Raw genomic sequence first — 448,328 nt, forward strand, 5'->3', positions numbered from 1 at the left:
GCTACACGACGATCCAGAACTGGTCGAACAACGTCTACAACCTGGTCACCAAGCGCGCCACCTGTGAGGCGGGCGCGACGATGGAGTGGATCGACGGCAACATCGGCTCCAAGGTGACGATGAAGTACCCGGCCGTCTACCTGATGGGCGAGCACGCCAAGGGCGAGACGCTGTCGATCGCGTTCGCCGGCGAGGGCCAGCACCAGGACGCCGGTTCGAAGATGGTCCACAACGCGCCGTACACGTCGAGCTCGATCATCTCCAAGTCCGTCGCCCGCGGTGGCGGCCGGACGTCGTACCGGGGTCTGGTCGAGGTCGCGCCGGGCAGCCACCACAGCAAGTCCACGGTCCGTTGTGACGCGCTGCTGATCGACACGATCAGCCGCTCCGACACCTACCCGTACGTCGACGTCCGCGAGGACGACGTGGCGATGGGGCACGAGGCGACCGTGTCCAAGGTCAGCGACGACCAGCTCTTCTACCTGATGAGCCGGGGGATGGCCGAGGACGAGGCAATGGCGATGATCGTCCGCGGCTTCATCGAGCCGATCGCCCGCGAGCTCCCGATGGAGTACGCGCTGGAACTCAACCGGCTCATCGAGCTGCAGATGGAAGGGGCCGTCGGCTGATGCCAATGACTGACACAGCCACCGAAACGTTAATCTCCACCGGTAACCAGGGCCACTCTCACGGGCCAGGATCGCCGGTGCCGCTGCAGGCCCGCAGCGAGCGCACGACGTCGTACGACGTGGCCGACTTCCCGGTGCCCAACGGGCGCGAGGAAGAGTGGCGCTTCACCCCGATCAAGGCCCTGAAGGCCTTGTTCGCGGACGAGGCCGGCACCGAGACGGTCAAGATCGACGCGCACGGCCCCGACAGCGTCGTGATCGAGACCGTCAGCACTGACGCGGTCAAGGCGCTGACACCGCAGGACCGGATCGCGGCTGTCGCGTGGACCCAGGCCGGTCAGGCGCTGGCGGTGCGGATCCCGAACGACGCCGAGCTGACCGAGCCCGTGCACGTGAATGTCGCGGGCCTCGGCGGCCGTGGCTTCGGGCACCTGGTGATCGAGGCCGGCCGGCACAGCCGCGGCACCGTGATCGTCGACCACACCGGCGCCGGCGAGTACGCCGCGAACGTCGAGATCGTCGTCGGCGACGGCGCCGAGCTGCGGGTCGTGTCGATCCAGCAGGGCGACACCGAGTCGATCCACGTCGGTCAGCACGACGCCGTGATCGGCCGCGACGCGAAGCTCAACCACGTCGCCGTCACCCTCGGCGGCAAGATCGTGCGGCTCTCCACCAACGTCCGGTACGCCGGTCCGGGTGGCGACGCCGAACTCCTGGGCGTGTACTTCGCGGAGGCCGGTCAGCACCACGAGAACCGGCTCTTCGTCGACCACGAGGCGATCAACTGCAAGAGCAACGTGCTCTACAAGGGCGCGCTCGCCGGTGACCACGCCCGCTCGGTGTGGATCGGCGACGTGCTGATCCGGGCCGCGGCCGAGGGCACCAACACCTTCGAGCTGAACCGGAACCTGGTCCTGACCGACGGGGCGCGCGCCGACTCGGTGCCGAACCTGGAGATCGAGACCGGCGAGATCGAGGGCGCCGGGCACGCTTCGGCGACCGGCCGGTTCGACGACGAGCAGCTGTTCTACCTGCAGGCCCGCGGCATCCCGGAGGACGAGGCCCGCCGGCTGGTGGTGTCCGGGTTCTTCAACGACATCATCGGGCGGATCGGCGTACCGGAGGTGGCCGAGCGCCTGCACGAGGTGATCGAGGAGAAGCTGGCCCGGACGGCGGCGCTGCAAGAAGCGGCCAAGGCCTGATATGAGCGACACGTTCGAACGCGCCTGCGCGGTGGCCGATGTCCCCGATGAAGGGGTCATCGCCACCGAGGTCGGCGGCGTGGAGGTGGCCGTCGTCAAGAGCGAGGGCCAGTACTTCGCCGTCCGGGACGAGTGCTCGCACGCGCAGATCCAGCTGTCCGAGGGCGACGTCGGGCAGTGCGAGATCGAATGCTGGCTGCACGGCTCCCGGTTCGACCTGCGCACCGGCGCCCCGACCAGCCTCCCGGCGTACGACCCGGTGCCGGTCTATCCGGTCCGCGTCGACGGCGAGGACCTGCTGGTCGACGTCAAGAACCCCCTGAATCAAGCTTCCTAAGCAGACGGAGACAGAAGAAAACCCATGGCGACACTCGAGATCCGCGACCTGCACGTGTCGGTCGACACCGAGAACGGCCCGAAGGAGATCCTGCGCGGCGTCGATCTGACCATCGCCGGTGGTCAGACGCACGCGATCATGGGCCCGAACGGTTCCGGCAAGTCCACGCTGGCGTACTCGATCGCCGGCCACCCGAAGTACAACGTCACCAGCGGCACGGTGACGCTGGACGGCGAGAACGTGCTCGACATGACTGTCGACGAGCGCGCCCGGGCCGGCCTGTTCCTGGCCATGCAGTACCCGGTCGAGGTCCCCGGCGTGTCCGTGTCGAACTTCCTCCGGACCGCCAAGACCGCCATCGACGGCGAGGCGCCGAAGCTGCGGACCTGGGTCAAGGACGTCAACAAGGCGCTCGCCGACCTGGACATGGACGCCGACTTCGGCACCAGGAACGTGAACGAGGGCTTCTCCGGTGGTGAGAAGAAGCGGCACGAGATCGTCCAGCTGGAGCTGCTCGATCCGAAGATCGCGATCCTCGACGAGACCGACTCCGGCCTCGACATCGACGCGCTGAAGATCGTCTCCACCGGCGTCAACCGGTTCGCGGAGAAGGGCGACAAGGGCGTTCTGCTGATCACCCACTACACCCGGATCCTGCGCTACATCACGCCGGACTTCGTGCACGTGTTCGTCGACGGCAAGGTCGCCGAGGAAGGCGGCCCGGAGCTGGCCGACGAGCTCGAGGCCAACGGCTACGAGCGGTTCCTGAAGACCGGCGCCAAGGCATGACCGACGCCCGGACCTTCAGCAGTCCCTTGACTGGATCTTTCGAGAGTCCTCTGGACATGCAGTCGGTCCGGGCGGACTTCCCCATCCTGTCGCGCGTCCTGGCGAACGACTTCCCGCTGGTCTACCTCGACTCGGCGAACTCGTCGCAGAAGCCGGTCCAGGTGGTCAAGGCGATCGAGGATCACTACCTGATCCACAACGCCAACGTGGCTCGCGCGATGCACCAGCTCGGTGCCGAGGCGACCGAGGCGTACGAGGGCGGCCGCGACAAGGTGGCCGCGTTCATCGGCGCGACCAACCGCGACGAGATCGTCTTCACCAAGAACGCCTCCGAGGCGCTCAACCTGGCCGCCCACACGCTCGGCGCTTCGCTGAAGCCGGGCGACGAGGTGGTGATCTCCGAGATGGAGCACCACAGCAACATCGTCCCGTGGCAGCTCGCCTGTGAGCGGACCGGCGCGACGCTGCGCTGGTTCGGCGTCACCGACGAGGGCCGGCTCGACCTCAGCAACATCGAGGAGCTGATCAACGAGCGCACCAAGGTCGTCTCGCTGACCTGGGTCTCGAACGCGCTCGGCACGATCAACCCGATCACCGAGATCGCGGCCAAGGCACACGCTTTCGACGCCGTGATGGTCGTCGACGCTTCGCAGGCCGTGCCGCAGTTCCCGGTGGACGTGTCGACGCTCGGTGCCGACCTGCTGGCCTTCACCGGTCACAAGGTGGTCGGCCCGACCGGGATCGGCGTGCTCTGGGGCCGGTACGACCTGCTGGCGTCGCTACCGCCGTTCCTCGGTGGTGGCGAGATGATCGAGATCGTCCGGATGACCGGTTCGACGTACGCGCCGCCGCCGGCCCGGTTCGAAGCCGGTACGCCGCCGATCGCGCAGTCGGTCGGACTCGGTGCGGCGCTGGACTACCTGTCCGGGATCGGGATGGACAAGGTCGCGGCACACGAGCAGGCCATCACGGCGTACGCGCTGGACGGTCTGAAGACCGTGCCGGGGCTGAAGATCCTCGGGCCGACCGACAGCGTCGACCGCGGTGGAGCGATCAGCTTCGAGCTCGACGGCGTCCACCCGCACGACGTGTCGACGGTGCTGGACACTCGCGGCATCGCAGTACGGGCCGGACATCACTGCGCCCGGCCTGTGCACGAGCGGTTCGGAATGCAATCGTCGACCAGAGCGTCTTTCTACCTGTACACGACGCCGGAGGAGATCGACGCGCTCGTCGATGGCCTCGGATTCGTCCGGTCATTCTTCAAGGTGGACTGATATGCAGCTCGACAGCCTGTACCAAGAGATCATCCTGGACCACTACCGCAGCCCGCACCACGCGGGACTGTCGGACCCGTACGACGTGGAGGTGCACCACGTGAACCCGTCCTGCGGGGACGAGGTCACCCTCCGCGTCGAGCTCGACGGCGAGGTCGTCACCGGCGTGACGCACCAGAGCGTCGGCTGCTCGATCAGCCAGGCGGCGACGTCGGTGATGAGCGACCTGGTGATCGGCAAGCCGATCACCGAGGGCATGGCGACGTACGAGAAATTCCTGGAGCTGATGCAGGGCCGCGGGAATGTCGAACCCGACGAAGAAGTTCTGGAGGACGGCGTCGCCTTCGCGGGTGTCGCGCAGTTCCCGGCCCGGGTGAAGTGCGCGCTGCTGGGCTGGTCGGCCTGGCGCGACGCGACCGCCCAAGCACTCGCGAAGAAAGAAGGAGCACCCAATGTCTGACCAGACCGACGAGAAGATCGAGCTGCCCGAGGTCGACCTCGAGGCCGCCTCGAAGCCGGCCGGCTCGACAGTTGCCGTCGAGGACGTGACCGAGGCGCTCAAGGACGTCGTCGACCCCGAGCTGGGGATCAACGTCGTCGACCTGGGCCTGATCTACGGCGTGACCGTGGACGACACCAACACCGCGATCATCGACATGACGCTGACGTCCGCGGCCTGCCCGCTGACCGACGTGATCGAGGACCAGACCCGGATGTCGCTCGACGGTCTCGTCAACGACTTCCGGATCAACTGGGTCTGGATGCCGCCGTGGGGCCCCGAGAAGATCACCGACGACGGCCGCGACCAGCTCCGCGCTCTCGGCTTCAACGTCTGACACACCTTCGTACTGCGAAAGCCCGGGTCAGGTGGCCCGGGCTTTCGCATGCCCCGATGGACTAGCGTCACCGGGGTGACCCGAATCCTCTCCGTCGGCCCGGCCCGGCTGGAACGCTGGCTGGCCGGCTTCACCGAACGCCACGGCGCCACCTCGTACGACGTGACGCCGGAGCGGCTGATCGCGACGGCGGAGGATAGGGCTGTCGCCGAGGTCGACGTACCGTTCGGGCCGTTGGAGGAGCTGACTCCGGCCGGGCTCGTCGCGCACGTGCTGGCTGACAGGCGGCTCGGGTTGTTGCTCGTACGACGCGGTGGCTACGGGGCCGGTGTGTTTGCCGGGGGAGTGCTGGAGGCTTCGAAGGTCGGTTCGCGGCATGTGCAGGGGACGACCAAGGCGGGAGGGTGGTCGCAGCAGCGGTTCGCTCGTCGGCGGGACAATCAGGCTCGTGAGGCGTTCGCGGCGGCGACCGAGGTCGCAGTACGGATCCTGGCGCCGGCGAAGCTCGACGTGCTGGTGTGCGGGGGAGACCGCAAGGCGATCGACACGGTGCTGGAGGATCCGCGGTTGAAGGGACTCCTCCCGCTGGTCCGGCCGCCGTTCCTGGGGGTGGCCGATCCCAAGCAGAAGGTGCTCGAGCAGGCCGGAGCCGACGCCCGCGCGATCCGGATTCAGATCACCGAGCCGGATCCCTCCTGATGGGTGAACCCGGCCTAGCGATGTTTCAGCAGCATCGCGGGCGGATGTTCGGGATCGCGTACCGGATGCTCGGCTCCGTGACCGAGGCGGACGACGTACTCCAGGAAGCCTGGCTGCGCTGGCAGACCGTCGATCACGCAGGCGTGAAGGAACCGGCCGCGTTCCTCGCCAAGACCGTCACGAATCTCTGCCTGACCCACCTCACCACCGCCCGCGCCCGCCGCGAGACGTATGTCGGCGAGTGGCTGCCCGAGCCCGTCCTGACCGGACCGAACCTGCCCGAACTCAGCCCGCTGGACCTGGCCGAGCAAAGGGAATCGGTGTCGTTCGCCCTGCTCAAGGTCCTCGAACACCTCACTCCCGCCGAGCGTGCGGCCTACGTACTGCGCGAGGCCTTCGCCTACGGTCACCGCGAAGTCGGCGACTTGATCGGTACGACGGAAGCCAACGCCCGCCAGCTCCATTCACGAGCGCGCAAACACGTCGCGACGACCCAGCACGCTCGACCAGTCGACGTCGGCCAATGGCGTGCCCTCGTTGAACGCTTCCTCGCTGCTGCCCAGTTCGGTGACGTCGACCGGCTCGCGGACCTGCTGGCGGCGGATATCGTTTCCCGCGCGGATGGTGGCGGCAAGGTGCACGCCGCTCGCAACCCGGTATCCGGCCGGGACCGGGTCGCGCGCTACCTGATCGGCGTACTGCAACGGTTCGGCGCCGGGGTGGTGCCGACCTTCGGCGAGGCGAACGGCGAGCCGGTGATCGTTGCCGTCGACACCGATGGGATCCGCGCGGTCTGCTTCTTCGAGTTCGACGGCGACCTGCTGACCAGCATGGATCTCGCGATGAACCCGGACAAGCTCGTCCTGGCCGCGGCGCAACTGTCACGAATCGGCGGGCTGTCCAGTCAAGGCTGGTGAACCGAGAGGACACCACCTTGATGAAGACGATCCTCGTCACCGGCGGCACCAGCCCAGCCGGCCGGCCCACCGTCGCGAACCTCTGCTCGGCCGGTCACCCCGTCCGCGTCCTCAGCCGCAAACCGGGTAGCGAGCAGGCTGCTGCGAGCGCCACAGGAGACGCTCACCAACGAGTCGGCGACGACCGCAGTGGATTCCGGCTTCTCTCCGGCGATCTGACGACCGGCGAAGGCATCGCCGCGGCCGTCGAGGGCGTGGACATCGTGGTCCACCTCGCCACGAGCCGCGGCCACGCCGACATCCAGCAGGCGGAGCACCTGATCGACCACGCCCGCGCGGCCGGAGTCGGCCACCTGATCTATCTGTCGATCGTCGGCGTCGACCAGATTCCGATGCCGTACTACCGCGACAAACTCGCCGTCGAGCAGTTGATCACCGACTCACCGATCCCGCACACGATCCTGCGCGCCACCCAGTTCTACAACCTGGTCGACGAAATCCTGACCGCGCAACGCTTCCTCCCGGCCCTCCTGGCGCCCTCCATCCCATTGCAGCCGATCTCGGTCGACGATGTCGCCGAGCGTCTTGTCGAATTGGCCTCCGGCGCGCCGGCCGGACGGGTCGCCGACCTCGGCGGTCCCGAACGCCTTGCCGTCCCGGCCATGGCTCGCGCCTGGAAGCGCGCCCGGGGCTCCCGTCGCCCGATCCTCCCGATCCGGCTTCCAGGTAAGGCTTTCCGCGACTTCGCCACTGGTGCCGCGATGCCCGAGACCGTTCTGCCCAGCAACCGCTCCTTCGACGACTACCTCAGCCGGCGCTTCGGAGTACAGGCATGAAAACAATCATCCGTACTGCGCTGTTGGCACTCGCCGCGCTTCAGCTGACCCTCGGTGTCTGGACCTCGTTCTTCCCGCGGAGCTTCTACGAGGACGTGCCGACGGTCGACTGGACACCGCCGTACAGCGAGCACCTCTTCCGCGACTTCGGTGGCGTCACCCTCGGCACTGCGGTGATGCTGCTCGCCGCAGCGTACTGGCTGGACCGCCGGCTGGTGATTCTGGCGCTCGCCGCCTATCTGACCTTCTCCGTGCCGCACGCGATCTTCCACAGCGAACACCTGATGGAGGACTCACCGGGCCCGTCCGCAACTCTGTTGATCTTGGTGATCCTGTCCGTCCTGCTCCCGCTGCTGGTGATCTGGATCTCCTGGCGTGCGCTCGCGACCGACACCCCAGGGCCTCGGTGACTTGACGACTGTGACAGTACTACTGTCACAATGCGGGGTATGGGTCCACTGAGTGGGGTGAAGGTCGTCGAGCTGGCGGGGATCGGGCCGGCGCCGTTCGCGTGCATGATGCTGGCCGAGCTCGGCGCCGAAGTGCTGCGAATCGATCGGCCGGGCGGTGGGCTCGCGCTCGGCCCGCCGGAGCTGGAGTTGCTGAATCGCGGCCGGCGGAGTGTGGCACTCAATCTGAAGAACCCGGACGCGGTTCGCGCGGTACTCGAACTGATCGCGGGTGCCGACGTACTGGTGGAAGGGTTCCGGCCGGGAGTCGCTGAGCGGCTGGGGCTCGGGCCGGAGGAGTGTCAGGCGGTCAATCCGAAGCTCGTATACGCGCGGATGACCGGTTGGGGACAGGACGGTCCGCTCGCGCAGTCCGCCGGCCACGACATCGACTACCTCGGGTTGTCGGGCGCTCTGCACGCGATCGGCCGGGCCGGCGGGCCGCCGCAGGTGCCGGTGAATCTGCTCGGCGACTTCGCCGGGGGATCTCTGTACCTCGTGGTCGGTGTGCTCGCGGCGATCCTCGATGCCCGGGGGAGTGGGCGGGGTCAGGTGATCGACGCCGCGATCGTTGACGGTGCGGCTCATCTCACGACCGTTCTGCTGGGCGCGATGGCGAGTGGCAACTGGAAGCAGGAGCGCGGAACGAACCTGCTCGACACCGGCGCGCCGTTCTACGACGTGTATGAGACCTCGGACGGTGAGTACATGTCCGTCGGGGCGATCGAGCCGCAGTTCTACGACGAGCTGATCCGGCTGCTCGGGATCACGGTGCCGGATCGCTATGACCTGGCGAACTGGCCCGAGTTGCACAAGACACTCGTGGAGACCTTCGCTTTGCGGACCCAGGCCGAGTGGACCGAGGTGTTCGACGGTACGGATGCCTGCGTCTCGCCGGTACTGCCGCTGGCCGGTGACCACCCGCATCTCGTTGCCCGAGGCATCTTTGTGGAGAAGGACGGGGTACGGCAACCGGCCCCGGCACCGCGGTTCTCCCGTACTCCGACCTCCATCGGGCGCGCTCCGGCACGGCCTGGCGAGCACACTCGTGAGGCATTGACCGACTGGGGAGTGAGCTCGGTCGAGGAGCTGCTCGCGAGTGGAGCCGCCGTACAGGCCTGACCACCCGTCGACCGTAGTAGAAGCTGTACAGACAGGAGAATCGCCCGTGGAACGTCACCTCTTCGATGCCGATCATGATGCGTTCCGCGAGACCGCGCGCGCCTTCTGCGACAAGGAGATCCTGCCGCATCACGAGAGCTGGGAGGAGGCCGGCATCGTGCCGCGCGAGCTGTGGACCGCGGCCGGTACGGCGGGGCTGCTCGGGTTCATGGTGCCGGAGGAGTACGGCGGCGGTGGGGCTCGGGACTTCCGGTTCAACGCCGTCGTGATCGAGGAGATCACCAAGTCGCGGGCGAGTGGGCCGGGGTTCACGATCCACGTCGACATCGTCTCGTCGTACCTGCTGGACTACGCGAGCGACGAGCAGAAGGCGCGCTGGCTGCCCAAGTTCTGCAGCGGCGAGACGATCACGGCGATCGCGATGACTGAGCCCGGCGCCGGTAGTGATCTGCAAGGGATCGAGACCACCGCGATCCGCGACGGCGACGACTATGTGCTGAACGGGCAGAAGACCTTCATCTCCAACGGCATCCTCGCGGACCTGGTGATCGTGGTCGCGAAGACCGACCCGACGGCCGGCTACCAGGGCATCTCGCTGCTGGTGGTCGAGCGCGGGATGCCCGGCTTCGAGCGCGGCCGGAACCTGGACAAGATCGGCTTGAAGGCGCAGGACACCGCCGAGCTGTTCTTCGACGACGTCCGGGTGCCGGCCACGAACCTGCTGGGTGAGGAGGGCAAGGGCTTCATCTACCTGATGGAGAAGCTGCCCCAGGAGCGCCTCGCGATCGCCGTGGTGGCGGCAGCGGCCTGCGAGTCGATGATCGAGACCACCCTGCGGTACGTGAAGGATCGCAAGGCCTTCGGCCGGCCGATCGGGTCCTTCCAGAACAGCCGCTTCGTACTGGCCGAACTGGCCACCGAGACCCAGATCGCCCGCGTCTTCGTCGACCGCTGCATCGAGGAACTCAACGCCGGCACCCTCACCGTCTCCGACGCCGCGATGGCCAAGTGGTGGACCACCGAACTCCAGCAGAAGGTCGTCGACCGCTGCCTCCAACTCCACGGCGGCTACGGCTTCATGACCGAATACCCGATCGCCAAGGCCTACCTCGATACCCGAATCCAAACCATTTACGGCGGCACCACCGAAATCATGAAAGAAATCATCGGCCGCACCATGGGCATCTGAAGCAGCCGTGAAGTCAGGCAGCCGCACGCCTTACGTCCGAAGAACCGGAGGGACGTCACCTCCACTTCTTCGGACGTACGAACCTGTGGGATCGGAGGGACGGTGATCCCACAGGTTCGTGGTTGACTTTGCGCAGCAGGTTTTCAGCTGAGGGAGGTTCCCTGATGGGCATCGTGTCGCCGGGGTTCACCGGTCGTCGCCGGAGTGCGACGGAACTGCCGCCCGGTCAGTACCTGACTCATGAGTTTCCGGTGTTGTCGGCGGGGCCGACTCCGCATGTGCGGCCCGAGCACTGGGAGTTCACGATCTCCACCGAGACCGGCGAGGTGCATCGCTGGGACTGGGCTACGTTCACCTCGCTCCCGGCTGAGGAGATCACCCGCGACCTGCACTGCGTCACGCGCTGGTCGAAGCTCGGCACCGACTGGAAGGGCGTCTCGCTGGACACGCTCCTGGCCGACGTCGAGACCGGGGCCGACTTCGCGATGGCGAACAGCGACGGCGGCTACACGACCAACCTGCCGCTGGAGGACCTGCTCGACGGCCAGGCCTGGATCGCCTACGAGTACGACGGGGAGCCGCTGACCCCCGAGCACGGTGGGCCGGCCCCGGCTGCTGGTCCCACATCTTTACCTGTGGAAGAGCGCCAAATGGGTGCGCGGCCTGGTCCTGTCCGACACGGACGACCTGGGCTTCTGGGAGAGCGTCGGGTATCACGAGTACGGAGACCCATGGAAAGAACAGCGCTACGCCGGCGACTGACCTGGCAGGTCGGCACGGTCACCGAGGTCCGTGAGGAGTCGGCGACCGCCCGGACACTGGTCGTCGACGTCCCCGACTGGCCGGGCCACCTGGCCGGTCAGCACCTCGACGTACGGCTGACAGCGCCGGACGGCTACCGCGCCTCCCGGTCGTACTCGATCGCGTCCGCCTGGACCGGCGAGACGATCGAGCTGACCGTCGAGCAGGTCCCCGACGGTGAGGTTTCGCCGTACCTGGTCGAGGTCCTGAAGGTCGGCGATCCGCTCGAGGTCCGCGGCCCGGTCGGCGGCTGGTTCGTCTGGCAGCCCGGGCAACCCGGACCGATCCAGCTCATCGCCGGGGGATCGGGCGTGGTCCCACTGATGGCGATGCTCCGCGCCCACATCGGCAGCAGCGCCCCCGCCAAGTTCCTGTACTCCGTACGCGGGCCGACGTCGGTGATCTATGCGCACGACCTGAGGGAGGTCGCCACCTCGGAGAATGTCGAGATCACCTTCGCCTACACCCGGGAGGCGCCACCGGGGGAGCCGCGCGTCGGCAGGGTCGACGCCGACCTGCTCAATGCCGTCACATTCGCCCCCGGGGACGACCTCACGACGTACGTCTGCGGCCCGACCCCCTTCGTGGAGGCCGTGGCCGACCTGCTCGTGAGCGCCGGCCACGACCCGGCGCGAGTGAAAACCGAACGCTTCGGACCGACAGGAGGACCGCGATGACCGCGGAAGTTCCCACCTATTTGGATGGCAACGCGGCAGCCGGTGCCCTGCGCGAGGTCTTCGCAGTCGATATCACCGCCGCGATCGGCCAGTGCGACGGCTGCGGCCGGACCGGCGTCTTCGCCGAAGCCCGCGTCTACCTGGACGCGCCCGGAATGGTCGCCCGCTGCAGCGGCTGCGACGGCGTACTGCTCCGCGTGGTCAACACCCCCACCGACACCTACCTCGATCTCCGCGGCCTGACCTACCTGCGCCTCTCGAACACCCCGTAGGTAGATGCCACCAAGCGCTGCTGAGTTTCCGTCAGTTGCTTGTCGGCGCGCTTCGGTTCGTCGTCGGTGTGCAGTGGCCCGGCCTGGGCGGACTCGGCGGCGCGCGTCGTCGTATGCGCCGACCTGGCCGCTCGACGGCGACCACTGAGTTGGGACCTCGGACACCAACTGGGGAGCTGGGACATGACACGTGGTGTCCAAGGTCCCCACTTCGTGTCCGAGGTCCCCACAACTGCCTGGTCTGCGAGGCCGGGATCGGCTCCGGGGTGGCGGGATCCACCGGCAATCAGGCCCCGGGTCAGCCACGGGCGTGCGAGGGGGCCGTTCTTCAGCTAGTGCCCCGTGTCGGAAGTTCCGTTGCGCTACCGGCGCCCAGGCACGCACCTGACCACCGCTATCGCTAACGGAACATCCGACACGGGGCACTAGCGCCGCGGCGGTTTGGTGCGGGTGCGGCGGATGGTGTCGCGCTGGGTCTCGCTGACGGCTCGCTCGTACGCGAGCACCAAGCCCTGGATGGTGACCGGCTTGAACCGCTCGACGAGTTGCTGGATGTGCTCCGGCGGTCCGCCCGAGGCGCGGTAGTGCGGCCAGACCTTGGCCCGGAACACGTCGGTCAGCTCCTCGGCCAGGGCTCGCCCGTGATCGTGGAAGATCCGCGTGATGTCCAGTACGGCGTCGACCGGCAGATCGAGGTCGAGCAGCTCGACCCCGAGGCTGAGATGCGCGGTCGCCACCTGGAAGACGTCCTCGTCCGGCGTGGGCTCGACCACTCCCAGCGCGACCAGCATCTCGATGTCGTCGTCGGACAGCTCCCGCCCGGTACGCCGTACGAGTGCCGTCCGATCGAGCGTTTCGGGAAGGTCGCGCATCCACGGCGTCAGCAGCGTGCGATGCAGCGCGATGTCCTGCGGGGTCGCGTCGGCCGGGATCCGGTCCAGATACCCCTCGATCGCGGACAGCGTGAATCCGTGCGCCTGCAACTCCCGGACCAGATCGAGACGCGCGATGTGCTCTGGTCCGTAGTACCCGACCCGCCCCCGGCGTACGGGCGGCGGGATGAGACCGCGGCCGGCATAGAAACGGAGGGTGCGCACGGTCATGCCGACCCGGGCGGAGAGCTCATCGACGGTCAGCGTCGCCTCGTGCGGAGCGCCGGGTGATGGCTCGGCCGGGACGGGCGATAGGGGCCTTGAGACGGGCATGGCGCAGATCATAGTGGGCCCCCCTTGACCACTGTGACACCATCACTGTCACAATCGGGTTGACTCATTCCTCCGCCGTACGACGGGATCAGCATGACCGCAGCCAGTGAAGCCTTCCTGTACGACGCGATCCGGACACCACGAGGCCGGGGCAAGGCCACTGGCGCCCTGCACGAAGTCAAGCCGGTCCAGCTGGTCACCGGCCTGCTGACCGAGCTGCGCAGCCGCCATCCAGAGCTCGACCCGACCGTGATCGACGACGTCGTCCTCGGCGTGGTCACCCCGATCGGCGATCAGGGCATGGACATCGCCCGTACTGCGGTGCTCGCTGCGGGCTATCCCGAGACGACCGGCGGCGTCCAGCTCAGCCGCTTCTGCGCGTCCGGTCTGGAAGCGGTGAACCAGGCGGCGCAACGGATCCGTTCCGGCTGGGAGGACTTCATCCTCGCCGGCGGCGTCGAGTCCATGTCGCGGGTGCCGATGGGCTCCGACGGCGGAGCCTGGGCGATGGATCCGGAGACCGCTCTCCAGACGAACTTCATCCCGCAGGGCATCAGCGCGGATCTGATCGCCACCATCGACGGCTTCTCCCGCACAGACGTCGACGCGTACGCCGCCGAGTCGCACGCGCGGGCCGCGAAGGCCTGGGCCAACGGGTACTTCGCCCGCTCGGTCGTCCCCGTCGCGGACCGCAACGGACTGCCGATCCTGGATCACGATCAGCTGGTCCGGCCGGGGACCACCGTCGAGACGCTCGCGGGCCTGCCGTCCTCGTTCGCGGCGATCGGCGAGCACGGCGGCTTCGACTCCGTCGCGCTGGAGAAGTACGTCAAGGTCGAGCGGATCAACCATGTGCACCACGCCGGCAACTCGTCCGGCATCGTCGACGGTGCCGCGCTGGTTGCGGTTGGCAACGAGAAGGCCGGTGAGGCCCTCGGCCAGGCGCCGCGCGGGCGGGTGGTCGCGACGGCCGTCAGTGGCGCGGATCCGACCATCATGCTGACCGGACCGGCACCGGCCGCCCGGAAGGCGCTGGCGAAGGCCGGGCTCGAGGTCGGCGACATCGACCTGTTCGAGATGAACGAGGCCTTCGCCGCGGCGGTCATGCACTTCATGGCCGACCTCGGCGTACCGCACGAGAAGGTGAACGTGAACGGCGGCGCGATCGCGCTCGGCCACCCGCTCGGCGCCACCGGCGCCATGTTGATCGGCACCCTGCTGGACGAGCTGGAGCGCCGCGAGCTGCGCTACGGCCTGGCCACCCTGTGCGTCGGCGGCGGCATGGGTGTCGCGACCATCATCGAGAGGCTTGCGGCATGATCAAGTGGACCCAGGACGACGAGGGCCCTGGAAAATACACTGTCACCCTCACCATGGATGACCCGAACGCCTCGGCGAACACGATGAACGACTCTTACCTCGCCGCGATGGGCACGACCGTCGAGCGTCTGCAGGCGGAGCAGGACGCCATCAAGGGCGTCGTGATCACCAGCGCGAAGCAGACCTTCTTCGCCGGCGGCAATCTGCAGCTGCTGTCTCAGATCCAGCCCGAGAACGCGGCCGAGGTCTTCGCCACCCTCGAGGAGGTCAAGCGTCAACTGCGGGTGCTCGAGACCCTCGGCGTACCGGTCGTGGCCGCGATCAACGGGGCGGCGCTCGGCGGCGGGCTGGAGATCGCTCTCGCGTGTCACCACCGGATCGTTGCCGACGTCAACCGGATCGAGATCGGCGTTCCAGAGGTGACGCTCGGCCTGCTTCCCGGCGGTGGTGGCGTCACGCGCTCGGTCCGGATGCTCGGACTGCAGGACGCCCTGATGAAGGTGTTGCTGCAAGGCCAGCGGATGAAGCCCGCGCACGCCAAGTCGGTCGGCATCGTCGACGAGGTCGTGCCTGCCGCCGAGCTTCTCGCCACGGCGTACCAGTGGATCAAGGACTACGACGGCGACGCGAAGCAGCCGTGGGACCGGGACGGTTACAAGATCCCGGGCGGTACGCCGTCCTCGCCGAAGCTCGCCGCGTTCCTGCCGGCCTTCCCCGCGAACCTGCGCAAGCAGCTCAAGGGCGCCCCGTACCCGGCGCCGCGCGCGATCATGAGCGCGGCCGTCGAGGGCAGTCAGGTCGACTTCGCCACCGCGAGCCGGATCGAATCGCGGTACTTCGTCGAGCTGGCGACCGGGCAGATCGCGAAGAACATGATCAACGCGTTCTTCTTCGAGCTCCAGGCGATCAACGCCGGCGCATCGCGGCCGGCCGACATTCCGCAGTACAAGGCCCGGAAGGTCGGCGTACTCGGGGCCGGGATGATGGGCGCCGGGATCGCGTACGTCTGCGCGAAGGTCGGGATCGAGGTGGTCCTGAAGGATGTCTCGCTCGAGGCCGCCGAGAAGGGCAAGGCGTACTCCGAGAAGCTGCTCGCCAAGCAACTGCAGAAGGGCCGGACGACGGCCGGCAAGGTGGAGGAGTTCCTCAGCCTGATCACGCCGACCGTCGACCCGAACGACCTGGCCGGCTGCGACCTGGTGATCGAGGCGGTGTTCGAGAGCGAGGAGCTCAAGCAGAAGGTCTTCGCCGAGATCGCCGGTGTGGTCGAGCCCGACGCGCTGCTCTGCTCGAACACGTCCACGCTGCCGATCACCTCGCTCGCCGACGGGATCGACCGGCCGGACGACTTCGTCGGGATGCACTTCTTCTCGCCGGTCGACCGGATGCCGCTGGTCGAGCTGATCGTGGGGGAGAAGACCTCGGACCGGGCGCTGGCGCAGGCGTACGACGTGGTCCGGCAGATCAAGAAGACGCCGATCGTGGTGAACGACAGCCGCGGCTTCTTCACCTCGCGCGTGTTCGGCACGCTGGTGATGGAGGGCGCCGCGATGGTCGCCGAGGGCGTGAACCCGGTGACGATCGAGCGAGCCGCTACTCAGATGGGCTTCCCGGCGCCGCCGCTGGCGATGCTCGACGAGGTGACGCTGACGCTGCCGATGAAGATCCGCGACGCGGCCCGGGCTGCCGGTGACAATGCGGGCGCCTTCGGCGACCACCCCGGCATGGCCGTCGCCGACCGGCTGGTGACCGAGTTCGACCGGCGCGGGAAGGCGGCCGGGGCCGGGTTCTACGACTATCCCGCGGACGGGCCGAAGCACCTGTGGCCGGGACTGTGGGAGCACTTCGTCAAAGACGAGGTGGACCCGCCGCTGATCGACCTGCAGGAGCGGCTCGCGTTCGCGATGTCGCTGGAGACGGTGAAGTGCGTCGACGAAGGCGTACTGCGCTCGGTCGCCGACGCGAACATCGGCTCGATCTTCGGCATCGGGTTCCCGCCCTTGCACGGTGGCGCGCTGCAGTACATCAACGCGTACGCCGGTGGGCCGGCCGGATTCGTCGAGCGCTCCCGCGAGCTGGCCGCGGCGTACGGCGATCGTTTCAACCCGCCGGCGCTGCTGGTGAAGAAGGCCGAGGCGGGGGAGAAGTTCGACTGAGTTCAGGCTGGGCGGCGGCCGGGATCGGCATAGCTGCCCAGATAGGTGAGCACCGCGTTGAGCGAGTTGCGGAGTGGCTCGACCCGGCGCAGCGTCTGGCTGAGCAGCAGGCCGCCCTGGAGCGCGGCGAGGAGTGACTGGGCGAGGGCGTCGGGATCGGCGTCCTCGCGCAACTCTCCGCGCGCTCGCATCGCCTCCAGGCCACGCCGGAACAGCTCGAGCCACCGCTCGTACCCGGCGGCGAGGTCGGCGCGCGTGTCGGCGTCCGACTCGACGAGTTGACCGGCCAGCGAGCCGAAGTCACAGCCGCCCTGGAAATCCCGCGCGGTCTGCCGCTCGACGACCAGGTCTGCCCAGCGCCGCCAGGCAGCGTACGAATCGAGTTCGCCGAGCTCCGGCGTCTGGTGCAGGCGCTGCATCTTGTCCGCCTGCCAGGCGATGACGTCCTTGATCAGCGTCCGCTTGTCGCGGAAGTAGTGCGTCATCTGGGATCCGCTGACGCCGGCGGCCCTGCGCACATCCTCGATCTGGGTGCCGGCCACACCTTGCTTCAGCACCAGGTCGGCAGCCACCGCGAGAATCCTCGCGCGGGTCGCCCGCCCTTTGGCCGTGAGCTCTGCCATGGCGTCATGGTAACGCTGCAGTGGGATCGCAATCCCATAAAATTGTCATCAACTGCTCGGGATCGTTCGAATCTGACGATTGATGTCCATTTGTGGCGATTTCGGGAGGGTAGTCGGCGTTTCGGTCTTGCGGACGAGCCGCTTTTCCGTCAGGGTGAAGCCGCTTCTCCAACGATTAACCCAGCGGTAATGTCGCGGGGTACCGGATGGTCGACAGCTGCTGTTTCGAACTGTCACTGGTCGGCGCTGTTGCGATGTTTGGGTTAGTTGCAACGTGTCCGAAACCGGAGATGCTTAACTCCGTTAAGTAAATCTTCGGAACCGCTTGCGCCGCAGGGCCGCGGCGCCGCTTTCGGAGGTGTAATTCATGCCAGCTCACCTGCCGTCCGCCGGGATGTCCCGGCGCGACCTGCTCAAGCGCACCGGCGGCCTGGCCGCCCTGGCCGCCTTCACCGCTGCCTGTGGCGGCAATACCGGCCGGCCATCCGACTCCGGCGGCGGAAACAAGGTCAACCTCTCGCAGTGGTACCACCAGTACGGCGAGACCGGCACCAAGGAAGCCGCGCTGAAGTACGCCAAGGCGTACACCGACGCCAGCGTCAGCGTGCAGTGGACCCCGGGCGACTACGGCAGCAAGCTGTCCTCCGGCCTGCTGTCGAACAAGGGTCCGGACGTCTTCGAGAGCCAGCTCAACATCGGCATGGTCAAGAGCAACCAGGTGGTGCCGCTGGACGACATCATTGCCGAGGTCAAGGACGACTTCCAGCCGGGCGACCTCGCAACCAACACCGTCGACGGCAAGGTCTACGGCATCCGGATGATCGTCGATCCCCAGGTCATCTACTACCGCAAGAGCCTGCTGGACAAGGCCGGGATCAAGCCGCCGGAGACGATCGACGACCTGATCGCCGCGGCGAAGGAGCTGACCACCAACAAAGTGAAGGGCATCTTCGTCGGCAACGACGGCGGCCTCGCCCTCGGCGGACCGGCGCTCTGGTCGTCCGGCGGCAGCTACCTGACCGACGACCACAAGCCCGGGTTCACCGGTGAGCGGGCGGCGCAGGCCTTCTCCAAGCTGCACGAACTCTATGCGAGCAAGAGCGTGCTGCTCGGTTCCCCGACCGACTGGACCGACCCGGGAGCGATCAATCAGAACCTCTGTGCGATGCAGTGGATCGGCATGTGGGCGGTGCCGGGCATGCAGAAGGCTCTCGGCGACGACCTCGGCGTGATCGCCTTCCCCGCGCTGGACGCCCAGGGCAAGCCCGCGGTGTACTCCGGCGGCTGGACGCAGTTCGTCTCCGCGAAGAGCCCGAACGTCGACGCGGCGAAGAAGCTCGTCAAATGGCTGTGGATCGACAAGCAGGACTTCCAGGAGGACTGGTCGCTCAACTACGGCTTCCACATCCCGCCCCGCAAGAGCCTGGCAGCCAAGGCCGCCAAGCTGCAGAACGGCGTCGCGGCCGACACTGTGAAGCTCAACGCCGACTATGGCCACACCGACAACCCGGCGTGGACCCCGAAAATGGGCACCGCGTTCGGCGACATGCTCACCAACATCATCCGCAAGGGCGCCGACCCGGCCGGTGAGATCAGCAAGGCGGAGAAGACGGTCAACGCCGAGCTGAGCCGGCTGTTCGGATGAGCACGCGCACCGCGCCGGCCCCTGTTCCCAGGGCGCCGGCGCGGAAGGGCGCCCGGCGGCCCAAGGGGATCGCGGGCAACACGCTGTCGTTCTGGCTGTTCGTCGGGCCGTTCGTCGTCGGGCTGCTGGTCTTTTCCTACGTGCCGATCATCTGGAGCCTGATCCTCAGCTTCTTCGAGGCCTACAACACCGTCACACCGTCGAAGTTCGTCGGCGTGAGCAACTACGTGGACATGCTCACCGACCGGAATTTTTTGTCCAGCCTGGGCACCTTCACGCTGTTCGCGATCTTCATCGTGCCGCTGACGTTCGTGCTGTCGCTCGCGCTGGCGTTGCTGGTGAACCAGGTCAAGATCGCCCGCGCCTTCTTCCGCTCGGTGTTCTTCCTGCCGACGGCCTGCTCGTACGTCGTGGCGTCGCTGATCTGGCGGCTGTCGATCTTCAACGGCGTCCGGTTCGGGCTGGCGAACACGATCCTGGACTGGTTCGGCATCGACGGGATCGCCTGGCTGTCCACGGTCGACCCACCGTGGTACTGGATCCCGATCGTCTCGGTTCGGCTCTGGCTGCAGCTCGGCTTCTACATGATCCTGTTCATCGCCGGTCTGCAACGGATCTCGCCGACGCTGTACGAGGCGGCGTACGTGGACGGGGCCAAGCCTGGCTGGCAGACCTTCCGCTACATCACGTTGCCCCAACTGCGGGCCACCTCGGTCGCAGTACTGATCCTGAACCTGATCGCCGCCTACCAGGCGTTCGACGAGTTCTACAACCTGATCGGCAACGTGAACTTCGCCCGGCCGCCGCTGGTCTACCTGTACGGCATCTCGCTCGGAACGATCCAGGATCTCGGTCACGGCTCGGCCGGTGCGCTGATCCTGGCCGTGATCATCATGTTGGTCACCTTGTTGCAGAACAAGATCTTCGGCTTCGGAAAGGCGGGCGACTGATGGCCGCCATCGACCGTACGACGGGTGCCCCGCAACCGATCGGCTACTCCCGAACTCCGCTCGGGCTGGTGGCGCAGGTACTGCGGTGGATCGCGTTGCTGATCGCCGTGATCCTCTTCCTGCTGCCCTTCTATCTCGTACTGCGTAACGCGTTGTCCACCGAAGCGGATATCACCTCGCCGACGTGGACGTTGTTCCCCAAGGATCTGCAATGGGGGAATCTCAAGGAGCTCTTCAACGACACCCAGGTGCCGATGGCGAGAGCGCTTTACAACTCGGCGGTGGTCGGCGTACTCGGCACGGCGGGTCAGTTGCTGCTGGCATCAATGGCCGGCTACGGCCTGGCCCGCATTCCCTATCGGCATGCGGACAAGGTGTTCTACGCGATCGTGGCGACGCTGATGATCCCGGGTGCGGTGACGTTCATCCCGAGCTTCATCGTGGTGTCGTCGCTGGGTTGGGTCAGCACGCTGCGCGGACTCATCATCCCGACGTTGTTCAGCGGGTTCGCGGCGTTCCTGTTCCGGCAGTATTTCCTCAATTTCCCCAGGGAACTCGAGGAGGCGGCGCGGGTCGACGGCGCGGGACATTTCGGGACGTTCTGGCGAATCGTGGTGCCGAACTCGCTGCCGTTCTTCGCGGCGCTGGCGGCGATCACCTTCATCGGCAACTGGAACTCGTTCCTGTGGCCGCTGGTGATCGGACAGGATTCGTCGTCCTGGACGATCCAGGTGGCGATGTCCACCTTTGTGACGGCGCAGACGATCAATATCCATGAGTTGTTCATGGCGGTGGCTGTTTCGATCCTGCCACTGGTGCTGATCTTCGCGTTCCTGCAGCGGTATCTGATCCAGGGCGTCACGCAGTCCGGCATCAAGGACTGAAAAGACACCCTCGCTTCGCTCGGGGAGGGGAGAGGCGGGATGGACTGCGGCGGGAGCCTCTGACCGGCTCCCGCCGTACCTGCTGGTGCTACTCGGCGATCTGGTACGTCGGGGTGATGATCGCGCGGGCCAGCGTGTGGAAGGCGAGGTTGAAGCTGACCACGGCCGGGCTGGCGTCACCGTCGATGTCCAGCGCCTCGACGTCGATCGCGTGCACCACGTAGAAGTAGCGGTGCACCTGGTCGCCGGCGGGCGGGGCAGCGCCGCCGTACGCCTTGCTGCCGAAGTCCGTCCGGATGTGGAAGGCGCCGTTGTCGAGCCGCTCGGTCGTGCCCGCGCCGGTCGGCAGCTCGGTGACGGTGGCGGGCAGGCCTACGAGCACCCAGTGCCAGAAGCCGGACGGCGTCGGCGCGTCCGGGTCGAAGCAGGTGACGACGAAACCCTTGGTCTCGGCCGGGAAACCCTCCCAGCTGAGCTGCGGCGACTTGTTGCCACCGGCAAACGCGTGGTCGTCGCCGAGCGGCTCGCCGTCCGCGACGTCGGTGCTGGTGACGGTGAAGGAACCGGCCTTGGGAAGCAGGTCGTACGGGTCCGGTGTGACTGGCCGATCGAGCGACATCCGTGATCCTCCGGAGCTGTGGTGCGATGTGGTGTTTCCGACAGTACTGTCCACAGATCGGGGACAGTATTTCAAGGGATGGGGCCGGGGCGTGTTCGTGGAGATGGGAAGATCGTTCCTGGCCGCCTCCAGGCGGCCGCGCGCCGGGTGACTTCCGGTGCGGTGAAGCTAGCTGGAGGACTGCGGTGGAGGAGTTTCTGGCCGGGATCGGCCCGGCGGACGAGACGGCGATGCGGGCGGCGACCGAGCGTCAACTGCTGCTGACCAAGCCGGCCGGCTCCCTCGGCGTACTGGAGGAGCTCTCGATCCGGATCGCCGGGATGACCGGAGTCTGCCCGCCGGCGGTGCCGACGCCTGCCGTCGTCACCGTGTTCGCGGCCGACCACGGGGTCCATGCGCAGGGCGTGTCCCCGTGGCCGCAGGAAGTGACCGCCGCGATGCTGGCGAACTTCGCGGCCGGTGGCGCCGCGGTGAACGCGTTCGCGGCCAACAACCGGGTCGACGTGCGAGTGGTCGACGTCGGGGTCGCCTCGGACGTGGAGGGCCTGGACATCGTGCACGCGAAGGTGCGCGCCGGGACCCGCGATCTCTCGGTCGAGAAAGCGCTCTCTGAGGACGAGGTCCGGGCCGCCATCGGAATCGGCTTCGAGCTGGCCGGAAAGCTGGTCGGCGACGGCTATCGCTGCTTGCTGACCGGTGACATGGGCATCGCGAACACCACCGCGTCCGCCGCCCTGATCGCGACCTTCACCGGGGCGACGGCCGCCGATGTGACTGGTCGGGGGACGGGCATCGACGACGCCACGCTCGCTCACAAGACCGACATCGTCGCCACGGCGCTGGCGCTGCACGAAGTACCGGCTTCTGACCCGCTCGGAGCACTTGCTGCGTACGGCGGTCTGGAGCACGCCGCGCTCGCCGGCTACATCATGGGCGGAGCCGCCCACAAGGTGCCGGTGATCCTGGACGGCGTAATCGCGGGCGCCGCGGCGCTGGTCGCCCAGGCGTTCCACCCCGCAGCAGTCGAGTACTGCGTCGCCGGTCACCGCTCAGCCGAGCCCGGCCACGCGGTCGCCCTCAAAACCCTCGGACTCTCACCCCTCGTCGACCTGGACCTCCGCCTGGGCGAAGGCACCGGCGCAGTCCTGGCCTACCCCATCCTCACCTGCGCCGTCCGAGCCCTCGCCGAAATGGCCACGTTCGAATCCGCCGGCATAACCTCCGGCGAAGACGACGCTGCCGGTGGGGATGGGGTCGCGTGACTGAGCAGGCGCCGTACCTGTCCGGGTTGGTGTTGACCGGGCGGCGGGTGGTTGTGGTTGGTGGTGGGGGAGTTGCTCAGCGGCGACTGCCTCGGTTGCTGGAGACCGGGGCGCAGATCGATCTGATCTCGCCTGCGATCACGCCGACCATCGAGGGGCTGCTGACGAATCCGGATCTGCGGTGGGTTGAGCGCGGATATGCGCCGGGCGATCTCGAGGGTGCCTGGTACGTCGTGGTTGCGACGGACGATGCCGCGGTCAACGACCAGGTTTCGGCCGAGGCGGAGGAGCGGCGGATCTTCTGTGTCCGGTCCGACGACCGGGCTCGCGCTACGGCGTGGACCCCGGCGTCGGGACAGCACGATCACGTGACCATCGGCGTACTGGGCGGCGGCGATCACCGGCGCTCGGCCGCAGTACGGGACGCGATCCTGGAGGAGCTCCGGACCGGTGCGCTCGGGGCTCGTGACTCGCTGGACAAGAAGCCCGGCGTGTACCTGGTCGGCGGCGGTCCGGGCGATCCGGACCTGATCACCGTCCGCGGGCGCAGGCTGCTCGCTGAGGCGGACGTGGTGGTCGCGGACCGCCTGGCACCTCAGCCCCTGCTGGAAGAGTTGCACTCGGACGTCGAGCTGATCGACGCGGCCAAGCTTCCCCGCGGACGATCGGCCCAGCAGGAGGAGATCAACCGGATCCTGGTCGACCGCGCCCAGCAGGGCAAGGTCGTCGTACGTCTGAAGGGTGGCGACCCGTACGTCTTCGGCCGCGGCTTCGAAGAGGCGATCGCCTGCGCCGAGGCGGGTGTGCCCTGGACAGTGGTCCCGGGAATCACCAGCTCGATCTCCGTGCCCGCTGTATCGGGCATCCCGGTCACGCACCGCGGCGTGACCCACGAGTTCACCGTCGTCTCGGGACACATCCCACCCGGCCACCCAGACTCCCTGATCAACTGGCCGGCCCTGGCCCAGCTCCAAGGCACGCTAGTCCTGCTGATGGCGGTGGAAAACCTCCCCAAGATCACCGAAACCCTCATCCGCCACGGACGCTCCGCAGCAACTCCCGCCGCGGCAATCGCCGACGGCACCCTCCCCGGCCAACGCATGATCACCTCCGACCTCGCTGGAATCGCCACCGCCATGTCCACCGAAGGCATCGGCGCCCCCGCCATCGTTGTCATCGGCAACGTAGTGGAAATCGCAAAACTGGTCCGCCAATGACGCACGAGCAGGCGCTTGGCGCGGTGGTCCGCTAATGGCTGAGCTGGTGTCGGTGGACAATGCCGGTGACGGACGGCTGGCGGACTATGTGCAATTGCGGGAGGTGAATCTGCGCCGGTTGCTCGAGGAGGAGCACGGCCTGTTCATCGCCGAGGGCGACAAGGTGATCCGGCGGGCGGCCGAAGCGGGGTACGAGCCGCGATCGTTCCTGCTGGCACCTCGTTGGCTGGACTCGCTGTCCGACGTACTGGAGAAGTGGCCTTCGACCCCCGTGTACGTCGTCTCAGAGGAACTGGCCGAACAGGTCACCGGATTCCACGTGCACCGCGGCGCACTGGCGTCGTACCGGCGTCAAAGCGCCACCTCGCTGGAGACCTTGCTCGACGCGATGCCCGCGATTTCAAGGGTCGCGATCCTGGACGACATCGTCGATCACACGAACGTAGGCGCCGGATTCCGGGCGGCAGCAGCGATGGGCGTCGACGCAGTACTGGTGACGCCGACCTGCGCGGATCCGCTCTACCGGCGCTCGGTGAAGGTATCGATGGGAACAGTCTTCCAGGTGCCGTGGACACGACTCACCTCATGGCCCGGCGACCTGCAGGCGTTGCAGGATCGCGGATTCGTGGCTGCGGCGTTCGCGCTGACCGACGATTCAATCAGCCTCGACGAACTCGCAGCCGCGCGCCACGACCGGCTAGCGTTGATCTTCGGCACCGAAGGCCACGGCCTGAAGCAACACGTCCTCGATCGCTCAGACGTGACAGTCCGCATCCCGATGTCCGGCAACGTCGACTCCCTCAACGTCGCCTCCTCCGCAGCAGTAGCCTTCTACGCCACCCGCCCAACCACCCCCTGACGTCAACCACCCCACCCGGCTGCACCCTGAGGCCGGTGACTCGCGTGGTGCCGGAAGGGCGTCTTCGCCGGAAAAGCGCGCGCAGGGACGGTCGGGCTGTGGCACTCTCGGGAGGGTGATCGTCTCGGTCGGAGCCGATCCGGACGCCGGGGGAGGCGTGCACCATGCGTACGACGGAACGGCTACTGCTGAGGCCTTATCGCGAAGAGGACCAGCCGGCCTTCGCCGCGATGAACGCCGATCCCGAGGTGATGAAGTACCTCGGCGGCGAGCCGCTGACGCGCGAGCAGTCGGACGCCATCACCGAAGGCGCGAACCACCGATTTGTTGCTGACGGCATCGGATTCCTCGCCATCGAACGCCGCTCGGACGGCGCGTTCCTCGGCGCCTGCGGCCTGATGCGGCACGACGCCTGGTACCCCGACGATCTCGAGGTCGGCTGGCGCCTGGCCCGCGAATACTGGGGCCACGGCTACGCCACCGAAGCCGCGAACTCCTGGCTGGCCCACGCCTTCCTCGACCGCTCCGAGCCCCGCGTAATCTCCATCACCGACACCCCGAACCTGAACAGCATCGCGGTGATGAAACGCCTGGGAATGACCTTCGACCACGAAACAGAACTCGTCGAAGACAACACACCCTTCGACGCCACCGTCTACTCCATCACTCCCGAAGCCTGGTCAGCCCACCGCGCCTGAACCCGGCTTACTACATCAGTTCATGGTGCTGTCCGGGAGCGCGGGCCGCATCGGCGGGGCTGGGTGGTGTGGGTCGACTGGCGGGATGTTCGTCCGGTGGTGCTCAATAAGTCCGCTAGCCGACGAGAAACCCGTCAGTGGACCCAGCTGACCGGTGACGCGGCAGTCAGCTGACCGGCGGGGTGCTGGCGCGGAGTACGGGATAGGCCCGCACCGTCCTACGGTTGAGCGCGGTGTCGGTCGTCGTCGCGCGGTAGATCGCCTCCTGCGCGACCGCGTTGAGCGCGACATGGACGGTGGTCAGCTTCGGTACTACGTCGCGCAGCGTGCTGATGTCGTCGAAGCCCGCCACGCCGATGTCCTCGGGGATCCGGAGACCGCGCTCTCTCAACCCAGCAAGCGCTCCCAGCGCCATGTCGTCGGTGACCGCGAACACCAACTGCAGATCCCGTAGCTCCTCGTCGCCCAGACCCAGTACGCACTCACGAGCCCCGGCCCAGCTGAAGCCGGGATGGCGCACCCGCGATGCGGCGTCGGCGACGCCGGACTCGGCCAGTCCGGTGACGAAACCTTCGACCCGTTGCTGCATAGAGAGCAGGGGAGTGCCGCTGCCGAGCACGAGACAACGCTGATAGCCGAGGCCGGCCAACTCCCGGGCCAGCTGACGCGAGCCCTCGTGGTTGTCGAAGTCGACGGTCTCGAACGGCAGGTCCGAGCGGCTGATCAGCACTACCCGCCCGCCGGTCTCCTGATAGCGGTGCAGCTCGTCGATCAACTGCTGCTCGGACGGCGGGTCGACGTACCCGGTGCCGGCCAGGATGATCGCCCTCGGCTGCTGGCCGCGCAGCTCGCGGACGAGATCGAGCTCGCGGTCGGCCTGCCGCTCGGTGACGGCGATCGACACGTGCAGACCGAGCACCTCGGCCTGCTTCATGATCTCGGCGGCCATCGCGGAGAAGTACGGGTCGGAGATCAGGCTGATCACCAGCGCGATGGTTCTCGACATACCGCGGGCCATCGCCTGGGCGGGCAGGTTCGGGGTGTAACCCAGCTCGCGGGCCGCCTCGAGAACGCGCTCCCGGTAGCTCTCGGCGACCTTGCGGGCGCTCCCGTTCAGGACTCGGGAGGCGGTCGGCTGGGAGACCCCGGCCTGCCGCGCGACGTCGTCGAGCGTGACAGGCCGCCTTGGCCCGGCTTCGCTCGGCGTACCAGTCATTTCGGCAGCCTATCGGCCGGAAACCGCTGGACGGCCGTGATGGGATGACCAGCATGCAGAAAGTCGTACTGATCACCGGGATGCAGGCCGCCGGCAAGTCGACCATCGCCCCGCTGCTCGCGAGCCGCCTCGGCCCACCGGCTGCCACGGTGGACGGCGACGTCTACTTCAACGCGGTGGTCGCAGGCGCGGTCGGGATGACCCCGGATCCGTCGCCCGAGGCGCTTCGCCAGCTGCTACTCCGGTACGACGCGAGCGCGCTGGTGGCGCGCCACTACCTCGAGGCCGGCTTCGACTTCGTCTGCTCGGACATCATCCTCGGCGAGCACGTCGCCCGCTGGCTCGACGCGTTCGAAGGCATCGCCGAGCCGCACCTCGTCGTACTGACGCCTTCGGTCGACTCAATCATCGAACGCGAACTGGCCCGCGGCTCCAACTCCTACCGCGACTGGCAAGGCCCCGGCATGACCCTCGCCGACGCCGTCCGCTCACTCCAGACCGGCCTCTCCGACATCCCCCACCGAGGCCTCTGGCTAGACACCACCGGCCAAACCGCCGAGCAATCAGTAACCGAAATCCTCACCAACAACCTAAAGGCGGCCCGCTGGTGAGTCTCACCACCGGTGCGGTTGGCCAGATCAGGTGTTGTGGGCCTGGTCGGGTGCGTGGGCTTCGTCTTCCTGGTTGAGCATTGGGGAGACGGGCCAGTCGGAGGGGTAGTCGGGGGCGAGCTCCTCGGCCTCGGCGTACAGGCGTTTGCGGTACTTGCGGGAGAGGCGGTCGCCGAAGACCGTGCCCTGGGTGTGGTCGGTCTCGTGCTGGAGGCAACGAGCGAGCAGACCGTTGCCCTCGAAGATGACCGGGTTGTTGTTCTCGTCGACGCCGGTGACGCGGGCCCAGTCGGGGCGGGCGCACTTGGTGAAGGCGCCGGGGAGGGACAGACAGCCTTCCTCGCCCTCGTCGAGGTGGCGGTCGTCGCCCTCGGGCAGCTCGAGCTTCGGGTTGCAGACGACGCCCTGGTGCCGGTTGCCGTCCTTGTCCGGGCAGTCGAAGACGAACAGCTGCAGGTCGACGCCGACCTGGTTCGCGGCCAGCCCGACGCCTTCGGCGGCGTTCATGGTCGCGACCATGTCGGCGACCAGCTGGTGCAGTTCCTCGCCGAACTCGGTGACAGGCTTGTTCAGATGGTGCATCGGCTCTTCACCCCACCGGGTGATGGGCAGCACGGAACCGGGGGCTGGCAGCGTAGACATGCCGGAAATCTTATCCAGCCCGAGCCCGCCCGGCCGGAAGTGGGCACCTTGAACACCAACTCGGGGGTTCGGGCAGGCTATTTCATGTCCGAACCCCCCAGTTGGTGTTCAAGGTCCCGGTACGCCGGTACGCCGCGAGCCAGGCGTACCGGCGGACCCGGGCTCAGGCCTGGTTGACCTCGTCGCGCCAGGAGACCCAGTCGCGGAGCAGGCCGAGGTCGTAGTCGGGCCCGGAGACGCTGACGGTGAAGAGGCGGGTGCCGACGTCGAGTAGCGACTTGCCGATCTGGTCGGGCGTCTTGCCGCCGACGCCGGTCGAGCGCTCGATCTCGCCCGGGTCGCGGCCGATCGTCGCGCAGTGCCCGTCCAGTACGGCGTGCTTGTGCGCGATCGTCTCGGCGTCGCCGAAGCCGTGCCAGATGGTCGCGTGCTGCGCCACCAGCTTCAGCGTCTTCTTCTCGCCACCGCCACCGATCAGCACCGGGATGTCCCGCGTCGGCGCCGGGTTGAGCTTCGCCCAGCGCTGCTCGATCCGCGGCAGCGCCTCACCGAGCGCGTCGAGCCGGCCACCCGCGGTACCGAACTCGTAGCCGTACTCGTCGTAGTCGCGCTCGAACCAGCCGGAGCCGATGCCGAGGATCAGCCGGCCGTCGCTGATGTGGTCGACGGTGCGCGCCATGTCGGCGAGCAGGTCGGGGTTGCGGTAGGTGTTGCAGGTCACCAGCGCGCCGATCTCGACCCGCTCGGTCGCCTCGGCCCAGGCCGCGAGCATCGTCCAGCACTCGAAGTGCAGGCCGTCGGGCTCACCGGACAGCGGGTAGAAGTGGTCCCAGTTGAACGCCACGTCGACGCCGATCTCCTCGGCCGCCGCGACGGTACGCCGGATGTCGCCGTACGAGGCGTGCTGGGGCTGGACCTGGAGGCCGATCCGGACCGGGAAGGCGCTGTACGGACGGGGCGTGGAATCGGTCGATGTCATGACCTGAATCCTATACGCCGTTTCGGAGGATCCTCCGGTACGGTCACGATCCGGGCGGCCGGCCGCTGACCTGAATCGGATCGCCGCGAAGGTGCGGCGCGCGTAACGGATCTGCTCTACGGTCGATGTAGCTGTCGAGGGGGAGGGGCCTTCAGCATGCGCATCGAACAATCACGTCGGCGATCAAAAGGCCGGCGGTAGCCGTGCGAGTTCTGCCGGTACGGCCCTGGGCGGACAGGGCCAGGCTTGCTGTCTTCTTCAGCAGGCTTGCCATCAAGGAACATCTCCGTCCGCGCCTGCATGTCAAGCCGCTTGCGGCCGAGCTGTTCCTGACCGACAACTGCAACCTGAAGTGCGTCAGCTGCGCCTGCTGGCGGACGGTCACCCGCAAGGAGCTCGACGGCGCCGAGTGGCGGGACGTGATCGACCAGCTCGCCGCGATGGGCATCGTGAAGGCCAACTTCACCGGCGGCGAACCGCTGCTACGACGCGACGCCCCGGAGCTGATGGCCTACGCCTACAGCCGTGGCATCCGCAATCTGCACGTCAACACGAACGCGGTGCTGCTGGACGAGAGACGCCGTACCGCGGTGCTCGAAGCCGGCGTCCGCAGCTTCAACATCTCGGTCGACGGGCCCGACGCGGAGATCCACGAGCGGATCCGTGGCGTCGAGGGGTCGTTCGACAAGACCATCGGCCGGCTGACCGAGCTGGTGGAGCAGCGCACGCGGCTGAAGCTCCGGGTCCGGATGAACTTCACCGTGATGCGATCCAACATCGAGTCGCTGCCCGAGATGATGCGGCTGGCGCAACGGCTGAAGGTGCAGCTCTATCTCAACCTCGCGACCGACAAGACGTTCCTGTTCCGCGCCGGGCAGGTGACGCTGGAGACCCGGATCGGTACGGAGCAGATCAACTCCGTGCTGGCGGAGGTGGAGCAACTGCTGCGGACCGACGGCCGCTACCTGCCGCACTTCTCCGAGCTGTCCTACTTGCGCCGCCACTTCGACGACGACCTGCAGGCCGGCCTGCCGTGCGCCGAGTCGCAGCTCAAGCTGATGGTGCACTCGACTGGTGAGGTCGGCGGCTGCTGGGCTCACGATGCCCACGACAACGTTCGGGAGAAGACGATCGCCGAGATCATCGACGGCCAGCGTTACCGCGAGGACCACGACCGATTCTTCAAGAAGGAGTGCAAGGGCTGCGGCAGCAACTATGCGCTCAATCTCGCCTGGCGGCCGAGCAGTCACGTCGACAACCTGCTCTGGCACGCGGGGCTGCGAAGCCTCGCGCCGGCTGGTTCATGAGATCTTCGGTCTCCCTGTACGACGCGCTCGCGGCGACGTACGAGGATCACTTCGCGGCGCCGCACCGCAAGGCGTACGACGACCTGGCCTGGGAAGCGTGTTGCGAGGCCATCGGTACGTCGCCCGGCGTGGTGATCGACGTCGGTTGCGGGGTCGGCCGCTGGTCGCGCCGGTTCCTCGGCCAGGGGCATCGGGTGATCGGTATCGAGCCGGCGCCCCGGATGTCGGAGCGGGCCGCGTGTTTGCAGGACGAGAACTTCACCCTGCTCCGCGACCGGGTCGAGCAGGTCACGTTGCCGGCCGGCAACGTGGACGCGGTAGTTGCCATGGGCTCCTTGCAGTACACGGCCGATCCGGCCGCGACGATCGCCCACTGCGCGGCCTGGCTTCGGCCGGGCGGTGTGTTGTGCGTGCTGGTCGACTCGCTGTTCGGGCTCGTGGTCGAGCTCGTCCGCGCCGACAAGGGCGGTGAGGCGATGGAACGGCTCTACAGCCGGCGCGGTGTGTGGCGCATCGACGACCAGGAGGCCGATCTGCACCTTCTCGACGTGGCGAGGCTGGGCAGCGCGTTCGTCCAAGCAGGCTTGGAAGTGACCAGTACTTCGGGGTTGCTCGTCGGCGCGAGCCTCATCGGCCGCGATGACCTGGTGAGCGCGTTGAACGCCGACTACGACCGTCAGCTCGGTCAGGAACGCGTGATGGCCGACTTCCCGGAGCTCGCGGATCTCGGCAAGCAGTTGCTCGTTATCGGCCGCCGGACTGCGTGATCCCCAGTACTGCGCAGACCACCCGCTCCGCATCGGCCGGGTTCATCTCCGACGACATCGGCAGCGCGAGAACTTCCCGAGCCAATGTGTCGGTCACCGGTAGCTCGACGGCGGGTTCTGCGTGGCCCTGCCAGTCTTGGCTGTGCAACACGGGCGCGTAGTACGGCTTCGTGCCCACTCCTCTGCGGCCGAGCTCCTCTGCCAACCGGTCACGGTCGGGGAAGCGAGCCACCCAGTGGACCCAGGCGTGCTCATCGCCGGGCAGCACCTGCTGGGGGATCGCTGCCGGGATCAACTCGGCATAGGCTTCTGCCACTCTCCGGCGGCGTTCAACCAGAATGTCCAGGCGCTCGACCAGGTCGACCGCCGCGGCGGCATGCACCTCGCCGAGCATCGACGATCTCGTCCAGTCGACCGGCCGGATCAACCTCTCCAGGCGATCCGACGGGATGACGACGAAGCCGCCGGCTCCGGCTGCCGAGACCACCTTGGCGAAGCTCATCGAGAACGAGTGCGCATCCGCCTGGCTGCCGACCGGCCGACCGTTGGTGGTGCTGCCGAGGGCAGGGGCCGAGTCGGCCACCAGCTGAACGCCGTACCGGTCGCAGATCGTTCGAAGTGCTGGGTAGTCCGCAGGTGCGCCAAGGGTGTCGACGGCAACTACCAGGCTGACATCGCCGGGCCTCAAGGCCGTCTCCAGTGATTGTGGATCGAGGGTCCAGGTCAGTGGATCGACGTCGCAGAAGCGAAGTTTGTAGCCGAGCTGCGCAAGGGCTTCCCCAGTGGCGACGAAGGTGAAGGATGGCAGCACGGCGACTTGCCCGGGCGAAGCCGGACCGGCCACGGCCAGTACTGCGAGTCGCAGCGCCGCCGTACCGGATGCCGTTGCCAGCAAGGTGTGCTGGTCGGTCAGCTCCAGTCGCTCGCTCAGCAACTCCGCGAGCCGGGTGGTCAACGGGCCGCCACTCTTCAGTACGCCGGACTGCAGCGCCGAGGCGGAGCGGGCTGCCACGCGATCTGGCGCGAACGGCAGCGGCGGAATGACGACCGGAAGGGGCGGGCTGAACTGTGGCACCACCTCGCGACTGAGCTTGCGGACGAAGGATCGCAGCGTCGAGACGAGATGGTGATCCTCGACCACGTCGAGCATCCGGAGGAAGGTCTTGACGTCGAGGTCGCCGGTGCTGTCGTCGGCAGGTGAAGGCAGCACTTCCACCGGCAGGTCGAGATCCAGTTCTTCGAGCACGATCTTGGCCAGGTCGGTGAGTCGCAACTTGCCGGTGCCCGCGTTGATCAGGCCCGCGACATCTTCCCGCAGTACGGCGGTGGCCAGGTCGCTTGCGGCGACGAAGGTCCGCACGCTGTCGGTGACGCGGATCGGCAGGCCGACCAGGGCGCGACGGGTGATGCGGGCAACGACCCGGTCCTGTCCGTGGCCGAACAGATTGGCCGCCCGGAAGATCGTCAGCCGGTTGGCCGGAACCACCGAAGCGGCGAGCAACTCCTGCGCTCGCTTCGCCAGACCATAGACCCAACGGCCGGTCGGATCGGCTTCGGCGAGCTCACGGCAGAGCGGGGCCGCGAGCCATGGCGGGCAAGGGCTCTGGGCCAGCTGGATGGCCTTGTCGCACCAGTCGGTGAGGGCTGCATCGTCCAGTGGGAGCTCGCACTGCTCCGTCAAGGGAGCGGGTGCGCGGCCGTAGACCTCGGCGGAGGAGATCAGTGTGACGTCGCGATTCGCGAGCGCGGGCAGCAACCGGGCAGTGGCCAAGGCGTTGTCGAGCACGAGTTGCCACGGGTGGGCCGAGCGCGGATCGCTGTTGCCGGCCAGCAGAACGACCCGGCCTTCGGGAAGAACCGGTGGGTCGGTGAGCAGGTCCAGTTGATGGAACTCGCTGTCGTCCAGCGGAGGCCGTCTGTCGACGACGGCGATGTGGCGGCCCGTCGTACGGGCATGCTCGCGCACCGCGGACCCGACGAATCCCGATCCACCGACGAGCACCACCGAACGGCTCGTGGCCATGACGGCTCCCCCCTAGTGCCCCCCATCCGCGGCAGGCCCCCCGATGCCACGTTGCGGGAACTGTATCCCGCGCAGATCCCGATTACCATGACCGGATGACGCAGGGGGGCCGGCGGACATTGTTGGTGTCGAGCAGCGGGGGAGTGCTGCTCGACGTACTCGCGTTGCGCCCGTGGTGGCGCAAACACGAGGTGTCGTGGGTGTCGGTGGAGGCGCCGGATACGGCTGAGTTACTGGCCGCGTACGACGTTCGGTGGGAGCCAGAGCTTCGTCCGAGCCAGGTCGTCGAGCTGGTGCGGGCTGTGCTGCGCGCGCGAGCGGTGTTGCGTAGTACGGGAATCGAGCTGGTGGTGTCAGCTGGGAGTGGAGTCGCGGTGCCGTACTTCTTGGCCGCCCGCGTGGCCCGAGTGCCGGCCGTGTGGGTGGAGACGTTCAACGTGATCGGCAAGCCCGGGCTCGCGGCCCGGCTCTGCGCCACGCTGGCGAGCCAGGTGGTCGTCCAGCACCCTGAGTTGCTGGCCCGGCACCGTCGCGCCGTGAATGTCGGTGAACTCTATTGAGCCGCCTCAACGTCTTCGTCACGGTGGGGATGGGGCCGTGGCCTTTCGACCGGCTGATCGCTGCCTGTACGGCGTTGTGCGCCGATCATGACGTGTTCATCCAGACCGGTACGTCGACTGTGGTTCCGCCGTGCGAGCACGCTCCCTTCATCGGCTACGAGGAGACCGTACGGCGGCTTGCGTCGGCAGACGTGGTGATCACGCATGCAGGCAACACGGTGCGGCTGGTGCAACGGATGGGCAAGGTGCCGATCGCGATCGCGCGGGAGGCGGCGCGCGGTGAGATGCGCAACGACCACCAGGTCGAATACCTCGTCGCCGAGGAGCCGCGCGGGACGGTGGTCGCGTTGTGGGGAGCGCTCTCTGATCTTTCTGAGCGGGTCCGGGTGCACCCGGAGCGTTCGGTGCAGTTGCTGGCAGCAACCAAACCACTTGCTGACGTCAACGAAGCCGCGCTGGAAGACCTGATGGATGCGACCGTCGGTGTTGTTGCCTCGGACAACCCGTTCCGGAAGCATCCGACGGCTCGCTATGCCTGGGCTTTCGAGCAACTGCGATCACGGACGGGGCGGCACCTCGATCTCGGCATTGGCGACGGGACCTTCCTGTCAGCGCTGACGGACCGTACTGCGCTGCAGGTAGTCGGAGCCGACCCGCATCCGGGCTACCTCACCTCGATCGGTGCCGAGCGCCCCGGGCAGCGCCTGGTTCGAGTGGGGGAGGAGTTGCCCTTCGCGGATGAGTCTTTCGACTCGGTGACCATGCTCGACGTGATCGAGCACACCCGCAGCGATCAGGCCACGCTGTCCCAGGTTCGGCGGGTACTACGCCCTGGTGGGTTGCTCGTGCTGACGGTGCCGGCGCGGCACGTGTTCTCGTTCCTCGATCCGGACAACGCGAAACTGCGGCTGCCGAGGCTGCATCGCGCGGTGTACGCGGCCCGGTTCGGGCGAGAGGTCTACCGGCAGCGGTTCGAGGATTCGTCGGACGGGTTGCGTGGTGACATGGCCTGGGAGCGGTCGGAGCACACCAATTACCGGGCCGAGGATCTGCTGGAACTGCTTGGCCAGGCAGGGTTTCAGCCGCAGTCCAGGGACGGCGCCAATCTGTTCTGGCGATTCCTGCAGATTCCGGCGCTACTCGCTCCGCAACGAGCGCGGGCTCTCTTCGATGCTCCGCTGCGGGTCGACGGTTCGCTCTTCCGGTCGGCCAACCTGTTCCTGACCGCCATCCGGGTCTAGCGCCGTCCGGAACCAGGCGATCGTGCGGGCGATGCCTTCGTCGAAGCCGGTACGAGGTTCCCAACCATCGAGCACCTTGGTCGCCAGCGCGATGTCGGGTCGGCGCACCATCGGGTCGTCCTCGGGCCGTGGGATGTAGACGAGTTCCGACGACGAACCGACTAGGGCGCGGATCCTGGTGGCGATCTCGTGCACCGTCAGCTCGTCGGGGTTGCCCAGATTCATCGGACCCGGGTGGTCGGAGGCCGCGAACCGGCTGACTCCCTCGACCAGGTCGCCGACGTACTGCACGGATCGGGTCTGGCTGCCGTCGCCGGCGATGGTCAGCGGGACGCCCCGGATCGCCTGGGTGACGAAGGCCGGGATCGCGCGGCCGTCGCCCGGGCGCATCCGTTCGCCGTAGGTGTTGAAGATCCGGGCGATCCCGGTGTTCACGCCGTGCGCACGCCGGTACGCCATCGTCAGCGCCTCGGCGTACCGCTTCGCCTCGTCGTACACGCCGCGCGGTCCGACCGGATTGACGTGTCCCCAGTAGTCCTCGCGTTGCGGGTGCTCGCGGGGGTCGCCGTACGTCTCCGAACTCGACGCGAGGATGAAGCGTGCGCCCTTCTCCCGCGCCAGTCCGAGAGCGTGCAACGTCCCGATCGCGCCGACGGTGAGCGTCTCGATCGGCAACTGCAGATAGTCGACCGGACTGGCCGGCGAAGCGAAGTGCAGCACCAGGTCGACGGGTCCCGGCACGTGGATGTAGTCGACCAGATCACACCGCACCATCCGAAAGTCAGCCGATTCGAGCAGATGCTCCACATTGGCCGGGCTACCGGTGACGAAGTTGTCCAGACAGATGACTTGATAGCCGTCATCCAACAGCCGCTCACACAGATGCGACCCGAGAAACCCAGCCCCACCAGTCACCACAGCACGCCGCATCAGATCCCCCTCCGTCAGCGAGTCCCCCCGGACCCATGCCAGCCAGGGTAAACCCAGCCGATCAGCTGGTCCCGGCAACTTCTGCTGGTCCCCGCAACTTCTGCGCCCACCAGCGCATCGAGTCTGGTAGCCGCGATCTCCGCGGACTCGGCGAAGGGGCTTGTCATGCGTAGATATCGACCGTGGTTCGCCGCGGCAGTGGCCGCAGTACTAGTGCTGGTACCAGGCACCTCGTACGCCGCGCCGCCGGCGCCGGGCGGGCGCATCCTGTACCTCGCCCTCGATGACGCGGCGGGCGGAGGCGCCAAGATTCAGAGCGTGCGGCCGACCGGGCACGACGTGCGGGACACCGGCCGGACGGCGTTCTTCGGCGCGTCGCCCGACTACTCGCCCGATGGCAGCCGGATCGCCTACATCGACGGGTTCAGCTTCCGCACGATGGCGTCCGACGGCAGCGACGACCGGTGGCTGGTCGATGGGGGGTCCGGTCCCGCGTACCCGCGCTGGTCTCCCGATGGCCAGTCGATCGTCGGCGAGGTCGGCGGCGACATCTGGTCGGTCAGCAAGGACGGCTACGCAGGCGGCTGGTCCGATCTCACCGGGGCGCACGACAGCAACGATCTGGTCCCGTCCTGGGCGCCGAACGGACATCGGTTCTCGACGTCGACGTTCAACGATCTCCGGATCTACAGCGCGGACGGCGCGACCACGCTCAAGATCATCCCGCTGCCGGGCGCCTACCGGCAGGCCTGGAACCCGAAGCGCAACCAGCTCGCGGTCGAGGCCCTAGGTGACCTGTGGCTGGTCGACATCTCGTCCGGCGCGATCCGGCGGCTCACGAACACGCCGAACGTGCAGGAGCTGAGCCCGGTGTGGTCGCCGGACGGGCGCTGGCTGGCCTACGGCCGAGGGTCCGGCACGTACAACAACGATGTCCCCGGGCTCGGCGTCAAGCCGGTGATCTGGCTGATGGACAGCAACGGCGGGCACCGGCATTCGGTGGGTGTCGCTGGGATGCCGTCCAGTTGGCGGGCCGCGGGCTGACCCCTGGAGCGACGAAGGTTGATCCTGCGTGCCGGGCCGCCGGCGCGCGGGATCAAGGGGGTTCCGTGGACGAGCCGGATGAGGTTGCGGAGTTCGCGCGGTTGTTCAGCGGGTTCCTCGAGCGGATGCAGAACGCTCCGGCCGAGAACGCGCGGGAGAGTGTCAGAGAGCGGTTGCTGGCGCATCTCGGGGTGGATCCCGAAGAGCTTCCGGTGGTGGCGGCGACGTTCAGCTCCTTCGACCTGCCGAACGTCCAGCTCGCGGTGGAGGCGTGGTTCGACGACTTCGAGGTGATCGGCCTGGCCGGTTCCGATCGCAACCACTACTCGTTCTCGGAACTGCTGGAGGTCTCGGCCCACCGCCGGTACGGCATCGGCTCGGTGGATTATCAGCGAGTCTCGATCGCGGTCGACCAGGAGATGGATTGCGTCGCCTTCGGCTTCTACCTCGGCCGGCAAGGCGATGACCGGTACGTCGCGTTGCTGCGAGCTGCCAACCCGCAGTACGGACGTTCTGGGGTGCAGTTGGAGGTCATTGCTACCAGCAAGGAAGCCGGAGAGCGCTTCCTCGGGGAGCTGCCCGCTCTGATCCTTCAGCACAACGTGTTCCGGGGCCAGGTAGTGTCGTTCGAGGGGCACGAGTTCGGTGCCGGCGTTGGGCCGTTCAGGTTGCATGCGCGGCCAGGGATCTCCCGGGACGACGTGGTGCTCGCGGACGGTGTACTGGAACGCGTCGAGCGCGAGGTGATCGGCATCGCGGAACACCGCGAAGTACTGCTCGAAGCCGGCCAGCACCTGCGTCGCGGCGTGCTGCTGTACGGACCGCCAGGGACTGGAAAGACACACACCGTGCGGTACCTGCTGTCGCGGCTGCCCGAGTTCACGGTGGTGCTGCTGGCGGGCACGAGCATCGGGTACATCTCGGAGGCCTGTGGGCTGGCGCGAATGCTGCAGCCGGCCCTGGTGGTGCTGGAGGACTGCGACCTGGTAGCGGAGGCCCGGGATCACGGCCATGGGGGAGGGCCGCTGCTCTTCCAGGTGCTGAACGAGATGGACGGCCTGACCGAAGAGGCGGACGTCGCCTTCCTGCTCACCACCAACCGCGCCGACCTGCTGGAGCCGGCCTTGAGCCAGCGCCCCGGCCGGGTCGATCTCGCGGTGGAGATCCCGCTGCCCGACGCTCCCGGTCGTGCACGGCTGCTCTCGCTCTACGGGCCGGCCTTGGAGCTCGGTCCCGAGGTCGTCGACGAGGTGGTCGCGATGACCGAGGGCACCACGGCGTCGTTCGCCAAGGAGCTCGTACGCCGGGCAGTACTCCTGGGCGCCGAGAACAACTCCCGCCCCGGCGACGCCGAACTCCGCGCCGCCGCCGAGGATCTCCTCTCCGCCCGCGACACCCTGACCCGCCGCCTGCTAGGCGCCACCGACCCAGTCCCGTACTCCGTCCCACCAGAAGCCACTCCCGGCCTCGCCCCGAGGTCTTACTGACAACGCCCGGTGCTGGTCACCCGCTGCGAGTCGATCACTCGCACACATCGGGAGGCGGTGTCAGCGGAGTTCAACGCGGTCGGGAATTGTCGGAGTGGGCGGATAGGTTTCCGGTCATGGAGCTGCATTGACGACCCGACCCGCCCACCGAGGCAGGGGAAAAGGAGACGCTGGTCGCGTTCCTCGACTTCCAGCGCGCCACCCTCGGCTGGAAGTGCGACGGCCTGACCCCCGAGCAACTGGGCACCGCCGCGATCGCACCGTCGCCGATGACCTTGCACGGGCTGATCCGGCACGTCACCGAGGACGAGCTCGGCTGGTTCGTCGGCACCTTCACCGACAAGCCCGCCGGCTACCCGTACCACTCGCCCGAGACACCCGCGGCATCCTGGACAGACCTCGACCCAGCCAGGTACGCCGACGACCTCCGCCGCTACGACGCTGCGGTCGACCAGGCGCGCGCCGCGATCGCAGACCTGGACCCAGGCACCGTCGGTGAGGACGAAGGCCAGCGCTACTCGTTGCGCTGGGTGCTCACCCACATGATCGAGGAATACGCCCGCCACAACGGCCACGCCGACCTACTCCGCGAACGCCTGGACGGTGTCACCGGCGAGTAAGAAGCGCCCAGGGTGGTGGTCGGGCGGACACGGATCCAAAGGTCAGCACGTACGCCCCGCCTGCCATCACGTGGTGAACGTCATTCCCTGCCGCGCAGCGGGTCGCGACCGATGAAGCCGAGCAGGCGGGTCTGCACGTCGGCGTCGTCCGGCACCGGCACGGCAGGCCCGTACTGCCCCGAGGACCGCAGCAGCTCCTCGATCGGCGCCATCCCGGCGAGCAGGTCAGCGCAGGTCTGCGGGTCGAGCCGCTCGTCCTGGCCGGTGGCGCGGGCCAGGTCCCAGGTGTGCATGAACACGTCCGAGGTGTAGAACCGGTCAACCGCATCCGGCAGCGGCAGCTCGCCCACCATCGGATGCCGGAAGGGGGTGGCCGCCTCCGGCCCGTCGAGCAGCCGCTGCACCGCGTCGGCGTGTACCTGCCAGGCTGCGACCGGGTCTTCCTCCGGCGATGGGCCGTGGTCGAGCACCAGGCCGGTCGCGCTCTTCAGGAAGCCCGGGAACCACTCGACCAGGTGGCCGACCACATCCCGCGCGCGCCATCCGGTTACCGGAGCCGGCGCGTCCCAGTCGGACGCGTCCTGCACCCGGGCGGTGAATTCGGCGGCCACCGCGCGATGACGCTCGGCCGGGCTAGTGGGGAGAGTCATGCCTTTACTCCTTCGACGGTCCCGGCGATCTCACCGGAGGCGAGTAAAACGTCAAGCTTGGCGTAGCCCTGATCCATGCCGATCTCCATCCCGCTGCGCAGCCAGGCGTCCCGGCTCTCGAAGCTGTCGCACAGCGACTGGGTGCGCAGCCGGGTGCGGCCGTCGCCGAGGTCTTCGAATTCGAGCGTCTGCAGCGAGACTCCGTCCGGGTCGCCCTCCCAGGTGAAGGTCTGCACGATCCGGTCCGGCCGGACCTCGTGGAAGCAGCCGTAGAAGCCGAACTCCATCCCGTCCCGGGTGGAGACGTAGCGCCAACTGCCGCCGGTGCTGGCGTCCCAGCGGTCCACGGTGGTCGTCATCCCGTCCGGACCGACCCACCGGACGAACAGCTCCGGGTCGGTGTGGGCCCGAAGCAGCTGGGCCTGGGTGGCCGCGAAGTCCCGGGTGACGCGGATGATCGGGAGCGCCGGATCCGCCTCGATCACCGCCTTCTTCACTGTGTCGATCATGCTGTCTCCTCGCGCGTCGGGTCGTGCCCGGCCGCCTCGTCGTCCATCTCCGCCAGTACGGCGTCCAGCCGCTCGTACCGGGCCTCGGCCCGCTGCTGGTAGCGCTCGATCCACTTCGTCATCAGGTCGAAGACCTCCGCCTCGAGGTGCACCGGGCTGCGGTGGCTCTCCGCGGAGCGGCTGACCAGGCCGGCCTGTTCGAGCACCTTCAGGTGCTTCGAGATGGCCTGCACGCTCACCCGGTACGGCGCCGCCAACTGCCCCACGGTGGCGTCGCCGTCGGTCAGCCGCGCCACCAGGTCGCGCCTGGTCGGATCGGCCAGGGCCGCGAACACCTGCGTCAGCGGGTCACTCATCTCAGCCCCCGAACCTCAACTGCTTGGTTGACGATGACCCTAGGTCTCCAGGCGATGAGTGTCAACCGATTGGTTGACGATGGTGTGCGGCCTGACGGATCGGTGCTGGATGGTTACTGTCTGGGCATGAGCCCGAAGTCGCGTATCGCCCCGGTTCGCTGGAATCCGCCGCCTGTGCCGCCGGTAAGGCAGCCGCGAGCGCTTGATGTCGAGGTGGTGGCGTTGCCGGGCGAAGGTCCCGAGGACGTGCTGATCGACGAGGACGGCAGTGTGGTCACCGGGCTGCTGGACGGGCGGATCCTGCGGGTCAGCGCCGACGGCCGCACGATCACCACGCTGGCCGACACCGGCGGCAGGCCGCTCGGGCTCGAATGGCTGCCGGACGGCAAGATGCTGGTCTGCGATGCCGACCGCGGTCTGCTGACGCTCGACAAGGACAACCGTCTCGCGACGCTGCTCGATGAGGTCGACGGCCGGCCGATGAAGTTCTGCAACAACGCGGACGTCCTGCCCGACGGCACGATCTACTTCACCGACTCGTCCACGCGGTACGGCGTCGCCGAGTGGATGGCCGATCTGCTGGAGCACTCCGCTACCGGCAGCGTCTATCGCCTCACACCGGACGGCGAGCTGACCAGGCTCGCCACCGGGCGGCCGTTCCCGAACGGGGTCGCGCTGAGCGGCGACCGCAACACCTTGTTCTACGCCGAAACCGGGAGCTACGGCCTGTACAAGCTCGACCTGACCAACCCCGACGCCGAGCCCGTACTCGTCGCGTCGGTGCCGGGTCTGCCCGACAACATCGCCCGCGGTTCGGACGGTCTCATCTGGGTCGCGATCGGTTCGCCGCGCAACACCCTGCTCGATTTCCTGCTGCCGAAACAGCCGGTACTACGGAAGGTCGTCTGGGCTCTCCCCGAGGCGGTGAAGCCGAAGGCTGCCGACATCATCGAGATCCAGGCGTACGACGACGACGGCAACCTGGTCCACGACCTCCGCGGCAAGCATGCCGACTTCCACATGCCTACCGGCGTACGCGAGCGGGACGGAAAGGTCTGGCTCGGCAGCATCGGCACCACCACCCTCGCCACCTTCCCGACCCCACCCCGCTGACCCCTGGCACCACCCCTTGCGTCCGAAACATCGTGGGGCAGGACCCTCGCTTCTTCGGACGCAAAGTGTTAGCCGAGCTGCCAGGAACGTTTCGAGAGGCCGTACCAGAAGCCGTCCACGACGGTCTCCGCCGTACCGAGTGAGTTCTCCGCCGCACCCAGCGACACGAAGAGCGGGGCGAAGTGCTCGGTCCGCGGATGCGCGATCCCGGCCGCCGGGCCCTTGTGCAGGAAGTCGATCAGCGAGTCCAGGTCCTGCGCGGCCAGCGCCCGCTGCGCCCAGTCGTCGAACTCCACGGACCAACTCGGTGCGGGCCCGTCCGGCCGGCCGCTGAGGCTGATCGCGCTCAGGTTGTGAGTGGTGAACCCGCTGCCGACGATCAGCACGCCCTGGTCGCGCAGCGGTGCGAGCTTGCGCCCGATCTCGAACAGCGCGGTCGGATCGAGCGTCGGCATCGACACCTGCAACACCGGTATGTCGGCGTCGGGATACATCTCCTTCAGCGGCACGTAGGCCCCGTGGTCCAGCCCGCGCGAGGGGTCGTCGTACACGGGAGTGCCGGGGGACTGCAGCAATTTCCGCACCTGGTCGGCGAGTTCCGGCGCACCCGGGGCGGCGTACTGCACTTCGTAGTACCGGTCGGGGAAGCCCCAGAAGTCGTAGAGTAGCGGCACGGTTTCCGTCGCGGCGAGGGTCAGCGGGGCAGCCTCCCAGTGCGCGGACACGATCAGGATCGCGGTCGGCTTGGCGATCCCGGCCGAGACGGCGGCGAGTTCCTTGGTCCACACACGGTCGTCCGCCAGCGGTGGCGCGCCGTGGCTCAGATACAGCACCGGCGTCCGGCTGATCTCGACTGTCATGGCGGTCCTGCCTCTCGAAGAAGTCTTACCTTCCCCAATGTAGTTGAACCATCAATTTATTCCCAGCTCTCATCAAACCAGGTATGCCGTCCGGCTACTGTGCGAGGCATGCGATTCGGAATCACGATCCTGCCGGAGTACCGCTGGTCGGAGGCGGCGCCGAAATGGCGGCGCGCGGAGGAGCTCGGCTTCGACCACGCCTGGACCTACGACCACCTCACCTGGGGCGGCCTGCAGGACTCCCCGTGGTACGGCACCACACCAACTCTCACCGCGGCCGCGCTCGTCACGTCGACGATCAAGCTCGGCACTTTCGTCACCTCGCCGAACTTCCGGCACCCGTTGGCGCTCACCCGCGAGATCCTCGCGCTGGACGACATCTCCGCCGGCAGGTTCCTCTGCGGGATCGGCGCCGGCGGCGGCATCGACACGATCATCCTTGGCGGCGATGACCTGAGCCCGCGGCAGAAGGTCGACAGGCTGACCGAGTTCGTCGACCTGCTGGACACGCTGCTGACCACGGACGGCGTCGACTACAAAGGCGAGTACTTCGAGACGCGCAACGGCCGCACGCTGCCGGGCTGCGTCCAGCAACCCCGCGTCCCGTTCATCATGGCCGCCAACGGCCCACGTTCTCTTCGCCTGGCCGCCAAGTACGGCGCTGGCTGGGTCACCACCGGCCAGAAGCACGACGGGTACGAGTCCTGGTTCGCCGGGGTCGCCGAACTCTGCGGCCGGCTGGACGACGTCCTCGACGGGAAGTCGCTCGATCGCTACCTCTCGCTGGACAACGCCAGGTATGCCCTGAGCAGCGCGGCCGCCTTCGAGGATGCGGCCGGCCGGGCCGCCGAGCTGGGCTTCACCGACGTGATCACGCACTGGCCTCGCGCCGATGGCGTGTACGGCGGTACGGAGGATGTGCTCGAAGAGGTAGCCGCCGAGGTCATTCCCCGGCTGCGCGGGTAGAGCGCCGGACGTACAGCGGTACGACGTACCAGAAGAAGACGAACCAGGCGAGGACGATCGCGACGACGACGAAGGCGGCGGTCCGGGACAGTACGACGTCGATCGCGAGCAGGACGCCGCTGCTGATCGCCAGGATGAGGAAGAACAGGCCGCCCGCCGCCATCCGGCCGGCGATCGGAATCATCCGGTCCCGCATCTTCTTCTGGAACAGGATCCGGTGGAACGACACCGGCGCCAGGAACAGGCCGACCGCGAGCGCACTGGTGATCAAGGTGCCGGCGAAGACGTCGTGGGTGAACGCGTCCGCTTCCTGGAAGCGGTTGGTGAACGGGATGCTGAGCAGGAACGCGAACAGGATCTGGGTGCCGGTCTGGGCCAGCCGGAGCTCCTGCAGGAGTTCGTTCCACTGGCGGTCGAGCCGCTCGCCGGCGTCCTCGTCCTCGCGGAGGTAGTGGGCGTGGGGGTCGTCGGTCATCGGTCTCCTCGCGGTCGCTCCCGGAAATGTACCCCGGCCGAAACGCTGAAGAGGGCCACACACCAAATGGTGTGTGGCCCTCTCTTTTTCAGTTGTTCAGAAGGCTGATCCGAAGATCAGATCGGGCGGATGTTCTCCGCCTGCAGGCCCTTCTGGCCCTGGGTGATCTCGAACTCGACGCGCTGGTTCTCGTCCAGCGAGCGGAAGCCCGAGGTCTGGATGGCCGAGTAGTGCGCGAACACGTCCGCGCCACCGTCATCCGGGGTGATGAAGCCGAAGCCCTTGTCAGCGTTGAACCACTTGACAGTACCGACAGCCATTGTTGTCTATCTCCTTGATGGCTTGTAACAAGACGCGATCCACACCTCATGAACCGCGTGTCGCCGAAAGGCCCCAGACGACGAAACCGGCCGTACAGCACAGCAAAAGTCAGTGGGAGTCCAAAACTGCAACGCGATAACTGTAGCCGATCTCAGGCTCTGTGTGGGGGGTGATCGGGAACACGTGTCGCGGAAAGTCGCCGGCCGCCACGCTGCGTATCCACCTCGTGGCAGGGCGAGCGGGCAGCGGCGGACCTGGCGTGGCCCGGCCGGAAGACAACGAAACCCGCGCCGACCTGCTGTTTCTTCGCGCGTCCCGCTCCCGCAAGCGATTCCGTCGCGAGACAAGGAAGGACAACAGGCCCTGTACGCCGGGTAGTTGCCCGCCGGGCACGGTCAATTCTGTCGGCGTGTCGCGCGCGCCTGGACAACAGTTGGACGGCAGGCAAAAGTGGCCGTACGACGTGAGACGGAGGCTGGACTTGATCCTCAAAGTGGTACGCAGCGGCGGATTCGCCGGATTGGTCGCGCAGGGAGAGCTCGACACCGCGGCCGAACCGGACAGCGAACGGCTCGAGCAGGCAGTCCAGGCACTGGATCCGGGGCAGCTCGGATCCGGCCGCCCACAGCCCGACCGGTACGTCTACCGCCTCGAGCTGCGCGAGCACGCCGATGCCGAGCCGACGCAGCTCATCGTCGCCGAGCAGGACCTCGACCATGACACCGCCTGGCTGGTCGACCGCGTACTGCGCCGCGAGTAGCCCCCAGAACGAGCAAGGGAGCCCCGGTGAAGAACCGGGACTCCCCAAAGCTTTCAGTGCTGGTCGTGCTCAGTGCCAGTCGATCTCCGGAGCGCGGTAGAAGTTCACGCTCAGCTCGTCCCACCGCGAGCCCTGGGCGCCCAGGCGAACCTTGTAGGTGTTCCAGTCGTGCGAGGACGCCTGGGACCAGCCGAGCTCGGCAATGCCCGGCAGACGCGGGAAGGCCATGTACTCGAGCTTGTCGAGGTTATCCAGCGTCTCCGTCCAGATCGGCGCCTCGACGCCCGCCACCGCCTTCGCCGGCAGGTTCGGGACGAGTGTCGACGGGTTCCAGTCATACGCCGTCTTGACGTCGACCAGACCGGCCCAGTCCTGCCCGTACGGCGTACTGGCGTCGTACTTCATGTCCAGGTAAGCCCTGTTGGCCGGGGACATCACGACCGTGGCGCCCTGCGCTGCCGCCTTGCGGGCCAGCTCCTGCGAGCGCTCGTCGTCAGTACCCCAGTACTGCGCGATGCTGCCGGCCGGTAGCGGGGTGTCAGCGATCTCCTGCCAGCCCATCACTCGCTTGTGCTGCCTCGTGATGGATGACGCTGCCTTCGGCAGGAAGTTGACGTAGTCGGAGTGCGGCGTCGAGTGCGCCTCATCCCCACCGAGGTGCACGATGTCGCCGGGAGTCTGCTGCGAGACCTCACGGAACACATCGTCCAGGAACTTGTAGGTGACGTCCTTGGCGACACAGAGCGAGCTGAAGCCCACGTCGGTGCCGGTGTAGAGCGGCGGTGCCACTCCGTCGCAGTTCAGTTCCGCGTAAGACGCCAGAGCGGCGTTGGTGTGACCGGGGGTGTCGATCTCGGGGATCACCGTCATGTAGTGGTCCGCGGCGTACCGGACGATCTCGGCGAACTGCGCCTTCGTGTACGACCCGCCAGGCGTACCATCGACCTCCAGGCTGCCGCCGTACGTCGTGAGCCGCGGCCAGCTGTCGACCTGGATCCGCCAGCCCTGGTCGTCGGCGAGGTGCAGGTGGAGCTTGTTCAGCTTGTAGAGCGAGGAGAGGTCGATGTAGCGCTTCACCTCGGCCACTGAGAAGAAGTGCCGGGACACATCGAGCATCGTGCCGCGGTACGCGTACCGCGGGGAGTCGGCGATCGTGGTACCGGCAATTCGCCACGGACCGGCTTGCCGCGTGGTTGCGTCGGCCTTGGCCGGCAGGAGTTGGCGCAGGGTGGTGACGCCCCGGTAGAGGCCTTCGGGGGTCGCCGCAGTGATGCTGAGCCTCGACCGGTCGGCCGTCAGCTGGTAGCCCTCTGCTCCGAGCGAGGCCGGACCGTTGGTGGACAGCCGGATGTCCGCGAGACCGGGCAGTACCGGCAGCACAGGCAGTCGGTAGCCAGTGGAGCGCCGCAGCTGTGCGGTGAGCTGGTCGGCGACCTTCTTGGCCGCGCGGCTCTCCTTGGCGGACGAATCGACGCCGACGATGCTCCAGGGCTGCAGCGTGAAGCTCTGGTTCGGCAGCGCGCGCTGCGACGTGGGCTGTGGGATCAAGGCGGGCACCGCCTGATTCTGTGTCTGGGCTGCTGCCGGAGTGCTGACGGCGATCAGGGGAGTCGCTAGCAGGGCGGCCGTGAGGAGGCCGGCCAGCGAGACCCGACGGCTGGGGCGGAGAAGTCGGTCCATGACCGGAAGTGTTCGTCTGCTCACTCCGGGAGTCAAGATCTTTCAGCAAACTCCCTGCATTACTCGGGCGTACGGGTTCGGCTCAGGCGTACTTGCGCGCCATCGCCAGCGCCGGTGCGACGTACGCCGAACCGAACATGACCATGTGCGTCAGGAGCGGGTGGAGCCGGTGCAGGCCGACCCGGTCGGTCCAGCCGTCGGTCAGCGGGTGCGCTTCGTTGTAGGCCCGCAGTACGCGCTCCAGCTGAGGCATGCCGAACAGGCCGAGCATGGCGAGGTCTGTCTCCCGATGACCGCCGTGGGCCGCCGGATCGATCAGATAAACGCCGTCGGCCGACCAGAACACGTTGCCGGACCACAAGTCGCCGTGGATCCGCGACGGACGCTCCGACGGATCGTCGTACGCACCGGCCGTCAGCGTGCGGCACAACCGCTCGAACACCTCCAGCTGATGCCCGTCGATGGTGCCCTTGTCGTACGCCATTCGCAGGTACGGCTGGATCCGGTAGGTCGCGTAGAACTCGCCCCACGACTCCACCGGCTCCAGCGCGTGCGGCAGCTCGATCGTGCCGATGAAGCCGTCGGTGTCCCACCCATCAGGCGGTACGCCGAAGTGGCGTGCGCCGGCATCGTGGATGACCGCCAGGCGCCCGCCGAGTTCGTCGGCCGCCGCACCGGTCGGTGGTACGGGGAACAGCCTCGGTGTGGTCAGGCGGCCGGGGGAGACCTCGAGCGGTTCGACCACCGGCGCGCCACCGGGGACCGCCAGCCAGCGCAGGCCGGCGGCCTCGACTTCGAAGAACCCGGGCGGAGCGTCGTGTCGTTCCTTCACGAACGCGACGGGCGGGACGGTCATGACGGAACTCTGTCAGACCGGCGGCGGATTCGGTTGAGGTGACAGCGAGCTGCGGACTGACGTGTCAACGACCGGGGCGGTGCGGCGCGGAAGGATTTGGACACCGCGTGTCGAAAGGTGCGCGGGGGGTGGTCGACCTGTCATCGTAGGCGGCCGGGCCATCTGACCAGGACGGGCCTGGCCGCAGGGAACCGACTCTGATTCACGATGCTGGAGGACAGATGACGCAGGTGGCAGAGCAGCCGGGCAGTACTGCCGGGCGGCTCGGCTCGGTGGTGTTGGATTGCCCGGACCCACTCGAGCTCGCCCAGTTCTACTCAGCGCTTTTCGGTCTGGAGATCGATCAGCACGGTGACGGCGAATGGCGGAGCCTGACCGGCCCCGGCTCGTCGCTCGCCTTTCGGCGTTCTGAGGACTACGTACCCGCCACCTGGCCGGCTATCGACGCGCAACAACTCCACCTCGATCTGATCGTCGAGGACCTGGCCAGTGGTCACGCGACCGTCGTCGCTCTCGGCGCCGAGCCGCTCGACCCGGTCGATGCCCCGCCGGCGGAGAACGAGCGGGGCTGGCGGGTCTATGCGGACCCGGCCGGACACCCGTTCCGGATCTGCCTGGAATAGCAACATTCGCACCTCCGGCGCCGGTCGATCCTTCGGGAGCGGCCGGCGCTTTTGTCTGCCCATGGGTCTTCTCGGCATTGACAACACATTGTCGAAATGACAAGCTCTTGTCGTGACCGAGACCAAGCAGTCGATCGTCCATCTCGCCGTTTACGACACGCTCGCCGACTGGGAGACCGGCTTCGCGACCGCCCACCTCAACAAGCCGATGTGGCACAAGACGCCGGGCCGCTTCTCGGTGTCGACGGTCGGGCCGAGCCTGGAGCCGATCACCACGATGGGCGGGGTGCGCATCACGCCGGACGTCGTACTCGCCGAGCTGAAGCCGGCCGACAGTGCGATGTTGATCCTGCCGGGGAACGATCTGTTCGCGACCGAGGCGTTCGTGCCGTTCGCGGAGAAGGCTCGGGAGTTCCTGGATGCGGGTGTGCCGGTGGCTGCGATCTGTGGCGCGACCGGCGGCCTGGCGATGGCCGGTCTGCTCGATGATCGGGCGCACACCAGCAATGCCTCGGCGTTCCTGGACGGCCTTGGTTACAAGGGGGGAGCGCTCTATCGCGAGGAGCCGGCGGTGACCGATCGCGACTTGATCACCGCCGGGGCGTTCGCGCCGGTCGAGTTCGCGCGCGAGATCCTGGCGCGCCTCGACGTGATGGAGCCGCAGGTGCTCGCTTCCTGGTACAAGCTGTACGGCAAGCAGGACCCGGCCGGGTTCTACGAGCTGATGTCCGCCTGACCGAGGATCGACGACACGATGACGACGAAGCGTGACCAGGAACTGCTCAGCGCCGCCGCGTTGACGGCATTCAAGCTGAACGGGCAGTTCCTGGAGCTGGCCGAGCATCTCGCCCGCCCGTCCGGTCTGACCGTGGCCTGGTGGCAGGTGCTCGGCGCCGTCATCAATCAACCGCTGTCGGTGTCGGGTGTCGCCCGCGAGATGGGAATCACCCGCCAGGCCGTGCAGCGGACCGCCGACGTGCTGGTCGGCCGCGGCCTGGCCGAGTACCACGACAACCCGGCCCATCGCCGCGCCAAACTGGTGGCGCTCACGCCCGAGGGTCGCGTCGCGATGTCGGCGATCGGCCCCGACCACGCGAATCACGCACGCGAGCTCTCCGCAGTACTAGGCGCAGACCAGCTAGCCGACGCGGTAGCCGCCCTGACGAAGCTCTCCGAGGCCTTGGACGCGTTGGATTTGAGCGACTAAGCCTGAATTGGCCGAGGTCGTTGCGCTCAAGGCCGGCGCGGAGGTATTGGTCACGCGATCATCGAACAGGTCGGCGCCGACCTGACGAACTCAGCCCTCACCCAACCCGGGTCCCGACCGACAGGTATTGGCCGGTCCGTCGGATGGGAGCCACGCCCAGCAAGGCGGTATCCAGGGTGATCCGGGCGACCATTACCTGTCGGTCGGGACGCCGACCGCGCAACCAGCCCCTTCCGGAGCGAATCCGGCATCCGGCAGGCTCCGATGGGGTTGGGAACACCCAGGCAGGCAGTGGAAGGGCCGGGGCAGGCTCGATCCGGTGGTGGTCACGCTCAAATCCGCCGTCGCCGAGGTGGTCCGGGCGAGTTGCCCGGGCGTACTGCCTGGCTGGCGATACCCGACCCACCATTGGCGAATCCGGGTCGAACAGTTCCGGAACCAGACTCGGGGAACGTTCCCTTGACAGCGGGCAGATGACCGACGACTCTCTCAGAGAGCGCTCTCTCAGTCCTGCAGGAAGATGCCGCCCCGTCCTTCTCCTGATTGGTTCCGCTATGTCAAAATCCCCTCCGATGACGCTGCAGCGTTGGCTGATCCTGGTTTCAGCCGCGCTCCTGATCGCGACAGCCCTCGTGGTCGCGCCGGGCGGCAGAGCTCAGGCTGCCGTCACGCTGCTGTCGCAAGGTAAGCCCGCCACCAGTTCGACCACCGAGAACGCCGGTACCTCCGCCGCGGCCGCCGTCGACGGCAACACAGGCACCAGGTGGGCGAGCGCGTTCGCAGACCCGCAGTGGCTGCAGGTAGATCTCGGTGCGACCTCAGCCATCAGCCGCGTAGTACTGAACTGGGAAACGGCCTACGCGAAGTCGTTCCAGCTCCAGGTCTCCAACAGTGCGACCGGCCCCTGGACCTCGATCTACACAACCACCACCGGCACCGGCGGCACCCAGACTCTCGACGTCACCGGCAGCGGCCGCTACGTCCGGATGCTCGGCACCGAACGCGGCACCGGCTTCGGCTACTCGCTCTGGGAGTTCCAGGTGTACGGCGGTACCGACGGCGGTCCGACCGCCTGCAGCACCGCCAACGCCGCCCAGGGCAAGACAGCCACGGCATCGTCCACCGAGAACGGTGGCACTCCCGCCAGCGCGGCCGTCGACGGCAACCCCGGCACGCGCTGGTCCAGCGCCGCGGCCGATCCCCAGTGGATCCAGGTCGACCTAGGCTCGACCAAGACGATCTGCCAGGTCGTGCTCAGCTGGGAAACGGCGTACGGCAAGGCGTTCCAGGTCCAGGTCTCCGACAACGCGGCCGGCCCCTGGAACCCCATCTACACAACCACGACCGGCACCGGCGGTACCCAGACCCTCGATGTCACCGGCAGCGGCCGGTACCTGCGAGTCAACGGCACCCAGCGCGGTACGGCGTACGGCTACTCGCTCTGGGAGCTCGTCGTGCACACCACTGACGGCGGTAGCGGTCCGGTGATCCCGCCGACCGACCCGGTGAACCCTGACTTCGGCCCGAACGTCTCGGTGTTCACCCCGGCCACTCCGCAGGCGCAGATGCAGGCGAAGCTCGACCAGGTCGCGGCGCAGCAGCACACCAACCAGTTCGGCACAGAGCGGTACGCGCTGCTCTTCAAGCCCGGCACGTACGCCGCCGACGTCAACCTCGGCTTCAACACCCAGGTGGCGGGCCTCGGCCTCTCGCCCGACGACGTGAACATCAACGGCCACGTCCGGGTCGAGGCCGACTGGCTGCAGCAGGGTGACAACCCGAACAACAAACAGAACGCCACCCAGAACTTCTGGCGCTCGGCCGAGAACATGGCGGTCACTCCGCCGAACGGCCAGATCGAGCGCTGGGCGGTCGCCCAGGCCGCGCCGTACCGGCGGATGCACCTCAAGGGCGCTCCCGAGATCCAGCTCTGGAGTGGTGGTGACGGCTGGGCCAGCGGTGGCCTGTTCGCCGACACCAAGATCGACAACACCGTGGTCTCCGGCTCGCAGCAGCAGTGGATCTCCCGGAACTCCGAGTTCGGCAGCTGGACCGGATCGGTCTGGAACATGGTCTTCGTCGGTACGACGGGGGCCCCACCGCAGCACTTCCCGGACCCCGCGCACACGGTCGTCGGCACGACACCGGTGATCCGCGAGAAGCCGTTCCTGTACGTCGACAACGCGGGCAGCTACAACGTGTTCGTCCCGGCGTTGCGGCAGAACGCGTCCGGTACCAGCTGGTCGCACGGCCCAGCTGCCGGTACTTCGATCTCACTGAGCCAGTTCCTGGTCGCCAAGCCGGACACTCCGATCGCGACGATCAACGCGGCTCTTGACCAGGGCAAGCACCTGCTGTTCACGCCGGGTGTCTACCACCTGACCGACACGATCAAGGTGACCAAGCCGAACACCGTCGTCCTCGGACTCGGCCTGGCGACCCTGACCCCGGACACCGGCAAGACCGCGATCTCGGTCGCGGACGTCGACGGAGTCAAGCTCGGTGGACTGCTGATCGACGCCGGACCGGTCAACACCCCGGTCCTGGTCGAGATCGGCCAGGCCGGCTCGAACGCCAACCACGCGGCGAACCCGACCTCCTTGCACGATGTGTTCGTTCGCGTCGGCGGCGGCTCGCATCTCGGCAAGGCGACGGTCAGCCTGCAGGTCAACAGCAACAACGTGATCGGCGATCACATGTGGCTCTGGCGCGCCGACCACGGCGACCAGGTCGGCTGGGACGTGAACACCGCGGCGAACGGTCTGGTTGTCAACGGCAACGATGTGACCATGTACGGCCTGTTCGTCGAGCACTACCAACAGTTCGAGACGCTCTGGAACGGCAACGGCGGCAAGACCTACTTCTACCAGAACGAGATGCCGTACGACGTACCGAACCAAGCCGCTTGGACGAGCGGCGGCGGGATGCAGGGCTGGGCGGCGTACAAGGTCGCCGGCAACGTCACGAGCCATGAGGCCTGGGGCGTCGGCAGCTACTCGTTCTTCCAGACCAACCCGTCGATCGTGGCCAGCCACTCCTTCGAGGTCCCGGACACCCCAGGCGTCCGGTTCCACGACCTGGTCTCGGTCTCCCTCGGCGGAGTCGGCACCATCGCCAACGTCATCAACAACACCGGCGGCACAGCCAACGCCGCCACCCAGCAACGGTACGTGGTCAGCTACCCGTAACAGCTACTTGCGTCCGAAGACCCGAGGGCTAGGCCCCTCGGGTCTTCGGACGCAACGAATCAGGCAGTCGTCAGCGCTTTGCGGATGCGTTTGTCCGATACCGGGTACGGCGTACCGAGAGTCTGCGCGAACAAGCTGATCCGGAGTTCTTCGAGCATCCAGCGGACTTCGAGGAGCTCCGGACTCGCGTACTTGCCTGTGGGCACTGCCTTCAGGCGTTTGTCGTACTCCGCGGTCAGCGTCTGGACGATGGCCATCCCGGAGCGGTCGCGCATCGCGTTGGCGCCGATCTTGTCGAGACGTTGCTCGATCCCGCGCAGGTAGCGGGCCAGGTCGGGCAGGCGTCGGGCGCCGGCCTCGGTGATGAAGCCGCGATGCACGAGACCTTCGAGCTGACCCCGTACGTCGGACAGCGCCGCGAGCAGGGCCGGGCTGGATGACCGGGAGATCTGCTTGTCGACCGTGCGGGCATGGGCGAGCACTTGCTCGACCTGTTTGAGGATCGTGAGCACGGTGTCGGCGAGGTCCGAGCGGACGGCATCCCGCAGTACGGAGAAAGCGGTGAGGTTCCAGGCCGGGCCACCTGCCGCTGTCATCAACTGGTCGACCGCCGCGGAGATCGCGTCGTCGAGCAGGTCGCCGACGTTGCGGTGCGGGCCGGCCAGCAGTGTCATCTTCTGCTGGTTCGTCAGGTTGCGCTGGACGACGTCGATCACCGACGGCATCGTCAGCAGCAGAAGCCGGCGGGTGCCGGTCCACATGGCCGCGGTCTGGTCGCGTTCGGTCTCCTGGAGCCTGATCGCGACGGACTTGCCCTCGTCGACCAACGCCGGATAGCCGGCCACGGTCAGCCCGTTGCGGTGCTCCGAGAAGCTGCGCGGCAGGTCACCGAAGGTCCAGTCGGTCAGGGCGGAACGTTCCAGGCCACTGACAGCCTTCGACGCGACCTGCGAGATCGCCGCCTTGGTCTTCGGCTTCAGGCGCTCCTTGAGCAAGGCAAGATCCTTGCCTTCGGCCACTGTCTTGCCATGGTCGTCGACAACCCGGAACGTCATCCGCAGATGCTCGGGGACCCGGCTCCAGTCCCAGTGCTCCGACTCGATCTGAATGTCGCGCAGCGAGCGGAACTCGCGAGCCAGCGCATCCGTGAGCGGTCCTGACGACGGATCCAGGGCCGGCAGCACCTGGCGAGCGTGATCCGGCGCCGGCACGATGTTGCGCCGGATTGCCTTGGGCAACGACTTGATCAGTGTCGTGACGAGCTCCTCGCGGAACCCGGGAACGATCCACTCGAAACCGTCGGCCGTGACCTGGTTGAGCACCAGCAACGGGAGGTGCACGGTGACACCGTCGGCATCCGTGCCCGGCTCGAACGCGTAGGTGAGATCGAACGTCATCCCGTTCTGCGTCCAGGTGAGCGGGAAGTCGCGCTCCTCGATCTCCGCGCCGTCGCGGACGACCAGCGACCGCTCGAAGTCGAGCAGATCGGGATCGCGTTGCCGGGCCTTCTTCCACCAGGTGTCGAAGTGCCGCCCGGTGACGACGTCGGCACCGAGCCGCTCGTCGTAGAAGGCGAACAGGGTCTCGTCGTCGACCAGCAGGTCGCGCCGCCGGCTCCGCTCCTCGAGCTCCTCGACCTCTTCGATCAGCTTGCGGTTCTCGTGGAAGAACTTGTGGTGGGTGTCCCAGTCGCCCTCGACCAGCGCATGCCGGATGAACAGCTCGCGGGAGACCTCGGCATCGACCTTGCCGTAGTTGATCTTGCGCCGGGCAACGATCGGTACGCCGTACAGGGTGACCTTCTCGTAGGCCATCACCGCGCCGGCCTTGCGTTCCCAGTGCGGTTCGGAATAGCTGCTCTTGATCAGATGACCGGCCAGGTCCTCGGCCCACTCCGGCTCGATCTTCGCGTTCACCCGGGCCCACAGCCGCGAGGTCTCGACGAGTTCGGCCGCCATCACGAACTGCGGTGGCTTCTTGAACAGGCCCGAGCCGGGGAAGATCGCGAACTTGGCGCCGCGAGCCCCGAGGTACTGGTGCTGGTTGGCCGGGTCCTTCATCCCGAGGTGGGACAACAGACCGGCCATCAGCGAGATGTGCACGTTCTGCGGGTCGGCGGCCCCGCCCGAGTTCAGCGTGACGCCGATCTGCGAGGCGACCTGGCGGAGCTGAGCGAAGATGTCCTGCCACTCGCGGACCCGGAGGTAGTTCAGGTACTCGCTGCGACACATCCGGCGGAACTGGTTGCCGGAGAGCTCGTTCTGCTGCTTCTTCAGGTAGTTCCACAGGTTGAGGAAGCCGAGGAAGTCCGAGTTCGGGTCGCGGAACCGGGCGTGCTGCTGGGTCGCCTGGGCTTCCGCGTCGGTCGGCCGCTCGCGCGGGTCCTGGATCGACAGCGCGGAGGCGATCACCATCACTTCGCGGACACAGCCGTGCTTGTCGGCCTCGACGATCATCCGGGCCAGCCGCGGGTCGAGCGGGATCTGGGCGAGCTGCCGGCCGACCGGGGTGAGCCGGCGGTTGCGGTCCGACGTGCTCTTGCCGTCGATGGCGCCGAGCTCGGTGAGCAACTGCAGGCCGTCGGTGATGCTGCGCTTGTCCGGCTCGTCGATGAACGGGAACGCGGCGATGTCGCCGAGCCCGATCGCGGTCATCTGGAGAATGACCGAGGCGAGGTTGGTGCGCAGGATCTCCGGGTCGGTGAACTCGGGCCGGCTCTCGAAATGCTCCTCGGAGTACAGCCGGATGCAGATGCCGTCGCTGGTGCGGCCGCAGCGTCCCTTGCGCTGGTTCGCGCTGGCCTGGGAGACCGGCTCGATCGGCAGGTGCTGCACCTTCGTGCGATGGCTGTAGCGCGAGATCCGCGCAGTACCGGGGTCGATCACGTACTTGATGCCGGGCACGGTCAGCGAGGTCTCGGCGACGTTCGTGGCGAGCACGATGCGGCGGCTGGAGCCGTGCGAGGAGAAGACGCGATGCTGCTCGGCGTTCGAGAGTCGCGCGTAGAGCGGGAGGATCTCGGTGTTGCGCAGGTTGTGGTCCTGGAGTGCGTCCGCGGTGTCGCGGATCTCCCGTTCACCGCTGAGGAACACCAGGACGTCGCCGGGCGGCTCGTGGGCGAGCTCGTCGACGGCTTCGAGGATCGCCTGGGTCTGGTCGCGGTCCTTCGTGGCCGGGTCGTCCGGGTCGTTGATCGGGCGGTACCAGGTGTCGACCGGGTAGGTGCGGCCGGAGACCTCGACGATGGGCGCCGGTACGCCGTTGGCGTCCGCGAAGTGCTCGGCGAAGCGCTCGGGGTCGATCGTCGCCGAGGTGATGATGACCTTTAGGTCTGGGCGGCGGGGGAGCAGCTGGCGCAGATAGCCGAGGATGAAATCGATGTTGAGGCTGCGCTCGTGCGCCTCGTCGATGATGAGCGTGTCGTAGCGGCTCAGCTCGCGATCGCGTTGCAGCTCGGCGAGCAGGATGCCGTCGGTCATGAGCTTCACGAGAGAGCGCTCGCTGACCTTGTCGGTGAACCGCACGGCGTACCCGATGGTCTCGCCCAGCTCGGTGCCGAGCTCCTCGGCGATCCGCTCCGCGACCGTGCGCGCGGCGAGCCGGCGCGGCTGGGTGTGCCCGATCATGCCGTGTACGCCGCGACCGAGCTCAAGGCAGATCTTCGGGATCTGGGTGGTCTTGCCGGACCCGGTCTCACCGGCGATCACGACGACCTGGTGGTCCCGGATCGCCGCGGAGATATCGTCCTTGAGCTGACTGACCGGAAGCTCTTCGGGATACGTGATCTCCGGTACTGCGAGCCGCCGCCGCTCCACCTTCTGCTCGGCCTGCTCGATCGCAGTCGCAACCCCTTGCAAAGCCTGAGCGCGCTTATCTACTTCCTTGGTCCCACGAACCCGCTCAAGCCGCCGCCCAAGCTGCTCGCGATCACCGGTCATCACCCCCTCAAGCCGCTTCACGAGCTCAGCCAGCGACACCCCACCATCAGCGTCATTGACTACAGCGTCAGACGTAGGTGTGGGGGAGTTCGGGTTCTTGCCCTGGCGGCGGGGGCGCCGACGGCGGGGCGCCGGACCCTGCGCGGGGGCCGGGTCCGGTGTGGGGCTGGGAGCTGGGGAAGGACTCGGCGATTCGGTCCGGGCATCAGGCATGTCAGCACCCAGCTTAGGCGGCTCACCCCAGCGGCTCATGTGGTTTACCGGCTCAGCAGTTCCGTGCCCTCTGAATCGCCTCAGCAGTCGCGGTAGATGGCGGCTAGCTGGTCGCGGGTGAGTGACGGTTCGGTGAGGGGATGGGCGGCGGCGGTTTGGAGGCCGTCGAGGATCAGGCCCAGGTGCCGGCGCCACACGGTCGGGCTGGTCGTCGCGGTGGCCTCGATCGTGCGGGTGATCGACCAGGTGACCGGACTTCGGGCCGATCGACACCGCGTACTTCGGCCCGGTGGCCGTCGATCTCGCCGACGGGCCGAAGCCGATCACCGAGATCGACGCGGATGCCGCGCGCGGCTCGTTCGACACGCTTGTACTGCCCGGCCATCGAGATGGTCGGTGCTGTCCTCCTGGGCATGCTCGACCGTGGCACCGGCGCGATCCTCATCCCCGGCGGCCTGAGCGGCAAATACCCGATCCCGATGCTGGGTAAGCTCGCGCCGGCCTCGGCAGCGCTCAGGATGTACGTCCTGACTCTGCACGAGGCCTTGAAGGACCAGGGCCTACGCCGCAACGCTCACCATCGGCGGCCTGATCCAGCGCGGCGACATCCACACCGCGGTGCGCGACCACTTGAAAAGCTGGGCGCCGAAGCAGCCGCCGACCTCGACCCGGACCAGATCGCCGACACAGCCTGGGAGATGTACCTGGGCCGCACTGTTCCCGAGAGCGAGTTCAGCACCCGGCCCGTCCCTGCCTGACCGGCAGGGGAGCGAGTTCAGCACGCTGCCCGTGCCTGCCTGACCGACAGGGGAGCGAGGTCAGCACGCTGCCCGACCAAGGGCCGGGCTCGCTGCGCTGGTCAGTCGTCGCGGGAGGTTTGGACCTTGACCGCGAGGACCGGCACGGGCGCTTCGAGGAGAACCCGCTGGGCGGTGCTGCCGAGAATGAGCTTGCCGACCGGGCTGCGGCGGCGGAGGCCGAGGACGATCAGGCCGACCTCCTCTTCGGCGGCTGCCTTCAGCAGTTCGTTCGCGACGTCGCCGGTGCCGACGGCCTGCTGGATCGTCACCTCGACGCCCTGGTCCCGCAGCTTCGTCTCGGCTGCGGCCAGCTCTTCGGAATTGGCGTACCGGGCGTCGACGTACGCGTCACCGCGGCTGGTGTTGAGCAACAGGATGGAGGCGCCACGCAGTACGGCCTCTTTGCCCGCAGCATCCAATGCAGCCTCGCCTTCGGGCGTCGGCACGTACCCGACCAGGATCTTCATGGGGTCACTCTCCCATCAGTCGTCTTCGCCGAAGGTCAGCCGGTCCCGGGACGGCTCGGTGCCGCGGATCCTGGCGACGAGCTCGGGCATGTACGGCCCGAACAGCGCGAACGCCGGAACTGCTCTTCCATCTCAGGTACGGAGTGGTTCCCTTGCCCGAGATCGCAGCAGCATTCCACCAGGAAGTACTGAGGTTCCAGTGTGTGGACCAGCGAGTTATCGTCGATGGGGAGTGCGGGTGGTCGGTCCGTCCGGATTGTCCAAATGGTTGATCCGGGCAACTGGTTCTTCCGGCAGCGACGGTGGAGGGGCGGGACGGCGAGCATGGATGGGGACCTTCCGGGCGTACGGAGCGTGCATCGCGCGCTGGACCTGCTCGAACGGTTCGACGACGAGCACCCGCAGTGGACGCTCGCTGAGCTGACTGCGGCCAGCGGCTTACCAAAGACAACCGTGCTTCGCCTCGTGATGACGCTCGAGCAGCGCGGCTTGGTCGCGGCAACCGGACGGGGCCGCTACGCGATCGGCCCCGGCTTCCTGCGCTGGTCGCGGCTGAGCAGCGCAAGCATGGAGATCCCGCCCGCGGTCCGCGCGGCGATGGGCAAACTCGCCACCGACACCGGCGAGACCGTCAACCTCTACATCAGGGTCGGGCGGACGCGGGTCTGTCTCGCGCAGGCGCAGGGCACTCTGAGCGTCCGGCACACGATTCCAGTGGGAGCAGCACTGCCGCTCTGGAGCGGCGCCGCCTCGAAGGTGTTGCTCAGCGATCCGCCTTTGCTGGCCGCCGATCCGTCCGTCATCGACGACGTCGCCGGCGATTCGCCCTACGGCGCGGGGTTCGCGCAAAAGCTCCGAGCGGAAGCGGCCGCCACCGGGGACGGAGGCGTCGCGATCACCCACGGAGAGCGCGAACTGGGCGCATCCGGTGTCTCAGTCGCCGTACGCCGCGCAGACGGTCGCGTGGTCGCCGCAGTCGGAATCGGAGGACCGACGACCCGCTTCAACGATCAGCGACTACCTGCTTACGTCAGCGCCGTACGACTCTGCGCAGCCACCATCGTCGCAACAGGCTGGAGCGGCTTCAGCGCAGCCTGATCCAGCACAGCATCAGCCTGATCCGTCGCCGCCTGACCGTCGCCGCCTGACCGTCGCCGCCTGACCCATCGCCACCTGACTGAGGTCGGGGCTGTGCTCGCGGCAGGGTGCCCACCGATCGGGTTGCCGAGGTCGGGCCGCGCTGCGGGGTCAGTTCTCGCTGAGTTCGCGGCGGAGGACCTTTCCCGTGGCATTGCGGGGGAGGTCCTCCAGCAGCACCACCTTGCGCGGGGCCTTGTAGCGGGCGAGTTTCGAGCGCACGTACTCGATCAGTTCATCGGGAAGCGCATCCTTGGCCGCGTCTTGAGCCGGTACGACGTACGCGATCAGTCGCTGGCCGAAATGCTCGTCCGGGGCGCCGACCACCGCCGCGTCGACGACACCCGGGTGACTCATCAGGCAGTCCTCGACCTCGACCGGGTACACGTTCTCGCCGCCGGACACGATCATGTCGTCCTCGCGACCGTCGACGAAGAGCCTGCCCCTGTCGTCCAGATGGCCGAGGTCGCCCGTGCTCATCCGCCCATCGACCGTGGTCTTGCTGCTCCCGTCGGAGTAGCCGCCGAAGACCAGACCGCCGCCCGCGAAGATCCGCCCGGTCTCGCCGGTCGGCAGAACCTTGTCGTCGTCGCCGAGGATCCGCACCGAACTCCCGAGGCACGGTCGGCCGACCGTGCCGGGAGCGGCGATCAGCTCCGCGGAGGTCGCGATCGTGGCGATCCCGATCTCGCTGGATCCGTAGACGTCGGACAAGACCGGGCCGAATTGGGCGATGAATCGTTCTGCCAGCGCGGGACCGAGTGCGGAGGCGCCGGAGATCACCGCCCGGAGCGAGCTCAGATCGTGCTCGGCGATCGCGGCCGGACCGAGATCGAGCAGCCGTTGCAGCATCACCGGCACGGCGACGACGGATCCGGCGCGGTTCCGGTCGATGGAGGCCAGGACCTCGGCCGCGTCGTACCGGCGGGCCAGCACCAGCGGCGAGCCGAGGAACAGCGCCAGCATGGAGTTGAGCAGGCCGAGACCGTGGAACAGAGGCGGGCAGATCACCATCGGCTCGCCGGATCGGAGACCGATCCGGTCGAGCGTGCTCGCGGTGAGCCCGATCAGGCCGGCCGCGGTCGGCGCTCGTGGCGCGGCCTTCGGGGTGCCGGTCGTGCCCGAAGTCAGGATGGTGATGTGGCCGGGCTTGTCCGGTTTGGGTGGTTTCGGCGCCGATCCCGCGGCGAGCCCGTCGAGGCCGATCTCGCCGGTGCTGTCCTGCCAGGCGAGCACTCGAGGAATGTCGGAGTCGATCGCGAACTCTTCGTCGTGGATCAGCAGATCCGGGCGGTGCCGCTCGAGCACGGCCTTCACCTGCGGTGCGGCGAACTCGGTGTTGACGAACAGTACGTCCGCGCCGAGCCGGGAGGCGGCGAGAGTCGCCTCGAGGAACCCCCGGTGATTGCGGCACAGCACCGCGACCTTGCTTCCAGCAACAATCCCGTACTGCGCGTGCAACTCGGCCGCCACCTGCGAGCAGCGTTGGTCCAGCTCCCGATAACTCAGGCTGCCGCGCTCGTCGATCACAGCCGGATGGTCCGGATAGCGAATCGCCGCCACCGCACCGAGTGCCGCCATCGACTGCCCCCATTGCCGCAGCGCCCGCTCGATCGGCAGCAGCTGAGACGGCCGCACAGACCGCCAGATCCCCGACCTCGCGAGCCCGATCGAAACCCCTGCGGCCTCGGCCGCGCCGCGCACCAGCCAGTCCGGCGGCCGCATCGGCCCGATCGGCCGCGGCCTCACGACCAACCACCCCGGCGGGTCCGACCGGCGGCCACCGTGCTCGGTGTCGACCAACCACCCACTCCGGTGGCGACCACGCCTGGTGCCGCGCTCACGATTCGCCCTTTGGCTTGTTGGTGCGGCGGAAGTATTGCTCGAACAGCCGGTCCGTCGGCACCCGGAGGAGGTTGCCCAGAGCATCGGCTGGGCGGACGAACGGCGGCGTGATGTTGTGCGGCTTGTTGGCCACGGCGGCGCACACCTGATCAGCCGCCTGCTCGGGGCTCAGCCCAGGCATCCTGTTGAGCAGAGGAGTCGGCGAACTCATCCGCGTGTGCACCAGTCCCATGTAGACGGTCGAGGTCGTCACGCCGTCGTTGCGAATCTCCTGCGACACACACCGCAGCCACACATCGAACGCGCTCTTCGACGCCAGGTACGCCGACCAGCGCGCCATCGGCGGAGTCCGCACCCCTGCCGTCGACACATTGACGATGTGCCCGGATCTGCGTTCCCGCATCGAAGGCAGCAAGGCCAGCACCAGTTTGGTCGGTCCCAGGTAGTTCACCGCGTTCGTCCGCTCGATGTCGTGGAATCGCTGGTACGAGTCCGCGACCGACCGTCGGATCGACTTGCCCGCATTGCTGACCAGGACGTCGACCCACCCGTGATCCGCCAGCACCTTCGCGACCAACTGCTCGATCGACGCGGTGTCCGCGAGGTTCGCCGGGTAGGTCTCGGCCTTGCCTCCTGCCGCGCGGATCTCGTCGGCGACGACCTCCAGTTGATCCGCCGTCCGCGCGACCAGCAGAACGGTCGCCCCGGCGCGTGCCAGCCGCTTGGCCGTCGCCGCACCGATCCCGTACGACGAGCCGGTCACCATGACGACCTTGTCCCGGACAGCGGCAGCGAGCCGGTCGTCGGCGACACTGCTCCGCCCATTGGTCAGGGCGACAAGCAGGGGCCAGCCGAACGGACGCTTCGCAGTCACCATGCCCCCGACATTACCGGCTAGTAGCCAATCTGGGCAGAGCCAACTTCGAGCGGAGAAAACAGTGGGGGCAGCCTCAGTGAGCCTCCCGGGCGATGCGTCCGAGCCAGTCGCGAAACAGCACGCCCATCAGCTCAGGCTGCTCGATCTGCAGGTTGTGCCCGGCCAGATCCAGCACGGCGTACGTCGCCCGCGGGTAGTGGGGGAGCAGCGCGTACTGATCCGCGAACCCCACGATCGCGTCTTGCCGCCCGCACAGCACCAACGTCGGTCGCGTGTACGCGGGACCGCTCTCCGGCGCGACCGTCAACGCCCAGTTCTTCCGGATCCGCTCCATCGCCACGGTGTCGGCGGCATCCAGGCCCGGCACCACGTCCTCGCGGTACTGCCGAAGGACCTCGGCGGTCTGGATCACGGCGATCTCGGTGAAGTCCCCGACTTCCTCTGGGCTGAGCGACTCGATCAGGCCAGGCTCGACCTCCAGCACCACATGGTCCGGCACGGTCCGGTCCGCATTTTCGAGCGCCACTCCGATCGGACAGAGCAGGCTGAGTCCGAGCACTTGCGACGGCCGTTGCGCGACCAGGCCGCGCGCGAGGTACCCGCCGTACGACTCTCCGATCAGCACGAACGGCTCGTCGCCGATCTCGGTGTCGATGAACTCGAGCAGCGCGGCCATGATCCCGTCCGAGTTGTCGATCTCTCCGGCTGGGCTGGCGCCCATTCCCGGCAGATCCGGATAGAGCCGGCGGTACCCGGGCAGGTCGGCGAAGAACGGCTCGAGTGGTCCGGTCATCAGCCGGTGGTCGGGCGTCCAGCCGTGCAGTGCCAGGACTGGGGTGCCTTCGCCGTAGGCGACGTGGTGAAGCGTCATGGTCGTGCCTTTCCGCGCTCGGATCCAGCTGGTCCCGGGGTGCCGATCCAGCTGGCAGAAGTTCTAACAACTCACTCCGACATTTTCTGTCAGTGGCCTAGGCTCGACCTCATGTCCCAACGTTCACTGCATCTTCAGGCCCCCGACGCTACCGTTCTGCGGGCTCGATTGGACCGAGCGAAGCAGGCCGCGGCCGGTACCGGACTGCTGATCGCGCCCGGCTCGGATCTGCGCTACCTGATCGGCCAGGCCGGTGGCTCGTTCGAGCGCCTCACCACGCTCGTCATCCCGGCCGACGGCAACCCGGCGCTCGTAGTACCGAAGCTGGAGGCGCCAGGCTTCGGCGACGTACCGATGGACGATCTCGGGATCGACCTCATCACCTGGGTCGACGGCGATGATCCGTACGCCTTGGCGGCGGCGCGGCTGGGCGGTCCGGAGCGGATCGCGGTCAGCGACTTCACCCCGGCGTTGCACGTGCTCGCGCTCCGCGACGCGATGCCCGGCGTAGCCCAGGTGCTCGCCGGACCGATCGTGCGCGAGCTGCGGATGCGTAAGGACGCGGCGGAGATCGCGGCCTTGCGTGAGGCGGGTGCCGCGATCGACCGCGTCCATGCCCGTGTCGGCGAGTGGCTTCGCGCCGGCCGGACCGAGGCGGAGGTCGGCGCGGACATCGCCGCGGCGATCGTCGAGGAGGGGCACGAGCGGGCCGACTTCGTCATCGTCGGCAGCGGCCCGAACGGATCCAGCCCGCATCACGACGTGTCCGACCGCGTGATCGAGGCCGGCGACGTCGTGGTGGTGGACATCGGCGGACCGATCGCGGCCGGCTACAACTCGGATTCCACCCGGACGTACTCCGTCGGCGAGCCGCGCGATTCCGACGTACCGGCGACCTATGCGGTCCTGCAGGAGGCGCAGCAGGCGGCCGTCGACGCGGTGCGGCCGGGGGTGAGCGCGGAGTCGATCGACCGGGCGGCTCGTGAGGTGATCACGGCTGCCGGACTCGGCGAGCTGTTTATCCACAGGACCGGTCACGGGATCGGCCTCGACGTGCACGAAGAGCCGTACATTGTCAGTGGGAATGAGCTGATTCTTGAACCAGGCATGGCATTCAGCGTCGAACCGGGCATCTATCAGGAGGGCAGGTGGGGAGCGAGAATCGAAGACATCGTGGTGGTCACGGACACCGGCGTGGAGTCCTTCAACCAACGCCCCCACACCTTGATGGCGGTCTGACACCAAGCGCCCGTACTGCGGGTCGCCGGGTGCGGCACGTCTCACGGCTCAGCCGGCGCGGAAGGTCTTGCGGTAAGCGAGCGGTGAGACGCCGAGTTCGGTGCGAAGGTGGTGCCGCAGTGATGCCGCCGTACCGAGACCTGCCGACTCGGCTACGCGGTCGACCGAGAGGTCGGTCGTCTCCAGCAGGTGGCACGCGTGCCGGACACGTTGCTGCAGCAGCCAGGTGCCGGGGGACTGACCGGTCTCGGCCTTGAACCGTCGGCTGAACGTCCGGACGCTCATCCGCGCCTGCTCGGCCAACGTGCCGAGACTCAGTTCCTGGTCCAGCCGTTCGAGCGCCCAGGCCCGGGTCGGACCGGTTCCCTCGGTGCCCTCGTCAGGCATCACCCGCTCGATGTACTGCGACTGCCCGCCATCGCGCCACGGCGGTACGACGCAGTGTCGCGCGGATCGATTCGCGACCTCGCTGCCGAAGTCGCGCCGGACGAGATGCAGGCAGAGATCCACTCCGGCCGCCAGACCTGCCGAAGTAATGATGTCGCCGTCGTCGATGAACAGGAGGTCCTCGTTGAGCAACACCTTGGGATAGAGCGCACGGAACATGTCCGCACGCTGCCAGTGCGTGGTCGCCGGTCGACCGTCGAGCAACCCGGCCGCACCTAGTACGAAGGCGCCGGTGCAGATCGACGCGATCCGGGTGCCCGGGCGGATCAGCGCGAGCGCTTCAGCGACGTCGTCCGGCAGTGTGCCCTCGTTCCGCGGCTGAGGGATGTAGGTGCCGGGGATGATCACGGTGTCGGCCTCGGCCAGCGCTTCCATGCCGTAGTCGGGCACGAGCGAGAACCCGGCGGCGGAGCGGACGGGCGCAGTGGTCAGCCCACAGATGCGTACGTCGTACAGGGGTGTGCCGTCGGAGCGGGTGGCATTGCCGAAGACGGTCGGCGGAATCGTCAGGTCGAAGCCGACCACCGGCTCGAGGGCGAGCACGACGACCCGGTGCGGCTTGACGACATGGAGGCGACTGGAAGAGGCCATGGCCATATCTTGACACATGGTGGCATTCAGGCCACTGTTTCCCGGCCGGAATCTCCGTCATCCTCGGCTGGTGACAATGATCCTGGAGAAGAAGACTCCCCGGCTGCACCGCGCCTGGCCGGTCGCCGCCGTCGGTTTCATCACCCTGATCGGGGCGGCCGGCTTCCGTTCCGTGCCTGGCGTTCTGCTCGACCCGCTGCACGAGGAGTTCGGCTGGTCGCACGCCACGATCTCCACCGCGGTGTCGATCAACCTGATGCTCTACGGCCTGATCTCACCGTTCGCGGCCGCGCTGATGGACAAGCTCGGCCTGCGCCGGGTCGTCAGTGGAGCGCTGGTGCTGATCGCGCTGGGCAGCGGGCTGACCATCTTCATGACTTCGTCCTGGCAGCTCATGCTCTGCTGGGGATTCCTGGTCGGCGTCGGCACCGGCTCGATGTCGATGACGTTCGTGGCGACCATCACCGGGCGCTGGTTCGTGCAACGGCGCGGTCTTGTCACCGGGATCCTCACCGCGGCCGGAGCGACCGGGCAGCTGGTCTTCCTGCCGTTGATCGCCAGGCTCGCGACCTCGTACGGCTGGCGCGTTCCGGCGCTGGTTGCCGCCGCCGCCGCGCTCGCGGTCGTTCCGCTGGTGCTGCTGTTCCTGCGCGACTACCCGAGCGACGTCGGCCTGAGGGCGTACGGGGCACCGGAGGGAAGTACCGCCGGGCAGCGAGTCGAGACGACCGGTAGCAGCGCGATGCGAGCACTGACCGCGCTTCGTACGGCGATGCGTCGACCCGCGTTCTGGATGCTGGCAGGCGGCTTCGCGATCTGTGGCGCCTCGACGAACGGCTTGATCGGCACGCACTTCGTCACTGCCGCGCACGACCATGGCATGCCGGCGACCACCGCCGCGTCGTTGCTCGCACTGGTCGGCATCTTCGACGTCGGCGGCACTATCGTGTCGGGCTGGCTGACCGACCGCTGGGACCCGCGGTACCTGCTGATCGCCTACTACTCACTCCGAGGGCTGTCCCTGCTGGTACTGCCTTCGCTGCTCGGGCCGTCCGCGCAGCCGAGCATCTGGGTGTTCATCATCTTCTACGGCCTCGACTGGGTGGCGACCGTGCCGCCGACGGTGGCACTGTGCCGCGAGTGGTTCGGCGTGGACGGTCCGATCGTCTTCGGCTGGGTGTTCGCGTCCCACCAGATCGGCGCGGCGATCGCGGCGACCGGCGCGGGCGCGATCCGGGACGCGCAGGGCACCTACAACCTCGCTTGGTACTTGGCCGGTGGGTTGTGTGCGGCGGCCGCTCTGATGTCCGCGAGCATCGGCAGGCGTCTCTCGCCGGCCTAGGCGTCTCGGCTAGCCTCGACATTGGTTGAGGTCTAGGGAGAGGGCGCGCGTGGACATCGAGCCTGGTGAGCTGACGGTCGGCCAGTTGGCCGACCGTAGCGGGGTCGCGATCTCGGCACTGCATTTCTACGAACGGCAGAGCCTGATCGTCAGTCGCCGTACGTCCGGAAACCAGCGGCGCTACAAGCGGGACACGCTCCGCCGGGTCGCGCTGATCCGGATCGCCCAACGCGTCGGCATCCCGCTCGCCGAGGTCGCCGCGATCCTGGCGCTGCTTCCCGGCAACAGGACGCCGACCAGGCAGGACTGGGAGCGCATCTCCGAGTGCTGGCAGGCGGAGCTGGACAAACGCATCCTGCATCTCGAGCAGTTGCGCAACGACTTCAAGGGCTGCGTCGGCTGCGGCTGCCTCTCCCTCGACCGCTGCGCGCTCGCCAACCCGTACGACGTCCTCGCGGCGCAGGGACCCGGTCCGCAGCGTCTGGTCGACTCGTCCGGAGCTCCTTGCCATCCGGGATCGTGTTCCTGAACCTCCTTTGTCCACAGGCGTCGCCAGGCGGCGAGCGAACTGGGGGCGGAGGCGTCTAGGGTCGTCGGCATGGGTGAAATGCTGAAGTTGACGGACGAACGGGCGAGTACCGCAGCGGGTGTGATCCGCGCGATCGCCGGTGACGCCGCGCGGTTGCGGGAGGACCAGGAGACCGCCGTCGCGGCGCTGTGCGAGCCGAACGCGCGAGTCCTGGTCGTCCAGGCGACCGGGTGGGGGAAGTCCGCCGTCTACTGGGCAGCCACGGCGATCCGCCGATCCGAGGGTGCCGGACCGACGCTGGTGGTTTCGCCCTTGCTCTCGTTGATGCGCGACCAGGTTGCCGCCGCTGCTCGCGCCGGGCTCCGGGCCGCAACCCTGAACTCGTCGAACGTGGACGCGTGGTCGGGGATCGAGAACGATCTGCGCTCAGGCGCGATCGACGTACTGCTCGTCTCGCCTGAGCGGCTTGCCAACCCTGGCTTCGGCCGGCGGGTGCTCGACGGGCTCGCGGGACAGATCGGCCTGCTCGTGATCGATGAGGCGCACGCCGTTTCGGACTGGGGCCACGACTTCCGGCCGGACTACCGCCGGGTCTCCGACGTGCTGCAGAAGCTGAACCCTCAGACACCCGTGTTGGCCACGACGGCGACCGCGAACGCCCGGGTGACGGACGACGTCGCTCATCAACTGGGGGAGTCCACCCTCGTACTACGCGGGCCGCTGGCTCGGTCGAGTCTCCAGCTCGCGGTGGTGGATGCGTTGTCGCCGCTGGACCGCTTCGCCTGGGTCGTCGACCACCTGCCGAAGCTACCCGGCTCGGGCATCGTGTACACGCTCACGGTCTCTGCTGCGCAGCGCCTCGCGGCCGCGATCCAGGAGGTCCATGGCGCCGCGGTGCCGGTCGCGGCGTACACGGGCGGGTTGGAGGCGGCTGAGCGGGAGAACCTCGAAGACGCACTGCGGGGCAACAACCTGAAGGCGCTGGTGGCGACGTCGGCTCTCGGGATGGGGTACGACAAGCCGGACCTTGGATTCGTCGTCCACGTGGGCTCGCCGCCGTCGCCGGTCTCGTACTACCAGCAGGTCGGGCGCGCCGGGCGCGGGATCGACCACGCGGTGGTCGCGCTGCTGCCGTCGCCTGCCGATGCCGGTGTGTGGGACTACTTCGCCACCGCGACGATCCCGGTGCCGGAGCACGTGAACCGGTTGCTCCGTGGGCTCGAGGCCTACGGGCCGGACCAGCCGGCCACGGTTCCTGCCCTTGAGGCAGAGACCGGCCTGCGCCGCGGCCGGGTCGAGCTGATGCTGAAGCAGTTGGCCGTGGACGGCGCTGTCGAGCGAGTGGAACGGGGTTGGGTCCGTACGGCGGGCGACTGGACGTTCGACGCGGACCACTACGACGGCATCGTCGCCGTACGCCGTCGCGAGGCGGACATCATGCGCGCCTACACCCGCGGCGAACGTTGCCTGATGCAACTACTGCAGGAGTCTCTGGACGACCCGTCGGCCGAGCGGTGCGGACGATGTTCGGTCTGTCTCGGCCTGCTGCCGGATCCGCTCAGCGCGAAACCCGACCCTGAGACCGTCCAGGCGATCACCCGCTCGCTCCGCGGTGAGACGCACGTCCTGGAGCCGCGCAAGATGTGGCCCGGTGGTGCGTTCGGGGCGAAGGGCAAGATTCCGCCCGCTCTGATGGCCGAGCCCGGGCGCACCATCGTCTTCGCCGATGCGCCCGAGTGGCGTGAGGTGATCAGCTCGACCTTCAATTCGGGGACCGGTGGAGACCCGGCGGCGATGGATGCGCTGAAGGCCGGCTGTGTCGCGGCCTTGTCCCGGTGGCGCGACGCGTGGTCGCGCCGCCCGGAGGTCGTCGTCACCCTGCCGGCGGCCGGCTACCGGTGGCTGACCACCGAGATCGCCAACCACCTGGCCGAGATAGGCCGCCTCGAACGCGCCGAGATGACAGTCGACGCGTCAGCGTTCGCCGCCGACCTCTCCTCGGCCGAGGAAGCCCGCGTCTGGCGAGACGGCCTCAGCATCGACGGTCCGACGGCCCAGGCGATCGCCGAACGCTCGGTCCTCCTGGTCGTCGATGCCTCCTCATCCCAATGGCCGATAACCGTCGCCGCCGCAAAACTCCGTGAGTCCGGAGCCCATGCAGTACTCCCGCTCCTCATCCACAGAAAGCCCTAGCGACGCGGCGGCAATCCGCAGAAGGCCCCGGCTGCCGCGGCGAAGTCCCCGGGCTCCTCGGTCAGGTGTGCTGCCGAGGGGTTTCGGTGGTGAGGCCTTGGCGGCCGCCGGGTACTTCCAGGAATTTCAGTTGGCCTACGGCCGGGCTGCCGGGGTGGGTGACGAACCAGAGGAGGCGTTGGCGTCCGTCGTCGCTGGGCATCGCCAAGGTCAGGTGGTCGGGGGGAGGGACTCGGTGAAGGATTTCAGGTCGGAGAGCACGCGGGTCCAGCCGTCCTCGATCATCGGGCGGATGGCGCTGCCGGGGTCGAAGCCGCCGTGGATGACGGTGAGCTTGACCTGATCGCCGTCCGGTTCCAGGTCGAAGCTCACCCTCGACAACGGCTCGGCGGCGGTCTTGTCGCGCAGTTCGTCGTCCATCTCGACCGCCTTCGCGAACTCCTCCGTGATGTGGTGCCACGTGAAAGCGAGTCGCCGGTACGGCTCGTGCTCCAGCACGACCTGGCCCGGTCCGGCCATCGTCACGTCGCCCATCTTCCAGTTCATCGGCGAACCGACCTGCCAGTCGGTCTCGTGGTAGAGCCCCCAGTACCGCTTGGTGAACTCCGGATCCGTGAGTGCCTGCCAGAGCCGCTCGGGCGTGGTCTTGATGTAAGTGGTGTAGACGAAATCGTTGTCGCTCATCGTTTCCTTCTCCAAGCTTGTCTTGAGATCGGCGAACAGCTGCACGCGCCGCCGGTCGTACTGATTGATCCAGCGGTCGGCGATGGCGTTGATCGGTTCGGCGTTCAGGAAGTGCAACTTCTCCCGCCCGCGCCGGACCGTCGTGACGAGATTGGCCGCTTCGAGTGCGGCGAGATGCTTGCTGACCGACTGCCGAGCCATCTCCAGGCCGGCGCAGAGTTCGCGCAGCGTCTGCCCGTTCTGCTGGTTCAGGCTGTCGAGCAGCAGTCGGCGACTGGGATCAGCCAGCGCCCTGAACACCTCGTCCATCGCCACTCCACTCCGACATGCAGCCCACTAGCTGCCTTTACACAATAGGCAGCCTTATGGGTGCATGTCAAAGGCTGAAGCCGCCAAAGCTGTGCACGGGTAGCGCCCTCGCATGATCCGGTTTCGCTGCGGGCACCGGTCAGGACCTATGGAGAAGCCACTTGTCCTCGTCACCGGAGTCACCGGCTACATCGGTGGCCGCCTCGTCCCCGAACTTCTCGCCGCCGGCTACCGCGTCCGCGCGATGGCCCGCAATCCCCAGCGCCTTCGGGACCGGGATTGGTACGACGACGTGGAGGTGGCCGAGGCAGACGCCGGCAACCCGGAGCAACTCGCGACCGCGCTCGAAGGCGTCGAGGTCGCGTACTACCTGATCCACGCCCTCGGCACCGGCAGCCGCTTCGAGTCGCGAGATCGGCATACGGCCCTGACCTTCGGTACGGCGGCTCGCGAGGCCGGCGTCGGCCGGATTGTCTATCTCGGCGGGCTGTATCCGCAGGGCGAGGTGCTGTCGCCGCATCTGGATTCGCGTCGCGAGGTCGGCGAGATCCTGCTCGCCTCGGGCGTTCCGACGACCGTACTGCGAGCCGCCGTCATCATCGGTTCGGGATCGGCCTCGTTCGAGATGCTGCGGCACCTCACCGACCGGCTGCCGTTCATGCTCACGCCTCGCTGGCTGGGCACGCGGATCCAGCCGATCGCGGTACGGGATGTCCTGCACTACCTGGTCGGCAGCGCAACGATGCCGACGGAAGTCAGCCGCGGGTTCGACATCGGTGGTCCAGATGTCCTCACCTACCGAGAAATGATGCAGCGGTACGCCGCGGTTGCGGGTCTGCAACCCCGGCGAATCGTCACGCTGCCGTTGCTGACTCCGTCGCTGTCCAGCCACTGGGTCGGACTCGTCACGCCGGTCCCGAGCAGCATTGCCCGGCCGCTCGTGGACAGCCTGATCCATGAGGTGGTGTGCAAGGAACACGACATCGAGCAGTACGTCGCCGATCCCACGCCGGCGCCGGTGGGCTTCGATCGAGCGGTCAAGCTCGCACTCAAGCGCGTACAGGACCTGGACGTCACCACCAGCTGGGCCTCCGCGTCCACGGCCGGGGCGCCGAGTGACCCGCTGCCCGGCGACCCGGACTGGTCGGGCGGTTCGTTGTACGTAGACGAGCGAGAAGGCGCTGTCTCGACGACCCCCGAGCAACTCTGGTCGGTGATCGAAGGGATCGGTGGCGGCAACGGCTGGTACTCCTGGCGGCTCGGCTGGTGGGCCAGGGGAGTACTGGACCGGGTGTTCGGCGGTCCGGGGCTTCGCCGTGGCCGGCGGAATCCGCAGGACCTGTCTGTCGGCGATCCGCTCGACTGGTGGCGGGTCGAGGAGATCGAGGATATGAAGCTGCTCAGACTCCGCGCCGAGATGAGGCTGCCCGGCCTCGCCTGGCTCGAACTGATCGTGGACACCGACGATCACCAGAACACGATCTTCCGGCAGCGAGCGCTCTTCCATCCCCACGGCCTGCCCGGGCACCTCTACTGGTGGGCGATCAAACCGTTCCACGGCATTGTCTTCGGCGGGATGCAGCACAACATCGCCGAAGCCGCCGGCCGCAGCGGCCCGGTCCGATGGAAGCCGTCCCGCAAATCGTCTTGACGTGGACCGGACGATGGAACCGTGGACATCACCAGTCTGGGCTATCGCACCGACCTCGCCTTGCTCGAAGCAGCCGGCAGCGAGCTGACGGACCGAGGGACCTACGTCGTGGTGCGGACGCCTGCCAACCCGACGTTCTGGTGGGGCAATTTCCTGCTGTTCGGAACGCCGTTCACGTCGGAGAGCGTGGAACCGCGGCTCGAGCTCTTCCGGACCGAGTTCCCGACGGCGGAACATGTTGCCATCGGCATCGATAGTGTCGATGGGGCGGTCGGCGCCGAGGAGGGGCTGGCCGCGGCCGGCCTGGAGATCGACCGGAGCACGGTGATGACCGCCTCGCGGGTGCTGGAACCCAAGCGGCCGAATGAGTGGGCGGAGTACAGGTTCCTGACGAGCGATGACGACTGGGAGCAGTTGGTCGGGCTGACGCTGGCGGCCTCCAGCCTGGAGGAGATCGACGCCGGGTACGAGGAGTTCAACCGGCGCAGAGTGCTGGCTGCTCGCGAGTTGGTGGAGTCCGGCCGGGCGAAGTGGTTCGGCGCGTTCGAGGGCGAGCAACTGCAGGCCTCACTCGGACTCGCGCCGGACGGTCAGGGTGCCGCGCGGTTCCAGACTGTGCAGACGCACCCCGACGCTCGCGGCCTCGGTCTCGCGAGCACCTTGGTGCACCGGGCGTCGAGGTACGGGTTCGATGAATTGGGCGTCGAGACTCTGGTGATGGTCGCGGACCCGGAGTACCTCGCGATCCGGCTGTATCGGGCGCTCGGCTTCACCGACACCGAGACCCAGCTGCAGGTAGCCAAACCGCCCGCTTGACCCGCCCGGTGTGAAGCCCGGCCAGGGTGCGGCCCGTGGGGAACAGGGAACGGAAACGTACGGTAAGGATGGGTTGGGGGCTACCGTTGCCAGCTGCTCTCGTCTGGAGCTGGGGGCCTGCGGTGGCTAGGCCTGCGAGGAGTAGCGGAACGAAGATCTGGCGTTCAGCGAACACCTTGACGGGTACAACGGTACGCAGACGGCCCGGTCGTACCTGAATTTCGCGACGTCGACGTTCGCGGGCAAGGACATTTTGTCGGCGTCGCTGTCGTTGTGGCAGACGACGTCGCTGTCGTGTACGGCGTCCGCGATCGTGACCAGATCGTCGACGCCGGCCACACCCGACACGCGGTGGAGTAACAAGCCCGCGCTGGGCGCGGTGTACGGGTCGGTGTCGGCGGCGAAGGGTTTCTCCAGTGCGTGCCCGGGGGGCCCGGATCTCGGTCCCGATGACCGGGTTGGCGCAGGCTTGGTCGACCGCGACCTACCCGACCGGTGGGATGGCGTTGACGGCCGGGAACGAGGCGGACGCGAACTCGTGGAAGAAGTTCTATTCCACCGTCGCGATCGCCGACCCGTACGTGACGATGACGTGGAACCGTGCCCCGGCGGTACCGGCGGCGCCGACGTTCGTGTCGGCGGTGGCGTATGCGCCGCCGGGTGGTGCGAGTGCGTTGTATTCGCCGTACCTGAACCCGTGGATCTCGACCAAGGGCACCGATGCCGACGGCAACACGGTCAGGTACGTGACCGAGTTCCATGACTCGACCACGGTCACCGCGAGCACCTTGAAGGCGTCCTGTACGACGGGGACGTTCGCGTCGGGGTCGACTGCCGGGTGCCAGACGAACACGAACCTGGCGGACAACACCACGATCTATGCGCGGTCGAGGACGTTCGACGGCCGGTTGTACTCGCCCTGGTCGGGCTGGTCCACCATCCGGGTAGGCGCCACACCGACCTCGGCGCCGACGATCTCGTGCCCGTCGCCTTACGTGATCAACTCCTGGCAGGACAACCTGCCAGCTGCAGATGTGATGTGTACGGTCACGGCGACCGGCACCGGGTTCAACGCGCCTGGATATGTCCGGGTCTCTGTGGACGGCAAGCAGGTCGCGTCGAATATCCAGGGTGGTGCAGCTGGCCAGTGGAAGATCACGCCTTCCAGTGATCCGGCCGTAGCCAAATACACCGCGACCATTTCAATGCAGGCATCCGGGCTGCACCGGATCATCGCGACAGCGGAGACCCCCGCCGGGCGGATCTCGAGCAGCAGTTCCTACAGCTTCGGCTGGGGTGACTCCGGGATCACGTCACCGGCAGTGGACCCGCGGACCACGACCACGGACACGCTCAAGATCGAGGCGTCCGGGCCACCGAAGGGCCAATCGAGCGTCCCGACCGCGAAGGTCCGGTGGCGGATCTCCGGGTACGGCGGCAGCGCCTACGACACGGTCGGCTGGAACGAAGACCCGACCGTGCTCCCGGTCACCGACAACGGTGCTGGTGGGGTGGCGGTGTCGGCACTGTGGGACACCAACAACGCCAAGATCGACCAGTTCCTCGATTCCGACCCCAACACCGCCGGGGTGCAACCGACCACGCTGAACGACCGGGTCCCGGTCCTGCTCGACGTCCAGGTGTGTTTCACCTACGCGTCGTCGTCACAGTGCACGTGGTCGCAGAAGCCCGGCACCACGATCCAGCGTGTCCCGCATGCCTTCGGCAACGGATTCCCCACCGCTGACGCCGGCCCCGGCCAGGTCGCGTTGTGGACCGGCGAGTTCAACACCGACTCCACCGACATCTCCGTTCCCGGCTACACCGGCAGCCTGTCGATCTCACGGTCCCACTCCACCTACGCCGGACCCGCAAACACCGTGAACGGGGTGTTCGGGCCGGGGTGGGTCGCCCACTTCGACGGCGCCGACGCAGGCGCCGCAGGCATGGAGGTGGTCGACTCCACCCGCGTCGACGGCACCATCGCACTGGTTGACGGCGACGGCACCGCGCTGGTCTACGCAGCCCCCAACGGGCAACGCCGCACCACGGCCTCGTTCACGACCGGCACCTGGGTGCCGGCCGATGACGACACCGACCTCGACGGCTCCAAGCTCACCGTCACCGGCACGGGTGCCGCCACGACGATCTCCTACATCGAAGACGACGGGACCGTCACCACCTGGACCCCGACCACCGCACCAGTCGCCGGCGCAGCCACCCTGTTCCGCCCGGCCGGGATCGCGGAGCCTGGGATCGCCTCCAAGACCACCTACTCCTACGACGGGTCCGGGCGGGTGTCCCGGATCCTCGCTCCGGCACCGCCCGGCGTGACCTGTCCGGCCACCGGCACGCTCAACCCCGGCTGCCGTGCGCTGCGGTTCGACTACGGCACCACCGGCACGGCGACCGGCCGCCTCGTCACCGCGTGGCTGGACATCTACAACCCCGACAAGGTCGGTGGCGCAGGCATGGACTCCATCCAGGTCGCCACCTACACCTACGACAGCATTGGCCGGTTGGCCACGGTCACCGACCCGCGGTCGAACCTGGCCACGCAGTACGGCTACAACACCGCCAACCACCTCACCTCCATCACCCCGCCCGGCCAGGTCCCGTTCCAGCTGAACTACGTCACCGTCGACCAGCGCGAAAAGCTCGACACCGTCAAGCGTGACCGCCCGGCCGGCGACCCCGCCGGTGGCACCGCGACACTCGCGCAGTTCGTCTACAACGTTCCCCTGTCCGGGACCGGCCTGCCCGACCTGTCGGCCGGGTCGGTGGCCCGCTGGAACCAGAAAGCCACCCCCACCAACGGGTACGCGGTGTTTGGGCCGGATCATCCGCTGGCCGGTGCGCCAGACTCCGGGGATTGGCAGTACTCCGATCTGCAGTACACCGACGCGTCCGGCTACACGGTCAACACCGCCAAGTACGGTGCAGGTGACTGGCAGTACACATCAACCGACTACAACGACCAGGGCAACACGGTCCGCGAACTCGACGAACGCGCGCTGCGCGCGGTCATCGACGCCTCGATGCCCTCCGGCGCATCGGTCGATCAGCTCGCCACCCTCACCGTCTACAACAGCGACATCAAGAACGCCGCCGAGGACACGGTCGTCACCCCGGCCGGGACACTGGTCACCGACACCTACGGCCCGGCCCGGTTCGCGACGCTGAAAGACGGCACCGTGAAGTGGGTCCGGCCCCACACCCACACCACCTTCGACCGGGGCGCCCCGAACGCGGGCATCAACCCGGACACGACACTCCCGTACCGGCTGGCCACCACCGAAACGTCCTGGGCGCATGACCCCGGCACCGGCGGCGATCTCGACATGACCAGCCAGGCGCTGACCGACTACGGGCCACCCGTCACCGGTGACGCCGAGGGGTGGGCGCTCGGCCAGGCAGGCAAGACCATCACCGATGTCGACCTTAGCGGCGACGAAAGCACCGGCGACATCGTCAAGATCAGCCGCTACGACGCCGAAGGCCGCGTCATCGAAACCCGGCAGCCCGCCTCCAACGGCGCCGACGCCGGCACCACCAAAACCATCTACTACACGGCCGCCGCCAACACAGCAGTCCCGACCTGTGGCCTGAAGCCGCAATGGGCGGGCCTGGTCTGCCAGACCGGCCCGGCCGCGGTACCGACCTCGGCCGCGGGTGCGACGCCGTCGCTGCCGACCACGACCACGGGTGCCTTCACCTACCTGCTGGCACCGAAGACCGTCACCGAAACGTCCGGCACGGTCACCCGCACAAACACCACCACCTACCTCCTCGACGGCCGCACCGCGTCTACGAAGACCACCGTCGCCGGGCTGACCGGGTCGACCCCGAACACCGAGAAGGTCACGACCTACGACCCGGCCACCGGTCAGGCCACCGCCGTCACCGCGAAGAACGCCGACGGCACTACCGCCGGGACCATCACGACCGGCTACGACGGCTGGGGTCGTCAAACCACCTACCAGCCATCGGGTGAACAGGTCACCACGACCGTCTACGACGCCGCCGGCCGCACCAAGACCGTCACCGACGCCAACGGCTCCACCGCCTACACCTACGACGGCACCGACGCCGCCGGCAAAACCGAACACCGCGGACTCGCCACCAAGGTCGACGTCACCACCGCCGGCACCACCTGGACATCAACCGGCGCCTACGACGCCGACGGCTCCATGACCACCCAGAAACTCCCCGGCGGCATCACCCAACTCAACGACTACGACAACACCGGCGAACCCACCGGCCTGCGCTACACCGGCCAAACCACCACCCTCAACGACGACGGCACCACCACCGTCGACCCCAACGGCGGCTGGCTTTCCTGGTCCCTCGACAACGACGTCACCGGCCGCGTCACCCACGAATGGACCCCCGACGGCGCCGCCTTCACCGGCCCCACCGGCGACGCACCCGGCGACGCCATCCCCTACGACCGCGCCTACACCTACGACAACGCCAGACGATTGAGCCAAGTAAAGGATCGCACCGCCGCAGCGACCGGCACCGACATCACCGACCCCACCGCCACCCCATGCGTCACCCGCAGCTACGGCTTCGACCGCAACGACAACCGCCTCACCAAAGCCACTGCAAGCTCGGGTGCAGACGGTGCCTGCAGTACCAGCAGCCCGACCAATGTCACCCGCGCCTTTGACACCGCCGACCGACCAGTCACCGGCGCCAACGGCACCGGCACTTACGCATACGACGTCCTCGGCCGCACCACAAATCTGCCTGCCTCGGACACCCCAAACCCAGCGAACGGCGACATAGCCCTCGCCTACTACGACAACGACCTCGCAAAGACCATCACCCAGGGCACCACCAGCACCAGCTACACCCTCGACGCCCTCGACCGCCGCGCCACTGAGACAGTGGTAACGGCCTCCGGCTCAACCCAAACCGTCCGTCACTACTCCGACACTTCAGATAACCCCAGCTGGGCTACCAAAGGCAGCACCACCCAACTCTATGTCGAGATGGTCGGCGGGGACCTCTCGCTGACCGTCACGGGCGTAGGAAATGCCGACCTCACAATTAACAGTCCTCATGGAGATGTCGTCTCGACGGTTGTCTTGCCCTCGGCCGGTGCCACAGCGGCGGCGATCTCCGGCTGGAATCGCTACGATGAATACGGCAATGCTGATTCCGGCAACGCTAACCTCACGGGAGCCGTCGACTATGGCTGGCTCGGCAGCAAGCAGCGCGCCAATTCCACTTCCGGACTCATTTTGATGGGAGTTAGGCTGTACAATCCGACATCAGGGATTTTCAGCTCGCAAGATCCGGTCGCTGGTGGTAACGCCAACGCCTACAACTATCCTAGCGACCCGCTGAACCAATTCGACCTCGATGGTCAGTTCTGTGAGTGCGGTCCCAGAAGCGAGGTTGAGCCTCCCCCGACCCATCTGCAATTCGGTGGAACCAATGGTGGGAGGGAAGTCGTTGGACATGGAGGTGTGCATCCGCCGGCGCCGAGGCCGCCGAAAAGGAGACCTGGTGCATCCACGACGCACAAGAACAGCAATTCATATAAAGGTCCGACGATCGGCTATCGGATATTCTATCGCGTCGGCAGAGGGAAATGGAGGATCTGGAAATACGGCATCTCCTCCGTCGCTGATTCGCGTGATCCGCGTCCCTGGTCGCAGATTCGCGCCTGCCAAAGGATGATGCTTAGTGGTTGCACTGTCGGGAATATACTCCATTTCCGGACTCGTTACCGAGCTAGGCTTTGGGAGTATCATAAGATTAGCGCGTACTATCGCAGGTATGGTGAGTGTCCACCCGGCCAGAGGGTTAGTTGTAGGTAGGTCTGATGAATGACAATGGTTGGCTGCAAATTCATGCAGGTAGTGAGTATGAGGCAAATTGGGAGCGCTACTTCAGTCAGGCTGAGGAGGAACGAGTGACTGCGCTGGCCGAGGAGCTGGTACCCACGATCGAGCTGCTTGAGTCCGCTCAGTTGTGGCGCGCTGCTTCTGCGGAGAAGCGAATATGGTTAGTCCTGGTATTGCACAAGAAGGCAAGTCGAATCCTGCGTGGCGTATCGGCCGATAGTGGCGGACGGCCCTATGTGGAGACAGTGTTGCCGTGGGAAAACTATGCCGCTTCAGCTGACCAGGAACAGAAGGAATTCATTCTTGATCGCATGGATACCGTTTTTAGGGAACTGTTGAAAAAGAAAGACACTGTGCCAGATTAATACTTTCTCGAGATTCTCGACATTTCGAATCTGCCATACAGATTCAGCGGTTATCGTGGCTCCGGTGGCTATTCGGGAAGATAGCCGCCGAGCTCAAGCGGCCCGTTCGGTGAGGATGGACCCCACCTGCCGGATGGAGAGAAGTGGGCCGACGACTTCCAACACCTCAGCGTGAACTGGTGACCGGAGGAGGTCGTATGGCAGGTCGACGGCCAGACATACCATCGGGTGACACCTGACGACATTCCGGCAGGTGCCGACTGGGTCTTCGACCACGAGTTCTGTCTGCTGCTCAACCTTGGTCTGCGAGGGTTCGCGTACTTCAAGGCCCAAGCTAGTGTCGGTGGACTCATGACTGAATACAGCGCCGGGGTCTACAAACAGCGCAACAAAGGACGGGACCTTGGCAGTTAGCGACACGCGAGATGTGCGGACGTTTCGTCACAAGACGAACCGGGTCGCTGCACCGGTGCTCCAGGTCCTGATGGCGGGGCTGTGGGTTCTGAATGATCCATTGCTGCTGCGTGGGGCCTCGGCCGCGAGCCGAAGCCTTGACCACGCCCGAGGCGGTGGCAGTCCCCGCGATCATGGGGGCTCTGGGGGTCGGCGTGATGGCCTATGCCTGGTACTCGCGAGTAGCACCGACGATGAGGTGGTCATTCGCAATCCACTCAGGGACATCCGAATTCATGGCGGAGTGGACGACATCGATCTGAACTCTCGCCATGTGCGGATCAGAGCCGGAGAGAAGTGGCACCGCTGCTGGGGGGCTGAAACCCCACTCGCGATGCGCTATGGCAAAGACGGAGTTCGAGCAGCGCCAAACTGGCTGTTGCAATGGTGCTACACCGTCGGCCTGCTGATCGTCCGCCGGACGTGAGCTGGAGGAAGCCGACCACGGTGGAGGTTCTCGTGCTGCGGTTGTGGACAGGCCTCGTTGTTTTCTCCGAAATTCACGGAGTTGGTGGCGCCTCCTAAGCAGGGCGTGCCTTCCGGACCGTGGGGGAGCAAACGCGGCGCGGGGTTGATGCGCCTGTATGTGCCCTCGCCGTTCGCACAATTGGTCAATTGTGAGACTGCGAACCGGGCCGATCCGGGTCTGGTTCGCGCCTGCCAGGATTCGCAAAACACCTCTCAAAACTCCCTGGTTTTGAGGAACAGTTCTGCGACGATCTCCGGATGGATCTGACACCTGACGAAGGCGCGGCCGCGGTAGAGCGGCATCCGTGCCCGAACTGCGAGGTACCGCCCGGCAGCGCGTGCCGCACTCGCGGTGGCAAGACCGCCGCGAAGTACTACACGGCTCGGTTTGTCTTGGTGGCTGCGCTGCGTGAAGAGCTGGCTGTCCCGGTGCCGGCCAGCCGGCGGCCCGGTACGCCGTGGGTGCAGGGGCCGGAAGCCGCTTCGGCCGAGCCGGACAGCACCGGCGTACCGATCCGGATCGGCTACGCCCGCTGCTCGACAGCCCAGCAGGAGCTGCAGACCCAGCTCGACGCTCTGGAGCGGGCACACTGCACGCGGGTGTTCTCCGAGAAGATCAGCACCAGGATCAAGGTCCGGCCCGAACTGGAGAAGGCACTCGCGCTGGCCCACGACATCAAACAAGCCGCACCGGACCAGCCGGTGATCCTCACCGTGCACGAGATGAAGCGTCTGGCCCGTAACGCGGCCGAGTTGATGGTGCTGTCGGCTCAGCTGCAGGCCGGCGGAATCGGCCTCGAACTGCTCGCCGGGCCGTTGACCGGCGTGTACGACCCGAACGGCATGGGCTCCATGCTGTTCGCCGTGTGTGCGGTCGCCGCCCAGCTGGACCGCAACTACATCCGCGAGAAGACCCTCGAAGGACAACAGCTCGCCGCGAGCAAAGGCAACCACGGCGGCCGCCCGAAGGTCATCGACGACGACATGCTCGTGTTCGCCCGCGCGCTGCGCGACCGCGGCACCCCCATCGGGGAGATCGCCCAGAAGCTCACCATCGGCACCGGGAAGAGCGCCGGCCAGCAGCCCTCGGTCGCCTCGCTCTACCGGGCCCTGGCCGAAACGCACGGCACCCAAGCCACGTAGCTGGGACCGTTCGTCGCACGGCGCGCTCAAGAGTCTTCGTCGTCGCCGGCGGTGTCGGGATCTCGCAGTGGGCGGCGGCCGCCGCGCAGTTCGGGGAGGTGGAAGGAGTAGTGGCCGTGGACGTTGAGGTGTCGGCGGATGAACGGTGACAGCCGGGCGACGTCGTCTTCGAGGACCGGGTATCCCTGGGCTCGTAGGGTTTCCAGGGCGGTGTTGAGGTAGACGGTGTTCCACAGCGTGATGCAGTTCAGGACCAGTCCGAGCGCGCCGAGTTGGTCTTCCATTCCGGTGTGGTATTTCTGCCGCAGCGCGCCTTTCTGGCCGTGGAACGTGCCGGCCCAGATCGTGGCGGGTCTCTTGCAGGTTCCGCATCGCCTTGATGTCGCGCCGGTACGGTTCGTCGTCGATGTAGGACAGCACGTGCAGGGATTTGAAGATCCGCCCGTAGGCCGCGACCGCGGACCCGAGTGGGGTGGGGTGGCCGTCGCGGGACAGCACCCGCAGCGCGTCGTGGGCGGTGACGGTGCCGGTGTGGATCGAGGCCACCACGCGCAGGATGTCGGGCCAGTGACGCCGGACCGCGCCCAGGTCGACCTTGCCGCGGGATGCGGTGTTCAGCGGTCCGTAGTCCGCGGCCGGGTCGACGCGCCACAGTTTCTGGTCGGGCAGATCGGCCAACTGGGCCGGTAGGAGAACCCGAGCAGGTGCAGCAGCCCGAACACGACGTCGGTGTAGGAGGCGGTGTCGGTGACGATCACCTCCGGGCGCGGTCCGCCGTCTTGGCTGTAGATCACGTCGATGGTGTGCAGCGAGTCGCGTGGGGTGCCGGCCACGACTTTGCCGCCCAGGCCGAGGGCCTGGTCGTTGACCATGTTCAGCCACTGAGCGCCGCGCCGGCGCCCGAAGTACTTCGGGTTCGGGCGGGCGTGGATGGTGGGGATCGGGACCACGAACCGCATCCCGTCGATCGCCGCGACCAGGCCGCCACCCCAGGCCTGGGCCAGCTCGATCTGGGTCTGGGCCTCGATCAGCGGCGCGTTCGCGGCCGCGTAGGTCTCGGCGCGCAGATAGTTCTGATCGACGTGGGACAACCGGTCGCGGGTCAGCGCGGCGATCCCCGACGACGTCCCCGGCGGGTATCCGATGTTGAGGGCGTGCGCGGTCAAGACGGCGGCGATCGTGACGTGCAGGTCGGCCAGCCGGGTCCCGCCGCCGGACACCGCGGTGAACGCTTCGATGAATCGTGGGTGCCACGCCGCCACCTCCAACAACACCTCCGACAGATCCACCCTCGGTAGCATCGCGGCCAGCCGCTTGCGCAGGTCGATCAGACTCGGCGGGTCCGAGATTGCCTCGATGTGCTGCACATGCAACCGGCCCGCGTCGTCGACGGTGACGGCGGTGTTCACCACCAGCCGGCCACAGACCTCCCGGTACGACGTATCCAGTAACCGCACGTGCCCGGCCAGCAGCTGGCCCGGGTCCTCGGGCAGGCCTAGTGATTTCAGCGCGGCCGGTCTCGCTGCGTTCCACGCGGGCCCGTCGAGCAGCTGGGCTCGCGGGTCGCGCCACCTGGTCGACGTCTCCGCATACACGTCGCGGCGGCGCAGCGCCCGGTGGAACCGCTCCAGCACGCAAAACACCCAGGCCGCCTTGTCGACCACACCATCCGGCAGACCCGGCCGGTACACCAGCCGGCGCCACTCGCCACAGCAGCAGTTCGGCATCGATCAGCCGCGCCGGGATCTGCCCCCCGGCCAACGTGCGGGACCGGTAAGCAAGCACCTCCGGGAGGGTACGCATCGCGGCGAGCACCCGCTGACCGTCGGCGGTTGCACCGAGGTCCGCCCCCTGTTCGGCACTGACCAGAATCCGGCGGCCTGGCCGTCGGAGCGTGGACTGCGGATCGGCTGCCAGCGCCTCAACTCCCGCCTGATCGCCTACCGCCAGGCGCTGGGCCTAGACAGTGGGCTGGACGTCCATTCCTTCCGCAGGTCCTATGTCACCCACCTGATCGAGGACGGCTGGGATCCACGTTTCGTCCAGGAACAGGTCGGCCACGAGCACGCCTCGACGACTTCGATCTACACCTGTGTGTCCTCGGACTTCCGCACCCGCACCCTGCGCCGGCAGCTGGATGCCACTGTCGCCGCAGCCCTTGAGTCCCAAGCTGGGAAGGAAAAATGAAGCGCAAGGTCAGCTACACCTGGCGGCTGCGAGACGTGATGGCCGAGCATCGCGTGTTCACCGCGACCGAGCTGATGCCGCTGCTGCGTGAGCGCGGTGTCGACCTGTCCGCCTCCCAGATCCGTCGCCTCGTGTCCGGCACCCCCGAGCGGTTGTCGCTGCAGGTCCTGTCCGAGTTCTGCGACATCTTGTCTTGCACTCCTGCCGACCTGGTGGCCACCACCGCCGAGAACGCCGGCGTCCGCAAAACCGCCACCGGGGATCTCGCAGCCCCGGCCCCGGCCGTCGCGAAACTTCGTCCCCGCCCGGCCCGCATCCTGCCCGAACAGTGAGCCGCCCTTACTCCACCGACGAACAGTACGAACGTTGGCACATGGCGCAGTGCTGCCGCTGCGGCCGCCGCAGGAACAAGGCCGGCAGCTGGCCGGACGGATACGTCTGCCGGACCTGCTCGGACCGCGCGGTGCAGGCCCGAGGGGCCTGTCCCGGCTGCTGTCAGGACCGGGCACTTCCGGGCCGCCGATCCAGCGACGGCGCCGCGATCTGCACCACCTGTGCAGGATTCTCACAGTCCTTTGCCTGCACACGTTGCAGCTTCGAAGACAAACTGCATCGTGGCCGGCTCTGCACCCGCTGCACCCTTGCCGACCGGCTCGCCGAACTCCTCGACGACGGCACCGGCCGGATCCGCCCCGAACTCGTCCCATTGGCCGATTCCCTCCTCGCCATGGACAAACCTCGGTCCGGCCTGAGCTGGCTCACCCGGCGCGGGGCCGCTACTGAACTGCTGGGACGCCTGGGCCGCGGGGAGATCGAACTGACCCACGAGGCATTCCATACCCTCCAGCCATGGCGGGCGGCCGCCCACCTGCGGGAACTCCTGATGGCCTGCGGCGTGCTTCCTGCCATCGACAAGCAGATCTGCTCGCTCGAACGGTGGCTGGTCGACCATCTCGCCGACATCACCGACCCCGACCACGCCCAGGTCGTCCGCCGCTTCGCGACCTGGGAAGTCCTGCCGCGGCTCCGCACCCGTGCGGAGACCAAGCCGATCACTCCAGCCGGCCGGCGCCATGCCGGCGACCAGATCAAGCACGCCACGGCCTTCCTCCAATGGCTCTGCGAGCACGATCTCGTCCTGTCCACCTGCCGCCAGGTCGACATCGACACCTGGCACGTCGAGCACAACGAGCACAGCCGCAACACCGTCCGGGCCTTCCTGCAGTGGTGCACCGCCAGCAAACTCACCAGGCGCTTCCGGCTTCCCGCCGCGGTGATCCGCCAAGCAGCCCCGCTCCCGCAACACGAACGCGTGGACCTGCTCGGCCACCTCCTGACCGACCACAGCCTGCCGCTGCGGCCCCGGGTCGCTGCCGCCATCGTCTTGCTCTACGCACAACCACTCAGCCGGGTGGTCCGCCTCACCATCGACGACGTAATCCACGACGACGACCAGGTTCTCCTGCGCCTCGGACAACCACCGTCCCCGGTCCCCGGACCTGTCGCGACTCTTCTACTCGACTGGATCCAGAACCGGAACAACATGAACACCGCCACCAACCGTGACTCGCGCTGGTTGTTCCCCGGACGCCGCGCCGGGCAGCCGATGCACTCCGACACCCTCGCCGCACAGGTCAACGGCCTCGGCATCCCCACCGTCGCCGGCCGAGCCTCAGCCATCCGCCAGCACGTCCTCGAGATGCCCGCATCCGTCGTCGCCGACGCCCTCGGCTATCACCAAGTCACCACCGCCAAGCTGGCTACCCAGACCGCAGCAACCTGGAGCCGATACGCCGCCGGAGACCACCTACAGTCACCATCCGGCTGGACCCCACAACGAACTCACGACAGTTGAATACGCGAGCCCACCAGTATCGCGGGCCGGTGCGAGCCCGGCCGCCGTGAAAGAGTCGGGAGATGACTGAGAGCGTGGGTGCGCGTGGGGTTGCGCTGGTGACGGGTGGCAGCCGGGGGATCGGGGCCGGTGCGGCGGTTGCGCTGGCTGAGGACGGCTGGGATGTGGCGGTGAGCTACCGCACGCAGGCCGACGAAGCCGCCGAGGTTGTCGCGGCTTGTGAGGCGCTCGGGCGCCGGGCAGTCGCGGTTCAGGCTGACGTTGCCGAGGTCAACGACATCGAGCGTCTCTTCGAGACCGTGACCAACGAGCTGGGGCGGATCGGTGCCGTGATCAACAATGCCGGCATCGTGTCGCCTGCGGGCCGCGTCGCCGACTACGACCTGGCCAGGCTCGACCGGGTGTTCCGGATCAACACGATCGGCGCGTTCCTGGTCGCAGGCGCCGCCGTACGCCGGATGTCGACCGCGCGCGGCGGCAAGGGTGGCGTCATCGTCAACGTGTCGTCGCGAGGAGCGGTGCTCGGCTCCGCGAACGAGTACGTCGACTACGCGAGCAGCAAGGCAGCCGTGGACACGTTGACCATCGGCCTGGCGAACGAAGTCGCGAGCGAGGGGATCCGAGTGGTCGGGATCCGCCCCGGGCTGATCGAGACCGACATCCACGAAGAAGGCCGGCTGGAACGGATCGGTACGACGCCACCGCTGGGCCGGCCCGGAAAGGTCGAGGAGGTCGCGGCCCTGATCGCCTTCCTGGCCTCGGACCGCGCCTCCTACATGACCGGCTCGCTGGTAGACGTCGCCGGCGGCCGCTAACCCAGGCCGACCACCTTCAGCACGTTGGGCCAGGCCTCGAGAGCGGCGTGCAGCGTCGCGTCCTCGACCGTCGCCAAGGCCTCGGCGTAGGCGTCGGTGATCACGTCCGCGACGTGGACCGGCGTACCAAGGGCAGCTGACCGTACGGCGGCCTCCACCATCGCGACGCTGACCACGTTGGAATGCACCTCGGATTGCGGGACCGTCGATGCCCGCACCGCGTCGACGAACTCCACCAGCGAACCGGCGATCTGCTCGGGGTCATCCGCCAGTACAGCCGGCAACGCCTCACCGGAAGCGAGCTCCGCGACAGGCGCATTGTCGCCGTCCCAAGTCGCAGTACCGCCGGCAGCACTTGCTCGCCACCGACCGTTCCATGACGTCTCCAGCCCAGGCGCGCACCAGCTCCCGGTGAACGAGAATCGCGTCCCGTCGGCGAACCGGAAGATCGCGGACGCGGCCGCGTTGCCGTCGAACCAGCTCCAGTCCGGGTTGTACGACTCGCAATACACCGAGACCGGCTCGGAGCCGATCAGCTTGCGGGCCAGGTCGAACTGGTGGATCGCCATGTCGACGAGCAGCGGTTCGGCCATCCGCTCCCGGAAGCCACTGAAGTGCGGAGCCTTGAAGAACTCGCAGGACAGCGACCCGACCGCACCCAGTTCGGCCATCTGCCGCCCGAAGGCCGATCCGGCCCGGAAGTAGCGGCGGGACTGCGACACCATCAGCAACTTCCCGCTCACCTCCGATGCGGCGACCATCGCGAGGCACTCCCGGACAGTCTCGGCGAGCGGCTTCTCACAGAGAACGGGGAGCCCACGCAGCAAGGCATCCACGCTGACCTTCGGATGAGCGGCCGGCACGGTGACGTCGATGACCGCGTCCGCCGAGTCAGCCAACTCGTCGATCGAGGCGGCAACCGGCACGTCGCAGTACCCGTGCTCGTCGGCCGCGGCCCGAGCCGCGTCGACATCCAGATCGACCAGGCCGGCCAGGACGACGTCGGGGTTTTCGGAAATGGTCCGCAGCCAGGCCTGGCCCATGCCGCCGGCGCCTACCTGCAGGAGCCGCAAGGGTTCAGGCATCCGCCGGCTCCTCGATCGGCCCGCCGTACCCGTGCCCGTTGAAGAAGTCACCGGTCTCGTACCGCAGCAGCGTCGGCACCGCCCGCTCCGGACGGTCCGTCTTGGCCCACGCGACGCCGTTCGCGATCACCTTGCGGACGTCCTTGTGGTGGTATACCGGGAAGTCCTGATCGCCAGGGGAGAAGTAGAAGATCTTCCCGTGCCCGCGGTGGAACGTGCAGCCGGACCGGAACACCTCGCCGCCGGAGAACGACGAGACGAAGATCAGCTCGTCCGGCACCGGGATGTCGAAGAACTCGCCGTACATCTCCTGCTGCTCGATCACGATCGGATGTGGCACCCCTTGCGCGATCGGATGGGTCGGGTTGATCGTCCAGACCAGCTCGCGATCCCGTTCGCTGCGCCAGCGCAGGGTGCACGAGGTCCCCATCAACTTGCCGAAGATCTTCGACCAGTGGCCGGAGTGCAGTACGACCATGCCCATCCCGGCCAGCACGTGCTGGTAGACCCGGCCGACCACCTTGTCGTCCACTTCGCCATGCGCGGCGTGCCCCCACCACACCAGTACGTCGGTCGCCGCCAGCACCTCCTCGGTCAGGCCGTGCTCGGGTTCGTCGAGAGTCGTCGTGGCGACCGTCGCTTCGGCTCCGAGGTTGTCGCTGATCCCGGCGGCGATCGTGCTGTGCATGCCGTCGGGGTAGATCTCGGCGACGTGCGGCTCGACCTGCTCGTGCCGGTTCTCGCCCCAGACGAGTACGCGAATCGTCATATTCACAGTCCTTTGAAGTGGGTTACTTGACGGCTCCGCCGATGGCGCCGGCGGCGATGTACTTCTGCGCTGCGACCAGCAGCACGATGGCCGGGATCGCCGAGAGGACCGCGGTCGCCATCACCGCGTTCCAGTTCTGTACCTGGGTGCCGAGGTACTGATAGATCCCGAGCGTCACTGGCCGGACGCCGCCCTTGGTGGTCAAGGTCAGCGCGAACAGGAAGTCGCTCCAGGAGAACAGGAAGCTGAACAACCCCGCGGTGATCAGCGAGTTCTTGCTGATCGGCAGCACGATCGCGACGAACGCGCGGAACAGCCCGGCGCCGTCCACCCGCGCGGCCTCCACCAACGATGGCGGCACCGAGAGCATGAACGAGCGCAGGATCAGGATCGCGAACGGGATGGCGCTGCTGCAGTTGGCCACGATCAGCCCGGGGATCGAGTTCAGCAGCCCGACCTTTTCGTACGCCATGTAGAGCGCGTTGGCGATCACGATGCCCGGGATCATCTGCGAGATCAGGATCGCCAGCAAGCCGATCGAGACCCAACGGGACCGGAATTGCGAGAGCGCGTACGCGCACGGGGTGGCGATCGCCAGGCTGAGCACCACGGTTCCGGCCGCGATGATCATGCTGGTGACCAGGTTGCCGCCCTGTTCGCTGAGCGCCCGCCGGTAGCCGGCGAACGTCGGGTCGAGCGGCAGGAAGCCGGCGGTCAAGGTGTTCCCGGACGGCTGCAGTGAGGCGTTCACCATCCAGTACACCGGGAAGAGCATCACGCCCAGGATCAGTACGCCGATCACGGTGTAGGTCACCCGACGGGCTGTGGAGTCGGTGATCCGCTTGCTCATCCTCGTACTCCTACTCGTCGGCGGCACGACGGGTGCCGCGCAGATAGAGGACCGCGAACGCCAGCGAGATCGCGATCAGGATGTTGCTCAGCGCGGCGCCTTCGCCGAACTTGAAGTCGACGAACGACCGCTCGTACGACTGGGTCGCCAACGTCTGGGTCGCATTGGCCGGTCCACCGCCGGTCAGGCCGAGGATGATGTCCAGCACCTTGATCGTGTAGACGACCCCGAGCATCAGCAGCACACTCGCCACCGCGCGCAGGTTCGGCCAGGTGATGTACCAGAACGCGCGCCAACCCGTGGCGCCGTCCAGCTGCCCCGCCTCGTACAGCTCGTCCGGGATCTCACTCAGACCGGAGTACAGCAGCGTCACGTTGAACGGGATGCCGATCCAGATGTTCACGCCGATCACCACGATCAGGGCGACCGACGGCGAGTTCAGCCACGGCACCGGTTCGTTGATCAGGTGCAGCCCGGCCAGGGTGCGGTTCAGGATGCCGCTGTCCTGCTCGAGGATCGAGCGCCAGGTCGCACTCGACACGATCAACGGCAGCAGCCAGGGCAGCAGGAGCAGCGATCGCAGTACGCCGCTGAGCGGGAACTTCTTGTGGAAGAACAGCGCCAGCGCCAGCCCGATCGCGAACTGGAACGCGATCGAGCCGATGGTGAACAGTGCCGTGTTCGTCATCGCCTGCGAGAACAGCTGGTCCTTCACGACCGTGGTGTAGTTCTTCAGGCCGACCCAGGGTGCCTCGCCGGTGAAGAAGGTCCGCAGGCTGTAGTCCTGCAGGCTCATCAACAGGTTCTTCACGACCGGATAGCCGAACAGCGCGACCATCGCCAGGATTGCGGGCAGTACGAACAGCAGCTTGGTCAGATCCTCGCCGCGGTGGCGCCGACCGGTCGGCCTGCGAGCAGGCTTCCGGCCGGACGCCGCGGCGTCGTTGCGAGTCAACGTCGCATGAGCCATCCCGATCAGCCGCCGGCAGCCTGCTTGAAGGCGTCCTGGGCCGAGGACTTACCGGTCAGTGCCAGCGCGATCGCCTGATAGATCACCTTGGCCGCCTCCGGCCATTTGTCGCCGAGCTTGCCGGTCCGGGCCCGGGCGTTCACGACCTGCTCGGTGAAGGCCTTCATCGACGGGACTTCCTTGACGTACTGGTCGAGCAGCGCGGTCCGCGTCGGCACCGTGAACCGGGCCTTCGCCCAGGCCATCTCGTTCTCGTCCGAGGTCAGGCACTTCACGAAGTCGGCGGCCTTCTGCTGCTTGGCCTGGTCCTTGTTCAGCGGGACCGTCCAGGCTTCACCGCCCAGCGGCGCGGTCGGAGTCTGCCCGGCCTTGTTCACCGGGAACTGGACCACGTCCCACTTGACGTTCGGGCTCTTCTGCAACGCCGGGATCTGCCACGGACCGTTCACCATCATCGCGGCCTTGCCGGCCACGAACTGATCCTTGGCGTCGCCCTGCGTCCAGTTGATGACGCTCTTCGAGGCCGACCCTGACTGGACGAGATCCACCCACAGCTGCAGGGCCTCCGACACCTGCGGGGTGTTCAGATCGGTCTCGTCGCCACCGTTGGTCCACATCGCCGGCAAGAACTGCCAGGCACCTTCGTACGTCGCGTTCGCGTTGAACGCGATGCCGTAGCGGCCGGGTTGGGTCAGCTTCTTGGCGGCAGCCTTCAGCTCGTCCCAGGTCTTCGGCGGCTGGACACCGGCGTCGGCGAGCATCTGGGTGTTGTAGAACAACGCGATCGTGTTCACCACCGGGGCCAGCCCGTAGAGCTTCCCGTCGTACGACGTCGCGTCGACGATGCCCTTCGCGAATCCGTCGGCGCTGACGCCGAGATCGTTCAGAGGGGCCAGCGCGCCGGTCGCGGCGATCTGCTGTACGTCCGGGTTGTCGAGCATCAGTACGTCGGGCAGCGTCTTCGACGAGGCCTGCTGCAGCACTTTCTGGATCAAGGTGTCACCAGGCACCGTCTCCCGCTGGATCGTGATGCCGAGCTTGGTGGCGCAGGAGTCGAGGCCCTTCTGGACCAGTGCCTTGTCGGGGTCGTTGTTGTAGTAGTCCAGGATCGACAGACTCTTGACACTGTCGCCGGACGAGGTCGACGACGATCCGCCGTTGCCGCCGCAGGCTGCCAGCACGAGCGACAGCGTGGTCGCGCCCGCCAGCGCAGCGGTCATCCGCTTGCTGATCATGACATTGCGCTCCTTCAGGGGAGGTGGTCGGTGGCCACTCACAGCGTCCGAGCAAAGCGCTTAACCGCTGGCCGTCAAGGAGTGACATTCACTTGTTTACGAGGGAGTAAACCGCTTAACTGAGGTTGAGAAGGACTATGTTCCTTAGGTCACACAGCTGTCAAGAGTTCAGAGGGGGCCGATTCGATGGTGACGATGCGAGACGTGGCGCGTCAGGCAGGCGTGTCGATCGCCACCGTTTCCTTCCTGCTGAACGACACCAAGCCGGTGACGGCGGCGACCCGGGCGAGGATCGAGCAGGCCATGACGGAGCTCGGCTACCGCCGCAACGTCGTGGCCCGTGCGCTGGCCAGCCGGCGGACGCACATCATCGCGATGGCGTACCCGGCGCTCGATCACCGGTTCGGCTTCTCGGCCGCAGAGTTCTTCACGAGTGCGGCCGACGCGGCGCGCAAGCAGGACTACCACCTAGTGCTGTGGCCCGTCGGCAACGACGGCATGGAGCTTCGCGAACTGGTCGGGCAGGGACTGGTCGACGGCGTGGTGCTGATGGAGGTGCAGCTCGAAGATCCGCGGATCGGCATCCTGCAGAAGACCGAGACGCCGTTCGCGATGATCGGCCGGACCACCGAGCTCGCGGGGCTGTCGCACGTCGACATCGACTTCGATACCACCGTCGAGAGCGCGATCGGCCATCTCCACGGCCTGGGACACCGCAAACTCGTGCTGGTCTCCGGTGACCTCACCGACCCGCGCTTCCACAACTACGGGCCCTACGTCCGCACAGAGGCGGCGTACCGGCGGATCGCCGCGGAGTACGGCGTACAGGTCGTCGTGCTGGAGTGCGCGGACACGACCCGGGCCGGGCAGGAGGCCGCGGCGCGGCTGATGCGCGAGCACCCGGACACCACGGCCGTGCTGGTTCTGAACGAGTACGCCGGACTCGGGGTCGCCTCCGGCCTCAATCGGCTCGGGTACGACGTACCGGCGGAGATCTCGATTCTCGCGCTCCTGATGGCTCCCGAGACCGCGGCGTTGTCCGACCCCGAACTCACCATCATGCGAACACCCGGCCCCGAGCTGGGTCAGCTGGGCACCGAGGCCCTCATCCGCCAACTGGAAGGCGCCGACCCGCTCCCACCGCAACTGGTAGCTGCCGACCTCCTCCCCGGCGCCACCATAGCCCCACCCCGGCGCGGCAAGACGCATCCGAAGGCACGGGTGAAATCAGGGCGTTGACGAAGGAACTTGCGGCGTAGCGAGGCGGGTGGGCTGGGTGCGGCCGCGGACGGTGATCTCCTTGCCGGGTTGCCAATGCGCGGCTTCGGCGGGGGCGGCTTCGGTTACCGCGGTCATGGACGCGACCAGGCGGCCGGGGACCGTCTTCGCGATTTCGGTGAGGCGGGCCGCTTCGTTCACCGGGTCGCCTATGACGGTGTATTCGTAGCGGCGGACGTCGCCGACCGTACCTGCGACGACGATACCGGCGGTGACCCCGATGCCGGCCGTTGCCTCGGGCAACTCTTCACTGAGCCGGCGGGCCAGCGCACGGCCGGCTTGGAGAGCGCTCCCTGCCGCGTCTGGTAGTTCAGTAGGGGCGCCGAAGACAGCGAGTACGGCGTCGCCGGCGAACTTGTTGACGAACCCGCCGGCCGCGTCCACCTCGTCGACGACGAGAGCGAAGAAGCGGTTCAGCAGTTCGACCACCTCGCCGGGCGGCCGGGTCGCCGCTAGCTCGGTCGAGCCGGTCAGGTCGACGAACAGAACCGCGACGAAGCGTTCCTCGCCGCCGAGAGTGTCACTGGTCAGGGCCTCCCGCACCACCGACGGTCCGACGTACCGGCCGAAGAGATCGCGAAGTCGTTCCCGCTCGCGCAGGCCGGCTGCCATCCGGTTGAAGCCGGCTTGGAGCGAGCCGAGTTCGGTGCCGTCGAAGACCGGGATGCGGACGTCCAGATCGCCGCGTCCGATCAACGTCAACGCGTTCCGTACCGAACGGACGGGAGCGACGACGGAACGCGCGGAGAGCGTGGTCAGGATCAAGCCGCAGACCAGTACTACGGTGCCGAGGGCAAGGATGATCACCGAGAGCCGGGTCGCGGTGACGTCGCCTTCGATCAGCGCGAGTACGGCGGTCAGCATCAGCCCCACTACCGGGACACCCGATCCGACCGCCCAGAAGAACACCGTGCGCGCCTTCAGCCCAGCGGCCAGCAGCCGACGTGGGGGAGCCTCATCGGCAAGAGCGCGGGCTGCGATCGGGCGGAGGGCGAACTCGGTCAGCAGGTAGGAGGCGGCACAGGTGACGATGCCGCCGTCGAACGTCGTGACCAGAACGCGGAGAACGCTGTCTGGTTGCAGGACCAGCGTGAGCACGCTGAAGCCCACCGTCGCCAGCAACCAGAGGAACACCTCGATCATCGTCAGCCGGAGCGGGAGCTGAAGCGTCGCGATCTGCTCGCGGCGGGTGGCCGGGCGGTCTTCGAGGACCCACTTGGTGACCCGGAGCCCGAGCCGCGTGCTCCACCACGATCCGATGATCACCGCGACCACGAAGTACGCCGGGATCGCGATCGACCGGGCCACGACGAGCTCGTGGGTGCTGACCGGACCGGGCAGCACCCACACGGCGAGTACGACCACCACGAGGGCGCCGATGACGTTCGTGCCGATGGAGAAGACCGTCAGCAGTGACTGGGCCCGCAAGCGCAGCATCCGCGGACTCTGATCGGCGCGCCCCAGCAGCCACGAGCCGAACGGGCGCCGCTGCAACACCACCTCGGCATCACTCTCCGACAACACCCTCACAGTCTGCTACGCCCAGCACCCGTCCCCGCAACCGCCTCGCCCGGTCCGAGCCTGTTCCTGCGCGGGGGACGCAGTCTTGGACAGGTTTTGGCACGGAGATGACCATGGCCCTAATCGGCCGCGTCATCGGGCCTGTCCATGGGTAATGTCCTGCGAACGACATCTGCCTCAGGAGCCGCTGTGACGCACGACCGCCACTCCTACGCCGAACCGGCGTTGGTCCGCACCACCCACCTCGAGCTCGAGTTCGACCTGGACTTCGCCGCCAAGGTCCTCAGCGGTGCGGCCACCCACACGCTCGCCTGGAGTGGCCCCGGCGACCGATTGGTGCTGGATACGCGCGATCTGACCGTGCTGGCCGTCGAGGGTTCGACCGGCGACGGCTGGGAGCCGCTGGAGTACAGCGTCGCAGTCCCGGCCGCGGAGCTCGGTTCCGCCCTGACGATCCGGACGCAGTCCCAAGAGCGGATCCGGGTCAGCTATCGCACCGCGCCGACCGCGACCGGCCTGCAGTGGCTCGAGCCGTCGATGACCGCGGGCGGCGTGCTTCCGTACATGTTCAGCCAGTCCCAGGCGATCCACGCGCGCAGCTGGGTGCCAGTGCAGGACACTCCGAGCGTCCGGTTCAGCTACGCCGCGCACGTGACCGCGCCGCCGGAGTTGATGGTGCTGATGAGCGCCGACAACGGCACCGCTTCCCGGCGTACGGGCTCGTACGACGTGGTGATGCCCGAGCCCATCCCCTCCTACCTGTTGGCGATCGCGGCCGGTGACCTCGTCTTCGAGCCGACCGGCGAGCGGTCCGGTGTCTGGGCCGAGCCGGAGATGGCCAAGCTGGCCGCGGCCGAGTTCTCCGACACCGAGGAGATGATGCGCGTCACCGAGGCGCTGTTCGGCCCGTATCGCTGGGGGCGCTACGACATCCTCGTGCTGCCGCCCTCATTCCCGTACGGCGGGATGGAGAACCCGCGGATGACCTTCGCGACCCCGACCGTGGTGATCGGCGACAAGTCCCTCGTGACGGTCGTCGCACACGAACTGGCGCACAGCTGGTCCGGCAACCTGGTCACGCAGGACAGCTGGGACGACATCTGGCTGAACGAAGGCTTCACGTCGTACGTCGAGAACCGGATCGTCGAGGCCGTGTACGGCGCGGAGCTCGCGGTGATGGAGACCGCGATCAAGCAGCACGCGACCGTCCTGAAGCTCGATCCGCTGCCGCCGGCTGAGCAGGCCGTCGAGCTGCCCGGACTCAACCACAAGTCGGAGTACCACGGCACGACCTCGCTCGGGCCATTGAAGGGCTCGTGGTTCCTCGAATGGCTGGAGGCGCGGTTCTCGCGCGAGGTGTTCGACCCGTTCCTGCGCGGGTACTTCGACCGGTTCGCGTTCCGCAGCATCAACTCGGAGGATTTCGCCGCGCATCTCGAGGAGCACCTGCTCGACAAGCACCCCGGCGTGGTCACCGCCGACGAGGTCGCCGCCTGGATGGACGAGCCGGGTATTCCCGCCTTCGCCAAGCGCGCCGGCTCGGCACGATTCGCCGTGGTCGACCAGCTGCGCGAGAAGTGGCTGACCGCGGGCGACCTGCCGACCGGCGCGACGGGCTGGACCACCCACGAGTGGCTGCGCTTCCTCGATGCGGCGCCCGACGTGTGGACGGCCGACCAACTGCAGGACCTGGACCGCGAGTGCGGCCTGACCGGTACCGCGAACGGCGAGATCGCGCGCCGCTGGTACTCGATCGTCGCCGCCAGTTCCTACACCCCGGCGTACGACGAAATGGCGAGCTTCCTCACCCGAGTCGGCCGGATGAAGCTGGTGCTGCCCGTTTATCGCGCGTTGGTCGACAGCGGCACCGGGGCCGAGTTCGCAGCCAAGGTGTTCGAGTCAGCCCGCCCGGGCTACCACCCGATCACCATCGCGGCCGTCCAGAAGATCCTCGCGCCAGGCCGATTCGTGGCCTAACTGCCCCCGAGGTCGAGGGTGTAGCGGTGGGTGCGATGGGTTTCGCGGTAGCCGAGGACAGCGTTGACGCGTTGCATGGCCGTGTTGTTGTCGGCGGTGTCGGTGAGAAGGCCGGTGAGGTCGGGGAAGCCGGACCTCGTACTGCGGATGGATTCGGCCTTCATCCACAGGGCCAGACCGTGGCCGCGGTGCTTGGGAAGGACCGCCGTGCCGTAGTGCTGGGCGTCGCCCTTGCCGTCAGCCGGTACGACGAGTTCGGTGAAGCCGACGATCTGGCCGGTGGACTGCTCGATGGCGGCGACGGTCAGGAGGGATTCGCCTCGCCGTTCGACGACCTTGGCGATGTGGCGGACGCGGTTGACGTCCCAGATCTCCGCGCCGTACTCGATGTCGCCGACGGGCGCGTCGTCCATCGCCTTCCGCGCCTCGGCGTACGTCTCCACGAGCTCGTCGGAGACGACGCCCGACCACGATTCGAGGCGATATCCGGGCGGCTCGGTCGTCGGCAGCGAGACCTCGGTCAGCGCCAGCCGCGCGAAGATCAGGGTCAGTCCGACGGTGAAGCCCCGGTTCGCCAGGAAGTGATCGGCAGGCGAACCGGCGGTCGCATCCGCCAGCATGGTCCGTGCCTCGTGCTCTTTGCCGGCCGCCGCCGCGACGGCGAGCAGTTCCGACCCGATTCCGTGCCGGCGCTCGGCCGGGTGGACCGCGAGTTCGAGCTCGGCGAGGTGTGCGGAGGACGCTTTGCTGTTCAGCCGGAGGAACGCGGAGCCGATCGGGTTGCCGTCACCGTCGGACGCGAGCCACGCGATCCGGCGGCTGAACGGCCGATAGTCGGGATCGGTCAGTGGCGTGATTGAGATGGACAAGTTCGCAACGTAACCAGTCAGCGCATCCTGCTGCAACCGAATAGTGAGCGCGGTTTCGGATACGGTGCTGCGGAGACGAACGGCCAGAGGGGAGCCCGGGGTGGAGCAGTACGGGGGAGGACAGATGCGGACGATCGGTGGCGACCATCTGGCGCTGCGGGATCAGGTGCTGGCCGAATTGCGGCGCCGGATCGTGGACGGCGACTACGCGCAGGGTGAGCGGCTGACCGAGAACCGGCTGGCCGACGACTTCGGGGTGTCGCGGAATCCGGTCCGGGAAGCGCTGCGGGTGGTAGAGGCCGAAGGGTTCGTGCAGATCTTGCCGCGCCGGGGTGCGGTGGTGGCGACTCTCGACGAGACGGCGATCCGGGATCTGTTCGCAGTACGGGAACAGCTCGAGACGCTGGCGGCCGGGCTGGCCGCCGAACGGGCGACTGCTGAGGACGTCGAGCGGTTGCGGGCCCTGCTGGCCAAAGCGAGTGCCGCTACCGACGCGGAGGACTTCGACCAGGTCGCGGAGCTGAACAGCGCCTTCCACGTCGCCGTCATCGAGATCAGCGGCAATCGGTGGCTCGCCTCCTTGTCGTCGGCGATATACCACCACGTCCACTGGGTGTTCCGGGTCGGCGCAGCGAAGCGTGCACCGCATTCGTGGGTCGAGCACATCCGCTTGGTCGAATCCATCGCCGCCGGTGACCGCACCGCCGCCGTGGAGGCAGCCCGCCAACACGTAGAAGCTGCAGCCACAGCGGCCCTTGAGCCAGACCAGGCCAGCTAGCGTCCTACGGCGTAGCCCTGCATGCCGCGCGGGTTGGCGGCGCCTGCCAGTACGCCGTCCGGCTCGCGGCTGACCGCGCAGAGCCTGCCCAGGCTCCACGGATCGGCTTCCGTCACCGCGTGCCCACGGCGTACCAGCTCATCCAGTACTGCGGAGCCGATGCGCCCCTCGATCACCAGGCCTCCGGGCTCGCTGGCTCGGGGGTAGAACGACGACGGGAAGCCAGTCGTGTGCCACGCGGGCGCGTCGATGGCCTCCTGGAGGTCCTCACCACCGGCCAGATGGCGCAGCAGGAACAGCAGTTGCCACTGGTCCTGCTGGTCGCCACCGGGTGATCCGCAGGCGAGCACGGGCACACCGTCACGCAGTACGAGCGTCGGTGTCAGCGTCGTCCGAGGCCGCAGCCCCGGGGCGAGCGAGGACGCCAGCCCTTCCTCCAGCCAGAACATCTGCAGGCGACTACCCAGGCAGAATCCGAGCTCGGGGATCGTCGGCGAGGACTGCAGCCAGCCACCGCTCGGCGTCGCGGAGATGACGTTGCCCCACTGATCGATGACGTCGACATGGCAGGTGTCACCACGCGTCGCGCCGTCGGACGACACCGTTGGCTCACCGGTCGTCGGATCCAGCTCATAGTTGCCCACAGCAACCGATGGCAGGGTTGCGACTCTGCCATCGGGGTGGCCCGGTCGGAGATCTCTGGTAGCGCTCTCTCCGATCAGAGACGCTCTCTCGGCGGCGTACGCGGGGGAGAGGAGCGTCTTGAGTGGCACGTCCACGCCATCGCCGTACCAGGCCTCGCGGTCGGCGTACGACAACTTCATGACCTCGACGGTGGTGTGCACGGCGTCCGCGCTGTTTAAATCCAGGTCTGCTGGGTCGCCCAGCTCGGCCAGTACGGCGAGCGACTGCAGCAGGGCCGGTCCTTGTCCCCACGGTCCTGTCTTGGCGACTGTGTGCCCATGCCAGTCGAGCGTGGCCGGCTCCTCCCAGCTCGCCCGGTACGCCGCCATATCCGCGCCGGTGATGAGACCGGCATGGTCCGAACCGCTGGAGTCGCGATGCGGCAGCCGGGAGAACTTGTCGACCGCCTCGGCGACGAACCCTTCGCGCCACGTACGTCGAGCCCGCTCGACCTGGACCTCCCGGTCCGGCCCAGCGCCTTCGGCAGCGACCAGGAGCCGCTCTAGCGTGTCGGCGTACGCCGTGTTGCGGAAGAGCTTGTTGGCGCGAGGCGGCTGACCGTCCTGCAACCAGAGCGCCGCCGAAGTCGGCCAGTGCTCGGTGAACAACTCCTGCACCGTGGTGACAGTGCCGCCGACACGAGCCACCAGCGGATGACCGTTGCGCGCATAACCGATCGCCGGCTCGAGAACAGTGCGCAGCGGCAGACTGCCGTGGTCGCGCAGCAACAACAGCCACGCGTCGACAGCACCTGGCACTGTTGCTGCCAGCGGGCCGGAGCCGGGGATCAGCGACAGCCCGAGGGAGCGGTAGTGCTCGATCGTGGCGCCTGCAGGTGCGACGCCCTGTCCACAGAGCACTCGCGGTGTGGGGTCGGCAGCTGTGGCGATGATCGCGGGGACCTCCCCGCCCGGGCCGTTCAGGTGTGGTTCGACGACGTGCAGCACGAACCCGGCCGTTGCGGCGGCGTCGAAGGCATTGCCCCCGAGCTCCAGGATCCGCATCGCCGACTGCGACGCGAGCCAGTGCGTCGACGAGACCATCCCGAACGTGCCGCGCAAGGTGGGCCGGGTGGTGAAGGTCATGAAGCGACTCCTCTGCTGAGATCAGGTTGTTCGCGTACGTCGGGTCCGGTGCCGTCGTCGTTGACCAGATGGCAGGCGACCCGGTGTCCACCCTCTCCGATGACGCGGGACTCCGGTACCACCGTCCGGCATCTGTCCACCGCCACCGGGCAGCGGGTGTGGAACCGGCAGCCCGACGGCGGGTCTATCGCCGACGGCAGGTCGTCACCGAGCAGCACCGGGCCGGCGCCCTCGCTGTGCCGCCGGGTCCGGCACGGGAGCGGCTGACAACAACGCCTGCGTATAGGGATGAGCTGGTACGCCGAAGATCCGCTCGCGCGGGCCTTGCTCGACGAGCTGTCCCAGGTACATCACTGCGACCTCGTCTGCGAGGTACTCGACCGCTGAGAGATCGTGAGTGATGAACAGGCAGGCGAAGCCGAGATCCCGTTGCAGGTCGGCGAGCAGGTTGAGGACAGAGGCCTGCACTGAGACGTCCAGCGCGCTGGTTGGTTCGTCTGCGACCAGTAGCCGGGGTTCGGAGATCAGTGCGCGGGCGATGCTGACCCGCTGCCGCTGGCCGCCGGACAACTCGTGTGGCGCGCGCTGTGCGACTTCCGGGCGGAGACCGACCCGTCTGAGGGCTTCGGCGACGGCAGCGCGGCTGTTGGGGCGCCGCATCAGTCGTAGGGGCTCACTGACGATGTCGCCGACCGAGAAGCGCGGGTCGAGTGAGCCCGCGGGGTCCTGGAAGACGATCGACACGTTTCGCCGATGCGGGCGGAGTTGCCGCCGGCTGAGGTGGGTGATGTCGACGTCTGCGAGGCGGACCGTGCCGCCGGTCGGTTCGAGCAGGCGCACGATGCAGCGGCCGACAGTGGACTTCCCGGAACCGCTCTCGCCGACCAGAGCGACCACGGTCCCTTGCCGGATCTGTAGTGAAACCCCGTCGACCGCACGGACCGGCCCGAAGTGCATGACGAGGTCTTCGAGCTCCAGTGCATTCACACCGCGCTCCAGGTCACTCACTTCGTGCTCCAGTGCATTCACTTCGGGCTCCAGCGCGTTCATGAGGCCTCCACTGGGTTCCAGCACGCCACCTGGTGGGCGCCGGCGGTCAGCCGCGGCTGCGTCGTAGTACAGGTGTCTAGTGCGCGCGGGCAGCGGTCGGCGAAGGTGCAGGCGTCAGGCTGCGTGGCTAAGGACGGGACCAGGCCGGGGATCTCGCTCAGGCGGTGAGTACCCGCGTGTCTGCCTGCTGCGGGCGACGCTGCCAGGAGCCCTGCTGTGTAAGGGTGTTGTGGGCGGGCGAACAGGTCGTCCACGCCTGCTGTCTCGACTATGCGGCCCGCGTACATGACAGCGACCCGGTCTGCGAGGTCCGCGACTACGCCGAGGTCGTGGGTGATCAGGACGACGCTGGTACCGAGGCGCTCGCGCAGGTTCCGCAGTACGTCGAGGATGCCGGCCTGGATCGTCACGTCGAGTGCAGTGGTCGGCTCGTCCGCGATCAGGACCTTCGGATCGCACGCGACCGCCATGGCGATCATCACTCGTTGCCGCATGCCACCGGAGAGCTGGTGCGGGTAGTCGTCGACCCGGCGCTCGGCCGACGAGATGCCGACGAGCTTGAGCAGCTCTACGCAACGCGCGCGGGCCGCCGTACGGGACAGGCCGATGTGGACGCGCAGTACTTCGCTGATCTGGTAGCCGACGGTGAAGACCGGGTTCAGCGAGGTCATCGGCTCCTGGAAGATGTACGCGATCTCGCGGCCACGGATGGAGCGGAGAGTGCGCTTGTCCGCACCGACCAGCTCTGTGCCGTCCAGCTGGACAGAGCCGTCGACGGTTGCACTGCGGGGGAGTAGACCGGCCAGGCTCATCGCGGTGACGCTCTTGCCGCACCCTGACTCACCGACTACGGCCAGTACTTCGCCGTCGCGCACTTCGAGGTCGACCTGGTCCACTGCCGACACCGGTCCGTCCTCTGTCCGAAACGACACCGAGAGGCCGCGGACCCGTAGTACGGGCGTGGTGGTAATGACTGGGGTTGTCATCGGCGGCTCGCCTTCGGGTCGACGGCGTCGCGCAGGCTGTCGCCGACGATGTTGAACGCCAACGTGAGCAGCATGATCGCGAGGCCGGGCATCACCGCGGCCCAGGGTGCACGCGACGCGAACTGCTGCGCGTCGGAGAGCATCGTGCCGAGGCTTGGCGCGGGTGGCTGGATGCCGAGACCCAGGAACGAGAGCACGGCCTCGCCCAGGATCGCGGCCGGGAGCGCGACGGTGGCCTGCACGATGATCACCGAGGCGGCGTTGGGGAGGATGTGCCGGCCGAGGACCCAGAGGTCGCTGGCGCCCTCGACGATCGCGGCGGCGACGAAGTCGAGCGATTTGAGTCTCAGGGTTTCCGACCGGACGATCCGGATCACTCCCGGGATCTGCGCGATGCCGATCGCGATCGCCGCGTTGCCGAGGCTCGCCCCGCGGATCGCCGCCAGGCCGACTGCCAGGATCAGGAACGGGAAGGCGAGGACGAGATCGGTGAGCCGGGAGATGAGTGCGTCGATCGCGCGGAAGTAGCCGGCCATCAGACCGAGCGGTACGCCGATCACCAGCGAGGTCGCGACGGCCAGCAGTCCGACGTGCAGGGAGGCGCGGAGGCCGAACATGATCCGCGACAGGACATCGCGGCCCAGGTCATCGGTGCCGAGCAGGTAGCCGACCGTCCCGGGTGGCGCGAAGGCACGGTCGAGATGGGTCTGGGTCGGTTCGTGTGGGGCCAGCCAGTTGGCGAAGACGGCTGTGAGGATCGCGGTCGCGAGGACGATCAGCCCGGTGATGGCGAGCGGATTGCGCAGCATCCGGCGAAGAACCTTCCGCCGGCGCGACGGCGTACCGGCGGTTGTGACGGTGACATCGGCGACGGCCATCAGGACTCACCCCTGACCCGGATGCGGGGATCGATGACGGAGTACAGCAGGTCGACCAGCAGGTTGATCACGATGTACGCCGTCGCGGTGACCAGGACGACCGCCTGGATCACCGGGTAGTCGCGCTGGAAGACGGCATCGACGGTGAGCTTGCCGAATCCCGGCAGCGCGAAGATCCGCTCGGTCACGACGGCGCCTGAGATGAGTGCGCCGAGTTGGAGCCCGACGATCGTGATGACCACGATCAGGCTGTTGCGCAGTGCGTGGCGGCCGATCACTGCGCGCCGCGGCAGGCCTTTGGCTTCGGCTGTGCGGATGTAGTCGGCCGATAGTGCGTCCAGCATCGATGATCGTGTCTGGCGCATGATGACCGCGGCGAGGCCGGTGCCGAGGATGAGGGCCGGCAGTACCAGGTGGTGGAGGTTGCCGATCGGGTCACTGAAGAAGGGCACGAATCCTGACGCGGGGAACAGGCCGAGGGCGACCGAGAGGTAGAGGATCGCCATCAGGCCGAGCCAGAAGTTCGGGACGGACAGGCCGAGCAGCGCCAGCGCGTTGGCTGCCCACTCGGCTGGGCGTCCGCGCTGTACGGCGGCGACCACGCCGGTCCCGACACCGATCACGCCCGCGATGGCGATCGCCAGCAGGGACAGCTCCATCGTCACGGGGAGAGCGCTCTTCAGCATCGAGGAAACGCTCTCTCCCGTTCTGATCGAGACTCCGAGATCGCCCCGGGCAGCATGGCTGACGAACCGCCAGAACTGGACCAGCACGGAGTCGTCCAGGCCGTACTGCTCCCTGATCGCCCGGAGCGACTCGGGGTCGCGGTCCTCGCCTGCGAGCGCCAACGCCGGATCGCCGGGGAGCGCTCGCACCCCGAGGAACACGACGATCGTTGCCAGCAGCAACGTGACGAGCGACTGCCAGAGGCGGTGCAGGAGATAGCGCTTCATCGAGTCCTTCCTCCGGCCTTCATGAATTGCCGCTGCCAGGTGTTATCTGGCATTGCTATTTCGCGAAGCCGGCGAAGGCGGTCCGGATCACCCCGTCCGGGTAGGTCTGGACGCCGAGTACCTTCTTCGAGACGCCGGTCAGGTTGCGCTGCCGGTAGAGGTAGATCACCGGGTCGTCCTGCTGGAGCTTGCCGACCACCTGGCCGTAGAGCTGGACCCGCTGCGCCTTGTCCTTCGCCTGCCGGGCATCGGTGAGCAGCTTGTCGACGTCGGGGCTGCTGTAGCCGGCGACGTTCTGGCTCCCCGTCGTACCGACGAAGTTGTAGATGTTCGCGTCCGGGTCGACGCGGCCCGACCAGCCGAGCTGCAGCAGTTCGAAGTCGCCGCGATCCTGCTGGTCCAGCAACGAGGCGTACTCGACCGGCTTGATCACCAGGTCGAACCCACCCTCCTTCACCATCGCCTGCAACGCCTGCGCCAGTCGCAGGCTGTCCGGGTTGTTCGAGGTGATCATCGAGACCTTGTACGGCGTACTCACACCCGCTTGCTTGAGCAGGTCCTTCGCCTTGGCCGGGTCGTGCGCCGGGCAGACCTGAGCGGCATCGCTGGTGAACTCGCTCTTCGGCGAGATCGGCGAACATCCGACTGTGTTCAGCCCGTTGAAGATCGACTTCACCAGCGCGTCCCGGTCGATCGACGCCTCCAGCGCCTGCCGGACCCGCGGGTCCTTCGCGATCGGAGTGTCGAGCTGCTTCAGCGGATTGCCGACGCCGTTCGCGTTGGCGACGTTGATCGTCAGGCCCTGGTAGCCGAGCGACTGGGACTGCAGGACGGACATGTTGCTGTCCTTCTGCAGGGCCGGGGCGTCCTGGCTCGACAGCGAGTCGGCGACCTGTGCGTCGCCGGACTTGAGGTTGGCCGAGCGGATGCTGGAGTCGGTGATGATCCGGTACTCGATCGCGTCCAGGTGGACCTTGGCGGCGTCGTAGTACAGGGGATCCTTGACGACCTTGATCGAGTTCTGGGCGACCCGGCTGGCGAACTTGAATGGTCCGACGCAGACCGGTGCGGTCGAGAAGTTCGCGCCGAGCTTGCTGACAGCGGCGGGGCTCAGGATCATGCCGGCGCGGTCCGCGAGTGCGGCGGTGAGTGGGGCGAACGGCTTGGACAGTTTGATCACGACGGTTTTGGGATCTGGCGTCTCGACCGACCTGATCGGACCGAGCTCGCTCTTGCGCCCTGAGGCGGGGAGCGTGAGACCGCGCTCGATCGACACCTTCACGGCGGCGGAGTCGAGCGTGCCGCCGTCGGCGAACTTGGCGCCCTCGCGCAGCGGGATGGTGAGGCTCAGACCATCGGCCGCGATCGTCGGCAACGCGGTCGCCAACTGCGGCACGATCCTGGCGTCGGGCCCGAGGTCGTAGAGCTTCTCGCACATGGTGTGGAACACGTACCGCGAGTACAGGCTTCGCGAGAGCGTCGGATCGAGCTTGTCGGGATCCGCCGACAACGCGACGGTCAACGTCCCGCCATCCTTCACCTTGGCCGCATCCGCGGCATCACCAAACACGTCCTGCCCGGCAGAAGCACTCGACCCGCCCGGCTGATCCCCAGTGGACTCAACCGGCGAACACCCCGAAACCACCAACGCCACCCCAACCCCGGCCACCCCCACAACCCGCGCCAACCCAGAACCCTTCGCCAACCCACCCCGAAGAGCCGGGAGTTTGGGGACGGAGCCGTCCGAGGCCCGGCGAAGGCCCGCGAGCTTGGAGGCGGAGCCGTCCGAGGCCCGGCGAAGGCCCGGGAGTTTTGAGGCGGGGCCGTCCGAGGCCCGGCGAAGGCCCGGGAGTTTTGAGGCGGAGCTACTCCGCGCCCGGCGGAAAGCCGAGAGTTGGCGGAGGGGTCCGCCTCGAGCCTCGACGGGACCCGCGAGAAGCCAGGACAGCACGCCTGACCGCGGCTGGTCGGACTCGCCCACACCCACCTCCTCCCGCCCTTGGGCCGGACCGTCGGCGAGCGGGTGAGCCTCGGATGTGGCTTGAGTGGTGGAACTGGAACGGTCCAGTGGGCGCCGAGTTCGACGGAGCATTTCGTCCTCCCGGGAGAGCGGTTCCACCGACTGTTTCATGTATACAAGGCGCACGCGCAAGTGATTCGGCGAGTTTCACTGAACCTTTTCGCACCCCCCGCCGGATGAGCCTTGGAACGTTCAACCGAGGACCCACTCCAAGGTCGCCGGCGACTCAGTGACGACCTCCACCAGGCGACACTCCACGCACATGAAGGCGCAAGCGGCGCTGGAGCGGCTGAGTCCGCGCGAGTGCCCTAACACGCTCCGCTATCTCTGCATCACACACAGCAATCCACGGCGCGCGCCGACTTGCTGCGAGGAGTGATCGGCTTATCCCCGATGGTGCGTGTGATGGTCGGCTTATCCCGGATGCTGCGTGTGATAGCAACCGGACCGCCGGATGCTGCGTGTGACAGTCGGCCGGACCCCGGATGCTGCGCACTGACAACGAGGAGGCACCGGCCGCCCAGGTGCTCCGTACTCCGGTCCGCGCCCGCCGCCCACGGACCGGAGTACAGGTAGCTAGTTTCCCCAGAGGGCCGGGTACTCGATCACGCCCGCCGGCACCGGAGTGTCGTCGAGGGGCAGCACCATCAGGTTCGGCCCGTCCTCGAGGAACGAGACGTGGATGTCGAAGTCCGACGCCAACTTGAACCCGAACCGCGGGTAGTAGTCCGCATGCCCGAGCAGAATCACAAGATGCTCGCCGGCCGCCCGCGAGGCCGCAAGCCCGGCGCGGATCAGCGCACCACCCACGCCCTGGCCCTGATAGGCCGGCAACACCGCCAACGGCCCGAGCGACAGCACCGGCACCAACCCGATGTGCACCCGACTGAACAAAATGTGCCCAACGACGACCCCCTCGCCGTCGACAGCAACGAGCGACAACTGAGGAAGCCAGGCAGCAGGATCGCTCCGAACACCCTCGACGAGGTCGGGCTCCAAGGTCTTGCCGAACGCCAGTAGATTGACTTCACGAATGGCAGCGATATCGGCGGAAGTTTCACAACGCGTAATCCAGGACAACGGAAAACCCTTCAGTACAAGGGGATCCCAACCGACCAGCACAGCCGGATCAGGCCGGGCCCCGGGAGATGAGGACGACAGACGAAACCAGGGCGCCGCACAACACGGCCGCCACCATCGCGGTCATCAACTCATCTCCCTTCCCGACTCGAAGTCCTACGGCCACCCTAGTGACCCCAACCCCATCCCGCAGCCGAATTTTCCTCCTCCAAACCGTCAGTTCGTCGACACCGCCTACAAGCGGTCAGTTCGCTGGTACGGCCCGCAACCGTCAGTTCGTTGGTACGGGCTACAGAAGTCAGTTCGCTGGTGTGGGCTACAAGAAGTCAGTTCGCTGGTGTGGGCTACAAGCGGTCAGTTCGCTGGGATGGCGGATCGTCAGCTGTCTGGTGTGGCGAGGGCGGTTGTCGGGTCGCGATCGGCGGGGCCGGCTGGGAGCCAGGTGTTTTCGACGAGGGCGTATGGGTGCCATCGGCCGAGGCGATCCAGGCGGAGTTGACGGTCTGCCGCGGTGAGGCGGTTGCCGGAGACCTCGAAGGCGAGATCCAGATCCTCCCAGGCCGCAAGCAACTCGGTTCGAGCGCGGGCGAGCTCCGATGGATCCGGCGCCCACTCGTGCTCCAGCACATCGAGCCCCGGTGCGCCGCCATACGTCCAAGCCGAAACACCAACAGCAAGCTCCGCCGGACGCCCCAACGCAGTACCAAGCCGCTCGGCAAGCACCGGATAGTCGGCAGCAAGTCGTACGGCGTCCTGCCACTCGTCCAGCACCCACGGATCTGCCGACCCACTCAGGAGCGCCCTCAGCTGAGCCCGAGCCCGCCGAGCCGCATCAAGCACCAGCAACCCCAAGCTCGCCACCTCCATCCCAGCAGGCGCTTGAACTCCAGCAACGACCAACTCGTCCAACCCCACCGTCGACGGCACCTCCGGCACAGCCGGCAACTCGCCCTCCCCACCGCGACGCGGTCGCCCTGACTCACCAGCGGACTGCTCGCCCGAACCGCCTTCAAATTGTTCGGTCGTCCGAGCTGCAAATACCTCGCCGGCAGGTACGCCGGGGGAGGTTGGGGTTTCGAGCGCGGTGTGGGTCGTGCGTTGTTGTAGGTCGTTTAGTAGTTGGTCTTGGGAGCGGCCTCGGATCAGGAGGAGGACGAAGGGGTCCTGGTCTAGTAGCCAGCCGACCTGGTAGCAGAGGGCGGCGGCGTGTTGGCAGGGGAGCTCCCAACCGTCGCAGGTGCAGGTGGGGTCCAGGTCGCCGATGCCGGGTAGCAAGGGTACGGCTGCGTCGGCGGCGGCCTCGACCAGGTCGTGCGGCATCTCACCGTCCAGCAATGCGGCGATGTGCCCGGCGCGCGAACCCACCTCGTCCAGGAAGCGCCGCCACTCGTCCGGGCTCAGCCGATCGACCAGCACCACCGACTCGTACGTATCCTCCGGCGCCTGAACCATCGCCGCGATCCGTCCCGGGCTGACCGTGATCGTGCCGACCTGCCCAGAGTTCGCGAACCGGCGGCCCTTCTGCAACTGCCCGGAGTCGAGCGAAGTGTCCTCCAGCGCCTGGACCCACGACTGCCCCCACCACGACCGCGCCCTCGTACTGCCACGTCTCGCAGCAAACGCCGGGAACCCCCGCGCGACCTCACCACTCATCGCGCACCCCGCAACTCGGCCAGGGCGACCGAGTCGGCGTTCATCGCGCACCCCGCAACTCGGCCAGGGCGACCGAGTCGGCGTTCATCGCGCACCCCGCGGTTCGGCCGGGCTGCCGCGGCGGCGTTCATCGGGTGCCTCGGAGTTCGACCAGGTTGGCCAGGTCGGTGTCTGACAGCTCTGTCAGCGCTGCTTCGCCGGTGGTTAGTACTGCGTCGGCCAGTTCGCGTTTGCTGTTCAGCATTGCTGCGATTCGGTCCTCGATGGTGCCTTCGGCGATCAGCCGGTGGACCTGTACCGGTCTCGTCTGCCCGATCCGGTACGCGCGGTCCGTTGCCTGATCCTCGACCGCTGGGTTCCACCAGCGGTCGTAGTGGACGACGTGGTCCGCGCGGGTCAGGTTCAACCCCGTCCCCGCCGCCTTGAGTGACAACAGGAACACCGGCACCTCGCCGGCCTGGAACCGCTCGACCATCTCCTCGCGCTTCTTCACCGGCGTCCCACCGTGCAGGAGCTGAGTCGCGATCCCGCGATCGGCGAGGTGCCGCTCGAGCAGCCGCGCCATCGCGACGTACTGCGTGAACACCAGCACCGCACCGTCTTCGGCGATGATCGTGGCGAGCAGTTCGTCGAGTAGCTCGAGCTTGCCGGATCGCCCGGTCAGCCGTGCACCGTCGCCCTCCTTCAGATACTGCACCGGGTGGTTGCAGATCTGCTTCAACCCGGTCAAAAGCTTCACGATCAACCCACGCCGCGCCATCTGATCACTGGCCTGTACTGCCTCCAGCAACTCGCGCACGGTCGCCTCGTAGAGCACAGCCTGCTCCCGCGTCAGCGACACCGTCTGATCCGTCTCGGTCTTCGGCGGCAGTTCGGGTGCGATCCCCGGGTCGGACTTGCGTCGCCGGAGCAGGAACGGCCGGACGAGTTTCGCCAGCCGCTCGGCGACCTCCTCGTCCTTGTCCGCCTCGATCGGCGTCGCCCAGTGGCTGCGGAACGTCCCGAGCCGGCCGAGCAACCCGGGCGTCGTCCAGTCGAGGATCGCCCACAGCTCGGAGAGGTTGTTCTCCACCGGTGTTCCGGTCAGCGCGACCCGTGCCGCAGCCGGGATGGTCCGCAGCGCTTTCGCCGTACCGGAGGTCGGGTTCTTCACATGCTGCGCCTCGTCCGCGACGAGCAGCGCCCACCGACGTGCGCCCAGACGGACCGCGTCGCGGCGCAGAGTCCCGTACGTCGTAAGCACGAAACCCGAGTCGGCGTCATCGAGCGATCGCCCAGGCCCGTGGAAGCGGCGTACCGGCGTACCGGGGGCGAATCGTTGGACTTCGCGCTCCCAGTTGCCAAGCAGTGAGGCGGGGCAGACGACCAGGGTCGGGCCCGCGGTCTCGGCAGTCTCCTGCCGGTGAAGGTGGAGCGAGATAAGCATGATGGTCTTGCCGAGGCCCATGTCGTCGGCGAGGCAGCCGCCGAGTCCGAGCGAGGTCATCCGGACCAGCCATTGGAGTCCACGCAGTTGGTAGTCGCGCAGGGTCGCCTGCAACGCGGCAGGCGGCTCGACGACTCCGTCGACCCGGTCTGGATCGGCGATGCGCTCGCGGAGGTCCTCCAGCCAGCGGGTCGGGGTGATGCTGACCTGGCGGCCGTCGATCTCGGCCGTACCGGTCAGCGCGGCGCTCAACGCGTCGATGGCGGTGACCGGTTTGAGGATGCGTTCGCGGGCCTTGCGGGCCAGGTCGGGGTCGATCAGCATCCATTGGTCCCGCAGCCGGACGAGCGGACGGGTCGCCTCGGCGAGCTGGTCCATCTCGGCCTCGGTCAGCGGATCGTTGCCGACAGCAACTTGCCAGCTGAAGCCGAGCGTCGCGCCGCCGCCGAAGAAGCCGGGCATGTCGGACGGCGGACCGTCGGCGGAGGTGATCGTGGCACGGGCGGTGAGCGCGCGACTGAGGCTGCGCGGCCAATGCAGGTCGATGCCGGCGGAGGTCAGCCGCTGGGCGTTGCCCGCGAGCAGGTCGGCGACTTCCTCGTCGGAGAGTTCGATCCGGTCCGGGACAGGGGAGTCGAGGAGGCGGTTGAGCGGAGCCCAGACCCGAGCGGCACGCCGGATCGCGAGAGTCGCGTCGATCCTGGCTCGCGGTCCGAACCCAGGAACATCCATCGCCCACACGTCGGCGGCATCGCGCACCAGCGTCGGATCGTTGAGGCTGTGCAGCTGCACGTCGGCCCGGAACTCGTGCGACTCGGGCAACTCGATCCGCAACGAGATCCGTACGCCGGTGTCGAGTCCGGCGGACACCTCGTCGGCCCACGAACGCAATCGCGGCACCTGCTGTGGCGCCTTCGCCGCGAACAACGGTCCATGCGCCTTCGCCGCCGCAGGAGACCGAGGCATCCCATCCGCGACGGCGTCCAGGAACTCCCGCACCAACTCCTCAGCCACCGGCACCCGAACCCCATTCACCCCCGAACCTGAAGTAGAGGTTGAGACGCCACTCACCGAACCTGCCGTGGAGGTTGAGCTGTCGGTGAGGGGGAGGGCTCGGGCTTCGGCGGGCATGGATTCGGCCAGCTGCAGGATGCGATCGACGTCGGAGGCGTCCAGTGGACCTACTCGCCAGGCGTCGTTGCCGCCGGGGGAGACGCCCGGGAGCAGTCGACCGCGGGCCACCAGTTGAAGGGCGATCAACGATGCAGTACCCCAAAACGCCGCCGACGGGTGTGCATCCGCCGAAGTCCGGGCCCGACCAAGGACCGGTACGGCGTCGGCAACAGGCACCTCGATCACCGGCGTCGCCCGTACGCCGAGGCCTTCGTCGCCACGCATCACCAGGTCGAGCGTCGCCTGCTCGCCGACCCCGAGCGGAAGCTCTCCACCCACCGGATCCCAGAACGCGATCCGCCCGTCCCGTGGTGGATCCGCCGGCCGGAACACCACCGCCAACCCGGTCAGTGCCGCAGCTCCCGCCCCGTTCAGCGTCCCCGCCCGTCCCGCTACCGCCGCCGTACCCGCCAAGCCGACAAGTCCCCTCTAGTAGCAATCCAGCAGATCCGTTCGCCGGCGAACCAGCCGCCGACAACCTTGCTGGTCCGGCAACCGCCGGACCAGCAATTCAGCTGTCAGCGCGTCGCCACCGAGACCTCCGCGTCCGGTTGGTCGAACTGGGTCCGGTACAGCTCCTCGTACCGGCCCTCGTCCGCGAGCAGTTCGGAGTGCGTCCCGCGTTCGACGATCCGGCCGTCCTCGATCACGAGGATCTGGTCGGCCGCGCGGATCGTGGAGAGCCGGTGGGCGATCACCACGGCCGTCCTACCCGCCAGCGCCTCGGCCAGCGCGGCCTGCACGGCAGCCTCCGACGTCGAGTCGAGTGCCGCCGTTGCCTCGTCCAGAATCACCACCCGGGGTTGAGCCAGCAGCAGCCGTGCGATCGTCAACCGCTGCCGCTCACCACCGGACAGTCGGTACCCACGCTCACCCACGACGGTCTCGAGCTCATCCGGCAGCGACCGGATCAAGTCACCGAGACGAGCCCGGGTCAACGCGTCCCACAGCTCTTCCTCGGATGCTTCGGGGCGGGCGAGCAGTAAGTTCTCCCGAATGCTGTCGTGGAAGAGGTGCCCGTCCTGGGTCACCATCCCCAGCGTCTCCTTCAGCGAGGTCGCGGTCACGTCCCGGACGTCGACCCCGGCCAGCCGAACCGCGCCCGAGTCGACGTCGTACAGGCGGGGGATCAGTTGAGCGATCGTCGACTTCCCGGCCCCCGACGATCCGACGAGCGCGATCATCTGACCAGGCTCTGCCCGGAACGAGACGTCGTGCAGCACCTCGACCCCACCCCGGGTGTCGAGCTTCGCGACCTCCTCCAGCGAGGCCAGCGACACCTTGTCGGCAGACGGGTACGCGAAGCTGACGTTCGAGAACTCGACGGCAACCGGCCCTTGGGGCACCGTGCCGGCGTCCGGCTTGTCCTTGATCAGCGGCTCGAGGTCGAGCACCTCGAAGACCCGCTCGAAGCTGACCAGCGCGGTCATGACTTCCAGCCGCGCACTCGCCAGCGCGGTCAACGGCGAGTAGAGCCGGGTCAGCAGCAACGCCATCGACACAACGGCGCCCGCGTCGAGTTGATTGCGCAGTGCATAGAACCCACCGAGTCCGTAGACCACGGCCAACGCCAGTGCCGAGACCAAGGTCAGGGAGGTGACGAACACCCATTGCACCATCGCGGTCCGTACGCCGATGTCGCGCACTCGCCGGGCCCGGTCCGCGAACTCCGTAGACTCCCGCTCCGGCCGGCCGAACAGCTTCACCAAGGTCGCGCCGGGAGCGGAGAAGCGCTCGGTCATCTGCGTGCTCATCGTCGCGTTGTAGTTCGCCGCCTCGAGCCCGAGCGCGGCCAGCCGATTGCCGATCCGCCGGGCCGGGATCACGAAGATCGGCAGGATCACCAGCGCGAGCAAGGTGATCTGCCAGGACACCCGCAGCATCACGACCAGCGTCAGCACCAGCATCACCAAGTTGCTGACCACGCCGGAGAGCGTGCCGCTGAACGCTCGCTGAGCGCCGATGACGTCGTTGTTCAACCGCGACACCAGCGCGCCCGTCCGGGTCCGGGTGAAGAAGGCTATCGGCATCCGCTGGACGTGGTCGAACACGGCCGTCCGCAGATCCAGGATCAGTCCCTCGCCGATGCTCGCGGACAACCATCGGGTGACGAGCCCGAGGCTGGCCTCGCCCACGGCGATCACGGCGATCAGGATCGCGAGCCGCAGTACGGTGCTGAAGTCTTTGTGCCCGACGATCGCGTCGACGACATCGCCGGCCAGCACCGGGGTGGCGACCGCGAGCGCCGCGCCGCCGACGCTGAGCACGAGGAACGCGGTCAGCTTCCGCCGGTGCGGTTGGGCGAAGGCAAGGATCCTTCGCAGCGTCGCCCGCGAGAACGGGCGCTTCTCATCCTGCTTGTGCATCGCGTGGTACATCTGGTTCCACGCGGTCATTTCCATACTCACAGCGGCACTCCGGCGAATCGGTCGGCCTGGATGTCAAGGGTCTGCCGATGGTCCCGCAGGGCACCGACAGTTTCTGAAGGTAGAACCTCAACAATGCTCGAGGTCAAGCTCACACCCTTACTGAGTACGCTGTACGAAGTAGCCGGCCGAGTGTAGCCAATCCGGGAGAATCGCGCACATGAATCAGGAGTACAGCGGTTCCGGCGACCCGGAGAAGAGCCTGTACCTGCTCTGGGGACTGCAGTCGAGGCCGACCCGGGGCCCGAAGCCGGCGCTCACCGTCGAGCAGATCGTCGCCGCCGCGGTCCGGATCGCCGATGCTGAAGGACTGGCTGCAATGTCGATCCGCCGGGTCGCCGACGAGCTCGGCGTCGGCGCGATGACGCTGTACCGCTATGTCCCCGGCAAAGGGGAACTCCTCGACGTCATGCTCGACACCGTGTACGGCGAGCTGCCGCGCCGGAGCGTGAAGGGGGATTGGCGGCCCAAGCTCGACGAGGTCGCCCGGGAGAATCGCCAGCTCTACCTCAATCACCCCTGGCTGCTCCAGGTAGCGGTGAGCCGGCCGCCGCTCGGCCCGAACGTCATGGCGAAGTACGAGTACGAGCTGACCGCGATCGAGGGGATCGGGCTCAGCGACGTCGAGATGGATGCAGCGGTCGCCCTGATCAACGGTTACGTACACGGCGCGGTACGAAGTGCCGTCGAAGCGCGCCAGGTGATCCTCCGGTCTGGTATCACGGACAAGGAATGGTGGCTTGCACACGAACCGCTGCTCGACAAGATCGGCGATACCAAGAAGTTCCCGCTCGCGTCGAGGGTGGGGACGACGGTCGGCCAGGAGTTCGACGCGCCCTATGACTTCGAGCACGGCTTCGAGTTCGGGCTGGCCCGGGTCCTGGACGGGATCGCGACATTGCTGGGGAATCGGTAAAATGCAGTTGTGAGTGAGTACTCACTCAGTTACTCTCGATCGGGTGAGCCCAAGAGCGACCCCGCTACCACCTGACGAGCGCCGTGCCGCGCTGGTGGCAGCCACCCTGCCCTTGCTGGAGGAGTACGGCACCGATGTCAGCACCCGGCAGATCGCCGAGGCGGGCCGGTGTCGCCGAGGGCACGATCTTCCGGGCGTTCGGCAGCAAGGACGCCCTGATCGACGCCGCGATCAGGACCGCGTTCGAGGTCGACTCGCTGATCGACGGGCTGGCGGCGATCGACCGGTCGCTGCCGCTGGAGGAGCGGATGGTCGCTGCCGTCGACGTCGCGCAGAGCAGGTTGCGGAGCGTCTTCAAGCTCCTCCTGGCGATGCGGATGCACCGCCCGCCGGACTGGAAGTCCGACCCGGAGGAGGAGGCCCGCCGCAAGCTGGACGGCGAACGCGCGGACGAGGCCTTCATCGACGTGTTCCGCCAGGACGCCGACCAGCTGCGCTATTCGCCCGCCGAGGTCTGCCACCGGCTCCGGCTGATCACCTTCTCCGCCACTCACCCATTGATTTCGGACGGTCGGACCATGACCGCCCAGGAGATCGTCGACTTCGCACTCGACGGTGTCCGAATCCATCTCCCCGGGGGCAACTGATGCTGCTTCGCCTGTTGCGTACGCACCTGCGTCCGTACGCCGGCAATCTGTCCATGGTGGTCGTCCTGCAGTTGATCGGGACGATCGCCTCCCTCTACTTGCCCAGCCTGAACGCCGACATCATCGACAACGGTGTGGCCACGGGCGATACCGGCTACATCGTCGGCACCGGCGGCTGGATGCTCGGTGTCAGCCTGGTGCAGATCCTCTGCACGGTCACCGCCGTGTACTTCGGCGCCAAGACGGCCGCGTTGTTCGGGCGCGACGTGCGCGCCGCGGTCTTCCACCGGGTCGGCGAGTTCTCCGCGCGTGAGGTCAACCAGTTCGGTGCGCCGACGCTGATCTCACGCAGTACGAACGATGTCACCCAGGTGCAGATGCTGGTGGTGACCACCTGCACGATGCTGGTGGCCGCCCCGATCACGATGGTCGGCGGCATCTTCATGGCGGTTCGCGAGGACGCCGGCCTGTCCTGGCTGGTGGCCGTGGCCGTACCGTTGCTGGCGGCATCGATCGGTCTGATCGCCAGCCGGATGGTGCCGCAGTTCCGCAAGATGCAGGTGAACATCGACTCGGTCAACCGGGTCCTGCGCGAGCAGATCACCGGCATCCGCGTGGTTCGGGCGTTCGTCCGCGAGCCACACGAGGTGGAGCGGTTCGGCGAGGCCAACACCAACGTCACCAACACCGCTATCCGGGCCGGCCGGCTGATGGCGCTGGTGTTCCCGGTCGTGATGCTGATCCTGAACATGTCCACCGTGGCCGTGCTCTGGTTCGGCGCCTCCCGGGTGGAGAGCGGCGCGATGCAGGTCGGCGAACTGACCGCCTTCATCAGCTACCTGATCCAGATCCTGTTCTCGGTGATGATGGCGACCTTCGTGATGATCATGGTGCCGCGTGCCTCGGTCTGCGCCGACCGGATCAGCGAAGTACTGGGCACCGAGTCGTCGGTCCGCCCGCCGGTCACGCCGATCAAGAACTTCATCGGGCACGGCGAGCTGGTCTTCGAGAACGCGGAGTTCCAGTACCCCGGGGCAGCCGAGCCCGTACTGCGTGACATCAGCTTCACCGCGTCGCCAGGCCGGACCACGGCCATCATCGGCAGCACCGGCGCCGGTAAGACGACCCTGCTGTCGCTGGTGCCGCGCCTGTTCGACACGACCGGCGGCCGGGTCCTGGTCGACGGGATCGATGTCTGCGAGATCGAGCCGGAGGCGCTCTGGGAGCGGATCGGCCTGGTGCCGCAACGGCCGTACCTGTTCTCCGGGACAGTGGCCAGCAACCTGCGCTACGGCAACCCGGCGGCGACCGACGACGAACTGTGGGAAGCGCTGGAGATTGCCCAGGGCAAGAACTTCGTCGAGGCGATGCCGCAGGGGCTGGACTCGCCGATCTCGCAGGGCGGGACCAACGTGTCCGGTGGTCAGCGGCAGCGGCTCGCGATCGCCCGGGCGCTGGTCCGGAAGCCGGAGATCTACCTGTTCGACGACTCGTTCTCCGCGCTTGACCTGTCGACCGACGCTCGGTTGCGAGCCGCACTGGCTCCGGTCACCGCCGACGCGTGTGTGGTGATCGTGGCGCAGCGAGTGTCGACCATCATCGACGCCGACCAGATCGTCGTACTGGAAGACGGCGCTGTCGTTGGCAAGGGCAACCATGCCGAACTACTCCAGACCTGTCCTACGTACGTCGAGATCGTTGAGTCCCAGCGGTCCGCGGAGGAAGCAGCATGACCGACCAGAAGGTAGAAGAACCGGCGGCCGAGGACCAGCCCGCCGAGACGATCAAGTCCACCGAGCGACCGACCACCGGCCGCGCGTTCGGGCCGCCCGGCGGCATCCCGGGGGACAAGTCGATGAACTTCGGTCCGTCGGCGAAGCGGCTGCTCAAGCGGTTGCGGCCGCACCGGCTGCAGGTCGGCGGCGTCGTACTGCTGGCGGTCGGCAGCGTCTCGCTGGCGGTGCTGGGCCCGAAGATCCTCGGCCGGGCCACCGACATCATCTTCGCCGGCGCGATCGGCAAGAGGTTCCCGAAGGGCGTCACCAAGGAGCAGGTGATCGAGCAGACTCGCGCAGCCGGGAACGGCCGGCTGGCCGACCTGCTCGGCGGGATCGACCTGATCCCGGGCGTCGGCGTCGACTTCGATGCTCTGCGCAACGTGTTGATGCTGGTACTGGCGCTGTACGTCGGGTCGTTCTTCCTGTCCTGGATGCAGGGCTACATCCTGAACGGTGTCGTCCAGCGGACCGTGTTCGAGCTGCGGTCCGAGGTCGAGGAGAAGCTGAACCGGTTGCCCCTGAGCTACTTCGACGGCGCGCCACGCGGTGAATTGCTGAGCCGGGTCACCAATGACATCGACAACATCTCGACCAGCCTGCAGCAGACGCTGAGTCAGCTGCTCACGTCGCTGCTGACGGTGATCGGAGTGATCACGCTGATGTTCGTGGTCTCGCCGCTGCTGGCGCTGATCGCGCTGGTGACGATCCCGATCTCGATGGTGCTCACCGCGGCGATCGCGAAACGCTCACAGTCGCGGTTCGTGGCGCAGTGGCGGCATACCGGCGCGCTGAACGGCCAGATCGAGGAAGCCTTCACCGGCCACGAGCTGGTCAAGGTGTTCGGCCGGCAGAAGGAGATCGAGGCGAGCTTCGCACAGAAGAACGAGGAGCTGTACCAGGCTTCGTTCGGCGCGCAGTTCATCTCCGGGCTGATCATGCCGTCGATGATGTTCATCGGGAACCTGAACTACGTCGTGATCGCGGTGGTAGGCGGACTGCGGGTGGCGTCGGGCACGATGTCGCTGGGTGATGTACAGGCCTTCATCCAGTACTCGCGGCAGTTCACGCAGCCGCTGACACAGGTCGCTTCGATGGCGAACCTGCTGCAGTCCGGCGTGGCCTCGTCGGAGCGGGTGTTCGAAGTACTGGATGCCACCGAGCAGGTGCCGGACGATGCCGCGCCGCAGAAGATGACGGCTGCGCGTGGCCGGGTCGAGTTCGAGCACGTGTCGTTCTCGTACAACCCGGACAAGCCGCTGATCACCGACCTGAGCCTGATCGCCGAGCCCGCCCAGACCGTCGCGATCGTCGGTCCGACCGGGGCAGGCAAGACGACGCTGGTCAACCTGATCATGCGGTTCTACGAGCTCAACGGCGGCCGGATCACCCTCGACGGGATCGACATCACCGAGCTGACCCGGCACGACCTGCGATCCCGGATCGGGATGGTGCTGCAGGAGACCTGGCTGTTCGGCGGAACGATCCGGGACAACATCCTGTACGGCAACCTGAAGGCCACCGAGGAAGACATGCTCGCGGCCGCCAAGGCGACGTACGTGGATCGTTTCGTGCACAGCCTGCCGGCCGGGTACGACACGGTGATCGACGAGGAGGGCAGCAACGTCAGCGCGGGTGAGAAGCAGTTGCTCACCATCGCCCGTGCCTTCCTGGCCGACCCGCAACTGCTGATCCTGGACGAAGCGACCAGCTCGGTCGACACCCGGACCGAGGTGCTCGTCCAGCGAGCGATGGCCGCTCTCCGCTCCGACCGGACCAGCTTCGTGATCGCCCACCGCCTCTCCACGATCCGCGACGCCGACCTGATCCTGGTCATGGAAGACGGTTCGATCGTTGAACAAGGCAACCACCAGGAACTACTCGCAGTCGACGGCGCCTACGCCCGCCTCTACAACGCGCAGTTCAGCGCCGCAGTAGCCGACATAGACGAAGAAGCCGCCGCAATCCCAACCCCAGCAGCACCCGGCCCAGCCCGCCGCTAACCCCACCTCGAAAGGGGACGCCCATCTCGGGCGTCCCCTTCCCTGTGGACAACTTCGGCTTGGTCTCCGCTGGATATGAGTTACTGGGTGCCCACCACAACCAGGCGGAGGTACGCATGGGCGGCAGGCTGGACGACCGTGGTGCGCCGATGATTATTGATACGGATATCGGTGGGGATCCGGATGACACTGTTGCGGTGGTGGCTGCGGCGCGGAATGTGCCGGAGTTGAAGTTGGTGATCACGAGTGATGAGTACGGCGGGGAGCGGGCGCGGTTTGTTCGGTACTTGCTTGACTTGGTGGGGCGGCCGGATGTGAAGGTGGTCGAGGGGTCGGATCTTGGGAACACCCGGCTGTACTTCGTTGACGGGATGTTTCCGGCCGATGTGCCGAGGCAGGGTACGGATGTTGTCGCCGCGGTTGCGGAAGTGTGCGCGTCGACGGCTGGGCCGGTGCGGTGGGTGGGGATGGGGCCGTTGTCGAATCTGTCGGCTCTGCAGTCGGAGCGGCCTGAGTTGGTCGCGAAGATGGTTGTGACGCAGATGGGTGGGGCGATCGACTATCGGGATCCGTCGCGTGCTGAGCACAACTTCCGGGTTGATCCGGAGGCGGTGATCCGGATGCTGCCTGTGCTGGAGCTTTGGGGTCCCCGCTTTGTGGTCTCCGACGTCACGTTCACGCCGGCCATGGAGATCACCACCGACTCGCCGATCTACAAGAAGTGGGCCGAGCCGGATGCGCCGCCGTGGGCGAAGGTTCTCAAGACGCACAACGATCGCTGGATGGACCGCTATCCGGGCTCGATGCAACACGACGGGTTGACCCTCGCGGCCGCGACCCTTTGGCCGGGCATCCGGTTCGTCCAGGAGAAGGTCGTTCTCGACTCGATCGCGCGGATGAGTCGCAGCGACGACGGCATAGAGATCAGCATGTCGAACAGCGTGGACTACAGCGCGTTCATGTCGTGGCTACATGGCTGCCTTGCTTTCGACTAGCAGTTGATCCTCACACCGGCAGTGAGCGCAGTACCTGCCACCGTGAGGTACGAAGTCCTTCGTGTGCTGCGACCTGCCCGTGTCTCTGTTGTCCTCGATCACGGGTGGATCAGGAATTCTCCCTGTTCGAGCCGGCCAGTTTGTCCGCGATCGGTTTGGGGATTGGGAGGCCGCGGCGGAGGAGTTCTTTGACGAAGGCCCCTACTACGGGGTCGTCGGTGGTCGGGGTCAGTACGACGATGTCGCGGGTGAGTGGGGGATCGAGGCGGCGGATGGCGCCGGCGTACCCGGAGGTCAGGGCGGTGGTGGGGACGAGGGCGATGCCGAGGCCCGCGGCGGCCAGTTCGGCGGCGGTGGTGGTCTGGCGAGTTCGCATGACCGGCGTGAGGACGACGCCTTGGCCTGAGGCGAACTCGGTCAGCCAGGAGTCGAGGCCGTTGTCCGGGTGATAGCCAACAGTCCTGTACTGCGGGATGTCGGCGAAGGTCAACGAGTCTGCTCCGGCCAGGGGGTGGCTGGGGGTCATCGCGGCGACGATCTCCTCCGTGCCGATCAGGTCTGTCGTGGCCTGCCAATGGGTCGGGCGAGGGCTGATGGCTAGGTCGGCCTGACCGGAATCGACCAAGTCCGCCAGTGCGTCGGCGCTGGTGAGTTCGGTCAGGGTGATTTGGATACCGGGGCGGCGTCGGTGCCAGGTTCGTAGTACGGGGGCTAGGAGGGCGGCGGTCATGCTGACTGCGCAGGCGATGCGGAGGTGACCTTCGGCGCCTTGGGCAACGGATCGGCCGACGGTGAGGACTCGGTCGGCGGCTGCGAGGGCGGTGCGGGCATCTTCGGCGACGGCGCGGCCGGCGGTGGTCGGGCGGACGCCGCGGGGGAGACGTTCGAGGAGGGGAGTGCCGATCTCGCGCTCCAGGCCGGCTAGTTGGTGGGAGAGCGCGGGCTGGGAGAGGTGCAGGGTGGCGGCGGCCTTCGTGACCGAGCCGGTGTCGAGCACGGCGACCAGACACTCGAGGGCTCGCAGCGTTGTCATTCGCTCAGCTTATGGGAAGGCCCAGGAAGCTTCATGGCGCGACGGGAGTTCTGCGCTGGTGGTCGGCGTTGGAAGGAGGGCAAGCGTCGATCAAGGAGGAGACATGAGCGTGGAACTGCAGGGCAAGACGGTGGTCGTGGTCGGTGGCAGTTCGGGGATCGGGCGGCAGATCGCGACAGACGCTGCCGCAGCGGGAGCCCGAGTGATCCTGGCGGGCCGAAATCCTGAAAAGTTGGCTGCGTTCGGTGAGCCCGGGGCTGCTGGGAGAGCAGAGGGCCGCGGAGCCGCTGAGAGCGGACCAGGCGGGATCGCGGCTGTTGGGAGCGGTGGGGGCGGGATTGCGGGCGGCGCGATCGAGGTGGCGATGGTGGATCTTTCTGACGAGGGTTCGATCGCCGCGCTGGCAGAGCGGCTGGGGGCGGTCGATCACGTGGTGAGTGTGGCGAATGCTGGTGCCAACGGGCCGGTGACGGGGCTCGAGCGGGACGCCGTGGTGGGTGCGTTCGATGCGAAGGTGATCGGGCCGATTCTGCTCGCCAAGCACTTCGGGCCACGGTTCGCCGAGGGTGGGTCGATGTTGCTGTTCTCGGGGATTGTGGGCTGGAGGCCGTCGGCGGGGAAGACGGTGACGGCGGCAACGAACGGCGCTGTCAGCTTCTTGGCTTCGGCGCTCGCGGTCGAGTTGGCGCCGATCCGGGTGAACGCTCTCTCGCCGGGGATCATCGACTCCGGCGCCTGGGACAGCTTGGGCGAAGGCAAGCAGAAGCTCTTCGAAGCCACCGCCGCCAAGGTGCCGGCACGCCGGGTTGGCCAACTGTCCGACGTCTCGTCAGCAGCCCTACTCGCTCTCACCAACCCGTTCATCACCGGAGAAACCCTCCACGTAGACGGCGGCGCCCGCTTCGCCTGACCCGGCGGGCCAAGTAGGGGAGGGCGGGTCGGAAGGTGTGTGGCGGGACAGCCTCCCGCCGACCCGTGGTGCCTGCCTGCGGTTAGGGAAGGTGTAGGGCGAAGGTGGGCGGGCCGGGTGAACGGTGGTGGCAGCGCCGCGCCGCACGACGGTGGTCAGGCCGGGTGTGGGTCCGGCAGGGGGTCCGCCCTCCGTCGGAGATGGGTGGGCGTGCGGTGATGCGGGAGCCGACGCCGTACGGCGGTGGTGGGTCGGCCGGTTGTGGTGGTGGCAGCTCCAGGCCGGGGTGAGGGTGCTGCGGCAGCGGTTCGTCGTACGGCGTGGTCTGGGTCGGGCGGGCGTGCGGTGATGCGGGAGTTGTCGTCGTCTGGCGAAGGTGGAGCGAGCGTGCGGGAGCGGTCGCCGTAGGGCGGAGGTGGTGGAGCGGTTCGCCGTACGGCGGGGTGGCGGCGGTTAGCCGCGTGCCAGGCGGCGGAGGGCCAGCTCGGAGAGGAGGGCTGCGGCGTTGGGGAGGATTGAGTCGTCGAAGGTGGCCAAGGGGGAGTGGTTGTCGGCGGCTTTGTCCCAGTCGGGGGTGGCGCAGGCGCTGAGGTTTACGTAGGCGCCGGGGACCTCGTTGAGGACGAAGGACATGTCTTCGGCGCCGCAGCTGGGCTGGGGGCGCTCACGAAAGCGGTCTGCGCCGAAGAGGTCGGTTATCGTCTGGCGCGCGAATTCGTACTCGGCGTCGTTGTTCACGGTGACCGGGTAGCCGACGCGGTAGTCCACCTCCGCGGTGAGGCCGTGCGCGGCGGCGATGCCTTCGACGAGCCGTTCGGACGCGACCTTCACCTTGGCGCCGGTCTCCGGGGAGAAGCTGCGCACGGTCGCCTCGAAGAACGCGTCGTCCGGGATGATGTTCTCCTTGGTGCCGCCGGCGATCCGGCCGACCGTGAGGACAATCGGATCGAAGATGTCGAACTGGCGGGTCACCATCGTCTGCAGCGCCAGCACCATCTCGCAGGCGACCGGGATCGGGTCCTTGCCACGGTACGGCTTGGAGCCGTGGGTGCCCGCGCCGACGACGCGAACGCTCAGCTGGTCGGCGGCCGCCATGAACGATCCGGCCTTGCTGTTCCACATGCCGAGCGGATCGCCGGCGGACTGCACATGCAGGCAGTACGCTGCGTCGACCCGCCGTCCCGCCGCCTCCAGTAGACCCTCGCGGATCATGATCGGCGCGCCGCCCGTCGTCTCCTCGCCGGGCTGGAACATGAACACCACATCGCCGGCCAGCTGATCCCGCAACTCGTGCAGCACCTTCACCGCGCCGACCAGCCCCGCGACGTGCAGATCGTGGCCGCAGGCATGCATCATCCCGGGATGCTTCGACGCGTAAGGAACGTCGACCCGCTCGGTCACCGGCAACGCGTCCATGTCACCGCGCAGCAACACGACCGGTCCGGGCCCGCCACCGCCCCGCAGTACGGCGGTGACCGAGGACAGCTCCTTGCCGAGCGTGATCTCGAGGTCGAGGCCTTCCAAAGCCTCCAGGATCAGCGCCTGCGTCTTCGGCAGCTCGAGATCGTATTCGGGGACCTCGTGGAGCGCTCTCCGTAAAGTGATGATCTCGTCGGCGTAGCGCTGCGCGATCTCCAGCGTCGCGCTCATGCCTTGGGTCCGAGGTTCAGGGCGGACATCACGCGCTGGGCACTTCCGCCGAGCTCCAGCAGCTCGACCAGGTCGAGCCACTTCTCCGGATCCTTCACCTCCGAAGGCATGGTCGCGTCGAACGACCCGACCGGCGCGTCCTTGGCCACGGCGACGACCTTCGGCGCCACGTCCAGGTAGTCACTGGAGTCCAGGATCTTGCGCTTGACCGACGGCGACATCGGCGTCGACGGATCGGCCGCCGCGGCACGGATCTCGTCCAGACCCCCGTACGCCGTGATCAGCGACGAGGCGGTCTTCTCCCCGATGCCCTTGACGCCGGGCAGCCCGTCGGAGGCGTCACCGCGCAGAGTCGCGTAATCGGCGTACCGGTTGGCAGGGATCTCGTACTTCGCCAGCAGCGCCTTCTCGTCGTACACATCGGCGCGCCCGACACCCTTGGCGGCGGTGTAGATGATCCGGATCCCGCGCGAGTCGTCGATCAGCTGGAACAGGTCCCGGTCGCCGGTGACCACGTCGACCGGCATCTTGGCCTGGTGCGACAAGGTGCCGATGACGTCGTCGGCCTCGTGATCGGCCGCGCCGACGATGGGGATCCCGAGCGCGTCCAGACACGCGCGGATGTACGGCACCTGGATCTCCAGCCGGTCCGGAACGTCTTCGATCTGGGTCCCGCCGGACGCCACGAACTCGACCCGCTGCGCCTTGTACGACGGGATCAGCGCGACCCGCCAGGACGGTCGCCAGTTGTCGTCCCAGCAGGCGACGAGATGGGTCGGGCGGTGGTTCTCCACCAGTCGCGCGATGAAGTCGAGCAGCCCGCGGATCGCGTTGGTCGGCGTACCGTCGGCAGCCTTCATCGTGTCGGGCACGCCGAAGAACGCGCGGAAGTACAGCGATGCCGTGTCGAGCAGCATCAGCCGCTGTCCGGCGATACCAGTCGTGGTGGTGGTCGTCTCAGCCATGAGGCGATGCTTTCATGCCGGGGCGTCGCGGCAGTAGGGTCACACTCGTGGAGGACCTGGATCGCAAGATCGTCGAGCTGCTCGCGTCCGATGGGCGGATGAGCTTCACCGACCTGGGCAAGGCGACCGGCCTGTCCACTTCAGCGGTGCACCAGCGCGTGAAGCGGCTGGAGCAGCGCGGCATCATCCTGGGGTACGCGGCAACTATCGACCACACCGCGCTCGATCTGCCGCTCACCGCGCTGATCTCGATCCGCCCGATCGACCCCTCCCAGCCCGACGACTCGCCCGAACGCCTCCGCGAAGTTCCGGAGATCGAGTCCTGCTACTCGGTAGCGGGCGACTCCAGCTACGTCCTGATCGTCCGCGTCGCCACGCCGGCGGCCCTGGAGAACCTGCTGGCGATCATCCGGGCCCGCGCGAACGTCGCCACCACAACCACCATCGTCCTCAGCACCCCGTACGAACGCCGCCCACCCGCGCTCTGATCCTCTTCCGCGGTTCTGGGGCCTGGAGGGCTGGTGGCTGATTCGTCGAGTGCCGCGGCGTTGCTGCGACGCGCGGTTCGCGTGCCGTGGCGTTCGGATGGCTGGCGTTCGTCCGGGGTCTTGGACTCCTGATCGCCGGCGCCGGCCAGCACCAGATCGACGGCAAGCGAGATGCTCTGGTCGTACGCCGCCCCCAGCAAGCCAACGTCGTCGCGTTCGGCGGCCTTGCCTGGATCCTCCGGAAGCTGAGGCGCAAGGAGTAGCGAGCGGCTCAGGTGTCCTCGACGTGGCGCTGATATTCGTTGCCGGTGTCGAAGACGGTGTCCAGGTAGTCGTCGGGGGCCAGGTCGCTGGTGCGGATGAGGGAATAGACCTCGGTACCGGACAGGATCGTGCTGACGTCGTCGCCCAGGTAGAAGCACTGAGCGAGGCCGAGATACGCCCAGGTGGTGTCCTCGATGTACTCCGCGGCTTCGTCCTCGGCCAGTTCGATCGCGGTCTCGAAGTCGGACGCCTGCCAGAGCGTGATCCGCTCCTCGTACGGCGACTCGTCGTCCTTGGCATCGATCAACTGGAAGACGCAGCGAACGCTGTACCAGCCCATGGAAACCACCCCATCAGTTCCACCGACCCTAGCCCCAACCCGGCCGGCACGCGCGCCGATTCCCACGAGGGAATTGAGGGTCGCGTCACCTCGCCGGACGATTGCGGCCAAGCCGGCCACGCACTACGCATGGATTCCGAGGAGAGCGATGAAGAGCTACCACCTGTCCGCCACATCACCCGATGGACTGGAAGTCAGGAACCGTCCGACACCGGAGCCGGGCCGCGGGCAACTCCTGGTCCGGATGCGGGCGAACGCGCTCAGCCTGCGCGAACTGAAGGTCCTGGAAGGCAAGTACCCGTTGCCGATCACACCCGGCGTCGTGGCCGGCTGCGAAGGCGTCGGCGAGGTCGTCGCACTCGGGCCCGGCGTTTCCCGTGCCGCGGTAGGCGACCGCGTGGCAGCAACGGTGTTCCCGCAGTGGCTGGACGGACCATTCAGCTTCGAGTACGCCGCCCAGCTCGGCAGTTCGCTCGACGGAACGCTCACCGAGTACGCCGTGATCGACGAACTCGGCGTCGTCGCAATCCCCGCCCACCTGAGCTTCGAGGAAGCGGCCGCTCTTCCTCTTGTCGCCCTGACCGCGTGGAACGCAGTACTGGGCGGTCGCGGCGTGCTGCCGGGTGAAACCGTGCTCACGCTCGGATCGGGCGGTGTCTCGCTGTTCGCCCTGCAGTTCGCGAAGCTGGCAGGCGCGCGCGTGATCGCCACCTCGTCGAGCAAGCAGAAGGCGGAGCGACTTCGCGACCTCGGTGCGGACGAGGTGATCGATTACGGCCAGAACCCGGCCTGGTACGACGAAGTGCGGCAGCTCACCGGATCGCGAGGCGCCGACCATGTGATCGACGTCGCCGGCGTGCTGGACCAATCGGTGCGGGCCACTGCACTCGGCGGCGAAGTGACCCTGGTGGGCATCTCGCAGGGCCTCGACGCCGCAGCCGAACCGTTGTCAGCGGCAACCGTCTTCGGGGGCGGCGTCACCATCCGCCCGATCGCGGTCGGCAGTCGCGCCCAGTTCGTGGCGATGAACCGGGCGATCACCCAGGCCGGACTCCGGCCGGTGATCGATCGAGTCTTCGGCTTCGGCGAGGTCCCGGAAGCACTCGCCTATTACCGGCAGGGAGCGTTCTTCGGCAAGGTCGTGATCAGGCACGACAGCTGAAACCTCCCGCTGGTGTCGTGGTCCCCTGTGCGACGACACCAGCGGGAAAGCCTGGTCAGGTGATCTGGATGAGCTTCTGCGACTCAGCCGCGTTGCGCGACGCCGCTGCCTGGGCGGCGGCCTTGGCGATCGAATCGCCCGCGTGCTGCTTCCACCACTCCTGCCCCTCGGCAGGCAGGGTGTCGATCGGGTCGTAGTACTCGTAGGTGCGGTTCAACGCCTCCGGGTCCTGTTGCTCGATCCCGGTGCGGTAGTTCTTCTTCCAGTACGAGATGCCGCGTACCTCGTCGTACTCGGACAGCTGGTGCACCCAGCGCTTCCCGACGTACGGGACGTCGCAGACGATCCGCGGCGTCGCGAAGCCCGGCAGGTAGCCGAGGATCCCGTGCTGCAGGTGCTGCGCGTCCTTGACCGAAACCCGCCAGTGCTCGGAGAACGGGATCATGTCGCACATGTAGAAGTAGTACGGCGTGATGGTGGCGCCGTCGAGCAGTGCGAAGCACAGGTCGAGCAGCTGCGGCACCGAGTCGTTGACACCGCGCATGAGCACGCCCTGGTTGCGTACGTCGCGCAGGCCGGCCTCGAACATCGCCTTGGTCGCCTCAGCCACCAGGGGAGTCACCGACTGAGCTGCGTTCACGTGCGTGTGCATGGCGATCATCACGCCGCGCTGCCGGCCGAGCAGAGCGACCCGCTCGACACCGGCCCGTACGTCGTCCGACAGCCAGTGCTGCGGCATCCCCATCAGCGCCTTGGTGGCGAGCCGGATGTCGCGGATGTTCTCGATCTCCAGCAGGCTGGTCAGGAACGACTCCAGCCGCGGCCAGGGCATGTTCGCCACGTCGCCACCGGACACGACGACGTCCCGCACCCCCGGCGTACGCCGTAGGTAGTCGAGCATGTCGTCGAGTCGCTGCTGCGGCTTGATGGTGAACTTCAGCTTGTCGATCACCGGCGTCGAGTTGCCGACCAGGTCCATCCGGGTGCAGTGACCGCAGTACTGCGGGCAGGTCGGCAGGATCTCCGCCAGCACCTTTGTGGGGTAGCGGTGGGTCAGCCCCTCCGTGGCCCACATCTCGTGCTCATGCAGCGAGTCGCGGGTGGCGTGCGGGTGCGAGGCCCAGTCGGTACGCCGGTCAGTGAACATCGGCAGCATGTAGCGACGCACTGGGTCGGCGTAGAACGCTTCGGTGTAGTCGTCAGCACCCTCAGGGACGATCGTGTTCAGCATCTGCGGGGGCAGCAGCATCGACATCGTCGCGCGCTCGGCCTGGTCGCGCTCCAGGTCCTCGTAGACGCGCTCCTCGAGCAGGTGGCCCATCACGTCACGCAACTGCTTCACGTTCTTCACGCAGTGCGAGCGCTGCCACTGCACCGACCGCCACTCCTCGTCGGTGACGTCCTTGAACCCCGGCATCCGGGTCCAGTCGGGCTCGACGAGCTCGGCCCGGCGGTACGCGTACGGCTGCTCATTCGGCGTCTCACCAAGGGCAGCAGCGGCAAGCTCCGGGCTGATCAGATCGGTCACGAGTCCTCCTGGGGCTCACTACATCGTCGGTCTCATGTGAGGATAGCGACAGAACTTGCTGTAGATCCAATGGAACACCGCAAGATTTCCGCTATACAGCGATCAGAGTAGTATTTTGCGCGGCCGGACCGAAGTCCGGCCACCGCCACGCCCGAAGGAGGCCTTGTGCCGAACACCCCCGGTTCACCTGTCGGACTGCACCGCGTACTGGAGCCGGCGGGCGTGTTGCCGCAGGCCGCACTGAAGCTGGACAACTCGCCCGGGCTGTGGCCCGACGAGGTCCGGATCTCGGTCGAGCGGCTGAACCTGGACGCCGCGTCGTACCGGCAGCTCGCCGAGGCCCACCACGGCGACGGCGAGGCGGTGAAGCAGGCGGTGCTCGGGATCGTGGCCGAACGCGGCAAGATGCAGAACCCGGTGACCGGTTCCGGCGGGATGCTCGTCGGCGTGGTCGACGAGGCCGGCCCGGAGTCGCCTCTCGGCCTCGAGAAGGGCGACCGGGTCGCCACTTTGGTGTCGCTGACGCTGACGCCCTTGGAGATCACCGACGGCCTCGCCCGCTGGGATGGTCGGGGCGAGCAGGTCCCGGCCGAAGGGCATGCGATCCTCTTCGCCCGGTCGATCGTCGCGAAGCTCCCCGACGACCTCGTCCCCGAGCTCTCGCTGGCAGTGATGGACGTCTGTGGAGCCCCCGCGTTGACCGCGCGAGTGGTCGCTCAGTATGTCGACAAAGGAATAAAGCCTGTCGTGTCAGTAATTGGCGGCGCAGGTAAAAGCGGCTCGCTCTCGCTGGCCGCGGCTCGCCGCGCCGGAGCCTCGAAGACGATCGGCATCGTTCCGGTCGAAGCCGAGCGGACCCGCCTCGAAGCAGCCGGCATCCCCGACCAGGTAGCCCTGGCGGACGCCCGCGACCCGGTGGCATTGGCACAGGCAGTGGAGGCAGCCGGGGGACCGGCGGACATCACGGTCGTCTGCGTCGACGTACCGGGCTGTGAGCACGGCGCGGTACTGTCCACGGCCGCGGGCGGCACGGTGATCTTCTTCTCGATGGCCACGTCGTTCTCGGCCGCCGCGCTCGGCGCGGAAGGGCTCGCGGCCGACGTGACGATGCTGGTCGGCAACGGTTATGTGCCCGGTCACGCGGACTACGCGCTGGAGCTGCTCCGCTCCGAGCGGGGTGTCCGGGAGCTGTTCGAGGGCAGGCTCGCCGCGGAGGGGCAGGATTAGCCCTGTGCGCACACTTCTGACCAACGGTTCCGTCTACTCACCCGCCGACCCCCACGCCACCGCGATCGCCTTCGACGACGGCGTGGTCAGCTGGCTCGGCGACGACACCAGCGCCGCGGCCTACGCGACCGGCGCCGACGAGGTCGTCGACCTGCAGGGCAGGCTCGTCACGCCCGCGTTCGTCGACGCCCACGTCCACGCCGCGCAGGCCGGCGCGCTGCTGACCGGCCTCGACCTGGCCGGTACGACGAACCTCACCGAAGCCCTCGACCGGGTCGCGGCCTACGCTGCGAAGCTCGCCCCGGACGCGGTCGTCGACGGCTCCGGCTGGGACGAGACCAAATGGCCCGAGGGCCGCCCGCCGACGAACGCCGAGCTGGACCGCGCCGCAGACAACCGCCGCGTCTACCTCGCCAGGGTCGACGGTCACTCCGGCGTCGTCTCGTCCTCGCTGGCAACCGCAGTTCCGAACCTTGAAAGCCAATCCGGCTACGACGCCAACGGCCGGGTCGAACGCGACGCGAACCACGCCGTACGCGATGCACTGAGTGAGCTGGTCGGACCCGAGCAACGGCTCGCCGACGCACGCGCTGCCGTCAAGGCCATGGGTGAGCGCGGCATCGGCGCCTTCCACGAGATGGCCGCGCCGCACATCGGTCCGCTCTGGGAGCTCCCGCTGGTCCGCCAGGCCGCTGAGGAGGCAGGCCTCGCCGCGACCCTCTATTGGGGACAGCCGGGCGTCTTCGACAACGTCACGCAGTACGGGCTCGCGGGCCTGGCCGGAGACCTCAACGCGGACGGCGCCCTCGGCTCCCGTACTGCTGCGCTACGCGACCCGTACGCCGATCGCGCGGACCACCGCGGGCACGCGTACCTCACCGCCGAGGAGATCGCCGAGCACGTGATCGCGTGCACCGAGCGAAATCTCCAGGCCGGCTTCCACTGCATCGGCGACGCGGCCCTCGACAACATCGCCCGAGGCTTCGAACTGGCTGCCGAGAAGGTCGGAGTCCAGGCCCTCGTCGCGGCCCGGCACCGGCTGGAGCACGTGGAGATGGTGGACGACGCCGCGATCGCCACTCTGGCCCGCTGCGGCGTCGTCGCCAGCGTCCAGCCGATGTTCGATGCGCACTGGGGCGGCCCGGACGGCATGTACGCCGAGCGCGTGGGCGATCGCTGGAAGGGCATGAATCCGTTCGGCTCACTAGCCCGCGCCGGCGTAGTACTCGCTTTCGGCTCTGATGCACCGGTGACCGAGCTGGGCGGCTGGGAGGCAGTCCGCGCGGCCGCGTTCCACCACGACGTGGACCAGCGCATCACCGTCCGGGCTGCCTTCGCCGCCCACACCCGAGGCGGCTGGCGCGCTGCGGGGATCGACGACGCCGGAGTGCTCGCGACCGGAACGCCGGCGACCTACGCGATCTGGGAGAGCGACGCCGACCTCGTCGTCCAGACCCCGGATCAGCGGGTCGCCGCGTGGTCGACGGATCCGCGCGCCGGCGTACCGGTGCTGCCGGATCTGAGTGACGAGGCACCAGTGCCTGTTTGTCGGCGGACCGTGGTTGACGGCCGTCTCGTGTACGACGCAGAAGGATGGTCCTCGTGACCCGTGCAGCGAAGAAGCTCGACCTCGATCCGGTCACCGTCCGGAAGGCCCGCAGCCTGGCTCGCAAGGCCGGCAAGCCGATCGTCAACATCGCCAAGCAGCACACCACTGTCTCGGTGGAACGCGCCGTACTGCGGTTGGCCGGGCTCGCGGGCGCCGACAGCGAGGGCATCCCTTGGGTGAACCGGCTGGCCGACACCGTGCGCGCCGATGTCGGCCTGGAACACGGTCTCGCGTTGCCGGTGTGGGACGCGCTGGTCCGCGGCGAGGCCGAGGACCTGTCCGTCCTGGCGCAGAAGGCGGCGTCCGGATCGGTGACCTTCCGGCTGCCGGAGGGACGTGACGCGGTACGAGCCCGTACTGCGTCCCGCCGGGCCGCCGCCGCGGGAATGAAGAAGGTCGATGCCCGGCGCAAGGAACGCGACCGGTTGATCAAGCGGCACGGTGATCCCGAGCAGCGGCCGTGGATCTACCTGATCGTTGCCACCGGCGACATCTACGAGGACATCCCACAGGCGCAGGCGGCAGCCCGGGCCGGTGCGGACATCATCGCGGTGATCCGGTCGACCGGACAGTCGCTGCTGGACTATGTGCCCGAGGGCGCTACCCGCGAGGGCTTCGCCGGGACGTACGCGACCCAGGAGAACTTCCGGCTGATGCGGGCCGCGCTGGACGAGTCGTCGCGCGAGCTCGGCCGCTACATCAGGCTGACCAACTACGCGTCCGGACTGTGCATGCCGGAGATCGCGACGCTGGCCGGGCTGCAGCGGCTCGACATGATGCTGAACGACTCGATGTACGGGATCCTGTTCCGCGACATCAACCCGATCCGGACCTTCGTGGACCAGCGGTTCAGCCGCCAGATCCACGCCCGCGCGGGGATCATCATCAACACCGGCGAGGACAACTACCTGACCACCGCCGACGCGGTCGACGCCGCGCACACGGTGACGGTGTCGCAACTGCTGAACGAGTACTTCGCGAAGGAAGCGGGGCTGGAGGACTGGCAGCTCGGCCTCGGGCACGCGTTCGAGATCACGCCTGAGATCCCGGACTCGTTCCGGATGGAACTGGCGCACGCGATGCTGGCGCGGCAGCTGTTCCCGGACGCGCCGCTGAAGTGGATGCCGCCGACCCGGCACATGACCGGCGACGTCTTCCGCGGCTATCTGCTGGACGGCTTCTTCAACCTGGTCGGCGCGATGACCGGACAGGGCATCCTGCTCGTCGGGATGATGACCGAAGCGGTCGTGACGCCGTGGATCTCGGACCGCGACCTGGCCCTGCAGAACGTGCGCTACGTACTAGGTGCCGCCGGCAAGCTTCATGAGGACTTCCACCCGGCACCGGACGGCTTCATCGCGAACCGTGCCCGGCAGGTGCTGGGGGAGTCCATCGACCTGCTGGAGCGGATCGTCGACGACGGCCTGCTGAACGCGATCGGCGACGGCACCTTCGGGCTGATGAAGCGCCCGCAGGACGCCGGCCGCGGTCTCGAGGGCGTCGCCCGCCGTTCCTCGCAGTACTACAACCCGGCCATCGAACTGCTCGAAGACGTAGCGTCCGAACAACCGAGGGTCCCACCCCTCACCTCTTCGGACGCAAGGAAGGGAGTACGCCGGTGAGCATCATCAGGCCGTACGGCGACATGACCGGTGACGGCATGGTGCAGATGTCGTTCACGCTGCCGATCTCGCACGACAAGCGGGCCGAGGGCGCCGCCATCCAACTCGCCAACAAGATGGGCATGGACCCGGCGCTGGTCGTGCATGCCAAGCCGATGGGACCGGACTTCACCTTCTTCGTCGTCTACGGACCGGTGAACCACCTGGTCGACACGAGCAAGGTCGAGGTGATCGAGCGGGACTACCCGCTGCTGTCGCCCAAGGACGCCAACCTCGCCATCCGCAAGGGCCTGCGCCGCCGGCTGACTGTGGTCGGCGCGTGCATCGGCACCGACGCGCACACCGTCGGCATCGACGCGATCATGAACATCAAGGGGTTCGCGGGGGAGAAGGGCCTGGAGTACTACCGGGAGCTGAAGGTGGTCAACCTCGGCGCCCAGGTCGCGGTACCGGAGCTCGTGCGCCGGGCCAAGGCTGAGAAGGCTGACGCGATCCTCGTCTCGCAGGTGGTCACCCAGCGCGAAGCACACGTGCTGAACACCAAGGAGATGTCCGCGGCCTTCCGGGAGGCGTACGCCGAGGAGTCGCGTCCGGTATTGGTTGCCGGTGGCCCCCGTTTCACCGAGGCGATGGCCGGTGAGCTCGGTGTCGACCGGGTCTTCGGTCGCGGTACCACGCCGGGCGAGGTGGCCAGTTACCTTGTCGATGCCCTCGTCACCCGTCGCAAGCACGCACCCGTCCGGAGAACCGCATGACCGAGTCGATGTCCAAGGCAGCTATCGGCCTGGCCGTCACCCATCGCCGCTACATCCCGTACAGCCACGCGCACTACGCGGGCAACCTGGTCGACGGCGCGTACGTCCTCGGCCTGTTCGGCGATGTCGCGACCGAGGTGTGCATCCAGGCCGACGGAGATGAAGGATTGTTCGCTTCCTACTCCGACGTGCAGTTCCTGCAGCCGCTGCGGGCCCGGCGACGTGGTGGAGACGACGGCGACGATCACCCGGGTCGGCAATCGCAGCCGGGAGCTCTCGTTCGTCGCCAAGGTCGTCTGCCGGGGTCGCGCGGACCTGTCGGAGTCGGCCGCAGAGGTGCTCGCGGAGCCGCTCGAGATCACTCGCGCGACCGGCGTCGTTGTCGTACCGGCCCGTCAGGATTGAGTGACACTTTCGTTGCCCTGGGTAACGATAACATGGAGTGCCGAGATGACTCTGTAACGTAACCTCGGCTCCAGGGCGTCTGATTGCCCGGCATGGCAGGCGAAAGTGTTACAACGGCTTGAAGGAGCCTCCGCAGAGGTTGACACCGTCGCCGTGAGCGAGCATCGTTTTGGGAGTCGTCATATCCCGTTTGTCCAACGGTTCAACGAAGTTCGGCCACCGGATGATCCCGCGACGCTGACCAGGCCAGTGCCAGGCTTGAGTCGACGGGGGCTGAGATCGGCGGTGGTTAGCCCCCCGCGGGGCAGAGGTGGAAGAGGCTCGGCGCCCAGTAGACAACAGCCGGGTGGCCCGCATCCAGCGGCCAGCCGGTTGGTCCGAAGGCCGCCGAGCCTCTTCTCTCTGTCCCAAGCCAACCCGTTGCGTCCGAACAGACATGGGTCAGGACCCTCAGCTGTTCGGACGCAAGGGGTTTCCTTCTGCGGCGCCGGATGGTCTCGGATCCCGGCTCGTACAACTTCCGGCTACTGACCGGATACATCCGCGTGCCTCGCGCGTTGTACCGTCGTGCGACCGGTGTCCGCCGGGTCGGTGAGGCGAAGGGGTGCGCGCGTGGATCGGCTGAAGGCTTTGGGGCGGCTACTACCCAGGGTGATCGTGGCGGCGGCAGCCGGCTGCGGTCTCGGCCTGGTCTTCGAACCCCACGACCACCCGTGGCTCGCGGTGATCGCCGTCCCGCTCTTCCTGGCCGCCTTGAACGGCGTCTCGATGAAGGGCGGCTTCCTGGTCGGCTCCGCCTTCGGCATCGCCTACTACCTGGTGCTGGTGCCCTGGCTGAGCATCATCGGTGGCGATGCCGCGATCGCCCTGGCAGTCCTTGAGGGCCTCTTCTACGGCGTCTTCGGCGCACTGGCGAGCCAGACCCTCAAACACCGCCTCTGGATGCTCTGGATCCCCTGTCTCTGGGTGGCCACCGAGTTCGCGACCGGTTCTGTCCCGTTCGGCGGCTTCCCCTGGGGCCGCCTCGCCTGGGCGTTCTCGGATTCGGTGCTCGGCCGTCTCGCGGCGTACATCGGTATCTCGGGCCTCAGCTTCGTCGTGGCGCTGCTCGGCGTCCTCGTCTACGCGGTACTGCGACGCCGTAGCGCCTTCAGCCTGCGACTGGTGTCCTTGGTGGTCGGCGTCGCGATCGTCGGCCTGACCTCGCTGATCGCCCTCTCGACCGACGGGAACGGCAAGACCGTCACCGCCGCGATGGTGCAGGGCAACGTGCCGGGCAAGGGGCTGGAGTTCCTCGGTCGCGCCCGGACGGTGACCAAGAACCACATGAACGCGACGCTCGATCTGGAGAAGCAGGTCCTGGCCGGCTCACAGGTCAAACCCGATCTGGTGATCTGGCCGGAGAACTCCACCGACATCGACCCGTACAAGGACGTCGAGACCCGCCAGGACATCGAGACGGCCGTGCAGGCCGTCAAGGTGCCGATTCTCGTCGGCGCGGTGACCGAGGGGCCAGGCCCGAACGAGCGCCAGACCACCGGCATCGTGTGGGACCCGACGACCGGTCCCGGGCAGCGTTACGCGAAGCGCCACCCGGTGCCCTTCGGTGAGTACATCCCGTTCCGCGACCAGTTGCTGCCCTACATCAAGCGGCTGGAGATGATCGGGCGGCAGACCGCCCCCGGCGTCGGGCCCGGGATCATGCCGATCAACGGCATCACCTACGGCGATCTGATCTGCTTCGAACTGGCCTACGACAACGTGGTGGAGGACGTGGCCAAGGGCGGCGCGCAGATCCTCATCGTGCAGACCAACAACGCGACGTACGGCGGCACGGGGCAGCCCGAGCAGCAGTTCGCGATCACCCGGATGCGTGCGATCGAGACCGGCCGCACTGTGCTGATCGCGTCGACCAGCGGGATCTCCGGCGTGATCCGCCCCGACGGTACGGTCGAGCACAAGTCGGGTCAGTTCGTCTCCGACGTGTACGTCGCCTCGGTCCCGGTCCGCGACGGCCATACGCTGGCCACCACTCTCGGCGGCTGGCCGCAGTGGATCTTGTCCGGCCTGGGGATCATTGGAGCAGCGCTGGCCTTGCTGGCGCGCCGTAACCGCAAGCAAGCCGACCCGGGCACCCCGCCGGCCCCGGCCCCGGACCGCGAAAGCGTGCCTGTCTAAGTTGAGGAGAGGGCTGAGAGCCATGCCGTGGTTCATCGCTGTCGCACTACTGGTCGTACCGATCATCGAGATCTACGTGATCATCCAGGTCGGCCAGGTGATCGGCGGCTGGCCCACGGTCGGGCTGCTGCTGGTCGAGAGTGCCCTCGGCGCCTGGATCATCAAGCGGGAGGGCAGACGCGCCTGGAACGCCCTCCAAACGGCCCTGAAGACCGGACGGATGCCCGGCCGCGAACTGGCTGACGCCGCCCTCGTCCTGGTCGGCGGGACGCTCCTGCTGACGCCTGGGTTCGTGACGGACATCCTCGGGTTCTTCTTCGTCCTGCCGTTCACCCGGCCGCTGGCCCGCAAGGTGCTGTCCGGGTTCCTCGGCCGCCGGATCGTGGCCCAGCTCGGCGGCAACCCGATCACCGGCTTCATGCCGGGCACCTTCCGGCCGCCGACCGAGGCCCAGTACGAAGAAGGTCGCCGGCAGGCTTCGGACGACGTCATCCAGGGCGAGGTCATCGACCCGGACCGCCCCCAGGACAAACCGACCGGCTGATGCCGGTCACGGTGAACGTGTAGGTGCCTGAGCCTGCAGTCAGGCGCAGGGTCGAGCTGGAAGCCTGGCCGACGGTCAATCCGGTGACAGCGCCGGCCGGATGCCCGTTGGTCCACTGCGTGCGACTACCTTCGCGAACTGTCAAGCCGGGGCCGCCGAGCAGCGGCAGTTCGATTGCGGCCAGGGAGAGCGCGGGGACCCGGACGTGCAGAAGGGCCGTCCCCGCGGGATGCGGGGACGGCCCTTCATGCGTTGGATCAGGCGCTCTTCTTGCCGGTGGAACGGGCGCGGTGCAGGTGCGCCGGACCGATCACACCGGAGCGGAGCAGTGCGACCCGCTCGGCGAGCAGCTCCTCGAGCTCCGAGATGCTGCGCCGCTCGCGGAGCATGTCCCAGTGCGTGCGGGCCGGCTTCTCCTGCTTCGGCTCCGGCTTCTCACCGGTCGAGCGGGCGGCCTCGCTGCCGCAGTGCGGGCACTCCCAGATCGCGGGCACCTCGGCGTCGTGCGCCATCGTGACCTCGACCACATGGCCGCGCGGGCAGTCGTAAGTGATCATCTGGCGCGGCGCGAACTCGACGCCGCGGTCATCCTCGAAGCTGACCCCACCCAGCCCCGAACCACGCAGTACGCGATTAGACATGTCAAACCTCCGAGATTCGTCATCCGTGCCAACGGTCGGCCGACCCGGATCATTCCCATTTTGGCATGCCCGAGCCCCAGGTTCGCACCTGACAGCACCGTCATCACGCCCTGTCATCAGGTGTTCACAAATCACCCTGTGTCGCAGGCCACACCCATCATCCAGCCGATAGACGCCAAGTCGGCCTGGCAGGTTCACAGCCAGTTGCCAGGAACTGAGCAACGATTCCTCAGCTGACCGCTCCAGCGTCTGCGTCCATGGTCCTCCCTCGCCACAAACTCCGTGGCCTCAGCGTGCTCAACGTGGCCCTGGTGGCCATCGTGCTGGCAGTAGCGGGTCTGGGAGCCGCCATGATCGCGCTCCCACTCCTCAGGATCTGTCGTCGCACCGGTAGACCTCCGATGACTTATTGACTCTGACATTCGGAAAGCGCTATCTTCCGACGAAATGAGGCGCAAAAAGTACAAATCGCCTCTTCGTCGACAGGAGAAGATGGCATGTCAAGGTCACTGAGATGGTTCGCGGCAGGGGTTGCAGTAGTGGCCGTGGCCGGTTGTGGTGCGGGTGGCGCCAAGCCGGTGGCCCAGGATCCGAAGGCTCCGCTGGAGCTGTGGACCCGCACCACGCCGGGCGGTGACGGTGAGAAAGGGATGAAGAAACTGGCCTCGGCCTTCGAGGCGGCCACCGGCCAGAAGGTCGTGGTGACGGCGATCTTCGACGACTTCGAGACCAAGTTGTCCCAGCGTGCGGCCCAGAAGGACCTGCCGGACCTGGTGCTGAACGACTCCTCGCAGCTGGGCACGATGGTCTCCCAGGGCATCGTCCGCCCGGTCGACCTGGCTGCGGTCAAGGGCAGCGAGCAACTACTGGAGTCCGCCCTTGCCGTCGGCAAGTCCGGCGACGGCAAAATGTACGGCGTCCCGTACTCCGCCCAGGCGAGCGCGTTGCTGATCCGCAAGGACTGGCGCCAGAAGACCGGCCTGGCGGTGCCGAAGACCTGGGATGACCTGGTCACCCTGGGGAAGGCCTTCACCACGCAGGACCCGGACGGCAATGGGAAGGCCGACACCTACGGCCTTGCCGTCCCCGGCTCGACCAAACGCGGCTACGCCTCGTGGTATTTCTCGAACTTCCTCTGGGCCGGTGGCGGCGACTTCATCGCCAAGCAGCCGGACGGGAAGTACAAGCCCGCGATGTCGACACCGGAGTCGGTGGCCGCCACGAAGTGGTTCCGCGACCTGGCCTGCAGCAGCAAGGTCATCCAGCCAGGCGCCGCGACCATGGACACGCCGCCCACCAACGAGACGTTCGAGGCCGGCCGGACCGGCATGTACGTCGTCGGCCCGTACCTGCTGCCTCGTTTCGACGCCGGCCTCGGTAAAGACAAGTACGAGGTCGTGCCGGTACCGAAGGGTCCGAAGGACTCGACGGTGCTCGCAGAGGGCGGCAGCGTCTATCTGATGGCCGGGTCCGCCAACGAGGCCGGGCAGAACGCGTTCGCCTCCTTCATGATCTCGGCCGACGGCCAGAAGCTCGGTATGGAAGGTCAGAAGGCCTTCAACGTCCAGCTGCCGGTGAACAAGAGCGTCGACATCACCACGGTCCGCAAGGACCCGCGCTGGAAGGTGTACGCCGACGCGTACCGCGACAACGGGCGGTACGCCCCGTCGATCCCGAACTGGACCCCGGTACGGCAGGACACGGCCGACACGGTGAACGCGCTGATCGCCGACTGCGACCTCGACGTACAGGCTGAGTTGACCAAGCTCGACACCAAGCTCGCCGATGTCCTCAAGCAGCAAGGCGTCGGCGCCCAGTGAGCGTTCAGGAAGCGCCGCCGGTGCGGACACCGCCCAGGGCACCCTCGGCGCACCTCCGGGCCGGCACCCGGAAACGGCGCCGACGGGCCGGCAACTGGTGGGTGCCGTGGTTGTTCCTGGCACCGGCGCTGATCCTCTTCGCGTACTTCAAGTTCATCCCGATGGCGCGGGCACTGGTGATGTCCGCGCAGGATGTGAAGCCCTACCTCGGTAACACCTGGGTCGGCACCGCCAACTACAGCGAGATCCTGAGCTCGGAGAGTTTCCGGTCGGCGACCTGGAACACGATCGTGCTGGCGGTCGGGCAGACGTTCGGCTCGATGCTGCTCGGGTTCGGGCTCGCGCTGCTGGTGGAGGGGCAGACCCGCAAGCTGAGCTTCATCCGGTCGGCGGCGTTCCTGCCGGTCGTCGTCCCGATGGCCGTCGTCGCCGAGCTGTGGCGGATCATGTACCACCCGACCAGCGACGGCCTGCTCAACCAGGTGATCGGGCTGGCCGGCCCTCGGCCCCTCCGGCTTCATCAACGACCCGGACACCTCGCTCGCGTCGATCGCCGTCACCGGGATCTGGCGGGGCGCGCCGTACGACATGATGATCTTCCTGGCCGGGCTGGCCGGTATCGATCGAGGCCTGTACGAGGCGGCGACCGTGGACGGGGCCTCGACCAAACGACGCATCCTCCATGTCACGTTGCCCGGATTGCGGCCGGTGTTCGCCATCCTCTTCGTGCTCGCCGCGGTGCGCGCCTTCCGGAGCTTCACCGAGGTCTTCCTGCTCACCAACGGCGGCCCGAACGGCTCCACCGAGGTCGTGATGACCCTGATCTACAAGCTCGGACTGGAACAGAACCGGCTCGGTGTCGGCTCGGCGGGCGCAGTACTGCTCTTCGCCGCGACCCTCGTCCTGACTGTCTGCGTCCAACTGCTCCGGAGAAGGAGAGCCGCATGAGCGTCGCCACCGAGACCGCGCTGGGTCTCACCGAGCGCACCGGTACGGTCGCCAAGATCGTCAAGGCAGTGGTCTACACCGGCCTGTTCGTCGTGTTCGCCGGCCCGCTGCTGGCGCTCCTGGTGAGCTCGTTCAACCATGTGTCCGACCCGACCCAGCTGAGCGTGATCCCGAAGACTCCGACCCTCGACAACTTCCGGATCGCCTTCGACCACGGCGTACTGCGGTATCTGCTCAACTCGTTCTTCGTGGTCGGCTTCGGACTGCTGCTGCAGGTCGCTGTCTCGGTCCTGGCCGGATACGCGCTCGCCCGCAAGGTGTTCCCCCTGATGACCGTGGTGCTGGTCGCGATCCTCGCCACGATGATGCTGCCCGAGGAGATCCTCGCGCTGCCGCTGACCCTGGTGCTCGGCGATCTGCCGCTGCTGCACCTGAACCTGATGGGAACGCTCGCCGGCATGATCGTGCCGCTCGGCGCCTGGGCGTTCTCGATCCTGGTGATGACCGAGTTCATGAAGGACGTGCCGCGAGAGCTGGAGGAGGCAGCCCGGATCGACGGGGCGGGGGAGCTGCGAATCTTCGCCCAGATCATCCTGCCACTGTGCAAACCGGCTCTCGGCGTGATCGGCGTGTTCGGCTTCACGATGATCTGGGACCAGTACCTGCTGCCGTTGCTGGTGGCAACCAACTCCTCGAACTACACGCTGCCGCTGGCACTGCGGACGCTGCGAATCGACCCAGTGGTCACGCCGGGTGTGGTGATGGCCGCGTCCCTGCTCGCGCTGCTGCCGTCTGTCATCGTGTTCCTGCTCTTCCAACGATCCTTCGCCCGCGGCCTCACCGCCGGCGCTCTGAAGGGGTGACGGCCATGTCTGATCCGAAGACCTGGTTCCGCCACGACCGCTTCGGCATGTTCGTCCACTGGGGCCTGTACTCGCTGGCCGCCCGGCACGAATGGGTGAAGAACCGCGAGCAGCTCACCGACGCGCAGTACCAGCAGTACTTCGACAGGTTCTCCCCGGATCTGTACCGGCCGCGCGAGTGGGTCTGGGCGGCGCGATCCGCCGGCATGCGGTACGTCGTACTCACCACCAAGCACCACGACGGGTTCTGCCTGTGGGACACCGATCTGACCGACTACAAGGTCACCAACACGCCGTACGGGCGGGACCTGCTCGAGCCGTTCGTCGACGCCTGCCGGGCCGAGGGGCTGAAGGTCGGCTTCTACCATTCGCTGATCGACTGGCATCACCCGTCCTTCCCGATCGACGGTCTGCACCCGCAGCGCGACGACGAGGACGCCAAGGCCGCGCCGCGCGACATCACGAAGTACAGGCAGTACCTGCACGGACAGGTGCGCGAACTGCTGACCAGATTCGGCACCATCGACTACCTCTTCTTCGATTTCTCGTACGCCGGGCGCTCGCACACCTGGGGCGGCAAGGGGGCCGGGGAGTGGGGTGCGGAGGAGTTGCTCGCGATGGTTCGCGAGTTGCAGCCGGACATCCTCGTCAACGACCGCACCGGGATTCCCGGCGACTTCGTCACCCCGGAGCAATATCAACCGGCTGGTCCGATGACCGGGCCGGACGGGCCGATCACCTGGGAGGCCTGTCAGACCCTCAACGGCAGTTGGGGCTACGACCGGGACAACTTCGACTACAAGAGCCCGGACCTGCTCGTGCGGATGCTGATCGACGGCGTCGCCAAGGACGGCAACCTGCTACTCAACGTCGGCCCGACCGGCCGCGGTCTCATCGATCCCGTCGCGCAGGCCGGCCTGGAGGCGATCGGCGACTGGATGCGGCTGAATGAGCGGTCCATCTACGGGTGTGGTGCCTCCGAGCATCCGGCGCCCGCGGATTGCCGCTACACGCAGAACGGCGATCGGCTCTACCTGCACTTGTTCAGCTGGCCGTTCAAGCACGTGCACCTGCCCGGTCTGGCCGGCCGGGTGCAATACGCGCAATTGCTGTCGGACGCTTCCGAGATCCGCCTGCTGGAGCCCGACCCGGAGCGGGCCGCGGAGAACACCCAGCCAGGCGGGCAACCGGCCGGCACCCTCACCCTCGAACTCCCGGTACGCCGCCCGGACGTCGCCGTACCGGTCGTCGAACTGTTCCTCACCCCCACCGCCTGATCGGGAGCACACCATGGAACGTCGTACTTTTCTCGCCGCCGCAAGTGGCGTCGCCGCTGGTGCAGCGGGCCTCGCGACCGGCACGCCGCCCGCCACGGCCGCTCCGATCGCGGAGATCGGCGGCCTCGCCCCTGCCGCCGGCCGTCGCCCGTTCGTGCGCTCGCTCGATGAGCTGCGGCAGGCGATCGGCCGGGCGGTCCCTGGCACGGTGATCACGGTTGCCAACGGCACCTATGACGTACCTGCGGACGCACCGATCGCCCTGACCGGTGTCCGTGGCCGGCCCGGTCGGCCGATCGTCATCCAGGCGGAATCGCCCGGCGGCGTCGTACTGACCGGCGAGCAGAGTTTCGTGCTGACCGCTGCGTCGGACGTCACCCTCGGTGGGTTCGCCTTCCGTCAGCGGCAGACGCTGGACCTTCCGCCGGACTGCCAGCGGATCCGGCTGACGCGGAACGACTTCCAGCTGGCCGACATCGAGGGCGTGCACTGGGTGATGGTGCGCGCCGACTACACGACGCTCGACCACAACGACTTCCACGGCAAGTCCACGCTGGGCATCTACCTCGGCATCGAGGGAGCCGGGACCGACGGGATGGCGCAAGGCGTCCACATCACCCGCAACCACTTCCGGGACCACACCTTCCCCGGCTCGAACGGCGGGGAGCCGATCCGTCTCGGCGTCAGCCCGCGGGCGCTCACCACGGCCGGTGCCGTGGTCGAGTTCAACCTCTTCGAGCGGGCGAACGGCGATCCCGAGGCGATCTCGGTGAAGTCGTCGGGAAACTTCATCCGGCACAACACGATCCGCGACAGCGTCGGCGGGATCGTGCTCCGGCACGGCAACGGCACCCAGGTCGAGGGCAACTTCATCCTCTCCGGCGCGAACGGGATCAGGATCTACGGCAACGATCACCAGATTTTGAGCAACTACCTGGAGAAGGTGAGCGGCGTCGTACTGGGCAGCGGCAACGTCCGGGATCACTTCCCCGGCGAACCGCCGACCTCGCGAACCGGCAACGACGCGCCGGACCGGGTGCGGATCGCGCTGAACACGCTGCTGGACTGCAAGACCGCGATCAGCGGCGAGACCAACCGGACGCTGCCGCCGCTGGACTGCACGATCGCCGACAACCTGCTGGTCGCCGAGACCGGTCAACTGGTGAACATGCCGTTCCAGGACGGCATCAGCTGGTCCGGCAACCTCGTCTGGGGTCAGGCCGCGGATGGCAATGCGCCGACGGGCAGCTTCACTCGCGTCGACCCGCGGCTGACGGCAGGACAGGACGGCGTACGGCGACTGTCGGCCGGGAGCCCAGCGATCGACGCGGCCACTGGTTCCTATCCGGCAGGCAGCATCGATGTGGACGGGGATCGGCGCGGACGCCGGGTCGACGTCGGCGCGGACGAGTTCTCCCATCGCAGGCCCCGGTTCCACCCGTTGACGGCGGCCGAGGTCGGGATCCACGCCTCATGAAGACCGAGCCCGTCGACGTCGCTGTTCTCGGTGATGAGGAGATCGTCCGCACTCACCTTGATCGGCTCAGGCTGGACCTGGTCGTCGCCAGCCGGATCACTCATGTCCACCGCGAGTGGTACCGCCCACTGCAGCCCGATCCGTTTTCGCGGCTGTACCTGATCCTCGAAGGCGAAGGACGCCTGGTGGTGGGCGAGCAGGAGCTCTACCCGAAGCCGGGCGAGCTCTGCTACCTACCGGCTGACGTCCCGGTGTCGTACTCGACCATCAGCGACAACACATTCCGGAAGCACTGGCTGCACTTCTCCGCCCTGATCGGTGACCGGGACATCGGCGAGATGCTGACGCTGCCGTTCATCGTCCCGAGCCGGGCGCCCGCGGAAGCGGCCGCGTTGTTCGAGCAGGTCGGTGCCGCGGACCGCGACCCGCCGGGGCTGGCGACGCCGCTGCGGATCCGCTCCGCCCTGACCGCGTTGTTCGCGCACTACCTGGACAGCGCGCCGCCCGGTTCGATCCGGTTGTCGCCACAGCAGACCGGCGAGTCCGGCATCGTCCGGTACATCGAGGAAAACCTCGCCTCGCCGCTGACCGTGGAGGACCTGGCCGCCCAGTTCGGTTTCGACCTGAGTGCCTTCATCCGGCATTTCCGGACCGAGTTCGGGCTGTCGCCGAAGCAGTTCATCAAACGGGCCCGGATCGAGCGGGCGCAGCGTGAACTGGTGACCACCTCGCGGCCGATGGAGGAGATCGCGGCGGCCGTCGGCATGGACCAGTCCTATTTCTCGAAGGTGTTCCGCCAAGTCAGCTCGGTGACCCCGAGTGAGTACCGCAAGATGTACCGCCCCCGTAGCTAGTTCCCTACGTACTCAGGAGCTCTCATGGATCGTCGTTCCTTCCTCGCGGTCGGCACCCTCGGTGTCGGCGCGGTCGCCCTGCAACTGTCCGGAGCACGCTCCGCCGGCGCGGGGGTCTCGGCCATCGTCACCTCGTTGTCCCAACTCCAGTCGGCGATCAACAGCGCCGGCCCCGGCACGGTGATCACCCTGGCGAACGGCTCGTACGCCGTACCGTCGAGCTCGCCGATCACGATCAACGGCCGCAACGGCACCAGCGCGGCGCCGATCACGATCGTCGCCGAGTCCCGCGGTGGCGTCACTCTCACCGGCTCGCAGAGTTTCGTGCTCTCGAACTCGTCGTACATCACGATCAGCGGGTTCAACTTCCGGCAGAGCACGACGCTCGAGATCCCCACCACCTGCCCGCGGATCCGGCTGACCCGCAACGACTTCCAGTTCGCGACCGTCGCCGAGCACTGGGTGGTGGTTCGCGGCGACGACGTGAAGGTCGATCGCAACACCTTCCACGACAAGTCCACCAAGGGCGTCTACCTGGTGATCGACGGACCGGGCAGTACGACGATGGCCCTGCGCACGAACATCGCCCGGAACTACTTCCGCGATCACTCCTACAGCGGATCGAACGGTGGTGAGCCGATCCGCCTCGGCGTCAGCAGCCGGGCCCTGTCCGCGGCCGACGCGACCGTCGAGTACAACCTCTTCGAGCGGGTGAACGGCGACCCGGAAGCGATCTCGGTGAAGTCGTCGGGCAACACGATCCGGTTCAACACCATCCGGTCGTCGACCGGCGGGATCGTGCTGCGGCACGGCAACGAGAACCGGGTCGAAGGCAACTACCTGCTCTCGGGCGCGAACGGGATCAGGATCTACGGCAACGACCACCTGATCGTGAACAACTACGTGAGCGGCGCCGGGATCGTGCTCGGGAGCGGAACGGTCCGGGACCACTACGACGGGGAGCCGTCGAGCTCGCGGACCGGCAACGATGCGCCGGACCGGGTCACCATCGTGCTGAACACCCTGCGCAACAACAGCCAGGCGCTGGCCGGTGAGAGTCAGCGGACGCTGCCGCCGCTGGGCTGCAAGATCCAGGACAACCTGCTGGTCGGCGACAGCGGTTCGCTGGTCGACATGCCGTACCTGCAGGGGATCACGTGGTCCGGGAACATCCTGTGGGGTGGCGCGGCCAACGGGAACATCCCGTCGTCCGGCTTCACCCGGGCCGACCCGAAACTGCAGGCCGGCTCGGACGGCGTCTGCCGGCTCGGTTCCGGCAGCGCCGCCCTCAACGCGGCAAGCCAGAACCACTCCGGCCAGGTCACCGACGACCTGGATGGCCAGCCGCGGGTAGCCCCGTACGACGTAGGCGCCGACGAGTCGTCGACCCAGCCGACCACCAGGCACCCACTGAACCCCGCCGACGTCGGCCCCGGCGCCGCGTAGTACGAGGCAAGCCGTACGGACCGCCCACTGGTGACGAGCGGTCCGTCGGGTCAGACGAGGCTGGGCTGGGTGTTGCCGGCTTCGGTGATGCCGCGGCGCATGTCGACGCGGGCGAGCAGGACCAGGCCGACCACGAAGAAGATGCCGAGAGCAACGATTGCCGGGCGGTAGGAACCGGTGAGCTGATGGACCAGGCCGAAGACGAGGGTGCCGAGCCAGGAGGTACCCCGTTCGCCGGCCTGGTACAGGCTGAAGTACTCCGCCTCGCGGCCCTTCGGGATCAGCTGGCTGAACGCGGACCGCGACAGCGCCTGGGTGCCGCCGAGGACGATCCCGATCGCGGCGCCCATCGCCAGGAACGGCGCGATCTGGTGCGCGGGCAGCAGGAAGCCGGCGATCACGATCCCCATCCAGACCACCAGGCCGCCCATGATCGTGCGCTGGCTGCCGTACCGGCGGGCGAACCGGCCGAACGCGAGCGCGCCGAAGAACGCGATGAACTGGACCAGCAGGATCGTCATGATCAGGATCTGGGTCTCGAACCCGAGTTGCTTCTCGCCGTACGTCGAGGAGACCGAGATGACGGTCTGGATGCCGTCGTTGAAGAACAGATAGGCGACCAGGAAAAGCAGCGTCATCGGATACGTCCGGACGTGCCGCAGAGTGGCGAACAACTGGCCGAAGCTCTGCTTGACCAGGCTGCCACTGCCAACCTGGACGACGCTGACCGGCGGCCGGTCCTTCAGCCGCAGGTAGGGGATGAAGGTGAACAGCCCCCACCACAGTCCAGCGCTGAGCAGACTGAGCCGGACCGCGGTGCCCTTGCTCAGCCCGAGTGCGTCGTGCGCCGTGACGACGCCGAGGTTGATCGCCAGCAGGATGAATCCGCCGAGGTAGCCGAACGCCCAGGCGCGGGACGAGACGTCGTCACGGTCGTCGGGTCCGGCGATGTCGATCAGGATCGAGTCGTACACGACCAGCGACGACCCGAGACACAGATTGCCGAGGAACAACAGCAGCGCCCCGAGCTCCCAGCGGTCGCCGCTCACGAACACCATGCAGCAGGCGGCGAACGCACCGGCCCAGGCGAAGCCACACATCAGCAACCTCTTGCGAGGCGACCGGTCCGCGATCGCGCCGACGACCGGCAGGAAGAGCGCGGACATCAGGGTCGCCACGGTCACGACGTAGAAGGCCAGTGAGCCGGGCGAGATGCCGAGTCCGAGGACGTGCAGGTTGGTCTGGCAGGGGTCGTCCGTAGTACCGACTCGTCCGCAGGCGGCCTGTTCCGCGATCGACGTCAGGTACGGCGCGAACAGCACGGTGCCCACGGTGGTGACGTAGCCGGAGTTGGCCCAGTCGTAGAGGCTGAACCCCCAGTATTCGCGCTTGTCGACCGTAGCGGGGGCGGAGAGGATTCCCATGCGGAGGAGTGTGGCAGGTGTTCGGGCGATGCGGAGCTAGGACCACTCACCGCGTTCGATCAGTACTTCGCGGAGGAGGTCCGTGCGATCGGTGATCAGGCCGTCCACGCCGTGGTCCAGGAGGCGGCGCATGGCGGCGGGGTCGTCGACGGTCCAGACGTGGACCTGCTTGCCGAGGGCATGCGCACGCCGGAGCAGCCCGGGAGTCAGGACCTTGACGCGGCCGTAGTACTCGGGGATCTGCAGGCAGGCGCCGGGGGAGTCGAACCGGACCGGCGAGAACCGCAGCCGGGCGATCTCGTTCTGGCCGAAGCCGGTCGCGAGCCGCTCGCCGAGTTCGGCCCGGATCCGCCGCACCCGGCCCTGGGAGAAGGACGAGACGCAGACCCGGTCGATGGCGCCGGCAGCCCGCAGTACGGCGGCTGCGGGCAGTACTCCGTTGTCGGCCTTGATGTCGAGATTCAGCCTGGTCGCCGGGAAGCGTTCGAGCACCTCGGCGAGCAGCGGGATCGGCTCGTGGCCGTTGATCCGAGCCTGCTTCACCTCCGACCACGGCAGCTGCGAGATCACCCCGGTACGGTCCGTCACCCGGTCCAGCCGGTGGTCGTGGAACGCCACGACCACGCCGTCGCTGGTCGCGTGCAGGTCGGTCTCCAGGTAGCGGTAACCGAGTCCGACCGCCTGCTCGAAGGCGTGCATCGAGTTCTCGTAGCCTAGGTTGTCCGGATGCAGGGCGCCGCCGCGGTGGGCCATCGCGATCGGGCCGTCGTGGTCCAGGTAGGGATACACACCGGAAGTATCGCCGACTCCGGAGTCCGGACGCGCTGCCGGCCCGGGGCGCCGAACTCTTGTAGGCGCGTCGGCGGTAGCAGTACGTTCGGGGCAACAACCGCGCGCTTCGACGGCACTTATCCGGGTAGAGCGTCCCCCCGCGGAAGCCCGACGTGTACCGCGAGCGGCGGCACTATGCGGTCCCCGACCCTCTCCCGAGCCGGGGACCGCGTGCCGCGCCGCCCGCGACCCGACCGCCGGGCAGCAGGTTGGGTAGCGTTGGGCCAGTGACGGATATCAGCCCGCCCCGCCCGGATCTGTGGACCCTCGATCCGAGCGTCCTGCATCTCAACCACGGCTCGTACGGCGCGGTGCCGCGGCGTACCCAGGAAGTCCTGGCCGCCCTGCGCGCCGAGACCGACGCGAACCCGATGGCGTGGTTCCGCTCGGTCGCGGACCGGTTGACCGCCAGCCGGCTCGAGCTGGCCGCCTATCTGGAGACCGACCCGGCCGGGTTCGCGCTCGTCCCGAACGCGAGTGCGGGCGTCACGGCCGCACTCGCCACCGTCCCGATCGCGCCCGGCAGCCGGATCGTACTGACCAATCACGCGTACGGCGCGGTCAAGTTCGCGGCGGAGCGGTTCGCCCGGCAGCACCAGGCAGAGGTCGTCGTGGTCGACGTACCACTGGAATCCGACGACGACACGGTCGTCTCCCGCATCTCGGCGGCACTGAACGGCAGCACCGCCGTCCTCGTGGTCGACCAGATCAGCTCGGCGACGGCGATGGTCTTCCCGATCCGGCGCCTGGTCGAGGCCTGTGCGCCGGACGGCATCCCGGTCATCGTCGACGGTGCCCACGCGCCGGCGCTGCTCGACGCCCCGGCCGGCGACGGCGCTGATTTCTGGACCGGCAACTTCCACAAGTGGCCCTCGTCGCCACGCGCGACAGCCGGACTGGTGGTTGCCGAGAAGTGGCGCTCGGAGACGATGCCGCTGATCGTCTCGTGGTCCGAGTACGACGAGCGGCTGCCCGAGCGTTTCGACATGCAGGGCACCTTCGACTACGCGCCCTGGATCGCGGCACCCGAGTCGCTACGGGTGCTGAAAGAGCTCGACTGGCCGCGGCGGCGGATGCAGCTGTCGTCAATGCTCGACGAAGGCGCCCGGGTCATCGCGAAGGCGCTCGGCACCTCGGTGCCCGATGTCGTGAACCCGGCGCCGACGATGCGCCTGGTCGAGCTGCCGTTCCCCGGTGAGCGCACGCCTGACGCAGGCGAGGCGTTCAAGATCCGGGTGTCGCGCGAGCTCAAGGCCGAGATCACCTTGACCGGCTTCGACACCCGGATCTTCATCCGCCTCTCGGCGCACGCCTACAACAGCCTCGACGACTACAAGTTCCTCGCCGAACGCCTCCCTTCGGTGCTCTAGCCCTTGATCGCACCCGACGTCATACCGGCGACGATCTGGCGGTTGAAGAACAGGAACATCACCAGCGGCGGGATGGTGATCAGCAGGATGTTCATGAACAACAGGTTGTACTGCGTACTGAACTGACTCTGGAAGTTGTAGAGGGTCAGCTGCACGGTGGCGTTCTGGTCGCCGGGCAGGAAGTACAGCGGGTTGGTGAAGTCGTTGAAGACCGTCACGGACTGGACCACGATCACCGTGACGATGACGGATCGCAGCAGCGGGAAGATCACCCCGAAGAACAGCCGCAACGGCCCGGCCCCGTCGATGATCGCGGCCTCGTCGAGCTCGCGGGGGATCGTCGCGACGAACGCCCGGAAGAGCAGTACACAGAACGACAAGCCGAACGCGATCTCGATCAGGATCAGCCCGGGCATGGTCTTGAACAACCCGAACTTCTGCAGCACCCAGATCGTCGGTACCACGGCTGGCGGGATGATCAGGCCGGACAGCACCAGGAAGTTGATGAAGCCGTTCCAGCGGCTCTTGCGGCGCTGGAGAACGAACCCGGCCATCGCCGCCAGCACGACCATGCCGGCGACGCTGGCCACCGTCAGGATCGTGCTGTTGATGAACGCGATCACCAGCATGTAGTCCCGGGCCTGGACCACCTCGACGAAGTTCTGGACGATCCGCAACTGATGCGGCCAGGAGAAGTCGAGCGAGGCCGCCTGCTGGCGGTCCTTCACCGCCGTCAGCACGATGAACGCGAACGGGATGATGAAGACGATCACCGACGCGACGATCGCGGCGGCGCTCAGCAGGTACTTCCGCCCCGGCCTGTGATTGACGAGCTCGGCGGTGCTCACAGGTCCACCTCCTTGCGGTTGAGGAAGTACGACAGCGGCAGCACGATCGCGGTGACCGCGAGGAACAGCACCACGTTGCCGGCCGTCGACAGCCCGTAGAACCCGGCCTGGTACTGCTTGTAGATGACGGAGGCGATCACATCCGAGGTGAACCCGGGACCGCCCCGCGTCATCGCCCAGATCAGCTCGAACGACCGCAGCCCACCGATCAGCGACAGGATGATCACCGTGACCGTGGCCGGCCGGGACAGCGGCAGGACGATCCTGCGGAAGCTCTCCCACGAGCCGGCGCCGTCCACCCGGGCGGCCTCCAGATACTCCCGCGGGATCGACACGATTCCGGCGATGTAGATCAGGGTCGCCAGCCCGACGCCCTTCCAGATGTCCACCGCCGCGACCGACAGCAACGTGTACTTCGGATCGGTCAGCCACCCGGGTCCGTTGATCCCGAGCACCCCGAGCCCACTGTTGATCAGGCCGTGGTCGGGATTCATCAGCACGGTGAAGGTGATACCGACACCGATCGTGGAGACCAGGACCGGGAAGAAGACGACCGACCGGAGGTAGCCGCGGGCAACGATCTGCGAGGTCAGCAGCACCGCCAGCAATAATCCGAGGACCACCTTGGAGCCGGACGTCACGACGGCGAAGATCAGCGTGTTGGTGAACCCCTTGACCAGCTGAGGCTCGGAGAAGAACAGCTTGAAATTGTCCAGCCCGATGAACTTCGACTCGAACAGGCTCCACCGGGTCAGGCTGAAGTAGAGCGAGGCGAACGTCGGCACGACGAACAGGACGCCGTAGATGATCGCCGACGGCAGGTAGAACCAGTTCGAGTAGGGCGTGTAGACCTTCGGTTTGGACGCCCGCGCCGACGCGGGTGCGTCAGCGCGAGCGCGGATCGACGTAATGGCCACCGACCTCACCAACCAGCCAGACCGAGCTGCTGCGCCTGCTTCTTCACGTCGTCGTCGTACCGCGCGGCGCCGTCCTTGGCCTTGCGGATGCCGGAGCCCACCTCGACGGTGATCTGCTCCAGCGACGGGCCCTTGACCGGTGACACGAACTCCAGCGCCAGGCTGGACGAGCCGGGCTTGTCGAGGTAGGGCTGCATGTCCTTGAGCGACTGCGGTACGTCGGCCGGGAGCTCGCAGCCCTTGACGGCGTACGGGCCGGTCGGGGTTCCGGCGGTGGTCTGCGACTTGCACCCGTCCGGACTGGCGACGAAGGCCAGGAACTTCTTGGCCGCGTCCAGCTTGCCGCCGGTGGTGGACTTCGGGATGTAGTTGGCGCCCGGGGTCCACACGGTCAGGCCGTTCTTGCTCGCGTCGTCACCAGGCAACGCGAACAGACCGACGTTCTTCGCGGCGTCGGGGTAGGTGGCCACCATGTTGGTGACCACGCCGGACAGGATCGGGTACTGCGCACCCTTGCCCTGGGCAAGCATTCGCAGCCCGTCCGGCAGCTTGGCCGACGCGAAGTCCTTGTTCTCGTACCCGGCGTCGTGGACGGCCTCGGTGTGTTCGAAGCCCTTCAGCGCGGCCGGCGACGTCGCGTACTTGGCCTGGTTCTTCGTGTACTTGTCCGCGAACTCCGGCTCGGCCATCACGACGTTGTGGAAGTCGCCGAGGACGAACAGCTGCGAGGTCCAGGTCTCGCCGTAGGTCTGGATCACCGGCGCGATACCGGCCGCCTTGATCTTCGCGCTGTTGGCCATGAACTCGGCCCAGGTCTTCGGCGGTGTCAGCCCGAGCCGGGTGTAGATCGGGATGTTGTAGAGCACCGCGCCGCCCATGAAGCCGCCGACCGGTACGCCGTACACCTGCCCGTCGGCCGTCACGGTCTTCTTGAAGTTCTCGTCCAGGTCGCCGATGTAGGGCTGGTCGCCGAGCGGGACGAGGTTCTTCTGCGGCGCGATCGCCTGGAACAGCGACCCGGTGTTGTAGTTGAACACGTCCGGCATGTCGCCGGTGGCCAGCCGGGTCTTGATGATGTTGTCGCCCTCGGTCCCGGCCCGGCCGGGTCTCGGTCTTGACGGCGATGTCCGGGAACTTCGCGGTGAAGTCCTTGACGAGCTGGTCGGCTGTCTTGACGTCCTGGTCTTGATTGCCGATCAGGAAGCTGATGCTGACCTTGCCGTCGCCCCCGTCGTCACTGGAACCGAGACTGCCGGCGCTGCACGCGGTGAGAGCGAGCGCAGTGGTCGCGCCGATCAGGGCTAAAGCTGTCGAAGGTGGGCGGATCGTCATGATGACCTCCAGAGACGGTTACTGCGTGGCAAGCAAGGAGTCGAGGCGGGCCTGTAGTGCGTCCCCACCGGAGGAGTGCCACCCACCGGCGAACCGGACGAGGGTGGTCGCGGGTGCGTCGAGGTAGCGCTCCAGCCGGCCGGCGAGCTGGGCGTCGTCGACGACCACCCCGGCTTCCACCGCCGCCTCGGCGACGGCATTCCAGCTGCTCTCGTGGTCCAGCAGTTGCCGGATGGTGGCATCGGCGGGAAGGGTTGCCGCCTCGGCGTACGGATCGTCGACGGTCCACTCGTGGTCACCGTGCCGTACCCCGATCGGCTTGCCGCCGGACGGCAGGTGGACCGTGGCAGTCGCGCCGACCGGCACAGTCACCGACAACCGGAACGAGCCGTCCGAGCGTTCCCACGCCACGCTCGCCTCGCCGTACGGCGTGAGGTGGCGCGCGGCCGCACGAGTGAGCTGCGAAGCCGGCAGTGGGTGAACCACGATGCTGCGGTAGCCGGGCGAGCCGGGTGCGAGGCCGGCGACGCGGCGATGCATCCAGTCCGCGACAGCGCCGAGCGCGTAGTGGTTGAACGACGTCATCTCGCCCGGGTTGATGCTGCCGTCGGGCAACATGCTGTCGAAGCGTTCCCAGATGGTCGTCGCGCCCATGGTCACCGCGTAGAGCCAGGAGGGGCAACCGGTCTGCAGGAGCAGTCGGTATGCCAGGTCCGGCTCACCGGCATCGGTGAGCGCGTCAGCCATCAGCGGAGTACCGACGAAGCCTGTGCTGATCCGGAAGCCTGCGGTCCTCACCAGGTCCGCCATCCGAAGCCCTGCCCGACGGCGCTGCTCCGCTGTCGGCAACAGTGCCCACTGCAAGGCCATCGCGTACGTCGTGGGCGCATCGCTGAGCACGCGGCCGCCTTCAGTCGCGTACTCCGCTGCGAACGCGGCGCGGACCCGTCCCGCGAGGTCGCTGCACTCCTGAGCGCGGTCGGCATCGCCGGTCAGCTCGGCCGCGTCGGCGACGATCTGCGCGGACCTCGCCAGGTGGGCCGTGGCGAGCACGTCCGGATCGGCCTTGGCACGGAAGGGGTTGTCCGGCGGCGCGGTCGGGTCGAGCCAATCGCCGAACTGGAATCCGCCGGTCCACAGCAGGTCGGTGCCGGCCAGGTCGGTCATCCGATCCACCCACGCGCGCATGCTCGGCAGTTGGCGAGCGAGCAGGTCGAGGTCGCCGGTGCGCTGGTACAGCACCCAAGGCACGACCACAGCCGCGTCGCCCCATGCCGCCGTCGACGGCGAGGCGTCCCGCAGTACGTCGGGAATGACGTACGGCACCGAGCCGTCCTTGTGCTGCTCGGCGGCGAGGTCCGTCAGCCAGTTGCCGAGGAAGCCGGCACTGTCGAAGAGGAAGCTCGCGGTGGGGGAGAAGACCTGGATGTCACCGGTCCAGCCCAGCCGCTCGTCGCGCTGCGGACAGTCGGTCGGGACGTCGACGAAGTTGCCGCGCATCCCCCAGACGACGTTCTCGTGGAAACGGTCGAGGGTCTCGTCGGACGACTCGAACCAGCCGGTGCGCCGGAGGTCGGAGTTGATGACGACGGCAGTGATGTCTGCTGGCTGGAGGTCCGAGATGCCGGTGACCTCGGCGTACCGGAAGCCGTGGAAGGTCAGCTCCGCTTCGAGAGTGGCCTCGTCGGGGCCGGCCAGGACGTAGCTGTCGGTCGCCTTGGCGGAGCGGAGGGGCCGGACGCCGAGCTCGTCGTTCTCGAGCACCTCGGCGTGGCGTAGGACAACCTCGTCGCCCTGGTTCGCGCCGCGGACCTTCAGCCGGACTCGGCCGACGACGTTCTGGCCGAAGTCGACGAGGGTCTTGCCTGCGGGGGAGGTCCAGATCTTCAGTGCGGGTAGGACGTCCGTGACGCGGACGGGTGGTCCGTCGGGAGCCACGAGCAGCGTGAGATCGGCGTCCAGTACGTCGACAGGGGTCGACGTTGTCGGAGTACGGGTCAGGTCGACGCGCTGACCGTCGTACAGGTCGTCGGCGACGATCTGGCTCTCGCGGGCGGTCCAGGTGCCATCGGTGGCGAGGACGTGGACGGTGCCGTCAGCGGTGGTCACCTCGAGCTGGGCGAGGACAGCCAGCCGGTCGCCGTACACGGCGCTTTGGCCGTTGAAGCCGAGGCGGCCCGCGGTGCCAGCCGTTGCCTACAAGGAAGTCCAGCTCGTTGGTGCCCGGTCGGACCAGATCAGTGACGTCATGGGTCTGGTAGCGCAGGCGGAACTGATACGAGGTCCAGCCGGGGGCGAGTTGCTCGTCACCGACGCGTCGGCCGTTGAGCTCCGGCACGTAGACACCGTGCGCTGTGGCATAGAGCCGGGCCTGCACGATGTTGTCCGGCAGTTCGATGCTGCCGCTGAGGATCGGGGCGGGGGAGCCCACGGCGCCAATGTCGCGAGGGCTGACGAAGCGAGCGGTCCAGTCGTCGGGCTGGAGCAGTCCGGCCTCGACGACGGCCGGCTCACTCCAGTCGCTCCACTCGTCGCCGGTACCGCGGACCCGGATCCGGACCTCGGCCGACTCGCGGGAGGCGAGGGGGTGATCCGGCCACGGCACCAGCACCTGCTCGGGGGAGGTGATGGCGTGTTTCGACTGCGGTACGCCGGCGCGGGTGATCTCGATCTCGTAGCCGGACTGGGCGTAGTCGTCGTCGGCTGCCGGCACTTGCCACGACAGGCGTGGCGCGCCGGTACCGAGGCCGAGGACGGGGCCGTCGTCGGTGCGGTGGTCGAAGCGGAGGTTGACGGGTGCGGCCGTGCGAGGCATTTGCGCTCCCAACATGAAACGATTCAGTGAAAGGCTGTCAGTGGCGAAGTCGAAGGAATCACGGATTGGTGGCGGGAAGAATTCGCCTGCCCCCGATCATGCGACCGGTGCTGTCCCGCGCATAGTCCGCAGTGCACCCGACCTAGCACGAAATGCACCTTGACCCCTATCGTGCGGTGATGGAGGAACCGCCGGTCGAGAACAAAGGGACCCTCGTCCACCTGGTCGAGGGGGCGATGGCGTTCGCCGGTCGCTACCGGCACGAGGGCGACCATCCCGTGCACACGCACAGCTTCTTCGAGGTTGTCGTGGTGATCGGTGGACACGGAGTCCACAACTGCCTTGACGCGCGTCAGGAGCTCGGGACCGGCGACGTGTTGCTGGTGCGGCCCGGTGTGTGGCACGGCTATGAGGACTGTCGTGGTCTGGAGATCTACAACTGCGGCTTCTCCGTGGACCTACTGCATCGCGAGCTCGCCTGGACGCGGGAGGATCCGTTGCTGGGCCACCTGCTCTGGACCTTGCCCTACATGCCCGAGCGGCTTGCTTTTCGACTGGATCCGGCCGCGTTGGCGGAATGTCTCGGGCATCTCGACGGGCTGGAGGACCTCCGGTACCGGCCGGCGAACCTGCATCACGGCGACATCATCGGGTGGCTGTCGCTGTTCCTCAATCGGCTCGCCAGGGCAGCGGGTGACGGTCGCGACGGCACCGGCCAACTGCACCCCGCAGTACTGGATGCCATGCGGTTGATGGAGGCCAGGCCGGCGTACCGCTGGACGCTGACCGAGCTGGCCCTGGACCTGCACCTGGCTCCTGGCTATCTGGTCAGGATCTTCAAGGCAGCCACGGGTTTGCCGCCGATGGCCTACCTCTCCCGCTTTCGCGCGGAGCTTGCCGCCGACCGCCTGCTGCACACCGACGAACCGATCAACCGCATCGGCGAGTCGGTCGGCTGGCCCGATCAGAACTACTTCGCCCGCCGCTTCAAGTCCCATTACGGCCTGAGTGCGACGACCTATCGGGCCCGCTTCACCCGCGTCTGAATCAGCGCCTCGAGGCCGTCGAGGATGCGATCCAGGCCGAAGGAAAGGCCTTGGTTCTGGCCGCCTTCGAGGGTTGTCATCGCTGCGGCCAGGCCGGGGAATCGGTCGGCCTGGGTGCTGAGGATCTCGGTCAGCGCGGCGGTGATGTGGTCCTCGGTCACGCCGGTTGTTCCACCTGGCACGGTCAGCGACTGCTGGGCGATGGTCCGGATGTGCCCGGTGACGACCAGGACTGAATCCAGTTGCTCGCCGCCGGTGAGACCGGTGTTCTGCACGGCCTGTACGCCGCGGTCCATCCAGCTGAGTTCGTTCGGGCCGAGAACGCGGCGACCGACCGTCGATTGCAGCAGCCATGGGTGTTTCCCGAAGGTCGCGTAGAGGTCCATCGCCCAGACGGTCAGCGCTTCCCGCCACTCGGCGAGCGGATAGTCGGCCGGTGTCCCGATAGCGAGGTCGGTCATCACCGCGACGAGTTCGGCCTTGCCCGGCACGTACCGGTAGAGGGACATCTTCGTGAAGGAGAGTTCGCCGGCGACGCGTTGCATCGAGACGGCGTCCAGGCCTTCGGCATCGGCGATCTTGATCGCGGCCCGGGCGATCCCGTCCAGCGTCATCGCCGGCTTCGGGCCGCGGCTCGGCGGCTGGTGAGGCCCCCACAGCAGTTCGGTCATCTCGGCCTTCCCGGTTGCTCACGCGGTCGAACTGTGTCTACCATACACATTATTGTGTCCGGCGGACACAGTTTCGATTTCGGCTCAGGGAGAACCATGAAGAACAAGCGGATCCTGATCTCCGGCGCGAGTGTGGCCGGCCCGGCGCTGGCGCACTGGCTCGGCCGGTACGGCTACGAGGTGACCGTGGTCGAGCTGGCCCCGGCGCTGCGTCAGGGCGGCTACGCCGTGGACTTCCGCGGCAGCGTGAACCAGGTCGTGCTGGAGCGGATGGGCATACTCGACGAGCTCCGGGCCCGGCAGACCGGCGGTAGCGCGATGCGGTTCGTGGACGAGACCGGTCGCCAGTTGATGCGGTTGCCGGGGGAGTTCGCCGGGGGAGACCTCGAAGTACTGCGATCGGACCTCTCGCAGGTGCTCTACGACCACAGCCGCCAACGGGCGGAGTACGTGTTCGGTGACTCGATCGCATCGCTGGACGAGCATGCCGCTGGGGTGGACGTCACCTTCGAGAAGGGGGCAGCGCGCACGTTCGATCTGGTGATCGGCGCCGACGGCCTGCATTCCGTCGTACGGCGGCTCGCGTTCGGGCCGGAGCAGGACTACGTCCGCTATCTCGGCTACCACATCGCCGGGTGGGATGTGCCGAACGAGTACGGCGGGGAGCAGGACGGGTTGATGTACAACGTGCCCGGCAGGCTCGCCAGCGTCGGGCCGGATCGGCGGGATCCGTCCCGGGGCCGGGACGATGTTCATCTTCAAGTCGCCCGAGCTCCGCTACGAGCGGCGGGATCCCGAGCAGCAGAAGGCGATTCTGCGCGACGCCTATGCGGGTCTCGGCTGGCACATCCCGCAGTTGCTGGACGGGCTCGCCGACACGAAGGAGATGTACTTCGATTCGATCAGCCGCGTCGATGTGGACCGCTGGTCAACGGGCCGGATCGCGCTGCTCGGTGATGCGGGGTACGGCGCCACGGTGGGCGGCATGGGGACCAGCACCGCCATCGTCGCCGCCTACGTGCTGGCGGGTGAGTTGGCCGAGTCCGACGGCGACCACACTGCCGCGTTCCAGGCGTACGAGCGTGGGCTTCGCAAGCCGGTCCGCGCCTGCCAGTCCGGCGGCGACCGCACGGGGAAGTTTCTTGCTCCTGCGACCCGCTTCGGTGCGGCCTTTCGCAACCGGACGATGAACTCGCCGTTCCTGCTCAACCAGATGCTCAAGGTCGGCCAGAAGATCAGCAGTCAGCTGCCGATCCGCGACTACACCGTGCCGGTCGCCTCAGCCGAGTAGCGGGAGTTTGTGCAGGAACGACTCCCACGAGTCGGGCAGCCAGCCCGGCACGCCGAGGACGGCCAGGTAGAGCCAGATGGCGACGATGACGCACCCGAAGATGGCCACCGTGCCGAGCGCCTTCAGCCAGGCCGGCTGCCTACCGGTCCAGGCGGTGAACTGCTTGACCCAGTCCTTCACCTTGTACAGGACGCGCTGGGCCCACTCGAACTCGCTGGCCAGCACGGCAAGGCCCGCGATGAACAACGGAATGCCACCCGGCCCCGGCAACCAGCCGGTCAGCGGAGCCGCGATGATAAGCAGCCCACCGAGCACCCCGACGCCGATCCGGTAGAACAACAACTTCCGCGGATTCGCACGGATCTTCCGCCGCCACTCCCAGCGGTCGTCCTGGGCGTCCAGCGTGATGTTGTCGTCCGTGCGGTCCGGACGGGTCTGCTCGGCCACCCCTGAAGCCTACGTGGTCGGCGGATCAGACCAAGGAAGTTGCCTTCTACCCGGGTCAGGCGCTGGCGGGTTTGCCGAACTCCCAGTGCCAGGGCTCCTCGCGGCCGCCGCCCTTGTTCGCCCAGGCGGGGTGGACCCAGCCGTACGTCGCAGCGTTCGACAGCATCCACTGGTACTGCGCGGTGCCGAAGTGGTCGATGCCGCCGCACAGGTCGACGGCTACACCCCAACCGTGGTTCGACGTGCCGGGCAGCGCTGCCAGCGACGGCTTGCGGTCGTACAGGCTGACCTGTGAAGCGTAGGAGCGGTAGGAGTCGGTGATGCAGAGCGTCTTCCCGAAGCGGCTCTTGTAGGCGTTCACCATCGCCAGGTACGACGCGGCCGCGTCGCAGCGCAGCATGTGGCCAGAGCTGCCGCTGAGCCCGCACAGCTTGTCGGCGGGGATCGCGCCGTTGCTGTAGCCACCCCAGCCGGTGCTGGTGCTACCGGTCGCCAGGAACGGCATCGGGTTGACGGCGTCGCCGCCGAGGCGGACCTCGAAGTGCAGGTGCGGCCCGGTCGAGTTGCCTTCGGTGCCGACGGCACCTATCTGCTGTCCCGCGACGACCCGGGCGCCGTCGGCGACATCGATCCGGCTCAGGTGCGCGTACAGCGTCTCGAGCCCGTTGCCGTGGTCGATGCGGACCAGGTTGCCGGCCCAGGCCGGGTGCTCGATACGCACGGTGCCGGCGGTGACCGCGCGGACCGTCGTACCGACTGGAGCGACGAAGTCCTGGCCGGTGTGGTAACCGGACGACCAGAGCGGGCCGGGCTGGCCGAACGGCGTACCGATCTCGTATTCGCCCTCGCCGATCGGCCAGGTCCAGGCGCCGGTGCCGACGTCGTACGACGTGGCCGTGTTGCCGCAGCGGAACTGGTAGGCCTGCGAGGTGGATTCGGGCGGCCGCTGGGGGCTGGACGGCTGGCCGAGGGTCGGGCGCAAGGCGGCGAAGAGGTTGTCGGGGACGGTCGTCACGGTGACGGATCCCTTGGCCTCGTCGGCCGCGATCATCTCGTTGCCGTCGAGGGCGATGCCGATGTGGAAGAGCCCGATCGACTTACTGCCGATCAGCAGCAGGTCGCCCGGCTGGATCGATGCCGTCGGCACCTTCTGGTAGTTCGGGTAGACCTTGCTGATCAGGTTCGGCAGGTTCGCGTACGGCTGCCAGGCGACGCGGGCCGCGCCGAGGCAGCCGTACTTGACGGGGCCGGTGGCGCCCATGCTGTACGGCTTGCCGAGCAGGCTGAAGGCGGTGTTGACCGCGCGGATGGTCTCGGCGGACAGCACGCGCACAGTGCGGCCGGCGCTGACGACAGAAGCCGCGCCGGGGACCGTCCGGCCGGCGGCCACGTACGGCTTGAGACCGGCCGGGAGCTTGGCGGGGTTCCGGATCGTGCCTGCGGCCGGCGCGATCACCTTGGTCGCCGCCAGCTCGGTCAGGTAGGACTGCCACTTGGCGAAGGCCGCCGCGTTGCGGCTGTTCTGCAGCTGGTCGGTCTGCTGGCTGGCGCCGGCCATCTCGGCCATCTGGTTCTGCATGGCCAAGGTGGCGTCCTGGGCCTTGCTCTTGACCTCGAGGCCGAGCGTGCGAACTGTCTGAGCCGCAGTGTCGGCCGCTGCACGCTTCTTGACTGCATCGTCGGCAGCAGTACCGGCTGCGTTCTGTGCGGCAGTCGCCTTCTGGTACTGCGCGACCTGGGTGCTGCCGAGTTGCCGGATAGCTGCCTGGCGGTCTGCGAGTTCCTGCAGGTTCTCCGCGACGGGCGCCAGTGACCACAGCATCGACTCTGTGCCGATGACTGTGGGGATGCCGAGTTGGTAGGCCTGGACGGTGACCAGTCCGAGTTTGTGGCGCTCCACCTCCGACACGCTCTTCTTACCGGCGGCGTACTGCTCGGCCTGCTTGGCGGCGGCCTCGGTGGTCTGTGCTGCCTTCACCGCGTTCGTGTAGGCGATGGTGGTCTTGGCGAAGTCGGCCTGGATCGCGGCGGCCTCGGCCTGGAGTTGCTCGAGGGACCGCTTCACGTCGGTGACGGAGGCCGGTGGCGGGGGAGTGGGGTCGTCGGCGTACGCGGCGTAGGTGGGCAGCGCGACCACGGCCACCAGCGCGCCGATCGCGGCAAGCCGCAGTCGGCGGCTGATCCCCAGCATGCTGTTCCCCACCATCAGGCCCCATCGGTCGCTCTCCGGATGCGCCTCACGCGCGCACGGAACGAGAGCAGCCCCCGTGCGTGCCCCAGCGTAGGCGGGCCGGGGAGCATAAGGAAGGCCTGGTCACCGACAGTGACGATGAGGCAGGACGCACTGCCCGATGGTGACCGCCGTCACGCCCCGCGGAACAGGGCCCGGCCGGTGGCGCGGAGTACTGGTGCGACCGACTAGCATTTCCGTCATGGCTTCGCACTTTGACGTTGTTGTCCTCGGCGCCGGCCCCGGTGGGTACGTCGCGGCGATCCGCGCTGCCCAACTCGGGCTCAAGACCGCCATCATCGAGAAGAAGTACTGGGGCGGTGTCTGCCTGAACGTGGGCTGCATCCCGTCCAAGGCGCTGCTTCGTAACGCCGAACTGGCGCACATCTTCACGGCGGAGGCGAAGACCTTCGGCATCAGCGGCGAGGTCAGCTTCGACTTCCCGACCGCGGTGCAGCGCAGCCGGAAGGTGGCCGACGGCCGCGTCAAGGGCGTGCACTTCCTGATGAAGAAGAACAACATCACCGAGTACGACGGGTGGGGCTCGTTCGCCGACGCCAACACCCTCGAGGTGGCGCTGAACGACGGCAGCTCCGAGACCGTCACCTTCGACAACTGCATCATCGCCACCGGCGCGACCACCAAGCTGCTGCCGGGCACCCAGCTGAGCGACCGGGTCGTCACCTACGAGGAGCAGATCCTCACCGAGGAACTCCCCGGCAGCATCATCATCGCCGGTGCCGGCGCGATCGGCGTCGAGTTCGCCTACGTGCTGACCAACTACGGCGTCGACGTCACCATCGTCGAGTTCCTCGACCGGGTCGTCCCGCTGGAGGACGTCGAGGTCTCCAAGGAGCTGGCGAAGGCGTACAAGAAGCTCGGCGTGAAGGTGCTGACCGGCACCCGGGTCGACTCGATCGACGACTCCGGCGACAAGGTGAAGGTCACCGTCACCGGCAAGGACGGCAACCAGCAGACGCTGGAGGCCGACAAGGTGATGCAGGCGATCGGCTTCCAGCCCCGCGTCGACGGCTACGGGCTGGACAAGATCGGCGTCAAGCTGACCGAGCGCGGCGCGATCGACGTCGACGGGCTGCTGCGCACCAACGTGGCGAACATCTTCGCCATCGGTGACGTGAACGCGAAGCTGATGCTGGCCCACGCGGCCGAGGCGCAGGGCGTGATCGCGGCCGAGACCATCGCCGGGCACGAGACGATGGAACTCGACTACGTGATGATCCCGCGGGCTACCTTCTGCCAGCCGCAGATCGCCAGCTTCGGCTGGACCGAGGAGCAGGCGCGGCTCGAGGGCTTCGACGTCAAGGTCGCCAAGTTCCCGTTCACGGCGAACGGCAAGGCGCACGGCCTGGCCGACCCGAACGGCTTCGTCAAGGTGATCAGCGACGCGAAGTACGGCGAACTTCTCGGCGCCCACCTGATCGGCCCCGAGGTGACCGAGCTCCTCCCCGAGCTCACCCTGGCCCAGAAGTGGGACCTCACCACCAAGGAACTGGCCCGCAACGTGCACGCCCACCCGACGCTGTCGGAGGCCCTCCAGGAAGCCTTCCACGGCCTCGAAGGGCACATGATCAACTTCTAGTCGTTCCTGAAACGGCGGCAGACCCACTCGGTCTGCCGCCGTTTTGCTTTGTCAGGCCAGGAACGTAGTAAGCGTGGTGACGAACTGAGCCGGGTCGTCCAGCCAGGGGGAGTGGCCGGCGGCTGGTCGGACCACGAAGTGGGGGTTGGGGAAGAGGGCGGCGAGCGCGGCGACTGCGGTGGGTGGGGAGTTGAGGTCGTATTCGCCGGCGAGGAGTAGGACCGGCTGTTTGAAGGCGGCCAGTGCGGCGCGGGTTGCCGGCGGGTCGAAGGCGCCGTCGGCGATGAAGGCGGCAAAGGCGTCCAGGTTGCGGTGGCCGTCCTCGGCGGCGTGGTGCGCCTGGGCTGCTTCGTCCCAACGGCCGTAGTAGAAGGGCGCGATGGAGCCGGTCGTCGCCTCGCCGGACATGAGTGCCTTCAGGGCCGCGGACGCCTCCGGGTACCAAGGCTCGTCGCGGCGGAGCTCCGCGACCGCGGCCCGGTCGTCACCGCTGACGGTGATACCGGCGGCCATCGCGCTCGGCGTGATGAGCGCGAGCTTTCCGACGTGGTCGGCGTGCTGCTCCAGATACCGCTGCGCCAGGTTCGTCCCGCCCGAGTGCGCCAACAGCTCCACCTGGTCGAGCCTCAGGTGTTCGCGCAACGCTTCGACATCACCGACGAGCCGATCACACCGGTACGACGACGCGTCCTCCGGTACGCCGGACTGCCCGGTGCCCCGCAGATCGAACAGCACCAACTGCCGATGCGCGGACAGCCCGCCGAGATCGCCGAAGTACAAGGTGTCCTGCATCCCGCCAGGAATGCAGATCAGCGGAGGCCCTTCACCCACCAGGTTGTAGGCAAGTTCGGTCCCGTCCAACGCAGAAAAGGTAGGCACAGCCGCCCACCCTGCCAGCGTGCGTCGGTCTGCGGCAACCGGATTCAGGTGACGGTGAAGGTCCAGCGGCCGGAGCCGGCCGTGTAGGTGGATCCGGTCACTTGGTGGGCTGACCGTATCCGGTCACTCTCTACCTCAGGTTCAGGGTAGGAAGCGGTAGACCGTCAGCAGAGGTTGATCCGGGGTGTGAACGTGCAGCGCCAGGCCGGGCGGTGCCGCGAGATCGACGAGGCCGGCCGCGGCGGCCGGCTCGAACGGGAGCGGAGCGGTCGAACGGATGCCGGGGGCAACGAGTAGCGGGAAGCCGGCGAAGGTGGTGGCGACGCCGTTGTGGACGTGGCCGGCCAGCAGCGCCGTGATCGGCCTGTCGCGCAGTACGTCGGCAAAGGCTTCACCCGACTGCATGATCCACTGATCGAGCACGGGATGGTGCAGCTTGTTCGGCGGGTGGTGGAACGCGACGAACAGCGGGCCGTCCACCGGCTCGTCCAGTACGCCGGACAGCCACCCGAGCGACTCCTCGCTCAGCAGTCCGTGGTCCTCGCCTGGCACCGACGTGTCGAGCAGCACGAACCGCGCCCCGCCGACATCCCGCACCTGATGCACCGGATGCCCCGAGCCCGCCGACTCGACGTAGGTCGTCAGCCCGGTCCGCAACGGCGCACTGATGTCGTGGTTGCCCGGCAGAACGAGCACCGGTACGTCGAACGCCAGCTCGGCCGCGACCTCGGCGTACTCCGTCTCCAGTCCGTGGTCGGCCAGATCGCCGGTCGCGATCACCACATCTACCGGCCGCGAGAACTCCTTCAAATACGAGGTCACCCGGCGCAGGCGATCCCGGGCTTCCGGCGATCCGTCCAGGTGTGGGTCACTGAGGTGGGCGATCACGAACATCCGCGGGCCTCCAAGAACTAACGGTAGACCCGCACCATACCATTAGCCGAGGTCTCCCTCCCACCGATGGAAATGCCTTACGTCCGAAGAAGTGGAGGGACGTGTGCTCCACTTCTTCGGACGTAAGGCTTACCGGGTGGTGACGCGCCGTTGTGGGGCTTGGTTCGGGTGATCCGGTCTGCGAGATTGGCGGCATGGCTGAAGAGGTGGATGTCGTTGTGATCGGGCTCGGTGTCGGTGGCGAGGAGGCGGCCGGCCGATTGGCCGAGGCAGGGCTGAACGTCGTCGGAGTGGATCCGCGACTGGTCGGCGGCGAGTGCCCGTACTGGGGCTGCGTCCCCAGCAAGATGATGATCCGTGCCGCCAACCTGATCGCCGAGACCCGTCGCGTCGACGGAATGGCCGGCAAGGCGACCGTCGAGCCCGACTGGGCGCCCGTCGCGCAGCGCATCCGCAAGGAGGCGACCGACGACTGGAACGACCAGGTCGCGGTGGACCGCTTGGTGAAGAAGGGCGTCACCTTCCTCCGCGAGCGCGGCACGATCACCGGCCCGGGCCGGGTGACAGCCGGCGACCGTGAGTTCGAGGCATCCCGCGGCATCATCGTCGCGACCGGGACCGTCCCGTCGATCCCACCGATCGACGGTCTCGCCGGTACGCCGTACTGGACCAACCACGAGGCGATCGAGGCGGACACGCTGCCCCGCTCGATCATCGTGCTCGGCGGCGGCGCGATCGGCCTCGAACTGACCCAGGTGTTCGCGCGGTTCGGTGTCCAGGTGACGGTGGTCGAGGGATTCGACCGGGTGCTCCCGCTGGAGGAGCCGGAGTCGGGTGAGCTGGCCCAGGCAACGCTCGAGCGCGACGGGGTGACCTTCCGGACCGGCGTCCACGCCAAGCAGGTCCAGCACGACGGCGACACCTTCACGCTCAGCCTGGACGACGGCAGCACGGTCTCGGCCGAGAAGTTGCTGGTGGCAACCGGTCGCCGGGTGGACACCAAGGCACTCGGCCTGGACACGGTCGGGATCGACCCCGAAGCCCGGCAGATCACCGTCGACGAGCATGTCCGCGCGGCCGACGGCGTCTGGGCGGTCGGCGACGTGACGGGTGCGGGCGCGTTCACCCACACCGCGATGTACCAGGCGAACGTGGCCGTTTTCGACGTACTACGAGCCGAGGGCGCGCCGGTTGCCAGCTACCACGCGATGCCACGGGTGACCTTCACAGACCCGGAGATCGGCGCGGTCGGGATGACCGAGAAGCAGGCGCGCGACGCCGGCCTCGACGTGAGGACCGCGAGCAGCCAGATCCCGTCCTCGTCGCGCGGCTGGATCCACAAGGCCGGCAACGAGGGCTTCATCAAACTTGTCGTCGACAACGAACGCGGCGTCCTGGTCGGCGCGACGAGTGCCGGCCCGACCGGCGGCGAGGTGCTCGGTGCGCTCGCGGTAGCCGTCCACGCGGAAGTCCCGGTTCACTCTCTGCAACAGATGATCTACGCATACCCGACATTCCATCGTGCGATCGGAGACGCACTCAAAGCTCTTTAGTGCGGTCTGTTGCGATCGAGTCGCAACTAGAACGACAATGTCCGCATGCACGTACCTGACGGCTTCTTCGACGCGCCCACGTCCATCGCCACCGGCCTGATCGCCGCGGGAGCCGTCGGGTTCAGCCTGCAGCGGGCGAACCGGGAGATCCGCGAGACCGGTCCGGCGCTGGCCGGCCTGACCGCGGCGTTCGTGTTCGCCGTGCAGATGGTGAACTTCCCGGTCGGTGCTGGCACGAGCGGTCACCTCCTCGGTGGCGCGCTCGCGGCCGCGCTGGTCGGTCCCTGGACCGCCGTACTGGTGATGTCGACCGTCCTGCTCGTGCAGGGCCTGCTCTTCGCCGACGGCGGCCTGACCGCGCTCGGCACGAACATCACCCTGATGGGCCTGATCACCGTTGTCGTCGGCTACTTCGTCACCCGCGCCCTGCTGAAGGCACTACCGAAACGCGTCGGCAGCGTGGTCCCGGCGACCACGGTCGGTGCCCTGATCTCGGTGCCGGTCGCGGCCCTCGCGTTCACCGGTCTCTACGCGATCGGCGGCGCGGTCGAGATCCCCCTCGGCAAACTCGCCACCGCGATGGTCGGCTGGCACCTCCTGGTCGGCCTCGGCGAGGCGGTGATCACGGCTGCCGTGCTCAGCGCGGTCGTCGCGACCCGGCCCGACCTCGTCTACGCCGCTCGCCATCTGCAGCCGGACCTGGTCCTGGTCGATGCCGATGGCAACAGCTCGACGGTCTCCCCGGACCGCCCGATCCCGGCCAAGCCGGCCGGCCGGAGCCTCGGCATCGGGATCGCCACCACCTTCGTGGTCGCCGGGGTGATCAGCCTGTTCGCCAGCGCGCATCCGGACGGCCTGGCGTTCGTCGGCGCGAAGCTCGGGTTCGAAGGCGCCGCGAAGAACTCGGCCGTCGCGGGCAGCCCGCTCGCGAACTACGGCGTCAGCGGGATCGGCAACAGCCAGGTCTCCGGCGCGCTCGCCGGCATCATCGGCGTACTCGTCACGATCACCCTCGGCCTGCTGATCGCCAAGCTGGCCTCGCTGCGATCGGCGCGCGCCGACAAGGCCGCTTGATGCCGCCCGCGGCCCGGCTGTGAGCGGTTCGGCCGGAGACGGCCTGCTGGTCGCGGTGGACAGCCGGATCCACCGGCTGCCGGCGCAGGTGAAGATCGTCGCGCTCTTCGTTTTCGTCCTGGCCGTGGTCTCCACCCCGGCCGCCGCCTTCTGGGCTTTCGCCCTGTACGCCGGAATGCTGCTCGGCTGCGTCATACTCGCCAGATTGCCGGCCTTGGTGGTGCTCAAGCGCCTGGCGGTCGAGACGCCGTTCGTGTTCTTCGCCCTTCTGCTGCCCTTCGTGGCGACCGGGCCGCGAGTCGAAGTACTCGGTGTCTCGTTGTCGCAATCCGGCGTGCTCGGGTCCTGGAACGTCCTCGCGAAGGGCACCCTCGGCGTGGTCGCCGCCATCGTGCTGTCCGCCTCGACCAGCCCGCGGGCTCTGCTCGCCGGACTCGAACGACTCAAGCTGCCGTCGACACTGATCGCGATCCTGTCGTTCATGGTCCGCTACCTCAGCGTCGTCTCGGACGACCTGCACCGGATGCGAATCGCGCGCGAATCGCGCGGCTACCAAGGCGGCCGGGCCGGACACCTCAAAGCAGTGGCCGGGGGAGTAGGCGCCCTCTTCGTCCGCAGCTTCGAGCGCGGTGAGCGGGTCCACCTGGCGATGCAGTCCCGCGGCTACACCGGCCGGATGCCGCTGCTCTCCCACTCGGGCGCCGCGCAGGCCCAGTGGCTGGAAGGCCTCGCGATCTCCCTGGCCGCTGTCGTCATCGCCGTCACGGCTAGGGTTGTCGGCTTGTGACCGGTCCCTCGATCCACGTCGAACGCCTCGTCTTCGCCTATCCCGACGGCAGGCAGGCGCTGTTCGGCGTCGACTTCACCATCCAGCGCGGCGAGCGCGTCGCCCTGCTCGGCCCGAACGGCGCAGGCAAGACCACCCTGGTGTTGCATCTGAACGGCATCCTCGGCGCAGTCGCCGGTGGGACCGGCAGCGGCCGGATCCAGGTCGGCGGCTCGGACCTGCACCGCGAACACCTTCCCGAGGTACGCCGGAAGGTCGGTCTCGTCTTCCAGGATCCCGATGACCAGCTGTTCATGCCGACCGTCCGCGACGACGTCGCCTTCGGACCCGCGAACCTGGGCCTGCGCGGCGCCGAACTCGACGAACGCGTCCACGAGGCGCTGGTCCAGGTCGGGATGCAGGACCACGCCGACCTCGCTCCGCACCACCTCTCCTACGGGCAGCGCCGCCGCGTCGCGGTGGCGACGGTGCTTGCAATGCGCCCCGAAGTACTGGTTCTCGACGAGCCGTCGAGCAATCTCGATCCGGCCAGCCGCCGCGAGCTGGCCGACATCCTCAACGGGCTCGACGTGACCTTGCTGATGATCACCCATGACCTGCCGTACGCGTTGCAGCTGTGCGAGCGCAGCCTGCTGATGGACGCCGGCCGGATCGTTGCCGACGGCGCCACTCGCGACCTGCTCGGTGACGCGGACCTGATGACGGCCCACCGGCTCGAGCTTCCCTACGGCTTCGACCCGCTCTCGGTCCCGGGACCGGAGAAGTAGGTCCGGAGAATCAGAACAACGCCACCTACCTGATGCGGCAATTGGTAGTGAATTTCTTACTGAGGTCTTGTTTGTTACTCGCTGGTCGGGGATGGTGACTCACAGTTCACCCCTGCACCCCTCCCAGTGCAAAAGGCGGTCCGCCCATGAAACTCATCGCCGGCTTCGTCAGCGCGGCAGTCGTCGCCACCGCGCTCCTCAGCCCCACCATCGCGCAAGCAGCCGCTCCGGAGTACGTCGCACTCGGCGACTCCTACGCCTCCGGCGTCGGCACCCGCGTCTACACCTCCGAGAGCGGCTCGTGCCAGCGCTCCACCAAGGCCTACCCCTACCTCGACGCTGCCCGGATCGGCGCGCACCTGACCGACGTCGCCTGCTCCGGGGCCCGCGTCGCCGACGTCACGGCCAACCAGCTCGGCCCACTGACCAGCGGGGTCAGGTTCGTCACCGTTCAGGTCGGCGGCAACGATGCCGGTTTCTCGTCGGTGATCACCGAGTGCGCGAAGCCGTCTTGGCTGAGTAACTGCGACGGTGCGATCAACACCGCGCAAGCGACCATCAACAACACGATCCCGGCCCGGCTGAACGGCCTCTACGCGAGTGTCCGGAGCCGGGCGACGACCGCGAAGGTGATCGTGGTCGGCTACCCGCGGCTGTTCAACGGCACCGACTGCAATGCCGGCACCTTCTTCAGCGGTGCGGAGATGACCCGGCTGAACCAGACCGCCGACCTGCTCAACTCGAAGATCTCGGCCGCGGCGGGCGCGGCCGGATTCCCCTTCGTCAACCCGACCTCGGCCTTCATCGGGCACGCGGTCTGCGGCAGCCCGGAGTGGATCAACGGCCTGTCCAACCCGATCAGCGAGTCGTACCACCCGAACACGACCGGCCATCAGGGCCTGGCCAACCTGGTCCAGCCACAACTGAGCTGAAACGGCTCGACCTGCGCGGCGCCGCTGTTCGTGATGTGATGCAGGGGTGCCGCACAGGCCGGCCCGTCGGCTGTCTACCGGGGCCAGTTCGTCCGGTGTCCGAGGCCGGCCCCGGAGGGGTGGCCGACGTCGGGCCCCGGACAGCCGCGAACTTCTCCGACGAGCCGCCGGCCTGGCACGGCAACTCGGGCGGCTGGGACTTCTCCGACCCGATCCCCGGCCAGTGGTGGCTCGACAACGACGCTGTTTATACCTGCTCCAAGTAACACCATTTCCCGAAGCCCCGGCGATCTGGTTCGCCGGGGCTTCGGCTTGTGCGGGGTTGATCGTATATTCCTGTCCAGGTATATATAGATCCATGACCGAGACTCTGACGACCGAAAACGGCCGGACCGTACTCCGGATGGAACGCCGGCTGACTCATCCGCAGGAGAAGGTCTGGCGTGCCCTGACCTCACCGGCCGAGCTCGCCGGCTGGTTCCCGGCCGCGGTCGAGGTGGACCTGCGGCTCGACGGGGCGATCTCATTCACCTTCCCGGACGGCGTCGGCGACTTCCAGGAGGATCCGGACAACAACGGCGTCGTGAGCGCCTTCGAGCCGCCGCGACTGCTCGAATACACGTGGGGCGGGGAGCTCTTGCGCTGGGAGCTGAGCCCGACCGATGACGGCTGCCTGCTCACGCTGACCGCCACGTACGACGATCGCCCGGGCTCGGCGAGCTACACCGCGGGCTGGATCATCTGCCTGGACGCGCTGGAGAAGGTGCTGGGTGGTTCCGCCGTCCCGGCCAAGGACTACGCCGAACTCCACGAGCATTTCATCAAGGTCTACGGCCTGGACCAGGGCGTCGTCGCCGACGACGGGTCGCTCCACTTCGAACGCCAGTTGGTCCGCCCCAAGGAAGACGTCTGGCCGGTGCTGGCCGCAGGCTTCGTTGCCAAGGGCATCGAACCGGGGGAGACCGTCGAGCACGAGATGACCTTGAGCTACCCGTGGCAACACGGCCTGGTCACAGTGGCGCTCCGCGACGGGAACGGCGGGGCCCGTCTGACCCTGACCCAGACGGGTCCCGCGGCGGAGTACCTGGAGGCTTGGCGCGAGCTGATCGAGCGGTTAGCTGCCGACGAGCTCTGACGCGACGTACTGGCGGAGGTGCTCGGCGGTCAGGGAGGCGCTGCTCTCGACCAGATCGGCGGGGATGCCGGTGAAGGTGATCCGGCCGCCGTCGTGGCCGGCGCCCGGACCGACGTCGATCAGCCAGTCGGCATGCGCCATCACCGCTTGGTGGTGCTCGATCACGATGACGGTGTTGCCGTCGTCGACCAGCTTGTCGAGCATCGCCAGCAGTTGGTCGACATCAGCGAGATGGAGCCCCGTGGTGGGCTCGTCGAGGATGTAAACCGACCCGCTCTTGCCCATGTTGATGGCCAGCTTCAGTCGTTGGCGTTCACCACCCGACAGCGTCGTCAGTGGCTGCCCGAGACCGACGTAGCCGAGCCCGACCGTCGACAGCCGGTCCAGGATCGCCCGCGCAGGTCCCTTGCCGAAGAACTCCCGCGCCTCGATCACCGACAGACCCAGTACTTCGCTGATGTTCTTCCCGCGCAGCCGGTAGGCCAGCACCTCCGGGGTGAACCGCTCGCCGTCGCAGTCCTCGCAGACCGACGCCACCTCGGCCATCATCGCCAGATCCGTGTACACGAGCCCAAGCCCCTTGCAGCCCGGACACGCTCCGACGGAGTTCGCGCTGAACAACCCCGGCTTCACCTTGTTCACCTTGGCGAACTCCGCCCGGATCGGATCCAGCAGTCCCGTGTACGTCGCGGGGTTGCTGCGCCGCGAACCCCGGATCGGTTCCTGGCCGGCCACGATCACCCCATCACGCCCAGCCAGTGAACCGTGGATCAGTGAACTCTTCCCCGAGCCGGCGACACCCGTCACCACGGTCAGTACGCCGAGCGGCACCTCCACGCTCACGTTCCGCAGGTTGTGCAGCGTTGCGTTTTCGATCTTGAGCGACCCGACCGGCTGCCGGACATCGTCGCGAACGTCGACCCGGTGATCGAGGTAGCGCCCGGTCAAGGTGCCGGACTTCTTCAGCCCCTTCAGATCACCCGCGTAGCAAAGCCGCCCACCGGCCAGACCGGCGCCGGGACCGAGATCGACGACGTAGTCCGCGATCCTGATCGTCTCCGGCTTGTGCTCGACGACGAGCACGGTGTTGCCCTTGTCGCGCAGTTGCAGCAGCAGGTCGTTCATCCGCTGGATGTCGTGCGGATGCAGCCCGACCGTCGGTTCGTCGAAGACATAGGTGACATCGGTCAGGCTCGAGCCGAGATGCCGGACCAGCTTCACCCGCTGCGCCTCACCGCCGGACAATGTCGACGACTCACGATCGAGACTGAGGTAGCCCAGCCCGATCTGGACCATCGAGTCGAGGGTGTCCCGCAGGCCTTCCAGCATCGGCCCGACCGCTGGATTGGTGATGCCCCGGACGAACTCGGCCAGGTCGCTGATCTGCATCGACGAGCACCGGGTGAGGTCGTGCCCGTCGATGGTCACCGCCCGGGCGGCCTTGTTCAGCCGTGCTCCGCCGCAGTCCGGGCACCGGACGAGCTTCACCGCGCGATCGGCGAAGGCCCGGGTGTGGCTCTGCATCGACTCGCGATCCTTCGCGAGCAGTTGCCGCTTCACCTTGCTGACCAGGCCTTCGAAGGTGAGGTTGCTCTTGCCCACCTTCACCTTCATCGGCGGCTGGTAGAGGAACTGCTCCCACTGCTCGGCGGGGTAGTCCCTGAGCGGCAGGTCCGGGTCGAACAGCCCGGAGTTGGCCATCACCTGCCAGTACCAGGTGCCGACGGCGTACCCGGGCACCTTGACCGCGCCCTGATTCAGCGTCAGCCCGCGATCGACGAACTCGGTCAGGTCGATCTCGGTGGCCTTGCCGAGTCCCTCGCAGGCCGGGCACATCCCTTCGGCCCGGTTGAAGCTGAAGGCGGACGGCGGCCCGGCGGACGGCGTACCGATCCGGCTGAACAGGACCCTCAGCATCGTGTGCGCGTCGGTCGCGGTACCGACCGTGGAGCGGGCGTTGGCGCCGATCCGTTCCTGGTCGACGATGATCGCGGCGCTCAGGTTGCGGAGCGAGTCGACGTCCGGCCGGGAGAGACTGGGCATGAAGTTCTGGACGAACGCGGTGTAGGTCTCGTTGATCATCCGCTGCGACTCGGCGGCGATCGTGTCGAAGACGAGAGAGGACTTGCCGGATCCCGAGACGCCGGTGAAGACGGTCAACCGGCGCTTGGGGATGTCGACGGAGACCCCGCTCAGGTTGTTCTCGCGGGCTCCCCGGACCTCGATGACGTCATGGCTGTCGGCAGCTGGCTGGTCGATGAGATTCGCAACAGGCATACATTCAATTCTTACATTGAGCCACCAGTGGAAGCTTTGCCGCAAAGTCCTACCGTGACGGCGGGTCCGAACCTTCAACAGCCGGGGCAACCTTCAGTTGCACTTCGGCCAGCAGGTCCTGGAGCCGGCCGGCCAGCAACTCGCGATCGGTGGGGGAGAGCGAGGCGACCAGCTCGGACTCGCGGGTGAGCACCTGGTCGACAGTTCGCTCGATCAGATCATGGCCGGTCTTGGTCAGCGACACGATCACCGCGCGCGAGCCGTCGGCCTCCGTACGCCGGGAGACCAGCCCGGCCTGCTCGGCGCGTCCGACTCGCTGCGAGACTGCGCCGGCCGTGACGAGCGTGCAGCGGGTCAGCTCGCGGGTGCTCAGCTCGTACGGCGGTCCGCTGCGGCGCAGGACGCTCAGTAGGTCAAGAGTGGCGGGATCGATGCCCAGGTCGGTGAGCAGCCGGCGCCTGTCGTCGGCGAACAGCTTGGCCAGTCGCCACAGGGGAGTGACGATCTCGATCGAGTCGGTCGGGGTGCCGGGACGCTCCCGTTCCCAGGCTCGCGCGATCTCGGCGGCAGGGTAGGGGCTCGGCGCATCCAGCGGATAGCTGTCCTGGGGCTTGTTCACCGGCATGGTTCGAATGATACGTTTAGGTCTAAACGTTTAGACCTAAACGAAGGAGGCCGGCGTGTCGAGGACGATCGTGGTGACCGGGGGAGCGACAGGGATCGGGCGTGCCGTGGCCGAGCGGTTCGTGGCCGACGGGGACGAGGTGGTGATCACCGGCCGGCGCCTCGCAGTACTGGAGAAGGCTGCAGCCGACCTGGGTGTTCGGGCGGTGGTTTGCGATGGGACGGATCCGGCGCAGGTGGAGCGGTTGCTCGCCGAGCTGCCGCCGCGGATCGACGTACTGGTCAACAATGCCGGCGGCAACACGGACTTTGCCCAGCCCGACGCGGCCGGCGAGCTCGGCCGGCTCAAGGCGAACTGGCTGGCGAACCTCGAAGCGAACCTGCTCACCGCGGTCCTCACGACGACCGCGCTCGCGCCGCGGATCGCCGACGGGGGAGCCGTCATCCACCTCGGCTCGATCGCCGCCGCCAGGGGAGCGGGCTCGTACGGCGCTTCGAAGGCGGCCCTGGCGACCTGGAATCTCGATGTCGCCGCTCAGCTCGGTCCGCGTGGCATCACCTCGAACGTGGTCGCACCCGGCTTCACCGCGGAGACCGAATTCTTCCAGGGGCAACTGCCCGACAGCCGCCGGCAAACGTTGCTTCAGGCAACTTTGACGAAGCGCGAAGGACGGGTCGCCGACATCGCAGAAACGATCTATTTCCTGGCCTCACCCGCCGCCCACCACCTCACCGCCCAGGTCCTCCACGTCAACGGAGGAGCCCTCACAACCCGCTGATTGCACGTCCTCCCGCCCCCCCACCCACCGCCTCCCTTCCCTCGCCTTCGCCCCCCACCCACCGCCTTCCTTCCCTCGCCTTCGCCCCCCACCCACCGCCTTCCTTCCCTCGCCTTCACCCCCACCCACCGCCTTCCTTCCCTCGCTTTCCTTCCCTTTTTCTCTTCGTCGGTGAGAATGGGCGCATGCGAGCCACCGTCAAGGATGTCGCCAAGCTGGCCGGGGTGTCCCCGAAGACGGTCTCGAACGTCATCAACGGGGTGGTCTTCGTCCGCCCCGAGACCCGCGCCCGCGTCGAACAGGCGGTCAGCGAGCTCGACTACGTCCCGAACATGAGCGCCCGCGGCCTGCGCAACGGCCGCTCCGGGATGATCGGCCTGGCGCTGCCCGACCTGCTCCGCCCGTACTCCGCGGAGATCACCCACCTCGTCGTGGAACTCGCCCACAAGCGCGGCTGGGGAGTCCAGATCGAGCAGACGGCGGCCGAGCCGGAACGTGAGTTCGAGCTGCTCTCGAAGGCCCGCGCGCACCTGGTCGACGGGCTGATCCTCAACCCGATCAACCTGGACGACAGTGCCGTGATGACCGCGGGCCCGCTGCCGCCCGTCGTACTGATCGGTGATGTCGATCAGGATGTCGTCAGTCAGGTCGCGATCGACAACGTCGGTGCCGCCCGCGACATGGTCCGGCATCTGCTGGAGCGCGGCTGCCGGCGCATCGCTGCCGTCGGTACGCCGGAGTCGCCCAGCGGTTCGAGTGGCGCCGGGACTCTCGGCGGATTGGCCGGCGTCACCGGCACCGCGGCCGCACGGCTCCGCACCACCGGGTATCACGAGGCGCTGGCCGAGGCCGGGATCGCACCGGATCCGGAGCTCGAGATCGCTTTGGACCGCTGGAGTCCGGATGGCGCCAACCTCGTGGTCAGCCGGTTCCTGGCCGAGCACGAGGCGCCGGACGCGTTCTTCTGCTTCACCGACTCGGTCGCGGTCGGGACGTTGTCGGCGCTGTGGGCCGCGGGAGTCGCCGTACCGGACACCTGCCTGGTCGGCGGATTCGACAACATCCTGGAGAGCCAGTACACCGTGCCGCCGCTGACGACGGTGGACTTCGACCGGCGCGAGTTCATCCAGTCGGCGCTGGATCTGCTCGGGGAGCGGATGGCCGACAAGGACGCCGTACCGCGCCGCATCCTCATCCCGCACCGCGTCATCGCCCGCGCCAGCACCGGCCTGCCGAGCTGACCCGAGCCTCGCACTACCCCACAAAATCCAACAAAAACCAAGATGCTAGGGCTTGTCTGCGGATTCTAACGATGTAATGATCGGTCCCGCCCTGCGAAGGAGAGGCCCCATGGCATCGTTCGACCGTCAGTTCTCCCGGCGCCGGCTCCTGTCCGGAGCCGCCGCACTGGCCGGTGGCGGCCTGCTACTCGGTTGCGCACCAGGCGCCGGCCGCTCGGCCGCCGAGATCAACTACTGGCATCTGATGACCGGCGGCGACGGCATCGTCATGTCGGGTCTCGTCGACGCCGTCAACGCGACGAACCCCGGCTTCCACGCCACCCAGACCGTGCTCGCCTGGGGAGCGCCGTACTACACGAAGCTCGCGATGGCATCCGCCGGCGGTCGCGCACCGGACGTCGCGATCATGCACGCGTCCCGGCTCGCGGGCTACGCGCCCGGCGGTCTGCTCGAGCCCTGGGATCTCGATGAGCTCGCCGCGGTCGGCGTGACCGAGAAGGACATCCCGCCGCTGGTCTGGCAGAAGGGTCAGTACGACGGCAAGCTCTACGCCCTCGCGCTCGACACCCACCCGTTCGTTCTCTACTACAACACCGACCACGCGGCGAAGGCCGGTGTGACGGAGGCGATCCAGACGATGGACTCGCCGGAGGAGTTCGTCGACGTCGCGCGCAAACTGCAGCTGGTGACCGGCAAACACGGTCTGTCCTACGGCTACCTCGGCGACGGCTCCCAGATGTGGCGGCTTTTCTACACCTTCTACCGCCAACTCGGCGCCGAGATGACTCTGGTTCCGGGCAAGCCTGCTCAGGTCGACGAGGCCGCCGCGGTGAAGGTACTGACCTTCGTCCAGTCGTTGCTCGACGACACGATCGCCACCCGCAGCGGCGACGGCGGTACGGCGACCAGCGAGTTCCTGCACGGTGAGAGCGGGATGTTCTTCGGTGGAGTCTGGGAACTCCCGAGCATCAAGGCCGCCAAACTGAAGTTCGACGTCCGCCCGATCCCGACGCTCTTCGGGACCGAGGCCGCGTACGCCGATTCGCACACCTTCGTGCTGCCGCGGCAGTCCAAGGTGGATCCCGACCGACGCCGTCACGTCTACCGGCTGGTGGCGGAGATCCTCAAACGCTCGGTGAGCTGGGCCGAGGGCGGTGGCCACATCCCGGCGTACCAGCCGGTGATCCGGAGCGCGGAGTACCAGGCCCTGAAACCGCAGTCGAACTACGCGGGCATCCCGGCGTACGTGAACTACGACCCGGATGTCTGGTTCGCCGGCGCCGGGAGCGATTTCCAGAACTACTTCGCGGAGAACGTGCAGAACGTGTACCTCGGCAGCGGCGACCCGGCCGCGGGGTTCGACGGATTCGTGAAGCGGCTGAACGTCCTGCTCGACCGGCCGCAACCGGTCTGATCCCGACCCCCTGGAAGGAGACCGCCTGATGTCGACCACTCTCGAAAGTCCCGTCACCAGCACGCCGGTCGAAGCTGCCGGCAAGCAGTCGGCCAGGCGCGGCGAGAGCCTCACCGGTTGGGCCTTCGCGGCGCCGTTCGCGGTGCTGTTCGTGCTCTTCCTGGTGGTGCCTGCCGGCTACGGCCTGTATCTGAGCTTCACCGGCGAGACGCTGACCGGCGCCAACAGCCGGTTGATCGGTTTCGCCAACTACGCCGAAGCCCTCGGCGATCCGGACATGTGGCACTCGCTAGGCAACACGGCATGGTTCACCCTGCTGAGCACGGTGCCGCTGGTGGTGCTGTCGCTCGCCTTCGCCCTGCTGGTGAACCTGGGACTGCCGGGCCGCTGGCTGTGGCGGCTGTCCTTCTTCATGCCGTACCTGCTCGCCTCCACGGTCGTGGTGCTGTTCTGGACCTGGATGTACAACCCGAAGCTCGGGCTGATCAACGGCATCCTGCGCGAGTTCGGGATCGCGCCGGTGGCCTGGCTGCAGGATCCGAAGGTGGCGATGTTCTCGGTGGTGCTGACCACCTTGTGGTGGACGATCGGGTTCAACTTCCTGCTCTACCTGGCGGCGCTGCAGAACATCCCCGAGCAACAGTTCGAGGCGGCCGCGATCGACGGTGCCGGCAAGTGGCGGCAGCTCTTCTCGATCGTGATCCCGCAGCTGGCTCCGACCACCGCGCTGATCCTGACGCTGCAGGTGCTCGCCTCGCTGAAGGTGTTCGACCAGATCTACATGCTGACCAACGGCGGCCCGGGCCGGCTCGACCCGGTCGATCGTGGAGTACATCTACGAGTCCGGTTTCACCGGCTACCGGTTCGGCTTCTCGTCGGCGATCTCTTACCTGTTCTTCGCCATCATCGTGCTGGTGTCGCTGGCGCAGTACAAACTTCTCAACCGCCGGAGTGGCCGATGAGCAGCTACACGTTGTCGCGTGGGATCAAGCAGAGGCACAAGCCGGGGGAGAACCCGTGGAGTGTGTCCCGGATGGTGGCGCTGCTGGTCCTGGCCGTGCTGGCCGTGAGCTGGCTGGTGCCGTTCGTCTGGGCAGTGGTCACCTCGCTGAAGAGTGAGGCCGACGCGGGCGCGTCGTCGATCAGCCTGTCGCCACCGGACGGGTTCAGCTTCGAGGCCTACCGCAAGGTGCTGTCGGCGGGTGACATCCCGGCCTGGGCCTGGAACAGCCTGATCACCTCGGTCGCGATCACCCTCATCACGGTGGCCACCTCGGCCTTGGCCGGTTATGCCTTCTCCCGGATGAATTTCCGCGGCCGGCGCTGGCTGTACGCCGCCATCATCGCGGCCATCATCATTCCGCCGCAGCTGCTGATCGTGCCGCTGTTCCGGCAGATGCTCGCCTTCAACCTGGTCGACACTTATTGGGGAATTATTCTTCCGCAAGCGTTTGCGCCCGCGATGGTGTTGATTTTGAAGCGCTTCTTCGATCAGATTCCGGTCGAGTTGGAAGATGCCGCCCGCGTCGACGGCGCAAATCGGTTGCGCGTGTTCTGGTCGATCGTGTTGCCATTGTCACGCCCGATACTTGCCGCGGTAGCGATCTTCGTCTTCATCGGTGCGTGGAACAACTTCCTCTGGCCATTCATCGTGACCACCGACGCGGACCTGATGACGCTGCCGGTCGGCCTGCAGACGGTGAAGAGCGCCTACGGGTTGCAGTACGCGCAGAACATGGCGTCCGCGATCCTGGCCGCGCTGCCGCTGGTGATCGTTTTCCTCTTTTTCCAAAGGCAAATCATCAAGGGAATTGCGACCACCGGTTTCGGTGGTCAGTAGTTCCTGGACGGGGGTTCCGCCTACCGGGATTCCAGTCACGATCCCTTGAAATCACCGTCACCGTGAGCGAGGCTTCTCCGATCACCTTTGCATCGTGAGGAGCACGGGTGTGTGGCAACGTCACCTAATGCCCGGGGGAACGAAAAGGGGGAACAGTGTCAGCGATGAAGCAGCTCGCCGAGCAGTGCCGTGGTGTGAGGAGTCACGGTACGGCGAAACTCGGCAGGGCTTCGATCCAACCCGCGGTCTGTACCGGCATCCACGAGGTGATCTCGTCGACTCCGACCGGACAATCGCGCCGAGTAGCGGTGCTGAGGCTGAGCAACGGCCTTACCACCACACTGCGTCTGGCCGAGGGTGCTCCGGCGCCTGAGTCCGGCGCAACCGTATTCGTCCAGGGTGGCCGTGGGATGGGCGATCAGCCCGCCTCAGGTGGGGTCACCCTCGCATCGGGCCTGACCAGCTGAGACAGCTGAATCAGTGGCTCGCCGGTCTCAGGTCAGCGCCGAGCTGAGACCGGCAAGCCTCTGGAACAGTTATTCCTCGTCGGGCACTTCCCTAATCTCGATCGGGGAGTACGGCGCCTCGGGCAGCCTGGCCGCCACCTCGGTCGCCCGGTCAAGGCTGCACTCGAGCAGGTAGTAGCCGGCCAGCACCTCTTTCGACTCCGTGAACGGCCCGTCGGTCACGGTCGGTACACCGTCGTGGAGCTGCACGACCCGCGCGTTCCGCGCGGTCAGCCCCTGCGCCGCGATGAACTCACCGGCTGCCTTGGTCTCCTCCGTCAGCACCCGGTGCCGGTCCATCACGGCATCCATCCCGTCCGCCTTCAGCGCGGCCCAGGTGTCGTCGTTGCCGTAGATCAACAGCATGTACTTCATCGGGTCTCCTTCGTCGGCTCGTACCCGCGACGTCGGAACGGACCGCGTCACTTCGACATGATCGCCTCTCGCCAGATCAGTTTGGCCACGTTCGGCTTCACCGCGGTGGTGATGACAGCCATCGCCCGCCGGACGAAGGTGTCGCCGGTCAACTGCGCGAGCATCGCGGCGGCCAGATCCTCCCGCGCGGTGAACAGTCCGTCCGCCTGGTCTTCTTGTACTTCGTACCGCGTCGGTGCCTGGTTGCTGAACAGCCCCGACGGTCGCGCGATGGTCCAGTCGAGACCGCTGTCGCGGACCAACTGTTCCATCCGCCTCATGTCGTCGTGAGTGGTCCTGACCATCACCCGGTTCACCAGCGGGTCGATGACGTTGTTGAAGAAGAAGGCGTTACTCGGTCGCCAGCCGGGTTCGAGGATCACCGAACTCACGACCATCAGCCGCTTCACGCCGTACTCGTGCATGGCGTCGATGATGTTGCGCGCGGAGGTGGAGTAGAGGCTGACAGGCTGCCGGGACGGTTTGCCCCCGACCACCGAGAAGACGGCGTCGCTGCCTGCCACCGCGGTACGAACTGCTTCCGGATCAGCCACATCCGCCTGTACTACGGTCAGCCCGGCACGCGGCTGGACCTTCTCGGGCCGACGAACTGCGGCAACCACCTGGTGGCCGGCGGCCAGAGCCTGCTCGACCAGTTCACGGCCGGTCGAACCGGCCGCGCCGAAGACGACGATGCGCATCTCACTCCCTCGCTGTCCCCGGACGATCCGGTGACGTGCTTGACAATGCCCGGGGAAGCCGACGATATTCAACGCTGATGAATAAATCTCGTGGACGGCCCAGAGGCAACCCGGACACCAAGGCGCGGATCGCCGAGGTGGCCTACGACCTGTTCCTGGAACACGGCTATCGCGGTACGACGGTCCGCCGGGTCGCGGCCGCCGCGGACGTGGACTCCGCGCTGATCAGCTATCACTTCGGGTCCAAGCAGGGCTTGTTCGGTGAGGCGATGCAGTTCCGCTGCGGCAAGTCGCCCGCGATGGCACTGGCGATGCAGGGCGACCAGGGCCGGGTTCGCCGACCGGCTGCTCGACGCGGTGCTCGAGATGTGGGCCGGCACCGAGCCGCTGGCCGAGCTGACCAGGATGGCGCCGCAGGACGTCGACGTACTGGAGGTGCTGCAGGAGTTCCTCGAACGGGAGATCCTCGGCCGGATTGCTGAACTTCTCCGCGGCCCCGATGCGACCGACCGAGCCACCGCTGCCGTCGCCGTGATCGGCGGCCTGATCTTCACCCGCTACCTGAACCCGCTCCGCCCGACCGCCGCGCTCACCGACGCCGACGTGCGCCGAATCCTTGGTCCGGCTCTGCGGGCCGCCCTCAACCCGGTGCGTCCACGCCGGCTGGTTACCGCCTGACAAAACTTCTCGGTGAGGTACCTCTCCGCCTTCCTTCCCTTTGGTTGACCTAGAGCTGGGTCTAGCTCGTAGGGTCGTGGGCATGACGACTGCACAGGAGAAGCTCGGGTCGGGGTTCGGCTACCGGAGTACTGCGGATGAGGTCCTCAAGGGGATCGATCTGAGCGGGAAGCTCGCGGTGGTGACGGGCGGATATTCGGGACTTGGTCTGGCGACGACCAAGGCGCTGGTGAAGGCCGGCGCGCACGTCGTCGTGCCGGCTCGTCGGCCCGAGACCGCGGCGGAAGCGCTCTCTGACGTCAGTAACGTCGAGGTGGACACGCTGGACCTGGCTGACCTGGAGAGCGTTCTCTCGTTCTCCGAGCGGTTTCTCGCCTCCGGCCGGAGCATCGACCTGGTGATCGACAACGCCGCGATCATGGCCTGCCCGGAGACCCGGGTCGGGCCGGGCTGGGAGGCTCAGTTCGCGACGAACCACCTCGGTCACTTCGCGCTCGTCAACCAACTCTGGCCGGCGATCGCTGCCGACGGCGGCGCCCGGGTCGTCGCGGTCTCGTCGACGGGTCACCGCCGGTCGGACATCCGCTGGGACGACCTGCAGTTCGAGCAGGGGTACGAGAAGTGGGCGGCCTACGGCCAGGCGAAGACGGCCAACGTGCTGTTCGCCGTACAGCTGGATGCCTTGGGCAAGGATTCCGGCGTACGGGCGTTCGCGCTGCACCCGGGCGGCATCATGACTCCGCTGCAGCGGCACCTCCCGCGCGAGGAGATGGTCGCGGGCCGGCTGGATCGACGAGAAGACCGGCGAGTTCAACGAGGCATTCAAGACACCCGAGCAGGGAGCCTCGACTCAGGTATGGGCGGCGACGTCGCCTCAGCTGGACGGCCTCGGTGGAGTTTTCTGCGAGGACTGCGACATCGCCGCGGTGTCGACCGACGACGCGCCTGGCGTTCGCCCGTACGCGATCGACCGCGACTCCGCTGCCCGGCTGTGGACCGTCTCGGCCGAGCTCACCGGCGTGAACGCTTTCGGCTGAACCTCCGCCAGCCCGCCTCAGGCCTCTACCGTCGCGGTAGGGTGCTGGTCGCTTGGTTGACCGAAAGGGCTGCAGTGTCACTTCTCGATTCTGACGTCATCGTCACGACCCTTCGCGCCGCCGGTTGCGTGTTCGCCGAGGACGAGGCGGAGTTGCTGATCTCCAGCGCTCGCGACGATGCCGAGCTGGCCCGGATGGTGGAGCAGCGGGTTGCCGGTCTGCCGATCGAGCATGTGGTCGGCTGGGCGGAGTTCCACGGCCTGCGGATCGAGGTGGACCCTGGCGTGTTCGTGCCCCGGCGACGTACGGAAGCACTTGCTGCCGAAGCGATCCGGCTGCTGCCGACCGGGCGCGCCGTAGTACTGGATCTTTGCTGCGGTTCCGGCGCGTTGGGAGTTGCGGTCGCTTCTGCCGGACCTGTCGAGTTGTACGCCGCTGACGTGGAGCCGGCCGCGGTCGCGTGTGCGCGGCGGAACGTGGGACGAGTCGGCGGACACGTGTACGAAGGGGATCTGTTCGATCCGTTGCCTTCGGCATTGAAAGCCCGGGTCGATCTACTGCTCGCGAATGTCCCGTACGTGCCGAGTGACGAGATCCGGCTGCTGCCTGCGGAGGCACGGTTGTACGAACCGCTGGTCACCCTGGACGGCGGATCGGACGGCCTCGGAGTCCTGCGCCGGGTCAGCGCCGAAGCACGGACCTGGCTGACTCCCGGAGGCCACGTACTGGTCGAAACCACCGAGGACCAGTCGACCACGGCCGCCGCGATCTTGGAGGGCGACGGCCTCGCCGCGCGGATGATCACTGACGAGGACTACGCCGCGACCGTGGTCATCGGCACAGCCCCCTGACGGGACTACGTTGGCTTGATGGATACCGAGATCAGGCCGGCGTCGATCGATGATCTGGATGGCGTGGTCGCCTCGACCGCGGCGCTGTTCGCCGAGGACGCCGGGCAACGCGACCCGCTCCGCAATCGCGACTGGCCATCGGAGTACGGCGAGCAATGGTGCCGGAAGTTGCGGTCCGATCCGACGGCACTCGTACTAGTAGCCGTTGGTCACCCTGGACGGCGGATCGGACGGCCTCGGAGTCCTGCGCCGGGTCAGCGCCGAAGCACGGACCTGGCTGACTCCCGGAGGCCACGTACTGGTCGAAACCACCGAGGACCAGTCGACCACGGCCGCCGCGATCTTGGAGGGCGACGGCCTCGCCGCGCGGATGATCACTGACGAGGACTACGCCGCGACCGTGGTCATCGGCACAGCCCCCTGACGGGACTACGTTGGCTTGATGGATACCGAGATCAGGCCGGCGTCGATCGATGATCTGGATGGCGTGGTCGCCTCGACCGCGGCGCTGTTCGCCGAGGACGCCGGGCAACGCGACCCGCTCCGCAATCGCGACTGGCCATCGGAGTACGGCGAGCAATGGTGCCGGAAGTTGCGGTCCGATCCGACGGCACTCGTACTAGCAGCCGTCGGACCAGGCGGGGTCAGGGGCCATCTGGTCGGGATGTTGTACGACCCGTCGGACATGTGGACAGTCGTCCGGGCGGAACTGGTCAGCATGTACGTCCGCCCCGAACTCCGCGGTCATGGAGTCGGCGGCGGCCTGGTCGACACCTTCGTGGAGTGGGCTCGTGCCCGCGGTGCGGCGAGCCTGCAGGTGACGGCGTACGCCACCAACGCCGCCGCACTTGCGCTGTACCAAAGCCGAGGCTTCGCCCCGAAGTCGATCACCCTGACAGCAGAAGTCGGCGCCACAGCCTCTGCCTGATCGGGCAAAATGGGTTGGCTGCGGCGGACGCCGTTAAGGCGTATTCGGCGAAGGATCAGTGACTTACCGGGCGGCGGGCATGGAGGTCGCCGCCCGGTAAGCCGGTTCGTCAGACCCGGCGGAGTACGTGGAGCAGGTACTCGCGGCGGTTCAGTGGGTCGTGGTCGGTTCGGGGGCGGGTCGGGATCCTGCCGGTGACCGGGTGATAGCGGTCGAAGGCTGATTCCAGGACGCCCTCGCCGCGGGTCAGGGCGGGGAGTTGTTGCTCGAGTTTGTAGACCGCCGCTGCTGGGAGCTCGCCTTCGAGAGTTGAGGTCGCTGCGGCGAGCGCCGGCACTTGCGGGATCGCCCGCAACCGCGCGAGTGCCGCCAGGACAGAGCGGGTGGTGTCGGTCGGGATCTCCAGCTGGAAACGGTGCATCGGTTCGAGCACCGTCGTACCTGCTTGTTGTATTGCTTTCATCAAGACCAGCGGGGTCAGGTTCCGGAAGTCGCCCGCGGTACTGGACATGCTCTTGTCGAACACACCATGCGAGTGGCTCTGGCGGGCCGAATACCCCGAATGCGTCATCACCACTGTGCAGTCAGGGATCTGCCAGCCGTGGATGCTCTGCTGCAAGGTCTCCCGGATGGTCTCCTCGACCGCCTTGATGAACGCGTACGGCATCGATCCGAGCTCCACCTCGAGCCGGAAGATCACCCCGGTGTTGACCGGAGCCGGCTCCACCCGCAGACCAACAGTGGCCAGGAACGGATTCGGGTCGACCTTGTTGAACTCGACCGCCGCACCGGGCCAGTTGAGCCGCTCGATGCAGATCGTCGTCGACTCCCGGAAGGTGACCTCGATCCCGAACTCACCGGCCAGGGTGGTCTGGATGACCTCCTTCTGCACCTCGCCGTACAGCGATACGAACGTCTCGTGCCGCAGGTCGTCCTGCCGCAGGTTGATCAGCGGATCCTGCTCGGCCAGCTGGGAGAGCGCGACCTGCAGGTTCCCCTTGTCGGACGTCCGCACCGGCGCGATCACCGTCTCCAGCGTCGGGGGAGCGAAGTAGCCGCTCTCCGCCGCCGCTGCACCACTCCCGCTGCCCTCGCCACGTCGGCCATCGCCAGGGTCGCCCGTGCCAGGGTCGCCCGTGCCATCGGAGCCGTTGCCACCGCCAGCGCTGTTGTTGCCGGCGGCACCGACTCTGTCGCCGATCTGGATTCCGCCGAGGCCCCACAGCTTGCCGATCTGGCCCGCCGACACCTCGGTCCGAGACAACGTCGAGCCGTTGTCGAAGACGCTGATAGCGGTGACCTTCGCCTCCTGATCACCGCGGAACCGCAACCGGTCCCGCGTCCGGATCGCCCCGGAGAACATCCGCACGAACGCGATCTTCTCTCCCGCCGGACCACGCTCCACCTTGAACACGGACCCCGCGACGGGCCCGTCGCCATCGCCTTCGCCGGCCGGCAACAAGTCCCGGATCCCTTTGATCAGGTCGTCCGTACCGGCACCGGTGATCGCGGAGCCGAAGTACACCGGATGCACCAGCGCCCGCTTCGTCTGCTCAGCCAGGCGCGCCCGCAACGCGTCGTACGAGAGCGCCTTCTCATTCTCCACAAAGGTCGCCAGCAACTGCTCGTCGTGCTCGGCCAGCAGGTCGACCATGGCCAAGGTGAAGCCGGAATCGTCTCGCCCGTACGGCGCGAAGCCGGCTGTCGGCGTACCGAGTCCGCTGGTCGACCCCATCGGGATGACCTCGCTCGCGAGCTTGTCGGTGATGGTCTTCACCAACTCCTCGTTGCGCGCACCGGCGCGATCCAGCTTGTTGACGAAGATCAGCGTCGGGATCTTCAGTCGCTGCAACGTCCGCATCAGCACCCGCGTCTGCGCCTGAACGCCCTCGACCGCCGAGACCACCAGCACGGCACCGTCAAGCACACCGAGCGCCCGCTCGACCTCGGCGATGAAATCCGGGTGCCCCGGAGTATCGATCAGGTTGACCGTCACATCATCGATGGCGAACGACACCACCGCGGACTTGATCGTGATCCCACGCTGCCGTTCCAACGCCAGCGAGTCGGTCTGCGTACTGCCGTCGTCAACGCTGCCGACCTCGTCGATAACCCCCGCGGCGTACAACAACCGCTCGGTCAGACTCGTCTTACCGGCGTCTACATGCGCCAGAATCCCCAAATTGAGTGTTCGCACCAATCTCCATGTCCCTTGAACAGGTGAATTCGCCTCTCGGACAAGACATGAAGTGAGATCGCACGACTGCGCTCCTTTGGTGACGACATACGCCGGGGCTCCGGCGCCTCGAGTACAACAGAGCCGCCGCAGCCCCGCCAACAGATTTTCCCATCCGAAGTCGTGCGCCGGCGGTCGAGGCGCGGCTACGCTGCCCCAGATGGAGACAGCTGAGCCACCGATAGACGCCTGGTCCAACACCCTGGGGACACCGCGCGTCGATCGGCTAGCGCACGGCAACCCGGACGTACGACTGTGGTCCGTCTGGGGTGACGACGACCGGCCCTATATCTTGCGGGCTGTCGGGCAATGGCGCCCAGGTGCAAGCCTGACTGACGAACATCGGGTGCTCCTTCATCTGAAGGAGGCTGGAGTCAGCGTCGCGGTTCCTGTCCGCTCAAACGACGGAGCGCTGTACGTGGAGCACCGCAATCGCACCTACGTCCTGGTACCGAGACTTCCCGCCGATGACGTGGAGCATGAGTTGCTGCCGGACGCAGGCGACGTGTGCGCGAGAATCGGTTCGGCTATCGGCGGCCTGCACCTGGCGCTCGCGGAGTACCCCCGGGTCGTCGAGTCGTACGAGCACGATCTCTTGCAACACGCCTTCGAAGGGTCCCGCCCCAAGCTGCCCCGCAACATCCGGGAGCGTTGGATCGATCCGCACGCCGAGGTCGCGAGAACCGTACTGCGCGGGCTACCGATCCAACTGATTCACGGCGACTGCAACTCCGGCAACGTTTTGCTGAGCGAAGGTCAGGTGTCCGGTTTCATCGACCTCGACCATCTACCGGTCGGGCAGCGGATCTATGACCTCGCCTATTACCTGGTCAGTCGCGTCCGCGATCTCATCGACCCGGTCGAGCGGCCCGGACCGGCGCAGCGCGGCCTTTCTCCGCGTCGTCGGTTTGTATGCGGGCGGGTATCACGCGCGGAACCCGCTCTCTGATCTCGAACGCGCGGGCTTACCCGACGCGATGATCGCTGCGGAAGTGTCTCTGACGTCCTGGAGCTACGTCCTGCTGACGGAACTGCCGCACCGTGCCGGTCCTGCCGAGGCAGACAAGTACGCGCGGGGAGTCGACGCACTGCGCTGGATCAGCCGGAACTTCGAGGAGTTGACCGCCCAGGTGTGGATCAGCTGATGGTGGTGCCGATGGGGGAGCCGGTGGTGATGGCGGCGGCTGCGCCGGGGCGGTCGATGTCGAAGACGTGGAGGGGGAGGTGGTGGTCGCGGGCGAGGATGAAGGCGGCCCTGGTCCATCACGCCGAGGCCCTTGTCGATGACCTGCTGGTAGCTGAGGTGGTCGAAGCGGCGGGCGGTCGGGACCTTGTTGGGATCCGCGTCGTACACGCCGTCCGTGCCGTTCTTCGCGACCAGGAGCGCGTCGGCATCGAGCTCGACGGCTCGCTGGACGGACGGATAGTCGGTGGTCGTGAACGGCTGCCCGTTGCCGCAGCCGAGCAGGACGATCGAGCCCTTCTCCAGGTGGCGGAGGGCACGCAGGCGGATGTACGGCTCGGCGAGGTTGTTGATCGGGAGCGCTGTCATCAGCCGTACGTCGGCCTCGCCGAGCTCGTGGAGCTTGCCGCGCAGGAGTACCGCGTTGATGACGGTGCCGAGCATGCCGATGTTGTCCGCCTCGACCCGGTCGATGCCCCAGTCCTCGGCCCGGTTGCCGCGGAAGACGTTGCCACCGCCGACGACCACCGCGACCTCGACCCCGGTGTCACGGGCGGCGATGACCTCCCGGGCGAGGTGGTTCAGCCGGTCCTTGTCGAATCCGAACCCGGCCGAACCGGCGATCGCCTGACCGGACAGTTTGATCACCAGACGGCGGTACTTCGGCATTCCGTGCTCCTCGGATCAGGCGGATGGCGCGGGGTGAAGAGTAGTCCGGTCAGAATGCGGTGATCGACGCGGGGGAACGCTCGACCCGGCTGAGCGCCCGGAGTACCGGAATCTGGCCGTGCCGCCGCAAAGCCAACCTGGTCAGCAGATCGACCACGGTCTGCACGGAACTGTCGGGGAAGACCGGCGTCGGCACCCCGATGCTGACGGCGAGATCGTCCGAGTGCACCGCCAGCTCCATCATCCTGGTGACGAGCATGTCCTCGAGCGTCAGCGACCACGGACCCCACAGTGAGATCCGTACTGCGCGGTCGGGCGTCGTCACGAAATCGGCGCCAAGTCGCGCGATGGCAGCGTCGAGTTCGTCGGCAAGACTGGTGGGCCCGTCGGCCGCGAGTTGATCGCCGCCGGCGCGGATCCGGACGCTGATCTCGTCGTCCGGCGCCGCGTCGATCCACTCCACCCGCGCGTAGTGGTCGAGCAGCGCGATGGTCGGCTCGGAAGGGATCGGCTCGCGCAGGATCTGCGGGATCGCGAGCACCTGGTACGCGAGATGCCCGGCCAGTCCACCCACGCTGAACTCGGCCAGGGCACTCGGCCCGGTCCAGACGGATTCGAGACTCGGCTCGCGGAGCAACCCGGCGGCGATCCGGGACACTGCAAGGAAGTCAGCTCTGATGTCGGTCATCTCTGCATTCTCTCCACGGTGGCTGCGCTGAAAAGGTCCGATCGGGCAGTCTAGGGATCGACCATCCGGTCCAGCGTCCGGTAGGTGCGGTTGCTCGCCGCGGCGGACCGTTGCTCCCGGCCGGTCGCCTCGATGTAGTTCTGGCTGGTGGCGAGGCTGGCGTGGCCGAGCAGCGCCATGATCTCCGAGGCTGTCGCGCCGTCTTCGGCCAGCCGCGTCGCGAAGGTGTGCCGGAGGGCGTGCAGGTTCGCGCCGACCGGGACGCGGTCGTGCAGACCGGCCCAGCGGTAGCAGGACTTGACCAAGTACTCGAGGCCGCCGCGGCCGATCGGCTCACCCTCGCGATCCAGGAGCAACCTCACCGAGCGCCCGAACCGCTTGCGTGGAAAGCGGCGCGCGCACGATTCGACGTACGCGGCAATGATCTTCTCCATGATCGGCTCGACCGGGATGGATCTGTCCCGGCTGCCCTTCCCATGGATGTGCAGCCGCATCTCGCCGGCGCGGCCGGCCAGCGAGTCGGCTGTCAGGGTGCGCATCTCGGCGGAGCGGAGACCGGCGACGAGCCCGAGGGCGATGACGAGCACGTCCCGCTCCGGCCAGGGATCGCGCGTCCGGCGTGCACCGTCGGCTGCTGCCCTCAGCAACCTCTCCGGGGTGTCCTCACCACGCAGCGGCTTGGGGGAGAGGGGAGGGGTCTTGGGTCTCGCCACCGCGCCCATCGGGTTGCCGGTGAGCAGCCCGTCGGCCACACAGAAGGTGAGAAACTGGTTCCAGGTCGACCAGGCACGGAGTACGGAACTCTTGGCGTGGTCGTCGGCGAACGCACCGAACGCGTCCCGTAACACCTGCGGAGTGAGGTCGGTGACATCGAGGCTCTCGGGGTCCTCGGCAAGCAATGCGGTGATGCCGGCGAGATCACGACGGTAGGCGGCGGTCGTGTGGGGGGAGTCCTTCCGCGGCCGGCGGGCCGCGAAGAACGCCGCTTGAGCAGCGAGAACCTTCATACCCGCAGGTCTACCGGACCCCACCGACAGTTTCCGTCCCGGTCCCCCGCACATCGTTGCCCCCAGCAAATATTTATTCGAATTGATGCATAATGCTAATTATGCATGAATAAGAGCGGGCCGGCATTCCTTCCAGGCTTGGAAAAGCTGCAAGTTGCTGCAGAAAGTCGGCAGTAGGGGCGGGGGACAGTATCAGCCTCACTGGCACAATTCCCGCAACGGAACATTCTCGAAGCTGCCCAACGAAGGCGCCGACCGGGATTCCATCGAATGGTTCGCGATGGTCGACATATGGCGATGACAAGGCCGATCTGGTCGCCCGCGACAGCGGCTTCCTGTATCGGCACCCTCGGCAAGGACGCCGGCGCGTTCAGCTCGCGGCTCAAGATCGGCGCCGGCTGGGGGGACTACCCGAAGTACGCCGGCGGGTACGCCACGGTGACGGCGATCTGTGGGGCACCACGGAACGATCAATGCCGGCCAGGACATGGGCCACGGCTGGACCGGTTACCGTCCCGCTACCTACTAACCCAGCAGCACGGAACAGACCGCCGGTACGATAACTAGGATTCTCATGAACGAACGTCCAGCCCGGCACACATCCGGCACACATACAACTGCCGGGCCGGTCGCGTTTTGCGCAGCTCTACGGAGAGCCAACAGCCTGACCCACTGCCTACTGACGGCGAAGAACGCTTCCCTCGACGGCTCTCCCTGGATGTCCGATAATGGACATTATGTCAACTACCAGTCTGCATACAGCGCTCTGTGCCTCGGACCGACCGCAGTCGCTCATCGTCTGGAACCGCTCCCCCAAAGTCCAAGCTGTTGTTGACATTGCTTCAAGGCTGTTAGCAGGATGGGGTTTGGCGTCGGCCGACGCCCAGCCTCTGAGGACCTGCCCCAGCGGGGTCTTTGAGATGGCGAAGGGGAATCCGCCCTCAAGGTCAACTGTCCGTGTCCAGGCCTGTATCGAGTGTCGCGTCGCTGGGGGGCGAGGACATGTCGAGAAGGCTTGTCATGACCAAACAGGGCAGTTTCAAACGCGCCGTCCGCGAACGGGCACGCGAGACCGGGCAGCGGTACACCCAAGCACTCGCCGATCTGGAACAGATCAACAGATCGCCGTTCGCGCGTACCCGCCCGTTCGAACACTTCGACCTCAAGACCCACCTTGAGACGCGGTACGGAATTCAGATCAGCTCGCTGGCACCGATCGACGACGACCCAGCCACGCGGCCACGTGGCTCGTGGCCGGGCCACTACCCGTCGACGTTGCTTGTCCGGCGGGACGACGGTCCGCCATGGATCGCCCGGGTGTTCTCGTCGCAGGCAGACCAGCTCGCTCGTGTCGAGGACGACGCAGAGATCCTGCGGTTCCTGGCTGCGCACGACTTTCCCGCGGAACGGATCGCGCACGATGATCCGGTGTCGATGTTCAACGACAGCGGCGTGATCGTGACCCAGTTCGTCGACGGTGGACGCCCGGCCGACGAGCACGGCCGCAGCGAATCCGCCGAGATCGCACAGGAACTGGGCAGCCTGCTGGGGCGACTACACGCGCTCCCCGCGGCAGACGGCGCGGTCGCCAGAGACGGCGGTGCGGAGGAAGCCGACGGCGGCTTCTACGTCGGCCGGCCGAAACAGGATCTGGCCGCGGCGATGAGCTTTCTGGCCAGCGTCGAGGACAAAGTGACCCCCGACGGTCGGGAGAAGTTCGAATGGCTGTGCGATCAGGTCGAGAACGCTGACGACGCCGAAGGGCTGCCCGAAGCGCTCACCCACAGCAACTACCACCTCTGGGCCGCCGTCGGCATCCCCGGCACGCTCACGATCGTAGGCTGGGCCGGCTCCGGGCGCGGGCCGCGACTACCCGCACTCGCCTGGCTCCTGAGGACCACAGCCGAAGGCAACCCGGACAACATCGACGCCGTCCTGCGCGGCTACCGCCAGCACATCCAGCTCACCGACGATGAGCTCCAAAGGCTCCCCCGAATCCTGACCATGCGAGCACTCTGGTTGGCCTGCCTCGACTGCCAGATAGCGGTGAACAACGGCGACACGCCGACCATCAACGAGGGTTGGATACACCCAGGAAGCACCGAATACGCCGAACGACTGGCGGCGCGCGCTATCGCAGCATTGAGCCAGTGAGCCCAGCCAACAATCGGTGCTCGCCTACTACTCCAGCAAGGCGACAAGCTTCTTCGGCGCGACACCCAGCAGTCAAGGACGACTCTTCTGGGTGAGGTGCTGGTGTTGCCGTTCGTGGACGCCGGCCACCCACTCCCATCCGGTTTTGGCCGATGGGCCGATCCTCGGGTCGTTGAGAACCTGGGTGTCTCGCAGGGCGTGCACGTACGCGCGGTCCTGGTCGATCCGTCGGCGGAGCTGATCAGCTCCGCCGACGGAACCGTGCCCAGGGATCACGACGGTGACGTCGCTCGCTACGCCGTCGAGCAGCTGCAGCGCGGCCAAGTAGTCCTCGATCGGTTCCGAGGCGTTCAGGTCGAGCATCGGGATCAAGACGTCGGACAGCATGTCACCGGCGACGAGAACCCCGCGTTCCTCGATCAGCAGCGCCGCGTGACCGTGGGCATGCGCTTGATGCTCGATGATCCGGACCTCGGGGCCGTCCCAGGGAATCCGCGCAGCTTCTGCGGGCAGGCCGGTGATTTGGCCGAGCAGATCCAGGGGTACGCCGTCGGGGACGCCGGCGGCCTTTGCGACCGCCCCTACTCCCCCGGACAGTCGAGCTTTGGCAGTCGCCGCACAGCGCGCGGTACCGAAACGGGGCGCCGTACCGAGGCCGGCGTGCCAGAGCAGGTGATCCCAATGAGGATGCGTCGAGAAACCCGCCACGACGATCTGGCCCGAATCGGACAGGTCCTTCGCGAGGCAGGCCAGTTCGTCGCCCAGCACCCCGGCGTCGATGACCAACATGCCACCCTGGCCTTGCACGACAATGGCGTTGCTCTGGCAGAACTCGCTCTCATGGACCAGTACACCCTCCGCCACCTGCTTCAGCACGGGCTCCCCTCCCCTGGCGATTGCGTTCTCCAACTCGAGATTGTGATGACGTCAGAGTAAGGGTAGGCCTGCGTGGCAGGCCTCGATGTTGTGGAGCTGGATGTCGTCCCTGCGGCCCTGTTCCCAGTTGTCTCTGGTCAGTCGCCACCGGTTCAGCAGGGCGGGTTCGTCTTGCCTTGTTGCCCAATCGGAGCCGTTGGGCTCGTAGCCGAGGCCTCGCGAGATCGCGTTGGAGCCGTGGTTGTCCACAAAAGCGTCGCTGCTCGCTTCCTTCGACCCGAGCCCGTCGAACGCCAGGTGCAGGATCGCTGCTCGCATCTCATGTCCGAGTCCGCGGCCGCGCTGATCATCGGCCAGCCACGAGAAGCTGGTGACTGTGCCGAAGGTGGGGAAGTCGATTCCGATGAGATCCTGCATCCCGACCGGATGCCCATCCACGACGACCACGAAGTACAGCCGCCAGGCCTCGGGCCCGACCTTCCCTCTGCCACGCCAGATCGCCCGTAGCCACTTGGCCACGCGCAGGTCAGGATCTGTCTCATAGAATGACATCGGGTCGTCGTACGGCGCTGGGTCGGCGTGCGTCTTGCCGGCGCGCACGGCATCCGCGAGCTCGTCCAACAGGTTGTCGGTAGCGCCGCGCAACTCCAGAGTCGGCGTAGTGATGCGCACATCAAGAAGCGGATAGCTCTTCATTGCGCCGATCCAACACCACCCGCCCGCGACGGCCCACATGCTTTTCAGGCTCTTCACGATCCAGGGTGTAGGCGGGGTCTGAAGCCGCCGGTCTCGAGTAGGGATCTTATTCCAGGGGAAGCAAGCGGGGCGTGAGTACGTGCAGGTAGTCGCCGTTCGGTTCGCCGTTGCCGTTGGCACCCGTCAGTACGGCGGGCTTCCAGGCGCCCGTGTACGCCGTGATCAGCTGCGGGCTGTCGAACGAGTTGATCGCGTCGAGCAGGAGTTGCGCGGTGAACGCGACTGTCAACGGGGCCCCGGTGACGGTGCCGGCTAGGGTCTCGGCGCCGGAGGCGTCGTCGTCCGACCCGGCGCGGACCCGGAGCGACCCCACGCCGTACACGAGCCAGATCGGGGTCAGGCCGGCTGCGACGACGCTCAGGCGTCTGACGACGTCTCGCAGGGCCACGCGGTCGACTGTGGCGCTGATCGGGGTGTGGTCGGGAACGATCCGCCGGTACGGCAGGTAGGGGCCGGTCAGCGTGCGGATCCAAGCCGAGCGGGTGAGATTGCGCAGGTGCAGCGTCTCGGCGGTGAGCGACAGCAGCAGCCGCCCGCCGTCGCCGGCAAACGGGCGGGTCAGCTCACCGAGCGCCTTCGCCGGCACGAGCACCTCGAACGGATCGACCTGCTCGGTCAGCCCGACCCGCGCGATGCCCAGCCGGTACCGGTCGGTGCTCGCCAGCTCGACCGCGTCGCCGGAGAAGCTGAGGTTGATGCCTGCCAACGCCGGCACCACGTCGTCCCGCGCGGCGGAGACAGCGACTCGCCCGACAGCCGCGGCGAACGCGCCGGCAGCAAGCGCCGACTGATGCTCCGCTTCAGGTGAAGCGGTTGCCGGGTAGTCGGCCAGTGGCAGCAAGGGAAGAGAGTAGACGGCATCTCCGCAACAGATGACGAATCGGTGGCCAGCCGTGCTGAGCGTGACCAGCCCGGGCGGGAGCAGCTTTGTGATCTCTGCGAGCATCCGCCCCGGGACGAGACAGGTGCCTTCAGCATCGATCTGGCAGTGGAGGGTGATCCGGGGCCGACACCGCGTGGTCCGTGCCGGAGATAGTGGCGCCTTCCGGACCGGCCGTGAGCAGGAGGCCGAGAAGGATCGGCGTACTGGTCCGATGGGGTAGGCCTTTCGCGACCCAACCGACGGCGGTCGCGAACTCCTGTTGATCTGCTACGAGCTGCACGCGCCGCAGCCTAGGAGCAGACCCGAGGCGCCGAACCTTCAGCTAGCTTGAAGGTCAGTGGCCCCCGTGCCTGAGCGCGTCCCGCACCTGCGCGAACCGCACCGACTCAAACACGACCAGCCTGGCCAGCAACGCAGCCAGTACGCCGAGCTGGGCAAGCGCGGCGACCTTGACCGCGCGAACCACCGTTACACCCGCAACTGCGAAGAGCCGCTTTTCACCGCGTATCGGGGATGTTCTTGAAGAAATCTGGGGCGTGGTGTCGGATCGGGGCTGGAGTGTTCGTAGTACGTGTGAGTAGGCGCCTCCGAACCACCAGAAGGGAAGGTTTTCATGAAACTTCTTCTCACTTCCTCGGGCATCCGCAACCCGAGCATCGCCGACGCGCTCGTCGAGCTGCTGGGCAAGCCGATCGCCGAGTCGAGCGCCCTCTTCGTTCCGACCGGCATCTACCCGTTCCCCGGCGGCGCCGGGATGGCGTGGCAGGCGATCTTCGGAAAAGAGGACCACCCCTTGTGCGGGCTGGGCTGGAAGTCCTTGGGACTGCTGGAACTGACCGCGCTGCCGACCATCCGGGAAGAGAACTGGGTCCCGATGGTCCAGGAGGCCGATGCCCTGCTCATCTGGGGCGGCGATGTCCTTTACCTGACCCACTGGATGCGGCAGTCGGGCCTGGCAGACCTCTTCCCGTCACTGAGCGAGACGGTCTACGTGGGGGTGAGCGCCGGGAGCATCGCGCTGACTCCCTACAACTGCGACGCGGAGTTCGACCTCGAGTTCGTGCCCGAAGGCAGCGATATGGCGGAGGGCGGCGACAGGGCGCTGGGGCTGGTGGACTTCACGCTGTATCCGCACCTCGATCGCGAGGGTATGGAGGATGCGTCCATGGCCAACATCGAGAAGTGGGCGTCCGGGATCCCGGTCCCGACGTACGCCATCGACGATCAGACGGCCATCAAGGTGGTCGACGGCGCCGTCGAGGTCATCTCCGAAGGGAACTGGAGGCTGTTCAACGGCTAGTTGAGCAGGTCGAGCCAGGGATGGTTGGCGTCGGCGCCGCGGAGCATCTGCCATAAAGATGAGCCCAGTACTCCGTCTCCGCAGCCTCACCCGCCGCCCGATCCAGCGATTCAGAACTCGTCACGGGCTCCAGTCTCCCCGGCCGGCCTTTCCGGGTCTTAGGCTCGGGTACTGCGACACGATGTCGAGAAGTGTTGGTCGGCTCCGCTCACCTGGTGAAGGGCCGTGAAGACGCGGCCCATGACACCAGGAGACGACATGCCGAAGTACCTGCTTCTGAAGCACTATCGCGGCGGCCCGGAGCAGCACAAGCCGCTGCCTCCGATGGATCAGTGGGCGCCGGAGGACGTCGAGGCACATATGGCGTTCCTCCACCACGTCAGCGAGCTGCTCGAGAAGAACGGTGAGTTCGTCGACGCGCAGGCGCTCACGCCGACGCGTACGTGGGTGCGCTACGGCGGCCCCGACGCGGCGCCCGTCACCACCGACGGCCCGCTTCCCGAGACGAGCGACCTGGTCGCGGGTTGGTACATGATCGACGTCGACTCGTACGAGCGTGCGCTCGAGCTGGCGGCGTACGTGTCCTCCGAGCCGGGTCCCGGCGGCGAACCGATGTACGAGTGGATCGACGTACGGGAGATCATGTCCGAGGCGCCGACGGATGACTGAGCAAGCGTGACCGACGGGTCATCGCAAGGGTTGGACGAGGGCGCGTTGCGCGCCCTCGTCCCCCGGGTGCTTGCGGGCCTGGTACGACGTGGCGAGGATTTCGATGCCGCCGAAGACGCGCTCCAGGAGGCGCTGCTGGATGCGCTCCGGGTCTGGCCGGACGACCCGCCGCACAACCCGCACGGGTGGCTGACGACCGTCGCGACCCGGCGGCTGATCGACGCGCGCCGCAGCGAGATCGCCCGTAGCCGCCGCCAGGAGACGACGTACGACGAACCGGAGCCTGGTGCCGCCGAGGAAGGCGATGACACCCTCTTCCTGCTCTTCTGTTGCTGCCATCCCGATCTCGCGCCGGCCTCGCAAGTGACGCTGACGCTGCGCGCCGTCGGCGGCCTCACCACCCGGGAGATCGCCGACGCCTTTTACGTGCCGGAGGCAACGATGGCGCAGCGGATCAGCCGCGCCAAGCGCACGTTGCGGGGACAGCGGCTGAATCGGCCGGGCGACCTCGCCGTCGTACTGCGGGTGCTCTATCTCGTTTACACAGCCGGCCATGCGGGCCGGGTCGACCTGGCCGCGGAGGCGATCCGGCTGGCCCGGCAACTCACGCTGGCCACCGACGAGCCGGAGGCGCGCGGGTTGCTCGCGCTGATGTTGCTGAACCATGCCCGGCGGCTGGCGCGGCTCGATTCCGAGGGCCGGATCGTGACGCTCGATCGGCAAGATCGCACTCTGTGGTGCACCCACGAGATCGCTGAAGGCGTGCGCGTCCTGCAGTCGGCGCTCGAACTGCAGACCGACGATCGCCCACCAGGTCGCTATCAGATCGAAGCCGCGATCGCCGCACTTCACGATGACGCGGCGAGCGCCGAGGAGACCGACTGGCAGCAGATCCTCGCCTGGTACGACGACCTGGTCGCGCTCACCGAGGATCCCGTACGCCAGTCCCCCGCCGCCGTGCTCGGGCGGGCGGTCGCGGTCGGTCATGTCGAAGGCGCCGCCGCCGGGCTGCGCGAGACGGAACGGCTGCAGGAGGTCATCGGCGAGCGCCACAGGTGGTACGCCGTACGCGGGCACCTCCACGAACTCGACGGCGACCTGCCGGCAGCAGCCACGGCGTACGCCGAAGCCGCCCACCGCGCGACGAATGTTGCCGAGCGGGACCACCTCGTCCGTCAGGCCGCCCGCACCCGAGCCGCTGCCGGTTGAGCGCGTCTATATCCGTTGCGTGCTGGCCTTCTGAGCGCTTAGCGTCACTGGATGACCTCTCACCTTGTGACGCTGAGCTTCGATGCTAACGATCCGACTCGCCTTGCGCAGTTCTGGGCCGGGGTGATCGGCCGCAAGGTGGCGGACGACGGGATCACGCTGCTGGCGAACGACGACTCCGGGTTCGCGATTCGTTTCACCTCGACCGAGGAGAAGAAGACCGAGCCGAACCAGATGCACTTCGACCTGACCAGCAAGTCGCTCGAGGACCAGCAGCAGATCGTGGCTAGGGCGCTCGAACTCGGTGGCCGGCACATCGACATCGGCCAGCTTCCGGAAGAGAAGGATGTCGTACTCGCGGATCCTGAGGGCAACGAGTTCTGTGTCGTTGAGCCGGGCAACAACTTCCTCGCGGACACGGGCGTCATCGGGGCGTTCTCGTCCGACGGATCGCAAGCAGTCGGGTACTTCTGGAGCAAGGCGCTGGACTGGCCGTTGGTCTGGGACGAGAACGAGGAGACCGCGATCCAGTCGGCGCAGGGTGGTTCGAAGATCAGCTGGGGCGGACCGCCGGTGCGCGAGAAGACCGCGAAGAACCGGCTGGCCTACGAGCTCGCGGCCGACGGTGATCAGCAGGCGGAGGTCGACCGACTCGTCGCACTCGGCGCGACCCGCGTCGACAGCCAGGGCGACGTCGTGGCAATGCTCGACCCCGACGGCAACGAGTTCTCCGTAGTCCCGGCCTAGTAGGTCAACCACCACCTTGTACTGCGAGGTGTCGGCCCGCGCCCGTCGTACGAGGCCTGGCACCTTGTACTCCGGGTGTCGGTGGGCGTCGGAGTACAAGGTGCGCGCCGTGCGGCCTAGGCCGCGGCGCGGTCCGAGGTGGGGCGGCGACGCTTGGTGGCGTCGGTGAGGGCGGGCGACTGCCAGAGGCCGTCCGACTGGTAGTGGTGCAGGTCGGTGCCGGGCGGGACGATCTCGTCGATCCGGTCCAGGACCTCGTCGTCGAGCGTCAGTTCGGCGCCCTTGAGCAGGCCGGTCAGCTGGTCCATCGTGCGCGGCCCGATGATCACCGACGTGACCGCCGGGTGCGACGAGACGAACGCCAGCGCGAGCTCGGGCAGCGTCCGGCCGAGGTCGTCGGCGACCTGGATCAACTGCTCGACAGCCTCGAACTTCTCCGCATTGGCAGGCAACGCGGGATCGAACCGGTGCGGAGTCAAGGCAGCCCGTCCCGACTCCAGGTCCACCGGCTGGTTCTTGCGCACCTTGCCCGACAGGAAGCCGGATGCCAGCGGGCTCCAGGTCAGCACGCCCATGTTCAGCCGCTGGGCGGTCGGCAGCAGCGAGCGCTCGATGCCGCGAGTGACGATCGAATACGGCGGCTGCTCGGTGCGGAACTTGCCGTACCCGCGCCGCTCGGAGACGTGGTACGCCTCGACGATCTCCTCGGCCGGGAAGGTGGAGCACCCGAACGCGCGGATCTTGCCCTGGCTGACGAGATCGCTCAGCACCCAGAGCGTCTCCTCGATATCGGTCGCCGGGTCCGGCCGGTGAATCTGGTAGAGATCGATCCAGTCGGTACCGAGCCGGCGCAGGCTGTCCTCGACGGCACGCGTGATCCAGCGCCGCGAGTTCCCACTGCGATTGAGCGCGTCTTCGGTAAGCGGGAAATGCCCCTTGGTCGCGAGAACGACGTCATCGCGACGACCTTGCAGCGCCTTGCCGACGATCTCCTCGCTCTCGCCACCGGAGTACATGTCGGCGGTGTCGACGAAGTTGATGCCCTGCTCCAGCGCGGCATGAATGATCCGGACGCTGTCCTCGTGATCGGGATTGCCGACCGCACCGAACATCATCGCGCCCAGACACTGCGCACTGACCTCGATCCCGGTAACACCAAGCCTGCGATAACGCATCGAAAGACTCCTCAGTTCGTAAGCCGTGCCGCAAACCTAGGAGCTAGACCTCGCTCTAGGTCAACCCTGCCCACCGGCCGCGCCGCGTCGGGGATAAGTGCTCAGCGGGTGAGTAGTTTGTTTGGGAGGATGGGGGGATGCGAGCGGATCGGCTGGTTGCGACGTTGTTGCTGATGCAGTCGCGGGGGCGGGTGACGGCGGGTGAGTTGGCCAGGGAGCTGGAGATTTCCGTGGCCACGGCGCGGCGGGATCTCGAGGCGTTGTCGACTGCCGGGATTCCCGTTTATCCACAGCCGGGCCGCAACGGCGGATGGTCGTTGCTGGGTGGGGCGCGGACGGATTTGAGCGGGTTGAGTGCGACCGAGGCTCAGGCATTGTTCCTGCTGGTCGGGCCTGCTGCGGCTGTCGCGCCTGAGGCGAAGGCCGCGCTGCGGAAGTTGGTGCGGGCGCTGCCTGACACGTTCCGCGCGGATGCCGAGGCGGCGGCCGAAGCCGTCGTGATCGATCCGGCGCGGTGGGGTGAGCACATCAAGGAGCGGCCCGAGATGGTCCGGCGGCTTCAAGAGGCCGTCGTACGGCGGGTGAAAGTGCGACTCACGTACGCCGGGCGCGGTCGCACCGGGTCGGAGCGATTGGTCGATCCGCTCGGGCTCGTGGACAAGGACGACATCTGGTACCTGATCGCCGGTACCGAGAAGGGGCAGCGCACCTTCCGGGTGGAGCGGATCACCGATACGGAGCTGACGGATCTGCCCGCGGAACGCCCGGCCGACTTCGATCTGGCGACGGCCTGGGCGCGCGTTGTCGAGGAGATGGAGCAGAACCGGTCCCTGCTGACGGCGACGGTCCTGATGCAGGAGCGGTTCCTGTGGGTGATGCAGGATCGTCTCGGCAGGCACTGCGAAGTGATCGGCCCGGTGGGCGACGGGCGGGTCAAGATCGAGGTCACTGCTCCTACTCCCCTGATGATCGCCCAGCACCTGGCCGGTTGGGGCGGTCAGCTCGAGGTGCTCGAGCCTCCGTCGGTCCAGGCGGAACTGGTTCGCCTCGGCCAGGAACTGGTCGACCGCTATCGAAGCGATTCTTGAGCCTCGAAAGTGCTGGTGCTTTCACCGTTGGAGGTCGGCCGGTGACCGGTTGTGCAAGTTTGTCCAGGGCCGGTCAACGTTTCCTGCCGGAAGGCCTTGGTGACCGCTTCGCGTGAGTAGGGTGCGGTGGTCGATTTGTCCCGTCCGAGCAACAGGAATCCCGTGACCACTACCCCTCCTCAGTCCCCTCACGATCCCTACGCGGCGCAGCCCGGCGCCGGTGGTGGATACGGTCCCCCGCAAGACCAGTTCCCGCAGTACACACAGCCCCAGCCGGGGCAGCCTCAGTACGACCAACCGCAGTACGGGCAGCCCGGCGTCCCGCCGTCGGGACAGCCGCAAGATCAGCCGCAGTTCGGGCAGGGCTTCCCGCAGCAGGGGCAGCAGCCGCAGGGCATGCCTGCCTATCCGCAGGGTGCGATCCAGTGCCGCTTCTGTGGTGGGATGCCGGCCGTGCAGGCGACCGTTCGCGGTCACCAGGGCTTCCTGATCATGATGCGCTTCCTGAAGCTGGAAGGGCCGTTCTGCCGCACCTGCGGTATCGCGACCGTCCGCAACATGACCGCGAAGAGCCTCTGGCAGGGCTGGTGGGGCATCGGGTCGTCGATCATCAACCCGATCACGATGCTGATCAACATCCCGACCCGGCTCAAGTTCAAGCAGCTGCCGGAGCCGATGCCGGGTGCGCCGGGTCAGCCGATGGACATGGGGAAGCCGCTTTTCCTGCGGCCCGCCATCCTCGGGTTCCTGCTCCCGATCGCGGTGATCGCGCTGCTGATCTGGAGCAGCCAGAGCTCGCCGTCGTCCGCGGGTGTCGGCGACTGCATCCAGAACAAGGGCACGATCAGCAGCCCGAACGTGAAGGTCGTCGACTGCGGTTCCGGCGACGCGGAGTACAAGGTTGTCGGCAAGCTCAGCGACTCGACGAACAGCGATCAGTGTGAGCAGTTCGAGGGCTACACCGTCGCGTACACCGAGGAAGGCCGTTCCAGCGGCTACACGCTCTGCCTCGCACCGAAGTAGCGAGATTCTTCCTCCGGGCCGGCCGGTCAGCCGGTGGTCCGGGGGAAGGTCATCGGCCGAAGGTGATGCGCGCGTAGTACGCGCGGGCCTCCTGGGTTCGGCCGGCGCCGAGGACCCGCAAGGCTTCGGCGAGATCGGGGTAGCGCGGCTCCAGCAGTTCGGCGGCACCCTCCAGGTCGGCTGCCGAAGCGACATCGCGGAGAAGTGACTGGATGACCGCGACCGGATCACTCGTGTCGGTCGGAGGCTCCACGATGGGTCGTGCCGGGACACTCAGGGTGGATTGCTGGGCGGCCCGGATCTCGGCGAGCCGGCGTTCCTGCTCCAGTCGGGGCAACGCCTTCCAGCCGGGCGCTGCCACCTCCGTCTCGAGCTGGAGCAATCTCGACAACACGGCCGGATTGCTGATCTTGGCCCGCTGTCCGGACATCAACTGCGACAGCATCGGTGCGGACAGGCCGAGGACCGCGGCGAGCTGGGCTTGGGAGAGGTCGAGCCGGTCCAGCAGCCGCCGGAACCGCTCCCCCAGCGACTCTCCGTACCATTCCCTCTGCAGGTCGAGGTTCCGGGCGTGTACGTCGGTCACAACGCCTCCGCGATTCCTGTTTGCAAATTGCAGATGCAAACGTTAGGTTCGTGCTTGTTCAAGCCTCAAAGCTCCTGGAGACGCCATGATACGACGCTTCGCCGCTCTCGCGGCCGTCTCGGCCCTCGCCGCCGCATTCTCGTTCGCGAACGCACCTACGGCCGCCGCCGAAGGCGAACTGTCGCCGGTGATGGTCGTGCTGGACTCGTCCGGCTCGATGACCGCGCGGGACGCCGGCGGCACCGGCACCCGGATGGACGCGGCCAAGCGAGCCGTCGGTTCGATGGTCGACGGCCTGCCCGCCCAGGCGCAGGTCGGACTCGCCATCTACGGCGCGGGAACGGGCTCGAGCGGCGCCGAGAAGGCAGCAGGTTGTCGCGACGTCCGAGTCGTTCAGCCGGTCCAGACCGTCGACAAGGCCGCCCTCAAGCGTGCGGTCAGCGCGACCAAGGCCAGCGGTTACACCCCGATCGGCCAGGCCCTTCGGACGGCGGCCGCCCAGCTGCCGAAGGAGGGCCAGCGCTCCGTCGTACTGGTCTCCGACGGCGAGGACACCTGCGCCCCGCCGCAACCTTGCGACGTGGCCAAGGAGCTCCACCAGCAAGGCGTCGACCTGCACGTGCACGCGATCGGCTTCCGGGTCGATGCGAAGGCCCGCGCTCAGCTCGCCTGCATCGCACAGAACACCGGCGGTACGTACCACGACGCCAGCGACGCCGATTCGCTGCTCGGTGTCCTCGGCCGGGTGACGGAACGCGCCCTGCGGCACTACGAGCCGACCGGAAAGCCGGTCACCGGCACCAAGGATCCGTTCACCGCGCCGACCCTCGAACCAGGCCAGTACCTGGACACCATCGATCCGGTCGAGGAGCGCTTCTACGCAGCCGACCTGAAGGCCGGCGAGACGGCGTACTTCGCGGCGACGGCGGTCTTCCCGCGCGGCAACCCGCGCGATATCGAGGTTGTCGACGTCAGGATCACCGGACCCGGTGGCGCGGACTGCTACACCTCCGAGCGCAACCTCAACACCCGGGCCCGGGACGGCGGCTCGCTGACCTCGGTGCTGACCTGGAACGGCCTGGCCGCCGGGTCGAGCAAGACGAAGGCCTGCAGTGTGCCGGGCAAGTACGTCTTCAAGGTCACTCGCGATGCCAACCAGGGTGGCACCGACCGGGTGCCGGTCGAGATCCAGCTGCGGGTCGAGCCCCCGGTGACGGGAAGTCTGGGCGAGGAAGCGCAGCAGAACCTGGTCGGCTTCGCCCAGCAGCCGGCCGGCGCCGTGAAGCCCGTTCGCGCGGGAGGCTCGTTCAACGAGGCGACCACGCTCGACGGATCCGGCCGGTACGGCGAAACCATCTACTACGGCGAGGAGCTCTTCTACCGGGTGAAGCTCGACTGGGGGCAGGGCCTGGCCTACCGGGTCACCTTCGGCGGCGTACCGAAGGGTCCGACGGCCAATATCCGGACCGCTCTGTACAGCCCGGTTCGCGCCGACATCAAGTCCGACACCACCGCCTACACCGGCAGCACCCAGATCCTGCCCTCCGACGGGAAGCCGATCGCGACGCCGCGAACGGCCTATCTGAACCGGAACTCGGCCGAGCAGACGGTCCGGAAGTCCAGCGTCGACGGGTGGTACTACATCGTGGCCAAGCTCGGTACGGCCTTCGGTGAGGACTCGCCGGGCGGCCTGCCGGTGACGATCGACGTGGCAGTAGCAGGCGACAAGGTTGCCGGGCCGGAGTACGGCGCGGCCGGTGACACCGAGGCGACGCCCACGCCGACCCCGACTGCCTCCGACTCGACGCCTTCGAGCCCGGCAACGGAAGCCGGTGACAAGGTCGGTGACGTCCAGCCGGCCAAGGACGACTCCTCCTCGGCGCTGCCTTGGATTCTTCTCGGCTTGGTGTTGGTGCTGGCCGCGGTGGGTGTGGGTGTCGTGCTGGTGATCCAGCGTCGCAAGCCGCCGGCGCCGCCGACGTACCCGAACGGCCCGGGGCAGAACTGGCCTACCCGGCCTTGATCCAGCGGTAGGACGATCCTTGCCGACGGCACTCGACCCGGGTGCCGTCGGCGGTCGTCTCGATTCCGCCGGCCTCCTGCCAGCCGCAGACACCGCCGAGCTTCACCTGTGGGTTGGGCGCAGGAGTGACCGGGCCGGTGGGGATGGTCTCGGGCGTTGTGGGCGGAGTGCTTGTTGGTGAACTACCCGGTGGCGAGGGTGAGCCGCCACCGGTGTCCGGTCCGTTGAGCAGGAGTACTGCAACTACGCCGGCCGCCGCTAGTCCCGCCAAGCCCGCACCGGCCAGTACTACGCGTCGGCGAACTGGGCCGCGTTTCGCGAGGGCGGTAGTAGGCACGACCGGCTTCGGGTGCACGACCGGCGGCGGGTGCTTGACCGGCTGAGGTTCAGGTTGAGGTGGTGCAGCGAGCGCCTGGTACGCCGGTCGGAGTGCCGGCAGTTGGTCGAAGACCTCGATCAGCTCGCCATCAGCGGTATACGCCGGGATCTGCACAGGATCCACGAGAGCTGGAGCAAGTGCGCTCAAGGCTGCAGACGCCGATTCCACCCGTTCGGCCGGTTCGGCTCGCACCAATCCTTCGATGACATCCCAGACGACACTGCCCGCGGAGCCAGCAGGCCGCGATGGCAGCAAGCCGGTGGCTGGTGGTTCTTCGCCAGTCAGCAACTGCCAGCCGGTCACGCCAGCCGCGTACAGGTCCTGCGCGACAGCCGGTGGATCGCCCGCAAGCACCTCAGGCGCGACATATCCCGGAGTACCGACGACCGCGCCTTGTTGAGTGAGACGGGGCTCCCCCAGTGACAGCGCGATGCCGAAGTCGCTCAAGCGCAGTACGGGCAGGGCGGTGCCTGTTGTCTCGAGCAACAGGTTCGCAGGCTTCACGTCGCGGTGGACGACTCCGGCGGCGTGGACCTGCTCCAACGCGGTCAGCACCTGAGCGAGCAATTCCGCGGCGTAGCGCTCCGGCAAAGCGCCGAAGTCGGCGACCAGGTTGCTAAGCGACCCGCCACCGACCAGGTCCATGGCGAGCAGAGCCTGATCGTCCTCGGCGGCCCAGCTGTACGGGCTGAGGACGTTCGGGTGCTCCAGCCGCAGACCCTGCTCGCGGACGAACCGCAGCAGCGCGCCGGCATGCCGCTGACGGAGGACCTTGGCCGCGCAGAGCCGTTGGAGGCGACGATCCCAGGCGCGCCAGACGGTACCGGTCCCGCCTGAGCCGACAGGATCGATGAGTTCGAACCGGCCGGCGAACACATCTGGCACCGGTGGCTCTCCTCTCGCGCGGGACCCCGCATACCTTGCCAGGCTGTTCGGTCCCTCGCGAGCTGGGGGCCACCCCAGGTCAGTTGTAGTACCCCTTCACCACGGCGCTCGCCTCGTCGTACAAGGCAGGCCCGTCCTGTACTACGGGCGCGAACCCACCACCCGGCTTGAGCCCGTTCAGCTGCTCGCCGGACAGCGCGTAGACGACCCGGCCGAGCCCCGAGCGCTCGATCGCGCCGGTGCACATGCCGCACGGCTGGCAACTCGTGTACATCGTGGTCCTGGCGGCGACCTCCGGCGATAGTTCGCGGGCGGCCCACTTGGCGAGCTTGAGCTCGGGGTGCGCGCTGATGTCGTTGTCGGTGATGCTCGTGTTGTTGTCCTCGGCAACCACCGACCCGTCGGGGCCGACCAGGATCGACCCGAAGGGCGGATTGCCGGACTCGCGGGCCGCCGCGGCCAGTTCGATGGCCCTCCGCAGGAAGCCTTCTTCCGATGAGGTCACTTCTTCTCCGTTCCTAGATGCGCCCTGACTGTGGCCAGCGCGTGCCAGGCCGTTTCCGGCCGTTCGGTCTCTGCTGGATCGCCGATGAACGGATCCAGTACTACGGCCACGGCGCCGAGCGTCCGGAGTTCCTCGAGATCGCCGATCACCTGGTCGATCGAGCCCTCACCGGCGACCCGATCGGTCAGCGGTTCGGGAGTCAGCCTGAGCAAGATCCGCGGTGTGAACGCGGGGAGCGCTCTCTGCTCGTTCTCGGCGATCTTCGCGAGCTGGTCGAGGCCGTTCCGCATCCACTCCATCGACTGCCGCAGCGGATGCCACGCGTCGCCGAGGCGGACCGCTCGCCGCATCCCCGCGGTACTGAGTCCACCGACCCAGATCGGGATGTCGCCGCTGCGGTAGTCGGCGTCGTTCTCCCACGCGTCGCGGACGGCGCGGAGCAGCTCGTCGGTCAGCCTTCCGCGCTGAGTGAAGTCGACGCCGAGCGCCTCGAACTCTTGCTTCGCCCAGCCGGACCCGACGCCGAGAACGAAGCGGCCGCCGCTCAGCTGGTTGAGGTTCGCCGCCATCCGGGCGACCAGAAGGGGATGCCGGTAAGGCGCGATCAGCACCGTGGTGCCGAGCTTGACCTTCTCGGTGACGCCGGCCAGCCAGCTCAATGCGGTGAAGGGTTCGTAGAAGGGCGCCGGATATTGCCCGGCGACGTCGGGCGTGATGGCGACGTGGTCGGACACCATCAGCAGGTCGTAGCCGAGGCCTTCGACCGTCCGGGCCCAGTCGCGGAGGCGGCCGGGGTCCGTGCCGGGACCGAAGTTGGGAACGTTCACGCCGATTTCCACCCCGTAAGGCTATCCAGCCGGAATGGTCGTTCTGAAGAGACTCCTCCCGGTATGACGCGCTCTCCGCCGGGGAATTACCGGTATCTTGGCTGGATGACCGAGACTCTCGATCCGACCGACTGGGCCATCCTGGTCGAGGTGCAACGCGACGGACGGATCCCGCTGACCGAACTGGGTCGCCGGGTGAACCTGAGCGCTTCGGCAACCACCGAGCGGGTGAAGCGACTGGAGACGGCCGGGATCATCAGCGGGTACCGGGCCGACATCGACCTGGCCAAGGTCGGGTTCGCCGTGCTGGCCGTAGTACGGCTGAAGTATCCCGGGAACAAGCATGAGCCGCTGCGGAAGCTGCTCGCGGAGCGGTTCGAGTTCCTCGAATGTCTGCGGACGACCGGCGACGACTGCTACACGTTGAAGGTCGCGGCCGGGTCGATGGCGCATCTCGAACAGCTGGTAAACGAGTTGACCGAGTTCGGGAGTACGACTACGAATCTCGTGTACAGCCAGACGCAGCCCTATCGGGGGCCGCAAGGGCCGCCGCCGGAGGTTTGATGCACGTCCTCGACATCGAGGTTTCGCCCGGACTGCTGAATTCGTGGGTCGATTGGCTCGCTCCGGATCGGCAGCCCTTCTTCGTGACAGCGAAGCAGGCCAAGGCGTGGTCGTTGTCGCCTGAGCCGGCGGAACCCGACAAGCAACTGCGCGATACCTACCGGACGTACAACCTGGACAGCCGGTTGAAGTCGGTCTGGCTGGACGAGGCGGGGTTCATGGAACTGCCGCGGCAGACCCGAGGCGCGTTGGTGCGTGCACAGGTGACGCATGACCGAGACGCAGTACCGACTGTTCGCGCCTGGCGGGAGGTGCTCGGGCAGGACATCGCACAGCAGGCAGACGGGCATCGGTTCGTCTGGTGGAAGTCCGTACTACGTGACGTCGCTCCCGTTGTTCTCCCCCGCATCGTGAGTGAGGATTTCGGGCCGAGCCGGCATCGCGCAGTACCGACGTCTGTGTGGTCCGCGTCCGATGGAGCGCTCCCCCGCGCCAGAGAACTGGCCGGGACGTTTCCGGACGGGAGCGGACCGAACTGCTTCGGCACGGTGATGGCGGCGGCCGGGGTTGACGGTGCAGCCGAGGAATGGATGCTGCGGGAACCGTTCGACGCGTGGCTTGATCAGCACACCACGCGCGGTGGGCGCGACGAAGTACCGGGCACTGTGCTCGTCTGGCGCGACAACAACCGTGCGGTACAGCACGCGGCCGTCACCCTCGGCGCCGGCTGGGCCCTCCACAAACCCTCCCAATCCTGGATGAGCCCCCGCAAGATCCGCACCACCCAAGAAATCCTCCGCTCCACCCGAACCCCCGGCTGGCACCTAACCCGCCACACCATCACCACCTGACCGCTACCGTCGCTGGATGGAGTTCGCGGAGCTGGTGGATCAGGGCCCGGGTGGTTCGACGGAAGTATGCGGCGTTCGAGGAGCGGAGGTACGGGCGGAGCTGGTCGCGCGAGGAACTGATGCTGGGGTTCCTCGGCGACGTCGGGGATCTCGCGAAGCTTGTCCAGGGCAAGGAAGGCGTGCGTCCGCGAGCCGACCTCGACGAGGCGTTCGCCCATGAGCTGGCCGACTGCCTCTGGTCGGTGATCGTGCTTGCGGATGCCTACGAGGTCGACCTGGAGAGCGCGTTCGTCCGGACCATGGGTGAGATGGAGGGTCAGCTCTGAGGGGTTTCGACGACGGTGGTGTGGATCGGGGTGCCTAGTTCTACTGTGCGGCTGACTGTGCAGAGGCGGTCGTGGGACATCTTGACCGCTCGGGGTAGGGCCTCGCGTGCCTTGTCGCCGGCTTCGTCTTCGGGGAATTGGATGGTGAACTCGACGGCGAGGTTCTCCATCCGGTTGCCCTGCTCGGGGTCGCGGATCTTGTCGCCGCGCACGACCGCGCTGAACTCGGTCGGCTCGGCCCGGCGGCTCACCACGACGTCGACATCGATCGCGGAGCAGGCGCCGATCGCGGCCAGCAGCAGTTCCACCGGGGTGAAATCGGTGTCGGTCTCACCACCCGATCCGACGGACAGCGTGCCGCCGCGAACGTTGTGGACCAGATACTTGCTGTTCGCGGTGCGTTCGAAGTTGATCGACCGGAGGCTGTCGTCGCCCATGTCCGTCACAATCTGTTGCTGATAGCAACTGTCAGAGGTTGCTCAGCGCGGCGGCGATGGGTGTCTCGCCGGCGATGAGTTCCAGGGTCCGGCCGATCGAGGCCGGGGTTTCGCAGAGTCCGGCAAGAACGGCGGCCACGTCGTCGCGGGTGACGCTGCCGCGGCCGGTCTTGTCGGCGATCAGGACCAATCCGGTGCCGGGATCGTTGGTGAGCGCTCCCGGGCGCAGGATGGTCCAGTCCAGGTCGCGGCCGCGCAGGTCGTCCTCGGCCGCCTTCTTCGCACGGAGGTAGATCGTGAAGCCGTCATCCGGGTCCAGCTCGTCGACGCGGTCCGCGCCCATCGAGCCGACCTGGATGTGCCTTCGTACGCCGGCGCGCTCAGCTGCCTCGGCGAACAACGCCGCGGCGCCACGGTCGACCGTGTCCTTGCGATCGTTCCCGCTGCCCGGCCCGGCTCCGGCGGAGAAGATCGCGACGTCAGCACCAGCCAGTACTTCGGCAACCGCGGCGAGGTCGGCTTTCTCGAGATCCAATACCGCGGCAGTGCCACCAGCATCGGCGATGTCGGCCTCGTGCGCCGGATTCCGCACCAGCCCGACCGCCTCATGACCACCGGCGGCCAGCAGCTTGGTCAACCGCAGCGCGATCTGTCCATGTCCACCCGCAATAACAACTCGCATACCCCCGAGCCTAACTGTCGACGGTCCACACACCAGGCACCCCTTGCGTCCGAACAACCGAGGGTCCCGCCCCACGCCTCTTCGGACATAGGCCATCTTTCGATGGCGCAGACGCTCTTCAGGAGCGGCGCCGGGGGCACCCGGGGCAGCGGCGACGGCGACGGGAGCAGCCGCGGTCACGCCGAACTCCTCCTTACGTCCGAAGAAGCGGAGGGACGTGTCCTTCAGTTCTTCGGACGTAAGCAGCCGTTGTGCCTCGGAGGAGTCAGGAGGGGTGGCGGAGGATGGGGCGGAGGGTTTCGAGAACGGCGGGGTCTTCGATGGTGGAGGGGATGGCGACGTCGCGGCCGTCTGCTATTCCGCGCATTGTCTTGCGGAGGATCTTGCCGGATCGTGTCTTCGGTAGCGCCTCCACCACGGACACCTCTCGGAACGCCGCCACCGGCCCGATGTCCCGCCGTACGGCAGCCACCAGCTCCTCCTGCAGTGTCTCCGGCGAGATCTCCACACCCGCCTTCAGTACGACGAAGCCGCGTGGCAACTGACCCTTCAAGGCATCGTGTACGCCGATCACCGCGCACTCCGCGACCGCGGGATGCGCCGCCAGCACCGCTTCCATGCTCCCGGTCGACAGCCGGTGCCCGGCGACGTTGATGACGTCGTCGGTGCGGCCCATCACGAAGATGTAGCCGTCGGCATCGATATAGCCGGAGTCGCCAGTAAGGTAGTACCCGTCGTACTGACTGAGGTAGTTGTCGATGTAGCGCGCGTCGTCGCCCCACAGCGTCGGCAGCGCACCGGGCGGCAACGGCAGTCTGATCGCGATCGCCCCCTCCTCCCCCGCCGCCAGAACGGTTCCGTCGGCAGCGAGGATCTGGACGTTCCAGCCGGGCAGCGGCACCGTGGCCGAGCCGGGCTTGGTCGGCAATGGTTCGAGGCCGTGTGGGTTGGCCACGATCGGCCAGCCGGTCTCCGTCTGCCACCAGTGATCGACGACCGGTACGCCGAGCTTGCTGTGCGCCCAGTGGTACGTCTCCGGGTCGAGCCGTTCGCCGGCGAGGAACAGCGTGGCGAACCGATCGAGGTCGTACTTCGCCAGTTCGGCCGCCTCCGGGTCGACCTTCTTGATAGCCCGGAGCGCGGTCGGAGCGGTGAAGAGCGCTTTCACGTGATGCTGCGCGATCACTCGCCAGAAGGCGCCCGCGTCCGGCGTACCGACTGGCTTGCCTTCGTACAAGATCGTGGTCGCGCCCACGAGCAGCGGTGCGTAGACGATGTACGAGTGGCCGACGACCCAGCCGACGTCGGAGGCGGTCCACCAGACATCACCCGGGCCGATGTCGTAGACGGCGCTCATCGACCAGGCGAGCGCGACGGCATGGCCGCCGTTGTCGCGGACGACACCCTTCGGTTTCCCGGTCGTTCCGGACGTGTAGAGCACATAGAGCGGATCGGTCGCGGCCACCGGGACCGGGTCTGCCGGCGTCGCGTCCGAGATCAGCGTTTCCCAGTCAAGATCGCGCTCTCCGAGTTTCCCGGGCGCGTTCTCGCGCTGCAGCACGATGGTGTGGTCGGGCCGATGGCTAGCGAGCTCGATCGCTTCGTCGACGATCGGCTTGTACTCGACCACGCGGGTCGGCTCGATCCCGCAGGACGCGGCGACGATCACCTTCGGAGTGGCGTCGTCGATCCGCGCGGCCAGCTCCTTCGGCGCGAATCCGCCGAAGACGACCGAGTGAACGGCGCCGAGGCGGGCACACGCCAGCATCGTGATCACCGCCTCGGGGATCATCGGCATGTAGACGATGACGCGGTCACCCTTCCCGACGCCCAACGACCTGAGCGCTCCGGCAAACACGGCAACCGCGTCGCGAAGCTCCGCGTACGTGAAGGTGCGCGTCGTTCCCGTCACCGGAGAGTCGTAGATCAGCGCGGAGCGCTCTCCGTCCCCGTTCTCGACGTGCCGATCGAGGGCGTTGTACGACGTGTTGAGCTCGCCATCGGGGAACCACCGGTAGAGCGGCGCCGCCGAGTCGTCGAGCGCGCGGGTCGGAGAGCGCGTCCAGCTGATCGCCGCGGCAGCCTCCAGCCAGAACCCTTCCGGATCCGCCAGACTCCGGCGGTAGTTCTCGTCGTACGCGCCCATCAGTTCGCCTCCATCACCCGAAGCCGCTTGCGTACTACTCACTACCATTCCTGACCCGCACAAGCTCGCCCCCACGGCCAGCCATCTACCCGGCGGGCGTTGTAAGGAGTGTGCGAGGGTTGGGGCATGACGGTTTCGCGGGTTGACGTGGTGGCGGCCGCACGGCGGATCGATGGGCGGATACGGCGTACGCCGGTGTTGCGGGTGACGCCGACGCTGACGTTCAAGCTCGAGTTGCTGCAGCACGTCGGCTCCTTCAAACCGCGAGGCGCCTTCAACCGGTTGCTGAGCGCGAAGGAACAGGGCGCTCTCACCGGTCAGGGGATCGTCGCGGCCTCTGGCGGGAACGCGGGTCTGGCCGCCGCGTACGCCGCGCGCGAACTCGGCGTACCGGCTCGCATCTTCGTGCCCGAGACCGCGCCGGCTCCCAAGGTGGCGCGGTTGCGCACGCTTGATGCGGATGTGGTTCAGGTCGGGAGTGAGTACGCCGAGGCGTATGAGGCCGCGATGTCAGCGTGTGAGGAGTCGGGGGCGTTGCTGGTGCACGCGTTCGATCAGCCGGAGGTCGTCGCGGGGCAGGGCACGCTCGGGTTGGAGCTGCTCGACCAGGTCGACGGGTTCGACACCGTTCTGGTGGCCGTCGGTGGGGGCGGGCTGATCGCCGGGATCGCGACCGCGCTGGAAGATCGCGCTCGGGTGATCGGGGTGGAGCCCGAACTGGCGCCGACGTTGCATCGCGCGCTCGAGGCGGGTGAGCCGGTCGACGTACGGGTCGGCGGGCTGGCAGCGGATTCGCACGGGGCGCGGCGGCTGGGGTCGCTGGCGTTCGAGGCGGCGCGGCGGTACGACTTCGGGTCGGTGCTGGTCGCGGAGGAGATGATCGTTGCTGCGCGCAACGAGTTGTGGCACGAGTACCACCTCGCGGTCGAGCACGGAGCGGCCGTCGCCTACGCCGCACTGAGCACGGGGGCCTACCAGCCTGTGCCCGGCGAGCGCGTCATCGTCATCATCTGCGGCGCCAACACGGACCCCACCACCCTCGCCTGACCTTCGCGCCGTCAGACGATGGGGCGGGAACCGGCTAGATGACGGGGCGCGGATCGGGTTTGCGGTCGTCGGCGAGGATCCAGGCGGAGAGGATGCCTGCGATGCCGCCGAAAAGGTGACCCTGCCAGGAGATGCCGTCCTGCGGGAGTAGGCCGCCGAGCAGCGCACTGCCCCAGACAAGGATCACGAGTACGCCGACCGCCACCTGGCCGAGGCGGCGGTTGAAGATGCCGCGCGCGATCAGGTATGCGGCGTACCCGAAGACGAGCCCGCTCGCACCGATCGTGATGGTGTGCGGCGGCGAGATCAGCCAGGTACCGAGACCGCCGATGGTGGTGACGATCGCCGTCACGGAGAAGAGCCGCAGGGCGCCGCTGATCGCGATGATCGCACCCAGGGTGACCAGCGGGAGCGTGTTCGAGATCAGGTGCCCGAAGCCGAGGTGCAGGAACGGCGCCGTGATGATCCCGAACAGACCGTCCGGCTCGCGGGCGATGATCCCGTACTGATCGAGCCGACCGTGCAGTGCGGTGTCGACGATCTCACTGATCCACATCAGCCCGACGAGCGCGATCAGCAGCTTGATCCCGCTGCTGATCCGGGCCGTGTCGACGACACTGCCGGTCTTGCGAGCCGGAGTCTGGAAACTCATGCCTCAACGATGCCCGATCCCGCCAAACCCCGGCATCTCCGGCCAGCGTTTCCACGGCCGCTTCGAGCGGTTGTCCACAGGTGGTGAGACCGGACCTGCGGGATGAGGGCGGGATACGTCACAATGGGTACCGCAGGCGTGGCGCGGTGTGACGGAGGGATCTGCGCCAGACTGAAGTCGGGGACTGTGGGAAGGATCGTCCGGCCGCGCCTCGGGCCGGCCGACCGACGCACGACCCGAATCTTGAGGGGGATTCTGGATGCCGATCGCTGTCTACATCCTGGGGCTGGCCATCTTCGCCCAGGGCACGTCCGAGCTGATGCTGGCCGGACTGTTGCCCGAGATGGCCGACGACCTGAGCGTGTCGATCCCGGCGGCGGGGCTGCTGATCTCCGCCTTCGCGGTCGGCATGCTGATCGGCGCACCGGTGCTCGCGGTGGTCACGTTGCGCTGGCCCCGGCGGACGGCGTTGCTGGTCTTCCTCGCGATCTTCGCGCTCACCCATGTGGCCGGGGCACTCACCCCGAACTACGACGTACTGCTGGTGACCCGCGTCCTCGGCGCATTCGTGTACGCCGGCTTCTGGGCGGTCGCGGCCGTCACGGCAGTCGGGCTGGTCCCCCGCAACAGCCGGGCCAAGGCGATGAGCGTCGTCGCCGGTGGACTCACGATCGCCACTATCGTCGGGCTGCCTGCCGGGACGGTGATCGGCCAGCATCTCGGCTGGCGGGCGGCGTTCTGGACCGTCGCGGCGTTGTCGATCCTCGCGATGGCCGGCGTGCTAGGGACGATCCCGGGCGGCGCACCCGATCCGGAGAGCGCTCCCCGCCTGCGCGAGGAGATCCGTGCGATGGCCAATCCGAGACTGTGGCTGTCCTATGCGACGACCGCGCTGGTCACCGCAGCGATCCTGGTGATCTTCAGCTACTTCGCCCCGCTGCTGACCGAGGCGACCGGGCTGCGGCCAGGTGCCATTCCCGGCGTCCTTGCCCTGTACGGCGTGGGCTCGCTGATCGGAATCACCCTGGGCGGCCGTACTGCGGACGCCACGCCGTTCCGCACGCTGTCGGTCGGTATCACCGGGCTGGTCGTCCTTTCGGCGGCGCTCGCGCTCTGGGCCGGCACCCCGGTGGTGGCGATCGGGACGATCTTCCTGCTCGGCGGGTTCGGTTTCGCGGTCAATCCCGCGCTGAACGCCCGGGTGTTCAGCCTGGCCGGACAGGCGCCGACGTTCGCCACCGCGATCAACTTCTCCGCCTTCAACGTCGGCATCACGATCGGCCCGTGGCTCGGCGGGCTGGCGATCGACGCCGGGGCCGGCTACCCGGAACTCGGCTGGATCGCGGCAGCCCTCGGATTGGTTGCCCTAGGCACCGTCATCCTCGCCGCCCTCCTCCCGGTCCGGCCCCTGCAGCCCGCCGGCCCGGTGCACCCCTCGGTGGTCCCCGCCGGCCCTCCCCCCGACCCAGACGTCACCTGACCGCGGCTCCCTGTCAGGAGGATCGCTGGGCGCACAGGGCGTGGTCGATCAAGTCGCCGGTGGACTTGTCCTGGACGAGGACGTGTTCGAGGGAATCGCTGGGTTCGGTGGGAGACCGAGACGACTGCAGACACCACCCTCAGTTGACCGGCCCACTGTGGTCCAGGTGGCTCGGGTCGAAGTCGGACTTCCGCTTGAAGACGTACTTGTTCAGCGACCAGGTGACCGCCCACAGACCGACGCCGACAAGCATCAGCCAGCCCGCGATCTTGTAGTCGTCCGACGCACGACCCGACAACGGGCTCGCCAGATACACACAGAGCACGACACCCAGCACCGGCAACGCGGTCGGCGCGTGGAAGTGCTTGTGCTCTACCTGGTCACGGCGCAGTACGAGAACCGCCACGTTGACGATGGCGAACACGCAGAGCAGCAGGAATGCCGTCGTCCCGCCGAGGGCCGCGAGGTCGGCGTACCCGATCAGGAAGAACGCGAGCAGGGTCGTGAACAGGATCGCGACCCAAGGCGTACGGCGCTTGTGCAGCACCCGGCCGAGCGGGCCCGGCAGCACCTTCTCGTGGGACATGCCGTAGAGCAGCCGGCTCGCCATCAGCATGTTGATCAGCGCCGAGTTGGCCACCGCGAACATCGTGATCCAGGCGAAGATCTGGAGCGGGAACCCGGGCGCGCCGGCCTGGATCACCTTCAGCAGTGGGGTGGCCCCCTTGTTCAGCTCGTCCGGCGACACCAGGGCGACGGCCGAGATCGCGACCAGGACGTAGATCACGCCGGTGATGCTGAGCCCGAGCAACATGATCTTGGGGAAGATCTTGACCGGGTCCTTGGTCTCCTCGGCCATGTTCACCGAGTCCTCGAAGCCGACCATCGCGAAGAACGCCAGTGCCGTCGCCGAGGTGACCGCGCTGAACGGCGACTCGCCGGCCGGCGTACTGAAGTCGGTCAGCCGCGCCGGGTCGCCGTCACCGTTGGCCAGCGCCCAGGCGCCGACCCCGATCACGATCAGCAGACCGGTCAGCTCGATCAGCGTCAGTACGACGTTCGCCTTGACGCTCTCGCCGACGCCGCGAAGGTTGACCAGGGCTATCAAAGCCATGAACGACAGTGCGGTGATCATCAGGATCGAGCCGTGCGAGGAGTCGATCTTCACCGCCTTGAAGAAGTTCTCCGAGAAGGCCTTCGACGCGCTCGACGCCGAGGTCAGTCCGGAGCACATCACCGCGAAGGTGAGCAGGAAGGTGAGGAAGTGGATTCCGAACGCCTTGTGCGTGTAGACCGCCGCGCCACCGGCCTTCGGGTACTTCGTGACGAGCTCCAGGTAACTCGTTGCCGTCAGCATCGCGACCACGAACGCACACAGGAACGGGAGCCAGACGGCACCGCCGACCTCGCCCGCGACCTTGCCGGTCAGCGCATACACACCGGTACCAAGGATGTCGCCGACCACGAAGAGCAACAGCAGGCCGGGCCCCATCACCCGCTTCAGCTCGGGACGATCGTGGGTCGTCGTTGCCGCACTCGAACTCTCGCTCATCCTGCCTCCTGCGACGATGGCCGGTGGCGCGTGTTCGTCTCATCGTCCCATCGGATCGGCCTACCCGCGTGCCGAACTCGCCTGCCTCCGGCGTCAGCAGGCGTCGAGCATCGACTGGAGCGCGGTCTTCTCGGCCGACTGGAGGGAGAGCTTGTAGGTGTACTTCACCGAGATCCAGTAGCGGGCGTAGATGCAGTGGATCGAGACGTTCGTCGGCTGCCAGGAGGCCGGGTCCCGGTCGCCCTTGGAGCGGTTGCTCGACGCGGAGACCGCGATCAGCTGCGAGATGGTGAGGTTGTTCGCGAACTCTTCCCGCTTGGCGGTGGTCCAGGTGCTCGCACCTGACTTCCACGCCTCGGCCAACGGCACGATGTGGTCGATGTCCACGTCGGAACTGTCGGTGATGACGACACCGTCGTACACGCTGGTCCACTTGCCGGCCGTCGGTTGGCAGGCGCTGTCGACCGTGACGCCGGTCCCGTCGCGTTTCAGTACTTCTTCCCTGGTGTCACAGGTGCCGGACACGTTGTGCCAGTGCGGGAACTTGTCGCGGCTGTAGCCGGTGGTGGTTCCTTCTGTCTTCACGGTCAGGGTCGCCAACTCGGTCGCCGCGGTACTGGCTGACGGCGGCGTTGGTGGCGAAGCCACTGCTGGAGCGGCGATGACGACCGTCGCCGTGACAGTGGCGGCGGTGGTAAGGCATGCGAGTAGACGACGCATCTTCAGGCCTCCGAGGTTTGGGCGGTGCCCCCCTGACGAGCTGCGTTGCCCAACCCTTCCCCGCTACGAGGCCCCCGGAAACCACTTACCGGTGAATGCCTGATGAAGGTCAGTCGTGTTCCACCACGGTCAGCGTCCAGCCGGCGCCGGTACGGTCGAGTTCGGCGTTCCAGAGCTCCGAGATCAGCTTGTGGAGTGCTCGCGGCGTTCCCGGATCCTTGCCCGACTCCAGCAGATGCCGGGCCACCAACCCACGAGTGTGCTTCGCGTTGTGCGACACCACCGACCGCACTCCCCCGCGTTCACGCACCACCGACACAGCGACCCACTTGGCAGCCTGCTCGCCGCTGGGACGCCAGGCCGCGGCGTACGTCGACGAGCGGCAATCGACGATCACCGAGTTCGCGGCTGCCGCGTCGAGCGAAGCCGCGAGCGGATCCCGCCAGACCGACGCGAGCGGCCCGAGCCCGGGCAACGTCGTACCCATCGACAGCCTGTACGGCGGTACGCGGTCCGCCATCCGCAGAGCACCCCAGGCCGCCGACACCACCAGCAGGCGAGCACCCGCGCGACGCTTCGACCCAGGCGACAAGGTGGAGTAGCCGAGAGCGTCGTACAGGACACCGGAGTACAGCTCGGAGACCGGTACTGCGGGCTCGGTCCGCCACCGGGTGTTCCGCTCGACCTCCTGCTGCAGCGACGGGCCAACACCCAGTACGCCGTACGCGTCGCTCGAGGAACTCACCTTGGCGAGCGAGTCGAGCACGGTTTCGCGCACCTCGTTGAGCTCCGGGAACGACAGCGTCGGCAGGTCGACCGACTTGCCGCGAGAGCGGCCCGTCTTGCCTTCGGACGGCGGCAGCAGGATCAGGGTCACGTCAGCTCGTCCAAGGCCGCCAGGTCCGCAGGAGTCGGACTCCACAGACCGGCGGCGACGTTCTGTTCGATCTGCTCCGGACTCGTGGCGCCGGCGATCACCGAGGCGACCGCCGGCTGAGCGGCGAGACCGCCGATGGCGACGTCGATGAGGGTGAGGTCACGCTCGGCCGCGAAGGTCTCCAGCGCCTCGATCCGGTCGAAGTCGGCCGAGCTCAGCCGGTCCGGCTGCGTCGCCAGCCGGCTGCCTTCAGGGGCTGCCTCGCCACGCTTGTATTTGCCGGTGAGCAGGCCTGAGGAGAGCGGGAAGAACGGCAGTACGCCGATGCCGAGATGCTCGCAGGCGGGGATCAGCTCGTCCTCGACGTCGCGCTCCAGCAGCGAGTACCGGTTCTGCGCGCTGATGAAGTGCTCCGACCCGGACGTGCGCGCCGCCCAGTCGGCGTCGACGACCTGCCAGCCGGCGAACTGCGAGCTGCCGATGTACCGAACCTTGCCCTCAGCAACGAGCTCGGAGAGCGCGGCCAGCGTCTCCTCGATCGGCGTCACCGGGTCGGGGAAGTGCAGCTGGTAGAGGTCGATCCAGTCGGTCCCGAGCCGGCGCAGGCTCGACTCGACCGCCTTGCGGATGTAGCGGCGGGAACCGCGCACACCCCAGTCCGGGCCGTTCTCGCCGTGCATGTCGCCACCGAACTTGGTTGCGATGACCACATCGGCGCGACGCTTTCCGAGTGCCTGGCCGAGCAGCTCCTCGCTGGTGCCGTGCTCACTGCCGAGGCCGTAGATGTCGGCGGTGTCGAAGAGGGTGATGCCCGCGTCCACTGCCGCGTTCACCACCGCGGCCGCCCGGTCCGCGCCCAGCCTGCGGCCGAGGTTGTTGCAACCCAGTCCGACCACACTGACGGTCAGACCGGAATCGCCCAGCTGCCGGTACTCCATGTCGGTCATGAGCAAACCTTATCGAGGTGCATCGGCAGGTCATGGAGAGGTCGTCACCGAGTCCTGTTCGGGTCAGTGTCACCAAGTTCGGGGACCGCATAGAGTGCAGGACATGCCGAGCCTTACCGTCGACGGCGCCCGTACCCGGGCCGCCTCGCTCACCGTCCACTCGTACGACGTCGATCTCGACCTGACCCGCGGAGACCGCACCTTCGGCTCCACCACCAGGATCGTGTTCTCGGCCACCAGCCAGTCCAGTTTCCTGGACGTCAAACCCGATGAACTGACGTCGGTGACGCTGAACGGCGAGGCAGTCGACGTGGCCGGGCTGAGTGACGGACGGCTCGCACTGACCGGCCTGATCGCGGAGAACGAACTCGTCGTCGTCGCCTCGATGCTCTACTCCAACGACGGCGAGGGCCTGCACCGCAGCGTCGACGCCGCGGACGGTCTCACCTACCTCTACGCGATGTCTTTCCTCGACGCCGCCCCCCGGATCTACGCCTGCTTCGACCAGCCCGACCTGAAGGCGCCGTACAAGGTCAAGGTGACCGCGCCGCCGGAGTGGATCGTGCTCGGCAACGGTGCCGCCACCCAGGTCTCCCCAGGCCGGTGGGAACTGGCCGAGACCAAGCCGCTGTCGACGTACTTCGTGACGCTGGTCGCTGGGCCGTACCACCAGATCCTCGACTCCCACGACGGCATCCCGCTCGGGCTGGTGTCACGGCAGTCCCTCGGGGAGGCGCTGGACCGCGAGGCCGAGGACCTCTTCACCGTTACCAAGCAGGCCTTCGACGAGTTCCACCGGCTGTTCGGCTACCGGTACCCGTTCGGTGAGTACCACCAGGCCTTCGTGCCGGAGTTCAACGCCGGCGCGATGGAGAACCCGGGCTGCGTGACGTTCCGCGACGCGATGGTGTTCCGCTCGGCGGTGACGGACGGCGAGCGCAGCAGCCGCGCCCGAACGGTCGTCCACGAGATGGCGCACCAGTGGTTCGGCGACACCGTCACCATGCAGTGGTGGAACGACCTGTGGCTGAACGAGTCGTTCGCGGAGTACATGGCCCACCGGGTCTCGACCGCCGCGACGAAGTACACCGACAACTGGATCGACTTCGCCTTCATCCGCAAGTGGTGGGGCTTGCAGGCCGACCAGCGCTCGTCGACGCACCCGGTCGCGGCCGACGCGGTCAAGGACGCGCTCGCGTCGCTGGACGACTTCGACGGCATCTCGTACGCGAAGGGCGCCGCCGTGCTGAAGCAGCTCGCGGCCTACCTGGGTGACGACGTCTTCCTGGCCGGCGTTCGCGCGCACATCAACGCCAACGAGTTCGGCAACGCGACCTTCGCCGACCTGGTCGAGAAGTGGACCGAGGCCGGCGCGGTCGGCCTCGAGGCCTGGGCCCAGAACTGGCTCCGTACTCCGGGCGTCGACACCATCAGCGCCGAGCGGACCGCGACCGGGGTGAAGCTGCGCCGGATCGCACCGGCCGCCAGTCCCGCGAACCGCCCGCACAAGCTGACCGTCGGCGGCTACGACGAGAACGGCCGAGGCATCTCGGTGCCGGTGCTGCTGGACGCCGATGAGGTCGAGGTCGAGCTGGACCCGTCGATCGCCGTGATCGTGCCCGACGCGGCCGACGACACCTGGGCCAAGATCCGGCTCGACGCCGACAGCCTCGGCCGACTGACCGCGGTCATGCCCAAGATCGAGGACGGCGTGACCCGGGCGGTCATCCTGAACAGTCTCCGTGACGCGATCGCGGACGCCGAGCTCGACCCGCGACTCGGCTTCGACGTTGTGCTCGCGGCGCTCCCCCAAGAGGACAGCGACATCGCTGTCACAACGATGGTCAACTGGGCGCTGTTCCGGCTGCTGGGCGGCTACCTCCCGTACGGGCCGCACCGTGGACAGCTGGCCGAGGTCCTCGCGGCTCGGGTCGGGTCGACTCCCGCCGGGAGCAGCCTGCAGCTCTCCGTGGTCCGCGGCCTGGTGCGGGTCTCGGCCGACGCGGACCAGCTGAAGGGCTGGCTCGCGGGCACCGGCGTACCGGACGGTCTTGCCGTGGACGCCGAGCTGCGCTGGGACGTCACGCAGCAGCTGGCCCGGCTCGGTGCGATCGGCGACGCGGAGATCGACGCCGAGCTCGAGCGCGACCACTCCTCCGAAGGACAGGTGCACGCCACCGAGTGCCGGGCAGCCCTCCCGACGCCCGAGGCGAAGGAACGCGCCTGGGAGCTGATCGCGACCGACGCGGACGTGGCCAACTACGACCTGTACGCCGCCAGCACGGGCTTCTGGCACCCGAGTCAGGCCGACGTCACCGCGCCGTACGTCGAGCGGTACTTCGCCGAGATCGCCGGGACCGAGAAGCTTCGCTCCGGCTGGGTCGTCGCCCGCAGCGCCGGCCTGGCGTTCCCGCGGTACGCGATCGAGGAGCGGGTGGTCCGGCTGGCCGAGGACCTGGCAGCGGACGAGTCGGTGGCGGCCGGCATCCGGCGGGCCGTCGGCGACGAAGCGGACGACCTCAAGCGCGCGCTTGCCGTCCGGTTGGCGTACCCGTTCGACTGACCGCGGTGTCACGGTCACCCGGGGTTGTGGCTAGTGTGACTGGTGTGACGACAGGGGCCCTTCTGAGCAGGCAAGATAGGGCTTTGTGACATAACCTCCACAATGACCGGCGGGCACGGCGCGCCGGTCTTGGTGGAGGCGTACGTATCGGGAGAGACTGTCAAGAACCGCACAGGAGAACACAGGCAATGCGCGAGGCGAGGCTCGTTGGGCTGAGCCAGGATGGCAAGACGCTCATCCTGGCCGTGGCCGAGACGGGTGAGGAGTTCGCCGTACCGGTCGACGACCGGTTGCGTGCGGCCCTGCGCGGCGACCGTGCCCGACTCGGCCAGCTGGAGATTCAAATGGAGAGCGCGCTCCGCCCACGAGACATCCAGGCTCGGATCCGAGCCGGTGAAAGTCCCGAGGCGGTCGCCGCCGTCGCGCAGATGCCGATGGAACGGGTGATGGCTTTCGCCGGCCCGGTCCTGGCCGAGCGCGATCACGTCGCGAGCCTTGCCCAGCGCGCCTCCGTCCGGCGCCGTGGTGGCGGCGACGCCCCGACCCGCAACCTCGGCGCCTGGGTGACCGAACGACTACGGATCCGCGGCGTCGACCCGGCCTCGGCCGAGTGGGACGCCTGGCGTCGCGACGACGGCCGCTGGGCCGTCCGCGTCTCGTACTTCGTCGACCCGAGCGCGGATGACCCGGGCGACGAGAAGATCGCGATGTTCGCCTACGACGCGCCTGGACGGTATGCAGTCCCGGACGACGACGAGGCTCGCTGGCTGGTCGGCGAGCAGGCCCAGGTGATCGCGCCGCAGCCGACTTCCGAGCGACGGCTGACCGCGGTCGCCGACTTCGACCTGAGCATCGCGCCGGACCACGGCGCCGACAGCTACGAGGCCGGCTTCGAGGACACCATCAGCCTCCCCCGCGGCCGGGCACACCAGTCGGACCGGGACGCCAACCGCGACACCGGCCGGGGATTCGGCAGGGATCACGCTCCCGACTACGGACACGAGCCCGGCCGTGAGTTCAACCGTGGCCCCGGTCGGGACGCCGGCCGCGACGTCGCGCGAGATGGATCGCGTGATAGTTCGCGTGGCTCCGGGATGCCCGGTGAAGACGACCGCGGTCCGCGACGAGTGCACTCGGTGCCGAGCCAGGACGAAGAGCCGACACTGATCAACGTCCCGATCGAGCAGCCGCCAAGCGTGCGCCCCGCAGTACGGGCAGTCGAGCGCCCGACACAACCGCCGCTCGAGACCGCCCCGCCGGCCCCGCTGGAAGAGCGCGCAGCCGCCCCCGAAAACCGCTTCACCGAACGCCGAATCGCACCAGCGACACCGCCCACCCCAGAGCGCCCAACCTCAGCCCCTCAACAGCGCCAGACATCGCAACCTCCGGCCCAGGAGCGTTCCACTCAGGAGCGTCCGACGCAGGAGCGTTCGGCCCAGCAAGCTCCCGCCCAGGGGCGTCCAGCCCAGGAGCGTTCAGCTCAGCAAACTCCGGCTCACGAGCGTTCCAACGAGGAGCGTTCGACCCAGGGTCGTTCAGTTCAGGGTCGTTCAGTTCAGGAGCAGCAGGCCGAGGAACGTCCGGCTGATTCGGCTGCCGAAGAGCGCCGGTCCGCACCGCGTCCGGCCGATCCCCGGCCAGCACGCCCCGGCGACCCACGGCAGGCACGACCTGGCGACCCCCGCGAGATGGCAGCGAGGGCAGCCGGAGCAGCCCCCGCCCAGCCCGACGAGGCGCGCCCCGAGGAGCCCCGTCCAACTGAGCCTGCACCTGTCGCGGCCCAGACCGACCAGCCCGCCGAGGCCGAACCGAAGAAGAAGCCCGCCAAGCGCGCCTCGAAGCGAGCCAGCGTCCCAAGCTGGGACGAAATCATGTTCGGCAAAAAAGCCGACTAAAGGCAGGTTGATCAGCTGAGCTGATCAAGGAACTTGTGCAGTCCGAAGAGCCCGGCGAAACCCGCGCCGGGCTGGTCGAACTGTCTGCAGGTGCTCCTGCTTGAACTACCTGACAAGGCACACTCGCGTGGGTTAGGTGAGGCGGGTGGCGAGGATGCAGAACTCGTTGCCTTCTGGGTCGGTGAGGGTGACCCAGCTGACGTCACCCTGGCCGACGTCGGCGTGGTGGGCACCTAGGTCCAAGACGCGGCTGACCTCTTCGGACTGGTCTCTGTCGGTTGGGTTGAGGTCGAGGTGCAGCCTGTTCTTGATGGTCTTGCCCTCGGGCACGTGAGCGAAGGCCAACGTCGGCGGCACCGGCCCGGGGCGGGTTCTGCCCTCGGGCGCCAGCGGGGAACGAATGGAGACGTAGTCCTCGTCCTCTTCCTCCACCTCGTAGTCGAGGACCGCACACCAGAACCGGGCCAGAGCACCAGGATCGGCACAGTCGATCGCAAGCTCGGTGAACTTGCTGGCCATGTCAGCACCTCCCAATCTGCACCGGAACCCAAACGCTATCCGCCCCGACGCGAGCCAGGCGAGCCAATTCAGATTGACCGTGATCAGCACGGATGACCGTGTGGCAGGAGGACGGTGTCGGTCGCCTGGTTGACCAGGCCGCGCCGGTGTCTGCTGGAACAAGCCGGGGTTTGCTGGAACAAGCCGGGATTGGGATGTCTGCGGGCCGAACAGGCAGCGGCTCGCTGGCCCCGCAGTACTGGATCGGCGCGGATTTCGCGGATCGCGTGCAGGTGGTGCTGGGACAAAGCGATCGCCGTCGGGGCAGCGCGATGGCTGGTGCGGACGGGTGTCTCAGATGGCGGGCGGTGTTTGGATGGTTGCGGAGGGGTCTGCCATGATCTTCCGCATGCGTATCTCGCTGTGTTGCTGTTGTTGTCGCTGACGCGCGCCGTCTGAGGCGCGCGAGGCCCTGCCCTTTCCCCAGGCCCGCCCGCCGACACCAGCACCCACAGGATCTCTTCTTCATGAATCTCCAGGCTTTCGCTGATCTCCTCGCGTCCAACGGACTCCGCCTGCTGCCAGGCTCGGTCGCGGTACCGGTCGACGTGCTCGTGCAGTTGCCGGACGCGACGATCGTCCGCTTCGCCGCCCGCGGTACGACGCTCCGGCTGCGGCACTACGCCCCCGAGGCGCTCACCTCGGTCGTGATCGCAGCCGAGTGCGGCTGCGGTGACCATCACCCGCAGACCGGACCCAACCGCGTCACCCTCAGCGCGTACGCCGTTCCGCTAGCCGAACGCGTCCTCGACGGCGAACTCCTCTTCGGCTGGACCCGCCACGAGGCCGGCTCCCTGCGCCTCGCCGACGCAGCCGCCCACTTCTTCACCCTCCTCCCCACCAGCCGCACTCTCGTCGGCGTCGCCTGAGCAGTTCCCCGGCCGGGACGGCACGCCTGGCTCAAGCCGACAACTGTGTGTGGACCAGCGGCTTCGCCCGGCTCTCCTACGGGCAGGCCCGCGCTGCTGGATGAGCACACCGCGGTGCGCGGGGCCGGCACCGGATCGGCCTGCCTGCCTGCACGAGTAGGGGCTTGATACTGGTGGGCTGTCGTAGCCGTCCAGCTGATTCGCCGCAACAACGCCACCGGCGAGCTCGCCTACTACCGCTGCTGGTCACCGGCACCGCTGCCGCTGCGTGAACTGGTCCGCGTCGCCGGCCGCCGCTGGACGGTCGAGGAATCGTTCCAGGCGAGCAAGCCCCTCACCGGGCTCGACCAGCACCAGGTCCGCCGCTGGGACAGCTGGCACCGCTGGACCATCCTCGCGATGCTCGCCTACGCCTTCCTCACCGCGACCGAACGAGCCGAAACCACTACACCACCAGACCTGATTGCACTGACCTGCAACGAGATCCACCGCCTGTTCAACACACTCATCGTCGAGCCGATACAAGACCTGCGACACCGGCTGCACTGGTCGACCAGGAGACGCCGACACCAACACCGCGCCCGAACCAGCCACTACCAGCGCCGACAAGCCACCCCGACCAAAGATCACGAACTACGGCTGCCGTACTAACCCGGCGCATTGAGGAGTGGAGACGGCCGCGATCTCGACGAACACCACCGGACGCTTGGAAGGTGTGCTGCCGGGCTGTCAAAGGAGCAGTCGGGCCGTCGCCTTGGCGGTTTGGGCGGCGTGGCGGTCGTGGTCGAGGTGGGCAGCGGTCACGGCGCCGTCGATGAGCTGGACGAGCGCGGCGGCCAGAGCGGGCTCCGCGCGAGCCTCGAGGAGGCTGGGAAACAGGCCCTGGAGCCAGGCGCGGTGGTAGGCAATGGTCTGCCGGATGCCTTCGTGGTGAGGGTATTCGGCGGCGGCGTTGATGAAGGGGCAGCCTCGGTAGTGCGGCGCCGACAGTTGTTCGTGGAACACGTCGAACACTGCCAGGGCTCGATCTGTGGGGTCTTCGGCGCTGGAGCGGGCTGCGGCTTCGACGTGGGCCCGCCAGGTGTCGGTGCGGCGTCGTAGGTAGGCCTCGACAAGGTCCTCCTTGGTGCGGTAATGCACGTACATCGTGGATTTCGACACGCCGCTGTCGGCGATCACCCGGTCGATGCCCACCGCCCGGATGCCTTCGGCGTAGAACAGCAAGTCGGCCGTGTCCAGTAGACGTTCCCAGACCGGCGGTACCCCTGTCTTCCTCATGTTCCCCAGTATCGAACGAACAGTTCTGTTTGACAACTCTGGACAGCGGGATCTACGGTCCCATCAATCGAACGAACAGTTCTGTTCGCTCTGTCCGAGAGGTGACCTTTGATGACCCGTGTGAACCTGATCGACCCAGCTACTGCAACCGGAGCAGCCGCCGACCAATTGGCGGCGACGAAGCAGACCATGGGCGTGGTCCCCAACATGGCCAAGGCCCTGGCGAACAGCCCCGCCTCGCTCCGGGGATTCCTCGGCCTGTTCGGTGCGCTGAAGGAAGGCGTGCTGCGTGCCGCAGACCAGGAACGGATCGCGCTCGCGGTGGCGGAGTTGAACGGCTGCTCCTACTGCCTGTCGGCGCACACCATGGTGTCCCGCAACGTGGCGAAGCTCCCGGAAGAGGAGATCGACGCCGCCCGGCGTGGCGAGAGCGCCGACCCGAAGTCCGCAGCGATTCTACGCCTGACCGTGGCCATCACCCAGGATCGCGGCCACGTCAGCGAGGACGACTTCGCCCACGCCCGCAGTGCGGGCCTCAGCGACGAGGAGATAATCGAGGTCGTCGCGAACGTCGTCCGCAACATCTTCACCAACTACGTCAACGAGGCCCTCGCCGTCGACATTGAATGGCCCCTCGTCACTCCCTACGCACGTACTGCTGTGTAAACCGCTCCTGGACGGTTGCCTCCGGCCCGATCCCGTCTGCAGGCGGCGCTCTTGGCTACGTGCAAAGATGACCCTCGTCTACCCATCACCCGAGTCGCGAACTATCTAAGGGTTGTTGAGAAGCGATCGTTTTCAACACCCCTGCAGCTTGAAGGGTCGATGTCGATCTCCCCGGAGTCGAGGTACCGTAGAACGCTGTCACCAGCGGCGAACAGCCGTGCGCCTTACCTGGGGCTGATGTTGTTGAGGCCGGTGAGCGCGCGGACTGCTGCGAATCCGTCGTCGGTCCCGGGCCAGTGTTGCTGTACTGCGGGTAGTCCGGCACGGCGTACGAGCTGCGCAGTACTGCGGCCACGATAATCGCGTGGTCGGCGTAGCCGAGGCCGGGAACGAAGTCGGGGTCAGGTCGAACAGCGTCGCGAGGTAGGCCGGAGTAGCGCGATCCGACGGGCCGCCCGGACAGGATCCAGAACCGGGCGCTTGTCGTTTGGGTCCGCGTGCCCGTTGATCATGCGGCAAGGTCCGTTGACCGGGCAGTTCGCGGGCGATCCATCATCGGGGAACGTTGTGCCGCGCGGTTGCACCCCGGTGAATCGCGAGGGGGTCCCTTCAGCGGGCAGCGGCAGAGTTGTCAACGACAGGAGTCCGTTGTTGACATTGCTTCACGACCGTTAGCAGGATGGGGTTTGGCGTCGGCCGACGCCCAGCCTCTGAGGACCTGCCCCAGCGGGGTCGTTGAGATGGCGAAGGGGAATCCGCCCTCAAGGTCAACTGTTCGTGTCCAGGCCTGTATCGAGTGTCGCGTCGCTGGGGGGCGAGGACATGTCGAGAAGGCTTGTCATGACCAAACAGGGCAGTTTCAAACGCGCCGTCCGCGAACGGGCACGCGAGACCGGGCAGCGGTACACCCAAGCACTCGCCGATCTGGAACAGATCAACAGATCGCCGTTCGCGCGTACCCGCCCGTTCGAACACTTCGACCTCAAGACCCACCTTGAGACGCGGTACGGAATTCAGATCAGCTCGCTGGCCAACTCCGTCGTCGGATCGGCGGCACTCACCGAACCACCGCCGGCACAACGACAATGAAGCGGATGTATCTCCACCCAACGACCGCCAACCGGACGCATGCAGACCGCACGAGCGGTCTGGCTTCAAACTCCTTCGTAAGTCGGGACCAACCCGCTACTACGTCAAGGAACTCACCAGCATCGACACCCTCTAAGACCGGCCCGATATCTCAGAGCCCGGTCGCCTGCCGTGGCCTCGGCGCCTGCTACCGGAGGCGCTCGTCGAGGTCGATGAGTGGCTCGAGGGATACCGCATCCTGTGGAAGAGCCGCCTCTCCGCGTTGCACACGGAGATCGTACGAGGAAAGAAGGAACGCGAGTGAAGACCATCGGGACCAGGCGAGCGCTCGACGAGAGCCGTGGCACGGTACGCGTCGAGGACGTCTACGACACCGACATCGACGACCTGTGGCAGGCGTGTACTACGCCGCAGCGACTCGCGCGCTGGATCGCCCGGGTGTCCGGCGAACTGCACGAAGGCGGCACGATCCATGCCGTCTTCACGAGCACCTGGAGCGGACCCGCCAGGATCGAGGTGTGCGAGGCGCCGCACCACTTGCTGCTCACGACGGAGCCGGGTGGCGAGGAGGAGTCCCAGCTCGAGGCCTGGCTCACGGTAGAAGGATCGCGGACCAAGCTCGTGGTCGAGCAACGCGGCCTACCGGTCGGCTCACTGCACTTCCACGGAGCCGGCTGGCAGGCCCACCTCGAGGACCTCGCCCGCTCACTGACGATCGACGGTCCAGTACACCCCGACGGCTGGTCGGCCCGGACCCCGGCCCCAACCTGGAAAGACCGCTGGACCGAACTCATATCCGACTACCAGAACTCGCCGCCCAGCTGATGTCCGACCACATCAGGCTCGACGGCGTCACGGTGAACGCACCCGACGCGCTCGCCCTCGCGGAGTTCTACGCCGAGATCACCGGCGGCGCCTGCCCGCCAACAGGATGATGCTCCGCGCCTCTCACAAATGACCAGATGCGAGAGTTCTGCGAGACGCCTTGGAGTGATCAACGTTCTCGCAGGTCGCCGTTCGCAGAAATCCTCTCAAAACCCGGACTGTCCGGCCGGCCGGCAGCAGACCCAACCGGTGACGTGAGGTGAAGCTGGCCAGCGCCACCCGGTACGGGTCAGCTCATTGGTCACGATGGTGGGGCCAGGAAAGAGCAACCCGCATCGGAACCAGGGCGGGCGGTAACCCCGCCCGCGTCGGCTCGCTAACGCCGCTGGCGGCTCGGTGCTGCTCAAGCCCCGAGTACCGCCACTCCCCCGTGACCCACCTCGGCGAGCAGGACACGTCGCTGCTGATGCTCAGCGCCTGTGGCTCCTGCATGCGTGGAGGTGGTGGCCCCAGGCGAGGAGTGCAGAAGCGTCCTCCGCCCAGACGGCGGTGCCTGTCACCTCCGGACCTAATTGGATCCGGTCGAGGAACTCGAACCAGGCTTCGCTTCGCCACTGTTCGGCGCGCTCACTGTCACGGAACTGGAAGCCCCGCCACGTCGACTGGTGAGGGGGGTAACCCGGTTCTGGGGGAGGCGGGTAGGGGCACGGGACAGCGTCAATGCCGTCCTTCGACAGAGCTTGCAGTACTTGCCTCGCCACCATTTCCCGGTGGCCGGTTGCCTCCCCCCACTGACGGGTCCGATCGTCGTAGTAGGGCTCTGCGAAGACCTGCAGCTCGGGCGTCCGGGCCTCCACTTGCTGCCAGACCGCCTCACTCCACGGTCCCAGCCCCACCGAGGCGCGCAGGATGTGCCGCATCCGCTGTCCACTGGCCTCGTTGATCGTCTCGGCCAGCACCTCCCAAGGAATGTCGCGTTGGTGCCGGTCTCCGATCCGCACACCGATCCGCAGCGTCGGCCCTCGGCGTAGCAACCGCAACTCGAACTGTCGGAATTCGCCTTCTCCGCCGCACCAGGCAAACTCTGCGGCGGTCACGTCGGCCAAGGGGTACCGCGCGGTCCGCGAACGGGGAAGCGGGTTGAGCCGGCGGGTGACGCTGATCGTCACGCCGTCGAAAGTCACACGGACCCAGCGGGTGTGCGCCTGCAGCGGTGGCGGGCTCAACAGCGGACGGGCAGTCATCAAGCCTCCTTTTCCGTTGACCGGAGGCCCCTACGAAATACGGTTCAGCTCCGTCAGGTTCGCCCTTACCAGCCTGGTCAGAGGGTGCTTCCTGCCCAGGACCCTACGGCAGTCGACGAGGGTCTGCTCGAACAGCGCGGCGGCTGCGTCCCGGTCTCCCGCCTCGTGGTATGCGTCAGCGAGACCGTTGCGAGTGTTCAACGTGTCGGCATGGTACGGGCCCAGCACCCGCACCCGGGCGGTCAAGGTCTGCTCGAACAGCGCGGCAGCCCGCTCCCAATCCCCCAGCCCACATCACGGCATTGGCCAGGTTGTTACGGGTGCTCAGCGTGTCCAGATGGTCCCCGCCCTGCGTCCGCACCTGAACGGACAGAATCTGCTCGAAGAGTGGAACTGCACGCGCCGGATCACCAGCCTCCACATAGGCGACAGCGAGAGCGTTGCGGCCCGCCAGGTCCTCCAAGTCGATGTCAGCCGCCCGATTGATGTTCCGGCCAACCCAAGCGGCCATCCTCCAACGTGGGGTCATACCCACCATCATCGACTGCCGAGTCGGACCCTGTCACGGCTCGGCAAGGCGGCCCGGCAACTCCCCAGCCACACCGCCGAAAGCCCTCACCTCAGCACCACTGCAGAAATGGGTACTGAGATAACGCCGACCTGCGAAGTCGGCGCGCAGGTGACGGCAACGCCCGGATCGGATAGCGTTTTCCAGAATTGGACGAACTAGACGAAAGGGCAAGATGTCTGACTCGACGAACAACCACCAGGTCGCGATCGTGGGCTGCGGGATCATCGGCCGCACCCACGCCGAAACCATCGCCGCCCGGCCGGATGCAACCGTGACCGCGCTGGTCGACGGTGATCCGGCCGCGCGGGAGGCGCTGGCGACCTGGCTCAAAGAGACCGGTCAGCCGGAGCCGAAAACGTACGACGACCTGACGGCCGCTCTGTCGGGATCAGACATCTCGCTCGTCGCCATCTGCACGCCGAGCGGTACCCACGCCGCGCTCGCCGAGCAGGCACTCGGCGAGGAGAAGCACGTCGTCATCGAGAAGCCACTCGACGTCGACCTCATCCGCGCCCGCCGCCTAGGCGCCGCGGCCACCAGGGCGGCGAACCACGGTGTCGTCTCGTCGGTGATCAGCCAGCACCGCTTCGACCCTGGAAGTGCCCGCATCGCCCAGGCCATCCAGGCCGGGCCGGTTCGGCCAGCTGACCTCGGCAGTCGCCTCCGTCGCCTGGTGGCGAAGCGACGAGTACTACGCGTCCGCCGGCTGGCGTGGCACCTGGGAACAGGACGGCGGCGGCGCACTGATGAACCAGGGCGTCCATACCGTCGACCTGCTGCTGTGGTTCATGGGCCGGCCGGTGAACATCCAGGCCCAGGCGATCCGCGCGGCCCACCACGCAATCGAGGTCGAGGACACCGTGGTCGCCACCCTGACCTTCGAGTCCGGCGCGGTCGCCACCCTGCATGCGACGACCGCCGCGTTCCCGGGCGGCCGGACCCGCGTCTCGGTGCACGGAACCGAAGGCGGCGCAGAGCTCGAGGACGACGAACTGCGCCGCTTCAACGTCGACGGCTCCACCGACGAGGTAACGGTCGACGCGGAGCAGCCGGGCGGCCACGTCGCACAGTACGAGGACATTTTCGATGCCATCGGCAACGGCAAGCAGCCGGGCATCACCGTCCACGACGCCATCGACGCGCTCGCCACAGTGCGCGCGGTCTACGTCGCCTCGACGTTGCAGCGGCCGGTCAAGTTCGTCGATGTCCTCGAAGGCCGCTACGACGACGTGGAGGTCAGCAGAGGTATCGGTCTGCCGCCGAGCTGAGGCTCAGACCTCGCCCGGCTCGCGCTTGTTGAGAATGCGCTGGTAGAGGTTGTGGTCTCGCCACGCACCGTTGATATGCAGGTAGTCGGGGGCGAACCCGAACTGGGTGAAGCCGTTCTTCTGCAGGACACGCTGGGAGGCCTCATTGTCGACCAGGGTGCTGGCCGCGATCCGGTGCAGGAGGAGTTCGGTGTCGGCGAGTTCGCAGACCGCGGCGACACCGGCCGAGGCCAGACCCCGGCCGACCTCGGCGGCATCCACCCAGTAGCCGAGATCGGCATTGCGCCACGGTCCGCGCACGATGTTCGACAGCGTCATCGCGCCGATCACCCGGTCCTCGGTGGCCAGCACCCACGGCACCATCAGGTCGTTGTCGAGCGCGTTCTGGAACCGCGTGGCCTGGAAGGCCGGCTCGTACCACTCGTCCGTACGCGCCGGCTCCCACGGGCGTAGTTGCTCACGGCATCTGTACTGCGCGGCGCAGAAGGACTCGGCGTCGGAAGGTCGCACCAGCCGGAGTTCGACATCGGCGGTGAGCTGGCGGGTCAGGTTCATTTCGGTAGCCTACGAGCCTGGCTCGAGCCGCCGACGCGGGGTGTGAAGGCGTCGTGGAAGATCGTCGAGGCGGCGCCCACCGCGGCCGCGTCGGCCTGCAGCATCGACTCCTCCACCGCGACCGTCCGGGTGCCTTTCGCGATCGGGTGCGAATTCACCGCCCGGTCGATTTCGGAAAGGAACACCCCGGCGATTTCCTTTTCGAACGCCGGGCCGCCGAGAACGATCAGATCGATATCGAGTAGATCCACCAGCCCGACCGCACCCTGCGCAATGACCGATGCCACTTGGGTGACCGCCTTCTCGGCGGCCGGATCACCGGCGGCGGCGGCTTTGCACACCGCCTTGTACGTTTCGCCTCGTCGGTCGCGTTCGGATCGGTCTCGACATATCCGAATCCTTCGGCAATTACCGGCAGCGAGGCCGTCGGGTTGCATTCGGCCATCATCCGCGGGCCGCCCTGCGTGTCCCACTCGCCCATTTTCAGGGCACACAGCTGACCGAACTCGCCCGCGTTGGCTCTCAGGCCGCGGTAGATCGAGCCGTTCAGGATCAGTCCGCTGCCGACGCCGGTGCCCAGGTAGAGATAGGCGAAGTCGCAGGCCCGCGCGGACCGGCCGATCCAACGCTCACCGATCGCCGCCGCCGTGCCGTCCTTCTCCACCAGCACGGGATGGTTGAACCGGTGCTGCAGCAGCTGGCGGATCTCCAGACCGCGCCAGGCCGGCTGCAACGGCAGGTCCAAGAAGGTGCCGTCGGCATTGATCGGGCCCGGCACAGCCACCCCGACACCGAGCATCGAGGCCGCATCCACCTGACTGATGCTGAGCGCGGCCGTGACGGTCGCCGAGGCCAGATCCACCAGCCTGCTCGCGTCCAGATCGGCCGCCAGGTCGACGGTCTCGCGCCGCACGATCGCGTTCCTGGGCCTCCTCGACCAGCAGGCCCTGTTGCAGCAGCACGCGCAGGATCCGCGAGACCGACTGCTGGGTCAGCCCGGTCCGGCGGGAGATCTCGGTCCGGCTGATGATGCCCGCCAGCCGGATCGTCTCGATGATCACGGCCTCGTTGAAGGAGCCCAGGTCGTACTGGTTCGCACCGCTTCGCGTCTGCTCGTCGAGCACCGCGGAGTCATTGTCGGACGTGACCATCGCCCACCTCCTCGTCGCCAACTTTCCCCGTTGAAAAAACGCCCCTGGCAGCCCCCACGGCTAGCCGAGACGGTAACCTGCGGCGCTTGCGAGCGAGCGGACGTATTCGAGGTTCGCCGACGTCCTTTCGGCCGGCGGAACCAGGGTGGAGAAATCCTCCGGGGTGACCCAGCCGTCGTAGCCGACCGAGAACAGTGCCCGGAACAATTCCGCCAGGTTCGCGCGGCCCTCGCGCAAGGGCACCCATTTCGGCTCCCAGCGCAGCGTTCCGTCGCTATCCACTCCGGCCAGATGAAACGCGCAGTTCTTCACGTGCACGTGAGCCAGGTATTCACCGAGCAGGTCGAGTCCGTGGGCCGGCTCCTCCCAGCCCTCGATCACCAGGTTGCCGATGTCGTGGATCACCCCGACGTACGCTGGATCCAGTCCTTCGAGCAACCGCCGGGCCGCCGACGCGCTCGGCGTCATCGACCCGAAATGCAACTCCACCAACGCCCGTACGCCGTGGTGGCGGGCACGGTCCTCGACCCATTCCCAATGCTCCCGGTAGGCCGCGAAAGCCTCGCGATAAGTCTGGCCGGGTGCAACGTCCAGACCGGCGATCCGGACCTTGTCCGGCTCCGAGCGCGGCGGTTGCGGCCAGCAACCGATCGGTGTCCACCCGCTCGGTGGGCGGCACGTAGCCGCCGAGCGCGGAGAACTCGAGCCCTGCCTCTTTGGTGAGGAGGCGGATCGCGTCGAGGTTCTCTTCGAGTCCGGTCAGCGGCCAGGTCGACCGGTTACCCGCCCAGAACCCGGGAGTGCCGGTGGCCGACTCCACGTGATCGGTGATCCGCCACTCGATCCCGTCCCAACCTTGCGCGGCGAGGATCTCACGGTTTCCTCGGGAGTCCACTCCGGGGTCGAGTCGGTGAAGACGGCGAATTTCATGGCGCTTCCAGGGCACCATCGATGCGCCGGACACCGGCGGCCCACTCGTCGTGACCGGACAGTTCCGCGGGATAACGTGCGGCCGCCTCCAGGTCGATGTCGATCCCCCAGCCGGGCGCCTCGTTCGGCGTCAGCCAGCCGTCGACGATCCGGAGCGTGCCCGGGAACACCTCGTGCGTCGCCTCGTTGTAGATGTGGCCTTCTTGGATGCCGAAGGCAACCGAGCTGACGTCGAGCGCCACGTTGGCGGCGGCCCCGATCGGCGAGGTGTCCCCCGGACCGTGCCACGCCGTACGGACGCCGCACAGCTCGGCCAGGTCGGCGACCTTGCGCGCCGGGGTGAGACCGCCGATGTCGGAGATGTGCGAGCGGATGAAGTCGACGCCACCGTCGCGAACCAGCCGAACGGCGTCACCCATCGAGGTGGTCAGCTCACCGACGGCCAACGGCACCGGCGAAGCCGCCCGTACTTCGGGCAACCGGTCCCAGTGCTCAGGTGCCAGCACGTCCTCGAGGAAGAACAGCCGGTACGGCTCGAGCGATCGGGCCAGCAGGACGGCTTCCTTGGGCGTCAGGCGCGAGTGGACGTCGTGGAGCAACTCGACGTTGTCCGGCAACGACTGCCGGGCCGCCGCGAACAGGTCCGGCGTAGTACGGAGGTAGTCGCGTGCCGACCAGCCGTTGCGGTACGGCGCTTCCGGGTACAGCGTGGCCAGCCGAGGCGCGCCGTACCCACCACCACCGGGCGTCGACACCTGCAGCCGGATGTGACGCCAGCCCTGCGCGACGAAGTCCTTCGCCTGCTCGAGGGTCTGGTCGATGGTGATGCCACCGGCATGGATGTAGGTGTCGGCAGCGGCGCGCACCTTGCCGCCCAGCAGTTCGTGGACCGGCATGCCGGCCCGCTTACCGGCGATGTCCCACAACGCCTCGTCGATCCCGGAGATCGCGTTGTTGGTCACCGGGCCGCCACGCCAGTAGCCGGAGAAGCCGGCCAGCCGGACCAGGTCGCCGATATCGCCCGGGTACCGGCCGACCAGCAACCGGGCCAGGTGCTCGTCGACGAACGTCTTCACCGCCTTCCAGCGTTGCGTGAAGGTCGCACACCCCAGGCCGTACAGCCCGGGCTCGGTGGTGTCGATCTTCACCACCACGAGCGGAATGCCTTGCGGTGCGGTGACGATCGCCTGCACGGACCGGATCCGGATGTCATCGCGGACCGGCCAGGGCTGGGCGAAGGTGGCGGGCGTCTCCTGCGGCATCAAATCTCCAGTCGCTCGGTCGGAAGGTCGAACTGGTGCCGGGCCTTGAACCCGAGCACGGTTCTCGCGGCGGTCAGGTCGAGTGCCACCTCGCGCCCGACGAGTCGCCGCAACCGCGGCACCCCCGGCGCGAACGCATCCAGTAGCGCCTCGGTCTCGTACGGCGCGTTGGTGGTGTCGGCCGCGACCAGGAACTGGTGCGCCCCCGACAACGAGGCGGTCAGCCCCAGCTCGATCGCGTACGCCGCGTCGCGGGTGTCCAGGTAGGCCCAGCCTTCCCGGACCCCATTGCCTGGGTTCTCCCGATAGGCGTCCACCTGCTGCCGCAGTACGTCGGCCGAGTTGGTGTGCGGGAACCGGAACGACACCACGTCGATCCCCCAGTGCCGCCAGGCCATCCTGGCGGTGTTCTCGTCGTTCTGTTTCGACAGCGAGTACCAGTCGCCGATGTCGGCCGGCACGTTCTCGTCGATCGGGTAGTACGCGGGCCGTACTTCGTGCGGGTTGTACGGCCCGCCGTACGCGTTGATGCTGCTCGCGATGACCGCGCGATCGATACCGAGGGCACCGGCCTGGGCGAGCACGTTGAAGGTGGACACCGTGTTGATCGTGTAGACCTCGTACGGCGTACCGGAGCCCGGGGACGGCAGGGCGGCGAGATGCACCACCAGTTCCACGTCGGCCAGCGCCGTCGCGACGTCCTCCTCCGACCGGGTGTCGCCCACAATCACCCGGTCGGCCTTGAGGTCCGGCGCTGCCACGTTCGTCAACGCCGTCACCAGCGCACCGAGCTCGACCAGATGGGTGGTCGTCGCCGAACCGATCCGACCGGCCGCCCCCGTCACCAGCACCCGGCGTCTCGCCAATGGGGAAGTCAACCTTTTATGCCTCCTGACATTCCGACACCCCTGAGGAACTGTTTCTGGATTATCAGGAAGAGCATCACAGGGACGTCAGCCGGCGAATACGTTCACGGAGGTGGCGGGGTAGGTAGTACGCCTGCCAGAGCAGCACGCCGGTGCAGGCGAGGGCGAGCAGGGTGGGCAGAGCGAAGACCAGCAGGACCCAGTCTGGCGCGGTGGAAGCGCTGACGATCGCCAGGACGGCGCCGGTCAGAGGGAAGACGGACATCGCGACACTCCTGGACGGTGTCAGCGTCAACTGGTATTCGGCGATGTTCAGCGCAGCTTCGCGGATCTCCGGATCGGCGGGAACGGCACCCTTTCGCATCGCGCGGAGGGCAGAGACCACCAGGTCGATCGGAAGGTCGCCGACCGCGTTGCGGATGAGTTCGCGCTGTGCTTGGGCCTGGTGATCCCTCAGGCCGGCGAGCAGAGCACCGGCGATCACGCCACAGATCAACGCCGCGGTCCACGGTGCCGGAGTGGAGAACCCAACGAAGAGGGCAACAATGACAGCTGCAGGAAGCCCGGCTGCCAGCGGCAGAAGCCAACGCGAGCCGGTCAGCGAAGAGGTATGCACAAGCTGATGATCCTCCATCGCTGGCCGTGCCGCCATGCCATCTACCAGGTCAGCGCCGCGGCGAGGGCGTCGCGACTGGCGGGCAGGAGTGGGAGCCGCACGGCTGGGGTGGGAATGCGGCCGCTGGCGTGGAGGGCTGCCTTTATTACACTGGGGTTTGGTTCGGCGAAGAGGGTTTGGGAGAGGCGGGACAGGCGGTGGCCGAGCGGGCGGGCTGTGGCGAGGTCGCCTGTCCGCCAAGCGGTGATGAGTGCGGCGAAGTCGGCGGTGGCTAGGTGGGCCGAGGCGAGGATTGCGCCGTGGGCGCCCAGCGCGAGTGAGGGTGAGATGAACAGGTCGTCACCGCCTAGTACTGCGAAGTCGGGCGGCAGGTCGGCCATCAAGGCGATGGTGTCTTCGGTGATGCCGCCGGCGGCGTACTTCACGCCGATCACGTTGGGGAGAGAGCCCAGCTGGGTGAGGGCGGACGCGGACAGAGTCTGACCTGTGCGGTAGGGAACGTGGTAGATCACCAGCGGCACGGGGCTGTTGGCTGCGAGTTGCGTGAGGTAGGCGACGGCTCCGGCTTCGCCTGGCCGCACGAAAGGCGGCACTACGGTCAGGGCCGCGTGCACCTCTCCCCTGCCGCGCAGATCCTCCAGCGCTTGTGGGGTGTTGGCGCCCACGAGGAGCTTCGCGTCGCGCTCCCGGCAGACGCGGGCCGCGATGTCGATGACCGCCTGGCGTTCGGCTTCGGTGAGTGAGCCTGGCTCGCCGGTGGTGCCGAGAGCAACCAAACCGTCCGCCCCTTCGGTCAGGAGTCGTCGGGCGAGTGATTCCAGGGCGTCGAAGGCGACGGCACCTTCAGGGTCGAATGGGGTGATCAAGGGGACGAACAGTCCGGTGAGCGTCATGGAACCAGCCTCGGGTCGATCGAAGGAGAAGGTCCAGTTCAGGTTTCTGCGGCAAACCGTAAGGTGGGCTTATGCTCGACGTCCGCCGGCTCCGGCTACTCCGTGATCTTGCCCAGCTCGGGACGATCGCGGCCGTGGCGAAGGTCCACACGTACACGCCGTCGGCCGTCTCGCAGCAGTTGGCCGCGCTGGAGCGTGAGGCTGGTGTGCCGCTGCTCGAGCGGTCCGGTCGGCGGGTAGTCCTCACACCGGCCGGAGTGGTGCTCGTACGGCACGCGGATACCGTGCTGTCCGCGTTGGAGGAGGCAGGTGCCGCGGTGGCGGCGGCCGGCGACGAGCTATCGGGGCCGTTGCGGATCGGCGCCTTCCCGACCGCCGTACGGACGGTGTTGCCCGCTGCGCTGGTGACGCTCGGACGCGACCATCCCGGGCTGGAGTTGATGGTGACCGAGTTGGATCCGGCCGATGTGCCGGAGGCGCTGCGGGAGAGGCGCTTGGATGTCGCGTTGATTCACGACTACGACGTACTGCCCGCGTCGCCGGATCACGGTCTCGAGGAGTCGCCGCTGCTGGAGGAGACGGTGTTCCTCGCAGTACAGGCTGGGACTGGGATCGACGAGATTCGTAGTACAGGTGAGGCGGCCTGGATCGCGGGGACTCCTGGCACGGTGTGCCACGCCGTCATCCTGCAGCTCTGCCACGCGGCCGGGGTCAGCCCGAGGATTCGGCATTACGCGGACGACTTCGCCGCGGTTCTCGCGCTCGTCGCGGCCGGGCAAGGCGTCTCGCTGGTCCCTCAACTGGCAGCGGCCGACCCACCTCCCGGCGTACGGCTGATTGCTCTCGACGCTCGCCGTCGGACTCGCATCGCGCACCGCCCCGGTGCCGCCGGTCATCCCGCCGTCGTTGCCTTCGCTGCGGCAGTTCGCGCCTCCACGGACGCCTACCTCTCGAACTGATCGCAACAAACCACCGCGGCCCTGCATCGAGGGGGTATGACCGGGTCGCCGGCCCGGCTGAGTGGAGGTAAGCGAATGGCTGCGGTGGATGGCGTCGATGTTCCCGGGTTCTGGGAGAACGGGTGGACGATCGTCCGTGGGGTGTACTCGAAGGACGACGTCAAGCGGCTGCGGGAGGCAGCGCACTGGTCGCGGAAGCATTTCGGGGGCGACCTGCTGGCGAATTCCCGGCTGCGGGAGGTGCTGACGGACGGCAACTTCGTCAAGATCGCTCGCCAGATCCTCGGTGAGGACAAGATCGTCTACTCCGGCGACAGTGCCTTCACGGTGAACGGTGTCCAGCGGGGGTTCCACAAGGACAACGCCGACCGCGTCGACCCGAACGCACCGGACTGGAACGGGCGGTACACGATCCTGAGATTCGGGGTCTATCTGCAGGACCACTACCGGCATACCGGCGGGCTGAACCTGCGGCACCAGTCGCACAACACGCCGGATCTGTCGGTGGGCGAGAACAAGTACGTCCGCACTCGCGTCGGTGATGTCGCGGTGTGGAGCCTGCGGACGACGCACAGCGGGAACGGCACGCTATTGAAGTTCCCGAAATCGAAGGCGCCGCTGCCGCACGAGCACGACAAGTACCCGAAGTGGCGGGTCGCGAAGAAGGACGGCGACCGGATCGCGCTCTTCGCGGCACTCGGCCTGGACGACGCCCACATGGCCCGGTACGTCGACTACCTCAAGACGCGCAAGTATATGTGCGACATCTGGAGCAAGACGCGCTACGACCAGGCGGCCTTGTCAGCGGCGGAACAGACCGGCCTGATCGTCCGCGACGTCCCCCGCGAGATCGAGAACAACCCGAACGTCGGCCAACACGTCGACTACGTCGCCCTCCCCTACTAAGAGCAACTGCCGGGCGGAGAGGTTGGAGGGATATCTCTCCGCCCGGCAGCTACTGTCACCCGAAGCCGCGGACGCGGAACTGCATGACTCGGTAGGGCCAGCCGGCGTCGGTGTTCCATTGGCTGACGGACAAGTGCAGGTCGCTGAGGGTGGAGCCGGGGATGATGTAGCCGCCGTACAGCTGGGCGACGTGATTGTCGTTCTCCTGGCCCCAGGCGCCGCCGTAGATCAAGTTCTGCCGGTACGCCGTGTAGAGGTTCGACGTCGGCGTGTCCATGATGATCCCGTCGATCCGGTAATCGCCGGCGTTGAACCAGGTCAGCACCCACTTGCCGCCGAGCGGACGCAGGCTCATCTCACCGAAGCTGCCGGACAGGATCGGCGTCGCGGGATTACCCCAGTTCCAGGCGCCGTCGCGGAACCCCCACGGCTCGTAAGCCGCCGGGTTCGCCAGCTGATCGCTGCGCACCCGCTTCAGGATGATCGGCTTGTCCCGCTGGAACCCGGTCGAGTAGACGTAGACATACCCGTCGTTGCCGAGCCCCCAGGTGAGCAGCTGGAACAACCCGCCATCCAGATCGCTCGGGAACTTCGCGCCGGTGTGATACCAGCCGGCACCGGAGTTGTCCGAGCGCCAGATCTCGGTCCACACCACGTTGCCGAGCCCCTTGTTCACCATCGCGTGCAGGTACATCGACCCGCCGACCGTGATCACGTCCGACGGCAGCACGGTGGAGAACGTCGGGTTGTCGTGCGGGTAGTCCCACAACTGCTGCGCCGCCGCTCCCCCGACAGCGCCCGACCAGGTCACCCCGGACGCGAGGTTCGTCGTGTTCGACCACAACGCGACCGGCGAACGCCACCAGCCGCCACCGACCGACGGGTTCTCGAACGTGTCGCCGAACATGAACAGCAACCGCCCGTCCGGCGTCCGCGCCGGAATCCCCAGGTCGGTCGCCTGCATCCGGAACTGGTTGGTCAGCCCGGGCCCGGTCAGATCCTTGACCTTGTTGGTCGTCACCGCCTGCACACCCTGTACGCCGCGCGCGGTCGCATTCGCGACCGCCGGAGCCGCGAGCAACGCTCCCGCGCCCACTGCGGCGGCCTTCAGGAAGGTGGATCTCTTGACTGTCGGTTCTGGCATCGTCGTCAACTCCTCGGGGCAGGAAATCGATTGCCCACGACATTTCCCCAGCCGCTTGGCGAAGTCAAGGACTCGTCCGAGCGCAAGCGTGCGGCTTTTCGAGCACCGTCGAATAGCCGCGTCCTAAAAAGTCAGGAGCGACCGGTGGCGATCGGACGATCCGGGTCGGTGATCCACTCGGACCAGGACCCTACGTAGACCGGCGCCTCGATGCCGACGATCTCCAAGGCGAGTGCTTCGTGCGCAGCGGTGACGCCGGACCCGCAGTAGACGCCGACCTCACCAGAGCCGTCGACGCCGAGCTCGGCGAAGCGCTTCCGCAGGTCATCGACCGACAGGAAATGGCCGTCGCCGGCGACGTTCCCGGTGGTCGGCGCGTTCACGGCACCCGGGATGTGGCCTGCGACCTTGTCCATCGGTTCTACGTCGCCCGCGAACCGCTCCGGCGCTCTCGCGTCCAGCAATACGCCGGTCGAAGCCATGGCAGCAGCGCCTGAGGCATCGAGCATCGGTACCCGGCCGGCCGAAACGACGAACGAGCCGGCCGCATCGGCGGGCACCGTAGTACTGACCTCTCCCCCGGCTGCTTGCCACGCCGCGAAGCCGCCGTCGAGAACGCGCACGTCGCGCACCCCGAAGTACCGGAAGATCCACCACGCGCGGGCCGCGGCCATCGAGTTCGCCGCGTCGTAGACCACGACCGTCGTGTCCGGGCCGACTCCCGCACGGCGCAACGCCGCTTCGACGACGGTTGCCTCAGGCAACGGATGACGTCCGCCGTCACCAGGTGCTCCGGCCAGCTCAGCGTCGAGATCGACGAAATGCGCGCCGGGGATGTGGCCGGCGTCGTACGTGTCCCGGCCGGGTGCGCCCACCAGGTTCCAGGTGACGTCGATGACGACCTGGCGGTCGGTGGCCGAGCGCAACGACTCGGCCGTGATCAGCGGGTTCATCCGGCACCTCCGAAAGGCAGGACCTCAGGTGACAGCGTGGCACGAGCACGGGCGGCGGTCAGCTTGCGCCGATGATGGCGACGGCACAGCACCTCGTACGCCGTCTCGACCACGTTCTCCGGGTCTTCCATGTCACCGAGGACGAGTTGCTCGCCTTCGGTAACCATCTCCCCGGCGACGGTCCGCGCGTTGTGGGTGGCGCGTTCGCCGCACCAGCACAGCGCCTCGACCTGGAGCAGTTCCGTCCGGTCGGCCAGCTCGACCAGCCGGGCAGAGCCGGGGAAGAGCATCGCGCGGAAATCGGTGAGGATGCCGAAGCAGAAGACATCGATCTGCAGCTCGTCCACCAGCCGGGCGAGTTGCTCGACCTGCTCGCGCTGGTAGAACTGCGCCTCGTCGCAGACCACATAGTCGATCCGGCCGCCGTGGGTCAGTTCGTCGACGACGTACTGCCAGAAGTCGAAGTCGGGCCGCACCTCGATCGCGGCCGCCTCGAGCCCGAGTCGCGACGAAAGCGTCGACTCCCCGGCCCGGTCGTTGCTGGTGAAGATCTTGCCCAGCCGCCCCCGCGTCTTGTGGTTGTGATCCATCTGCAGGGCGAGCGTCGACTTGCCGCAGTCCATCGTCCCAGTGAAGTAGAGGAGGTCGGCCACAGGTTACCTTTGCCTAAACGCACATCTTGGACAGGAGGCCCGGATGGCCACCCGCAGGGCCGCAAGACTACCTGGCGCCCCTTCCGACACTGCCTCCCTATACGTCCGCTTGAGCAAGCTGGCAGGTGATGAAATCTCTCCAAGGAGGGCATGCTCGCGGATGTGCACGCGAAGGCCGCCGCGATGGGTCTGCGACTCATCAGTGAGCACGTGGACGACGGTCTGAGCGGCCCACTCCGCAACCGGGCCTGAGTTCATCGCGGGGCCGGACGATGCCCGCGAGCGCCGCGCCTCTACTTTCATCGCCTGGCATGCCGACCGGATGACGCGAGAAGGAGTGAACGTCCCCGCAGCCATCCTGGATGTTGTCGAAGGCAAGGACCCGGAGACTGGCCAACTCATCCGGCAACCCGCACGCCTCGCGGACTGCAAGGGGCTGGATCGGCACGTCAACGTGGTGCGAGTTCGCACAGGTTCGTGCCCTAGCCCCTCCGCTATTCGGTTGAGCCGACCGTTCGGGTCGCCGCCCCAGATTTCCAACGCACGCACCGTCAATGCTTGCCAAGCGATCTCTCGGCGAACGTCATCGTCCCCACTCGTCTGGCCCCCCTCTGGGTCAAGAGTGCGGCGAGGGGGGGCTCTGGGGGCCTGCTGACGTTTCTCGGGCCTCCGCCCCGAACTCCGACCTTGGTCAATCCCAGCTGAGTAGAGCACTCCCCGTACGCGGCCGTAGCGCCTTTCGCTTCGGTCATATACCGCCAGTCGATGGGCGACATGCCGCCGCAATCGCTGTCACGCCGTCTGGCGTCGTAGAAGCCCACGATCCAGGTCGCGATCTTCAATCTGGCCTCGGCGCGGAGGTGGTGCCGGTGGATGTAGTCATCGTCGAGGGTGGACGAGGCTGGTCGACCCGACACCTTCGTCACCGGCGACCTCGCAATACAGCCCTGTCGTGATCTTCCAGCTCGATCCGGTTCCGCCCTTCATGCCGCGCACCACCACAGGCCCGAACGGTTACACGGCGCCCGCCGCGTACGCCCTTCGGAGCAGCGCCTCGCGCTCCGGCGCGTTGCGGGTCAACTGCGCGGCCCGTTCGAATTCGACCCGGGCCTCGTCCATCCGCCCGAGCTTGGCGAGCAGGTCTCCGCGTACCGCGGGCAGCAGATGGTAGTCCCGCAACGCCGAATGTCCGGTCAGCTCGTCGACGATGCTCAGTCCGGCCTCCGGGCCACTCGTCATCGATACCGCCACCGCGCAATTGAGCCGTGCCACGGGTGAAGGAGCCACGTGGAGGAGCGTCTGATAGAGGGCCGCGATCCGTTCCCAGTCGGTGTCCTCGGCCCGCCTGGCCTGGGCGTGGCAGGCGGCGATGGCCGCCTGCAGCACATACGGCCCGACCGGGCGGTTTGTGCTGCCAGCGCGTAGCAGAGCGGTGAAGCCGCGCCGGATGAGCAACTGATCCCAGCGGCCGCGGTTCTGGTCCGCCAGCGGGACGGGCCGGCCTGACAGATCGACTCGCGCCCGGAATCGGGATGCCTGGATCTCCATGAGCGCCGCCAGACCGTGCACCTCGGGCTCGTCCGGTGCGAGTTCGGCGAGCACGCGGCCCAGGCGCAGCGCCTCCCGGCACAGGTCGGGCCGAAGCCAGTCGTCGCCCACCGTGGCCGAGTAGCCCTCGTTGAAAACCAGATAGACGACTTCGAGCACCGAGGCGAGGCGCTCGGCGCGTTCCGGCGCCGGTGGCACTTCGAAGGCAATGCGCTTCTCGCCGAGGGTCCGCTTGGCCCGCACGATCCGTTGCGCGATCGTCGGTTCGGCGACCATGAACGCGCGGGCGATCTCCTCGGTGGTCAGACCGCCGACCAGCCGCAGCGTCAGCGCGACGCGGGAGGGGGTCGGCAGCACTGGATGACAGGCGATGAAGATCAGTCGCAGGACGTCGTCAGTGAGGTCCTCGTCGTCGATGACCGCGTCGAAGTCGGCCGACCCGTTGTGGATCGCCTCGCGTTGCCGGTCAGCGAAACTGTTGCCGAGCTGCGCGACGTTGGCGTCGAGCCGGTCGTTGCGGCGCAGCCGGTCGATCGCCCGATGCTTGGCGGTGAGCATCAGCCAGCCGCCCGGGTTGTCGGGAACTCCAATCCGCGGCCAGTCCTGCAGCGCGGCGACCAGCGCGTCCTGGGCCAGTTCTTCGGCGAGGCCGACGTCGCGGACGAGCCGGGTCAGGGCGCCCACGATGCGGGCAGACTCCAGCCGCCACACCGTCTCCACGGTACGGCGAGCTTCATCTTCACCTAGGACGTCGGTCACCGGGCCCGCAGCTCTCAGTCCTCGGCCCCGTAGACCCGGCGAACGTCGCCTTCCCCGTCACCGACGACCCTCCAGAAATGCTTGGCCAGCTCGATCGCTTCGTCCTCGGTCCGCACCTCGATCAGGGCGAAGCTGACGATCGACTCCTTCGCCTCGGTATACGGACCGTCGGTCAGGGTGACCTGGCCGCTGCGGGCCGAGAAGTGGGTGCCCTTGGGATCAAGCCCGCCGCCGGCCAGCAGGACACCGGCCTTCGTCAGCTCCTCCACGAACCGCCCCATCTCGGCGAACAGCTCGGGGGTCGGTGCGGGACCGCCACCGTTGGTCGTCATCAGGAACCGCATGACTGTCCTCTCACTCGGCCGGCGAAGCGGTCCATCGTCGCATAAAAAATATTCAAACAATTTCGCCGCCCGTGTCGATCCGGCCCAGGGCCGTTCGCTGCACCAGTAGAGGACGACCTACCTGAAGGAGAACATCATGCGGAAGATCGTTGCCGGGCTGCACATGTCGCTGGACGGCGTCATCGAGTCGCCGGAGAAGTGGAGCTTCGACTACTACTGCGACGAGATCGGGCAGTCGATCAAGTCCCGCCGCGACGCCACCGACACGCTGCTGCTCGGTCGGACCATGTACCAGGAGTTCGCGGCGATCTGGCCCGGTCAGACCGGTGAGGTCGCCGACTTCATGAACGGCACGCCGAAACTGGTGGCGTCCACGACGCTGACCTCGGTCGACTGGGCGGGCAGCACCCTGATCGACGGTGACGTCGTGGCCGCCCTGACCGCACTCAAACAGCAGCCCGGCCGGAACATCACGATCACCGGCAGCGCCACCCTGGTCCGGTCGCTGGTCCGCGCCGGAATGCTCGACGAGCTGCATCTCACGGTCTGCCCGATCGTGCTGGGCAGCGGCAAGCGCCTCTTCGACGACACGGGTGGGCGGGTGCCGTTGGAGCTCGCCGACTCGCAGGCATTCCCGACCGGCGTCGTCCACCTCACCTACCAGCCGGCCTGACCGGCTCAGATCACCCATGGAATCGTGGTGTGGGTCGATGACCGCTGAGGCCGGGTGCGTCGGGTTTCGCTCTGAGCTGTTCGCGGGTTCTACTTGGTCGTGCGCAAAGCCCTGATCCTCGCCCTTGTCTGCTGGCTTGCCGTTGGCGGTGCCGCGGTTCCGTCTGCCGCTGCCCCGGCCAGGGTCGAGGCGGGCCTGCGGGCGTACTTCGTGATCACGGCGCCGAGCCAGACCGCGCAGGTCGTCAGCGGGGTGACTGCGAATGCCGGCACGGTCTACGCGGCGTACGACGGCATCGGCGTACTGGTCGTGCACTCGGCGAACGCGGACTTCGCCGGCCGGATGCGCACGGTCGCCGGAGTACAGAAGGTCGGAGCCACCCGTACGTCGGACCTGCCGCCCGCCGCCGCGGATCCGCAGATCCCCCCGGCGCCGGTCGAACGCACCGACGGCGCCCCCGAGACCGAGCGGTCGGACATGACTCAGATCGGCGCGGACAAGGCCTGGGCGGTGAACCAAGGGTCGAAGAGCATCACCGTCGGCGTGCTGGACACCGGCGTCGACGACCAGCACCCCGACCTCAAGGCGAACTTCGACGCCGGCAAGTCGGCGTCCTGCGCCTACGGGAAGATCGACACCCGGCCCGGCGCGTGGCGTCCGGTCGGTGAGCACGGCACCCACGTCGCGGGCACGATCGCCGCGGCCAAGGACGGCAAGGGCATGGTCGGGGTCGCGCCGGGTGTGAAGGTGTCGTCCATCCGCGTCGCCGAGGCCGGCAGCCAGCTGTTCTTCCCCGAGAACACCGTCTGCGCCTTCGTCTTCGCCGGCCAGTCGGGTGTCTCGGTCACCAACAACAGCTACTACGTCGACCCCTGGCTGTTCGCCTGCCCAGCGGATCCGGACCAGGCCGCGATCGCCGAGGCCGTACGACGCGCTGTCGCGTTCGCCGACTCCAAGGGCGTCGTCAATGTCGCCGCCGCGGGCAACGACGACTACAACCTGGCCGAGAAGTCGACCGACGATGCCAGCCCCAACGACTCGAGCGCGACCGCGCGGACGGTCACCGACGACTGCATCAGCCTGCCGACCGAGCTGCCGGGAGTGGTCGTTGCCGCCGCGGTCGACCCGGAGAACCTGAAGGCGACCTTCTCGAACTACGGCACGAACAAGATCACCGTCGCCGCACCCGGTGTCGACGTCTACTCGACGATCCCGGGCGGCGGCTACCAGACCCTGGACGGTACGTCGATGGCCTCGCCGCACGTCGCCGGTGTCGTCGCGCTGATCCGCAGTGCGAATCCGAAGCTCACCCCTGAGCAGGTGCGGGTCAAGCTGTCCGCCGAGGCCAACGACCTTGCCTGTCCGGCGTCGAACGGTGGCGAGTGCACCGGATCAGAGGCGAACAACTCGTACTACGGCGAAGGGCTGGTCGACGCGGCCGAGGCTGTCGGTGCCGCCACAGCGTCGACGCCGACGGCCGGAGTGAGCATCACCAAGCCTGGCGAGCAGCTCGGCTTCGGCGGTATCCCCGCGATTCCGCTGCTGCTGAAGGGCATGAGCAGCAAGGGCGAGATCAGCTACACCGCGACCGGCCTGCCGCCCGGCCTGAGCATCGACGGCGAACGCGGCTGGATCACCGGCGTACTGTCACCGGGCCCCGGACGTTACAAGGTGACCGTGACGGCACGAGACGCCGACGCGAAGACGGCCCAGGCCACCTTCTACTGGAACGTCTGGAGTTTCTAGCGGCCTTCGTCGATGAGGAGCGGGATCAGCATCTCGTCTTCCGTCAGCGAGCCGTGCAGGCCGATCAGGCCGGCCTCGTTCGGGTAGCGACGGCTGGCGACGAGCGCGACCGGTCCGAGTGAGGCGACCACGACGTCACCGATCCGGGGCGCGACCCGGTCCTCGACGGCGCCGAACCAGCCTCGGCTCGTGGCCTCTTCCCGGCTGAGCACCAGGGCGTTGTCACCGAGCCGTTCGCGGTACGTCGCCAGCACGTCGGCGGCAGCACCGTCCACGCAGTACAGGTGGCGGAATCGCGATTCGCCGCCGATCAGCCGGAGGCCGTCGGTGAGTTCGGGCTCGGCGTCGAGATCGATGCGGTTCTGCGGCGCGACGTCGACCATGCCGTGATCGGCGACGACCAGCAGGACGGCGTCCCGCGGCAGCGCGGAACGGACCTGCGACGCGAAGGCATCGGCCGCGGCGAGTTCCTTGCGCCACTGCCACGACGCGCTCCCCTGCCCGTGACCGGTGTAGTCGAGCTGCGAGTCGTACACGTAGACCAGCGACGACTTGCCTTCGCGGCTGGCGAACCTGGTCGCGTCGAGGCGGTCCTCGACGGTGTCGGCGCCACGATGCGAACTCCCCCGGAACGCGGCCGCCGTCAGCCCGGAGTTGTCGAAGCGCGCCTTGCTCACGTTGCGGGTGGCGACACCGGCGGCCGCGACTCGCTCGAAGACGGTCTGGTGTGGTTGCCAGCGGCGCGGATCCACCGGGGCGTCCCAGGACAGCGCGTTCAGCAGCGCGCCCGTCTCCGGCACGATCGAGGTGTAGCCGACCATGCCGTGAGCGCCCGGCGGCAGCCCGGTCCCGAAGCTTGTCAGGCTCACCCCGGTGGTGGACGGCACTCCCGCCGTCAGGCTTCGCCCCGCGAGTGATGACAGGTAGGGAGCGGCGTCCGCGTTGCGCTGGAGGAGATTCCAGCCGAGGCCGTCGAGCAGCAGTACGGCGTACCGGGCGGCAGTCGGCAGCCCGAGAAGGTTCTGCTCGTTCGGGACCGACAGGGCGCCGGCCACCGAGGGTAGGACGTCCGCCAGCGACCCGCCGCCGTAAGCAGGGAGGACCGGGGTCGGGTCGGTCACCGGCCCTACCTGCTGGTCGCGGACGACAGGGCCGCCGCGAAGTCGAGCACCTGCTGGATCCCTGCCGGGCCGTCAGCCGCAGCACTGATCCGCAGCGAGATGTCGTCTGCCGCGACCGAACCCGTGTAGCCGTGGTCCGCCTCGCAGTTGGGGTCGGCGCAGACAGCCGGCTCGAGGTCGATCCGGTTCACCATGCCCCAGCCGATGGTCAGCACCACCTCGCCGCCGGCCGAGCCGGGATCCGATCGGACCGACGCGTAGCCGGCCGGATTCGGCACGACCCGGTTGACCACGACCGCGTTCACCCGGTTCAGCGGGATCGCCTCGGTCGAGGTGGACGCGTACGGCGCCTGGATCAGGTCGTCGGCGGCGTGCTCGTCGGTATGCCCGACGATCAGCCGGCTCGGGGTCAGCGCCAGGATGGTGATGTGCCGCCGCACCTCGTCGCGGTCGAACGTCGGTTCGTGCTGCAGCACGTACGCCCGGATCGGTTCTTCGGCGATCGCCACTGCGAGCGAGTCCGCCACGACATCTGGGTAGTAGCCGCACCGGTCGATCGCGTCGCGCAGTTCACGCGAGGCGTCCGAGAGCTCCGGGACCGGCGCATTCAGGTCACGCATGCCCTCATCCTCGCACGCCAGCGCCACGACCCCGGACCACCCTGTGGACGATCCCACCCACCTCCTGTGATCATTCGCCCCCTTTTCACCCTCCGTGGACAGCGGGTATCGGCTTGGGTTATCCACAGGGGGTGAAAAGGGGGCGAATGATCACAGGAGGGTTAGCCGGCGCTGGCCTTTCGTAGTACGGGAGCGCCGGCGGCGCCGGCCACGGCGACCAGGACCAGCCCGACGACCACCTGGCCGGACAGCAGGAGCAGCCCGGAGTTCCCCTGGGTGAGCGGATGACCGCCGCTGAACACCAGCCCGCAGAAGGCGCCGAAGCCGACCACCGGTAGCCCGACCCCGACCACCGGTACGACGGCCGCGAGGCGGGCCGACCGCTCGATGACCTTCAGCGGTACGCCGGATCGCCGCAACGCCTTGGCGGGAGCCGCCTGGTCCAGCGCCGTCCCGACCGCGCCGGCCGCTGTGGATGCGGCCCCGGTGATGAAGACGAGACCGAGCAGGAGAGCGACCCCGAGGCGCAGGTCGAGCAGCATCCCGGCCTCGTGTTCGTCCTTTTCCGCGTCCGTCAGCGGCACGACATCCGGGACCACGTCGTACAGGACCGTGCGTACCTTCTCCCGATCGGCGACACCCGGTACGACGATGGTCACCGACTGAGCCTGCGAGGTCACCTCGCCCTTGATCCCGGCCTCGGCGAGCTTCGCCCTCGCGTCATTGACGACGGCAACGGTCTGGCCCTGATCCGGATACAGGTGAAATGCGGTGTCGGTCCCGTCACCGGACAGGCCGTACGGCATGAACAGAGCAAGGAAGCCGGTGACGAATCCGCTCAGCACCAAGGCGGCGACCGGACGGAACGCACCCTTCGGGTCATCGGCGAGCCGCCGCCCGGCGAGCAGTACCACCGGGCCTTTCGCCGTACGAGCCAGGAGCTTGCCGATCACCTGGACTGCCCACGGACCGACGATCCGTACGGCGAGCGCGGCCATCCCGACGCCGATCACGATCGGGAGCAGGGCTCCCCCAGTGCCGAGGATGCCGAGCATGACCGGGCCGATCACCAGCAGCCCGAGACGCAGCGCGCTCGTCGCCTTGCGGGTCTGCCCGCGGACGACGCCGAGCGGCGTGATGCTGACTCGGCCCAGCCCGATCATGGCGCTGATCACCGACAGGACAGGCACCGCGACCAGCACGACGAGGACGACCCACCAGCTCACCGTCAGATCGTGCAGGTACCAGTGACCGCCACCGATCGGGATCCGGGCGATCAGCGGACTGAGCACCGTGTAGCCGATCAGACCCGCGACAGCGCCGGCGAAGCCGATCACGGCCTGCTCGACCGCGCTCAACCGGAGCACCTGACCTCTGGTCGCACCAGCCAGCCGGAGTGCGGCGAGCCGACGCTCCCTGCGTTTCGCGGCCACTCCGGCTGCCTGGCCGACCAGGCTGAGCAGCGGGAAGAGGACCAGTGCGACGCCGAAGGCGACGAGTGCGAGCAGGATCGCGATCCGCTCGGGCAGGTCGCTGCCATGCCAGTTCGCCAGGTACTTCGGGTGGTACTTCGCAGTGAGGCCGGGCAGCTGCGGGGAGGCGCCCCGGATGATCACCAGCTCGTCCGGCGAGGACAGCCCGGCCGACGAGATCTCCCCGGTCGGCCTGGCGAGCCCGAACCGCTTGCTCAGGTCGCTCGAAGCGTCGCTCGACCAGAGCTTGGCGACGGCCGGCGAAACGAAGACCTCGCCCGGCTTCGGGGTGTGCGGGAGTCCCGGCGGCGGTGCGAGTTGGGCATTTCGCTGCTCATTGGTGACGGCGAGGTCGTACCGCAGTACGGGCTTGCCGTTCACCAGGTCCTTGACCTCGTGGATCACGCCGACCGCCGTCTTCGCATCCGCGTCATCGCTGGTGCGCCAGCCGATCCGGTCTGCCCGGTGGGTCAGACCGAGGGTTCCGGCGATCAGGAAGGTGACCAGCATCGCGACGACCGCGGTCGCACCCAACGCCGCGAGATTGGCCGCGCGGCCGCCGGGCCCTGGGCGGCGGACGAAACGCAGCCCGAGATCGGTCATCGGATTCATCGGTCACTCACCCGGCCGTCGACAATCCGTACTACGCGGTGGCAGCGCGCGGCGACCGCGTCGTCGTGGGTGACCACTACGACGGCTGCGCCGCGATGGGTGGCCGCGCCGACGAGCAGGTCGATCACCTGGGCTCCGGTCGTGGCGTCGAGGGCGCCGGTCGGCTCGTCGGCGAAGACCGCCTGCGGCTCGCCGACGAGCGCGCGGGCGATGGCGACGCGCTGGGCCTGGCCGCCGGAGAGTTCGCCGGGTCGACGGCCGACCTCGTTCGCCAGGCCGACCTGAGCCAGTACTGCGTGGGCGCGGCCGATCGCTTCCCGGCGGGAGACGCCGTCGACCATCAACGGCAGGGCGACGTTCTCGTCCGCGGGGAGTTCCGCGAGCAGCTGGTTATCCTGGAAGACGAAGCCGAGCCGGCGACGCCGCAGTACGGTCCTGGCCGCGTCGTTGAGTTGATCGACGCGCTCGCCGCCGAGCCAGACCTCGCCCTGGTCCGGGCTGAGGATGCCGGCCAGGACGTGCAGCAGGGTGGTCTTGCCATTGCCGCTGGGACCCATCACGGCTAGCGCCTCACCAGCGCGGACCGCGACATCGACGCCGGCCAGGCCGACGACCTCTCCGTAGTACTTGACCAGCCCACGGCCGGCCAGGACGGTGCCGTCGGTGGGGAACTGCTGGAGTTGCTGGACGGGCTGCTGGAACGTGGGGTGGGGACTCGGGTAGCTCATACCGGAAGGCTTTCGCGAAAGCGCTCGCGGAGCGTCGGTCCGCAGACCGGTCTTCCTACCGTCTTTCAGTCGCCTTCCGACGCAGTCAGGTAATCCCCAGGTCGTACGTGCGGATCAACTGACGGCGAGACGCGACCAGTGGGCGGCTGCATTGGCGTCAGCTCGCGGTGAATGCCGAGGGTGGGCCACGGCGTGGCCTCAGCTCGCGGTGAAGGCCGAGGGGTAGGCGTCGCGGTAGCCGGGGAGGCGGCCGGTCGGGGTCTCGACCGATTCGGCGGCGAGGACTCCGTGGACGATGGCGCGTGAGAGGGCTTGGGCTCCGGCGGCGAAGACAGTCTCGAGTTGAATGAGCGCGGTCGGTTCGGTGACCGACAGCCGGGGTGCTCCGGTGGTCGTCGAGACGGCGAAGATGGCGTCGCCGTCGACGAGAGTGTGGATCGGGTCGATGGCACGCGCCAGGCCGTCGTGAGCGACCATCGCCATCCGCTGGGCGGCGGCCTTGTCGAGCGGGACGTCGGTGGCGATGACGGCGATCACCGTGTTCATGCCAGGCAGCGGACCGGCTGGGCCTTCCGGCGGTGGCTCGGTCGGGGTTCGGAGTTGCCCGAATTCGTCCGCGAGGCCGAAGCGATCGCCGTACAGGCGTCCTTGGTGGTCGACAGTCGAGCCGACGGCATTGACGATGACCAGTGCGCCGACCGTGGTGCCGTCGTCGAACCGGATGCTCGCCGTCCCGACGCCACCCTTGAGCCGTCCCGTCCGGGCTCCCGCGCCGGCGCCATGGTTGCCCTGCGCAACCGTTCCGTCGGTCGCGGCCTCGATCGCCTGCCGTCCCCAGTCGGCGGTCGGCCTGGCCTGGAAGCCGCCACCACGGCCGAGATCGAAGATCACCGCCGTGGGCACGATCGGCACCACCTCGCGCTCGCCGGCGCCGACCCGGATGCCTTGGCCCTGCTCCTCCAGCCAGGCCATCACGCCGCCGGCCGTATCGAGGCCGTACGCGCTCCCGCCCGAGAGGACGATCGCGTTCACGCCGGGGTTGGAGTTGACCGGGTCGAGCAGGTCGGTCTCGCGGGTGCCCGGCGCTCCCCCTCGCACGTCGACGCCTGCGATCGCAGTACCGGGGAAGTGGACCACCGTCGTACCGGTCAGGTACGGAGCGTCTGTGCGCTCCACCTGACCGACTCGTACGCCGGGAACGTCGGTGATCGCGTTGTGAGGACCAGGTTTCGGCATGCGTCCTGTCTAGCACCTGCCGAAATCTGGTTGCCAGCGAGACTAGCTTGGAATGCATGACCCCTGGGCTGCTCTGCGGATTGCTGGCCGAACCGTCGAGGCTGCGGACGCACCAACAGCCGCTACACCCGCCTCGCCAGCTAACAGCTGATGATGTGAGTGTGGCTCCGCCTCACCTGACGGGTTTTTCGCCGGATGGCGGGATAAAAGCCCGTCAGCGGACGAACAACGCGGCACTGTGTGAAAACCAACGCGAGGTCCGGGGAGCAGCCCGCGATGCAGGGTGCCAGCCCCTCGCTGAGCTACTTACGGCGGAGGTGTTCCAGAGCGCCAGGTATGTCACCAATCAGGTGAGGCGGCGGACTGGCGTGTCTTGGCGGGGCTTCTCGTTCGGGGCTATTCGGATGGAGGTATCGAGGACCGTGGCCGAGTCGATGGAGACGAGGACCGAGCGGAGGTCCAGGCGGACCACCTCCTCGAGTTCCAGGGTGAGGCGGGCGACCCGGTGCAGCAGGTTCTCGATCGCGGCGATGTCGACGGGATCGGAGCCACGGTAGCCGTAGAGCAGGGGCGCGGCGCGGACCTCGCGGACCATCTCCGCCGCGTCGGCGGTGGTCAGCGGCGGCATCCGGTACGAGCGGTCGCCGAGCAGATCCGTCGCCACGCCGGACAGGCCGAACGACACGACCGGACCGAACGAGACGTCCTCCTGGGCCGAGATCACCACCGGTACGCCGGGAGGCGCCATCTTCTGCACCACGAACTGCGCTCGCGCCGGATCCGACGCGACCCCGAACGTGCTCGTCATCTCCGCCCACGCCTGGCGCATGTCGTCCTCGTCGTGGATGTGCCGCCAGATGTCGGCGAGGTCCGGCCGCATCCGCCACTGATCCGCGGTCGCCTTGAGGATCACCTCGAAGCCGAGCTCCTCGGCCCGCGCGACCGCCTCGTCCGCCGATAGCACCGGGAAGGCCGGCAACACGCTGATGTCGTAGAAGCTGAGCAGCCGCTGCCGATCCTCGTCGCCCAGGTCGGCTCCCTGCGGATGACGCTGCAGGAACTCGGTGACGAAGGCCTCCGCCCCTGCGGTGTCAACGTCCGGGAGATCCGGGATCCGGCTGTCTGCACGACGCCGCCACTCGGCGTACTGCGTGACCTTCGCCAACGCACCCACGGCGTACTGCGGCGAGGAGTACGACGGGATCGAGCCACGTGCCGCACCGCCGTACTCGTCAGGGACGCGCAATTGCTCGGGCACACTGCGGGACGCGAGGAAAGTGGAGACAACCGGCTTGTCGGATCCGGCGGCCGCCGCCGCGAGCACCTGAGCGACCTCGGCGCCGTTCGACTGGACCGGTGGGGTGAAGATCACGACGACCGAGTGCACCCGATCGTCGGCGAACACCTCGCACAGAGCCGCACCGAAATCCGCTGCCGTCGCCTCGGCGCTGAGCGTGCGCGGCTCCCCCGCCACGTCCAGGCCCGTGCTGGCCACCGTGTCGAGGGCGAGCAGCGTCAGCGCATCGGAGTTGCTCACGATCGCGACCCGGCGGCCCTTCGGCAGCGGCTGGTGCGCCATCAGCTGGGCAACGTCGAACAGCTCGCCGTTGGTGTCCACGCCGATCAGGCCGCTCTGCCGGAACAGCGAGTCGACGGTTGCCGGGGGCAACTTACTGCGGCGGACCGTCTGCCCGAGCGGCACGCCCTGGGTCGCCCGGCCGGACTTGAGCGCGATCACCGGCTTGCGCCCCGCCAGCCGACGAGCGACCCGGCTGAACTTGCGCGGATTGCCGAGGGACTCCAGGTAGAGCAGCACGACCTCGGTCGCCTCGTCGGAGTACCAGTACTGCATCAGGTCGTTGCCGGAGACATCCGCCCGGTTACCGGCCGAGACGAAGCTGGACAGCCCGAGACCACGACCTGCCATGTCCGCGAGGATCGAGACGCCGAGAGCGCCCGACTGGCAGAAGAAGCCGACCCGGCCACGACTCGGCATCACCGGTGACAACGTCGCGTTCAGGCCGACACCGGGCGCGGTGTTGATCACGCCGAGCGCGTTCGGCCCGATCACGCGCATCCCGTACGACCGGGCCAGGCCGACCAGTTGCCGCTGCAGCTTGCGGCCCTCGTCGCCGATCTCGGCGAACCCGCTCGACACCACCACCAGACCGCGAACACCCTTCGCGGCACAGTCCAGCACCACGTCGGCCGCCATCTCGGCCCGCACGGCCACGACGGCGAGGTCGATCTTTTCGTTGATGTCGCGGATCGTCCGGTACGCCGGTACGCCGTCGATCTCGTCCTCGGAAGACTCCGCGTTCACCGCGTACAGCCGGCCGGGGAAGCCGCTGTCGCGGACGTTGCGCAGCAGCGCGTTGCCGATCGTGCCCTCGCGCCGGCTCGCACCGATCACGGCGACGCTCGTCGGAGTGAGCAGCCGGGCGATCGAGAGCGCCTCGGAGCGCTGCTCGCGGGCCTGCATGACGCCGAACGACGTGTCGGTCGGGGCGATGTCGAACTCGACCACGATCACGCCGTCCTCGAACTCCCGGGCCACCTTGTAGCCGGCCTCGGTGAAGACGGTGATCATCTTGCGGTTGTCCGGCAGCACCTCGGCGACGAACCGGGTGATGCCGTGCTCGCGGGCGGCCTGGGCCAGGTGTTCGAGCAACAATTGCCCCAGCCCCCGGCCCTGATGGGCGTCCTCGATCAGGAACGCGACCTCGGCCGTCCGCCGGCCGGTCCGCTCGTACCGGCCGACCCCGATCATCTCGTCGCCGACAGTGACGATCAGCGCGGTCCGATCCCGGTAGTCCACCTGGGTGAACCGGGCGACGTCGCGATCGGACAGCTGTGGGTACGGCGCGAAGAAGCGGTAGTACTTCGACTGCTCCGATACCCGGGCGTAGAACGACACGAGCAGTTCAGCGTCGTCAGGCGTGATCGGCCGCAGATGCGCCGTCGCCCCGTCCCGCAGTACCACGTCCGCCTCGTACTCCGCCGGATAACCGGGCGGGAGGTCAACTGGACGGCTCGGGCCATACTGGGCCGGTCGCTGCGGCTGCTGCTCCGGCTCTGTCACCCGGCCAGCGTACTCAAGCAAGAGATTCGGAGGTCGGCAATTCCATGTGGTGGCTCAGTGCACTCGGCGGCCTGGTCGCGCTCGCCACGAGCCTGCTGAGCCCGAGCGACGCACTGGACGTGATCGACCGGATCGCTCCTGTATTGGTCTTCCTGGTCGCGGTCACGGTCATCGCCGGGCTGGCCGACTCCGCCAAGGTGTTCGAGGTCGCTGCCCGCGAGGCCGCCCACCTCGGCCGCGGGAAGACTTGGCGGCTCTGGCTGCTCGTCGTGACCCTGGCCACCGCCTTGACCGTGGTGCTCTCGCTCGACACCTGCGCGGTCCTGCTGACACCGGTCGTCCTGGCGATGGCCCGGCAGCTCGACATCCCGCCCAAGCTGTTCGCCTTCACCACGGTCTGGCTGGCCGGCACGGCCTCACTGCTCCTTCCGGTGTCGAATCTCACCAATCTGCTCGCCCTGCACCGCTTCGACCAGCTCGGACTCGGTCTCGGCGACTACCTCGGCCTGAGCTGGCGCCCGGCGATCGCGGCCGTCCTGATCACCGTCGTCGTGCTGGCCCTGTTGTTCCACCGCGACCTGCGCCGGACCTACGTCGTACCGGAGACACCTGGGATCGACGACAAGGTCCTGTTCTGGGGGTCGGCCGGGGTCTGCGTCGCGCTCGGCCCGGCCTTCGTGACCGGCATCCAGGTCGCGATCCCCGCCTCAATCGGCGCGGTCGTCCTGGTGGTCCTCTTCGCCGTCCGGCGACGCGCAGAACTCAGCTGGACCCTCATCCCGTGGCGGCTGGTCCTCACCGTGGTCGGACTGTTCCTCGTCGTCGGAGCGCTGACCGCGCACGGGCTGGAGGACCTACTCGGATCCATCGCGGGCACCCACGGCCACGGCCTGCCGGCCGATCTGCGGTTGACCGGCACAGCGGCGTTCGGCGCGAACGCGGTCGACAACCTGCCGGCCTATCTCGCGATGGAACCGGTGGCCAGTCATCCACAAGGGGCGACCAGCAGCCGGATGATGCTGCTGCTGATCGGGGTGAACTGCGGCTGCCTGCTCACCCTCTGGGGCTCGCTGGCCACCCTGCTCTGGCGGGACCGCTGCGTCGCCGCCGGGGTGCACATCTCCTGGTGGTCTTTCCTCTGGCGCGGCCTCGTGCTGACCCCGATCGTCCTGGTCGGCACGGTCCTGGCCCTCAACCTCGGCTGACACGGAAGGCGGGGTGTCGGCCGAGGTCGAGGCTGCCCGCCGGCGGCGAGGCCAGCGGACCCACGGTACAGACCAGTGTTCGAACATGCGTTCGACTGTAGTCCGATCGATTCCTGATGTCCAACGCTGATCGGGGCAGGACGCGCGAGGGCGATTGCCGATGGCATCCGACTCGGCAATAGTGCGGGTCATGAGCACGGAACAGAGCACTTCGGACACCACCCGCACCTTCCGTGACGCACGCGACTTCCTGGTCGCCCACCGCGAGGACTACGAGACCGCGTATCGCGACTTCATCTGGCCGGCCTTCGACCGGTTCAACTGGGCCCGCGACTGGTTCGACGCGCTCGCAGTGGAACAGGCAGAGGTCGCCGCGCTGACCATCGTCGAGGAGGACGGCGAGGTGACCTCGCTGACCTACGCGGAGATGGCCGAGCGGTCGCGGCAGGTGGCCGGCTGGCTCACCCAGGCGGGCGTTCGACCGGGCGACCGGGTGCTGATCGTGCTCGGCAACATCGTCCCGCTCTGGGAGGTGATGCTCGGCTGCATCCGGGCGGGCGCCGTGATGATCCCCGCGACCACACTGCTCACCGACGCCGACCTCGCCGACCGGATCACGCGCGGCGGCGTACGGGCCGTCGTCACGACCAGCGCGGACGCCCCTCGTTATGAAGGTATCGCCGATCACTGCATCCGCGTCGGCGTCGGCGGACCTGTGGACAACTGGCTCGACTTCGAGGACTCACGCTCGTACGACGGCCCCGTCCCCGAAGTCGACACCAAAGCCGATGACTCCCTGCTCCTCTATTTCACCTCCGGTACGACGAGTCAGCCGAAGCTGGTCGAGCACACCCAGGTGAGCTACCCGGTCGGCCACCTCTCCACGATGTACTGGATCGGCCTGCAGCCCGGCGACGTGCACCTCAACGTCTCCTCGCCGGGCTGGGCCAAGCACTCCTGGAGCAACGTCTTCGCGCCCTGGAACGCGGGTGCGACCGTCTTCCTCTACAACTACACGCGCTTCGACGCCGAGAAGATGCTCCAGGTCCTGCAGACCTACGGCGTGACGACCTTCTGCGCGCCGCCGACCGTCTGGCGAATGCTGATCCAGGCCGACCTGTCCGTGGTCGACGTCAGGATCCGCGAGTGCATCTCGGCCGGCGAGCCACTCAACCCCGAGGTGATCGAGCAGGTCCGCAACGCGTGGGACATCACCATCCGCGACGGCTACGGCCAGACCGAGACCACCGCCCAGATCGGCAACCCGCCGGGGCAGCCGGTGAAACTCGGCTCGATGGGCCGCCCGCTGCCGGGGTACTCGATCGCCCTGGTCGACCCGGCCACGGACGAGGTCGGCGACGACGGCGAGATCTGCATCGAGCTCGCTCCCCCGCCGGTGCCGCTGATGCGTGGCTACCGCGATGCCAAGGACATGACCGATGAAGCGATGCGCGGCGGTTTCTACCACACCGGCGACGTCGCGAGCCGGGACGAGGACGGCTACATCACGTACGTCGGGCGGTCGGACGACGTGTTCAAGGCCAGCGACTACCGGATCTCGCCCTTCGAGCTGGAGTCCGTGCTGATCGAGCACCCGGCCGTCGCCGAGGCCGCCGTGGTGCCGTCGCCCGACCCGGTCCGGCTGTCCGTGCCGAAGGCGTACGTCGTACTGGTGGGCGGGCGCGAGCCGTCGCGTGAGCTGGCCCAGGAGATCCTCCAGTTCTGCCGCGACCACCTCGCGCCGTACAAGCGGATCCGGAAGCTCGAGTTCGCCGAACTGCCGAAGACCATCTCGGGCAAGATCCGCCGGGTCGAGCTACGCGCCGACGAGGCGGCCAAGGTCGACAGCGGCGAGCGCACCGAACACGCCTACGACGAGGCCGACTTCCGCGACGCCTGACCAGGTGCGGTGACCGCAGCGGCAAGCGTGCTCCAATAGGCGGATGTCGCACGACACCGGCCTGGGGCTCGCTGCAGTGGTGGTGCTGCCGCTGCTCGTCGTCATCGCGGTCGTAGCGTCGCGCCTCGCCTCGCTGCGCCATGACAAGGGCATCGTCACCGCGGCCTTGCGCGCCCTCGTCCAACTGGCTGTGGTCGGTGCGCTCGTCGGCTTCGCGCTGCAGTCGATCTGGGGGACGGTCGGCTTCATCCTGGTGATGATGACCGTCGCCACCATCACCAGTGCGCGCCGCATCCGGCATGTCGTGACAGTGCCCGGCCAGTACCTGCACTGCGCGGTCGCGATCGGTGGCGCGGCGTCCGTAGTCCTGCTGCTGCTCGTGCTCCCCGGAGTAGTCCCCCGCAACCCCGGGAGCATCCTGCCGATGGGCGGCATCATCGTCGGCGGCGCGATGAACGCCACCACGCTCGCCGGGCGACGCCTCCTCTCGGAGTACGGCGGTCGCTTCGGCGAGTTCGAGGCCGGGCTGTCTGTCGGGCTGATGCCACCGGACGCGTTCAAACTGGTCGCCGGGCCGGTCGCCGGCGATGCCCTGTTGCCGGCGCTCGACCAGACCCGGACCGTCGGACTCGTGACGCTGCCCGGCGCGTTCGTCGGAATGGTGCTCGGCGGCGCCTCGCCGACGGCGGCCGCCGCGCTGCAACTCGTCGTACTGATCGGCCTGCTCACGGCGGGATCGATCGCCATCCTGGTCACCACCGAACTGCTTGCCCGCTCTTCGTTGCCCGACGGGCGTACATTTTCCCCATGAGCGACGACAAGAGCCTCTTCACCCATATCGACGAGCTCGTTGCCGAGGAGCACGAACTCCGGACCAAGCACGCCGCCGGGGACGTCAGCGACGGCGACGAGAAGGCCCGCCTGAGCAAGCTCGAGGTCGAGCTGGACCGATGCTGGGACCTGCTCCGCCAGCGCCGCGCCAAGCGCGAGTTCGGCGACGACCCCGAAGCCGCCCAGGCCCGTTCGGCCGACGTGGTCGAGGGCTATCTGAACTGAGCTGACCACAACCGGTCCGATGGTCCGGATCACTCCGGCCGGGTGATCGTCGCGACCTACCTCCCCGAACTGCGCGGCGGCCCGCCGCACCTGGAGTGGTCGTTCAGCCGCACCGTTTGGTGCCGGGGGCAATCGTCGCGGGAACCCCCATTCTTCACCTGCTGGGGTTACCCTCCTAACTGGATGCCAACACCCGTCCGGATCGGTCGATGGTTCTGGCCGGCACGCCGGCGCAGGGCATCTTTGCTCCCGGTGGATTCGCCCCCGTCGCGGAATCAGGAACTCCGGTGACATCGGCAAGAGGACGGGGCGATCCGTGTGGTTGAAGACGGCACGATCCGAACCAAGTTGCTCTCGGCATCACCATCGGCGGCGCGGACCGACCCCCACGCGGCCGTGATGGCCCGGGTCGCCGACGGTGACCCGGCCGCTTTCACCGAGCTGTACGTCGCCATGGTTCCTCGCGTTTTCGGGCTGGTCCGCCGGGTGCTGCGCAATCAGGCTCAGGCCGAAGAAGTCACCCAGGAGGTGATGATCGACCTATGGCGCAGAGCCGCCCGGTACGACGAGGCCCGCGGCTCGGTCGTTTCCTGGACACTGACCATCGCACATCGCCGCGCCATCGACCGGGTCCGGTCCGAACAGGCAGGTGCCCGACGGGAGCACCGGGTCGCGAGCTGGCCGAGCATCATCGGCGGCGACCAGGTCGCTGACCGGGTGGCCGCCGGCCTGGCCGCTCAGCGCCTGCGCATCTGCCTGCAGCGACTAACCGCTCTGCAGCGCGAAGCCATCACGTTGGCGTACTTCGGGGGCTACACCTACACGGAGGTGGCGCAGCTAGTGGATGCGAGCCTGCCCGCCGTCAAGGCCAGGATCCGCGACGGTCTGCGTAAATTGCGCGACGACATCAACGATCCCCCTCCCCCTTACCCGCGCCGGCTCGCCAGGCCTTGTAGCCCAGTGAGCGCAATTCAGGGTCCGGGGTGAGCCAGAGCCGCTGGACCGAGGCGGCCCCACTCGATCGCCGGGCAGCGGTTCATCACCATCGTCAGGCCTGCCGCGGTCGTTCGGGTGCAGGCGTCCGGATCCATGACACCCAGCTGGAACCAGACCGCTCGCGCGTTGATTCCCACCGCCTCGTCCGCGATCGCGCCGGCCAGGTCGGAGTTGACGAACACATCGACACAGTCCACCTCGAACGGGATGTCCGCGACCCGCGCGTACCCGGGCTCGCCGTGCACGGTCTCGGCCGACGGATGCACCGGCACGATCCGTTTCCCGTGTCCTTGCAGGAAACGCGCCACGCCGTACGCCGCTCGGCTGGTGTTGTTCGACAGCCCGACGACCGCCCAGGTCTGGCAGTCGGCGAGCACTTTGCGGATGTCACTCTCATCGGCCCAAGCCATACAAACATCCTCCCTCAGCGGCCAAGTCAGCCCCGCAGGTAGGTGAGGACCGCCGATACGCGACGGTCGCGGCCGTCCTCGAGCTGCAGCTTGGCGAAGATGTTGCCGACGTGCTTACGGACCGCCGCCTCGCTCACCACCAGCTGAGCGGCGATCGACGAGTTCACCCGCCCCTCGGCCATCAACGCGAGCACCTCCAGCTCGCGCGGAGTCAGCGCGGCCAGCGGCCCGTCGTCTCGCCGGCGCGCGAGCAACTGCCGGACCACCTCGGGATCAACCACGGTGCCGCCCTCGGCCACCCGATCCAGCGAGGCCAGAAACTCGGTCACGTGCCCGACCCGGTCCTTCAGCAAGTACCCGATCCCACCGGTCGTCGACTCCAACAGCGACGACAAATAGGCGTCAGCGACGTACTGCGAAAGCACCAAGATCCCGATCGCGGGCAGCTCCGCCCGGATCGCCGCGGCCGCCCGCAGACCTTCGTCGCTGTGCCCCGGCGGCATCCGTACGTCGGTGATCACCACGTCAGGCGGCTCCTTGCGGACCACGGCCAGCAACGCATCGGCGTCACCGACCGCGTCCCGTACCTCGTGGCCGGCGCGGTCCAGGATGCTCGCAAGTCCTTCCCGCAACAACAATGAATCCTCAGCCAGGACGATGCTCAGTCGTCGAGCCGGCACGGGCTCTCCATCCGCAGTCGGGTCGGCCCACCGGGTGGGCTGGTCAGGTCGAGTGTGCCTCCCAACGCGTCCAGCCTGGTCACCAGCCCGGTCAGCCCGGTCCCGCCGACCGGGGTCACCGCACCCGTCGCGGCCGGAGTACCCGACTGGTTGCCGATGGTCGCGCTACCGACCCCGTCGTCCGTGATCGTGACGACGAGCCGGTCGTTCGCGACCCAGCCGTCCACCTCGCAATGCGTCGCCTGAGCATGCTTCGCGACATTGCCGAGCGCTTCGCTGACGACAAAGTAGGCCGCGGCCTCGATCGGCATCGGCAACCTGTCCGGCAACGCGATCCGCACGGTCACCGGCAGCGGGCTGCGATCGGCGATCTCCCGTACTGCGGCCTCCAGTCCGTGGTCGACCAGCACCCGCGGGTGGATGCCACGGACGGCCTCACGCAGATCCGCCAGCGCCGCCTCGGCCTCGCCGTGCGCCTTCACCACCAGCCGACGTCCCTCGCCCTCGGGCAGATCGAGTTCAGCCAGGCCGAGCGTCATCGTGAGGCCGACCAGCCGCTGCTGTACGCCGTCGTGCAGGTGCCGCTCGATCCGGGCGCGCTCGGTCTCGAACGCGTCGACCAGATCCAGCCGCGACCGGCGCAGCTCGGCCACATTGCGGCGCAGCTCCTCCTCACGCGGACCGAGCAACGACTTGGCGAGCTCCGACTGTCCCGCGGCCAGCCAGCCCAGCAGGTACGAGCTGACCGTGAACCAGATCGGCCCGAACAGGACCAGGAACAGCAGGCCCTCCCGCATCGTGGTCAGGGTCCACGGCCCCATCCCCAGCTGTTCGTTCCGCGCGATGAAGGGAGCGAGCAGGGTGATGACGAGAACAGACAGGCTGATCCCGGCCAGCAGCGCGTTGAGCGGCCAGATGAAGACACCGAACAGGAACCCGTACCCGAGTGACCGGACGGACGCCTGCTCCCGGCGCCGGAACCGCAGCCGCTCCCTCAGCCCGATCGACGGCGGCATCTGCGCGTGCGGGCTGCTGATGCCGGCGGGGATCATCAACCTGGCCCGGTAGCGCTCGATGGCACCGATCAGTACTCCGAGGAGCGGGAAAGCGGTCAGCAGCAGTACGCCGATCAGAATCGGGCTCAAGACGGCGCTGACGGCCGCAGCCCCGATCAGTACGGCGATCGTCAGGACGCCGACCGGGACCGAACTCAGCAAATAGGCATAGCTGCGCCAAGGCCAGGACGAGACGAGGTACCGCCTCGAGGTCAGCGCTGCCCATGCGGTGTTCATTTCCCCAACCCTAGGTCCGGGAGAGGCCCCAGCGCGGTAGCGTGCGCGCTACCGCAGTACTCCCCCATGGACCAGGGTGGAACGAGCCGCTGGGCGGTTGGCTGGAACCATGACCAGCACCGCGCCGACGCGCCCCTTCGTCGTACCGAGCGAGCCGCCTGCACTGTTGCTCGACGGGATCACCAAGACCTACCGCTCCAAGGCCGGAGCGGTCGAAGCCCTGCGGGGCGTGACGTACCACTTCCACCAGGGGTCGTTCACCGCCGTCATGGGCGCGTCCGGCTCAGGCAAGTCCACCTTGCTGCAGTGCGCGGCCGGGCTGGACCAGCCGACCTCTGGGAGCGTGCTGCTCGGCGGTATCGAACTACAAGGGCTCGACGAGGTCGCGCTCACCAAGCTGCGTCGCAAGCAGATGGGCTTCGTGTTCCAGGCCTATAACCTGCTGCCCTCGCTGACGGTGTACGACAACGTCGCACTGCCGCTCCGGCTGACCGGAAGCCGTCCCCGTCGACAGGACGTGCAAGGTGTCCTCGACCAGGTCGGTCTGGCGGACAAGGCCAAGCGCAGGCCGGCGGAACTGTCCGGTGGCCAGCAGCAACGGGTGGCGATCGCCCGTGCGCTGATCACCCGGCCCGCGGTGTTCTTCGCCGACGAACCGACCGGCGCACTGGACAGCACGACCAGCCGGCAGATCCTCGGGTTGTTGCGCGAGGCAACCGATCGGGCCGGCCAGACGGTGGTGATGGTCACCCACGACCCGGTCGCCGCGGCGTACGCGTCGCGGGTGCTGTTCCTGTCCGACGGGCTGGTCGCAGGCTCGCTCGACAACGGCAGCCCGGCCCAGATCGCCGCCGCGATGAGCGATCTGGAGCGCTGATGTTCTTCCTCAGTCGTCAGACCGTACGCCGCCACCTGCCGCTGTACGCCGGTTCGTTCGTCGCGCTCTCCGTCGGGGTCTTCCTTCTCGGCCTGGCCGCCACCGCGACGGCGGCCACCATCGCGTACCACGGGCCGACCGGCGCCGGCATCACCGTGCGCGTTCCCGGCTCCGGTGACGATGACCCGCGCAACGTGCGGGTGCCGCTCGACGGCGCGGACGTCTCCGGTCTGCAGACCGTGCTCTCGCTGGTCGGAGGGATCTGCGGGTTCATCACGATCTTCGTGATCGCCAGCACCTTCGCCTTCGCGGTCGCCTCGCGGCGCCGGGAGGTCGGGCTGCTCCGGCTGATCGGAGCGACTCCACGGCAGATCCGCCGGATGGTGCTCGGCGAGGCGTTCATGGTCGCCCTGGCCGCCTCGCTGACCGGAGCGGTACTGGCTCAGCTGGCAACACCGCTGCTGCTGGCGAGAGCGTCGTACACGGAGCTGGCACCGGTGAAGCTCGAGGCGGCGAGTCCCTGGGTGCCACTCGCGATCACGGTCGCCATCGGGCTCGTCGTCGCCTTGCTGGGTGCAAGGTCGGCCGCACGCCGCGCGGGGCGGGTCGGGCCGGTCGAGGCGCTCCGGGAGGCCGCATTGGAGCCGCCGCGGATCGGTGTGGTCCGGATCCTGTTCGGGCTGATCTTCCTGGCCGGGTCGATCACGCTGCTCGCACTGATCCGGCCGGGGACCGGGGAAGCGGTGATACCGCTCGCCATGTTCACGCCGATGTTTCTCGTCATCGCGCTGACTTTGCTCGCACCGCTGGTGGTGCCATGGATCGGCCGGTTGTGGGCAATCCCACTCGTCCGCTGGACCAACGCGTCGGGACGGCTGGCACGGAGCAATGTGGTCGCTGCACCACGCCGGAGCGCCTCGCTGGCGGCGCCGATCCTGAGCATCTCCGCGATCGCCGGCTCGATGGTGCTCACCCTGAGCTTCGCCGCCGACGCGAACTCCGCCACCATCCGCGACACCCTGACGGCACCGCTCGTCATCACCGCGGCAGAGAACCCGGGAGACCTGAGAGAGCGCATTCTCGCGACGCCCGGCGTTGCTGTGGCCGACGGCGGAATCCCGGTCGGGATCATCCGCAAGGACGCCGACGACGCGGAACTCGAAAGCGGCGAAGGGATCGATCCGGCCCTCGCCGCTCGCACCCGCGCGCTGACTCCGATCACCGGCGACCTGACCCAGCTGACCGGCAAAACCGTTGCCATCGGCAAAGAAATGGCCGGTCTCGGGCACTACAAGATCGGTAGCGAGGTCAGCGTCGTCTACACCGACCGTACGACGGACGCCCTGCGGGTCGTCGCCATCCTCCGTGATGCCCAGGGCGTCAATTCGTCGATGCTCGTCCCGCAAGACCTCGCCCGGCAGCACGCTCCCGAGGCTCAGCCGGAGCACTGGTTCGTCCTTCCGGCCGACGGCGTCGATCCAGGACAACTCCAGGCGAGGCTCGATCAGCAACTGACGGGCACCGGAGCGCACGTAGTACGGGCCGAAGCCTGGGAACGGGAGCAGGACGAAGGGCTGCGAAAGGGGAACCAGTTCGGCCTGATCCTGCTGCTCGGTCCGGCCGCGATCTACAGCGCCATCGCGATTGCCAACACCCTCCTGATGGGCAGCCTGCAGCGCCGCCACGAGTTCGTCACCTCTCGCCTCCTCGGCGCGACCCCCGCCCAGATCCGCCGAATGGTCCTCTGGGAGTCCTCCCTGGTCGGTGCCGCAGCCCTCACGCTCGGCACCGTCATCACCACCACGGTCGGAATCCTCCTCCGCCACGCCATGACCGAAGGCCTGCACGACGTCCCCACGACAATCCCCTGGGCACTACTGCTCGGAATCGGCACTCTCTGCCTAGTTCTGGCCACCGGAGCGGCCACCGCGCCGACCGCCTTCATCCTCCGCAGGACCAGTCCGGCCGACGCGGTAGGCGACTAGTAGCGTGTCGCGCCAAAATCTTGGCACTGGCGGCGTCCAGGCACGCACCTCGCGGCAGCGGAGAAACGGCAATGATGGAAAAGCATCGACACCGTTCCTCCGCCACCGCGATGCACGCACCTGAACACCGCCAGAACCCAAGCTTTTGACGCGACACGCTACTAGGGTCCTGTGTCGGGGGTACGTGCTTCAGCTCCAGTGGTCAGGTGCCGCGAGGTGCGTGCCTGGGCGCCGGAGCTGTGCACGAACCCCCGACACAGGACCCTAAGGTGGGTCGGTGCTGGGCTCTGGACGAGGCAGCAGGGACAATGGCGCTGCCGTCGGACCGCCGCGGCGCCTCTGAAGAAGAGTTGCTGGCATCGAGGAGTTCTTAGACCCGCATGGCACGCCGTACCAACACCACCGCCGAACCGGAGGACTTCGAGGAGCGCATCCTCGACGTCGACGTCTCCGACGAGATGCGCAGCAGCTTCCTGGAGTACGCCTACTCGGTGATCTACTCCCGGGCGCTGCCGGACGCCCGGGACGGGCTGAAGCCGGTCCAGCGACGGATCCTGTTCTCGATGGCGGAGAACAACATCCGCCCCGACCGCGGCCATGTGAAGAGCGCCCGCGTCGTCGGTGAAGTGATGGGTAAGTACCACCCGCACGGTGACGGCGCGATCTACGACGCCCTGGTCCGGACCGCGCAGCCCTGGTCGATGCGGCTGCCGCTGATCGACGGCCACGGAAACTTCGGCTCCCTCGACGACGGCCCCGCCGCGATGCGCTACACGGAGTGCCGGATGGCGCCGTCGTCGCTGGCGATGACGAACGGGCTGGACGAGAACGTCGTCGACTTCAAGCCCAACTACGACGGCCGCGAGGAAGAGCCGGCCGTACTGCCGGCCGCCTTCCCGAACCTGCTGGTCAACGGCGCCGCCGGGATCGCGGTCGGGATGGCCACCAACATGGCCCCGCACAACCTGATCGAGGTGATCCAGGCACTGCGGCACCTGATCAAGTCGCCGAACGCCGACCTGGACGACCTGATGCGGTTCATCCCCGGCCCGGACCTGCCGACCGGCGGCAAGATCGTCGGCCTGGAAGGGATCAAGGACGCCTACCTGACCGGCCGCGGCAGCTTCAAGATGCGCGCCACCGCGCGGATCGAGAACATCACCCCGCGCCGCAAGGGCATCGTGGTCACCGAGCTGCCGTACACGGTCGGCCCGGAGAAGGTGATCGAGAAGATCAAGACCCTGGTCCAGGCGAAGAAGCTGCAGGGCATCTCCGACGTCAAGGACCTGACCGACCGGGCGCACGGCACCCAGCTGGTGATCGAGGTCAAGAACGGCTTCGTCCCCGAGGGCCCTGCTGGAACAGCTGTACAAGATGACGCCGCTCGAGGACTCGTTCTCGATCAACGCGGTCTGCCTGGTCGACGGCCAGCCGCAGACGCTCGGGCTGCGCGCGCTGCTCGAGGTGTATCTGGAACACCGCTACCTCGTCACCAAGCGCCGCAGCGAGTTCCGCAAGAAGAAGGCAGCAGACCGGCTGCACATCGTCGACGGCCTGCTGATCGCGATCCTGGACATCGACGAGGTCATCCAGATCATCCGGACCAGCGACGACGCGGCCGCCGCGCGAACCCGGTTGATGGACATCTACGACCTGAGCGAGGTCCAGACCAACTACATCCTGGACATGCCGCTGCGCCGGCTGACCAAGTTCTCCAAGCTTGAGCTGGACACCGAGAAGGCTGAACTCGAAGCCATCATCGAGAAGCTGAACGCGATCCTGTCCGACGAGTCGTTGCTGAAGAAGATCGTCTCCGAGGAGCTGGCCGAGGTCGCCAAGACCTACGGCACGCCGCGGCGGACGGTGCTGCTGGAGTCCTCTGGTGCCACCAAGACGGCGGCCGTCCCACTGGAGGTCACCGACGACCCGTGCTGGGTCCTGATGAGCTCGACCGGCCTGCTGGCCCGCACCAACGGCGTCGAGCCGTTCGGCGAGGGTGACGGCCGGGCCAAGCACGACGCGATCGTGTCCGCGATCAAGAGCACCGCCCGCGGCCAGTACGGCCTGATCACCAGCACCGGCCGGTTGATCCGGCTGGAGTCGCTCGATCTGCCCGCCGTACCGACGACCGCGAACGCGCCGAACCTGCAGGGTGGCGCACCGGTCGCCGAGTTCGTCTCGCTGGAGCATGGCGAGAAGGCGCTCGCGCTGACCACGATGGACCCCGAATCGGTCGGCGTCGCCCTCGGTACCGCGGGTGGCGTGGTGAAGCGGGTCGTTCCGGATCACCTGAGCAACCGTGACTCGTGGGAGATCATCCGGCTCAACGACGGCGACGTGGTTGTCGGCGCTGTCGAGCTGGCCACCGGTGAAGAGGAGCTCTGCTTCGTCACCACCGACGCCCAGCTCCTGCACTTCGGTGCCTCGGCAGTGCGACCACAAGGCCGTACTGCGGGCGGCATGGCCGGCGTACGGCTCGCCGCCGGCGCCAAGGTGGTCTTCTTCGGTGCACTCACGCAGGGCAAGGAAGCACAGCTCGTCACCATCTCCGGCTCCTCCTCGGCACTGCCGGGCACGGAGGTCGGTGCGGTGAAGGTCACGCCGTTCAGCGAGTACCCGGCCAAGGGCCGCGGGACCGGCGGCGTCCGCTGCCACCGGCTGCTCAAGGGCGAGGACGGCCTGTTGCTGGCGTTCGTCGGGGTCACGCCGGTCCGCGCCAGCGCGAACAGCGGAGCCCCGGTCGACCTGCCGCCGATCGACCCGCGTCGCGACGGTTCCGGCGTGCCGGTGGCGCAACCGATCGCTGCCTGCGCTTCGGACCTGGCAGGCTGAGCCCATGAAGAGACTCGTCGCGCTCGGCGCGGTGCTGCTGCTCGCCCTCACCGGCTGTAGTGACAAGAAGGACGACGCGGGCGGTGGCAAGTCCGGCGACGACCCGGTGGCGCTGCTCACCGCTGCGAAGAAGAACATCGACGACGCGGCGAGCGTGCACATCGTGCTGTCCGGCCGGGACCTGCCGGACAGTGCCCAGACGCTGGCCAGTGGGGACGGTGTCGCGACCCACGCGCCGGCGTTCAAGGGCAAGCTGACCGTGCGCGCGGCCGGTTCGCCGATCGACGCCGAGGTCATCTCCGTCGGCAGCAAGGTCTACGCCAAGCTGTCGTTCACCCCGAAGTTCATCGAGTTGCCGCCGTCACAGCTGGCCGGCCTCGGCGCACCCGACCCGGCGATCCTGCTCGACCCGACGAAGGGCCTGACCGCAGTACTGCCCGGCCTGAAGGACGCGGCGGTGAAGGGCGACACGCGGGACGGCTCGAAGGTGCTGACCGAGATCACCGGCAAGGTGACAGGCAAGTCGCTGCAGGGCATCTTTCCGAAGGCAGCGGGCGACCAGGACTTCCCGAGCAGCTTCAAGATCGACAAGGACACCAAGCAACTGGTGTCGGCGACGATCACCGGCCCGTTCTACGACGGCGCCACCAGCAGCTATGACGTGACTCTGGACAAGTACGGCGAACAGGTAGAGATCACCAAGCCGTGAGCAGTCCCAGGGCGCGGTTGAGCCTCGCCTCGGTCGCGGTCGCTTTCGCGGGCCGCGGACACCTACGTCGTAGTACTGGCGTTGCCCGACATGATGTCCGGTGTCGGGCTGTCCGCGGACCAGCTGCAACGGGCCGCGCCGATCCTGTCCGGCTTCCTGCTGGGCTACATCGCCGTACTGCCGCTGATCGGTCGCATCGCGGACGTCGTCGGCAGGACTCCCGTCTTGGTCGGAGCCCTGCTGCTGTTCGCAGTCGGCTCATTGATCACCGCTGGGGCTTACGACCTCTCCCTGATCGTCACCGGGCGATTCCTGCAGGGCGTCGGCGGTGGTGGGCTCATACCGGCAACGCTGGCGCTTGTGGCCGACCTCTGGCCTGCTGACAAGCGCGGACTCCCCCTTGGCGTGGTCGGCGCCGTGCAGGAGCTCGGGTCGGTCCTCGGTCCGCTGCTGGGAGCCCTGGTCCTCGCTGTCGCCGACTGGCGCTACATCTTCTGGCTTAACCTCACTGTCGCAGTGGTGCTGGCCCTGTTGCTTCGCGGCCGACAGAGACCACCACTGTCGGCAGGAGTCGGTCTGCTGGCCTGCATCGCTCTCGGCCTCACCCTGACTGCTCCAGAGCGACTAGCAACAGGTGTGACGCTGGGCCTGCCGTTCGTACCGTTCACAGGCGACTCGCGTCTGCTGACCCCGATCGGCGTCGCCACACTCGTACTAGCAGTGCTCTGGCTCGTCCTTGTGCTCCTGAAGAATCGCAAGATGCTCACTGTCGTCGCTCGGCAAGTAGATGCGGTCGGTGCAGCGCTGCTCGCACTAGCGCTCGCGGGAGTCGTGCTGGCCTTCGCCACCGCCGACCCGGAGCGCGAGGTGATGGCACCGGCCGGCCCCTGGCTGCTGGTAGCTGCCGTGGTCTTCGCGATCGCCTTCGCCCTCTGGCAACGCCGTACGGCGAACGCGATCGTCCCAGCAGGGTTACTGGGCGCCAAGCCGGCCTGGGGATCGTTGCTCGTCAGCTTTCTCGTCGGCGCGGCCCTGATCGCGGCACTGGTCGACGTACCGGTCTTCGCTCGTACTACGCAAGGCGGCGGCCAACTGGCAGCAGCACTCGTGCTGCTGCGCTTTCTGATCGCGCTGCCGCTCGGCGCAGTGGTCGGTGGTTGGCTCACAAGGCGGTACGGGCTCGGGCTGATCACCGGCGTCGGGCTCGGCCTTGCCGGCGCGATGTTCGTGCTGATGACGTTCTGGGAGCGCAACGCGCTGAAGCACGCTCCGGCCACGATCGTGCTGCTGGTCTGCGGTTTCGGCTTCGGTCTCGCCCTATCGCCGGTCAACACGGCCATGCTCGCCGCGACCCGCTCCGACAGCCACGGACTGGTCAGCGCGCTCGTCGTGGTCGCCCGGATGGTCGGCATGCTCGTCGGCGTCTCCGCACTGACTGCGATCGGGCTGCGCCGCTACTACACGCTGGTGGACGACGTACCGTCACCGAACGAGCTCTGCCCTTCCGCCCCCGGCTCGTGCCGCCCGTTCGTGGACGCACTCCGCGACGCCGCGATTTCACAAGTGCACACGATCTTCGCCGGCGCTGCGGTCTGCGCGCTCGCGGCCGCGGTACTGGCTGTCCTGCTCTTGGGGCGGCGTCCGGTAACCGGTGCGTGAGGCAACCAACTGTCCACAGGTGACGACAGTCATGCGAACGTATGGGCGGCTCGCGTACCGTGATGCGCGTGAGTGTGAGAACCGACGCGACCGGTCGGCCGGGCCTTTGCTCGACCTTCTGCCGGGTGCTGAATGAGCCACTCCCCGGTACGGCGGTAGTCGCCACCGGGTGGGTCGTCGTCGAGCAACCCGGCCCGTGGGGCGCCAAGGCTGCCACCCAGAGCCATCTCGATCCCGTGTTCGGCAGCGAGTTCGACGACGCCTGCAAGAAGGCCGATCTGCGATTCGGGCTGATCCGTACTCCAGGCAAGCACAACGATGCGGTGCCGCGCGCCCACCAGGTCTACGTCGCCTGCACCCTCCCTGGCCACAGCTGGCTGCTCGGCGGATCGGTGCGGGACCCCGTCCAGTTGGCCTCGCTCGACCTCGACGCCGTACGCCGCGGTGACCTGGATGCCGCCCTGACCTCGTGCCCCGAGCTGACCCCGGTCAACGAGTCCGTCCTCCTGGTCTGTACGAACGGCAAGCGCGACGAATGCTGCGCGATTCTCGGCCGCCCGATCGTCAACGCGCTGGCGGAGCTCACCCCGGGCCGCGTCTGGGAGGCCGACCACCTCGGCGGCCACCGGTTCGCGCCGACCGCCACCCTGTTGCCCGCCGGAACCATGCACGGCCACCTCGACCTCGAGACCGCCGGCGCCATCCTTGCCGCGTCCGACCGCGGCGAGACCGTACTGAACAACCTGCGCGGCCGGACCACCTGGTCCAAGCGCGGCCAGGTCGCCGAGATCGCTGTCCGCCACCTCATCGGCGAGGTCGGACTGGACAGCCTCGGCGTCATCGCGGAGGACCTGGAGAACGTGACGATCAGTCACGTCGACGGCCGGACCTGGACGGTCCCCGTCAGCAGCGAATCCGTCGACCCACCCCGCCCGGAGTCTTGTGGAAAGGAGCCGTTCGCCATGTCGATCCTGCGTGCCGGAACAGTGATCCCTGGAGATCTCAGATGACGGATCCGGTAGTCCCCGGCGGGTTCGAGGACCTGCTGGCCGCCAACGCCGAGTACGCCGCGAACTTCGCCTACAGCGGCTTCGACGGCATCGCCCACGCCGGTATCGGCGTCGTCACCTGCATGGACTCGCGCATCCCGCCGCTGGAGCTGCTCGGCCTCAAGCCGGGTGACGCGAAGGTCCTGCGGAGCGCGGGTGCCCGCGTCACCGACCTGACCCTCACCGGCCTGGTTCTCGGCGTCCAGCTCCTCGGCGTACACCGCATCATGATCATCCCGCACACCCGCTGCGCGATGGCCTCGATGACCGAGGACGAGATGCGCGCCAAGGTCGAGCTGGCGGCCGGCAAACCGGCCGCCTACCTCCCCCTGAACGTCATCCCCGACCAGCTCGAAGCCCTCCGCCACGACGTGGCCGCCGTCCGCGAACACCCGCTCATCGGCGACGACGTCCTGGTCGGCGGATTCATGTACGACGTGGACACCGGTCTCCTCACCCAGATCAGCTGATCACGACCTTGCCGGTGTCCAATTCGTAGTAGACGCCGACGAGCGGATCCGATGCTGCCGGGGAGTTTGCCGGCGGTGCCTACTGGTGACCGGTTCTCGGAGCTGGAACGGATCCGGCGGCCGCCGACCCGCACGACGAGGACGGCGATGGCCGCCGGCTCTTGACCTGTAAACGAAATCTCGTCGCCCGCCGCGCCGGAGGGGAAAGCCTGCGGACCCTCGCGGGCGGCACAGGCATCGGCCTCGCCGTCGTTCACCGCGTCGTCAGCGAAGCCGACGCTGCCCCCGAATCAGTGCAACCCGAGTCCATCTCAGCAACGGTAAGTGGCTAGCCCAGCCCTCGACTCGGCCTGGCCTGATCAGTCCCATACTCGGCACCGAGAGTTGGTTGCGTGAGCTCCCCGCTTGTACAACGCTGGAGTCATGAACCGCTCCGAAGAAGCTCGCGCAATCACCGAGGCCATCGAGCGACTCAGGAAGACGTTTCCTGGCCTTCCGCCGTCCATCGTCGAAGATGCCGTCGCCGACAGCGTCCCGGAGTTCGAGGGCAATCCGATCCGCGATTTCGTGCCGTTATTCGTCGAACGCACCGCCAGGCAGAAGCTACGTGCGCTGGTCTGAGATGCGGTTCGCGGAGGTCGACGGCCTGCGGATGGCCTACCGCGAGGTAGGCACCGGCCGGCCGATCGTGTTCCTCCACGGCAACCCGACCTCGTCGTACCTGTGGCGAAACATTCTCGAACCGGTCTCACACCATGGCCGATGTGTGGCGCCCGACCTGATCGGGATGGGCGCCTCCGACAAACTCCCCACCCCAGGTCCGGTCGGGTACCGGTTCGCCGACCATGCCGGCCGGCTCGACAAGTTCCTCGAGGCGGTCGGGATCCGCGACGACGTGGTCATCGTCGGCCACGACTGGGGCGGCGTACTGGGCGTCGACTGGGCCCGCCGCCACCCTGGCGCGGTCCGCGGGATCGCCTACCTGGAAACACTGATCGCTCCAGTGTCGTGGGACAGCGACAACGCACCCGACCCCGCGCTGTTCAAAGCCCTGCGCAGTTCTGCCGGTGAGCACCTGGTGCTGACCGACAACACGTTCGTCGAGAAAGTCCTCCCCGCGGGCACCATCCGGCAACTGTCCGGCGAAGAGATGGACGCCTACCGAGCCCCGTACCTCGAACCAGGCGAGTCCCGGCGCCCCACCTTGACCTGGCCCCGCGAAATCCCCATCGACGGCGAACCCGCCGACGTCCACGAAACCGTCACCCACAACGCCGAATGGATGGCCTCCACCACCGTCCCGAAGCTCTTCATCAACGGCGACCCCGGCGCTCTGCTCACCGGCCCGCTCCGCCGTCAATGCCGCACCTGGCCCAATCAGCAAGAAGTCACCGTCCCCGGCCTCCACTTCCTCCCCGAAGACTCCCCCACCCAGATCACCAAGGCCCTCACCACCTGGCTGACCAACCTCCCCTGATCAGCGGGCCGAGCGGCGCTGGCTTGTTCGCTGTATGCCCCAAGCTCTAACCGCTGTACCGCTACTGCTCAACCCGGAAGCACGCAGTACGGGGGAATTCATCTTGAGGCTCCTCACGAGACCGTGCGGCGTTGGGCGGCGCCACCTCAGAAGGTAATCCCTTGCATACTGTCTGCAATAGGTGCTGATGTTCGGATCGCTCGGCCGCGCCTGCCCGGTCTGATAGAAAACCCTTATGAGACTCCGCCCTAGCTCTCTACTTCCTGCCTTCCTGGCGGGCGCGCTCGCCCTCTCCTCCGCGCTGACCACCCTCCCGTCCGCGACCGCAGCGCCGGCGCCGGCCGCCCCGACACCGTCCGCCGCCTCGCCGTCGACCAGTTGCTTCGACCTGAGCGTCACTGGAACCGTCGAGGAGCAACGCCTCGACCGCGGTGTCGCCGGCGGCCCGTCCGTACCGGCCGAGATCCTGGCCAGGTCCGGCTTCGATCGTCAGGTCAGACTCTTCAGCCACCTGCTCTGCGCTATGCCGAACCGCGCCGCGGCGACGGCCCTTGTCCGCGTCCAGGGCCAACTGCTCTGGCGTACGGCGACGTACCGCGCCCAGCACCCGCAAACCGCACCGGCGCTGCCGTCGACGGACGACCGTGGCCTCTACTGGGCCCGCATCTCGATGGCACTCGCGCTACGCCAGTGGCAACCACACTTCGCCCTCGGTACTACGGACCGCGCGGAACTCATCCGCTCCTTCGAGTACTCCTCCCGCGGGATCACCAGCAGCCGGTTCTCCCCCGGCGTACGGAAGATCCTGCTGACCGGGTTCGACCCGTTCACGCTCGACGCCGACATCCGGATCGGGAACCCGTCCGGCGCCAACGCGCTGACCCTGGACGGTCAGCGCTGGACGGTGAACGGCAAGACGTACGAGATCCAGACGGTGATGTTGCCGGTCAGGTACACGGACTTCGACGAGAACATGGTCGAGAACGCGCTCGCCCCGCACTACCGGGGCGGTCCGCAGCACGCCGATCTGGTGATGACGGCCAGCCAGGGCCGGGTCGGCATCTTCGATCTGGAGGCGTTCAACGGGCGACGCCGCTCGGTCAGCTCGATCGGTGACAACAACAACCTGTGGGGCGGCGGCACCATCAACGCACCCGTCGTCTCACCGAGCATGCCCGCCGGACCCGAGTGGATCACCTCCAGTCTCCCGCTGGCGCGGATGTCCGGCGCGACCGTGCCGACGCAGTTCCGCACCCGGGTGAACACATCGGTGCTGGAGATCCCTGCCGGCGAGACGCTCCCGGTCCGGCGGCCGGACGGCCCGACCGCCGGTTCGATCGCGTCCGAGGGCACCGGCGGCGGCTACCTGTCCAACGAGGTCGCCTACCGCAACACGCTGCAGCGCGACCTGCTCGACCCGTCGATGCCGGCCGGCCACCTGCACGTGCCGGTGCTCCAGTTCGACCTAGCGAACAAGACTGCGATCACCGACCCGACGTACGAGACCAACCGCGACCAGATCGTCGCAGGCGCGCACTCGGTACTACGAGCCGCGCTCAGCTGAGCTAGCTGGGGTGCACGTTCTCGCGTGCACCCCAAGGCTTCACTTCCCGGCGAACCCGTCCCGCGCGGCGTCGAACGTGTCCATGCCGACCTCGCGCAGGTGCGTCGCGAGCACCCAGCGGATCCCGAACGGGTCGAGCACCGTCGACTGCCGCGATCCGTGGAACATGTCGACCGGCGGCTTCTCGACCTTCGCGCCGGCCTTCTCCGCCGCGGCCGTCGTCGCGTCCACATCCGGCACGTACAGATTCATCCCGTACGTCGGCGGCTGGTCGGCCGGCGGCGAATGCACACCCTGCTCCGGGTAGGCGTCGGAGATCATGAAGACGGCTCCGTCGACCTCGAGCTCGGCGTGCCCGATCCGGCCGTCCGCGCCGATGAACGGATCCCAGACCAGCTTCGCGCCGAGCACCTCGCCGTACCACTCGATCGCCTTCGCGGCGTCGCGGCAGCACAGATACGGCGTCAGAACGCGTCCGATCGGTGGCACATAGGACTTCTCGGTCATGGTCACTCCCCCACACTTCACTAGGCGTGAGGACATCTTGCACCCCAGCAGGGACACCAGACTGCTCGGCGCCGATAACTTTACTTCCCCTCGGCGCATCAAGTAGGTGTCCTAAGGGGGGCACCGTGAAGACTCTTCACACCATCCGTTCTGTCCTTGTCTGCCTACCAATCTCCGCAACGCTCGCGACGGGTCTGCTGGTCGCGGGGAGTACGTTCGCGTCAGCCCAGACGCTCAAGCCGCCGTACTACGGCGAGGCACGGGCCAACTGCTCTGCGAACCCTGAGATCGGCGTCGGAGTCACGGCCAAGCTGCATAACCCCAATGCGATCACCGATTCGTACATGGTCGGGGCCCATGCAGGCAATATCTACGTCAACTACGTCGTGACCGTGCCAGGGCACGGCGTCGAGCCCGTTGACTTCGCCGGTCTCGTGAACAACAACACCTACGACCTCCAGGCCCAGAACGCCGCCGGGGACGTCGTCGCCAGGGCCCGGGTACGCGTGTATTGCGCGGTCACCTCGCCGACCCCGACACCAACAGCAACACCTACCCACACGCCAACGGCGACACCTACTGGCAGCCCAACCGTGACGCCGACCGATACGCCATCGGGGACACCGACCGGGTCGCCGACGACCAGTACGCCGTCCGCGTCGACCCCCGCGCCCTCGACTCCCGTGGCCGTGCCGACCGCGGTGGATGCCGGACTTCCTGGCACTGTCTCGCAGGACTCCGACCACGACCGAACGATGGTCGTCGCCGCCCTGCTGGTGGGCGGCGGCATCACGTTCGGCCTCGGCCTGCTCCTGCTCGTACTCCGGCGTCGCCTCGGACAGCACCAGCGCTGACAGGAACCACGCCTCGCATGGTCGGCAACCGACCTCTACGACGCGGCCAGCCGGCTCCATCACCTCGGGGCCGGCTGGCCGTCGCTGCGTGCGTCCTACTCACGTTGCTGGGCGGCTGGGTCGTCTTCACCCGGCCGCCCGGACACGAGGGCGCCATGCAGCCCGAGACCAACGCGCCGGCCAACCAGCTGACGCCAGCACCGCAAACGCCGACGATCGGCCCGGTCAACCCCACAACGAGCTCCGGCGTACAGCGAGGCGATCAGGGTCCAGACGAGCGCGCCTCTCCCGCCGCCCGATCCGGGAACGCCGGCCCGGACGGCCCGAAGCTGCTATTGCTTCCACAGATCGCGGTATCGGCGCGGGTGATACCGATAGCCGCCGAAGACGGCATCCTCACGCCGCCGTCGAACCCACGCGTCGTGGGCTGGTGGTCAGCAGGCGCTCGCCCCGGGGCCGACATCGGCTCGGCCGTCCTGACCGCGCACACCGTCCACACCGGCGGAGGAGCCTTCGACGACCTCGGCAAACTCCGAATGGACGCAACCGTAACCGTCCTGACCAGCACAGCCCGGATCAACTACCGGGTCACATCGGTGACCCACTACCCCAAACAATCACTCGCAAAGCACGCCACGGAACTCTTCGACCAGACCACCCCCGGCCGGCTCGTACTGGTCACCTGCGAAGACTGGAACGGCAAGGACTACCTGAGCAACACCGTCGTCATCGCCGAACCCCGCTGAATCCTTCAGCCGGCCAAAATGACCTCGAACGCTGACAGCACCGACTGAAAGTGATGCGTAGGAACCCGATCAGCCGTCGCCGCCTCGGGATGATGATCACCGACCCGGATCGTCCTCAACCCGGCCGCGATCCCACCCGCGATGTCGTACGCCGGATGGTCCCCCACCATCCACCCGCCTTCCAGCGTCGCGCCCACCCGATCCGCCGCGATCTTGAAGATCACCGGATCCGGCTTCCGCACACCGACAGCCTCCGAGATACAGCCGAAGTCCACCACGGCCCCGATCCCCGTGTGCTCCAACTTGATCCCCTGCTGGACGATCCCCCCATTGGTCACCACGACCACCCGCCACCCCGCAGTACGAAGCGCTCTCAACCCATCCAGCACCTCAGGCTCGGCCCAGGTGAACAACGGATGCTCCCGATCGTAGGCCGCCTCAAGCGCCTCAACCGACGCCCTCAACCCGAACTGTTCCTTGGCCCCGCCGAACAAGTCGGCCCGTGGCCGGAACCCGCCCTCATCCCGATCCAGCAACCAAGACACCGCATCCGCCCCGAGCCCGACGCTCTGGGCCCACCACTCCGCCCAGGTCGCGAACGCCGCGTCCCGATCGATGAGGGTGTTGTCCAGATCAAAACAGGCGATCCGGGGCAGATCGGGTGTCATGCGTCGATGCGGGCTTCGTCCAGTTCGTAGGCGCCTTGGACGATGAACTCCTTGCGGGGGGCCACGTCGTTGCCCATCAGGAGGTCGAAGACTCCTGCCGCCGCTTCGCCGTCGTCGACGGTCATCCGGCGCAGGGTGCGATGGCGGGGGTCGACGGTGGTTTCCGCGAGCTGGTCCGCGTCCATCTCACCGAGACCCTTGTAGCGCTGCGGGGGCTCTTTCCACTTGACGCCCTTCTTCATCAGCTCGGCCGACTTCCGCTGATACTCCGCGTCGCTGTAGGTGTAGATGTACTTGTCCTGACCCTTCTTCGGGTTGGTCAGCTCGAAGCGGTGCAGCGGCGGTACGGCGGTGTAGACGCGACCGGCGTCGACCAGGGGCCGCATGTACCGGAAGAACAGCGTCGCCAGCAGGCAACGGATGTGGGCGCCGTCGGAGTCGGCGTCGGCCATGAAGATTATCTTGCCGTAGCGCGCCTGCGCGAGGTCGAAGCTGCGGCCCGAGCCGGCGCCGACCACCTGGATGATCGAGGCGCACTCGGCGTTCTTCAGCATGTCGGCGACCGACGCCTTCTGCACGTTCAGGATCTTGCCCCGGATCGGCAGCAGCGCCTGGAACTCCGAGCTCCGGGCCAGCTTCGCCGTCCCGAGAGCCGAATCACCCTCGACGATGAACAGCTCGGACCGGTCCACGTCGTTGCTGCGGCAGTCGGCCAGCTTGGCCGGCAACGCCGACGACTCCAGCGCCGTCTTCCGCCGCTGCAGCTCACGGTGCTGCCGGGCGGCGACCCGCGTCCGCGACGCCGCCACCACCTTCTCCAGCACTGCACGCGCTTGGGCCTTCGCGACGCCCTTGGTGGAGGTCAGGAACGCCTCCAGCTCGGTCTGGACCACCTTCGAGACGATCCGCGAAGCGGCCGGAGTACCGAGTACTTCCTTGGTCTGGCCGTCGAACTGCGGCTCGGAGAGCCGGACGGTGACCACCGACGTCATACCTTCCAGCACGTCGTCCTTGATCAGCTCCTCGCCGCTCTTCAGCAGCCGGGTGCCGTTCATCGCACTGGTGAACACCTTCGGCAGCGCCCGCTCGAAGCCGGCCACGTGGGTGCCGCCCTTCGGCGTCGCCACGATGTTCACGAACGACCGGAGCTCGGTCTCGTAGCCGTCGCCCCAGCGGATCGCGATGTCGACCTCGAGATCGCGCTCGACGTCGGTCGGCGTCATGTGGCCGGCGTCGTCCAGCATCGGCACGGTCTCGGTGAAGTGCCCGGTCCCGGTCAGCCGGACCACGTCGGTGACCTTCTGGTCGGTCGCCAGGAACTCGCAGAACTCGCTGATCCCGCCGTCGTGCTTGAACGACTCCTCGGTCGCCTCCTCGCCGCGCTCGTCGCGGACAACGAGCTCGAGGCCCGGCACCAGGAACGAGGTCTGGCGGGCCCGGGTGGCCAGCTCGTCGTAGTTGAAGGCCGCGTCCCGGGTGAAGATCTGCCGATCCGCCCAGTACCGGATCCGGGTGCCGGTCATCCCCTTCTTCGCCCGGCCGGCCTTGCGCAGGCCGACCGCGGGGGTGAAGTCCGCCGAAGCGCCCTCACCGTCGAACTCACCGGCCACACCGCGCCGGAAGGAGGTCGTCCAGATCGAGCCGCCACGATCGACCTCGACGTCGAGCCGCGCGGACAGCGCGTTCACGACGGAGGCGCCGACACCGTGCAGGCCACCGGAGGCGTTGTACGAACCGCCGCCGAACTTGCCGCCGGCGTGCAGTTTGGTGAAGACCACCTCGACACCGCTGAGCTTGGTCTTCGGCTCGATGTCGACCGGGATACCGCGAGCGCGGTCACGGACCTCGACCGAACCGTCCTTGTGCAGGATGACGTCGATCCGATCGCCGTGACCGGCCAGCGCCTCGTCCACGGCGTTGTCGATGATCTCCCACAGGCAATGCATCAGACCGCGGCTGTCGGTCGAGCCGATGTACATACCCGGCCGCTTGCGCACCGCCTCCAGGCCCTCGAGGACCAGCAGGTTGCGGGCGTTGTACGTCGGGTCGAGCTCGGCACTGCGAGGCGTCGGGGCGGCCACTTGGCTCCTTCACTGGTTCACCAACAGACAAACGTGCTCCGGCCCTGGCCTTCGCACCCTCACAGCCTACGCAGCCGCTCCCCCAATTTCTGGCAGGCCCAGCCGGTGGCGCCGGTATAACCAGGTGCTGAGCTGGGTACCGAAGAAAAACTAGGGACGGCACCCCAGAAAGGTGTTTCGGCAGGTATCGATCCGGACTCGATCGAGAGTGCTTTACGACACTCCGCAGATCAGCGCAGGGTGTCCAGGTCATCGCTCACAGTGAGAGTAGACACGCCCGACACTCGCCAGAGACAGCAATTCACCCGTATCCGAAACGATTGCCCGTCAATATGCGTCATAAGGGAACAGGTGGTTCGTCTCACATTCGGACACGCTGCACCAACCGGGAAGCGATCCGCATGTCAGGATGTTGCTATCTGGTGAGAACGGAACTAGATGAGATGAGGCCTCAAGTGACTACAGCACTCGCCCCGAGCTCGACCCTGTCGGCTGCGGACCGTTGTGACCGCTGCGGCGCGCAGGCCTACGTTCGTGTGACCCTGACCAGCGGTGGGGAGCTTCTGTTCTGCGCCCACCACGGCCGCGAGCACTCGGACAAGCTGCGCAACATCGCGATCACCATCCACGACGAGACGGGACGGCTCGACGCAGAGCCGGCGACCGTCTCCTCAACGGAGGACGAGCGGTAACCGGCCTCATTGGCGCCTAGGGCGCTTTCCCGCTGATTTCATCGATGGTGGTCACCCCAAGGGGTGGCCACCATCCGTCATGTCTGCCGCCCTGAGGGCCTAGATCATCGGTACCGCGGGCGCGGGTCCATGCCGGCGCAGTTCGCGCCAAGCGCCGGCCAGCCGGTCCACGGCCTCGCTCATCACCTCGGCCGGGTAGCTGAACGGCACTCGGAGGTGATCGTCGTGAGCCCCGGTCGGATCCATCGCCCGCCCGGCCACCACCTCGACCCCGTGCCGCAACGCGACCTGCGCGAACATCCGTGCGTCGGTGTCCGGCAACTGGACCCACAACGCCGAGCCACCCTCAGGTGACTCCCAGCGCCACTCCGGTAGCCGCTCGGTCAGCAACTGACCCATCAGGTGTTTCCGCTCCGTCGCGCTGATCGCCCTGGCAGCCGTCAGCTCCGTCAGCCGCGGCAACAGCCTGGCCGTCAGTGCCTGATCGATCACCGGACTGCCCAAGTCAGCCAGCGCCTTGTGTCGCGCGAGCCGCTCGGCCAACGGTCGCGGTGCCCGGATCCAGCCGATCCGCAGACCACCCCAGACCGCCTTCGAGACCGACCCGATCGTCAGCACCTCGGCATTCTTCGGTGCGAATGCGGCCAGCGGCGGCGGGATGTCCGGACCCGTCGGATCCCAGGCCGAATACGCGTTGTCCTCGACCACCACCACGCCGTACTTCGCGGCCAGTTCCGCGACCTGTCGTCGTCGGCTCGCGGTCATCAGCCGGCCGGTCGGATTCTGGAAGGTCGGCATCACGAACAGCATCGCCGGCTGATGCTCGGCCAGCGCCTTCGCGAGGAGGTCAGGCCTGATCCCGGCGTCGTCCAGCGGTACTCCAACCACCCGACCACCGGCGGCGCCGAAGAGGTCGAAGCAACCCGGCCAGCTGGGCTGCTCGATCACCACGGCCGCACCTGTCCGCAGGTACATCTGGGTCGTCAACGCGATGGCCTGATGAGCTCCACTTGTTACAACGATCTCGTCGGCCGTTGTCGGCAACCCGGACTCGGCGAAGTGATCCGCGATCCGTTCGCGCAGCACCTGCAGTCCGCGCGGGTGGTAGCCGACACCTTGGAGCAGCAACGGGAGATCCGTACGGGCCAGGTCCTCAACCTCGCCGGCGAGCTCAGGCATGCCGGGATCGACCGCGTACGTCATGGCGATCACCTCACCCGGATCGATCGTGATCCGGCGGAACAAGGACTCGCCGTACCCGGTTGGCATCCGCTTGTCCGCGCCGGATCGGCCACGGCCCGCCGATGCGGCCACCGTCGTACCGCTGCCGCGCCGGCTCTCGACCAACCCGCGCGACCGCAGTTCGTCGTACGCCGCGACGACGGTGGAACGGCTGATCGCCAAGGCCTCGGCCAGTGGGCGTTCCGCGGGCAGTCGGGCGCCGACCGGTAGCTCGTCGGAGCCGATCACCGCGGCGATCGCGTCGGCCAGCCGGCGGTAGAGACCGCCCGGTCCGGGCAACTGACGGCCGATCAGCTCGCCCAGAGCGGCGGCGTCTCCAGAACGGTCCACTTCTCCTCGAATTGGCTCGGGTGGACTGCTTCGTGCCCAGTCAGGCTAGACCCGGCAAGTCCAGAGTGGATCGAGAGTGAGGAAAGTGGATGGGGATCGGGCAGGCGCTCGGGTTCGTGGCGGCGACAGTGGTCCTGGTCGGGATGCCAGGACCGAACAACATCTACATCTCGCTGCGCAGCCTCGCCCAAGGCCGCCGGGCCGGAGTGGTCTCGGCGCTCGCGATCGAAACCGGCTCACTCGTGTACGTCGTAGTCGCAGCCCTCGGCCTCGTCGCGTTGGTGCGGGCCTCCCCCACCCTCTTCACCGCGATCACTGTCGCCGGCGCCCTCTATCTGGCCTTCCTCGGCATCAAGTTGCTCAGAGCACCGGTGACCGACGGCCCAGGCGCCATCCATGTCGCCCCACTCGGCCGCGTCTATCGCGAAGGCGTACTGGTGAACCTCCTCAACCCAAAGGCGGCCCTGTTCTTCCTCGCCTTCCTCCCGCAGTTCACCACCCGCGACGCCGGCCCCGACCGACTCCGCACCGAAATGCTCTGCCTCGGCCTCGCAGTAATGCTGATCGGCCTCACTCTCGACCTCTGCTACGCCCTCGGCGCCGATGCCCTCGGCCGCCGCTTCCGATCACTACGAACGACGAGCCGGTCCCGGAACCGGATCGTCGCCCTCGTCTATCTGGGACTCGCGATCTTCGCCTTGGTGACAGCCGTCTCGCCGTCCTTCCACTGAACCGACAACGACTCGCCGCCGATCGTGAGACCACTCAAAGTCAGGCGCTCCCACGGCAGGTGCTCGGCCGGGGTGACTGTGAGCGTGCCGTTGGGAACGTCCGGATCGATGCCGAGAGCCGCGACGAGTACTGCGATCGCCGACGCAGCCGCCCAAGCCTGTGGGCGGCAGGACAACGGGTACGGCGTGGGGGTCGTCTCCTCTGTCAGGCCACGGCCGCCGAACAACTCGGGTAGGCGGTAGTCGAACGACTCGGCTGCGAGCAGCAGGCCTTCGACGTACGAGGTCGCGGTCGCGGAGGACTTGGCGGCGTACAGGCCTTCGACGGCCATTGCGGTGTCATGCGGCCAGACGCTGCCGGTGTGGTAGCCGAGTGGGTTGAAGCGGGTCATTGCCTTTGACAACGTTCTGAGGCCGAAGCCGCTGTTCAGGTCGTCGCTGGCGAGCACCTCGGCGACCAGCCGTTCTTCCTCAGCGTCGAGCAGACCGGTGCCGAGCAGGTGGCCTAGGTTGGACGACGGGCCGGCGACCGGGTTCTTCGCGCCGTCGAGGGCAATGGCCGGATAGCCGTCCACCCAGAAGCTGCGCCGGAAGCTCTCCTTCAGCACGGCCGCCCAGGCACGCCAGTGAGCCGCGCCTTCTTCACCGAGAGCGTCGAGGATCTCCGCGCCCTTGATGGCGGCCGAGTAGGCGTAGGCCTGGACCTCGCAGAGAGCGATCGGGGCGGTGGCGATGGTGCCGTCGGGCCACTGGACCGAGTCCGCGGAATCCTTCCAGCCCTGGTTCGCCAGGCCGTGGCCGGACTCGTCGATGTACTCGAGGAACCCGTCGCCATCCGGGTCCGCGTAGTCGCTCATCCAGGTCAGCGCCTTGCGCAATGCGGGCAGCAGTTCGCGGACCTCGTCGGTGGGCATGCCCCAGCGCCACGCCTTGTGCAGCGTGATGACCCAGAGCTGGGTAGCGTCGTGCGTTCCGTAGTACGCCGCGGGAAGGACCAGGCCGCCACCGTGATCAGCGGCCTCCGCGCGGAGCTCGTGCGGGATCTTGCCGGGCTGCTCGGCCGAATCCGGGTCGACCTTCGTCCCCTGCCAGGCAGCGAGCGCTCTCAGCGTCCCCGCGGCGAGACCCGGATCGACCGGAATCATCATGCCGGCCGAGATCAGCGAGTCACGGCCGAACAGAGTCAGGTACCAGGGCGGACCGGCGCCGAGATAGCGCTCTCCCCCGGGCGCCGCCAGCTGCAACCCGGCGACATCGTCGAGTGACCTCTTCACCCAGCGGGCGACCCGGATGTCGTCGCAGTCGACCGACACCTGCTCGTACGCCGGTCGGCCGGCGGGCGGGTCGATGCTGAAACCGTCCGGCTTCGGGAAGGTCGCGGAGACCCGTAGTACAAGGGTGAACTCGTCGCCGGCGGCGATCTTCGGGGTCCACGTCAGGTCCTCGGCGGCGCTGGGCTCGAAGCTGGCGCTGACCCGGATGCCGTCCGACTCCCAGGCCAGCTCGTCCGAGGCGACGAGATCCGGCAGGTCGTCAGCGGCGCCGCCGCGGATGGCCGCGATCCCGGCAAGATCGGTGCCTAGGGCAACTTCCAGCCGCGGCGTGATCTCGATACCGGAGCGGTTCACGATGGTGATCCGCTCGGTCAGGCCGTCGCCGTCGACGGTCCTGGTCCGGTGCAGGGTGACGCTCGGGTCGTGACCGGAGTCGCCGAGACCGTCGAGCACTGCGATGTACTCATGGGTGCCGGCGTTCCTTTTGTCCACCTGGAGCGGCACCGGCGGTCTCCCGTCGACCGTGACGGACAGCCGCGACAGGATCCGCCGGTCGCGGGCGTAGACACCTTCGCCGTCCGCGGATCTGCCGGTGAGCTGGCCGGAGCGCGGGGAGAGCACCACCCAGGGGGCGGCGATCGCGGTCACGAGTTCGTGCAACTGAGCCATGTCTCCACCCTAAAGGTGCCGATTTGCGGCAGAGTGGCGTGAGTGAACAGCGTCGCGACGTTCCTGGTCGGGGTGGCGATCTTCGCCGGCATCATCGGCATCGTGATCCCGGTACTGCCGGGCGCGATCCTCAGCCTGGCCGCGATCCTGGTCTGGGCGCTGGAGGAGCAGAGCGCCACCGGCTGGATCGTGCTGACCGCCGCGGTGCTGCTGATCGGGGCCGGCCAGGTGGTCAAGTACATCGTGCCGGAGCGGCGGCTGCGCGAGTCCGGCGTACCGCGAAGATCGATGCTGTTCGGGGTCCTGCTCGGCATCGTCGGGTTCTTCGTGATCCCGGTGGTCGGCATGTTCATCGGCTTCCCGGTCGGGGTCTACCTGTCCGAACGGCAGCGGCTCGGCACCCACGACCAGGCCTGGGCCTCCACGAAACACGCCCTGCGCGCGACCGGTCTGTCCATCCTGATCGAGTTCATCGGTACTTCGCTGGCTGCTGCCGTCTGGCTGGTCGCCGTCCTGTTCCTGGTCTGATTGCCAGCCTCTTGCCAGCCTGACCGAAGGTTCGTCTCAGGTCCGCGGCGCAGGGTGGGACGACCAGCACCAGGTTCCGTGCCAGGTGCGTCGTACCGGGAGGCAATGCAGCATGGCGTCGTTCCAGAAGGTCACCGAGAAACGCTGGCGGATAGCCGGCACGGTCGCGGCGGTCGCGGTCACCACCGCGGGCCGGCGGAGTCGCCTGGGCCACCACCAACGCGGACCCGACTCCCTCCCCCTCGGCCTCCCCCTCCGCGCCGGCCTCACCCGGTGCGCCGGACCCCGGGAAGGGCCCCGGCGGCCCTGGGCGGCACGGCGAGATGGGGATGATGGGCGCGCTGCACGGCGAGTACGTCGTCGAGAAGGAAGGCGGCGGCTACCAGACCGTCGCGAGCCAGCGCGGTGAGGTGACGGCGGTCAGCAAGGACTCGATCACGGTCAAGAGCGCTGACGGGTACAGCAAGACGTACACCCTGACGACCGACACGCTGGTCAACGCGACCCGCGACGGCATCGATAGCGTCAAGCCCGGAAACACGGTTTCGGTCAGCGCGATCGTGGCGGACGGCAAGGTCACCGCCATCAGCGTGAACGACGGAACGGTCCGCGACGCCGCCAACCAGAAGTGGGGGCTCAAGCGCGGACCGCGGTGAGCTCCGGCTGACACTCACAGCGGATTGCCAGGAACCTTCCAGGATTCGCACGGGTGCGGGCGTAAGACTGTGGTCATGAGCCCGCATCTGCTGGTGGTCGATGACGAGCCGAACATCGTCGAACTGCTGTCCGCGAGTCTGCGCTTCGCCGGGTACGAGGTATCCACCGCGACTCACGGCGCCGAGGCACTCCGCAAAGCCCGCGAGGTCGAACCAGACCTCGTGGTGCTGGACGTGATGATGCCCGGCCTGGACGGTTTCGAAGTGGTCCGCCGTCTGCGCGGTGAGGACCGGCACGTACCGGTGCTGTTCCTCACTGCGCGGGACGCCGTCGAGGACAAGGTGCTCGGCCTGCACACGGGCGCCGACGACTACGTCACCAAGCCGTTCAGCCTGGACGAGCTGGTCGCCCGGGTCCGCGCCCTGTTGCGGCGCTCCGGACACCGCGAGCAGACCACGACCGAGGCCGCGATCCTGCGGTACGCCGACCTGGAGCTGAACGAAGACAGCTACGAGGTGTTCAAGGCAGGCGAGGCCGTGCAACTCTCACTCACGGAGTTCAAGCTGCTGCGCTGCCTGCTGGAGAACGCCGAGCGGGTGATGTCCAAGGGCCAGATCCTCTCCGCGGTCTGGAACTACGACTTCGCGGGCGACGCAGGCGTGGTCGAGTCGTACATGTCCTATCTGCGTCGCAAGGTCGATACCGGCGACCAGAAGCTCCTGCACACAGTCCGCGGCGTCGGCTACGTCCTGCGGACCCCTCGGGGCCCCAACTGATGCCGACCCGCCGGCTGGCCGACCGGTACCCCCTCCGCATCACCATCGTCCTGGTGTTGCTGGCGCTGGTCACCGCCGCGCTACTGGCCTCCGGCCTGGTCGCCACCACCATCATGCGCGGCTACCTGGTCGACCGCGTAGACAGCCAACTGGTGAAGGCCGCGACGCCGCTCCAGCACTCTCCGCGGGATGCCTTCGGTCCACGACACAATCCAGGGGCGAGGCCCCGGCTGCCGAGCCTCTTCGTCGTCCAGTTCAACGACTCGGAAGGCACCAAGGTCGGCAACGACTCGGCGCCGCTCGGCGAGACCGAGCCGGCACCGAACCTCCCGGCGCTGAATCTCAACCAGATCCGCAACCTGGGCGGGAAGCCTTTCGACACCGGGGCCGTGTCCGGCAGCGCCACCTGGCGGGTCCTCGCGCTCCCGCTCGACAGCGGCACCGGTTCCGTGATCGTCGCCCAGAGCCTCGGCGAGCTGGATCAGACGATCGAGCGGTTGATCGGCATCCAGGCCGCCACGGGACTCATCCTGCTCGTGCTGCTGGCTGGGGTGGGGACTTACGTCGTACGGCGGAGTTTGCGGGGGCTTGAGGATGTGGAGCACACCGCGGTTGCGATTGCGGGTGGGGATTTGAGTAGGCGGGTGCCACAGCGGGATCCGCGGACCGAGGTGGGGCGGTTGTCATTGGCGCTCAACCAGATGCTGGGGCAGATCGAGACCGCCTTCAGGCAGCGGACGGCGTCGGAGTTCGCGGCGCGGAAGTCGGAGGATGCGGCTCGTCGCTCGGAGGAGGTGGCCCGGCATTCCGAGGAGAGCGCACGGCAGTCGGAGGAGCGGATGCGGCGGTTCATCGCCGACGCCTCGCACGAGTTGCGGACGCCGTTGACCTCGATCCGCGGCTTCGCCGAGCTGACCAGGCAGCGAGGCAGCGCCATCGACCCCACCACGATGAAGCGGATCGAGGACGAGGCGAAGCGGATGGGCCTGCTGGTGGACGATCTGCTGTTGCTCGCCCGACTCGACCAGCAGCGTCCGCTTCAGCATCAGCCGGTGGATCTGCTCACGCTGGCGGGCGACTCGGTCCACGACGTACAGGCCGTGCAGCCGGGCCCCGGTCGGTGAAGTTCCAGATCCTGCCCGGATCGGACGCACCGGTCGTCGACGGAGATGAAGCTCGGCTACGGCAGGTGCTCGGGAACTTGGTCAGCAACGCGCTGCACCACACGCCGGTGGAAGCACCGATCACGGTGTCTGTCGGCACCCGCGGCGAGGAGGCGATCCTCGAAGTCGCGGATACCGGACCGGGACTCTCGGAAGAGCAGAAGGCCAAGGTGTTCGAGCGGTTCTATCGCGCCGACTCGGCCCGAACCCGCGTCACCGGCGGCTCGGGCCTGGGCCTCTCGATCGTCGCTGCGTTGGTTGCCGCGCACAGCGGTCGCGTCACTGTCACGGACACCCCCGGCGGCGGCGCCACCTTCACAGTCCACCTACCGGTATCGCCCTAAAGGGCAGTGTTTACCTAGAGAACCGGGAAGTCCCTGGTCGTGGACTCGCCGTGTTCGAAGACCTGCGCGGCTGGGCCGAGAATCTTGGGATCGGCGTGGGCGACCAGCTCGAAGTCCTTGTCCGGGTAGTCGTACAGGCTGAGCACGTGCCGCATCGCCTCCAGCCGGGTCCGCTTCTTGTCGTCGCTCTTCACGGTCCACGGCGCGTGCGGCGTGCCCCAGCCGGGTCGGCCCGTACTTGTTGGCGATCAACTCCCGGTCGCCATCGACCAACGTCCAGGACTCGACCAGCTGCTCAAGACTCTACTCTCGGCGCACCCCGGACACCCTGCCAGACAACGAAATCCAACGCCGCCCGCGCGGTTACGCTGACCCCACGCCAGCGCCGACAACACCCGACACGGAGGCTCCACTATGTACAGATGGGTCCGCTACGAAGCGCCAGTCATGGTCTGCGTAACCACCGACGAACACGGCGAGCACCACGTCGTCAACGTCATCGTCGGAGACGAACACCTCGACCTGCGACTGGCCCGCGACGACCAAGGCACCCCGCTCGTCTACGACGAGCAGATGGAACGCCTCACCGACCAAGACTCCATCCTCATGGCCGCGGTCAGCGAAGCCGAAGACCGTCAATGGCCACAACCCACCGACTGGGAATCAGGACCCGACGCCCTGCGCTACCCAGGGCTCTACGACCCCATCGAGAACGACGACCAGGACAACCTCGACGTCGACCTCGAACCCGTCGACTTCGAACAACCCGCCCGGTGAAACAGCCCTCGACGGGACCGATGCAGACGTCGGTTGCATGGAACGATCTCGACTTCGAAGGTGTCGGGATCATGCATGATGACGCCGGAAACACCAGGACGGCGTAACGCAGACGCCATGTGCTGGTGGCTTCGGCGCAGCGGGCGGGACCCCCGCCACTGATCGAGCCGGCCACCGTCGCGGGCACCGGCGTTACCGGGAGCCAAACCTCATCCCCGTTGCCGACCTTAACCAGCACGACCAGCTTGGAAGGGCTCTGGACTGGGTGGCAGGTCGGCGTGGGTGAGGGCCCGGATGGTGGTCTCGGTGGCGGCGGCCATGTCGATGCTGTCTGGCGCTAGAAGCCATTGCACCTGGAGGCCGTCCATGGTGGCGATGATGGCCGTCGCCACCGTCTCGTGGTCGAGACCGGTGGGCACTTCGCCATGTTCGACGGCTTCGTGCAGTGCGTCGACGACCATGGTGCGCAGTCCCTGGTAGCGGGTACGGAAGTAGTTTTGTGCAGGGTGGCCGTCGGTGACGCTCTCCGCGGAGAGTACGGCGTACAGCCGCACAATGCCTTCTCTGGCGGCGTTGTGCTTGGCGGTGTCGACGAGGTGGCGCAGGAAGGCCATGCCCCGAGGGCGTTCGTCGCCGAGTTCGCCGATCTCCGTGGCGTCTCGCAGGTCGAGGACGCCGGTGAGCAGGCCGGCCTTGGACGGGAAGTGGTGCAGAACACCGGCCTGGGTCAGTCCGACTCGTGCGGCCACTTCAGCCAGTGAGGCGTTGTTGTAGCCGCGGGTGGCGAAGGTTTCCATGGCGATGCGCAAGATCTCCTCGCGCCGCTCGGTTTTGGGTCGCCGTCGCGGGTCGATTTCCCGTCCGGCAGCTGCTCTGTCCCGTGTCACCTCCGGATTCTACGTGCTCGGCCAGCCGTCCCTTCCAGCGGCGCCAGGACTCAGCTCCACGAGTACTTACTTCAGCACGGCGAACGCGAAGGGACGATGATCCCATCGAGACCTACCGAGTACTTGGTAGGTCTGGTTTAATCCTTCCGTAATAGCTCCGACACCGTTCCGACTCGTCGCGTCGGTGCCGAGGCTCTCTGGCTTCCAAGCAGTGGATGCCATGCCCGTGACCAGTACGGCCAAGGACCCGCCCATGTCCATAAGCCTCAGACGGAGTCGTGCACCGCCGAACGGTCAGTCGAGCCAATCGGCGTCCTTTCCTCTCGGTCGTCCGGACGCCCGCCGTTGCATCACAGCGCCTCCCGATCGCTCAGGGCGGCGCGCCCATACAGGCGTGAACGTCATCGCCGGTCAACACCGCACTTCGCGAGCCGTACCCCATTCCCTCGGGAGGCACCATGTCCCTTGTTCGTTGGTCGCGATCTCAACCCTCATACAGAACGGCCCTGCTCGCCGCGGGCGCGACCCTCATCGCGCTGAGCACCGCTGGCAGTCCGGCCGCTCACGCGGCGCAGGCCGCACCCGGCCCGGTGGTCTCGGCGTGGATCACCACGCCGGACCGTTCCCAGTTGTTGAATCCTGCTGCGTCCACGCAGTTCCAGGACGGCGGCGCGACAGGACAAAGCATCACCGTCGACCCGAACCAGACCTTCCAGAGGATGGACGGGTTCGGCGCCTCGCTGACCGATTCCTCCGCCTCGCTGTTGTACGACCTCCCGCAGTCACAGCGAGACCAGGTCATGGCGTCGCTGTTCAGCCCGACCGCAGGCATCGGGATCAGCGTGCTGCGTCAGCCGATCGGCGCCTCGGACTTCGTCGATGGCCCGCACTACACCTACAACGACCTGCCCGCAGGACAGACCGACCTGGCCCAGAGCCGCTTCAGCATCGCCCACGACGAACAACAGATCCTGCCCCTGCTGCGCCAGGCGCTTAGTCTGAACCCGGACCTGAAGATCATGGCCAGCCCGTGGAGCGTGCCCGCGTGGATGAAGGCCAACGGGTCCCTGGTCGGTGGCCGGGTAAAGGACGACCCGGCCTACTTCCGTTCCTACGCGCTCTACCTGCTCAAGTTCGTCCAGGCGTACCAGGCCGCCGGAGTGCCGGTCTACGCGCTGTCCATTCAGAACGAGCCCCAGAACCGCACCCCTGACGGATACCCGGGCACCGACCTGCCGGTAGCACATCAGAACGCCGTCATCAACGAACTCGGCCCGATGCTGGAGCAAGCCGGCCTCGGCGACATCCAGATCATCTCCTACGACCACAACTGGTCGGAGCATCCCGACGACATCGCCGACGCTCAGCGCCTCGGCGTGGACCCGGAACCCAACTACCCCTACGACGCCCTACGTGCCTCGGCGGCCCGCTGGATCGACGGCACCGGATACCACCACTACGCCGGTGATGCGGGCGCCCAGAACGCCCTGCACAACGCTTTCCCGGACAAGAGCATCTGGTTCACCGAGGGCTCCGGCTGGCATGGCGCCGGCGACTCCTTCGCGCAGTACTTCGCCGAGACCCTGAAGTGGCACTCCCGCAACATCCACATCGGCGCCAGCCGAAACTGGGCACGCGCGGTCGTGAACTGGAACCTCGTCCTGAATTCCCAGGGCGGACCCGTCAACGGGGGCTGCGGCAACAACCCGGCAGGAATGTGCACCGGCGTCGTGGCCATCGACGGCACCGCCGTCACCCGCAACGCCGAGTACTACACCATCGGCCACATGAGCCGCTTCGTGAAGCCTGGCGCCGTCCGGGTCGGCTCCAACAACGCCGGCGATCTCGAGAACGTCGCGTTCCGCAACCCCGACGGCAGCTACGCCCTGGTCGTCACCAACATCGGTGGCGGCACGCAGAACTTCACCATCTCCTACGCCGGCCAGAACGCCAGCTACAGTCTGCCGCCGAACGCACTGGCAACGTTCGTGTGGTCCGGCGGCCGGTAGAGAACGACGACCAAGCGCCCACCGTTCCCACAGACCTGACCGCATCGGCGGCCGTCCCGACATCGGTGACGCTCGGCTGGAATGCCTCCAGCGACAACGTCGCGGTGACCGGCTACCAGATCTACCGGGGCACGACCCTCGCCGCCACCGTCCCCGCAACCGCCAAGTCCTACACCGACACCGCGCTGAGCCCGGAGACCACCTACTCCTACAGCGTGCGGGCCGTCGACGCGGCCGGTAACCGATCCGGCGCATCCAACACCGCCACCGTCACCACCCTGCCCGGTAACGCAGGCGGTATCGATTCCACACGCTGGTACCAGGTCGTGAACACCGGCAGCGGCAAATGCCTGGACGCCGCCGGAGGCGGCACCACCAACGGCACCGCGCTGCAGCAGTGGACCTGCTACTCGGGCAACAACAACCAGCTCTGGCAGTTCCAGCCCACCACCGGTGGCCACTACCGGGCGGTCAGCCGCAACAACACCGCCCTGTCCTGGGACGTCGACGGTGGCCCCGGCGCCACCGCAGACGGCGCGGCCGTGCACCTGTGGACCTATGGCGGCGCCTCCAACCAGCAATGGCTGGCCGCCGACCGCGGCAACAGCACCTTTACCTTCGCCGCCCGCAACAGCGGCAAGTGCCTGGACGTGCGTGACCGATCCACCGCTGACGGCGCCCGCCTACAGCAGTGGACCTGCCACAACGGATCGGCACAATCCTTCCGGCTCATCCCCCACGCCTGACAACCGACGCAGTATCACGTCGCGACACCGAAGCCCGGCCGGCCACCGCGTCCTCGACGGCGCCCGGACCGGACGCGAATCGCACTTCCCTGAGCACGCCGTTCGCGTCATACAACACGCATATCTGCCCAAAGGCCGCCCAGAGGCAGGGCGGTGCAACGGTCCCTCCCGAAAGGAGAACCCCCTTGAGAATCAAAGGCCGGTCCAAGAAACTGCTGGCAAGCGGGGCCGCCCTCGCCACCATGGCGACGGGTGTCCTCGGAATCACCATGACCCAGGCCATCACCATGAACCAGGCCGAAGCGGCAGCCGAGCCGGTGTCGGTATGGGTCACCACCGCCGACCAGAGCAAGCTTCTAGCTGCCCAGCCAGGCGTGAACTTCGGGTCCGACACCGGTACGGCCACGACGATCGATGTCGACGCCAGTACCACCTACCAGACGATGGACGGCTTCGGTGCATCGTTCACCGACTCCTCAGCCTGGTTGGTCAACACCAAACTCAACGCCGCCCAGCGCAGCACGTTGATGGGAAACCTGTTCGACCCGAACGCTGGCATCGGCTTGAGCATGGTCCGCCAACCCATCGGGGCCAGCGACTTCACGGTCAACAGCGCCGACTACACCTACGACGACACCTGCTGCGACGTCAACGACTTCACGATCAGCCACGACCGTGCTGACACGATCCCCGTACTCAAACAGGCCAAGACACTCAACCCCGACCTGAAAATCATCGGATCGCCCTGGAGCCCGCCGGCCTGGATGAAAACCAACAACTCGCTCAACGGCGGCACCCTCAAGCCGGACATGTACGGCCCGTACACCGACTACTTCGTCAAGTACGCGCAGGCCTACGCCGCGGAAGGCCTGCCCATCTACGCCGTCACCCTGCAGAACGAACCACACAACGAGGCCGGCTACCCCTCCATGCGCATGGAACCGGCCGACCAGGCGAAAGCGGCCAAGCTCCTCGGCCCCAAATTCGCCAGCAACGGCATCGGCACAAAGATCATCGTGTGGGACCACAACTGGGACGAACCGAACTTCCCCACCGACGTCCTCAATGACCCGGCGGCGAAACAATACATCGCCGGATCGGCATTCCACTGCTACGCCGGCGATGTCAACGCCCAGACCACGGTCCACAACGCCCATCCCGACCGTGACCTGTGGTTCACCGAGTGTTCCGGCGGCGATTGGGCCTCCGACTTCGGCGCGAACCTCAAGTGGAACACCCAGCAGTTGATCATCGGCGCCACGCGCAACTGGGCCAAGAGCGTGACCATGTGGAACATGGCGCTGGACCAGAACCACGGCCCGACCAACGGCGGATGCTCGAACTGCCGAGGCGTGGTCACCGTCGACACCAACAACGGCAACGTGGCCTACAACGTCGAGTACTACGTCCTCGGCCACGCGGCCAAATTCGTCAAACCCGGGGCCAAGCGAATCGCCTCCACCACCTACGGCAACGACATCGAGACCGCCGCTTTCCAAAACCCGAACGGATCGATCGCGCTGGTCGCGTTGAACGCCAACTCCGCGCAGCGGACATTCAAGGTGCGCTCGGCCGGGCAGGCGTTCACCTACACCCTGCCAGCCGGCGCAGTGGCGACCTTCACCTGGCAACCAGGAGCCGGCCCCAGCCCGACGCCCACGGTAACGCCGACGGCCTCTCCCACCCCGCAGCCCGGAATCAAGGAGAACGTCTACTACAAAGTGACTGCCCGGCACAGCGGCAAGGCACTCGACGTCACAGACGTCTCCACCAGCAACGGCGCCGCGATCCAGCAATGGGACTACGCCGGTGGCAACAACCAGAAGTGGCGGTTCGTCAATGTCGGCGGCGGCTACTACAAAATCGTGTCCAAACACAGCGGCAAAGCGCTCGACGTCCGGAGCGCGTCCACCAGCAACGGCGCCACAGTCCAGCAATGGGACTACACCAGCGGGACCAACCAGCAATGGCAGGTCATCGATGCCGGTGCCGGCGCATACCGGATCGTCGCCCGACACAGCGGCAAGGCGCTCGACGTGACGAGCGCCTCCACCAGCAACGGCGCCGCGATCCAGCAATGGGACTACACAGCAGGAACCAACCAGCAGTTCATCCTCACCGAGATCGAACCCGTCCCGTAGTCCGACTGAACACCGAGACCGCGACCCACACCGGTCCGGACAACATCGCCAACACACCCCCGTCCCTCTCGCCGAAAGGCGAGAGGGACGGCCAGAACCGACCCGGAGACACGGTCATCAACGATGCCTGTCGTCACCACGTAAGCGGACCACCCGGTCGATCCTCCCCGCCATGGCGACCTCGCAAAGGCGCCGTTCCCTCCACTGACAACCGGCACTTCGGCCACGGCACACAGCGCCCGAACCGCTGTAGCCACAGTGAACCAACGTCCACACCGCCGGATCCTCGTCGAGCCCACCCTGCCGCCTGGGTGATACGTCGTCGACGAAACCACCTGCCCGCTAAAACCAAGCGTGGCTCACCCGGCAAAGAGCATCGCCGCGCCGGCTGCCTGGAGTAGGTCGGTGAGCCGCACCAGGGAGTCAGTGACCTTCCCCGACCCTCAAGTCCGCCCCGTGGGTCAGCTACCCAAGTACTGGGCCGTTCAGGTGTTCCATGAACCGCTTGATAGTGCCGCCCTTGCCGGCCGCGTCCCGGCCCTCGAACACGATCACCAGCTTCTGCTTCGACCGCTTCACCCAGTGCTGCAGCTTCAGCAGCTCGATCTGGAGCAGCCGCTTGTCCCGGTCGTACACGTCGCGGGCCAGCCGCTCGGCATACGGGTAACCCTCCCGCCAGGTGTCCACCGGCGTACCGTCGGCGCGCAGCAGAACCGGATCGTCGTCCTCTTCGTCGAGAACGCGAAAGCCGAGCTCATGAACCAGATCAAGGGTGCTCATAACGCCAAAGAATCACCCCACCAGACCGGCCGCCGGTGAACACGACCTGTCCCACCGGTGAACGCTGCTGCGGCGGGATTAGGCGCTTAGCTGGGCTCTGGCTTCGGTGAGGAGGTGCTCTAGTTCGACGCGGTCGCCGGGGCGCTCCGGTAGGTCGACGTTGAGCAGGCTGTGGAGCAGCTCGCCGACGTTGGCGGTGGCGAGCCTGGGCGGCAGTGTGTAGATCAGCTCGTCGATGGTCGTGCCGGGCAGCGACGGCTCGGGCGGTTCAGCGATGAGCCGGGCGAGGAACTGATGGACGTCGTCGATGGAGCGGACCTGCTCGGCCCTCAGATAGGCCTGCTCCTCCGCGGTCGGGATGCCGGGGCGCGGGGCGCCGATGAGGTCGAACCATAGGGCGGCCAGCCCTGCCCGGGCCGGATTGACCAGCCACTCCTCTACTGCGGGCGCGGCTTCGAGACCGATCCGTTTCAGGTAGTAGAAGGCGACGTTGAGCTGGGCACCGTGCAGCGGGGTCGCGTGTGCCAGTTGGTAGGCGAACTCGAGCGGGTCCGCCTGGTCGAACCATGCCTGCACGGTCCAGGCCTGGTCCACCAACCGCAGTTGCGCCGCGGCCGCGACGAACGCGACGGTGTCCTCGATCGAGAGGTCGATCCACCACTCCCCCGGATCCAGCAACCAGTACGCCGGGTCCGCCCACCGCCCGGAGCTGAACAGTCCGCGCAACCCCAGTGGGGTCAACCGGGCGAAGGCACCGTCGATCGTCACCGCACCGAGCCGGACCAGACCGTCCAACTGGTTGACCGATGCAACGCCGTTGTCGCGATGGGCCGCCAGCAACTCGGGCACCACGTCGGGCTGATCGGCCAGCAGATCCTGGAACGCGTCGACCCATTGCTGCAGCGCCGGCAGCTCGGAGAGCGCTGCGACATGCCCGGAGCCCAGGCCGTCAAGTGCTGCAGCCTCCAGCACCGACGGCATGAAGGTCACCAGAGCTGGTGACTCCGGCAACGGCTCGGGCTGTAAGTCGCTCACCGGAGCAACTTACAGCCCGGCAGAACTACCGCTGCAGGATCGCCCGCTCGGCTACCGCCCAGGTCGTCGTGGTGAGCAGGTAGAGCCCGGCCGCCAGCGGGATGAACGCGGCAGTGACAAGGGTGCCGTAGGGCAGCACCCGAGTCAGCTGACCCACCAGGCCGTCGGGCTGATTCTCAGCCTTGCGCGACTGCCAGTGCGCCGAGCAGTAGGCAACCACCGCCAGCAGTACTGCGAGGCCGAGGTACACGGGGGTCGAGGTGAGCAGTGGCCAGTGCAGGCCCAGCGGTGCGCCGAAGAGGGTGCCGGTGAGCAACTGGTTCGGCTGGCCGGCAACGACGGCCGTCGAGAACAAGCTGTACAGCACCCAGAAGAAGGGCAGCTGGGCTAGCAGCGGCAGGCATCCGGCGAAGAGTGAACCCGATTCCGCCTGCAGCGCCGCCACCTCCCGATTCAGCCGCTCGGGATTGTTCTTGTGCTTGTCGGAGAGCTCTTTCAGTTGCGGGAGCAGCGCGGTACGGGATTTCGCGCCGCGAGCGGCGCGGACGCTGAGTGGCAGCAGGGCGAGACGGACGGCAACTGTGCAGAGCACGATCGCGAGAGCCGCGGAGTACGGGCCGGTGAGGGGTTCGAAGGTCTGGGCGATCCAGTGGACCAGGTGATACGCGCCGCTGACGGGCACGTCGAGGAAAGAAGGCATGACGAAGCTCCACGAGTGAGTAGGAAGGGATGACGCGAGGGGCTGCCGCAGGCAGCCGGGCGTTACCTTCCCGGTGCTCGGGGACGCGGCCGGCCGGCGGCGTCGGGATCGCGGAGCGGAAGAAATGCGGCCTTGCGGGTGGACTCACGCAGGGCGGTGGCGCGGGCGAGCAGCGGAGCAGTTGCCGGGCGGCTCGCGGCCGCACGGGAGACCAGGAGGACGGCAAACAAAGCGGCCGCCGCCGTAAGAACGGCGACGGCCAGCAGGCCGCCTGTGTAGATGTTGACAGTCGGCCCGAGGGCAGGCATCGCCGGCGTCCAGACGCCGGCGAGTGCCCTGCCCATCAGTGTCATCAGTCGAGGTAGTCCCGCAGCACCTGCGAGCGCGACGGGTGCCGCAGCTTCGACATCGTCTTCGACTCGATCTGGCGGATCCGCTCGCGGGTCACGCCGTAGACCTTGCCGATCTCGTCCAGCGTCTTCGGCTGGCCGTCGGTCAGACCGAAACGCATCGAGACGACGCCGGCCTCCCGCTCGGACAGCGTGTCCAGGACCGCGTGCAACTGCTCCTGGAGGAGGGTGAACGAGACGGCCTCGGCCGGCACGATCGCCTCGGAGTCCTCGATCAGGTCACCGAACTCGGAGTCGCCGTCCTCACCGAGCGGGGTGTGCAGGGAGATCGGCTCGCGGCCGTACTTCTGCACCTCGATGACCTTCTCCGGGGTCATGTCGAGCTCCTTGGCGAGCTCTTCCGGAGTGGGCTCGCGACCGAGGTCCTGCAGCATCTGGCGCTGCACCCGGGCCAGCTTGTTGATGACCTCGACCATGTGCACCGGGATCCGGATGGTGCGGGGCCTGGTCGGCCATCGCGCGGGTGATCGCCTGCCGGATCCACCAGGTCGCGTAGGTGGAGAACTTGTAGCCCTTGGTGTAGTCGAACTTCTCGACCGCACGGATCAGACCGAGGTTGCCCTCCTGGATCAGGTCCAGGAACAGCATGCCGCGGCCGGTGTAGCGCTTGGCGAGCGAGACGACCAGTCGCAGGTTGGCCTCGAGCAGGTGGTTCTTCGCCCGGCGGCCGTCCTCCGAGATCCACTCGTACTCGTCCTTGACCTTGTCCTTCAGCTTGGTCTCGACGTCACCGATCTGCTCCTCGGCGAACAGGCCGGCCTCGATCCGCTTCGCGAGCTCGACCTCCTGCTCGGCGTTCAGCAGCGGGACCTTGCCGATCTGCTTCAGGTAGTCCTTGACCGGGTCCGCGGTGGCCCCGGCGACCATCACCTGCTGCTCGGGCTCGTCGGTCTCGTCGGCCTCGGAGACGACGAAGCCTTCGCTCTCGCTGAGCTCCTTCTCCAGCGGCTTGACCGCCTCGGCGGAGAAGTCGGACTCGTCGACCTCGTCGAGCGCACGCGGCTTACCGGTCTTCGGGTCGACAGCGAGACCCGCCTCGGACACGGCCTTCTTCGCCGGCGCCTTCTTGGCGGCGGCCTTCTTCGCGGCGGGAATACCGTCCTCCTTGGTGGACACAGCAGCCGCGGCAGCGGCCTTCTTCACGGGGGCCTTCTTGGCGGCAGGTTCGGTTACTCTGGCGCTGGTCCTCGGGGCCGTGCTGCGGGCGGTGGCGGCCACGGCCCGGCCGGACTCGGCGGGAAGGTTCTCGGACGAGCTGGACGACACGAATTACCTCTCGTCTGACGATTACAGTCTGCAGGGTTACTGGTACAGCGGTACGACGTTGTCAGTGCTCTGGCGATGCATGATTTTGGTGGCGGCTCGCTGGTCAGGCGGCAGCAACACTCCATTGTAATCCGCGCGCCAAGCCCGGCCGCCGCGCGACCCCCCGCTACGGCGTGCCAAGAACGCCCCGTAACGCTGCCGAACCGCCTCCAGGCGAGAAATCCGTTACCGAACCGACGCCTTGCGGCGTCGGCTCCGGCCCCGTCGAACTTCAGCGTTCAACTGTTCCTGGTCTGCCGCATCGGTCGTGCCACCACACGCTTCTCGACCTTCTGCTCCTGCTTGAACTGCCGCACCTTCACCAGCGAAGCCACGTCGATCACGTCCGCGACGGACTTGTAGGCGCCGTCCTCGCCGTACGGTTCGGACGCCTCCCGCCAGCCCCGCGGCCGGACCTTCAGCTGTTTGCCGAGCAGCGCGACGAAGATCTTGGCCTTCTGCGCGCCGAACCCCGGCAGCGCGGACAGCCTGGCCAGCAGGTCGTCCCCGGATTTCACATCGGACCAGACCGCCGACGCGTTCCCGCCGTACTCCTCGTCCAGGTGCTTGGCCAGCGTCTGGATCCGGGCCGCCATCGCGGTCGGGAACCGGTGCACGGCCGGCGGACCGGCCACCACCTCGACGAAACCGTCCGGGTCGTAGCCGGCGACCGTGGACGGATCGAACGGGCCGTCCATCCGTTGCGCGATCGCGACCGGACCGGCGAACGCCCGCTCCATCGGGATCTGCTGGTCCAGCAGCATCCCGACCAGCAACGCGAAAGCGTCCCTGCTCAACATCTCGTCGGCGTCGGGCTGCTGCGCGAGGCACAGCTTCTTGCTGCGTGTCGAAGTCACCTCAGTCCTCCCCTTCCTCGGCTTTGACTGCCAGCACCGGACACGGAGCGTCGAGCAGCACCCGTTGGGCGTTGCTGCCGAGGATGAGCTTGCCGACCGGGGACCTGCGCCGCAGGCCGATCACGATGAACTCCGCATGCACCTGCTCGGCGACGGCCACCAGGTCCTCCGCCGGGTCGAGTCCACGCACCAGCTGCCGTACCTCGTACGGCACGCCGGTCGAGTCGAGCTGCTCCCGTACCTCCGTCAACGCGGCATCGCTCGCCGCGGGCCTCGTCGCTGTCGAAGCTGCGTCCGCCCCGGTGCGAGTTCACCACCACCAGCTTGGCGTCGCGTAGCTTCGCCTCCTCCGCCGCCCGCCTGAGCGCAGCGCGCCCTTCGGACTTCGGGACATACCCCACGACGATGGTCGTCATCGACTTGCCTCACCTCCGGTGTCGCCACCTGTCACGGTCGACCCGTTCCGAACGATACTGCCCTGGACCCGCTTCGGCATCTGTGGAAAAGCACCACCTGTGTCGCATCCGTGACCGTCAGGCAGTTGTGCCCGCAACACGAGCCGCGGGATGCCGACTGGTTCACCCCTCCCTACCCGCATGGTCAGCTTCTAATCCTGTTGCCGAGGGCAAGTTGGCGGAGCCTGACCTGGAACTGGTGCTGTCCTACGTTGTCTCAGGGGCTAACCGGTTCAGTCGATCGGCCATTCGTGCACCGGGGTGTTGGCGTGCATGTGATCGCGATAGCGGCGCACCATCCCCCGCAGCGCGTCGCGGCGATCGTGGGATCCCTTTGTATACAGCCGGTGGAACTCTTCTGCTTGCCAGGAAGCCCCATTCCGGTTGGTCAGGCAGCGCTGTTCGATGATGCCCAGCAGGCGATCGCGGACCGCGGCGTCGACGCCCCACGAGTCCAGACCGCTGGATGCCAACGGCAGCAGGCGTCGCAGTACGAGCTCTGTCGCGCGGGCGGTACCGACGCCCGGCCAGAACACCTCGGCGTCGATCCCCTGCCGGGCCGCCTCGTGAAAGTTCTCCTCGGCGGCGCTGAACGACATCTGCGACCAGATCGGCCGTTCGTCATCGGCCAGTGCGCGAACCAGGCCGAAGTAGAAGGCGCCGTTGGCCATCGTGTCGACCACTGTCGGGCCGGCCGGCAGCACCCGGTTCTCCACCCGCAGATGCGGCTTCTCCCGGACAACGTCGTAGACCGGGCGGTTCCAGCGGTAGATCGTCCCGTTGTGCAGGCGAAGCTCCGAAAGAGCTGGGGTGTCGCCACGATCCAGGACGGCGATCGGATCCTCCTCCGACGTCACCGGCAACAGGGCCGGGTAGTAGCGCGAGTTCTCCTCGAACAGGTCGAAGATCGAGGTGATCCAGCGTTCGCCGAACCAGACCCGGGGCCGGACGCCCTGGGTCTTCAGTTCGTGGGTGCGGGTGTCGGCCGCCTGCTCGAACAGGGCGATCCGGGTCTCCCGCATCAACTCCTTGCCGAACAGGAACGGCGAGTTGGCACCGATCGCGAGCTGCACACCGGAGATCGCCTGCGCCGCGTTCCAGTACCGCGGGAAGGCCTCCGGCGTCACCTGCAGGTGGAACTGCGTCGAGGTACAGGCGGCTTCGGGGACGATGCTGTCCGCCGTCACCTGAAGGCGTTCGATCCCGTCGATCTCGATCCGGACGTCCTCACCGCGGGCGGCGAAGATCTGGTCGTTCAGCAACGCGTACCGCGGGTTGGTGCTGAGCGCCTCGCGGCGGATGTGCTCGGTCAGCAGCGTCGGCAGGATGCCCACGACGACCATCGACGAGCCGGTCCGCGACGCCTTGTCCTCGGCCGCGTTCAGGCTGGCCCGGATGGATTTCTCCATCGTCTCCAGGCCGACGCCGTCGATCTGGCCGGGTGGAACGTTGATCTCGATGTTGAACTGGCCGAGCTCGGTCTGGAACGCGTCGTCCTCGATGGCGCTCAGCACCTCGGAGTTCTTGAACGCCGGATCGCAGTTCTCGTCGACCAGGTTCAGCTCGATCTCGATCCCGGTCATCGGCCGCTCGGCGTCGAACCGCGACTCGCGCAACATCCGGGCGAACGCGTCCAGATTGCGATGGACCTGATCGCGGAACGCGGTCCGATCCGCCCGGGTGAATTCGACCCTGTCGACTTCCTCGCCCATCTGCGCCTCCCCTGTCGGTTACTGCGCCTCCCGGTACCTGGCCTCAGTCTGCCCGAACCGCGGCCGGGATGTGACCTGTGTCGCGTCGCGGTTCACCCACTGGTACTCCGGTCCGGCCGGCCGCGATCGCTCAGAGCGGTTCGCCGGTCGGCGAGAGGGGGAAGACGATGAAGTCGTCGCGGACGATCCGTCGTGGGGTCTCGCCGGCCTCTTCCAACGCGGCGGCGAGTTCGGTGAGCGCCTCGGGGGCGAGCTGCAGTCGATGTTCGCCGGGATGCCGGTCGGATCCGAACTCGAAGTCCAGTCCCGGCTGAGCGGTCATCTCGATGTGCGTGCCGAGCACCAGCTCGACCGGATTGCCCGCGGCAACGAAGGCGGCGAGCCGCGCGATGCTGTCGCGGTACGCGGGCCAGTCGAAGACATAGAGCCGACCGGGATAGAGCGAGTCCCCCGTCAGCAGCAACTGTGTCGAACGGTCGTAGAACGCCAGGTGGGACGCGTGATGCCCGGGGATCGGTACTACGTCGAGCACGCGATCGCCGAGGTCGAACTCGACCACCTGGTCCGGCCACGACGTGATACCGAAGTACGAGGCGACCTCCTCGGCCGACTTGCCGACCAGGTAAGTCCGCTTTCCGTTCTTCTCTTGTTCTGTTCTGAACTGGTCGTCTCCACCGACGTGGTCGCCGTGGCCGTGCGTGTGCGCGACCACCAACTCCAGGTCGCGGCCGTCCAGCAACTCGTCGACCACCTTGCGAAGGTCCGCGTCGCCGGTGCCGGTGTCGAGCAGGAGAGCGCGTTCCGAGCCGAGCAGCAGGTAGATGAACGGGCCCTCGAAGGTGGTCCGCAGTGCCTGCCTGATGATCGCCGTGCGTTCGTCGTACCAGTGGACCTGGTGCTCGGCGCTGTCGGCGATCGTGCCGTCGTCCCACTTCGGCGGAAAGTTGGTCATGCCGGAGATCCTGGCACGCGGACATGTCACCGGGCTGAGGCCGGCGGCGGTGCGGGAATTGTCGGTGCCGCCGGGGAGACTTGGCTGGTGCGTACCGATCCGTCCATCCTGCATGTCGACCTCGACGCGTTCTTCGCGGCGGTCGAGCAGCGGGACAAGCCCTCGCTGCGCGGCAAGGCCGTCGTGGTCGGCGGGATCGGCCTGCGCGGCGTGGTCTCCACAGCGTCGTACGAGGCCCGCAAGTACGGCGTGCGGTCGGCGATGTCGACGGCGGAGGCTCGCTCGCGCTGTCCGCACGCGGCGTATCTCGGGCCGCGGTTCGACGTGTACCGGGAGGCCAGCCAGGCGGTGATGGCACAGATGCGAGCCTTGTCGCCGCTGGTCGAGCCGCTGTCGCTGGACGAGGCGTTCGTGGACCTGAGCGCTTCCGGCCTCAGTGGGCTCACCGTCGAGGACGTCGCTGCCATCGCGAACGATCTGAAAGCGGCGATCAAGGAGGCCAGCGGCGGTCTGACCGCTTCGGTCGGCGCCGGTACGTCGAAGCTGATCGCGAAGATCGCGAGTGATCTCGACAAACCGGATGGTGTCGTCGTGGTGCCGGCCGGGACCGAGGCGGAGTTCCTCGCGCCGATGCAGGTGACGGTGATTCCGGGCGTCGGTCCCGCGACCGCGCAGCGGCTCAGCATGGCCGGGGTGCGGACGGTGGCCGATCTCCAGCAACTGGGCCAGGACGAGCTGATCCGCCAGGTCGGGACGGCCCACGGCAGCAGCCTGCATCGGCTCGCGGTCGCGGCCGACGACCGGCCTGTGGTCAGCGACCGGGAGACCAAGTCGGTCAGCGTCGAGGACACCTTCGAGACCGACATCCTCGACCGGTCGTTGCTGACGGCAATCGGTGACCGGATGGCACACCGGGTCTCCGAGCGGCTGCAGAAGGCACAGTTGTCGGGCCGCACGGTGACGGTGAAGACCCGGATGCACGACTTCACCACGCACACCCGCTCGTCCACGCTGGCCGGGCCGACCGACGATCCCCGGGTGATCGCCCGGGTCGCGCGACGGCTGCTGGACGACAGCGACGTCTCCGGCGGGATCCGGCTGCTCGGCGTCGGGGTCTCGTCACTGGCGGACTGGATCCAGGACGACCTGTTCACCGAGAGCGAGGCCGAAGAGGTTCCGCTCGAGCTCGTCGATCTGCCGGAGCGTCCACGTGAGCGACTGGCCGGTTACTACCCCGGCCAGGACGTCGTGCACACGTCGTACGGCGAGGGCTGGGTCTGGGGCTCGGGCCGCGGCCTCGTCACCGTTCGCTTCGAGACCGCGTCGACGCCGGCCGGACCCGTTCGCACCTTCGCAATCGACGACCCGGCACTCAGTCGGCTGGAGCGAACAATCCCGGCGGAGCCGGAGCCGGACGAGCCGGTGGTGCAGGAGCCGGCGCTGTCGGCGTTGGAGGAGTCAGGCGCGGAGGCGGACTGACAGGCAGGTGACGCAGCCTTCGAGCTTCTCGAACTCACTGATGTCGACGATAACCGGGTGATAGCCGAGCGAGCGGAAGAGGTCGGCGGACTTCGGCGCCGAGGCCGCCATCAGCAAGCGGTTCTCCCCCAGCAGTACGACGTGCGAGCCGGCCTCCTCAGGTACGGCGAGGTACGTCGCGAACGCGGCCGGGTCGTCGACGAGCGGCTCGTACCCGATCACGGTCCCGTCCGGCAGTGCGGTCACCGCCGACTTCAGATGCAGCACTTTGTGTACCGGTACTGCGATGACCTCGGCGCCCAATGGCTGCAGGAAGCCACGCAGTTGGTCGATCCCCTCCTGGTTCGTCCGACCGCCGAGCCCGACGTACACGGTCGAACCGATCTTCAGCACGTCACCGCCGTCGAGCGTGCCGGGCTCGGTGATCCGCGCGACCCGGTAACCCTGGGCAGTGACAGAGACTTCCGCCTCCGCTGCTTCGGGGCGACGCTCGTCCGCGCCGGCTCTGGCGATCACCGCGAGATCGCCGAAGACGACCATCGTGTCCTCGACGAAGACGCCGTCCGGACAGTCGTCGATAGCGGGCACCTCGACGCACTCCCAGCCGACGGCGACCAGCGCGTCGACGTACTCCTGCCATTGCCTTACCGCGAGATCGAGGTCGACCGGGACCCGGTCGATATGCGTGATCAGCCCTTCGGCGAGGCGCGGGCTGGGACGGCGGACAAGCGCGCGAGTGGTTGCCATGGGCGCACAATAGCCGCCCTCTGTCGTGCATACAGTCTCGGATTCGGGGTACCGAGCCGAAACAGGCCAAACAGTAGAGGACGTGGAATGGCGAAGATTCTGCAGCAGACCGGTGGCGACGTGGTCGAGGTGATCCTTGCCGATCATCGCTGGTTCGAGGAGGCGTTGCGCGAGCTTCGCGACGTCGGGAGCGACCGCGACGCTGTGCTGGCCGACCTCGCTACGGTGCTGATCGCCCACGCGGAGGCTGAGGAGTCGAAGGTCTACCCGAAGCTGCGGGCAAAGGACGCGATCGACCAGGACGAGGTCGAGCACTCCGAGCACGAGCACGATGAGGGCAACGAAGCGCTGCTCGCGCTGATGGAGGTGAAGGACAGCAGTTCGGAGGAGTTCGGCGAGAAGACGCACGAGCTGTCCGAAGCGCTGTCGCACCACCTCGACGAAGAGGAACGCGATGTCCTCAACCCGGCCCCGGACCGATGTCGACGAAGACGTCCGGCTGGAGCTCGGCGCCGACTTCGCCGCCGAGCGCGGCCGGCTGATCGAGGCGGACTGCGGCGCGATAGAGAACGTCCGCAAACTGGTGGAAGCAGCCAAGAAGAAGAACTGATCGGTACGTCGCACGCCGGGTCGCCAGTACTCCTGCGGCCTTGCGCGCGGGTCAGTCGCCAGAATCGGCGTGAGTGCGGCTGATCCGCGTCCACGGACGCAGGAGCAAGACCTTCGCCCGGACAGTGTCCGGGCCGGCAGCGAGTGGCGACCTCAGAGTGGGATGACGAGTCCCTCTTCCGCCGCGATGACCTCGCCGGTGAAGACCTGCTGTGCTTCGGCGACGGAGAGAGCGCGATCTGAGCCGGGCCAGAAGTGGGTCAGCAACAGACGATCTGCGCCTGCGGCACCGGTAGTGGCTTCGGTCGCGGTCATCACATACCGCGGGGTCGTCGTCGGCGACTCCCCTTGCAGGGTTGCGTCCGAGATGTACAGGTCGGCACCGTCAGCCAGTTTGCTGAGCTCGGCGGAGGGACCGCTGTCTCCGGTGTAGGCGATCGTGAGACCGGGTGCTGTCAGCCGCACGCCGCGGTTGGTCACGTAGTGCGGCAAGAGCACGCTCTCCAACTGGAACGGGCCGATCTCCTTGGCTGTGGCGAGATCGTGCACGTCGAACACTGTCGCGGGATCGGGACGCGGCTCGAGCGCCCGTAGTACGTCGAGAACGCCGGGAGGGCAGTAGAGGGGAATCCGCTCCGCGTCGGGTGCCAGGTAGTAGCGGACCCGGGCGAGGGCGCTCACGTCGACGCAGTGATCCGGATGCTGGTGTGTGACCACGATCGCGTCGACTTCACCTTCCGGGCAGTACTTCAGCAACTGCGGCAGAGCGGCGTACCCGAGATCAAGGACCACCTTGAATCCGTCGTACTCGAGCAGGAACCCGGCGCACGCGCGCCCCGGCTCCGGCCACGCACCGCAGGAGCCGAGGACGGTCAGCGATCTCATCGGGTGCCGAAGGCCTCGTCGGTGGAGACGATCTCCTTGCCCAGCGGGAGCAGCGAGATCGGGATCAGCTTGAAGTTGGCGATGCCTAGCGGGATGCCGATCACAGTGACGCACAGCGCGATCCCGCTGACCAGGTGGCCGAGCGCGAGCCACCAGCCGGCCACGACCACCCAGATCACGTTGCCGATCACCGAACCGGCACCGGCTCCGCGCCGGTCGACCATCGTCCGGCCGAACGGCCAGAGCGCGAACCCGGCGATCCGGAAGGACGCGATGCCGAACGGGATGGTGATGATCAGGATGCAGCAGATGATGCCGGCGGCGACGTAGCCGAGCGCCAGCCAGAAGCCGGCGAGCACCAGCCAGATCAGATTCAGAATCGTCCTCATACCTGCCAGCCTGCCACCCGCCGGGTGTGTTCGAGCGTCAACCGCGCCACCAGTCCGGGATCGTTCCGGGGTAACCAGTGGCCGCCCCTGATCACCTGCACGCTGAGGTTCGGGGCCCAGCGCGCGATATCGGTCTGCAACGGCGTCGTCACGAACGCGTCTCCGTCCGGCGAAACAGCCAGCACCGGTACGTCGGTCCAACGCTGCTCAGGACGAAGAAGGTGCGGGATCACGTTCGCGCGGTACAGGTTGAGGCCGTTGACGAAGTCCGGCAGGGAGCGCTCTCCGACAGCCGCCGGCGTTCCGCCGGCGCCGGCTTCGAGGCGGCCGAAGATCCGGTGGGCCCAGCCTTTGCGCCAGCCGCGTTCGGGAATCCAGGGCAGGTGGAAATAGAAGATGTACCAGGAATGCAGGAGTTGCCGTACGAGTTCGGCCGGACGCCGCCTGGCCCGTAGGAAGTAGCCGGCGTGATCCAGTGACGGCCCGGAGATCGACACGTAGGAAGCGATCCGGCCGCGCAGTCGCTCGCTCGTCACGAACTGCCAGGACTGGATCGAGCCCCAGTCGTGCGCGAGCAACTGCACCGGCTGGTCCGGCGATACCGCGTCCAGGACCGCGGTGAAATCCTCCTCGAGCCGCTCCAGCTTGTACGCCGCTCGCTCGCGAGGGTGATCCGACTCCCCCGCGCCACGTACGTCGTACGTGATCACGCGGAAGTGATCCCCAAGTCGTCGCGCAACGGGCTCCCACAAGCTGGCGTTGTCCGGGTAACCGTGGACGCAGATCAGCACGGGGGCAGACGGATCGCCGTATTCGTACACGGCGATCCTGGTGCCGTCGGCCGACGTCACCCGCACCTGGTCAGTACTCCTCGGTGGAGATGATCCGGAAGGTGATCCCGGCTCGCATGAGGCGGTCACGCAACGCCGGACCCATCGCGGCAGCGGTCGTCGTCTGGCCCGACGTCTGCGGAAGATCGTCGAGCGCCAGTGAGAGAGCGCATTCGCCGAGCATCTTGGCGGTCTCGTCGTAGCCGGGGTCGCCGCCGGCGACCTCGGTGGTCACCCGCTTGCCACCGCCGGAGCCGACGAAGCGTGCCTTGAACCACGACTTCGCACGCTGCTCGGGGCTCGGTCCGTCGCCGGCCTTGAACCTGCTCAGCAAGGCGTTCCGGGCCGGCGGGATCTGGGCGGCCGCCACCAGCAGGCCGAGTCCGGCGATGCTGCCCGCAACTACCGGCAACCGCTTCACCGCTGCGTAATGCGAGTAGCGGAAATCGGGGCCGTAGCTGTCGAGCAGGCTCGCGGAGTAGGCGACGATCTGCGGGTCGACAGTCGGCAGCGGCACGGCCCAGAACCCTTGTGCACGGTGGATCTTGCCGGTGGCGAGCTTGGCCGAACGACCTTGCGGACGTGGCTGCGCCTTGCGCCGGGCGCGGTGCGCGTCAAGGTTCTGCTTGCCGCGGGAGAACGCGGTGATCGCCGTGTGGAAGGTGCCGCTCGAAGGCTTGCCACCGGCGCGGAGCAGACCGTCGACCTGGATCGGGACTCGCTGCGGCAATTGCTCGACGGTGAACTGGACGCCCAGGTCGTACGGGATCGAGTCGAAGCCGCAGCAGTGGATGATCCGGGCGCCGGTCTCGACCGCCTTCGCGTGATGCGCGACGTACATCCTGTCGACGAACTCGGACTCGCCGGTCAGGTCGAGGTAGTCCGTGCCGGCTTCAGCGCAGGCGGCGACCAGCGGCTCGCCGTACCGGACATATGGGCCGACTGTGGTGACGACGATGCGGGTGGACTCAGCGAGCGCTCTCAGCGTTTCCGGGGCACCGACGTCCGCGATCACCAGGTCCACCTCGACGCCGAGCTTCTCGCGGACCGCGTCGAGCTTCGCCTTGTTCCGCCCGGCCAGGGCCCATTTCAGCTCGGCCGGTGCGTTCTTCGCGAGGTACGCGGCCGTGAGCTCGCCGGTGAAGCCGGTCGCGCCCAGGAGCACGACGTCGTACTGGCGGGCCTCGGTCATCGGCGGGTGGCCTTTTCCGAGTCGGCACGGCCGCCGGCGCCGGATGCCCGCGAGGACTCGGCGGCGCCACGGGCCTCGATGTCGGCGAGTGCCGCGCGGTCGGCCTTCGGCACATTGAAGCGTGCGCCAAGCTCGACCAGGTGCGGGATCAGCGCCCGGAAGATCTTCATCGGACCGATCCAGCCAGGCACGTGGACGACGCGCGAGCGCTTCTTGATGCCCTGGGTGAACTTGTCGACCGCGAAGTCCAGCGGGTACACCCGGCTGGCCAGCGGGATACCGGTCCGGACCCGGCCGAAGACCGGGTGCTCGTCGACGCCGCGGACCATGTCGGTGTCGACGAAGGTCATGTGCGCGACGCCGACGTCCACGCCGAGGTGCTTCAGCTCGGCCCGCAGGGTGTTGCCCATCGCCTCGACGCCCGCCTTCGCGACGTTGTACGACGCGAGGCCGGGGATGTGCACGACGGCAGCGAGGGACGAGACGAGCAGCAGGTAGCCCTTGCTCTCGAGGAGATGCGGAAGAGTGAGGTGGACGGTCCGCCAGACGCCGTACAGGTCGACGTCGAGAACGCGCTCCCAGACGGCCGGGTCCATGCTCCGGCTGAAGCCGGGGGCGGCGATACCGGCGTTCGCGACGACGACGTCGATCCGGCCGTACCGCTCGGCGATCGCCTCGACCGCGGTTCGCAGCGTCTCCAGGTCAGTGACATCGGCCTCCCACCAGCCGGCGTCGGGACCGCAGTCCTCGGCGACCTGCTTCAGCTCGTCGGGTTCGAGCCCGACCAGGGCCAGCGTCGCGCCCTCGCTCGCCAGTTTCCGGGCCACGGCCGCGCCGATACCTCTGGACGCGCCTGTAATGAGTACGACCTTGCCCGCCATCGTCGACCTCCGACTGTTGAGTGGATACTCAACAGTAAGTGCTTATTGAGCCTTTACTCAATAGACTGGCCAGATGACCCAGACCACGCCAGTCTCCGGAGCGGCGGCCGCAGAAAACCCGGCCACAGACCCGACGGCCACTGGACCGCTGTCCCCAGGAAACGGCGGAGAGCGCTCCCCGCGACTGCGGCCGGAAGAGCGCCGGACCCAGATCCTGGAAGCGGCGCGACGCGTTCTGGAGGCGGATCCGCACCGCGAGCTGTCGGTCGAGCTGGTCGCGGCCGAGGCCCAGGTCTCCCCCGCGCTGTTGTTCCACTACTTCGGCTCGAAGAAGAAGTTCCAGTACGCCGTGATCGAGGAAGCCGCCGCCGAGGTGATGCTCCGGACCGCGCCGGATCTGTCCCTGCCGCCGGAGGAGCAGCTCCGCAGCGGCATCAGGGCCTTCGTCCGAGCCGTCCTCGAGGCGCCCCAGCTTTACCGGGCGACTCTGCTGATGTCGGCGGCCGGCGACCCCGCAGTACGGGCGCTGCACACCGAACTGCGTCAGGTCTTCAGCCAGTGGGTCATCGACGCGGTCGCCGCCTCCGGAATCGAGGTGACTCCAGCTGTAGAACTCGCCTGCCACGGCTGGCAGGGCTACGTGGAACAAACCCTCCTCAGCTGGATCGACAACCCCACCGTCTCCCCCGAGACCCTCGAACACCTCTGCGAGCGCTCCCTCGCCGCCCTACTGACCACGGTCTGACCCACACCCTCTTACGTCCGAAGAAGTGGAGTACCCGTCCCTCCGGTGACGTCCCTCCGGTTCTTCGGACGCAAGCAGTTCCTGCGGATGGGCCAGGTTCGCGTCGCCGGGCACGCCATTTACGGGACCTTGGACACCAACTCGGGCCCTCGGACATGAAATACCTTGTCCGAGGGCCCGAGTTGGTGTCCGGGGCCCCGGCGAAGAGTCCGGGATTGGCCGCTCGGACCCCCTCGTCGAGGTGGCCAATGGCCGTCCACCTTTCGACGCCGTACAGGGAGGTGGCCAATGGCCGTCCACCTTTCGACGCCGTACGGGTAGGACGCCAGCCGCCTAGACCGGGTCGGCCGTCGGATCTTCGCCCGGTACCGCGGAAATAGCCCGTCAGTGGCCGAAGAACCCGCCAGCGGGCGGCACGGGGCAGCCTTCGTCGAGTGGGCCAAGGGGTGTTTGCCGCGTAACGCCTGACAGACCGGCCACACGGGGCCCCACCAACCCGGGATCGCGTACCGGGAGCCGATTTCGGGGCGGTCCGTATCTCCAGCCAGGCAGTGGTCCCGAGACGGCCGCCCAACCGGGGCGGGATCGGTGGGGATCAGGCGGGGATGAGCGTGCGCGACCAGGTCGCTGGGCCGAGGAGGGACTACCACTGCCTGGCTGGAGATACGGGCCACCCCAAATCGGCCAGGAGTCGTCCTCGCCGAGCCGATCGGCTCGGCCGGAACTCGCCCCCCGCCGAGCCGATCGGGGCCGGGAGCCACCTTGGACGAGCCCCGAAGGCGAAGTGGCTGGCCTTCGCGCCGGGCATCGGCGGCTACCTGGCGCTGCGCGGCGCCCCGGCGAAGGCGAAGTGGCTGGCCTTCGCGCCGGGCATCGGCGGCTACCTGGCGCTGCGCGGCGCCCCGGCGAAGGCGAAGTGGCTGGCCTTCGCGCCGGGCATCGGCGGCTACCTGGCGCTGCGGGGCGTGCGGGTGGTGGTGGACCGTTAGGGTTCTCGGGTGCTGAAGGTTGCGACGGTCAATGTGAATGGGATTCGGGCTGCTTATCGGCGTGGGATGGCGGCCTGGTTGGAGGAGACTGATCCGGAACTGTTGCTGATGCAGGAGGTTCGCGCGACCGACGAAGTACTGCGCGATCTCCTCGGCGGGGACTGGCACATCGCGCATGCCGAGCCGGTGATCGAGGGCAGCAAGGGCCGTGCGGGGGTCGCGATCGCGAGCCGTCGGCCGATCAAGCTGGAGACCGTCGGCATCGGGCCGGAGCGGTTCGCCGGCTGCGGCCGGTGGGTCGAGGCCGAGATCGGGCTGGACGACGGGAGCACGCTCTCCGCGATCAGTACCTATGTGTTCACGGGTGAGTTCGAGACCCCGCCGCGGCAGGCCGAGAAGTACGCGTTCCTCGACGCGATCACCGACCGGCTGACCGAGCTGACGGCCGACGGGCGGCACGTACTGATGTGCGGCGACCTGAACATCGCCCACCGCGAGGTCGACCTGAAGGCGTGGAAGGCTAACCGGAAGAAGAGCGGATTCCTGCCGGAGGAACGGGCCTGGATGGATTCCCTGTTCGAGTCCGGCTGGGTCGATCTCGGCCGCCGGTTCGGTGGCGAGGGACCGGGCCCGTACTCGTGGTGGTCATGGCGCGGCAAGGCCTTCGACAACGACGCCGGCTGGCGGATCGACTACCAGATCGCCTCAACCGAGCTGGCCGCGAGTGCCACCGATTGTGTGATTCACCGCGCCCCGACGTACGCCGAACGCTGGAGCGACCACGCACCTGTCGTGGCGACCTATGCAATCTGAGTGAGCGCTCCCCGGTGAAGCTGTAATGTCGCTCGCATGTCCGAGCTGAACCCGCCGGTCGCGGCGAAGAAACCCATCGAACGCACCCATCACGGAGACGTCTTCGTCGACGACTACGAGTGGCTGCGGGACAAGACCGACGACGAGGTGCTCGGTTACCTGCGCGCCGAGAACTCCTACACCGAGGCACGCACCGCGCACCTGGAATCGTTGCGCGAGGCAATCTTCACCGAGATCTCCGACCGCACCCTGCAGACCGACCTGAGCGTCCCGGCCCGGCGCGCCGGGTACTGGTACTACACCCGCACGCTGGAAGGGAAGCAGTACGCGATCAGCTGCCGGGTGAAGGTGGACGGCGACGAGCCGCCGGCGACCGACGGCGAGATCCCCGGCGAGGAGATCATGCTCGACGGGAACGAGGTCGCGGGCGATTCGGAGTTCTTCTCGCTCGGCACTGTCGACGTCTCCCCCGACGGCCGGCTGCTCGCCTACTCGACCGACCTGACCGGCGACGAGCGCTTCACCCTGCGGATCAAGAACCTGGACACCGGCGAGCTGCTGCCCGACGAGCTTCCCGCCGTGCACTACGGCTCGGCCTGGTCGGCCGACGGCTCGACCATCTTCTACACGAAGGTCGACGACGCGTGGCGCCCGCACCAGATCTGGCGGCACACGCTCGGCGTGACCGACGACGTGCTGGTGATGGAGGAGCCGGACGAGCGGTTCTGGGTCGGCGTCGACCTGACCCGCAACGAGCAGGCGATCATGATCAGCCTCGGCAGCAAGCTCACCAGCGAGGTCTGGCTGCTCGACGCGAACGACCCGACCGGCGAGCTGGTCGTGGTGGCACCGCGGCGTGAGGGCGTCGAGTACGACGTGGAGCACGCGGGCGATCAACTGCTGATCACGCACAACGCCGACGCGGCCAACTTCTCCCTCGCGAGCGCGCCGCTGGACTCCCCCGGCGACTGGACGACGCTGATCGAGGGCGACGAGTCGAGCCGGTTGCTCGGCGTCGACGCGTTCGCCGATCACGTGATCCTGTACCGCCGCCGGGACGCGCTCACCGAACTCGCGATCATGCGCCGCGAAGGGTCCGCCTTCGGCGCTCCTGAGGCGCTCACCTTCGAGGAGCCGATCTACACGGTCTCCCCCGGCCGCAACGACGAGTGGCACGACACCCGGTACCGGTTCAGCTACACGTCCCTCGTCACGCCCTCCACGACGTACGACGTGGACGTGGTGACCGGAGAGCGCCGACTGCTCAAGCAGCAGCCCGTGCTCGGTGGGGTCGATCTGAGCGACTACACGCAATACAGGGAATGGGCCACGGCACCGGACGGCACCCAGGTGCCTATCTCGATCGTGGCGCGCAAGGACGTCGCGAAGGACGGGAACGCACCGGTCGAGCTGTACGGCTACGGCTCGTACGAGGCGTCGATGGACCCGTGGTTCTCGATCTCCCGGCTGTCGCTGCTCGACCGGGGCATGGTGTTCGCGATCGCGCACATCCGTGGCGGCGGCGAGATGGGCCGGCACTGGTACGACAACGGCAAGACGCTGACCAAGCGGAACACCTTCACCGACTACATCGCGTGCGCCGAGCACCTGGTCAAGGAAGGCTGGACCAGGCCGGAGCGGATCGTCGCCCAGGGGGGCAGCGCGGGCGGTCTGCTGATGGGCGCGGTCGCGAACCTGGCGCCGCAGGCCTTCGGCGGGGTGATCGCCGTCGTGCCGTTCGTGGACGCGCTGACGACGATCCTGGACCCCTCGCTGCCGTTGACGGTGATCGAGTGGGAGGAGTGGGGCAACCCGCTGGAGGACGCCGAGGTCTACCAGTACATGAAGTCCTACTCGCCGTACGAGAACGTGACGGCCCAGCAGTACCCGCCGATCCTGGCGATCACGAGCCTGAACGACACCCGCGTCTTCTACGTCGAGCCGGCCAAGTGGGTGGCCAAGCTGCGGTCGACGGCCGCCGGCAAGGTCGATGTGCTGCTGAAGACCGAGATGGAGGCCGGGCACGGCGGCCGCAGCGGCCGGTACGACGCCTGGCGTGAACTCGCCTTCGCGTTCGCCTGGGAACTGGACGTACTCGGTCTGGCCTGACCGATCGAACCACCGAAGAGCCCCCAGAGGTATTCACTTCTCGGGGCTCTTCGCATTGTTTTCGCGGGAAGACCACGGGTACTGGATGCGTTGGTGACACGGTGAGGCTCTGAAGCTGTGTGTGCTGCAACACATTTCGGCGGCCGGATCGTTGACGGAACACCGGTTGCCGGGTGTCAACCAGATCAGAGGTCCCGGCGTCCTAGGGGCGGAAATCCAGTAGAAGAAGCCGATTTTGGGCGGCTGGTGACAACAATGCGCAGAATCTGTCCGCTCGTGGGTTCCAGGCTGAGTTGCGACTGCTGAACGGTGCCGGGAAATCTCAGGGAACGTTCAGGCTGTTTACACACTCATCGTGGAATCTTGAACCTCACTCGAGCGTTGCTCTCCATGTAACGACGAAGGGAGTTTCGGTGGCTCGCATGGCTCGTGTCCGGTCAACGGACGACGGTATCGACGGCAAGGACAGCGTCGGTCTCTACCTCGAAGAGATCGCTCGCACGCCTTTGCTGACCGCTGAAGAAGAAGTCGAGCTCGCTGAGACGGTCGAGGCAGGTCTCCTCGCGGAGCAACTGCTGGCCGAGGGGCGGGTTGGACGCAAGAAGGGCGGAGCGCCCAAATATGCGACGGAGGAAGAGCTGGAGTGGCTGGCCGAAGAGGGGCAGCGCGCGCAGCAGCGGTTCGTGACCGCGAACCTCCGGCTGGTGGTCTCGATCGCCCGCCGCTACGGACGGTCCCAGATGCCACTCCTGGACCTGGTCCAGGAAGGCAACACGGGCCTGATCCGCGCGGTGGAGAAGTTCGACTACCGCAAGGGTTTCAAGTTCTCGACGTACGCGACCTGGTGGGTGCGGCAGGCGATCACCCGCGGTATCGCGCAGCAGGCCCGGGTGGTCCGGCTGCCGGTGCACGTGGTGGAGCAGCTGAACCAGATCGGGTCGGCCCGGCGCACGCTGGAGCGCAAGCTCGGGCGCGAGCCGGAGCTCGACGAGATCGCGGCGGAGCTGGACCTGGACGTGGAGCGGGTCACCGACCTGATCCGGATCGGCCGGGACCACATCAGCCTGGACAACCCGATCGACGACGAGGGTGAGACCTCGCTGGGCGACCTGATCGCGGCGGAGACCGCACCGGGTCCGGACCAGCTGGTGGCCGACGCCTCGGACCGGTCCGGACTGTTCAGCCTGGTCGATCAGCTCGACCCGCGGTCGGCGGACGTCATCAGGCGCCGGTACGGCCTGCACGACGGGCGGCAGGCGAAGCTGGCCGACATCGGCGCGGTGCACGGCATCTCGGCCGAGCGGGTGCGGCAGATCGAGCGAGAGGCCCTCGGCCGCTTGCGCCGGATGGCCGACCCGACCCTGGCCGCCTAGACCCGAGCCACTGGGCGCCAGCCAACTGAACTGCCACCCCCCAGGGCCCCCGAGCCGCCTTCGCGGCCGGGGGTCCGCTCGTACCCACCGCGTTGCGTCCGAAGGGGCGAGGGTCCTGCCCCACGCCCCTTCGGACGTAAGCAACTGGGTGGCCGGCTGGGCTCAAGCGGAGGCTCGACTCCAGCTGTCGATGAGGGTGGGGAGCTCCGAGAGACGCTGGATGGTGGCGTCGGGGACGCCCTCCGTGTGGCCGATCTGGTTGGTGGGGATCGCGCTGTGCGGGATGTGGGCGGCCCGCATCCCGACGTTCTGGGCGCCCCAGACGTCGTCGAACAGCCGGTCGCCGACGAACAGACAGCGCGCCGGCTCGCTCACCCCGACAGCCCGCATCGCCGCCAGGAATGCCTCCGGGTGCGGCTTCGTCCACGGCACCTCACTGGTGTAGACGGCACCGTCGATCAAGTCCAGGACGCCGTCGCGCGCGAAGATCTCCTCGTGCCGCTGCCGGGACCAGATCGTGTTCGACAGCACTCCGACCTTGAGGCCGCGCTCGCGCAGCTCGGTCAGGGTCTCGATCGCGTCCGGCTCCAGCTCGGTGTGGGGCTGCCACTGACGCTCGTACTCCGCCAGCGCGGGCCGGAGTCATCGAGACCTCCGCCAGCAGGCAGACCTCTTCCAGGGTGCTGCTGACATGCTCGTCGCGCGACCGCAGCCAGGCGGACCCTTCGGCCGCGACCAGCCGCTTCGCCAGCTCGTCGGCCCGCGCCTCGTCGATCAGGGTCGCGACAGATCGCCATACGGCGTACAGGTCGATGTCGTGCCAGGTCGCCAGCGTGCCGCCCCAGTCGAACAGGACGGCCTCGATCGATTCACTCTTCACGTTCGTCACGGCGCACAGGTTGCCAGACGGCGCCGACAATCTCCTCCGATTATTGGCTGACGGTCGCGATCTGGCGGCGCCTGGCCAGCCAGAGCACGGCGAGCGCGTAGAAGATCAGGCATGGGATGTCGCTCACCAGCAGCGTCCACGGAGCACCGCCCTGGTTCGACCAGCCGTCGAGCTGACCCATTGCCGCAGGCAACAAAAAGGCGAACAGGTTGTTCATCGTGTGCAGGGCGATGCCGGCTTCGAGTCCACCGGTACGGATCGTCAGCCAGCCCGCCGTCATCGCGAACAGGAAGATGTCAGCCATCGCCCAACCCGTGTAGCCGTGCGCGGCGACGAATGCCGCGCTGCTGATCACCAGTGCCGGCCAGGGCGAGCGCAGGATGCGCTTCACGACGCTGTCGCCGCCCGGACCGTACGAGCCGACTGCCTGGACGAGCCAGCCGCGGAAGACGAACTCCTCCGCCGCGGACTGGAACGGGACCAGCAAGAGGATCAGCACGGCCGGAAGGATGAAGGCGCTCAGCCCTACCCAGGAGCCGGAGTCGGACGTGGCTGGGTCGGCGTTCGGGAAGATGGCGTCGGTCGCCAGGCCGAGCCCGTACGACAGGGCGAGGTAGCCGATCGCGGGGAGGCAGCAGAGCGCGAGCCAGCGCAGGCGCAGCCTGTTCAGCACAGAGGCGACGCTGAAGGCCGGGCGGCGCTGGACGACCCACGCCACCAGCAGGACGCCCGGGGTGAGGATGCCGAGCATCACCAGCTGGGCCGAGAGGTCCTCGGTCGAGTTCGGGAACAGCGTGTTGCCCTCGGGCAGCTTGAAGTCACCCGCGACAAGCGTGTGCACGATCATCCAGAGGATGTAGACGGCGATCGTCAGGGCGAAGGCGATCGCCACCAGCAACGCACTACCGGTGAGCGGCCGCCACCACTTGTACTTCGAGTTGCGCGCCAACCGGTGGAACGGCTCCCCAGCCGGCGCCGCCACGATCCGAGGCTCTCGCACGCCGTACTGCAACTGCCCGTACGGCGGTTGCCCGTACTGCGGCGGTTGCCCGTACTGCGGCCAGGGCTGCGGACCGGGTTGCTGGTACCCGGGAGGTTGCTGGGGATAGCCCGCGGGCGGTTGCTGCGGATAGCCGGCCGGAGGCTGCCCGGCTGGAGGGGCGCCCCAGGGTGGTGGCTGTTCAGGTGACCAGAAGCCCGGTCCCTGCTCCCCCGGCGGGGGCTGGTTGGGCGGGGGTGGCGGGCCCTGGTGCGAATCCATGGCGTGACTCTATGAGATCGGGCCAAGCGACCTGTGGACAACGCCCTGCACCGATTGCCGTTCTGCTGGCATGCTTCCGTCATGTCCGCTCAGCCGCTGCCTCGTTCCGTACGGGTCGGCTATGCCCTGGGCTCCGTCGCCACCGGCTCGTTCGGCACGGTGCCCGGCCTGTTGCTGCTTCCTTATCTGACCGACACTCTCGGCATCGCGGCCGCGGTGGCCGGCGCGATCGTATTGTTGCCCAAGGCCCTCGATGTCGTGCTCAATCCGATCGCGGGCCGGATCAGCGACCGTTATCAGTCACCACTCGGTCCCCGCCGCCCGTTCCTGCTCCGCGGCGGTCTGTCACTCGCGGTCTGCTTCGCCGTGCTCTTCGCAGTGCCGGATCTCGACTCGCAGCTGTTCGACGCCGGCTGGGTGTTGTTGGCGTTCCTGGGCTGCGCGACGGCGTACGCGTTCTTCCAGGTGCCGTACGTCGCGATGCCGGCCGAGATCACCGACGACTACGGCGAGCGGACCAACCTGATGTCCTGGCGGGTGGCTGTGCTGACCGTCGCGATCCTGATCAGCGGCGGCAGCTCCCCCGCGATCCGCGACGCCATCGGCGGCCGCGAGGGCTACCGCGTGATGGGCCTGGTGGTCGCACTCTTGCTCGCGATCGGGACAGTCGGCGCGTACTACGGCACGCGGCGGGCGCCGATTGGTCGGCCCGGCGAAGCGACCGGGACCCTTCGCGAACAGCTCCGGGTCGTCGCGCAGGCAGCCGACTTCCGCTGGCTGCTGTTCACCCTGATGCTGCAAGCGCTCGCGATCGGTTCGATGCTGGCCGGGATCGACTACCTGGCCCGCTATGTCCTTCGAGATCCCGGCGCGGCTTCGATCCTCTTCGTCTGCGTGGTCGGCCCGGCGTTGGTGGTCAGCCCACTCTGGCTTGCCGTCGGCAACCGCTTCGGCAAGAAGAAGGGCTTTCTCGCGGCTTCGGCCGTGCTCGGTCTCGGTGCACTCGCGCTGTTGCCGGCCCAGCACGTCCCGACCTGGTGTGTGTACGTCGCGACGGGTGTGGTCGGTGTCGGGTTCACGGGCGTGCAGGTCTTTCCGCTGGCGATGCTGCCGGATGTCGTGGCGGTCGATGCGGCCCGGAGCGGAAACCGCCGCGCCGGCGTCTTCACCGGGATCTGGACCGCCGGCGAGACCCTCGGGCTCGCGTTGGGGCCGGGTCTGTATGCGTTGGTGCTGGCAGCGGGCGGTTATGTCTCGTCGACCGGGCGGGACGCCGTCCAACCGGACTCGGCCGTCACCGCGATCGTCGTCGGCATCTCGGTACTGCCGGTGGTGCTGACCGCGGCCAGCTTCTTCACCTTGCAGCGGTACAAGTTGACAGCCGACGAAGTACTGGAGGCGCGATGAGTGACGTCCTGGCCCGGTTGCGGGCTCTGCAGGAAGGCGACCTGCCCACCCACGGCGGCAGCACGCTCGCCTATGTGTACGACTCGGGTCTTTCGGAGGCGGACGAGATCGGGCGACAGGCATTGGCCCTGTACGGCGCCACGAACGGACTCGATCCGACGGTGTTCCCGAGTCTGCGGACGCTCGAGAACGACCTGGTCGGCTGGGCCGCGCGCTTGCTGCAAGGTGGATCGAGCGCCGTCGGCACGGTGACCTCGGGCGGGACCGAGTCGGTGCTGCTCGCAGTACAGACTGCGCGGGACGCTGCCCGAGACTTGGATCCGCCGAACACGAGATCGGCGCAACCCAGCATGGTGTTGCCGTCGACGGCTCACGCGGCCTTCTTCAAGGCGGCACACTACTTCGGCGTACGGCCGGTGGTGGTCGACGTCGATCCGGTGACCTTCAAAGCGCGACCCGACGAGCTCGCCGCAGCTTGTGACAACAGCACCGTGCTGGTGGTGGCAAGCGCACCGTCGTACGCGCATGGCGTGGTGGACCCGGTGCCGGAGATCGCCGCACTGGCGGCCGAGCGGGGTATCCGGTGCCACGTGGACGCGTGTATCGGCGGCTGGGTGCTGCCGTATCTGCGGGCCGATGGCGTCGAGGTGGCCGACTTCGACTTCGCAGTACCGGGAGTGACGAGCATTTCGGTGGACCTGCACAAGTACGCGTACACGCCGAAGGGCGCTTCGATCCTGTTGCATCGGTCGGCCGAGTTGCGGCGGCCGCAGTTCTTCGCGCACGCGGACTGGCCTGGGTACACGATGCTCAACTCGACCACCCAGTCGACGAAGTCCGGTGCGCCGCTCGCGGCCGCGTGGGCTGTCGTCCAGCACATCGGAGACGACGGTTATCAGCGGCTGGCACGGACCGCGTACGACGCCGCGGTGCGGTTGGCGGGGCTAGCTGCTGAGGTGGATGGGCTGACCGTGCTCGCGCCGCCGGCGACCACGCTGGTGGCGTTGCACAGCGATGATCGGGGGGATGTGTTCACGATCGCTGATGAGATGGCCGCGCTGGGTTGGTTCGTTCAGCCACAGTTGAGCTTCAAGGATCAGCCGCCCTCGCTGCACCTGACAGTGAGCGCCGCGACCGCGGGCCGGATCGACGAACTGATCGCGGCGCTGCGGACCGCAGTACGGAAAGCACAGGATGCCGGACCCGTGCAGGTCGCTCCCGAGCTGGCGGCAGCGGCCGGTGGACTGGACCCGGCGACATTGGACGATGCCGCGTTCGACGGGTTGCTGGCCTTGGCCGGGCTCGGCGACGGGGGTGCACTGCCTGATCGGATGGCGCCGGTGAACGCGCTGCTGAACGTCGCCCCACCGCGGCTTCGGGAGGCGTTGCTGGTCGCGTTCCTCGATCGCTTGATGCGACCCACCTGAGCCGTCGTCGGAATGCTGTTGCATGCTGACGCGAGTGTGTCCGCTGGTGGCTCCGCCCTGCTTGTGAATCCGTGAAGGAGAATTGCCGATGGTGACCGATCCGACCGCTGGTCCGGCCGCGTCGACGCGCGCCTTGCCGCAGTCCGTTCTGATGCCACTCACCGGGGCAGCGATCTTCCTCGTGATCCGGATCGAGCCGGGCGGCGAGGAGACCACCCGGGCGCTGCTCGAGCGGATCGCCGGGCTGACCCGGGGCATCGGGTTCCGGGTGCCGGACGGTTCGCTGTCGTGCGTGACAAGTATCGGGTCGGACGTTTGGGACCGGCTGTTCGACAGCCCCCGGCCGGCCGGGCTGCACCCGTTCGTGGAGTTGAACGGCGGCAAGCACCGGGCTGTGTCGACGCCAGGCGATCTGCTGTTCCACATCCGGGCCGCCTCACTCGATCTCTGCTTCGAGCTCGCCCAGCAGGTGATGAAGGAGCTCGACGGCGCCGCGACGGTGATCGACGAGGTGCACGGGTTCAAGTACTTCGAGATGCGCGACCTGCTCGGCTTCGTCGACGGAACCGAGAACCCGGTCGGCGCAGAGGCCCATGAGGCGGTGCTGATCGGGGCGGAAGATCCGGAGTACGCCGGTGGCAGCTACGTGATCGTGCAGAAGTACCTGCACGATATGAAGGCCTGGAACGCGCTGACGGTCGAGCAGCAGGAGCGCGTCATCGGCCGGACCAAGCTCGAGGACATCGAGCTGACCGACGACGAGAAGCCCTCCAACTCGCACATCGCCCTGAACGTGATCGAGGACGAGGACGGCAACGAGCAGCAGATCCTGCGCGACAACATGCCGTTCGGCACTATCGGCAGCCAGGAGTTCGGCACCTATTTCATCGGCTACGCCAAGGACCCCGGGGTCACCGAGCTGATGCTGCGCCGGATGTTCCTGGGCGAGCCCGAGGGCAACTACGACCGCATCCTCGACTTCTCCACCGCCACCACCGGCACCCTGTTCTTCACTCCGACCGCAGACTTCCTCGACGACCTGCCACCGGCTCCCTGAGGGCGCCGGGGAAATGTCGGTGCCTTGGGCGAGACTGGGGGCATGTTGCTCGCTGACGTGGTCGCCACTTCTACCGCCTTGAGCCAGACCCGGTCGCGCCGGGCCAAGGCAGACCTGATCGCGACCCTGCTGGTCAGCGCCACGGACCCCGACGAGACGGCGATCGTCGTCACGTACCTGTCCGGCGAGCTGCGCCAACGGCGTACGGGCGTGGGCTGGCGGACGTTGGTGGACGCGCCGGCGCCTGCCGAGACCGCCTCGCTCACGATCGAGGAGGTGGACCAGGCGTTCGCCGAGCTGTCCGAGTTCGCCGGTGCGGGGTCGCAGGCCAAGCGGCGAGCGGCTGTCGACGCCTTGTTCGAGCGGGCCACGGCCGACGAGCAGAAGTTTCTCCGGTTGCTGGTCGGCGGTGAGCTGCGCCAAGGCGCGCTCGACGGTGTGATGGCCGACGCGGTCGGCAAGGCGACGGGGGTCCCCTTGGCGAAGATCCGGGCGGCGACCATGTTGCGAGGGTCCGCGGCTCCGGTCGCGGTCGCCGTACTGACCGAAGGCGAGGCCGGGCTCGAGCAGTTCAGTCTCGAGGTCGGGCGCGGAGTGCAGCCGATGCTCGCCCAGTCGGCGACCAGTATCGCCGAGGCGCTGGGCAAGACCGGCAGCCCGGCCGCGATCGAGTGGAAGCTCGACGGCATCCGCATCCAGGTGCACCGCGACGGGGACGAGGTCGTCGTCTACACGCGCACGCTCGACGAGATCACCAGCCGGGTCCCCGAGGTCGTTACGGCTGTTCGCGAGCTGAAGGTGGACAAGGTCGTGCTCGACGGCGAGCTGATCGCACTCCGTCCCGACGGTCGCCCAGAAGCCTTCCAGGTCACCGGTTCCCGTACTGCGACGCGCGCGGCGACCGGGCCCGAGACAGTGCCGCTGACGCCGTACTTCTTCGACATCCTGCACCTCGACGGGACCGATCTGCTCGGCCTCGACAGCACCGAGCGGCACGAGTGGCTGAGCAAGGTCATCCCCGAGGAGCGGCGGATCCCCCGGCTCGTCACCGACAACGCCGAGGCGGGCGAGGCGTTCTTCACCGGCGCGGTGAAGCGCGGCCACGAAGGCGTGATGGTGAAGTCCCTGTCGGTGCCGTACGAAGCGGGACGACGTGGATCCGGCTGGGTGAAGGTCAAACAGACGCACACGCTCGACCTGATCGTGCTCGCGGCCGAGTGGGGACACGGCCGCCGGACCGGCTGGTTGTCCAACCTCCACCTCGGCGCGCGGGACGAGGAGACCGGCGAGTTCGTGATGCTCGGCAAGACGTTCAAGGGTCTGACCGACGAGCTGCTGCGGTGGCAGACCGAGAAGTTCCAGCAGCTCGAAGAGCGCCGCGACGACTACACGGTCTACCTGCGCCCGGAGGTCGTGGTCGAGATCGCGTTCGACGGCGTCCAGACCTCGACCCGGTATCCGGGCGGGATGGCGCTGCGGTTCGCCCGGGTGATCCGGTACCGCGAGGACAAGACGCCCGACCAGGTCGACACGGTTCAGGCCGTCCGGGAGATTCATCAGCCCGCTGATCTGTCGCCGGCGGTCGGCGATCACGTGGAGTCGGCCGACGGAGAGGCAGAATCTCCGGCATGACTGCCGAACAGACCCCGGACCCCGACCTCGCTTCCCGACGGTTGGCTGCCGAATCACTGGCCAAGGACGATCCGACCGGGTGGTTCGAGGAGCTGTACGCCGCGGCCGGCGAGGGCAAGGCCGTCGTGCCCTGGGACCGTGGCGGCGCGCACGCGCTGCTCACCGAATGGGCCGAGACGTCGGAGTTCCGGGGCGACGGCAAGCGGGCGCTGGTGGTCGGCACCGGGCTGGGCTGGGACGCCGAGCTGGTCGCCGACCTCGGCTACGACACGATCGCCTTCGACATCTCCCCCTCCGCGGTGGAAGCCGCGCGGCAGACGCATCCGGACACCAAGGTCGACTACGTGGTCGCGGACCTGCTGAATCCGCCGGCCGAGTGGCGGGGCGCCTTCGATCTGGTGGTCGAGATCTACACCGTGCAGGCATTGCCGATCGAGCTGCAACCGGCCGCGAGCAAGCAGGTCACCGCACAGGTCCGCGTCGGCGGCACCCTGGTCGTGATCGCCGCCGTGCGGACCGAGGTCGACGGCCGGCCGGTCTCGGACGACGTGGTGCAAGGCCCGCCGTGGCCGCTCACCCGGGCTGCCATCGACGCCTTCGCGATCGGCGATGTCCGCCTGATCCAGCTCGAGAAGCAACCCAGCCCGTCCGACCCCACCATCTACCGCTGGCGAGCCGAGTACCTTCGCGACTGACACGTCGGCCTGGGCCGGGACTCTCGTCGGCGTAATACTGGTCCGCCTCGGCGCTCTGCCGGCCCGAAGTCTCAGCGGCTCTCGGAAATCTCAGCGGCACCGAAGTCTCAAAGGCCCAGCAGGAAGATGACACCGGCGGCGAGGAGACCGAGTTCGACCAGCAGAACGAAGATGCGGTCGCTGATGTGGCCGACGATCTTCTTTCCCGCCCAGGCACCGAGCAGGGTCGCGGGGGTCAGCGCGATGCCGTAGAGCAGGACCTTGCGGGTGAGCAGGTCACCCGCTCCATAGGTGGCGAGCTTGGTGAGATGCATGGTGAGGGCGCTGACCGCCTCGGTGCCGATGTACGCGGCACGGGTCAGGCCGTAGGCCAGGAAGAACGGTGCCGTGAGTGGCCCGACCGAGCCGAGGAGGGCTGAGCCCAGACCGGACCCGGCGCCGACCGCGACAAAGGCCGGATCGGCGGGCTTGCGGGGATGCGGATTGAGCCGTCGCCAGAGCACTACGCCGACCAGGAACACCCCCAACACTCGCTTCATCGGCGCGAGCGGTGCGTGCGTGAGCAGAAGGCCGCCGGCTACCGAGCAGGGCACCGCGCCGAGAGCGAACCAGCCGATCAGTGGCCAGCGGAGTTCGCGTCGGTTCAGCCAGCCCCGGGAACTGTTGCTGGACAGCTGGGTCAGCGTCAGCATCGGCACCGCGACCCGCAAGCCGAACAGGGCCGTGAACACCGGGAGCAGCAGCACTCCGCCGCCGAATCCGGCGACCGCTGACAACGCGGCGAGCCCGAACGCCGCCGCAGAGGCGACGGCCAACGCAGGCAGGAAGTCGGTAAGCACCCGGCTCATTGTGCCGGTTCGACGGCGTGGACGACGGTGAATTTCATGGGAACATATGTTCGATAATAAGGTACGATCGTCAGTATGGCGGGGCGGAGTGAGGCGGGGCCCACGGCGTTGCGGATCATGCTTGGTGCGCAGCTCAGGCGGTTGCGGGAGCAGTCAGGGGTCACGCGGTCTGAGGCGGGGTGGGCGATCCGGGCGTCGGAGTCGAAGATCAGCCGGATGGAGCTCGGGCGGGTCGGGTTCAAGGAGCGGGACGTCGGCGATCTGCTCGAGCTTTACCAGGTCGGTGACCCCGCTGAGCGGGAGAAGCTGCTGCAGTTGGCTCGTGATGCGAACAATCGTGGCTGGTGGCATCGATACGGGGACGTCACGCCGGACTGGTTCGATGCGTATCTGGGGCTGGAGGCAGCCGCCGAGCTGATCCGGACCTACGAGATCCAGTTCGTGCCCGGGTTGCTGCAGACTCCGGAGTACACGAGGGCTGTCGCGAGGCTGACGCCGGCCGGTGAGCGGTCCGAGGAGGAGGTCGACCGGATCACCGCGCTGCGGAGTTCGCGTCAGGCGGTGCTCGAGAGGGATCCCCCGCTGCGGCTCTGGGCGGTGGTCGAGGAGGCTGTTCTGTGGCGGCCGATCGGCGGCCTCGAAGTACTGCGGGAGCAACTCGGCTCGCTGATCGAGGCGATCCGCCGGCCGAACGTCACGTTGCAGATCATCCCGACCGGCAGCCCTGGGCATCCGGCCACTGGTGGCGCATTCAGCGTCCTGCGATTCCCGCAGGCCGATCTCCCGGACGTGGTCTACCTCGAACACGTCACCAGCGCGCTGTATCTCGACAAGCGCGACGACGTCGACGCCTACACGCACATCCTCGACACCCTCGCCGTGGCCGGACCCCGCCCCCAGGAGGCGGAGCAGCAACTGACCGCGATCCTGCACAAACTCAAATAACCCAACGAGGTTGACAGTTTGCGCCCGATCAAGAACTGTCTGTCACGTCACCGCCCTGACAAGGTCATCAGAGGGCCCTGGGAGCTGTCCGCCCAACGGAAGTCGTGGGCGTCGACGTGCCCAGTTGTTCCGTGTAGTGAGGACCCGGAAGGACAACCATCCGATGAGATCCACCGCGACCCGAGTAGCAGTGTTGGTCGCGGCAGTGGCGGCAACAGTGCCCGGCTCGATCCCCGCCGCTTCAGCCGCGCCCGCTCCCGCTGACGTGATGCGAACAACCATCTGCGGCTGACCTACGAAGACGCCTCCCGCTTGCGGTCCACCGAAGAGCGGGAGGCGTCTGCTTGCTCATGCCAAGGCGAGAACCTCGCGGAGGCGCGGGGCGAAGGTGGCGGGGTCGTCGGCGCAGCCGGTGTGGCCACCGGGGAACATCGTCGGCTCGACCCCCACGGCGGTGGCGAAGGTCCTGGTCGCACGGTCACAGAGCTGGCCGGCCGAGTCTTCGCCGATGCCCGCGATGATGCGGGGCTTGCCTGCCCGCAGTACCGGCAGGTCGGGCTGCCAGCGGACGGTTCCGCGCAGCTCGTGCTCGAACCAACGACGCTCGTCCGCCAACTGCTGCGCCGACCGGTCGCCGCCGAAGATCATCTCCAGCGCGCCTTCCGGCAGGTCGATGCTCGCCTGCGCCATGAATTGGCCCCACGCTCCGAGGCTGTCGCCGCCGAGATAGGTGGCGATCATCTTCTCGGTTCCGGCGTCGAGCTGCTCGCGGTCCTCGAGCAGCTCACAAAGAGGCGGCTCGTGCGCGATGACCGTGTGCACCAGATCGGGCCTTGCCTCCGCCAACGCGAGTGCCGTGACGGCGCCACCGCTGGACCCGAAGACGGCCGCCGGTCCGGCGTCGAGGAGCGTCAGCAGGTCGGACACATCACCTGCCCGAAGCTGCGGCGTCGAGTCCTGGTCGGGATCGCTGACCGGGCTGCGGTCGATCCCCCGCGGGTCGGTGGTGAGCACCGTGTAGTCGGAGGCGATCAGGTCCGCCAACGGCGCGAAGGACCTCGCGCCCATCGGCGAACCGAGCAGTACTACGAGTGGCCCGCTGCCGCGCACCTCGTAGTACAGGTCGGCGCCGGCGACGGTCAGGGTCTGATTGGTGGTCATTGTGGTTCTCCTCAGGACGCTTCGAACTGGTTGTCGGGAGTAGGACTCCCTGCGAGGCCGAAACTCATCGCACTCTGGACGGTTGATTGCTGAGGGGGTATACGGGAAGGGAGGCAGGCCTCCACGCGGGGACGAGGAGGACTGCGGCGAACTGCCTGGCGAGGAGCAGATCATGGCGATCACCACCCGCTCGCGACCATCGGAAGAGGTTCCGCAGACCCTCATTCCGAGGCGACGGCGGCTAGGCAAGGGCCAGATCGTGGTCAAGTGGCTCACCACCACCGACCACAAGCTGATCGGCCACCTGTACCTGACCACCTCGTTCATCTTCTTCCTGATCGCCGGCGTGATGGCGCTGTTCATCCGGGCCCGAGCTGGCCAAGCCGGGTCTGCAGATCGTGAACGAAGAGGTCTACAACCAGCTCTTCACGATGCACGGCACGATCATGCTGCTGCTGTTCGCGACGCCGCTGTTCGTCGGCTTCGCGAACGTGATCATGCCGGTCCAGATCGGTGCTCCCGACGTCGCGTTCCCGCGGCTCAACATGTTCAGCTATTGGCTGTTCCTGTTCGGCGGCCTGATCACGCTGTCGGGGTTCTTCACCCCGGGCGGCGCGGCCGACTTCGGCTGGACGGCGTACGCACCGTTGTCCGGCGGGACCCGCTCGCCGGGGATCGGCGGCGACCTGTGGACGATGGGGCTGTGGATGGCCGGCCTGGGCACGATCCTCGGCGGCGTCAACTTCGTCACCACGATCATCACCATGCGCGCACCCGGGATGACGATGTTCCGGATGCCGATCTTCTGCTGGAACATCCTGGTGACGTCGATCCTGGTCCTGATCGCCTTCCCGATCCTGGCGGGCGCGCTGCTGATGCTGGAGGCCGATCGCCGGCTCGGCGCGCACGTCTTCGACGCGGCCAACGGCGGCGCCTTGCTCTGGCAACACCTGTTCTGGTTCTTCGGCCATCCCGAGGTCTACATCATCGCGCTGCCGTTCTTCGGCATCATCACCGAGATCCTGCCGGTGTTCAGCCGCAAGCCGATCTTCGGCTATGTGGGCCTGGTAGCAGCCACCCTGAGCATCGGTCTGTTGTCGATCGCGGTCTGGGCGCACCACATGTTCGTCACCGGAGCGGTGAACCTGCCGTTCTTCTCCTTCATGACGTTCCTGATAGCGGTGCCTACCGGGGTGAAGTTCTTCAACTGGATCGGCACGATGTGGGGCGGCCGGGTGTCGTTCGACACGCCGATGCTGTGGGCTGTCGGCTTCCTGGTCACCTTCCTGTTCGGCGGGCTGACCGGAGTCATTCTCGCCTCGCCCGCGCTGGACTATCAGGTGTCCGACTCGTACTTCGTGGTCGCGCACTTCCACTACGTCGTCTTCGGCACGGTGGTGTTCGCGATGTTCGCGGGCTTCTACTTCTGGTGGCCCAAGATGACCGGCCGGATGCTCGACGAGAAGCTCGGGAAACTGCACTTCTGGCTGCTGTTCATCGGCTTCCACACCACCTTCCTGGTCCAGCACTGGCTGGGCGTCGAGGGCATGCCGCGCCGCATCGCGACGTACGGCGCGAACGACGGCTTCACCACGCTCAACCAGGTCTCGAGTGTCGGTGCCTTCATCCTCGGGGTGTCGACGCTGCCCTTCTTCTACAACGTCTACAAGTCGCGGAAGGCGCCGCTGGTCGGCGTCGACGACCCGTGGGGCTGGGGCCGATCGCTGGAGTGGGCCACCAGTTCGCCTCCGCCGCGGCACAACTTCATCCAGCTGCCCAGGATCCGCTCCGAGAGCCCCGCGTTCGACCTGCATCACCCGGACATCGCGAAGATGGAATATATCGACACCGGGGCGCAGCGCGACAACCTGCTCGACGCCGGCGAGGACCAAGGACGCTTGGACTATCTGGAGGAGCGAACTACCGATCCGAACCCCTGACCAGCCCGTACTGCGGCTGCCGCCCTGGATTCAGGACGGCAGCCGGTTCATCAGTTGCTGGTCGGTCCGCTGGCCCAGAGCGGTCGACGCGCGCCCGCTTCGGTGGCGTTCGGGTACGGGTTGCGGCACAACGTACCGGGCCCACCGCCGGACATCAGTTCGCTGCAGGGACCGGAGTAGTGATCCGGCAGGCCGAGAACGTGACCGGTCTCGTGCGCCGTCACCTGGGCGGAGTGCTGGTTCTGAGGAAGCTGTAGCCACTCCCGCACCCGCCGCCGTACGGCGATGAGTCATACGGGTATGCGATAGTCGGCGGCATGCCCGAGATCCCGCCGCGACGCTTCCTGCGCAGTGACCCGTCGAGGCGACGGAAGATGAACATCGAGACCGTGCAGCGGTGGGTGTTCGCCGTGATCCTCATCCACATCGGCGGATCGCCGACGCTGGCGCTCGCGGCGTACAGCCCGCACGCGGAGCAGACGAAGCACTCCACCGGCGTCGGGCTCTGGATCATGTCCGGCGTCGTAGGCCTCGCTACCGCTGCCGGTGTCCTTCTCATCCACCAGCGGTCGCTGGTGTCTCCATGGCTGATCGTCGGAGTCCTCCCGATGGCGGTCGCCGCGTTCTACCTCTTCTAGACACCGGAATGCTGCCCTGGCTGGTCGCCAGGGCAGCGACCGATGGCTCAGTGCTGCAGGCTGGTCAGGCCGTTGGCCCAGAGGCTGTCCACTCGGGTGGACTCGGTGCTGTTCGGGTACGGGTTGCGGCAGGAGGTTCCGGGGCCGCCGCCCGACATCAGTTCGCTACACGGTCCGGAGTAGTGGTCCGGCAGGCCGAGAACGTGGCCGGTCTCGTGGGCCGTCACGCGGGTGGAGTCGTACTGCTGGTTCTGCTGGTAGTCCAGGAAGATGTACCCGCTGCCGTGGCCGTCGGTGCTGGCGAACGAGCCTCGCGTGTCGTTCCCTTCCCGGTAGTAGAAGTCGTAGTTGCTGCCCTGGGTCAGGGTCACGTTGTTGGTGGCGTTGTTCCAGATCTGTGCGCTGCGGGCGATCTGGGTACGGAAGCTGGGTGCGCGGCTCGTGCTGTAGACCACTGTGACAGCAGCGGTCTTGTTGCCGAGCTTGGCGCGCTTCGCTGCGGCGGACTTCATCACGGCGTCGTAGAACGCCTTGTTGTTGGCGGCTTCCTGCACAGAACCGACGTACCCGGCGGTGACCTGGGTAGGCGCGGACTGGACGGGGGCGGCGTCGCTCGGTGCGGCGGCGACGACAGGGAGGGCTACTGCGGTCGCGGCGATCGCCACGACAGACAGCATGCTGCGTGAAGACATGCGGAACCTCACTACTCACTCTGGGCGGAGAGCGATCAGTCGGTCACTGTTCGCTACCTCGGGATGCTGGCAGCGCAGCCGAAAATCCGCACTAGCTCACCGAAAACATGCGGGCAATCCTTCTAGAGCAGCCATTCCGCACCCTCACGACGCAGGACGCCCTTCGCGAGGTCAGTCGATGACCGCGCCACAGCTGAGATTGAGCACGGAGCCGGTCATCGCACCGGCCGTATCCGAGACGGCGAAGACGGCAGCACCCGCGACCTCGGCAAGTCGCGGCAGGCGGCCGAGTGCGGTACCGACGGTCAGGTGATCGAGACTGCCGTCCTCGGTGTTCACCCAGTCGGGGTGGGACTCCGGGGTGAAGTTGGGTCGCAGGGCCAGCACCCGGATCCCGTGCTTGCCGACCTCACCGGCCAGGGTGCGGGTGAAGCACTCGATCGCCGCACAGGCGAGGCTGAAGCCGCCCATCTCGATGCCGGACTCCCGTGCCGCCGATGACGACAGCATCAGGATCGCGCCCCCGCCGCCTTGCTCGATCATCCGGCGGGCAACCGCGGTCGCGGTAGCGAAGTTGGTCCGCGCGGCATCCTCGACCGGCCGGACGAAGTCGTCGACAGCCAGCTCCACCACCGGGATGTTCTGCTTCTCGCGCACGCTAACGCCATTGAAGGTCAGGTCGACCCGGCCCTCGATCGACGCCAGGTGATCGTTCACGGCGTCCGCGTCGTACGCATCGACAACCGCCACCGAAGCATGCCCGCCGGCCGCCTCGATGTCTGCCGCCACCTGCTCAAGTTTGGCGAGGGTGCGGCCCACCAGATGCACGGTCGCTCCTTCCCGGGCGAAGGCCCGGGCGACCGCGCCGGCCATCGCACCGCCGCCGCCGTACACGATCGCGTTCTTTCCCTCGAGCAACATCGTCGTTCTCCTTCGTCGTCGGACCACTCTGACAACTGAGCGGATCACTCCCGCCGTTCTCGACATCCCGGCGGGGACGAATCTCAGGGGAAGGAGTATGGTTTTGAATGTCATTTTCATCTACGCGTGAGGCGATCTTCGTGAATCACTCTGTGCCTGCCGTCCGCCGGCTCGTTTTCGGCGGTCTGACGGCGTTGGCTGTGCTGTCTGTCGCTGCCTGCTCGACCTCGTCGCCCAAAAGTGCCGGCGCGCCCGCGAGTAGCGGGAAGACGATCCAGGTGGTGGCGGCGGAGAATTTCTGGGGCAGCATCGCGACCCAGCTCGGCGGTGACCACGTCAAGGTCACCAGCATCATCAGCAACCCGGACGCCGATCCGCACGACTACGAGCCGACCGCCGCCGACGCGCGGACCGTGGCCGGCGCGCAGTTCACCATCGTGAACGGCATCGGGTACGACGCCTGGGCGGACAAGCTGCTGGCCGCGAATCCGACCGACGGCCGGACGGACCTGAAGATCGGTGACCTGGTCGGCATACAGCCCGGTGGCAACCCGCACCGCTGGTACTCCCCCGACGACGTCCGCAAGGTGATCGGGCAGATCACCGCCGACTACAAGTCGCTCGACCCGGCCGATGCCGCCGCCTTCGACCAGCTGAAGACGAAGTACGAGACCGAGACGCTGGCCACTTACAACCAGCTGATCACCGACATCAAGTCGAAGTACGCCGGTACGCCGATCGGCGCGTCCGAGTCCATCGTGAGTCCGCTGGCCGAGGGGCTCGGGCTGAAGATGCTCACCCCGGATTCGTTCCTGAGCGCGATCAGCGAAGGCACCGACCCGACCGCACGGGACAAGTCGCTCATCGACCAGCAGATCGCCGGCAAGCAGATCAAGCTCTACGTCTACAACAGCCAGAACAGCACGCCTGACGTCCAGACCCAGGTGAAGGCGGCCAAGGCCAACGGCATTCCGGTGGCGACCGTGACCGAGACGCCGACGCCGGCCGGTGTCTCCTTCCAGGACTGGCAGGTCCGCCAGCTCCAGGGCATCGAACAGGCTCTGGCCAGCGCCAAATGAACCCGCTGCCGGCTGTTCACCAGTTGACACCCCGGTTGCCCACGGCAACGACTCCGGTCGCGATCTCGTTGCGCGGTGCGGCGGTACGGGTCGGCGGTCGCACCCTGTGGTCCGGGGTCGAGCTGGACGTCGGCGCGGGTGAGTTCGTCGCCGTACTCGGTCCCAATGGCGTCGGCAAGTCCACCTTGGTCAAGGTGCTGCTCGGCGTCCTGCCGGCCTCGGGCGACGTACGGGTGCTCGGTGAACGGCCTGGGCAGGCCGGCGACCGGATCGGCTATCTCCCGCAGCGGCGCAGCTTCGACGCGTCGTTGCGGATCCGCGGCGTCGACTTCGTCGGGCTCGGTTGGGACGGCGATCGCTGGGGCATTCCGCTGCGGCGTCGCAAGGCCGCGGCCGCCCGGGTCGCCGAAGTCATCGACCTGGTCGGCGCGTCCGCCTACGCACATCGGCCGATCGGCCAGTGCTCCGGCGGCGAGCAGCAGCGCCTGTTGATTGCCCAGGCTTTGGTACGCCGACCGGAACTCATGTTGCTCGACGAACCGTTGGACAGCCTCGACCTGCCGAACCAGGCAGCGATGGCGGCGCTGGTCGGCAGGATCTGCCGGGAGGAAGGGGTGACCGTAGTGATGGTTGCCCACGACATCAATCCCATCCTGTCCCGGCTGGACCGGGTGGTCTATCTCGCGGAAGGTGGTGCCGTCGAGGGGCGTCCCGAACAGGTCATCGCGTCCGAGACCCTGTCCCGGCTCTACCGCACCCCGATCGAGGTGCTGCGTACTTCGGACGGCCGGCTCGTCGTCGTCGGACAACCGGAGGCACCCGCCCTGCACAGCGATAGGCACGCCTCTCAGGCTGGTGGCGTGTGGTTGTGAGGTCAGTCTGGAACCCGGTGACCGACCTGCAGCAGATGTGGGTCTTCCCGTTCATGGTCAACGCCTTCAGAGCCGGGACGATCGTCGCGGTCGTGGCGGCGGTGGTGGGTTGGTTCATGGTGTTGCGCCGGCAGAGCTTCGCCGGGCACACCTTGGCCGTGGTCGGGTTCCCGGGGGCGGCCGGCGCGACACTGGTCGGCCTGAGTACGACGTACGGGTATTTCGCCTTCTGCGTCACCGCGGCCGTGGTGCTTGGGCTGATCCCTCGGGTCGGGCCGGATGCGGACGGACTCGAATCCGCGCTGACGGGGACGATCCAGGCTTTCCTGCTCGCCTGCGGCTTTCTGTTCGCGGCGCTCTACAAAGGGCTGCTGGGTGGCGTGACCGCGTTGCTCTTCGGTAGCTTCCTCGGAATCACTGCGATGCAGGTATGGGTGCTCTTGGTGGTGGCGATCGCCGTACTGGTGGTATTGGCCGCGATCGGGCGACCGTTGCTGTTCGCATCCATCGATCCGGATGCCGCGGCCGGGCGTGGGGTTCCGGTGCGGTTGCTCAGCATGCTGTTCCTGGTCGTACTAGGAGCCGCGGTCGCAGGGGCGAGTCAGATCACCGGGTCACTGCTGGTGTTCGCGTTGCTGGTGATGCCGGCTGCGACTGCCCAGGCGATCACTGCTAGCCCGCGTCTCGGGTTGGCACTGTCGATTGCCTTCGCAGTTGTGGTGACCTGGGTGGGGCTCATCGCCGCCTACCACTCGCCGTACCCGATCGGGTTCTTCGTGACCACCCTCGCGTTCGCCGGCTACGTTCTGGCGCGACTTGGCCGGCTGCCACTCAGGACTGTTGGAGCGGTGGCATGACCTTGACCCAGCCCTTCTTCCAGCACGCTTTGCTCGCCGGTACGGCGATCGCTGCCGCCGCGGGGCTGATCGGCTATTTCCTCGTACTACGGGCGCAAGTCTTCACCGGCGACGCGCTGAGCCACGTCGCGTTCACCGGTGCGCTGGCCGCCCTCGCGATCGGCGTCGACCCGCGGCTCGGGCTTTTCGTCGCGACCATCGGAGTTGCGCTGCTGCTCGGCGTACTGGGGCGTCGCGGCCGTCCGGACGACGTTGCCATCGGCAATGTCTTCAGCTGGATCCTTGGGCTGGGCGTCTTCTTCCTTACCGTCTACACGACGTCGCGTAGCGCGGTGAACGGCAATGCCGGGGTCAGCGTGCTGTTCGGGTCGATCTTCGGTCTGTCTACGTCGCAGGCGGTGACTGCGGCGGTGATCGCGGGCTTGGTGTGCGTGGCGGTGGTGATCGTTGCTCGCCCTTTGCTGTTCGCATCGATCGACGAGGCAGTGGCCGCCGCTCGCGGAGTACCGGTGCGGCTGCTCGGGTTCGCCTTTCTCGCGCTGGTCGGCGCGTGCGCGGCGGTGGCGACTCAGGCGGTCGGCTCGCTGCTGATCCTCGGCCTACTTGCCGCTCCCGCCGGCGCCGCCCAGCGACTCACCGATCGCCCCTACCGAGCTTTGGCCCTGTCGGCCGGCCTGGCAATCCTGGAGATGTGGGCTGGCCTTGCCCTCAGTTCCACAGTCCCGAAGGTCCCACCTAGCTTCGGCATCCTCGCCGCCGCCACCGCCGTCTTCGCCACAGCCGTCATAGTCGGCCCCCGCCGCATGCCGGCTGGTGCCGCGAGATGAAAAGTTGAGGCCGGAATCGGTGGTCACCACCTCCGGACCAGTGCGCCGGCCAGCCGCCTCAGCACCGACTCCCTCCCCGGCGCCAACCATCCGCAGCGCATCTTTGTGCAGCGGGTCGAGCAGATTCCGCCCGGGAGTCACAGATCCGGTGCACAAGTTGCACCCCCGCCCGAAACTCCGGTACACGATGTCGGGGGCTAGGACACCTTCCCGGAGGCAGGGACACCTTGCCGGAGGCGGGGACACCTTGCCGGATGCAGGGACACCTTGCCGGGGGTAGGGACACCTTGCCGAGGGCTCGGACACGAAATAGCTTGTCCGAGCCCCCGACATCCTGTCCAAGGTCCCGCCACCAGCCCGGCCTGGCCATCATCGTCCCGCCACCATCACCACACCGTTGCCGTCCCGCCACCATCACCACACCGTTGCCGTCCCGCCACCATCACCACACCGTTGCCGTCCCGCCACCATCACCACACCGGCGATCGGCGCGGTCGACGCCTTCGCTTCGGAGGAGAAAGAAGGCGCTGCTCGCGTTCCCGGGATCACGCTTCCGGGTGTCGGCAGATCGGATCGGTAATCGGTTCTGCCGGCGGCAGTTCGGCGTACCGGCGCTCACCGCACCGCCGGCGATCCTGAACCCGCGAGCATGATCGCGATATGCCTTCACCCGCTGCGAGATCCGCGACTGGCCCGGCGGACTACGGCGCGCTGACGTCCACGGCCAGGTAGGTCACCGACGGCAGCGGTCAGTAGACATCGCGGACGTAACGGTTCTCGGCGGCGAGGCGTTCGACGTACCCGGCGGCGGTCTCGTCGTCGAGCCCGCCGTGCGTCGCGGCGATGTCGCGGAGCGCCTGATCGACATCCTTCGCCATCCGGGAGGCGTCTCCGCAGACGTAGAAGTGAGCGCCGTCCTGTAGCCACGACCACACCTGGTGGCCGTGTTCCCGCATCCGGTCCTGGACGTAGACCTTGGACCGTTGATCGCGGGAGAAGGCGGTGTCCAGCCGGTCGAGCCCGTTCCCCTTGAGGGACGTCAGTTCCTGCTCGTAGTAGAAGTCGGTGGCGCGGTGTTGTTCGCCGAAGAACAGCCAGTTCGGCGCGCGGTGCCCGAGTACGCGACGCTCCTCCAGGAACCCGATGAACGGCGCCACGCCCGTTCCCGGTCCGACCATGATCATCGGCGTGGCGGGGTCGGCAGGCGGCCGGAAATGCGGCGAACGCTGGACGAACACCGGCACCTCGGCGTACGGGTCGGAATCGGCCAGATACGTCGAGCAGACGCCTTTGCGTTTGCGGCCGGTGAGGCTCTCGTAGCGGACGACGGAGACCGTCAGCGCGACCGTGTCGGGGTCGGTGAGCGGGCTGGTGGAGATCGAGTAGAGCCGGGGCTGGAGTCGTTTGAGGACCGCGAGCCAGGCTTGAGGCTCAGCCCGTACGGCGTACTCGGCGATGACGTCGACGGCCTGGCGACCCCACGCCCAGCGGGCCCGTTCGTGTTTGTTGTCGGGGCGAAGCAGCTTGTGGAGATCGCGATCACCCGTGCGTTCGGCGACGAATCGCAGCAGATCGGAGGTGATCTTCGTGATGTCCAACTGCCGGTGGAGCGCGTCTCCCAACGGCAGGGATCCGACCCCGTTGAGCTCGACCACGGCATCGCGGTCGAGGCCGGTGACCTGGAGCCATTCGTCAACCAGCTCAGGGGAATTCACTGCCCGTACTCCGAGCGCGTCCCCCGTCTCGTAGACGATCGGCGTCTGACTGTCGCGCAGATCGAAACTGAACTGCCGAACCTCCTTCCCGGCCCCAGGCAAACTCAGCAGCCGATTCCCAGCCAACCGCACCCCGGCTGTCTGCGTCTTGGACGTCCGCGACTTTCTCATCGCCGAAACCGGTACGTCGGGAAGCGCGGCCTCTGAACCAAGAGCGGTGAGGATCTGGTCGAGCCAGGTCGTGGCGGCGGGCTCGAAGTCGGGTTCGCAGTCGGTGCGCGGGGCGAGCCGGGTGGCGCCGAGTTCTTCCATCCGCTGATCCAGCCGGCGACCGTGACCGCAGAAGTCGTCGTACGAGGAGTCTCCGAAGGCCAGCACCGAGTAGCGCAGGCCGTCCAGTCCCGAGTGGTCCTTGGCCAGGCTGTCCCAGAAAGTCGTCCCGTTGTCCGGAGCGTCGCCGTCGCCGAAGGTGCTCGTGATCAGCAGCAGATCGGTGTCAGGCAGAGCGCCCGGATCAGCGGAGTTCATGCTGACCAGGTTGACGTCGTGTCCTTCGGCGATGAGCCGCTCGGCGGCGATCGAGGCGAACTCCTCGGCGTTCCCGGTCTGCGACGCCCACAGAACGGTGATCTTCCTGCCGCGCTCGCCAAGCGTCGGTACAGCTGGTTGCGGGACACGCGACCGTACTCCGGCCAGCACCCCGTTCACCCAGAGCGCCTGCTCCTCGCTGAACGGGGCACCCGAGGGCAGGACCGGTACGCCGGGCAGTCCGGTGTCGAGGCCTTTGAGGAATCCCGCGAGGTAGCCGCGTTCCCGCGTACCGAAGTGCGGGGGCTTGTAGTCCTCTACGCCAAGCATGACCGCGAGCTCCGGTTGAGAACGCGCCTGCTCAACTACCTCGAGCACCTCGGGGGTCGGGGTCTTGATCACGACCGGGGTGGTGACCTTGGTGAGAGTGACGGCGCAGACCTTGAACTCGGGCTGGAAGGAGATCGGGTCGACCGCGTCGTTGGTGACGGCGTTGACGCTCAGGTATTCGCCGAACAGGTCGTTCCAATGGAACGGCGCGAAGCAGCAGCCCGGCCGGACCCGATCGGTCAGCACGGCCGGCAGCACCGCCCGCCCGCGCCGCGAGGCGACCTCGACCGAGTCGCCCTCGGCAATGCCCAGCCGTTCCGCGTCCTCAGGGTGTACTTCGACGAACGGCCCCGGATCGAGTTTGTTGAGCTTGGCAACCTTCCCCGTCTTGGTCAGGGTGTGCCACTGATGCTGGAGCCGCCCGGTGTTCAGTACGAACGGATAGTCGTCGTCAGGCATCTCAGCAGCCGGCATGTGCGGCCGCGCAAAGAACACCGCCCGACCACTTGCCGTCGGGAACTTCACGCCGTCGTCCGTGAGATACCGGATCGGATTCCGGTCGGACCCGTCGAGAGACGCGGCGGGCCATTGCACCGGAGTCTCCCGCAGCCGTTCATACGTCACCCCCCGCAGGTCGTACCCGGTCTTCGGATTCCAGGCGCCCTTGATCTCCTCGAAGATCTCCTCCGCACTCTCGTACGAGAAGCCCGCCTCGTATCCCATCGCGCACGCGACCTTCGCGATGATCTGCCAGTCGGCCATCGCCTCACCCGGCGGATCCACGGCGGCTTGGGCCAAGGTGAGGTTGCGCTCGCTGTTGATCAGCACGCCCTCGGCTTCGGTCCACAATGCGCCTGGCAGCACCACATCGGCGTACCCGTTGGTCTCTGTCTCGGCGAACACGTCCTGAGTGATGACGAGTTCGGCGCGCTCCAGTCCCTCGATGACGGTCTTGCGGTTGGCGACCGAGGCGACGGGGTTCGTGCAGATGATCCAGCACGCCTTGATCTCGCCGTCCGCCATCCGCTCGAACAGGTCGACGGTGCCCTGCCCGAACCCGTCCGCGCGGATCGTCCCGGGCTCCAGACCCCAGAGGTCCTCGATGAACGCGCGCTCTTCCGGTACGGCGACCGACCGCTGGCCCGGCAGCCCTGGTCCCATGTAACCCATCTCCCGGCCGCCCATCGCGTTCGGCTGACCGGTGAGCGAGAACGGACCGCTGCCCGGGCGGCAGATCGCGCCGGTGGCGAGATGCAGGTTGACCAGGGCGTTGGTGTTCCAGGTCCCGTGCGTGGACTGGTTGAGGCCCATCGTCCAGCAACTCATCCACTCCCCGGCCGCCCCGATCAACTCCGCTGCCGCCCGGATGTCCTCCTCGGGGATCCCGGTGAGCTCGGCAACCGCGGCGGGCGTGTAGTCGGCCAGGAACTCCGGCATCGACTCCCAGCCCTCGGTGCTCTCCGCGATGAACCCGGCGTCGGTGTACCCGCCCTCGACCAGCAGATGCAGCAGTCCGTTGAGCAGCGCGAGATCCGTCCCCGGCTTGATCTGGAGGAACAGATCCGCCTTGTCCGCCGTGGCGGTGCGGCGCGGATCGACCACGATCAGCTTGGCGCCGGCCTTCACGCGTTCCATCAACCGCAGGAACAGGATCGGGTGGCAGTCGGCCATGTTCGAGCCGATCACGAAGAAGACGTCGGCCTTCTCGAAGTCCTGGTACGAGCCGGGCGGGCCGTCCGCTCCGAGCGACAGCTTGTAGCCGGTGCCCGCGCTCGCCATACAGAGCCGGGAGTTCGACTCGATCTGGTTGGTGCCGATGAAGCCTTTGACCAGCTTGTTCGACAGGTACTGCGCCTCGAGGCTCAGCTGTCCGGACACGTACAGCGCAACCGCGTCCGGGCCGTGCTCGTCGACGATGACCCTCAGCCGTCGCGCGGCGTCCGCGATCGCGTCGTCGATACCGACTGGGACCTGCTCGGCGCCACGCTCAGCACGGACCAACGCGGTCGTGAGCCGGCCGGGCGCGGCCAGCATGTCCGCCGTCGTCGCACCCTTGGTACACAGCCGCCCGAAGTTGGCGGGGTGCTCCTTGTCCCCGGACGCCTTCCGGACGACCTTCCGCCCGTCGGGGCCGGTGGCGATGTCGAGCACCAGGCCGCAGCCGACACCGCAGTACGAACAGACCGTCCGCACGCGAGAGCCATCAGCCTGCCCACCAGCCACGCGCACCCCCTCACCATCGGATGCCATGACGGTAGGCAACGCCCGTTTCGCAGATGTGACGCCAGCAACCGCTCTTTGTTTCGGCGGACTCACACCGGCTGCGGGGCGATGTGAGTTCGGTCGGCGGTTCAGTAGTACGCCTGGTTACTCACTGCGATCACCCGTGATCGGGCAGTCGCTGTCGAGCGCTCTGGAGAGCGTGGCTAGACTCAGCTGGCTCGCGCTCGGGCGAGCGGATTGGCCTGCGTGGCAGACTTCCTGGGGTTGTCGCCGCGCTTCAGGATCAGGCGGGAGATCGAGCAGTGAGCAAGCGGGTCGAGCAGAGGACCAGGACTCGGGAACGGGTCGCAGCGGAGCTTGCCGCTCAGCAGCGGGCTGAGCGACGGAGGCGGCTGCTGCTGGCCGTCGGCGCCGTCGTGGTCGTCGTGGTCGTGATCGGCGGCCTGGTCGCCATCCGCCTCGCCGGTGGCGAGAAGAAGACCGCCACGGGACCGACCGGCACCGCCGACAGTTCGCTGATCACCACGCTCGCGTCGATCCCGGCAGCCACCTTCAACGCGGTCGGCACCGGCGACGTCCAGGGCGGTCCGTCGCAGATCACCGCGCCGGCACTGACCGAGGGCGGCAAGCCGAAGGTCCTCTACATCGGCGCCGAGTTCTGCCCGTACTGCGCTGCCGAGCGCTGGCCGGTCACGGTGGCGCTGTCGCGGTTCGGGACCTTCAGCGGCCTCGGTACGACGCACTCCGCTGCCGACGACGTGAGCCCGAACACGCCCACGCTCTCCTTCCACGGTACGAAGTTCAGCAGCCAGTACCTTGCGTTCACCGGCGTCGAGACCACGACCAACGAGAAGGTCAACGGCCAGTACGCCCCGCTGGACACACCGACGGCCGCCGACCAGAAGACCTTCGACACGTACAACAAGCCGCCGTACGTGCAGAGCGCCGGCTCGATCCCGTTCGTGGACCTCGGCGGGACGTTCGTGTCCGCGGGCGCGACGTACAGCCCCGATCTGCTGGCCGGGAAGACCCAGACCGAGATCGCGGACGCGCTGAAGGATCCGTCGAGCCCGATCGCCAAGGCCATCGACGGCTCCGCGAACCTGTACACCGCAGCGCTCTGCAAGCTCACGAACAACCAGCCCGCCGCGGTGTGCTCGACCGATGCCGTTACGGCCGCGGCCGGCAAGCTCGGGAAGAGCTGAGCATGAGCGCGTCCTCGCGGCAGCGCTCCGAGGAGGTCCAGTCCACGGCAGCGCCGCTGGGCTGGCTCCCCTGGGCGACGCTGGTGGTGTCGATCGCGGGCGTTGCGGTGGCCGCGTACTTGACGTACGAGCACTTCACAGCCGGTACTACGCTCGCCTGCCCGAACACCGGCGTCGTCAATTGCGCCAAGGTCACCAGCAGCTCGTACTCGAAGCTTGCAGGGATCCCGGTGGCGGTGCTCGGGCTGGGGTTCTTCGTGGCGATGGTCGTGCTGTCACTGCCTCCACTGTGGCGGACGGCGTCGCCCTGGCCGAGTCGCGCTCGCCTGGCCGCGGTGGTGGTCGGCGTGGTCTTCGTCTGCTACCTGATCTGGGCCGAGCTCTTCCAGATCAACGCGATCTGCCTGTGGTGCACCGTCGTCCACGCGCTCACGATCGTGTTGTTCGGGCTCGTCGTGATCCGGCAAGCGCTCCCGCCGATCGAGTCCTGACACCGAGAGCCCCTGCTGCAACGGGTTAAGGGTGGGCACATTCGCCCCCCGGGGCTACTTCGCGTGTCCACCCGTCAAACGCTGCGTCGGAGCTGGTGCCAGCCGCGACTGTGAGCTTCAGCGGCCCGTCGTGTGGTCGATCTGTTCGCGGAGGATGTCGGCGTGGCCGGCATGGCGGCCGGTTTCCTCGATCAGGTGCACCAGCAGCCACCTCATCGACGGCGGCTCTTGGTTTCGCACGGTTCGGGGAGCGGGAAGGCCTAGGTCTGTGTAGGTCGCGATGACTTCGTTCGATCGGGTGATGGCCTCTCGGTAGGCCGCGGTCACGCTGTCGATCGTCTCCATCGGGTCGGGCCGCATGGTCCCGCCCCAGTCGCGGACCTCTTCGCCGAGGAGGTAGAACCGCTCGACGTACGTGAGGTGTTTGACCAAGCCGAGGACGTTGGTGCCCGACCGTACGCCGGCTGTTCGGATCTGCGGCTCTGGTGCTCCCGCGGCCTTGTTCGCGATGGCCTCGCGGAGGTAGTCGAGGAAGGCCAGCAAAGTGGCCTTCTCGTCACCGTCCACTCGCGGTGGACCGGTGTCGCGTTTACGCCTTCGCGTCTGGCTGGTTGGCATCTTTCGGCCCTCCGGTTCTTTGAACGACGAGGACGTTGTCCGTGACGGTGGCGGTCTGGCCGCCGGGGCCGGTGGCTTCACGTCGCGGACTGTCGGCTCGGAGTACGGGCCACTGTCCGGGGTCGAGATCCAGCCCGGCGGCGATCTCGGTCGGGGTCGGGAAGTGGATGTCGGGGTCCTGGTTCCAGGACCAGGGAGCGATGGAGCCGTGGTCGACGATCAGGAGCAGTCCGCCAGGGCGAAGCGCTGCCGCGGCGGTGCGCAGGAGCTGGCTGCGCTCCAGGGCGAACGGGCTTTGCAGGTACTGCGCCGAGATGAGGTCGAACCTCCCGTCGGGGAAGGTTCGGGTCAGGTCGTGTTGCTCCGTAGTGACCTGGTCCGCGAGGCCTTGTGCGCGGGCGTTTTCGAGGACCTCTTCGACAGCGGTGGTCGAGATGTCGACGGCGGTGACGCGCCACCCGTGCTGCGCGAGCCAGATGGCGTCACCGCCCGCGCCGCAGCCCAGGTCCAATGCGGCGCCGGTGGACAACGGTTCGGCGGTTTCGACCAGCAGCGGATTGGCTCGCGCGCCCCAGGTGCGCAGGGGCTGGTAGTGCTTGTCCCAGAAGAGTTGGGCTTCGTTCATTCGATCTACCTCCTTGGCTCTGTTCGAGGATGGCCAGGGCGGGTGCCTTCTTGCAAGAAAAGTTGCGGATCCGCATGATGGGCTTCATGAGTAGGACTGAAGAAGACGTTCTCGCCGGAGTCGGGCCACGGCTGCGAGCCTTGCGCCGGGCGCGTGGGGTGACGCTGGCAGACCTGGCGGCGGAGACCGGTATTACCTCGAGCACGCTGTCGCGGCTGGAGAACGGGAAACTCCGCCCGACGCTGGAGCAGTTGTTGCCGTTGGCAAGGGCACATGGCGTGCCGCTGGAGGAACTGGTCGAGGCGCCGCTGACCGGCGACCCACGCATTCATTTACGACCAGTACGGCGCTTCGGGCTGACTGTCGTGCCGCTCACCAGACGGCCCGGCGGGATCCAGGCGTACAAGGTGATCTATCCGCCGGCGGGCCGATCACGCCTGACGAAACTGCAGACCCACGAGGGATACGAATGGTTCTACGTCCTCAACGGACAGGTCCGCTTCATCCTCGGTGAGCAGGACCTCGTACTGGGTACTGGCGAAGCCGCCGAATTCGACACCCGGGTCCCGCACGCGATCGCCAGCGCCACCGATCAACCCGCCGAATTGCTGACCCTCTTCGGGCCCCAGGGAGAACGCGCCCACCTGTCGAAGGCCCACCACTGACACACAGCAGGGCGCGGCCGCGCGCGACGTACGGCGAACAGCCTCGCCACTGGTTCGGTGGCGAGGCTGTCGGCGGTCTGGCCTAGGGCCGGATGTTGTGGTTGCCTGCGAAGAGATTGCCGGGGTCGTATTGGCGCTTGACCGCAGCGAGACGCTGATAGGTCTCCGCCGGATAGACCGCGGCGACATCCTCATCGGTGGCGGTAGCGAGGAAGTTGCCGTAGGCACCGTTGACGTGAGGTGCGAGCCGCCCCCAGATCGCCGCCAGTGCGGGGAATGCGGCCTCGACCACCGGAGCCGGTCCGAGAACGGTGGTCATGAACATCAACTCCGCCTGGCGATGCGCGTAGGCGGTGGCGCCTTCGGGCACCCGGGACACCGCTCCCCCGACGCTCCGCACGGCGATGAACGGCGGTCGTTCCGACGCCCCGACCTCGGTGAGGATCCGCAGAACCTCCGACACCGATTCCTTGGCGGCGAACCCGCTGCGGGTGAACACCCGGATGCCGGGCGGCGGAGCCATTCCTTCCTCGAGCGTGTCCGCGAGAGGCTTCAGTACGACGTCGTCGGCGATCACCGTTCCCAGCCGGCGAATCGGATCGATGGCCTGGGCCGCGAGCTCCGGGTCATCGCCATCGAAGGCAACCTGGATCTCCACCGGCGCATTGGCTCCGCCGGCGAAGGGATTGGCGAAGCTCGCGATGGAGGTGAGCTCCTCAGGCGCAGTACGGAGATAGTCCGCCCAGCCCTGCAGTACTCCGGCCGCCTCCGTCGCCGGAAACGCGATCTTCCCGTGGAAGACCTCCGTCGTCGGGTGTGCCACGAAGTCGAAGGCAGTCACGACGCCGAAGTTGCCGCCGCCACCCCGGATCGCCCAGAACAACTCTGGGTTCTCATCGGCGCTGGCGGTCACGACCTCGGCGTCGGCGGTGACAACCTCCGCCGCGACCAGGTTGTCCAGCGTCAGGCCGTACTTCCTGACCTTCCATCCAATTCCGCCCGTCAAGGTCAGCCCGCCGACACCGACGCTCTTGGTGTCCCCGGACGAGATTCCCAGTCCATGGGGGGCCAACGCGTTCGCGACCTGCCCCCAGACAGCGCCCCCGCCAACCCGTACGACGTGACGCTCTTCATCAACGATCTCCACGCCCGCAAGCTCACCGAGATCGATCACCACACCACCGTCGTTGGTCCCGAACCCGGCGAACCCGTGCCCGCCTCCGCGCACAGCCAACGAAAGCCCCGAGGCCGCGGCGAACTTCACCGCCGCTTGCACATCCCCGACGGTCTTGGGTCGCAACACATACGCCGGGGTGCCCGCGAACAGCACCGATCCACTCACCGATTCGTACGCCGGTGCACCCGGCTCGATCACGTCTCCGCCAAACTCACGACGAAGCTCTTCCACTCCTGAACTCATACTTTTCCTCCCACACGGCACCCTCGTCGTTCGAGGCAGAGACCAAGGTCTCCGGCCGCGTTCCGTCATCGCGTGTTCTCCTGTCGAACATCCGACGACAGAGCCCTACCTTTTGTGACATCACCGCCGAGATGAACTGCGCCAACGCAGTACGAGAGCGCCGTGCCGAGCTGCGCCAACGCAGTACGAGAGCGCCGGGCTACGCCGCGCGCTCAGGCCGGGTCGACAGCGCGGGTGACGACCCAGCGGTGCGGGGCGATCGGGCGCGTGCGGGTGAAACCGTGATTCTCGAAGGCGGCCATCGGCCCGGTGTGCAGGAACGATCCCGACACCTTGCGATCGTCGGTCTCCTCGGGATAGCCCTCGACCGTACCGCCGCCCAGGCGCGCGATCTGAGCCAGTGCCCCGCCGAGTGCGGCATCCGCCACCCCGCGGCCACGCAGGCCTTTGCCGGTGAAGAAGCAGGTGATACGCCAATCAGGCAGGCTGACCAGGCCCTTCTCGTACAGGCGACGGCTCTTGATCTCGGGCAACTCCGCCGGGCTGCCGAACTGGCACCACCCCAGGCACTCGTCTCCGGAGAACACCAGCGCATTGTGAGTGCGGCCCTCGCGGACCCGCTTCTCCTTCTCCGCCCGGTTCTCGGCCGCCGTCCGCCCCTTGCCGAGCTTGACGTGGAAGCCCACACACCAGCAGCCGCCCCAGACGCCGTTGTTCGCTTCCACCAGCCGCGCGAACGCCGGCCAGGTCTCATCGGTCAGCGCGCGGACCGCCAGCGCGGCAGTCCCGTCCGCCGTCGTCGATTCACCCATGCCCACCATGTCAACACGCTTCCGCCGATCTGTCCCGGATATCCGCCCGGTGCGCCAGCTAAGGACCCGGAACGCTTGGTCCTGGGTACGTGGCGAGATCCTCCGGTGACTCGGTCAGCGGTCACTTGGTGGTGGGCCGTTTGCGTCGCTTTCCGGCCAGGGCGTGACTGCCATCGCAGAGGGGCTTGAGTGCGGAACGGCCGCAGCGGCACAGGGCGATCGTCGCCCGGCCGGGGTCGATCACGGCGCCGGTCTCATCGCGCAGTTCGAAGGCACCCCTGACGAGTAGCGGCCCATCCTGGTAGGCACGAATTACGGCACCTTCGGTGTTCGTCGACTCACTCATGCAGCGCCGGTACCCGCCGTCAACCGTCGTAAAGGGGCTCGACTTCGCGAGTTTGTCGCCGGGGTACAGCCCACTCAGAGTCACGCCGACCGGGGCGGACCTGGACTGGGAGGAATGGCAATGGCTGCCGATGTCGTCGATCTGATCATGCAGGATCACCGCGAGGTCGAACGGCTGTTCGACGAGCTGAAGAACCACCCGGAGAAGCGCGTCGGACTCGTGCCCGTGCTGACCACCTTGCTGTTCGCGCACAGTCGCGCCGAAGAGTCCGAGGTCTATCCGGCGGCCGCCGCGGAGGCCGATGAAGCCGACGAGGTCGCGCACAGCCAGGAAGAACACGTCGAAGCGGATCAGCTACTGGCCAAGCTCGCTGCCACCGATCCCGAGTCGGCGGACTTCGACAAGGCGCTCCGCAACCTGGTCGACGCGGTGACCCACCACGTCGAGGAGGAAGAGACCAAGGTCCTCCCTGGCATGAGCGCCAACCTGAGCCAGGAACGGCGTCTCGAGCTGGGTGAGGCCTTCGCGGCCAGCCGCAAGGAACACCTCGGCGAGCAGCCGGACGACATCACCCGCGACGAGCTGCTGCAGCAGGCCCGCAACGCCGACGTCTCCGGCGTCTCATCACTCGGCAAGGACGCCCTGCAGAAGAAGCTGCAGCAGGAGGCAAGCGAGTAAGGCCTCTAGTCGAGCGCTACGGGATGTCGGTGGTCGCCGACCTTCAGTACCCGGACCCGTCGGCGGCGGTCCACGTCGACGCGTCCGGGCTGCCCGGCCAGTCGTCCAGGACCAGTGACTTCCACGGGTGCGATGGGTGGGCCTCTATCCCGCTGTATCTGTAGTGGAACACACGACCAGACTGCGGCCCTTCCTCGTGGCAATAAGCCGGTAGATCCCATCACGCCGGCAAGCGACAAGAGGCTATGACTGCCCGTCCGCTCATGCCAATGAGGGTGTGTCCGGTTGGGGTTGGCGTCGCGCGCCGCGTGTGGTCGCCGAAAGGCGTGGCTTGGGTTGGTCGCGGTCAGGTGGTGGCCTGGAGGAGTTGCTGGATTCGCGTGACGACGAGTTGTGGTTGCTCGGCCTGGATGAAGTGCGCTCTGTCCAGCGGGCTGGAGTTCACCACCACGCAGCTGTGCGCCCGTATGCCCGACGTGTCAAGAGTGACCGTGTACCGGCAGATCGCCCTGCTCGTCGACGGGAGTTTCCTGGAGGTGGCCGGCGAGCAGCGGGTGCGCGGGGCCGTCGAGCGCCGGTACCGACTGCGCCGGCACCGGCCCGTGATCGACGCTGACGCGACCGCCGCGATGACGATGGAGGACCACCGCCGCGGGTTCGCCGCCGCCATGGCCGTTCTGATCGCCGAGTTCAACGCCTACCTCGACCGCGACGAGGCCGACCCGGCCGCCGACGGGGTGTCCTACCGGCAGGGCATGCTCTGGCTCAGCCCCGACGAACTCGCCGAGATGACCCGCAAGATGCTCGGGGTCCTGCGGGACTCGGTCGCCAACGAGCCCACGCCCGGCCGAGCGCCCTATCTGCTCAGCCCGATTCTCTTCCCCACCGCGCCACTCCAGCCTGAAACCACGCAATAGCCGACCTTCGCCACCGTCCCCACCTGCGCGGCCCCGGATCCGTGATCCGGCCCAGACGTTCCAGCAATGATCGCCACCGAACACCATGGCGCGGGCAACACACGCTCATGCCGCTGTGAACCGCACACGGCCGGCAAACCCACCGCCACCGGCCGAACGACAACGGATGCCTGAGCCTGAGCAGGTTTCGCGGCCGGAACACCTGATGCGTTGGACGACAGTGGCGCGACAATCATGGCGCCGAAACAAGCAACGGACACCACCACAAACGATACGGTCGCCGTATTTATTGAATACTTTCGGAAATTCAAGGGCGCGTATCGACGCGCACCTCTACTTCCACAACCTCCGCGCCCAGATCGACGAACAACCCCGACGCATCGTGGTCGCGCCGCTCCCACTCGACTCGCGACACCACGGCCAGCCCACCGCTGCACCGCCCACGAACCGTCATCAAATTCACCGCCCGCCCCGCACCTGCGACGAGCTCCACCGCGACGCTCGCCTCGCCAGGAAAGGAGGCGACCGTACAGCGACCCACCGGCCGGCGCACACCGTCGATCCACAGAACTACATCGACCAACGGCATAAACACCCGATCCAAGCCCTCGAACTCCGAAAACGCCGCATTCCGCTCGAGCTCCGCGACGCTGAGCCGCCATCCGGCCGGATCATCCACGAGTTCCCGGGTGGTCCCGGCCCCGTTGCGCCAGGCGATGGCCTCGACAAGCTCCGGCCTCAGCACCCGCACCGCACGGTGCGGACGTGAGCCAGCAGTCATCAGCGCTCCTACCGACGTCGTCCGGAACCGGACGGCCAGCCTATCGCGGTACCGACCTACTTCTTGTTGCTCACGGCAACGACTGCCGCACGACCCGAGCCTGGTGCTGCTGATATCCTGAAGCAATCGCATGAATTGCCACTGCGATTCGCGCGGTCTCCCTGTCCCGCCAGAACTTCCAGACCTCCCAACAATCACTCCCCCGGCCGCCGCCAGCGCTGGAAAGCGCGGTCCCGACAGGGCCGCCGAAGAATCGAGACGGTTGAGTCCGATCAGCGGTTTCAACCCGCTGGCCCACGGGTAGGTCGGAGTGGAACTCGGGGAGTGGAAAGACTGTGGGACCGGAAATGGGAGGGAACCCTTGTCAACGCGGTACCCGTCGGCTCGAGCTGCCGACAACCGAGGGCACACGATGCCAACTGATGGACCGTCCGTTTCCCCCGAGGAGCTGATCTTCCGAGCCGGATAGCGAACCCTGATGGATGCATACGCCCTGCAACGAAGCTGGGACCAGGTCACGAAGCACGGTGAACAGGTACCGCTGTACTTCTACTCGCACCTTTTCGTGTCTCACCCCGAAGTGCGGTCGATGTTCCCGCTCTCCATGTCGAACCAGCGAGACAAATTCGTCGGCGCACTCGGCAGAATCGTCAGCCACGCCGACCAGCTCGACAAGGATTCGACCTTCCTGCAGCACCTCGGCCGCGACCATCGCAAGTACGCCGTCGTCGCGGAGCACTACAACGCCGTCGGCGCCTCGCTGTGCGCGACCCTGATGCATTTCCTGGGGCCTGAGTGGGACGAGGAACTCGCCGCGCAGTGGACGTCGGCCTATCAGGTGGTCGCGCGGATCATGGTCGAGGCGGCGGAGACGTCCTCGGAGTCCAGCCCGGACTGGTGGGACGCCGACGTGGTCTCTGCCGAGCGGCGGACGATGGATCTCACCCTGCTGACGGTCCGGCCGAGGCGCGCGTTCCAGTTCCTTCCTGGCCAGTCGGTTTCCATGGAGATTCCCCAACGACCCCGGCAGTGGCGATACTTCAGTCCGGCCAACGCCCCACGTCCGGACGGTTCCATCGATCTGCACGTGCAACAGATCGACGGTGGCCTGGTGAGCCCTGCCGTGGTGCGGTCCCTGAAGACCGGCGACGTCGTGAAGCTGGGGGCGCCGGTCGGCGACCGGCTGACCCGGCGCGCCGGCGACAAAAGGGAACTGCTACTGGTCGCCGGTGGCACCGGCCTCGCTCCGCTGCTGGCCGTGCTGGAGCAGATCGACCATGAGTGGCAACGATTTCAGATCGGACCTCTGGTCCATCTTCTCCACGGTGTCCGGATGCCCTGGCACCTCTACGACCGGCCACGGCTGCGGGAGCTGGCGCAGAAGCGGCCCTGGTTCGAATACACCGAGGTCGTGTCCGACGACTCGTCCTATCCCGGAACGCGCGGGAAGGTCGGCGCGGTCGCAGCCCGGCAGTCGACGTACGGGCGCACTGCGATGGTGTGCGGCGGCCCGCAGATGGTCGCGCACACGCTGGAGCAGCTGGCCGTCGCCGGCATGCAGCCCGAGGACATCAAGTACGAGCACTTCTACTACGCGGCCGCCGGCGAGCACGCCGTCGGGCCGGGGTTACCAGGTCAGGAGACAACCAGTGACGACGAACAACCACCGCCGCGGCACTTCGCATCAGACCCCCAGATCGATCCGCGACGAGGCGTTCCGGCGGCGGATGTGGGGACTCGACTCGGGCAGGGTCTACGGGTACCTCGATCAGCTGGCTGATCAGATACAGGCCACCGAGCGGGAGCTCAGTGAGAGCCGGGCCAGGAACCAGCGTCTCCAGACCGAGCTGCAGCGCGGGCGGGCGGAGCTACAGCGCGTTCAGGCGGAGCTGGACCACCACGAACAGACCGGTGACCGCGTGAACGAACAGGTCGTCCAGATGTTCAGCCAGGCACAGCTCGTCGTCGAGGAGATGGTCCAGGACGTCAGCCGGGACGCCCGCGAGCGCATCGGCCAAGCGCGCGCGCACGAGCGCCAGATCGTCGCGGAGGCCATGGACACGGCCGGCGAGCAGGTACGTTCGTACGCACAGTCGGCTCAGGCGCAGATGCAGTCGATCGTGAACTCGTTCGCCACCGAGGTCGACCAGCTCGGGAGCACGCCTGAGCCCGGCCGGTCCGGCACCGCTACGCCGCTCCAGAAGGACCACTTGCCCGACGACCCCAGGGACTGGGGAACCCATTTCCGGGACGCCGGCCGGCTGGGATCTCCGGGCACGGACTGACCGATGCCAGCCCTTCCGAGACCCACCCGGACCGCCCCAGTCCACCAGCCGGCGACACAGCTTCGCCTACTGGTGGTTCTCCCGCTCACGGTCGTCGGACTGGCTCTGGCCGTCGGCGCGGTCGAATTCGGCTGGAACGTGCCGACCAGCCGCCCGGCCGTCGTAGTACTGAGCCTGGCGATCCTCTTCCTGACGGTGGGGATCTGTGCCCGCCTCCTCGTCGCGGTTCACGCCGGAGAGAAGCTGTTCCAGATCGGCGACAGGCCGTGGCGCAAGGCGCCACGGGCCGGCCGGCGGGCATCATCAGGACCCGGCCGGATCCCGTCGAGGCCCGACCAGCCGGTGCGGCTCGACCATCCGTCGAGGCCCGGCCACTCGACCAGTCCGGACCACCCGATCAGGCCCACCGGCCGGCCTGATCCAGAACGGAGTGCCGAGAGCGCCGACATCGAGGTGGTTCGGGCCGCGGCCCGGGAGTTCCTCGAGCTCTTCCACGGCGAGAGCCCCCGGGCCGAGCGGCTGGGACCGCGGATCGCCGCGGTGATGCGGGAGATCGAACTGACCGGGACCTACTGGCACACGGCCGAGGAGCTGGCTTTCGGCGCCCGTGTCGCCTGGCGCAACAACGCACGGTGCATCGGCAGGCTGTATTGGCGCAGCCTCCAGGTGCGCGATCTGAGGACTGTCTCCGGCGCCGGTGATGTCGCTGGGAGCTGCTTCGACCATCTGCAGGTGGCTCACAACGGCGGGAAGATCCGGCCGATGATCAGCGTGTTCGCTCCCGAGACTCCGGCCAGGCCCGCCCCCCGGATCTGGAATGAGCAACTCGTCCGGTACGCCGGGTACGAGCAGCCGGACGGGCGCGTCCTCGGCGACCCCCGCTACCGGACTTTCACCAGCGAACTCGTCCAGCGCGGGTGGCAACCGCCCGATGTCCCGGGAGCCTTCGACGTGCTCCCACTCGTTGTGGAGACCGTCGAGGAGGGACCGCAGATGTTCCAGCTCCCCCGCCAAGCGGTACACGAGGTTCCCCTCGAGCACCCCGAGCTGGCGTGGTTCGCCGAGCTGGGCCTGCGGTGGCACGCGGTGCCGGTGATCAGCAACAACCGGCTCGTCATCGGCGGCGTCTCCTACCCGGCCGCTCCCTTCAACGGTTGGTACATGGGCACGGAAATCGGCGCCCGCAACCTCGGCGACAGCGACCGCTACGCCCTCGTACCCGAGATTGCGGAGCAGATGGGGCTCGACACCTCGGACGAGGCGACCCTGTGGCGAGACCGGGCCCTGGTCGAGCTCAACCGTGCGGTACTGCACTCGTTCACCGCGAACGGCGTAAGCATCACCGACCACCACACCGAATCCCGCAGATTCCTTATCCACCTGGAACGAGAAGAACGAGCAGGCCGCCGCTGCCCCGCGGACTGGACCTGGATCGTGCCACCGCTGTCCGGCTCGCAAACCCCGGTCTTCCACCGCTACTACACCGCCGAAACCCAACTCCCGAACTACCTGACCGACCCCGACGCAACCCACCGCTCCCTCCAAGGCGGCCCCCCGGCCTTCCCCTAACCCCAAGCCACCTTCGAAGATGGCGTCCGCGTACTCGACTCGAGCCTGAGAGGCATAAGACCTGCGACCGCCTGGCGAGCCGGACCGAGGACTTCGATGAGATCGTGGCCGCCTCCCGCGACAGCAATGCCGACGACGAGCACGATCCTGAGGGTTCAACGATCGCGGCAGCGTTGCCATCATGGGCGGCGGAGGCTAGTTGGTCCATGGCCGGCGAGTTGATGATGTATCGGACGTCTCGGGTACCTCGTTGATCTCGTACTTCTGCCTGAACATCTGCGGGTCTCGCCGCGGTGGCAAGCAAACTCAGGTAGTGACCTTGATCGCACAGCTGCCGTCGGCTCCGACCACCGCGACGGCCCTGACCGTCGTTGCTGCGGCTACAGTGACCTTCGCGCCGCAGACCTGCTCCAGCGGACCCAAGCCCTGTTCTCCGTCAGCTGGGCAGGTCTTTTCACACGCTCGGTGCCAGACGATTGCCCGATATCGCCCCTCGGCGAGGGTCTTGCTCAGCGCGATCGGTTGTAAGTAGGACTGCTCGAACATCGTCCGCGCTGCCAGGTCTTCGATCCGCAAATACCACACGGTGCGGACAGGCGTAATGCCTTGCTGGCTGACCGTCAGCGTGCCAGGTGCCATCGCGCTGCTCGGCAGCGTGCCAGCCGTACGAGCAACGGGCTGTGGCGCCGTCGGTGCGCTCGGCTCACCCGCAACCTTCGGCGATCCGCCGCAGCCTGCCAGGAGCAAGGCTGCGGCGGACGCCACGAACAAGCGTGAAATCACTGGGCCCAGGTGATCATGGTGACCGTGTTACCGGTCTTGATCGTGCTGACGTGGGACGCCTTGGCCGCGGCCGCGTCCGTGTGGTTGTAGATCAGGGCGAGCTCGTCATAGTCGTGCTGGTTGGGGTGCTGGTTGGTGGACCAGTCGTTGGTGTAGTCCATGCAGGTGCCGAGATTGGGGTTGTTGAAGTCCTCGTCCTGGTGGTCCAGGCCGTAGGTGTGACCGACCTCCTGGCACATCACACCCTGCCGTTCCGCGGCTGGGCTGCCGGCCTCGTAGGTGTCGTTGAGCTTCACGCTGCCCTGGCTGATGTGGGTTCCGCCGGACAGGTTGATCGAGGCCAGGCCGGCCCAGCCGTTGTTACCGTAGGCGTAGTTGCACACGTGGACTTGTCCGCTGGTCATGGCGCAGCGGCGCCGGGTCCGGCTGCTTGCATCACCGGAGACGATCGCGCTTTCGACGTACGGGCTCTTGTTCCAGTCGGTCCGGGCGGTGCTCAGGTTGCCGGTCCAGTCCGAGGTGAGGCTGGATACGAGGGCCGGCGTGGCGGCGCCACCGGCGCGGGCCCAGTGGTAGCCACCCCACGAGTGGTTTGCCTGGGCAGGCAATGCGGCAGTGGCGGCTGTGACGGCGAGCGCTGCCGCGGCGGGGATGGTGAGGACGCGGAGGAGTTTCATTGGGCGGTTCTCCTTTGGACGGTCTCGCGACGGGCGGTGCGAGAGTGTCCAGGAAGTTACTACTAGGCAGCTTAGTAGACCAGACCGCAACGCAAAGGTTCTCCCTTGCGCGTCGGGCGAGGGGCAGCGACTCGCTCGAAATTGCACGCAGCGCGACCGAACCTTCGCCTGAGTTACTCTCCGACGCCGTCAGCGCCGGGCAAGCAGGAGGCGCCAGGATCGATCAGCACAAATCGGCAGTGACGACGATCAGCGCGGTGACGGTGGCTATCACGATCGGGGCGCCTGCAATGACCGTCACCAATCCCCCTGCAGCGCCGTACGAGACCGGGCTCATGCGGCCGTTGTCGACCGACAACCGCCGCAATCGGTTCTCAGCACTCTTTCCGCGGGCTGCCAAAGCCGCCGCCGGTGGTGTCTGGTCGACGAGCGCCAGCAACGCGCGGGCCAGCGTTGATGGGCTGTGCCTTCGGCAGGCACGATCGTCAGCAGCCATCTCGACCAAGTCACGTATTTGCTCATCGCCAAGACCGAAAAGAAGCGCCGTCGGGAATGCACGCACCAAACCATTGCTGATTCCAACGAGCAGGTGGTGGCGACCACGCAGATGGGCACGTTCATGAGCGAGAACGGCAGCAAGCTGGCTGGGCTCGAGGGCGGTCAGGGCAGCACTGGTGATCACCACGCGCCCGATCCGCCCGGGGAGGCAGTACACAGTCGCACTCGGGTGATCGACCACGAGCGCGCCTAGATCGCGGTCGTGACGCGCCAGCAGGCCAAGGAGCTCGAGTTGCCGGCGACGGTGCCGGCGGGTGAGCCGGGCTGCGGTGGCGACTCCCCAGACAGCCCGCCCTGCAACAATGCCGACGACAAGGGCCGCGGTGATGGTGATGACAACGTCGCCCGGACTCGCGAAAGCCGTTCGGAGATCACCGACACAAACGCGCAGCGGGCCACCGGCATCAGACCTCACCACGTGCAGCCTTGTGATGGCGCAGAGACCACCGATAACGACCGCCGTGAGCGTCGACCCCATGACCGAGAGCCAGGCGAAGAGGCCCAGCCATGGAGCGCGAGTTGGCCACGAAGAACGCTGCAGCATCGCGGGCCCGAGTGCGGGCCGTGGCGAAGGCGTAGCCGAACAAGGCGAGAGCAATGATCATGGCTGTTTCCTGGTCCTGCGGCCACTGTCGTTGTCGCCGAGGAGGTTCCGGAGGCGATCGACCTCGTCAGCCGGCATCTGCTCCACGAACCGCAACAGGGCGGCCGTCGGGTCGCCACTCGCAGACAGCGCTTCGCCCATCAACTCCGCGGAGTACTCCGCGCGGCTCCTCGTCGGCCAGTAGCGGTGCGCCCTGCCGTCCAGCTCGCGGTCGAGGAACCCTTTGCGGTACAGATTGTCCATGACTGTCATGACGGTCGTGTATGCCAGTGGCCGTACAGCCTGCAGGTCGTCGAGGACTGTCCTTACGGTAGCCGGCACACCGATCGCCCAAAGACGGTCCATCACAGCTGCTTCCAGATCACCGAATCCGCGCATCCGGCATTGTCTCCCGACCGGCCGCCGTTCGCGCTGCCATCCGGAAGCGTCGGTGCGGACGGACCCGGGAGACCTGCCACGGCCGGGACCGCGTCACGCTCGAATGTGTTCGACGTCCGCGGCCTCGCGGTTCACATCCGGCTGTCCCGGAGCACACCAGAATTCTCAGGGAGCCGCGCGGGCTATCGGATGCGCATGCCGGAGATGGCGCGCGAGATGACCAGGCGCTGGATTTCGCTGGTGCCTTCGAAGATTGTGTAGATTTTGGAGTCTCGGTGCATGCGCTCTACCGGGTATTCGCGGGTGTAACCGTTGCCGCCGAGGATTTGGATCGCGTCTTCCGTGGCCTTGACTGCTACCTCGCTGGCCTTGAGTTTGGCCATTGAGCCTTCGCCGTGGCGGTAGGCGGGAGTTTGGCCGCGCATCAGGGCGGCGGACATGAAGCCGGCCCGCCAGACCAGCAGGCGGGCGGCGTCGATCTCCGTCGCCATGTCGGCCAGTTTGAAGGCGATGCCCTGGTTGTCGATGATCGGGCGGCCGAACTGCTCGCGGCCCTTGGCGTATTCCAAAGCGAATTCGTACGCCGCGCGGGCGATGCCGATCGCCTGGGAGCCGACGATGTGCCGGGTCATTTCGAAGGTCGCCATCGAAGCGTTGCCGCGGGCCTTCTCGCCGTTGTTCTCGCGCGCCTTGGCCAGCCGGGCGTCGAGTTTCTCCTTGCCACCAAGGACATTCGCGGCGGGAATCCGGACATTGTCGAAGAAGACGTCCGCGGTGTGCGATGCCCGCAGCCCGTGCTTCTTCAGCTTGGTGCCCTGCTCCAGGCCCTTCACCTCGGACTTCGGTACGACGAATGCCGCCTGTCCCCTGCTGCCCAGCGACGGGTCGACGGTCGCCACGACGACGTGGATGTCTGCGATGCCGCCGTTGGTGGCCCACGCCTTCTGCCCGTTGATGACCCACTCGTCGGTCTTCTCGTCGTACGTCGCCTTGGTGCGGATCGCCGACACGTCGGAGCCGGCGCCCGGCTCGGAGGAACAGAAAGCAGCAACCTGTACGTCGTCGGGCGTGCCGTAGCAGCGCGGCAGCCACTGGCTCCACTGCTCAGGCGTGCCGTTGGAGAAGACAGCCGAGCTGGCCAGGCCCGTACCGACCAGCGACATGCCGATCCCGGCATCGCCCCAGAAGAGCTCCTCCTGGACCAGCGGCATCAGCAGACCGGACGGGTCGATGAACAGATTGATGCTGCCGTCCATGCTGTAGAGGCCGATCTTGGCAGCCTCCTGGATCACCGGCCACGGTGTCGCCTCGCGCTCGTCCCACTCGGAGGCCGCCGGGCGGATCACATTCGCGGCGAAGTCGTGCGCCCAGTCGCGGATCTCGACCTGCTCTTCGTTCAGATTCAGGTTGAAGGTCTGCCACTCCGGCTTCGACCGCTCGGCCGCGAGCTCGCCGGCCAGGACCATCACGTCGGCCGACAGCGGCTCGGCGGGCGGCGTACTGGTTGACTCGGTCATGGTCATCGATTCCTCCGGAGCGAGCTGCAGGGTGTCGTACGGGAGTGATGTTACCCACGAGTGTAACTACCGTTTGCACCGAGGGGTACCGCTGTGACTAAGATCGGTACATGAGCTCCGCGCTGCTGGCGATCGGGCGCCGCCGGACCACGGCGGAGCGTCGTCGCGACCGGGAGCGCGAGATCATCCAGGCCACCCGTGAGCTGTTCGACGAGCGCGGCACCATCGACGCCCAGATCGACGACATCGCCAAACGGGTCGGCATCAACAAGGCGCTGATCTACCGGCACTTCGCGGGCAAGGAAGAGCTGTTCGCGCTCACCTTGGTCGACTATCTCGGCGAGCTCGACAAGAGGCTGGCGGCCGTTGACGGGCCGAGGCGTGCCCCGCTCAATCGGCTGCGTGCGCTCAGCGAGGTCTTCGTGGACTTCTGCCTGGAGTATCCGGCCTTCGCCGACTGCGCGATGAGCTTGCTGAGGCGTACGGGCGAAGAGTTGTTCGGCGAGATCACCGAACCGGTGATGACAAAACTCGGTACTGCGATGGCGAGCGCGCTGGAGCGCATCTCAACCATCCTGAAGGCGGGTCAGCGAGCCGGGGTGTTCGCCGAAGCGGACACCGACTACCTGGCCAACCACCTTTACACGCAGACGCTCGGCGCGATGCACATGGCGCGAATGGGCCTCATCGTCTCGCAGGAGACACCCGGCCTGGGACATCCCGTCGTACACCAGGCAGATATCGCGACAGTCCGTACGACGGCGATCACCGCCACCCTCGCGACCGCGGTCGGCCTCGACGCCCTCACCTCGAAACCGACGAACTCGGCGAAACCGGCGAAACCCGCCAAGCAGAACAAGACTTCCGCCCGCGTAACCAGCACCCGGCGCTCCACTTCACGCAAAGCAGGAGAGAACCCGTGACCGAGACCCGCAAGGTGGCCGTTGTCGCCGGCAACCGAATCCCGTTCGCCCGGCAGGACAAGACCTACCGGCACGCCTCGAACTCCGACATGCTCACCGCCGCCCTCAACGGCCTGGTGGACCGCACCGGACTAGGCGGCCAGGAGCTCGGCGAGGTGGTCGCCGGCGCGGTGCTGAAGCACGCTCGCGACTGGAACCTGGTCCGCGAGGTCGTCCTCGGCTCCAAGCTCGCGCCCTCCACCCCGGCGTACGACATCCAGCAGGCCTGCGGCACCGGCCTGGAGGCCGCGATCCTGGTCGGCAACAAGATCGCCCTCGGCCAGATCGACGCAGGTATCGCCGGTGGCGTCGACACCGCGAGCGACGCGCCGATCGCGGTCAACGACCAACTGCGCAACGTCCTCCTCGACCTCAACCGCGCGAAGTCCTTCCAGGATCGCCTCAAGGTGCTCACCAGGGTCCGCCCGAAGGACGTAGTACCGGAGATTCCGCGCAACGCCGAGCCGCGGACCCGCAAGTCGATGGGTGACCACGCGGCCTTGACGGCGCTCGAGTGGGGCATCACCCGCGAGGCGCAGGACGAGCTCGCCTACCGGTCCCACCTCAACCTCGCCGCGGCGTACGACCGGGGATTCCAGCAGGACCTGATCACGCCGTACCTCGGGCTCGAGAAGGACCAGAACCTCCGCCCGGACACCACCCCCGAGAAGCTGGCGAAGCTCAAAACCGTTTACGGCAAGGGCGAAACGGCCACGATGACCGCCGGCAACTCCACTCCCCTGACCGACGGCGCCGCCGCGGTGCTGCTGTCCACGGACGAGTGGGCCGCCGAGCGCGGGCTCAAGCCGCTCGCCTACCTGACTCACTCCCAGACCGCGGCCGTGGATTACGTGAAGGGCGCCGAGGGCCTGCTGATGGCCCCCGCGTACGCCGTACCGCGAATGCTCGCGCGCGCCGGCCTCACCTTCTCCGACTTCGACTACTTCGAGATCCACGAGGCGTTCGCGTCGCAGGTGCTGGCTACCCTGAAGGCCTGGGAGGACCCGATCTTCTGCAAGGAACGCCTCGGCCTCGATGCGCCGCTGGGCGAGATCGACCGCGACAAGCTGAACGTCAACGGCAGCTCACTGGCGGCCGGGCACCCGTTCGCCGCGACCGGCGGGCGGATCGTCGCCGCGCTGGCCAAGCAGTTGCACGAGAACGGCGGTGGGCGCGGGCTGATCTCGATCTGCGCCGCCGGCGGGCAGGGCGTGGTCGCCATCCTGGAGGGGAACATCTGATGACCGATCGCTACCAGACTTTCACCCGGACGCCGCTCGGCAAGGCCCTGGTCAAGAACCTCGGCCTGCCGGACCCGGCGCCGCTGCCGCGCTGGGTCGATGGCTCGGCCGTGATCGACGGCCCGGTGGTCTTCGGCGCGTCCACTGAAACCGATGCGGGCAAGGCGATCCAGGCCCTGCTCCGCGACGTCGGCGCATCATTCAGTACTGCGGCCGAAGGCGTCGCCTCGAGCGAACTCCGCCCCAAGGCGCTGGTCTTCGACGCGACCGGCATCTCCTCGACAGCCGAGCTCACGAGCCTGCAGCGCTTCTTCTCCCCCGTCATCCGCCAGCTCGGTACTGCGGGTCGCGTGATCGTAGTCGGCCGGACGCCCGAGCTCGCCGCGACACCCGAGCAGCAGATCGCCCAGCGCGCGATCGAGGGGTTCACCCGGTCGCTCGGCAAGGAGGTGAAGCGCGGAGCCACGGTCAACCTGGTGTACGTCGCGCCTGACGCCCACGACCAGCTCGACTCGACCCTGCGCTTCTTCCTGTCGCCCAAGTCGGCGTACGTGAGTGGTCAGGTCGTCCGCGTCAGCTCCGGTCAGCTCGCCGGCAACGACCCAACCGCGCCGCTGTCGGGCAAGGTCGCTGTCGTCACCGGAGCTGCGAGAGGGATCGGCGCCGCGATCGCGGAGACCCTGGCCCGTGACGGGGCGAAGGTCATCGGCGTCGACGTACCGCAGAACGCGAACCACCTGCGCCGGGTGATGTCCTTGATCGGCCGCAGCGAACTGCTGCTCGACGTGACCGCGATCGACGCACCGCAACGGATCGCCGCGCAGGCACAGGAACACGGCGGTCTGGACATCGTCGTCCACAACGCCGGCATCACGCGCGACAAGCGCCTCGCGAACATGCGCACGGACGTCTGGGACGCGGTGCTCGACGTCAACCTGCGCGCGCCGGAGCGGATCACCGAGCATCTGCTGGAGGGCGCACTCAACGACGGCGCCTCGGTGATCGGCGTCTCGTCCATCGCCGGCATCGCGGGCAACAACGGCCAGACCAACTACGCGACCTCCAAGGCCGGCGTGATCGGCCTGGTCCAGGCGTTCGCTCCACGGCTGGCCGACCGGCAGATCCGGATCAACGCGGTCGCGCCCGGGTTCATCGAGACCGAGATGACCGCGCGGGTCCCGTTCACGATCCGCGAGGTCGGCCGCCGGCTCAACTCGCTGCAGCAGGGCGGTCTGCCGATCGACGTGGCCGAGACGATCGCGTGGTTCGCGGATCCGGCCTCCGCCGGTGTCACCGGCAACGTGGTCCGCGTCTGTGGCCAGAGCCTGCTCGGGGCCTGAGATGCCGACCCGCCGGTACGACAACTCGCCCGGACTCGGGTCGCTCTACGCCCGGACGGTGAAGGCGACGCTCCGCAAGGCGGAGTACGAGCCGGACACGGACGGGCTCACGCTCGAACTCCCGCGTGCCCTGGTCGACCAGGACCACCTCACGGCGTACAGGGAGGTGACGGGGTTCAGCGCCGGACCCGCGCTGCCGGTCACGTATCCGCACATCCTGGCGTTCCCGCTGCACCTGGACCTGATGTCCGACCCGTCGTTCCCGTACAAGCCGATGGGGATCGTGCACCTGGCCAACACGATCACCCAGCTGCGGCCGATCCCGATGCACGCCGAGCTGTCGATCAAAGTTCACAGCGGGCCGGAACGGCCGCATCCGAAGGGCACGGTCTTCGACATCCTGAGCGATGTCAGCGTCGACGGCGAAGTGGTCTGGAACGACACGACCACGCTGCTGAGCCGCTCCCCCGGTACGCCGTCCGCGCACGCCGATCTGCTGCCGGATCCGTGCTTGGAGGCCAGAGCATTCTGGGATCTGCGCGCGAACCTCGGCCGCCGGTACGCCGCGGCGTCGGGCGACCGGAACCCGATCCACCTGTTCAAGCTGTCCGCGCAGGCGTTCGGATTCCCGCGTCAGATCGCGCACGGCATGTGGGCCAAGGCGGCAGCCCTCGCCTCCATCCAGCGCGCCCGGGCCCTCCCCGACGCGTTCACCGTCCGCGTCGACTTCCGCAAACCGCTGCTGCTGCCGTCCAGGGTTCAGTTCGCTCACACCATCACGGACGCGGCCACGGACTTCGCGATCTACAACGACGACACCACGATTACCCATCTGATCGGCCAGCTCGTCGCCCGCTGAACCGCCCCAGCTGACAAACGCTTGTTCACGCCGCCGAAACCGGCGCGCTGGAATCGCTCGTGCGATCGCCGTCCAGCAGTCATCATGAACCCAAGGCTGTCCTCAACCGGGGAACGCCGGACTGCTGGGGGCCCGGAATCCGACGGCTGGACCCGGCCGTAGACTCCGCGATCCGCCCGATCAAGAAGTGGAGCACGCCATGGACGCGAATGACCTTCGTCCCGACGCGCAAGACCAAGCACCCGACCCGGTCGACCCCATCGGCCCACCGGAACTGCCGAAGATGTCCCGGCATTCGCTCCGGGCATTGGCGCTGGCCGGAGTCGCCGTCGGCGCGCCGATGCTCGCCTTCATCTACGAGACGTCGACCGGGACACCAACCACCCGATACTGACGCTCCGTTCACTGCCGTCTCCCCGCTCCGGCGACTACAGTACGGCGGCATGGGGGACGGGGCAGGGCTCGTAGGGCGAGACAGTGAGATCGAACAGCTACGGGCTGCTCTGTCCGCGGCCCGGAGCGGCGCGGCCAGCGCCCTGTTCCTGATCGGCGAGCCTGGGATCGGCAAGACCAGGCTCGCCACCGAGGCCGTCGGCCTCGCGGTCGAGAGCGGCATCATCGCAGTACGCGGCAGGGTCAGCACAGTAGGCCCGATCGTTCCCTACCGCCCGCTGATCGAGGCACTGCAGGCTCTGTCACGCACTGAGAACCTCCCAGAGCTCGAGTCCCTCGGCACCTACGGTGCAGTGCTCAGCCGGCTCATACCTGGCCTGTCCGACCCGCTCGGCTCGACGCCCTCCGCGGTGGGATCCCCGGTCGTCGTCGCCGAGGCGCTGTTGCGGCTGCTCACCCTCGTCGGTGACAAGCGTGGATGCCTCTTCGTTCTCGACGACCTGCATGACGCGGACGCCGAAACCCTGGCAATCGTCGAGTATCTGGTCGACAACCTCCATCCCGCCCCGGTGGCTCTCCTCCTGGCATCCAGAGCAGAGCCATGTGCCGCGACCGACCTGGCCGTCATCAGCCGGCAGCGAGGTACGGCAACTGTGCTCGAGCCACAGCCGTTGAACCGCGAGCAGGTCCAGCAGCTCGCAGCTCAGCGCTTGGAGCTCGGTGCCGATGAAATCCCGGTCGATGTCGTGGACCGGTTGACCACCGGCAGCGCCGGAAATCCCTTCCTGGTCGAGGAACTTGCCTACGCCTTCAGCAAACAGGGCTTCGAGGAGGCGGACGGCCCGGCTGTCCCGGTGAGCGTGGCTCGCAGCGTCAGCCGCCGAACCGACCGGCTCGGGCCGAACGCGCTGATGATCCTGACCACGGCCGCCGTCATCGGGCAGCGCTTTCCGATCGACTTGCTGCAGCACGCCACCGGCGCCGCGGAGGGTGAGGTCGTCGCCACCGTGCACGCGGGGGTCGGTGCACAACTCGTCCAGTCCGACAGCCCGGCTCCGGACTGGTACGCGTTCCGCCACCCGCTGACGGCCGAGGCACTCATCAGCGACCTGACACCAAGCGAGCGAGCCGGGCACTCCGGCCGGGTCGCGGACGCCATCGCGGCCCGCTACCCCGGCCTGCCGGGCGAGTGGTGTGCCCGCTCCGCGGAGCTCCGCGAGCGCTCGGGCGAGCTGGCCGAGGCCTCCCGCTTGTACGCCGAGGCCGGCCGCCGAGCACTGGCGACCGGAGCTGTCCGGTCCGCCATCACCCTGCTCGTCCGCGCGGACCTGGATCCGGACGGCGATCCCGAGCACCGGGCCGGCCCTGCTCGGTGAACTTCTGCTTGCCGTAGCCGAGGCGGGCGATTTCAGCCGGATCCCCGCGCTCGAGGAGATGTTCGAGGAGCTGGCCGCCGCCGGACTGCCGTCGACCCGCAGGGCAGTCCTGCACGCACAGTTCGCCAACGCCGCGCATCTGGCCGGTGACCAGGCCAGGGCGCTTGAGCAGATCACCAGTGCGCGCGGGCTGCTGGGCCCGGACCCAGCACCTGCCGCTTCCGCGCAGATCGACGTCATCGGCGTCTACATCGAGCTGGGACGACAGAATCCAGGGCGGCTGGAGGCAGCAGCCGAGCTGGCCGAGCGCGCCGTCAAGGCCGCCGCGCAGGCCGGTCTGCCGATCGTGACCTGCGATGCGCTCCAACTCCTCGGCTACCTCATCCGCGACCGTGATGAGGAGCAGGCCGATCGGCTCTACGAGGAAGCCCGTCAGATTGCCGAACGCAACGAGCTGCCGATCTTCCGGATCTACTCGGAGGTCTTCCTGTCCCGCGCCCTTTGCCTGCGCACAGGTCGGACCGGCGAGTTGGAGGAGGCTCGCGACAGCGCCCTGGGCATCGGCGCGCTTCCCCTCGCTTACGAGGCCGGCTACCACCTTGCCCTGCAGCAGCTGCAGCGTGGCGACTTCAAGAGCGGGCAGCGGGAACTGGACGAGAGTCTGCGGACAGCGCTCAGGCTCCGACTCGGCCGGGTCGTCCCGTTCCTCCGCCTCGGGCAGGCGATCCGTCCCGCGCATCAGGGCAACCGGGGCCAGATGGAGGAAGCGCTCGCAACTCTGACCGCGGAGGACCTGTCCGCGCCGGGGATCCGGCCCGCGTCGTACGGGCTGGCGCGGGCGATCTGTTCGCTGCTGGAGGAGGACCTGGAGCGCGCCAACCAGGAGTTCGCTCAAGCGATCGCCCTGGATCTCGACAACCCCACGATGATCGATTTCGGCAAGCAGGGGCTGATGCTGCTCGTCGGCGTGCTCGAAGGGCGGAATGGCTGGCAACACTACGTCGACGTTGCGGGCCGGAGCGCGAGCAAGACCCGGTGGAACAGGCAGTTCGCGCAGTTCGCGCATGCGGTGTTGCTGGGGCGGGACGGTGATGTGGTGGGGGCCAACGCGGCGGCGGGTGAGGCGTTGGAGGCGGCGGAGATCTATCCGTTGGGGCGGCATCTGGCGTTGCGGCTGGTGATCGAGGCGGCGTTCGAGAGTGGCTGGGGCGAGCCGGTGGTTTGGGCCAGGGAGGCTGAGGACTACTTCCAGGCGAACAACATTCCGGCGGTGGCCAGCGCGTGCCGGGGGATGTTGCGGAGTATGGGCGCACCGGTACGGCAGCGGCGTACCGGGGACGAAGACGTGCCGCCGAGTCTGCGGAAGTTGGGGATCACGGTGCGGGAGTTGGAGGTGGGCCGGTTGCTGGCGCAGCGGATCCCGAACAAGGGGATCGCCAAGCGGCTGCACATCTCGCCGCGGACCGTGGAGAAGCACGTCGCGAACCTGCTGACCAAGACCGGTCAGCACGATCGCGACGCGTTCGCCTCCTATGCGGCCAAGGAATTCGGCTGAGCGAGCGAGGCCGCGAGTTCTCGTAGCCGCTCCCCCATCGCCGCCGGCTCGAGTTGGGCGCCGCTGCGCTCGCGCAGCGCGATCTGGCCGGCGGCTGCCTCCTTCGGACCGATGATCGCCTGGTACGGCGCGTGGCGGTTTTCCCGGATGCGGGCGCCGAGGGTGCCCTCGTCGGCGTAGGCGAGCTCCACCCGTAGGCCAAGGTCCAGCGCGAGGCGGTGGACGTCCGAGGCGAGCTTTTCTTCGGCGGCGGAGATCGGGAGTACTACGAGTTGGACGGGGGCGAGCCAGGCTGGGAAGGCTGCGCCGTGGACTTCGATCAGGTGGGCTACGGCGCGTTCGATGCTGCCGATGATCGAGCGGTGCACCATCACCGGGCGGTGTTTGTTGCCGTCGGCACCGATGTATTCGAGGTCGAAGCGTTCCGGCTGGTGGAAGTCGATCTGGATGGTGGACAGGGACGACTCGCGGCCGGCCGCGTCCTTGATCTGGATGTCGATCTTCGGGCCGTAGAAGGCCGCGTCGCCGGGCGCCTCCTCGTAGTCGATGCCTGCGTTGTCGAGTACGTCCCTTAGCAGCGATGCCGCCAGGGCCCAGCTGTCCGCATCCCCGACATACTTGCTCTCCGGGTCGCCGAACCGCGCATCCTCGGCCGGCAGCGAGAGCAGGTAGCGGGACGCGCTGATGCCGAGATCCCGGTACGCCTGATTGATCAGCTCGAGCGCGGCGCTTGCCTCCCCCGCGACCTGATCCAGGCTGCAGAAGATGTGGCCGTCGTTGAGCTGGATCGCGCGGACCCTGGTCAGCCCACCGAGTACGCCGGACAGCTCGGAGCGGTACATCCCTCCGATCTCGGAGATCCGCAACGGGAGTTCACGATAGCTGTGCGCGCGAGATCGGTACATCAGCGCGTGATGCGGGCACAGGCTCGGCCGCAGTACGAGCTGCTCTTCGCCGATGTCCATCGGCGGGTACATGTCCTCGCTGTACTTCGACCAGTGGCCCGAGATCTCGTAGAGCTCGCGCTTGCCGAGCACGGGTGAGTAGACCTGCTGGTAGCCGGCTCTTCGCTCGACGTCGGCGATGTAGCGCTCGAGCGCCTGGCGGATCGCCGCGCCTGCGGGCAACCAGTACGGCAGACCCGCGCCGATCAGCGGATCCGAGTCGAACAGGCCGAGTTCGCGGCCGAGTTTGCGGTGATCGTGGACTGCTTCGTTCATGGGTGTGGACTCCTCTGGAATGAGTGAGGCGAGTGTCCACATGGCGAAGCCCCGGGGCACTGGCCCCGGGGCTTCGTTTCGACAGTCAGCTGTCAGCGCGCCGGGACGTTCCTCGGCGTCGTCGTCACCACTGCGCGCTTGATCATGTCTCCAACGCTAGCAGAGTTGGTCAACTCTCTTCTCCGGACAGGTCCAGGCCGACCGGTCGGATGAGACCTTCCTGCGCCACCGAAGCAACCAGCCGACCGTCCTGGCTGAAGAGCCGTCCGGTGGCGAAGCCCCGCGCACCCGATGCCGACGGCGAGGCCTGGTCGTACAGCAGCCATTCGTCGGCCCGGAACGGACGATGGAACCAGAGTGCGTGGTCGAGCGAGGCGGGCTGGATCCTCCGGTCGCCGATGATGATTCCGTGCGGCAGTAAGCTTGCCCCGAGCAACGTCAGGTCACTCGCATACGCCAGAACGCAAGCATGCAAGGCCGAATCGTCCGGAAGCTTGCCTGCGGCCCGGATCCAGAACTGGCGCCCACTCAACCCGGCCAGCCGTACGTCGAGCGCGGCCCACTCCTTGTTCCAGTCCTCCGCCTTCCGGCCGGACGCCTGCTCGAACACCGAAGCCAGCGTCGGCGCCTCCTCCGGCGGGACGAGGTCGGTCGGCATCGAATCGGAGTGATCGAGGCCCGGCTCCGGACTCTGGTACGACGTCGACATGTAGAAGATCGTCTTGCCGCGCTGCGAAGCGACGATCCGGCGGCTGCTGAACGACCTGCCGTCCCGGATCCGCTCGACGTGGTACTCGATCGGTACCGCGGTGTCGCCCGGCCGGAGGAAGTAGCCGTGCAGCGAGTGGACGATCCGCTCGGGCTCGATCGTGTCGCTGGCCGCCACCAGGGCCTGGCCGAGCACCTGTCCCCCGAACACCCGCTGGGCAGACGTCTGCGGCTGCCGGCCGCGGTAAAGGTCGACGTCGATCTTCTCCAGGTCGAGCAACTCGACCAGATCCTCCAAGGACTCAGGCATGCCTCATCCTGACAGGTCCGTGCCCCCAGATCCCGGCAGGCAGGTGTGGCCGCGATCACCCGATTCCTTTCGGTGAGCTTTCGGTCGCTGACAGTAGGTGGATGAACACCCAACCATCAAACGCCTGACAGGAGTACCCGTGAACCCCCTCCGCACACTCACCCCCCAGTGCACGCGTCCCGCTTTCGTCCACCTCTCGAACGGCCCGTTCGTGGCTGACGGAGGCTGGGAGCTCGTTGTCGTACTGGGTCTGTTCTCCCTGGTCCTGGCCGCGGTCGGCGCCGGCCGCTTCTCACTCGACAGCGCGCTCACCCGAACCACTCGGCGGGCAACAGTTCCCGCCTGACCCCACACGCACGTCGGCCGGGCTCCCTGAGGAGCCCGGCCGACGTGCGTTACGCAGTACTCAGTTGTCGTCGTCGCGGCTCAGTTCGGCCAGGAACTGTTCGACCTCGGCGCCCAGCTCGTCGGCCGACGGCGTTGAGCCGGCCAGCAGGCTGCCGCGGGCAATCGAGCCCTCCGCGGCGTCGTACTGGGTTTCGAGGGCGTTGACCACGGCGGCGGCGTCGTCCGATGCCTCGACCTGCTCGTCGACCATGCGACCGGTGAGGGCGGCTTCGTCGAGGAGGGCCTTGCTAGGGAGCAGGAGGCCGGTAGCGGCCGAGATGGCGTGGACCAAAGCGAGTGCGGCACCCGGGAAGCGGTTCTCCGCCAGGTAGTGGGGCACGTGGACCGCGAAGCCCATGGCGTCCTTGCCGGCCTCGCCGAGTCGCACCTGCAACATCGTCGCGGCACTCGCCGGGAGGCGCATCTCGCCGTCCCAGATGTTCGAGCGCGTCACCAGCTCCGGCCCGGGTCGCGTGCGAGGTCAGCCCGAGCGGCCGGGTGTGCGGCACGCCCATCGGGATGCCGTGGACACCGATCGTCAGGGTCACGTTGTACCGCTCGATCAGCTGCCGCACCGCACCGGCGAACCGGTTCCAGTGGTTGTCGGGCTCGACGCCCTCCAGCAGCAGGAACTCGACGCCGGCGTCGTCCTTCATCAGGTGCAGGGACAGCTGCGGCGGGGTGTAGTCGATGAAACGGTCCTCGGCGAACGTCACCTCCGGGCGACGCGCCCGGTAGTCGTGCAGGAGGTCGACGTCGAACCTGGCCAGCAAGCGGTTGTCCAGTACTTCGAGCAGGTGGTCGGCGGTGACCCGCCCCGCCTGCCCGGCGTCCATGAACCCGTCCATTGAGTGCACCAGCACCTTCGGCGCAGCCGCCGGGCCGGTCGCCACCGACTCGTCGACGATCTCGTAGAGGTCGTCCGGTCGTAGCATCGTCGTCTCCTTCATCGTGGCCTTCGGGCGGGTCGGCTCGCTCTATCCTGCCCTCTGAGGGTCCAACGTCGGACCGGCGGGCAGGAATTCCGGCTGCCGGGATGTTTTCGCAGGTGTCCACGATCGGACTCGACGCGGGTAGGACGAGCGCTTTTGGAAAGCGCTTGCTAGCGTGCTCCTGTGCGCACTGAACCAGACTCCTCCCTGACCGCCCCCCAGCCGGCCGCTCCCCGGCCCGCTGTGATGCTCGCGATGAACGAGTCCAGCCGGGCCCGGGTGCTGGTCCCCCAGGTCCGCGCCCACCTCGACCGCGTCGCCGACGTACTGCCGGCCGGGCCCGGGAACGCCTTCCTCACCGATCCCGCGATCCGGGACGCGCTGGCCGAGACCGAGGTGCTGCTGACCGGCTGGGGCTGCCCGGCGATCACGCCCGAGGTGCTCGCGGCCGCGCCGAAGCTGCAGGCGATCATCCACGCGGCCGGGTCGGTGAAGGGCTTCGTCGATTCCGCCGTCTTCGACCGTGGGATCCAGGTGTCGTCCGCCGTGGTGGCGAACGCGCTGCCCGTCGCCGAGTTCACCGTCGCCACGATCGTGCTGAGCGGAAAGCGGGCGTTCCGGCTCGGCGCGGAGTACAAGAGGTCCGGGCGGAAGCCGGATCCCAGCTTCGTGCCCGGCAACTACGGCAGCACGGTCGGCCTGCTCGGCGCGTCCCGGATCGGCCGGATGGTCGCCGACCGGCTGCGCGCCTTCGACCTCGAAGTACTGATCAGCGACCCGTACCTGAGCGCGGCCGAGGCCGCCGAACTGGGTGCCGAACTGGTCGACCTGGAGGCGTTGTTCAGCCGCAGCGACATCTTGAGCGTGCACGCACCGTTGCTGCCCGAGACCGTCGGGCTGGTCGACGAGCGGCTGCTCGGCCTGCTGAAGGACGGCGCGGTGCTGATCAACACCTCGCGCGGCCGGATCATCAACGCCGCGGCGCTCGAGCAGGAATGCCGATCAGGCCGGATCGACGCGGTCCTCGACGTCACGGATCCCGAGCCGTTGCCGCCGGACTCGCCGCTGCTCGACCTGCCGAACGTGTTCCTGACGCCGCACCTGGCCGGGGGCCGTCGGCAACGAGGTCGCCCGGCTGGGTGAACTCGCGGTCGGCGAGGTGGAACGTTTTGCCGCCGGCATGCCTCTTCTCCATGACATCACCGCCGCCGACTTCCGGAGGATCGCATGAGCCGCCTCGTGCTCCCTGCCACCGACCGAGTCCTGTCCCGCCAGACGGGGTGGGTCCGCGCGCACTGGGAGGCGCTGGCGGATCACCTGCTCGACTCGCTGATCCCCTACACCTCCCCCGGCGCCGCCCGGCTCGTCATCCCCGGCCGGCCGAGCCGTTCCGGCACCGACTCCGACGAGTTGGAGGGCTTCGCCCGCTCGTTCATGCTCGCCGCCTTCCGGATCGCGGGGGTCCGCGGCGAAGGCTGCGAGAAGCTGATCGAGCGGTACGCCCGGGGCGTGGCCAACGGCGCGAACCCCGACCATCCGGAGGCGTGGCTGCGACTCACTCCGCGCTCGCAGCAGATGGTGGAAGCCGCCGCGATCGCGGTCGCGCTGCACGAGTCCCGCGAGTGGATCTGGGACCGGCTCGACACCCGCGCCCAGGAGCACGTGGCCGAGTGGCTCGGCGGCTTCATCGGATCCAGCACGCACGACAACAACTGGCGGCTGTTCCAGGTCGTCAGCGAGCAGTTCCTCGCCTCCGTGGGAGCGCCGTACTCGAAGGAGGACATCGAGGGCGGGCTGGACCGGATCGAGGACTGGTACATCGGCGACGGCTGGTACTCCGACGGCGACGGGCAGAAATTCGACAACTACATCGGCTGGGCGATGCACCTCTACCCCGGTCTCTGGGCCCGGATGGCGGCGGCCAGCCCCGGTACGGAGTACGACGATCGCCTGAAGGTCTATCGGGACCGGCTCCGGCTGTTCCTGGAGGACGCGGTGCACCTGGTCGGCAATGACGGCGCCCCGATCTACCAGGGCCGGTCGCTGACGTACCGGATGGCCGCGGCGGCGCCGTACTGGATGGGCCAGCTCCTCGACGCGACGCCGTTGAGCCCGGGACAGACCCGGCGGCTCTGCTCCGGCATCGCGCGGCACTTCGTCCAGCACGGCGTACCCGACGAACGCGGGCTGCTCACGCTCGGCTGGTACGACACCTTCCTGCCGACCACCCAGTCGTACTCCGGTCCTGGCTCGCCGTACTGGGCGAGCAAGGGGTTCGTCGGGCTCCTGTTGCCGCCGGAGCACCCGGTGTGGAGCGATCCCGAGGAGACCGTGCCGCTCGACGAGGCGGATCAGCTTCGCTCGATGCCGGCGCCGGGATGGCTGGTTCACGCGAGCCGGCACGACCAGCTGGTCCGGCTGGTCAATCACGGCTCCGATCACGCTTCGCCGGTCGAGCCTTCGGGGCCCGAGCCGGCCGCCGATCCGCACTACGACCGACTGGCGTTCTCCAACCACGCGGGTCCGGATCTGACCGATTCGTCGCCGCAGGTGGACAACTTGATCTCGCTGGTGGACCAGCAGGGCCGTACTTCGGCGCGTGGCTGGATCCGCCGGCTCTCGATCGGCGCCCGCTCCGCGGCTTCCTGGCACCAGGCGTGGCTGGCCGAAGACGGTCCGTGGGCGATCGAGACCGCTTCTGTGGTCCACGGTGGCTGGGAGATCCGCTGTTCGCTGGTCGAGGGACCGGCCGGCTCGCTCGTCCGCAGCGGCGGGTACGCGGTCGCGGGCAACTCCTTGCCTTCAGCAACGGCTTCCGGCGGCTGGGCGTCGGCCCGGAACTCCGACGGGCTGATGTCGGCCGTGGTCAACCTGCACGGGTACGACGATGCCGGCGTGCATCGCGATCTCGGCGCGAATCCGTTCGGGCCGCACTCGGCCACGCCGTACCTGACCGCCGCCCACTACGGTGAACCGCTCGTGCTCGTGTACGCCGTGATGCTGACCCGCGACGCGATCCCGCCGGAGGCGCTTGCCGACGGCATCGAGCTCGCGGTGACCGGCCACGAGATCACCATCACACTTCCCGGCGCAGGCACCGAGACGGTTCGGCTCGGGAACCGCTGACCCCGTACCGTTGGAGTTATGACCGAAGCAACTGCCACCGACGCCTTCGCCGAAGCCGTCGCTACCGAACCGAGCACGGCGAACCAGGAGAAGTTGTGGAAGGCAACGTTCTCGCTGGACCGCTGGTGGTTCGTCCAGCGCGGTGAGCCGGAGAACCCGCAGCCGTTCGTCGGCGTCCACGAGGATCAGCCCTTCTTGATGGCGTTCACGACGGCCGAGCGGGCCCGGACCTTCGCCGTGGAGAACGACCTGGCCGGACCGGACGAAGAAGTTCTGGTGCTGGCGCTGACGCCGTCCGATGCCGTCGTACAGGCTCCGGTCTGGCTGCAGCAGGGCATCGCGGCGATCAGTTTCGACCACGGCGTGAGCGGCTACTTCGCTCCGCTCGGCAATCTGCCTGCGATCCGTTCGCATCTGGAAGGGCTGGCATGACACGCCGTTAGGGCAGCCTCGCCAACGGTGAGATTTGGCTGTGTGAGCGTTAGATTGGCTGCCATGAGCACGTACGCGAAACTCCTTCAAGAACAGATTCACAACGAATTCACGGCGTCCCAGCAATACACGGCCGTCGCGGTCTGGTACGACGACCAGGACCTCCCGCAGCTCGCGTCGCACTTCTACAAGCAGTCCCTGGAAGAGCGCAACCACGCGATGATGATGGTCCAGTACCTGCTGGACATGGACATCCGGCCGCAGATCCCGGGCATCGGCGACGTGGTGAACGACTTCGCCTCCGCGCTGGAGCCGCTCGAACTCGCGCTGCAGCAGGAGATCACCGTCACCAAGCAGATCGAGACGCTGGCCCGGACCGCTCGCGACGACGGCGATTACGTCGGCGAGCAGTTCATGCAGTGGTTCCTCAAGGAGCAGGTCGAGGAGGTCTCCGCGATGACCACGCTGGTGAACGTCGCGAAGCGCGCCGGCGACAACCTCTTCCACCTCGAGGACTTCCTGGCCCGCGAGGTCTCCGGCCCGAACGGGTCCGACCCGACCGCCCCCGCGGCTGCCGGTGGCACCGTCTAACTCACTTGGGCCAACGTGCTCGGGCCGCCGCCATGCGGGCGGCGGCCCAGGGTCCTACCAGGAACCGCCGCCGCCACCGCCGCCACCGCCGCCGGAGGAACCGCCGCTGAAGCCCGAGGAGCTACCGCCGCCTCCGCCGCTACCGGCCGGAGCGGGCGGCGGGTCGAAGGTGTTGGCGACCGTCTGGCTGATGCTGCCGGCCGCGAATCCTGAGTTGTAGTACGAAGGACCGACGTACCAGTAGGGGTCGGGGGTGATCCGCCCCGCCGCGACCAGTTGCGCGCAGACCCGCTGCCAGCGATCGGCGAGCTCGAAGGCGATCGCCCAGGGCAGGTACTTGCTGAAGATGTCCTCGCCCTCCTCGAACTTCAGCTGGTCCGCCTCCGCCGTCGCGAGATAGAGCCGGAACCCGACCAGCTGGTCGGTCACGGCACGACCGGCCGGATTCCGCTGCCCCTTGGCGCGTTTCCCGATCCAGATGCCGACGGCAACGATCACCGCGACGACCGGGATGGCGATGGTCAGCGCCCGGCCGAGCCCACCGGTCGCCGCGCCGATCGCCGTACCGGCGATGCCGAAGCCGAAGACCCAGGTGCCGATCAGTCCGAGGCAGGCGACGCGGGCACCGCTCTTGAAGCTGGATCCCCCACCCGCGCGAGGCATCCGCAGATACCACTGGCGCTGTTTGACCTGCTCTCGCAGCGCCGCGATCATCGCGTCGTGCGCCTGGCGCATCGAGGTGTCGCCGACCGGCCGGCGTTCGAGGGTGATCTCGGAGCCGGGCTGCAGCGACGGGAAGAGACCCTGCAGCAACACCTGCTCGTGCGGTGCCGTGGCGGCCGCCGGATTCAGCAGCACCGCCTTCTGCTCGGCGCCGGTGTTGTCGATCCGGATCCCACCGCGGACCGCGAGATCGATCAGCGTCGCCGCGGTCTCCGTGGTGGTTGCCTTCGCGTCGATCAGCAGACCGCCCTCGGCGACCGGGATCCTCGGCGGCGAGAACGCCACCGGGAGCTGGTCTTCCTTCAGGTCGTCCTTGACCGGCTCGGCGTTCATGCCGTTCGGCGGGAAGGTGCCCGGCGGCATCCCGGCGAAGCGCTGATCGCGATTGCCCTTCTTCGTGTAGAGGACAGCCGCCGCGATCGCCGCGATGGAGACGCCGCCGGCACCGGCCAGGCCGGGCAGCGTGAGCCCCGCCCGGTCGAGCAGGCTCGGCGGATCGACCACGATCGGGGTGTCGTTGCTGACGACACCGGCCTTGATCCCGGCCACGATCGTCAACTGCTCACCGCGGTTGAGATTCGGGGCGACGAAGACGCCCCGGCCGCCGACGACCGAGTTCTGCGCGCAGTTGGTGGTGGATCCCGCCGGACCCGCGAAGCAGTCGGTCTGCTGGACTCCGCCGGGGACGTTGACGTTCGCCGTGACGTTGCGCAGTACAGCTTCCCAGCCGCTGCCCGTGGTGTCCCAGTACAGCTCGCTGTGGTCCTTGAAGTGCCGCAGCGCCCCGCGTACGTCGTACGAGATGACGTAGGTCGCGTCGGTGCCGGGGATCGTACTGCTGGACGAGCCGATCTTGATCTGGATGCTCTGGTCGCGCTGGCCGTTCTTCTTGCTGGTCGTCTTGACGAAGTCGCTGCTCACGCCGGGGGTCGGGCTGTCGACCGCGATGTTCGAGATCTCGTACTCCTGGTCCTTCGAGTCGTCGTCGCGGTACTTCTCCCGGGTGATCAGGTTCCGGAAGATGCCGTGCCGGCCGGTGCTGCCGAAGTGGTACGCGATCGTCTCGTCGACGTGCACCAGACCGTCGGCCTTGACCGTGTAACCGATCTTCATACTCGTCACGACGTCGCCGGTGTCGGCCGTCGCTGCCAAGGCGGGCGCGACGCTTGCGAAACCGGCCAGGACCAGACCGGCGAAGGCGGCCGAAACCGCGGTGAAGATTCCCCTACGCATGCGGCGACAGTATCGAGACCTGGGGTCTGATGCGTGCAAGACGGGCGGATCAGTCCGGAGGCGCCGGGTCGGCTGCCCGGATCGCCGCCTCGACCAGGTCGGCTGCCGTGGTCGCTCGGGTGCGGCGGTTGCGGTCGTAGTACTGGGTGGTCGCGATGCTCGCGTGGCCGACGTCGGCCTGGATGTGCTGGATCCGGGCGTCTTGCTCGAGGGCGATCGTCACATAGGCGTGCCGGAGCGCGTGCGGGTGGATCCGGTCAGCAACATCCGCCAGAGCGGGACCAGCCTGTACCGCGATCCGCCGGAGCAGGGCGTTCATGTCGAACCGGGAACAGCGGCCGCCGACGCGAGTTGCGATGAGCGGGGTGACAGCAGCGTTCGTGCGGCCTCGTACTGCGGGAGCTGTGGCTTCGGCTTCGCGGTCACGCTCGGCCAGGTAGGTCTCTAGCGCCGTGGAAGCCAGGGCGGTGAGGTAGACCTCGCGGTGCACGCCGCCCTTGCCGAGGACGCGCAGCATGGGTTCACCGCCGGAGACCATGAGGTTGTCGCGGTCCAGACCGACTAGCTCGGAGACACGGAGGCCGAGGGTTAGCAGAGCGACTACGGCCACCGCGCGAGCGGCGTACAGGTTGCGGTGGCGGGTGCGGTTGGGCAGTTGTGCTGCTGCGTCGAGTAGTGCTTTGAGCTGGGTTGCGGTGAGGCGGATGGTGGGCGAGGCGTCGCGGGCGCTGCGGTTGAGGCCCAGGCGGGTGCGGTTGAGTGCGGCTGGGTTTGCTGGGACTGCGCCTAGCTCTGTGAGGTACGCGTAGAACGCGCTGAGGGTGGAGAGCATGCGCTGCCTCGTGCGCTTGCTCGCGCCTGCTGCTTCCAACGTGTGGAGCCAGGCCTTTACATGGGTGCCGGTCGCTTCCCGTGGGTCCATGGATCGTGCTGCACACCACCTGAACCACACCACGTCATGCAGCACCCCACTGCCCGCTGCCGGTGGCTTCATCCGTACTACGTCCTTTGTGACCTGCCAGTGAGCCCACTCCTGGGGGATGCCGAGTGCATAGGCGTACGTCTGGCGGGTCCCCTGGTTCGCGTACTGGCTGAGCCACTCCATCACCAGTCGCTTGAAGGCCGGTGGGTCCAGGACACCGGGCCAGAGCTCGTCACTCGCGACGAGCTGGGCTCCGCGAGGTGCTGCCGTTACCTCGACTACGACGAGCGCGTCGCTTGCGTCGTGGTCGATCGGTTCATCCGTCACTCGTTCCGCCTACTGGTTGGGCAGGTGGAGGGAGGTGATGCCGGCGAGGACGAGGTTAACGCCGGCCAGGAACTGTTCGCGGTCGTCGTGGTCGCGCATCTGGTCGGCGACGGCCCGGGTGAACGGGTAGTTCTCGGGGTCGAGCTCCGTCCACGCCTTCGCCGTCTCGCCGAGGAATTCGGTGCGGTTCGCATCCGGTCCGAGGACGCGGGCGTTCGCGCTGTTCTGGCCGGCGGCGCCCAGGATGTAGTGCATCAACGCCGAGGTCGTCATGAACCAACTGTTCTTGGGCACCCCGAGCGCACAAACCTGCTGACCGAGCCGCTCGAAGATCCGCGGCGTCACCGATCCCCAGGGACTACGGGACAGCTGTGTGGTGAGCTGGAGCGCGAGCCACGGGTGCTCGTCAATCGCATCGAACAACCCAAGCGCCACCGCACGAATCGCATCCTGTGCCGACTCCTTGTCTCCGGACGGGGCTCCCGGGCCGGTGGAGCCGGCGGGGGCAGCGGGGGCAGCGGGGGCAGCGGGGGCAGCCTGCTCGGTGGGGTTGGCGGCGCCCGCTGGCTCGGCGGAATCCGCGGGCGTAGCGGTTAGAACGGGGCCGACTACTGCTTCCGTGGCGGCTGCTAGTAGTTCGCCCTTGTTTGCGACGTGCCAGTAGATCGCGCCGGGGCCGGTGGAGAGACGCTCGGTGAGGACCCTGAAGGTCAGGCCGTCCTCGCCTGCCGTGTCGAGCAGCTCGATCGCAGCCTCGACGATGCGCTCGCGGGATAGCGCATCCGTACGCCGCGGCGTGCGGCGCTCCCGTGTTGCCATGGCGTCATCCTGACACAGCTGGAGCGCTGTTCCAATCGCCGAAACGCTCCCTCGCGTGGACGCCGAGCGCGGTGGCCACGGAGCCGTGGTGGGCGAGCACGGTGGTCATGTCGCCGTACGCGGCGAAGGCCTCCACCAGCAGCACCCAGCCCAGCGCCCGGCGGTGGCCCGTCGCCAGCAGGATGCCCAGGACCAGGGCCAAGACGACGTCGCGGATCCCCTTGATGGGGGCCGACCGGAGTACGCCGGAAACCGGCAATAGGCGTCTGGGTTGGCTGGTTAGTGGTCGGTGGGGAGGCTGTTGATGGCTCGTTCGCGGTCGGCTTGGGTGGGGAGGCTGTACCGGCGGGCTTGGTCGAGGCGGGCGTGTCCCATGAGTTCGGCGACGAGGACGAGGTCGTGGCCGTCGCGGACGAGGGTGGTGCCGAAGGTGTGGCGCAGGGCGTGGCTGGTGAAGTCGTCGTCGATGCCTGCCTGGTCGGCGATGGCGCTGATGACGTCGTGGGCGCCGCGGGCGGACAGCCGGGTGCCGCGGTGGTTGAGCAGCAGCGCGGTGGTGTCGGCGGTGCCGGGCCAGTTGGGTCGTTCGTCGTTGATCCACAAGGTGAGGTCGGGGCGTAGCCCGGTGTGGATGGGTACTTCGCGGTAGCGCTCGCCTTTGCCGGCCCGGACGGTGATGAGTCCTTTGCGGGCGGACAGGGCGATGTCGTCGAGGTTGAGGGCGACGACCTCGCCGAGGCGCAGTCCGGCGTAGAACGGGATCAGGGCCAGGACCCGGTCGCGGGGGTTGACCCAGCGTTCGACGGTGCGTAGCCAGCGGGTGATGTCGCGCTCGGATAGTGCCGGGGGTGCGGCCTGGGGCAGGTCGAGGCGCCGGACGTCGGGGGCGCCGAGGCCGAGGCGTAGGTAGAGGTCGCCGATCGCGGCGAGGGTGGTGTTGATGGTGGAGGGTTTGCGTTGGGCGACGGTCTGCAGGTGGCTGCGGTAGTCGCGCACGGCGCCGTCGCGGGCGCCGGCCTGGGCGAGCGGGTCGCCGTCGACGTCGGCGGTGTCCAGCCAGATCAGGTAGCCGCGGACCCGGGAGGCGTAGGCGCGGCGGGTGTCGTCGTCGAGCATCCGCGCGGTGGCCAGCGCGGTCGTGTAGGTGGCATGGACGCCAACGTAGCGATCCGGCAGCGGAGTCGGCTGACGTCCACGTCGGGGCGGATCGGGAACCTGCCTCGTGTTATCTGAAGTCGATTCCGGGGTATCCAGATCCGCCTGGGACGCGTTATCTGAAGTCGCGCCGGAGACTCTACTTCAGATAATCAGTGTTATCTGAAGTTGGAGAGACTAGGTGTTGGTCAGCTGGTGTGGTCAGGTCAGGTCGAGCATCCGGCGAAGCGCGAACTTCACCGCGGCGACATCGGCCGGTGCCAACGTGTCGGAGTGCCGTTTCTGAAGCCTGTTCATGCTGATGGATTTGATCTGATCAGCCAGTGCGTAGCTGGTCACGTCACCCAGTTGGACGGCCGGGTGGAACGGCAGGCCGCGGTCTTTCGTGGTCAGCGGTACGACGATCGCGAGCCCGTTCGGCAAGGTGCACGCTAGCGGCGAGCCGACCACGATCGCAGGCCGGCGGCCGGCTTGCTCGTGGCCGATCTGGGGGTTGAAATCCACCCACCAGACCTGCCACGGAGCTACTCGGGTCGTCACCACTCAGCAACCTCGACATCGACGTCGGCCAATTCGCCGGCTTCTGCCCTGTAGTCATCCAGGGCTTGCGGGTCAGCCGCTAGGCGAGTGAGTGCGGTCGCAGTCTTGTGCTCGAACAGCACGATCTGCAACGCCTCATCCAGACTGACCCCTCCCAACTCGTCCTCAGCAACGCGGGCCAGCTCGTCCCGCGTTGGGACTGATACACGCATCGACGTATGCATGCATAAAGCATACGTCACCTATGTGCTAACTATGCATGGCTGCTGCGGATTGTGTGGTCAGTTTGCTCCCAGCTGAGGCCAGCGAGACGGCAGCACCATGCCAGCCTTGGTCGACGGCGTCCTGCCCTGGTCCCTCCGGCCGGCGGGTCGCCGCGTAGCGGGATGGGAGAGCGGTGCGCCAAGCAGTTCATGCTCACCCCCGACGGCGTCGCCCGGCGGAGACAACTGCTGGAATCCTTCAGAGGTGGGGAGCCCCTCATGGCCAGCCTGACCCGGCAAGAACAAGACACCCTTGAAGACCTGCTGTTGCGAGCCCTTTCCCGCCGGTAGCCCACAAGATGTGACAACGCCCGGCACCCGCCGAGGGATACAGCTTCAGGCTAACCGACGGAGCTACGTCTTTCTCCCTATGCCGGCTCCGGCCGAGTTGCCGAGTCGCGCTAGCTCTGGTTGCTGGTCGTATCCGCGTTGTTGACTGGACAGTTGCCTTCACTTCGGCCGCACGCTGCGAAGTCGCAGAGGCGACATAGCCACGGTTGTGGACGGTCGTGACTGTGGGCGGAGCGTTCCTCGGCTCTGGCGAGGGTGACTGTGGTCAGCATCGTGTCCAGCGCTGCCGCAAGGTTGTCGACCTCCTCCGAAGTCAACGCCGACAACGCGCTCGTCAGTGACTTCTCGCGCGCTTGACGTATCCGCACCGCCAGGCGACGGCCACGTAGGGTCAACACGACGGATACGGCCCGTCCGTCCTGCGCTCTGACCCGCTCGACGAGGCCCTCGGCGGCGAGGCGGTCGACGAGGCGGACGGTGCCCGAGTGGGTCAGGCCCCAGAGCGGAACTCAACTGGGTTACCGATCCGCCGTCGAGGAACTCGTGCAGCGCGGCCAGTGTGGCCGGGGCTGACGGGCCAAGTTCCGCAATCGCTTCGACGGCGGCGCTCATCCGGTCAGCGATCACGAGACTCAACGCGCCTAGGGCGTTGGCTGCGTGCTGGCTGCTTGACATCGTTGACGACACCACTCTGGGTTATATGTATGAGTCACACACAGTCAATAGGAGAGCGTGGCGAGCCGACGGCGGCGCTGTCGATGCTCAACATCGACAGCGCGGACCCAGCGAGGCTGGCGCGGTTCTACGCGGCCGCGCTCGGCTGGAAGGTCACCTACAGCGACGACAGTTACGGGATGGTCGAAGGCTGCCCGCCGTTCCCTTGTGCATCCGCAGGGAAACGAATCCCCGCTGGGCCTTCATGAACTCGGCCCCGCCTCCGAAAGAGGGCCAGGAACGCTTCGGTCCTCCCCTCCGGGACGACGGAGGTGTTGGCCAGGACGATGGGCCCGGTCTCCTCCTTGAGCTGCGCGAACATCGGTGTGTGCGGGTCGAGACTCGGCAGCTTGGCCATTTTCGGTACTTCTCCTCGCTATCGGTCAGTGGATGTGTCCTGGCTCAGACGAGCGCGGCGACCAGCACAGCGAAGGCGGCGACGATGACTGCTACGCGGACGTAGTGGTAGCGGTCCCAGCGCTTCATCTGCTGCTTCCAGTCGTCGGGCCGGTTGTCGGGGGTCCAGGTCTTGCCCTGGTTGTTGATCGGGACGAGCAGCAGGACCGACATGATCACACTGACGATCAGCAGCGCGGCGGCGACGACGAGGACGGTGCCGTGGTGGTGCCATCCGGCGACGGCACAGATGCCGACGAGGACGAGCGAGCCGATGTACCAGACCGGCATCACGGCGCCGAGCATCCTGCCCCCGTGGGAGCGGGCCTGCTGATTGCTGTTGTCCGGGAGGGCGTTGAAGATCGGGTTCATGACGAAGGCGACGGAGAACTCCACCCCCACCATCAGACCGACGACCACGGTGGTGATGACCTGAAGTGCGCTGAGCACGGGTACTCTCCTAAGATCTAGCGCTGCTAGTTGATGTGAGCAACGCTAGCATTGCTGCCGCTTGCATGTCTAGCGATGCTAGGATTCGAGTTATGTCGGTACACGAACGCAAGGAGCGCGAACGGGCGGACCGCGAACGCCTCATCGTGGCGACGGCCCGTGAACTCGCCGAGCAACAGGGCTGGGACGCGGTCACCACGCGCCGGCTGGCCGAGCGCATCGAGTACAGCCAGCCCGTGCTCTACAGCCATTTCCGCGGCAAGCGCGAGATCATCGGCGCCGTCGCCCTCCAAGGCGCCACAGAGATGGCCGCGGCGGTGCGGGCCGCGACCGCCGCCGTGGACGACCCGCACGAGCGGGTCGCCGCCCTCGCGCGCGCCTACCTCGACTTCGCCGCACGCAACCCGGCGGTCTACGACGCCATCTTCCAACTCGACGGCGGTCTGGCGTACGCACAGGACGACACCCCGGAACCTCTCAAGGACGCCTTCGCCGCGCTGCTGGAGTGCCTCGGCGAGGTCGCCGGGGACGACGTCCACCCTGGGCTGTTCACCGAGGTGTTCTGGGCGTCCCTGCACGGGGTGGCGACCCTGACCCGGTCGGGACGGCTGCTGCCCGGCGACACCGAGCAGAGGATAGAACTGCTGGTGGACCGCCTCGCCGTGCTCTGACACACCATCCCGCGGGCACGCAGCCGGGGCCCTCGGGCCCCGCCGCTGCCTGCCTGCGGCATCGCTTCCGCGTCTTGCTAGACGGACCAGCTGCGCTCACCGTCGATAGGCAGGGGTCTTGGCGCGGGAAGCGTCGTTCGGGCCAGCCGGGCCAGATAGTCGTGCAGCCACGCCACCTCGCCATGTGCATCGCTAACCTCAGCCGGCCAGCGGACTGGTCGAGCCGGTGGAGCACTGTCAGGTTGGTTCTGACCGTGTTCTGTGACGTCAGATCTCCCTGAATTCCGACGGCACCTGCTTGTCGGGCTGGAACTTGCAGTCCTTGAGGTCGTGCGCGTACGCCTTCACCGTGTTCGGCGAACGACGCTGATCAGTCAGGTGCGACAAGAACTGCTCGTCCGGCACCACCTGGCGCCAGTCATCGCCCAGCACGGTCCACGACTCTTCACCAGCCCCGACAGGAGCCACCCGCTGTACCCACATCGACTCTCCCGCCGTGTCGTAGACACGAGAACCTAGGGCTGTCCAACAGGACAGCCAGGGACGCCCGTCGGCGAGTCCGCGACGTGTTGAACACCTGACCTGCGACCTCAGATAACGCCGTACGCCGGCGGGCAGCTGGGCACTGGCCGCGACCGCGACGTCGGGGAACCGGTGGGTCAGGTCTTTGCGCTGCCGCGACCACAACCTCGCTCCGCTGCCGGAGCGCACTATGGCGAGCCGGCTAATTGACTCAACTCTTCAGCGTGCCGGTCGGCTCGTCGGTCGGTGGGCTGGAGAGGATCTGCGGATGGCAGTTGTTGAATTGGGGCCGGGTGGTGCGGTTTGAGTCAGGGCTGCGATGGCGGTGCTGTTCCCGGACGATTCGGAGCACCTGGCTGCTCGTACCAATCTGACCGGTGGTCCCTGGGGCATCGTAGGGTTAGGCACGGCAACCTAAGCGATCCGGTCAGACCACAACCAAGCAGGTGACAGCTTTGGCGCAGGACCTCGATCCTGAACTCGCGAGGAGCATGAGAGCCGCGTTCGGAGGCGTCGGCGAGGGTCCGCGGCCCGACCCGATCGCGGCGGCAGTACGCAGAGAAGCGGCACACGAGTCCGCGAAGCAGGCTGCCGCAACAGAGCAGGCCCGCGCAGAACGCGGCAGCGGAGAAGCACGCTCTCGTCGATGCGATCGGGACGGCGCGGGACACCATCAGCGCCGCGAGCCGCGGCGTGGCCGAGGCCGGCGCGCAAGCACCCACGGCCGACGACCTCCGCGACGCCCTGGGGACCACCTTGGCCGTGCACGCAACTGCCGACCGGACCGCGACCGAGCAGACCATGGCCGGGCAGCCCGAGACCGCCGTGGCCGCCGCGCAGACTGCGGAACGTAGGCAAGCAACGCAGCACCTCGCCCAGACCGTCCGCGCCTGGGGGGAGCGAATGGCGCAGGTGGCAGAGGCGATCAAGCCGCTTGAAGATCAGCTGCGGACTGCGCAAACGACGCTCGGAGACACCGCCACCAAAGCGCCTGAAGCCCTGCGCACCGACTTCGATCGCTTGCACACGGCGCTCCAGACGAATCAGGACTCGATGGCCACCCTCCACCGGAATCTCGAGTCCATGTCCTCCCGTGCTGAGTTCGCTGCCGGCTACACGCCGACACCGCCGGGGCTGTCTCCCGATGGGGGTGTCGTCTTGGCAGACACCTTCACGACGGACGAACTCACTTCCGACCTAGCAGCAGAGTTGGACGAGCGCCTGGGCCGCGTCACACCGGGTGCGGCACTCGATCAGCTCCGGTCCGACCTGAGCAAGACCACGTTCCAGATCGACGAGTTGGCGTCCCGGATCGACAGTTCCGAACCGGCTGCCGCCTCGGTGCAGGCCTCGCAGCGAGCGCAAGGCGCGCGCGACTCGGTGCACCGTGATACACGGGGGGCACTACGTGGCTCAAGTCCCGCACGGTGACACTTGGTGCACGAGCTTCCGCAGCGAAAGCTACGTCCTGGGATCACACCTTGACGGGGTTCAGTGAATGTAGCCGTCCCATTTGGGTTCAGCGCGATCGAGCCGGGCTTGAAACGGGTCGGGATGGTCTCCACCGAGTGAGTCAGCTCGACGTCGACCGGGCCGGCCAGATCGGCGGGCAGCCGGACCACGGCCGAGTCAATGCGCCGTGCTCGGTCAGGCATCGTCGTCTCGCGGATCCGGGCGGCGCTGCGGCTGGTGAACAGTCGACCAGTCGACCAGGCTCACGCTCGCGTCCTGGTCGCGGTTGTTCGGGCAGTGCGGTGAGTGGACCAGGACGTCGACCGCCCCGTCGCACCTGCCGCACCGCCAGGCCATGGCCGTTAGCTCATATCGCCGTACGGGGCCGGAACAGCGCATTCGACTCCGTCGCCGACGGGTGGCCGGCGTAGTGTCACCAGCGGCTTAGATCACAACGAACATTCCGGCCCGGGCTGCAATCAGTACTACGGCTGCCGCGGGGTCGGCGCGACCTTCGCCAGGCGGCCGGCCAAGAACGCTCGCATGACCTGGGCGACCTCCGGGTAGGACTGCGCGCCGGAGAATAGTGTCCGCACGGCGGCCGCCCCTGCGGGGTGGCATAGTCCGGCGTAATTGCAACGCGGAGTTGCATCAACGAAGGATGGCAGATGACCAACTCGCTTTTCTACACCGGCCCGTCGATCACTGTCCTGCACGAGGAGTACGCGAAGAAGAGCCGGATCGACGACCGGGCCGCGATCCAGGGGCGCCGGGAGATCGTCATCGCGGCGCCGATCGAGCGGGTCTGGCAGAAACTGAGCGATGTCCCGAGCTGGGACACCAACCTCGAGCCCGGCGTGAAGGACATCCAGCTTGAGAACGGCGTCACGGTCGATGGCCGGTTCACCCGGGCCAAAAGCGGCGCGAAGATGAAGGCGCGCTTCGCCGTCGTCGACGGCCCGCACGAGATCGCCTGGACAGGCGCGGCCTTCGGCGCCAAGGTCGTCCACCGCTTCACCCTGGAGTCCACCGGCGAGAACTCCACCCGGGTCGTCGTCGAGGAGTCGATGGCCGGCCCGCTCTTCGGCCTCTTCTTCAACTCCAAGAAGCTCGGCGCCGTGCTGGTCGAGTCGCTGGACACGCTGAAGCGGGCTTCCGAGGGCTGAGGGTTCGATCCCCGCCCGCCCGGCGAGCGGCGGGCGGGGCCGTAGTACTCAGGCTGAGATCGGCAGCGGGGTCCGCTCGACGTGCAGGATCCGGTGCAGCCAGGTGACCGCGAGGATCCGGATCACTGCGGGCAGCGGGTGACGGAGGACCAGTTCCACCTCGACCTCGTCGCCGATCGCCACACCGGCGGCGTTGCTGAGACCGAGCAGGTGACGGCCGCGCAAGATGGCGACGCGGCTCCTCCAGCAATGCCCGTTGACCGTGATCGTCACCGGCGGACGCGCGCCCCGCCGAGCGCCGCTACCACCTCGGACGGAACTTCCAGACCCCGCATGGGCTCAGGCGGCTCGACGTAGGCCCGAAACTTCATGATCTCCTCCTGTTCGTCCTGCCAGGGTCACAGCTGTCCGGGACGGCGGCGGCAGGCGGCCCGCCGTCCCGGACGGGCTGGGAGACAAAGACCGCGGCTACTCCGCGTAGGGCTGGTCGGTTCCTTGGGCGCTGTAGCCGACACTCCAGATGTAGCCGTCCGGATCGGCGAAGGTACCGCCGTACCCGCCCCACGGCAGAGCACCGGCGGGCTTGAGGACCGTGGCGCCGGCCTTCTCCGCCTCCGCCATCACCTCATCGACCCGGACCTCACTACGGACGACATAGGTCAGAACCAGCCCGCTGAAACCGCTGCCTTCCTGGTCCGTGCCCACCTGGCCGGCCAGGCCTTCGCGGCCGTAGAAGCCGACGGGCGAGGCGCCGTCCGCTTCGAAGAACACCGAGATGCGGTAGTCGCTCTGGATCTTCCAGCCGAGCCCCTCGACGTAGAACTGCTTGGCCCGGTCCATGTCCCTGACACCAAGAAGAATCGAGCTGACGTGTGCCTTCATGTCCTACTCCTCAAATATGGATGATCATGTGATGCATGGGTGGTTATGTGCCCGGCCGAGCATCCCGGCAGATACGGACGCCACCCCGGCGCATGTGTCGCCGCCCCGATCTGGGGGGTGATTGTCTTGTCGTTCGAGGGCATCGAGTTCATCTCCCTCAAACGACACGCTACGTAGCGTTGCATTGCGTTTAGATGGTAGATCAACGGCCGACCGCGCGTCAATACGAAACGTGTCGTAGCGTCTGTGCGGTAGTATCGAGCCATGAACCCTGGCTCAAAGCCGGAGCGCCGCAACGCCCAGTCCCGCAGGGCCATCCTTGACGCCACCAACGAGCTGATCGCGCGCAACGGCTACGCTCACGTGACAATCGAAGCCATCGCCAAAACAGCCGACGTCGGCAAGACCACGATCTATCGCTGGTGGCCGTCCAAGGGCGCTCTCACCCTCGACGCGCTGAAGGACCGCATCAGCGACGCGATCGACTTCCCCGACACCGGTGACATCCGCGCCGACCTGTGCACCCAGATGACCGAGGTCATCAGGCTGCTCATCGGCGACGTGGGCACCGTCTTCCGGGGCCTGATCGGTGAAGCCCAGAGCACCCCGGCCATCGGCGCGGCCATCCTGGACGCCCTCGTCGAACCACCCACCCGAGCCTGCCAAGCCCGCCTCGACCACGCCATAGCCGCCGGCCAGCTCCGCGCCGACATCCCCACCCGGACCATGGTCGAGATGATCTACGGAGCGATGTACTACCGGCTCCTGCTCGGCACCGACACCCTGCACCCGCAGGACGTCCCCGACCTCATCGACAACACCCTGACCGGACTACGCCCCCGGGCCACCTGAAGCAGCCCGTCTCCACTGGCCGGTCCCGCCCGGCGGCGCGTTCGATCGAACCACCGCGCTGGCCGCCCGGTACCTGCAGGTGCCGATCTCGATCGTCACCCTGGTCGACAGCGACCGGATCTGGTCAAGTCCCGCTACGGCCTCGACGTCGACCAGATCGACCGCGAACCGGGATTGTGCGCCTCCGCGATCCTGCAGGGTGAACCGTGGGAGATTTCCAACGCTGCCGTCGACCCCCGCACCCTCCTCAATCCCCTGGTGACCGGATCACTGGGTCTGCGCTTCTACCTCGGCATCCCGCTGACCACCAACGACGGGCACAACCTGGGCACCCTGTGTGCAATCGACCGCGAACCCCGCCACGCGACGCCGGATCAGGTCGCCACCCGCCAGGATCTGGCTGCGGTGGTGATGGACGAGCTGGAGCTGCGCCTCTGCGATGCGAGTGGTCGCCCTGGAAGAACAAGCCCGCCAGCACGCCGAGACAGCCGCTGCAGCAGCCCGAAGAGACGCCGTGACACTCCAGGACGGGATGAACTCCAACCGCCAGATCCGGACCCTCGATGCAACCGGAGCATCGCGCCAACCGGTACTAAACGGTGAGAAAGCGCCCGAGACGACCCGGAGGATGCGTGGCCACCGACCGCGACAAGGAATTTACCAGCTACGTGCACAGCGATCGAGGGCGGATGATCCGCCTGGCGCGGCTGCTGGCCACCGGTGACGTGCACTGGGCCGAAGACCTGGTGCAGACCGCTCTCACCAAGCTGTACCTGAAGTGGGGAGCGGTCCGGCCGGAGGTCGGCGCCGCCCGGTACGCCGACAAGATCCTGGTGAACGTCTTTATCGACGAGAAGCGCCGGTTCTGGCGTCATCGCGAGACGTTGACCGAGGAGCTGGCCGAGGCCGGGCCACCGGCCGGCAGTGGTAGCGGCGCCGAGGACCGGCTGACCATCCTGGCGGCCTTGGCGGAGCTGCCGAAGCGGCAGCGGGCCGCCGTCGTTCTGCGGTTCTTCGCCGATCTGGACGTGGCGACGGTCGCGGAGCTGATGACGTGCAGCCAAGGCACCGTGAAGAGCCAGACCGCTCGTGGGCTGGACACGTTGCGCGACCTCATGACCGAACCCCTGGACACTTTGGAGCACGTGCGATGACTGACCTGAAGAACCTGCTCGACCAGGCCGCCGGATACGAGACGGCCGCCACGGACACCGAGGTCGCCGCCGACCTCAACCGGTCCAAGAAGGCCGCGCGCCGCCGCCGGTTCACCGGGGCTGGTCTGACGGCCGGAGCCGCGGTGGTAACCATCGCCGCGCTCGCAGTACCACTCGTGATGTCGGGTGGCTCCGGTTCCACCGTTGCGGCGCCGCCTGGGGCGGTCACCAGCTCGGACGGGCCGGCGAAGGTGTCGACGGCCGGCGAGCTGCTGCTGGTCGCCGCGGCCCAGGAGGAGAAGGCCGAAGCGACGGCGGGCAAGTACTTCCGGGTCCGGACCGTCTACAGCGGTGAGTGGACCGTGACGAGCGACGGCCGGGTGACATGCTGCGGGTCGCAGCCGGCCGGCCCCGGTGGATATAAGCTGCGGGAACTGCGAGTGACGGAGCAGTGGACCGGGCTGAAGGGCGGGACCGCGTTCGTGGGCTATCGCTCGCTTGGTGCGCGGCCGGCGACGGCTGCCGACACAGCGGCCTGGAAGCGGGCGGGTGCGCCGACCAGCTGGAACACCGGGCCGAGCGACACCGTCGACAAGCACGACCTGATCCTGTCGACCAAGCCGGGCAAGGGACAGCTGACCGAGCTGCAGAACGGGGCCGACCTGTACTCCGCACTCGGACTGCACGCAACGTTGCGGGACGTCCTGGCACTGCCGACCGATCCCGCGGCACTGCGTTCGGTACTGCTGAAGGCACAGAGCGAGCTAGCTCCTGACGCCTCCGAGGTGTCGGCACTCGCGCAGATCTCTTCCGGTCTGCTCAGCAACACGCCTGCTCTGCCCAAGGTCCGGGCAGCGGCGTTCCGATTGCTGGCCGGCCTGCCGGGCGCCACGGTCACGCCGAACGTGAGCGACCTGGTCGGCAGGCAGGGGACGGCCGTGAGCTTCTCCTTCCCGCAGTACCAGCTCGAGCTGCAGCTGATCATCCAACCGAAGACCGGCAAGCTGCTGAGCAGCCGCCACACCGGCGGCAAGAACGGCGACAGCACGGTCCTGCTCTCGGGCTGGACCGACAACACCCCGCAGGTCCCGCCGGCCGCGATCAAGTGAGCTGAGGCCCGCGGCAGCAGCGCACTCACTGGCCACGGCGGCGGTAGTACTACGCCGCCGTGGCCAGCTGACGGCGACGCAGTGCGAGTACGCAGGCGAGGGCGGCCATGGCCAGCAGGGTGGTTGCTCCGATGGCCAGTCCCAGACTCGTGCCCGTCGCTCGGTAGACGCAGGACACTTCGGCCGCATCAGCACCGACCGGTACCGCTATCAGCCCTGCCGTCAGATGTACGAAGAAGTTGCCGAGGACGGAAGGCGGCGCTACACCGTCGCCGAGATCGCAGCCGAATTCGGCGTCACCCGCCCCACGATCTACCGGCACCTGTCGAAGCCGTAGACGGCATCGGGTCCACAGAGACCACCTGCATCGGAACGCTGGATGCCGGTAACTCGACCCTGATCGGCCCGCTGACGCCACTGACGCTCCGTTGCCGCTCAAGCCTGATCACATCCTTGGCACCAACTGCTGTACCGCTGACCCACGGCGATCGACGGACGGGTCACGACCGCACCCTGCAGCCGCTGCTGCAGTACCGGGGACTGCGTCACCGCCAAATCCGGGCTCGTTTGCCGCTGGTGACACGTTCCTTACCGACACCCCTCGTAGCGCCGTTTCGGGTCGATCGATCGTCGCGCCCACGAAACGCTGGTTTCGTGCGTATTTGGTTTGGTTTTGGAAACGCCGTACCGGTTATGCGGTTTTGTAATTGCTAACTCCTACGCTCCGGGCATGGAAACTGTGGGGCGTGAGGACGCTGGGCGATGCGGCTACAGCAAGTGCCGGGCAGAACTACCGGCGCCTGGGATGCAGGGCGGACGGCCGCGGAGTTTCTGCCGGGACACCCGCTGGGAGGGCGGCCGGAATTGCTCGCAGATGGCGCGGGCTGAGCGGGAGGCGTTGGGTGCGCTGGGGCTGGACGCCGGGAGCAACACGTTTCGGCTGGACGCCGAGCGACTGCGCGACCACCTGGACGCAGTACGGGGACCGGTGGATGCCCTGACCGCAGCACTGGCATCGGTGACGGCGCGACTGGATGAGGTCGAGGCTGCTGCTGTTGCTGCTGTGGAAACCGCGCACGGACAGGTCGCGGAGGCGGAGCGCACTCGAGTAGCTGCCGAGGAAGCGCGCGAGCAGGCAGAGAACCGCGCCCGGCAAAGTGCGGCTGCAGCGGAGCGGTCTGCGAAGGAGCGCGCCGAAGCTGTAGAGCGTGCCAACGCCGCAGCGCGCCAGGCACTACAGGCGACCGAGACCCTCGGCGCTGCCCGCCAAGAGGCCGACCACGCAACCACCGCCCAACGGGCCGCCGAGCTCCACGCCGTACGGCTGGAAGAGCGCGCTGTCGGCGCCGAGCGAGAGGCGCGCGACACCGCAGTACAGGCCGAGCGCGCGGCCGTACTGGCTGAGCGCGCGTCAGCAGAACGAGACGCCGCTCAAGCAGACCGCGATTCGTTGCGCGCCGAGCTGACCAACGAGCGGGACCGCCTACGCGCGTCCGAAGCGGCCCAGATGCAGGCAGACACGAGACGGCTAGCGCTGAAGGACCAACTCACCGCTGCCGAACAATCTCTTGAGCAGGCGAACCTCACACTCGAGACCGCGCAGCTGACAGCGGCAGATGCCCTTCGCGAGGCTGCAGCGGAGAAGACCCGGATCGAGGAGCTGGCCGACCGTCGGCGGACCGAGGACGCCATAGAGATCGCCCACCTACGCGCCGAACTAGAACACTTGAGGACCACCCGGCAGACCACTTCACGCCTACACCCCGACGACCTCCACTCCCTCCTAACCGCCGTCACCACGCACACCTCCCCCGCCGCGGCAGCCCTCGTCGGCTCCCCCACCGCCGCAGCTCCCGTCGGCTCCCCCACCGCCGCAGCTCCCGTCGGCTCCGCCACCGCCGCAGCTCCCGTCGGCTCCCCCAGCACCGCCCCAGTCCCCTAACCGCCGCCGGCGGCGGGCGCGGGCCCCACGGCACCGATCCAGTGGGCGCTCCCGCTCCGCCCGGGTCAGCCAGCCGCCTCTGTGCACGCCCTCAGCACACCTCAGTCGGGACGTACTCACCCCAAGCACAAGCACCCCGGCACCCAGGTCCGGCTGCCCCAGTCGTGGCGCCCTTGTGCATGGGGTGGGTAGATCTTCGGCTGGAGGTGCTCATCTCGTGCTCAAAGGCGGACCTGGTCCCGATGTGAGTGGGGGGGAGGGAGTCGGGGCGCGGGGGTTGTGTTGGGTGGGGGGTTGCGGAATTGTGGCTTAACTAGGAGGAACGTCATGGCAGACAAGGCGAATACTTCTCAGGGCGCCGGAGCCGCTCCCAGTGCGGACAGCCCGGCCGCCATCCGGAACGTGGTGCTGGTCGGGCCGTCGGGGGCCGGCAAGACCACCCTCGTCGAGGCGCTACTGGTCGCCTCCGGGGTGCTGACCAGACCGGGGTCCGTCCTCGACGGCACGACGGTGTGTGACAGCGACGAGGCGGAGATCCGGCAGCAGCGGTCCGTGGGCCTAGCGCTCGCACCGCTCCCCCATGCCGGGATCAAGGTGAACCTGATCGACACCCCGGGGTACGCCGATTTCGTCGGCGAGCTGCGGGCCGGCTTGAGAGCGGCGGATTGCGCTCTCTTCGTGATCCCGGCGAACGACACCGTCGACGAACCGACCAAGGCGCTGTGGCAGGAGTGCGACCAGGTCGGGATGCCGCGGGGCCGTCGTGATCACCAAACTCGACCATGCCCGGGCCAACTACGAGAACGCGCTCTCCGCTGCCCAGAACGCGTTCGGGGACAAGGTTCTGCCGCTCTACCTGCCGACCGGCGACGGCCTGGTCGGGTTGCTCTCCCAGACGCAGTACCAGTATGAAGGCGGCAAGCGGAGCACCCGCGATCCCGACCCGGCGTACGCGGACGAGCTCGAAGTGCTGCGCGGCACCCTGATCGAAGGCATCATCGAGGAGTCCGAGGACGAGTCGCTGATGGACCGCTATCTCGGCGGTGAGGAGATCGGCCAGGACGTGCTGATCGAGGATCTCGAGAGAGCTGTTGCTCGCGGATCCTTCTTCCCGGTCATCCCGGTCTGCAGCGGCACCGCCGTCGGCACGATGGAGCTGCTCGAAGTCGCGACCAGCGGATTCCCGTCGCCGCCCGAGCACCAGGTGCCCGAGGTGTTCTCGCCCCACGGCGTACCGAAGAAGAAGCTGCCCTGCGACCCGAACGGCCCGCTGCTCGCCGAGGTGGTGAAGACGACGTCGGACCCGTACGTCGGCAGGGTCAGCCTGGTCCGGGTGTTCTCCGGCACCATCAGGCCCGACACGACGGTTCACGTGTCGGGCCATTTCACGTCCTTCTTCGGCGAGGGCAACACCCATGCCGACCACGACGAGGACGAGCGCATCGGCACGCTGTCCTTCCCACTGGGCAAGCAACAACGACCCGCCCCGTCGGTGGTCGCGGGAGATCTGTGCGCGATCGGCCGGCTGACTCGTGCCGAGACCGGCGACACCCTGTCCGACAAGGCCGAGCCGCTGCTGCTCAGGCCGTGGAACATGCCCGAGCCGCTGTTGCCGATCGCAGTACAAGCGCATGCGAAGACCGACGAAGACAAGTTGTCGGTCGGCCTGCAGCGACTTGCCGCGGAGGATCCGACCCTGCGGATCGAGCAGAACCCGGAGACCCACCAGATCGTCCTGTGGTGCATGGGCGAGGCGCATTCGGACGTCGTACTCGATGCGCTTGCCAACCGGTACGGCGTAACTGTGGACACGGTGGAGCTTCGAGTGCCGTTGCGGGAGACCTTCGGCGGCAAGGCGAAGGGGCACGGCCGCCATGTGAAGCAGTCCGGCGGCCATGGTCAGTACGCCGTTTGCGATATCGAGGTGGAGCCGCTGCCGGAGGGCAACGAGTTCGAGTTCGTCGACAAGGTGGTCGGCGGGTCGGTGCCGCGGCAGTTCATCCCGAGTGTCGAGAAGGGCATTCGCGCTCAGATGGAGAGGGGTGTCGGCGCCGGATATCCGATGGTCAACATCCGGGTGACGCTGCTCGACGGCAAGGCGCACAGCGTCGACTCGTCGGACATGGCGTTCCAGATGGCCGGCGGGCTCGCGCTGCGCGAAGCGGCCAACGCGACCAAGGTGAATCTGCTGGAGCCCGTGGATCTCGTGTCGGTGCTGGTTCCCGACGACCTGGTCGGCTCGGTGATGAGCGATCTGTCCGGACGCCGCGGCCGGCTGCTCGGGACCGAACGCGTCGGCGACAACCGGACGCTGGTCAAGGCCGAGGTCCCGCAGGTCGAGATCACCCGCTACTCGATCGACCTGAGATCGCTCTCCCACGGCGCCGCGTCGTTCTCACGAACCTTCGCCCGCTACGAGGCCATGCCCGATTCCGCCGCCGCGAGAGTCAAGTCGTCCGCCTGACCACCCCGTACAACTAGGACAGTCGGCGGCGGACGTCTTTGCTGCGGAGGTACGCCGCCACGTCGTCGTACCGCTCGGCCTGGTTGGCGAACTCGATGTACGAGCGGACCCGGTGCAACCAGTCCAGCGTCGACGGCTTCACGGTCGCCAGCGCTTCGGTGAGGTGTCGCATCGACAGCGGCGGCTCGCCACCGGTCGCGAGCGCCTCGTCGATCACCCGGTCGACCGAGCGTTCCACCAGCGCACGCAGATCGGCACCGCTGAACATCGGTGCCTCCTTCGCCAGCGCGGACAGATCGAGCTCATCCGCCGGGACGTCCTTCAGCAGCACCTTGAGGATGTCCGCGCGGGCCGGTTCGTCCGGCGGCGGCACGAAGATGACCCGGTCGAACCGCCCCGGCCGCAGCATCGCTTCGTCGACGTCCCACGGCGCGTTCGTCGCGGCCAGGACCAGCAGCCCGTCGTTGTCGGAGCCGATCGCGTCGAGTTCCTGCAGCAGTACGTCGACCAGCCGGCGTGACTCCGAGCCGCCGTGCTTGTGCCGGGCGAAGGCCAGCGCATCCAGCTCGTCCAGGAACAACACGCACGGCGCGTTGGCCCGGGCGCGCTCGAAGGCGGCATGCAGATTCCGCTCCGAGACACCGAGGTACGGATCCATCACGTCCTCGATCCGGACGTTCACGAACGGCAGACCGCACTCGCCGGCGGTTGCCCGCGCCAGCAGCGTCTTCCCGCAACCAGGCGGACCGTAGAGCATCACGCCGCCGCCGGACCGGCGCCCGTACTTCTCGTACAGCTCCGGCCGGCTCAGCGGGAGGATGACCATCCGGTGGATGACCCGCTTGATCTCTTCCATCCCACCGACCTGGTCGAAGGTGGTGAGCTCCTTCGACACGTCGCCGGCGAGGTCCTCGGCGGCCTCAGGCCCGAGCTTCACCTTGACGCCGCTGCGGCTGGAGATCATCTCGTCCACCAACTGCTGCAACCGCCCGGTCCCCTCGACCACGCCGACCTGCCGCGCGGTTTCGAGGCAGCTCCGCAACAACGCGAGTCGCCCGTTCGCCGCTGCCAACTCGCCGACCGTCACCAGCTGATCGTCAGGGACGCCTTGCTGATCGAGCAGTACGACGTACTGATCGAGCGCCGCCTCGGTCTCGCCCGCCGTGACGAGGGACTCCGCCAGAACGAGCCGCAGCAGCACGTCGTCCGGGTTCGTCTCCACCGCCTTGCGCAGCGCGGAGATCCGGTCGTCGGTCATGAACCCCACCTTCGGTTGATCCAGCGTCGTACCAGCGGCGGCGCGACCCACGAGTACACACAGAACGCGAACCACGCTATCGCCACGGCAGCCGAGGCGGCACCGAGATGCGCAGCGCGCAGACCGTAGATCACAGCCACCACGCAGACCCAGACGACCAGCGGATTGAACCGTTGGAGCGGGCGCAACGGCCGGAGCAGCGGGTGGTTCGCCAGCTTGGCGTTGCGGGCCGCGTCGCGGAGATCCGCCTCACCTGGATGAGCCGCCGCCGCGGACGCGAGAGAGCGGTATCCCGTCCGCGGATCGCCGGTGAGCATCGACGCAGTACCGTGCAGCGCTCGCGCGTTCGGATCCTCGGGATCGTAGGAGAGCGCTTCCTCGGTGTGCCGGAACATCTCCTTGTCCTTGCCGAGCGCGAAGGCGACCTGCGCCCGGGCCGCGGAGACGGCAGCGCTCTCGGGAGCCTGCGAGGCAGCGCGTTCGACCAACGCACCAGCCTTCTCGGCCTGACCCGCGGCCAGGCAGACCATCGCGTAGCCGATCAGCAGATCCGGCTCGTTCGGATCGATGCTGAGCCCTTGCAGGAAGACCGACTCGGCCTCCGGCAAACGACCCTCGGCCCGCAGCGCCGAGCCCAGGATCTGGAGCAAGAGAGGCGACTGGCCGTAGTGGGACAAGCCATCACGCAGTACGTCGATAGCTTCGGTATTGCGGTCCAGTGCGTGCAGCGCCGCACCCCGGAAGAGGTAGGCCCGGTAGTCGAGGGCGGCATCGCCCCATAGACCCTGAAGCTCGTCGAGAGTGCGTTCGGGGTGACCGATCTGCAGCCAATGACCCGCCATCTGCAACCGGGACTCGGTTGGCTCACTCACAGCAGCACCGCCACGCCGGCGAGCAGGACCGCCTCGATCAGACCGCCGCCGATCACGGCAGCGATCCCCGGACCCCACAGCGAGCGGTAGTCCTGGCCACGCAACTGGAAGGCCCGGTCCATCGGGCGCTGGATCCTGAGCTGGGCGAGGCAGGTGACAACTGCGACGACGCGGATAGCGACCCGGATGCCGCTCGTCGTAGCGGTGTCGAGTAGCGCGATGACCACCGCGGCCACGATCAGGCCGGCCAGACCGGCCAGCAGGATCAACCGGCGCTTCGAAGGCTCGACACCGAGCCGGCGGGCGTTCAGGAACGCGATCACGGTCGTGGAGATGACGCCGCCGAAGAAGGCGACGTACGTCTGCGACATCAGCCGCCAGGGACGCACGGCCATGTCGACGCCGGCGCCGATGGTCGGGCGCAGCAGTTCGTCGGACATCGGGCTCCTGGTCACTGATCGGGTCGGGCGAACGCAGCTTAGGCCAGCCACACCACGATTGTCCCCGGTCTCCGGGGAAGCCTGACCGGCCCTTAGGGTGACGGGATGAGTGAGAACTGTCTTTTCTGCGGGATCGTCGCGGGCACCATTCCTTCGCAGCAGGTGGCGTCGAACGACCGGGCGATCGCCTTCATGGACATCAGCCCGGCCACTCGCGGACATCTGCTGGTGATCCCCCGGGCGCACTCCACGGATCTGCGGGAGTGCGCACCCGAAGACCTCACCGCGGCGACCCTGCTGGCCCAGTCGCTCATCTCCCGGGTCATCGAGCGTCTCGACGCCGACGGCGCGAACCTACTCAGCTGCATCGGCGCCGACGCCTGGCAAAGCGTGTTCCACACCCATCTGCACGTCATCCCCCGCTACAAGGACGACCCGCTCGAGCTCCCCTGGCACCCGACCCCCGGCGACTTGGACGCCATCGCCAGCACGGCCGCAGAACTCCGCTAGCGGCGAGCGACCAACTCGTAGACGGCCACAAGCTCGCCGATCAGCACTTCCCAGTCATACCGCCGTACTGCGGCGCGCCCGGCCTCGCGGAGCTTGTCGCGTTCGTCGGGTGAACCGAGGAGCCGCGAGGCCTGGTTGGCGAGTGCTGCGGCGTTGCCTGGCTCGAACAACTCCCCCAGTCGGCCGCCATCGAGCACCTGTCGGAAGGCCGCCAGGTCACTCGCCAGGACAGGCGCACCGGAGGCCATCGCCTCCAGCAGCACGATGCCGAAGCTCTCCCCGCCGAGGTGCGGAGCGACGTACACATCGGAACCGGCGAACATGTCCGCCCGGGCGACATCGTCGATCGCGCCGAGAAACAGAACGTTCTCCCGGCAGAACTCGGGCAGGGACCGCCGCGCATCGTCCGCCTGACCCGCGCCCGCGACTAGCACGCGGAGGTTCGGCCGTTCGGTGACTAGGTGAGGCACGGCGGCGAGCAGGACGGCCAGCCCCTTGCGCGGCTCGTCCATCCGGCCGAGGAAGCTGATCGTGCCGTCGGCCCCTTGCCACTCCGGTCGCGGCCGGCCGTGGAAGCGAGCGGTGTAGAGGCCGTTCGGGATCACCACCGCCTCGCCGCCGATGTGCTGGACCATCATCGAGCGGGCGTTCTCCGACACCGCGATCCGGGCGTCGAGCTTCTCCAGCGCCGGTCGCAGCAGTCCCGCGGCCGCGCTCATTGCCCGCGATCGCACCTGCCAAGTGTGGAACGTCGCGACGAAGGGACCGTCGCCGGACCAGAGCGCGATGATCGAGGCGCTCGGCGTCGTCGGCTCGTGGACGTGGACGACATCGAAGGCGCCATCGGCAAGCCACGCCCGGACCCGGGCCGCAGTACGAGGGCCGAAGGTCACCCGCGCGACCGAGCCGTTGTAGGGCACGCCGACGGCATGACCCGCGCTCACGACGTACGGCGGCGCTGGATGCTCCTCGTCGACCGGGGCCAGCACCGACACCTCGTGGCCGCGCGACAGCAGCGCCTCGGCGAGATCGCGAACGTGGTTCTGCACTCCCCCCGGCGTACCCAGGGAGTATGGGCAGACCAGACCGACCTTCACCAGTCCACTCCGCATCAGTCCACGAAGATCCGTTGCAGCATGTGCCAGTCCTGCGGGTGGGCGGCGATCCCCTCGGCGAAGGCGTCCGCGCAACGCTGCGTCATCGCCGCGGGACCACCCCGCTCGATCGTCTCGTGGAAGGTGATCACCAGGTCAGGGCCGTCGTAGTGCAGCGTGGCCGGGATCAGCGGCGCGCCGGTGCGGACGCTCAACGCGGCCGGGCCGGCCGGCATCCGGGTCTTCCGGCCGAAGAAGTCCACCGGTACGCCGCGCTCCGACAGGTCCCGATCGGCCACCAGGCAGACGAACCCGCCGGCGCGAAGGCGCTCCGCCAGTACGCCGAACACGTGGTCGTCGCTGCCGGTGAGCGCCAGCACCTCCATGCCGAGCTTCTTCCGGTAGGCGACGAACCGGTCGAACAGCGACTCCGGCCGCAACCGCTCGGCCACCGTCGAGACCGGCATCCCGGTCCGTCCGGCCCAGGCGCCCGCGTGGTCGTAGTTCGCCAGGTGTGGGAGGGCGCAGATCACACCGCGGCCCACCTCGTGCGCGTCGCGGAGCAGCTTCTCGTTGACGGTCCGGACCCGGCCGACGATCCGCTCGTCGTCCCACTCGGGCAGCCGGAACGCCTCCTGCCAGTAGCGCAGGTACGAGCGCATCCCGGCCGCGGTCAGCGCATCCAGCTCCGCCGGCTCAGCACTCGGTCGTACTACAGCCAGGTTGGAGCGCAGTTGTTGCACACCCCGCCCGTTCCGCCGCACAACGAAGGCGGCGACACGGTTGAACAGCCAGGTGACGACCGACTCGGGCAACCGGCGTACGAGCGTCCAGGCCAGCGCGAATGCCAGATCGACAGCGCGCTGGCGCAGAGCATCCACAGCTCAGTGGGTCGCCGGCGGCGACTGGCCGTCACCTGGTGGCGGGGGCGGCGTGCCGAGGCCGGCGTTGGCGGGGTCGGCGAGGACCTGTTTGCGGACGTTCAGGGTGCGCTGGATGACCGTGATCGTGCTGGCGACCGCGAGTGCCCAAAGGACGATCTTCAGCAGGATCGGCAGGTTGAGCACATCGGAGAAGAAGCCGATCACGAGCACGGCGACCAGCCGGTCCGAGCGCTCGGCGAGTCCGCCGCTGGCCTTCAGCCCGAGGCTTTCGGCCTTGGCCCGTGCGTACGACGTGGTCGCGCCCATCACCAGCGCCCACAGGGTGACCGCGGCCATCCATCGGGAGTGGCCCGCGCTGCCCGCGTAGTACAGGACGAGGCCGCCGAAGATCGCGCCGTCGCCGAGCCGGTCCAGCGTGGAGTCCAGGTACGAACCCCACTTCGACGACGTACCCGAGGTGCGGGCCATGTAGCCGTCGATCAGATCGGAGAAGACGAAACACGTGATCACCACGGCACCCAGCCAGATATGGCCGCGCGGGAAAAAGATCAGCGCACCGGCGCAGACACCGATGGTGCCGACCAGTGTGACCGCGTCGGCGCTCACGCCGAGCTTCAGCAAGAGGTTGGCGATCGGTGCGATCACCTTGGTCCAGAACTGCCGGAATCTGTTAAGCATGGCGACGCGATCGTAGACCAGGCACCGGACGATCGGGTGACAGCGCCACCCCGAAGGCGCACCATTGCCTCACTGGGAGGCGAAATGACCGTACGACGTTCCGCCGCGGCACGGCTCCTCCTCGCCCTCCTGCTCGTCTTCCTGACGACCGCCGGTTGCTCCGTGGCGCGGAGGGCGGATCAGGCCCGGCCACCATCGAGCCGGCCGCCGGTGGTGGTGCCGACGGTGGTCGCTCCACCGCAACCGGAGAGCCTCGACGGCACTGCGGGCGCACCCGGTCCGCAGGTCTGTACTGCGATCAGCGCCGGCCTCGGCAAGGAACTCGGCGTCAAGGTCACTGCGAAACCGTTCGCCTGGAGTGACGCCGGCCTGCCTGCGCTCGATCTGTGCACGCTGCTGCTCGACGACCGACCGGTACAGATCGGGATCAGCGCGCTCCCGAAGCAGCCCGATTCACTCAGCCGTCTTGCCAGCGGGCTCAACCGGGCCGTGCCCGAACTCGGCCCGGACGCGCGGCTCGGCGCCGCCCGCATGGTCTTCGCGGCCGGCGACCGGGTGATCCGGATCACTTCGCCGGGCGGGATCGACCGCAGTACGGCGACCGGGATCGATCGCGCCAAGGCGGTCGCGATCGGCCGGGCGGTGCGCGCCGCAGTACCGGCCGTACTGCGTGGTGCTCGGCAGGCGGACTCGGCCTGCCAGGTGTCCACGTCGGTGGCCGAGCGATTCGTCGGTGCGCAGGTGCAGCTGCGGCGGGACTATCGGGTGAAGGGGGCGTTGACCTGCATCTGGGGGACGTTCGACGCGACCGTGTCGATCGTCGAGTCGTTCTACCCCGACACCATCCCGGAGGCGGCCACGACTCCCCCGCCGGCCTTCGCTCCCATCGGCGCGCCCGGCTACTACCTGCCCGACCAGGGCGAACTCGTCTTCCGCGAAGGCCGCCGCGTCGTCCGCGTGACTGGCCTCACCGCCCCCGCCCGCCCCGTCAGCCTCGACACCCTGATAGGCATCGTCGGCCCACTCCTGCCCCTTTTCATCCGATAAAAGGCGGGCAGTTGTTCAGTCCGTCGGCCAGGACTTGGCGAGTAGGGCGCGGGTGTCGGAGAGGAGTTGCGGGAGGACCTTGGTCTGGGCGACGACCGGCATGAAGTTGGTGTCGCCGCCCCACCTCGGCACGACATGCTGGTGCAGGTGCGCCGCGATGCCCGCGCCGGCGATCTCGCCCTGGTTCATCCCGATGTTGAACCCGTGCGCCGCCGACACGATCCGGACCGCCCGCATCGCCTGCTGCGTCAGCTTCGCCACGTCGTCCACCTCGGCCCGCGTCAACTCGGTGTAGTCGGCGACATGCCTGTACGGCACGACCATCAGGTGACCGGGGTTGTACGGATACAGGTTCAGCACCGCGTACGCCGCGCCCGCCCGCGCCGCGATCAGCCCGTCGGCGTCGGACAACCCCGGGATCCGGCAGAACGGACACCCCGACCCCGCCTCGGTACTGGTCGGCTTGTTCTCCCCCGCGATGTACGCCATCCGGTGCGGCGTCCACAGCCGCAGGAACGGATCCGGCGCCCCGACCCCGTCCTGCCCGCTCAACTCCACCGGCTCGTACGGCGACGCAGCCGGCTCCCCTGGGTCGTCCGCGCCGGGCGGGACCGGGCCTTCCGTCATACCTGGGCGCGCTTCTTGACGGTGTCGACGATCTCGGCGACCGCGTCGGCGATCGGGATGCCGTTCTTCTGCGATCCGTCGCGGTAGCGGAACGAGACCGAGCCCGCGGCCATGTCCTCGTCACCGGCGATCAGCATGTACGGCACCTTCGCCTTCTGGGCGTTCCGGATCTTCTTCTGCATCCGGTCGTCGGAAGCGTCGACCTCGATCCGGATCCCCTCGGCCTTGAGCTGCGCCGCCACCTCGTACAGGTAGTCCACGTGGCCGTCGGTGATCGGGATGCCGATCACCTGGACCGGCGCGAGCCACGGCGGGAAGACCCCGGCGTAGTGCTCGGTCAGCACCGCGACGAACCGCTCGATCGAGCCGAACAGGGCCCGGTGGATCATCACCGGGCGCTGCCGGGAGCCGTCCGGGGCGGTGTACTCGAGCTCGAAGCGCTCCGGCAGGTTGAAGTCCAGCTGGATCGTCGACATCTGCCAGGTCCGGCCGATCGCGTCGCGGGCCTGGACGGAGATCTTCGGCCCGTAGAACGCGGCGCCCTCCGGGTCGGGGACCAGCTCCAGGCCCGGAGCCCTCGGCGACCTCGCGCAGCGTCTCGGTCGCCTCCTCCCAGACCTCGTCGGAGCCGACGGACTTCTCCGGGTTCCGGGTCGAGAGCTCGAGGTAGAAGTCGTCGAGCCCGTAGTCGGCCAGCAGGCCGAGCACGAAGTTCAGCAGGCCGCGGAGCTCGTCGCGCATCTGCTCACGGGTGCAGTAGATGTGCGCGTCGTCCTGGGTGAAGCCGCGGGCCCGGGTCATCCCGTGGATGACGCCGGACTTCTCCAGCCGGTACACCGTGCCGAACTCGAACAGCCGCATCGGCAGCTCGCGGTACGACCGGCCGCGCGAGTCGAAGATCAGGTTGTGCATCGGGCAGTTCATCGGCTTCAGGTAGTAGTCCTGACCCTGCTTGCGGATCTCGCCGTCCGGCCCGCGCTCCTCGTCCAGGTGCATGGGCGGGTACATCCCGTCGGCGTACCAGTCCAGGTGACCCGAGGTCTGGAACAGCTGCGCCTTGGTGATGTGCGGCGTGTAGACGAACTCGTAGCCGTCCTCGACGTGCCGCTGGCGGGAGTAGTCCTCCATCACCTTGCGGAGGACGCCGCCCTTCGGATGGAAGACGGCGAGGCCGGAGCCGATCTCGTCGGGGAAGCTGAACAGGTCGAGCTCGGTGCCCAGCTTGCGGTGGTCGCGCTTGGCGGCCTCTTCCAGGTGCGCGAGATACGCCTTCAGCGCGTCGCGGCTGTCCCAGGCGGTGCCGTAGATGCGCTGCAGTTGCTGGTTCTTCTCGCTGCCCCGCCAGTACGCCGCGGCGACGCGCATCAGCTTGAAGTTGCCCAGATAGCCGGTGGCCGGGACGTGTGGGCCGCGACAGAGGTCCTTCCAGGCGACGGTGTCGTCGCGCCGGATGTTGTCGTAGATCGTCAGCTCACCGGCGCCGACCTCGACCGAAGCACCCTCGGCGGCGTCGGCCGAGGCCGAGCCCTTGATCCCGATCAGCTCGAGCTTGTACGGCTCGGCGGCCAGCTCGGCGCGCGCGTCGTCGTCGGAGACCACCCGGCGGCTGAACCGCTGCCGCTCCTTGATGATCTGCTGCATCTTCTTCTCGAGCTTGGTCAGGTCGTCCGGCGTGAACGGCGTGGCCACGTCGAAGTCGTAGTAGAAGCCGTTCTCGACCGGCGGGCCGATGCCCAGCTTCGCGTCCGGGAACAGCTCCTGCACCGCCTGGGCCAGCACGTGCGCGGTCGAGTGCCGGATGATCGCGAGACCGTCGGCCGAGTCGCTCTTCACCGGCTCGATCTCGTCACCGTCCTCGACCACCTTGGCGAGGTCGCGCAGCTCGCCGTTGACCTTGGCGGCGATGGCGGAGCGATCCTGACCGAAGAGCTCGGCGAACAGCTCCCCGATCGTCGTCGTCTCGGTCACACTCCGCTCAGCCTCGCCCTCGACGCCGACCAGATGGACCTTGACTTCCGGCACGTTCACTCCTCGGGTAGGCCGGCCCACTGCAGGCCGTCACACCGCAGATGGTATCCATTCCGCCGCCCCGCCCCGACGCCCCATCCACAGGCCCGTCGGATGACACCGGACCTGACGAAAGTCGGGGGTCGGTGCCGCCTGAAGTCCGATGTGCGACCCCCTGGCGATTCCTAGGTTCGTAACCACACTACGAACCAGGGAAGGGCCCTCGTGATCAGCCTCGAAGGACTCACCAAGCGGTACGGCGAAACCACCGCCGTCGACGCTCTCGACCTCACCGTCGCGCCCGGCCGGGTGACCGGCTTCCTCGGCCCGAACGGCGCCGGCAAGTCCACCACGATGCGGATGATCCTCGGCCTTGACTCCCCCACCGCCGGGGCCCGCGCTCGTCGACGGCCGCCCGTACGCCGAGTGGCCGGTGCCGTTGCTCAAGGTCGGAGCCTTGCTGGACGCGAAAGCCCTGCATCCGCGCCGCAGCGCCCGCAACCACCTGATCGCGATGGCGCGCAGCAACGGCCTCCCGGTCAGCCGGGTGGACGAGGTGATCTCGGCCGTCGGCCTCGACTCGGTCGAAAGGAAGCGCGCCGGTCAGTACTCGCTCGGGATGGGCCAGCGACTCGGCATCGCCGGCGCACTGCTCGGCGATCCCGAGATCCTGATGTTCGACGAGCCGGTGAACGGCCTCGACCCGGATGGGGTCCGCTGGGTCCGCGATCTGATCCGCTCATTGGCCGGCGAGGGCCGGACCGTCTTCGTGTCCAGTCATCTGATGAGCGAGATGCAGCTGACGGCCGACCAGTTGGTGGTGATCGGCCGGGGCCGGCTCATCGCCGACGCCCCGATCAGCACGGTGATCGCGGGCTCGTCCCGGAGCGCGGTGCATATCCGCATCCCGGTGCCCACGGACCTCGCAGTACTGCGGGAGCGGTTGGCCGGCGAAGCGGATCAGGTCGACTCGTCCGCCGACGAGTTGATCGTCACCGGCGTACCGGCTGAGCGGGTCGGCGATCTGGCCCATGAACTCGGGATCCGCTTGCACGAGCTTCGGACCAAGCAGGCTTCGCTCGAAGAGGCCTATATGGAGCTCACCGCCGACAGCGTCCAGTACGGCGTGGCGGTGGCGTCGTGACGGACGCGATCCTGCACTTCGCGGAGGACCTGATGTCGTCCTGGTGGATCTACGCCACCCTGTTCGGCTTCGCGGCTCTCGACGGATTCTTCCCGGCCATCCCGAGCGAGACCCTGGTCGTGATGGCCGGCGTCTTCGCCGCGACCGGCGGACCCAACCTGTACGGCGTGATCGCGATGGCCGCCGCCGGCGCCTTCGTCGGCGACCATGTCTCGTACGCCTTCGGCCGCGGCGCGGGTGGACGGCTGATGGACCGTGCCAAACCGGGCACCAAGCGGTACGCGATGGTCGCCTGGTCCCGGAAAGCACTCGAAGAACGCGGCGGTCTGGTCCTGGTCGTCGCGCGGTACGTGCCAGGTGGACGCACCGCCGTCACGCTGACGATGGGCGCGGTCCGCTACCCACTGCGCCACTTCTCCTTCTTCGCTGCACTCGCGGCCGTCTCCTGGGGCGCCTACTGCTCGCTGGTCGGCTACATCGGCGGCAAGGCGTTCGAGGACAACCCGCTCAAGGGCGTCGCGCTGGGCATCGGTCTCGCGCTCGCCGTGACGGTGCTCGTGGAAGTCATCCGGCATCGGCGCCGCATCCGGCGTACCCCTGAACCTCAGCTTGAGACTGAGCCCGAGTTGGTCAAGGCAGGAGAATGATGAGCACGGCAACCATCACGGTCAAGCAGAGGTCGAGCGGTCTGACCGGAGCGATCGCGTCCGAATGGACCAAGCTGTGGACGGTCCGGTCGACCTGGCTGAACCTCGTCGGCGGCGCAGTACTGACTGTGCTGCTCGGAATCCAGTTCGGCTTCTCAACTGCCTACGACAACGCCCACCAGCCGCTGGGCGACGTGCCCGGCCAGACCGCGGTCGGTGGCGTCGGCGTCAGCTCGGTGCTGATCCTGCAAGTGGTCATCGCTGCTTTCGCGATGCTGCCCGTGACCTCGGAGTACTCGACCGGCAGCATCCGCTCGACGGTCCAATGGACACCCGTACGACGGAACGTGGTGCTCGCCAAGGCGACTGTGCTCGCGCCAGTGCTGTTCGGGTACGGGCTCCTGGTCGGCCTGCTCGCGACCGTCTCGGGTGGGCTAGCGATGGGCCACTGGGCTGATTGGGATGCGGCCACCCTGGTCGTCGATCTGCTGTCGATCGCGACCTACCTGACGCTGGCCGGGATCTTCACCGCCGGCATCGCGTTCTTGATCCGCAGTACGGCGGGGACCCTGACAGCGGCGTTCCTGGTGCTGATGATGATCCCGCTGATGCTCGCGCAGAGCAGCATCCGGGCACTCGTCTGGCTGGCCGCGCTACTCCCCGGTGGTGCCGGCCAGAACTTCCTCTCCGGCAGCACCGACCCACTCACCCCGCCCCTGAGCCTCGCCGTACTGATCCTCTGGGCGCTCGGAGGCCTCTGGATCGGCACAAAGGTCTTGGCCCGACGAGACGCCTGACCAGTTTGTACGACCGCAGGGGGTGGCTTTGTCAGCCACCCCCTGCGGTTCGTGCGGGTACTACGTCAGCGCGGGACGTTCAGCGCGATCGTGACCTGCTCGGCGACCTTCGCCGCGAGGTCCAGAGCCGCCCGGCGGGTGGCCGGCTGGAGCGCCGAGTGGTCGAGCGGACCCTCGGCGGCGATGTGCTGGTCGGTCGGGATGTCGATGACGGCCGCGGCCCGCGACTCGAAGTACGGGCGCAGTTGCTTCTCGACGTCCTTGTTCACGTCGCCGGGGCCGTTGCTGACCGCGATCACCGCGCGCCGGATCAGCCGCTGCGCGTCCGGGGCCCCTGGTGGTCGAGCTCCTCCAGCATCTGCACGGCGGCAGCGCAGGACAGGCTCTTCCACTTGATCGGGATGACGAGGACGTCCGACGCCTTCATCGCCTCGCGCCAGTTGCTGGAGCCCTCGTTGTTGCCGGTGTCGATCACCAGCACCTTGTAGAAGCGGCTCAGCAGCCGGTGGATCTGGTCGAAGTCCTTGGCCTCGATCTGCGCGTACGTCGTGGTCGCGGACGTCAGTACGTCGTACTGGCCGGACACCTGGTGCCGCAGGTACGCGCCGACGTCGCCGAGCCGGGCATCCGGCTGAGTGAGCATCGTCATCGCCTGCAGCAGGTCGGTGACAGTGGACCTGGCGTTGGTGTCGTGCGTGCGCAGGTGCATGTTGCCGCGAAGCTCGTTGTTGTCCCAGGCCACGACACCGCCACCGCGAGCCTGACCGAGTGCACCGGCGAGCAGCAGGGTGGTCGGCGTCTTGCCGGAACCACCCTTGGGGTTGGCGACCGTGATGGTCACCGGGCGGCGGAAAGCGGTCGCCGCGGTCGCACGCGCGATCCGCTCGCTGCGCTCGGACGTGCCGGGGCGCAGTCGCAAGACGCTCCGGACACCCTTCTCCGCCGGAGCTTCACGAGGCAACGGCAGCGCCTGCAGCAGCTCGTCGGCGCGGTACGAGACCTGCCGCTCGGGCTGCGGTGGGTGCTGGCCGGGGATGCCCTGCGGGAAGAAGTGCTGCGCGGCCGGAGAGAGTCCGGATCCACCCTGCTGTGGCGGAGCTTCGCTCTCTGCGGGGGCCTGCTTCCACGGATCGCCTGCCGCGGCCGGCGTGCTCCACGGGTCGGCCGGAGCCGGGTTGACAGGCTTCGCGGCCCTCCACGGGTCAGTCGGGGCGTCCTGCGATTGCTCGGCCTGCTTGGCGCTCCACGACTCGGCTTGGCTCGGCTCGGCCTGCTTCGAGCTCCACGGCTCGGCCCGGGCCGGCTCCGCCTGCTTCGAGCTCCACGGCTCGGCTTGACTGGGCTCAGCCTGCTTGGCACTCCACGCCTCGGCCTGGGCAGGCTCCGGCTGCTTGGCCTTCCACGGCTCGGCCTGCGGGTTTTGAGCTGCTGCGGGCTGGGACCAGGAGTCGGCCGGGAAATCCTGCGAGAGCGCGTCCGGCTGCTCGTCCGCGGCGACGTCCTCGTCGACCGATTCGGGCTCGGGCGCCGGCAGGGCGTTCGGGTCCGGCTGGGACCAGGACGGAGTCGGCTGCCACATCCTCCGGACCTCGGCGGCTGCTGCTTCCCGGTCCTTGTGCTGTCCGGAGTTGTGCGAGTCGGTCACGACCTCGATCCCCCGATTCTGTGAGAGGGGGCGGGGCTGCCGCTCCCGGGTTTGCGGATACGTCCCAGGCTGGGTCCGCCCGGAGGGTCCCACTATCCCATGACGTGGTGTCCACACGATGTCACCCGCCGGAGCGTCGCCCGCCCGACTCCCATCCTTTGCCCACCGTTCCCGCCCCCACACCTCCAACTCCCCAGCCAAGGGACAGTCCTGTTTCGGCAGCGGTTGACGGATCAGGCGACCAGGCCGGCCTCGTAGGCGACGATCGCGGCCTGGACGCGGTTCTTCACACCCAGCCGGCTGAGTACCGCGCTGACGTAGGCCTTGACCGTGCCTTCGACCAGGTAGAGCCGCCCGGCGATCTCCGCGTTCGACAGGCCGGCGCCGACCAGGGTGAGCACCTCGCGTTCGCGGGGAGTCAACGCGTCGACCTGGTCCTTGGCAGCGGCAGCGCGAACCATCCGGCCGCCGCCCGCCCCGGACGCGAGCTCGGCGATGACTCGCTGGGCGATCTTGGGTGAAAGGTACGCAGCGCCCCCGGCAACCGCCTTCAACCCCGCGATCAACTCCCGCGGATCACCTGACTTGAGCAGGAACCCGTTCGCACCGTCTCCCAGCGCCTTCGCGATGTACGCGTCTTCGGAGAACGTCGTCAACATCACCACCGCCGTATCGGGCGACGTCCGCTTGATCTCGGCCCCGGCCGCGAGCCCGTCCATCCTCGGCATCCGGATGTCCAGTACGGCGACGTCCGGCCGGTACCGGCGTACAGCCTCGACTGCTTCGATCCCGTCAGCCGCCTCGGCGACCACCTCGATCGAATCGTCCGACCCGAGAATCGCCCGCACCCCGGCCCGGACCAGCGCCTCGTCATCAGCCAGCAACACCCTGATCATCGAGTGCCTCCCACCGTCGGCGTGCCCTCGGGTGTGGGCGGTCTAGAGCCTGTCTGTACTACGTCCTTCGCGACCAGCCGGCCGTCGTGGAAGCAGAGCCGGTAGGCATAGTGACGCCGAACGGTACGTCCGGCCGGTAGTACCGGCACTTCCACCCGGCCTGCTCGGGCAGCCGCCCGGTCGGCGGGTCGGCCATCTGCATCGCGGGCAGCACCTTCTCCACCTCGCCGACGGTCTGCCCGAGCTCGATCGTCTCGTACTGCGCAGGCTTGAGGATCGAGCTGTAGCCCGCCACCAAGTAGTAGCCGAGGGCAATCACTCCGACCACCGCGCCCACTGCCAGCGGCGCGGCGACCGCCGTGATCAACCCCCGCCGAGCCCGACGCCGTCCGGAATCCCGCTCATCGGCCGCGCCGATGGACGACCCCGAGAACCCACCCCGATCGTCTCCCGCCCGTTCCGGCGTCCCACCACCAGCCGGAATCCGCGCCACCACCTCGAACCCACCGTCGGTCCGAGGTCCTGCGCTCAACGACCCACCAACTAGCCGAACCCGCTCCCGCAAACCTTCCAACCCCCGACCGGAAGAAACCACCTCCCCCTTTTCTCTCGCGGCCCCACCGTCAACAACCCGCACCACCACTTCCCCAACACCGATCGGCGCCCCGCCAACCCCCACCCCAGCCCGCACGCCACCCGCCTCGCTGACCCTGATCGGCGCCTCACCACCCTCCAGCCCACCCCACGCCCCACCGGCCCCGGCACCACAAACCTCTGCTTTGGCTGCGGGTTCGTGGGTGATGGTGACGGTCACCGCGGCGCCGGGGGCGTGTTTGCTGGCGTTGGTGAGGGACTCCTGCACGACTCGGTGGACAGCACGATCCACCATCGGGCTCAGCTCGCCGCCGCCACGCAGTACCAGCCGTACGGCGAGCCCCGAGGCAGCGGCTCGGTCGACCAGGTCCGCCACCGATTCGCTGGCCGGGATGACGGGTGCATCGGCGTCGGCGTCTCGTAGTACGCCGATGATCTCGCCCAGCCGCTCGGTCGCCGTCGCCGCGGCCTCGCGGAGTTCGCCCGCGGCCCGGCGATGACGTTCGGGCAGGTCGGCATCGATCTCGAGCGCGGCCGCCCGCAGCGCGATCAAACTCAGTTCGTGGCCGACCGAATCATGCATGTCCTCGGCGATCCGGGAGCGCTCTCTGAGTCTCTCCCGGTCGATCTCGAGCTGATGCTCACGCTCGATCCGCTCGGCCCGATCCCAACCGGCCGACGCGAGCTGCGCCTGCTGTGCGCGGTACCGGCCGATCAACCACGGCAGTACGACCAGCAGCAAAGCGAGAAGCAGCATCAGCAACCAGCTGAGTACGGTGCTCGTCACCGCGACATCGCGCCGGAAGCTCAAGCCGAGAACGAGCAGGCCGACCAAACCCCAGCTCACTGTGATCAGGAAGAACCTCAGCTGGCTCTCCCGCCGACCGGCGAGGTAGCTCATCAGCACGATCGCCGGAACGAGAGCGATCGGTACTCCGCTCGTGGATCCGAGCGAGAACGCCAAGATCACGATCTCCGTGCCGCCGACCACCGCGAGCGCCACCAGCGGATAGGCCCGGCGGAGCAGAATCGCCGCGGCCAGGATCGCGAGGCAGCCGGCGCGAAGCCAGTGCGAATCGCCCCGGGCGCCGGACTCGCCGAACACCAGCAACCCGAGCACGGCCCACAGCCCCAGGTCTCCCGCGCGCTTCCAAGTCACGCCACCAAACGCTACACAGCCGACGCCTATCCGCAGTACTGGCGAAAGTAGGGCCCTTCAGTTGCTGCAGTTAGTTGTAGTGGGCATCGATGAGTTCGAACGGCACGATCGACAGCTTCGGCACCGACTCTCCACGGAGTTGCGCGAACAACAGGTCGACCGCTTGCCGGCCCATTTCGCGCTGGTTCTGCCGGACATGCAGGTACGGCGGCCCGGCGATCGGATCGCCCGGCGAATCGAAGCAGCTGATCACCTGATCGCGCGGCTGCCCGAGAGCGCGATCCAGGATCCGGGCCAGGTTGTACTCACACGCGACGTACGCGGTCACCTCCGGCACCTTCGCCCGAAACTCCCGGATCAATGCGAGATCGGAGCTGACGCTCTCCGGCGTGAACGATCCCGGCAACGTACTGCGAAGGTCCGTCAGCTGATAGGCCTGATAGCTACCCGGCTCGCGGTCGGCGAAGGCCGACCGGAATCCCTCCAGCCGGTCCTCGATGCTGGACGTGTTCAGCGGCGGCGGCGAAACGAAGGCGATGTGACGATGCCCCAGCTCGAGCAGCCGCTCGGTGAGCGCACGCGACGCCGCCACGTTGTCCGTGTGCACGGCCGACACCGGGATGCCGGACAGGTGCCGGTCGACCAGCACCACCGGATACCCGTCGAGCACCTGCCGGAGCAGGCTCGCGTTGTAGAAGTCACCGTGCACCGGGAAGACGATCAGCCCGTCGACGTCGTCCAGCGCGACCAGAGCCTCGATGGCCTGCTCCTCATCGGTCTGCCGGCCACCGGTCCGCCGGAGGATCAGGTTCGCCCCTTGCTCGGCGCAGCGCTCCTCGATCGCGCAGAGGAGCTCCAATCCGTAGGACTCCGACACATCCGGTACTACGAGCGCGATCGACCCCGGTACGCCGTACGGGCGGGCAGGTCGCAACGGCAACCGGCCCTTGAGCGGCACCGAGATCCGGTCGAGGTCGGGCAGCCGCCGGACGACGAACGAGCCCTTGCCGCGGATGCGCTCGATCAGGCCGGCCTCCCGGAGTACCTCGAGAGCACGTTTCGAGGTGATCCGGCTGACCTCGAACTGGGCCGCGAGCTCCATCTCCGACGCCACCCGGTCGCCGGGACCGAGCACGCCGCGCCGGATCTCGTCCAGCACATGCGAGCTGATCTGCTCGTACAACAGGGCCATGGTCGCCTTCCGGGACGGGTTGATATACCAAATCAGCCGCTCAGCCGGGGCGCAAGAGTTGGCTCCGACATATTGACCTATGTCAACCGGCGTCCCTACCATCCGAGCACCTGCCATGGCCCCTCCCCCGAAGGCGGTCCCCATGAGCTCACCCGCCCCCGCCCTGCCCGCGACCACCACGCTTGCGGACCGCGCCGACAGCGCTCTGGCTTCGTTTCTGGACTCTTACTGGGATCCGGACCGCCAGTACTTCACCACCTACAGCGACCGGAGGCGGCATCCCGAGCACGCCTTCGGCCCGGCCGACGGCCTCTACTCGGACTTCTGGTGGGAGGCGCAGCTCTGGGACCTGGTCATGGACGCCTATGAGCGCACTGGCGACCAGGCGCACGAAGAGCTGGTCCATGCCGTGTACGACGGCTTCGCCGCGGCGTACCCGACCTTTGTCAACGACTACAACGACGACGTCGGCTGGTGGGCGCAAGGCAGTGCACGTGCGTACGAGCTGACCGGGGTGCCGCGGTATCTCGACCGAGCCCGGGAGTTGCTCGACTCCATCTGGGAGCAGCGGGACGCTACCGGCGGGATCTGGTGGAGGCGGTCCGTCCGGGATCAGCGGAACGTGGCTACCAACGGCCCGGCCGCGATCACGGCTGTGAAGGTCTATGCGGCTACCGGCGATACGCAGTACCTGGATAGAGCGCAGACGCTCTACAGCTGGATCAAGAGCAACCTGCAGTCGCGCGGGCAGGTGTACGACCGACTGGAGCATGGTGTGCTGGTGAAGAACAACCACACGTACAACGCTGGGAACTACATCGGCGCAGCTACAGCTCTCTACGGCGCTACGTGTGACGGTAGCTATCTGTCGGACGCGCTGTCCGCTGCTGACTGGGTGGCGAGTCAGCCGTACGCCGATGGTGTCCTGCCGTACGAGGGTGTCGGTGATGGTGCTGGGTTCAAGCCGATCCTCGTACGGCAGTTGCATCGGCTGGCGGTGGAGCTCGGGCAACCGCAGTACCTGCCGTTCCTCAGGCACAACGCCGAACGGGCCTGGCGCAACCGGCGTACGAGCGACGGTCTGATCGGGCCGGACTGGAACTCACCGGCGCCGAACGGTCCGTTGCAGAGCTTGACCGCGGGCGCGGGAGCCGCGCTGCTGCAGATCGTTGCCCTCTGATCGGCTCTTGGGCTCCTCTGTTGGCTGACGGAAAATGTCGGAGGGGTCCGGCAGGGTGGGGTTCGAGGTGATCGACGATGGAGATCAAGGGCAAACTTGCCGTGGTCACAGGGGCCGCTGTCGGGATCGGGCGCGGGATCGCCCAACGCCTGGCGGCTGAGGGTGCCTCGGTGGTGCTGGCGGATATCGACGTGGCCGGCGCGGAGGAGACGCGCGAGTTGATCGGCGACGCGGCACGCTTCGTGCGTACCGACATGCGCGACGACGACGCGGTGGCCGAGCTGATGTCCTACGAGCCGCAGATCCTGGTCAACAACGCGGGTGGTGGGCCAGAGCTCCGGCCGTGTTTCCCCGATGCCGACGTCGGCCGCTGGACCGCATCGCTGGACCTGAACCTCCGCGCACCGATGCTCACCACCCAACTCGCACTGGAGCCGATGCGGCGTGCTGGTGGCGGCGTGGTGATCAACCTCGGATCCACGGCAGGGTTGGGATTCGGGCCGCACGTCTCACCGGAGTACAGCGCTGCCAAGGCGGCGCTCATCAGGCTGACCGCGACACTCGGCGTACTGCGGGAAAGCCATCAGGTGCGGGTGAACTGCGTGGTGCCCGACTGGGTCGCCACCGAGCGTGGCCTCGCCGAGCAGGCCGAGCTGTCCGACCCGGGTCCTCCGCTGATACCCCTCGAGACGCTGACCGATGCCGTCGTGAATTTCATCGAGGACGACAGCCTGGCCGGTCGCGTCATCCTCCTCGACCGCGAGCAATCGCCCCGGCTGCTCGGCTGACCTGATGAGCAGCCGACTCCGGTTCGCGACCTTGGTGGGCACCGAGTGGTGGTGCTGCCCCTCACCGGCTGACAGCATTCCGCCATGACCGCCAGCCGTAGACCGGATTCCGTCTCGGATCGGGTCCAGCCGTTCGCGCTCGCCCCGGTGAGTGCGATCGCCGCCGTGGTCGCCGTAGTACTGACTGCTCTGTCCGGCCGGTACGGGTTCCATCGCGACGAGCTCTACTTCCTGGCCGCCGGCAAACACCTCGCGTGGGGCTTCACCGACCAGCCGCCGTTGACGCCGTTGCTGGTCCACCTCTCGACGGCCGTCTTCGGCAGCACCCCGATGGGCCTGCGGGTGCTGTCCACCCTCACCGCCGCCGCGACCGTCGTCGTGGTCGCACTCATCGCGAGGGAGCTCGGCGGCGACCGTCGCGCGCAGACCTTCGCCGCCGGCTGTGCCGCGATCGCCGGGTTCCCGCTCGGCATCGGCCATCTCGCGTCGACCGCGACGTACGACCTGCTGGCCTGGATGGCGATCGGCCTGTTCGCCCTCAAGCTGCTTCGCACCGGCGACGGTCGTTGGTGGGTCGCGATCGGCCTGACGACCGGGATCGCGCTGGAGAACAAGTACCTGGTGATCCTCCCCCTCGCCGCGCTCCTGATCGCCGTACTGGTCGTCGGACCCCGCTCCGTACTCCGTAGCTGGTGGCTCGCCGCCGGCATCATCACCGCGGCTTTGGTCGCGGCACCGAACCTCTACTGGCAGGCGACGCACGACTGGCCGCAGCTCACCGTGGCCGGCGGGATCAGCGACGACGACGGCGTCGAGAACCGGATCATGTTCATCCCGCTGCAGATCTTGCAGCTGTCGCCGTTCCTCGTGCCAATCTGGGTAGCGGGCTTCCTCCGCATTTGGCGCTCCCCCAACCTGCGCTGGTCCCGCCCGGTCGCGCTCGCCTACCCGATCCTCTGCGTCGTCGTGCTCGCAGTAGGCGGCAAGTCGTACTACGCATTGCCGCTGCTGCTGATCCTGGTCGCGAGCGGCGCCACACCGACCCTCGCCTGGCTGACCCGAGGGCGCACCGCAGTACGGCGAAATCTCCTGGCAGTGGGTGCTCTCTTGACCGCTGTCACGTCCGTCGTCTTCAGCCTGCCCGTGCTTCCGGAGTCGGCCGTCAACTTCGTCCTGCCCGTCAACCCCGAACAGGGCGAACAGATCGGCTGGCCCGCCCTCACCACCGCGGTCGCCGAAGCCTGGCAACAAATCCCCGAGGCCGACCGAGCCCGCGCCACGATCTTCGCCCTCAACTACGGCGAAGCAGGCGCCATCGCCCACTACGGGCCGGCCCACAACCTCCCGACCGCTTACTCAGGCCACATGTCCTTCCACGACTGGGGCCCACCCGCCGACACCCAGTCCGGCCCGGTCCTCCTCGTAGAACAAGAACCCACCCCGTACTACGAATCCCGCTTCGGCACCTGCCACCAAGTCGGCACCGTCAACACCGGCCACGACGTAGACAACGAAGAACAAGGCACCCACCTGACCCTCTGCGCCGGCCCCACCCACCCCTGGTCCACCCTCTGGCCCGCCCTCCGCCGCTACTACTAACCCGCGGCCCACGGTGATGGGAGGATCGCCTATGGCACTGACGAACCCATGGCTGTCCGGTCCCGCGCCCACCAAGAAACTCGATCACGATCTACTGTCCGAGCGGATCCTCAACCTACTGTCGAGCCAGAACATGTGCGTCCTGGCGACAACCGGACCCGATGGCCCGCTGGCGACCCCCGTGCGCTTCTACCACCTGGACTTCGCCATCATCTTCACCGCATCCGCCCGCTCACCGAAGATGCGGAACCTCGCCGACGACCCACGGATCTCGATCGGCGTCTTCGCCCCCTTGGTAGGCCAGGCCAGCAGCCGTGGTGCCCAGATCTTCGGCAACGCGGTCTTGCTTGATCCAGGCAACGAAGAATTCGACCGCTACTGGGAGGCCTACCGCTGGCAATCCGACCACGTAGAACGCGGCAACTCGATCAACCAGCCCCCACTAGGCCCTCTCACCGTCGTCGACCCGACCCGAATCGTCTACACCGAACACTGGCTCCGCCGCGACGGCTACGCCCCTCGCCAGTTCTGGCGCCCGCAGCAGGCCGCAGAGTGACCGCCGGTACGCCGCAGGAGCGGGCCCTGCAACACGTCGCGTCACTGTCGACCGGGCCTGCCATCGACCCGGCACTGCGGATAACGCTGAACTTCCACCCGGACCGAATGACGCGCGGTCGGCCGATCCTGCTCGCCCTGGCGGGGGACGGCAGCTACCGATCGCAGTTCGTCACCGGTACGAGCAACGGCGGCCTGACTGCGTACGCCGGCGGCGACCGATGGCGCTGGGAGAGCCGAATCTTCGCCGGCGCGTACGACGAGTCGCCTGCCTCCGAGCGACCCACGTACGGCGCTCTGAACTTCCGCCGCAACCCGCTCGGAGCCGCACCTCGCTTCGGCTCCGCACATTTCCGGCTGACCTCCGAAACGCTGGCGCGAGCCACCTTCTGCTACCCGGACAGCGTCTTCGAACCCGCAGCCTTCGGCGTCGCCGCCGGCATGTCCCTCATCGACCTGGCCGATGCCGATCACCAGGACGCACTCGACGACTACATCGAGGCCCAGGTCCACGGACAGTTGCTACTGGAGCGCGACACCGAGGCGCTGGTCCTCGATCCGTCCTATCGGGGAACGTCGGTGGAGGAGGCAGCACGCCGCCTTCCATGCCCTCTCGAATGGCATCCGGGGCTCGTCCTCACCCTCGAAGAGTTGCGTCGCCATCCGACGTACCGGGGACCGGAATACGTCGCCCTGGCTGCCGAGATCGCCGTCGACGACCTTGTCACTCCGCGAGTCATCGGAGACGCCGCCCGCACCGACCGCTACGACCCCCAGTCCCTCAAGAAGGTCTGGCACTACCTGGCCTGCTTCGGCCAACCGTCGCTCACCGTTGAATGGCCGTGGTTAGACTTTTAAGTAGATGAATATGCTCTGGGTGGGTGGACCGGCGGCGGCGGGTAAGACCACGGTGAGCCGTCTGCTCGCGCGAAAGCACGGCCTTCTCTGGTACAGCGTTGATGCTTATGCGTTCGCTCATGAGAAGCGCGCTGCTGCGGCTGGGCTCCATGTCTTGGAACCGGTCCAGGAGACTTTGATCGCCGGCCGATGATTATGGAAGATGCCCGGTCGCTGGCCGCGGGTACGTCGGTCGTTGTCGAAGGTGCGCAGGTTACTCCCGGGATGGCTGGAGTTGCCGAGAACGCGGTGTGGCTAATGCCTTCCAGGGAAGAACAGCTCGCAAGGCTGGAACACAGGCATCCAGATGGTGTGCACAAGGACTATGTCTGGGGATGGGAGCTGGTGCGAAGCCAGCTCGAGGGAACCCCCGCGAACGTCGTCGTGGTCGACGGTCAAACCGTCGAGCAAACAATCATGGCGGTCGAGCAGAAGTTCGGCGCAACCCTGGGATCTTGTCCAGCGGCGCGTACCACCCATGAGCGGCGGTCATTGATTCGTATCAGCAATCGCCAGCTCGCCGAACAGGTGACCGAAAGACTGCACATGGGACGCAATCAGGACCATGGAGGCAAGGCGGTTGGCGTCTTCGATTGCGAGTGCGCACAGGCGAGTTGCACCGAGGTAGTCGAGCTTGCCGTCGAGCAGCTGCCGGCCGCGCTCGCTCAGGAGCCCCCATCAATTGTCGCGCCTGAACACTCCAACCCAACCTGAGGCGACTACCCGCTGGTACAGGTCCCAGCTGGTCGCTCTGCCCGACGGGGAAATGAAGAAGAGCGGGACCTGGCGTTTGCCTGGTTCCCGCTCTGACCTGCTGTTTCGTGCTGTGGGCGATACTGGGTTCGAACCAGTGACCTCTTCGGTGTGAACGAAGCGCGCTACCACTGCGCCAATCGCCCGTTCTGGGTGGTGCTGGTGTTGCGTTGTGAAGCGGTGCGGGTGAAACCATAGCGCATTGGTCCGCGACGTACGAAACTGGCCGGGCTACTCTTGCTTGCAAGACGGAGACCCCGTCGCGTTGGAGATATGACTGTGACTTTCTCGCACGACACCGAGCACGCGCTCGGCACCCTGGTCCGGCTCGTCAATACGCTGCCCGGGCCGAGCAGCCAGGTCGACTCGATGGAGACCGTCGAGGACCTGGAGAAGTTCGTCCACGAGCGGGAGTTCAGCGCGGTCGGAAACCTGACCGAGACGGACCTGCAAGAGGTCCGCGAACTCCGTCCCTTGTTCGCCCCGGTCTTCACGACCGGTTCGGACGCCGAGGCCGCCGCGATGATCAACGCGATCGTCGCGAGTGGTACGACGACGCCCCGGTTGACCAATCACGACGGTCACCCGTGGCACATCCACTACTCGCGGGACGGTTCGTCGCTGACGTGCCGGATCACCGTCGAGTGCGGGATCGCGCTGGCACAGGTGATCTCGGCCGGCGAACGCGAGCGATTGCGTCGCTGCGAGGCACCGGACTGCGACGACGCGCTCATCGACCTGTCCCGGAACCGCTCCAAGCGGTACTGCGACGCCCGCACCTGCGGAAACCGGTTGCACGTCGCCGCCTACCGCGAACGCCGCAAGTCCGCCGGCGACTGACCCCAACGACCCCACAGCGTCCGAAGTACGTCGAGTACTTCGGACGCTGTCGTTCGCCCTTGTACTACGAGCCGCACAGCACCGCCGTACTACGGGTCGATGTCTTCCGCGGAGCGTTCCGCGAAGGACTTGGCTACGGCCCGCCGTCACTTCACCAGGAGTGGACAGGTCGCGGTCGTCGCAACGGTGCACTGCCTGGACGTCGCGAGTCGTCGACGTGAGGAAGATCTCGTCCGCGTCCGCCAGCCGGGCCAGCGGCACATCCCGCTCCACCGCGCCGAACCACGCGATCACCAACGCCCGGGTGACGCCGGCCAGCGCTCCCGATTCGAGGGTCGGCGTGACCAGCTCCCCGCCGTACACGCAGAAGATGTTCGACCCGGTCCCCTCGCACAAATCGCCCACGGTGTTCGCGAAGATCGCCTCGCTGCCGCCGCGTTCCTTGGCGTAGGCGAGCGCGCGGACGTTCTCGGCGTACGACGTGGTCTTCAGACCCGCGACGGCACTGCGCTCGTTCCGGACCCAGGGCACCGTGACGATCGCCGTACTGGACGCCGGACGCTCGATCGCCTGCGACGCGACAACCAGCGTCTGGCCGGCGGTACCGCGATCGGACGACAACGGCGAGACGCCACCCGTGTACGTGATCCGCAACCGGCCGAACGCGATCTCAGGATCCGCCTTCACGACCTCCGCGATCGCGCGCTCGACCTCGTCGCGGTCCGGCGCCGGCAGTCCGAGCCCGGTCGCCGACCGGACCAGCCGGTCGAGATGCTTCGACACCGCGAACGGCTGACCGTCGACGATCTTCACCGTCTCGAAAACCCCGTCGCCGGTGGTCAGTCCATGGTCCAACGGCGACAGGCCGGCGGTTGCCGGATCGTCCTGCAGAGCGCCGTTCAGCCAGATCTTCATCCATGCTCCTTCCAACTCCGGACACCTTAATCCGCAGGCCTTCCGTGACCGGCCGGTGACTGGCGGTGGACCGCGGGGCCGATGCGGAAGGGCACCCCCGTTTTTGAACTCCGGCTGAGATGGGCTAATGTTCTTCTCGCGCCGAGGGGCACAAAAACCCGGTCGCAACGCGGACGTAGCTCAGTTGGTAGAGCGCAACCTTGCCAAGGTTGAGGTCGCCGGTTCGAACCCGGTCGTCCGCTCGGAGAGGGTTTCGGCAAGCCAGGCTTTCTCACTGGTGGAGTGGCCGAGAGGCGAGGCAACGGACTGCAAATCCGTGTACACGGGTTCGAATCCCGTCTCCACCTCGAACACCCTTGCAAAGCTTGGACGATTGGCGCAGCGGTAGCGCGCTTCCCTGACACGGAAGAGGTCACTGGTTCGATCCCAGTATCGTCCACGAAAGCGATAGGCGACTCGTGTCTGCGGAAAGCGCAGATCGGGTCGCTTTCGTCGTTTTGTGCGCCTGCGCCTGCGCTTCGCTTGGCGCGGGCGGGGGCTTCGCCACCCGCACCCCCTCCGGCGCCACCCGAGGTCCGCGTTCGGCATTCCGGCGCTCGCCGAGGTCCGCGTTCGGCATTCCGGCGCTCGCCGAGGTCCGCGTTCGGCTTGCCGGCTGTGGTTGAGGTTGCTTCTCGGTTTCCCCCTCGGGCGTGGTGCTAGACGAGCCAGGTGTTGTTTTTCATCAGGGTTCTGCCTGGTAGTTCGTTGGCTTCTTGCCAGGACTGCAAGGTGGTGGGAGTCAGGCGGAAGTAGAGGTAGAGGGCTGTTGCGCGGCGAGGGTCGAAACCCGTCTTGAGGGCGAAGGTGTCGGCTGCTCCTGGGGGGAGGTCGTCGACGTGCAGGGTTTCGGCGGTGGCGCTGAAGATGACCACGTCGCGGGTGTGGTCGAGGGCGACGTGGGCGAGGCCGTTCGACTGGAGATTGAGGCTGGTGGGGTTGGAGGCCGCTGTCGAGAAGAGCAGCGTCTCGCCGTCCCAGAGGAACGAGAGCGGCATCAGGTACGGCGTACCGTCGGCTGAACTGGTCGACACCCAGGCGTCGACGTCCTCATCCAAACGCTTCAGGACGTCCTGCTTGCGTACTTCGGGGCTCCGGGGCCGGATCGGTCACTCGCCATCTCCTCTTCCGTTGTCACATCGCGGCGGCTCACTACGTCACTCCCATGACGGAGCACGGCTCGAAATTGTGACAGACGGAAGCGTGAACCCATGAACGAGAACATCCAAGCCGAGGCTGTCGGTCTCGCGCTTCTCACCGTCCTCGAGACCCTCACGCCGGCCGAGCGGCTCGCGTTCGTGCTGCACGACATGTTCGCGGTTCCGTACGACGACCTCGCGCCGATCGTCGGAGGAACCCCGGCGGCCGCCCGCCAACTAGCCGGCCGTGCGCGCCGCCTGGTCCACGGCGCTGCTCGGGGTTGAGCATGCTCGAATCCTGGTGGGACTGGTGTTACGGAAGGGGCATCTCTCCCGCCTGCGCAGCGTCTCTGGCGACACCCCGGATACTCAGTTTCGAAGTCCGCGAAAAGTGCGCTACTGTTCTGCTCTCGCACCGAGCAGGACAGCGTCCGGCTCCGCGAGATGCGAACGTAGCTCAGTTGGTAGAGCGCAACCTTGCCAAGGTTGAGGTCGCCGGTTCGAACCCGGTCGTTCGCTCGGAACTGGCCGGCAGGCCGACACCGGTAGGCAGACTCTATGGTGGAGTGGCCGAGAGGCGAGGCAACGGCCTGCAAAGCCGTGTACACGGGTTCGAATCCCGTCTCCACCTCGAACACCTTGTACACAACAGAATCCCGGACGATTGGCGCAGCGGTAGCGCGCTTCCCTGACACGGAAGAGGTCACTGGTTCGATCCCAGTATCGTCCACGAAAGCGATGGCGAGTTGTGTCCGCGGAAAGTGCGGAGCGACTCGCTTTCGTCATTTTGTGCGCCTGCGCTTCGCTTGGCGCGGGCGGGGGCTTCGCCACCCGCACCCCCCTCCGCCGCGTGGCCGAGCTCGCCGTTCGACTCACCGGCCGGGGCTGAGGTCGCCGGTCGGCTCACCGGTCCTGGCTGAGGTCGCCGGTCGGCTCGCCAGCGGTGGCTGAGGTCGCCGCCTGACTGACCGGCCGGGGCTGAGGTCGCCGGTCGGCTCGCCGGCGGTGGTTGAGGTCGCCGTTCGGGCCTTTGCCGGCCGGTGGTTCTGTACCGCGATCTGCGCTGGCTGGGGTTACATGCGGAGGTGGGAGGCGCCGTTGAAGTCTAGGACTGTGCCGGTGGCGAATTCGGCGGCGGGGGAAGCCAGGTAGAGGATGGCTGCGGCTACTTCGTCGGGGGTGGCTACTCGTTCTAGGGGGCTTTCGAGGCGGCGGCGGTTGTAGCCGTCGCCGGACAGGGCTTCGGCGGCCATGTCTGTGGTGGTCCAGCCGGGGGCGATCGTGGTTACGGCGATGCCTTCGGGGCCTAGGGAGCGGGCGAGGGATTGGCTGAAGGAGACCAGGGCCGCCTTGCTTGCGCCGTAGGCGGGTTGGTTCGGTTCGCCGCGGAAGGCGCCTCTCGATGAGACGTTGATGATTCGGCCGCCGCGGCCCATGTGGCGTACTGCGCACCAGGTGACGTTCGCGGCGCCGATCAGGTTCACGCCGAGCGTGCCCGCCCACGCCTGCTGCCATTCGTCGTAGGACGTCTGCCGGATCGGGTGGGCCGCGTACACGCCGGCGTTGTTCACCAGTACGTCGATGCTGCCGAGCGCCTCGGCGGCGACGTCGACCATCTCCAGTATCTGCGCCGGGTCTGCCAGATCGGCGTGCGCCAGGACGTGCCCGTCTCCCGGCAGTTTCGACAGCACTGCCTCGGCGGACTCGCGTGACGAGCCGTAGTGCACCGCCACTCGGTCCCCCGCTGCGGCGAACGCCTGCGCCACCGCTGCGCCTATCCCCCGCGATGCCCCGGTCACCAACACTGAACGGTCCATACACCGACCCTACTGGCGGGGCTTGATGTCCCGGCGGTAGTCCTTGGTTTGGCGGGCCCAAGCCTTCTTGGCCTCGGCACGCAATCGCAGGTTCGAGCGACGAGCCATGAAGGCTGCCTCGCGCTGCAGCTTCGTCCAGCTCTCGTACCGGCGTACCGGCAGGCTGCCGTCCTCGAGAGCTGCCTGTACTGCGCAGCCGGGCTCTGTGACGTGCACACAGTCCGAGAAGCGACACTGCGCAGCCAGAGCCGTGACATCCGGGAATGCCGCCGCTAGCCCTTCACCGGACTCCTGCAGCCCAACACCACGCAGTCCGGGCGTATCGATGACGACACCGCCTCCCGGCAACTGGATCAGCTCACGCCGTACCGACGTGTGCCGTCCCTTCCCGTCCTCACGGATCGCCTGCACGTCCAGTAGCTCCACACCGGCGAGGGCATTCACCAGCGACGACTTACCCGCGCCACTGACGCCCAGCAACGCCAACGTGGCATTGCCGTCGAGCAGCGCGCGCACTGCTTCCAGTCCTTCGCCAGTAGTCGCACTGCACACCAGTACGTCGGCACCGGGCGCAGCAGTAGCCACGTCTTCGGCCACTGAGTCCGCGTCGACGACCAGGTCTGCCTTGGTCAGTACTACGACCGGCCGCGCGCCGCTCTCCCACGCCAGCGCGAGGAACCGTTCTATCCGACCGATGTTCGGCTCCGGGTGGAGCCCGACGACGATGGCGATCACGTCGACGTTGGCGGCGAGCACCTGGCCCTTCGAAGTACCGCCGACCTCGGCGCGCACTATCGCAGTACTGCGTGGGGCCACGGCTTCGACGGTGATGCGGTCGTCCGGCCAGCGCCGGAGCGCGACCCAGTCTCCCGTACACGGCGTCGCCTGCGAGTCGGCAGCGATCGCGGCGAGGACACCGCCGGACCAGGTCGCGCGGACCGGACCGTCCTCGGTGAGGACGCTGGACAGACCCTTGTCGACCCGCACCACGCGTCCTGGAACGAGCTCGGCAGAGCCCGGTACTGCGGTGAGGTAGTCGGCCGTCGGTGTATCGAGACCGAGAGCCTGGAGTGCGGTGGAGAATTCAGCTGACATCGTGCGACGAACCTTTCGAGCGGTCCGGCCCCGAGTTCAGCTCAGCGGACGGACGATGCGGGAGTGGACGGCCCGATGGGCCTGATCGAAGCTCATAACTGGGTCGCCTCCCTTCTCTGTCTGCCGCCGAGTGACGGACTGTCGCGATGCCCTCAGACTAGGTCGTCGCCGTCAGCCTGCGCACCGGATTTTCCGACCCGCTCAGGCTCCCGCTCCCCACCGTCCATGTCCGGCACGCCGGCCGCCGGTACTACGGGCTCCCCCTTGGCAGAGCTCGCCTTACCCACACCCGGCCTCACAGACTCCCGTACTGCGGGCGCCGGCTCGGCCGGACTCACCTTGCTCGGTGCCGTCTTGCCCAATGCCGTCTTGCCCGGGACCGTCTTGCCCGGGACCGTCTTGGCGACGGCTGGCAGCTTGGTTGCGGCGATCGGCACCGACGCCGGGACGGCGTGCTCAGCAGGTTCCGCTTCGGACAGCGCCTCGACCGCTAGGGCAGCCTTGATCTCGGGGCGTTGCTCGCCCGGCTCGACGACATCGACATGGTGCGGGTCAGGCTCGGCCTTCATCACCGGCGCCTGGACGTCTTCGTCCGACTCCTGCGCCACCTTGCGGGACTTGTGCGGCCACAGCCGATCCACCACCGCATTGAGCGCAGCCCCGATCAACACCGCGATCGCTGTCATGTAAAGCCACATCAGCACCGCGATCGGCGCCGCCAGCGGCCCGTAGATCGACGTACCACCGACAGTGCTCTGCAGGATCCAGCGCAGCACGAAGCTGCCGCCGATCCAGATCGACAGCGTCAGGAACGACCCCGGCAGATCCGACACCCATGGTGTCCGCACCGGCACCGACAGATGGAACAGCGTGTTCAAGAAGCCCGCGGACAGGATCGTCACGACCGGCCAGTACAACTGATTCAGGAAGTCGACCTTCTGCGGCAGCAACGCATCCACCGCATCCGGACCGGCCAGTACCAGCGGCAGAACGATCACGCCGATGACCAGCGCAGCGCAGTACAGGCTGAACGACAGCGCCCTGGTGCGGACGATCCCGCGCTTGCCGCCCATCCCGTACATGATGGTGATCGTGTCGACGAACACGTTCAACGCTCGGCTGCCCGACCACAGGGCCAGCAGGAAGCCGATCGAGATCACGTCGGGCCGGCCGCCGTCGAGCACCTTGTCGATCGTCGGGACGATGACGTTGCTGACGGAGTCGGCGGTCAGCGCACGCCCGGCCAGGTCGGCGATCTGCAGCTTGATGCTGTCGATCGTCTCGACGTCGAAGAACCTGCCGGCGATGAAGCCGATACTTCCGGCCAGCCCGAAGATCAGCGGCGGCAGCGAGAGGATCGCGAAGAAGGCGGCCTCCGCCGCAAGTCCCGTGACGCGGTAGCGCAAGCAGGTGCCGACGGTCTGGGTGATCAGCTTCCAGGTCGTCGCGGGAATTCGTCGGGCCCATGCGAATGAGACGGAGGTCTCGGACCCAGAGCGTGCCATACCGCATACCGTACTGACATGGCGGACCCAAACGCTGTAACGAATCAGGCGCCCCCACTGCAAGGGGTGAACTTCTTCACGTCCGACACGGGACTCGGTGACGCTCTGCGTCCGTACGCCGACCTTTCGGCCGATCCAGGCCTGACCGGGATCGGAGAACTCGCCGGAACGCAGGAAGCGCTCTCCCATGCTCTCCCGGCGAATCAGAACTCACCCGTTCTGCGCACCCACGACCGGTACGGCAACCGCATCGACGAGGTCGAGTTCCACCCGTCCTGGCATTGGCTGATGGAGAAGGCCGTCGGCTTCGGCCTCCAGGCCGCACCCTGGACGAGCGAACGCCCGTCGCCACACCTCACCCGGGCGGCCGGCTTCTACGTCTGGTCGCAGGTCGAGCCCGGCCACGGCTGCCCGATCTCGATGACCTACGCCGCCGTACCGGCGCTCCGCGCTTCGGAAGAGCTCGCCGCCGAATGGATCCCGAAGCTCGCCAGCACCTCGTACGACGTACGCCGGCTGAGGCCGGCGGAAAAGTCCGGCGTGCTCGCGGGGATGGGGATGACCGAGAAGCAGGGCGGTTCGGACGTGCGCGCGAACCTGACCACGGCCACGCCCTCGGGACAGGGCAACGAATACGTGCTCAACGGGCACAAGTGGTTCTGCTCGGCACCGCAGGTGGATGTGTTCCTCGTGCTCGCCCAGGCGCCCGACGGGCTGACCTGCTTCGTCGTACCGCGCGTCCTTGCCGACGGCAACCGGAACACGTTTGCCCTGCAGCGGCTGAAGGACAAACTCGGCAACCGGTCGAATGCGTCCAGCGAGGTGGAGTTCCGCAACACGATCGGCTACCGCCTCGGCGACGAAGGCGCCGGCGTACGGACGATCATCGAGATGGTCGCGGCCACCCGGCTCGACTGCGTGCTCGGTTCGGCCTCGCTGATGCGGAGGGCGCTGGTCGAGGCGACCTGGCATACGTCGTACCGGAGTGCCTTCGGCGGGCTGCTCCGGGACAAGCCGGCGATGCAGAACGTGCTCGCGGACCTTGCACTCGAGAGCGAGGCAGCAACCGCTCTCTCGATGCGTCTGGCGGCAGCCGTCGACGCCTCGATCGCCGGGGACGAGCAGGCCACGGCGTTCCGGCGGATCGCCTTGCCACTGGCCAAGTTCTGGGTCTGCAAACGAACCTCGTTCACGGTCGCGGAGGCGCTCGAATGCCTCGGCGGCAACGGGTACGTCGAGGAGTCCGGGCTGCCGTTGCTGTTCCGCGAATCACCGCTGAACTCGATCTGGGAAGGCTCCGGCACGGTCAACGCCCTCGACGTACTGCGCGCGCTCCGGCGCCCCGAATCCCTCGAGGCCTGGCTCACCGAGGTAGGCGCCGCCCGAGGAGCCGACCATCGCCTGGACGCCGCCGTGACCGACGTCCTGGAGCGGCTCTCCGATCTCGAGAACGCGGAAGCCGGCGCTCGCCGCCTCGCCGCGCGGATGGCCGTCTGCCTGCAGGCATCCCTGCTGGTCCGTCACTCCACCCCCGGGGTAGCGGACGCCTTCGTGGCCTCCCGCCTGGCCGGCGATTGGGGTGGCGTCTTCGGCACGCTCCCCCGCACCACCCCCTTCGCCCCCATCCTCGACCGCATCCTCTAACCGCTTGCGTCCGAATACGCGAGGGTCCTGCCCCACGGTTGTTCGGACGCAAGCGACCACACCAGCTAGGGTTACCGGGTCGCGACTGGCGCTGAGGTGGGACTGACCACCGGGGAGCGAAATGACGCCGGCACCGTGCGCCTGGGTGCCGCGACCGAGTGCAACCTCAGGAGAGAGACGAAGATGACTCAACCCTTCGACGCCGCTGCCGCGTCGGCCGCGTACACCAACGCACTTGCCGTGATCGGCGCGGTGGAACCCACCATCGCCGGCGCGATCCGGGCCGAACTGGCCGACCAGCGGTCCTCGCTGAAGCTGATCGCGAGTGAGAACTACGCCTCCCCGGCGACGCTGCTGACGATGGGCAACTGGCTGTCCGACAAGTACGCCGAGGGCACCGTCGGGCACCGCTTCTACGCCGGCTGCCAGAACGTCGACACCGTCGAGCAGACCGCCGCGGATCACGCGAAAGCGCTCTTCGACGCGCCGCACGCCTACGTCCAGCCGCACTCCGGCATCGACGCGAACCTGGTCGCCTTCTGGGCGATCCTGGCCAACCGGATCGAGTCCCCGGCGCTGGCCGAGGCGAGCGCCAAGCACGTCAACGACCTGTCCGACGAGGACTGGGCCAAGCTCCGCAAGGCGCTCGGCGACCAGAAGATGCTCGGCATGTCGCTCGACGCGGGCGGCCACCTGACCCACGGCTTCCGGCCGAACATCTCCGGCAAGATGTTCCACCAGAGCTCGTACGGAACGGACCCGGAGACCGGGCTGCTCGACTACGACAAGGTCGCCGCGCAGGCCCGCGAGTTCAAGCCGCTGATCCTGATCGCCGGCTACTCGGCGTACCCGCGCAAGGTCGACTTCGCCAAGATGCGCGAGATCGCCGACGAGGTCGGCGCGACCCTGATGGTCGACATGGCGCACTTCGCCGGACTCGTCGCGGGCAAGGTCTTCACCGGCGACTTCGACCCGGTGCCGCACGCGCACGTCACGACGACCACCACGCACAAGTCGCTGCGCGGCCCGCGGGGCGGCATGGTGCTCTGCCAGCCCGAGTACGCCGACGCGGTCGACCGCGGTTGCCCGATGGTGCTCGGCGGCCCGCTCAGCCAGACGATGGCCGCGAAGGCCGTCGCTCTTGCCGAGGCGCGGCAGCCGGAGTTCAAGACGTACGCGCAGGCCGTCGCGGACAACGCGGTCGGGCTTGCCGAGGGTCTGATGAAGCGTGGCGTCAAGCTCGTCACGGACGGCACGGAGAACCACCTGGTCCTGCTCGACGTCTCGTCGTACGGGATCACCGGTCGCCAGGCCGAGTCGGCCCTGCTCGACGCGGGCATCGTGACCAACCGGAACGCGGTTCCCCGCGATCCGAACGGCGCCTGGTACACCTCCGGCGTCCGGATCGGTACGCCGGCGCTCACCACCCGCGGCTTCGGCCTCGACGAGTTCGACAAGGTCGCGGAGCTGATGGTCGACGTGCTGTCCAGCGTCACCCCGACCACGACCTCGGCCGGCGCACCCTCGAAGGCGAAGTACGTGCTGGCCGACGGCGTCGCCGACAAGGTCCGCGCCGCCTCGGCAGAACTGCTCGACAAGCACCCGCTCTACCCTGGCCTCGTCCTCAACTGACCCAAGCCCCCGAAGCGCCCGCAACGCCCGCACCGGAACTCTCGGTGCGGGCGCTGCTCTGCTCAGGCGTCCTCGGGTGTCCGTCGAAACCTCAGACCGTGCCTGCCGGTGAATACCCTGGGAATGCCTTGCAGACCTGCTCTGCGATGCCGACCGCGTCGGTCGGATCGGCGCCGTACGTCAACACGTAGCCAAGCCGACGGTGGTACGTAGTCGGCTCCCAGCGCCAGCGGATCAGTCCCTCTACCGCCTCGATCGGCTCGGCCGGCCGCGCGGGCAGCCCGTTGGCGAACATCGCTTCGCTGCCGTGCACGAAGCGGATGGCTGCCGCCGCAGTTGCATCGCCGCCAACCGCAGCGGGCTTCGGGTCGAGTGCGTCAAGCAGCACCTGCCGAAGTACGTCGATGCCGGTGCTGAGCTGCAGCAGCTCCCAGATGCGGTCGCCGCCCAGCCGACGGTTGACCTCCACGATCTTCGGTCCGTCATCTGTCCGGATGAGTTCCACATGCGCTGGACCGTCCGTGTGTCCCAGCGCCGACAAGGCACGAACCGCCTCGTCCTTGAGCTCGTCCACGTCGGTTCGCGCCGGCATGACATGACCGATCTCGACGAAATGCGGTGGTCCCGAGGTGAACTTCTCGGTCACCATCAGCGCTTCGTGCAGACCGGACACCGATCTGGTCTCAACGCTGAACTCCGGGCCGGACAGACGCTCTTCAGCCAGCACAGCACCCAATCCAGCGCCGCGGACCCACCGCCACCCCTGCTCCATCTGATCGGTCCGGTCCACAGCGAAGACCCCCAGGCTGCCGTTGCCGAGGTCAGGTTTGAGCACGGCCGGGCCTGCCTCGACGAACGCGCGTACCTCGTCCGGCCGGGAGCACAGCAGGTGCCGAACCGGCCGGCAGCCGCCGGCAGCAAACAGGGTCCGCTGGACGCTCTTTCCCGGCCGTTGGTCCACCGGGCCCGGCACTGACCGGATCCCGAGTTGCGCCGAGATCGCGGCGACCGCCGGCAGCGCGAATTCGCCGTACCCGGCCACCACGTCGAGCGGATCGCGCCGATTCAACCCGGCGGCGATGTCGAGGATCTCCGCGGGCTGATCCCAGCGCGCAGTCACGAGGTCAGCGGCCCATCGCCCGTACGCCGTGAGGTCGGAGCCACCGGGCATCCCCTCGAGCTGGAGCAGGGTGACGCGGCCGGGCAGACCGACCAGCCGGGCCGCCAGCTCCGGCCAGGCTCCGACGAGCAGCAGATGCGTCATGACACCGCGGCTTTGTCGAGTGCATCCCGGACGTCGTCGACGAGGTCGGCCGTATCTTCACAGCCGCAAGAGATCCGCACCAAGCCCGCGGGGACCGCGAGATGCGGCCACGCCCCGATGTCGTTGGCGGTCGACTGCAGTCCGCCGTAGCTGGTGGCCGGAACGATCAGCCGACTCGCGCGGAGGAACCGATGCAGGTACGGGCGGCCGGGTAGCCGAAAGGCCAGCAGACCACCCCCGAGCATCATCTGCCGGGCCGCCAACGGATACTGCGGATCAGCGGGCGACCCTGGCCAACGCAAACCGGTCACCTCGGGCCGCGTCGCGAGGAGCTTCACCAGAGCTCCCGCATTCGCGTTCTGCCGTTGCACTCGCAACTCCAGTGTCCCGATCGACCGCAACGCCAGCCAGCAGGTGAAAGCCGACGGGATCCCGCCGTGCAGATAACGCCAGTCCTGCAGCGCCGTCAGCAACTCGGCATCACGGCTGCTGACGTGACCCAGCACGAGGTCGTGGTGGCCGCCGACGACCTTGGCATCGCTGCACATCGCCAAATCCGCGCCGAGGTCCAACGGACACTGACCCAGCGGCGAGGCGACCGAATTATCGACGGCGACCAAGGCTCCGGCAGCGTGCGCGATCCGCGCGATCTCGCGCAGGTCGTAGAGATCGAGGAGCGGATTGCTCGGTGACTCGACCACCACCAGGCGGGCTCCGACGACCGCCGCGGGCAACTCGGCCATGGCTTTGAGCACCTGGACCTCGATGCCCCGCCCGGCCAGCTGATCGGCGATCTGCCTGGTTTCGTAGTAGGTCCCGCCCTCGAACAGCACCAGGCGATCGGACGGCCGCAGCAACGCGAGCAGTACGGCCGAGACCGCCGCCATCCCGCTGTTGAAGACGACCGAGCGGCCACGGTCGAGCGCCCCGAGCACCTCCTCGAGGTGGTCGGCCGAGCGGTGCCCCCACCGGCCGTAACGCACCGGGGCGACGTCATCCAGATCCTGGTGGTACGCCGTGGCGAACTCAGGTGAGACGACCAGTGGACCGGCAGGCTCTGCCGGTGGGGCCCCGGCCCGCGCTGCGATCGTTCCCGGCCCGAGCCCGTCTTTCATCCGATTCATCCGCGGCTCCTGTCCGCGACCGGCCGGTCACCGGGCGCGCAAGTACGTTAACCGGTTAATGGATCGAAGCACAGAGTTCATGACCCCCTTTCCATCAGGCTCGAATTGATCCCACGGCACCTGGCCAAGCTCTGGCATACGGAGGCGCTCACGGCGGCCTGTCAGGTGTTCGAGGAGATCCCGATCGGAGCAACCTCGGAAGGCTTCGCCGCTCGCTTCGGCATCAGCGCTGCGGCCGGCACTGCGCCCGCGACGCCGATGCCGGCCGAGACCCACATCGTCGTACCGAAGCTGGTCATGAACGCCTCGCGGACCGAGGTGAGTAGCTCGGCCGAGCCGGTCTTGGCCGCGACCGCCAGACCAGGGCCCACGCCCTTCTCGACCGCCCGTGAGGGTGGCCGGCCCGGCCTCGGCTGCGGATGAAGTGGTCATGAAATCCAAAATCTCAGAACTCTGTGATACTTGCGATAGATCAGATTCCGGTAGTCTGTCGACATGTCCCAGGAACCGTCCCCAGAAGCGGTCAGCCAGTTCGTCGAGCGCTTCGCGAGCGTGATGGCGAACAGCGGCGTCCCGTCGATGTCGGCCCGCGTGATGGGCCGGATGCTGGTCAGCCCGACCGGCACGATGACGGCCTCCGAGCTCGCCGAGACGCTCCAGATCAGCCAGCCCGCGGTCTCGGGCGCCGTCCGGCAGCTGATCCAGGTTGCCTTCATCTCCCGCGAGCGGCTACCCGGTTCCCGCAAGGACCACTACCGCATCCGCGACGACGTCTTCGCCTCGATCCTCGAACGACGCAACAACGCCCTCGGCGAATGGGAATCCAGCACCCGGGGCCGGCGCCGACCTCTTCGGCCCCGAGACGCCGGTCGGGCTCCGCCTCCTGGAAGCCTCCGACTTCTTCGCCTTCATCAGCGAAGACCTCAACCAGCTGATCAAGAACTGGCGATCCCAGCACCCCGCAACCTGAAGCAGCCGTCGGCGAACCGACGGGGTGGCATGGTGTGACGATGATGCTGCTGTGGAGCGGTACCGACTCGTGGCGCGCGGAAGCGGTCCAATTGGAGCTGGGCGAGGACCGGTTGAGCGCGACCGGCACCCAGCTCGGCATCGATCCGCTCCCCTACCGGGTGGACTACGAACTCGAGACCGGCGCGCGATGGGTGACCCGCCGCCTGCACCTCACAGCCGCCGGCGAAGGCTGGATTCGTCGGCTCGAGCTCGGCTCGGACGGATCCGGCAACTGGCAGGCCACCTCATCCAGCGAGGGGGAGGTAGCCCTGCCACCACCAGGCGGAGACCTGACCGCGGTTAGCGGTGCACTCGACTGCGACCTGGCCTACTCCCCTCTCACCAACCTCATGCCCGTCCGCCGTCACCACCTACACCGCCAGCCGGGAACAGTCGACTTCCTGATGGCCTGGGTGTCCCTCCCGGACCTGGCCGTGCATCTCTCACCACAGCGCTATCAGCATCTGAACTCCAACGAGTCCGGGTCGCGGGTTCGCTACACCAGCACCGACAGCGGATACCAAGCAGACCTGCAACTAGACCTCGCCGGCTTGGTCATCAACTACCCCGACCTCGCCACCCGAGTAAGCCCAGCAGCCGAACCGTTCAGCGGGTAAGGGGGTAGACGGCGATCCGCATCCGCGAGCGCTCACGTCGTACAGGTTCAGAGTGTCGCCACCGGCTTCCTGCTCGCGGTATTCGCCTGCCCAGTAAGCCGATTGACGCACCCAGCCGCCGGCCCGGCCATCCCGGACCTTCTGCGCGGCAAGCGCCAATTCGGCCGCGCCGAGCGCGAGCACACGCTAGCGACTCGCCCTCCCACCGGCAAGAGATCAGCCTGCCGCGTTGAGTCGAGCGGCCGACCAGACCATCAACAGGGCGAAGACGGCCCCGATCGCCAGACACGCGATACCAATCGAGGTGAGGCTGATGAGGAAGCCGAAGGTGGTCATCGCGACCGGCATCAGGGCTTCGTCGGAGAGGCTGGTGATGCTGCTCGTGCGGCCGAGGTACGCCGGGTCGATCGTCTGCTGGAATGCCGCCGACAACTGCGCCGACGCGAGCCCGGCAGTGAACCCGATCGTCGCCATCGCCGCGAACACGCCACCCCGAGGTACGTACCCGATCGCTGCACACCCAGCCGCCTGAAGGATCAGCACCAGCAACCCGGTCCGGGCGAGGTTCCGCGGCTTCCACCGCATCGCCAACAACGCTCCGACGGCCGCTGCGACGCCCGAGCAGGCCTGGAACAGCCCAAGCGATCCAGCTCCCCACCCTGCACTGTGAGTCCGCTGCACCAATCCGACCGCTAGCACCGGCCCGACGCACAGATTCAGCCCGAAGAACGCGATCACCAACGTGCGCGCCGAGACGGACCGGCGCAGGTACCCGAACCCTTCGCGCAGATCCGTCAGCACCGATGCGCCCGACGCTGGGGGCTGCGGCAACCGCGGCTTCACCACGGCCACCAACCCCACGGCGATCACCGCGAACGACACCGCATCCACAACCATCACCGAGGCGAGCCCGCCATGCGCCACCACCAGACCGCCGAGCGGAGCACCCACGAACACGGCCAGCCGGTTCGCCAACTGGTTGCCCGCCGCGAGTTTCACCAGGTCATCGCGCTGGACCATCCGGCGCGGCAGCGTGCCGGCCGCCGGTCCGTAGATCGCATCCACCGCGCCGAACACCACCGCCACGACAAGCAGCAAGGGCAGCGAGACGCCCCACATCCCGATGAACGCGGCTGCCAGTGACAGCACCAGGATTCGCCCGAGGTTGGCCACGATCATGGTCCGGCGCGCGTCGATCCGGTCCGCCAGCGCACCGCCGTACAGGAGGGTGAGCGCCTTCGGCAGCGCGCCAATGCCCATCACCAGGCCGGCGCCCGCAGGGGTCGTCACCTGGGCGGCGCTCCAGGCCAGTCCGATGTACCAGGCGACGTCGCCGGTCTGTGAGACCGCGTTCGAGACGATCCACCCCTGCACCCGCCGATCCCGCGACAACGGCGGAAACACCACCTCGGCCGCCCCCTCTTCAGCCGACGCCGTCTCCGCCCCGCCACTCGCTCCGGCCTCCACCTTCCCGCTCATGGCCGGGCCGGTACACCGTGCGCGAAGACGAACCCGGACTGCGCACCCGGTCCGGAATCCGGCGTCTCGACGTACTCCTGGATCAGTTCGCTGATCCGCGAACCGAGCTCGGCAAGCCGCTCCGGCGTCAGTGTGACCCAACTCTCGGTCGCGAAAGCCGCCCGCACCCAGGCCTCGTCGTACCCGGTCCGCCGGTCGAACCATTGCCGAACTTTGGCCGTGTGATGCCCGAGATTCGCCTCCTCGGCGGTAGCCGCGACCAGCTCCCCCGCCGGGTCTCCGCCGGCGTCGGCGATCGACCACGAGTACGACGCCTTGGCGCTGCGCCACCACCGCTCGCGGCGGTTCTTGGCGAGCTCGGGCGCCTCCTCGATCACGCCCGCGGCGGCCAGAACTTTCAGGTGATGACTGATGTTGCCGACCAGCTCCCCGGTCGACTCCGCCAGCCGGGACGCGGTCGCCGGGCCGTCGACCCCGAGCAGGTCGATCAGCCGGCGGCGGAGCGGGTGGTGAATCGCGGCGATCACGGAGGCATCGGCCGAACGGCGGTTGGCAGGAGTCATGACGGCGAGACTACTTTCCACAAGAAGTCTTGCGCAAGAGCTCTTGCAGATCACGATTCGAGCGCGAATCAATCTCGACCACGCTGCTAGACTTATCCATTATTTGAGATTGCGTCTCACGATGCAGGAATGGGAGTTGATTTACGGGCGAACTGAGCCGAGTCTTATCAGCATGCTCGCTGCCCGCTCGACTCATCTCGTAGGTCGGATTCACATCGACCTCGGTCGTATGCGCAGCGCCATCTGTTGTCCTTCGATGCTCTGACAGCCACCCTGCGGGCCAGTTGATGGCCCCCGATCTCTGATCACCGCTGGGTGCGCACCGCGCAGACCCGAATCGAATCGACGACGCTTCGAGCTCGCTCAGCGCGGACGCACCTGTCTCTAGCAGACAAGGACCGTTCCGGATGACTGGCGTCACCTCTGCTCCCCGCACCGATCCCCCTCGTAAGGCAGCCCGCCCGCGCAAGGGCAAGGGCGAAGGCCAGTGGGCGCTCGGCTATCGCGAGCCGCTGAACAAGAACGAAGAGAACAAGAAGAACGACGATGGCCTGAACGTCCGGGCCCGGATCGAGAACGTCTATGCGCACCGCGGGTTCGACTCGATCGACCCGGCCGATCTGCGTGGCCGGTTCCGCTGGTGGGGTCTCTACACCCAGCGCAAGCCCGGCATCGACGGCGGCAAGACCGCGACGCTGGAGCCGGAGGAGCTGGACGACAAGTACTTCATGCTCCGGGTCCGGATCGAGGGCGGCCAGCTCAGCACCGAGCAGCTCCGGGTGATCGCCGAGGTGTCCAGCACCTATGCGCGGGACACGGCCGACATCACCGACCGGCAGAACATCCAGCTGCACTGGATCCGGGTCGAGGACGTGCCCGCGATCTGGCAGAAGCTGGAGGCGGTCGGGCTGTACACGACCGAGGCCCTGCGGCGACGTACCGCGGGTGATCATCTCGAGCCCGGTCGCGGGCATCGCGGCCGACGAGATCATCGACCCGACGCCGGCCATCGACGACATCGTCGAGAAGTACATCGGCAGCAACGAGTTCTCCAACCTGCCGCGCAAGTTCAAGACCGCGATGACTGGCCACCCCTCGCACGACGTGGTGCCGGAAGTGAACGACATCAGCTTCGTCGGCGTGGTCCACCCCGAGCACGGCCCCGGCTTCGACCTCTGGGTCGGCGGCGGCCTGTCCACCACCCCGATGCTCGCTCAGCGCGTCGGTGCCTGGATCCCGCTCGACGAGGTGCACCTGGCCTGGAAGGGCGTCGTCAGCATCTTCCGCGACTACGGCTACCGCCGGCTGCGGAACCGGGCCCGGCTGAAGTACCTGATCGCCGACTGGGGCATCGAGAAGTTCCGCGAGATCCTCGAGAGCGACAAGTACCTCGGCCGCAGGCTGATCGACGGACCGTCGCCCGAGATCCCCGCGGTACAAGGCGATCACGTCGGCGTGCACCAGCAGAAGGACGGCCGGTACTACGTGGGCGTGGCTCCCGTGGTCGGCCGGGTGTCGGGCAGCTCGCTGGCGAAGGTGGCCGACGTGGTCGCGGCGCATGGGTCGAACCGGATCCGGACCACGGCGCAGCAGAAGTTCATCGTGCTCGACGTCGAGGAGTCACAGGTCGAGTCTTTGGTTGCCGAGCTCAACGATCTCGGCTACCAGGCCCGGCCGTCGGCCTGGCGGCAGAACACGATGGCCTGCACCGGGATCGAGTTCTGCAAGCTCGCGATCGTCGAGACGAAGGCCCGCGCGGCCGAGTTGATCGGCGAGCTGGAGGAGCGCATCCCCGAGCTCGACGTACCGATCACCGTCAACGTCAACGGCTGCCCGAACTCCTGCGCCCGCATCCAGGTCGCCGACATCGGCCTCAAGGGCCAGCTGGTACTAGATGCCGCCGGCAACCAGGTGCCGGGGTACCAGGTGCATCTCGGCGGCGGCCTCGGCCTGGACGCCGGCTTCGGCCGCAAGCTGCGCGGCCACAAGGTCACCTCCGACAACCTGGCCGACTACGTCGAACGCATCACCCAGAACTACCTGAAAGAGCGGTCCGAGGGCGAGCGCTTCGCCCAGTGGGTCGTCCGTGCCGATGAAGGAGCACTTCAGTGAGCGAGCGAAGCGAGTTCACCAATCAGCACAGTGCGCCTTCGTTCATCGGTGCCGCAGCGAAGCGAGGACACCGATGAGCGAGCGCGCTGCACCGTTGTACTGCCCTTACTGCGGAGACGAGGACTTGCGTCCTTCCGAAGAAGGCCATGGCGCGTGGGAGTGCCGGCCTTGTGCACGGGTCTTTCAGCTGAAGATGATCGGACTGCGGGTGACGGTGGAATGACGGACTTGAAGACACTGGCCGAAGAGGCCAACGAACGACTAGCCGACGCCTCGGCGCAGGAAGTACTGGCCTGGGCGCGGGAGACCTTCGGCGACGAACTGGTGGTCACCGCCTCGATGGCAGACGGGGCACTCCCCCACCTCGCGGCCGAGGCGGCCCCCGGTGTCGACGTTCTCTTCCTCGACACGGGCTATCACTTCGCCGAGACCATCGGTACCCGGGACGCCGTCGCGGCGACCCTGCAGATCAACCTGATCAACGCCACCCCCAAGCAGACCGTCGCCGAGCAGGACGCGACGTACGGCAAGGATCTGTTCGCCACCCAGCCCGACAAGTGCTGCGCGATGCGCAAGGTGGAGCCGCTGAACCGGGTCCTCTCGGGCTACAAGGCCTGGGTCACCGGCGTACGCCGGGAGGAGGCGCCGACCCGCGCCAACACCCAGGTCGTCGAGTACGACGAGAAGCGCGACATGGTGAAGCTGAACCCGCTCGCACCGTGGACGCAGGACGACCTCGACGGCTACATCTCCGACAACGGCGTACTGGTGAATCTCCTGCAGTACGACGGTTACCCGTCGATCGGCTGCGCGCCCTGCACGAAGCAGGTGGCACCCGGTGAGGATCCGCGCAGCGGTCGCTGGGCCGGCCAGGGCAAGATCGAATGCGGGTTGCACGTATGACGGCGACGATCGAGGCGAATGAGGCTCCCGTGACGGCAGCGACCACCCCGACCACCACTGTGACCGAGTTGGACGCGCTGGAGAGCGAGTCGATCTTCGTCTTTCGTGAGGTGGCCGCCGAGTTCGAGCGGCCGGTGATCCTGTTCTCGGGCGGCAAGGACTCCATCGTCATGCTGCACCTGGCGCGGAAGGCGTTCGCGCCGGCGCCGGTGCCGTTCACGCTGCTGCACGTCGACACCGGCCACAACTTCCCCGAAGTACTGGCCTACCGCGACTCCGTCGTCGAGACGCTGGGCCTGCGGCTCGAGGTCGCCCAGGTCGAGGACTACCTCGCCGACGGGCGGCTGCGGGAGCGCGCGGACGGGACCCGGAACCAGCTGCAGACCGTTCCGTTGCTCGACGCGATCAACTCGCACCGGTTCGACGCCGTCTTCGGCGGCGGCCGCCGCGACGAGGAGCGCGCCCGCGCCAAGGAGCGGATCTTCAGCCTGCGCGACGAGTTCGGTCAGTGGGACCCGCGCAACCAGCGGCCCGAGCTGTGGTCGCTCTACAACGGCAAGCACCGGCCGGGCGAGCACGTCCGGGTGTTCCCGCTGTCCAACTGGACCGAGCTGGACATCTGGAACTACATCGAGCGCGAAGAGATCGCTCTCCCGAGCATCTACTACGCCCACGAGCGGGACGTCTTCGAGCGTGACGGCATGTTGCTTGCCGTCGGCCCCTACTCCCAGCCGCGCGACGGCGAGACGGTCGGCAGTCGCGTCGTCCGTTACCGGACCGTCGGCGACATGTCCTGCACCGGAGCAGTAGCCAGTACCGCGGTGACGGCTGCTGAGGTCGTCGTCGAGGTCGCGGCGAGCGAGATCACCGAGCGCGGCGCCACCCGGGCCGACGATCGCGCCAGCGAGGCAGCGATGGAAGACCGCAAGCGGGAGGGGTACTTCTGATGGGTACGACGGAGCACACCCTTCTCCGGCTGGCCACGGCCGGCTCGGTGGACGACGGCAAGTCGACGCTGGTCGGCCGGCTGCTGCACGACTGCAAGGCCATCCTGGCCGACCAGATCGCGCACGTTCAGACCGTGTCCGCAGCGCGCGGCGGCGACTTCGACTTCGCGCTGCTGACCGACGGCCTGCGGGCCGAGCGGGAGCAGGGCATCACGATCGACGTCGCCTACCGGTACTTCGCGACCGACAAGCGCTCGTTCATCCTGGCCGACTGCCCGGGACACGTGCAGTACACCCGGAACACCGTCACCGGCGCCTCGACCGCGGACGTCGTGATCATCCTGGTCGACGCGCGGCACGGCGTACTGGAGCAGACCCGGCGGCACCTCGCCGTCGCGGGGCTGCTACGGGTGCCGCACGTGGTACTGGCGGTGAACAAGATCGACCTGGTCGGCTACGACGAGGCGATCTTCCAGGGAATCGCGAAGGACGTCTCGCAGCTCGCCGACCAGCTGGGCATCGCCGACGTGCAGGCGATTCCGGTGTCGGCGCTGATCGGGGACAACATCGTGGAGCCCTCGGCCTCGACCAGCTGGTACGCGGGTCCGACGCTGCTGGAGTTCCTGGAGAGCGCTTCCGGGCGATCCGACGCGTCCGCCCAGCCGCTGCGCTTCCCGGTCCAGTACGTGATCCGGCCGCAGACCGACAACGAGTACCGCGACTACCGCGGCTACACCGGAACCGTTGCCTCCGGCACCGTTTCTGTCGGCGACCAGGTGATCGTGCTGCCGGCGGGCCGGCGTACGTCGGTCGCCGGGATCGACCGGGCCGTCATCAGCGCGACCACCACCGCGGTCGCCGAGCGGCCGTCCGCGGTCGCCGGTGAAGCCGTCACCGTCCGGCTCACGGACGACCTCGACGTCGCCCGCGGTTCGGTCATCGTCTCGGCCGACTCCTCCCCCGGCACCCGCCGGGAACTGTCCGCCACGGTGTGCTGGCTGTCCGACCGTCCGCTGTCCGTGGGCGCCCGGCTGCTGATCAAGCACACCACCACCACCGCTCAGGCGATCGTCACCAAGATCTCCGGAGTGCTCGACCTCACGGCGTTGGAATTCACTGGGCTCGGAGTCATCGACGCCACCGGGCTGGATCTGAACGACATCGGCAAGGTGCAGCTCAAGGTCGCCGCACCGCTGGCCGCCGATCCGTACTCCAGCAACAACATCACTGGATCCTTCCTGCTGATCGACGCCCACGACGGGTGGACGTTGGCGGCAGGCATGATCGACGACGAAGAAGGGGAACTGCTGTGACTGCTCCAGCTCTCGTGATCCTCGCCCACGGCAGCCGCGATCCGCGCTCGGCCGCCACCGTCCACTCGCTCGTGAGCTGCCTTCGCGAGATGCGGGACGACCTGCGGATCGAAGCCTCCTTCCTCGACCACTGCCCGCCCACGCCGTACCAGGTGATCGACCGGCTCGCCTCCGAGGGCGTCGAAGAGGTCGTGATCCTCCCGCTGCTGCTGTCGTCCGCGTTCCACGCCCGCGTCGACGTACCGGCCGTGGTCGACGAGGCTCGCAGCCGCTTCCCGGACCTGCGCATCATCGCCTCCGATGTCCTCGGGTACGACGAGTCGCTGCTCGACGTTCTCGACCGGCGGATGCGCGCCGAGCTCAAGGACGGTCGCGTGCGAGAGCTGGACGCGCTCGTACTGGCTTGCGCCGGATCCAGCGACACCCAGGCGAACGCGGCCGTCGCACGGCTTGCGAGGCTCTGGGGCCAGCGGCACAAGCTGCCGGTCGTCGCTGCCTTCACCACAGCGGCCACGCCTTCGCCAGCAGAAGCTGTTCTGCAGTGGCGGCTGGAAGGTCGTCGCCACGTGGCGGTCGGCTCGTTCTTCCTCGCCCCGGGCACACTCCCGGACCGCGCCGAAGAGACCGCCCGCAAGGCCGGAGCAGTCGCGGTCTCCCGCCCCCTTGGCGTGAGCGCCGAGGTAGCCAGACTGGCTCTCCTCCGCTACGGCGTAGCCGGCCTAGACCTACTAACCCTCGAGCCGGCCCCCCGCCCGGTCCTGATGCGCCCAGAACTGGTCCGCACCGCCTGATCCGTACTCCGCCCGGGTTCGCTTGGTTCGACCTGGTGCTCGCCGTCGGCTCGTCACTCCGTCCGGAGCGGTGACCTGAACGCGGCGAGAGCGCTTTCTGGCGTTCTCGCCGCGTTCTCTGTCTAGTACTACGGCCGTAGTTGGCCCTGTTCTCGTATGTACGTCTGGGTCTTCTCGTGTTCGGCCAGCGCCCGGTAGATGCTGGAGAGGCTGGGGTTCTGCCCCTTGCGCCTGCCGGTGGGGATGAGCAGGTCTGGTTGGATCTGCTCGACGGTCTCTCCGCCGTGCGGCGGCGGAGTACGTGCGTACGGCGCGGCACCCGGTGGCTGTGCCACCAGGTGCCGCATACCGGCGAGCGCGCGGGCTCTCGTGGCCGTCCCGAAGGCAGGTGCCGATCGGGTCACGGGTACGCCGGGGTGGGCTGGCCGGGCGGCCCCGGCGAGGGGTGTGTGGGGTCAGTTGGGCTGTGCGGTCGGCATGATCGTGACCTGCTGGAGGTTGACGTGCGGGGGCAGGGTGGCGATGAATCCGATGGTCTCGGCGATGTCGTGGGGGGTGAGCCACTGCATCGACTCCTTGGAGGCCTCCAGCCAGTCCAGGGCGCCCTGGTCGGTGACGTGGCTCTGCAGTTCGGTGCCGACGATGCCGGGCTCGATGGTCGACACTCGGACGTTCTTCGCGCCCAGCTCGACGCGCAGATGGCGCGAGAGGTGGGTGACGTACGCCTTGGTGCCGGAGTACACGGCGAAGTTAGGGAAGATGTTCTGCGCCGCGATGGATGAGGTGTTGATCAGGTCGGCGACGCCGCGCTTCTGGCCGACGCTCACCAGTTGCGGGGTGAAGGCGCCGATGACGTTCATCAGGCCGGCGATGTTCAGGTCGATCTGGTGCTGCCACTGGCCGGTGGCCAGTTCCTCGATCGGGGCGGGCAGCATGACGCCGGCGTTGTTGAACAGCAGGTCGGCGCCGCCCAGCTCGGTCTCGACGCGGTCGGCCGCGGCCCGGACGGCCGTGGTGTCGGTGACGTCGGCAGCGATGGCGACGGCGGTGCCGCCGTTCTTAGCGATCCGCTCGACCAGGTCCTGCAGCTTGTCGGCGCGGCGGGCCAGGACGACGACGCGAGCGCCGAGTGAGGCGAGCTTCTCGGCGGCGGCCTCACCGATGCCGCTGGAGGCACCAGTGACCACGGCGACGCGGCCTTGGAGCGGGGTGGTGGAAGTGAGGGTGGACACGATTTGCCTCCGTTGGGCATCGGGGGTGGGCGCCGAGTGGATCTCGGTACGCTCTCCATCACAACAGCCCGGTGCCCTGCCCGCGCGGCCATAGCTGGCCCTGTCCCGGCTGGTACTGGCAGGGCCACCCTAGGGCGGGCGGTCCGGTCGCGCCGTGGTCACACTGGGGGTATGGATCGCAGCAAGGAGATCGCTGGCTTTCTCCGCACCCGTCGGGCCGCTGTCAGCCCGGAACAGGCCGGGGTCGACTTGGACGGCCGCGTCCGGCGGGTGCCGGGGCTGCGCCGGGACGAGGTGGCAAGGCTGGCTGGGATGAGCACCGAGTACTACACGCGACTGGAGCAGGGACGGTCGGGGAACCCGTCGCCTGAGATCGTCGAGGCGCTGTCGCGGGCCCTGCGACTGGACGCCTCGGAGCGCGAGCACCTCGGCGACCTGCTGCTGGCCCGCCGCGGCGCGGTGGGCCGCGGCCCGCAGCGGCCCCAGCGGGTACGGCCGGGGTTGTTCTTGATGCTGGAGACGCTCGGCCACGTGCCGGCGTTCATCCTGGGCCGGCGCACCGACGTGCTGGCTTCCAACCACCTGGCCCGCGCGGTGCTCACCGACTTCGAGGCGCTGCCCGCCCTGCGCCGGAATCTGGCCCGCTACTACCTGCTGGACCCGCAGGCACGCGAGCGGGTCGGGGACTGGGAGCGGATCGCCGCCGAGACCGTGGCGATCCTGCGCCTGGAGGCCGGCCGCTACCCCAACGACCGGCAGCTGGCCGACCTGGTCGGCGAACTCACGCTGCTTTCGCCGGAGTTTTCCGGCTGGTGGAACGACCACAAGGTGCTGCGCCGCACCCACGGGGAAAAGCACTACGCACACCCGCTGGTCGGAGAGATGGACTTCGCCTACGAGTCCTTCCAGATCCCCGGCGACACCGAGCAGACCCTGTGCGTCTACAACGTCGAGCCGCAGTCGCCGACCGCTGAAGCAGTACGGCTGCTGCGCAGCTGGGCCTCCCCACCGGCAGTACCCGACCCGGCCGCGGAGCCCACCGGCCGGGGCGACGCCGTGTAGAGCCGCCTCATCCCGGGCGGCAAAGGTGGCGTTCACCAGCTTGCGCAGGGCCGCGCGCATGTTGGCCCGGTTGACGAACAGGTGCCGCACCCTGCGCGGCGTCGCCTCCGACTCGCCGTGCTTGCCGGTCACCGCGACCCGTTTGATCCCATATTCGTGCCCAGGCCGAACAGGACCAGCAGCAGCCGGCGCCACAGCACGTCCTTCGACAGCGTCTCCCTGGTGGCCACCGAGGTGAACTCCTCGATGAAGCCGGTGTCGAACTCGGCGTACTTCAGGATGTCCAGCCGGTCGATGGTGCCCCAGCGCCGCTCGATCTCGCCTTTGATCGCCACCAGCGACTCCGGCTCTGTAGCTATACGAGAACAGGGCCTGGTTGGTGATGGTGGGGTGCTCCACCGCTCGCGGTCGGCCAGAACTTGGGGGCTTGAACACCAAACCGGGACTGCGGACATGAAATGACCTGTTCACCGTCCAGGTTTGGTGTTCAAGGTCCCCATTTCTGGCCGGCTCCGGGCACCCGAGATTGCTCCGCCGCCAGGATCGAGACCGGACATCACGACCTACGGCAGCAGTACTAGCCCAAGGCCGGTTAGTTGAGGCGGGCCTCTCGCTGGCAGGCGGTGATTGGGCGGGAGCGGGTCTGGTGGCGTGGGTGTACACCGCCGCGGCCCTCGCGATGCACGCTCGACCTACCGGATCGACCTGCCGGCCGCGTCCTATCGGATCGCCTCGCGGGTTTTCCGGCCGGATTTCGGCGAGTCGAGCCGGTAAGTCGAACGTTCACCGCGAGTCGAGCCGGTAAGTGAGCAAAAGGATTCCGCGAGCCGAGCCGATAGGTGCGGTCGCGGCATCGGTGCAGCGGACCCGACCGCGCCCGGGTCGACGCCCAAGACCTGGCGCTACCTCGTCCACCAACTGCCAGAACGCGGCTCTATGGAGCTGAACCCTCCCAGATCGGGCGAGCAAAGTTCCCCGAAGCAACCTCCTCCCCCTTTCCCCCTCCACACCTCGACAGGCGACCGCTTTGGGGAGCTCTACCAGCTAGACCGGGCGGGTTCAGCTCCCCAACCGCTACTTGTCAGCGAGAGCCTCGCCTTAGCTGGCTGGCCTTTCCCCTAGCCCGCCTGCTGCCGGGCGCGATGCGCGGCCGCCTTTACTCTGCTCTGGCACTGCGGCGAGCAGAACCGCCGCCTGCTGTTCTTCGACTCGTCGACGAACACACGATCGCAGTACGGCGCCGCGCACACCCCAAGTCGTCCAGCCAGATCGCTGCCGAGCGCAATCGCCAACCCCGCCGCCCAGCCCGCAGCCCACCCCCTCGCCAAGGTGTCATCAGGCCCGTGGAAATGCAGATTCCACAACTCACCGGCCTTGTCGAGCTGCGGCCTCGCATCCGTATCGATCAGCAACGCGTTGACGCCCTTGGCGGCCCGATCCAGGTCACCGGCATGCGCTGCCTCGAAAACCTCCCGCATCCGGACCGCGACCGCGACGAGCACCTCAGCATCCGCCGCGCTCACCTCCGGACGACTTCGCCCGTCCGCAGAGAGCGCTTCCGCAACAGCCGCAGCCTTTCCCGCACCCGTCGGAGCTTCGAACGGCTGACCCAGCGCATGACCGCCCGTCAACCGGTTCACAGCGTCGACCGAAGTCGTCAGCACACTCAACACGTGACTATCGAACTTCACTTGACCAGTCACTCCCTCGAAACCTAAGCTCGCTCTTGCGTGACCAACTATATCCATTTCACCAGTCACGCCAAGGGAGCGACATGTCCATTGCCATACCCGCCACCTGGCGAACCTTGCCAACCACCGTCCGGATCCTGGTGATCGCGCGGGCCGTGAACCGGCTCGGCGCCTTCACCCTCACCTTCCTCGCCGTGGTGCTGACGGTCGAGCTGGGCGCCACGGTCGCTCAGGGCCGGACTGGTGATGGCGTCGTTCGGGGTGGCGACCATCCCGTCCCGGATCTTCGGCGGCCAACTGGCCGACCACTTCGGGCGGAAACGAACGATCATCCTCGGCCTGACCGGCTGCGCGATCGGCCAGACCTGGATCGCACTCGCGAGCACGCTCTGGTCGGCAGTTCTGGGCGCGATCCTGCTCGGATTGATGTTCGAGATCTACGAGCCGCCGAGCCAGGCGGTCATCGCCGACGTGACCAGCCCGGAGGACCGGCCCACGGCGTACGGGTTCCTCGGCGCCGCCATGTCAGCGGCGGCCGTCGGAGCCGGCGTACTCGCCGCCGCTGTCAGCCACTGGGATCTCCGCTGGCTCTTCGCCATCGACGCCGCCAGTTGCTTGGCCTGCGCTCTGCTACTCGCCTTCGCCCTGCCCACGGATCATCATTCCTACCGCGACTCCGCGCCGACGAACCGCGCGGAAGGCTGGCGCGATCCCCGCCTCCTCCTTTTGCTTGCCGTAGGCACCATTTCCGCAACGCTCTTCATGACACTGATGCTCGGCCTCCCCCTCACCCTGCTCGACCGCCACCAACCGAGCTCGGCGATCGGCCTCCTCCTGGCGATCTCAGCCCTCATCCTGATCGCGGCCCAACCGCTCCAACGCACTCGACGGGTCAGAGAATTCGGCAGCTTCGAGGCCATGAGAGTCGGCTACCTCCTTCTGGCGGCAGGTCTCCTCATCAACGCCTTCGCCACCAACCTGCCCGTCTTCATCGCCGCCGCCGTGCTCTGGAGTCTTGGCGACCTACTTCTGCTGAGCCGGGCATTCACCATCGTCACTGACCTCGCTCCCGACCACGCCCGCGGCCGCTACCTCGCCATCTACGGCCTCAGTTGGGGCATCGCCACCACGATCGCCCCACTCATCGCCACCCAACTCCTCGCACATGCCGGCCCGACTCCCCTCTGGCTCATCTGCAGCGCCGCCGCCCTCTTCCTGGCCGCGATCCAGCCCACGCTCCGCCGCCGGATCACCCGAGCACCTGGCAAGGCTTTGATATCGTGATATCTTGTTATCCATGGTCAAGGGAGCGACGAAGAACATCCTGTTGCGGTTGGAGCCGGAGTTGGCCGAGCGACTGCAAGTGATCGCCGAGGTCGAGGGCCGATCCGTCTCGGACGTTGCCAGGGAGGCCATTGCCGCCCTGGTGGAGGGACGCCGGAACGACCGGCAGTTCAGCCGGCTACTGGAAGACAACCTGTCCCGGCACGAGCAGTCCTTGCGCCGCCTCCGCGCGGACGACTGATGGACCACCTCGACCGGTACGACGTACTCGCGGTCGCGGCCCGGGTCTGGCGGGTCGACGCGCTCACCGCGATTCGCCGTACGGATCTCGAAGTGGTCCAGCGAGGTCTGGCGGCGGCGCAGCCGGCGTACGGACTCTCGGATGCGCTGGCCGCGATGCTCGAGGTATATGTCCGCGAGCGGCCGTTCGAGGGCGGCAATCGCGTCGTCTCGCTGGCGGTGCTCCTGCAGTTCGCCGGGCTGAACGGCTGCGATCTCGAGCTCGAACCCGTCGAGCTACTCGACGACCAGCTCGACCGTATCGCCGAAGGCCGGGCTGCCGGGCAGGAGGTCGTCGAACTGCTCCGCAAGAGGCTCCGGCCTCGACAACTTGTCGTCTCGACCTTCGGCGATGGCGACCAGCTCTACTCAGAGGAGGGCAGCATGTTCGAGAAATTCAGTGAGCGGGCGCGCCGGGTGATGGTCCTGGCCCAGGAGGAGGCGAGAGGGCTCGAGCACAACTACATCGGCACCGAACACGTCCTGATCGCGATCCTCGAAGAGGGCGGTGGGGTGGCGGCCAAGGCGCTTGCCAACCTCAACATCTCCGCCACAGCCGGCCGGGCGACCGTCCTGGAGATCGTCGGCTGCGGTGAGAAATCGCAGGCCGGCCACATCCCGTTCACGCCACGCTGCAAGCGGGTGCTCGAATACAGCCTGCGCGAGGCCTTGCAGCTCGGGGACAACTACATCGGCACCGAGCATGTCCTGCTCGGCATCATTCAAGACGGCGATGGCGTCGCCGCGCAGGCACTGGTCAAGCTCGGCGCCGATCTTCCGAAGCTTCGCCAACTGGTGTGCAACCGACACCGCTCCGAGCTGGCCGTCTCCGAGTTCCTGGCCGGCGACGGTGAGCCTTTCGCCCCGAAGATGCCCGGACGTAAGCATCATCTGCTCAGCGAACTGGAGAGCCTGCTCGCCGAGAACGATCATCTGTACGAACAGGTCCGCCGCCTCCGCGAAAAGCTCCGTCGACACGACATCGACCCGGACGGCTAGCCCGCAGTACCGGGCCGATCAGGTGGCGGCGAGGCGCTTCTTCTCGGCGTCGGCGTCGAAGTCCGGGGCCGGCCACTGGGGGTCGAGGCCCTTGAGCGTCTCCAGGAGCAGGGTGGTGACGGCCCAGTTGCGGTACCACTTGCGGTCGCTGGGAATCACATACCAGGGCGCTTCGGGGATGTTGCAGTTCTCCAGCGCCGCTTGGTAGGCCTCGGCGTACGCCGGCCAATGCTCGCGCTCGTCGACGTCGCCCGGGTTGTACTTCCAGTACTTCGTCGAGTCGTCCAGGCGGGCCTCGAGCCGCTCCCTCTGCTGGTCCGCCGAGATGTGCAGGAAGCACTTGACGATGGTGACACCGCTGGCCGTGAGCTCGGCCTCGAACTCGTTGATCTGCTCGTACCGGCGGTTCCAGACCGGCGGGGCGACCAGGTTGCGCACCCGGGCGATCAGCACATCCTCGTAGTGCGACCGGTCGAAGATCCCGATCACGCCCGGGGCGGGCAGGGCCTGCCGGATCCGCCAGAGGAATCCGCGCCGCTTCTCGGCCGGCGTAGGCGCCTTGAACGAGGTGATCCGCAAACCCTGCGGATCCATCAGCCCCGCGCCATGCCGGATGACGCCGCCCTTGCCGGACGTGTCCATCCCCTGCAGGACCAGCAGAATCCGGCGCTCGCCGCCCTTACGCCCCTCGGCGTACAGGCGCTCCTGCCAGTCGGAGACCTCCGCGCCCAGCTCCTCGAGCGCGACCTTGCCGTCATCCTTGCTACCGGAGAACCCGGTGGTGGCGCGGGTGTCGTAGGCGCTCAGGTCGACCGCACCCGGCGGGACCCGCAGCTCGTCCAGCAACTTCCCGGTCGGTACCTCGACCTGGTCCGCCTTGCCACTCTTCTTCTTCGCCATTCACACATCCTGCCCCATCCCCACCGAAGAACCGATGAGGACAGGGCAGGACTTCAGCACGTACTACGTCAGCGGGTGGTGACAGCGCTGCCGAGATCCCAGCTGATGGAGGTCGAGTACAGCGAGAACCGGTAGTCCCGGGTCTTGCTGTACCGGTAAGCCATCGTGACCTCACCCTTGGAGTTGGTGTAAACCGACTTCAGCGTCTGCCACGTGGTGCTCCCCTGCTCACGGAACTGGAACACACCGCCCGCCGAACGCTTGAAGTAGCTGTTGGTGGTGACCGAGTAGAGCAGCGAGGTGCCCTTCAGGGTGACGACGTCCGCCGTGCGTGACGACGAGATCCACGCGCCGGCCGCCAGCTTGACGGTGATCGGCACGTTGTTCTGCGTGTTCTGTGAGCCGTCGGCGTTGAAGCTGCCGCGGCCCTGCCACGTCTGGTTGCCCAGCGGGTCCTCGTCGAGGAACGCGTAAGTACCGTTGCCGTCCGGATCACTCGAGTCGAACAGGATGCTCTGAACGTCACCCCTGCTGGGGTGGTTCAGGTTCCACAGCGAACTGCTGCCCGCGATGGCGCAGGGGCCGCTGACCTTGGCCTTGAGGACGAGGACGTCCCTGCCGATGGCGATCCGGTTCGGCACTGACAGGGCGCACGAACCGGCAACCTGAGCATTTGCCTTGCCGCTCTGCATGGCCTTGATCCGCGGCGGGACCACCGGGTCTGCGGCCGATGCGGTCAGCGGAAGCAGCGCGGCGATTCCAACCGCTGCCACCACTGTCGCTAGGGTACGACGAATCATTCGGTAACTCCTTGGTGTCATGCATTTGATGGCGCTGGGACCCCCCTCAGCACCAGCTTCGCGCGGAGCCTACCGGCTAGGAGGTCTATACCGTTCATCCATTGCACCAACCTGCAAACACCACAACAATCTGCGACCCAGTCGCACCTCTACGTCACGAAACCTCAAGATTCCAAGGGTTTTTCACCCAGCAATCATCGGGTTGTAACGGCGCTGCCCAGGTCCCGACTGATAGCGGTGGAGTAGAGGGAGAAGCGGTAGTCGCGGACCGGACTATAGGTGTAGGCCATCGTCACCTCGCCGGCAGAGTTGGTGGTGACAGCCTTGAGGTTTTCTAGGTCGTCGTCCCCTTCAAAGTCACAACAGCACCCTTACGCGCCGACGAGATCCACGCCCCACACACCCCGCGTATCGGTCGTCGTCCTATCGAAGATCGCGACTTCCTGCAGCCCTGACTCGGGTGAATCAGCGATCCATCCCGACATTTGCCAGCGCGATCAGGCGGGAGAGCGCTCTGAGGTATTTCTTGCGGTAGCCGCCCTTGAGCATGTCTGCGGGGAACATCCGGTCGAGCGGAACGCCGCTGGTGTTGAGGGGGATGTCGCGGTCGTACATCCGGTCAGCGAGTACTACGAGGCGCAGGGCGACGTTCTCGTCCGTCAGTTCGCGGAGATCAAGGATCCCGACAGCCTGTACGCCGTCCAGCAGAGCGCCGTACTTGCTGGGATGCAGCTCGGCGAGGTGGTGATACAGGTCGACGAAGTGGTCGCACGAGGCATCCGGGCGCTCTTCGGCAGCCTTCTCGACCTGCGCGTCCGACCAAGGATCGGGCGCGACCGGGAGCCCGCGATGCCGATAGTCGGGCCCATCGATCCGCCGTACGTCGAAGTGCGCGGCGAGACCCTGG

Annotated in this window: 428 protein-coding genes, 7 tRNA genes, 15 pseudogenes and 1 riboswitch (2 of these 451 running past the window's edge); of the genes and pseudogenes, 244 read left to right on the forward strand and 206 right to left on the reverse strand. The window is 67.6% G+C overall.

All coding sequences use genetic code 11. The annotated features are described in order from the left end of the window. The 15 genes from sufB to F1D05_RS03500 form a co-directional block, all read left to right on the forward strand. Positions 1-629, forward strand: partial view of a Fe-S cluster assembly protein SufB gene (gene sufB, locus F1D05_RS03425; RefSeq protein WP_185445959.1) — the 3' end only. It extends 784 nt beyond the left edge of the window; the window shows 629 of its 1,413 coding nt (coding positions 785-1,413); its start codon lies beyond the left edge, outside the window; its stop codon occupies positions 627-629. Positions 630-706: 77 nt separating this feature from the next. Next, positions 707-1,831: a Fe-S cluster assembly protein SufD gene (gene sufD, locus F1D05_RS03430; RefSeq protein WP_246486393.1), complete on the forward strand. Its 1,125-nt coding sequence runs from the start codon at positions 707-709 to the stop codon at positions 1,829-1,831. A 1-nt stretch (position 1,832) separates the two neighbouring features. Next, positions 1,833-2,168, forward strand: a complete 336-nt coding sequence (locus F1D05_RS03435; protein ID WP_185445961.1) for a non-heme iron oxygenase ferredoxin subunit — start codon at positions 1,833-1,835, stop codon at positions 2,166-2,168. Between the two features lie 24 nt (positions 2,169-2,192). Continuing rightward, on the forward strand, positions 2,193-2,957 hold the full coding sequence (sufC, locus tag F1D05_RS03440) for a Fe-S cluster assembly ATPase SufC (protein WP_185445962.1): 765 nt from the start codon (positions 2,193-2,195) through the stop codon (positions 2,955-2,957). After that, positions 2,954-4,234 carry a cysteine desulfurase gene (locus F1D05_RS03445; protein WP_185445963.1) on the forward strand — a complete coding sequence of 427 codons (1,281 nt, stop codon included), beginning with the start codon at positions 2,954-2,956 and terminating at the stop codon, positions 4,232-4,234. The genes sufC and F1D05_RS03445 overlap by 4 nt, the downstream gene beginning before the upstream one ends. A 1-nt stretch (position 4,235) precedes the next feature. Continuing rightward, positions 4,236-4,694: a Fe-S cluster assembly sulfur transfer protein SufU gene (gene sufU / locus F1D05_RS03450; protein ID WP_185445964.1), complete on the forward strand. Its 459-nt coding sequence runs from the start codon at positions 4,236-4,238 to the stop codon at positions 4,692-4,694. After that, on the forward strand, positions 4,687-5,070 hold the full coding sequence (locus tag F1D05_RS03455) for a metal-sulfur cluster assembly factor (RefSeq protein WP_185445965.1): 384 nt from the start codon (positions 4,687-4,689) through the stop codon (positions 5,068-5,070). Before sufU ends, F1D05_RS03455 begins: the two co-directional genes overlap by 8 nt. 75 nt (positions 5,071-5,145) lie before the next feature. Next, on the forward strand, positions 5,146-5,769 hold the full coding sequence (locus F1D05_RS03460) for an acVLRF1 family peptidyl-tRNA hydrolase (protein ID WP_246486394.1): 624 nt from the start codon (positions 5,146-5,148) through the stop codon (positions 5,767-5,769). After that, positions 5,769-6,686: an RNA polymerase sigma factor SigJ gene (gene sigJ / locus F1D05_RS03465; RefSeq protein WP_185445967.1), complete on the forward strand. Its 918-nt coding sequence runs from the start codon at positions 5,769-5,771 to the stop codon at positions 6,684-6,686. Before F1D05_RS03460 ends, sigJ begins: the two co-directional genes overlap by 1 nt. Next, positions 6,683-7,522, forward strand: a complete 840-nt coding sequence (locus F1D05_RS03470) for an SDR family oxidoreductase (protein WP_246486395.1) — start codon at positions 6,683-6,685, stop codon at positions 7,520-7,522. Before sigJ ends, F1D05_RS03470 begins: the two co-directional genes overlap by 4 nt. Next, on the forward strand, positions 7,519-7,932 hold the full coding sequence (locus tag F1D05_RS03475) for a hypothetical protein (RefSeq protein WP_185445968.1): 414 nt from the start codon (positions 7,519-7,521) through the stop codon (positions 7,930-7,932). Before F1D05_RS03470 ends, F1D05_RS03475 begins: the two co-directional genes overlap by 4 nt. 39 nt (positions 7,933-7,971) lie before the next feature. Further along, entirely contained in the window at positions 7,972-9,093 is a 1,122-nt protein-coding gene (locus tag F1D05_RS03480) for a CaiB/BaiF CoA transferase family protein (RefSeq protein WP_281388903.1), read from the forward strand. Positions 9,094-9,139: 46 nt separating this feature from the next. Further along, the gene (locus F1D05_RS03485; protein ID WP_185445970.1) at positions 9,140-10,282 is read left to right on the forward strand and encodes an acyl-CoA dehydrogenase family protein; all 1,143 of its coding nucleotides are present in this window, start codon (positions 9,140-9,142) and stop codon (positions 10,280-10,282) included. Between the two features lie 164 nt (positions 10,283-10,446). Continuing rightward, complete coding sequence (locus F1D05_RS42790) at positions 10,447-11,760, forward strand: molybdopterin-dependent oxidoreductase (protein ID WP_428994996.1); 1,314 nt, start codon at positions 10,447-10,449, stop codon at positions 11,758-11,760. Next, positions 11,757-12,032 (forward strand): DUF6510 family protein, encoded by a 276-nt coding sequence (locus F1D05_RS03500; protein ID WP_185445972.1) that lies wholly within the window; start codon positions 11,757-11,759, stop codon positions 12,030-12,032. Before F1D05_RS42790 ends, F1D05_RS03500 begins: the two co-directional genes overlap by 4 nt. Positions 12,033-12,457: 425 nt before the next feature. Here the strand turns inward: F1D05_RS03500 and F1D05_RS03505 are convergent, their stop codons facing one another. Next, positions 12,458-13,237, reverse strand: coding sequence for a MerR family transcriptional regulator (locus F1D05_RS03505; protein ID WP_185445973.1), 780 nt, complete (start codon positions 13,235-13,237; stop codon positions 12,458-12,460). Positions 13,238-13,330: 93 nt separating this feature from the next. Between F1D05_RS03505 and F1D05_RS03510 the strand changes: the two genes are divergently transcribed. Both F1D05_RS03510 and F1D05_RS03515 read left to right on the forward strand, forming a co-directional pair. After that, positions 13,331-14,557 (forward strand): acetyl-CoA C-acetyltransferase, encoded by a 1,227-nt coding sequence (locus F1D05_RS03510; protein WP_185445974.1) that lies wholly within the window; start codon positions 13,331-13,333, stop codon positions 14,555-14,557. Next, on the forward strand, positions 14,554-16,713 hold the full coding sequence (locus F1D05_RS03515; protein ID WP_185445975.1) for a 3-hydroxyacyl-CoA dehydrogenase NAD-binding domain-containing protein: 2,160 nt from the start codon (positions 14,554-14,556) through the stop codon (positions 16,711-16,713). The genes F1D05_RS03510 and F1D05_RS03515 overlap by 4 nt, the downstream gene beginning before the upstream one ends. Positions 16,714-16,715: 2 nt before the next feature. Here the strand turns inward: F1D05_RS03515 and F1D05_RS03520 are convergent, their stop codons facing one another. Further along, the gene (locus tag F1D05_RS03520) at positions 16,716-17,336 is read right to left on the reverse strand and encodes a TetR/AcrR family transcriptional regulator (RefSeq protein ID WP_185445976.1); all 621 of its coding nucleotides are present in this window, start codon (positions 17,334-17,336) and stop codon (positions 16,716-16,718) included. 367 nt (positions 17,337-17,703) lie between these two features. Between F1D05_RS03520 and F1D05_RS03525 the strand changes: the two genes are divergently transcribed. From F1D05_RS03525 to F1D05_RS03535, 3 genes are read left to right on the forward strand one after another with little or no spacing between them, the layout of a single operon-like run. Further along, entirely contained in the window at positions 17,704-18,981 is a 1,278-nt protein-coding gene (locus tag F1D05_RS03525; RefSeq protein ID WP_185445977.1) for an ABC transporter substrate-binding protein, read from the forward strand. Then, complete coding sequence (locus tag F1D05_RS03530; RefSeq protein ID WP_185445978.1) at positions 18,978-19,931, forward strand: carbohydrate ABC transporter permease; 954 nt, start codon at positions 18,978-18,980, stop codon at positions 19,929-19,931. The genes F1D05_RS03525 and F1D05_RS03530 overlap by 4 nt, the downstream gene beginning before the upstream one ends. Continuing rightward, the gene (locus F1D05_RS03535) at positions 19,931-20,815 is read left to right on the forward strand and encodes a carbohydrate ABC transporter permease (protein WP_185445979.1); all 885 of its coding nucleotides are present in this window, start codon (positions 19,931-19,933) and stop codon (positions 20,813-20,815) included. The genes F1D05_RS03530 and F1D05_RS03535 overlap by 1 nt, the downstream gene beginning before the upstream one ends. An 88-nt stretch (positions 20,816-20,903) precedes the next feature. Here the strand turns inward: F1D05_RS03535 and F1D05_RS03540 are convergent, their stop codons facing one another. Beyond that, on the reverse strand, positions 20,904-21,434 hold the full coding sequence (locus F1D05_RS03540) for a YbhB/YbcL family Raf kinase inhibitor-like protein (protein ID WP_185445980.1): 531 nt from the start codon (positions 21,432-21,434) through the stop codon (positions 20,904-20,906). A gap of 185 nt (positions 21,435-21,619) precedes the next feature. Between F1D05_RS03540 and cobT the strand changes: the two genes are divergently transcribed. The 4 genes from cobT (at position 21,620) to F1D05_RS03560 (ending at position 25,470) form a co-directional block, all read left to right on the forward strand. Then, positions 21,620-22,696: a nicotinate-nucleotide--dimethylbenzimidazole phosphoribosyltransferase gene (cobT, locus tag F1D05_RS03545; RefSeq protein WP_206686062.1), complete on the forward strand. Its 1,077-nt coding sequence runs from the start codon at positions 21,620-21,622 to the stop codon at positions 22,694-22,696. Further along, positions 22,693-23,913 carry a uroporphyrinogen-III C-methyltransferase gene (gene cobA / locus F1D05_RS03550; RefSeq protein ID WP_185445982.1) on the forward strand — a complete coding sequence of 407 codons (1,221 nt, stop codon included), beginning with the start codon at positions 22,693-22,695 and terminating at the stop codon, positions 23,911-23,913. Before cobT ends, cobA begins: the two co-directional genes overlap by 4 nt. Before the next feature lie 34 nt (positions 23,914-23,947). Beyond that, the gene (locus tag F1D05_RS03555) at positions 23,948-24,772 is read left to right on the forward strand and encodes a TrmH family RNA methyltransferase (RefSeq protein WP_185445983.1); all 825 of its coding nucleotides are present in this window, start codon (positions 23,948-23,950) and stop codon (positions 24,770-24,772) included. A gap of 164 nt (positions 24,773-24,936) precedes the next feature. Then, positions 24,937-25,470, forward strand: coding sequence for a GNAT family N-acetyltransferase (locus F1D05_RS03560; RefSeq protein ID WP_185445984.1), 534 nt, complete (start codon positions 24,937-24,939; stop codon positions 25,468-25,470). A gap of 166 nt (positions 25,471-25,636) precedes the next feature. Here the strand turns inward: F1D05_RS03560 and F1D05_RS03565 are convergent, their stop codons facing one another. Continuing rightward, entirely contained in the window at positions 25,637-26,686 is a 1,050-nt protein-coding gene (locus F1D05_RS03565; RefSeq protein ID WP_185445985.1) for a LacI family DNA-binding transcriptional regulator, read from the reverse strand. Between the two features lie 53 nt (positions 26,687-26,739). Here F1D05_RS03565 and F1D05_RS03570 point away from each other — a divergent pair, with 53 nt between their 5' ends. After that, complete coding sequence (locus F1D05_RS03570; protein ID WP_246486396.1) at positions 26,740-27,297, forward strand: AAA family ATPase; 558 nt, start codon at positions 26,740-26,742, stop codon at positions 27,295-27,297. 27 nt (positions 27,298-27,324) lie between these two features. Here F1D05_RS03570 and def read toward each other — a convergent pair whose 3' ends face one another. Together def and F1D05_RS03580 are read right to left on the reverse strand one after the other, a co-directional pair. Further along, positions 27,325-27,939 (reverse strand): peptide deformylase, encoded by a 615-nt coding sequence (gene def, locus F1D05_RS03575; RefSeq protein WP_185445987.1) that lies wholly within the window; start codon positions 27,937-27,939, stop codon positions 27,325-27,327. A gap of 163 nt (positions 27,940-28,102) precedes the next feature. Next, on the reverse strand, positions 28,103-28,918 hold the full coding sequence (locus F1D05_RS03580) for an LLM class F420-dependent oxidoreductase (RefSeq protein ID WP_185445988.1): 816 nt from the start codon (positions 28,916-28,918) through the stop codon (positions 28,103-28,105). A gap of 203 nt (positions 28,919-29,121) precedes the next feature. Between F1D05_RS03580 and F1D05_RS03585 the strand changes: the two genes are divergently transcribed. Both F1D05_RS03585 and F1D05_RS03590 read left to right on the forward strand, forming a co-directional pair. Further along, positions 29,122-30,225 (forward strand): radical SAM protein, encoded by a 1,104-nt coding sequence (locus tag F1D05_RS03585; protein ID WP_185445989.1) that lies wholly within the window; start codon positions 29,122-29,124, stop codon positions 30,223-30,225. Beyond that, positions 30,222-30,992: a class I SAM-dependent methyltransferase gene (locus F1D05_RS03590; RefSeq protein WP_185445990.1), complete on the forward strand. Its 771-nt coding sequence runs from the start codon at positions 30,222-30,224 to the stop codon at positions 30,990-30,992. The genes F1D05_RS03585 and F1D05_RS03590 overlap by 4 nt, the downstream gene beginning before the upstream one ends. On the opposite strand, the gene F1D05_RS03595 is transcribed toward F1D05_RS03590, so the two are convergent. Then, a complete protein-coding gene (locus F1D05_RS03595) occupies positions 30,970-33,015 on the reverse strand; it encodes a DegT/DnrJ/EryC1/StrS family aminotransferase (RefSeq protein WP_185445991.1) in 2,046 nt (681 codons plus the stop codon). The genes F1D05_RS03590 and F1D05_RS03595 overlap by 23 nt on opposite strands. Before the next feature lie 95 nt (positions 33,016-33,110). Between F1D05_RS03595 and F1D05_RS03600 the strand changes: the two genes are divergently transcribed. Both F1D05_RS03600 and F1D05_RS38645 read left to right on the forward strand, forming a co-directional pair. Further along, a complete protein-coding gene (locus F1D05_RS03600; protein ID WP_185445992.1) occupies positions 33,111-33,575 on the forward strand; it encodes a UDP-N-acetylglucosamine--LPS N-acetylglucosamine transferase in 465 nt (154 codons plus the stop codon). Next, positions 33,572-34,816 (forward strand): methyltransferase domain-containing protein, encoded by a 1,245-nt coding sequence (locus tag F1D05_RS38645; protein ID WP_206686063.1) that lies wholly within the window; start codon positions 33,572-33,574, stop codon positions 34,814-34,816. Before F1D05_RS03600 ends, F1D05_RS38645 begins: the two co-directional genes overlap by 4 nt. On the opposite strand, the gene F1D05_RS03610 is transcribed toward F1D05_RS38645, so the two are convergent. Beyond that, on the reverse strand, positions 34,712-35,746 hold the full coding sequence (locus F1D05_RS03610) for a UDP-glucuronic acid decarboxylase family protein (RefSeq protein WP_185445993.1): 1,035 nt from the start codon (positions 35,744-35,746) through the stop codon (positions 34,712-34,714). The genes F1D05_RS38645 and F1D05_RS03610 overlap by 105 nt on opposite strands. Positions 35,747-35,911: 165 nt before the next feature. On the opposite strand from F1D05_RS03610, the gene F1D05_RS03615 reads away from it, so the two are divergent. From F1D05_RS03615 to F1D05_RS03625, 3 genes are all read left to right on the forward strand, one after another. Further along, positions 35,912-36,790 carry a TolB family protein gene (locus F1D05_RS03615; RefSeq protein WP_185445994.1) on the forward strand — a complete coding sequence of 293 codons (879 nt, stop codon included), beginning with the start codon at positions 35,912-35,914 and terminating at the stop codon, positions 36,788-36,790. A gap of 65 nt (positions 36,791-36,855) precedes the next feature. Continuing rightward, positions 36,856-38,277: an AAA family ATPase gene (locus F1D05_RS03620; protein WP_206686064.1), complete on the forward strand. Its 1,422-nt coding sequence runs from the start codon at positions 36,856-36,858 to the stop codon at positions 38,275-38,277. A 170-nt stretch (positions 38,278-38,447) separates the two neighbouring features. Then, positions 38,448-38,897: a DinB family protein gene (locus tag F1D05_RS03625; protein WP_185448977.1), complete on the forward strand. Its 450-nt coding sequence runs from the start codon at positions 38,448-38,450 to the stop codon at positions 38,895-38,897. 80 nt (positions 38,898-38,977) lie between these two features. Here F1D05_RS03625 and F1D05_RS03630 read toward each other — a convergent pair whose 3' ends face one another. From F1D05_RS03630 to F1D05_RS03640, 3 genes are read right to left on the reverse strand one after another with little or no spacing between them, the layout of a single operon-like run. Then, positions 38,978-39,547: a TIGR03086 family metal-binding protein gene (locus F1D05_RS03630; protein WP_185445995.1), complete on the reverse strand. Its 570-nt coding sequence runs from the start codon at positions 39,545-39,547 to the stop codon at positions 38,978-38,980. Continuing rightward, positions 39,544-40,056, reverse strand: coding sequence for an SRPBCC family protein (locus tag F1D05_RS03635; RefSeq protein ID WP_185445996.1), 513 nt, complete (start codon positions 40,054-40,056; stop codon positions 39,544-39,546). Before F1D05_RS03635 ends, F1D05_RS03630 begins: the two co-directional genes overlap by 4 nt. Further along, positions 40,053-40,412, reverse strand: a complete 360-nt coding sequence (locus tag F1D05_RS03640; protein ID WP_185445997.1) for an ArsR/SmtB family transcription factor — start codon at positions 40,410-40,412, stop codon at positions 40,053-40,055. The genes F1D05_RS03635 and F1D05_RS03640 overlap by 4 nt, the downstream gene beginning before the upstream one ends. Positions 40,413-40,538: 126 nt before the next feature. On the opposite strand from F1D05_RS03640, the gene F1D05_RS03645 reads away from it, so the two are divergent. Then, positions 40,539-41,525: an SMP-30/gluconolactonase/LRE family protein gene (locus F1D05_RS03645; protein ID WP_185445998.1), complete on the forward strand. Its 987-nt coding sequence runs from the start codon at positions 40,539-40,541 to the stop codon at positions 41,523-41,525. A 68-nt stretch (positions 41,526-41,593) separates the two neighbouring features. Here the strand turns inward: F1D05_RS03645 and F1D05_RS03650 are convergent, their stop codons facing one another. Beyond that, positions 41,594-42,385, reverse strand: a complete 792-nt coding sequence (locus F1D05_RS03650) for a dioxygenase family protein (RefSeq protein ID WP_185445999.1) — start codon at positions 42,383-42,385, stop codon at positions 41,594-41,596. A gap of 108 nt (positions 42,386-42,493) precedes the next feature. Between F1D05_RS03650 and F1D05_RS03655 the strand changes: the two genes are divergently transcribed. Next, on the forward strand, positions 42,494-43,351 hold the full coding sequence (locus F1D05_RS03655; protein WP_185446000.1) for an LLM class flavin-dependent oxidoreductase: 858 nt from the start codon (positions 42,494-42,496) through the stop codon (positions 43,349-43,351). Here F1D05_RS03655 and F1D05_RS03660 read toward each other — a convergent pair. Together F1D05_RS03660 and F1D05_RS03665 are read right to left on the reverse strand one after the other, a co-directional pair. Further along, a complete protein-coding gene (locus F1D05_RS03660; RefSeq protein WP_185446001.1) occupies positions 43,329-43,826 on the reverse strand; it encodes a DUF6328 family protein in 498 nt (165 codons plus the stop codon). The genes F1D05_RS03655 and F1D05_RS03660 overlap by 23 nt on opposite strands. A gap of 116 nt (positions 43,827-43,942) precedes the next feature. Next, positions 43,943-44,146: a cold-shock protein gene (locus F1D05_RS03665; protein ID WP_012921273.1), complete on the reverse strand. Its 204-nt coding sequence runs from the start codon at positions 44,144-44,146 to the stop codon at positions 43,943-43,945. Positions 44,147-44,628: 482 nt separating this feature from the next. On the opposite strand from F1D05_RS03665, the gene F1D05_RS03670 reads away from it, so the two are divergent. Next, complete coding sequence (locus tag F1D05_RS03670) at positions 44,629-44,907, forward strand: protealysin inhibitor emfourin (protein ID WP_246486397.1); 279 nt, start codon at positions 44,629-44,631, stop codon at positions 44,905-44,907. Between the two features lie 69 nt (positions 44,908-44,976). Here F1D05_RS03670 and F1D05_RS03675 read toward each other — a convergent pair whose 3' ends face one another. Both F1D05_RS03675 and F1D05_RS03680 read right to left on the reverse strand, forming a co-directional pair. Then, complete coding sequence (locus F1D05_RS03675) at positions 44,977-46,587, reverse strand: beta-N-acetylhexosaminidase (protein ID WP_185446002.1); 1,611 nt, start codon at positions 46,585-46,587, stop codon at positions 44,977-44,979. Positions 46,588-46,669: 82 nt separating this feature from the next. Further along, positions 46,670-47,443, reverse strand: coding sequence for a fructosamine kinase family protein (locus tag F1D05_RS03680; protein WP_185446003.1), 774 nt, complete (start codon positions 47,441-47,443; stop codon positions 46,670-46,672). A gap of 221 nt (positions 47,444-47,664) precedes the next feature. Between F1D05_RS03680 and F1D05_RS03685 the strand changes: the two genes are divergently transcribed. The 4 genes from F1D05_RS03685 to F1D05_RS03700 all read left to right on the forward strand — a co-directional run bounded on the left by F1D05_RS03685 (position 47,665) and on the right by F1D05_RS03700 (position 52,461). Beyond that, positions 47,665-48,066 (forward strand): VOC family protein, encoded by a 402-nt coding sequence (locus F1D05_RS03685; protein ID WP_185446004.1) that lies wholly within the window; start codon positions 47,665-47,667, stop codon positions 48,064-48,066. Between the two features lie 112 nt (positions 48,067-48,178). Further along, positions 48,179-48,802, forward strand: a complete 624-nt coding sequence (locus F1D05_RS03690; protein ID WP_185446005.1) for a DJ-1/PfpI family protein — start codon at positions 48,179-48,181, stop codon at positions 48,800-48,802. 18 nt (positions 48,803-48,820) lie between these two features. Then, on the forward strand, positions 48,821-49,273 hold the full coding sequence (locus tag F1D05_RS03695) for a MarR family winged helix-turn-helix transcriptional regulator (protein ID WP_185446006.1): 453 nt from the start codon (positions 48,821-48,823) through the stop codon (positions 49,271-49,273). A gap of 572 nt (positions 49,274-49,845) precedes the next feature. Further along, positions 49,846-52,461, forward strand: coding sequence for a discoidin domain-containing protein (locus tag F1D05_RS03700; RefSeq protein WP_185446007.1), 2,616 nt, complete (start codon positions 49,846-49,848; stop codon positions 52,459-52,461). 59 nt (positions 52,462-52,520) lie between these two features. On the opposite strand, the gene hrpA is transcribed toward F1D05_RS03700, so the two are convergent. After that, positions 52,521-56,420 (reverse strand): ATP-dependent RNA helicase HrpA, encoded by a 3,900-nt coding sequence (gene hrpA, locus F1D05_RS03705; protein WP_281388904.1) that lies wholly within the window; start codon positions 56,418-56,420, stop codon positions 52,521-52,523. A 533-nt stretch (positions 56,421-56,953) separates the two neighbouring features. Here hrpA and F1D05_RS03710 point away from each other — a divergent pair. Further along, a complete protein-coding gene (locus F1D05_RS03710) occupies positions 56,954-57,370 on the forward strand; it encodes a hypothetical protein (RefSeq protein ID WP_185446009.1) in 417 nt (138 codons plus the stop codon). Positions 57,371-57,471: 101 nt separating this feature from the next. On the opposite strand, the gene F1D05_RS03715 is transcribed toward F1D05_RS03710, so the two are convergent. Then, positions 57,472-57,879 carry a universal stress protein gene (locus F1D05_RS03715; RefSeq protein WP_185446010.1) on the reverse strand — a complete coding sequence of 136 codons (408 nt, stop codon included), beginning with the start codon at positions 57,877-57,879 and terminating at the stop codon, positions 57,472-57,474. A gap of 324 nt (positions 57,880-58,203) precedes the next feature. Here F1D05_RS03715 and F1D05_RS03720 point away from each other — a divergent pair, with 324 nt between their 5' ends. Next, positions 58,204-58,977 (forward strand): IclR family transcriptional regulator, encoded by a 774-nt coding sequence (locus F1D05_RS03720; RefSeq protein WP_185446011.1) that lies wholly within the window; start codon positions 58,204-58,206, stop codon positions 58,975-58,977. A 150-nt stretch (positions 58,978-59,127) separates the two neighbouring features. Here F1D05_RS03720 and F1D05_RS03725 read toward each other — a convergent pair whose 3' ends face one another. From F1D05_RS03725 to F1D05_RS03735, 3 genes are all read right to left on the reverse strand, one after another. Next, the gene (locus tag F1D05_RS03725; protein ID WP_246486398.1) at positions 59,128-60,765 is read right to left on the reverse strand and encodes an AMP-binding protein; all 1,638 of its coding nucleotides are present in this window, start codon (positions 60,763-60,765) and stop codon (positions 59,128-59,130) included. Between the two features lie 91 nt (positions 60,766-60,856). Then, entirely contained in the window at positions 60,857-61,738 is an 882-nt protein-coding gene (locus F1D05_RS03730) for an SDR family NAD(P)-dependent oxidoreductase (protein ID WP_185446012.1), read from the reverse strand. A gap of 73 nt (positions 61,739-61,811) precedes the next feature. After that, the gene (locus F1D05_RS03735) at positions 61,812-62,609 is read right to left on the reverse strand and encodes an alpha/beta fold hydrolase (RefSeq protein WP_185446013.1); all 798 of its coding nucleotides are present in this window, start codon (positions 62,607-62,609) and stop codon (positions 61,812-61,814) included. A 111-nt stretch (positions 62,610-62,720) separates the two neighbouring features. Between F1D05_RS03735 and F1D05_RS03740 the strand changes: the two genes are divergently transcribed. Further along, a complete protein-coding gene (locus tag F1D05_RS03740) occupies positions 62,721-63,848 on the forward strand; it encodes a M24 family metallopeptidase (RefSeq protein ID WP_185446014.1) in 1,128 nt (375 codons plus the stop codon). Between the two features lie 48 nt (positions 63,849-63,896). Here the strand turns inward: F1D05_RS03740 and F1D05_RS03745 are convergent, their stop codons facing one another. Beyond that, complete coding sequence (locus F1D05_RS03745) at positions 63,897-64,886, reverse strand: GlxA family transcriptional regulator (RefSeq protein WP_185446015.1); 990 nt, start codon at positions 64,884-64,886, stop codon at positions 63,897-63,899. Between the two features lie 76 nt (positions 64,887-64,962). Here F1D05_RS03745 and F1D05_RS03750 point away from each other — a divergent pair, with 76 nt between their 5' ends. From F1D05_RS03750 to F1D05_RS03760, 3 genes are all read left to right on the forward strand, one after another. Continuing rightward, entirely contained in the window at positions 64,963-66,228 is a 1,266-nt protein-coding gene (locus tag F1D05_RS03750; RefSeq protein ID WP_246486824.1) for an MFS transporter, read from the forward strand. Between the two features lie 49 nt (positions 66,229-66,277). After that, entirely contained in the window at positions 66,278-66,757 is a 480-nt protein-coding gene (gene soxR / locus F1D05_RS03755) for a redox-sensitive transcriptional activator SoxR (protein ID WP_185446017.1), read from the forward strand. Between the two features lie 69 nt (positions 66,758-66,826). Continuing rightward, positions 66,827-68,950: a RecQ family ATP-dependent DNA helicase gene (locus F1D05_RS03760; protein ID WP_185446018.1), complete on the forward strand. Its 2,124-nt coding sequence runs from the start codon at positions 66,827-66,829 to the stop codon at positions 68,948-68,950. Between the two features lie 61 nt (positions 68,951-69,011). Here F1D05_RS03760 and F1D05_RS03765 read toward each other — a convergent pair whose 3' ends face one another. Both F1D05_RS03765 and F1D05_RS03770 read right to left on the reverse strand, forming a co-directional pair. Beyond that, positions 69,012-69,158, reverse strand: coding sequence for a hypothetical protein (locus F1D05_RS03765; RefSeq protein ID WP_185446019.1), 147 nt, complete (start codon positions 69,156-69,158; stop codon positions 69,012-69,014). A gap of 2 nt (positions 69,159-69,160) precedes the next feature. Beyond that, positions 69,161-69,943, reverse strand: a complete 783-nt coding sequence (locus F1D05_RS03770) for an ArsR/SmtB family transcription factor (protein WP_185446020.1) — start codon at positions 69,941-69,943, stop codon at positions 69,161-69,163. A 148-nt stretch (positions 69,944-70,091) separates the two neighbouring features. On the opposite strand from F1D05_RS03770, the gene F1D05_RS03775 reads away from it, so the two are divergent. Together F1D05_RS03775 and F1D05_RS03780 are read left to right on the forward strand one after the other, a co-directional pair. After that, positions 70,092-71,594, forward strand: a complete 1,503-nt coding sequence (locus tag F1D05_RS03775; RefSeq protein ID WP_185446021.1) for an SDR family oxidoreductase — start codon at positions 70,092-70,094, stop codon at positions 71,592-71,594. A gap of 21 nt (positions 71,595-71,615) precedes the next feature. Next, entirely contained in the window at positions 71,616-72,410 is a 795-nt protein-coding gene (locus tag F1D05_RS03780) for a GNAT family N-acetyltransferase (protein WP_185446022.1), read from the forward strand. A 126-nt stretch (positions 72,411-72,536) separates the two neighbouring features. Here the strand turns inward: F1D05_RS03780 and F1D05_RS39660 are convergent, their stop codons facing one another. Continuing rightward, positions 72,537-72,758, reverse strand: coding sequence for a hypothetical protein (locus F1D05_RS39660; RefSeq protein WP_246486399.1), 222 nt, complete (start codon positions 72,756-72,758; stop codon positions 72,537-72,539). A 68-nt stretch (positions 72,759-72,826) separates the two neighbouring features. Here F1D05_RS39660 and F1D05_RS41785 point away from each other — a divergent pair, with 68 nt between their 5' ends. From F1D05_RS41785 to F1D05_RS03795, 3 genes are all read left to right on the forward strand, one after another. Next, positions 72,827-78,241, forward strand: coding sequence for an RHS repeat-associated core domain-containing protein (locus F1D05_RS41785; protein ID WP_281388905.1), 5,415 nt, complete (start codon positions 72,827-72,829; stop codon positions 78,239-78,241). A gap of 5 nt (positions 78,242-78,246) precedes the next feature. After that, positions 78,247-78,633: a hypothetical protein gene (locus F1D05_RS03790; protein WP_185446023.1), complete on the forward strand. Its 387-nt coding sequence runs from the start codon at positions 78,247-78,249 to the stop codon at positions 78,631-78,633. A gap of 1,179 nt (positions 78,634-79,812) precedes the next feature. Beyond that, a complete protein-coding gene (locus F1D05_RS03795; protein ID WP_185446024.1) occupies positions 79,813-80,697 on the forward strand; it encodes a recombinase family protein in 885 nt (294 codons plus the stop codon). Between the two features lie 26 nt (positions 80,698-80,723). Here F1D05_RS03795 and F1D05_RS42795 read toward each other — a convergent pair. Then, positions 80,724-82,424: pseudogene (locus tag F1D05_RS42795) on the reverse strand (Tn3 family transposase). Between F1D05_RS42795 and F1D05_RS03810 the strand changes: the two are divergent. The 4 genes from F1D05_RS03810 (at position 82,351) to F1D05_RS03825 (ending at position 85,554) form a co-directional block, all read left to right on the forward strand. Beyond that, positions 82,351-82,884 (forward strand): tyrosine-type recombinase/integrase, encoded by a 534-nt coding sequence (locus tag F1D05_RS03810; protein WP_206686067.1) that lies wholly within the window; start codon positions 82,351-82,353, stop codon positions 82,882-82,884. The pseudogene F1D05_RS42795 and the gene F1D05_RS03810 sit on opposite strands and share 74 nt — an antisense overlap. Beyond that, positions 82,881-83,216: a helix-turn-helix domain-containing protein gene (locus F1D05_RS03815; protein ID WP_185446025.1), complete on the forward strand. Its 336-nt coding sequence runs from the start codon at positions 82,881-82,883 to the stop codon at positions 83,214-83,216. The genes F1D05_RS03810 and F1D05_RS03815 overlap by 4 nt, the downstream gene beginning before the upstream one ends. Positions 83,217-83,257: 41 nt before the next feature. Further along, positions 83,258-84,739 carry a hypothetical protein gene (locus F1D05_RS03820; RefSeq protein WP_206686068.1) on the forward strand — a complete coding sequence of 494 codons (1,482 nt, stop codon included), beginning with the start codon at positions 83,258-83,260 and terminating at the stop codon, positions 84,737-84,739. A 62-nt stretch (positions 84,740-84,801) separates the two neighbouring features. Continuing rightward, positions 84,802-85,554 carry an SDR family oxidoreductase gene (locus tag F1D05_RS03825; protein ID WP_185446027.1) on the forward strand — a complete coding sequence of 251 codons (753 nt, stop codon included), beginning with the start codon at positions 84,802-84,804 and terminating at the stop codon, positions 85,552-85,554. On the opposite strand, the gene F1D05_RS03830 is transcribed toward F1D05_RS03825, so the two are convergent. Genes F1D05_RS03830 through F1D05_RS03850 form a run of 5 tightly spaced genes read right to left on the reverse strand, consistent with a single transcriptional unit; the run spans position 85,551 to position 90,463 of the window. Then, positions 85,551-86,639: a Gfo/Idh/MocA family protein gene (locus F1D05_RS03830; protein ID WP_185446028.1), complete on the reverse strand. Its 1,089-nt coding sequence runs from the start codon at positions 86,637-86,639 to the stop codon at positions 85,551-85,553. The two genes, F1D05_RS03825 and F1D05_RS03830, sit on opposite strands and share 4 nt — an antisense overlap. Next, on the reverse strand, positions 86,632-87,408 hold the full coding sequence (locus F1D05_RS03835) for a ThuA domain-containing protein (protein ID WP_185446029.1): 777 nt from the start codon (positions 87,406-87,408) through the stop codon (positions 86,632-86,634). The genes F1D05_RS03830 and F1D05_RS03835 overlap by 8 nt, the downstream gene beginning before the upstream one ends. 22 nt (positions 87,409-87,430) lie before the next feature. Next, positions 87,431-88,258 (reverse strand): carbohydrate ABC transporter permease, encoded by an 828-nt coding sequence (locus F1D05_RS03840; RefSeq protein ID WP_185446030.1) that lies wholly within the window; start codon positions 88,256-88,258, stop codon positions 87,431-87,433. Positions 88,259-88,268: 10 nt separating this feature from the next. Then, a complete protein-coding gene (locus tag F1D05_RS03845) occupies positions 88,269-89,228 on the reverse strand; it encodes a carbohydrate ABC transporter permease (RefSeq protein WP_185446031.1) in 960 nt (319 codons plus the stop codon). A 5-nt stretch (positions 89,229-89,233) separates the two neighbouring features. Next, a complete protein-coding gene (locus F1D05_RS03850) occupies positions 89,234-90,463 on the reverse strand; it encodes a sugar ABC transporter substrate-binding protein (RefSeq protein ID WP_185446032.1) in 1,230 nt (409 codons plus the stop codon). 195 nt (positions 90,464-90,658) lie between these two features. Between F1D05_RS03850 and F1D05_RS03855 the strand changes: the two genes are divergently transcribed. Continuing rightward, positions 90,659-91,702, forward strand: a complete 1,044-nt coding sequence (locus tag F1D05_RS03855; protein ID WP_246486400.1) for a LacI family DNA-binding transcriptional regulator — start codon at positions 90,659-90,661, stop codon at positions 91,700-91,702. Here F1D05_RS03855 and F1D05_RS03860 read toward each other — a convergent pair. Beyond that, entirely contained in the window at positions 91,691-93,265 is a 1,575-nt protein-coding gene (locus F1D05_RS03860) for an adenylate/guanylate cyclase domain-containing protein (protein ID WP_185446034.1), read from the reverse strand. The genes F1D05_RS03855 and F1D05_RS03860 overlap by 12 nt on opposite strands. 186 nt (positions 93,266-93,451) lie before the next feature. Here F1D05_RS03860 and F1D05_RS03865 point away from each other — a divergent pair, with 186 nt between their 5' ends. Continuing rightward, the gene (locus F1D05_RS03865; RefSeq protein WP_185446035.1) at positions 93,452-95,239 is read left to right on the forward strand and encodes a M1 family metallopeptidase; all 1,788 of its coding nucleotides are present in this window, start codon (positions 93,452-93,454) and stop codon (positions 95,237-95,239) included. Here the strand turns inward: F1D05_RS03865 and F1D05_RS03870 are convergent. Further along, the gene (locus tag F1D05_RS03870) at positions 95,236-96,108 is read right to left on the reverse strand and encodes a GNAT family N-acetyltransferase (protein WP_185446036.1); all 873 of its coding nucleotides are present in this window, start codon (positions 96,106-96,108) and stop codon (positions 95,236-95,238) included. The two genes, F1D05_RS03865 and F1D05_RS03870, sit on opposite strands and share 4 nt — an antisense overlap. Before the next feature lie 124 nt (positions 96,109-96,232). Here F1D05_RS03870 and F1D05_RS03875 point away from each other — a divergent pair, with 124 nt between their 5' ends. Continuing rightward, entirely contained in the window at positions 96,233-96,886 is a 654-nt protein-coding gene (locus F1D05_RS03875; RefSeq protein WP_185446037.1) for a GntR family transcriptional regulator, read from the forward strand. Here F1D05_RS03875 and F1D05_RS03880 read toward each other — a convergent pair. From F1D05_RS03880 to F1D05_RS03925, 11 genes are all read right to left on the reverse strand, one after another. Continuing rightward, entirely contained in the window at positions 96,883-98,655 is a 1,773-nt protein-coding gene (locus F1D05_RS03880; RefSeq protein WP_185446038.1) for a gamma-glutamyltransferase family protein, read from the reverse strand. The genes F1D05_RS03875 and F1D05_RS03880 overlap by 4 nt on opposite strands. Continuing rightward, the gene (locus F1D05_RS39680; RefSeq protein WP_246486401.1) at positions 98,652-98,873 is read right to left on the reverse strand and encodes an oligopeptide/dipeptide ABC transporter ATP-binding protein; all 222 of its coding nucleotides are present in this window, start codon (positions 98,871-98,873) and stop codon (positions 98,652-98,654) included. The genes F1D05_RS03880 and F1D05_RS39680 overlap by 4 nt, the downstream gene beginning before the upstream one ends. Then, positions 98,860-99,705: an ATP-binding cassette domain-containing protein gene (locus F1D05_RS03885; RefSeq protein WP_246486402.1), complete on the reverse strand. Its 846-nt coding sequence runs from the start codon at positions 99,703-99,705 to the stop codon at positions 98,860-98,862. Before F1D05_RS03885 ends, F1D05_RS39680 begins: the two co-directional genes overlap by 14 nt. Then, the gene (locus tag F1D05_RS03890) at positions 99,702-100,691 is read right to left on the reverse strand and encodes an ABC transporter ATP-binding protein (RefSeq protein ID WP_185446039.1); all 990 of its coding nucleotides are present in this window, start codon (positions 100,689-100,691) and stop codon (positions 99,702-99,704) included. Before F1D05_RS03890 ends, F1D05_RS03885 begins: the two co-directional genes overlap by 4 nt. Further along, a complete protein-coding gene (locus F1D05_RS03895; RefSeq protein WP_185446040.1) occupies positions 100,688-101,569 on the reverse strand; it encodes an ABC transporter permease in 882 nt (293 codons plus the stop codon). Before F1D05_RS03895 ends, F1D05_RS03890 begins: the two co-directional genes overlap by 4 nt. Further along, on the reverse strand, positions 101,569-102,522 hold the full coding sequence (locus tag F1D05_RS03900) for an ABC transporter permease (RefSeq protein WP_185446041.1): 954 nt from the start codon (positions 102,520-102,522) through the stop codon (positions 101,569-101,571). Before F1D05_RS03900 ends, F1D05_RS03895 begins: the two co-directional genes overlap by 1 nt. Before the next feature lie 55 nt (positions 102,523-102,577). Continuing rightward, entirely contained in the window at positions 102,578-104,092 is a 1,515-nt protein-coding gene (locus F1D05_RS03905) for an ABC transporter substrate-binding protein (RefSeq protein WP_246486403.1), read from the reverse strand. Positions 104,093-105,118: 1,026 nt separating this feature from the next. Continuing rightward, a complete protein-coding gene (locus F1D05_RS03910; protein WP_246486404.1) occupies positions 105,119-105,664 on the reverse strand; it encodes a GNAT family N-acetyltransferase in 546 nt (181 codons plus the stop codon). 336 nt (positions 105,665-106,000) lie between these two features. Then, on the reverse strand, positions 106,001-107,275 hold the full coding sequence (locus tag F1D05_RS03915; RefSeq protein ID WP_185446043.1) for an SWIM zinc finger family protein: 1,275 nt from the start codon (positions 107,273-107,275) through the stop codon (positions 106,001-106,003). Between the two features lie 127 nt (positions 107,276-107,402). Then, complete coding sequence (locus F1D05_RS03920; protein WP_246486405.1) at positions 107,403-110,288, reverse strand: DEAD/DEAH box helicase; 2,886 nt, start codon at positions 110,286-110,288, stop codon at positions 107,403-107,405. Positions 110,289-110,392: 104 nt separating this feature from the next. Further along, positions 110,393-112,270, reverse strand: a complete 1,878-nt coding sequence (locus tag F1D05_RS03925; RefSeq protein ID WP_206686302.1) for an ABC transporter ATP-binding protein — start codon at positions 112,268-112,270, stop codon at positions 110,393-110,395. Between the two features lie 190 nt (positions 112,271-112,460). Here F1D05_RS03925 and F1D05_RS03930 point away from each other — a divergent pair, with 190 nt between their 5' ends. The 5 genes from F1D05_RS03930 (at position 112,461) to F1D05_RS03950 (ending at position 118,636) form a co-directional block, all read left to right on the forward strand. Then, a complete protein-coding gene (locus F1D05_RS03930; protein WP_185446045.1) occupies positions 112,461-113,216 on the forward strand; it encodes a TetR/AcrR family transcriptional regulator in 756 nt (251 codons plus the stop codon). Between the two features lie 134 nt (positions 113,217-113,350). Beyond that, a complete protein-coding gene (locus tag F1D05_RS03935; protein ID WP_246486406.1) occupies positions 113,351-113,863 on the forward strand; it encodes a TetR family transcriptional regulator in 513 nt (170 codons plus the stop codon). Continuing rightward, the gene (locus tag F1D05_RS03940) at positions 113,863-115,596 is read left to right on the forward strand and encodes an ABC transporter ATP-binding protein (protein ID WP_185446046.1); all 1,734 of its coding nucleotides are present in this window, start codon (positions 113,863-113,865) and stop codon (positions 115,594-115,596) included. The genes F1D05_RS03935 and F1D05_RS03940 overlap by 1 nt, the downstream gene beginning before the upstream one ends. Further along, complete coding sequence (locus F1D05_RS03945; protein ID WP_185446047.1) at positions 115,593-117,641, forward strand: ABC transporter ATP-binding protein; 2,049 nt, start codon at positions 115,593-115,595, stop codon at positions 117,639-117,641. Before F1D05_RS03940 ends, F1D05_RS03945 begins: the two co-directional genes overlap by 4 nt. Positions 117,642-117,757: 116 nt before the next feature. Further along, the gene (locus F1D05_RS03950) at positions 117,758-118,636 is read left to right on the forward strand and encodes a nucleoside hydrolase (RefSeq protein WP_185446048.1); all 879 of its coding nucleotides are present in this window, start codon (positions 117,758-117,760) and stop codon (positions 118,634-118,636) included. Positions 118,637-118,745: 109 nt separating this feature from the next. On the opposite strand, the gene F1D05_RS03955 is transcribed toward F1D05_RS03950, so the two are convergent. Then, positions 118,746-119,669: a LysR family transcriptional regulator gene (locus F1D05_RS03955; RefSeq protein WP_185446049.1), complete on the reverse strand. Its 924-nt coding sequence runs from the start codon at positions 119,667-119,669 to the stop codon at positions 118,746-118,748. A 103-nt stretch (positions 119,670-119,772) separates the two neighbouring features. On the opposite strand from F1D05_RS03955, the gene F1D05_RS03960 reads away from it, so the two are divergent. Further along, positions 119,773-120,579, forward strand: a complete 807-nt coding sequence (locus F1D05_RS03960) for an SDR family oxidoreductase (RefSeq protein ID WP_185446050.1) — start codon at positions 119,773-119,775, stop codon at positions 120,577-120,579. A 453-nt stretch (positions 120,580-121,032) separates the two neighbouring features. On the opposite strand, the gene F1D05_RS03965 is transcribed toward F1D05_RS03960, so the two are convergent. Together F1D05_RS03965 and F1D05_RS03970 are read right to left on the reverse strand one after the other, a co-directional pair. Then, positions 121,033-122,229 (reverse strand): M20 metallopeptidase family protein, encoded by a 1,197-nt coding sequence (locus F1D05_RS03965; RefSeq protein ID WP_185446051.1) that lies wholly within the window; start codon positions 122,227-122,229, stop codon positions 121,033-121,035. Then, the gene (locus F1D05_RS03970) at positions 122,226-123,146 is read right to left on the reverse strand and encodes a 5'-3' exonuclease (RefSeq protein ID WP_185448984.1); all 921 of its coding nucleotides are present in this window, start codon (positions 123,144-123,146) and stop codon (positions 122,226-122,228) included. The genes F1D05_RS03965 and F1D05_RS03970 overlap by 4 nt, the downstream gene beginning before the upstream one ends. A 95-nt stretch (positions 123,147-123,241) precedes the next feature. Here F1D05_RS03970 and F1D05_RS03975 point away from each other — a divergent pair, with 95 nt between their 5' ends. Further along, positions 123,242-123,682 (forward strand): Lrp/AsnC family transcriptional regulator, encoded by a 441-nt coding sequence (locus tag F1D05_RS03975; RefSeq protein ID WP_206686069.1) that lies wholly within the window; start codon positions 123,242-123,244, stop codon positions 123,680-123,682. An 86-nt stretch (positions 123,683-123,768) separates the two neighbouring features. Continuing rightward, entirely contained in the window at positions 123,769-123,945 is a 177-nt protein-coding gene (locus tag F1D05_RS03980; protein WP_185446053.1) for a hypothetical protein, read from the forward strand. Between the two features lie 8 nt (positions 123,946-123,953). On the opposite strand, the gene F1D05_RS03985 is transcribed toward F1D05_RS03980, so the two are convergent. Then, the gene (locus tag F1D05_RS03985) at positions 123,954-124,286 is read right to left on the reverse strand and encodes a DUF4288 domain-containing protein (protein ID WP_185446054.1); all 333 of its coding nucleotides are present in this window, start codon (positions 124,284-124,286) and stop codon (positions 123,954-123,956) included. Positions 124,287-124,434: 148 nt separating this feature from the next. On the opposite strand from F1D05_RS03985, the gene F1D05_RS03990 reads away from it, so the two are divergent. Further along, positions 124,435-125,448: a zinc-dependent alcohol dehydrogenase family protein gene (locus tag F1D05_RS03990; protein WP_185446055.1), complete on the forward strand. Its 1,014-nt coding sequence runs from the start codon at positions 124,435-124,437 to the stop codon at positions 125,446-125,448. A 55-nt stretch (positions 125,449-125,503) separates the two neighbouring features. Here F1D05_RS03990 and F1D05_RS03995 read toward each other — a convergent pair whose 3' ends face one another. After that, positions 125,504-126,976, reverse strand: a complete 1,473-nt coding sequence (locus tag F1D05_RS03995; protein ID WP_185446056.1) for a KamA family radical SAM protein — start codon at positions 126,974-126,976, stop codon at positions 125,504-125,506. Positions 126,977-127,141: 165 nt separating this feature from the next. Here F1D05_RS03995 and F1D05_RS04000 point away from each other — a divergent pair, with 165 nt between their 5' ends. From F1D05_RS04000 to F1D05_RS04030, 7 genes are all read left to right on the forward strand, one after another. Then, a complete protein-coding gene (locus tag F1D05_RS04000; RefSeq protein ID WP_185446057.1) occupies positions 127,142-128,203 on the forward strand; it encodes an L-erythro-3,5-diaminohexanoate dehydrogenase in 1,062 nt (353 codons plus the stop codon). A gap of 4 nt (positions 128,204-128,207) precedes the next feature. Then, the gene (locus tag F1D05_RS04005) at positions 128,208-129,809 is read left to right on the forward strand and encodes an amidohydrolase (RefSeq protein ID WP_206686070.1); all 1,602 of its coding nucleotides are present in this window, start codon (positions 128,208-128,210) and stop codon (positions 129,807-129,809) included. Then, on the forward strand, positions 129,806-131,434 hold the full coding sequence (locus F1D05_RS04010) for a lysine 5,6-aminomutase subunit alpha (protein WP_246486408.1): 1,629 nt from the start codon (positions 129,806-129,808) through the stop codon (positions 131,432-131,434). Before F1D05_RS04005 ends, F1D05_RS04010 begins: the two co-directional genes overlap by 4 nt. Next, entirely contained in the window at positions 131,431-132,189 is a 759-nt protein-coding gene (locus F1D05_RS04015; RefSeq protein WP_185446060.1) for an OAM dimerization domain-containing protein, read from the forward strand. The genes F1D05_RS04010 and F1D05_RS04015 overlap by 4 nt, the downstream gene beginning before the upstream one ends. Positions 132,190-132,411: 222 nt before the next feature. Further along, complete coding sequence (locus F1D05_RS39685; protein ID WP_246486409.1) at positions 132,412-132,594, forward strand: hypothetical protein; 183 nt, start codon at positions 132,412-132,414, stop codon at positions 132,592-132,594. Positions 132,595-133,206: 612 nt separating this feature from the next. Continuing rightward, the gene (gene lnt / locus F1D05_RS04025) at positions 133,207-134,772 is read left to right on the forward strand and encodes an apolipoprotein N-acyltransferase (protein WP_185446061.1); all 1,566 of its coding nucleotides are present in this window, start codon (positions 133,207-133,209) and stop codon (positions 134,770-134,772) included. Between the two features lie 22 nt (positions 134,773-134,794). Then, entirely contained in the window at positions 134,795-135,316 is a 522-nt protein-coding gene (locus tag F1D05_RS04030) for an FxsA family protein (protein ID WP_185446062.1), read from the forward strand. Between the two features lie 257 nt (positions 135,317-135,573). On the opposite strand, the gene F1D05_RS04035 is transcribed toward F1D05_RS04030, so the two are convergent. Further along, positions 135,574-135,957, reverse strand: coding sequence for an RNA polymerase-binding protein RbpA (locus F1D05_RS04035; RefSeq protein ID WP_185446063.1), 384 nt, complete (start codon positions 135,955-135,957; stop codon positions 135,574-135,576). Between the two features lie 497 nt (positions 135,958-136,454). On the opposite strand from F1D05_RS04035, the gene F1D05_RS04040 reads away from it, so the two are divergent. After that, positions 136,455-137,777, forward strand: coding sequence for an ABC transporter substrate-binding protein (locus F1D05_RS04040; protein ID WP_185446064.1), 1,323 nt, complete (start codon positions 136,455-136,457; stop codon positions 137,775-137,777). 235 nt (positions 137,778-138,012) lie between these two features. Here F1D05_RS04040 and F1D05_RS38650 read toward each other — a convergent pair whose 3' ends face one another. Further along, positions 138,013-138,255, reverse strand: coding sequence for a hypothetical protein (locus F1D05_RS38650; RefSeq protein ID WP_206686071.1), 243 nt, complete (start codon positions 138,253-138,255; stop codon positions 138,013-138,015). A 110-nt stretch (positions 138,256-138,365) separates the two neighbouring features. Between F1D05_RS38650 and F1D05_RS38655 the strand changes: the two genes are divergently transcribed. The 6 genes from F1D05_RS38655 to F1D05_RS04070 are packed head-to-tail and all read left to right on the forward strand — an operon-like array spanning position 138,366 to position 144,642. Continuing rightward, positions 138,366-138,725 (forward strand): carbohydrate ABC transporter permease, encoded by a 360-nt coding sequence (locus F1D05_RS38655; RefSeq protein WP_246486410.1) that lies wholly within the window; start codon positions 138,366-138,368, stop codon positions 138,723-138,725. Next, the gene (locus F1D05_RS04050; RefSeq protein WP_185446065.1) at positions 138,722-139,588 is read left to right on the forward strand and encodes a carbohydrate ABC transporter permease; all 867 of its coding nucleotides are present in this window, start codon (positions 138,722-138,724) and stop codon (positions 139,586-139,588) included. Before F1D05_RS38655 ends, F1D05_RS04050 begins: the two co-directional genes overlap by 4 nt. Before the next feature lie 5 nt (positions 139,589-139,593). Beyond that, the gene (locus F1D05_RS04055) at positions 139,594-140,865 is read left to right on the forward strand and encodes an alpha-L-fucosidase (protein ID WP_185446066.1); all 1,272 of its coding nucleotides are present in this window, start codon (positions 139,594-139,596) and stop codon (positions 140,863-140,865) included. Between the two features lie 13 nt (positions 140,866-140,878). Then, on the forward strand, positions 140,879-142,342 hold the full coding sequence (locus tag F1D05_RS04060) for a polysaccharide lyase 6 family protein (RefSeq protein WP_185446067.1): 1,464 nt from the start codon (positions 140,879-140,881) through the stop codon (positions 142,340-142,342). Continuing rightward, on the forward strand, positions 142,339-143,196 hold the full coding sequence (locus F1D05_RS04065; RefSeq protein ID WP_185446068.1) for an AraC family transcriptional regulator: 858 nt from the start codon (positions 142,339-142,341) through the stop codon (positions 143,194-143,196). Before F1D05_RS04060 ends, F1D05_RS04065 begins: the two co-directional genes overlap by 4 nt. A gap of 24 nt (positions 143,197-143,220) precedes the next feature. Continuing rightward, positions 143,221-144,642, forward strand: coding sequence for a polysaccharide lyase 6 family protein (locus F1D05_RS04070; RefSeq protein WP_185446069.1), 1,422 nt, complete (start codon positions 143,221-143,223; stop codon positions 144,640-144,642). 50 nt (positions 144,643-144,692) lie between these two features. Here F1D05_RS04070 and F1D05_RS04075 read toward each other — a convergent pair whose 3' ends face one another. Together F1D05_RS04075 and F1D05_RS04080 are read right to left on the reverse strand one after the other, a co-directional pair. Continuing rightward, positions 144,693-146,066 carry an MFS transporter gene (locus tag F1D05_RS04075; RefSeq protein ID WP_185446070.1) on the reverse strand — a complete coding sequence of 458 codons (1,374 nt, stop codon included), beginning with the start codon at positions 146,064-146,066 and terminating at the stop codon, positions 144,693-144,695. Between the two features lie 36 nt (positions 146,067-146,102). Beyond that, positions 146,103-146,855 carry a glycerophosphodiester phosphodiesterase gene (locus F1D05_RS04080; RefSeq protein WP_185446071.1) on the reverse strand — a complete coding sequence of 251 codons (753 nt, stop codon included), beginning with the start codon at positions 146,853-146,855 and terminating at the stop codon, positions 146,103-146,105. A gap of 269 nt (positions 146,856-147,124) precedes the next feature. On the opposite strand from F1D05_RS04080, the gene F1D05_RS04085 reads away from it, so the two are divergent. Further along, positions 147,125-148,267, forward strand: a complete 1,143-nt coding sequence (locus F1D05_RS04085; protein WP_185446072.1) for an aminotransferase class V-fold PLP-dependent enzyme — start codon at positions 147,125-147,127, stop codon at positions 148,265-148,267. Here the strand turns inward: F1D05_RS04085 and F1D05_RS04090 are convergent. From F1D05_RS04090 to F1D05_RS04100, 3 genes are read right to left on the reverse strand one after another with little or no spacing between them, the layout of a single operon-like run. After that, positions 148,264-149,115, reverse strand: a complete 852-nt coding sequence (locus F1D05_RS04090; protein WP_185446073.1) for a carbohydrate ABC transporter permease — start codon at positions 149,113-149,115, stop codon at positions 148,264-148,266. The two genes, F1D05_RS04085 and F1D05_RS04090, sit on opposite strands and share 4 nt — an antisense overlap. Beyond that, entirely contained in the window at positions 149,112-150,032 is a 921-nt protein-coding gene (locus F1D05_RS04095) for a carbohydrate ABC transporter permease (protein ID WP_246486411.1), read from the reverse strand. The genes F1D05_RS04090 and F1D05_RS04095 overlap by 4 nt, the downstream gene beginning before the upstream one ends. 5 nt (positions 150,033-150,037) lie before the next feature. Further along, positions 150,038-151,078: an ABC transporter substrate-binding protein gene (locus tag F1D05_RS04100; RefSeq protein WP_246486412.1), complete on the reverse strand. Its 1,041-nt coding sequence runs from the start codon at positions 151,076-151,078 to the stop codon at positions 150,038-150,040. Here F1D05_RS04100 and F1D05_RS39690 point away from each other — a divergent pair. Next, positions 151,077-151,337 (forward strand): hypothetical protein, encoded by a 261-nt coding sequence (locus F1D05_RS39690; RefSeq protein WP_246486413.1) that lies wholly within the window; start codon positions 151,077-151,079, stop codon positions 151,335-151,337. The genes F1D05_RS04100 and F1D05_RS39690 overlap by 2 nt on opposite strands. Positions 151,338-151,382: 45 nt before the next feature. Here the strand turns inward: F1D05_RS39690 and F1D05_RS04105 are convergent, their stop codons facing one another. Together F1D05_RS04105 and F1D05_RS39695 are read right to left on the reverse strand one after the other, a co-directional pair. Further along, complete coding sequence (locus tag F1D05_RS04105; RefSeq protein ID WP_246486414.1) at positions 151,383-153,512, reverse strand: family 78 glycoside hydrolase catalytic domain; 2,130 nt, start codon at positions 153,510-153,512, stop codon at positions 151,383-151,385. Beyond that, positions 153,460-154,179, reverse strand: coding sequence for an alpha-L-rhamnosidase N-terminal domain-containing protein (locus F1D05_RS39695; RefSeq protein ID WP_246486415.1), 720 nt, complete (start codon positions 154,177-154,179; stop codon positions 153,460-153,462). The genes F1D05_RS04105 and F1D05_RS39695 overlap by 53 nt, the downstream gene beginning before the upstream one ends. Positions 154,180-154,358: 179 nt before the next feature. Here F1D05_RS39695 and F1D05_RS04110 point away from each other — a divergent pair, with 179 nt between their 5' ends. Continuing rightward, a complete protein-coding gene (locus F1D05_RS04110; RefSeq protein ID WP_185446075.1) occupies positions 154,359-155,225 on the forward strand; it encodes an AraC family transcriptional regulator in 867 nt (288 codons plus the stop codon). Here the strand turns inward: F1D05_RS04110 and F1D05_RS04115 are convergent. Next, positions 155,198-155,896: a TetR/AcrR family transcriptional regulator gene (locus F1D05_RS04115; RefSeq protein WP_185446076.1), complete on the reverse strand. Its 699-nt coding sequence runs from the start codon at positions 155,894-155,896 to the stop codon at positions 155,198-155,200. The two genes, F1D05_RS04110 and F1D05_RS04115, sit on opposite strands and share 28 nt — an antisense overlap. Positions 155,897-155,992: 96 nt before the next feature. On the opposite strand from F1D05_RS04115, the gene F1D05_RS04120 reads away from it, so the two are divergent. Further along, a complete protein-coding gene (locus F1D05_RS04120; protein WP_246486416.1) occupies positions 155,993-156,853 on the forward strand; it encodes an FAD-dependent monooxygenase in 861 nt (286 codons plus the stop codon). Further along, positions 156,783-157,187, forward strand: coding sequence for a hypothetical protein (locus tag F1D05_RS39700; RefSeq protein ID WP_246486417.1), 405 nt, complete (start codon positions 156,783-156,785; stop codon positions 157,185-157,187). Before F1D05_RS04120 ends, F1D05_RS39700 begins: the two co-directional genes overlap by 71 nt. On the opposite strand, the gene F1D05_RS04125 is transcribed toward F1D05_RS39700, so the two are convergent. Together F1D05_RS04125 and F1D05_RS04130 are read right to left on the reverse strand one after the other, a co-directional pair. Continuing rightward, positions 157,176-157,634, reverse strand: a complete 459-nt coding sequence (locus tag F1D05_RS04125) for a PGPGW domain-containing protein (RefSeq protein ID WP_185446077.1) — start codon at positions 157,632-157,634, stop codon at positions 157,176-157,178. The genes F1D05_RS39700 and F1D05_RS04125 overlap by 12 nt on opposite strands. 55 nt (positions 157,635-157,689) lie before the next feature. After that, positions 157,690-159,825: a peptidoglycan DD-metalloendopeptidase family protein gene (locus F1D05_RS04130; protein ID WP_185446078.1), complete on the reverse strand. Its 2,136-nt coding sequence runs from the start codon at positions 159,823-159,825 to the stop codon at positions 157,690-157,692. A 241-nt stretch (positions 159,826-160,066) separates the two neighbouring features. Here F1D05_RS04130 and lpdA point away from each other — a divergent pair, with 241 nt between their 5' ends. Beyond that, on the forward strand, positions 160,067-161,464 hold the full coding sequence (gene lpdA / locus F1D05_RS04135; protein ID WP_185446079.1) for a dihydrolipoyl dehydrogenase: 1,398 nt from the start codon (positions 160,067-160,069) through the stop codon (positions 161,462-161,464). Between the two features lie 51 nt (positions 161,465-161,515). Here the strand turns inward: lpdA and F1D05_RS04140 are convergent, their stop codons facing one another. Both F1D05_RS04140 and F1D05_RS04145 read right to left on the reverse strand, forming a co-directional pair. Further along, complete coding sequence (locus tag F1D05_RS04140) at positions 161,516-162,343, reverse strand: alpha/beta fold hydrolase (RefSeq protein WP_185446080.1); 828 nt, start codon at positions 162,341-162,343, stop codon at positions 161,516-161,518. Between the two features lie 141 nt (positions 162,344-162,484). After that, positions 162,485-163,237: a metallophosphoesterase gene (locus F1D05_RS04145; protein ID WP_185446081.1), complete on the reverse strand. Its 753-nt coding sequence runs from the start codon at positions 163,235-163,237 to the stop codon at positions 162,485-162,487. Between the two features lie 194 nt (positions 163,238-163,431). Here F1D05_RS04145 and F1D05_RS04150 point away from each other — a divergent pair, with 194 nt between their 5' ends. From F1D05_RS04150 to F1D05_RS04180, 7 genes are all read left to right on the forward strand, one after another. Continuing rightward, the gene (locus tag F1D05_RS04150; RefSeq protein ID WP_185446082.1) at positions 163,432-164,790 is read left to right on the forward strand and encodes a dihydrolipoyl dehydrogenase family protein; all 1,359 of its coding nucleotides are present in this window, start codon (positions 163,432-163,434) and stop codon (positions 164,788-164,790) included. Positions 164,791-164,835: 45 nt separating this feature from the next. Further along, entirely contained in the window at positions 164,836-165,864 is a 1,029-nt protein-coding gene (locus F1D05_RS04155; RefSeq protein ID WP_185446083.1) for an energy-coupling factor ABC transporter permease, read from the forward strand. A gap of 19 nt (positions 165,865-165,883) precedes the next feature. Then, entirely contained in the window at positions 165,884-166,651 is a 768-nt protein-coding gene (cbiQ, locus tag F1D05_RS04160) for a cobalt ECF transporter T component CbiQ (protein WP_185446084.1), read from the forward strand. Beyond that, positions 166,648-167,418: an energy-coupling factor ABC transporter ATP-binding protein gene (locus F1D05_RS04165; RefSeq protein ID WP_185446085.1), complete on the forward strand. Its 771-nt coding sequence runs from the start codon at positions 166,648-166,650 to the stop codon at positions 167,416-167,418. Before cbiQ ends, F1D05_RS04165 begins: the two co-directional genes overlap by 4 nt. 146 nt (positions 167,419-167,564) lie before the next feature. Then, entirely contained in the window at positions 167,565-168,350 is a 786-nt protein-coding gene (locus tag F1D05_RS04170; protein WP_185446086.1) for an SGNH/GDSL hydrolase family protein, read from the forward strand. 95 nt (positions 168,351-168,445) lie between these two features. After that, positions 168,446-168,616 carry a hypothetical protein gene (locus tag F1D05_RS04175; protein ID WP_185449868.1) on the forward strand — a complete coding sequence of 57 codons (171 nt, stop codon included), beginning with the start codon at positions 168,446-168,448 and terminating at the stop codon, positions 168,614-168,616. A 92-nt stretch (positions 168,617-168,708) separates the two neighbouring features. Beyond that, positions 168,709-169,485 carry an SRPBCC family protein gene (locus tag F1D05_RS04180; protein ID WP_185446087.1) on the forward strand — a complete coding sequence of 259 codons (777 nt, stop codon included), beginning with the start codon at positions 168,709-168,711 and terminating at the stop codon, positions 169,483-169,485. Here F1D05_RS04180 and F1D05_RS04185 read toward each other — a convergent pair. Continuing rightward, complete coding sequence (locus F1D05_RS04185; protein ID WP_185446088.1) at positions 169,465-171,762, reverse strand: ATP-binding cassette domain-containing protein; 2,298 nt, start codon at positions 171,760-171,762, stop codon at positions 169,465-169,467. The genes F1D05_RS04180 and F1D05_RS04185 overlap by 21 nt on opposite strands. 49 nt (positions 171,763-171,811) lie before the next feature. Then, positions 171,812-172,387, reverse strand: coding sequence for a MarR family winged helix-turn-helix transcriptional regulator (locus tag F1D05_RS04190; RefSeq protein WP_185446089.1), 576 nt, complete (start codon positions 172,385-172,387; stop codon positions 171,812-171,814). 55 nt (positions 172,388-172,442) lie between these two features. Here F1D05_RS04190 and F1D05_RS04195 point away from each other — a divergent pair, with 55 nt between their 5' ends. The 5 genes from F1D05_RS04195 to F1D05_RS04220 all read left to right on the forward strand — a co-directional run bounded on the left by F1D05_RS04195 (position 172,443) and on the right by F1D05_RS04220 (position 178,127). Beyond that, entirely contained in the window at positions 172,443-173,165 is a 723-nt protein-coding gene (locus tag F1D05_RS04195; protein ID WP_185446090.1) for an SDR family NAD(P)-dependent oxidoreductase, read from the forward strand. Positions 173,166-173,350: 185 nt separating this feature from the next. Next, positions 173,351-174,406, forward strand: a complete 1,056-nt coding sequence (locus F1D05_RS04200; RefSeq protein WP_185446091.1) for a LacI family DNA-binding transcriptional regulator — start codon at positions 173,351-173,353, stop codon at positions 174,404-174,406. A 109-nt stretch (positions 174,407-174,515) separates the two neighbouring features. Next, positions 174,516-175,820: an extracellular solute-binding protein gene (locus F1D05_RS04205; RefSeq protein ID WP_185446092.1), complete on the forward strand. Its 1,305-nt coding sequence runs from the start codon at positions 174,516-174,518 to the stop codon at positions 175,818-175,820. Between the two features lie 28 nt (positions 175,821-175,848). Then, on the forward strand, positions 175,849-177,660 hold the full coding sequence (locus tag F1D05_RS39705; RefSeq protein ID WP_246486418.1) for an ABC transporter permease subunit: 1,812 nt from the start codon (positions 175,849-175,851) through the stop codon (positions 177,658-177,660). A 164-nt stretch (positions 177,661-177,824) separates the two neighbouring features. Then, positions 177,825-178,127: a hypothetical protein gene (locus tag F1D05_RS04220; RefSeq protein WP_185446094.1), complete on the forward strand. Its 303-nt coding sequence runs from the start codon at positions 177,825-177,827 to the stop codon at positions 178,125-178,127. Between the two features lie 69 nt (positions 178,128-178,196). Here the strand turns inward: F1D05_RS04220 and F1D05_RS04225 are convergent, their stop codons facing one another. Both F1D05_RS04225 and F1D05_RS04230 read right to left on the reverse strand, forming a co-directional pair. Next, the gene (locus F1D05_RS04225; protein ID WP_185446095.1) at positions 178,197-178,541 is read right to left on the reverse strand and encodes a YciI family protein; all 345 of its coding nucleotides are present in this window, start codon (positions 178,539-178,541) and stop codon (positions 178,197-178,199) included. Between the two features lie 47 nt (positions 178,542-178,588). Continuing rightward, positions 178,589-179,281 carry an NAD(P)-dependent oxidoreductase gene (locus F1D05_RS04230; RefSeq protein ID WP_185446096.1) on the reverse strand — a complete coding sequence of 231 codons (693 nt, stop codon included), beginning with the start codon at positions 179,279-179,281 and terminating at the stop codon, positions 178,589-178,591. 77 nt (positions 179,282-179,358) lie between these two features. Here F1D05_RS04230 and F1D05_RS42800 point away from each other — a divergent pair. From F1D05_RS42800 to F1D05_RS04255, 5 genes and pseudogenes are all read left to right on the forward strand, one after another. Then, a pseudogene (locus F1D05_RS42800) lies at positions 179,359-179,487 on the forward strand (TetR family transcriptional regulator); the annotation flags it as partial. Positions 179,488-179,542: 55 nt separating this feature from the next. Continuing rightward, the gene (locus F1D05_RS38660) at positions 179,543-179,959 is read left to right on the forward strand and encodes a hypothetical protein (protein WP_246486419.1); all 417 of its coding nucleotides are present in this window, start codon (positions 179,543-179,545) and stop codon (positions 179,957-179,959) included. Positions 179,960-180,041: 82 nt separating this feature from the next. Beyond that, complete coding sequence (locus F1D05_RS39710; protein WP_246486420.1) at positions 180,042-181,847, forward strand: putative protein N(5)-glutamine methyltransferase; 1,806 nt, start codon at positions 180,042-180,044, stop codon at positions 181,845-181,847. Between the two features lie 205 nt (positions 181,848-182,052). Next, complete coding sequence (locus F1D05_RS04250; RefSeq protein ID WP_185446098.1) at positions 182,053-182,271, forward strand: hypothetical protein; 219 nt, start codon at positions 182,053-182,055, stop codon at positions 182,269-182,271. An 18-nt stretch (positions 182,272-182,289) separates the two neighbouring features. After that, positions 182,290-182,775, forward strand: coding sequence for a GNAT family N-acetyltransferase (locus tag F1D05_RS04255; protein WP_185446099.1), 486 nt, complete (start codon positions 182,290-182,292; stop codon positions 182,773-182,775). 109 nt (positions 182,776-182,884) lie between these two features. Here the strand turns inward: F1D05_RS04255 and F1D05_RS04260 are convergent, their stop codons facing one another. Further along, the gene (locus F1D05_RS04260; RefSeq protein ID WP_185446100.1) at positions 182,885-184,972 is read right to left on the reverse strand and encodes an elongation factor G; all 2,088 of its coding nucleotides are present in this window, start codon (positions 184,970-184,972) and stop codon (positions 182,885-182,887) included. 199 nt (positions 184,973-185,171) lie between these two features. Here F1D05_RS04260 and F1D05_RS04265 point away from each other — a divergent pair, with 199 nt between their 5' ends. Continuing rightward, positions 185,172-185,960 (forward strand): phosphotransferase enzyme family protein, encoded by a 789-nt coding sequence (locus F1D05_RS04265; protein WP_185446101.1) that lies wholly within the window; start codon positions 185,172-185,174, stop codon positions 185,958-185,960. 63 nt (positions 185,961-186,023) lie between these two features. Here F1D05_RS04265 and F1D05_RS04275 read toward each other — a convergent pair whose 3' ends face one another. The 3 genes from F1D05_RS04275 to F1D05_RS04285 are packed head-to-tail and all read right to left on the reverse strand — an operon-like array spanning position 186,024 to position 188,558. Further along, on the reverse strand, positions 186,024-186,863 hold the full coding sequence (locus F1D05_RS04275; protein ID WP_246486421.1) for a uridine monophosphate kinase: 840 nt from the start codon (positions 186,861-186,863) through the stop codon (positions 186,024-186,026). A gap of 49 nt (positions 186,864-186,912) precedes the next feature. Then, on the reverse strand, positions 186,913-187,551 hold the full coding sequence (locus F1D05_RS04280) for a maleylpyruvate isomerase N-terminal domain-containing protein (RefSeq protein WP_185446103.1): 639 nt from the start codon (positions 187,549-187,551) through the stop codon (positions 186,913-186,915). Between the two features lie 50 nt (positions 187,552-187,601). Continuing rightward, the gene (locus F1D05_RS04285; protein ID WP_185446104.1) at positions 187,602-188,558 is read right to left on the reverse strand and encodes a tyrosine-type recombinase/integrase; all 957 of its coding nucleotides are present in this window, start codon (positions 188,556-188,558) and stop codon (positions 187,602-187,604) included. 291 nt (positions 188,559-188,849) lie between these two features. On the opposite strand from F1D05_RS04285, the gene F1D05_RS04290 reads away from it, so the two are divergent. Both F1D05_RS04290 and F1D05_RS04295 read left to right on the forward strand, forming a co-directional pair. Then, positions 188,850-189,125, forward strand: coding sequence for a hypothetical protein (locus F1D05_RS04290; protein WP_185446105.1), 276 nt, complete (start codon positions 188,850-188,852; stop codon positions 189,123-189,125). Between the two features lie 453 nt (positions 189,126-189,578). Further along, complete coding sequence (locus F1D05_RS04295; protein ID WP_185446106.1) at positions 189,579-190,712, forward strand: phosphotransferase enzyme family protein; 1,134 nt, start codon at positions 189,579-189,581, stop codon at positions 190,710-190,712. A 72-nt stretch (positions 190,713-190,784) separates the two neighbouring features. On the opposite strand, the gene F1D05_RS04300 is transcribed toward F1D05_RS04295, so the two are convergent. The 5 genes from F1D05_RS04300 to F1D05_RS41790 form a co-directional block, all read right to left on the reverse strand. Next, entirely contained in the window at positions 190,785-191,621 is an 837-nt protein-coding gene (locus F1D05_RS04300) for an MBL fold metallo-hydrolase (RefSeq protein WP_246486422.1), read from the reverse strand. Between the two features lie 18 nt (positions 191,622-191,639). Then, entirely contained in the window at positions 191,640-192,284 is a 645-nt protein-coding gene (locus tag F1D05_RS04305) for a GNAT family N-acetyltransferase (RefSeq protein WP_185446108.1), read from the reverse strand. A gap of 106 nt (positions 192,285-192,390) precedes the next feature. Further along, positions 192,391-193,344, reverse strand: coding sequence for a DNA polymerase III subunit beta (dnaN, locus tag F1D05_RS04310; RefSeq protein ID WP_281388963.1), 954 nt, complete (start codon positions 193,342-193,344; stop codon positions 192,391-192,393). Then, entirely contained in the window at positions 193,316-193,507 is a 192-nt protein-coding gene (locus F1D05_RS42805) for a hypothetical protein (protein ID WP_185446110.1), read from the reverse strand. Before F1D05_RS42805 ends, dnaN begins: the two co-directional genes overlap by 29 nt. A 54-nt stretch (positions 193,508-193,561) precedes the next feature. Then, positions 193,562-193,693: a hypothetical protein gene (locus F1D05_RS41790; RefSeq protein ID WP_281388906.1), complete on the reverse strand. Its 132-nt coding sequence runs from the start codon at positions 193,691-193,693 to the stop codon at positions 193,562-193,564. 147 nt (positions 193,694-193,840) lie between these two features. On the opposite strand from F1D05_RS41790, the gene F1D05_RS04320 reads away from it, so the two are divergent. The 4 genes from F1D05_RS04320 (at position 193,841) to F1D05_RS04335 (ending at position 197,152) form a co-directional block, all read left to right on the forward strand. Next, positions 193,841-194,527: a Type 1 glutamine amidotransferase-like domain-containing protein gene (locus tag F1D05_RS04320; protein ID WP_185446111.1), complete on the forward strand. Its 687-nt coding sequence runs from the start codon at positions 193,841-193,843 to the stop codon at positions 194,525-194,527. A gap of 258 nt (positions 194,528-194,785) precedes the next feature. Next, entirely contained in the window at positions 194,786-195,196 is a 411-nt protein-coding gene (locus tag F1D05_RS04325) for a YciI family protein (RefSeq protein ID WP_185446112.1), read from the forward strand. A gap of 6 nt (positions 195,197-195,202) precedes the next feature. Beyond that, the gene (locus F1D05_RS04330) at positions 195,203-196,405 is read left to right on the forward strand and encodes an RNA polymerase sigma factor (RefSeq protein ID WP_185446113.1); all 1,203 of its coding nucleotides are present in this window, start codon (positions 195,203-195,205) and stop codon (positions 196,403-196,405) included. 51 nt (positions 196,406-196,456) lie between these two features. Continuing rightward, positions 196,457-197,152 (forward strand): VOC family protein, encoded by a 696-nt coding sequence (locus F1D05_RS04335; RefSeq protein WP_185446114.1) that lies wholly within the window; start codon positions 196,457-196,459, stop codon positions 197,150-197,152. 116 nt (positions 197,153-197,268) lie between these two features. On the opposite strand, the gene F1D05_RS04340 is transcribed toward F1D05_RS04335, so the two are convergent. Then, positions 197,269-198,327: an aldo/keto reductase gene (locus tag F1D05_RS04340; RefSeq protein WP_185446115.1), complete on the reverse strand. Its 1,059-nt coding sequence runs from the start codon at positions 198,325-198,327 to the stop codon at positions 197,269-197,271. A gap of 137 nt (positions 198,328-198,464) precedes the next feature. Here F1D05_RS04340 and F1D05_RS04345 point away from each other — a divergent pair, with 137 nt between their 5' ends. After that, positions 198,465-199,415, forward strand: coding sequence for a helix-turn-helix transcriptional regulator (locus F1D05_RS04345; RefSeq protein WP_185446116.1), 951 nt, complete (start codon positions 198,465-198,467; stop codon positions 199,413-199,415). A gap of 162 nt (positions 199,416-199,577) precedes the next feature. Continuing rightward, a complete protein-coding gene (locus tag F1D05_RS04350) occupies positions 199,578-200,438 on the forward strand; it encodes an LppU/SCO3897 family protein (protein ID WP_185446117.1) in 861 nt (286 codons plus the stop codon). A 49-nt stretch (positions 200,439-200,487) separates the two neighbouring features. Here F1D05_RS04350 and F1D05_RS04355 read toward each other — a convergent pair whose 3' ends face one another. Beyond that, on the reverse strand, positions 200,488-201,024 hold the full coding sequence (locus F1D05_RS04355; RefSeq protein ID WP_185446118.1) for a helix-turn-helix domain-containing protein: 537 nt from the start codon (positions 201,022-201,024) through the stop codon (positions 200,488-200,490). Between the two features lie 85 nt (positions 201,025-201,109). On the opposite strand from F1D05_RS04355, the gene F1D05_RS04360 reads away from it, so the two are divergent. After that, entirely contained in the window at positions 201,110-203,047 is a 1,938-nt protein-coding gene (locus tag F1D05_RS04360) for a vWA domain-containing protein (protein WP_185446119.1), read from the forward strand. Here the strand turns inward: F1D05_RS04360 and F1D05_RS04365 are convergent. From F1D05_RS04365 to F1D05_RS04375, 3 genes are all read right to left on the reverse strand, one after another. Then, positions 203,034-204,311, reverse strand: a complete 1,278-nt coding sequence (locus tag F1D05_RS04365) for a serine/threonine-protein kinase (protein WP_185446120.1) — start codon at positions 204,309-204,311, stop codon at positions 203,034-203,036. The genes F1D05_RS04360 and F1D05_RS04365 overlap by 14 nt on opposite strands. Before the next feature lie 79 nt (positions 204,312-204,390). Further along, positions 204,391-204,816, reverse strand: a complete 426-nt coding sequence (locus F1D05_RS04370) for a nucleoside deaminase (protein WP_185446121.1) — start codon at positions 204,814-204,816, stop codon at positions 204,391-204,393. Then, a complete protein-coding gene (locus tag F1D05_RS04375) occupies positions 204,813-205,655 on the reverse strand; it encodes an LLM class flavin-dependent oxidoreductase (RefSeq protein WP_185446122.1) in 843 nt (280 codons plus the stop codon). Before F1D05_RS04375 ends, F1D05_RS04370 begins: the two co-directional genes overlap by 4 nt. Before the next feature lie 93 nt (positions 205,656-205,748). On the opposite strand from F1D05_RS04375, the gene F1D05_RS04380 reads away from it, so the two are divergent. Genes F1D05_RS04380 through F1D05_RS04390 form a run of 3 tightly spaced genes read left to right on the forward strand, consistent with a single transcriptional unit; the run spans position 205,749 to position 207,384 of the window. Further along, positions 205,749-206,207: an Lrp/AsnC family transcriptional regulator gene (locus tag F1D05_RS04380; protein ID WP_185446123.1), complete on the forward strand. Its 459-nt coding sequence runs from the start codon at positions 205,749-205,751 to the stop codon at positions 206,205-206,207. Continuing rightward, positions 206,207-207,058: a hypothetical protein gene (locus F1D05_RS04385; protein ID WP_185446124.1), complete on the forward strand. Its 852-nt coding sequence runs from the start codon at positions 206,207-206,209 to the stop codon at positions 207,056-207,058. The genes F1D05_RS04380 and F1D05_RS04385 overlap by 1 nt, the downstream gene beginning before the upstream one ends. Before the next feature lie 50 nt (positions 207,059-207,108). Beyond that, complete coding sequence (locus F1D05_RS04390) at positions 207,109-207,384, forward strand: MazG nucleotide pyrophosphohydrolase domain-containing protein (RefSeq protein WP_206686074.1); 276 nt, start codon at positions 207,109-207,111, stop codon at positions 207,382-207,384. Here the strand turns inward: F1D05_RS04390 and F1D05_RS04395 are convergent. The 3 genes from F1D05_RS04395 to F1D05_RS04405 form a co-directional block, all read right to left on the reverse strand. After that, the gene (locus tag F1D05_RS04395) at positions 207,375-207,821 is read right to left on the reverse strand and encodes an OsmC family protein (RefSeq protein WP_185446125.1); all 447 of its coding nucleotides are present in this window, start codon (positions 207,819-207,821) and stop codon (positions 207,375-207,377) included. The two genes, F1D05_RS04390 and F1D05_RS04395, sit on opposite strands and share 10 nt — an antisense overlap. A gap of 31 nt (positions 207,822-207,852) precedes the next feature. Further along, on the reverse strand, positions 207,853-208,503 hold the full coding sequence (locus F1D05_RS04400) for an SDR family oxidoreductase (RefSeq protein WP_185446126.1): 651 nt from the start codon (positions 208,501-208,503) through the stop codon (positions 207,853-207,855). Positions 208,504-208,768: 265 nt separating this feature from the next. Beyond that, entirely contained in the window at positions 208,769-210,691 is a 1,923-nt protein-coding gene (locus F1D05_RS04405) for a propionyl-CoA synthetase (RefSeq protein WP_281388907.1), read from the reverse strand. An 84-nt stretch (positions 210,692-210,775) separates the two neighbouring features. Here F1D05_RS04405 and F1D05_RS04410 point away from each other — a divergent pair, with 84 nt between their 5' ends. Beyond that, a complete protein-coding gene (locus tag F1D05_RS04410) occupies positions 210,776-211,696 on the forward strand; it encodes a threonine/serine dehydratase (RefSeq protein ID WP_185446127.1) in 921 nt (306 codons plus the stop codon). Between the two features lie 34 nt (positions 211,697-211,730). Here F1D05_RS04410 and F1D05_RS04415 read toward each other — a convergent pair whose 3' ends face one another. Then, on the reverse strand, positions 211,731-212,348 hold the full coding sequence (locus F1D05_RS04415; RefSeq protein ID WP_185446128.1) for a rhomboid family intramembrane serine protease: 618 nt from the start codon (positions 212,346-212,348) through the stop codon (positions 211,731-211,733). Positions 212,349-212,607: 259 nt separating this feature from the next. On the opposite strand from F1D05_RS04415, the gene F1D05_RS04420 reads away from it, so the two are divergent. Next, the gene (locus F1D05_RS04420) at positions 212,608-213,828 is read left to right on the forward strand and encodes a Cmx/CmrA family chloramphenicol efflux MFS transporter (RefSeq protein WP_185446129.1); all 1,221 of its coding nucleotides are present in this window, start codon (positions 212,608-212,610) and stop codon (positions 213,826-213,828) included. 139 nt (positions 213,829-213,967) lie between these two features. On the opposite strand, the gene F1D05_RS04425 is transcribed toward F1D05_RS04420, so the two are convergent. From F1D05_RS04425 to F1D05_RS04440, 4 genes are all read right to left on the reverse strand, one after another. Then, on the reverse strand, positions 213,968-215,380 hold the full coding sequence (locus F1D05_RS04425) for an APC family permease (protein WP_185446130.1): 1,413 nt from the start codon (positions 215,378-215,380) through the stop codon (positions 213,968-213,970). Positions 215,381-215,473: 93 nt separating this feature from the next. After that, positions 215,474-216,100 carry an HNH endonuclease family protein gene (locus tag F1D05_RS04430; protein WP_185446131.1) on the reverse strand — a complete coding sequence of 209 codons (627 nt, stop codon included), beginning with the start codon at positions 216,098-216,100 and terminating at the stop codon, positions 215,474-215,476. 109 nt (positions 216,101-216,209) lie between these two features. Beyond that, positions 216,210-216,977, reverse strand: a complete 768-nt coding sequence (locus F1D05_RS04435) for a YaaA family protein (RefSeq protein ID WP_185446132.1) — start codon at positions 216,975-216,977, stop codon at positions 216,210-216,212. Beyond that, on the reverse strand, positions 216,974-217,924 hold the full coding sequence (locus F1D05_RS04440) for an aldo/keto reductase (protein ID WP_185446133.1): 951 nt from the start codon (positions 217,922-217,924) through the stop codon (positions 216,974-216,976). Before F1D05_RS04440 ends, F1D05_RS04435 begins: the two co-directional genes overlap by 4 nt. A 103-nt stretch (positions 217,925-218,027) precedes the next feature. Here F1D05_RS04440 and pepN point away from each other — a divergent pair, with 103 nt between their 5' ends. Together pepN and sepH are read left to right on the forward strand one after the other, a co-directional pair. After that, positions 218,028-220,487 (forward strand): aminopeptidase N, encoded by a 2,460-nt coding sequence (gene pepN / locus F1D05_RS04445; protein WP_185446134.1) that lies wholly within the window; start codon positions 218,028-218,030, stop codon positions 220,485-220,487. Positions 220,488-220,675: 188 nt separating this feature from the next. Continuing rightward, a complete protein-coding gene (sepH, locus tag F1D05_RS04450; RefSeq protein WP_185446135.1) occupies positions 220,676-222,382 on the forward strand; it encodes a septation protein SepH in 1,707 nt (568 codons plus the stop codon). A 132-nt stretch (positions 222,383-222,514) separates the two neighbouring features. On the opposite strand, the gene F1D05_RS04455 is transcribed toward sepH, so the two are convergent. Beyond that, positions 222,515-222,901 (reverse strand): VOC family protein, encoded by a 387-nt coding sequence (locus tag F1D05_RS04455; protein ID WP_185446136.1) that lies wholly within the window; start codon positions 222,899-222,901, stop codon positions 222,515-222,517. A 506-nt stretch (positions 222,902-223,407) separates the two neighbouring features. On the opposite strand from F1D05_RS04455, the gene F1D05_RS04460 reads away from it, so the two are divergent. Together F1D05_RS04460 and F1D05_RS39715 are read left to right on the forward strand one after the other, a co-directional pair. Next, positions 223,408-223,809, forward strand: coding sequence for a hypothetical protein (locus F1D05_RS04460; RefSeq protein ID WP_185446137.1), 402 nt, complete (start codon positions 223,408-223,410; stop codon positions 223,807-223,809). 195 nt (positions 223,810-224,004) lie between these two features. Next, positions 224,005-224,460: pseudogene (locus F1D05_RS39715) on the forward strand (IS701 family transposase); the annotation flags it as partial. Positions 224,461-224,538: 78 nt separating this feature from the next. On the opposite strand, the gene F1D05_RS04470 reads toward F1D05_RS39715, so the two are convergent. After that, entirely contained in the window at positions 224,539-225,087 is a 549-nt protein-coding gene (locus tag F1D05_RS04470) for a TetR/AcrR family transcriptional regulator (RefSeq protein ID WP_185446139.1), read from the reverse strand. A gap of 111 nt (positions 225,088-225,198) precedes the next feature. On the opposite strand from F1D05_RS04470, the gene F1D05_RS04475 reads away from it, so the two are divergent. The 3 genes from F1D05_RS04475 to F1D05_RS04485 all read left to right on the forward strand — a co-directional run bounded on the left by F1D05_RS04475 (position 225,199) and on the right by F1D05_RS04485 (position 227,667). Further along, positions 225,199-225,753, forward strand: coding sequence for a carboxymuconolactone decarboxylase family protein (locus F1D05_RS04475; RefSeq protein ID WP_185446140.1), 555 nt, complete (start codon positions 225,199-225,201; stop codon positions 225,751-225,753). 840 nt (positions 225,754-226,593) lie between these two features. Beyond that, positions 226,594-226,842, forward strand: coding sequence for a hypothetical protein (locus F1D05_RS04480; protein WP_206686075.1), 249 nt, complete (start codon positions 226,594-226,596; stop codon positions 226,840-226,842). A gap of 300 nt (positions 226,843-227,142) precedes the next feature. After that, the gene (locus tag F1D05_RS04485; RefSeq protein WP_185446141.1) at positions 227,143-227,667 is read left to right on the forward strand and encodes an SRPBCC domain-containing protein; all 525 of its coding nucleotides are present in this window, start codon (positions 227,143-227,145) and stop codon (positions 227,665-227,667) included. A gap of 470 nt (positions 227,668-228,137) precedes the next feature. On the opposite strand, the gene F1D05_RS04495 is transcribed toward F1D05_RS04485, so the two are convergent. Genes F1D05_RS04495 through F1D05_RS42815 form a run of 3 tightly spaced genes read right to left on the reverse strand, consistent with a single transcriptional unit; the run spans position 228,138 to position 229,332 of the window. Further along, complete coding sequence (locus F1D05_RS04495) at positions 228,138-228,911, reverse strand: hypothetical protein (RefSeq protein WP_185446142.1); 774 nt, start codon at positions 228,909-228,911, stop codon at positions 228,138-228,140. 30 nt (positions 228,912-228,941) lie between these two features. Next, on the reverse strand, positions 228,942-229,199 hold the full coding sequence (locus F1D05_RS42810; RefSeq protein WP_185448987.1) for a tetratricopeptide repeat protein: 258 nt from the start codon (positions 229,197-229,199) through the stop codon (positions 228,942-228,944). After that, positions 229,087-229,332 carry a tetratricopeptide repeat protein gene (locus F1D05_RS42815; protein WP_428995021.1) on the reverse strand — a complete coding sequence of 82 codons (246 nt, stop codon included), beginning with the start codon at positions 229,330-229,332 and terminating at the stop codon, positions 229,087-229,089. Before F1D05_RS42815 ends, F1D05_RS42810 begins: the two co-directional genes overlap by 113 nt. On the opposite strand from F1D05_RS42815, the gene F1D05_RS39720 reads away from it, so the two are divergent. The 3 genes and pseudogenes from F1D05_RS39720 (at position 229,249) to F1D05_RS39730 (ending at position 230,750) form a co-directional block, all read left to right on the forward strand. Then, the gene (locus F1D05_RS39720; protein ID WP_246486423.1) at positions 229,249-229,641 is read left to right on the forward strand and encodes a hypothetical protein; all 393 of its coding nucleotides are present in this window, start codon (positions 229,249-229,251) and stop codon (positions 229,639-229,641) included. The two genes, F1D05_RS42815 and F1D05_RS39720, sit on opposite strands and share 84 nt — an antisense overlap. 13 nt (positions 229,642-229,654) lie before the next feature. Beyond that, positions 229,655-229,969, forward strand: a pseudogene (locus tag F1D05_RS39725) (Gfo/Idh/MocA family protein); the annotation flags it as partial. A 112-nt stretch (positions 229,970-230,081) separates the two neighbouring features. Beyond that, entirely contained in the window at positions 230,082-230,750 is a 669-nt protein-coding gene (locus F1D05_RS39730) for a Gfo/Idh/MocA family protein (protein WP_246486424.1), read from the forward strand. Positions 230,751-230,753: 3 nt separating this feature from the next. On the opposite strand, the gene F1D05_RS04515 is transcribed toward F1D05_RS39730, so the two are convergent. The 4 genes and pseudogenes from F1D05_RS04515 to F1D05_RS39735 form a co-directional block, all read right to left on the reverse strand. Then, positions 230,754-231,305 carry a GNAT family N-acetyltransferase gene (locus tag F1D05_RS04515; protein ID WP_185446144.1) on the reverse strand — a complete coding sequence of 184 codons (552 nt, stop codon included), beginning with the start codon at positions 231,303-231,305 and terminating at the stop codon, positions 230,754-230,756. Beyond that, positions 231,302-231,646 carry an ROK family protein gene (locus F1D05_RS41795; RefSeq protein ID WP_281388908.1) on the reverse strand — a complete coding sequence of 115 codons (345 nt, stop codon included), beginning with the start codon at positions 231,644-231,646 and terminating at the stop codon, positions 231,302-231,304. Before F1D05_RS41795 ends, F1D05_RS04515 begins: the two co-directional genes overlap by 4 nt. Continuing rightward, positions 231,532-232,218, reverse strand: a complete 687-nt coding sequence (locus F1D05_RS41800) for an ROK family protein (protein WP_281388909.1) — start codon at positions 232,216-232,218, stop codon at positions 231,532-231,534. Before F1D05_RS41800 ends, F1D05_RS41795 begins: the two co-directional genes overlap by 115 nt. A 52-nt stretch (positions 232,219-232,270) precedes the next feature. After that, positions 232,271-232,366, reverse strand: a pseudogene (locus F1D05_RS39735) (hypothetical protein); the annotation flags it as partial. On the opposite strand from F1D05_RS39735, the gene F1D05_RS42820 reads away from it, so the two are divergent. Then, complete coding sequence (locus F1D05_RS42820; protein ID WP_246486987.1) at positions 232,332-232,490, forward strand: hypothetical protein; 159 nt, start codon at positions 232,332-232,334, stop codon at positions 232,488-232,490. The pseudogene F1D05_RS39735 and the gene F1D05_RS42820 overlap by 35 nt on opposite strands. Before the next feature lie 26 nt (positions 232,491-232,516). On the opposite strand, the gene F1D05_RS04525 is transcribed toward F1D05_RS42820, so the two are convergent. The 5 genes from F1D05_RS04525 to F1D05_RS04545 form a co-directional block, all read right to left on the reverse strand. Continuing rightward, the gene (locus F1D05_RS04525) at positions 232,517-233,107 is read right to left on the reverse strand and encodes a TIM barrel protein (protein ID WP_206686306.1); all 591 of its coding nucleotides are present in this window, start codon (positions 233,105-233,107) and stop codon (positions 232,517-232,519) included. A gap of 275 nt (positions 233,108-233,382) precedes the next feature. Continuing rightward, on the reverse strand, positions 233,383-234,648 hold the full coding sequence (locus tag F1D05_RS04530) for an enolase C-terminal domain-like protein (RefSeq protein ID WP_185446145.1): 1,266 nt from the start codon (positions 234,646-234,648) through the stop codon (positions 233,383-233,385). Further along, entirely contained in the window at positions 234,648-235,526 is an 879-nt protein-coding gene (locus F1D05_RS04535) for an NAD-dependent epimerase/dehydratase family protein (protein ID WP_246486425.1), read from the reverse strand. Before F1D05_RS04535 ends, F1D05_RS04530 begins: the two co-directional genes overlap by 1 nt. A gap of 64 nt (positions 235,527-235,590) precedes the next feature. Then, positions 235,591-236,130, reverse strand: a complete 540-nt coding sequence (locus tag F1D05_RS04540) for a hypothetical protein (protein ID WP_206686077.1) — start codon at positions 236,128-236,130, stop codon at positions 235,591-235,593. Positions 236,131-236,171: 41 nt separating this feature from the next. After that, entirely contained in the window at positions 236,172-237,023 is an 852-nt protein-coding gene (locus F1D05_RS04545) for a dihydrodipicolinate synthase family protein (protein WP_185446147.1), read from the reverse strand. A 71-nt stretch (positions 237,024-237,094) separates the two neighbouring features. Here F1D05_RS04545 and F1D05_RS04550 point away from each other — a divergent pair, with 71 nt between their 5' ends. Together F1D05_RS04550 and F1D05_RS04555 are read left to right on the forward strand one after the other, a co-directional pair. Further along, positions 237,095-237,982 (forward strand): LysR family transcriptional regulator, encoded by an 888-nt coding sequence (locus tag F1D05_RS04550; protein WP_185446148.1) that lies wholly within the window; start codon positions 237,095-237,097, stop codon positions 237,980-237,982. 75 nt (positions 237,983-238,057) lie between these two features. Next, positions 238,058-238,888 (forward strand): hypothetical protein, encoded by an 831-nt coding sequence (locus F1D05_RS04555; RefSeq protein WP_185446149.1) that lies wholly within the window; start codon positions 238,058-238,060, stop codon positions 238,886-238,888. A gap of 55 nt (positions 238,889-238,943) precedes the next feature. Here the strand turns inward: F1D05_RS04555 and F1D05_RS04560 are convergent, their stop codons facing one another. The 5 genes from F1D05_RS04560 to F1D05_RS04580 form a co-directional block, all read right to left on the reverse strand. Next, complete coding sequence (locus F1D05_RS04560) at positions 238,944-240,032, reverse strand: DUF4185 domain-containing protein (protein ID WP_185446150.1); 1,089 nt, start codon at positions 240,030-240,032, stop codon at positions 238,944-238,946. 131 nt (positions 240,033-240,163) lie between these two features. After that, the gene (locus tag F1D05_RS04565; protein WP_185446151.1) at positions 240,164-240,985 is read right to left on the reverse strand and encodes a sulfurtransferase; all 822 of its coding nucleotides are present in this window, start codon (positions 240,983-240,985) and stop codon (positions 240,164-240,166) included. After that, positions 240,982-241,638, reverse strand: a complete 657-nt coding sequence (locus tag F1D05_RS04570; RefSeq protein ID WP_185446152.1) for a thymidine kinase — start codon at positions 241,636-241,638, stop codon at positions 240,982-240,984. Before F1D05_RS04570 ends, F1D05_RS04565 begins: the two co-directional genes overlap by 4 nt. A 1,014-nt stretch (positions 241,639-242,652) precedes the next feature. Then, positions 242,653-243,945 (reverse strand): RNA polymerase sigma factor, encoded by a 1,293-nt coding sequence (locus F1D05_RS04575; RefSeq protein ID WP_185446153.1) that lies wholly within the window; start codon positions 243,943-243,945, stop codon positions 242,653-242,655. 14 nt (positions 243,946-243,959) lie between these two features. Further along, complete coding sequence (locus F1D05_RS04580) at positions 243,960-244,289, reverse strand: YciI family protein (protein WP_185446154.1); 330 nt, start codon at positions 244,287-244,289, stop codon at positions 243,960-243,962. A 136-nt stretch (positions 244,290-244,425) separates the two neighbouring features. Here F1D05_RS04580 and F1D05_RS04585 point away from each other — a divergent pair, with 136 nt between their 5' ends. Continuing rightward, positions 244,426-244,962, forward strand: a complete 537-nt coding sequence (locus F1D05_RS04585) for a dihydrofolate reductase family protein (RefSeq protein WP_185446155.1) — start codon at positions 244,426-244,428, stop codon at positions 244,960-244,962. Positions 244,963-245,061: 99 nt separating this feature from the next. Continuing rightward, complete coding sequence (locus F1D05_RS04590; protein WP_246486426.1) at positions 245,062-246,708, forward strand: S8 family peptidase; 1,647 nt, start codon at positions 245,062-245,064, stop codon at positions 246,706-246,708. Here the strand turns inward: F1D05_RS04590 and F1D05_RS04595 are convergent. The 6 genes from F1D05_RS04595 to F1D05_RS04620 form a co-directional block, all read right to left on the reverse strand. Beyond that, positions 246,705-247,829: an alkaline phosphatase family protein gene (locus F1D05_RS04595; protein ID WP_185446157.1), complete on the reverse strand. Its 1,125-nt coding sequence runs from the start codon at positions 247,827-247,829 to the stop codon at positions 246,705-246,707. The two genes, F1D05_RS04590 and F1D05_RS04595, sit on opposite strands and share 4 nt — an antisense overlap. Before the next feature lie 5 nt (positions 247,830-247,834). Continuing rightward, on the reverse strand, positions 247,835-248,449 hold the full coding sequence (locus tag F1D05_RS04600) for a DUF5998 family protein (protein WP_185446158.1): 615 nt from the start codon (positions 248,447-248,449) through the stop codon (positions 247,835-247,837). A 161-nt stretch (positions 248,450-248,610) separates the two neighbouring features. Further along, positions 248,611-250,533: an FtsX-like permease family protein gene (locus F1D05_RS04605; RefSeq protein ID WP_185446159.1), complete on the reverse strand. Its 1,923-nt coding sequence runs from the start codon at positions 250,531-250,533 to the stop codon at positions 248,611-248,613. Beyond that, positions 250,530-251,261, reverse strand: coding sequence for an ABC transporter ATP-binding protein (locus F1D05_RS04610; RefSeq protein ID WP_185446160.1), 732 nt, complete (start codon positions 251,259-251,261; stop codon positions 250,530-250,532). The genes F1D05_RS04605 and F1D05_RS04610 overlap by 4 nt, the downstream gene beginning before the upstream one ends. Before the next feature lie 198 nt (positions 251,262-251,459). Further along, complete coding sequence (locus tag F1D05_RS04615; RefSeq protein WP_185446161.1) at positions 251,460-252,497, reverse strand: P1 family peptidase; 1,038 nt, start codon at positions 252,495-252,497, stop codon at positions 251,460-251,462. 346 nt (positions 252,498-252,843) lie between these two features. Then, positions 252,844-255,579 (reverse strand): bifunctional GNAT family N-acetyltransferase/acetate--CoA ligase family protein, encoded by a 2,736-nt coding sequence (locus tag F1D05_RS04620; RefSeq protein ID WP_185446162.1) that lies wholly within the window; start codon positions 255,577-255,579, stop codon positions 252,844-252,846. A gap of 44 nt (positions 255,580-255,623) precedes the next feature. Between F1D05_RS04620 and F1D05_RS04625 the strand changes: the two genes are divergently transcribed. The 5 genes from F1D05_RS04625 to sigK all read left to right on the forward strand — a co-directional run bounded on the left by F1D05_RS04625 (position 255,624) and on the right by sigK (position 260,727). Next, positions 255,624-256,784 carry an SLC13 family permease gene (locus F1D05_RS04625; RefSeq protein WP_185446163.1) on the forward strand — a complete coding sequence of 387 codons (1,161 nt, stop codon included), beginning with the start codon at positions 255,624-255,626 and terminating at the stop codon, positions 256,782-256,784. Positions 256,785-256,974: 190 nt separating this feature from the next. Further along, the gene (locus tag F1D05_RS04630) at positions 256,975-258,684 is read left to right on the forward strand and encodes an AMP-binding protein (RefSeq protein ID WP_185446164.1); all 1,710 of its coding nucleotides are present in this window, start codon (positions 256,975-256,977) and stop codon (positions 258,682-258,684) included. Positions 258,685-258,727: 43 nt separating this feature from the next. After that, entirely contained in the window at positions 258,728-259,495 is a 768-nt protein-coding gene (locus tag F1D05_RS04635; RefSeq protein WP_185446165.1) for an ABC transporter permease, read from the forward strand. Further along, positions 259,492-259,740 (forward strand): DUF2630 family protein, encoded by a 249-nt coding sequence (locus tag F1D05_RS04640; RefSeq protein WP_185446166.1) that lies wholly within the window; start codon positions 259,492-259,494, stop codon positions 259,738-259,740. Before F1D05_RS04635 ends, F1D05_RS04640 begins: the two co-directional genes overlap by 4 nt. A 318-nt stretch (positions 259,741-260,058) precedes the next feature. Continuing rightward, positions 260,059-260,727: an ECF RNA polymerase sigma factor SigK gene (gene sigK / locus F1D05_RS04645; protein ID WP_185446167.1), complete on the forward strand. Its 669-nt coding sequence runs from the start codon at positions 260,059-260,061 to the stop codon at positions 260,725-260,727. Here the strand turns inward: sigK and F1D05_RS04650 are convergent. The 3 genes from F1D05_RS04650 to F1D05_RS04660 are packed head-to-tail and all read right to left on the reverse strand — an operon-like array spanning position 260,712 to position 263,118. Continuing rightward, complete coding sequence (locus F1D05_RS04650; RefSeq protein ID WP_185446168.1) at positions 260,712-261,146, reverse strand: CoA-binding protein; 435 nt, start codon at positions 261,144-261,146, stop codon at positions 260,712-260,714. The genes sigK and F1D05_RS04650 overlap by 16 nt on opposite strands. Positions 261,147-261,172: 26 nt before the next feature. Next, entirely contained in the window at positions 261,173-261,826 is a 654-nt protein-coding gene (locus tag F1D05_RS04655; RefSeq protein WP_185446169.1) for a response regulator transcription factor, read from the reverse strand. After that, complete coding sequence (locus F1D05_RS04660; protein ID WP_185446170.1) at positions 261,808-263,118, reverse strand: sensor histidine kinase; 1,311 nt, start codon at positions 263,116-263,118, stop codon at positions 261,808-261,810. Before F1D05_RS04660 ends, F1D05_RS04655 begins: the two co-directional genes overlap by 19 nt. 109 nt (positions 263,119-263,227) lie before the next feature. Between F1D05_RS04660 and F1D05_RS04665 the strand changes: the two genes are divergently transcribed. The 10 genes and pseudogenes from F1D05_RS04665 to F1D05_RS04710 all read left to right on the forward strand — a co-directional run bounded on the left by F1D05_RS04665 (position 263,228) and on the right by F1D05_RS04710 (position 275,740). Next, positions 263,228-263,995 carry an ABC transporter ATP-binding protein gene (locus F1D05_RS04665; protein WP_185446171.1) on the forward strand — a complete coding sequence of 256 codons (768 nt, stop codon included), beginning with the start codon at positions 263,228-263,230 and terminating at the stop codon, positions 263,993-263,995. Next, positions 263,995-265,980 (forward strand): FtsX-like permease family protein, encoded by a 1,986-nt coding sequence (locus F1D05_RS04670; protein WP_185446172.1) that lies wholly within the window; start codon positions 263,995-263,997, stop codon positions 265,978-265,980. Before F1D05_RS04665 ends, F1D05_RS04670 begins: the two co-directional genes overlap by 1 nt. A 380-nt stretch (positions 265,981-266,360) precedes the next feature. Further along, positions 266,361-268,812, forward strand: a pseudogene (locus tag F1D05_RS04675) (DNA gyrase/topoisomerase IV subunit A). 4 nt (positions 268,813-268,816) lie between these two features. Continuing rightward, a complete protein-coding gene (locus F1D05_RS04680) occupies positions 268,817-269,521 on the forward strand; it encodes an LppX_LprAFG lipoprotein (RefSeq protein ID WP_185446173.1) in 705 nt (234 codons plus the stop codon). 90 nt (positions 269,522-269,611) lie between these two features. Next, positions 269,612-271,180, forward strand: coding sequence for an MFS transporter (locus F1D05_RS04685; protein ID WP_246486827.1), 1,569 nt, complete (start codon positions 269,612-269,614; stop codon positions 271,178-271,180). 68 nt (positions 271,181-271,248) lie between these two features. After that, positions 271,249-272,190 (forward strand): sucrase ferredoxin, encoded by a 942-nt coding sequence (locus F1D05_RS04690; protein ID WP_246486427.1) that lies wholly within the window; start codon positions 271,249-271,251, stop codon positions 272,188-272,190. Then, entirely contained in the window at positions 272,187-272,699 is a 513-nt protein-coding gene (locus tag F1D05_RS04695; protein WP_185446175.1) for a beta-class carbonic anhydrase, read from the forward strand. The genes F1D05_RS04690 and F1D05_RS04695 overlap by 4 nt, the downstream gene beginning before the upstream one ends. A gap of 423 nt (positions 272,700-273,122) precedes the next feature. Then, positions 273,123-273,320, forward strand: a complete 198-nt coding sequence (locus F1D05_RS04700) for a three-helix bundle dimerization domain-containing protein (RefSeq protein WP_185446176.1) — start codon at positions 273,123-273,125, stop codon at positions 273,318-273,320. Beyond that, positions 273,307-274,176 (forward strand): haloalkane dehalogenase, encoded by an 870-nt coding sequence (locus tag F1D05_RS04705; protein ID WP_246486428.1) that lies wholly within the window; start codon positions 273,307-273,309, stop codon positions 274,174-274,176. The genes F1D05_RS04700 and F1D05_RS04705 overlap by 14 nt, the downstream gene beginning before the upstream one ends. Before the next feature lie 235 nt (positions 274,177-274,411). Beyond that, complete coding sequence (locus tag F1D05_RS04710; RefSeq protein ID WP_185446177.1) at positions 274,412-275,740, forward strand: hypothetical protein; 1,329 nt, start codon at positions 274,412-274,414, stop codon at positions 275,738-275,740. Between the two features lie 39 nt (positions 275,741-275,779). Here the strand turns inward: F1D05_RS04710 and F1D05_RS04715 are convergent, their stop codons facing one another. After that, entirely contained in the window at positions 275,780-276,247 is a 468-nt protein-coding gene (locus F1D05_RS04715; protein WP_185446178.1) for a VOC family protein, read from the reverse strand. Positions 276,248-276,372: 125 nt separating this feature from the next. On the opposite strand from F1D05_RS04715, the gene F1D05_RS04720 reads away from it, so the two are divergent. Continuing rightward, positions 276,373-277,101, forward strand: a complete 729-nt coding sequence (locus F1D05_RS04720) for a hypothetical protein (RefSeq protein ID WP_185446179.1) — start codon at positions 276,373-276,375, stop codon at positions 277,099-277,101. Between the two features lie 17 nt (positions 277,102-277,118). Continuing rightward, positions 277,119-277,847 carry a class F sortase gene (locus F1D05_RS04725; RefSeq protein WP_246486429.1) on the forward strand — a complete coding sequence of 243 codons (729 nt, stop codon included), beginning with the start codon at positions 277,119-277,121 and terminating at the stop codon, positions 277,845-277,847. A gap of 5 nt (positions 277,848-277,852) precedes the next feature. On the opposite strand, the gene F1D05_RS04730 is transcribed toward F1D05_RS04725, so the two are convergent. Together F1D05_RS04730 and F1D05_RS04735 are read right to left on the reverse strand one after the other, a co-directional pair. After that, a complete protein-coding gene (locus tag F1D05_RS04730) occupies positions 277,853-278,515 on the reverse strand; it encodes an HAD family hydrolase (protein ID WP_185446180.1) in 663 nt (220 codons plus the stop codon). Beyond that, positions 278,512-280,596 (reverse strand): DNA gyrase/topoisomerase IV subunit B, encoded by a 2,085-nt coding sequence (locus F1D05_RS04735; protein WP_185446181.1) that lies wholly within the window; start codon positions 280,594-280,596, stop codon positions 278,512-278,514. The genes F1D05_RS04730 and F1D05_RS04735 overlap by 4 nt, the downstream gene beginning before the upstream one ends. Before the next feature lie 443 nt (positions 280,597-281,039). Here F1D05_RS04735 and F1D05_RS04740 point away from each other — a divergent pair, with 443 nt between their 5' ends. Further along, complete coding sequence (locus F1D05_RS04740) at positions 281,040-281,288, forward strand: DUF7455 domain-containing protein (protein WP_219732992.1); 249 nt, start codon at positions 281,040-281,042, stop codon at positions 281,286-281,288. 99 nt (positions 281,289-281,387) lie between these two features. Here the strand turns inward: F1D05_RS04740 and F1D05_RS04745 are convergent, their stop codons facing one another. After that, complete coding sequence (locus F1D05_RS04745; RefSeq protein WP_185446183.1) at positions 281,388-282,860, reverse strand: PLP-dependent aminotransferase family protein; 1,473 nt, start codon at positions 282,858-282,860, stop codon at positions 281,388-281,390. A gap of 89 nt (positions 282,861-282,949) precedes the next feature. On the opposite strand from F1D05_RS04745, the gene F1D05_RS04750 reads away from it, so the two are divergent. Next, positions 282,950-283,591 carry a LysE family translocator gene (locus tag F1D05_RS04750; RefSeq protein WP_185446184.1) on the forward strand — a complete coding sequence of 214 codons (642 nt, stop codon included), beginning with the start codon at positions 282,950-282,952 and terminating at the stop codon, positions 283,589-283,591. Here the strand turns inward: F1D05_RS04750 and F1D05_RS04755 are convergent. Then, the gene (locus F1D05_RS04755; protein ID WP_185446185.1) at positions 283,534-285,534 is read right to left on the reverse strand and encodes an amylo-alpha-1,6-glucosidase; all 2,001 of its coding nucleotides are present in this window, start codon (positions 285,532-285,534) and stop codon (positions 283,534-283,536) included. The genes F1D05_RS04750 and F1D05_RS04755 overlap by 58 nt on opposite strands. 42 nt (positions 285,535-285,576) lie before the next feature. Between F1D05_RS04755 and F1D05_RS04760 the strand changes: the two genes are divergently transcribed. The 5 genes from F1D05_RS04760 to F1D05_RS39750 all read left to right on the forward strand — a co-directional run bounded on the left by F1D05_RS04760 (position 285,577) and on the right by F1D05_RS39750 (position 289,002). Beyond that, positions 285,577-286,062, forward strand: a complete 486-nt coding sequence (locus tag F1D05_RS04760) for a DUF456 domain-containing protein (RefSeq protein WP_185446186.1) — start codon at positions 285,577-285,579, stop codon at positions 286,060-286,062. Between the two features lie 332 nt (positions 286,063-286,394). Continuing rightward, entirely contained in the window at positions 286,395-286,718 is a 324-nt protein-coding gene (locus F1D05_RS39745) for a DUF5666 domain-containing protein (protein WP_246486430.1), read from the forward strand. Between the two features lie 75 nt (positions 286,719-286,793). Continuing rightward, complete coding sequence (locus F1D05_RS04770) at positions 286,794-287,495, forward strand: response regulator transcription factor (RefSeq protein WP_185446187.1); 702 nt, start codon at positions 286,794-286,796, stop codon at positions 287,493-287,495. Next, the gene (locus F1D05_RS04775) at positions 287,495-288,619 is read left to right on the forward strand and encodes a histidine kinase dimerization/phospho-acceptor domain-containing protein (protein ID WP_246486431.1); all 1,125 of its coding nucleotides are present in this window, start codon (positions 287,495-287,497) and stop codon (positions 288,617-288,619) included. Before F1D05_RS04770 ends, F1D05_RS04775 begins: the two co-directional genes overlap by 1 nt. Further along, entirely contained in the window at positions 288,616-289,002 is a 387-nt protein-coding gene (locus tag F1D05_RS39750; protein WP_246486432.1) for a sensor histidine kinase, read from the forward strand. The genes F1D05_RS04775 and F1D05_RS39750 overlap by 4 nt, the downstream gene beginning before the upstream one ends. A 14-nt stretch (positions 289,003-289,016) precedes the next feature. Here the strand turns inward: F1D05_RS39750 and F1D05_RS04780 are convergent, their stop codons facing one another. After that, a complete protein-coding gene (locus tag F1D05_RS04780) occupies positions 289,017-289,196 on the reverse strand; it encodes a hypothetical protein (protein ID WP_185446188.1) in 180 nt (59 codons plus the stop codon). A 220-nt stretch (positions 289,197-289,416) separates the two neighbouring features. On the opposite strand from F1D05_RS04780, the gene F1D05_RS04785 reads away from it, so the two are divergent. Further along, complete coding sequence (locus F1D05_RS04785) at positions 289,417-289,779, forward strand: hypothetical protein (protein ID WP_185446189.1); 363 nt, start codon at positions 289,417-289,419, stop codon at positions 289,777-289,779. Between the two features lie 227 nt (positions 289,780-290,006). Here the strand turns inward: F1D05_RS04785 and F1D05_RS04790 are convergent, their stop codons facing one another. Continuing rightward, positions 290,007-290,666: a TetR/AcrR family transcriptional regulator gene (locus F1D05_RS04790; RefSeq protein ID WP_206686078.1), complete on the reverse strand. Its 660-nt coding sequence runs from the start codon at positions 290,664-290,666 to the stop codon at positions 290,007-290,009. A 458-nt stretch (positions 290,667-291,124) separates the two neighbouring features. On the opposite strand from F1D05_RS04790, the gene F1D05_RS04795 reads away from it, so the two are divergent. The 3 genes from F1D05_RS04795 (at position 291,125) to F1D05_RS04805 (ending at position 295,562) form a co-directional block, all read left to right on the forward strand. Then, positions 291,125-292,675 (forward strand): glycoside hydrolase family 30 protein, encoded by a 1,551-nt coding sequence (locus tag F1D05_RS04795; RefSeq protein WP_185446190.1) that lies wholly within the window; start codon positions 291,125-291,127, stop codon positions 292,673-292,675. Next, the gene (locus F1D05_RS04800; RefSeq protein WP_206686079.1) at positions 292,657-293,421 is read left to right on the forward strand and encodes an RICIN domain-containing protein; all 765 of its coding nucleotides are present in this window, start codon (positions 292,657-292,659) and stop codon (positions 293,419-293,421) included. The genes F1D05_RS04795 and F1D05_RS04800 overlap by 19 nt, the downstream gene beginning before the upstream one ends. Positions 293,422-293,606: 185 nt before the next feature. Beyond that, positions 293,607-295,562, forward strand: coding sequence for an RICIN domain-containing protein (locus F1D05_RS04805; protein WP_206686080.1), 1,956 nt, complete (start codon positions 293,607-293,609; stop codon positions 295,560-295,562). A 465-nt stretch (positions 295,563-296,027) separates the two neighbouring features. On the opposite strand, the gene F1D05_RS04810 is transcribed toward F1D05_RS04805, so the two are convergent. The 9 genes and pseudogenes from F1D05_RS04810 to F1D05_RS04850 all read right to left on the reverse strand — a co-directional run bounded on the left by F1D05_RS04810 (position 296,028) and on the right by F1D05_RS04850 (position 303,768). Continuing rightward, positions 296,028-296,342, reverse strand: a complete 315-nt coding sequence (locus F1D05_RS04810) for a hypothetical protein (RefSeq protein WP_185446191.1) — start codon at positions 296,340-296,342, stop codon at positions 296,028-296,030. Between the two features lie 78 nt (positions 296,343-296,420). Continuing rightward, positions 296,421-297,377 carry a hypothetical protein gene (locus F1D05_RS04815; protein ID WP_185446192.1) on the reverse strand — a complete coding sequence of 319 codons (957 nt, stop codon included), beginning with the start codon at positions 297,375-297,377 and terminating at the stop codon, positions 296,421-296,423. A 25-nt stretch (positions 297,378-297,402) separates the two neighbouring features. Beyond that, complete coding sequence (locus F1D05_RS04820) at positions 297,403-298,077, reverse strand: YidC/Oxa1 family membrane protein insertase (RefSeq protein WP_185446193.1); 675 nt, start codon at positions 298,075-298,077, stop codon at positions 297,403-297,405. A gap of 62 nt (positions 298,078-298,139) precedes the next feature. Then, positions 298,140-298,430, reverse strand: coding sequence for a DUF6412 domain-containing protein (locus F1D05_RS04825; protein WP_185446194.1), 291 nt, complete (start codon positions 298,428-298,430; stop codon positions 298,140-298,142). After that, positions 298,430-299,753, reverse strand: a pseudogene (locus F1D05_RS04830) (RNA polymerase sigma factor). Before F1D05_RS04830 ends, F1D05_RS04825 begins: the two are co-directional and overlap by 1 nt. 278 nt (positions 299,754-300,031) lie before the next feature. Then, on the reverse strand, positions 300,032-300,649 hold the full coding sequence (locus F1D05_RS04835; RefSeq protein WP_185446195.1) for an HhH-GPD-type base excision DNA repair protein: 618 nt from the start codon (positions 300,647-300,649) through the stop codon (positions 300,032-300,034). A gap of 1 nt (position 300,650) precedes the next feature. Beyond that, complete coding sequence (locus tag F1D05_RS42475) at positions 300,651-300,899, reverse strand: universal stress protein (RefSeq protein ID WP_343066571.1); 249 nt, start codon at positions 300,897-300,899, stop codon at positions 300,651-300,653. A gap of 438 nt (positions 300,900-301,337) precedes the next feature. Then, positions 301,338-302,816 carry a glutamate--cysteine ligase gene (locus F1D05_RS04845; protein WP_185446196.1) on the reverse strand — a complete coding sequence of 493 codons (1,479 nt, stop codon included), beginning with the start codon at positions 302,814-302,816 and terminating at the stop codon, positions 301,338-301,340. Between the two features lie 130 nt (positions 302,817-302,946). Next, on the reverse strand, positions 302,947-303,768 hold the full coding sequence (locus F1D05_RS04850; protein ID WP_185446197.1) for an MBL fold metallo-hydrolase: 822 nt from the start codon (positions 303,766-303,768) through the stop codon (positions 302,947-302,949). Positions 303,769-303,855: 87 nt separating this feature from the next. Here F1D05_RS04850 and F1D05_RS04855 point away from each other — a divergent pair, with 87 nt between their 5' ends. Next, complete coding sequence (locus tag F1D05_RS04855) at positions 303,856-305,247, forward strand: DNA polymerase IV (protein WP_246486433.1); 1,392 nt, start codon at positions 303,856-303,858, stop codon at positions 305,245-305,247. On the opposite strand, the gene ddaH is transcribed toward F1D05_RS04855, so the two are convergent. Then, positions 305,227-305,994 (reverse strand): dimethylargininase, encoded by a 768-nt coding sequence (ddaH, locus tag F1D05_RS04860; protein WP_185446198.1) that lies wholly within the window; start codon positions 305,992-305,994, stop codon positions 305,227-305,229. The genes F1D05_RS04855 and ddaH overlap by 21 nt on opposite strands. A gap of 87 nt (positions 305,995-306,081) precedes the next feature. Between ddaH and F1D05_RS04865 the strand changes: the two genes are divergently transcribed. Further along, a complete protein-coding gene (locus F1D05_RS04865; RefSeq protein ID WP_246486434.1) occupies positions 306,082-306,687 on the forward strand; it encodes a hemerythrin domain-containing protein in 606 nt (201 codons plus the stop codon). A gap of 69 nt (positions 306,688-306,756) precedes the next feature. On the opposite strand, the gene F1D05_RS04870 is transcribed toward F1D05_RS04865, so the two are convergent. From F1D05_RS04870 to F1D05_RS04890, 5 genes are read right to left on the reverse strand one after another with little or no spacing between them, the layout of a single operon-like run. Next, positions 306,757-307,488, reverse strand: coding sequence for an MBL fold metallo-hydrolase (locus tag F1D05_RS04870; RefSeq protein WP_185446199.1), 732 nt, complete (start codon positions 307,486-307,488; stop codon positions 306,757-306,759). After that, a complete protein-coding gene (locus tag F1D05_RS04875) occupies positions 307,485-307,877 on the reverse strand; it encodes a YccF domain-containing protein (RefSeq protein WP_185446200.1) in 393 nt (130 codons plus the stop codon). The genes F1D05_RS04870 and F1D05_RS04875 overlap by 4 nt, the downstream gene beginning before the upstream one ends. After that, positions 307,874-308,734, reverse strand: a complete 861-nt coding sequence (locus F1D05_RS04880; protein ID WP_185446201.1) for an alpha/beta fold hydrolase — start codon at positions 308,732-308,734, stop codon at positions 307,874-307,876. Before F1D05_RS04880 ends, F1D05_RS04875 begins: the two co-directional genes overlap by 4 nt. A gap of 4 nt (positions 308,735-308,738) precedes the next feature. Beyond that, a complete protein-coding gene (locus F1D05_RS04885) occupies positions 308,739-309,899 on the reverse strand; it encodes a saccharopine dehydrogenase family protein (protein ID WP_185446202.1) in 1,161 nt (386 codons plus the stop codon). Next, positions 309,896-310,780 (reverse strand): SDR family oxidoreductase, encoded by an 885-nt coding sequence (locus F1D05_RS04890; RefSeq protein ID WP_185446203.1) that lies wholly within the window; start codon positions 310,778-310,780, stop codon positions 309,896-309,898. Before F1D05_RS04890 ends, F1D05_RS04885 begins: the two co-directional genes overlap by 4 nt. A 73-nt stretch (positions 310,781-310,853) precedes the next feature. Between F1D05_RS04890 and F1D05_RS04895 the strand changes: the two genes are divergently transcribed. The 5 genes from F1D05_RS04895 to F1D05_RS04915 all read left to right on the forward strand — a co-directional run bounded on the left by F1D05_RS04895 (position 310,854) and on the right by F1D05_RS04915 (position 316,809). Next, positions 310,854-311,525 (forward strand): TetR/AcrR family transcriptional regulator, encoded by a 672-nt coding sequence (locus F1D05_RS04895; RefSeq protein WP_185446204.1) that lies wholly within the window; start codon positions 310,854-310,856, stop codon positions 311,523-311,525. A 605-nt stretch (positions 311,526-312,130) separates the two neighbouring features. Then, positions 312,131-312,514 carry a hypothetical protein gene (locus F1D05_RS04900; protein WP_185446205.1) on the forward strand — a complete coding sequence of 128 codons (384 nt, stop codon included), beginning with the start codon at positions 312,131-312,133 and terminating at the stop codon, positions 312,512-312,514. 9 nt (positions 312,515-312,523) lie between these two features. After that, positions 312,524-313,327 carry an exodeoxyribonuclease III gene (gene xth / locus F1D05_RS04905; protein ID WP_185446206.1) on the forward strand — a complete coding sequence of 268 codons (804 nt, stop codon included), beginning with the start codon at positions 312,524-312,526 and terminating at the stop codon, positions 313,325-313,327. A 36-nt stretch (positions 313,328-313,363) separates the two neighbouring features. Beyond that, entirely contained in the window at positions 313,364-315,436 is a 2,073-nt protein-coding gene (locus F1D05_RS04910; protein WP_185446207.1) for a S9 family peptidase, read from the forward strand. Between the two features lie 413 nt (positions 315,437-315,849). After that, complete coding sequence (locus F1D05_RS04915) at positions 315,850-316,809, forward strand: sigma-70 family RNA polymerase sigma factor (protein ID WP_185446208.1); 960 nt, start codon at positions 315,850-315,852, stop codon at positions 316,807-316,809. A 162-nt stretch (positions 316,810-316,971) separates the two neighbouring features. On the opposite strand, the gene F1D05_RS39755 is transcribed toward F1D05_RS04915, so the two are convergent. Next, entirely contained in the window at positions 316,972-317,439 is a 468-nt protein-coding gene (locus tag F1D05_RS39755; RefSeq protein ID WP_343066623.1) for an HAD family hydrolase, read from the reverse strand. Between the two features lie 299 nt (positions 317,440-317,738). Beyond that, complete coding sequence (locus F1D05_RS04925) at positions 317,739-318,959, reverse strand: CPBP family intramembrane glutamic endopeptidase (protein ID WP_185446209.1); 1,221 nt, start codon at positions 318,957-318,959, stop codon at positions 317,739-317,741. Positions 318,960-319,040: 81 nt separating this feature from the next. On the opposite strand from F1D05_RS04925, the gene F1D05_RS04930 reads away from it, so the two are divergent. From F1D05_RS04930 to F1D05_RS04950, 5 genes are all read left to right on the forward strand, one after another. Then, positions 319,041-320,366, forward strand: a complete 1,326-nt coding sequence (locus tag F1D05_RS04930; RefSeq protein ID WP_185446210.1) for an MFS transporter — start codon at positions 319,041-319,043, stop codon at positions 320,364-320,366. Continuing rightward, positions 320,363-321,793, forward strand: coding sequence for a pyridoxal phosphate-dependent decarboxylase family protein (locus tag F1D05_RS04935; protein WP_185446211.1), 1,431 nt, complete (start codon positions 320,363-320,365; stop codon positions 321,791-321,793). The genes F1D05_RS04930 and F1D05_RS04935 overlap by 4 nt, the downstream gene beginning before the upstream one ends. Positions 321,794-321,881: 88 nt before the next feature. Beyond that, positions 321,882-322,850 (forward strand): Dyp-type peroxidase, encoded by a 969-nt coding sequence (locus F1D05_RS04940; RefSeq protein WP_185446212.1) that lies wholly within the window; start codon positions 321,882-321,884, stop codon positions 322,848-322,850. Positions 322,851-322,892: 42 nt separating this feature from the next. After that, positions 322,893-324,482, forward strand: a complete 1,590-nt coding sequence (locus F1D05_RS04945) for an ATP-dependent DNA ligase (protein ID WP_185446213.1) — start codon at positions 322,893-322,895, stop codon at positions 324,480-324,482. Continuing rightward, a complete protein-coding gene (locus F1D05_RS04950; protein ID WP_185446214.1) occupies positions 324,479-325,177 on the forward strand; it encodes a class I SAM-dependent methyltransferase in 699 nt (232 codons plus the stop codon). The genes F1D05_RS04945 and F1D05_RS04950 overlap by 4 nt, the downstream gene beginning before the upstream one ends. Before the next feature lie 107 nt (positions 325,178-325,284). On the opposite strand, the gene F1D05_RS04955 is transcribed toward F1D05_RS04950, so the two are convergent. After that, positions 325,285-326,016 carry a sulfite exporter TauE/SafE family protein gene (locus F1D05_RS04955; RefSeq protein WP_246486435.1) on the reverse strand — a complete coding sequence of 244 codons (732 nt, stop codon included), beginning with the start codon at positions 326,014-326,016 and terminating at the stop codon, positions 325,285-325,287. 84 nt (positions 326,017-326,100) lie between these two features. On the opposite strand from F1D05_RS04955, the gene F1D05_RS04960 reads away from it, so the two are divergent. Continuing rightward, positions 326,101-326,970, forward strand: a complete 870-nt coding sequence (locus tag F1D05_RS04960; RefSeq protein WP_185446216.1) for a helix-turn-helix domain-containing protein — start codon at positions 326,101-326,103, stop codon at positions 326,968-326,970. A 348-nt stretch (positions 326,971-327,318) separates the two neighbouring features. On the opposite strand, the gene F1D05_RS04965 is transcribed toward F1D05_RS04960, so the two are convergent. After that, a complete protein-coding gene (locus tag F1D05_RS04965) occupies positions 327,319-328,131 on the reverse strand; it encodes an alpha/beta fold hydrolase (protein WP_185446217.1) in 813 nt (270 codons plus the stop codon). Positions 328,132-328,303: 172 nt separating this feature from the next. Between F1D05_RS04965 and ctaD the strand changes: the two are divergent. Next, positions 328,304-330,071 (forward strand): annotated as a pseudogene (gene ctaD, locus F1D05_RS04970) (aa3-type cytochrome oxidase subunit I). Positions 330,072-330,121: 50 nt separating this feature from the next. Here the strand turns inward: ctaD and F1D05_RS04975 are convergent. Next, entirely contained in the window at positions 330,122-330,295 is a 174-nt protein-coding gene (locus F1D05_RS04975; protein WP_246486436.1) for a snapalysin family zinc-dependent metalloprotease, read from the reverse strand. A 93-nt stretch (positions 330,296-330,388) separates the two neighbouring features. Between F1D05_RS04975 and F1D05_RS04980 the strand changes: the two genes are divergently transcribed. Further along, on the forward strand, positions 330,389-330,709 hold the full coding sequence (locus F1D05_RS04980; RefSeq protein WP_185446218.1) for a hypothetical protein: 321 nt from the start codon (positions 330,389-330,391) through the stop codon (positions 330,707-330,709). Between the two features lie 47 nt (positions 330,710-330,756). Here F1D05_RS04980 and snpA read toward each other — a convergent pair whose 3' ends face one another. Further along, on the reverse strand, positions 330,757-331,401 hold the full coding sequence (snpA, locus tag F1D05_RS04985) for a snapalysin (RefSeq protein WP_185446219.1): 645 nt from the start codon (positions 331,399-331,401) through the stop codon (positions 330,757-330,759). Between the two features lie 171 nt (positions 331,402-331,572). After that, on the reverse strand, positions 331,573-332,322 hold the full coding sequence (locus tag F1D05_RS04990) for an SDR family NAD(P)-dependent oxidoreductase (protein WP_185446220.1): 750 nt from the start codon (positions 332,320-332,322) through the stop codon (positions 331,573-331,575). Between the two features lie 107 nt (positions 332,323-332,429). Here F1D05_RS04990 and F1D05_RS04995 point away from each other — a divergent pair, with 107 nt between their 5' ends. From F1D05_RS04995 to F1D05_RS05010, 4 genes are read left to right on the forward strand one after another with little or no spacing between them, the layout of a single operon-like run. Beyond that, the gene (locus F1D05_RS04995; RefSeq protein WP_185446221.1) at positions 332,430-333,401 is read left to right on the forward strand and encodes a metal ABC transporter solute-binding protein, Zn/Mn family; all 972 of its coding nucleotides are present in this window, start codon (positions 332,430-332,432) and stop codon (positions 333,399-333,401) included. Then, entirely contained in the window at positions 333,398-334,273 is an 876-nt protein-coding gene (locus F1D05_RS05000) for a metal ABC transporter ATP-binding protein (protein WP_185446222.1), read from the forward strand. Before F1D05_RS04995 ends, F1D05_RS05000 begins: the two co-directional genes overlap by 4 nt. A gap of 17 nt (positions 334,274-334,290) precedes the next feature. After that, entirely contained in the window at positions 334,291-335,130 is an 840-nt protein-coding gene (locus F1D05_RS05005) for a metal ABC transporter permease (RefSeq protein ID WP_206686081.1), read from the forward strand. Continuing rightward, positions 335,127-335,957 (forward strand): metal ABC transporter permease, encoded by an 831-nt coding sequence (locus F1D05_RS05010; protein WP_185446223.1) that lies wholly within the window; start codon positions 335,127-335,129, stop codon positions 335,955-335,957. Before F1D05_RS05005 ends, F1D05_RS05010 begins: the two co-directional genes overlap by 4 nt. A gap of 749 nt (positions 335,958-336,706) precedes the next feature. On the opposite strand, the gene F1D05_RS05015 is transcribed toward F1D05_RS05010, so the two are convergent. Continuing rightward, a complete protein-coding gene (locus F1D05_RS05015) occupies positions 336,707-340,780 on the reverse strand; it encodes a bifunctional nitrate reductase/sulfite reductase flavoprotein subunit alpha (protein WP_185446224.1) in 4,074 nt (1,357 codons plus the stop codon). A 275-nt stretch (positions 340,781-341,055) separates the two neighbouring features. Between F1D05_RS05015 and F1D05_RS05020 the strand changes: the two genes are divergently transcribed. Both F1D05_RS05020 and F1D05_RS05025 read left to right on the forward strand, forming a co-directional pair. Beyond that, entirely contained in the window at positions 341,056-341,958 is a 903-nt protein-coding gene (locus F1D05_RS05020) for a DUF929 family protein (protein ID WP_185446225.1), read from the forward strand. 2 nt (positions 341,959-341,960) lie between these two features. Beyond that, entirely contained in the window at positions 341,961-342,449 is a 489-nt protein-coding gene (locus tag F1D05_RS05025) for a vitamin K epoxide reductase family protein (RefSeq protein WP_185446226.1), read from the forward strand. Between the two features lie 117 nt (positions 342,450-342,566). Here the strand turns inward: F1D05_RS05025 and F1D05_RS05030 are convergent, their stop codons facing one another. Continuing rightward, a complete protein-coding gene (locus tag F1D05_RS05030) occupies positions 342,567-343,067 on the reverse strand; it encodes a DinB family protein (RefSeq protein ID WP_185446227.1) in 501 nt (166 codons plus the stop codon). Further along, entirely contained in the window at positions 343,039-343,692 is a 654-nt protein-coding gene (locus tag F1D05_RS05035; protein WP_185446228.1) for an SAM-dependent methyltransferase, read from the reverse strand. Before F1D05_RS05035 ends, F1D05_RS05030 begins: the two co-directional genes overlap by 29 nt. A gap of 86 nt (positions 343,693-343,778) precedes the next feature. Between F1D05_RS05035 and F1D05_RS05040 the strand changes: the two genes are divergently transcribed. Continuing rightward, complete coding sequence (locus F1D05_RS05040; protein WP_185446229.1) at positions 343,779-344,357, forward strand: helix-turn-helix domain-containing protein; 579 nt, start codon at positions 343,779-343,781, stop codon at positions 344,355-344,357. Positions 344,358-344,439: 82 nt separating this feature from the next. Here the strand turns inward: F1D05_RS05040 and F1D05_RS05045 are convergent, their stop codons facing one another. The 3 genes from F1D05_RS05045 to F1D05_RS05055 form a co-directional block, all read right to left on the reverse strand. Next, entirely contained in the window at positions 344,440-345,777 is a 1,338-nt protein-coding gene (locus tag F1D05_RS05045; protein WP_185446230.1) for an FAD-binding oxidoreductase, read from the reverse strand. Between the two features lie 212 nt (positions 345,778-345,989). Next, positions 345,990-346,589 (reverse strand): GNAT family N-acetyltransferase, encoded by a 600-nt coding sequence (locus tag F1D05_RS05050; RefSeq protein WP_185446231.1) that lies wholly within the window; start codon positions 346,587-346,589, stop codon positions 345,990-345,992. A 121-nt stretch (positions 346,590-346,710) separates the two neighbouring features. After that, positions 346,711-346,935, reverse strand: a complete 225-nt coding sequence (locus tag F1D05_RS05055) for a CDGSH iron-sulfur domain-containing protein (protein WP_185446232.1) — start codon at positions 346,933-346,935, stop codon at positions 346,711-346,713. Positions 346,936-347,055: 120 nt separating this feature from the next. Between F1D05_RS05055 and F1D05_RS05060 the strand changes: the two genes are divergently transcribed. Further along, the gene (locus F1D05_RS05060) at positions 347,056-347,613 is read left to right on the forward strand and encodes a hemerythrin domain-containing protein (protein ID WP_185446233.1); all 558 of its coding nucleotides are present in this window, start codon (positions 347,056-347,058) and stop codon (positions 347,611-347,613) included. Between the two features lie 43 nt (positions 347,614-347,656). Here F1D05_RS05060 and F1D05_RS41805 read toward each other — a convergent pair whose 3' ends face one another. Continuing rightward, entirely contained in the window at positions 347,657-347,785 is a 129-nt protein-coding gene (locus F1D05_RS41805; RefSeq protein ID WP_281388911.1) for a hypothetical protein, read from the reverse strand. A gap of 313 nt (positions 347,786-348,098) precedes the next feature. Between F1D05_RS41805 and F1D05_RS05065 the strand changes: the two genes are divergently transcribed. After that, on the forward strand, positions 348,099-348,530 hold the full coding sequence (locus F1D05_RS05065; RefSeq protein WP_206686082.1) for a hypothetical protein: 432 nt from the start codon (positions 348,099-348,101) through the stop codon (positions 348,528-348,530). Positions 348,531-348,837: 307 nt separating this feature from the next. Here F1D05_RS05065 and F1D05_RS05070 read toward each other — a convergent pair whose 3' ends face one another. Further along, positions 348,838-349,311: a HutD family protein gene (locus tag F1D05_RS05070; protein ID WP_185446235.1), complete on the reverse strand. Its 474-nt coding sequence runs from the start codon at positions 349,309-349,311 to the stop codon at positions 348,838-348,840. A 478-nt stretch (positions 349,312-349,789) separates the two neighbouring features. On the opposite strand from F1D05_RS05070, the gene F1D05_RS05075 reads away from it, so the two are divergent. The 3 genes from F1D05_RS05075 to F1D05_RS05085 all read left to right on the forward strand — a co-directional run bounded on the left by F1D05_RS05075 (position 349,790) and on the right by F1D05_RS05085 (position 353,165). Further along, positions 349,790-351,091 (forward strand): globin domain-containing protein, encoded by a 1,302-nt coding sequence (locus tag F1D05_RS05075; RefSeq protein ID WP_185446236.1) that lies wholly within the window; start codon positions 349,790-349,792, stop codon positions 351,089-351,091. After that, a complete protein-coding gene (locus tag F1D05_RS05080; RefSeq protein WP_185446237.1) occupies positions 351,039-351,596 on the forward strand; it encodes a hypothetical protein in 558 nt (185 codons plus the stop codon). Before F1D05_RS05075 ends, F1D05_RS05080 begins: the two co-directional genes overlap by 53 nt. Before the next feature lie 72 nt (positions 351,597-351,668). Next, a complete protein-coding gene (locus tag F1D05_RS05085; RefSeq protein ID WP_246486437.1) occupies positions 351,669-353,165 on the forward strand; it encodes a nitric oxide synthase oxygenase in 1,497 nt (498 codons plus the stop codon). Between the two features lie 306 nt (positions 353,166-353,471). On the opposite strand, the gene F1D05_RS05090 is transcribed toward F1D05_RS05085, so the two are convergent. The 5 genes from F1D05_RS05090 to F1D05_RS05110 form a co-directional block, all read right to left on the reverse strand. After that, positions 353,472-353,948 carry a hypothetical protein gene (locus tag F1D05_RS05090; RefSeq protein WP_185446238.1) on the reverse strand — a complete coding sequence of 159 codons (477 nt, stop codon included), beginning with the start codon at positions 353,946-353,948 and terminating at the stop codon, positions 353,472-353,474. After that, complete coding sequence (locus tag F1D05_RS05095) at positions 353,945-354,625, reverse strand: hypothetical protein (protein ID WP_185446239.1); 681 nt, start codon at positions 354,623-354,625, stop codon at positions 353,945-353,947. Before F1D05_RS05095 ends, F1D05_RS05090 begins: the two co-directional genes overlap by 4 nt. Before the next feature lie 223 nt (positions 354,626-354,848). Continuing rightward, complete coding sequence (locus tag F1D05_RS05100) at positions 354,849-355,661, reverse strand: M56 family metallopeptidase (RefSeq protein ID WP_185446240.1); 813 nt, start codon at positions 355,659-355,661, stop codon at positions 354,849-354,851. A gap of 123 nt (positions 355,662-355,784) precedes the next feature. Next, positions 355,785-356,165: a BlaI/MecI/CopY family transcriptional regulator gene (locus F1D05_RS05105; protein WP_185446241.1), complete on the reverse strand. Its 381-nt coding sequence runs from the start codon at positions 356,163-356,165 to the stop codon at positions 355,785-355,787. Between the two features lie 182 nt (positions 356,166-356,347). Next, positions 356,348-357,688, reverse strand: coding sequence for an acyl-CoA dehydrogenase family protein (locus F1D05_RS05110; protein WP_185446242.1), 1,341 nt, complete (start codon positions 357,686-357,688; stop codon positions 356,348-356,350). Positions 357,689-357,792: 104 nt separating this feature from the next. Between F1D05_RS05110 and F1D05_RS05115 the strand changes: the two genes are divergently transcribed. From F1D05_RS05115 to F1D05_RS05145, 7 genes are all read left to right on the forward strand, one after another. Then, complete coding sequence (locus tag F1D05_RS05115) at positions 357,793-358,605, forward strand: TetR/AcrR family transcriptional regulator (protein ID WP_185446243.1); 813 nt, start codon at positions 357,793-357,795, stop codon at positions 358,603-358,605. Beyond that, on the forward strand, positions 358,602-359,885 hold the full coding sequence (locus F1D05_RS05120; protein WP_185446244.1) for an acetyl-CoA C-acetyltransferase: 1,284 nt from the start codon (positions 358,602-358,604) through the stop codon (positions 359,883-359,885). Before F1D05_RS05115 ends, F1D05_RS05120 begins: the two co-directional genes overlap by 4 nt. Next, a complete protein-coding gene (locus F1D05_RS05125) occupies positions 359,885-361,225 on the forward strand; it encodes a 3-oxoacyl-ACP reductase (protein WP_185446245.1) in 1,341 nt (446 codons plus the stop codon). Before F1D05_RS05120 ends, F1D05_RS05125 begins: the two co-directional genes overlap by 1 nt. Position 361,226: 1 nt before the next feature. Beyond that, a complete protein-coding gene (locus F1D05_RS05130; RefSeq protein WP_185446246.1) occupies positions 361,227-362,084 on the forward strand; it encodes a MaoC family dehydratase in 858 nt (285 codons plus the stop codon). Between the two features lie 199 nt (positions 362,085-362,283). After that, complete coding sequence (locus tag F1D05_RS05135; RefSeq protein WP_185446247.1) at positions 362,284-362,478, forward strand: hypothetical protein; 195 nt, start codon at positions 362,284-362,286, stop codon at positions 362,476-362,478. Positions 362,479-362,527: 49 nt separating this feature from the next. Continuing rightward, entirely contained in the window at positions 362,528-363,853 is a 1,326-nt protein-coding gene (locus tag F1D05_RS05140) for an ATP-binding protein (protein WP_185446248.1), read from the forward strand. Between the two features lie 58 nt (positions 363,854-363,911). Continuing rightward, entirely contained in the window at positions 363,912-365,408 is a 1,497-nt protein-coding gene (locus tag F1D05_RS05145; protein WP_185446249.1) for a LuxR family transcriptional regulator, read from the forward strand. Here the strand turns inward: F1D05_RS05145 and thrS (F1D05_RS05150) are convergent. Continuing rightward, entirely contained in the window at positions 365,384-366,628 is a 1,245-nt protein-coding gene (gene thrS / locus F1D05_RS05150; protein WP_185446250.1) for a threonine--tRNA ligase, read from the reverse strand. The two genes, F1D05_RS05145 and thrS (F1D05_RS05150), sit on opposite strands and share 25 nt — an antisense overlap. Positions 366,629-366,797: 169 nt before the next feature. Continuing rightward, positions 366,798-367,646, reverse strand: coding sequence for an acyl-CoA thioesterase (locus F1D05_RS05155; protein ID WP_185446251.1), 849 nt, complete (start codon positions 367,644-367,646; stop codon positions 366,798-366,800). A gap of 139 nt (positions 367,647-367,785) precedes the next feature. Between F1D05_RS05155 and F1D05_RS05160 the strand changes: the two genes are divergently transcribed. Continuing rightward, positions 367,786-367,992 carry a DoxX family protein gene (locus F1D05_RS05160; RefSeq protein WP_185449869.1) on the forward strand — a complete coding sequence of 69 codons (207 nt, stop codon included), beginning with the start codon at positions 367,786-367,788 and terminating at the stop codon, positions 367,990-367,992. A 60-nt stretch (positions 367,993-368,052) separates the two neighbouring features. Here the strand turns inward: F1D05_RS05160 and F1D05_RS39760 are convergent, their stop codons facing one another. The 3 genes and pseudogenes from F1D05_RS39760 to F1D05_RS39770 all read right to left on the reverse strand — a co-directional run. Beyond that, complete coding sequence (locus F1D05_RS39760; protein WP_246486988.1) at positions 368,053-368,244, reverse strand: hypothetical protein; 192 nt, start codon at positions 368,242-368,244, stop codon at positions 368,053-368,055. A 42-nt stretch (positions 368,245-368,286) separates the two neighbouring features. After that, a pseudogene (locus tag F1D05_RS39765) lies at positions 368,287-368,457 on the reverse strand (PAC2 family protein); the annotation flags it as partial. 73 nt (positions 368,458-368,530) lie between these two features. Further along, positions 368,531-368,983: pseudogene (locus F1D05_RS39770) on the reverse strand (PAC2 family protein); the annotation flags it as partial. Between the two features lie 165 nt (positions 368,984-369,148). On the opposite strand from F1D05_RS39770, the gene F1D05_RS05170 reads away from it, so the two are divergent. From F1D05_RS05170 to F1D05_RS05185, 4 genes are all read left to right on the forward strand, one after another. Further along, positions 369,149-370,108 (forward strand): hydroxyacid dehydrogenase, encoded by a 960-nt coding sequence (locus F1D05_RS05170; protein WP_246486438.1) that lies wholly within the window; start codon positions 369,149-369,151, stop codon positions 370,106-370,108. A gap of 84 nt (positions 370,109-370,192) precedes the next feature. After that, the gene (locus F1D05_RS05175) at positions 370,193-372,091 is read left to right on the forward strand and encodes a DUF2264 domain-containing protein (protein WP_185446252.1); all 1,899 of its coding nucleotides are present in this window, start codon (positions 370,193-370,195) and stop codon (positions 372,089-372,091) included. A gap of 18 nt (positions 372,092-372,109) precedes the next feature. Further along, positions 372,110-372,523: a hypothetical protein gene (locus tag F1D05_RS05180; RefSeq protein ID WP_185446253.1), complete on the forward strand. Its 414-nt coding sequence runs from the start codon at positions 372,110-372,112 to the stop codon at positions 372,521-372,523. A gap of 63 nt (positions 372,524-372,586) precedes the next feature. Then, complete coding sequence (locus F1D05_RS05185; protein ID WP_185446254.1) at positions 372,587-373,114, forward strand: ferritin; 528 nt, start codon at positions 372,587-372,589, stop codon at positions 373,112-373,114. Positions 373,115-373,168: 54 nt separating this feature from the next. Here the strand turns inward: F1D05_RS05185 and F1D05_RS05190 are convergent, their stop codons facing one another. The 7 genes from F1D05_RS05190 to F1D05_RS05220 all read right to left on the reverse strand — a co-directional run bounded on the left by F1D05_RS05190 (position 373,169) and on the right by F1D05_RS05220 (position 379,045). Further along, entirely contained in the window at positions 373,169-375,070 is a 1,902-nt protein-coding gene (locus F1D05_RS05190; protein ID WP_185446255.1) for a DUF2207 domain-containing protein, read from the reverse strand. Between the two features lie 49 nt (positions 375,071-375,119). Next, positions 375,120-376,319, reverse strand: coding sequence for a tyrosine-type recombinase/integrase (locus tag F1D05_RS05195; RefSeq protein WP_246486439.1), 1,200 nt, complete (start codon positions 376,317-376,319; stop codon positions 375,120-375,122). A gap of 9 nt (positions 376,320-376,328) precedes the next feature. After that, positions 376,329-377,138: a TetR/AcrR family transcriptional regulator gene (locus tag F1D05_RS05200; protein WP_185446256.1), complete on the reverse strand. Its 810-nt coding sequence runs from the start codon at positions 377,136-377,138 to the stop codon at positions 376,329-376,331. Positions 377,139-377,142: 4 nt separating this feature from the next. Beyond that, positions 377,143-377,397: a DUF4267 domain-containing protein gene (locus tag F1D05_RS05205; RefSeq protein ID WP_206686083.1), complete on the reverse strand. Its 255-nt coding sequence runs from the start codon at positions 377,395-377,397 to the stop codon at positions 377,143-377,145. 20 nt (positions 377,398-377,417) lie between these two features. Then, on the reverse strand, positions 377,418-378,254 hold the full coding sequence (locus tag F1D05_RS05210; RefSeq protein WP_185446257.1) for a tyrosine-type recombinase/integrase: 837 nt from the start codon (positions 378,252-378,254) through the stop codon (positions 377,418-377,420). A gap of 240 nt (positions 378,255-378,494) precedes the next feature. Beyond that, positions 378,495-378,833, reverse strand: coding sequence for a type II toxin-antitoxin system PemK/MazF family toxin (locus F1D05_RS05215; protein ID WP_185446258.1), 339 nt, complete (start codon positions 378,831-378,833; stop codon positions 378,495-378,497). Continuing rightward, positions 378,830-379,045 carry a hypothetical protein gene (locus tag F1D05_RS05220; RefSeq protein ID WP_185446259.1) on the reverse strand — a complete coding sequence of 72 codons (216 nt, stop codon included), beginning with the start codon at positions 379,043-379,045 and terminating at the stop codon, positions 378,830-378,832. Before F1D05_RS05220 ends, F1D05_RS05215 begins: the two co-directional genes overlap by 4 nt. Before the next feature lie 1,046 nt (positions 379,046-380,091). On the opposite strand from F1D05_RS05220, the gene F1D05_RS05225 reads away from it, so the two are divergent. Next, positions 380,092-380,310, forward strand: a complete 219-nt coding sequence (locus tag F1D05_RS05225; protein WP_185446260.1) for a VOC family protein — start codon at positions 380,092-380,094, stop codon at positions 380,308-380,310. A gap of 193 nt (positions 380,311-380,503) precedes the next feature. Here F1D05_RS05225 and F1D05_RS05230 read toward each other — a convergent pair whose 3' ends face one another. Continuing rightward, entirely contained in the window at positions 380,504-380,947 is a 444-nt protein-coding gene (locus F1D05_RS05230) for a DUF1772 domain-containing protein (RefSeq protein WP_185446261.1), read from the reverse strand. 92 nt (positions 380,948-381,039) lie between these two features. Between F1D05_RS05230 and F1D05_RS05235 the strand changes: the two genes are divergently transcribed. Continuing rightward, positions 381,040-381,618: a TetR/AcrR family transcriptional regulator gene (locus tag F1D05_RS05235; protein ID WP_185446262.1), complete on the forward strand. Its 579-nt coding sequence runs from the start codon at positions 381,040-381,042 to the stop codon at positions 381,616-381,618. A 267-nt stretch (positions 381,619-381,885) separates the two neighbouring features. Here the strand turns inward: F1D05_RS05235 and F1D05_RS05240 are convergent, their stop codons facing one another. Then, entirely contained in the window at positions 381,886-382,101 is a 216-nt protein-coding gene (locus F1D05_RS05240; protein ID WP_185446263.1) for a site-specific integrase, read from the reverse strand. A 732-nt stretch (positions 382,102-382,833) separates the two neighbouring features. On the opposite strand from F1D05_RS05240, the gene F1D05_RS05245 reads away from it, so the two are divergent. Further along, positions 382,834-383,571, forward strand: a complete 738-nt coding sequence (locus tag F1D05_RS05245; RefSeq protein WP_185446264.1) for a hypothetical protein — start codon at positions 382,834-382,836, stop codon at positions 383,569-383,571. Positions 383,572-384,260: 689 nt separating this feature from the next. Then, entirely contained in the window at positions 384,261-384,758 is a 498-nt protein-coding gene (locus tag F1D05_RS05255) for an SRPBCC family protein (RefSeq protein WP_185446266.1), read from the forward strand. A 48-nt stretch (positions 384,759-384,806) separates the two neighbouring features. On the opposite strand, the gene F1D05_RS05265 is transcribed toward F1D05_RS05255, so the two are convergent. Both F1D05_RS05265 and F1D05_RS05270 read right to left on the reverse strand, forming a co-directional pair. After that, positions 384,807-385,031 carry a DUF1905 domain-containing protein gene (locus tag F1D05_RS05265; protein WP_246486440.1) on the reverse strand — a complete coding sequence of 75 codons (225 nt, stop codon included), beginning with the start codon at positions 385,029-385,031 and terminating at the stop codon, positions 384,807-384,809. A 195-nt stretch (positions 385,032-385,226) separates the two neighbouring features. Continuing rightward, positions 385,227-385,640, reverse strand: a complete 414-nt coding sequence (locus F1D05_RS05270; protein WP_185446267.1) for a VOC family protein — start codon at positions 385,638-385,640, stop codon at positions 385,227-385,229. A 264-nt stretch (positions 385,641-385,904) separates the two neighbouring features. Here F1D05_RS05270 and F1D05_RS05275 point away from each other — a divergent pair, with 264 nt between their 5' ends. The 8 genes and pseudogenes from F1D05_RS05275 to F1D05_RS05305 all read left to right on the forward strand — a co-directional run bounded on the left by F1D05_RS05275 (position 385,905) and on the right by F1D05_RS05305 (position 393,161). After that, on the forward strand, positions 385,905-386,492 hold the full coding sequence (locus tag F1D05_RS05275) for a TetR/AcrR family transcriptional regulator (protein ID WP_185446268.1): 588 nt from the start codon (positions 385,905-385,907) through the stop codon (positions 386,490-386,492). A gap of 174 nt (positions 386,493-386,666) precedes the next feature. Next, entirely contained in the window at positions 386,667-387,095 is a 429-nt protein-coding gene (locus F1D05_RS39775) for a GAF domain-containing protein (RefSeq protein ID WP_246486441.1), read from the forward strand. Between the two features lie 29 nt (positions 387,096-387,124). Beyond that, positions 387,125-387,646 carry a SigE family RNA polymerase sigma factor gene (locus tag F1D05_RS05285; RefSeq protein WP_185446269.1) on the forward strand — a complete coding sequence of 174 codons (522 nt, stop codon included), beginning with the start codon at positions 387,125-387,127 and terminating at the stop codon, positions 387,644-387,646. Then, entirely contained in the window at positions 387,643-388,755 is a 1,113-nt protein-coding gene (locus F1D05_RS05290; protein ID WP_185446270.1) for a CU044_5270 family protein, read from the forward strand. Before F1D05_RS05285 ends, F1D05_RS05290 begins: the two co-directional genes overlap by 4 nt. A 226-nt stretch (positions 388,756-388,981) precedes the next feature. Continuing rightward, positions 388,982-389,092 carry a TetR family transcriptional regulator gene (locus F1D05_RS42825; protein WP_185446271.1) on the forward strand — a complete coding sequence of 37 codons (111 nt, stop codon included), beginning with the start codon at positions 388,982-388,984 and terminating at the stop codon, positions 389,090-389,092. Between the two features lie 393 nt (positions 389,093-389,485). Beyond that, positions 389,486-390,697 (forward strand): response regulator receiver protein, encoded by a 1,212-nt coding sequence (locus F1D05_RS05300; RefSeq protein ID WP_185446272.1) that lies wholly within the window; start codon positions 389,486-389,488, stop codon positions 390,695-390,697. A 327-nt stretch (positions 390,698-391,024) separates the two neighbouring features. Next, positions 391,025-391,390: pseudogene (locus tag F1D05_RS39785) on the forward strand (GTP-binding protein); the annotation flags it as partial. A 70-nt stretch (positions 391,391-391,460) separates the two neighbouring features. Continuing rightward, positions 391,461-393,161 carry an elongation factor G-like protein EF-G2 gene (locus tag F1D05_RS05305; protein WP_246486443.1) on the forward strand — a complete coding sequence of 567 codons (1,701 nt, stop codon included), beginning with the start codon at positions 391,461-391,463 and terminating at the stop codon, positions 393,159-393,161. 13 nt (positions 393,162-393,174) lie between these two features. On the opposite strand, the gene F1D05_RS05310 is transcribed toward F1D05_RS05305, so the two are convergent. Genes F1D05_RS05310 through F1D05_RS05320 form a run of 3 tightly spaced genes read right to left on the reverse strand, consistent with a single transcriptional unit; the run spans position 393,175 to position 395,731 of the window. After that, complete coding sequence (locus tag F1D05_RS05310; protein WP_185446273.1) at positions 393,175-394,419, reverse strand: tetratricopeptide repeat protein; 1,245 nt, start codon at positions 394,417-394,419, stop codon at positions 393,175-393,177. Continuing rightward, entirely contained in the window at positions 394,416-395,291 is an 876-nt protein-coding gene (locus tag F1D05_RS05315; RefSeq protein WP_185446274.1) for a tetratricopeptide repeat protein, read from the reverse strand. The genes F1D05_RS05310 and F1D05_RS05315 overlap by 4 nt, the downstream gene beginning before the upstream one ends. After that, on the reverse strand, positions 395,288-395,731 hold the full coding sequence (locus F1D05_RS05320) for a hypothetical protein (protein ID WP_185446275.1): 444 nt from the start codon (positions 395,729-395,731) through the stop codon (positions 395,288-395,290). Before F1D05_RS05320 ends, F1D05_RS05315 begins: the two co-directional genes overlap by 4 nt. Before the next feature lie 105 nt (positions 395,732-395,836). On the opposite strand from F1D05_RS05320, the gene F1D05_RS05325 reads away from it, so the two are divergent. Beyond that, complete coding sequence (locus F1D05_RS05325) at positions 395,837-396,241, forward strand: HIT family protein (protein ID WP_185446276.1); 405 nt, start codon at positions 395,837-395,839, stop codon at positions 396,239-396,241. Here the strand turns inward: F1D05_RS05325 and F1D05_RS05330 are convergent. The 3 genes from F1D05_RS05330 to pgsA all read right to left on the reverse strand — a co-directional run bounded on the left by F1D05_RS05330 (position 396,238) and on the right by pgsA (position 398,897). Beyond that, a complete protein-coding gene (locus tag F1D05_RS05330) occupies positions 396,238-397,290 on the reverse strand; it encodes a glycosyltransferase family 4 protein (RefSeq protein WP_246486444.1) in 1,053 nt (350 codons plus the stop codon). The two genes, F1D05_RS05325 and F1D05_RS05330, sit on opposite strands and share 4 nt — an antisense overlap. Positions 397,291-397,352: 62 nt before the next feature. Beyond that, positions 397,353-398,216 carry a phosphatidylinositol mannoside acyltransferase gene (locus F1D05_RS05335; protein ID WP_185446277.1) on the reverse strand — a complete coding sequence of 288 codons (864 nt, stop codon included), beginning with the start codon at positions 398,214-398,216 and terminating at the stop codon, positions 397,353-397,355. A 3-nt stretch (positions 398,217-398,219) separates the two neighbouring features. Then, complete coding sequence (gene pgsA, locus F1D05_RS05340) at positions 398,220-398,897, reverse strand: phosphatidylinositol phosphate synthase (RefSeq protein WP_185446278.1); 678 nt, start codon at positions 398,895-398,897, stop codon at positions 398,220-398,222. A gap of 84 nt (positions 398,898-398,981) precedes the next feature. Here pgsA and F1D05_RS05345 point away from each other — a divergent pair, with 84 nt between their 5' ends. Continuing rightward, positions 398,982-399,944, forward strand: a complete 963-nt coding sequence (locus tag F1D05_RS05345; RefSeq protein WP_246486445.1) for a hypothetical protein — start codon at positions 398,982-398,984, stop codon at positions 399,942-399,944. Between the two features lie 15 nt (positions 399,945-399,959). Here the strand turns inward: F1D05_RS05345 and F1D05_RS05350 are convergent, their stop codons facing one another. Together F1D05_RS05350 and thrS (F1D05_RS05355) are read right to left on the reverse strand one after the other, a co-directional pair. Next, the gene (locus F1D05_RS05350) at positions 399,960-400,571 is read right to left on the reverse strand and encodes an HIT family protein (RefSeq protein ID WP_185446279.1); all 612 of its coding nucleotides are present in this window, start codon (positions 400,569-400,571) and stop codon (positions 399,960-399,962) included. After that, positions 400,568-402,593, reverse strand: a pseudogene (thrS, locus tag F1D05_RS05355) (threonine--tRNA ligase). Before thrS (F1D05_RS05355) ends, F1D05_RS05350 begins: the two are co-directional and overlap by 4 nt. Positions 402,594-402,951: 358 nt before the next feature. Here thrS (F1D05_RS05355) and F1D05_RS05360 point away from each other — a divergent pair. Genes F1D05_RS05360 through F1D05_RS05370 form a run of 3 tightly spaced genes read left to right on the forward strand, consistent with a single transcriptional unit; the run spans position 402,952 to position 405,166 of the window. Beyond that, complete coding sequence (locus F1D05_RS05360) at positions 402,952-403,722, forward strand: ATP-binding cassette domain-containing protein (protein ID WP_428994997.1); 771 nt, start codon at positions 402,952-402,954, stop codon at positions 403,720-403,722. After that, entirely contained in the window at positions 403,719-404,369 is a 651-nt protein-coding gene (locus tag F1D05_RS05365) for a DedA family protein (protein ID WP_185446280.1), read from the forward strand. Before F1D05_RS05360 ends, F1D05_RS05365 begins: the two co-directional genes overlap by 4 nt. Further along, a complete protein-coding gene (locus F1D05_RS05370; RefSeq protein ID WP_185446281.1) occupies positions 404,369-405,166 on the forward strand; it encodes an ABC transporter permease in 798 nt (265 codons plus the stop codon). Before F1D05_RS05365 ends, F1D05_RS05370 begins: the two co-directional genes overlap by 1 nt. A gap of 65 nt (positions 405,167-405,231) precedes the next feature. Here F1D05_RS05370 and F1D05_RS39790 read toward each other — a convergent pair whose 3' ends face one another. The 5 genes from F1D05_RS39790 to F1D05_RS05390 form a co-directional block, all read right to left on the reverse strand. Further along, positions 405,232-405,465, reverse strand: a complete 234-nt coding sequence (locus F1D05_RS39790) for a hypothetical protein (RefSeq protein WP_246486446.1) — start codon at positions 405,463-405,465, stop codon at positions 405,232-405,234. Between the two features lie 11 nt (positions 405,466-405,476). Further along, complete coding sequence (locus F1D05_RS05375) at positions 405,477-406,811, reverse strand: ParA family protein (protein WP_246486447.1); 1,335 nt, start codon at positions 406,809-406,811, stop codon at positions 405,477-405,479. 233 nt (positions 406,812-407,044) lie between these two features. Then, positions 407,045-407,707 carry a response regulator gene (locus tag F1D05_RS05380; RefSeq protein ID WP_185446282.1) on the reverse strand — a complete coding sequence of 221 codons (663 nt, stop codon included), beginning with the start codon at positions 407,705-407,707 and terminating at the stop codon, positions 407,045-407,047. Between the two features lie 58 nt (positions 407,708-407,765). Further along, a complete protein-coding gene (locus tag F1D05_RS42480) occupies positions 407,766-409,460 on the reverse strand; it encodes a histidine kinase (protein WP_428994998.1) in 1,695 nt (564 codons plus the stop codon). A 70-nt stretch (positions 409,461-409,530) separates the two neighbouring features. Then, entirely contained in the window at positions 409,531-410,652 is a 1,122-nt protein-coding gene (locus F1D05_RS05390) for a GntR family transcriptional regulator (RefSeq protein WP_185446283.1), read from the reverse strand. Between the two features lie 142 nt (positions 410,653-410,794). Here F1D05_RS05390 and F1D05_RS05395 point away from each other — a divergent pair, with 142 nt between their 5' ends. The 6 genes from F1D05_RS05395 (at position 410,795) to F1D05_RS05420 (ending at position 416,385) form a co-directional block, all read left to right on the forward strand. Then, positions 410,795-411,832, forward strand: a complete 1,038-nt coding sequence (locus F1D05_RS05395; RefSeq protein ID WP_185446284.1) for a glycoside hydrolase family 76 protein — start codon at positions 410,795-410,797, stop codon at positions 411,830-411,832. A 77-nt stretch (positions 411,833-411,909) separates the two neighbouring features. Further along, positions 411,910-412,620 (forward strand): SDR family NAD(P)-dependent oxidoreductase, encoded by a 711-nt coding sequence (locus tag F1D05_RS05400; protein WP_185446285.1) that lies wholly within the window; start codon positions 411,910-411,912, stop codon positions 412,618-412,620. Positions 412,621-412,704: 84 nt separating this feature from the next. After that, complete coding sequence (locus F1D05_RS05405; protein WP_185446286.1) at positions 412,705-414,219, forward strand: ArnT family glycosyltransferase; 1,515 nt, start codon at positions 412,705-412,707, stop codon at positions 414,217-414,219. 31 nt (positions 414,220-414,250) lie between these two features. Then, the gene (locus tag F1D05_RS05410) at positions 414,251-414,775 is read left to right on the forward strand and encodes a pyridoxamine 5'-phosphate oxidase family protein (RefSeq protein ID WP_185446287.1); all 525 of its coding nucleotides are present in this window, start codon (positions 414,251-414,253) and stop codon (positions 414,773-414,775) included. Further along, entirely contained in the window at positions 414,772-415,632 is an 861-nt protein-coding gene (locus F1D05_RS05415) for a DUF3626 domain-containing protein (RefSeq protein WP_246486448.1), read from the forward strand. Before F1D05_RS05410 ends, F1D05_RS05415 begins: the two co-directional genes overlap by 4 nt. 189 nt (positions 415,633-415,821) lie before the next feature. Beyond that, entirely contained in the window at positions 415,822-416,385 is a 564-nt protein-coding gene (locus tag F1D05_RS05420) for a hypothetical protein (protein WP_185446288.1), read from the forward strand. 113 nt (positions 416,386-416,498) lie between these two features. Here the strand turns inward: F1D05_RS05420 and F1D05_RS05425 are convergent. Continuing rightward, positions 416,499-416,570, reverse strand: a tRNA-Val gene (locus F1D05_RS05425). 127 nt (positions 416,571-416,697) lie between these two features. Between F1D05_RS05425 and F1D05_RS05430 the strand changes: the two genes are divergently transcribed. Continuing rightward, on the forward strand, positions 416,698-417,264 hold the full coding sequence (locus F1D05_RS05430; protein WP_206686084.1) for a CGNR zinc finger domain-containing protein: 567 nt from the start codon (positions 416,698-416,700) through the stop codon (positions 417,262-417,264). A 243-nt stretch (positions 417,265-417,507) separates the two neighbouring features. Here the strand turns inward: F1D05_RS05430 and F1D05_RS05435 are convergent. Then, a pseudogene (locus F1D05_RS05435) lies at positions 417,508-418,179 on the reverse strand (aminotransferase class IV); the annotation flags it as partial. Between the two features lie 169 nt (positions 418,180-418,348). Between F1D05_RS05435 and F1D05_RS05440 the strand changes: the two are divergent. From F1D05_RS05440 to F1D05_RS05450, 3 genes are all read left to right on the forward strand, one after another. Beyond that, positions 418,349-418,421: transfer RNA gene (locus F1D05_RS05440), tRNA-Gly, on the forward strand. A 34-nt stretch (positions 418,422-418,455) separates the two neighbouring features. Beyond that, positions 418,456-418,526, forward strand: a tRNA-Cys gene (locus tag F1D05_RS05445). 20 nt (positions 418,527-418,546) lie between these two features. Beyond that, positions 418,547-418,618 (forward strand) — tRNA-Val (locus tag F1D05_RS05450). Between the two features lie 259 nt (positions 418,619-418,877). Here the strand turns inward: F1D05_RS05450 and F1D05_RS05455 are convergent. After that, positions 418,878-419,252, reverse strand: a complete 375-nt coding sequence (locus tag F1D05_RS05455) for a pyridoxamine 5'-phosphate oxidase family protein (protein ID WP_246486449.1) — start codon at positions 419,250-419,252, stop codon at positions 418,878-418,880. A 177-nt stretch (positions 419,253-419,429) separates the two neighbouring features. Between F1D05_RS05455 and F1D05_RS05460 the strand changes: the two genes are divergently transcribed. The 4 genes from F1D05_RS05460 to F1D05_RS05475 all read left to right on the forward strand — a co-directional run bounded on the left by F1D05_RS05460 (position 419,430) and on the right by F1D05_RS05475 (position 420,087). Then, positions 419,430-419,642 carry a sigma factor-like helix-turn-helix DNA-binding protein gene (locus tag F1D05_RS05460; protein WP_428994999.1) on the forward strand — a complete coding sequence of 71 codons (213 nt, stop codon included), beginning with the start codon at positions 419,430-419,432 and terminating at the stop codon, positions 419,640-419,642. 161 nt (positions 419,643-419,803) lie between these two features. After that, positions 419,804-419,876, forward strand: a tRNA-Gly gene (locus F1D05_RS05465). Between the two features lie 41 nt (positions 419,877-419,917). After that, positions 419,918-419,988, forward strand: a tRNA-Cys gene (locus F1D05_RS05470). 27 nt (positions 419,989-420,015) lie between these two features. Further along, positions 420,016-420,087, forward strand: a tRNA-Val gene (locus F1D05_RS05475). A 343-nt stretch (positions 420,088-420,430) separates the two neighbouring features. On the opposite strand, the gene F1D05_RS05480 is transcribed toward F1D05_RS05475, so the two are convergent. The 3 genes from F1D05_RS05480 to F1D05_RS05490 all read right to left on the reverse strand — a co-directional run bounded on the left by F1D05_RS05480 (position 420,431) and on the right by F1D05_RS05490 (position 423,774). Further along, positions 420,431-421,174, reverse strand: a complete 744-nt coding sequence (locus F1D05_RS05480; RefSeq protein WP_185446289.1) for an SDR family NAD(P)-dependent oxidoreductase — start codon at positions 421,172-421,174, stop codon at positions 420,431-420,433. 9 nt (positions 421,175-421,183) lie between these two features. Next, positions 421,184-422,269: a ribosome small subunit-dependent GTPase A gene (gene rsgA / locus F1D05_RS05485; protein WP_185446290.1), complete on the reverse strand. Its 1,086-nt coding sequence runs from the start codon at positions 422,267-422,269 to the stop codon at positions 421,184-421,186. Between the two features lie 152 nt (positions 422,270-422,421). After that, positions 422,422-423,774, reverse strand: coding sequence for a YihY/virulence factor BrkB family protein (locus F1D05_RS05490; protein WP_185446291.1), 1,353 nt, complete (start codon positions 423,772-423,774; stop codon positions 422,422-422,424). A gap of 18 nt (positions 423,775-423,792) precedes the next feature. Here F1D05_RS05490 and F1D05_RS05495 point away from each other — a divergent pair, with 18 nt between their 5' ends. Beyond that, positions 423,793-425,418, forward strand: coding sequence for an acyl-CoA dehydrogenase family protein (locus tag F1D05_RS05495; protein ID WP_185446292.1), 1,626 nt, complete (start codon positions 423,793-423,795; stop codon positions 425,416-425,418). Positions 425,419-425,489: 71 nt separating this feature from the next. Next, a riboswitch (ZMP/ZTP riboswitch) is annotated at positions 425,490-425,572 on the forward strand. Beyond that, positions 425,560-427,050, forward strand: a complete 1,491-nt coding sequence (locus tag F1D05_RS05500; protein ID WP_281388964.1) for a glycine hydroxymethyltransferase — start codon at positions 425,560-425,562, stop codon at positions 427,048-427,050. It overlaps the preceding riboswitch by 13 nt. 91 nt (positions 427,051-427,141) lie before the next feature. Here F1D05_RS05500 and F1D05_RS05505 read toward each other — a convergent pair whose 3' ends face one another. From F1D05_RS05505 to F1D05_RS05515, 3 genes are all read right to left on the reverse strand, one after another. Beyond that, on the reverse strand, positions 427,142-428,314 hold the full coding sequence (locus F1D05_RS05505; protein ID WP_185446294.1) for an ATP-grasp domain-containing protein: 1,173 nt from the start codon (positions 428,312-428,314) through the stop codon (positions 427,142-427,144). Then, entirely contained in the window at positions 428,311-429,438 is a 1,128-nt protein-coding gene (locus F1D05_RS05510) for an aminotransferase class I/II-fold pyridoxal phosphate-dependent enzyme (RefSeq protein ID WP_185446295.1), read from the reverse strand. The genes F1D05_RS05505 and F1D05_RS05510 overlap by 4 nt, the downstream gene beginning before the upstream one ends. A 161-nt stretch (positions 429,439-429,599) precedes the next feature. After that, positions 429,600-429,809, reverse strand: coding sequence for a hypothetical protein (locus F1D05_RS05515; protein ID WP_185446296.1), 210 nt, complete (start codon positions 429,807-429,809; stop codon positions 429,600-429,602). Positions 429,810-429,933: 124 nt separating this feature from the next. Here F1D05_RS05515 and F1D05_RS05520 point away from each other — a divergent pair, with 124 nt between their 5' ends. After that, positions 429,934-430,446: a GbsR/MarR family transcriptional regulator gene (locus tag F1D05_RS05520; RefSeq protein ID WP_185446297.1), complete on the forward strand. Its 513-nt coding sequence runs from the start codon at positions 429,934-429,936 to the stop codon at positions 430,444-430,446. 2 nt (positions 430,447-430,448) lie between these two features. After that, entirely contained in the window at positions 430,449-431,066 is a 618-nt protein-coding gene (locus F1D05_RS05525) for a putative glycolipid-binding domain-containing protein (protein ID WP_246486829.1), read from the forward strand. 216 nt (positions 431,067-431,282) lie between these two features. On the opposite strand, the gene F1D05_RS05530 is transcribed toward F1D05_RS05525, so the two are convergent. Further along, on the reverse strand, positions 431,283-432,545 hold the full coding sequence (locus F1D05_RS05530) for an MFS transporter (protein WP_185446298.1): 1,263 nt from the start codon (positions 432,543-432,545) through the stop codon (positions 431,283-431,285). Further along, the gene (locus F1D05_RS05535) at positions 432,542-433,108 is read right to left on the reverse strand and encodes an ArsR/SmtB family transcription factor (RefSeq protein WP_185446299.1); all 567 of its coding nucleotides are present in this window, start codon (positions 433,106-433,108) and stop codon (positions 432,542-432,544) included. Before F1D05_RS05535 ends, F1D05_RS05530 begins: the two co-directional genes overlap by 4 nt. A 407-nt stretch (positions 433,109-433,515) precedes the next feature. On the opposite strand from F1D05_RS05535, the pseudogene F1D05_RS05540 reads away from it, so the two are divergent. From F1D05_RS05540 to F1D05_RS05560, 5 genes and pseudogenes are all read left to right on the forward strand, one after another. Continuing rightward, positions 433,516-435,220 (forward strand): annotated as a pseudogene (locus F1D05_RS05540) (nitrite/sulfite reductase). 219 nt (positions 435,221-435,439) lie between these two features. Continuing rightward, complete coding sequence (locus tag F1D05_RS05545) at positions 435,440-436,123, forward strand: phosphoadenylyl-sulfate reductase (RefSeq protein WP_185446300.1); 684 nt, start codon at positions 435,440-435,442, stop codon at positions 436,121-436,123. Next, positions 436,120-437,070, forward strand: a complete 951-nt coding sequence (gene cysD, locus F1D05_RS05550) for a sulfate adenylyltransferase subunit CysD (protein ID WP_206686086.1) — start codon at positions 436,120-436,122, stop codon at positions 437,068-437,070. The genes F1D05_RS05545 and cysD overlap by 4 nt, the downstream gene beginning before the upstream one ends. Next, positions 437,070-438,383 carry a sulfate adenylyltransferase subunit 1 gene (locus F1D05_RS05555; RefSeq protein WP_185446301.1) on the forward strand — a complete coding sequence of 438 codons (1,314 nt, stop codon included), beginning with the start codon at positions 437,070-437,072 and terminating at the stop codon, positions 438,381-438,383. The genes cysD and F1D05_RS05555 overlap by 1 nt, the downstream gene beginning before the upstream one ends. Next, positions 438,380-439,174: a sirohydrochlorin chelatase gene (locus F1D05_RS05560; RefSeq protein ID WP_185446302.1), complete on the forward strand. Its 795-nt coding sequence runs from the start codon at positions 438,380-438,382 to the stop codon at positions 439,172-439,174. Before F1D05_RS05555 ends, F1D05_RS05560 begins: the two co-directional genes overlap by 4 nt. 128 nt (positions 439,175-439,302) lie before the next feature. Here F1D05_RS05560 and F1D05_RS05565 read toward each other — a convergent pair whose 3' ends face one another. Both F1D05_RS05565 and F1D05_RS05570 read right to left on the reverse strand, forming a co-directional pair. After that, on the reverse strand, positions 439,303-439,521 hold the full coding sequence (locus tag F1D05_RS05565) for a hypothetical protein (RefSeq protein WP_206686087.1): 219 nt from the start codon (positions 439,519-439,521) through the stop codon (positions 439,303-439,305). Between the two features lie 108 nt (positions 439,522-439,629). After that, a complete protein-coding gene (locus F1D05_RS05570; protein ID WP_185446303.1) occupies positions 439,630-440,406 on the reverse strand; it encodes an SDR family oxidoreductase in 777 nt (258 codons plus the stop codon). Positions 440,407-440,577: 171 nt separating this feature from the next. Here F1D05_RS05570 and F1D05_RS05575 point away from each other — a divergent pair, with 171 nt between their 5' ends. Next, positions 440,578-441,468, forward strand: coding sequence for a helix-turn-helix transcriptional regulator (locus F1D05_RS05575; RefSeq protein WP_185446304.1), 891 nt, complete (start codon positions 440,578-440,580; stop codon positions 441,466-441,468). Positions 441,469-441,596: 128 nt separating this feature from the next. Here F1D05_RS05575 and F1D05_RS05580 read toward each other — a convergent pair whose 3' ends face one another. After that, the gene (locus tag F1D05_RS05580; protein WP_185446305.1) at positions 441,597-441,803 is read right to left on the reverse strand and encodes a Tn3 family transposase; all 207 of its coding nucleotides are present in this window, start codon (positions 441,801-441,803) and stop codon (positions 441,597-441,599) included. A gap of 783 nt (positions 441,804-442,586) precedes the next feature. Further along, positions 442,587-443,159, reverse strand: coding sequence for a CGNR zinc finger domain-containing protein (locus tag F1D05_RS05585; protein ID WP_246486450.1), 573 nt, complete (start codon positions 443,157-443,159; stop codon positions 442,587-442,589). A gap of 246 nt (positions 443,160-443,405) precedes the next feature. Here F1D05_RS05585 and F1D05_RS05590 point away from each other — a divergent pair, with 246 nt between their 5' ends. The 3 genes and pseudogenes from F1D05_RS05590 to F1D05_RS05600 all read left to right on the forward strand — a co-directional run. Next, positions 443,406-444,443 carry an MFS transporter gene (locus F1D05_RS05590; protein WP_246486451.1) on the forward strand — a complete coding sequence of 346 codons (1,038 nt, stop codon included), beginning with the start codon at positions 443,406-443,408 and terminating at the stop codon, positions 444,441-444,443. A gap of 13 nt (positions 444,444-444,456) precedes the next feature. Then, positions 444,457-444,684 (forward strand): ribbon-helix-helix protein, CopG family, encoded by a 228-nt coding sequence (locus F1D05_RS05595; RefSeq protein WP_185446306.1) that lies wholly within the window; start codon positions 444,457-444,459, stop codon positions 444,682-444,684. Positions 444,685-445,106: 422 nt separating this feature from the next. Then, positions 445,107-445,520: pseudogene (locus tag F1D05_RS05600) on the forward strand (Clp protease N-terminal domain-containing protein); the annotation flags it as partial. Between the two features lie 219 nt (positions 445,521-445,739). On the opposite strand, the gene F1D05_RS05605 reads toward F1D05_RS05600, so the two are convergent. From F1D05_RS05605 to zapE, 3 genes are all read right to left on the reverse strand, one after another. Further along, the gene (locus F1D05_RS05605) at positions 445,740-446,621 is read right to left on the reverse strand and encodes a PPK2 family polyphosphate kinase (protein WP_185446307.1); all 882 of its coding nucleotides are present in this window, start codon (positions 446,619-446,621) and stop codon (positions 445,740-445,742) included. 68 nt (positions 446,622-446,689) lie between these two features. Further along, on the reverse strand, positions 446,690-447,421 hold the full coding sequence (locus F1D05_RS05610) for a hypothetical protein (RefSeq protein WP_185446308.1): 732 nt from the start codon (positions 447,419-447,421) through the stop codon (positions 446,690-446,692). Positions 447,422-447,886: 465 nt separating this feature from the next. Then, positions 447,887-448,328: the 3' portion of a cell division protein ZapE gene (gene zapE, locus F1D05_RS05615; protein WP_185446309.1), read on the reverse strand. It continues 581 nt past the right edge of the window; only the last 442 of its 1,023 coding nucleotides appear in the window; its start codon lies off the right edge, out of view; its stop codon occupies positions 447,887-447,889.

Source organism: Kribbella qitaiheensis, assembly GCF_014217565.1.
Taxonomy (GTDB): Bacteria; Actinomycetota; Actinomycetes; order Propionibacteriales; family Kribbellaceae; genus Kribbella; species Kribbella qitaiheensis_A.

What these genes read in the sequence shown, in the direction of transcription:
- F1D05_RS05270 (WP_185446267.1), bottom strand. Translation starts at nt 385,640, where the DNA reads ATGAAGGCACACGTCAGCTCGATTCTTCTTGGTGTCAGGGACATGGAC.
- F1D05_RS39745 (WP_246486430.1), top strand. Translation starts at nt 286,395, where the DNA reads ATGGGCGCGCTGCACGGCGAGTACGTCGTCGAGAAGGAAGGCGGCGGC.
- F1D05_RS42825 (WP_185446271.1), top strand. Translation starts at nt 388,982, where the DNA reads ATGTACGAAGAAGTTGCCGAGGACGGAAGGCGGCGCTACACCGTCGCC.
- F1D05_RS03850 (WP_185446032.1), bottom strand. Translation starts at nt 90,463, where the DNA reads ATGATCAGCAAGCGGATGACCGCTGCGCTGGCGGGCGCGACCACGCTG.
- F1D05_RS05420 (WP_185446288.1), top strand. Translation starts at nt 415,822, where the DNA reads ATGATTATGGAAGATGCCCGGTCGCTGGCCGCGGGTACGTCGGTCGTT.
- F1D05_RS04990 (WP_185446220.1), bottom strand. Translation starts at nt 332,322, where the DNA reads ATGTTGCTCGAGGGAAAGAACGCGATCGTGTACGGCGGCGGCGGTGCG.
- F1D05_RS04110 (WP_185446075.1), top strand. Translation starts at nt 154,359, where the DNA reads ATGGAGGAACCGCCGGTCGAGAACAAAGGGACCCTCGTCCACCTGGTC.
- F1D05_RS05325 (WP_185446276.1), top strand. Translation starts at nt 395,837, where the DNA reads ATGAGTGAGAACTGTCTTTTCTGCGGGATCGTCGCGGGCACCATTCCT.
- F1D05_RS04130 (WP_185446078.1), bottom strand. Translation starts at nt 159,825, where the DNA reads ATGCTGGGGATCAGCCGCCGACTGCGGCTTGCCGCGATCGGCGCGCTG.
- F1D05_RS03445 (WP_185445963.1), top strand. Translation starts at nt 2,954, where the DNA reads ATGACCGACGCCCGGACCTTCAGCAGTCCCTTGACTGGATCTTTCGAG.
- F1D05_RS05545 (WP_185446300.1), top strand. Translation starts at nt 435,440, where the DNA reads ATGACGGACTTGAAGACACTGGCCGAAGAGGCCAACGAACGACTAGCC.
- F1D05_RS05505 (WP_185446294.1), bottom strand. Translation starts at nt 428,314, where the DNA reads ATGACGCATCTGCTGCTCGTCGGAGCCTGGCCGGAGCTGGCGGCCCGG.
- F1D05_RS04820 (WP_185446193.1), bottom strand. Translation starts at nt 298,077, where the DNA reads ATGCCTTCTTTCCTCGACGTGCCCGTCAGCGGCGCGTATCACCTGGTC.
- F1D05_RS05530 (WP_185446298.1), bottom strand. Translation starts at nt 432,545, where the DNA reads ATGAGCGGGAAGGTGGAGGCCGGAGCGAGTGGCGGGGCGGAGACGGCG.
- F1D05_RS03505 (WP_185445973.1), bottom strand. Translation starts at nt 13,237, where the DNA reads ATGCCCGTCTCAAGGCCCCTATCGCCCGTCCCGGCCGAGCCATCACCC.
- F1D05_RS03940 (WP_185446046.1), top strand. Translation starts at nt 113,863, where the DNA reads ATGCTGCTTCGCCTGTTGCGTACGCACCTGCGTCCGTACGCCGGCAAT.
- F1D05_RS05290 (WP_185446270.1), top strand. Translation starts at nt 387,643, where the DNA reads ATGACTGACCTGAAGAACCTGCTCGACCAGGCCGCCGGATACGAGACG.
- F1D05_RS05130 (WP_185446246.1), top strand. Translation starts at nt 361,227, where the DNA reads ATGCCGACCCGCCGGTACGACAACTCGCCCGGACTCGGGTCGCTCTAC.
- F1D05_RS03540 (WP_185445980.1), bottom strand. Translation starts at nt 21,434, where the DNA reads ATGTCGCTCGATCGGCCAGTCACACCGGACCCGTACGACCTGCTTCCC.
- F1D05_RS04070 (WP_185446069.1), top strand. Translation starts at nt 143,221, where the DNA reads ATGGATCGTCGTTCCTTCCTCGCGGTCGGCACCCTCGGTGTCGGCGCG.
- F1D05_RS04885 (WP_185446202.1), bottom strand. Translation starts at nt 309,899, where the DNA reads ATGACCGAGGCCCGCCAGTACGACGTCGTGCTCCTGGGCGCGACCGGC.
- F1D05_RS05200 (WP_185446256.1), bottom strand. Translation starts at nt 377,138, where the DNA reads ATGGCAACACGGGAGCGCCGCACGCCGCGGCGTACGGATGCGCTATCC.
- F1D05_RS04945 (WP_185446213.1), top strand. Translation starts at nt 322,893, where the DNA reads ATGTTGCTCGCTGACGTGGTCGCCACTTCTACCGCCTTGAGCCAGACC.
- F1D05_RS05480 (WP_185446289.1), bottom strand. Translation starts at nt 421,174, where the DNA reads ATGGACCGTTCAGTGTTGGTGACCGGGGCATCGCGGGGGATAGGCGCA.
- F1D05_RS05175 (WP_185446252.1), top strand. Translation starts at nt 370,193, where the DNA reads ATGAGCCGCCTCGTGCTCCCTGCCACCGACCGAGTCCTGTCCCGCCAG.
- F1D05_RS05180 (WP_185446253.1), top strand. Translation starts at nt 372,110, where the DNA reads ATGACCGAAGCAACTGCCACCGACGCCTTCGCCGAAGCCGTCGCTACC.
- F1D05_RS04750 (WP_185446184.1), top strand. Translation starts at nt 282,950, where the DNA reads ATGGGGATCGGGCAGGCGCTCGGGTTCGTGGCGGCGACAGTGGTCCTG.
- F1D05_RS03560 (WP_185445984.1), top strand. Translation starts at nt 24,937, where the DNA reads ATGCGTACGACGGAACGGCTACTGCTGAGGCCTTATCGCGAAGAGGAC.
- F1D05_RS42790 (WP_428994996.1), top strand. Translation starts at nt 10,447, where the DNA reads ATGGGCATCGTGTCGCCGGGGTTCACCGGTCGTCGCCGGAGTGCGACG.
- F1D05_RS05010 (WP_185446223.1), top strand. Translation starts at nt 335,127, where the DNA reads ATGACCTTGACCCAGCCCTTCTTCCAGCACGCTTTGCTCGCCGGTACG.
- F1D05_RS04285 (WP_185446104.1), bottom strand. Translation starts at nt 188,558, where the DNA reads ATGAAGGTTCTCGCTGCTCAAGCGGCGTTCTTCGCGGCCCGCCGGCCG.
- F1D05_RS04680 (WP_185446173.1), top strand. Translation starts at nt 268,817, where the DNA reads ATGAAGAGACTCGTCGCGCTCGGCGCGGTGCTGCTGCTCGCCCTCACC.
- F1D05_RS03925 (WP_206686302.1), bottom strand. Translation starts at nt 112,270, where the DNA reads ATGACCGCGTGGAACCAGATGTACCACGCGATGCACAAGCAGGATGAG.
- F1D05_RS39700 (WP_246486417.1), top strand. Translation starts at nt 156,783, where the DNA reads ATGTACTTCGATTCGATCAGCCGCGTCGATGTGGACCGCTGGTCAACG.
- F1D05_RS05080 (WP_185446237.1), top strand. Translation starts at nt 351,039, where the DNA reads ATGTGGGGACTCGACTCGGGCAGGGTCTACGGGTACCTCGATCAGCTG.
- F1D05_RS05235 (WP_185446262.1), top strand. Translation starts at nt 381,040, where the DNA reads ATGTCGGTACACGAACGCAAGGAGCGCGAACGGGCGGACCGCGAACGC.
- F1D05_RS39690 (WP_246486413.1), top strand. Translation starts at nt 151,077, where the DNA reads ATGTCGCCGGTGGCCAGCCGGGTCTTGATGATGTTGTCGCCCTCGGTC.
- F1D05_RS04890 (WP_185446203.1), bottom strand. Translation starts at nt 310,780, where the DNA reads ATGGCGGGCAAGGTCGTACTCATTACAGGCGCGTCCAGAGGTATCGGC.
- F1D05_RS04935 (WP_185446211.1), top strand. Translation starts at nt 320,363, where the DNA reads ATGAGTGACGTCCTGGCCCGGTTGCGGGCTCTGCAGGAAGGCGACCTG.
- F1D05_RS03945 (WP_185446047.1), top strand. Translation starts at nt 115,593, where the DNA reads ATGACCGACCAGAAGGTAGAAGAACCGGCGGCCGAGGACCAGCCCGCC.
- F1D05_RS05525 (WP_246486829.1), top strand. Translation starts at nt 430,449, where the DNA reads ATGATGCTGCTGTGGAGCGGTACCGACTCGTGGCGCGCGGAAGCGGTC.
- F1D05_RS03970 (WP_185448984.1), bottom strand. Translation starts at nt 123,146, where the DNA reads ATGCTGCTCGACACGGCATCGCTGTACTTCCGCGCGTTCTTCGGCGTG.
- F1D05_RS03650 (WP_185445999.1), bottom strand. Translation starts at nt 42,385, where the DNA reads ATGACAGTCGAGATCAGCCGGACGCCGGTGCTGTATCTGAGCCACGGC.
- F1D05_RS04040 (WP_185446064.1), top strand. Translation starts at nt 136,455, where the DNA reads ATGTCAAGGTCACTGAGATGGTTCGCGGCAGGGGTTGCAGTAGTGGCC.
- F1D05_RS03480 (WP_281388903.1), top strand. Translation starts at nt 7,972, where the DNA reads ATGGGTCCACTGAGTGGGGTGAAGGTCGTCGAGCTGGCGGGGATCGGG.
- rsgA (WP_185446290.1), bottom strand. Translation starts at nt 422,269, where the DNA reads ATGTCAGCTGAATTCTCCACCGCACTCCAGGCTCTCGGTCTCGATACA.
- F1D05_RS03655 (WP_185446000.1), top strand. Translation starts at nt 42,494, where the DNA reads ATGCGATTCGGAATCACGATCCTGCCGGAGTACCGCTGGTCGGAGGCG.
- F1D05_RS03520 (WP_185445976.1), bottom strand. Translation starts at nt 17,336, where the DNA reads ATGGCAGAGCTCACGGCCAAAGGGCGGGCGACCCGCGCGAGGATTCTC.
- F1D05_RS03900 (WP_185446041.1), bottom strand. Translation starts at nt 102,522, where the DNA reads ATGAAGCGCTATCTCCTGCACCGCCTCTGGCAGTCGCTCGTCACGTTG.
- F1D05_RS04440 (WP_185446133.1), bottom strand. Translation starts at nt 217,924, where the DNA reads ATGACCGACATGGAGTACCGGCAGCTGGGCGATTCCGGTCTGACCGTC.
- F1D05_RS03775 (WP_185446021.1), top strand. Translation starts at nt 70,092, where the DNA reads ATGGAGAAGCCACTTGTCCTCGTCACCGGAGTCACCGGCTACATCGGT.
- F1D05_RS05490 (WP_185446291.1), bottom strand. Translation starts at nt 423,774, where the DNA reads ATGGCACGCTCTGGGTCCGAGACCTCCGTCTCATTCGCATGGGCCCGA.
- F1D05_RS05310 (WP_185446273.1), bottom strand. Translation starts at nt 394,419, where the DNA reads ATGACCGACGACCGGATCTCCGCGCTGCGCAAGGCGGTGGAGACGAAC.
- F1D05_RS03680 (WP_185446003.1), bottom strand. Translation starts at nt 47,443, where the DNA reads ATGACCGTCCCGCCCGTCGCGTTCGTGAAGGAACGACACGACGCTCCG.
- F1D05_RS03615 (WP_185445994.1), top strand. Translation starts at nt 35,912, where the DNA reads ATGCGTAGATATCGACCGTGGTTCGCCGCGGCAGTGGCCGCAGTACTA.
- F1D05_RS04560 (WP_185446150.1), bottom strand. Translation starts at nt 240,032, where the DNA reads ATGCCAGAACCGACAGTCAAGAGATCCACCTTCCTGAAGGCCGCCGCA.
- F1D05_RS04170 (WP_185446086.1), top strand. Translation starts at nt 167,565, where the DNA reads ATGAAACTCATCGCCGGCTTCGTCAGCGCGGCAGTCGTCGCCACCGCG.
- F1D05_RS04710 (WP_185446177.1), top strand. Translation starts at nt 274,412, where the DNA reads ATGAGACTCCGCCCTAGCTCTCTACTTCCTGCCTTCCTGGCGGGCGCG.
- F1D05_RS04950 (WP_185446214.1), top strand. Translation starts at nt 324,479, where the DNA reads ATGACTGCCGAACAGACCCCGGACCCCGACCTCGCTTCCCGACGGTTG.
- F1D05_RS03590 (WP_185445990.1), top strand. Translation starts at nt 30,222, where the DNA reads ATGAGATCTTCGGTCTCCCTGTACGACGCGCTCGCGGCGACGTACGAG.
- F1D05_RS05405 (WP_185446286.1), top strand. Translation starts at nt 412,705, where the DNA reads ATGACCGCCAGCCGTAGACCGGATTCCGTCTCGGATCGGGTCCAGCCG.
- F1D05_RS04900 (WP_185446205.1), top strand. Translation starts at nt 312,131, where the DNA reads ATGAGCGTGCGCGACCAGGTCGCTGGGCCGAGGAGGGACTACCACTGC.
- F1D05_RS05520 (WP_185446297.1), top strand. Translation starts at nt 429,934, where the DNA reads ATGTCCCAGGAACCGTCCCCAGAAGCGGTCAGCCAGTTCGTCGAGCGC.
- F1D05_RS05220 (WP_185446259.1), bottom strand. Translation starts at nt 379,045, where the DNA reads ATGCGTGTATCAGTCCCAACGCGGGACGAGCTGGCCCGCGTTGCTGAG.
- F1D05_RS04190 (WP_185446089.1), bottom strand. Translation starts at nt 172,387, where the DNA reads ATGCCGGTGAACAAGCCCCAGGACAGCTATCCGCTGGATGCGCCGAGC.
- F1D05_RS04740 (WP_219732992.1), top strand. Translation starts at nt 281,040, where the DNA reads ATGAGGCCTCAAGTGACTACAGCACTCGCCCCGAGCTCGACCCTGTCG.
- F1D05_RS04530 (WP_185446145.1), bottom strand. Translation starts at nt 234,648, where the DNA reads ATGCCGCAGGAGACGCCCGCCACCTTCGCCCAGCCCTGGCCGGTCCGC.
- F1D05_RS05135 (WP_185446247.1), top strand. Translation starts at nt 362,284, where the DNA reads ATGGACGCGAATGACCTTCGTCCCGACGCGCAAGACCAAGCACCCGAC.
- F1D05_RS04295 (WP_185446106.1), top strand. Translation starts at nt 189,579, where the DNA reads ATGACCAAACAGGGCAGTTTCAAACGCGCCGTCCGCGAACGGGCACGC.
- F1D05_RS05400 (WP_185446285.1), top strand. Translation starts at nt 411,910, where the DNA reads ATGGAGATCAAGGGCAAACTTGCCGTGGTCACAGGGGCCGCTGTCGGG.
- F1D05_RS03760 (WP_185446018.1), top strand. Translation starts at nt 66,827, where the DNA reads ATGGGTGAAATGCTGAAGTTGACGGACGAACGGGCGAGTACCGCAGCG.
- F1D05_RS03950 (WP_185446048.1), top strand. Translation starts at nt 117,758, where the DNA reads ATGGGCGGCAGGCTGGACGACCGTGGTGCGCCGATGATTATTGATACG.
- F1D05_RS04965 (WP_185446217.1), bottom strand. Translation starts at nt 328,131, where the DNA reads ATGACCACCAATCAGACCCTGACCGTCGCCGGCGCCGACCTGTACTAC.
- F1D05_RS03880 (WP_185446038.1), bottom strand. Translation starts at nt 98,655, where the DNA reads ATGACCTTCACCACCCGGCCCACCTTGCGCGGCACGTTCGGGATGGTC.
- F1D05_RS03610 (WP_185445993.1), bottom strand. Translation starts at nt 35,746, where the DNA reads ATGCGGCGTGCTGTGGTGACTGGTGGGGCTGGGTTTCTCGGGTCGCAT.
- F1D05_RS05110 (WP_185446242.1), bottom strand. Translation starts at nt 357,688, where the DNA reads ATGACCATGACCGAGTCAACCAGTACGCCGCCCGCCGAGCCGCTGTCG.
- F1D05_RS04400 (WP_185446126.1), bottom strand. Translation starts at nt 208,503, where the DNA reads ATGCGAGTTGTTATTGCGGGTGGACATGGACAGATCGCGCTGCGGTTG.
- F1D05_RS04385 (WP_185446124.1), top strand. Translation starts at nt 206,207, where the DNA reads ATGCACGTCCTCGACATCGAGGTTTCGCCCGGACTGCTGAATTCGTGG.
- F1D05_RS04555 (WP_185446149.1), top strand. Translation starts at nt 238,058, where the DNA reads ATGGCTGCGGTGGATGGCGTCGATGTTCCCGGGTTCTGGGAGAACGGG.
- F1D05_RS03700 (WP_185446007.1), top strand. Translation starts at nt 49,846, where the DNA reads ATGACGCTGCAGCGTTGGCTGATCCTGGTTTCAGCCGCGCTCCTGATC.
- F1D05_RS04325 (WP_185446112.1), top strand. Translation starts at nt 194,786, where the DNA reads ATGCCGAAGTACCTGCTTCTGAAGCACTATCGCGGCGGCCCGGAGCAG.
- F1D05_RS03565 (WP_185445985.1), bottom strand. Translation starts at nt 26,686, where the DNA reads ATGACTGGTACGCCGAGCGAAGCCGGGCCAAGGCGGCCTGTCACGCTC.
- F1D05_RS42820 (WP_246486987.1), top strand. Translation starts at nt 232,332, where the DNA reads ATGATGCCCGCCAGCCGGATCGTCTCGATGATCACGGCCTCGTTGAAG.
- F1D05_RS03595 (WP_185445991.1), bottom strand. Translation starts at nt 33,015, where the DNA reads ATGGCCACGAGCCGTTCGGTGGTGCTCGTCGGTGGATCGGGATTCGTC.
- F1D05_RS03530 (WP_185445978.1), top strand. Translation starts at nt 18,978, where the DNA reads ATGAGCACGCGCACCGCGCCGGCCCCTGTTCCCAGGGCGCCGGCGCGG.
- F1D05_RS04650 (WP_185446168.1), bottom strand. Translation starts at nt 261,146, where the DNA reads ATGGCTTGGGCCGATGAGAGTGACATCCGCAAAGTGCTCGCCGACTGC.
- F1D05_RS04050 (WP_185446065.1), top strand. Translation starts at nt 138,722, where the DNA reads ATGAGCGTCGCCACCGAGACCGCGCTGGGTCTCACCGAGCGCACCGGT.
- F1D05_RS05000 (WP_185446222.1), top strand. Translation starts at nt 333,398, where the DNA reads ATGAACCCGCTGCCGGCTGTTCACCAGTTGACACCCCGGTTGCCCACG.
- F1D05_RS03845 (WP_185446031.1), bottom strand. Translation starts at nt 89,228, where the DNA reads ATGGCTCATGCGACGTTGACTCGCAACGACGCCGCGGCGTCCGGCCGG.
- F1D05_RS04475 (WP_185446140.1), top strand. Translation starts at nt 225,199, where the DNA reads ATGACCCGTGTGAACCTGATCGACCCAGCTACTGCAACCGGAGCAGCC.
- F1D05_RS04380 (WP_185446123.1), top strand. Translation starts at nt 205,749, where the DNA reads ATGACCGAGACTCTCGATCCGACCGACTGGGCCATCCTGGTCGAGGTG.
- F1D05_RS04455 (WP_185446136.1), bottom strand. Translation starts at nt 222,901, where the DNA reads ATGGCCAGCAAGTTCACCGAGCTTGCGATCGACTGTGCCGATCCTGGT.
- F1D05_RS05115 (WP_185446243.1), top strand. Translation starts at nt 357,793, where the DNA reads ATGAGCTCCGCGCTGCTGGCGATCGGGCGCCGCCGGACCACGGCGGAG.
- F1D05_RS03855 (WP_246486400.1), top strand. Translation starts at nt 90,659, where the DNA reads ATGCGAGACGTGGCGCGTCAGGCAGGCGTGTCGATCGCCACCGTTTCC.
- F1D05_RS03515 (WP_185445975.1), top strand. Translation starts at nt 14,554, where the DNA reads ATGATCAAGTGGACCCAGGACGACGAGGGCCCTGGAAAATACACTGTC.
- F1D05_RS04615 (WP_185446161.1), bottom strand. Translation starts at nt 252,497, where the DNA reads ATGCCGAAACCTGGTCCTCACAACGCGATCACCGACGTTCCCGGCGTA.
- F1D05_RS04600 (WP_185446158.1), bottom strand. Translation starts at nt 248,449, where the DNA reads ATGCGTGACCTGAATGCGCCGGTCCCGGAGCTCTCGGACGCCTCGCGT.
- F1D05_RS03745 (WP_185446015.1), bottom strand. Translation starts at nt 64,886, where the DNA reads ATGGCCTCTTCCAGTCGCCTCCATGTCGTCAAGCCGCACCGGGTCGTC.
- F1D05_RS04870 (WP_185446199.1), bottom strand. Translation starts at nt 307,488, where the DNA reads ATGAGATCGCTGACCGTCCTCGGCTCCTGCGGTGCGTGGCCGGAGCCG.
- F1D05_RS04200 (WP_185446091.1), top strand. Translation starts at nt 173,351, where the DNA reads ATGCGAGCCACCGTCAAGGATGTCGCCAAGCTGGCCGGGGTGTCCCCG.
- F1D05_RS05125 (WP_185446245.1), top strand. Translation starts at nt 359,885, where the DNA reads ATGACCGATCGCTACCAGACTTTCACCCGGACGCCGCTCGGCAAGGCC.
- F1D05_RS04725 (WP_246486429.1), top strand. Translation starts at nt 277,119, where the DNA reads ATGGTCGGCAACCGACCTCTACGACGCGGCCAGCCGGCTCCATCACCT.
- F1D05_RS04795 (WP_185446190.1), top strand. Translation starts at nt 291,125, where the DNA reads ATGTCCCTTGTTCGTTGGTCGCGATCTCAACCCTCATACAGAACGGCC.
- F1D05_RS03825 (WP_185446027.1), top strand. Translation starts at nt 84,802, where the DNA reads ATGACTGAGAGCGTGGGTGCGCGTGGGGTTGCGCTGGTGACGGGTGGC.
- F1D05_RS03715 (WP_185446010.1), bottom strand. Translation starts at nt 57,879, where the DNA reads ATGAAGATCCTGGTCGGGTACGTGCCGACGCCCGAAGGCGAGGCTGCA.
- F1D05_RS03570 (WP_246486396.1), top strand. Translation starts at nt 26,740, where the DNA reads ATGCAGAAAGTCGTACTGATCACCGGGATGCAGGCCGCCGGCAAGTCG.
- F1D05_RS04145 (WP_185446081.1), bottom strand. Translation starts at nt 163,237, where the DNA reads ATGTTCGTGATCGCCCACCTCAGTGACCCACACCTGGACGGATCGCCG.
- F1D05_RS05190 (WP_185446255.1), bottom strand. Translation starts at nt 375,070, where the DNA reads ATGCGTAGGGGAATCTTCACCGCGGTTTCGGCCGCCTTCGCCGGTCTG.
- F1D05_RS03675 (WP_185446002.1), bottom strand. Translation starts at nt 46,587, where the DNA reads ATGGACCGACTTCTCCGCCCCAGCCGTCGGGTCTCGCTGGCCGGCCTC.
- sufC (WP_185445962.1), top strand. Translation starts at nt 2,193, where the DNA reads ATGGCGACACTCGAGATCCGCGACCTGCACGTGTCGGTCGACACCGAG.
- F1D05_RS05055 (WP_185446232.1), bottom strand. Translation starts at nt 346,935, where the DNA reads ATGAGTGAGTCGACGAACACCGAAGGTGCCGTAATTCGTGCCTACCAG.
- F1D05_RS03815 (WP_185446025.1), top strand. Translation starts at nt 82,881, where the DNA reads ATGAAGCGCAAGGTCAGCTACACCTGGCGGCTGCGAGACGTGATGGCC.
- F1D05_RS03875 (WP_185446037.1), top strand. Translation starts at nt 96,233, where the DNA reads ATGCGGACGATCGGTGGCGACCATCTGGCGCTGCGGGATCAGGTGCTG.
- F1D05_RS04545 (WP_185446147.1), bottom strand. Translation starts at nt 237,023, where the DNA reads ATGACGCTCACCGGACTGTTCGTCCCCTTGATCACCCCATTCGACCCT.
- F1D05_RS04115 (WP_185446076.1), bottom strand. Translation starts at nt 155,896, where the DNA reads ATGACCGAACTGCTGTGGGGGCCTCACCAGCCGCCGAGCCGCGGCCCG.
- F1D05_RS03895 (WP_185446040.1), bottom strand. Translation starts at nt 101,569, where the DNA reads ATGGCCGTCGCCGATGTCACCGTCACAACCGCCGGTACGCCGTCGCGC.
- F1D05_RS03665 (WP_012921273.1), bottom strand. Translation starts at nt 44,146, where the DNA reads ATGGCTGTCGGTACTGTCAAGTGGTTCAACGCTGACAAGGGCTTCGGC.
- F1D05_RS05040 (WP_185446229.1), top strand. Translation starts at nt 343,779, where the DNA reads ATGAGTAGGACTGAAGAAGACGTTCTCGCCGGAGTCGGGCCACGGCTG.
- F1D05_RS03835 (WP_185446029.1), bottom strand. Translation starts at nt 87,408, where the DNA reads ATGACGATTCGCGTACTCGTCTGGGGCGAGAACCGGCACGAGCAGGTC.
- F1D05_RS04305 (WP_185446108.1), bottom strand. Translation starts at nt 192,284, where the DNA reads ATGAAGAGCTATCCGCTTCTTGATGTGCGCATCACTACGCCGACTCTG.
- F1D05_RS03640 (WP_185445997.1), bottom strand. Translation starts at nt 40,412, where the DNA reads ATGAGTGACCCGCTGACGCAGGTGTTCGCGGCCCTGGCCGATCCGACC.
- F1D05_RS04995 (WP_185446221.1), top strand. Translation starts at nt 332,430, where the DNA reads ATGTCATTTTCATCTACGCGTGAGGCGATCTTCGTGAATCACTCTGTG.
- F1D05_RS39760 (WP_246486988.1), bottom strand. Translation starts at nt 368,244, where the DNA reads ATGGTCGACGAGCAGGTCGAGGCATCGGACGACGCCGCCGCCGTGGTC.
- F1D05_RS03915 (WP_185446043.1), bottom strand. Translation starts at nt 107,275, where the DNA reads ATGAGTGGTGAGGTCGCGCGGGGGTTCCCGGCGTTTGCTGCGAGACGT.
- F1D05_RS04700 (WP_185446176.1), top strand. Translation starts at nt 273,123, where the DNA reads ATGAACCGCTCCGAAGAAGCTCGCGCAATCACCGAGGCCATCGAGCGA.
- F1D05_RS38655 (WP_246486410.1), top strand. Translation starts at nt 138,366, where the DNA reads ATGATGATCTTCCTGGCCGGGCTGGCCGGTATCGATCGAGGCCTGTAC.
- F1D05_RS04120 (WP_246486416.1), top strand. Translation starts at nt 155,993, where the DNA reads ATGAAGAACAAGCGGATCCTGATCTCCGGCGCGAGTGTGGCCGGCCCG.
- snpA (WP_185446219.1), bottom strand. Translation starts at nt 331,401, where the DNA reads ATGTCTTCACGCAGCATGCTGTCTGTCGTGGCGATCGCCGCGACCGCA.
- F1D05_RS04035 (WP_185446063.1), bottom strand. Translation starts at nt 135,957, where the DNA reads ATGTCTAATCGCGTACTGCGTGGTTCGGGGCTGGGTGGGGTCAGCTTC.
- F1D05_RS03510 (WP_185445974.1), top strand. Translation starts at nt 13,331, where the DNA reads ATGACCGCAGCCAGTGAAGCCTTCCTGTACGACGCGATCCGGACACCA.
- F1D05_RS04770 (WP_185446187.1), top strand. Translation starts at nt 286,794, where the DNA reads ATGAGCCCGCATCTGCTGGTGGTCGATGACGAGCCGAACATCGTCGAA.
- F1D05_RS04895 (WP_185446204.1), top strand. Translation starts at nt 310,854, where the DNA reads ATGACCCAGACCACGCCAGTCTCCGGAGCGGCGGCCGCAGAAAACCCG.
- F1D05_RS03685 (WP_185446004.1), top strand. Translation starts at nt 47,665, where the DNA reads ATGACGCAGGTGGCAGAGCAGCCGGGCAGTACTGCCGGGCGGCTCGGC.
- F1D05_RS03830 (WP_185446028.1), bottom strand. Translation starts at nt 86,639, where the DNA reads ATGCCTGAACCCTTGCGGCTCCTGCAGGTAGGCGCCGGCGGCATGGGC.
- F1D05_RS04925 (WP_185446209.1), bottom strand. Translation starts at nt 318,959, where the DNA reads ATGGATTCGCACCAGGGCCCGCCACCCCCGCCCAACCAGCCCCCGCCG.
- F1D05_RS05345 (WP_246486445.1), top strand. Translation starts at nt 398,982, where the DNA reads ATGACCGTACGACGTTCCGCCGCGGCACGGCTCCTCCTCGCCCTCCTG.
- cysD (WP_206686086.1), top strand. Translation starts at nt 436,120, where the DNA reads ATGACGGCGACGATCGAGGCGAATGAGGCTCCCGTGACGGCAGCGACC.
- F1D05_RS05395 (WP_185446284.1), top strand. Translation starts at nt 410,795, where the DNA reads ATGAGCTCACCCGCCCCCGCCCTGCCCGCGACCACCACGCTTGCGGAC.
- F1D05_RS03695 (WP_185446006.1), top strand. Translation starts at nt 48,821, where the DNA reads ATGACGACGAAGCGTGACCAGGAACTGCTCAGCGCCGCCGCGTTGACG.
- F1D05_RS05380 (WP_185446282.1), bottom strand. Translation starts at nt 407,707, where the DNA reads ATGATCAGGGTGTTGCTGGCTGATGACGAGGCGCTGGTCCGGGCCGGG.
- F1D05_RS04265 (WP_185446101.1), top strand. Translation starts at nt 185,172, where the DNA reads ATGGAGACAGCTGAGCCACCGATAGACGCCTGGTCCAACACCCTGGGG.
- F1D05_RS05025 (WP_185446226.1), top strand. Translation starts at nt 341,961, where the DNA reads ATGAGCGCGTCCTCGCGGCAGCGCTCCGAGGAGGTCCAGTCCACGGCA.
- F1D05_RS03660 (WP_185446001.1), bottom strand. Translation starts at nt 43,826, where the DNA reads ATGACCGACGACCCCCACGCCCACTACCTCCGCGAGGACGAGGACGCC.
- F1D05_RS04150 (WP_185446082.1), top strand. Translation starts at nt 163,432, where the DNA reads ATGGCTGAAGAGGTGGATGTCGTTGTGATCGGGCTCGGTGTCGGTGGC.
- F1D05_RS03750 (WP_246486824.1), top strand. Translation starts at nt 64,963, where the DNA reads ATGATCCTGGAGAAGAAGACTCCCCGGCTGCACCGCGCCTGGCCGGTC.
- F1D05_RS04480 (WP_206686075.1), top strand. Translation starts at nt 226,594, where the DNA reads ATGACCAAACAGGGCAGTTTCAAACGCGCCGTCCGCGAACGGGCACGC.
- F1D05_RS05145 (WP_185446249.1), top strand. Translation starts at nt 363,912, where the DNA reads ATGTTCGAGGAGCTGGCCGCCGCCGGACTGCCGTCGACCCGCAGGGCA.
- F1D05_RS04810 (WP_185446191.1), bottom strand. Translation starts at nt 296,342, where the DNA reads ATGAGCACCCTTGATCTGGTTCATGAGCTCGGCTTTCGCGTTCTCGAC.
- F1D05_RS04460 (WP_185446137.1), top strand. Translation starts at nt 223,408, where the DNA reads ATGAATCTCCAGGCTTTCGCTGATCTCCTCGCGTCCAACGGACTCCGC.
- F1D05_RS05140 (WP_185446248.1), top strand. Translation starts at nt 362,528, where the DNA reads ATGGGGGACGGGGCAGGGCTCGTAGGGCGAGACAGTGAGATCGAACAG.
- F1D05_RS05100 (WP_185446240.1), bottom strand. Translation starts at nt 355,661, where the DNA reads ATGGGGTCGACGCTCACGGCGGTCGTTATCGGTGGTCTCTGCGCCATC.
- F1D05_RS03795 (WP_185446024.1), top strand. Translation starts at nt 79,813, where the DNA reads ATGGATCTGACACCTGACGAAGGCGCGGCCGCGGTAGAGCGGCATCCG.
- F1D05_RS03435 (WP_185445961.1), top strand. Translation starts at nt 1,833, where the DNA reads ATGAGCGACACGTTCGAACGCGCCTGCGCGGTGGCCGATGTCCCCGAT.
- F1D05_RS05565 (WP_206686087.1), bottom strand. Translation starts at nt 439,521, where the DNA reads ATGCGGCACCTGGTGGCACAGCCACCGGGTGCCGCGCCGTACGCACGT.
- F1D05_RS05320 (WP_185446275.1), bottom strand. Translation starts at nt 395,731, where the DNA reads ATGTCCGACGAACTGCTGCGCCCGACCATCGGCGCCGGCGTCGACATG.
- F1D05_RS03955 (WP_185446049.1), bottom strand. Translation starts at nt 119,669, where the DNA reads ATGACAACGCTGCGAGCCCTCGAGTGTCTGGTCGCCGTGCTCGACACC.
- F1D05_RS05595 (WP_185446306.1), top strand. Translation starts at nt 444,457, where the DNA reads ATGGTCAAGGGAGCGACGAAGAACATCCTGTTGCGGTTGGAGCCGGAG.
- F1D05_RS05575 (WP_185446304.1), top strand. Translation starts at nt 440,578, where the DNA reads ATGGATCGCAGCAAGGAGATCGCTGGCTTTCTCCGCACCCGTCGGGCC.
- F1D05_RS05275 (WP_185446268.1), top strand. Translation starts at nt 385,905, where the DNA reads ATGAACCCTGGCTCAAAGCCGGAGCGCCGCAACGCCCAGTCCCGCAGG.
- F1D05_RS04185 (WP_185446088.1), bottom strand. Translation starts at nt 171,762, where the DNA reads ATGCCTGTTGCGAATCTCATCGACCAGCCAGCTGCCGACAGCCATGAC.
- F1D05_RS04275 (WP_246486421.1), bottom strand. Translation starts at nt 186,863, where the DNA reads ATGCCGAAGTACCGCCGTCTGGTGATCAAACTGTCCGGTCAGGCGATC.
- sepH (WP_185446135.1), top strand. Translation starts at nt 220,676, where the DNA reads ATGCGCGAGGCGAGGCTCGTTGGGCTGAGCCAGGATGGCAAGACGCTC.
- F1D05_RS04755 (WP_185446185.1), bottom strand. Translation starts at nt 285,534, where the DNA reads ATGGCTCAGTTGCACGAACTCGTGACCGCGATCGCCGCCCCCTGGGTG.
- F1D05_RS05105 (WP_185446241.1), bottom strand. Translation starts at nt 356,165, where the DNA reads ATGCGCGGATTCGGTGATCTGGAAGCAGCTGTGATGGACCGTCTTTGG.
- F1D05_RS04775 (WP_246486431.1), top strand. Translation starts at nt 287,495, where the DNA reads ATGCCGACCCGCCGGCTGGCCGACCGGTACCCCCTCCGCATCACCATC.
- F1D05_RS03965 (WP_185446051.1), bottom strand. Translation starts at nt 122,229, where the DNA reads ATGAGCGCGACGCTGGAGATCGCGCAGCGCTACGCCGACGAGATCATC.
- F1D05_RS03735 (WP_185446013.1), bottom strand. Translation starts at nt 62,609, where the DNA reads ATGACGCTTCACCACGTCGCCTACGGCGAAGGCACCCCAGTCCTGGCA.
- F1D05_RS03710 (WP_185446009.1), top strand. Translation starts at nt 56,954, where the DNA reads ATGCCGCGCGCGGCTCGTTCGACACGCTTGTACTGCCCGGCCATCGAG.
- lpdA (WP_185446079.1), top strand. Translation starts at nt 160,067, where the DNA reads ATGGCTTCGCACTTTGACGTTGTTGTCCTCGGCGCCGGCCCCGGTGGG.
- F1D05_RS04420 (WP_185446129.1), top strand. Translation starts at nt 212,608, where the DNA reads ATGCCGATCGCTGTCTACATCCTGGGGCTGGCCATCTTCGCCCAGGGC.
- F1D05_RS04665 (WP_185446171.1), top strand. Translation starts at nt 263,228, where the DNA reads ATGACCAGCACCGCGCCGACGCGCCCCTTCGTCGTACCGAGCGAGCCG.
- F1D05_RS03720 (WP_185446011.1), top strand. Translation starts at nt 58,204, where the DNA reads ATGGATGGGGACCTTCCGGGCGTACGGAGCGTGCATCGCGCGCTGGAC.
- F1D05_RS03840 (WP_185446030.1), bottom strand. Translation starts at nt 88,258, where the DNA reads ATGAGCAAGCGGATCACCGACTCCACAGCCCGTCGGGTGACCTACACC.
- F1D05_RS05030 (WP_185446227.1), bottom strand. Translation starts at nt 343,067, where the DNA reads ATGCCAACCAGCCAGACGCGAAGGCGTAAACGCGACACCGGTCCACCG.
- F1D05_RS04205 (WP_185446092.1), top strand. Translation starts at nt 174,516, where the DNA reads ATGGCATCGTTCGACCGTCAGTTCTCCCGGCGCCGGCTCCTGTCCGGA.
- F1D05_RS04610 (WP_185446160.1), bottom strand. Translation starts at nt 251,261, where the DNA reads ATGAGCTACCCGAGTCCCCACCCCACGTTCCAGCAGCCCGTCCAGCAA.
- F1D05_RS04495 (WP_185446142.1), bottom strand. Translation starts at nt 228,911, where the DNA reads ATGACTGCCCGTCCGCTGTTGAGCCCGCCACCGCTGCAGGCGCACACC.
- F1D05_RS04180 (WP_185446087.1), top strand. Translation starts at nt 168,709, where the DNA reads ATGACCGAGACTCTGACGACCGAAAACGGCCGGACCGTACTCCGGATG.
- F1D05_RS05605 (WP_185446307.1), bottom strand. Translation starts at nt 446,621, where the DNA reads ATGGCGAAGAAGAAGAGTGGCAAGGCGGACCAGGTCGAGGTACCGACC.
- F1D05_RS04425 (WP_185446130.1), bottom strand. Translation starts at nt 215,380, where the DNA reads ATGAGCGAGAGTTCGAGTGCGGCAACGACGACCCACGATCGTCCCGAG.
- F1D05_RS03580 (WP_185445988.1), bottom strand. Translation starts at nt 28,918, where the DNA reads ATGACATCGACCGATTCCACGCCCCGTCCGTACAGCGCCTTCCCGGTC.
- F1D05_RS04640 (WP_185446166.1), top strand. Translation starts at nt 259,492, where the DNA reads ATGAGCGACGACAAGAGCCTCTTCACCCATATCGACGAGCTCGTTGCC.
- F1D05_RS04730 (WP_185446180.1), bottom strand. Translation starts at nt 278,515, where the DNA reads ATGACACCCGATCTGCCCCGGATCGCCTGTTTTGATCTGGACAACACC.
- F1D05_RS04585 (WP_185446155.1), top strand. Translation starts at nt 244,426, where the DNA reads ATGCGGAAGATCGTTGCCGGGCTGCACATGTCGCTGGACGGCGTCATC.
- F1D05_RS03985 (WP_185446054.1), bottom strand. Translation starts at nt 124,286, where the DNA reads ATGGGCTGGTACAGCGTTCGCTGCGTCTTCCAGTTGATCGATGCCAAG.
- F1D05_RS04685 (WP_246486827.1), top strand. Translation starts at nt 269,612, where the DNA reads ATGATGTCCGGTGTCGGGCTGTCCGCGGACCAGCTGCAACGGGCCGCG.
- F1D05_RS04785 (WP_185446189.1), top strand. Translation starts at nt 289,417, where the DNA reads ATGTACAGATGGGTCCGCTACGAAGCGCCAGTCATGGTCTGCGTAACC.
- F1D05_RS03790 (WP_185446023.1), top strand. Translation starts at nt 78,247, where the DNA reads ATGAATGACAATGGTTGGCTGCAAATTCATGCAGGTAGTGAGTATGAG.
- F1D05_RS04415 (WP_185446128.1), bottom strand. Translation starts at nt 212,348, where the DNA reads ATGAGTTTCCAGACTCCGGCTCGCAAGACCGGCAGTGTCGTCGACACG.
- F1D05_RS05460 (WP_428994999.1), top strand. Translation starts at nt 419,430, where the DNA reads ATGAACGAGAACATCCAAGCCGAGGCTGTCGGTCTCGCGCTTCTCACC.
- F1D05_RS03930 (WP_185446045.1), top strand. Translation starts at nt 112,461, where the DNA reads ATGAATCAGGAGTACAGCGGTTCCGGCGACCCGGAGAAGAGCCTGTAC.
- F1D05_RS04660 (WP_185446170.1), bottom strand. Translation starts at nt 263,118, where the DNA reads ATGAACACCGCATGGGCAGCGCTGACCTCGAGGCGGTACCTCGTCTCG.
- F1D05_RS03820 (WP_206686068.1), top strand. Translation starts at nt 83,258, where the DNA reads ATGGCGCAGTGCTGCCGCTGCGGCCGCCGCAGGAACAAGGCCGGCAGC.
- F1D05_RS05095 (WP_185446239.1), bottom strand. Translation starts at nt 354,625, where the DNA reads ATGAAACTCCTCCGCGTCCTCACCATCCCCGCCGCGGCAGCGCTCGCC.
- F1D05_RS04980 (WP_185446218.1), top strand. Translation starts at nt 330,389, where the DNA reads ATGCCCGAGATCCCGCCGCGACGCTTCCTGCGCAGTGACCCGTCGAGG.
- F1D05_RS04030 (WP_185446062.1), top strand. Translation starts at nt 134,795, where the DNA reads ATGCCGTGGTTCATCGCTGTCGCACTACTGGTCGTACCGATCATCGAG.
- F1D05_RS05185 (WP_185446254.1), top strand. Translation starts at nt 372,587, where the DNA reads ATGAGCACGTACGCGAAACTCCTTCAAGAACAGATTCACAACGAATTC.
- F1D05_RS04230 (WP_185446096.1), bottom strand. Translation starts at nt 179,281, where the DNA reads ATGCGCATCGTCGTCTTCGGCGCGGCCGGTTCGACCGGCCGTGAACTG.
- F1D05_RS39705 (WP_246486418.1), top strand. Translation starts at nt 175,849, where the DNA reads ATGTCGACCACTCTCGAAAGTCCCGTCACCAGCACGCCGGTCGAAGCT.
- F1D05_RS04850 (WP_185446197.1), bottom strand. Translation starts at nt 303,768, where the DNA reads ATGACCAACTTTCCGCCGAAGTGGGACGACGGCACGATCGCCGACAGC.
- F1D05_RS04395 (WP_185446125.1), bottom strand. Translation starts at nt 207,821, where the DNA reads ATGGGCGACGACAGCCTCCGGTCGATCAACTTCGAACGCACCGCGAAC.
- F1D05_RS03645 (WP_185445998.1), top strand. Translation starts at nt 40,539, where the DNA reads ATGAGCCCGAAGTCGCGTATCGCCCCGGTTCGCTGGAATCCGCCGCCT.
- F1D05_RS03500 (WP_185445972.1), top strand. Translation starts at nt 11,757, where the DNA reads ATGACCGCGGAAGTTCCCACCTATTTGGATGGCAACGCGGCAGCCGGT.
- F1D05_RS05410 (WP_185446287.1), top strand. Translation starts at nt 414,251, where the DNA reads ATGGCACTGACGAACCCATGGCTGTCCGGTCCCGCGCCCACCAAGAAA.
- F1D05_RS05075 (WP_185446236.1), top strand. Translation starts at nt 349,790, where the DNA reads ATGGATGCATACGCCCTGCAACGAAGCTGGGACCAGGTCACGAAGCAC.
- F1D05_RS03535 (WP_185445979.1), top strand. Translation starts at nt 19,931, where the DNA reads ATGGCCGCCATCGACCGTACGACGGGTGCCCCGCAACCGATCGGCTAC.
- F1D05_RS04550 (WP_185446148.1), top strand. Translation starts at nt 237,095, where the DNA reads ATGCTCGACGTCCGCCGGCTCCGGCTACTCCGTGATCTTGCCCAGCTC.
- pgsA (WP_185446278.1), bottom strand. Translation starts at nt 398,897, where the DNA reads ATGCTTAACAGATTCCGGCAGTTCTGGACCAAGGTGATCGCACCGATC.
- F1D05_RS05350 (WP_185446279.1), bottom strand. Translation starts at nt 400,571, where the DNA reads ATGACGGAAGGCCCGGTCCCGCCCGGCGCGGACGACCCAGGGGAGCCG.
- F1D05_RS04055 (WP_185446066.1), top strand. Translation starts at nt 139,594, where the DNA reads ATGTCTGATCCGAAGACCTGGTTCCGCCACGACCGCTTCGGCATGTTC.
- F1D05_RS03475 (WP_185445968.1), top strand. Translation starts at nt 7,519, where the DNA reads ATGAAAACAATCATCCGTACTGCGCTGTTGGCACTCGCCGCGCTTCAG.
- F1D05_RS04930 (WP_185446210.1), top strand. Translation starts at nt 319,041, where the DNA reads ATGTCCGCTCAGCCGCTGCCTCGTTCCGTACGGGTCGGCTATGCCCTG.
- F1D05_RS04940 (WP_185446212.1), top strand. Translation starts at nt 321,882, where the DNA reads ATGGTGACCGATCCGACCGCTGGTCCGGCCGCGTCGACGCGCGCCTTG.
- F1D05_RS04670 (WP_185446172.1), top strand. Translation starts at nt 263,995, where the DNA reads ATGTTCTTCCTCAGTCGTCAGACCGTACGCCGCCACCTGCCGCTGTAC.
- F1D05_RS04580 (WP_185446154.1), bottom strand. Translation starts at nt 244,289, where the DNA reads ATGCGGTTCCTGATGACGACCAACGGTGGCGGTCCCGCACCGACCCCC.
- F1D05_RS05050 (WP_185446231.1), bottom strand. Translation starts at nt 346,589, where the DNA reads ATGGGTGAATCGACGACGGCGGACGGGACTGCCGCGCTGGCGGTCCGC.
- pepN (WP_185446134.1), top strand. Translation starts at nt 218,028, where the DNA reads ATGCCGAGCCTTACCGTCGACGGCGCCCGTACCCGGGCCGCCTCGCTC.
- F1D05_RS05495 (WP_185446292.1), top strand. Translation starts at nt 423,793, where the DNA reads ATGGCGGACCCAAACGCTGTAACGAATCAGGCGCCCCCACTGCAAGGG.
- F1D05_RS04515 (WP_185446144.1), bottom strand. Translation starts at nt 231,305, where the DNA reads ATGAACCTGACCCGCCAGCTCACCGCCGATGTCGAACTCCGGCTGGTG.
- F1D05_RS05240 (WP_185446263.1), bottom strand. Translation starts at nt 382,101, where the DNA reads ATGTGGGTACAGCGGGTGGCTCCTGTCGGGGCTGGTGAAGAGTCGTGG.
- F1D05_RS05155 (WP_185446251.1), bottom strand. Translation starts at nt 367,646, where the DNA reads ATGCCTGAGTCCTTGGAGGATCTGGTCGAGTTGCTCGACCTGGAGAAG.
- F1D05_RS04100 (WP_246486412.1), bottom strand. Translation starts at nt 151,078, where the DNA reads ATGCCGGACGTGTTCAACTACAACACCGGGTCGCTGTTCCAGGCGATC.
- F1D05_RS05590 (WP_246486451.1), top strand. Translation starts at nt 443,406, where the DNA reads ATGGCGTCGTTCGGGGTGGCGACCATCCCGTCCCGGATCTTCGGCGGC.
- F1D05_RS04075 (WP_185446070.1), bottom strand. Translation starts at nt 146,066, where the DNA reads ATGGGAATCCTCTCCGCCCCCGCTACGGTCGACAAGCGCGAATACTGG.
- F1D05_RS04060 (WP_185446067.1), top strand. Translation starts at nt 140,879, where the DNA reads ATGGAACGTCGTACTTTTCTCGCCGCCGCAAGTGGCGTCGCCGCTGGT.
- F1D05_RS03730 (WP_185446012.1), bottom strand. Translation starts at nt 61,738, where the DNA reads ATGGTGACTGCGAAGCGTCCGTTCGGCTGGCCCCTGCTTGTCGCCCTG.
- F1D05_RS04255 (WP_185446099.1), top strand. Translation starts at nt 182,290, where the DNA reads ATGGATACCGAGATCAGGCCGGCGTCGATCGATGATCTGGATGGCGTG.
- F1D05_RS04340 (WP_185446115.1), bottom strand. Translation starts at nt 198,327, where the DNA reads ATGCGTTATCGCAGGCTTGGTGTTACCGGGATCGAGGTCAGTGCGCAG.
- F1D05_RS03770 (WP_185446020.1), bottom strand. Translation starts at nt 69,943, where the DNA reads ATGGACGAGGTGTTCAGGGCGCTGGCTGATCCCAGTCGCCGACTGCTG.
- F1D05_RS04625 (WP_185446163.1), top strand. Translation starts at nt 255,624, where the DNA reads ATGTGGTGGCTCAGTGCACTCGGCGGCCTGGTCGCGCTCGCCACGAGC.
- F1D05_RS03740 (WP_185446014.1), top strand. Translation starts at nt 62,721, where the DNA reads ATGTCCCAACGTTCACTGCATCTTCAGGCCCCCGACGCTACCGTTCTG.
- F1D05_RS04430 (WP_185446131.1), bottom strand. Translation starts at nt 216,100, where the DNA reads ATGCGTCGTCTACTCGCATGCCTTACCACCGCCGCCACTGTCACGGCG.
- F1D05_RS04410 (WP_185446127.1), top strand. Translation starts at nt 210,776, where the DNA reads ATGACGGTTTCGCGGGTTGACGTGGTGGCGGCCGCACGGCGGATCGAT.
- F1D05_RS03960 (WP_185446050.1), top strand. Translation starts at nt 119,773, where the DNA reads ATGAGCGTGGAACTGCAGGGCAAGACGGTGGTCGTGGTCGGTGGCAGT.
- F1D05_RS04360 (WP_185446119.1), top strand. Translation starts at nt 201,110, where the DNA reads ATGATACGACGCTTCGCCGCTCTCGCGGCCGTCTCGGCCCTCGCCGCC.
- F1D05_RS04065 (WP_185446068.1), top strand. Translation starts at nt 142,339, where the DNA reads ATGAAGACCGAGCCCGTCGACGTCGCTGTTCTCGGTGATGAGGAGATC.
- F1D05_RS04155 (WP_185446083.1), top strand. Translation starts at nt 164,836, where the DNA reads ATGCACGTACCTGACGGCTTCTTCGACGCGCCCACGTCCATCGCCACC.
- F1D05_RS05370 (WP_185446281.1), top strand. Translation starts at nt 404,369, where the DNA reads ATGAGCACGGCAACCATCACGGTCAAGCAGAGGTCGAGCGGTCTGACC.
- F1D05_RS05555 (WP_185446301.1), top strand. Translation starts at nt 437,070, where the DNA reads ATGGGTACGACGGAGCACACCCTTCTCCGGCTGGCCACGGCCGGCTCG.
- sigJ (WP_185445967.1), top strand. Translation starts at nt 5,769, where the DNA reads ATGGGTGAACCCGGCCTAGCGATGTTTCAGCAGCATCGCGGGCGGATG.
- F1D05_RS03890 (WP_185446039.1), bottom strand. Translation starts at nt 100,691, where the DNA reads ATGACAACCCCAGTCATTACCACCACGCCCGTACTACGGGTCCGCGGC.
- F1D05_RS03600 (WP_185445992.1), top strand. Translation starts at nt 33,111, where the DNA reads ATGACGCAGGGGGGCCGGCGGACATTGTTGGTGTCGAGCAGCGGGGGA.
- F1D05_RS04960 (WP_185446216.1), top strand. Translation starts at nt 326,101, where the DNA reads ATGGCGGGGCGGAGTGAGGCGGGGCCCACGGCGTTGCGGATCATGCTT.
- F1D05_RS03990 (WP_185446055.1), top strand. Translation starts at nt 124,435, where the DNA reads ATGAAGAGCTACCACCTGTCCGCCACATCACCCGATGGACTGGAAGTC.
- F1D05_RS04290 (WP_185446105.1), top strand. Translation starts at nt 188,850, where the DNA reads ATGGCGATGACAAGGCCGATCTGGTCGCCCGCGACAGCGGCTTCCTGT.
- F1D05_RS05300 (WP_185446272.1), top strand. Translation starts at nt 389,486, where the DNA reads ATGGAAACTGTGGGGCGTGAGGACGCTGGGCGATGCGGCTACAGCAAG.
- F1D05_RS05510 (WP_185446295.1), bottom strand. Translation starts at nt 429,438, where the DNA reads ATGAATCGGATGAAAGACGGGCTCGGGCCGGGAACGATCGCAGCGCGG.
- F1D05_RS05045 (WP_185446230.1), bottom strand. Translation starts at nt 345,777, where the DNA reads ATGAGTTCAGGAGTGGAAGAGCTTCGTCGTGAGTTTGGCGGAGACGTG.
- F1D05_RS04220 (WP_185446094.1), top strand. Translation starts at nt 177,825, where the DNA reads ATGAAGCAGCTCGCCGAGCAGTGCCGTGGTGTGAGGAGTCACGGTACG.
- F1D05_RS03935 (WP_246486406.1), top strand. Translation starts at nt 113,351, where the DNA reads ATGTCAGCACCCGGCAGATCGCCGAGGCGGGCCGGTGTCGCCGAGGGC.
- F1D05_RS04630 (WP_185446164.1), top strand. Translation starts at nt 256,975, where the DNA reads ATGAGCACGGAACAGAGCACTTCGGACACCACCCGCACCTTCCGTGAC.
- ddaH (WP_185446198.1), bottom strand. Translation starts at nt 305,994, where the DNA reads ATGGCAACCACTCGCGCGCTTGTCCGCCGTCCCAGCCCGCGCCTCGCC.
- def (WP_185445987.1), bottom strand. Translation starts at nt 27,939, where the DNA reads ATGTCTACGCTGCCAGCCCCCGGTTCCGTGCTGCCCATCACCCGGTGG.
- F1D05_RS39710 (WP_246486420.1), top strand. Translation starts at nt 180,042, where the DNA reads ATGACGACTGCACAGGAGAAGCTCGGGTCGGGGTTCGGCTACCGGAGT.
- F1D05_RS05535 (WP_185446299.1), bottom strand. Translation starts at nt 433,108, where the DNA reads ATGACTCCTGCCAACCGCCGTTCGGCCGATGCCTCCGTGATCGCCGCG.
- F1D05_RS39695 (WP_246486415.1), bottom strand. Translation starts at nt 154,179, where the DNA reads ATGCCTCGCACGGCCGCACCCGTCAACCTCCGCTTCGACCACCGCACC.
- F1D05_RS05390 (WP_185446283.1), bottom strand. Translation starts at nt 410,652, where the DNA reads ATGGCCCTGTTGTACGAGCAGATCAGCTCGCATGTGCTGGACGAGATC.
- F1D05_RS04635 (WP_185446165.1), top strand. Translation starts at nt 258,728, where the DNA reads ATGTCGCACGACACCGGCCTGGGGCTCGCTGCAGTGGTGGTGCTGCCG.
- F1D05_RS04320 (WP_185446111.1), top strand. Translation starts at nt 193,841, where the DNA reads ATGAAACTTCTTCTCACTTCCTCGGGCATCCGCAACCCGAGCATCGCC.
- F1D05_RS05210 (WP_185446257.1), bottom strand. Translation starts at nt 378,254, where the DNA reads ATGCTCGACGACGACACCCGCCGCGCCTACGCCTCCCGGGTCCGCGGC.
- F1D05_RS05610 (WP_185446308.1), bottom strand. Translation starts at nt 447,421, where the DNA reads ATGATTCGTCGTACCCTAGCGACAGTGGTGGCAGCGGTTGGAATCGCC.
- F1D05_RS04280 (WP_185446103.1), bottom strand. Translation starts at nt 187,551, where the DNA reads ATGACCGACATCAGAGCTGACTTCCTTGCAGTGTCCCGGATCGCCGCC.
- F1D05_RS04910 (WP_185446207.1), top strand. Translation starts at nt 313,364, where the DNA reads ATGTCCGAGCTGAACCCGCCGGTCGCGGCGAAGAAACCCATCGAACGC.
- F1D05_RS04605 (WP_185446159.1), bottom strand. Translation starts at nt 250,533, where the DNA reads ATGAATCCGATGACCGATCTCGGGCTGCGTTTCGTCCGCCGCCCAGGG.
- F1D05_RS05255 (WP_185446266.1), top strand. Translation starts at nt 384,261, where the DNA reads ATGACCAACTCGCTTTTCTACACCGGCCCGTCGATCACTGTCCTGCAC.
- F1D05_RS05070 (WP_185446235.1), bottom strand. Translation starts at nt 349,311, where the DNA reads ATGACTGCTGGCTCACGTCCGCACCGTGCGGTGCGGGTGCTGAGGCCG.
- F1D05_RS04565 (WP_185446151.1), bottom strand. Translation starts at nt 240,985, where the DNA reads ATGAACCCGCTGATCACGGCCGAGTCGTTGCGCTCGGCCACCGACCGC.
- F1D05_RS03455 (WP_185445965.1), top strand. Translation starts at nt 4,687, where the DNA reads ATGTCTGACCAGACCGACGAGAAGATCGAGCTGCCCGAGGTCGACCTC.
- F1D05_RS03555 (WP_185445983.1), top strand. Translation starts at nt 23,948, where the DNA reads ATGGCTGAGCTGGTGTCGGTGGACAATGCCGGTGACGGACGGCTGGCG.
- F1D05_RS04845 (WP_185446196.1), bottom strand. Translation starts at nt 302,816, where the DNA reads ATGGGCGAGGAAGTCGACAGGGTCGAATTCACCCGGGCGGATCGGACC.
- F1D05_RS05225 (WP_185446260.1), top strand. Translation starts at nt 380,092, where the DNA reads ATGAGTCACACACAGTCAATAGGAGAGCGTGGCGAGCCGACGGCGGCG.
- F1D05_RS05015 (WP_185446224.1), bottom strand. Translation starts at nt 340,780, where the DNA reads ATGGCATCCGATGGTGAGGGGGTGCGCGTGGCTGGTGGGCAGGCTGAT.
- F1D05_RS05430 (WP_206686084.1), top strand. Translation starts at nt 416,698, where the DNA reads ATGACTGTGACTTTCTCGCACGACACCGAGCACGCGCTCGGCACCCTG.
- F1D05_RS03635 (WP_185445996.1), bottom strand. Translation starts at nt 40,056, where the DNA reads ATGATCGACACAGTGAAGAAGGCGGTGATCGAGGCGGATCCGGCGCTC.
- F1D05_RS04875 (WP_185446200.1), bottom strand. Translation starts at nt 307,877, where the DNA reads ATGAGGACGATTCTGAATCTGATCTGGCTGGTGCTCGCCGGCTTCTGG.
- F1D05_RS05035 (WP_185446228.1), bottom strand. Translation starts at nt 343,692, where the DNA reads ATGAACGAAGCCCAACTCTTCTGGGACAAGCACTACCAGCCCCTGCGC.
- F1D05_RS03630 (WP_185445995.1), bottom strand. Translation starts at nt 39,547, where the DNA reads ATGACTCTCCCCACTAGCCCGGCCGAGCGTCATCGCGCGGTGGCCGCC.
- F1D05_RS04715 (WP_185446178.1), bottom strand. Translation starts at nt 276,247, where the DNA reads ATGACCGAGAAGTCCTATGTGCCACCGATCGGACGCGTTCTGACGCCG.
- F1D05_RS04470 (WP_185446139.1), bottom strand. Translation starts at nt 225,087, where the DNA reads ATGAGGAAGACAGGGGTACCGCCGGTCTGGGAACGTCTACTGGACACG.
- F1D05_RS04825 (WP_185446194.1), bottom strand. Translation starts at nt 298,430, where the DNA reads ATGACACTGATGGGCAGGGCACTCGCCGGCGTCTGGACGCCGGCGATG.
- F1D05_RS39720 (WP_246486423.1), top strand. Translation starts at nt 229,249, where the DNA reads ATGGTCCCCGCCCTGCGTCCGCACCTGAACGGACAGAATCTGCTCGAA.
- F1D05_RS04865 (WP_246486434.1), top strand. Translation starts at nt 306,082, where the DNA reads ATGGCGAAGATTCTGCAGCAGACCGGTGGCGACGTGGTCGAGGTGATC.
- F1D05_RS04335 (WP_185446114.1), top strand. Translation starts at nt 196,457, where the DNA reads ATGACCTCTCACCTTGTGACGCTGAGCTTCGATGCTAACGATCCGACT.
- F1D05_RS04345 (WP_185446116.1), top strand. Translation starts at nt 198,465, where the DNA reads ATGCGAGCGGATCGGCTGGTTGCGACGTTGTTGCTGATGCAGTCGCGG.
- sufU (WP_185445964.1), top strand. Translation starts at nt 4,236, where the DNA reads ATGCAGCTCGACAGCCTGTACCAAGAGATCATCCTGGACCACTACCGC.
- F1D05_RS04225 (WP_185446095.1), bottom strand. Translation starts at nt 178,541, where the DNA reads ATGAAGTACATGCTGTTGATCTACGGCAACGACGACACCTGGGCCGCG.
- F1D05_RS03525 (WP_185445977.1), top strand. Translation starts at nt 17,704, where the DNA reads ATGCCAGCTCACCTGCCGTCCGCCGGGATGTCCCGGCGCGACCTGCTC.
- F1D05_RS05060 (WP_185446233.1), top strand. Translation starts at nt 347,056, where the DNA reads ATGGCTGCCGATGTCGTCGATCTGATCATGCAGGATCACCGCGAGGTC.
- F1D05_RS03885 (WP_246486402.1), bottom strand. Translation starts at nt 99,705, where the DNA reads ATGAACGCGCTGGAGCCCGAAGTGAATGCACTGGAGCACGAAGTGAGT.
- F1D05_RS04695 (WP_185446175.1), top strand. Translation starts at nt 272,187, where the DNA reads ATGACGGATCCGGTAGTCCCCGGCGGGTTCGAGGACCTGCTGGCCGCC.
- thrS (WP_185446250.1), bottom strand. Translation starts at nt 366,628, where the DNA reads ATGAACGAAGCAGTCCACGATCACCGCAAACTCGGCCGCGAACTCGGC.